Genomic DNA, 461,373 nt, shown 5'->3' on the forward strand with positions numbered 1-461,373 from the left:
CTCGATCGGCTGAACCGCGAGCGCAGGCTCGAGCGCGAGGCCGAGGACCCGGGGCCCCCGATCGGCGGTGCCGGCATGTGATGCCCCGAGCCCGCACCTCGTGCGGGACCGGTATCGTCGGGCGGGTGCAGACCTTCACCGCGCGCGACGGCACCGGCATCGCCTTTCACGTCATCGGTCAGACGAACGGGGATGCCGCGGCCATCGTCGTTCCCGGCGGACCGTGCCGCGGGGTCGACTACCTCGAGGACCTGGCCGGCGCCGCCGATCTCGCGGGGCGACCGCTCGCCGTGCTGCACCCGCGCGGAACCCCGACGACCGGCGGGCTGTCGCGCGGCTGGTGGACCGACGCCGACGATCTCGTCGACCTCGCCGACCACCTCGGCCTCGAGGCCGTCGACGTCGTGGCCCACTCGGCGGGCACCCGACTGGCGCTCGCCGCCTGGGCGCGAACGCCGGAGCGGGTGCGGAGCCTCGCCCTCGTCACCCCGGCCGCGGCGTGGTTCACCGATGCGCCGCGCGACAGCGTCGAGCTCGCACGCCGGCGGCACGATCCGCTCGTCGATCGGGCGCTCGACTCGCTGACCGGGCCCGAGCCGCGCGACCAGGCCGAGTTCGAGCGGGCTCGCGAACTCGAGGGGCCCGCCGGCTACGCCCGCTGGACCGAGCGCGAGCAGCGGCATGCCGCCGTCGGCGAATGGTCGCTCGCCTCGCTCGACGCGTACTTCGCCGACATCCCCGCCGACGCCGCCGAGCTCGTTCGCGCCGCACCGTCCCGCCCCGCGCTCGTGATCGCGGGCGACGAGGACATCCTCGTCGGCGTGCGCACCGTCGAGGCCTACGCCGACGCGATCGGCGCCGACCTGCGATTCCTCGATGCGTGCGGCCACTACCCGTGGGTCGAGCAGCCCGAGGCGTTCCGCGCTCTCCTCGGCGACTGGCTGCGGCGACGCTGAACGGTCCCGACCGCACTCGGGCGCGCGCTCGCCGGCCCGCCCCGGTCATCTGCGGTCGTCCGAGGCCATCAACCGCCGAGGTCGACCCGCGTGGTCGGCACCCATTCGACCGCGACGGTCGAGGGGTCGACGCCGGCAGCATCGAGCGACTTCTGCAGCGGTGCGACATCGGGCATCGCGTCGCCACCGGTCACGCGTACCACGTAGCCGGGCGACTCGGTCGCGATCTCGACGACCTCGAGGTCCTCGTCGTCGGCCCATGAGTTCGCCGCCGCGTCGACGTTCGACGCCTGCGTGGTCGTCGTCACGGTGCGATAGGTCGAGAGCGTGAGCGGAATCGCGACGAGCACGAGCATGACCGCGATCGCGATGTGCGAGCGCCGGCGACTCAGGGGCGTGAGCGCCATCGACCCGGTCGCGATGCGCGGGGCCCCGGCGGCGACCGCCATCGCACCCCAGCGCTGCACGTGGTAGAGCGCCATCACCACGACGCCGGTGCCGAGGATGGCCGCGACGTTCGCGACGAACAGCAGCAGCGACCCGATCGACGCGGCGTAGTCGCCCGACTCGGCGGCGACGCCGACCACGACGAGCGGCGGCACGAGCGAGATCGCGATGGCCACGCCGGGCAGCGTGTCGGAGATGTCCTTGCGCACGAGGGCGATCGAGGCGACCGCGCCCGTCGCGAGCGCGCCGAACAGGCTCATGAGGTCGGGCGTCGCCCGCTCGGCGATCTGCGCGTTCGTCGCCGCGGTCTGGGGCACGACGACGAGCAGGCCGCACAGGTAGCCGATCGCGATCGCCGCGAGGGCGCCCGCGATCATCGTGACGAGCGATCGCACGAAGTTCGCCCGCTCGCCGAGCACGGTCGCGAGCATCGTGCCCTGGATGGGCAGCATCATCGGCGCGACGATCATGGCGCCGATGACGGTCGCGGTCGAGTCGCCGATCACCCCGCTCGCGGCGATCGCCGACGACAGCACGAGCAGGATCCAGAAGCGCTGGATACGGCGCACCCGACCCGGCTCGTCGAAGAACACCGCATCGCGCATCTGCTCGATCGTGTTGATCGACTCCGACGGCGGCGGCGGGTACACGGGCTCGGCCATCGGCGGCTCCCTTCGCGTCGGCTCAGGGAGAGCGTAGATCCGCGACGCGGCGATCCGCGGGACCGACGCGATCGGCGTGGGCGGCGACATCCGCGTCGCAACGTGCGCGAACGGGAACGGGCCCGCCTCCTCGCGGAGACGGGCCCGTTCGTGCGAGCAGCCGAGGCTAGTTCGCGGGGTAGTTCACGGTGACCCCCATGGTGCCGCCCGTGACCTGCGAGGTGACGGTGACCGTGACGCCCTCGCCGGCGACCTTGACGCCGCCGAGCGGGTTCGACGGGTCGTTGAACGCGTTCACGTCCGAGTCGTCGAACGTCGCGTCCTGGGCCTCGCCCGGGGCCGCGGCCCCGACGGACTCGACCGTCTGGTTCTTGCCCTTGCCGACCACGACCTGCTTGTGGAGCACCACGTCGGTGAAGTCCTTCAGGCCGAAGGTCGCGTCGAACGGCTGGCGCCGGTTGCTCGGCGCGGTGCCGTCGGGGTAGGTGAACTTCGCCGAACGCGCGTCGACGGGCAGCGCGAGGCCGTCGCCCGGGTGGTCGATCGTGTTGTTGTCGGTGTAGGCCTCGTTGACCGCCCAGATCAGCAGCCCCTCCTGGAAGGCGAAGTGCTCGACCCAGTCGGGCCGCGTGATGCCCTCCGAGAACTGGTACGGACCGTTCTGGAGCGTCGCGTCGTAGCCGACGTAGGTGCGGTTCTCGGCCAGGTAGTACCGGTCGCCCGTCGAGGTCGCGGTGCCGTCGCTGATCGTGAAGCCGCCCGCGGCCGTCCAGCCGTTCGCGCCGCCCTCGACGTCGTCGGTCAGCAGCGTCGTGCCGCCCGACTTCACGACGATGTCGTCGAGGAACGCGCCGGCGAGGTGCACGCCGCCGTCGGACTGGTAGCGGAACCGGAACTGCGTGTCGGCCGAGCCGCCGGGCACCGAGTACCGCAGCGTCGTCCACTTGCCGTTCGAGGTGTCGCTGAGCGACTTGCCGGCCGGCAGCCAGCTCGCGCCGCCGTCGGTCGAGTACTCGGCGTAGAAGTAGTCGTAGCCGGCCTCGATGTCGTACCAGGCCTTCGCCGTGACCGTCGCCGACTTCACCTTGCTCAGGTCGAGCGTGCGGGTGAGGGTCGTGTTGAGGTCGTCGGCACTCGAGGTCCACCAGGCGTTCGCGCCGGAGTACGGCGTCGTGTACGTCTGCTCGATCTCCTCGTCGGGCAGGTCGATGACGAGCGCCTGCTCCTGGCCGTCGGTCTGGAGCGCGGCGGGGCTCAGCGTGTACGAGCCCGACTCGCCCTTGTTCACGACCGCGTAGTCGAGCCAGCCGAGCTGCATCTTCTCCCACGGGCCCATGTAGTTCGGCGTGGTGCCGATGTCCTCGCCGCCGTGGTTGAGCCACGAGCCGCTCGACATGAGGGTCCAGAAGGCGGTCGAGTTCTCGCCGCCGTTGGTGTCGTAGAAGTCGGGAAGGCCGAGGTCGTGCGCGTATTCGTGCGCGAACACGCCCAGGCCGCCGTTCTCGGCCTCGACGGTGTAGTCGCCGATCCAGAAGCCGGTGTCGCCGATCTGCGAGCCGCCGAACTTGGCGCCCTCGGGGCCGGTCGTGCCGTAGTCGGTCGAGTTCACGTACCAGCGGTGCGACCAGATGGCGTCTTCGCCCTGCGCGCCGCCGCCGGCGTCTTCGCCCTCGCCGGCGTGCACGGCCTGGAAGTGGTCGAGGTAGCCGTCGGGCTCGTCGAAGTTGCCGTCGCCGTCGGCGTCGTAGCGGTCCCACACGTCGAACGAGGCGAGCTCGGCCTTGATCTCGGCCTCGGTCTTGCCCGCGGCGACCTGCTCGTCGTACCAGGCGTTGCCCGTGTCCTCGATGAACTGCCAGGCGCCGCCGTAGTCCTCGACCGAGTTGTCGCCGTAGGTCGAGGCGTTGCCGGGCACCTGCACCCAGTCGCTCACCTCGCCGTCGACGGTGTAGTTGCCGTTCGACTGCTTCGAGTAGAAGTCGGCGAACGACTCGCCCTCGCCGAAGAACAGGTCTTCGTAGCTGGCCTTGTTGAAGTCCGCCATCCAGTGCGTGCTGTTGTTCACGCTGCGGTCGGGCTGGGGGATCTCGTTGTGCAGCGGGCCCGGCACCGTGCCGAGCTTGCCACTGCCCTGGTCGCCGAACTCGGACAGGATCGTGAAGACCCGGCCGGTGCCGGTCACGGCGGTCTCGGCGAACTTGTCGGCGCCGAGCGCGACGACGCCGTCGTCGTTCGGCGTGGCCTTGCCCTGGCGCACGAGCTGCTGCGCGAGCTTGCGCTGCTCGCTCTGGGACTTCGTGAGGGGGCCCGGGCGGTTGTCGAGTCGCTGGGCGGCCGACGGCGACGTGCCCGGGTCGGCGGCCGGTGGGGCGGCCATTGCGGCGGGGCCGAACGCGAGCCCCGTCATCATCGTCGCGCTCGCCGCGGTGACGGCGAGGATGGTGCGTCGTTTCACTTGCACTCCTTCGTGGGAATGCCCGGGATCGCCGGGCACGGTGCGAGCACGCTAACACGCACTCCGGACGGGTGGAACGGTCGTTTCGATGTTGTTACCGCCCGGTGCCGACGGTGTCCCCCGATGACGCCGAACGTCCTGCTCGACGTACCCCGCGATCCGGTTCGCAGGGCCCGTCCGGCACGCTCGGGACCGCAGTACTTGGACAATTGACCCACTTCGCCGTAGGCTCCTCGCATCCCGACCCGCAACGACGCGCAAGGAGTACCCCCGAAGTGTCTTCGACCCTGCATCGAGCCGGCGCCGCACTCGCGCTGGCGCTCACCGCGAGCCTCGCCGTTCCGACGGCCGCCTCGGCCGCGACATCCGAATCGGCGAACGCCCGGCCGATGAGCGCGACCTCGCGATCCGCCCTCGCGGTCGCCGCGACCGCCGACCGTGATCGCGGCACGATCACGACCCCCGACGGCCGTACGTTCATCGCCGACGAGCAGGGCCGAGCCCTGCAGCTGCGCGGCTTCAACGCCGGAAAGTACCCGAGCGACCGCGTGACTGCCGAGGATGTCGCCGCGATGGCCGACCAGGGCTTCGACTTCCTGCGGCTCGTCGTGCAGTGGCAGTACTTCGAACCCGAACAGGGCCAGTACGACGACTCGTACTTCGACTACGTCGACGCGGTGCTCGACGCGGCCGACCGCGAGGGCGTGCACGTCATGATCGACATGCACCAGGACGTCTACGGGCCCAGGTTCGGGGCCTCGGGTGCTCCCGAGTGGACGACCCGCACCGACGGGCTGCCGTTCGTGGACGACCCCGACAACTGGTTCAACAACTACTTCCAGCCCGCGGTCATGCGCGCCTTCACGCATCTCTACGACGACGCCGATCTGCGAGCGGCTCAGCAGCAGTTGTGGGTCGAGGTGGCCGGCCGTTTCGGCGACCACGAGAGCCTGCTCGGATACGACCTCTTCAACGAGCCGTTCGGCGAGTTCTACGAAGACGAAGACTGGGTCACCGCATCGGCCCGCATCGAGTCGACGAAGATCAGCGACATGTACGACCGGCTGATCCCCGCGATCCGCAGTGTCGACGACGACTCGTGGATCTTCGTCGAGCCGACCGTGCTGGTCGGTTACGGCGTGCCCACCCAGCTGCGCTCGTTCGACGACCCGCGCGACGGTGCCCCGCGCATCGGCTACGCCCCGCACTTCTACAACACCGGGGTCGAAGAGGGCGGCGACTGGGTCGGCGACGACTTCGTGGTGAACTACGAGGCGGCGATCTCGGCCTACCCGGCCGCCAACGGCATGCCGCTGATCGTGGGCGAGTGGGGCGTGCCGAACTCGCGCACGCCCGGCAACGCCGCCCTCGTGGCCGCGCAGGTGGCGTCGATGGAACGGTTCGCGACCGGATGGTCGATGTGGTACTTCTGCCGGAGCGACCACGGCGGGTACTGCGCGATGGATGCCGCGGGCGGGGCCGCGCCCGGCAACGAGCCCGCGTTCGGACCGTACGCCCGGGCGATCGCCGGCGTTCCCGGCGCCGAGCACTTCGACGCCGCGACCGGCGACTACTCGCTGAGCTACACGGCGGGCGCCGGTCCGAGCGAGGTGTGGGTGCCGAGCGCCGCATACGCGCAGCGTCCCGACGTCGAGATCAGCGGCGGCACGGCGCACTACGACCGCAAGAAGCAGACCCTGCGCATCACGGCGAAGCCGGGCGCGACGGTCGAGCTGACGCTCTCGCGCTGACGCGGTCGCCCACGCACGGCGGGCGCGGGTCCCTCGGGACCCGCACCCGCTGTCGTCGGTGCGACGAGCGTTGCCGTTCCCGTCGATCGTTGCCGTTCGGACGGGAACGCCCGGCGCGAACGGGAACGCTCGGCGGCTCCAGCCGAGCCGCGCGCCACCGCGCCCCGCCGCGCCACCCCGCCCCGCCGCGCCACCCCGCGCCGCCCCGCCCCGCCGCGCCGCCCGGCGCCGACGGGCGCGGGCAGCTCCGCGCGTCCTCCCGCGTAACGGGCCGGGCGGCACGGGACCCGCGTGACTACACTCGCGATGTGACCCCCAGCACCTCCGGCGCGCCCAGATTCGACCTCGACATCGACCCGGTGCCGAGGACCGCCCGCGCCGAGGCCCTGCTCGAGGCGCTCGCGACCCGCGTCGTCATCGCCGACGGCGCGATGGGCACGATGCTGCAGCAGCACGACCTGTCGATCGAGGTCGACTTCGAGGGGCACGAGGGCTGCAACGAGGTGCTCAACGTCACCCGCCCCGACGTGATCGGCGGCATCCACGACGCGTACCTCGCGGTCGGCATCGACGCGGTCGAGACGAACACCTTCGGGGCGAACTGGTCGAACCTCTCGGACTACGGCATCGACGAGCGCATCTTCGAGCTCGCCGAGGCCGGTGCCCGCATCGCGCGGGCGCGGGTCGAGGCGTCCGAGGCAGACGACGGCCGCATGCGCTGGGTGCTGGGCTCAATGGGGCCCGGCACGAAGCTGCCGAGCCTCGGCCACACGACCTACGACCACCTCAAGCAGACGTTCGCGCTGCAGGCCGAGGGGCTCATCGCGGGCGGGGCCGACGCGTTCCTCATCGAGACGAGCCAGGACCTGCTGCAGACGAAGGCCGCGGTCAACGCCTGCAAGCTGGCGATCGTCCGCCGCGGCATCCGGTTGCCGATCTTCGTCGAGGTGACCGTCGAGACCACGGGGACCATGCTCATGGGCTCCGAGATCGGCGCCGCCCTCACGGCGCTCGAGCCGCTCGGCGTCGACGCGATCGGCCTCAACTGCGCCACCGGACCCGACGAGATGAGCGAGCACCTGCGGCACCTGTCGAAGCACTCGCGGGTGCCGGTCGCGTGCATGCCGAACGCGGGCCTGCCCGTGCTCGGCGCGAACGGCGCGCACTATCCGCTCACGCCCGCCGAGCTCGCGACCGCGCACGCGCAGTTCGTCGAGGAGTTCGGGCTCGCCCTCGTCGGCGGCTGCTGCGGCACGACGCCCGACCACCTCGCGGCGGTCGTCGAGCGGCTGCGGCCCGTCGGGGCGGCGTCGGGTCTCGATACGCGTGCTCCAGCATCGGGCGCCACTCGACCGGCCGTCCAGGCGGAGCCCGGCGTGGCCTCCCTCTACCAGCACGTGCCGTTCCAGCAGGACGCGTCGTACCTCGCGATCGGCGAGCGCACGAACGCGAACGGGTCGAAGGCGTTCCGCGAGGCGATGCTCGAGGGTCGCTGGGACGACTGCGTCGAGATCGCCAAGTCGCAGACCCGCGTCGGCGCCCACCTGCTCGACGTGTGCGTCGACTACGTGGGGCGCGACGGCGTCGCCGACATCCGCGAGGTGGTCTCGCGCTTCGCGAGCGCGTCGACGCTGCCGCTCGTCGTCGACTCGACCGAGCCCGAGGTGATCCGCGCCGGTCTCGAGCTCATCGGCGGGCGCCCCGTCGTCAACTCGGTCAACTACGAAGACGGGGATGCCGCGACGAGTCGCTTCGGCCGCATCATGCCGCTCGTGAAGGAGCACGGCACGGCGGTCGTCGCGCTCACGATCGACGAGGAGGGCCAGGCCCGCACCGCCGACGGCAAGGTCGCGATCGCCTCGCGCCTCGTCGACGAGCTCACCGGCACGTGGGGCATGCGCGTCGAGGACATCATCGTCGACGCGCTCACGTTCCCGATCGCGACCGGCCAGGAGGAGACCCGGCGCGACGCGATCGAGACGATCGAGGCGATCCGTCGCATCAACGCGAAGTACCCCGGCATCAACACGACGCTCGGCGTCTCGAACGTGTCGTTCGGGCTCAACCCGGCGGCACGCAGCGTGCTCAACTCGGTGTTCCTGCACGAGGCCGTCGAGGCGGGGCTCAGCTCGGGCATCATCGACGCGGCCAAGATCGTGCCGCTCGCATCGCTCTCCGACGAGCAGCGCGAGGTCGCCCTCGACCTCGTCTGGGACCGCCGGGAGTTCGACGCCGACGGCAACGCCACCTACGACCCGCTCGCCCGTATGCTCGACCTGTTCGCCGGGGTCGACACCGCGGCGCTGCGCGACCAGCGCGCCGCCGAGCTCGCGGCGCTGCCCGTCGGCGAGCGCCTCGAGCGGCGCATCATCGACGGCGAGGGCAAGGGACTCGACGCCGACCTGTCGCTCGCGCTCGACTCGGGCATGACCGCGCTCGGCATCATCAACGACCACCTGCTCGAGGGCATGAAGATCGTCGGCGAGCGGTTCGGTGCGGGCGAGATGCAGCTGCCGTTCGTGCTGCAGTCGGCCGAGGTCATGAAGAACGCGGTCGCCCTGCTCGAACCGCACATGGAGAAGTCGGATGCCTCCGGCAAGGGCCGCATCGTGCTCGCGACGGTGCGCGGCGACGTGCACGACATCGGCAAGAACCTCGTCGACATCATCCTGACGAACAACGGCTACGACGTGATCAACCTCGGCATCAAGCAGCCGATCGCCGACATCATCAGGGCCGCAGAAGAGCACGACGCCGACGTCATCGGCATGTCGGGCCTGCTCGTGAAGTCGACGGTCGTCATGAAGGAGAACCTCGAGGAGCTGAACCACCGCGGCCTCGCGAAGCGCTGGCCCGTCATCCTCGGCGGCGCCGCGCTCACGCGCACCTACGTCGAGGACGACCTCGCCGGGATCTTCGACGGGCAGGTGCGCTACGCGCGCGACGCGTTCGAGGGGCTCGCGCTCATGGAGCCGCTCGTGAGGATCGCCCGCGGGGCCTCGCCCGACGAGGTGGGCCTGCCGCCCCTCAAGAAGCGCATCCACGCGTCGGGGTCTCGCCTGACGCTCACCGAACCCGACGAGATGCCGGCGCGGTCGGATGTCGCGACCGACAACCCCGTTCCGGCCCCGCCGTTCTGGGGAACCCGCATCGTGCGCGGCATCGCGCTCGCCGACTACGCGGCGTTCCTCGACGAGCGGGCGACGTTCATGGGCCAGTGGGGGCTGAAGCCGGGTCGGGGTGCCGACGGCGCGTCCTACGAGGAACTCGTCGAGCGCGAGGGCCGGCCGCGCCTGCGGTACTGGCTCGACCGCATCCTCTCCGAGGGGCTCCTGGATGCCTCGGTGGCGTACGGCTTCTTCCCGGTGGTGTCGGAGGGCGACGACGTCGTCGTGCTGCACCACGCCGACGACCCCACGGGCGTGCTCGGCGTGCCCGGGCTGCTCGCCCCCGACGGCGGTTCAGATGAGGCGCTCGGCACCGACCGCCTCCGTTTCCACTTCCCGCGGCAGCGTCGCGACCGGCACCTGTGCCTCGCCGACTTCGTGCGCTCGCGCGAGTCGGGGCAGGTGGACGTGCTGCCCGTGCAGCTCGTGACCGCGGGCGCGAAGATCGACGAGTTCACCGCGAAGCTGTTCGCCGAGAACAAGTACCGCGACTACTACGAGGTGAACGGCCTCGTCATGCAGCTCACCGAGGCGCTCGCCGAGTTCTGGCACGCGCGAATCAGGTCGGAGCTCGGCTTCGCGGGTGAGGACCCGACCGACACGGCCGGGCTCTTCAAGCTCGAGTACCGCGGCGCGCGGTTCTCGCTCGGCTACCCCGCCTGCCCCGACATGGAGGACCGCCGCAAGCTCGTCGAGCTGCTGCGCCCCGAGCGGATGGGCGTGGAGCTCAGCGAGGAGCTGCAGCTGCACCCCGAGCAGTCGACCGACGCCTTCGTGTTCCACCACCCCGAGGCGAAGTACTTCTCCGTCTGACGCGTCGAGCGGGTCGAGGAGGAGGCGCAGCGACCGTCTCGAATTCCGGCCACCCGTCGGGGGTGTGGTGCGCCGGCTCGGGGTGGCGGATACCTCGGGGAGTGGGTCCTTCCGGCGGGGTTGTCGACAAGTCCACAATTCCACACGTGGGGTGTCGACAAGTCCACAGATCCACATGTGGGTTGTCGACAAGTCCACAAATCCACACCATCCCCTCCGGTGATGCTCGCTCCCTGCGCTGCAGGCCGCGCGCCCCGGAGGCGACCGATCACTCCGCTCAGCGCGACAGCCGCACCCGACGCAGCGCCGCGAGCGCGGCCGGGCCGAACACGGCGAGCCCGACGACGGTCGTGACGGCGCGCAGCGTGTCCCACGTGAGCGTCGAGGTCGTCAGCGAGTACAGCCAGAACGACGCGAGGTTCTGTGCGAGCGGGGCGCCCGATTCGTACGAGATGCCGGTGCCGCCGCCGATCGCGAACGGCCAGAACCACAGGTTCATGACGAGCCCGAACGCGTACGAGGCGAGCACCCCGTACACCGACAGCAGCACGATCTCGCCGAGCCGCCCGCGCGCCCGCGGCAGCAGCCCTGCTCCCGCCCCGACCCACGCGCACGCGAACATCTGGAAGGGGGTCCACGGCCCGAATCCGCCCGTCATCGTCGACGACAGGGCGATCGCGAGCACCCCGAGGAGGAACCCGAACCGCGCCCCGAACACCCGCCCGGCGAGGATCAGCAGCACGAACACCGCCTCGACTCCGCCGACCCCCGTGCCGGCGACGCGCACGGCGGCGGCGACCGCGGTGAGCGTGCCGAGCAGCGCGAGCGTCTTCGCCGAGCGGAATCCGCCGTCGATCGCGAGCACCGCGACGATCGCGACGAGTGGCGCGAGTGCGAGCGCCGCCCAGGGCGCCGCCGACTGGGCGTCGGTCGGCAGCGCGGGGGCGATGAGGGGCCAGGCGAACGCGGCCGCTGCGACGACGCTGCCGCCGACGAGGAGCATCGACGACCACGACGGAAGCCGTCGCCGCCGTGCGACGACCGGCGCCGGGGGAGCGGCGAGCGTACTCATGCCGCACCTCCCGCGGGTGCGGGCGCGGCAGGAGTTCGCCGCTCCTCGAGGCGCCCCTCGCGCATCGTGAGCGCGCGGTCGGCGACGCACGCGGCGAAGCCGCGGTCATGGGTCGCGATGACGACGGTTCGCCCCCGATCGGCGACGAGCCGAAGGGCCCGCGCGAGCGCGGTCTGCGCCGACGGGTCGAGTCCGCGGGTCGGCTCGTCGACGAGCAGCGCGGATGCCTCGCCCGCCGCCTGCACGGCGATCACGAGCAGCCGCCGTTGGCCGGCCGAGAGGTCGCGCGGATGCCGCGCAGCGAGCTCATCCCGATGGGTCGGGTGCCCGAGCAGCTCGGTGAACAGTGCCCACGTCGTGCCGCGCGGTCGGCGTCCGGTGCGGTCGGCGCGGCGGCACTCGGCCTCGACGGTGTCGGTGAAGAGCAGGTCGTCGGAGCGGTCGGGCACGAGGGCGATGCGACGCCGTGACGACCGGGAGGGGCGGTGGCCCGCGGCATCCTGGCCCGAGGCATCCCCGTCACCCGTGCGCACCGTGCCCGGTTCGGTGCCGAGCGCGATCGCGGTGAAGAGGCTCGACTTGCCGGCCCCGTTCGGTCCGCCGAGCGCCACGATCTCGCCGGGCGCCGCGTCGAATGAGACGTCGTCGACCGCGACCTGATCGCCGTGTCGCACGGTGATGCCGGCGACGCGCAGTCCAACGCCGGCCCGTCGGCCGGGAAGCGACGCACGGGCGTCTCCAGACGAGGCGGCCCGCTGGCCCTCGGTCGAGTCGGGAGCGCTCGATGCCTCGACGACCGCGCCCTCCGAGATCTCGAACCACCGATCGGCGACCGCCGCGAACTCGGCCGCCCGATGCTCGGCGACGAGCACGCAGACGCCCGCCTCGTGCGCGATGCGTCCGAGCAGTCCGGTGATGCGGGCGCGGGCCTCGGGGTCGAGGTCGGCGAGCGGTTCGTCGACGAGCAGCAGCAGGGGTTGCTCGACGATCGCGGCGCCGATCGCGACGAGCGTCGCCTCGCCCGCCGAGAGGCTGCGCAGCTCGCGTCCCGCGAGATGCTCGGCGCCGATGCGCGTCAGCACCTCGGCGACGCGGGCCGCGACGATGACGGGTGCGACGCCGCGCACGGTCAGCGCGAAGCCGACCTCGTCGTCGACGGTCTCGCTCGTGAATCCGAGCCGCGGGTCCTGTGCGACCACCCCGACGAACCCGGCCGTGTCGCGGGCCGGCACGGCGAGGCGGTCGACGCCGCCGACGCGGAGCACGCCCGACGCCCGACCGCCGTCGACGTGCGTGTGCACGCCGCCCAGGGTGTCGAGCAGGGTCGACTTGCCCGAACCGGTCGGGCCGGCGAGCACGGCGAGGGTGCCGGGCTCGAGCCGCAGTTCGGGCACGGCGATCGACCAGCGGTCCGCACGCTCGCGGTCGTCGCCCTCGCCGTGGCCGAGCACGGCGCCGGTCACCTCGACGGGGCGGGCGCAGTCGCCCTCGCCGCGATGGGTCGCGGCGAAGCCGCGCACCTCCATCGCGGCGGCGATCGCGATCGAGCGTTCGATCGTGTGCTCGAGAATGGGCACGATGAGCGCGCCGGCGCCGCGTTCGCCGCGGAGCCGTCGGGCGAGCCGAACCCGGCGCACGGCGTCGGCGAGCGCGGGGAACGTCGACCACGCGATGACGAGCGCGCGAGCCGATCCGGCGAGGGGACCTCCGCGAGCTGCCCGCGCGAATACCCGCGAGACGTCGACGCACGCGTTGACGACGCCGAACGCGAGAATCACGAGCGCGATCGGCAGGGCGCTCACGACCGCGGCCCACAGCCCGCCCGTCGTGATCGGTCCGAACATCGCGACATGCTCGAACGGGGGAGCGAGCCGCACGACCGGCAGGTCGGCCAGCACGACGCCGGGCCCGCCGGCGCCCGCGAACAGCACGCGGTACACGACCCGGGTCGCGACGAACACCGCCGCGAGCACGAGCGCAAGGCGGAGCGGAGCTGGTCGGAACCGGAACATCGGGGTCAGTGCATCAGGTCGCTGGTGCGCGGTCAAGGGCTGGCTGGCATCGTGGTCTCGATACGCGTCGGCGCCGCCCGGCCAGCGGAGGCACGGGCCGCCTACTCGGCGGGCGAGGCCGGCTGGTCGTTGAGGGTGAAGAGCAGCTCGACCGCGTCGCCCGGCGCCAGCTCGAGCGTCGGCAGGCCCTCCTGCGCGTAACCCCATTCGCCGCCGCTACTGCGCTGCCAGAGCGACCAGTACGCGAACGCCGCGGGCATCGAGGCGCAGGTCTCGTGATACTCGGTGCCGTCGGCGGCCGTGATGAGCGTGTCCTCCGCGGGCTCGCCGTTCACGCGGCAGACGACCTGGTCGCCCCATTCGACGGTGCCCTCGGTCGCGACGCCGGCCTCGTCGAGCGCGTCGGCGGCGAGAATCGGCTCGTCGGTGTCGACGCACGCGGCGACGTCGATCGGTTCGCTCAGCTCGAGGTCGGCCGAGTCGACGATGACGGCGACGCCCGTGCACTCCTCGAGCACGGTCGCGGCGTCGGCGGTGGCTTCCGCCGTGGCGGCAGCGGTGGGCTCGGCGCCCTCGCCGGTCGAGCCGGACGGCGAGGAACAGGCGGCCAGGGCGAGCACGAGCAGGGGCAGGGCCGCGAGCACGGGCCGAAGTCGAGTCATCCTTCGAGCGTATTCGGCGCAGTCGTGCTGTGACGCCGCGTGACCTGCGGTGGGCTTCTTCCGTGATCTGTCGATATCGGCGCGGCCCGTTCGACGTCCAGAATGAAGGCGGATGCTTCGCCGCCACCTGAATCGGAAGGACAGGCCAATGCGCCCCATCATCGTGACCGAGTTCATCAGCCTCGACGGCGTCGTCGACTCGCCCGGCGGCGGCGACCACCCTCGCGCCGGCTGGACCTTCAAGGAGGTGCCGTTCGTCGAGGAGGCGTACGAGCTCAAGGGCACCGAGCAACTCGAAGCCGGAGCCCTGCTGCTCGGCCGGGTGAGCTACCAGGAGTTCGCGCCCGTGTGGCCCTCGATGGAGGACGACTTCGCCGAGTACAACGCGATGCCGAAGTACGTCGTGTCGACGACGCTCGACGAGGCCGACCTCGTACCCGAGTGGCACGAGACGAACCTGCTGCGCTCGCTCGACGACGTCGCCCGCCTGAAGGAGGGCGAGGGCGCGCCGATCATCGTGCACGGCTCGGCGACCCTCGCGCAGGGGCTCGCCGCCGCCGGGCTGGTCGACCGGTACCACCTGCTGGTGTTCCCGGTGCTGCTCGGCAGCGGCAAGCGCCTGTTCGGCGACGACCCGGGCCTCACGACGAAGCTCGAGCTCACCGAGCATGCGGCCTACTCGAACGGCATCGTCAAGGCCGTCTACGACGTCGTGCGCTGATCGCTACGCGGCAAGCGCCGCGCGCAGCCCGTCGACGAGCGAGGTCGTCGGCCGGCCGATGAGGCGGGCGAGCGCGTCGTTCGGCACGTCGAGCACGCCGCGGCGGATTCCGTCGTCGATGCCCGCGACGAACCCCGCGGTGCCCGCGTCGAGTCCGGCCGACTCGAGCGCGGCCACGTGCTCCTCGGTCGTGAGCTGCTGGTACCGCACCTCGCGACCGAGCACCTCGGACGCCGCGGCGGCGAGCTCGTCGTAGCTCCACGCCGTCTCGCCGGCGAGCTCGAGCACCTGGCCGACGTGGTCGTCGCTCGTCAGCAGCACGGCGAGGCCCTCGGCGAGGTCGGCGCGGGTCGCGCTCGCGACCTTCCCGTCGGCCACGGAAGCGGCGATGACGCCCGTGTCGGCCGCGCGCGAGACATCCGCCGCGTAGTTCTCGGTGTACCAGTTGTCGCGGGCGATGACCGCGGGGATGCCCGAGGCGGCGATCGCCTCCTCGGTGGCGCGGTGCTCGGGCGCGAGGACGAAGTCGGCGGTCGCGGCCTGCGGTGCGCTCGTGTAGACGAGCTTCGCGACGCCCGCGGCCTTGGCCGCGTCGATCACGTTCTGGTGCTGGGCGGCGCGCTCGCCGAACTCCGAACCGGAGACGAGCAGCACCCGGTCGACGCCGTCGAGCGCCGCCGCGATCGAGGCGGGCTCCGAGTAGTCGAGGCGAGCGGTGTGCACGCCGCGCTCGGCGAGGTCGGCGAGCTTCGCCGTGTCGCGGGCGGTCGCGACGATGTCGGCGGGGGCGACGCCGCGGTCGAGCAGCGCGTCGACGACGAGGCGGCCGAGCTGGCCCGAGGCGGCGGTGACGAGGATGGTCATGAGGGTCGGTTCCTTTCGAGAAGCGTCACCGGCTGCAACCGGATGCCTCGGCTGAACCTTCCCCCGAATCTGTACCCACTTTGAAGTAAGGTACCCACATGACGGTAAGTCTTGCGGAGATCCGGGAGCAGTCCGGCGAAGTCTTCACCGACGGCTGCCCGACACGGGTCGTGCTCGACCACATCATGAGCAAGTGGGGAGTGCTCGTGCTGCTCGCGCTGACCGACGGCACGCATCGCTGGGGCGAGCTGCGTCGCGAGGTCGAAGGCATCAGCGAGAAGATGCTCGCCTCGACGCTGCGCACCCTCGAGGCCGACGGGCTCGTCGCCCGCACCTCGTATCCCGAGGTGCCGCCTCGCGTCGAGTACTCGCTGACGCCGCTCGGCGACGACCTCATGGAGCACATGCTGCCCCTCGTGGGGTGGGTCGCTCGCGAGGCCGACGGCATCGTGGGTCGAACGGCCTGAGTCGGTCGAGGAGCGCCGACGAAGAGGACCCGCCTCGAACCCCGGACGGCCGAGGACCCGAGCTGCGCCCGCCGCGCCTCAGCCCGCCAGCGGAGCGACCTCCGCCCCGAGCGGCGCCGCGAAGAACGCGAGCTCGTGCACGGCCGAAGCCCGGAACGCCCGCAGCATGCGCTCGCGCACCCCGGGTGTCTCGCGCGACGCCGAGGCGGTCACGATCGCGACCGCCTCGCGGGTCGCCTCGGCGAACGCGGGGTCGCCGTACGTCGCGAGCCATGAGGCATACGGATGCTCCGGGGCGAGCGCCTGCTCCCCGAACTCGCCGGCCGCGAGCCGGGCGCCGAGGTCGGTGTAGAGCCAGAAGCAGGGAAGCAGGGCCGCGACGAGCACGGCGTAGTCGCCGCGCGCCGCCGTCGCGAGCAGGTGGTCGAGGTACGCGGTCGTGGCGGGCCCGGGGCGGGTCGCGTCGGTCGCGGCGCCGGTGCCCAGCCAGCGCTCGTGCAGTTCGAGCTCCCCGACGATCGAGCCGTGCGACGACGTCGCCCAGAAGGCTTGCGCAGCGGCATCCGGGGCGAGGGCCGCCGCCGTCGCGAGTGCGCGTGCGTAGTCGCGCAGGTAGAGCGCGTCCTGCGCGAGGTACTCGCGGAACGGCTCGACCGGCAGCGTGCCGTCGGCGAGCCCGCGGATGAACGGCAGCTCGTCGATCGCACGACGCACGTCGGAGATGCCCTCCCACCATTCGGCCTCGACCTCGGTCGGCGTCGGTGCGGTGCGCGTGCCGCCGCGCGACCAGAGCCCCGCGAAGTGGCTGATCGGCCCGTGGCCGTCGCCGACCTCGAGTGCGTCGCCGTGCCGCAGCGACTCGCGCAGCCAGCGCCGGGCCTCGGCGATCGCGGAGGGCCAATCGCCGAGCTCGGCGGCGAGTGCGGCGATCGCCGACGAGAGCGAGCATCCGGTGCCGTGCGTCGAACTCGTGGCGATGCGCTCGCCGCCGAACTCGACGATCGTCGCGGAGGCGGCGTCGACGAGCGCGTCGGGGGCGAGGTCGCCCGCGAGGTGTCCGCCCTTCGCGAGCACGCGGATCCCGTACTCGGCCGAGACGCCCTCTGCCTGGGCGATCGCCGCGGCCCAGGTCGTCGCGACTTCGCGCCGGGCGAGCACGGCGAGCTCGTCGAGGTTCGGGGTGACGAGGTCGGCGAGGGGCAGCAGCTCGCGCATCGCGGCCTCGGCGTCGGCGTCGAGCAGCCGGTCGCCGCTCGTCGCGACCATCACCGGGTCGAGCACGACGACCGGCGGGCGGGTGCGCCCGAGCCAGGCGACGACCGTGCGGATGACCTCGGCGTTCGCGAGCATGCCGAGCTTCACCGCGTCGATGACGATGTCGTCGGCGATCGCGTCGAGCTGCGCGGCGAGGAAGCTCGCGGGCGGCACGTGCACCCCGCGGACGCCGCGCGTGTTCTGCGCGGTGAGGGCGGTGATCGCGGCCATGCCGTAGCCGCCGACGGCGGCGATCGACTTGAGATCGGCCTGGATGCCCGCACCGCCCGAGGGGTCGCTTCCGGCGATGCTGAGCACGCGTGCGGTCATCGCGCCGACGCCCATCCGAGCACGAATTCGCGCGCCGCGGCCCGCGGGTCGTCGGCCGCGCACAGCGCCGAGACGACGGCGACACCGGCCGCGCCCGCCTCGCGAAGCGGCACGACGTCGGCGAGGCCGACGCCGCCGATCGCCACGCACGGCAGTTCGGTCGCCGCGGCGACCCGGGCGAAGCCGTCGACGCCGAGCGCCGGCGGATGGTCGGGCTTCGTCGACGTCGGCCGGATCACCCCGACCCCGAGGTAGTCGACGGTGCCGCGCGGCAGCCGGTCGACCGCGTCGAGGTGGGCGGCGCCGTTCGCGGTGAGCCCCACGATCGCCTCGGCGCCGAGCCGTTCGCGGGCGACCACGACCGTCGCGTCGCCCTGCCCGAGATGCACGCCGTCGACCGGCAGGCCGCTCGCGCGTGCGGCCAGTGCGACGTCGAGCCGGTCGTTGACGAGCAGGGCGGCGCGCCCGTCGATCGCGGCGGCGAGCGCCTCGAGCTGGGCGAGCAGCGAGGACGCCTCGGCGCCCTTGTCTCGCAGTTGCACGACCCGCACGCCGCCGGCCACGGCCTCGGAGACCACCTCGACGATGCCGCGCGCGCCGCAGAGCGCCGGATCGGTGACGAGGTAGAGCGAGAGGTCGAGTGCCGTGCGGGCGCTCACGCCCCGACCTCGGCGATCTCGGCGAGCGATTCGTCGACGTCGACGTCGACGTCGAGGCCGGCGCCCCGCCCCGCATCGAGAACGACCCGCGCCCGCGCCCCCAGCTCGGCCGCATCGACCGCCGCGAGCGCGTCGAGGAAGCGGGGTCCGAACGACCCCGGCCCGGCGGCGCCGTCAGCGGCGAGCTCGGCCGCCACCGTGTAGACGAGGTTCGCTGCGACGGTGGCCTCGAAGGCGTCGTCGCCGACGGCGAGGAAGGCGGCGGTCACCGCGCCGAGGGCGCAGCCGCCGCCCGTGATGCGCGTGAGCAGGGCGTCGCCGTTCGCGAGTCGCACGGTGCGCCGGTCGTCGGTGATCAGGTCGACCGGGCCCGACACCGCGACGACCGAGCCGAACCGGCCTGCGAGTCGCGCGGCGGCGTCGGCCGCGGCATCCGTCGTATCGGCGGCGTCGACGCCGCGCCCGCCCGCGCCGTCACCCGCAAGGGCGAGGATCTCGCTCGCGTTGCCGCGGATCGCCGTCGGCCGGAACTCCGTGAGCTCGTGCGCGAGCGCCGTGCGCACGGGCAGGGCGCCGATCGCGACCGGGTCGAGCACCCACGGCGTGCCCGCGTCGCGGGCGGCGGCGACGGCCTCGCGGGCGGCATCGCGCTGCTCGGGCGTCGGAGTGCCGAGGTTCACGAGCAGGCCGCCTGCGATGCTCGCGAACATGCCGGCCTCGCCCGTGATGTCGACCATCGCGGGGGCGGCGCCGAGCGCGAGCAGCGCGTTGGCGGTGAAGTTCGTCACGACGCTGTTCGTGATGCAGTGCGTGAGCGGGGCGGTCTCGCGGAGCCGGTCGAGCAGCGCCGCCGCGGCGAGCGCCACCTCCTCCGAGGCATCCGCGTCGTGCTGGGCAGGGTCGTTCAGGCGTGCGCTCATCGGCGACATCCCTTCGCTAGTCCGAACTAGATCAGGTTCGACGGGTGTGATCTCAGCCGCTCGTGCTCGCGCCTCGGCGCGGGCGGGGCGGCACCCCGTGTCACTGCGAGCGAGCCTAGCGCAGCGGTCGAGTGCGAGTCGGCATCGCGGTTCCGGGGAGCCCGTCGCCCGACCTGCGGTACTCCGCGTGACGACCTGGGGCTCGCATTCTGATCGGGCTCCGTTCACGTTCGGGGCCGCCATGCGCCGGAAGCGCGGGCCGCACCTCAGCCCAGCGACCCCACGAACTCCCGCACCCGCGCCGCCATCGCCTCGGGCACCTCGGCGACGGTGAAGTGCCCGCCCTCTGGCAGCCGGTCGAAGACGCGCAGGTCGAGGTAGTGCCGTCGCGCGAGCGTCTCGGGGTAGTCGGCCTCGTGCCGCTGGATGAAGACGGCCGCCGGCACCCCGGTCGGCGGAATCGGGTCGGGCTGATCGGCGCCCTCGTAGTACGGACGGAACGACGACGCGATCGAGCGGGTGACCCAGTAGATCATCGCCTCGGTGAGGATGCGGTCGCGCGAGATGCGGCGCTCGACGGCGCTGGGGTCGCCGGGCGGGGTGTCGCTCCACTCGACGAGCTTCTCGGCGATCCAGGCGAGCAGGCCGGCGGGGGAGTCGTCGAGGGCGACCGCGAGGGTGTCGGGACGCGTCGCCTGCACGTGCCCGTAGGCGCCGTCGGTGCCGTGGCGCTCGGCGAGCGCCGCGAAGAACGCGCGCTCGGCCGGGTCGGTGAGCGCCTCCCGTTCGTCACCGGTCGGGAAGTGCGCGTGCGTCGCGACGATCGCGGCGACGTGCTCGGGATGGCTCGCGGCGATGAGGTCGCTCACGTTGGCCGTGACGTCCTCGCCGTAGGTGACGTAGCGCTCGTAGCCGAGCACGTCGGTCATGAGCGAGTGCATCGTCTCGGCGAGGCGCCGCTCGGTCATCGGGCGGTCGGCGTACGGCGATGAGAAGGCGAACCCCGGCAGGCTCGGCACGACGACGTGGAAGTCGGGCAGCAGGTCGGCGAAGTCGAGCTGCAGCGCGAAGGTGTGCGGCCAGCCGTGCATCACGAGCAGCACGGGTGCGTCGGTGCGCTCGGATCGCCGGTGCACGAAGTGCACGTCGGCGTCGCCGACCCGGGCGACGAACTGCGGATGCCGGTTGAGCCACGCCTCGCGCGCTCGCCAGTCCCATGCCGCCCAGGTGTCGATGAGCTGCCGCAGGTAGTCGTGGTTCATGCCCGCCGGCGGCCGTCGCGGCGAGTCGCCCCGGAGCCGGGTGCGGGCGAGGCGTGCCCGCAGGTCGCCGAGCACTTCATCGTCGACGTGGATCTCGAACGGTTGCACCTGGCCCATGGGCCGACGGTACGGCGACCCACCGACGGTGTCGCCCGTGTCCCCCGAAATACCGGCTGCGCCGACCCTGCGCTTGTCGCTAGTTTGGGGGGCATGGTCGGCCTTCCGGGGCTGCGGGCGCCCACGGGGTTGTGGGCGACCGCCCATCGGAGGGCTCGATCGCTGTGTCGAAACGCAGGTTCTGTCGTAACGAGAGAAGAGGGCACGACGATGAGATCCGAACAACGACCCCCGAATGCGCGGCGCCGCGCACTCGCCGCCGCCGGCGCCCTGCTGCTCGGCGCCTCACTGATGACCGCCACCGCGGCGGTCGCCGAAGACGACCCCAGGGTCGACCTGCCCGCCGGCTACCTCGACGCCGAGGTCGCGACGAGCAACATCGACCTTTTGTCGAGCACGCCACGGGTCGACCCGTTCAACGCCCCGCCCGGGGACTTCGGGTTCGTCAACTCCGACCTCGCCTTCTCGGGCGACAACGCCATCGTGGGCAACTTCAACGGCTTCCAGGTCTACGACGTGTCCGACCCGGCCGAGCCGACGCTGCGCTCGTCGTTCGTCTGCCCGGGCGGCCAGGGCGACGTCTCGGTGTACGGCGACCTGCTGTTCATGTCGGTCGAGGAGACGCGCGGCCGCATCGACTGCGGCACCCAGGGGGCGCCGGGCTCGGTGAACCCCGAGCGGTTCCGCGGCGTGCGCATCTTCGACATCAGCGACATCGACAACCCGGTGCAGCTGCCCGGCGTGCAGACCTGCCGCGGTTCGCACACGCACACGCTCGTCAGCGACCCGAACGATGCCGAGAACGTCTACATCTACAACTCGGGCACCTCGGGCGTGCGTTCGCCGCTCGAGCTCGCGGGCTGCGAGAACGCGCCGGCTTCGACCGAGCCGGTCACGACGGGCAACCCGACGCAGTGGCGCATCGACGTCATCAAGGTGCCGCTCGCCGCGCCTGAGACGGCGGCGATCGTGAACCAGCCGCGCATCTTCGCCGACCCCGAGACGGGCGCGTTCAACGGACTGCAGAACGGACCGACGCAGCCGCTGCACCCGTCGGGCACCCGGTACTCGCCGAACCCCAACACGAACACGTGCCACGACATCACCGCCTACCCCGAGATCGGGCTCGCGGCCGGCGCGTGCCAGGGCAACGGCATCCTGCTCGACATCTCCGACCCGGCCGACCCGGTGCGGATCGATGCGGTCGCCGACCCGAACTTCTCGTACTGGCACTCGGCGACGTTCAACAACGACGGCACGAAGGTCATCTTCACCGATGAGTGGGGCGGCGGCACGGCGGCACGGTGCCGGTCGACCGACCAGCCCGAGTGGGGCGCCGACGCGCTCTTCGACATCGTCGACGGCAAGCTGCAGTTCGCGAGCTACTACAAGCTGCCGGTGCCGCAGACCACGCAGGAGAACTGCGTCGCGCACAACGGTTCGCTCATCCCGGTGCCGGGGCGCGACATCATGGTGCAGGCGTGGTACCAGGGCGGCCTGTCGGTGATCGACTTCACCGACACCGCGAACCCGAAGGAGATCGCCTTCCTCGACCGCGGTCCGATCAACACGCCGAGCACGACCGGCCTGAACCTCGGCGGCTACTGGTCGACGTACTGGTACAACGGCAACGTGCTCGGCAGCGAGATCGCGCGCGGGTTCGACACGATGGCGCTCACCGCGAGCGACGACCTGTCGGCGAACGAGATCGAGGCCGCCGGCGAGGTGCGCTTCGACGAGTTCAACGCGCAGCTGCAGACCGGCGCCGTGCACGCGCCGAGCTTCGCCGTCGCCGGCGCGTACGTCGATCAGGCCGAGCGCGACGGCAGCCTGAGCGGCGAGGCGCTCGGCGAGGTGCGTGAGCACCTCGCCGAGGCGGAGCAGCTCGCCGACGGCTCGGCGGCCGACCGCGCGGTCGTCGCGCAGCTCGTCAACGCCGCGCGCAAGTCCGGCCTCCCGGCCGACTCCGACGTGGTGCAGGCGCTCACGGCACTGACGGCGACATTCCGATGAGTCGGTGTGGGGAGGCCGCGCCTCCCCACCCACGACGGGGCCCGGCGGTCGACGACCGCCGGGCCCCGTCTCGTCGGTGCCGCCCGTGCCTCAGCCGGTGCGCTCGGCGAGCATCTGCTGCATGCGGGCGATCTCGATGCCCTGGTCCGATTCGACGTGACGGGCGAACTGGTCGGTCGCCGATTCCTGGCCGCCGCCGTCGGCGTAGAGGTCGTCGACCATCTGCACTGCGCCCTCGTGGTGCTGGATCATGTACTCGAGGAACAGCAGGTCGAACTCCTCGCCCGTCGCCGCCTCGAGCTCGGCGAACTGGTCGTCGCTCAGCATGCCGGGCATCGACTCGGCGTCGTGCGCCTCGTGGCCGCTGCCGTCGCCGTTGACGGGCACCGATCGCTCCTGCAGCCACGTCGTGATCTGGGTCTTCTCGTCCTGCTGACTCACCGACATGCGTTCGGCGAGCAGGCGGATGTCGCGGTCGTCGGTGCGATCGTCGACGAGATCGGTCATCTCGATCGCCTGCTGGTGGTGGCGGATCATCGCGAGCATGAACGCCGAGTCGACCTCGGAGAACTCGGGCGACCCGAGGTTCGCCGCCTCGTCGGGGGAGAGCGTGCGGTTCGATTCGCCGGGCGCACCGAGCTGCACGACCGGGCTGGTCGGCTCGGGGGAGTCGGGCCCGGTCGGCGTGCAGGCGGTGAGCGCGACCGCGAGCAGGAGCGGCGAGGCCGCCAGGAGGGCTGTGCGTGCGCTGTAGGGGCGCCGTGTCGTCATCCGCATACCTCGTCTTCGTCGATGGGCATCGCGTCGCGGATCCGCGTCCGGGCGTTTCGCGCGACGTCTCCATCTAACCCGAGTCCCGCGCGCGTGTGAATCGGAGTGCACGGCAGGTCACGGGCGTCGGTCGCGCCGCCGGCTCAGTCGGCTTGGCCCTCCGTCACCCGTCGCTTCTCGCGTACGTACACCTCGCGCCGCACTCGCGCGACGACCTCGCCGGCCCGGTCGGTGATGTCGGTCTCGAACCACTCGAGCACCTTCGCGCCGCCGCGGGCGCGTTCGCGCAGTTCGGCGGCCTTGTCGCGCGGCACCTCGAAATGCGCGGTGAGGGTGCCGCGGCCCGGCTTCACGAACTCGATCTCGCCGCGCGTGTCCCACACGACGTACTCGCGACCGAGCTGGTGCATGACGAGCATGAAGTAGTAGGGGTCGGTCATCGCCGACATCGACCCGCCGAACGCGGTCTTCACGTAGTTGCGGGTGAAGAGGTTGACGTGCAGCTCCACGGTCGCGCTCGTCCAGTCGTCGGAGATGCGCTTCACGCGGATGCCGCTGAACAGGTTCGGGGCCCACAGGCTCATGCCGATGGCGAGGCGTCGGGGAGTCATGCGCATGTCTCCGATTGTGCGATGAACGGATGCCTTCTGCGAATCCCTTGTCGGAACCCTCAACTCGCTCGCCCCGCCGTAGGCTGCCCGCATGACCGATGCCGAAGAGACCCCGCGCCGTGTGCGCCAGTTGCGCCTCGTGGTCGAGGCCGACGACTGGGAGGCCGCCGTCGCGTTCTACCGCGACGTGCTCGGACTGCCCGAGGAGGAGGCGTACGAGGCCGAGGGCGGGGCCCGCGTGATGATCCTCGACGCCGGCCGCGCGACGCTCGAGCTCTCGAATCCCGCGCAGGTCGAGTACATCGACAGGGTCGAGACCGACGGGGTGCGCAGTCCGCACCTGCGGGTCGCATTCGAGGTCGCCGACACGGCCGCCGTGACCGACGAGCTCGTCGACGCTGGCGCCGGCCTGCTCGCGACCCCGCGCGAGACTCCCTGGCGCTCGATCAACTCGAGGCTCGACGCGCCCGCGGGCCTGCAGGTGACGATCTTCCAGGAGCCGGAGGACTGACGCGTAACCGGCATATCCCGAACTCGTGGCGATCGAGCGCGACGAAGAACCGACCCGCTCGCGAAGTTTCTCGAATCCGGGGCGGGAAGCGCCTACCATCGGAGAGGCGTGCCGCTCCCCACGGCCGCAGCCCCACCACCCCGGCGCCCACCCCCAGGAGCCACGATGACGATCCACGCCGACGAGCCGTCTGCACCGGGCGACGGTGCGTCGGCGAACGATCTCACCTCGCGCGCGGCACGACGCAGTGCCGAGCTCGGTGGAACGCTGCGCCCCCGTCGCCTGCCGACGCCCGCGGCGAGCGGATGGGCTCCGCCCGCGCCGGCGCAACCCCGCCAGACGCCGCCGACGCCGCAGCCTGTCGAGTCGACCCCGACGGCGCCGACCTCGCCCGCGGCTGCCCCGGCGCCGGCCTCCCCCTCCTCGGCGCGCGCCGTGCCGATCGTCACGACGGGTGCGGCCACCGCCGCCTCACCCGAGCAGCAGCGCTACTACCTCTGCTGCGAGGTACCGAGCGGCGATTTCGTCGAGGTGATCGTCGCGGTGACCGACGGCGCCCGGCGGCGCTACTTCACGACGAGCGACGGCGCCCGGCTCGTGGAGGTCGACGAGGACTACTTCGTGCATCGCAGCCTCGGTGACGCTCGTTCGCTGCTCGAGCTCGACGCCCGCGAGATGGCCGAGCTCGAGGCCGAACTCGGCTTCGTGCGCACCGTGCGCGGCCGCGACCCGCTCGCCGAGGTCGAGCTCGAGGCGCCCGCCGTCGAGAACGCAGAGCCGGATGCCTCGGGCGCGGCGCCGATCGCCGGCCCCGAGCCGGTCGCCGTGATCGAGGAGATCCAGCCCGCGGCCTCCGAGTCGCAGGTGGAGCTCGCGCCGCAACCGGAGCCCGCTGCGCCGGCGCCCGCTGCACCGGCATCCGCTGCACCGGCGCCCGCGGTGTCCGAGCCCGAGCTCGAGCTCGAGCCCGAGTTCGAGTTCGGCTTCGACTCCCTGTTCGATCCCGCGCCGGCGGTCGAGGCCCGACCGGCTCCGACGATCGAGGAACCGGTCGCCGAACCTGCCCCTGAACCGCTCCTCGAACCCGAGCCGCTGCTCGCGAGCCTCCTGCCCGTCGCTCCGGTCGACGCGGAGCTCGACGACCATGAGATGCGCGAGGCATCCGCCCCGGCAGAGCCCGAACCGCTGCGCGTCGCGCCCGAGGTCGAATGGCCGTTCGACGCCGAACCCGACCCGGAGCCCGCCGCGGCTCCGGTCGCCGGCACGCCCTGGTGGCTCGCACCGGCGCCCGCGGCGGCCGCGCCCATCGAGCAACCCGCCGACGTCGCGCCGCCGATCGCCGACCCGATGCCGCAGCCTGCCGACGTCGCGCCGCCGATCGCCGACCCGATGCCGCAGCCTGCCGGCGCGTGGCCCGCTCAGACCGACCAGACCGAACGAACCGATGTGAACGAGGAGACCGACCGAATGGTGACGGGAACGACGAACGCTTTCGAGCCGGCTGGCGCCGGAGCACCCGTGACGCCCATCTGGGCCGTGGAGCCGCTGCCCGACGCCGACGCGGTCGTCGCCGCGGCTGCGCAGGTGGCGCTCGCGAAGGGCATCGCGTTCGTGGCGCACCGAGGTCAGACCGACAAGGTCGGGGCGGCGTACATCGACCACCCCGGTCGGGTCGCCGAGCGTTTCGATCCGATCGCCGAGCCCGTCGCGACCTCGGCCGCCTGGCTGCACGACGTGCTCGAAGACACCGGCCTGACGGCGCGTGAGCTGCTCGAGGCGGGCGTGCTGCCCGAGGTCGTCGAGGTCGTCGTGCTGCTGACCCGCACCCCCGAGGTGCCCGAGGCCGAGTACTACGGGCGCATCCGCCGTCACGCGATCGCACGCAGCGTGAAGATCGCCGACGTCGACGACAACTCGGCCGCCTGGCGAGTGCGCAAGCTCGACTTCGAGACGCAGCAGCGCCTCGCCGAGAAGTACCGCCACGCGCGGGAGATGCTCGGGGCGTAGAACCCTTCGGCAGCGGATGTCTCTGACGAATGCGGACGGTGGCCGCCGGCGTCAGCTCGACGGAGTCATCGCGCGACCCGGAGGTCCTTCGCGAACCAGTGGTCGGCGTAAGGGCTGTCGTTGAAGGGCTCGACCTCGGCGTAGCCGAGCTTCGCGTAGAGGGCACGGGCTTCGACGAGGTCGGAACGCGTGTCGAGCCGCACGGTGCGCCGCCCGGTGCGACGGGCCTCGGTCTCGACAGCGCCGACGAGCGTCGCGGCCAGTCCCAGGCCGCGCGCCGCGGGGGCGACGAACACCCGGGTCAGTTCGGCCGTGTCGGCGTCGACCCAGCGCACACCGGCGCAGCCGAGGCATCCCTCGTCGCCCGTTGCGATGAAGAACGAACCGAGGTCGCCGCGCAGGTCGTCGTCGGGATCGCCGGCGAGCTGCTCGTCGATCTCGGCGGCGGTCGCGGCCCGGCCGTAGTAGCGCGTGATGATGTCGTCGTAGTAGCGGCGCAGGATCGCGACGGCCGCGGGGCTCAGCGGGTCGACGTGGGCGATCTCGGGCACCGCACCACCCTACGTCGCTACTCGGCCGGCTTCACGTCGAGCGCGTACGCGCCCTCGGCGCAACCGGTGAGCAGCCAGCCGCCGGGCACCTCGTCGACGGCGACGTCGCCGAGGCCGCTCGACTCGACGGCCGGCTCAGCCGACCCGGGGATCCAGACCTGGAGCCCGCACGTCGCCGAGGGGGCCTCGCCGGTGAGCGACATCGTCGCCGCGGCATCCGGCGTGCCCGTGACTCCGGCGCGAAGGCTCGTGAGCACGCCAGGGGCTTGCTGCGGGTAGGCGCGCGACAGGATGCCCAGCAGGTGCTCCTTGCGGGGCGCCTCCTCGCCCGTCGCGCAGACCTCGGAGAGCAGCCCGTTGCCGAGCTCCTGGATGCCGTTCTGGGGGTCGCCGCACGCCTGCTTCCACACCCAGTAGGCGCTGCCGAGCATGCGCGCGTCCTCTTCGGCGGCGTATCGCGAGAGGTGCGCCGCGGTCGACTCGTCGTCGCCCCAGTACCCGTACTCGCCCGACCACATCGGCATGCCGAGCTCGTCGGCCACGCGCTGGCCGAGCTCGAACTGGCGCTCGGTGCTGACGATCGTGGGGAGTCCGAGCGAGGCATCCATGGTGATCGACTCGGCGTAGAGGTGCGGCGAGAACGCGACGTTGAGGTCGTCGGTGAAGCCGCGCGCGGGACCCGAGTCGAAGCCGAGCCCCGACCACAGGATGCTGGGCTCGACGAAGACGATCTGCGGCGCGCCCGCCTCCCGGATCGCCGCGATCGCCTTCGCCGAGTATTCGCCGTTCTTCTTCGAGGTCGTGACGGGCGCGGTCTCGCCGAAGCCGGGCTCGTTGAGCAGGTCGAAGCCCGCGACGGCCTTCTCGTCGGCGAACTCGCCGGCGAGCTCGCCCCACGTGCGGGCGAGCGCCGTCTGGATGCCGTCGGTGTCGAACCAGAAGTGCTCGAACGCCCGGTCGCCCGCGGGCGAGATGTCGCGGCCCGTGAACGAGCAGCGCGGGGCGCCGTCCCAGTGGGTCGCCCACTCTGGTGCGCCGTCGTAGCCCCACATCGGGTCGGTGCCGGGCCGGCACACGGTGCCCTCGGCGGTCGGCAGGTTCGACCAGCCGTCCTGGTGCATGTCGAGCACGGTGCGGATGCCGTGCTTCTCGCCCCACGCGACCGCCTGCTTCACGGTCGCGAGGTAGTCGGGGTCGAGCTCGCCGCGCGTCGGCTCGAGTGCCGACCACGAGAGGCCGAGCCGCACGACGTTGAACCCGTACGTCGCCATGTCGGCGAAGTCCTGCTCGGTGAGCTCGCGGGTCGCGGGCACCTCGGGGCGCGCCTGGTAGAAGTCGACGAGCTGGTTGACGTTGACGCCGCGCAGCAGCACCTGGTGGCCTTCGCCGTCGGTGAAGCGCCCGTCTTCGACGCGCAGGAACCCGGCGGGCACGGATGCCTCGTTCGCGACGGTCGCGACCGCGGGCGCCGCCGGGGCGAGCAGCGAGGCGGTGACCGCGGTCACGGCGACGACGGCCACGCCGATGCCGACGCCCGCGGCGATGCGTGCCGGCGAGGCATCTCGTCGCTCGTTCAGTTCGCCCGCCGTCGGGTCTGCCGCGCTGCATGCCGCTCGCCGCGCCATGACGCGGTCGGCGACGAGTGCGACGACGGCCGCGATCCAGCCGGTGCAGGCGGCGAAGGCGACCCCGTCGGCGACGTGGATGTAGGCCGCCATGAGCGGCCAGAGGTCGCCGCGGAACCCGTCGTCGACGACGAGGCCGACGATCGACTGCGCGAGGCCGAAGACGCCGCCCGCGACGAGCGCGCCGAGCCAGGTGCCGAGGAACCCGGGCACGCGTCGGCGCATCCACCGGATGCCGAGCCACGCCGCACCGATGAGCAGCAGCACGGCGACGATCATCGCGATCGGGCCGTCGTCGGGCCTCGGCGTCGGGATGCCGGGCGCGTACGTCGCCCCCGTCCACCAGGAGCCCGCGAGCAGCGGTGCCACGGCGCCGGCCGCGATCGCCGCAGGCCAGACCGTCAACGCGTCGGCCGATGGGGCGCGAAGCGCCGTATCGAGGCCACGGCGCCGCGCCACCACCCGCTCGACGACGCGCACGACCCCCGCCACGATCAGCGCCGTGGGCACCGCCTTCGCGGTCACGAAGCCGCCGGCCCACGCCGACAGCGCGACATCCCCGGTCATCGCCAGGCACGCCGCGAACTGCGCGAGCAGTGCCGCGAGCACGACGCCCGCGGTCAGCGTCCAGAAGCGGTCGCCCGCGCGCACCGCCGCCCACCAGACGACGGCGAGCATGACCGGCACGAACACGACGTAGCGGGCGACGGGCCACCACAGGTCGAACCGCGGCGTGCCGCCGGGCCAGCCGACGAGGGCGAGCAGGCCGGTCGGGTCGATCACGGCCTGAACGACCAGCAGCAGGGATGTCGCGGCGACGGCGACGATCGGACGGCGCAACGCGCGCATGGCACTCCATCGTGTCGTGGGTTCGGGTGCAGCCATCCTCGGTGCTCGACACGAGCGGGTCAATAGCCGAGTGGGACAAGTGACCCAGTTGTGATCTTCCGGTGGAGGCCGTGACCGGTCGAATGCCTCGACGATGGGCGGCAGCGAGGCGCCTCGTTCGGCCTCAGAACGAGAGTTTAGGTGAGTTTAGCTGGAGTGGTAGCGCCCAAAGTCACCGTTATCCGCCATGAATTCGCACAACTTGGCGGCGAGATGATCCAGGAAATGAGACCGGTTGACTTTGCCGACCAAAACCGGTTTACTATCCGTGTTCAATCCCTTACCCGGAGGATGCGAGCACCTCGCGCACGTGTGGGCGAGTGGCAGGGGAAGGGCCCCAGCACAGCAGGAAGAGCGCGCGAGCGCCTTCCAGACGAAGGAGTTCCTCGCAATGAAGCGTTTAGCAGCCACCGTTGCCCTGGCGGCCCTCGCCGTGCCGCTCGCGGCATGCGCGTCGTCGGGCGCGCCCGACAGCACCGAACTGACATCCGGCCCGATCAGCATCTGGTACTCGACGAACGAACAGGAGATCGCGTGGGCGGAGGCGGTGGTCGACGCATGGAACGCCGATCACCCCGACGAGCAGGTGACGGCCGAGGCCATTCCCTCCGGCAAGTCCTCGGAGGACGCCATCGGAGCCGCGATCACCGCCGGCAACACGCCCTGCCTGGTCTACAACACGGCGCCCGCCGCCGTGCCCGCCTTCCAGAAGCAGGGCGGCCTGGTGAACATCTCTCAGACCTTCGAGGACGGCGAGTCCTTCATCACCGAGCGGTCGGGCGAGGCTGCCGACGGATTCCGCTCTCCCGACGGCGACCTCTACCAGGTGCCGTGGAAGGCGAACCCGTTCATGCTCTACTACAACAAGGACGTCTTCGAGGCGGCCGGACTCGACCCCGAGAACCCCGATCTCGCGACCTACGACGACGTCCTGGCCGCCGCGGAGGCGATCAAGAAGAGCGGCGCGGCCGACTTCGTCCTGTATCCGCCGGCCTCCAGCGACTACACGAACGCGCTGTTCGACTTCTACCCGTTCTTCCTCGCCAACTCGGGCGGCACCCAGCTGGTCACCGATGGCAAGGCATCGTTCGCGAGCGAGGAGGGGCTCGAGACGCTCGAGTTCTGGAAGACCCTCTACGCCGAGGGCTACTCCTCGGCGGAGCCGTACAGCGGGGACGCGTGGGCCGGTCCGTTCGCGGACGGCGTCGCAGCTCTCGGCATCGCCGGCCCGTGGGGTGCCGGAGCGTTCGACGGCAAGGTGGACTACGGCATCGTGCCGCTGCCGACCGCCGACGGCACGCCGGCGGCCGACACCTACACCTTCGGCGACTCGAAGAACGTCGGCCTGTACACCTCCTGCGAGAACAAGCAGACCGCGTGGGACTTCGCGAAGTTCTCGATGGATGCCGACAACGACCTGGCACTGCTCGAGACCACCGGGCAGTTCCCGATCCGCGGCGACGTCGATGAGATCGCCGGCGAGTTCCTCGCGACGAGCCCGGTGCTCTCGACGTTCGCAGAGTCCGTGCCGCTCACGGTCGACGTGCCGAACATCGCGAACGCCACGGAGATCTGGCAGACCTTCCGCGACGCCTGGGGGCAGGCGGTGCAGGCGGGCGACGGCGACCTCGAGGAGACCTTCAAGACCGCGGCCGACGAAGTCGACACCTTGATCTCGCAGGGCTGACGCCCTCCCCGGGGTGCGTGGCTGCGCTCCGCACCCCGGGACCCGTACCACCCCACGATCGAGCGCCGGCCGGCTGCGTCCGCGCGCTCATCAGCATCCGGCAGAACGGCAAAGGAGCCCCGCCATGCGACGCTTCACCACATCGATCGCCATCACGGTCGCCGCCGTGATCGGCGCCACCGGACTCGTCGCGGCGCCGGCCGCCGCGGCCGACGACGACGTCGCGACGGTCGTGTCGCGCCTCGAGGAGTACTACCTCGAACAGGGCGACGAGATCATCATCGCCAACGGCATCTACCTGGCGCGCACCTCCGAGGCGATGGACTACGTCGCGTCCCAGAACGAGGACGGGTCGTGGTCGGATGTCGACTACGCCGACCGGACGAGCTCGGCCAACGGTTCGGTCTGGTCCCCGTACATCGCGCTCTACCGCATGCTCGCGATGACGCAGGCGTACCGCGATCCGCAGGCCGAGGGCCATGGAGACCGGCGGCTCGTCGACGCCGTCGGGCGCGCGCTGCTGCAGTGGGATCGCGTCGACCCCGGCAACCAGAACTGGTGGGAGACCGAGATCGGCGAGTCGATCGCGATGGGCCGGATCTCGATGTTCCTCGGCGACGAGCTCGACGACGCGGCCTTCGACGTGAGCCTCGAGCACAACACGGGCAAGCTCGATCCCGTCGGGGCAAACGGCGCCTGGCGCACCTCGAACTACCTCTTCGAGGCGCTCGCCACCCATGACCTCGAGAAGGTCGCAGAAGGTTTCTCGACCATCGTGGCGACGATCGCCGTCGACCACTCGGGCACGGTGAAGGAGGCGGTCCAGCCCGACGGGAGCTTCTGGGCGCACGGCGCGCAGCTGTACAGCGAGGGCTACGGCATGGTGCTCTTCACCTACGCGGCGCTCTGGGCCGACGTGGCGCGCGGGACCTCGCTCGCCTTCTCCCGTGACCAGCTGGACTCGATCGCGTTCTACATCATCAACGGCACCCGCTGGCTCATCCGCGGCGAGATCGGGATGCTGTACCTCGACTACCGGCCGCCGAAGACGATCCAAGGCGTCACCAGCCACGCGTCCGAGTTCATCGAGCCGCTGCAGCGGATGGCGCGCACCGATGCCCTCTACTCGACCGAGTACGCGGCCCTGCTCGACGGCATCACCGGCGAGACCCGCACCAACGGCGTGACCGGTGACAAGTACTTCTGGCGTTCGGAGTTCAGCTCGCACCTCCGGGAGGACTACGGCATCTTCACCCGCCTGAACTCCTCGCGGACGTTCGGTGCGGAGCTGCGGACCGCCTACCGCCCCGAGCTCGGCAACCCCGTCTACTGGAACGCCATGGGCTCGACCGCGATCCAGGTCAACAACCGGGAGTACCTCGACCTCGGCCCGACGTTCGACTGGTGGCACTACCCCGGAGTGACGGCGCCCGACGAGAAGCGCACCGAGCGCGGCTTCGAGAACCGCGGCCGCAACGGCGACGGGGCGAGCTTCACGGGCGGCGTCTCGAACGGCGAGTTCGGCGCGAGCGTGCTGACCCTCGACAGCGCCGGCACGAGCGCGCAGAAGAGCTACTTCACCTTCGACGACGAGCTGGTCGCCCTCGGCGCCGGCATCCGTTCGTCGAGTGCCGCGCCGGTGCACACGACCCTCAACCAGGCGGTCGCCAAGCCGAACGCGACGGTCGGCGGGCAGCCGGTCGAGCCCGGCACCGAGGCCGACGGCGTCGGCGGTGCGAGGTGGGCGTACAACGACGAGGTCGGGTACGTGTTCGCCGCCGGCCAGGACGTGAAGGTCTCGAACACGTCGCAGAGCGGGAGCTGGGAGGGCGAAGACCCCGTCAGCCGCGACGCGTTCACGCTCTACGCCGACCACGGCACCCAGCCGACGGACGCGACCTACGACTACACGGTGCTGCCCGCCGCCACCCCGGCCGAGGTCGAGGCGTACGCCGAGCGACCCGCCGTGCGCACGCTGCGCAACGACACCGAGGTGCAGGCGGTGCGGCACGACGAGCTCGACGTGACGATGGCGACCTTCTACCGTGCGGGTTCCGTCGAGCTCGGCGACGGTCGCACGATGACCGTCGACCAGCCGAGCGTCGTGATCCTCGACGAACGCGGCAAGACGCCCGTGGTGAGCATCTCGAACCCCGACCGCCCCGGTCTCACCGTGGCGCTCGCCATCACTGGCAAGGGCAAGGACTGGAGCGGCGTCTTCGGCCTCGGCTCCGGCGAGGACCAGGGCAGGACGGTGACGGCGGCACTCGACAAGGGCCGGCTGAGCCCGGCCTCCGACCTCGCGGCCAGCAGCACCGCACCGGGCCGCCGCGTCGCGGCACTCGGCGACGACGACCCGAGCACGGTCTGGGCCTCCCGCGAGGAGGACTTGACCTGGGTCCAGACGAAGCTCGAACGCGGCTCGTGGGTCACGGGGGTCACGATCGACTGGGGCGACGCCTTCGCCGGCGACTTCGTCATCCAGACCTCGCAGGACGGCACCACCTGGACCGATCGCACCCATGTCACCGACGGCGCGGGAGGCGTCACCGACGTGGCCGTCGAGCCGACGCCGGCGACGTACGTCCGCGTGCTGATGCTCGACGGCGAGGTCGGGACGTACGCGATCCGCGAGCTGGACGTCGACCGCGGCGTCAACCTCGCGATCGACAGTGGAACGAGGGCCTCCGGCTACTCGGGCTACAACCTCGTGTACACGATGGCCGACGGCGACCCGACCACGCGCTGGCGTGGGAGCAACTCCGACAGTGCGTGGGCGCAGGTCGACCTCGGCAGCTCCCAGGCCGTCGGCGCCGTCCGGCTCCGCTGGGAGGCGGCCTACGCCAAGTCGTACAAGATCCAGCTCTCCGACGACGGCACCACGTGGCGCGACGCGTACGCGACGCCCACGGCGGGCAGCGACGGCGGTGTCGACGTGATCGGCCTCGAGGGCGAGACCGCGCGCTTCGTCCGGATGCAGACCGTGAAGCGGGCCCTCAACTACGGGCCGTCGCTCTGGGAGTTCGAGGTCTTCGCCGACCGCGCCGTCGTCGACGCCCCGAGCGTGCCGGGCGGCCCGGAGAACCTCGCCCTGAACCGGCCGACCACCGCCGACAGCGTCTACAACGACAACCCGACCATCGTCGCCGCCAAGGCGACCGACGGATCGCTCGGGACGAAGTGGTCGTCGGCTCGGCAGCGCGCCGAGCACTGGCTGCAGGTCGATCTCGGCAGCTCCCGGTCCGTGACCCGGGCGGTCGTCAACTGGGAGGCGGGCACCTCGAACGACTACCGCGTCGAGGGTTCGGCCGATGGCGTCGAGTGGGCCGAGCTCGCGCGGGTGACGTCGGTGCAGCCCTCGCTGAAGCACGTCCACGACTTCGGTCCCGCCGATGTCCGCTACGTCCGCGTGGCCGGGCTGCCGGCCACGCAGTACGGGCTCAACATCTGGGAGCTCGAACTCTACGGCGGCTACACGTTCGACTGCGCCGAGGCGCTCGTCGCCGAACGTGACGGCACGGCCGTGCTCGCCGGTGTGGTGTCGCCGGTCGATCAGCAGGACGCCTTCACCGCCGAACCGATGGATGCCTCGGTCGTGACGATCTCCGAGACGCCGCGCCTCGGCGATGACGGCCGGGTCGAGGTCGGCATCGAGACGCACGAGCCGGGCGCCACCCGGGTACTGCTTCGTCACTCGGGTGGCGACGAGCTGGCGTGGTGTGACGTGACCGTCACGGCCGACCGGGCGGCCCTCGTCGAGCAGGTCGACGCCGCCGACGCGCTCGACAGCCGCGAGTACACCGCGCCGACCTGGGCGACGATGGTGCGCGCACTCGAAGCGGCGAAGGCGATCCTCGCCGCGACCTCCTCGACGCAGGCGCAGGTCGACCGCGCCACGGCCGATCTCGAAGCCGCAGTCGGCGGCCTCGACGGGCGATGAGGCGGTGACGCGGCCCCCGACCGCCCCGTGAACGACGGACCCCGATCCAGGTGCTGGATCGGGGTCTCGTCGTGCCGGATCCCGTATGACCGCGGCACGAGGGCTCGGGAGCGACGGGCCCGCCGAACGCTGCAGCGCCCGGGACTCGCGTCCCGGGCGCTGCGTTCTCTGCGCTGGTCGCCGATCAGTCCAGGCGGGTCAGCTCGGCCACGCCGATCGACGAGTCCGCCATGCCGTAGAAGACGAAGCGGCGGTCGCCGATCTGCTCGATCGCGGTCGGGAAGACGACGTTGCCGAGGGTGCCGTGCAGCTCCTCCGCCGTCTCGGGTGCGAGGAGCGGTTCGGCCGAACGGGCGATCACGCGGCGGGGGTCCTCCGCGTCGAGCAGCATGGCGCCGGCCGCGTACCGCGATCCGTGTGCGAGCTCGAAGCCCTTGGGCTTCGCCCCGGACACGCCGTGGTGCAGCAGCAGCCAGCCCTCGGGAACGCGCAGCGGGGCTGGGCCCGCACCGATCTTGGCGGTCTCGTAGCCCATCTCGGGGGCGGCGATCATCGACGAGCCGTGCACGCGCGTGAGCGCCGCCGGGTCGCGCCGAACGTCCTCGAGGTCGACGTAGCCGATCCAGATCGAGGGGCGGTCGTCGTCGATGCCCGCGGGCGTCGTGGCGCCCTCGCCGGGGCGCAGCCAGTCGAGGTCCCACATCGGACGGTGCAGCAGCGCGATGCTCGGCCGGCCGTCGGGGCCCGCGACGAGCTCGGGGAAGAACACGATGTCCTTGTTCGGGAAGAGGTTGAGATCGGTCTTGAGCTCGGGCTGATACGCGAAGTGGATCGGTCCGAGCCGCTGCCAGTCGATCGTGTCGCGCGAGATCGCGAGCGCGGGCTTCGGCCCCAGCGGCCCGTACGCGATGTACGTCATCACGTGCAGGCCGATGGGCTCGAGGAACGTGATCCGCGGATCCTCGACCCCGGCGTTCTGCCGGCCGTGCTCCCAGCGCTCGTCGGGCGAGAGCACGATGCCCAGCCGCTCGACCCCGACGGGAACACCGTCGACCACGGTGACCCGTGCCCGCGCGATGCGCGACACGTTGCCCGCGGCGACGACGCGCGGGTAGAGGTACAGCTCGCCGTCGGCGCCCCACGCGGTCGCGGGGTTGAGCACCCCCTCGGCCTCGAGCGGATCGCCCGGGTCCGCGGACATGATCGTGCCGAGGCGACGGAGTTCGTAGGGGACTGCGGTCGTTCGTGCGGTCTCGTTGAGTCGGGTCATTACCTTGCCTTGGAGGGTGTTGGAGTCGCCGGCTCAGCCCTTGATGGCCGAGCCGAGGTTCGCAGAGGTGAAGTTCCGCTGGAACAGGAGGAAGAGCACGACCACGGGCACCGCGAGCACGCAGGCGCCGGCGAGCACGGCGCCCATCGGGTTGTCGAGGAACGCGCCGTTCGTCTGGGAGAAGTTCGCCAGGCTGACGGCGAGGGTCTGCTTCGAGGCATCCTTGGTGACCAGGAACGGCCAGAGGAACTCGTTCCAGGGTCCGATGAAGGTCACGAGCATGGCCGTGAGCACCGCGGGGCGCACGAGCGGCACCGCGATGGAGACGAGGATGCGCAGCTCGCTCGCTCCGTCGATGCGCGCCGCGTCGAAGACGTCGCGGGGGATCTGCAGGAAGTACTGCCGGAAGATGAGCACCGCGACGGAGTTGATCGCGAACGGCAGGATCATGCCGATGAAGCTGTCGGCGAGGCCGAAGTAGCGCACGACCATGACGTACAGCGGGATCATGAGGAGCTGGAACGGGATCGTCTGCACGAGGAGCACGAGGGCGAACACGACGCCCCGCCCGCGGAACGAGAGCACGGCGAGGGCGTAGCCGACGAGCAGCCCGAACACGAGGGTGCAGCCGACGACGCCGATCGTGAAGATCAGCGAGTTCAGCAGCGACCCGACGAGGTTCACGGACTCGTTGATCTCGATGAAGTTGTTGAGCGTGAGGTTGCCGGGCAGGGGCAGCAGGCCGAGCGGGCTCGTGTCGCGTTCGCGCTGCAGCGCGCCGATCACCATGTAGTAGAACGGCACGAGGGCGAGGAGCGCGCCGACGAGCAGCAGCGCGAAGCGGAGCACTCCGACCACGCGGCCTCGGTGGGCGGGGCGCTCGGCTCTCGGGGTCGATGCGGTCATCGGTCCTTGCCCTCCGTGATGCGTCGTGAGATGAGCGAGACGATCAGCACGGCGATGACGAGGATCATCCCGATCGCGGCGGCGATGTCGGGCTTCCCCTGCTGGATGCCCAGCTGGTACATGAGCAGCGCGGGCGTCATGGATGCGCCGTTGGGACCGCCGCCCGTGAGGAGGTAGGGCTCGGTGAAGATCTGCGCGGTGGTGATGATCGACAGCAGCACGACGAGCGAGGTCACGGGGCGAACCGCAGGCAGCGTCACCGAGCGGAAGCGCTGCCATCGTCCGGCGCCGTCGAGCTGCGCCGCCTCGTGCAGCTCGCTCGGCACGTTCTGGAGCGCGGCGAGGTAGAGGAGGATGTAGAAGCCGAGGTTCTTCCAGGTGACGTACAGCGCGATGAGCGGCATGATCAGCGTCGGATTCGCGAGCCACGAGGGTTCGGGAGCGAGCGGGCCGAGCAGCGAGTTCACGACGCCGTTGCTGTTGAACAGGAAGATCCAGACGGCGAGCGTCGCGACCGATGCCGTGATGTACGGGACGTAGTACGAGATGCGGAAGAACCCGCGCCAGTGCACCGCGGCATCCAGCCCTGAGGCGAGCAGCAGGCCGAGGACCACGGTGAGCGGCACGTTGATGACGAGGAAGATCAGCAGGTTGCCGAACGCCTGCTGCACTGCGGGATCGTTGATGACCGTCGCGAAGTTGTCGAACCCGACGAACGGATGCGGGACTTCGACGCCGGGAGCCGTGAAGTAGAAGTCGTGGAACGACATCCAGACCCCGAACCCGAACGGGATCAGGAAGACCACGATCACGAAGATCGCATACGGCGCGCTCAGCAGGATGCCGAGGGGATTCTCGCCGAGCCAGCGGCGGAGGGCACCGCCGCTGCGGCGAGGGTGGGCGCTGCCCGGATGATGCGCTGGCGCGGCACTGCCCATCGCGATGCTCCTCACTTCGGTACGACCGATGGTCGGCGACCTCTGCGAGGAGTCCGGCCATCGGTGACGAGTCCCTAGTAAACCGGTTTTGGTGACATCGGTCAACTCTCCCGGGCAGCGCGGTTCGGATCTCTGCGCTTCGCCGGTATATCTGGGCGATTCCGTGATCGAGGGTGAGCTAAAACGCGCTAAACACCCGCTATGCTTCGGAGCATGGACGTCACACCCACCGACGAGGGGAGCCCGAGCGGCTCGGCCGCTTCCGGCATCAGGAACGGGCAGCGGGATCGCAAGGTCACGATCGGCGACGTGGCCGCGCGGGCGGGCGTGTCGAAGAGTGCGGTCTCCTTCGTGTTCAACGGGCGCCCGGGGGTGGGAGACACCGCGAGGGAGCGGATCCTGGAGGCGGCGAGGGAGCTGGACTGGCGGCCGGACGCCAGGGCGCGTGCGCTCTCCAGGAGCCGCGCTCAGGCGCTCGGCCTCGTCATCCGGCGCGAACCCGAGCTGCTGAGCACCGACCCGTTCTTCCCGCAGTTCGTCGCCGGCGTCGAGAGCACGCTCTCGACCGTGGGCTACGCCCTCGTGCTGCAAGTGGTGGAGAGCGAGCAGGCGGAGCGCGACGCCTACTCGAGGTTCGCCCACGAGGCACGCGTCGACGGCGTGTTCCTCACCGATCTCCGCATCGAGGACGGGCGCCCCGCCGCGCTCGAGGCGCTGGGCATGCCGTGCGTGCAGCTCGGCTCGGCCGAGGACGACCCCTCGCTGATCGGACTCGACGACGCCGCCGGGGTCCGACGCGCAGTGCGTCACCTCCACGCCCTGGGTCACCAGCGGATCGCGCACGTCGCGGGGTCCGACCGCTACGTGCATTCGCGCGTGCGCCGTCAGGCGTGGGCCGACGAGATGACGCTCCTGGGGCTCGAGCCCGGACCGGTCGTCGTCGGCGACTTCACCGGAGCGTCGGGCGCGCGCGCGACCCACGAGCTCCTCGACCATCCGCAGTCGCCGACGGCGATCATCTACGCCAACGACATCATGGCGATCGCCGGCGTCTCCGCCGCGATCGATCGCGGTGTGCGGGTGCCCCGTGACCTGTCCATCGTCGGGTTCGACGACATCCCGCTCGCGCCGTACGTCATCCCACCGCTGACGACGGTGCGTCAGGACGTGTTCCAATGGGGCAGTGCCTGCGCTCGGACGCTGGTCGCGATCGTCGAGGGTGAGGCGCCGGCGCCGGTCGAACTGCCGCCCGTGGAGTTCGTGGTCCGCGGGAGCACGGCTCCGCCGCGGAACCGCGCCGACCAGACGCCCGGCGTCGACGATTGAGGAGACGCCCGATGCCGACCCCGCGCCTCGTCGCCTTCGACCTGGACGACACGCTCGCGCCCTCGAAGACGGCGATCCAACCCGCGATCGGCGAGCTCCTGCTCGAGCTCGCCGACCGCGTCGAGGTCGCGATCATCTCCGGCGGGCAACTCGGCCAGTTCAGGTCGCAGGTGATCGACCGGCTCCCCGACGCCGCGGCTGAGCGGCTCTCGCACTTCCACCTCCTGCCCGCCTGCGGCACCCAGTACTACCGCGTCGGCATCGAGGGGGTCGCCGAGGTCTACCTGCATCCCCTCACCGACGACCAGAAGTCGCGTGCGCTCGCCGTCGTCGAGGCCGAAGCGCGCCGGCTCGGGTTGTGGGAGACACGCACCTGGGGCGACATCCTGGAGGACCGGGGTTCGCAGATCACGTTCTCCGCGCTCGGGCAGCAGGCACCCGTCGCTGCGAAGTCGGCGTGGGACCCGACCGGTGAGAAGAAGGACGCCCTGCGCAGCGCCGCCGCAGCCCTGCTGCCCGACCTCGAGGTGCGTTCGGGAGGTTCGACCTCCGTCGACATCACCGACCGCGGCATCGACAAGGCCTACGGCATGACCCGACTCGCAGAGCAGACCGGAATCCCGCTCGGCGACATGCTCTTCGTCGGCGACCGGCTCGACGAGCAGGGCAATGACTACCCGGTGCTCGCCATGGGCGTCGAATGTCATGCGGTGAACGGCTGGGAGGACACGGTCGCCTACCTCGAGGTGCTCGTTCCGACGCTGCCGATGCGCACCGTCGCCGTCGCGCGGTGATGCCATGGCGTCGACCCGGTGTTGACCCCTGCCCCGAAACCCCGCTAGTGTGCCAAGGCCGCGCCGACCGCGCGGCATCCCCGGAATCTGGAATGGAGGCGGCCATGAGCGTGCATCTGCAGCGCACGAACAAGCCGGCCTTCGTCGAGCCCGCGAACCAGCCCGCCCAGCGCGGGTTCACCCGTGAACTCGACCAGCTTCTCGACCAGGCACCCTGACGCCCGCGACCACTCGCGAATCCGTCACCCCGTGCCGCTCGAGGCCCGGGGTGTTTCTCTGTCTGCGCGCGACGAGACCCTCGGGCCCGAGGAACTCGAAGTCGGCCCCGCAACGCGGAGCCGACGCAATTCAACCAGACAGGAAAGGACCATGGAGAAGATCTCCGATCGGCTCGTCTCGTGGGCGAGCCTGCTCGACGAGCTGACCGTCGAGCAGGCCCGCGTCTCATCGACGATGCCGTTCATCTACCCGCACCTCGCGCTCATGCCCGACGCGCACCTCGGCCTCGGGGCCACGGTGGGCTCGGTCATCCCGACGCTCGGTGCGATCATCCCCGCGGCCGTCGGCGTCGACATCGGCTGCGGCATGATCGCGGTGCAGACGCAGTTCGAGGCATCCGACCTGCCCGAGGGCCGCAGGGAAGTGCGGGAGCAGATCGAGCGCGCGATCCCGCTCTCGGCCGGCAAGTACAACCGCAAGATCGTCGCGACCGCCGAGCCGCGCGTCGCCGAGCTCGAGGCCCTCGCCGAGGCGAAGGGCTTCGACCCGGCCCGGTACGCGGGCAACTGGCGCGAGCAGCTCGGCACGCTCGGCAGCGGCAATCACTTCATCGAGGTGTCGCTCGACGAGGCCGACCGGGTGTGGCTGTTCCTGCACTCGGGCAGCCGGGGCGTGGGCAACAAGATCGCGCAGCACCACATCAAGATCGCGCAGCGGCTCGCGAAGCAGTGGTGGATCGAGCTGCCGAACCCCGACCTGGCCTACCTCGTCGAGGGCTCGCCCGAGTTCACGCGGTACATCGCCGAGCTCAGGTGGGCGCAGCACTTCGCGCTGCTCAACCGTGAGGAGATGATGGACCGGGTCATCCGGCAGGTCTCCGAGTGGGTGGGCACCCCGGTGGAGGAGCGGCAGCGCATCAACTGCCACCACAACTTCACCGAGAGCGAGGAGCACTTCGGCAAGCGGGTGTGGGTGTCGCGGAAGGGCGCCATCCAGGCCGACGTCGGTCGGCCGGGGCTCATCCCGGGCTCGATGGGCACCGCGTCGTACGTCGTCGAGGGCCTCGGCGACACGATGTCGCTGAACTCGTCGCCGCACGGCGCCGGCCGGGAGTACTCGCGGTCGAAGGCCCGCAAGACGTTCACGCACGAGCAGCTGCGTGAGGCGATGGTGGGCATCGAGTTCCGCGACACCGACGCGTTCATCGACGAGATCCCGCAGGCGTACAAGCCGATCGACCGGGTGATGGCCGACGCGGCCCCGCTCGTGAAGGTGCGGCACACGCTGCGGCAGATCGTGAACGTCAAGGGCGACTGAGGGTTCAGCGGGTTGAGGGGGCGCGACGCGCCGCCTCGATACCCGCGACGGATGCCTCGGCCGCGGCCCGCGCACAGGGGGAACTTGCGCGGGCCGCGGTGGGGCTCGCCCACGGCGGGGAGTGGCTCCCCCCTCGCTGGGGGTCGTGCCGGTCTTTCACCTAGACCGCGTGATGTCGCGAGCGGCGTCCACCGGCAGGATCGGCGAACGAGCGCCCGGTGCTTCCCGCGAAGCCCGTGCGAAGGTTCGGAGGGGGATCCGAACGTCATCTCGGAGGGGGTTCCGAATGTCATCGGTCGACACGCGGCGCACGAAGCGGTGGGTGGCTTCCTGGCCTCGCCCGGTCGTGGTGGTCATCACGTCCGTCAGCCTGCTGGCGATGGTGCTGGTCGCACCGCAGCCGGCGTTCGCGGGCCCGGGCAGCCTCGTGGGCGGGCTGGCGTGGGCGGACGTGAATCGCGACGGCGTGCGAACCCCCGACGAGGCCGTGAAACCGGGGGTCGCCGTCGAGCTGCTGTCGTCGCCGACCGGCCCCGTGGTCAGCACGACGACCACCGGCGCGAACGGCAGGTACAGTTTCGCGAACGTCGCCGACGGGAGCTACTACGTGCGGGCGACCGCGCCGGGGCCGTTCGTCTTTCCCGCCACCGCGCAGGGGCAGAACGTATTCACCCGTGCGGGCGTGCCGGCGGTGGGCAGTCCCGAGCGCGGCATCACCGGTCCGATCACGATCGCCGGCGCGACGCAGGCGACCAGTCTGGACGCGGGGCTGCAGCCGCTGGCGACCCTGCAGACCGAACGGCTGCAGATTCCGAACTCCTGCGAGACGTACGCGACGACCGGCACGCCCCCGTGGGACGCCACGGACGGCCCCGGACTGGACACAGGGCCCGCCAACTGCATCGTGCGCGTCGGCGACACGGTGCTGCAGAACTACTCGGTGTCGCTGACGGGCCTCCCCACCGGGGTCAGCGTGCCGAACGTCGTCATCGAGATGACGATCGACCCGGTCTCGAACCCCGACGACCCGAGCGATGTCGCCGACTCCCGGCTCCAGCTGGCCGGCCCCGGCACCAACGGGCTGCCTGCGGGATGCCTCGCGGCGGTGAACGGGGCGAACCCGCCGTCGTCGGCGACGACGAACGCGAACGGCTCGATCACCGTGGTCTGCAACCTGGGGTCGATGTCGTCGAACGTCGGCACGGTGCAGCTCGCGTACCGCTTCGCCGACGACACGCCGATCCCGGGCTTCGCGTCGGTCACGGCGTCCGCCTATGCGGGGCAGGATGACGCGGCGCCGTCGAACACGGTCTCGGGCCCTGTCGTCCAGGTGACCGGCACGGCGCAGTGGGAGGCGAAGAAGTTCCTGCAGAACGGGCCGATCCGGGCCACGCGCACCGTCAACGGCGTCGCCACCCCCGGGTTCGACCACTACTACTGGATCGATCTCATCAACGTCATGGGTGCGATCGGTGGATCCGACCTGCAGTGGCCGATCTCGTTCACCGACCGGATGACGAAGTTCCCGAACGCCGTGCTCTTCAGCTGCTCGCCGAGGATTCCGGGCAACGACGTCGCGGTATCCGACTGGAGCGTCACCTGCCCGCTCAACCAGGCGGCCGGGACGACCGGATGGAACATGACGGCGTCGAAGCCGTCGACCTCGCGGCAGGAGAACACCCGCATCCTCGTCGGCGTGTTCGTACCCACCGCCGACGCATACCGGTCTGTCGACCCCGACTGGCAGCCGGGCGACACGCCGCCGGCGGGAACGGTCTCGTGGGAGAACCAGATCCGGGACACCAACGGCTGGCACATGATCGGCGGACAGCTCAACGATCCTCCGGGCAGTGTCGGGCCGGGGTACGAGCCCGGCTGGGACGGCACGACCGCGAGCGGCGACAACGTCGTGGCGCGCCAGTTCAACATCACCGAGCCCCGGTGGGACCTGTCGAAGACCAACACGGGGAATCCGTCGTTCCAGGAACGTGACCTCGACAACAACCCCGCCACCCCCGCAGTGCCCGGCTTCAACGTGGCGTACCAGTTCACGGTCAGCGAGTCCAACGGCAACATCCTCAGCAGCAACATCGACCGCATCGCGTTCAAGGACGTGATGCCGCAGTACCCGGGTGCCGTGCTCACGGGCTGCCTGGGCCACTCCGGAAACTTCAACACGGGCACCCCGACATGCGAGACCGGGGTGCAGCCCGCAGACGGCTGGGACATGAGCTTCACGCCGAACGCGAACGGCAACAACACCAAGACCAACACGTGGCAGGCGTTCTTCTTCGTCCCGACCCCGACCATCCCCGACCCGTGCCGTGCGAACGTGAACGACACCATCTCGGTGCGCAACGAGGCGACCGACACCGACGGCTGGACCGCCGGCGGCTGGCTCATCAACAACACCGGACTCGAACCCGGGTGGGACGGCACGACCGCGACCGGCAACAACGTCGTCACCCGCACGTTCAACGTGCGCAGCACCGTCAGCGACTGCGGCACCCTGCGCGGCGACAAGCAGTACGAATCGCTCGCCGGCGGGTTGACCGCTTGGAACCAGTTCTCGCTCGGCGACGTCGTGAACTCGCACGTCTGGACGACGGCGAGCACCAACCGCATCTCGCTGACCGACCCGACGGTGTGCGACGTGTTCGACGTCTCGGTGTGGCGCGTGTCGGGCAACCCGCTCACCCCGGTCACCGGCGCCGACCCGAACCCGCACCTGCAGGCGAACCCGACCAACCCGAACTTCGATCGCAACGACTACGTCATCGAGTACGCGGTCGGCACCAATGACGTCGATACGCAGACCGGGGTCGGCAACGGGCTCGACAACACGGCGAACGTGACCGATGCCCGGGCCTGTCGTGACTACCCGGGCCCCTGGACCACCGACCCCGCCGCCACCTTCGGAGCCGACTGGCGCGACGAGGTCAACATGGTGCGGGCCAGGCCGGTGAACGCCGGCCACGTCGAGGTCGGCCCCTTCACCCTCGGGCTGTACCTGCCGCTGCAGTCGCGCTGGCAGTACAACGGCGGGCCCAACGCGGGAGAGGACATCCCGCAGGGGGTGCTGCTGAACAACACGGGTGCATGGCCGCAGATCGAGGCGAACGGGTCACTCGCGTGGCGTGACGTCTCGCGGCAGCTCACCGCGAACCTGCCGCTCAGCGGTCGCAAGTCGTACGCGACCGAGGCGGGCAACCAGTGGGCCGACAACGCGACGGTCGCCGCCGGAACGAAGGTGCAGTCGATCGTCGAACTCGGCGCCGACCGCGTCCTCCTCGGCGCCACGACCGGTCCGCCCAACGGCGTGCAGGCGCCGGGTGCGCCCGACACCCTCGGATTCCCGGTCGACAATCCCACGGTGTGCGACGCGTTCGACGTGTCGGTGTTCCAGCTCGATCGCCTCGGGTGGTCGACCTCGTCGGGCATCACCCAGAGCGACTACGTGATCGAGTACGCCGTCGGGTCGAACGCGGTCGACACGCAGGCCGGCCCCGCATCGGGCGGGCTGTACCCGGTCGACCGGACGTCGCTCGTGGCTGACGCGACGGACTGTCGCGAGTACGACGGCCCCTGGGTGACCGACCCGGCGCAGTTCGGGTCCGACTGGCGCAACAAGGTGAACATGGTGCGCATGCGCCCCATCGACACCGACTACGTCCAGCACGCCGCGTTCGCCCTCACGCTGCGCACCATGCTCAAGGCGCGCGGCGTGTACAACGGCGGGCCCGATGCCGGCAAGCCGCTGCTCACCGGCGTCCGGCTCTCGAACGTCGGCGGCTGGTCGGCGGGTCCCCGCGGTGACCAGTGGGCCACGATGCAGAAGGAGGTCCGCTACCAGGGCATGCAGCTCATCGTCGCGAAGTCGGTCGGCCAGGCGACCTACCTGCCCGGGCAGGACGCGATCTGGAACCTCAGCGTGGGTCTCAACAACGCCGAGGTCGGCGCGGTGATGGAGAACATCCGTCTCGTCGACACCGTTCCGCTGGGGCTCACGTACAACTCGACGTGCACCCGATCCCGGCTTCCGGCGGGCGTCACCGTGAGCTACAACGCGGCGACCCGCGAGGTCACGTTCATCCTCGGCGATGTCACGGCCACGGCCGCCAACTACTGGATCCGCACGGGGGCGACCGCGCTGCAGCTGTGCGCCACCCTCGAGACGGTGGCGCAGCCCGGCGACACCTATGTGAACCAGGTGCGGGCGCTGGCGGACAACTCCGAGAACTCCCCGACGGCGACCGCGACCACCACGGCGACCGGGTCGGGCCAGCTGGGGCTCGTGAAGAACGTCGACAAGGCGCTCGTGGCGAACGGCGAGACCTACACCTGGTCGCTGGACTGGGCGAACACCTCGACGGTCATCTCCTTCCTGCCGACCGATCTCATCGACGTGCTGCCCTGGAACGGCGACGCCGATCCGGCCGCCGGCTCGGCGCGCGGCCAGTACGCGTCCGACTACCAGGGCCTCTCGCAGCTGACGGACCCGCTCGCCGCGCCGACCTATGTCCGCGGCGGCACGGGCAACGTGCCCGGCACCTGGTACTACTCGACCGCCAACCCGTCGACCATCAACCACGACCCGCGCAACCCCGCGAACGCCGACCCCGCGGCACCGGGCGGGCTGTGGCAGACCGCGGCCGAGATCGCCGACATCGGCGACGTGACCGCGGTGCGTTTCGTCTCGAGCACCGCACTCGGCACCGGCACGCGCGTACGCGCGCTGATTCCCATGGTGTCGACGAGCAACGAGCTCGACAACGTCTACGTGAACCGCGCCGAGATCTACTCGGGCACGTTCCCGAACCAGCCGCTCCTGTCGAACGAGCCGTACGTCGTCATGCCCGGATTCACGGTCGGTGACCTCGTGTGGCTCGACGAGAACGGCGACGGGCGCTTCGACGACGGCGAGCAGGGCATTCCCGGCGTGACGGTGCAGGTCCTCGACGCCGACGGCGAGATCGTCTCGACCGAGGTCACCGACGCGACGGGCCGCTGGGTCTCCGAGGCCGTCCCGGCCGGCACGTACACCGTGCACATCCCGGCTTCGATGTTCGCTCCGGGCGGCCCACTCGCCGGCACCGTCGTGCGCACGGCCGGGTCGAGCGCCGCCAACGCCGTGAACGAGCGCGGCGACAACAACAACACCGCCGCCGCCGATCCCGCAGCCACGGGCCTCAGCAGCTCGCCGGTCACGCTCTCGTACGTGCGTGACACCCGCGGGTTCCTGACCGGTGCGAACGGGGCGCTCGGCGACGACGTCGCGGGTCTCACCAACCCCCTCATCCCCGACGAGTTCAGCAACTTCACGATCGATCTGGCTGTGATGCCCGAGCCCGAGGTCGATATCGAGAAGTCGACGAACGGGCAGGATGCCGATCAGCCGACCGGCCCGAACGTGGCGGTGGGCGGTGTGGTGCGGTGGACCTATGTGGTGACGAACACGGGCGGGGTGGATCTTGCGGACGTGACCGTCACCGATGACCGGGTGGATGCCGCGGCGATCGACTGCGGCGGCACCGGCTCGAACATCGTGGTCGGGCCGCTTGCGCCCGGTGGGTCGTTCACGTGCGTCGCTGAGGGCACCGCGACCGAGGGGCAGTACGAGAACCTGGGGTCCGTCACGGCCTTGGACCCCACCAGTACCCCGGTCGCCGACGATGACCCGTCGCACTACTTCGGTGCGACGCCGGCGGTCGACATCGAGAAGTCGACCAATGGTGAGGACGCCGACGAGCCGACGGGGCCGCTCGTGACGGTCGGCGGCGAGGTGCGCTGGACGTACGTGGTCACGAACACGGGCAACGTGCCGTTGACGGACGTCACGGTCGTCGACGACCAGGTCGACGCGGCCGACATCGACTGCGACGGCACCGGTTCGAACGTCGTGCCCGGTCCGCTGGGCCCTGACGAGACGTTCACCTGTGTCGCGTCGGGTGAGGCGAGCCCCGGGCAGTACGCGAACCTCGGCACGGTGACGGGCACCGGCCCGGAGACAGCTGATGTCGACGGCAACGCGGTGGCCGGGCCGACCGTCACCGATGAGGACCCGTCGCACTACTTCGGCATCGAGCCCACGGTCGACATCGAGAAGGCGACCAACGGCCAGGACGCGGACGAGGTCACCGGCCCGGTCGTGGCCGCAGGCGGCGAGGTGCGCTGGACGTATGTGGTCACCAACACCGGCAACGTGCCGCTGACGGACGTCACGGTCGTCGATGACCAGGTCGACGCCGCGGACATCGACTGCGACGGCACGGGTGGCAACGTCGTCGACGGGCCGTTGGCTCCGGGAGCGTGGTTCACGTGCATCGCGACGGGTGAGGCGACGCCGGGGCAGTACGAGAACCTCGGCACCGTGACGGGCATCGGCCCGGAGACGACCGATGTCGACGGTGAGACCGTCGCCGGCGAGGAGGTGACCGACGAGGACCCGTCGCACTACTTCGGCGTCGCCCCCGCGGTCGACATCGAGAAGGCCACGAACGGTCAGGACGCGGACGAGGCCACCGGCCCGAACGTGACCGTCGGGGGCGGGGTGCGGTGGACCTACGTCGTCACGAACACCGGCAACGTGCCGCTGACGGACGTGACGGTGACCGACGACCGGGTGGATGCCTCGGGCATCGACTGCGACGGCACCGGGAGCAACATCATCGCCGGTCCGGTGGCGCCCGGTGACACGTTCACGTGCGTCGCGAACGGCACGGCGACCGCGGGGCAGTACGAGAACCTCGGCAGCGTGACCGGTATCGGCCCCGAGACGACCGACGTCGACGGCGAGCCCGTCGCGGGCGAGACCGTGACCGACGACGACCCGTCGCACTACTTCGGCGTCGAGCCCGCCATCGACATCGAGAAGGCGACGAACGGCCAGGACGCCGACGAGCCCACCGGTCCCATCGTGAACCGGTTCGGCGAGGTGCGCTGGACCTACGTCGTCACCAACACGGGCAACGTCGTGCTGACCGACGTGACGGTGACCGACGACCTGGTCGACGCCGACGACATCACCTGCGAGGGCGGCGACGGCAACGTCGTCGCCGAGCTCGAGCCGGGCGAGTCCGTCGAGTGCACGGCGACCGGCACGGCGATCGTCGGACAGTACGCGAACCTCGGCTCGGTGACCGGGATCGGTCCGGCGACCACGGATGTCGACGGCGAGACCGTCGCGGGGGAGACCGTGACCGACGACGACCCGTCGCACTACTTCGGCGTCGAGCCCGCGGTCGACATCGAGAAGGCGACGAACGGCCAGGATGCCGACGAGTCGCCCGGCCCGCTCGTCGCCGCGGGCGGCGACGTGCGCTGGACGTACGTGGTCACCAACACCGGCACGAGCGACCTCACCCAAGTCACGGTGACCGACGACCAGGTCGACGCCGCGGACATCGACTGCGACGGCACGGGTGGCAACGTCGTTGCCGGGCCGTTGGCTCCGGGAGCGTCGTTCACGTGCGTCGCGACGGGTGAGGCGACGCCGGGGCAGTACGAGAACCTCGGCACCGTGACGGGTATCGGCCCGGAGACGACCGATGTCGACGGTGAGACCGTCGCCGGTGAGGAGGTGACCGACGAGGACCCGTCGCACTACTTCGGCGTCGCCCCGGCCGTCGACATCGAGAAGGCCACCAACGGCGAGGACGCGGACGAGCCGACCGGCCCGAGCATCACCGTCGGCGGCGATGTGGAGTGGACGTACGTCGTCACCAATACCGGCAACGTGCCGCTCACCGACGTGGCGGTGACCGATGACCGGGTGGATGCCTCGGGCATCGACTGCGACGGCACCGGGAGCAACGTCGTCGCCGGGCCGCTCGAGCCGGGTGCGTCGTTCACGTGCGTCGCCACCGGCACCGCCGTCATCGGCCAGTACGCGAACCTCGGCACCGTGGTCGGCACCGGCCCGGAGACCACTGACGTCGACGGCGGCCCGGTGGCCGGTGCGGTCGTGACCGATGAGGACTGGTCGCACTACCTCGGCACGGTCACGTCGACTCCCCGGCCCGGCGACCCCCCGACTGGGAACCCGCCGTCGGGCGAGAACCCGCCGCCGGCCACGAGCGACGACGACCCGCTCGCCAGCACGGGCTTCGCGATCGGCGTGCCGATCGCCCTCGGAGCCGTGCTCCTCGGCGGTGGCCTCCTGTTCGTCCTGATCGCCCGGCGCCGCAGGTCGTCATCTCGATGAGTTGAGGACGCGCGGAGCGCCGTCCGGAAACGCGCGACCGCGCCGGTCGAGGAGCGACGAAGGAGCGTATCGAGACCCGCCCTGAGCAGGCCGGCGTGGTCTCGATACGGCGCTGCGCGCCCCCTCGACCGACGGATGTCGATCTCGACCCTGCCCGTTCGACGCATGAGTAGAAGCGCCTGCTTCACGAAGCATCCGAACTCTCGGCAAGGAGCACGATCATGACTGCACCTCGGGCCCTCCGCCCCCTGCGGAACCCCGCCTACCGGTGGCTCGCCGCCGCGCTCGTCGCATCGATGATCGGCGCGGGCATCTGGATGGTCGCCCTCGTCTGGCAGATCGTCGCCATCGGCGGCGGGGCGGCCGAGCTGTCGTTCGTCGCCGGTGCGTCAGCGGTCGGGATGCTGCTCACGACGCTGCTCGGCGGCGCGCTCGCCGATCGCATTCCGCAGCGGCGCATCCTCATCACGGTCGAGGTCGTGCGCGCCGCGAGCGTCGGGGCGGTCGCCCTGCTCGCGCTCGCCGGAACCCTCGACATCCGGCACCTCGTCGCCGTCGCCCTCGTCGGCGGTGTGATGGCGGGCCTCTACTACCCGGCGTACTCGGCGCTGCTGCCGAGCGTCGTGCCCGAAGACGAACTGCTCGCCGCCAACGGCTTCGAGGGCATGGCGCGCCCGGTGCTCATGCAGGCCGGCGGCCCGGCGCTCGCGAGCGCGCTCATCGCGGTCTCATCGCCGGGTGCGGCGCTCGCGGTCGCAGCGCTCACGGGCGTGGTCGCAGCGGTGTGCCTCAAGCGGGTTCCCGACCAGCCGCTGCGTGGCGAGCGAGCGAGCGGAACGAGGCATCCGGCCGTCGCCCTGCTCGTCGACGTGCGCGACGGATTCGCCTACATGGTGCGCACGCCGTGGCTGCTCGGCACCCTGGCGTTCGCGTCGCTGCTCATCCTCATCATCATGGGGCCGTTCGAGGTGCTCGTGCCGTTCGTCATCAAGGATGTCGCGGGCGCCGGCCCCGAGGGCCACGCGCTCGTGCTGGCCGCGTTCGGCATCGGCGGCGCGGTCGGGTCGATGGTCGTGGCATCCCTGCGGCTGCCGCGCCGGTACCTGACCGTCATGAACCTCTTGTGGGGGCTCGGCTGCCTGCCGCTGCTCGTGTTCGGCCTGACCGACCAGCCGTGGGTGATGGCGCTCGCCGCGTTGGCCGTCGGCGCCGCGTTCAACGGCGGCGTCGTCATCTGGGGAACGCTGCTGCAGCGCCGGGTCCCGCCCGAGATGCTCGGACGCGTCTCGAGCCTCGACTTCTTCGTCTCGCTCGCGTTCATGCCGGTGTCGATGGCGATCGCCGGCCCCGCGGGCGAGCTCGTGGGACTGCCCGTCGTGTTCCTCATCGCCGGCGTCGCCCCGCTCGTGATCGGCGTCGTCGCGATCGTCGCGGCCCGCATGCGCCGCGACGAGCTCGCGAACCCCCTGGATGCCGCAGAGCCGGCCGACCTCGACACGGTGGATGCCTCGCCAGAGCCCGAGCCGGCGTTCGCCTGACGCTCGTCGTCGAGTAGGCGCGCAGCGCCGTATCGAGACCACCCGTCGGCCTCTCGTCGGTCGAGCAGCGACGAAGGAGCGTATCGAGACCACGGACCCGCGCACTCCCTCTTACGGCATCACCCAAGAGCTGATACCCATGAACATGCCCTCAGACGTGAACTCATCACCTGCTGAAGCCGCCCGCCGCGTCGTCGACGCCAACACGTACCTGACCCTCGCGACCGCAGACGCTTCGGGCGCGCCCCGGGCGACGCCGGTCTGGTTCGCCGAAGACGACCTGCGCGAGTTCGTCTGGGTCTCCCGCTTCGCGACGCGACATTCCCAGAACATCGCCGCTCGTCCCGAGGTCGCGCTCGCGATCTTCGACTCGACGGTCGCCGTCGGCAGTGCGATCGCCGTCTACGTCGAGGGCGTCGCCGGAGAGCTGCCCGACGACGAGCTCGATGCCGCGCTCGCCGTGTTCGACACCCGGTCGGTGGCGCAGGGCCTCCGCAGCTGGACTCGTGACGACGTCACCGGCACGGCACCCTTCCGTCTCTACCGGGCGACGGCGACGCAGGTCTACGTGCTCGACGAGCTCGAGCGGCGGGTTCCTCTCCTGTAAGCGGCACCGACGCGGGCGGCGCCGCGCGCCTAGGTCACGCGCTTCGCCGCGTGCCGCGCCGCGCGCCGACGTTCGAGCGCGGCATACCCCTTGAACATCATCGGCATGACCCAGTAGGCCGCGATCGGCACGACGATGAGCGTGAGTACGAAGGCCCGCAGCACGGGATGCCAGCCCCTCGTGAACGGTTCCGACAGCATGCCGACGATGGCGACGAGCGGAAATATCGTGAGCCACACGATGAGTGCCGAGACATGGATGTTCGGCCGCGCAGGAGGCGGGGCGGGCTGCGGCAGGGCGGCCTGCGGCGGGGCGGGCTGCTCGGTCTGTTCGAGGTCCGGCGCGGGTACTTCGTGCTCAGGCGGTGTGGTCGACATCACGGCCTCCGTGATCGGGGCATGGCCGCGGGCGGCGGCGAGACACGCGGGCGCGGCCGACTCGTTCCATTCTCCTCCCGAGCGGAGTGCACCGCTACGATCCTGCCGGGGTCGGCGCCGCCGCGCCGCCGCGCCGGCGGCTCGCGACGCACGATGGCGGGCCCTGAGTCGCGATCTTATGATGGAGCATGGCCTGGTTCGGGGTCAGGCGCAGACGCGATGCGCACGAACTCGAGGTCCACGACGCAGACTTGGCGAAGCGGGCTGGATCGGCCCTGTTCGCCTGTGATGAGCGCATCCGGGTCGCCATCGACGAACTCGCGTTCGCGGAGGCCGAACTGGGATCCGACTCGACCGATGGATTGAGCCAGGCGATCGCTTCGGGTCGAGGACTCCTGAGCGAGGCGTTCCGAGTGAACCGGGCCAATCGCGACGTGGTGCGCGGCACCCCCGACGAGGTGCGTGCCCGCGACGCTCGCATCATCGAACTGTGCACGTCAGCAGTGAGCGCGCTCGACGAGCAGTCCTCCACGCTCGCGCGTCGGCTCGCGCTGGCGCGGCGGGCACCCGAGGTCATCGCCGGCGTCCGAGCCGATGCTGCACGCATCCGCTCGCGGATCCCGCAGGCCCGCGACATCCTCGAGCAGTTGGCCGCCCGCTACTCGGGCGAGGCGCTCGCCGAAGTGGCGGCCAATCCCGCCGAGGCGGAACAGCTGCTCGACTTCGCCGAGCACACTGCGCGCGTGGCGGAGCGGCGGCGTGCGGCCGGGCAGCGGGAGCAGGCGAATCTCGCGCTCGAGGCATCCACCGAGGCGGTGCGCCGGGCCGCGGCCGTGCTCGATGCGGTCGAGACCTACGAGGTCGAGGCGTTGCACGCGGAGTCCAAGCTGGCAGCGCTCGTCGACGAGTCCCGCCGTGGCCTCGCCGCCGCGCTGAAGGAGCCGCAGTCGCGCGGCGTCGCCAACGCGATCGCCGAGCTCCGGGCCGCCCTCGCCGACCTTCCGGAGGTCGGCGTGAACACCGACCCGATCGCCCGCCTCGACCGGCTGCGCGCGGCGAACGAGGCATTGGATGCCGCGATTGCGGCCGTTCGCGAGCGTGCGACGCACCCGGTTCCCCCGCCCGAGCACGTACGCCACGTCATCTACGACGCCGACAAGCAGCTCGACCTGGTGCGTGACACCGTCGCCGGTCACCCGGGCTGGGTCGGCCCCGAGGCGTTGGCGCAGCTGGCCCAGTCCGAGCGCGTTCGGATCGATCTCGGCCACTACCTCGGCAGTTCGACTGCGCCGATCACCCTGACGGACGAAGACCACCGAGCGCACGTGATCGCGATGGCGCAGCATGTCGCCTACCTCGCGAGCGAAGCCCTGCACCTGGCGCGGCGCGACATCCGAGCGGGCCGATTGCAGGACGCCGGGCAGCGGCCTTCGTGACCCTCGGTTCGACGTCGAAGAGCGTCAGCGGCCGAAGAGACGGGCGAAGAAGCCCTGCGACGGCTCGTGCTCGTGCCCGGCGCAGCGCTGCGCGCGCGGGACGCCGCGCATGACTTGATCGACGTGCTGGCCGCAGCCGGCCCAGGTCGTCTTTCCGCACTTGCGGCAGGTGACGGTTCGGCACATGGTGAATTCCTCGGGGTTCTCGGGTCGTGTGTACGGACGGGTTTCAGCGACGGTGGTCGCCGTCGCACCATTGCTCGACAGGCACGTGGGCCTTCACATCGGCGACGTGCTGGCCGCAGCCGGCCCAGGTCGTCTTGCCGCAGGTGTCGCAGGTCGCAGGGCTGCACATGGGTGGTCCTCCTCAGGGGTGGTTGTCGGTGATCGGTGGAATGACGGAGATCGGGTCCGCCGGTCAGGCGGCGGCCTCCAGTACGCGACCGGGCGCGTCATTGCCGGCCTTCCAGGTGAGGTAGCCGCCGTCGAGATTGACGGCGTCGCGGCCGTGCTGGGCGAGCAGGCGCACGGCGGTGTGGCCGCGCTGGCCCACCTTGCAGTGCACGATGAGCCGGCCGCCGGGAAGCTCGTCGAGGCGGTCGCGCAACTCGTCGAGCGGGATGCGCACCGAGCCGGGGATGGCGCCGTCGGCGACCTCGCCCGGGGTGCGGACGTCGAGCACGATCGCCCCGGCGGCCACGGCCGCATCGACCTCGTGCCACTGGATCGACGGAGTGAGCCCATCGGCCGCGTTCAGGGCGACGTAGCCGAGCATGTTCACCGGGTCCTTCGCCGACGAGTACTGGGGCGCGTAGGCGAGCTCGAGGTCGGCGAGGTCGGCGGCGGTCAGTCCGGCGGTCATGGCGGTCGCGATGACGTCGATGCGCTTGTCGACGCCATCGCCGCCGACGCCCTGGGCGCCGAGGATCGCGTCCGTCTCCGCGTCGACGATCAGCTTCAGCGACATCGGCTCGGCGCCGGGGTAGTAGCCGGTGTGCGACGCCGGGTGCGTGTGGATGACCCGGAGGTCCCGCCCGCGCGCCCGCAGGAGCTTCTCGTTCCACCCGGTCGTGGCCACGGTGAGGCCCATGACCCCGACCACGGCCGTGCCGAGCGCGTCGCGAACGCGGACCTCCCGGCCCGCGATGGCGTCGGCCGCGAGTCGCCCGTGGCGGTTCGCGAGGCCGGCGAGGGCGACGATCCGGGGCTCGCCGGTGATCGCGTCGGTCTTCTCGACGGCGTCGCCGATGGCCCAGATGTTCGGGTCACTCGTCTGCAGGCGCTCGTCGACGCGGATGCCGCCTCGAGCGCCGAGCTCCAGTCCAGCCGCCACGGCGAGCGAGGTCTCCGGCCGCACCCCGACCGAGCCGAGCACGAACTCGGCCGGGATCACGGAACCGTCGTCGAGCACGGCGGTGTCGTCGCCGAGTTCGACCACCTTCGTGCCGAGGCGCACATCGACGCCCGCGTCGATGAGGTGCTGCGCGACGGGACCCGCCATCTCCGGGTCGATCGGCGGCAGCACCTGGTCGGCGAGTTCGACGAGCGTGACGTCGAGTCCGCGGTGCATGAGGTTCTCGACCATCTCGAGGCCGATGAAACCGGCTCCGATGACGAGTGCGGTGCGGGGCTTCGCCTCGAGCGCGCTCATCGCGGCGTCGACGTCGTCGATGTTCCACAGGGTGAGCATGCGCTCACCGCCCTCCATCGGCGGCCGAACCGGCGTCGATCCGGGCGAGAGCACGAGCGCGTCATAGCGCAGCACCTGCTCCTGCCCGCTCGTGAGGTCGCGTGCCGTCACGGTTCGCGCCGCGCGATCGATCGCGACCGCCTCGGTCCTGACGCGCACGTCGAGCCCGAACCGGTCGGCGAGCGAACGGGGCGTTTGGAGCAGGAGACTCGAGCGCTCCTCGATGACTCCGCCCAGGTAGTACGGAAGGCCGCAGTTGGCGAACGAGACGTGGCCGCCGCGCTCGAGGACGGTGATCTGCGCGTGCTCATCGAGCCTGCGCAGCCGGGTCGCGGCGGACATTCCGCCGGCGACGCCGCCGATGATGACGTACTGCTTGGAGATCATGCCGCCACCGTAACAATACCCCGGGGGTATTGTCAAAATACACCCGGGGTATTGAATCCGACCGATGGCGGCGGGGCGCCGGGAGGCGTCAGGCGAGGGAGAGGAACAGCTTCTCCAGCTCGTCGAGCGTGAGCGGCTGATCGGACGCGTCGCCGGAGGGCTCGGTCGATTCCTGCTCGGTGAGGCAGTCCTTCATCGCGCTGGAGATGATGGCGAAGCCCGCGCGATCGAGCGCGGACGAGACGGCCGAGAGCTGAGTCACGACCGTTCGGCAGTCCGCGCCCGATTCCACGGCGTCGATCACGGCATTCAGCTGGCCGCGAGCGCGCTTCAGGCGGTTCGCGATACGGCGCTGGGGATCGAGCGACGCGTTGGTCATGATGTGCCTCCGGTGTCTCGGTCCGACGTGTGATCCCGCGGGGTCGGACCCAGCCCTGCGGGGGCGGTGGATGGCCTCGTCGCCGACGGGGTCGGTCGACCGGTGCTCATGGGACGACCGGGAGACCGGTGGCGGAGGCGGCCTGTTGCATCGAACCGGCGTCGGTGACGACGAGGCCCGTGTCTTCGAGGAGTTGTGCCGCCTGGCTCGAGCGATTGCCCGACTGGCAGTAGACGACGTAGTCGGAGTCGTCGTCGAGCTGGGGGAGCTGATCGGCGAGCTGGCCGGACGTCAGGTCGAGGTTGACGGCGCCTTCCAGGTGTCCGGCGGCGTACTCGTCGGCGGTGCGTACGTCGATGACGACCGTATCGGCCGTCAGCTCGACGGGGTCGGCCGTGGCGCATCCCGTGAGGGCGAGGGCGGCCGCACCGGTGGCGGCGAGAAGGGCGGTTCGCAGTCCGTGCATGACCTCAACAATACCCCATGGGTATTTTCTGGTATCCTCGAGTCATGGCTTCCGTGAACATCACCCACGACACCATCGAGTCCACCGTGCGCGACAACGATCTCGTGCTGCTCGACTTCTGGGCCGAGTGGTGCGGCCCCTGCCGCGTGTTCGGCCCCATCTTCGAGCGCGCCTCCGAGCAGCATCCCGACGTCGTCTTCGGCAAGGTCGACACCGAGGCCGAACAGGCGCTGGCAGCCGGGTTCCGCATCACCTCGATCCCCACGCTCATGGTGTTCCGGCAGGGCATCATCGTCTTCGCCCAGCCCGGCGCGCTGAACGCTGCGCAACTCGAGCAGGTCGTCGAGGGGGCGAAGGCGCTCGACATGGACGACGTGCGCCGTCAGCTCGCGCAGCAGTCCGACGTGGCATGACCCTCCCGTCTCGACGGGTCGGGTCGCGGGCCTGCACGGTCAACCGCGGTGAGCGTGTCGTGCGGGGCGTCATCGCCCTCGTACTCGCGGCGTTCGCGGTGAGCAGTCTCGACACCCTGTGGTGCGCGATCCCAGCTGCCGCGTGCGCGGGATTCCTCATGGTCGGAGCGATCACCGGATGGTGCCCCACCGATCTGCTCGCGCGCACCTCCGGCGGAGTCGAACCCAACGACCTCGGCTACCCCGAAGCCCCTCAGCAGCTCATGCCGTGATGGTTCGGGCGCTGGCAGTGCTGCAGGTCGCGAACCCCGCCATCCGACCGACTCGAGCCCCGAGGCATCCGTCTGTGCAGCCCACAGTCGCCTTCAAGCACCGCCCGTAGGATCGAGGGCATGGCCGGATTCTGGGGCAAGCGAAAGCGCGACGAGCAGGAGCTCCAAGCTCAAGACGCCGACTTGGCGAAGCGCGCCGGCAGCGCCCTCGTCGAAGCCGACGAGCGCGTGCGCGTCACCGCCGACGAGCTCGCGTTCGCCGAGGCCGAGCTCGGGCACGAGGCGACCGCCGAGCTGAGCCAGGCGCTCGCCGCGGTGCGCGAGCACCTGGGCGAGGCGTTCCGGCTGAATCAGCTGAACTACGACGAGATCCCCGACACCGTCGAAGAGCTGCGCATGCGCAACGCCCGCATCGTGCAGCTGTGCGACTGGGCCGAAGACGTGCTCGACGAGCGCACCGCCGCCCTCGCCGACAAGATCGCACGGGCGCGTCGGGCTCCCGAGATCATCGCCGGGGTGCGAGCGGATGCCTCGCGGCTGCGCTCGCGCATTCCGCACACCCGCGACACCATCGAGCGGCTTGCCGCGCGCTACTCGCACGAGGCACTCGCCCAGGTCGAGGTCAATCCGGCCGAGGCCGAACAGCTGCTCGGATTCGCCGAGCACAGCGCCGGCGTCGCCGAGCGCCGGCGCGAAGCCGGGCAGCGCGAACAGGCGAACCTCGCGCTCGAGGCGTCGACCGAGTCGGTGCGCCGCGCGGCGGCGCTGCTCGACGCGGTCGAGACGTTCGAGGTCGAGGCGCTGCGCGCCGAGGCCACGCTCGCGGCCATCGTCGAGGACTCGCGCGGCGACCTCGTCGTCGCCCTGAAAGAGCCGGCGACGCCCGGCGTCACGTCGGCGATCGCGACACTGCAGGCGGCACTCGCCGCGATGCCCGCGGCCGGCGTCAACACCGACCCGTTCACCCAGCTGAGTCGCCTGCGCGAGGCCAACGCCGGCTTGGACGCCGCGATCGCCGCCGCCCGCGAGCGTGCGTCACGCCCGATTCCGCCGCTCGAGCACGTGCACCACGCCATCGACGACGCCGACCGGCAGCTCGCGATCGCGCGCGACGTCATCGCCGGCCACCGCGGCTGGATCGGCGCCGACGCCCGCACCCGACTGGCCGAGTCCGAGCGCATCCGCCTCGACCTCGATCACTTCCTCGGCGCGCCCGCCGCAGCCGTCACCGTCATCGACGAGGATCACCGCGAGCAGGCGATGCTCATGGCCCGCCGCGTCGCCCAACTCGCCGCCGCTGCACTGCAGCTCGCCCAGCGCGACATCGACGCCTCGCGCCCGCAGGGCGGCCCCGGCCAATGGGGCGACCCGGGCTGGGGCGGCGGACGCCGCGGCGGAGGCTCCGACCTCATGGGCGGCATCCTCGGCGGCCTCGTCATCGGCAGCGTGCTCGATGGGATCTTCGACTGACCCGATCGTCGGTCGAGTAGCGACGAAGGAGCGTATCGAGACCACACCGTTGGTGCCCCGTCGGATCGACAGCCTGCTGGCGTGGGCCGTGCTGCAGCACTGAGGATCGCGCCGTGACCGAGACCTACGCCGATCGGGCCGATTCTGGTTCACGCCGAGACATCCGCTTGGTTCGCCGCTGCCGCAACATCGTCGAGCGCAACTCAACCGCGAACTCGAGCGTGAGGCGGGTCCATTCGTCGGCATCAGCTCGCTCGTAGGGGCGAAGCAAGGCGCGGAACGAATCGAACGCCGGTGGATCTTCGCGCCCTGAGAGGCGGGCCGCTGCCAGCGCGACGACCGATTGGATGACGGGATCACTCGGACGCGGCTCGCCCATCGGCGTGAGTGGCGGCAGCGCGTCGGGGGCGAGTGCGTTCTCGAGACGGAGAAGTGCACACCAGAGTTCGTCTCGCGTTCGCTTTCGGCGAGGTGACCGAAGTACCAATTCTGCTTCCCTCACGACTTCGGTCGTCGCAGAGAGGACGTTCTTCAGGATTCGATTCGTGTGTCTGACACGCGCAACGTGCGCGGCAGTTGCGGCGATCGCGACGGTCAGGAGGGTCGCGATCGGAAGGATCTCGCTTCGGGGGGTGCCAACGATGAGGTAGCCGAGTGCGACGAGCGCGGTAACGATGGCAGCAACAAACGCGACATCGGCCGCGCGACCATACCGTGCCGGGTTGAGACCATGAGTCGTGCTGACGGGGGGCTCGCGCTGTGAGAGGGGGAGCAGGCCCATGGCGAACGCAAGAATCGCCCATTCGAGCCCGATCGCCGCGAGCGGTCGCGCTGACTGTGCGGCTTCGGAGGTCGCTGCGACGAACACTGCGATGAGCCCCATGCCCACGCAGAACCAGGTCAGCACGATGGTGACGACTACGATCCATGGGCCGATGGCGCGGGCGATGCGGGCGATCCGGACAACGTGACGATGCCGGAGCGATCCCAACGTCATGCCGATCCCGAGCGCGCTGACAATCACGCCCGGTATGAAGAGCAGATGGTCGACGAGGGGAATGTTGGCATTGCTTGCCTCGCCAGCCGCGATCGCGATGATCCCGGCACCGAGAAGTGCCACCATCCATGCGACCACTCGCAGCCGGCGAGCCCGTCGGTGATCCGACGGAGCGTCAGGGATGGTAATGCTGGCGTCGTCGGCAAGTTGCCAGAGCGGCGGAGAGGCGTGAGCAGGCGGTGTCGATCGTGCGGCTCTCACTTGAGTCAGCAGTATCACTTCGGCCCCCCTCGCATTTGCGCAAGAGAATGACATGCGCCTCTGACATGCCTGCAGATCATGCCGACCTCCCCCTGTGAGATCGGCCGAGGAGCGACGTAGTCGAGGTCAGGGCACGAGCGCCGACATCACCGACGTCCACGCTGAGACCGCTCCGAGCGGCAGCGCAGCGAGGATCGCGAGAAGCCCGGCGATCGCCCACCCGCGACGGCGGGTTCGCGCACCGTCGACATTGCGGCGCAGCTGATCGAACGCCGCGACATCGGCAGGTTCGAGCGAGGGCGCTTCGTGCCAGGTCGAAGGCTGCGCCGCGGCATCCGCAACTCGATCGACGGCGTCGGGCGGCACGGCCGCCGGCCGCGAACCCAGCCACTTGATCAGACTGCGTTCGCGCAGCACGATCACGGTCGCCGGCCGTTCGCGCACGGTGATGCGCCGGGCTCCCACGATCACGATCACCGGCGTGACCTCGATGAGGGCGTGCGCCGCCGCCGAGAGCAGCTGCGATGCGCGCTTCGCCTCGAAGCTCGCGTTGCGCAGGTGGTCCGTGGGCTGCCCACTGACGAGCAGGCGCTTCGAGCCGAGCCAGATGTCGTGGCCCTCGTGGTGCTTCGTGTTGATGGTGAAGACGCCGGGCGGGCCGACGACGACGTGGTCGATGTCGCTCGATCCACGGCCGACGGGCACCGAGTGGAACACCCGCCAGTCGGGCCCGAGCGAGTCGAGCCGGCGCGCGACCTCGAGTTCGCCGAGCGCACCGAGGTACCAGGGCTCCGACTCGGCGCTCAGCGGTGTGCGCCCGAACAGCCGTGCGACTGGCGAGCGCGGCGGTGCGGTCGCCTGCGTGCGCAGGCATTCGGCGATCACGGATGCCGCGGGCTGACGCGCGGCGAGCGTGAATGTGTCGGGCTGGGTCGTGGTCACGGTGCGTCCGCCTCCTTGCCGTCGTCGTCGCCCCGATGCGGCCGACCGGTCTGACGGCCGCTTGGACTCCGACGCTATTGGTCGGCGGCTTCGTGGCGTGACCCCCGTTCACGTGTGAATTCGATCGGCAACGGGGTTCGCCGACGTACCTGATGACGATCCGTCGACTCGTCAGTCACGAACTCTTCGCTGCGCGCGTGGCGGATGGCGTACCTTCGGCACATGACTGAACTCACGTCGGCTGACAGCCGTGGCGAAGACGCCCTCCGTCAGTTATGGGCGATCGGACTGTTCGGGTTGGTCATCGGCGTGGTCATCGCGGGGATTGCGACCGCGAACTACTCGTCGGAGCTCGACACCTTCGCATCACCGGCAGCGTTGGCCGCCGCAGCAGCGTGGCAGACGATCGGCGCTTGGCTGATCGCATTGGGAGCGATCGGAGTTCTGCTCGCGCTCGTGACGACGGCGATCGTTCGGACGATCACACATGCGACCGCCTGGCTCTGGGAGAAGCAGTCCGCTGGTGACGCTGAAACAGAGCCCGGGAGTGATTCGTGACGCTCGGTCACGGCGGCTCAGCCGGCGTGTGGCGAGCAACTGCACCGTGGCGGGATATCGCGCGACCTCGACGGTCTTCCCACGGCCGCTGTCGGAGGTCCGCGGCAGAATGATCGAGTGACTCGCCGCGGACTGCTCCTCTTCATCGCGCTCGGAGTCGCGTGGGGCATCCCATATCTCTTCATCAAGGTCGCCGTGTCGGAGCTCGACCCGGGCATGGTAGTGCTCGCGCGGTCTGGGCTCGCAGCGATTCTGCTGCTGCCGCTCGCGATCTTCCGCCACGAGGTCGGGCCGGTGCTGCGCCGGTGGAAGCCCATGCTCGCGTACACCCTCGTCGAGATCGTGCTGCCGTGGTACTTCTTGAGCTCGGCCGAGCAGACGCTGCCGAGCTCGACCGCCGGCCTGCTGCTCGCCGCGGTGCCGCTCGCCGGCGTCGCCATCGCCTTCCTCATGGGGCGGCCGGCGCGCCTCTCGGGCACGAACTGGATCGGCATCGCGCTCGGCATGCTCGGCGTCGCCGCCCTCGTCGGCTTGGATGTCGCGGGGTCGGACCTGTTCGCCGTCGCCCAGATGGCCGTGGTCGTCGTCGGGTACGCGCTCGGCCCGGCGATTCTCGCGCGGTGGATGCCCGACCTGCCCGGCATCGGCATCGTCGCCGTCTCGCTCGCGGGCGCCGCGATCGCGTACGTGCCGTTCGTGCTGCTCACCGGCGGCATTCCCACTGCCTGGCCGTCGCCGCCCGTCATCGTCTCGGTGATCGTGCTCGCCGTGATCTGCAGCGCCCTCGCCTTCCTGCTCATGGTCGGCCTCATCGCCGAGATCGGCCCGGTCAAGGCGACCACGATCACGTACGTGAACCCCGCCGTCGCGATCATCGCGGGCGTCGTCGTGCTGGGGGAGCGGGTGACCGTGTGGACGATCGTGGGGTTCGTGCTCGTGCTGGCCGGCTCGTATCTGGTGACGAAGAAGCCGGCAGCCGAGGCCGATCGAGTCGGCGCGCAGCGCCGTATCGAGACCAATGCCCCGCCGGTCGAATAGGCGCTGTCGCCCGGGTTCAGCAGCGACGAAGGAGCCTGCGGCCCACCGTAGCCGACGGCCTGAGCACGAAAGAGGGTAGGGCGGATCTTCCGCCCTACCCTCGTGTCGATGAAGCGGATCATCCACGAGTCAGTTCACCCGAGGAGCTCCGTTTCGCTTGATCAACGCCACCACCAGTGCCCCATTGCGCCACCTCCTCGAGTCGTCGTCGTTGACGTTCATGGGCGACTAGTCGCCCGGTGCACATCATCCAAATCGATGCCCGGCGCCGGGCGCTAGCCCCAACTCCGACACCCGATCACAGGTTCTGCGACACCGTGGCCCGCGGGCATGTCGTGGCTGGCGGATCTTCATCAGGGATCCTCGCTCTTGACGCCGGCGCCCGTCCGCGGCATCCTCGGCCCCGAGACAGGCGGGGGAATTCTCATGCAGATGCTCGAGCCAGGTGACGACGGCTACGACGACGCGCGCCGCGTGTGGAACGCGATGATCGACCGTAGACCCCGGTACATCGTCGCCTGTTCGAGCGCCGAGGAGGTCGCCGAGGCGATCCGCTTCGCGCGGGCGGACGGCCTCGAGATCGGCGTGCGTTGCGGCGGGCACAGCATCGTCGGCCACGCCGTGCCCGACGGCGGGCTGATGATCGACCTGCGGCCGATGGGGTCGGTCGAGGTGGATGCCGCGGCGCGACGAGCCCGCGTACAAGGTGGTGCGCTGCTCGGTGCCCTCGACCGTGCGGCCCAGGCGCATGGCCTCGCGACGACCGCGGGCAACGTGTCGCACACGGGCATCGGCGGACTCGCGCTCGGCGGCGGCATGGGCTGGCTCGCCCGGCAGCACGGACTCACGTGCGACAACGTCGTCTCGTTCGAACTCGTCACTGCCAACGGCGAGGTTCTGCGCGTCGACCGCGATCATCACCCGGACCTGTTCTGGGCGCTGCGCGGTGGCGGCGGCAACTTCGGCGTCGTGACCGAGTTCGAGCTGGTGCTGCACCCCGAACCGGGCGACGTGCACTCGGTCGAGTACCTCTACCCCGTGGAATCCGGCGCCGCGGCGATGCGTCGCTGGCGCGACGAGAGCACCCGAGCCGACCGGCGCGCGACCTACAACGCGACCGTCTCCGACGGAACGCTGTCGCTCGGCTTCGTCTGGGTCGGCGACCCCGTCGACGGCGAGGCCGCGGCGGCCGCCCTCGCGACGAGTCTCGCCGAGGTCGACGCCGGCTTCGAACGGGTGATCGTGCCGATGACGTACCTCGAGCTGCAGACCCGCGAAGACGACGTCAAGGCGCACGAGTGGCGCCGCTACTGGAAGGGCCACTACTTCAGCGAGCTGAGCGACGACGTCATCGACGGCGTGCTCGCGCGTGACGGCGACGACCTGCCGAACGTGAGCCTGCAGGCGTATGGGGGAGCGATCGCCGATGTGGCTGCGGGTGAGACGGCGTTCTCGCGGCGGGATACGGCGTTCGAGTTCGTGTGTGCGTCGAAGTGGGCTGATTCGGCCCACGACGAGCGGCGCATCGCGGGTGCACGTCGGTACTCCGCGGCGATGGAGCCGTTCGCGAGTGGCGCGTATGTCAACGCGCTCTCGGATGAAGGTTCAGCGGGCGTGCGCCGCGCATACGCGCCCGAGCACCTCGCGCGCTTGACGGCGGTGAAGGATCGCTACGACCCGGCGAACGTGTTCCACCTGAATCAGAACATCGTGCCCACGATATGAAGCGGGGCCGTGGGCACTCGCTCCGAGACAGCAGCGGGCGCTCCGAGCTGGTGACTATATCTCGGTGTACGCTCCGACCGTGGCCGATCAACGGGTGATGCGCGAGTTGAGGGCGTTCGTGGACGAGCGAGATTGGGCACAGTTTCACTCGCCCGAGAACCTCGCCAAGAGCGTCAGCATCGAGGCTGCCGAGCTCCTCGAATGCTTCCAATGGGCGCCGGATGCCCCGAGCGAGCGTGTCATCGAAGAACTCGCCGACGTCCTGACGTACTGCCTGTTGCTCGCCGACAAGCTCGGCGTCGATGCCGACCAGATCGTGCTCGAGAAGCTTGAGCAGACGCGGCGCAAGTACCCGGCCGAGCGGTCCCGCGGGCGGAGCACGAAGTATGACCAGCTTTAGGATCGAGCACTTCCCGTTCACTCGGCCCGCGATCAAGTCGTGGGCCGAGCCCGACGGCAGGCACGCGAACTGGCCGGTCGTGTACACGCTCAGCAGCAACCGCGAGATCTACGTCGGCGAGACCCTGAACGCGATCGGTCGACTTCGCCAGCACCTCGACTCCGACGCGAAGCAGCACTTGGAGGCCGCGCGCATCGTTATCGACGAGACCTTCAACAAGTCGGTGTGCCTCGACCTCGAGTCGTACCTGATCCGGCTCTTCGCGGGTGACGGCAAGTACACGGTTGTCAACCGCAACGAGGGCATCACCGACGCCGACTATTACGACCGCGTTCGCTATCGAGCGACGTTCGACGAGATCTTCGAGCAGCTTCGTGCCGCGGGAATGTTCACTCGCGACATCCCCGATATCGAGAACAACGACCTGTTCAAGCTGTCGCCGTTCAAAGCGCTGAATCAGGAGCAGGCGGTCGCGATGGAGGGCATTCTTGAAGGGCTCTTCGACGACCTTGAAGCAGGGCGCGAGGGCACGATCGTCGTGCAGGGTGACCCTGGCACGGGCAAGACGATCGTGGGCATCTTCCTCATGAAGCTGCTCCGCGACATCCAGCACGCCGATCTCGCCGACCGCACCGAGAACGACTCGCTCTTCTCCGACTTCTTCACCGCCGGCTACGTCGAGAAGCTGAAGGACTTCAAGATCGGCATCGTCATCCCGCAGCAGTCGCTGCGCAAGTCGGTGCAAAAGGTCTTCGCGAAGACGCCGCAGCTCGAGAAGGGCATGGTGCTGACGCCGTTTCAGGTCGGTGAGAGCGATGAGCAGTTCGATCTTCTCGTCGTCGACGAGGCGCACCGGCTCAACCACCGCGCGAACCAGCCATCGGGCAGGCTCAACAAGACGTTCCGCGAGATCAACGAGAAGCTGTTCGGCCGCGACGACCTCACAAAGACGCAGCTCGACTGGATCCGCGCGAAGAGCCGCCACCAGGTGCTGCTGCTCGATCAGGCGCAGAGCGTGCGCCCGGCCGACCTACCTAGTCGGGTTGTTGGACGGCTCGTGACGCAGGCCAAAGAGCAGGGCCGCTTCTATCCGCTCGCCTCGCAAATGCGCGTAGCAGGCGGGGCCGACTACATAGATTTCATCCGGCGGATACTTCGCGCCGAGGTCACTGGACCACGCGAGTTCACCGGTTACGACCTGCGGATGTTCGACGACCTCGGCGAGATGCATGCGGCGATCCGCGCGCGTGACAAAGAGCACGGACTTGCGCGACTGGCGGCCGGCTTCGCCTGGGAGTGGAAGAGCAAGAAGGATGCCGCGGCCTTCGACATCGAACTCGACGGCGTCTCGCTGCGGTGGAACGGTACTCAAGTCGATTGGGTCAACTCGCCGGGGGCTCTCGAAGAGGTCGGGTCGATCCACACACTGCAGGGCTACGACCTGAACTACGCCGGCGTGATCATCGGCCGCGACTTGCGCCTCGACCCGGCGACCGGCCGAGTCGTCGCCGACCTCGACTCGTACTTCGACAAGAAGGGCAAGGAGGCGAACCCCAAGCTCGGAATCACGTATACCTCTGACGACGTGCTGCAGTTCATCGTGAACATCTACGCGGTGCTGCTTACGCGGGGCATGCGTGGGACGTATGTGTATGTTTGCGATCCGATGCTAAGGGCATACATGCGTGGAGTGCTTCCACCGCCCTAAGGGTGACGAGACGCAAGTTCCGGTACGTCCATAGTGGTAGGCGGGGCGTTGATTTGCGAGGAGCCTGCCGCCAGCAGGCTCCGAACCACGTGCGGGGCGGCGCTGCGGTGCCTGCCCGCGCATCTGATCGGTGAGACCACGAAACGCGACTTCGTGTTCGTTCGAGACCGCGAAGGCAAACGCGTCCAGCGTGGCATTCATCGCCGCGAGCTCATCTGACGTTCAAGGGGCCGACTGACCGAATCGGGTGCGGTCGCTCCGAGCTGCTGGTCCCCCTAACGGGGGATGCGACACGAGGCTTACGGGGCGCCATTGTGTGGGCATTTTTGTAGGCTATTTTTCACTGTGTCCTGCTGATCGCTGCAGTGCGCGGTGGAACCGATGAGGGGGGCACGGTCGTGGAAAATCAGTCACTGGTGACGTTCGACCGCCAACAATGGGAGCCCGACCCGTCGCTCGTGCGGGAAGTTGAGGATCAGTTCGGTCGGACCATCGAGTCGTACCGGATCCATGCGAACCTGGTCTCCGAGCACGCCAATCATGAAGAGTCGATCCGGACAGGCGGATACGCGAACCGGACGCTGCTCGAGCTGGTTCAGAACGCAGCCGATGCGTTGGCGGGTGCCGAGGACACGGGGGCGGCGAACGCCGGTCGCGTAGAGATCGTCCTGGATACCGCCAACAGTGTGCTTTACTGCGCGAACGCGGGAAGGCCATTCTCCATGAGCGGCTTGACGGCCGTCACGATGGCGTACCTAAGCGAAAAGCGCGGCGACGAGATCGGTCGCTTCGGCCTCGGGTTCAAATCGGTGCTCGCTGTGTCGCAGGCGCCGCAGGTGTTGAGCCGCTCGATCTCGTTCGAGTTCAACTCTGCGAGGGCTCGAGCTGAGCTGGCGAAGGTTACTGCCGCCAAGCGGTATCCAATTCTTCGCACCGCTACGGTTCTTGACGCTGCAACAGAGCTGGAGCGCGATCCGGTGCTTGCGGAGCTTGGATCGTGGGCCACGACGATCATCAAGCTCCCCGCAGCAACAAACCTCGACCGGTTGCGCGACGAGATCAAGGAATTCACGTCGGAGTTCCTCTTGTTCGTGGGCGCAGTTCGAGAGGTCCGGCTGCGTGTGCTCGGGGACGAGCCGTTCGAGACGAGCCACGTCTCACGGGATCTGGGCGACAAGAGGTTCAGGATCGAGCGGCCGGACGGCAGCGGCGACGAGTGGATCGTCGACAGTACGATGCACAAGCCGTCGGCAGCAGCGCGCCACGAGGTCGGCGAGGCGGTGTCACGCGAGGCGGTCAAGGTCACGGTTGCGGTTCCGGTGCAGCGAGGCAGGCTCGCCAGCGGGCAGTTCTGGTCGTACTTCCCACTCCAGGACAAAACATCGGTGGCGGCGCTGCTCAACGCGCCATGGAGCGTCAACGACGACCGGACGAACCTTCTGGACAACAGCTACAACCAAGAGATTATTACGACACTCGCCGGCCTCTTCGTTCCGCTGCTCTCGGGATTGCGGACCGTTGATGACCCCGCCGCGCACCTCGATTATCTCCCTGCGCGTGAGCGTGACCAGGAGAGTCGCGGTTTTGCCGGCGACGTCTTGCGCACGCACATCCTGAGCCTGGCCGGTGCGGGCAGGTGTATCCCCGACAAGCGTGGGACCCTGCGGAACGGATCAGAGCTTCGGCCGCTCGACCCCGGCATTCGCTTCGACTCAGTCGTGCATCAGGGGTGGGCGGTGTCACCCAACACGGGTGACGACGTGCCCGCCTGGCAGTGCTACAAGACGCCACAGCGGGCGACGCGACTCCGGGATCTGCTCCTGGTCGCCCAGGAACCGGACCTCGATCCGAGTGCTCGGGATGTTCGGGTTGCGATGGAGCGCATGCCCAAGCGAGGACTGCTGACATGGCTTCGAGAGTGGGCTGAGGGCGATGACCCGGTGTCCTCGGCCAACGCGCTCAAGACTGTCGTCGCCAACCTCTCGCTCGAGGACATCACCGCAGCACGGGTCATTCCGACCTCCGACGGCATGAAGTCGCTCGACGACAGCAGGGTCGTCTTCCTCCACCAGGAGGAAGACCTCGTCGTCGACGGCGCAGTGTTCGTCGACCCGTCGTTTCTGGCAGAGGACCGGGTCGAGGAGCTGCTTCGCGGCCGGGGTTTCCGCGATCTCGACCCTGAGGCGATTCTCAACGCACGGCTGGCAACGTTGCCCGTCGAGCCGAGCAGCGACGATCTCGAGAAACTGTGGGACGCCGTCGTCTCGGTGAGCCTGCCGATCGCCATCAAGACGATGGCAGCCTCCAACGCCTCGATCATGGTACCCACGTGTGACGGCGCCTGGGCCTGGCCCCAACAGGTGATCGACCTCGATGTGACGCTGCCGGAGCGGTTTGCTTCGCGGCTCCTCGACCGACGTCGTTGCATGCCGGACGTCGCGCACAACCTCGGTGTCGCCCAGAGTCCGGTGCCGGATTTCTCGCTCGAAGATGAGACAGAGTACGAGGCGTACGTCGCCGCCACTCTGAAGGTCCTCAACACGAGGCGCGGACCGGGCGAACGTCCCGTGGAGCGCGTGGAGGTCAGCCCGGGTGAAGGACCCGGACCGTTTTCTGTTTTGCTGATGTTGAGGGATGCCGAAGCGCCCGAGCAGGTGCGTGCATCGTGGACCACCGCGCTCCTGACGCTGCCTGAGCGTAGCTGGTTGTTCGAGGATCTCGACACCGGACGCACCCATGCAGTGCTTCCACCGTCTCGATGGGCCGTCCAGGAAGCGGGACTACTCGCGTCCTCGCGAGGTTTCCGGGCGCCCAGTGACATCGTCGCACCTTCGCTCGTGCGGTTCGGCGCGCTCCTCCCACTCTTCAAGGGCACACACCATGTCCAGGCCGCCCTCGAGCTGCCGGACGAGCTCGAAGCGGTACCACCGCATGTGCTTCGGGAGATGCTCGAATCGGATCTCTTCCCGTCGGTCGACGACTCGATCCTGGCTGAGTTCGTTCTCACTGCGACGAGGGTGGGGTTCCCGGGCGAGAAGCCGTCGACGATCCCGGCCAGAGTCAAGCGTGTCGTAGAGCCGCACGCCCCGTCAGCGGTGTTTCTTGCGTCCACCGACGAGGAAGAAGAGATCCTTCGGAGTCGCCAGCGCCCGTTCTTGAGGGTCGAGCCGGAGCAGGTCGAGGAATTCGTCGAGACCGTGGGGTGCCGGCGGTTCGCCGACAGCTTTTCCTTCGCAATGGTCGTCGAAGGTCAACAGGACGCTCAGCGCATACTTGACGTCTACACCGGCCTGCGAGCGTCGTACGGTGCCGTCCTGGGGTCTGCGAAGGTTTCTCGCGCACTTCTGATTGCCAAGAGGGTCGCTACCGACGACGGCGTCGAAGACCAGCCGCGTGACTGGTACCTCGACGGTCAAGACTTGATCGTTCGTTCTGACGCGGACGAGCGGCGCATTCTTGAGTTCATTAACGAGGCTTTCGAGCTCCGGCTCGACAACCTTCGGCTTTCTGCAGTGCTCAAGGCGGGCCTCGACCACCAGCTCGAGCTCCTGCGTCAGCAGGCGCGGTCCATCGAGAGTGACGCCGACCGCCTTGACCTCTACATCGGGCCAGATGACCTCAAGGATGCTCTGCCGACGGGCCTTTGGAGTGCACTCGAGGCGCAGGGGCTGGTCGACAACGACACGTCAGTGGCCGAGCTCTTCCTGACTGTCTACGGCTCGGACTCGCTCCGCATGCTTGAGACCTTGTTCCGTGAGGCGGGCTTCACAGACGTTCCCGAGCGCTGGGCCGGCCTCCCTGCAGCCATCTCGTGGGCGCGGAAGATGGGCTTTGGGCCAGAGTACGCTGGTCAACGCAACCAGCCACGGCCGGAGGAGTTCGTCGTCGCTGGCGCGGTTCGACTGCAGAAGCTGCACAGCTATCAGAAGAAGATCAGCGAGGACCTTCGCACGGTTTTGACGCAGCCATCCCTCGAAGGACCGGCGCAGAAGGCGATGGTCGAGCTCCCTACCGGCGCGGGCAAGACTCGTGTCGCGACCGAAACGGTATTGCGATTGTTCGCCGACGAGGTCTTCTCGGGCACGATTCTTTGGATCGCGCAGTCGGCGGAGCTTTGCGAGCAGGCGGTGCAGACCTTCCAGACCGTATGGCGGTACCTCGGCGACGAGCGTCCGCTGACGATCGGTCGACTCTGGGACACCAACACGGTCCACGAACCCGACACCGAGCTCTCGGTCATCGTGGCAACTGACGCGAAGATCGGCGCGGTCATGGATCGGCCGGAGTACGAGTGGCTCAAGACACCACGGGCGGTGTTCATCGATGAGGCCCACCGCGCAGGCGGATCGAAGGAGTACACGGCGATCCTGAAATGGCTCGGTGTGGACGGACGAAGTTGGGAGCGCCCCCTAGTCGGCCTTTCGGCGACACCGTTCAAGGGTCGTGCGGGCGACCACAGCGGAACGAAGGAGTTGGCGGCGCGGTTTGGAACGAACCGCCTTGCCCTCCCTGGTGAGGACGCGTATAAGCAGTTGGTCAGGCTTGGGGTGCTCGCGAACGTGAAGCACGAGGTGCTGCCGTCCGGCGTTGAGGTCGACCTCAGCACTTCGGAGCGCAGCGCCCTGCAGTCGAAGAAGCTCATCGACCGCAACGTGTACGAGCGAATTGGCCGAAACGAGCAGCGCATGAAGGTCCTGGTCGGGCACATTCTGCAGACTCTCGACGAGCACCCAGAATGGCCCATCCTCGTCTTCACGCCCAGCGTGCTTTCCGCACAGGTGCTTGCCGCCTCGCTGCGGTACCGGAAGGTCGCGGCGGAGTCCGTCAGCGGCCAGACAGGGCGCCAGCAACGACGAAAGGTCATTCAGCAGTTCCAGGACGGTGAGGTTCAGGTCCTCGCCAACTGTGACTTGCTCGTCCAGGGCTTTGATGCCCCGGGTGTCAGAGCCCTGTACATCGCTCGCCCGACCTTCAGCCCCGGCGCCTACATCCAGATGGCTGGCCGCGGCCTGCGTGGCAAAGAGAACGGTGGAAAGGAGGAGTGCCTCGTCGTGGACGTCGCCGATAACTGGGGTGCGATGAACGACTTCCTCGGATATCACGACTACGAGGAGCTCTGGACGGAGCAGCGCGGATGATCCTTGTTCCCTCGCTGGCGGATATCGAGACTGCGTCGCGCAGTGAGGCAGAGCGGAGAGTTGCTCGCCTACTTCGCGAGGTCGAGGCGGACAGTGACGCCGTCGCCTTCTACTCCGTGGGCCTTCGCTCTCACGCCTACAAGCAGCAGGCAGAGGTCGACTTCGTCGTCCTCTGGCGCGGCACGGTCGTCGTCGTCGAGGTCAAGGGCGGCGGCGTGCGCAAGCACGACGGAAGCTGGTACAGCATCGATCGTCGTGGAGACTGGCACAAGCTCGGTACGTCCCCGATGGAGCAGGCTCGATCGGCGGCGTACGCGCTCCGAAGCATCCTCAAGGAACACGGCCTCGGCTGGTACGCGTACGAGGCCGTGGTGGCCACGCCCGACATCGATGCTCCGCCCAGCTCGGTCGACTGGAAGCCAACGCACTGGCTGGCACGTGACGCCATGACGGCGACAGGCCTCTCACTGGCGCTTGACGCCGTCGTCGCGGGCACACGGCGCGCACCGCATGGCGAAAGAATCGCACGGACCGACGACCTGCGCGCGCGTCTGTTTGGCGAGTTCACCCGAATGCCGGTGGTCGATGCACAGCGTGGTGCGGTGATCGAAGAGCAGAACCGGGCCACCGCTGGCCAGGCTCGTGTTCTCGCGGCGCTCGCGCGCAACCAGCGCGTGCTCGTCTGCGGCGGTGCGGGAACGGGGAAATCCTTGGTCCTCGTTGAGGCTGCCAAACAGGAAGCGGAGCAGGGGCGATCAGTGCTCGTCACCTTCAGGTCACCGCTACTCTCGCAGTACTTTGAACCGCACCTTGGGGAGCGCGCGGTTGATGTGATCCCGTTCGATGATCTCAAGGGATCTGGACCGTACGACGTCGTGCTCGTAGACGAAGCACAGGACATGATGACGGCCGAGGCGATGGACCGCCTTGACGCAGTCATTGCGAGCGGCCGCGAGGCCGGTCGCTGGCGGATGTTCCTCGATCCCAACAACCAGGCGCACGTCGACGGCGACTATGACGCCGACGTCGCGGAATTGATCACCAATGAAGCGATCACGGTCGACCTTTCACTGAATGTTCGCAACACGCGTGCGATCGTCCACGTTGTGCAGGAGTATCTAGGAGCGGACGTCGGTGACCCGGGCGTCGTGCACGGAGAGCGAGTGGAGTGGCACACGACAGATGACGCCGTCACCGTCAGCGACGGTGTGAAGATCGCCGCCGACCTCGTGGCGGACGGAGCGAGACGATCCGAAATCTGGGTGATCGACACACGCTCCGTCGCGGCGCCCACCACTGTCAACGGCGTCATGGTGACCAGTCCTCGCTTTGCGAAAGGCCTCGAGGCTGAGCACGTCATCGTCTGTGGGCTTCCTGAGGCGCTCGGCACGTCGGGGACGGCTGCCTTCTACGTTGCGGTGACCCGCGCTCGGGTCTCCCTGCATGTGGTGCTCTCGAAGGAAGACAGGCGTCGGCTACAGCAGCTGGTGCGGCAAGGGATGGCGAACCGATGACACTTACTCGTGCACAGGAGCTCGTGCTCTCGCATCTGACGTCGGCTTACGTCGGACCGGACAGTGGCGACGTCGAGGTGCTTCAAAACCCGCCGAACAGGCAGTATGCCGTTGGAATGCTGTTCCCGCGGGATGCCGCGACCGACGCCGACGACGGTGTGAGCGAGCAGGCGGGCGTAGAGGCTGACGTCGACGGAATCATCGCGTTCGACGGTGAGATGGAGGAAAACGGATCGGCTGTCCCGATCGCCGAGGATTGGAGACCGTCGTCCGCCGCGATCTCGTTCATCACCGACAGCGACGCGGTTGTCTGTGACGTCGCGGGCGCGACGTATGCGGCTGTCGCAGGCGACGGGCCGCCGAGCTGGCGTCGGACGCCGTTCGCCGTTTGCGACCTGGTCCTTGCCCCGGACCATCGGGTTTATGAGCAGACTGTGGGCGACGTCCCGATCGAGATCGGAAGCCGCTGGCGGCCTTTTGGGGACGCACATCTTGTCACGGTCCACCTGCGCGTTCTGGCGACGTCGACTGGCGATGACCGCCTAGACGCGACAAACACGCTGTACCAGGTTGCGCTCGCCGTATCTCCGGGTGACGCGGGGGCGATCCGCGAGTACGACACGCGCCGCGCATTCGACCTCGACGACGAGTCGGCGGAGCTGCGTCTGCGTTTCAGGAACCGCAAGGTGTACGCCGTCGGACATGGCATGGCTGCCGACTGGACAGTATCCGACGGCGTGTGCACACAGGTCCGTTTGGAGCCGGTCCCGCACTTCGTCGTTCCTGACGTGGAGACGACGGGGCTCGAGGACGGAACGCGCGAGGCGGAGGCTCTGCGTCTCGACCACCTCGCGACGCTCGACGAGAACACAGAGGACGTTATCGCGTCGCTGCATGCCTTCGTTCGAGCGTTCGGTGCATGGATCGACGAACAGGACGGCCGGGCCGCCGCGTTCGGTCCAGATCGCGAAATTGCTGAGCGCATCGTGGGTCGCTCGCAGTACGCCCTGAAGCGCATGAATAGATCGCTTGACATGCTCGGCGCCGCCGAGAACGGCACTCTTCGGGCCGCGTTCTCTCTTGCCATGGCCGCGATGCGCCTGCAGATGCGACAGGCATCGCTCAACCGCGATGGGAGCCAACCGGAGCCTAGGTGGCGGCCCTTCCAGCTTGGGTTCCTCCTCGTCTCCCTCGCGTCGACCGTCGACGAAACCCACGAGGAGCGGGGCCTTGTCGACCTGATCTGGTTCCCGACGGGCGGTGGAAAGACCGAGGCGTATCTTGGGCTCGCCGCGATCGAGATCTTCCGCAGGCGACTGACCGACGGGGCGGAGGGCGGCGGTACCGCGGTCCTCACTCGCTACACGCTTCGCCTGCTTACCTCCCAGCAGTTCCAGCGCGCTGCCTCGCTGGTGTGTGCGATGGAGCTGCTCCGCCGTCCCGACAGGATCGGCGACCCACGTGCGAAGGCCATGACCCCGTTCTCAATTGGGCTCTGGGTCGGCAACGAGGTGACTCCAGGGACGCGCCGGGATGCTCAGGCAGCCCTCGAGCGTCTTCACAAGGCGGCTCGGCCTGAGGAGGCGAACCAATTCCAGGTCGAGAGCTGCCCTTGGTGTGCCACACCTCTGCTTCCCAGCCGTCGTTCGTCCCGACTGAACGAGTACGGCGTACGAATGGTCGGCCGCGACGTTGTCATCCACTGCGTGAACCCGTCGTGCGAGTTTGCCGACGAGGTTCCTGTGTGCGTCGTCGACGAGATGCTCTACGAGAACCCTCCGACCGTTCTGCTTGCGACGGTCGACAAGTTCGCGCGTCTGCAGTTCCGCCCTGAGGCTGGTCGCCTACTGGGCCTGAACACCCCGTTCCGACAGCCGTCCATGATCATCCAGGACGAGCTGCACCTTCTGTCAGGACCCCTCGGCACCACCGTCGCGGTCTTCGATGCAGTGATCCAGATGCTGCTCGCCTCCAGTGGGTCGATGCCGAAGATCGTTGCGTCGACTGCGACGATTAGAGCTTCGGACGATCAGGTGCAGGGACTTTACGGTCGGCCCGTTGCCCTGTACCCGCCGTCAGGCATTGACGACGACAATACGTTCTTCTCGCGACCGGTCACGAGCGGCGAGGGGCGCCTGTATCTCGGCCTCATGCCACAGGCCATGTCGCAGATGTCGGCCACCGTCTCCGCCTCGGCCCCACTTATCGAGATCCCAGAAGTTCTGCGGCGGAGCCCGGATGCCGGAACGAGTCTTGACGCCTACTGGACCGCGGTGTTGTACCACAACAGTCTTCGCGAACTCGGGCGGACGGGGACCCTGGTGGTCGATGACGTCAACGCGCGCCTCGAGCCTCGCGCTGACCGTCTGGGACACGAACTCCGCACCGTTCGCGCCGGGCGCGTGCTGGAGTTGACGAGTCGGCGCGGCCCGGAGGAACTGCCCAACGACCTGAGGGAACTGCGCCGGAGCGCCGATGAGTCCGACCAAGCGGTCGACGTCGTCCTGTCGTCTAACATGCTTTCGGTCGGCATCGACATCCCGCGCCTTGCTCTGATGCTCATGGTCGGCCAGCCCAAGACCACGTCCGAGTACATCCAGGCGACCAGTCGGGTCGGCCGGGGCAAGGTCCGCGGCGTCGTGACCACGCTGTTCCGTTCGAACCGTGCACGGGACCGATCACAATTCGAGACGTTCCGTGGTTATCACGAGGCGCTCTACCGAAGTGTCGAGCCGACGAGCGTCACGCCTTGGTCGCTCGCATCTCGCGAGCGTTCTCTTGCCGGTGCACTTGTGGCGCTGATACGTCATCTCGGCCCCGGGCTGGCATCGAATGACGCTGCAAAGTACCTCGATCTTGATGACGTTGCGCAGCGTTCCACAATCGACGCCCTGGTCAGCCGATTCCTCGAGCTGGTCGAGCGGGCGGACGATGTCGAGACATCAGATACGCGCGAGCGCATCACCATCCTGCTCAATCAGTGGGACCGACGCGCGCGCGATGCTCGTGAGGCAGGTGAGAACCTGTTGTACGACCGTGTCAAGGTGGACGACGCAGCGTTGTTCAGGCGATTTGGGCAGCCAGGGGAGGGTTGGCTGGTCGCCGACTCCATGCGGTCTGTCGAGCCCAACGTTGCCGTCGAGATACGCGAACCGTTTGAGGAGGGGTCCAGTGCAAAGGATCAAGCATGACCTGCGGCTGTCGGAGACCGTCTCGCCGTTCGGCGTCGGCGCCGTCGTGGATATCCGAGGAGAGTCGCTCATTGCTCCGGACACCTCCTGGTGGGATGCGCGCTACGCGCCGGAAATCCACTGCGATCGACTCGTCGAGCGGCTCGGCCCCAGCGTGCTACGAGAAGCGCCCACGCACTCAGGCCGGGCGGGAAAGAACACCGCCGGCTTGTTGTACTGGAGGTTTCCTACCTGGCGATTCTGCGAACGGTGCTCCCGGCTCTCGCAGCGAACTGGCAAGGACCGGGGGAGGTGGACCAACAAGTGCGACTGTGGGGGGATGCTTGTCCCGATGCGGTACGTCGCCGTGTGCGAGAAGGGCAGCCACCTCCAGGACATTCCATGGTTCAAGTGGAGCCACCGCGGCCACGATGCGGGCATCACCGAGGCCGTTCGTCTCTGCCGGGCGTACAAGGAATTGCGGTTCGTTCGCTCGGCCAGGCACGGCGAGGGTCTGAAGTCTCTGCGGGTAGAGTGCGGCGGCTGCAAACGCTCACGCCCAATATCCGACCTGGTTACAAAGGAAGCACTCGCCCGCGACGGCATCCGCTGCAGGGGCACTCAGCCGTGGGAGGAGCCGCTGCCGACGAATGCGTGCGAGTATCCGCTGATCGCCGTCCAGCGTGGCGCGACCGGCAACTACATCGCGGAACGGATCTCGGCGCTCGACATACCCGAGGAGAAGCCGCAGTCCGTCGCCCTTATGGATGCCATCCGGGCGCACGACGACTTCGGCCGCGTCGTCGCTGACAACGGCGGGCCCAAGGCTGAAATGATCGCGGGCTGGATCGCTGACGAAGTGGGCGCGACGATCGAAGACGTCCTGGACCTGGCATCTGCAGGGGGCGATTCGGGCGACGACGTCCTCGCTGATCTCAAGGACGGCGAGTGGGCGGCATTCATCAAGAAGCTCGGATCCCCAGGGCGTGACCACAGCGAGGGTGACTTCGTCGTTGACTCTTGGTCAACTGCAGATCAGCCTGGCATCCCCGCGATGCTGTCCTCGCGGCTGACCGCGATCGGCCAAGTTCGGCGAGTGCGCGAGGTCAGAGCCCTCAAGGGCTTCCGTCGCTACTCAGCTGACGCCGAGCTTATTCCGGCCGATCTCTCTCTCGAAGGCAAGCGCAGGCGCACACTTCCAGCCATCGAGATGTACGGAGAAGGGATCTTCCTCCGGTTCAGTGAGGAGTTCCTCACCGGGTGGGAGCAGGGCGCAGAGGTCCGGGCCCGGGCCGGGATCCTGGTCGACCGGCGGTCGAAGACACCGTGGGCGCAGCGCCTCGCCATCCCGGAAGCGCGTTTTGTTGCGCTGCATACGATCGCCCACCTGCTAATCCGCCGACTAGCCTACGCGTCTGGGTACTCGTCCGCGTCGCTTCAGGAGCGGATCTACGCGTACACAGACCGCCCTGATCGCGCGGCAGGAGTATTGATCTACACCGCGGCTGGTGACGCGCAGGGCACGCTGGGCGGCCTCGTTCGACTCGGCGATCCCGACAAGCTGGTCCCGCTGCTCCTTGCCGCACTCGACGACGCCGACGTTTGCTCGAACGACCCGGTGTGCATCGAGAGCGACAGGCAGGGCTCCTCGAGCCTCAACCTGTCGGCATGCCACGGCTGCTCGCTCGTGAGCGAAACGTCGTGCGAGACCGCGAACAGGCTGCTCGACCGTCAGCTGGTTCTCGGCGGGCATGACGTACCGGGGCTGCTGGAGGGCCTTCTGGACGAGATCCGTGCGCTCAGCGCTTCGTAGCCCCTTCCTGCGGCGTCGGATGTCAGTTGCGTGCCTGGACGACTGAGCAGATGCGGTCGGCGACCGATTCCGGGCCTTCGTGTTCCCAAAACCGTAGGACGCGCCAGCCGGTGGATTCCAGCACGTCATCCGTCTCAGCGTCCCGAGCTTTGTTTTGCTGGAGCTTGAGGGCCCACCAGTCAGCGTTCGCGCGTGGCTGAGTGCCGTGCTCTGGGCATCCGTGCCAGAAGCATCCGTCGAGGAACACCGCGACCTTCGCCTTGGTGAAGGCGATATCGATGCTCCGCCGCACCATGCCCGGCACGGGGTACGCGACGCGGTACCGAAGGCCGCGAGCGTGCAAGACGCGACGAACGTCGACTTCCGGCTTCGTGTCTCGTCGCCGTGCCGAGCTCATGCGCCGGCTCACGGCCGGGCTCGATGCCCCTGGGTGGGGGCCGACGTTGGGCATAGGAACCACGGTAGTTGAAACGCTGGAGCCTACGGCGGGTGGCGGTCGCGCTGAGCGTTGGCGGGCTGGGCGGTCGCTGTTCTCCATCGCAGTTCCTCTGGCGGATGCCTTCCTTTCGCGAAGAACAAATGAAGGATAAGGCATTCATTCAACGCATATGCGTCGCGAGAGGTTCGGGGAAAACGCGCCTAAGGTGAGGGGCCCGCGAGCGCGACACGCGAGCATCGCTCTGCGATGGTCCGGCCGCTCGCTGCCGACAGCGCTGGCTAATATTGACTAGTGACATCAGAGGGACACCGCCGCGCCCACATCACTGTTCTTGACCTTTTCGCGGGCTGTGGCGGCCTGACTGAGGGGTTCCATCAGTACCGTCCTGAGGGCAGCGCGGGTCCGGTGTTCCAGAGCGTCGGCGCGGTCGAGTGGGAGCCAACGGCTGCAGCTTCGTACGCGGCGAATTTTGGAGCCGGGTCATCTCGACTTGGCGGCCTGGAGGCACCGGAGATTGTCTGCCGCACCATCGTGGGCTGGGAGCCGCATTGGGAGCCAGGCGATATTGATGTAGTGGTTGGTGGACCACCCTGCCAGGGTTTCTCAGGACTCAACCGCGAGAAGGTGCGCCCAGAGAGGAACACGCTGTGGGAGGAATTCATCCGCATCGTTGTTGCGCTTCAACCGAAGGTTTTCGTAATCGAGAACGTCGACCGATTCCTCCGATCCGCGGAGTTCAGTGACTTGAAGTTCCGCATTGGTGGGGCGAACCTTAGGAACTACCGCCTCGTCGATCCAGGCTCGAAGCCCGGTGAGACCGAGTCGGAGCGCGACAAGCGCTACTTGCTGAACGCAGCCAACTACGGTGCCGCGCAAGCCCGAAGGCGCGCCATCGTGATCGGTGTTCGTACCGACGCCGGTTTGCCTACTGACTTGATGAGTTACCCCAAGCCGACACACTCCGGAGACACTCTCCGACGGGCGGCACGGCTCAAGGGGGCGGCGCCTTCGCCCGGCGCGGGCGGCGAGGAGACTGCGTGGGCGACCATCGACGAGTTGTTCAGGGAGAGCGCAAGCAAGGAAATCGCCGCCGACCTGCCGGCCGTCGAGGCACGCCAGGTCCCTGGAATCGAAGGCAGGTTCGCTGGCCCGTTCCTGACCACTGACCTTCACATCGGCCGCAAACCGGAGCCGATCTCCCTCTCGCGCTATCGCGCTATCCCGAAAGGTGGGAATCGAAAGGACCTCCGCGGCCGATACGCATGCCGATTTGATGACGGCGACGAGCTCATCCTCCAGACGGTGAATGAGCACAGAAGAGACGACGGGACGTTGAACGTGCCTGGTGCGCACTTCGTCGTGGTCAACGGGGCCAGCACAGAGCGTCGAGTCACCGTGCATTCTGTCAGCTCCTTTGAGCAGCCGCCGGCGGCGGGAAGCCGTCGTAGCAAATCTGAACTGTTTCACGCCGTTGTTACGGACGGCGATGTGGATCGAAATGCTGTGCTCGAGTACCTTTCTACCGAGGCGTGGGACTCGCATGACGCCGGCTCAGGGGACGTCATGGGGCGGCTCCGCAGCGGTGCACCCTCTGTGACGATCCGCACGGAGTTCTTCAAACCCGAGAAGGGGCGGTACCTCCACCCGATCGAGGACCGCCCGATCACACACTTCGAAGCGGCGAGGCTTCAGGGCTTTCCGGATGATTTCAAGTGGTACGGCTCCAAGCTTGAGATCGCAAAGCAAATCGGCAACGCCGTGCCCATCCCGCTTGGCCGCAAGATTGCTGAGTCGATCTACACGTACCTGCGGCAGGCGGAATGAGTCCGCTCGTGACGAGAGAAGCGATCACGGCTGTGGGCTCAACCGTGTCTCGCGCTTGATCAACCGACCTCCGGCTGTACTACCGAACCAGCGCCACCCCGAGTGACGCCGCCACGCCAGCCGCAACACCCCAGATCACGATCGAGACGATCTGCCACGCGATCACGGCGTTGCGGTTGGCGCCGAACGAGACCATCGCTGCCGAGGTGAACTGGCTGGGCAGCACGAACGGGCCGAGCAGGCTCACGCCGGCGACGCCGTACTTGTCGAATGCGCGGCGCACCTTCTCATTGCGAGACGATGAGCGGTCAGAGGCGAGCGAATCGGCCGATGCCCCGGCACCAGCGGCAGCCGCCCGCCCCGCCACCACCTTCGACCGCACCCCGCTCGCGACGAACACGAACCCAAGCATCGAGAGCACGTTGCCGATCACGGCCACGCCGATCGCGACCGCGGGCGGCAGCCCGATGAGCACGCCGACGACCGAGCCGAAGTACGAGTCGATGAACGGAACGGCCGAGATGAGCATCACCCCGAACCACTGGAGGAAGTCGGGGAGCGAGGAGGCGAAGTCCTGGAGGGCGTTGAGCATGACGGGGCCTTTCAAGAGGTGAAACGAACGGGTGCGGCGTCCCTTCGACGAGCTCAGGGCACGAACCGCGCTGATGCATCAAGCCTCCGAAATCGTGCGAAACCCCGGGCAGTGCCGCCGCGTCACCCGTTCCCGTGCGAATCACACGCGCCCGGCGTGACAAATGTCACTGGCATAGGCTCGGGCGCATGCCTGCCGAACCTGCTGCGCGGAGCGTGCACACGACCTGGGTGTACACGCTCGGGTCGATCGTGTTCTTCTTCGGGTTCTTCGATTTGATCGTTGGGCTGAGCATGCTCGAGACGGTTGTGAATGTGGGCGGTGGTCTCGATACGGCGCTGCGCGCCTACTCGACCGACCAACTCTTGGCGATCGCGGTATTGGCGCTCACGGTCATCGCAACGGCCACCCAACTGCGCTACTGCTGGTTCCTCCGCGTGGGACGCGGGGGCGGGCTGCCGCACCCCGGATGGACGGTGGCGCTCATCGTGCCCGCCGTACTCGTCTGGGTCATCGGCTTCGCCGCCCCGGGCGACGCACTCGTCGCCGCCGTGCCGCTGTGGGCCGCGGCATGCCTCATCGCCGCCTTGCTGCCGAAGCCGCAGCGGCGACTCACCCTTCTAATCGGCGCGATTCTCACGGCCGCGCACATCGCGATCTTCACCGCACTGCGCGCCACGCCGGCTCCCGATGGCCCGCAGGGCTCGAACACCTTCATGATCGGCCTCTTCGCCGTGATGCTGCCGATCATGCTGCTCACGAGCCTCTGGTGGTGGGAGGTCGTCGTGCAGCTCGACCGCAACCGGCGCACGGCCGCCGAGCTCGCCGTCACGCAGGAGCGGCTGCGCTTCGCCTCCGATCTGCACGACATCCAGGGGCACCACCTGCAGGTGATCTCGCTGAAGTCCGAGCTCGCCGAGCGCCTGCTCGAGCGCGACCCGGCAGCCGCGCGCGAGCTCGTGCACGAGACCCGCATGATCGCGAAGGAGGCTCTCGAAGAGACCCGCTCGCTCGTCGCCGGCTACCGCACGGCCGCCTTCGACGACGAGCTCGAGAACGCCCGCGAAGTGCTCACCGCCTCGGGCGCCGCGTGCGAGCTGCGGGTCGGCGCACTCCCGGCGGATGCCGCCGCGCAGAGCGCGCTCGCCTCGGTCGTGCGCGAGGCGACGACGAACATCCTGCGCCACAGCGAGGCGACGGCCGTCACCATCGCGCTCGCCACGACGGGCGGGCGCTGCGAGCTGCGCATCGCGAACGACGGCATCACGACCATGGATGCCTCGGCGCCGGCCACCGCCCGCACCACCGGGTCGCGCACGCCCGGCTCAGGACTCGCGGGCTTGCGCGATCGGCTCGCCGCCGTCGGCGGCACGCTCGAGCACGACCAGGATGCCTCGGCCCGCACCTTCGAGCTCAGGGCCACCGTGCCCGTGCGCGCAGAGGTGACGGCATGAGCAGCGCGAGTGGCACCAGCGCCGCGGTGGGTGAGGCCGTCGCGGACGAGGCCGGCGCCGCACGAGGCATCCGCCTCATGGTCGCCGACGACGAGCACCTGATTCGCGGCGCGCTCGTCGCCCTGCTCAATCTCGAGCCCGACATCGAGGTCGTCGCGACCGCCGACAACGGTGCCGCAGCTGTCGAACAGGCGATCGCCGCGCGGCCCGACGTGTGCCTGCTCGACCTCGAGATGCCGGGCGCCGACGGCATCGAGGCGGCCGCGCGCATCCTCGCGCAGGTCTCGACGCGGGTCGTCATCGTCACCCGGCATGCCCGCCCGGGGGTGCTGCGGCGTGCGCTCGCCACGAAGGTGGCGGGCTTCGTGCCGAAGTCGACGCCGGCCGAGGAGCTCGCGCACGTGATCCGCGACGTCGCCGCCGGTCGCCGCTACATCGACCCCGAGATCGCCGCCGCCGCGCTCACCGCCGAACGCTGCCCGCTCACCGACCGCGAGCTCGACGCGCTGCGCTTCAGCCGCGGGGTGATGAGCGTGCAGCAGATCGCCGACCGCCTGCACCTCGCGCAGGGCACCGTGCGCAACTACCTCTCGTCGGCGATGACGAAGCTCGATGCCGGCTCGCGGCACGAGGCCGCCGAGAAGGCGTGGCAGCAGGGGTGGATCTGAGGGTCGCGCCCAACGCACCGCACATGGGGGTTTCGGCGGGTCCGCGACATCCCTAATGTCTGAAGTCGACGGGGGAGTCGGCATGGCGGGCGAGCACAACAGCACCAGTGAGGGGGGCGCCGAACCCGCCGCGCGCCGTGACCGGTGGGCAGGGCTCGGCACGCAGGCGCTCGTCGGCGTGGTCGCGGGTGTCGTCGCCGGGGTCGTCACGAGTCTGCTGCTGTGGCTGACCCCCGTGGTGCGCGAGACGTGGCTGTCCGAGCCGAGCTGCGACGATCCGGACGATCTGGTGATCGCGACGCCGATCGCCGTCGAGGCGTCGGGCCACATGCAGAGCGACCCGATGGCGGTCGACGCGGAGCACGGGCATCCGGCCGGCGATGCGATCGACGGCGATGCGGGCACCGCGTGGGCGGAGGGCGCCGACGGTACCGGTCGAGGGGAGTGGATCGAGGTCACGCTCGAGCCGGGTACCGACCTGCGCATGATCTGCATCGTGAACGGGTATGCGAAGACCTACGCGCTGTACCGCGAGAACTCGCGGGCGCGGCAGCTCGAGGTCGCGACCGCGCATGGCACGCGGGTGTCGGTGCTGGGCGATGCCGGTGCGGGGTCGTTCCAGCGGTTCCGCCGCTTGGGCGTCGTGCCGGGCTCGACCGATCACGTCACCCTCACCATCAGGACCACGTGGTCGGGTGCCGGCGACGAAGGCGCCTACGACACGTCGATCAGCGAGCTGGAGTTCTGGCGGGCGGGGTGAGCGCGTCGCCGCTCACCCCGCCTCCCGAATTCGTTGCGGTGCGGTCGTCAGGCCGCGAGCGAGTGCACAGGCTCGGCGGCGCGCTGCACGATGCCACGGGTGATTCCGCGCACGACGAGCCACGCCATCGGTGCGGCCGCCACGAGGAGCACCTCGCCTGCGAGGCTCAGCCACATCGCGACACGCAACGTTTCGAGATCCTCGGCGGCCAGGTAGAGACGGGTCGAAGCCTGGATGACGTAGTTGCTGACGACCCAGAGCAACCACCAGGCGATCTGCCAAGAGGGTCGGGTTCGCCCGACGGCTCGCCAGAGGTCCGAGATGTTCTGGTACGGGAACCAGAGGCTGATGATGGGCACGAACCAGGCTCCGGCGTGCCAACCCGGTGCGCGGCGCGTCTGGCCGATGACCTGCTTGGCGACGCGGTACTGCCAGATCACCCAGATCACGCCGGTGGTGATGAGGAAGACCGACGACAGGATGCTGACCACGAACGTGCCCTGGTCGTACAGGTCGAACCGGTCGAGGGTCGTGTCGTCGCCGCTGAGGAAGTCGGCGACCGCGAGGATGCCGAATGCCTCGACGCCGATGGTGGCGACCGATAGCACGACGCAGACGATCAGGAGCACCTGGGTGACCAGCGCGAGCTTCGAGATGGTCTTCACCGCACCCGGTCCCTGGTCGGGCTGCAGGCGGGCCTGCTGCGGCTGCGGCTGTGTCCACCGTGCGCCGTCCCACCACCAGTTCACCGGCGATCCGTCGGGCGCCGGGTACCAGCCGGGTGGGGTAGCGGTAGGGGCGTTGTTGGTCATCGTTGGCTTCCTCGCGGATCTTCGTCGACACGGCGTGCGATCCGGACGGTTCTCTCCGCCGGATCGCGTGCAACTCTAAGGGATCCTGCGAAGCGCCAAGATCACGATTTCGACACCGTGCGGTGGCACTAGTCCGCGAGGATCGCGGCGAGCCACTCGACCGCGATCGCGTCGTAGCGCTTCGCCCCGTCGGTGCGCTCGGCTGCGGCATCCTCGGGCCAGGCGGCGAGCGCGTGCGCGACGCCGTCGACGTAGCGCACCTCGCCGATGCCGAGGCGCTCGAACTCGCGCGTCGTGTCGATGAACGGCGGCTCGTCGTCGGCGCCCTCGATGATGAGCAGCGACCCGTCGGCAGCCGCGAGCTCGCCGGCGCGCGCGACGAAGTCCATGCGAGCGGCGACGGCATCCGAGTCCGGCGTCCACGCGTAGGGCTCCGGCAGGAACTCGGCCATCGCGTCGATCATCGGGCGCAGCCGCAGCAGCGGGTTCATGAGCACGCACGCGGCGATGCCGTGCGAAGCCGCATGCGTCGCGAACACCTCGGCGGTCACCGACGCGCCGGCTGACCCGCCGAGCACGGCCAGCGCCGAGGCATCCGACGCACCGAGCACCCCGCGCAGTTCGGCGAGCGCCGCCGGAAACTCCTCGAGCGCTTGCTCGTGCATCGGCCCGAAGTACTCGGTCACCATGTCGATGCCGCTCGTGAGGAACTCCTCGAAGTCGGCGTACGGTGCGCGCTCGCCGCTGAGCGGCAGGCCGAGATAGATCACGTGCGCGTCGAGGCCGTCGAGCGGCAGCGCGGCGGCCAACGCGGCGGGCGTCGACGGCGGGTCGAGCAGGTGCCAGCCGACGACGATCGGCGCCTCGGGGTGCGTCGCTGAACGGGCCGTGTAGGGCACGCCGGCGGAGGTGGTGCCGTGCATCCAGGTCATGCGCGTGAGGCTAGCGCGTGCGGGGGAGCGCGGCCAGTGGTCGCTGCCGACGTGCGCTATCGATGCACGTGCGACGGCTGCCCGGTGATGCTCGAGATGTCCTTCTCGGTCGTGTGCAGCAGCCGCTCGGCGAGATCGCGCAGCGCGCGGGCGACCGCGAGCTCGTCGCCGATCGCGGGCACGTTCGGATCGAGTGGGTTGCGATCGGCCTTGCCGACGCCGGTCACCTCCCGACCCGTGGGGGTGCGCACCGTGGCCTCAGCCATCGTGGTGTTCTCTTCTTCGTCGATGTCGACGGTGACGCTCCACTGCTTCGTCGCATCCATGGAACTCACCACCTTCCGGTCCGGTTCCACCTTTCAGCGTACCGACCTGCCACGCGTGCGGCGAGGGGATGTCGCGCCCGTTCTCGGCCCGATCTGAGGTACCTCCCCGAGGCCTGAGGTACCTCAGACGCAGACCTCGGGCGGCGTCTCGGTGAAGATACGGCACACGCCCGATACGACCCCGGTACCTCAGCGACGAATCTGATCTCAGGCGGCCGGAACGACGGCCGCGAAGCATCCGAAAGGGATCGGAACCATGGACCTCGCAGCCGGCTTCATCGCCACCACCATCAACCGCAACGACGCCGAGGTCGCGGCCGCCGCGAACGAGCGCCGCCGCACCGAGGGCGAGCGCCACGCCGTCGAGCGCGCCGAGCGCGGGTCGCGCGGCGGGCGCCTGCACAGCCTCGCGCACCGCCTGCACCTGCACGCGGCGCAATGACCGCGGCATCCGGTTCACGACCACGAACCGGATGCCGCGGCGCGGCGTTTCACGACGACGCGGATGCCTCGCCGCCACCAGTCCGCGAACCAGGCTCGGACGTCGACTCGCGCAGCAGCCGGAACTCCCGCCGCCGCAGCAGTTTCAGCAACCACGACCTCGCCGGGCCGAAGGCGCGCAGGCCCGCCGAGGTCTCGATCGGCTCGATGCCGACGACCTCGAATTCGCGCCCCTTCCACACGACCGTCGCCCGGTTCGCGGCGACGACGTTGCGGTACCAGTTCACCTCGGGCCCGTACGTGAGCTCAGCGACGAACCCCTCGGGCACGCGGGCGAGCACGAGCGGCGTCTCGTACGTGCGGCCGCTCTTGCGCCCCGTGGTCCGGATGAGCGCGAACGGACCCGCGCCGTGCCGCGCCATCCAGAGCGTGAGCCGGTTGAGCGTGTGCTGGATGAACGTCAGCCACTCCCGCTTGAACCAGCCCATCGCCATGGTCCGATTCTCGTGAGGTCGCGCGGCGCTGTGAACCCCCACCCCGCCCGCTGGTCGAGGAGCGCCGACGCGAAGCGGCGACGCGTACCGAACGCAAGCACCCGTTGCCAACCTCGACCCGAATGTCGGAGGCCCCGTCTAGCGTCGTGATCTTCGGCTGAGCCCGGAGTCACTTCAGGAGACGACCATGGGGTTCGACTCTTCCCGCACGGTGCCGACGTTGGCACCCGCCCGCCCGACCACCACCGCTGCGGAGCTCGCCGCAACCGAGGCCCGCCAGGCCGCGACCGTGCGTCGCCGCGCCGACCTGACCCGGTTCGCCGCCGACGTCAAGGGGCTCGAACTCCGCCTCGCCCTCATCGACGACCGCTTCGAGCGGCTCGCCTCCCGCCCCGACGAGCTGTACCAGGACTGGCGACGCGACCTCGTCGGCCGCATCCGCTCGCTCGCCCAGAAGGCCGCCGTCCTCGAGGCCGCCGATGACCTCGAGCCGCACCATCGCGACCGCGTCGCCGCACTGCTGCTCACCATCCGCCACCGCCTCGGCGCGCTGGACGCTCGTCACGCAGCCCGGCAGGGACGCCGTGGCCGGTGACAGCAGTGCGCGCAGATCGGCGCTGGACGAGCGCCTCCGTGCGGGCGGCCACATGACCACATCACCACACGTGGGCAAGCCACAATTCCACATTTCCACACCCTTGGCGGTCACAAGTCCACTTGTCCACAGGCCCCGCGTCGGTGACTCCCCGCCGCCGGTCGTCGGGTCGAGCCGGCTGCGGCTCGGGCCTCGATACCCGTGCCCGTTCTTCGAGCGATTCGAACCCGGCGGGACGGTTACGATCGATCCTCAGCGACCCACGCTCCGACCCGAATGAGAACCCCGTGACCGACGACCCGACTCCACCGCAGCAGTCGGCCTGGCAGCCGCCCGACCTGCCTCCGCGTCCGCCCGCGTCTCAAGCGCCGCTCATCCAGCCGTACCCCACGTACCCGCCGCCCGGAACCCCCACGTCGGCCCCGCAGCGGCCGGCCCGCCCGAAGGGGCTCGGCGGCGCGCTCGCCGCGGCGATCATCGTCTCCACGCTGCCCGTGCTCGGGTTCGTCGGAGTCATCAGCTGGGCGGCGGCCATCGTCGTCGCCGAATCGACCGCGTCCACCGGCGCGGCCGCCGGGCCCGTCATGCCCGTCGAGGCCGAGGGGCCGGCCAGCCCGCTCGCCGCCGTGATCCCCGACGACCTGCCCTGGGATGTGCGACTGGGGGGCGACGCCTACACCTGGATGGTCGACTCGTTTCCCACCGATCCTGCGTGGGAGCAGACGGGCGACGCGAACGAGCCGGACTACAACTTCACGAACATCGCGTACGAGAACCTCGAGACCGGATGCTTCGTCTGGTTCGCGAACGGACCTCTCGAAGCCATCGACGTGACCCACGGCGACCGGGTCGCGAGCGTCGGACTGCTCGGCTACGCGCTCGAACTCCAGCCCGCCGACGCCGACGTGGCCGACGGCTCCATCGCGACCATCAGGGCCGACGGCACACGACCGGGCCGGGCCGATGCGGTCGAAGTCGACCTGAGCGAGGGCGGCTGGTCGGGCGTTGCGGTGGCCCGGGCGTTCCCGAGCATCGGCGAGGGCGTCGTCTACACGGTCGAATGTCCCGACGAGGTGCAACTCGATGCGGCTCGCGGCGAGGTCGACGACCTCCTTCAGATCGCGCTCACCTCGGTGCTCCCGGGGGCATCTCCCGACGCGAAGCCCGCCGCTGAGGCGCCGCCGACGCCGGCGGAGCCGACGCCGATGGCGACCGAGCAGTCAACGCCGCCCCTGTCACCCGTGATCATCCCCCGGGACCTTCCGTGGGACGTGCAGCTCGGCGGTGAGGCGTACACCTGGATCGAGAACTCGTTCCCCAGCTCGCCGGACTGGCGGGAGATCGGGAGCGCCGGAACATCGGGAGAGTACGAGCACCGTGAGAACGGATGCCGCGTCGCATTCGGGAACCAGCCGTTGACCGGCATCGACGCCACCCACGGCGATCGAGTCGCCAGCGTCGACCTCCTCAGATTGTCCGTCTACTTCGACGTTCCCGCAGGCGACGTCCACGACACCCGGATGGTCGGCGTCGGCGACGGAGTGCAGTCCGGCATCGTGGACGCGGTCGCCGTCGACATGCCTGCGCCCTTCGGCCCAGGGGTCGTCGTCGCGCGGGCGTTTCCGAGCACCGGTGAAGGCGTGAGCTACTCGATCGAGTGCGACGACGGAGCACTGGTGCCCGCGATGCGCGCCGAGGTCGACGAGCTTCTCGCGGTGAAGCTCATTCCCGCGTCCTGAGTTTGTTCGGGGCGGTCTTCGATACGCGTCCGACTTCGTCGGGCGCTCGTCAACCGGCGGCGGGGCCGGCGAGCACCCCGTCGGGGTCGCGCACCTCGACGCGCGGACGGCCGTCGTCGAGTCGGCCCATCGTCTCGGGCAGGGCGCTGAAGATCTTGCGCGAGCCCGCGGCCACCCTCGTCACCGCGGTGAAGTCGAGCACGAGGCATCCATGATCGCCGACCAGGGGAGCGAGGCGGCTCACGATCTCCTCGGCCTCCGAGAAGAGGATCTCGCCGCGCAGCATCGCGACCGTGTCGCCCGAGCCGTCCGATCCGTCGCGCGAGAGCGACGCGATCGGCGACAGCGGCGCCCCGTGGTGCTGCAGCATGTGCAGGCCGTGCCGCTGCGACAGCAGCTCGAGCGTCGCGACGCCGCGCACGCTGTTGCCGCGCGCGTCGAGGCGCGGGCTGAACGTGCCGATGCCGAACTGCCCGGGCTGCACGGCCGCGATGCCGCCGCCGACGCCGCTCTTCGCGGGCAGGCCGACCCGCACCATCCAGTCGCCCGACTCGTCGTACATGCCGCAGCTCGTCATGACCGCGGTGGTCCAGCGCGCGGCATCCTCGCTGATGACGCGCTCGCCCGTCACGGGGTTCACGCCGCCGGTCGCGAGCGTCGCCGCCATGATCGCGAGGTCGCGGGCGTTGACCGAGATCGAGCACTGGCGGAAGTACGCGAGCGTCGCCACGTCGACCGCCGACCCGAGGGTGCCTGCCGAGCGGGTCAGGTAGGCGAGCGCGCGATTGCGGTCGCCGGTCGTGGCCTCCGACGAGTACACGTCCTCATCGACCCGCAGGTCGCGGCCCGCGAACCGCTCGATGCCCGCGAGCACGGCGGCGAACTTCTCGTCGGCGGTGTCGCCCGCCATGAGCGAGGTCATGACGATGGCGCCCGCGTTGATCATCGGGTTGCGAGGGCGGCCGGATGCCTCGTCGAGGCTGATCGCGTTGAACGGTTCGCCGCTCGGTTCGAGGTCGACGTGCGTGCGCACCTCGTCGAGCCCCCGCGCGTCGACCGCGAGCGCGAACACGAACGGCTTCGACACCGACTGGATCGTGAACTCCGCCTCGACGTCGCCCGCCTCGTGCACCACCCCGTGCGTGCTCGCGAGTGCCGCACCGAGCTGGTCGGGCTCGACCTTCGCGAGCTCGGGAATGTACGACGCGACCGCCCCGTCGGCGCGATCTCGCACGGCATCGAGCACCGACTCGAGTGCGTGACGAACCGGATCCCCCAGAGCGGCAGCCATGCGGTCAGCCTACGACCGCAGCCGTCGGTTGAGTAGGGGCGATACGGAGCGACGGCCCGTATCGAAGCCACGGGAACAACCCGCGCGCGTGGGCGTTGCACTCACCATGACCACCCTCGGAATCATCGGTGCAGGACACATCGGCAGCCAGGTCGCCCGCGCGGCCGTCAAGAGCGGATACGAGGTGGTGATCGCGAACTCCCGCGGACCTGAGACGCTCGAGGGGCTCATCGCCGAGCTCGGCCCGCACGCCCGCGCCGCCACCGCCACCGACGCCGCGACCGCCGCCGACATCGCCGTCGTCACGGTGCCGTTCAAGGCGTACGGGTCGATTCCGGTCGAGCCGCTCGCGGGCAAGATCGTCATCGACACCGACAACTACTACTGGGAGCGCGACGGCCACGTGCCCGCCCTCGACGAGGGCCGCGACACCGTCACCGGCATGCTGCAGAAGCACCTCGCGACGAGCCACGTCGCGAAGGGCTTCAACCACATCACGGCCGCCGACATCACGACCGACGGTCGCCCGGCCGGCGACCCGGCCCGCCGCGCGCTCGCGACGGCGAGCGACCACGAGGATGCCGCGGCCTTCGTCACCTCGCTCTACGACGAGTTCGGCTTCGACACCGTGAACGTCGGGCCGCTCGACGAGAGCTGGCGGGTCGAGCGCGACCAGCCCGCCTACGAGTCCGGCGCGCAGACCCGCGACGAGCTCGCCGCCAACCTCGCGAAGGCGAAGCGCATCACCTCCGCCGGTTGAGCAGCGCCGGCGCGGAGCGACGACGCGTATCGACACCAAACCCCCTATCGCACCGGGGGTCTCGATACGCGTCGCCTGAGGCGGCGCTGCTCAACCGACGAGGTTCGAGAAGGGCAGGGGTCCCCATCGTGCAAGTGGGCGGTGGACAGTAGCATCTGATCCCAGTGCCCTGTCCGGCACGGAATCCGTTGGAGGACTCGTGACGTTCGACCCGTCCGCGCCGGTGCCCCCGGTACCCCAGCCGCCGGCGCAACCGCCCGCCGCGCAGCCGCCCGTGCCGGGCGAGCCCGGTCAGCCGGCTCCCGGTGCTGAGCGTCCGAAGGGACTCGCGGGGGCGCTCACCGCGGCGATCATCGTGTCGGCGCTGCCGATCGTGATGATCCCGCTGCTCGCGATCTGGATGATCGTCGCGCTCGCGCAGCTGCCCTGGACCACCGGCGGCTCCGGCGACGAGTGGTCGAGCAGCGACCCGCTCGCGGAGGACCCGCTCGCCGCGGGCGACCTGCCGATCGACCTGCCGTGGGACGTCGACCTCGACGGCGACGCCTACCTGGCGCTCGCCTCGAGCTTCCCCGGCGACGACGCGTGGACCGCGGGCGAGAGCGACGGCACGTCGATGACGTACGACAACGCCGCCACCGGCTGCTCGGTCTGGTACACGAACGGCAGCGACGGCTCCGACCTCACCGGCGAAGACGACCGGTCGGCGAGCCTCACGCTCATCGACTCCACCTTCGGCACGACGGTCGACCGGGCGAACGCGTACGACGTCGCGCTCGTCTCGGGCGACGGCGTCGAGACCGGCGTCGCCGATGCCGTCGCGATCGACCTCGAGGGCGACCGGTACTACACCGTGATCGCGCGCAGCATCACCGATGTCGGCGAGGCCGTGATCATCTCGGCCGAGTGCGACGCGGCCGAGCAGCTGCCCGAGACCGTCGCCGCCGCGACCGACCTCTTGACCGTCGGCGTCGTGCCGGCCGAATCCGTGGAGTGACCGAGATGTTCCTGACCGAATCGCAGACGAACCCCGGTGACGTGTTCGCCGTCTTCGTGCCGCTCATGCTCTTCTACGGCCTGCTCTTCGTCTTCGCGATCGCGACCTACGTGCTCATGGCGATCTTCCTCTCGAAGGTCTTCGTCAAGACCGGCAACGAGGGATGGCCGGCCTGGGTGCCGGTGTACAGCTCGTGGCGCGTGCTCGAGATCGCCGGATTCCAGGGCTGGATCGCGCTGCTCTCGTTCGTGCCGTTCGGCAACATCGTCGCGCTCGTGTTCCTGATCATGGCCGTCAACCGCATCAACAAGGGCTTCGGTCGATCGGCCGGCTGGACGGTGCTGTACGTCTTCCTGCCGCTCATCTGGGGTGCGCTCATGGGCTACGGACGCACCGAGCCCTGGCGCGGGCCGGCCGCGTGGCTGCCCGAGGCCGGGTACTACGCCTACCCGCCGCAGGCACAGCCGTATCCCGGCGCGGCGCAGGCGCAGCCCTACCCCGGTGCGCCCCCGGCGCAGGCGCAGTCGTATCCGCCGCAGCCGGCCGCGTACCCTCCGGCCGCGCCGCCCGCAGTGGCCGCACCGGCCGCGCCGGCCGCACCGGAGCCGCCTGCCCCTCCGGTGCCGCCCGCTCCGCCCGCTCCGCCCGCTCCGCCCGTCCCGCCGACCGACCCGAACCAGGGAGCCTGAACCATGACCCAGCTGATCCTCTCCGGCAACGACCAGCAGACCGTTCCCGTCGTCATCGAGATCTCGCGCGGCCTCGGCTACGAGGCGACGCAGCCGACCCCGGGCAGCATCAAGCTCGAGCGCGGCGACTTCTCGAAGACGATGCTGCTCGGCGCGATGGCGGGCAAGAACTTCCACATCTCGTTCACGTTCGACATCGGGGTGGACCAGTACGGCAACACCTGGCTGCGCTTCGACGAGGGGACCGGGCTCGGCGCGGTCAAGGGCGGCGCGATCGGCTACTCGAAGACGAAGAAGGCGTACGCCGAGTACCTCGACGCGCTGCGTCGGCAGACGACCGAACGCGGCATGCTGCTCGGCGAGCAGTAGGCGGCGCTGCGCGCTCTGTCGGTCGAGGAGCGACGAAGGAGCGTGTCGAGACCACGACCGGGTGGTCTCGATACGGCGCTGCGCGCCTGCTCGACCGACCGGGCGAGATAGTGAGAGCGCTCCCTCCCAATTTCTCCATCGATGTGACAAACTCGGAGGAGGCGGTTCGCGATGCAGCGAACCCGTGGGGAGGGGGCACGAGATGGCACAGGCTCCGACACCCACGCTATCCGACCCGGCTTCGCCGGCGCAGCCGCAGGCATCCGCCCCAGCCGCCCGCCGCGGTACCAACCTGCCGCGCATGGGCGACTTCAACCGCTCGGTCATCTTCGATGCGATCCGCCGCGCGCCCGAGGGTCGCAGCCGCGTCGAACTCGTCGAGATGACCGGCCTCTCGACGCAGACCGTCAGCAACATCGCCCGTCGCCTGCTCGACGACGCGCTCATCGTCGAGGCGGGCAAGACGAGCGCGGCGGGGCTCGGCAAGCCGCGCACGATCCTGCGCCTGAACCCCGACGGGCTCTACGCCGCCGGCGTGCACATCGACCCCGCAGTCATGACCTTCGTGCTGCTCGACCTCACCGGCCGGGTCGTCGCGCACAGCCGGCTGAAGACGCCGAAGGCCGCCGACCCCGATCACGTGATGGCCCGCATCGACGACCGGTTCGAGCAGCTCGTCGCCGACTCCGGAATCGCCCGCGAGAAGATCGTCGGCCTCGGGCTCGCCGCCCCCGGCCCCATCGACCAGGAGCGCGGCACGATCGTCGACCCGCCGAACCTGCACGGCTGGCACCGCGTGCCCCTGCGCGACGCGCTCGAGCGGTCGACCGGCCTACCTGTACTCGTCGACAAGGACGTGACGGCGGCCGCCGTCGCCGAGACGTGGGTCGGTGGCGAGAGCGGCACCGGATCGTTCGTCTTCTTCTACATCGGCACCGGCATCGGAGCGGGCCTCGTGCTCGACGACGAGCTCATGCGCGGCGTCTCGGGCAACGCGGGCGAGATCGGCCACATCGTCGCCGATCCCGACGGGCCGCCGTGCTTCTGCGGCCAGCGCGGCTGCATCGCGGTCACCATCACGCCGCAGGCGATGGTCGACGAGGCCGAAGACGCGGGCGTGCTCGCGCCCGCCCCGCACGAGACGCCCCGCGAGATCGACGCCCAGTTCGACCTGCTCTGCGAAGCCGCGGCCGCTGGGGACGCCTCGGCGGCAGCCATCCTCGACCGCGCGGCCGACCGCACGGCCCGCACCGTCGCCGTGCTCACCAACCTGCTCGACGTCGACCGCGTCGTCTTCGGCGGGCCGTTCTGGGCGCGCCTGGAGGCGCGGTACCTCGAGCGCATTCCGCCGCGCCTTGACGAGTACAGCGCGACGGCGGCGCTGCGAAGGATCGAGGTCGCGGGCACCGGAGTGGGCGACGACGTCGCGGCGATCGGCGCGGCGAGCCTCGTGCTCGAGCGCAGCTTCACGCCCTCGGCGACCCGGCTGCTGCTCGGGTAGACGCGAGTGGGGTGAGGGGCGCCCCGACGGAGGGGCGGCATCCACCAGCTGGTTGAGGAGCGCCGCCGCGGCGCGGCGACGCGTCTCGGAACCAACGTCACCGGACAAATTGCCCCTTGCCGACTAACTCCATTCGATTTACTATGTGCAGGTGGGGAACGCGAACGCCCCGCGGAGCGCGGTTCGGGGGAGCCGACGGTCTCCACGGGGCGTGTCGCTTCCGCACGCCCACATGAGTCCCGATGCCCCAGCGGGTCAGCACCATCACGCGCACCACCCGACAACGCCCGAACCGCCTGCAAGCACTCGAGCAAAGGAGCACGAGACCATGCACCGCACCCGCGCCACCCTCGCCTTCGCGGTCGTCACCGCCGCGACCGTCGCCCTCGTCGGCTGCAGTGCCGACTCGGGCGGCGGTGACGACGACACGATCCGCATCGTCTACCAGAAGACCGACGCGTTCGTCGCGCTCGACGACCTCTTCAAGAAGGTGAAGCCCGAGTTCGAGAAGGCGAACCCGGGCATCACGGTCTCGCTCGAGCCGATCGTCGCCGACGAGGCCGACTACGGCACGAAGCTCGCGCTCATGCAGCAGAGCCCCGACACGGCACCCGACGTCTTCTACGAGGACACGTTCAAGGTGCGCAGCGACGTCGACGCCGGCTACCTCCTGAACCTCGACGAGTACCTCGCCGACTGGAGCGACTGGTCGCAGTTCAACGAGGGCGCGAAAGAGGCGGGCCGCGCCGACGACGGCAGCGTCTACGCGGTGCCGCTCGGCACCGACACGCGCGGCATCTGGTACTCGAAGTCGGTGCTCGAAGAGGCCGGCGTCGCCCTGCCGTGGGAGCCGAAGTCGTGGGAGGAGATCCTCGACACCGCCCGCAAGGTGCACGCCGCCTCGCCCGACAAGGTCGCGTTCAACGTCTACTCGGGCAAGCCCGCCGGCGAGGGCTCGGTCATGCAGGGCTTCGGCATGCTGATGTACGGCACCGACGACGAGCTCTACGACGCCGACGAGAAGAAGTGGGTCACGGGCTCGCAGGGCTTCGTCGACTCGCTGGCCTTCATCGAGACGCTGTACTCCGAGGGCCTCGCGCCCGCTCCCGACGTCGCGCTCGACGGCTCGATGTGGCAGAAGCTGTTCGGCGAGTGGTTCCCGAACGGCCAGATCGGCGGCACGATCGAGGGCTCCTGGTCGCCGTCGTTCTGGATGGAGGGCGGCCAGTACGCCTGGCCCGAGTACGTCGACGACATCGGCGTCGCGGCCTTCCCGACGCAGAACGGCCAGGGCGACGGCGCGGTCAGCCTCTCCGGCGGCTGGACCCTCGCGGTCGGCGCGAACAGCGGCAACCCCGACGCGGCGTTCGACTTCCTCGCGATGGCGCTCGACAAGGAGAACGCGCTCGACTACAACATCGCGAACTCGCAGATCGCGGTGCGCACCGACGTCGCCGAAGACCCGGCGTACCTCGAGGCGAACCCCTTCATCGGGTTCTTCACCGACCTGGTGACCTCCACGCACTTCCGGCCGGCGACTGCCGACTATCCCCAGATCTCGGCTGAGATCCAGGCGGCCACCGAGGCCGTCATGACGGGGCAGATGACGCCGGAAGAGGCGGCCGCCGCCTATGACGAGGCGGTGGTCGGAATCGTCGGCGAAGACAACGTGACCGGCTAGGAGCATGGTCGCGGTCTCATCGCCGCCGATCGATGGCGGCCGGCCGACGCGGGATGACCCGAACTTCCGCGTCGGCCGGCAACCGCCTCGGCACGGCCGGCGGGCGCTCGTGCGCCTGCTGCCGGTCGCCCCGTCGATCGTGCTGCTCGCCCTCTTCATGGTGGGCCCGGTCGTCTGGGCATTCTACGTCTCGTTCACGAACACCGCGCTGACCGGTCGCGCGGCGCGCGACCCCCAGTGGGTCGGACTCGACAACTACGTCGACCTCTTCACCGACCGCGCGTTCCCGCTGTCGCTGCTGCTCACCTTCGTCTTCGTGCTCGGCTCGGCCGTGATCGGCCAGAACCTCATCGGCCTCGGGCTCGCGATCCTCATGACGCGGGCGAACCGCGTCGTGCGCGCCGTCGTCGGCACGGCCGTGGTCGCGGCGTGGGTGCTGCCCGAGATCGTCGCGGCGTTCGCCGCGTACGCGTACTTCGCCGACGACGGCACCCTCAACCAGCTGCTCGCCGCGATCGGCATCGCCGGCCCCAACTGGCTGTTCGACTTCCCGATGCTCGCCGTGATCCTCGCGAACGTGTGGCGCGGCACCGCCTTCTCGATGCTCGTGTACGAGGCCGCCCTCAACGACGTGCCGCCCGAGATCACCGAAGCGGCGATCGTCGACGGCGCGGGCGGTGCGAAGCGGCTCTGGTGGGTGACGCTGCCGATGATCCGCTCGTCGATCGCGACGAACCTCATGCTCATCACGCTGCAGACGCTCGCCGTGTTCACGCTCATCTGGGTGATGACGAAGGGCGGCCCGGGCATGGCCAGCTCGACCCTGCCGGTCTTCGCCTATCAAGAGGCGTTCAAGTTCCAGCAGATCGGCTACGGCTCGGCCATCGCGGTCGTCATGATCGTCGTCGGCGCGATCTTCTCGGTGGGCTACATCAGGATGCTGCGTCCGGAGCGTGACACGTGAACCTCGCGTCGCCGCGCCGTGCCGCGGCATCCCTCGCCCGCAACCTGGCCCTCGTGCTCATCGGCCTCTGCTTCGTCGTGCCCCTCGCGTGGCTCGTGCTCGCCTCGATCGACACGTCGCCGAGCCAGCGCACCGAGGTGCCCGAGGGGTTCACCCTCGCGAACTACCAGGCCGTGCTCACGTTCGACGGCACCCTGCTGCCGCTCTGGAACTCCACCCTGCTCTCGACGGGCACCGCGATCGTGACGGTGCTCGTCGCGGTGCTCGCGGCGTACCCGCTCTCGCGGTACCAGTCGCGGTTCAACAAGCCGTACCTCTACGCGATCCTGTTCGGCACGTGCCTGCCGATCACGGCGATCATGGTGCCGGTGTACAGCCTCTTCGTGCGGCTCGGCTACCTCGACAACCTCGCCGCGGTCACGTTCTTCATGGCGGCGACGAGCCTGCCGATGGCGATCTGGATGATGAAGAACTTCATGGACTCCGTGCCCGTCTCGCTCGAGGAGGCGGCGTGGGTCGACGGCGCCTCGGCGATGGGCACGCTGCGCCGCATCGTCGTGCCGCTCATGCGGCCGGGCATCGCGGTGGTGTTCATCTTCGTGTTCATCCAGGCGTGGGGAAACTTCTTCGTGCCGTTCATCCTGCTGCTGAGCCCGGCGAAGCAACCTGCCGCCGTGAGCATCTACAGCTTCTTCGGCCAGTACGGCACGGTCGCCTACGGCGAGCTCGCCGCCTTCTCGCTGCTGTACTCGTTGCCGGTCATCGCGCTGTACGTGCTCGTGTCGCGCGGCATCGGCGGTTCGTTCGCGCTGCAGGGCGCGGTCAAGGGATAGGGGAGAGCCCGCATGCACGACGATTCCGCCCTGGTCGAGACCCGCATCGCCCGCTTCGTGCGCGAGCGCCTCGAACCCGCGATCTACCGCGAGCGGGTGCCCGCGCGACTCGAGCGCTGGGAGGCGCCGGGCGAACCGGTGCCGTTCGCCGAGGCCGTCGCACAGCAGTTCGCTCCCGTCGCCCCCGGCGACGCGTGGGGGCGCGCGTGGGGCACGACGTGGTTCAGGGTCACGCTGCCGGAGGTACCCGGTGCTCGAGGAGCGGAGCGAATCGAGACCCCGTCGCAGGGCATCGAAACGGTCGCTGCGCTCCCCGCTCGAACATCGGAGGCTCACTGGGAGCTCGTGGTCGACCTCGGGTTCATCGGGGTCGCGCCCGGGTTCCAGGCCGAGGCGCTCGTGTGGCGCACCGACGGCACGATCGTGAAGGCGGTCGAGCCGCGCAACCGGGCGGTGCCGCTCGAGCTGATCGCCGGTTCTGCCGGTCGAGTCGGCGCGCAGCGCCGCATCGAGACCACGGGGCCCGGGGGTCTCGATACGCGTACCGCTTCGCCGGGCGCTCCTCGACCGGCGACCACCGTGTACCTCGAGGCGGCGTCGAACCCCGACATCAGCCAGAACTGGTCGTTCGCCCCGACGCCCCGCGGCGAGTGGGAGACGGCGGGCGACGACCCGATCTACGTGCTCGGCGACGTCGACCTCGCGCTCCGCGACGTCACCGTCTGGGAGCTCGTGCAGGACGTCTGGACCCTCCGCGGCCTCGAGGCGCAACTGCCCGAGGCGTCGCCGCGCCGCGCCCAGATCGTGCGAGCGCTCGAGCGCATGATCGACGAGATGGACCCCGACGACATCGCCGGCACCGCGGCGCTCGGGCGGAGCATCCTCGCGCCCGTGCTGGCGGCGCCCGCCTGGGCGAGCTCGCACCGCCTGCACGCCGTCGGGCACGCGCACATCGACAGCGCGTGGTTCTGGCCGACCCGTGAGACGGTGCGCAAGGTCGCGCGCACCTTCTCGAACGTCGACGCGCTCATCGAGGAGCACCCGGGCCTCGTGTTCGCGGCGTCGTCGGCGCAGCAGTACGCGTGGCTGAAGCAGCAGTACCCGCAGGTGTTCGAGCGGGTGCGGGCCCGCATCGCCGAGGGGTCGTTCGTGCCGGTCGGCGGCATGTGGGTCGAGTCCGACACGAACCTGCCGGGCGGCGAGGCGCTCGCGCGCCAGTTCGTCGCGGGCAAGCGCTTCTTCATCGAGGAGTTCGGCGTCGAGCCGCTCGAGGTGTGGCTGCCCGACTCGTTCGGCTATTCGGCGGCGCTGCCGCAGCTCGTGCGTGCGGCGGGGTCGCGGTGGTTCCTCACGCAGAAGATCTCGTGGAACGAGACGAACCGCTTCCCGCATCACACGTTCCGGTGGCAGGGCATCGACGGCACCGAGGTGTTCACGCACTTCCCGCCGGTCGACACGTACAACTCAGAGCTGTCGGGCGAGGAGCTCGCCCGGGCCGAACGCCAGTACGCCGAGAAGGGCACGGCGAACACCTCGCTCGTGCCGTTCGGGTGGGGCGACGGCGGCGGCGGGCCGACCCGCGAGATGATCGCCGCGGCCTACCGCACAGCCGATCTCGAGGGCTCGCCCCGCGTGACGCTCTCGTCGCCGCGGCGGTTCTTCGAGACCGCCGAGTCGGAGTACCCGCACCCGCCGGTGTGGTCGGGCGAGCTGTACCTCGAGTTCCACCGGGGCACGTACACGTCGCAGGCGCGCACGAAGCGCGGCAACCGCCGCAGCGAGCACCTGCTGCGCGAGGCCGAGCTGTGGGCGGCGACGGCGGCCGTGCGCGGCGCCGTGCCCTATCCGGTCGACGAGCTCGACGACGCCTGGCACACGGTGCTGCTGCAGCAGTTCCACGACATCCTTCCCGGGTCGTCGATCGCGTGGGTGCACCGCGAGGCCGAGCGCCGCTACGCGGAGGTCGCCGAGGTGCTCGAGGCGATCATCGAGCGCTCGGTGCGCGCGCTCGCCGGGTCGGGCGACGGGACGCTTCGCCTGAACGCCGGACCCTACGACGTGTCGGGCGTGCCGGCGCTGGGTGGGACGCGTCGATCGAGCGACGAAGGAGCGCACCGAGACCACGCCGCCGGCGGAGCGGCCCTCGATCTGGCGCTGCGCGCCGACTCGACCGGCGACGGGCGCATCACCCTCGCGAACGCCCATCTCGAGGCGGTGCTCGACGCCGACGGACTGCTCGTCTCCCTCCGCCACCGCGAACCCGACGGCCGCCTCGGTCGCGAGGCGATCGCGCCCGGTCGTTCGGCGAAGCTGCTGCAGCTCTTCCGCGACACCCCCAACCAGTGGGACGCGTGGGACATCGACGCCCACTACGCCCGCAACGTCGTCGAGCTGCGCGAGGCGGAGTCGGTCGAGGTGTTCGGGTCTCGAGACGGCGGCGACGCGCCTCCTCGAGCACCCGGCGACGAGCGGGTCTCGGTGCGCATCGTGCGCCGGTTCGGGGCATCGAGCCTCGTCGAGACGGTCTCGCTCGGCGCCGACGACCGCGCGCTCGAGGTCGAGTTCGAGGTCGACTGGCACGAGCGGCAGAAGCTCCTGAAGCTCGCGTTCCCGCTCGACGTGCACGCCGACCGGGCGACGAGCGAGATCCAGTTCGGGCACATCCATCGGCCGACCCACGCGAACACCTCGTGGGACTCGGCCCGCTTCGAGACCGTCGCCCACCGCTGGGTGCACGTCGGCGAGCCGGGCTACGGCGTCGCGATCGCGAACGACGCGACGTACGGCCACGACACCCAGCGCGCCGCCGATGTCTCGCGCCCCGGTGCGACCGTCACGACCGTGCGGCTCTCGCTGCTGCGCGCCCCGCAGTTCCCCGACCCCGAGGCCGACCAGGGCGCGCACCGCATGCGCGTCTCGATCGCGCCCGGTGCGGGCATTCCCCAGGCGATCGTCGAGGGCTACCGCCTCAACCTGCCGCTGCGCACCTTCACCGGTGTGGATGCCTCGGCGATCGACCCGCTCGTGCGCGTGACGGGCGCCGTGGTCGAGGCGGTGAAGCTCGCCGAAGACGGCTCGGGCGACGTCGTCGTGCGCGCCTACGAGGCGCACGGGGCCCGCGCTCGGGCGCGGCTCGAGGCATCCTTCGACGCCCGAGCCGAGTCGACCGACCTGCTCGAACGCCCGCTCGCGGGCACCGCGGGCACGGGAGCCGGGGTCGGCGTCGCGCTCGCCGAGGCCGGCTCGCGTGCGTGGGAGTTCGACCTGCGACCGTTCCAGGTCGTGACGCTGCGCCTGCGGCGCACACCGGTGGCGGAGGCGTCGGTCGAGTAGGCGCCCAGCGCCGCCCGGTCGGTCGAGTAGGCGCGCAGCGCTGTATCGAGACCACGCGGCGGCCGGCCCCGGTGCGGGGCCGACCGCCGAGGGGTCAGTCCCAGAACTCCGCGATGCGCGCGGCGACCGCGCCGCCCCGCTCGAATCCGGCCCGCGCGGCGGCCGGCCGCAGGGCGACGTTCATCGCGTTGTCGAACAGGTGCGCATCCTCGCTCGTCGGGAAGATCGTCTCGACGTGGCTGCCGCCGGCGCGGAGCGCATCGACCTGGTCGGCGAGCTGGAGCCGCCACTCGAGCGGCAGCCTGGTCCTGCCGCCGAACGGCGACAGCACGAGCACCCGCTCGTACCCGGTCGCGAGGTCGGCGTTCTCGGCGTTCGTGCGGTAGCCGCCGTCGATGTACGGGTGACCGTCGATCCGGTAGGCGAACCCGCCCGCGCAGCTCGCGGCGACGGCGTCGACCAGGTCGACCCCGCTGTCGCGATCGAAGACGACCGGTTCGCCGGTCTCGGCGTCGACCGCGGTGAGGAGCACCGTTCGCAGCGGCCAGTCCGAGCTCGGAAAGCGCGAGGCGACGGTGGCCCGCCAGCGCGCCTGCTGGGCGTCGTCCGACGAGGCGTCCAGTTCGAGGGCGGAGACGCCCATCTTCCGGCGCATGTCGTCGGCGTCGGTGGCAGCGGCGATGATCGCGCCGGTCCGTGCGAGGTGGTCGACCGGTCGGCCGGCCGGCCGGAGCCCGGGACCGGATCCGTGCGTCGTACCCGCCCAAGCCTGGCCTGCGGTCGGGGCGGGCTGCGGCGGTGCCGCCTCGACGATCGCGGCGTACAGGTCGGCCGGGCTCGCGCCGGCCAGCTGGGCCGCCGCGGTGGATCCGGCGGACGTGCCGATGGTCACGTCGGGTGCGGTCACGTCGACGCCGGCGTCGGCGAGGCCCGCGACGACGCCGATGAGCCAGGCGTTGCCGGTCGAACCGCCGCCGCCGAGGACGAGGGCTCGGGCGCCCGAGGCGGGCACGCGCCCGGTGGCGTCGACGGGCTGTCGGGAGAGAGAAGAAGGTGTGGTGTGCATGGGAGTCGCCTTTCGCGAATTGCCTGTTCGGCGCTCCCGGCGGCGACTACCTCAGTCGCGGATCGTGGACTGCAGGGGAGCGCCCACTGATACTGCGTTCATGGGTCTCACCTCCTGTCTCGATCACGATCACCGGGGACGGTATCACGATGGGGATGCCGCGGCAATCGTCGTAGGCTCGCGAGCATGACTGAAGCCGAAGCCGGCATCGCGCCGACTGGCACGCGCGACGTGCCAGTCGCGCTGCACGTGCCCCGCCCCGACCGCCCCGCCCGCATCGCCGTGCAGGTGAAGCCGCAGCACGCGAGCTACGCCGAGCTCCGGGCCGCGGTCGTGGCCGCCGAGGAGGCCGGTGCCGACGTCGTGCTCGGGTGGGACCACTTCTTCCCGCTCAGCGGCGACCCCGACGGCGCGCACCTCGAGGCGTGGTCGCTGCTCGCGGCCTTCGCCGAGGTGACCGAGCGCGTCGAACTCGGCGTGCTCGTCTCGTCCACCGGCTACCGAAACCCGCAGCTGCTCGCCGACATGGCCCGTACGGTCGATCACATCAGCGCACGCGACGGCGGTCCGGGTCGGGTCGTCCTCGGCATCGGAGCGGGCTGGTTCGAGCGCGACTACGAGGAGTACGGGTACGAGTTCGGCACCGCGCCCGATCGGCTGCGCAGGCTGCGGGCCGACCTGCCGCTCATCCGCGAGCGGTGGTCGAAGCTCAACCCGCCGCCCACTCGAGCGATCCCCGTGCTCATCGGCGGCGGCGGCGAGCAGGTCACGCTGCGCATCGTCGCGGAGCACGCCGACATCTGGCACGGCTTCGGCGACGCCGAGACGATCGCGCACAAGCACGCGGTGCTCGACGACTGGTGCCGCCGGATCGGCCGTGACCCGGCCGACATCGAGCGCAGCGCCGGCGTCTCGCCGAGGCCCGGTCGCTACGCCGAGGACCTCGACGACTACGCCGGCCATGCCGAGGCGCTCCACGTGGTCGGAACGCGACTCTTCACGGTCGGCCTCGAAGCCGAGACCGGTTGGGATCTCGGGCCCATCCGCGAGCTCGTCGCGTGGCGCGACGAGGTGAACGCGCGCACCGTCGGCGCAGCCGGTTGAAGGACGACCGCGGGCCTCAGCCGTCGTGCACGGTCAGGCGCACCTCGATCACATCGCCCTCGCCGATCTGCTCGGCCTCGAGCACCGCGCGCTTCAGCGGCAGGGCGTACGTGTCGCCCGAGGGGAAGATCGACGTGCTCCACGTCGTGCCGCCGACCGTCGCCGTCACGCGAGCGGAGTTGAACCCCCGAGGCATCCGCGGCCGGTCGGAGATGTCGGCGCTCGGCTCGGGCGGAACGTCGACGAAGAACCAGTTGCGACGCGACGCCCACTCGTAGATCTCGGCGGTGAAGGCGACGCGCATTCCGGTCGCGGGGCGAGGGTCGCGCATGCGGTCATCGTACGGCGACCGGCCGACACCGTGGGCTCGGCTCTTCGGCGCGAAGCCCTGCGCCGGCCGGGACGAAGTCCGATTCCCGCCGCCGGATCGAGCACCGCCGACCTCGAACGGGGTGAGGATGGAGACATGACCCGACGCCACGCCACGCTGACGACGGCGCTCGGCGAGCTGCTCGTCGTCGCCGACGGCGACGCGCTCGCGGGCATCTACTTCCCGGGGCACTGGCATCCGCCGACCGCGGGCACGATCGGCGTCGAGGTGTCCGCGCGCGACGACGCGCTCATCGCACGGCTCGGCGTCGAGCTCGACGAGTACCTCACCGGCGCCCGCACCGAGTTCGACCTGCCGACCGCGCCCGACGGCGACGAGTTCCAGCACGCCGTCTGGGGCATGCTCCGCGGCATCCCGCTCGGCACGACGGTGACCTACGGCGAGCTCGCCGAGCGCCTCGGCGATCGCAACCTCGCCCGGCGGGTCGGGGGCGCCGTCGGGCGCAATCCGCTCAGCATCATCGTGCCGTGCCACCGGGTGGTCGGCGCCGACGGATCGCTCACGGGCTACGCCGGCGGCCTCGAGCGCAAGAGGTTCCTGCTCGAGCTCGAGGGCGCGCCCGTCGTCGCGCAGGCGCGCCTCTTCTGAGCTGAGCGCGGGAGCGGACGACCGCCGACGGGTGTCGGTGGATGCAGGCGACCCGGCGCCCCGGCGACCCGCTGACTCGGCACTCCGACATCCATCCGGCTTTTTCTGTTGCGGAATGCAACGCACGAGCGTAGTGTTGCATATGACAACAGAAGGAGCCGGGCATGGTGAAGCGCACACCCCGCGACGAGCACGCCGCAGCGATCCTGCGCGAGCTCATCGTCATCACCCGGCGCGGCGTCGCCGACGCCCGCACCGCGCAGTTCAGCCTGAGCATGACCGACCAGTCGATCCTCGGCTACATCGTCGACCACCCCCAGTGCCGCTCGACCGACATCGCCGAGGCGTTCCGCCTCAACCGCTCGACCGTGTCGCGCCAGCTCGCGGGCCTCACCCGCCTCGGCGTCGTGCGCGAGATCGCGGATGCCTCGGGCCGAGGCCGCCCGCTCGAACTCACCGACGCCGGCTGGTCCGCGTACCGCGAGGCGATCGCGCTCCTGCAGGGTGTCGTCGACCGTCACCTCGGTGACTGGAACGACGCCGAGGTCGCCCGCTTCGCGACCGACCTCACGCGGTTCAACGACGCCGCGACCGACGGCGACCGGCCGAGGCATCCCCGAGACGAACGCGCCGGCTGAGGCGCGCGAGGCCCCACGAGGGCACGACAGGAAGAAGGAATCATCATGACCGCAGTGCAGCACGTGACCGTGCTCGGAACCGGAGTGCTCGGCTCGCAGATCGCGTACCAGACCGCGTACAGCGGCCTCGAGGTCGTCGCCTACGACCTCGACGACGCCGCGCTCGCCGCGGCGAAGCAGCGCTTCGAGAAGCTCGCCGCGACGTACGTCGAGGAGGGCGTCGACGGCGCCGCCGACGGGAGGGCGCAGGCCGCGCTCTCTCGCATCACCCTCTCGGCCGACCTCGGCGAGGCGGTCGCGAACGCCGACCTCGTCATCGAGGCCGTGCCCGAGAGCATCGACATCAAGCGCTCGACCTACGAGAAGCTCGCCGCCGTCGCCCCCGAGCGCACGATCTTCGCGACGAACTCGTCGACGCTGCTGCCGAGCGCCATCGCCGACGCGACCGGCCGCCCCGACCGGTTCCTCGCGCTGCACTTCGCGAACCGCATCTGGGCGCACAACACCGCCGAGATCATGGGAACCCCGGCGACCGACCCCGCCGTGTACCGCACGGTCGTCGAGTTCGCCGAGGCCATCGGCATGGTGCCGATCGAGATCAAGAAGGAGCAGCCGGGCTACGTGCTCAACTCGCTGCTCGTGCCGTTCCTCTCTGCGGCCGGCCAGCTGCTCGTCGACGGCGTCGCCGAGCCCGAGGCGATCGACGCGACCTGGCGCATCGGCACCGGCGCACCGATGGGTCCGTTCCAGATCTACGACATCGTCGGGCTCACGACGGCCTACAACATCTCGATGATGGGCGGGCCGAAGCAGCAGGAGTTCGCCGCGCTCATCAAGGAGCGCTACATCGACCAGGGCAAGCTCGGCGTCGCGACCGGCGAGGGCTTCTACCGCTACGGCGCCTGAGCCGGGTCACGGCGGGGTCGGGTCGGAGCGCAGCGACGTATCGAGGCCTCTCGCGAGGTCTCGGTACGCTCCGCTGTTCGGCCACCGGTGGTCGCGAGGTCTCGATACCGGTCGCCCATCGACCACCGGGCGGCGTCAGTCGAGCAGGTGCTCCAGCGCCCGGCCCATCCACTCGGCCCGGATGCCGGCATCGTCGATGCCCTCGAACCCGAACCCGGTCATGAGCGACCCCGGCGTCGCCACCACCGCGGCCTCGGGGAACCCGGCCGCCGTCGTGACGATGAAGTCGTTCGGATTCGGTGCGCTGCCCTCGGGCGGCCCGGTGACCTCCCAGCCACCGGTGTCGCCGCCCTCGAACGACGTCGTGCCCTCACCGGTCGACACCTCGATGTCGTCGACGAAGACGCCCAGCCCCTGCGTCGACCAGTCGCTGATGTACGCGATCGACACCTCGACCTGACCGCCCGCGAAGGCATCCAGGTCGACCGACCACTGCTGCCAGCCGCCGGAGTTGCCGGAAGCGGCCTGCCAGACGCCCGACGTGCCGGTCGGTTCGCAGGTGCTCGCCGCCTCGTCGTACGTCTGGTAGTGGTCGAGGTGCGGGTGCAGCTCGCGCCATCCGGCCGGGCAGCTCTCACCGACGCTGTCCGACGTGCTTCCGCCCAGCTCGGGCAGCGTCGTCCAGTCGTCCTCGCCGGGAGTGTGCGCCTCGACGGCGACGTGGTCCCAGTCGGCCTCGGTGTCGTACGACGTCCAGAACGAGAGGTCGGCGCCGTCGGCGGGCACGTCGATCGTGCGCGTCAGCCGCTTGTACGACACGTCGGCGATCTGCGAGTACGCGTAGGCGTCACCGGTGTGCGGCTCGAACGGCCCGCCCGTGCGGTCCCAGCGGCCCGCGACCCAGCTCTCGAACTGCGGGTACTGCTGCGGGTCGAGGATGCCGCTCGTCGTGATGAACGAGTTGCTGTGATCCTGGTTCGGCGCGCTGTCGGTGCCGCTGAAGCCCCAGTCGAGGCCGGTGAACGGCGTGTCCACGCCGAGCACGTCGAGGAGTTCGCCCTCGTCCGTCGTGCCGGCGTCGTCGACCACGAGGTAGGCGCCGAGCCAGTACTGCAGCGTGTCGTTCGTGGCGTCGCCCGACCCGCCGAGCGGCCGGCACCGGGGAAGGATGCCGCCGGCGGTCCGGCACTGCGCGTTCGCCGCGGTCGGGTCGTACAGCTGATCGGTGCCCGCGTACTGCGTGCCGGCGTACTTGCCGGTGTAGAGCACCTGACCGCCCTCGTTGAGGAAGTCGCGCACTTCGAGCGTGTTGTCGAGCGCCAGCCGCGAGGCGGTGCCGCCGGGCCACCCCGGTTCTCGGGTGATGATGTCGTCGCCCGTGTACCAGATGACGGCGTCGTAGTGCGAGAGCACTCCGAGGGCATCGGGTGCCGTGCGGCCGCGCGCATCGACGTCGTAGACGTCGTACCCCGTGCCGTTGGCCTCGAGCGCCTCCTCGTAGAAGTCGAGGTAGTTCGGTCCGCCCGCCTGCACGGGCGAGGCGCCCGTGTAGTCCTCGGCCGCGAGGACCAGCACGTCGTCGGTCGATTCCTCGACCGCCCGGTAGGTGAACGAGTCGCTCGTCTCGCTGCCGCCCTCGAACCAGACATCGACCTCGTCGCCCGGCTCGGTGCCGGTGACGAAGCCGCTCATGATGCGGTAGTGCACGGCCGTCTTGCCGCCGTAGCGATCACCGCCGGTCCACTCCTCGGTCGTCGCGCTCACCGGATCGCCGCCGTTGATCGAGTACTTGAGCGTGATGTCGCCCAGGTCCCGCTTGGCGATGACGCGAACCTCCTGCGGGTCGCCGTACGAGTACTCGAAGGTGAAGTCCGCAAGCGGCAGGCCCGCCTTGTAGGTGTCGTCGCTCTCCAGGTAGAAGGGCTTCGTCTCGATGCCCAGGTGCGACACCGGGTCGTCGGGGTCGGCCGCGGACTTCGCGACATCGAGCGCGAACGGCAGCGCGCGCTCGAACTCGGCCTGGACCTGCGCCTCGTCGTCGGGGAACACGAACCCGCCACCGGTCGGGAGGCCCTCGCCGAGTTCGGGCGTCCACGCGAGGGTGCCCCGCTGGGCGTGCGCGAAGTCGGTCGTCTCGCCGTTGGTCACGTAGAGCACGTCCGACGACAGTCCCGGCTCGAAGTCGGGGATCGCCGGGTCGTCGAGGTTGCCCGAGAGCGCGTAGTAGATCGGGTCGTCGGCGGTCGGGGTGCCGGTCTGCCAGCCCTCCGCGTACAGCAGCCACTGCCCGTAGGAGTGGTAGTTGACCTGGAACGAGAAGTCGGCGCGATCGAGCAGGGCCATCATCGCCTGCGTCTCGGGCTCGGACCCCGCCGACGGGCCGCGGTACGTGTCGCTCGAGATCTGCGACGACGACCCCTCCTCGTCGTACCCGAAGTGCTCGGGGTAGTTGCGGTTGGGGTCGACGCCGTCGGCGCGCGTGATCTGGCCGTCGCCGTCGTTGTCGCGCAGGTTCTTGCGCCACAGCCGCTCGTGGTCGAACGTGTACTGGTAGCCGTCGGGGTTGGCCACGACGAGGAACCAGAACTCGTTCTGCCTGAGCAGGTTCTTGATCTCCTGGTCGCCGCTCCTCCACCCGTCGACGAAGTGGTGCAGCAGGCGGCGGTTGACCTCGGTCGAGATCCACTCGCGGGCGTGCTGGGTCGAGCTGTAGAGCACCGCCGGCCGCGCGCCGTCGGGCGTCGCCTTCGCCGCCTGGGTGACCTTCATGGCGATGAGCTCGCGACCCTCGTAGGTGTGCCCGAGCACCTCGAGCTTCACCACGTTCGGGTTCTTCTTCGCGAGTGAGTACAGCTCGTCGCGGATGCCTCCCGGTTCGTCCCACGACCGGAACACGTCGTAGCCCGCGGCGGCCTGCTCTTCGGCGAGCTGACGGGCCGACTTGCCGTCCTTGTTCTTCTTGACGGCGACGTCGAGGCCGCGGGCCTTGAGGGCCTTCGCCTCGCCGGGCGTGAGCACCAGGTCGATGCTGACCCCCGACTCGGTCACCGTGCTGTTGGCGACGTCGAAGCCGGCCGCGGCGATGTCGGCGGCTTGATCGCCGGTGACCTCCGCCGTGTACATGTCGAGGGCGCCGTCGTTCTCGGCGGCGCCCGCGCCGACGGGACTCAGCATCGTGAACGTCAGCGCGAGTGCGGTGGCGATGAAGACGGCACGATTGCGTATGGAGCGATTTCCAGCCATGAGCGGACTCCTTCGGCCCGTCTCCGGCCCAGGGCGGATGGTGACGACATCGTCGTGCGACCCCATGTACGTCACGCCTCTGGCGCTCGCTGCGGACCCTACGGGATAGCCTCCCGTGACCACGGGCGCGTGTCAACCCGGTTCTGAGGATTGCTCGCGATGAGTCGAGCGAATGTCGCGAGCTCGGCCGCGAGCGCGAAGCTCAGCCGCGATCGCGATCGCGATCGCGCCGCCGTGGTCGCGGCTCGTCGAGTCCCATCCGCACGCGGGTGCGCCGGCGCTCGACGATGATGAACACCGAGCCGAGGATCCAGAGCGGCATCTGCGTGAGGAACGCGATGCGGAACGCCTCGAGCGTGTACGTCTCGGGCGTTCCGGCGCCCTGCAGGTCCATCGCGAGGCCGATCAGGAAGATCGCGATGAGGCCCGCGATGAACCCGCCGCCGTTGACGATGCCCGTCGCCGTGCTGAGCCGGTGGCTCGGATTGTGCGTGCGAGCGTGGTCGAACGCGATCATCGATGCCGGGCCGCCGGTCGCGAGCGCGAGCGCGAGCAGGAACAGCAGCCAGACCGGCGCCGGTCCGGGCCACACGATCACGATGAGCCACGCCACCGCCTGGATCGCGATCGTCGGCAGCACGAGCATGCGCGAGCGGCGCAGCGGGTGCCGGCTCGAGAGCGCCCCCATGACGGGCCCGACGAGCATGCCGAACACGACGAACGCGCTCACGACCAGCGAGGCCATCGCGGGCGTGAGCCCTTCGCCCGCCGTCAGGAACGGGAAGCCCCACAGCATCACGAACGCGGTGCCCGCGAACGGCGTCGTGAAGTGCGACCAGAATGCGAGCCTGGTGCCGGGGTGTCCCCACGACTCGCGGAAGCCCTGCCGGAGGTCGGCCGACGAGCGCACGACGGCGATCGCCCCGGTCTCGGTGTTGACCGAGACATCCGCGTCGCTCGTCGGCGGGTGGTTGCGGATGATCGCGAACGTCAGCACCGCGAACAGGGCCCCGAGGCCGGCGAGGCTGCCGAATGCGACCGTCCAGCTCGTGGCGTGCAGCAGCGCCGCCATCGGCAGCAGGGCGAGCAGCTGGCCGGTCTGGCCGACGATGCCGGTCATCTGCACGACGAGCGGCGCGCGCTGCTGCGGGAACCAGGTCGCCACGACGCGCAGCACGCTCGGGAAGACGGCCGCATCGCCCGCGCCGAGCAGCACGCGGGCGAGGATCGCCGTGCCGACGTCGGTCGAGACCGCCATGACGAGCTGGCCGACCGCCATGAGCACCATGCCGGCGGTGACGATCGGACGGGCGCCGAACCGGTCGAGCAGCAGCCCGACGGGAATCTGCATGCCGCCGTAGACGAAGAGCTGGATGACCGCGAACATCGACAGCGTCGAGGCATCCGCGTCGAACCTCAGGGCCGCGTCGGAGCCGACGGCGCCGAGCGAGGTGCGGTTCGTCACCGAGACGACGTAGGCGGCGACGCCGACGCCCCAGACCAGCCAGAGCCGCCACGGGCGCACGGGCTGGGGGAGGATCGTCACCGATCCATTCTCCCCCCGGCGGCTCCGGGGCCGAAAACGCGATGAGCGGATGCCCCGAAGGGCACCCGCTCACGCGTGACGAACCGTGCGACTACTCGCTCGCCTCGACGATCTCCTCCTCCATGCCCTTCAGCAGGCGGGACTCGGGTTCGGCGTCGGCCGAGGTCACGACCGTGCCGTCACCGAGCGCCTCTTCGGCGTCGATGTCGGATGCGGCCTGCTCGAACTGCGAGTTGTAGAGGCGGTAGTACGCGCCCTTCGCGGCGATGAGCTGCTCGTGGTCGCCCTGCTCGACGATGTCGCCGTGCTCCATCACGAGGATGAGGTCGGCGTCGCGGATCGTCGAGAGACGGTGCGCGATCACGAACGAGGTACGACCCTCGCGGAGCGCCGCCATCGCATGCTGCAACAGCAGCTCGGTGCGGGTGTCGACCGAGCTCGTCGCCTCGTCGAGGATGAGCACGCTCGGCTGCGCCACGAACGCGCGCGCGATCGTGATGAGCTGCTTCTCACCCGCCGACACGTTCGAGGCGTCCTCGTCGAGCACGGTGTCGTACCCGTCGGGCAGCGAGTGCACGAACCGGTCGACGTACGTCGCCCGCGCGGCGGCGGTGATCTCGTCGTCGGTGGCGTCGGCGCGGCCGTAGCGGATGTTCTCGCGGATCGATCCGGCGAACAGCCACGGGTCCTGCAGCACCATGCCGGTCTTCGCCCGGACGTCGTGCCGGGTGAGTTCGGCGATGTCCTGCCCGTTGAGCAGGATGCGCCCAGAGTTCAGCTCGTAGAACCGCATGATGAGGTTCACGAGCGTCGTCTTGCCGGCGCCCGTCGGGCCGACGATCGCGACCGTCTGCCCGGGCTCGACCCGGAACGACAGGTCCTTGATGAGCGGGCGGTCGGGGTGGTACGAGAACGCGACGTGGTCGAACACGATCGTGCCGTCACCGTCGACCGGAGCCGGGGCGTTCGCCGCGTCGGCCTCCTGCTCGTCGGCGTCGAGCAGCTCGAAGACGCGCTCGGCCGAGGCCGTGCCCGACTGCACCACCGCGGCCATGCCGCCGAGCTGCGACAGGGGCTGCGAGAACTGCTGCGAGTACTGGATGAACGCCTGCACGTCGCCGAGTCGCAGCGAGCCGCTCGCGACCATGATGCCGCCGAGCACGGCGATGCCGACGTACTGCAGGTTTCCGATGAAGGTCATCGCGGGCATCATGATGTTCGACAGGAACTGCGCCTTGAACGAGGCCTCGTACAGCTCCTGGTTCTCGGCCTTGAACGCCTCGCGGCTCGCCGCCTCGCGACCGTAGACCTTGACGAGCGCGTGGCCGGAGAACGACTCCTCGACCCGGGCGTTGAGCCGGCCGACCTTGCGCCACTGGGTGCCGAAGGCCTTCTGCGACTTCGGGCCGATGACGCCGAAGATCACGCCCATGAGGGGCAGCGAGACGAGCGCCACGAGCGAGAGCTGCCACGAGATCGAGAACATCATGACGAGCACGCCGATGACGGTGAGCACGTTGGTGAGCGCGCTCGACAGCGACTGCTGCATCGTCTGCGTGATGTTGTCGATGTCGTTCGTGACTCGCGAGATCAGCTCGCCGCGCTGCACCTTGTCGAAGTAGCTGAGCGGCAGCCGGTTGACCTTCGCCTCGACGTCTTCGCGCAGCTTCCACATCGCGCGCACCATGATCACGTTCACGACGTAGCCCTGGATCCACATGAGGATCGACGACGCGATGTAGAGGAACAGCACGAGGATGACGACCTGGCTGAGCGCGACGAAGTCGATGCCCTCGCCGGGCACGAGGTTCATCGCCTGCACCATGTTCGCCTGGTCGGTCTGGCCGGCGGCCTCGAGCTGGTCGACGACCTGCTCCTTCGTGACGCCGGGCGGCATCTGCGCCGAGATGAAGCCCTCGAAGATGAGGTTCGTCGCCTCGGCGAGCACCTTCGGCGCCCAGACCGTCATCACGACGCCGATGGCGCCGAGCACCGAGGCGACCGTGAACCCGAAGGCGTGCGGCTTCAGCAGGCCGAGCAGTCGGCCGAACGACTGGCGGAAGTTCGCGGCCTTGCCGGGCGCGACACCCCCGCTCCAGTCGTCGGCGCTGATGCGGGCCTGTTCGGCCATCTCGAGTTCGAGCTGGTCTTCTTCTGACAGCGGGGTCGGGCTGGTCATCGTGCGGCCTCCACTCCGAGCTGGGATTCGACGATCTCGCGGTACGTCTGGCACGTCTCGAGCAGCTGCTCGTGGGTGCCGACGCCCACGGCGACGCCGTCGTCGAGCACGACGATGCGGTCGGCGTCGGTGATCGTCGAGACGCGCTGCGCCACGACGACCTTGGTCACGCCGGGCAGTTCGCGCCAGAGCGCCTGCCTGAGTCTCGCGTCGGTCGTCAGGTCGAGCGCCGAGAACGAGTCGTCGAAGACGAGGATGTCGGGCTGGTGCACGATCGCCCGCGCGATCGCGAGCCGCTGGCGCTGGCCCCCCGAGACGTTGGTGCCGCCCTGCGCGATCTTCGCGTCGAGCTGGCCCTCCATCTCCTCGACGAAGTCGCGGCCCTGCGCGATCTCGAGCGCGTGCCACAGTTCTTCGTCGGTGGCGTCTTCGCGGCCGAACCGCAGGTTCGATGCGACCGTGCCGGTGAAGAGGAACGGCCGCTGCGGCACGAGGCCGATGCTCTTCCACACGAGGTCGAGGTCGGCGTCGCGCACGTCGACGCCGTTCACGAGCACGCTGCCCTCGGTCGTGTCGAACAGGCGCGGCAGCAACGACACGAGCGTCGTCTTGCCCGCACCCGTCGAGCCGACGATCGCGAGCGTCTCGCCGGGCTCGGCCTTCACGGTGATGCCGCTGAGCACGGGGTGCTCGGCGCCCGGGTACGTGAAGCCCGTGCCGCGGAACTCGACGGTGCCAGGCGTCGGGAACACGGTCACCGGGTTCGCGGGCCGTGCGAGCGTCGACTTGACGTCGAGCACGGCGCCGATCCGCTCGGCCGACACCGCGGCGCGCGGGATCATGATCGTGATGAAGCTCGCCATCATGACGCCCATCAGGATGAGCATGACGTACTGCATGAAGGCGAACAGGACGCCGATCTCGGTGTTGCCCTCGTCGACCTCGATCGCGCCGAACCAGATCACGCCGACGAGCGTGACGTTGAGCACGAGCATGACGAGCGGGAACATCAGCACGAAGAGCGAGCCGACCTTGCGGCCGACGACCATGATGTCGGTGTTCGCCTCGCGGAAGCGCGCCTCCTCGATGTCTTCGCGCACGAAGGCGCGCACGACGCGGATGCCCGTGAGCTGCTCGCGCATGATGCGGTTCACGCCGTCGAGCTTCACCTGGTACGAACGGAACAGCGGCACCATGCGCCAGATGATGAGGCCCGCGACGATGAGGAGCGTGGGCACCGCGACCGCGATGATCCAGCTCAGCCCGACGTCGACCGACAGCGCCTTGTAGATGCCGTAGAACGCCATGATCGGGGCGGCGACGAGGAACGTCGCGCCCATCATGGCGAGCATCTGCACCTGCTGCACGTCGTTCGTGTTGCGGGTGATGAGCGAGCCGGGGCCGAAGGTCGACACCTCGCGCTCGGAGAAGCCCGACACGCGCTCGAAGACGTCGTCGCGGATGTCGCGGCCGAGCTTCATCGCGGCCATCGCGGCGAACCACGTCGCGACCAGCTGGGTGACGATCTGCAGGAGCGACATGCCGAGCATGACGGCGCCCGACTGCCAGATCACGTCGGTGTCGCCCTTGGCGACGCCGTCGTCGATGATCTGCGCGTTGAGCGTCGGAAGTTGGAAGTTGGCGTAGGCGGCGACGATCTGGAAGGCCAGCACGCCGAGTAGGAGAGGCCAGTACGGCCTCAGGTATCTGAACAGGAGTCTTCCGAGCATGTGATCTCCAGGAATCGCGAACGGCGTTGGCCTCGGTCACGGCGGGTTCGTGCGCGCACGACCGCGGGCAGGGCTGATGACCCGTGTGCCCGGCTGCATCGTCGCACCCCCGTCCGACATTGCAGCGTTACAGCAAAACACGCGCTCACCCGGGACGCAAGCGGACCGGGGCATCCGACCCACTCCGTTCACCGAGGGCGAAATCCGGCGCGACCAGCGGGTTGAGCAGGAGCGAAGCGACGTCTCGAAACCGCGCCCGAGCGACCAGAATGACGGTGGAGGTCGACGATGACACGGACGCACGAGGTGCAGAACCAGGTTCCGCCGCGCGAGGCGGTCGACGAGTACGCGACGAACATCGCGCTCGTCGAGGCGGTCGCGAGATGGGGGCGGGATGTCTCCGCGGGAGCCGCGGGCGGGTCGATGCGCGAGCGTGGTGGCGGCACCGACCTCTCCGAGATCGGCCGGCACGTCGGCTCCGCCGCCTTCCAGCGCGACGCCGAGCGCGCGAACACGCACCCGCCCGTGCTGCGCACCCACGACCGGTGGGGCCGCCGCATCGACGAGGTCGAGTACGACGACGCGTACCACCGGGTGATCGCGGCGGCCGTCGGCGCGGGCGCGCACACCGGGGCGGTCGCCGAGCCCGGCCCCGGCGCGAACGTCGATCGGGCCGCGGCCTTCCCCTCTTCGCGCAGGTCGAGCCCGGCCACGCCTGCCCCGTGTCGATGACGCATGCCGCGGTGCCGACGCTCCGGCTCGCGGCATCCGGTCTCTCGGGTCACTGGATGCCTCGCCTGCTGAGCCGCGCGTACGACCCGGCCCTCGGCGGCACGTCGAAGGCGTCGGCGCTCATGGGCATGGCGATGACCGAGAAGCAGGGCGGCTCGGACGTGCGCGCCAACACGACCCGGGCCGAGCGGCGCACGGGCGCGGGGCTCGCACCCGAGTGGGGCGCCGAGTACTCGCTGACCGGCCACAAGTGGTTCTGCAGCGCACCGATGAGCGACGCGTTCTTCGTGCTCGCGCAGGCGCCGCACGGACTGAGCTGCTTCTTCGTGCCGCGCGTGCTGCCCGACGGATCGCGCAACGTGTTCCGCATCCAGCGGCTGAAGGACAAGCTCGGCAACCGCTCGAACGCGTCGAGCGAGATCGAGCTCGACGGCACGACCGCGTGGCTCGTCGGCGACGAGGGTCGCGGCGTCGCGACGATCGTGCAGATGGTGACGCGCACGCGGCTCGACTGCGTCATCGGCACGGCGGCGGGCATGCGGCAGGCGGTCGCCGAGGCGGCGTGGCACGTGAGGCACCGCGCGGCGTTCGGGGCGCGGCTCGTCGACCAGCCGGCGATGACAGCGGTGATCGCCGACCTCGCCCTCGAGTCGGAGGCGGCGACGTGGACGGCGATGCGGTTGGCACGCGCCTACGACGACAGCGAGCCGACGGCGCCCACCGGGGCGAGCGGCTCGGAGCCGGCCTTCCGGCGCCTGGCGACGGCCGTGGCGAAGTACTGGGTGTGCAAGCGCGGGGCCGGCCACGCGGCAGAGGCCCTCGAGTGCCTCGGCGGCAACGGGTACACCGAGGCGTTCCCTCTCGCGCGTCGCTATCGCGAGCAGCCGCTGCTCGCGATCTGGGAGGGGTCGGGCAACGTCATCGCGCTCGACGTGCTGCGCGTGCTCGCCCGCGAGCCCGAGGCGTTCGAGGCGTTCTTCGCCGAGGTCGGGCTGGCGGCCGGCTCGTCGGGGACGTTCGACGTCGCGCTCGCCGAGGCGCAGGCGCTCGTGCACTCGCTCGGCGCGGCGCTCGCGAGCGATGCCGCCGGTGCGGGCTCGGCGGCGCTGCGCGCCCGGGAGCTGACCGAGCGGCTCGCGCTCGTGCTGCAGGCCTCGCTGCTCGTGCGCTTCGCGCCCGAGCCAGTCGCCGACGCGTTCGTGCGCACGCGGCTCGGCGGCGAGGGCGGATGGCAGTACGGCGTGCTGCCCGCCGGTGTCGACCTCGTGGCGCTCGTCGCCCGCGCGTGATCCCGTCGGTCGAGTGGCGCCGGCGCGGAGCGACGATGCGTGCCGAAACCTTGCCGCGACCGCCTCGAAACCCGAGGCATCCCCCTCACACCGGGCGGTAGTACGCGACGATGACCCCCTTCGGCGTCGTGACGCTCCGGGTGAGCTCGAGTCGTTGGTGCGTGTCGCCGAACATGCGCTCGCCGGTGCCGAGCACGAGCGGATGGATGATCAGCACGTACTCGTCGATGAGCCCCGCCGCTGCGAGTGAGCGCACCAGTTCACCGCTGCCGAGGATGCCGAGGTCGTCGCCGTCGGTCTGCTTGAGTTCGGCGACGGTGTCGGCGGCGTTGCCGACGAGCAGCCGGGAGTTCTGCCACGAGAGCCGCGTGTGCGGGTCGCGCGAGACGACGTACTTGTCGGCGGCGTTGAGGAACGTCGTGAACGGGTTGCCGTCGGTCTGGTACGGCCAGAACGCGGCCATGTTGTCGTACGTGCGGTGGCCGAAGAGCATCGCGCCGCCTTCGCCCATCCCGGCCGACATCTCGGAGGCGAGCGTGTCGTCGCTGTCGGGCACGGCCCATCCGCCGTAGGGGAAGTGACCGCGCCGGTCTTCGTCGGGGCTCGCCGGTGCCTGCATCACGCCGTCGAGTGAGACGTGGTTCGTGACGGTGATCCTGCGCATGCGCTCATCTTGCGCCCGCCGGCGGGCGGCCGCCACCGGTTGCTTCGCGCTCATCGGTCGAGTAGCGGCGGAAGCCGGTGGGTCGAGGAGCGCCGAAAGTCGGTCGGTCGAGCACCGTGCCGCCTGTGGATAACCGGCTCACCTCCGAAGCTCCTCGCCTATGGTGGTCGCCATGTCGATCTCACGCCCGATTGCCACCGCGCTCGCCGCGGCCGGGCTTGCGGGCGTGCTGGTCTTCGGGCTGAGCGCGTGCTCGCCCGGGCCCGGTCCGAAGCCGTCGCCCACGCCGACCGCGAGCGCCGAGCCGATCTTCGCGTCGGACGAGGAGGCGCTCGCCGCCGCGGTGAAGGCGTATGAGGCGTACGACAAGGTGTCTGATTCGATCATCAACGATGGAGGGGCCGATCCCGAGCGCATCGACGCCGTCGTGACTGCGCGTTACGCACCACAACTCCGAGACGAATTCGTCGCGATCGCCGAAGCAGGATTGAGATCGTCCGGGGTCGCAACGGTCGATTCCGTCTCTCTCGTGAGCAACGCTGAGCGAGATGGGCTCGCCACCGTGTCGATCTACTTTTGTCGGGATCTCTCGGACGCACGGGTGCTCGACAAGACCGGCGCAGATGTAACTCCTGAAGGACGCGAGGAACGAGTGCCCTCGCAGGGCTTCTTTGTCTCGGATGCGCCGGGCTCTCAGACACTGTTGGTTGATGAGGTGACCCGGTGGTCCGGCGAAAACTTCTGCTAGCGCTAGCAGTTGGTCTACTTCTCGCGCCGACGCCGTCCCCAGCGGTTGCGACGGATCAGCCCGGGGCATGTTCGGGTGCAATGGCGGAGTTCGGCTGCCCCGACGTAGATGGTGAAATTGGCGACTCCGGGGTGGACCTCAATGGGCTCGTTGAGCGTCGGGAACAAGGAAACGACGTTCGCGAGGGTGACGGCAACAGCGGGGGAGGCGATGGCTCAGGTGAGCCCATCGTCGACCTCGGCCCTCCGGGTCAAGGCGACGTGTGGTCGGGCGACAATTGGCAGCAGCTGTGCGGAGCGAACTTCGAAGGCGACTGCTCGCGCCTGAACGAGCCCGCACCGCCGCCGACTCCGCCAAGGCCCGGCGGCCCGGTGGTGGTGACGCTGCGAGACATCGCGTCGTTCCGTCCGACTCCGCCGGTGAGCGTGATGGAGCCGAACGGCTGGGCGGTCGTTGGCGTCCCGGCGAACTTCGTCGCTGAGGCCTCGTCCGAGGTTGTCTCGGGCGCCCTGCTCGGGCGCACGGCCGAGGTGCGTTTCACGCCGGTCGGATACCGCTGGTCGCACAGCGACGGTGCCGTGGTCGAGAGCGCCTCTCCCGGAGCGAGCTGGACCGACCTCGGCGTCGCCGAGTTCACCCCGACCGGCACGAGCCACGTCTACGCCGAGCGCGGCGAGTACACCGTGACGCTCGAAGTGGTGCTGTCGGCCGAGTACCGGTTCGGCGGGTCGGGCTGGCAGCCGATCGCGGGAGTGCTCGCGGTCGCCGGAGATCCCGTACCGGTGCTCGTCGGCGAGGTCGACACGGTGCTCACCAACGGGGACTGCCGGGCCAACCCGTCGGGCCCCGGCTGCTGACCCCATAACCGCGCGTCGCGGTCACCGCGGTCACCGCGGGCCCGCCGCCCGGCGGGGGAGGCACCGCTCGGGCAGGAACCTTCGACAACGAAGGCCGTATCCGCGGGAGAACGTCCGATTCTCCTGTGCTCCGGGCGCATCCTGTGGTTCGTATGGTCGGCTCGGCCGTCGAACTGGCCGGGAGAGACCGACGTACAGGATGAGCCGGCCGGCAGGGTCGCATGCGCGACTGCTCGCCGAATAGTCCTGCAACATGCAGGGAACTCGGTATCACCATGGTCGCACCCGGCGCCTCGGGGCCGCCCCCTGCCGGGCGCCGTCACCGCCAGAGGAACGGCGGATGCCCCTCGCGCACCCCGCCGATCGCCACGAGCCGCGCGAGCCGCACGGATCCGTCGAGCGGCGCCCCAGCCGGGGTGACGAGCGACGCGTCGGGCGCGAGCCGCGCGAACGCCGCGCGGAACGCCTCGGTGAACGCCTTGCCCGACGCGAAGACCCCGCCGACCCCGGCGGCTCGGCGCGGCAGCGCCGGGTCGAGCGCCGCGACGAGGGTTTCGGCCACGAGGGTTCCGGCCGTCGACATGATGCGAACGGATACCGCGTCGCCGAGTTCGGCGAGCCCTGAGACGTCCGCCGCGAAGCCCGCGAGCACCGCACCGCGATCGTCGCGCGTGTAGAGCTGACCCGGCCAGGTCGGGGCGGGGCCGAAACGGGACTCCGCGGCCGACAGCAGCGCGGAGGCACCCCGGTCGAGACCGTCGTGCGCCATGATCGCCGCCTTGAGGCCCTCGATGCCGATCCAGGCGGCCGAGCCGCGGTCGTCGTAGAGGTGCCCCCATCCGCCGACGCGTCGCCAGATCTCGCGCAGGTCGGTGCCGAGCGCGATCGCGCCCGTGCCGACGGCGACGACCGCGCCCGGGGCGCCGCCGAGGGCGCCGAGGTGGGCGGTGAGCGCGTCGATCGCGAGCGCGACCGGCGCGCCGCCGGCGGCATCCGACAGCGCCGCGATCGAGGTCACCGGGTTCGCGACGAGCGAGGCGAGCCCGGTCGCGCCGATCGCGACGGCCGCGATCCGTGGTGCGGTTGCGCCCGGCGCGTCGCCCGCACCCGCACCCGAACCCGTACCCGCACCCGCAGCATGACCCGCCGCCGCCCCCCGCGCCCGCTCGATGAGTTCACGCGCGACCGAGAGCGCCGAACTCCCGTCGCCCGACACCGAGACGGGCGGCCCGTCGATCAGCACGCGGCCCTCGCCGAAGGCGCCGTCGAGCGGCTCGACCGCGGCCCGACTGCCCGTGCCGCCGATGTCGATACCCAGCACGACTTCCAAGCGTTCGGAAGTTTCTTGCAAAACTGGCGCCATTCCCGAATACTACTTCCAGAGTCATCGACTGTTGCGGATGCCGGATCACCCTACGTCCACAGCATCACATCCGGGCCCTCGGGCCCACCACCAGCAGGGCATCACGCGTGCCCACGACCAGTTTCAACGAGGAGACCAACCGATGAACAAGCGCTTCCTCCCGATCGCCGCGCTCGGCCTCGCCGCCGCGCTCGGCCTGACCGCGTGTTCCAGCGGCTCGGGCGACGGCTCCGGCGACGGTGCCACGAATGCCGAGGGCCAGACCCTCACCGTCTGGATCATGGAGGGCACCAACCCCGACTCGGAGGCCTACTTCGACGAGGTCGGCGACGCCTTCACCGAGAAGACCGGGGCGAAGCTCGACGTCGAGTTCGTGCAGTGGGCCGACGCCCACGACCGCTTCGTCACGTCGATCGCCGGTGGCACGACGCCCGACGTCGCCGAGACCGGCACGACCTGGACGGCCGAGTTCGCCGACGCCGGCGCCCTCGCCCCGATCGGCGACTACGTCGACGAGGCGGGCCTCGGCGACGACCTCGTCGAGGGTCTCGTCACGGCGGGCACCTACGACGACGAGCTCTACGGCATGCCCTGGTACGCGGGCGTCCGCTCGCTCGTCTACCGCGCCGACATCTTCGAGGAGCTCGGCATCGAGGCGCCGACCACGTGGGACGAGATCGTCGCCGCCGGTGACAAGATCAAGGCCGCGCACCCCGACATGATGCCCTTCGCCGTTCCCGGCGACGCCGAGTTCGGCGTCTACCCCTGGGTCTGGGGCGCGGGCGGCGAGGTCTCGACGCTCGAGGGCGACGAGTGGGTCTCCGGCATGGCCAGCCCCGAGTCGCAGGAGGGCATCGGCTTCTACACGGGCCTCGCGACCGAGCACGGCTTCTCGTCGGCCGGTGCGACCACGTGGAAGGAGACCGACGTGCTCGACAACTTCGCGCAGGGCAACATCGCCATGGCCCTCATGGGCTCGTGGACGCCCGCCGCGATCGTCGAGAAGAACGCCGAGATGGAGGGCAAGTTCGCCGCCACCCCGATCCCCGGCAAGGACGGCGGCATCGCCCCGTCGGTGCTCGGCGGCTCGCACCTCTCGATGTTCGAGACGGCCGAGAACAAGGACCTCGCGTGGGCCTTCATCGAGCTCATGACCACGGGTGAGTTCGCCGAGAAGTGGGGCGAGCAGTCGGGCTACTTCCCCGGCCAGACCTCGCTCCTCGACGACGCGATCGCCTCCGACGACCCGCTCGTGCAGCCGTTCGCGCAGCAGATGGTCGAGGGCGGCGGCACGGTTCCCGTGACCCCGACCTTCGGCGCCGTCCAGGCGAAGAAGACCACCAACACCGCCATGCAGGCGATCCTCTCCGGGCAGAAGACGGTCGAGCAGGCGCTCACCGACGCCGCCGCGGAGATGGACGAGATCATGAACGGCAACTGACGCACGTGTCGAACACCCTCCAGGTCCCGTCGGCCGTGCAGGGAGCCCCGGCTCCCCGCGCGGCCGGCGGGCCCGCCCGCAAGAGCCTCCTGACCCGGAGCCGCCCCTGGCTGCTGCTCGCGCCCGCCCTCGCGGTGCTCGCCGTGCTCATGCTGTGGCCGCTCGTGCGGGTGTTCCTCTTCTCGCTGCAGGACTACGGCCTGCGCGAGATCGTCTCCGGCGAGCCGAACTGGATCGGCATCGCCAACTACGGCGAGATCTTCACGAGCCCCGAGCTCTACACCGTCGTGCTGCCGAACACGGTCGGCTTCGCGGTGCTCGCCGTCGCCGGCACGGTCGCCCTCGGCACCGCGGTCGCCGTGCTCATGGCGAGCCTCGGCCTCTTCTGGCGCACCGTCGTCGGCAGCGCCATCATGATCGCCTGGGCGATGCCCGCGGTCACCGGCACCTACGTCTGGATCTGGATCTTCGACGCCGACCGGGGCATCTTCAACGAGACGCTCGAGGCGCTCGGCCTGATCGACGAGCCGGTCAACTGGTTCACGAACCGCTACACGTTCTACGCCATCGTGCTGCTGAACGTCATCCACCACGGCTTCCCGTTCGTGGCGATCACGATCCTCGCGGGCCTCCTCGGCGTGCCGAAGGAGATGCTCGAGGCCGCCGAGATGGACGGCGCGGGCGCCTGGCGCCGCTTCTGGCGCATCATCGTGCCGAACCTCAAGCAGGTGTTCGCGGTCGTCATCATCCTGTCGACGATCTGGGACTTCAAGGTCTTCGCGCAGGTCTACCTCATGCCAGGCGGTTCGGGCTCGAACCGCGAGGCGCTCAACCTCGGCGTCTGGTCGTACGTCGAGTCGTTCGGCCAGAACCGCTACGGCTTCGGCTCGGCGATCGCCGTGCTGCTCACCCTCGTACTGCTCGCGATCACGGTCGTGTACGTGCGCACCATGCTCAAGGAGGAGGAGCTGTGAGCACCGACACCACGAACCGGGTGGATGCCTCGAGCCGGCGCAGCACCGAGGCATCCGGGCCGACCGTGGCGGGTCTGCGGCGCAGCCGCCGCACCGCCCGCAAGACGCGCGTCGCCGCCGGCAAGGCCGTGCTCGTCGTCGTGCTGCTCGCCTTCACCCTCTTCCCCGCGTTCTGGATGCTCTCGAGCGCCTTCGACGCGAAGGCCGGCGCCGGCGGGCAGCAGCTGCTGCCGCGCGAGTGGTCGCTGTCGAACTTCGAATACGTGCTCACCGAGGGCGGGTTCGACGTGTTCCTGCGCAACTCGGCGATCGTCGCGCTCGTCACCGTGCTCGCGAGCGCGCTGCTGGCGCTGCTCGCCTCGGTCGCGGTGGCCCGGTTCCGGTTCACGTTCCGCACGACGATGCTGCTCATGATCCTCGTCGTGCAGATGGTGCCGCTCGAGGCGCTCGTGATCCCGCTGTTCGTGCAGGTGCGCGACCTGCAGCTGCTCAACACGTTGCTCGGCCTCATGGTCGTGTACGTCGCGCTCTCGCTGCCGTTCGGCATCTGGATGCTCCGCGGCTTCGTCGCGGCCGTGCCCGTCGAGCTCGAGGAGGCCGCGTACATCGACGGCGCGAGCTGGGGCCGCATGTTCCGCTCGGTGCTGCTGCCGCTCGTCATGCCCGGCCTCGTCGCGACGAGCGTGTTCTCGTTCATCACGGCGTGGAACGAGTTCATCTTCGCCATGACCCTGCTCGGAGGGGCGACCGAGAACTACACGGTCGCGATCGGGCTCAAGCAGTTCTTCGGAGAGCACTCGAACGAGTGGGGCTACATCATGGCCGCCTCCACGATCATCACGATCCCGGTGATGGTCTTCTTCGTCATCGTCCAGCGTCGCTTGTCGAGCGGCCTCGTGGCCGGCGCGGTGAAGGGGTGACCGCCGCGGACGATCCCACCATCAGGGCTACGGTGGGCGGAGTGCTCTGGCCCGGCTTCCTCGGCCGGAGCACTCCGGATTGGCTTCGCCGCGAACTCGACGCGGGCCTCGCCGGCGTCGTGCTGTTCGCGCAGAACCTCGCTCCCGCGGGTGGGCGAGCAGCGAGTGCCGGCGAGCGCATCGACACCTCCGCCGACGATCTCGATGTGCTGCGCCGCTCGACCACCGATGCGGGGGCCCGCCCCCTCCTCATCGGCATCGACGAGGAGGGCGGCAACGTCACGCGGGCGGAGGCGCACACCGGGTCGAACCTGCCGGGCGCCGCGCAGCTCGGCTTCGTCGACGACCTCGACGCGACCGAGGCGGTCGGCCGCGAGCTCGCCCGTCGGTCGCTCGCGGTCGGTGCGAACGTCGTGCTCGGCCCCGTCGCCGACGTCAACACCGACCCGCGCAACCCGGTGATCGGGGTGCGCTCCTTCGGCGCCGACCCCGAGCGCGTCTCGCGTCACGTGGTGGCGTCGCTCCGGGGCATCCGCTCGGCCGGAGCCGCCGCTTGCGTGAAGCACTTCCCCGGGCACGGCGACACCCACCTCGACTCGCACCACGCGATGCCCGAGCTCACGATCGGACTCGACGAGCTCGAGCGCAGGCACCTGCCGCCGTTCCGTGCGGCGATCGGCGCGGGCGTCGAGGCCGTCATGACGGCGCACATCGTCGTGCCCGAGTGGGGCGACCGGCCGTCGACGCTCAACCCCGTCGCGCTCGGCCGCCTGCGCGAGCTCGGCTTCGACGGCGTCATCGTCACCGACGCGCTCGACATGGCCGCGGTGCGCGAGTCGGTCGGTGCCGGCCCTGGCGCCGTGCACGCACTGCTCGCGGGGGCCGACCTGCTGTGCATCTCGAACCCCGCGAACCTCGGCGCGGCCGCCGCGCCCGACCAGGACGAACGCGACTTCCGCGAGGTGCAGCACGCGATCTTCGCCGCGATCGACGACGGCACCCTGCCGTTCGCGACGGTCGAGCGTGCGGCCCGGCGGGTGGGCCGGCTCGCCGATGCGGTCGCCGAGCGCGCGGCGGTCGCCGCCGCCTCGGTCGCCGCCGACGACGGGTGGATGCCTCGGGGCGCGCGCCGCGTCGCGCGGGAGGCGATCACGATCGACGGTGCCGTGCCGGCGCTGCCCGGTGCCCGCACCGTGCTCGACCTGCGCGGGCGATCGACCCTCGCCGTCGCGAGCGACCGCGACTACGTCGAGCGCACGCTCGCCGCGGGCGGCGAGGTGCTTCGCGCCGACGCGCCGGTGCCCGAGCGGGGGGCGCTCGTGGTGCTCGTCGACCGGATCGGCGCCGACCGGGCGCAGCGCGACCGGGTGTCGGCCGTCGCCGCCGTGCGTCCCGACGCGGTCGTGGTCGACGTCGGCCTGCCCGGCGAGCCGTTGCCGCTGCCGACCCTGCACACGCGGGCCGCCAGCCTGCTCGCGGCGGAGGTCGCGAGCGAGCTGCTCGAGTCGGGGGTCCGCGCGTGATCGTGCTCTCGCTGCAGTCGGGCACCTCGGCCGACGGCATCGACGTGGCCGTCGTCGACATCGCGGTTGCCGGTGGGTCGAGCGACGAAGGAGCTTCTCGAGACCACGGTTCCGACGTGCTCGGGCCCGAACGGGCCGCTGCGTTCCCTCCTCGACCGCCCGGCCTCGCGATGACCCCGCTCCACGCCGAGACCGTCGCGTGGGAGCCGGCGCTCCGCACCGAGATCCTCGCCGTCACCGCCGGCGCAGCGCGGGATGCGGGCGCCTGGACCCGGCTCACGAACGACCTCGGCCGGGCCTTCGCGGCGGCGGCGGCCCGAGGCATCCGCGAGTCGGGCGCGACGCCCGACCTCATCGTCTCGCACGGCCAGACCGTGCATCACCAGGTCGAGCACGGGCACGCCCGTGGCACCCTGCAGCTCGGCGAACCCTCGTGGATCGCCGAGCTCACGGGCGCGCCCGTGCTCTCCGACGTGCGCATGGCCGACATCGCGGCGGGCGGCGAGGGGGCGCCGCTCATGGCGTTCTTCGACCGGCTGTGGCTCGGCGCCGAGGCGCGCACCACAGGCCGGACGATCGCGACGGTCAACCTGGGCGGCATCGCGAACGTGCAGCTCGTCGGCGCCGACGGCCGCGTGATCGCGTTCGACAGCGGACCGGGCAACGGCCTCATCGACGCCGTCGTCGACCGCGAGACCGGCGGTGCCGAGGGCTACGACGTCGACGGAGTTCGCGCGGCCGCGGGTCGCGTGCACGAGCCGCTGCTCGCCGAACTGCTGCGGCACCCGTACTTCGCGGCGCCCGCGCCCAAGTCCACCGGGCGCGAGACCTTCGACCTCGCCGTGGTCGACGCTGCGGTCGAGGCCGTCGGCGGCGCCGGCGACCCCGCCGTCGACGACCTCGTCGCCACGCTCACCGAGCTCACCGCTCGCACCGTCGTCGACGCGATCGCGCCCGCCGGTGCGCCGGACCCGCCGGCGACGCTCATCTGCTCGGGCGGCGGCGCACTCAACCCCGTGCTGCTCGCGCGCATCGCCGCGCTCGCGAACGAACGCGGCATCGCCGTCGAGTCGAGCGCTGCGCGCGGCGTCGATCCCGCGTTCAAGGAGTCGCTCATGTTCGCGCTCCTCGGCTTCTGCAGCCTGCACGGGGTGCCGATCGAGCTGTCGACCGGCCCCGAGCGAGCCCGCGTGCTCGGCCGCCTCTCGCCCGGCCGCGCGGCATTCGCCCTGCCCGAGCGGCTCGCCGCCGCGGCATCCGTGACCGTCGCGCCGGCCGTCGGAACCCGGGCGACCGAGACCCGTATCACCGAACACCGCACCACCGAACACCGAACCACCGAACACCGCATCACCGGGGGAGTCACGCAATGAGCGGTCAGGCACCGCAGTCGGCCGAGCATCGCGCGTTGCGCGAGCTGCTCGGCGAACTCTCGACCGAGCAGGTGAACGAGGCCCACGCCGGGTTCGACCTGCTCTCGACCGAGTCGCAGCTCGCGGCCATGCACGAGGAGAGCGCCCAGGCCGTCGCCGCCGTGGCCGAGGCGACCCCGCAGATCGCGGCGGCGATCGACGCGATCGTGGCGCGCCTCCGAGGCGGCGGCCGGCTCGTCTACGCGGGCGCCGGCACGGCCGGGCGCATGGGCGTGCTCGACGCGAGCGAGATCCCGCCGACGTTCGGCACCGATCCGGCTCTCGTCGTCGGCCTCATCGCGGGCGGCGACGTGGCGCTGCGGTCGGCGGTCGAGGACGCGGAGGACGAGGCCGCCCGCGGCGCCGCCGACCTCGAGGCGATCGGCCTCCGGCCCGACGACGCGCTGGTCGGCATCTCGGCCTCGGGCCGCACGCCGTACGTGGTCGGCGGCATCGAGTACGCGAAGCGCGTCGGCGCCCTCACGGTCGGCTTCGCGTGCAATCGCGGGTCGGTGATCGGTGCGGCCGCCGACCTCGCGATCGAGACGGTCGTCGGGCCCGAGATCGTCGCCGGATCCACCCGGCTCAAGGGCGGCACTGCGCAGAAGCTCGTGCTCAACGCGATCTCGACGATCGCGATGGTGCGGCTCGGCAAGGTGCACGGCAACCTCATGGTCGACGTGCAGGCGACGAACGCGAAGCTCCGCGCCCGCGCGGAGCGCATCGTGATGCAGGCGACGGGCGTCGACGCCGCCCGCGCGGCCGCGGCGCTCGCCTCCGTCGACGGTCACGTCAAGGCGGCGATCCTCGTCACCATGACTGGGGCCGCCCCGGAGGTCGCGCTCGCGCGGCTCGCCGCCGAAGATGGAGTGCTGCGCGATGCGCTGTCGAGCGTGCGCGCGTCGCCGGAGTGAAGCGCGCGGCAGCAGGGCAGAGTGGTCACGACGGTGCGCAGCGGTGCACCGCAGAACGTAAGGAACCGGAACGGCGATGTCGGCGAACGTGCTCTCCTCCGTACGCGAGGCGCTGCCGCGCCTGAGCTCCTCCGAGGCGCGCGTCGCCGAGGCGATCATCGCCGACCCGACCCTCGTCGTCGATCTCACGATCACCGAGCTCGCGGGGGTATGCGGCACGTCGCTGTCGACCGTCGCGAGGTTCTGCCAGACGCTCGGATACTCGGGGTACCGCGAGTTCCGCATGGAGGTCGCGAGCGCGGTCAGCCGCGAGGCGGCCGAGCGCGACCGCTTCGGCCTCGCGAACGTCGACATCGACCCCGATGACTCGGCCGCCGACGTCGTCGCGAAGATCGCATTCCACGAGGTGCTCGCGATCGAGCAGACCGTCGAGGGGCTCGACACGACCGTGCTCGACGCGGTCGTCGACGCGATCGTCGCAGGCGCGCACGTCGACCTCTACGGCTTCGGCTCGAGCGGCCTCACCGCGCAGGACCTGCAGCAGAAGCTCGCCCGCATCGGCATGTCGGCGTTCTGCTCGGTCGACGTGCACCTCGCACTCGTCTCGGCGGCGCTGCGCCGCCCCGGTGACGTCGCGATCGGCATCTCGCACTCGGGCCTCACGGCCGAGACGAACCACGCGCTCGAGGTCGCCCGCGAGGCCGGCGCCACGACGGTCGCCATCACGAACTCGCCCGAGTCGCCCGTCGCCGAGGCGGCCGACTTCGTGCTCACGACGCACGCGCGCGAGTCGAGCTACCGCATGGGCGCGATGTCGAGCCGCATCGCGCAGCTAGCGGTCGTCGACTTCCTGTTCGTGCGGGTCGCCCAGCGTCGGGGCGACGCGGTCGCCGAGCCCCTCCAACGCACCTTCGAGGTCACCGCCCGGCACCGGGTGCCGCCGCGGCGTCGGCCGGCCTGACCGGCGGCTGCGACCGGTTCGCGATCGCCGGCCCTTGCGCCCCCTCCGACAGGACGAGCGGGCAGACAGGCCCGCACGCCACCGTCGGTCGGCCGGCCCTGTCGAACCCGCGGATGCCTCGTGCCGGAGCGCGGCCCGTCAACCCTCTGCGGTGAACGTCGCCTGGTAGAGCTCGCGCAGTCCGGCCATCCCCGACGCGGCGAACGCAGCCCGCTGCCGGGCGGCCCCCGTCCCGTGGTCGAGCAGCCGACCGAGCCCGAGTCGGACGAACTCCGCGTCGCCGCTCCGCTCGAGCGCGGGCGCCAGCAGTTCGAGCGCGTGCCCGACGACCTCGGTGGCCGGCCGCAGCTCGGCGAGCACGGGGTCGAACACGGTGCTCGACAGGCCGCGGTGCGCCGCGTGCAGGAGCGCCGCGCTCAGGAGCTCGGGCCCGGCCGCTGCGGACTCATCGGGCAGCACGGCGCTCGCCGCGCCGGGCCCGCCGACCGGGTCGGTGATGCTCTCGACGAGGGCGCGGCAGAGCGCGGCGACGAGCACCGACTCGCCGACCTCGAGCTGGGCGTCGGCGACCCGCACCTCGACGGTCGGCACGTGCGACGACAGCCGGGCGGTCCACATGACGACCGCGCGGTCCTCGGTGCCGCCGACGCCGATCAGCCGCTCGAGCCGGCGGTCGTAGTCGACCGCGTCGATGAACTCGGGCGGGGTGCCCGTCGTCGTCCAACGCCGGATCCCGACGTTGCGCCAGCTCTCGTACCCGGTGTCGTGGCCGCGCCAGATCGGCGAGTTCCCGGTGAGCGAAGCGAGGAGCGGCAGCCAGTGACGCGTCGCGTTGAGCGCGCGCACCGCGAGGTCGCGGTCGGTGACGCCGACGTGCACGTGCAGGCCCTGGATCTGGTGGTCGGCGATGACGCCCTGCATGTCGTCGACGATCCGCCGGTACCGCGGGGTGTCGGTGATCGTCGGGAACGGCAGCGCGTCGGGCGGGGTGCCGACGCTCGCGACGACGACCCCGAACCGCCGGGCCTCCGCCTCGAGCTCGCGCCGGAACCCCATGAGTGCGGCGGTCGCCTGCCCGGTCGTGTCGAACACCGCCGAGGCGTGCTCCACCTGCGCGGCGAGGAACTCGCGCTTCGCGACGGCGCGCCATGCCGGCTCGGCGGCGAGGTGCGCGAAGGCCTCGTCGGCAACGTCGACCGGACGGAGCGTGTGCGGGTCGAGGAAGACGAACTCCTCCTCGATGCCGAAGGTGGCCATCGACCCTCCTCTTCGATGCTCGAACTCTCGCGAGCGCGTGCCCCGTTGTCAAGGGGTCGACGCGCGCTGCGGCGGTCAGCCGAGCAGCATCATCGCGATCGCCGAGGCGATCGCGATGGTGAGGGTTCCCGCGGCGAGGGAGGCGAGCACGAGCAGGGCCACCTGGCCGACCGAGAGATCGTCGCGCGGGTGCGCCGGCGCGAGCCCGTAGACCGACACGGATGCCGCGGGCCGATCGGTCGGCGTCGGCACGGTCGTGTGCTCGGGGACGAACCGGATCGTGCGCGTGACGTGGGCGTCGTCGTCCTCCGAGGCGGCGACGAGCGCGGCGAGCACGGGGTCTGCGCCTCCGGCGCCGTGCTCGTGCTCCGGGGCGGTGGCCGCGCCCGGTGCGCCGGCCGTATCCGGTGCGATGGCCGCGGGCGGCGGGGGCGGCGCGGGCGGCGCGGCGGGCTTCTCGACTGGCGTCGACTCGACTGGCGTCGACTCGACTGGCGTCGACTCGATCGGCTTCGGCACGGTGTGCGGAGTCCAGCCCCGCCCGTCCCAGTAGCGCAGCGCCGAGGCATCCGCCTCGTCGTCGTACCAGCCCGGCGCGCGCCGCTCAGCCATGCGCGACCGCCCGCACGCGAGGCGCCCGCACGGTGCGCAGCGAGCGCCGGATCGCGACGATCGCGGGTACGGCGGAGGAAGTCACCAGCCGAGTGTACGTGGGCGCGCTAGGCCGCGCGATCGGCAGAACTCCCCATGGCGGCGAGTGCCGGTTCGTGGTTCGCCCGGGCCGGATCGGGGGCGGTCGCCGACGGGTACGCGAACGCCGGCAGGTCGGCGGTCGCGGCGTCGATCGCCTCGACGGGGGAGCGCACCTCGGTCGCCGCGACGGCACCCGCGCGACGCACCATGCGGGCCGTCTGCACGAGCACGACGCCCACGACGGTGCCGGCGGTGTTCATCACGAGGTCGCGCGGATCGGAGATGCGGTCGGGCTCGGGCAGCTGGATGAGCTCGATGACCGTGGCGAAGCCGAGCCCCGCGAGCATCGCGAGCGGCCAGAGCCGTCGCGCGATGAGCAGCGCGGCGAGGGCGCCGACGGGGATGAACAGGGCGACGTTGAAGGCGATCTCGGCGAGATAGCCGGTCGTCCACGTGACGGAGGCCGTCCACGCGTCGGGGTTCAGGATGCCGCCGTCGACCTGGTGGCTCGCGGTGCGCCACGGCGCCGGACCGATCGTCACCCACAGCACCACGGCCGCGTACGCGGCGGCGACGAGACCGAGGGGGCGGCGATCCATTCCTCGATTCTGCCCCGGATCGCCTGCGAGCGGGCTGGAATCCGCACAGAGTGTCCTGAGAACGCGAATCGGCCGGCGATGCGCGACATCACGCCGAATGTCACGATCCGGTCGCGACCGGGTGTGCGGGCGCGCGCGAGCATATAGGGTGGCGATCACTGATTCCTCCATCATGCGGGCACACGCCCGCGCCTCCATCTGATTGCCCGGAGGCGGATCGATCCGCGTGGCATGACCCGATACGAGCCGGCGGATGCCCGAGTGCAACCCCGCCACTCGCCCCTCGCCCGGGCGGCACCCGTCGCCCGAGCAGCGATCGAGAGTCGATCGCATCGGGTCGCAGGTGCGGCCCGCACGACAGAAGGACAGCAGTATGGCAACCGGAACCGTCAAGTGGTTCAACGCCGAAAAGGGCTTCGGCTTCATCGCCCCCGACGACGGCTCGGCCGACGTCTTCGCGCACTTCAGCGCGATCACGGGCTCGGGCTACCGCTCGCTCGAAGACGGCCAGCGGGTCGAGTTCGAGGTCGCACAGGGCCCCAAGGGCCTGCAGGCGGAGAACATCCGCGCCGTCTAGGCGCCGGCTCCAGAACGCCGTCGCAGCCTCGGGCTGCGGCGGCGTTCGCTGTCTCCGCCGCCGGACCCGACTCACCGGCCGGGTGCAGTCCCGGCCCGCACCGCGGAAATCTCCCAGCACGTTCCCATGCGTTTCCCGTAGAGTCGAAGCATCTGCAGCGAGTAGTCACTCGCGAACCCCGGCTGGGAAGTCGACGAAAAGCTGGGAACACCATCTCTCACACCGAATCCCTCGGTGCGATCCGGGCGACGAAGCCCCGCACCGGTACTGCCGACATCACACGCAGTTACACCGCCCTCTCCCGGGTCGTTCGCGAGTCCGGCCTCCTGAACCGCACGCGGTGGTTCTACCTCGCTCTCGTCATCACCCTGACCCTCGCCCTCGGCGGGGCGATCACCGGTTTCATCCTGCTCGGCGACTCCTGGTTCCAGCTGCTCATGGCCGGCGCGCTCGGCCTGATCTTCACGCAGTTCGCCTTCCTCGCGCACGAGGCGTCGCACCGTCAGGTGCTCGAGTCCGGCCCGGCCAACGACCGCGTCGGCCGCATCCTCGCGGCCGGGGTCGTCGGCATCAGCTACACGTGGTGGATGACGAAGCACACCCGTCACCACGCGAACCCGAACAAGCTCGGCAAGGACCCCGACATCGACTTCGACACGATCTCGTTCGTCGAAGCCGATGCCGAGAAGCAGCGCGGGCTCATGGCGCTCATCACGCGCAAGCAGGGCTACCTGTTCTTCCCGCTGCTCACCCTCGAGGGGCTCAACCTCCACTTCCGCTCGATCCGCACGCTCTTCGACCGCGGCCCCGTCAAGGGCCGCTGGATCGAGCTCAGCCTCATCGCGGCGCGCTTCGCCGTCTACCTCGGTGCGATCTTCTGGGTGCTGCCGCTCGGCATGGCGTTCGCCTTCATCGGCGTGCAGCTCGCCGTGTTCGGCGTCTACATGGGCGCATCGTTCGCGCCGAACCACAAGGGCATGCCGATCATCCCCGCCGACGCGAAGCTCGACTTCCTCTCGAAGCAGGTGCTCACCTCGCGCAACGTGTCGGGCGGCCTGTGGGCCAGCGCCCTGCTCGGCGGACTCAACTACCAGGTGGAGCACCACCTGTTCCCGAACATGCCCCGACCGCATCTCGCCAAGGCGCGCGAGATCGTCCGCGAGCACTGCCGCACGCTCGGCGTGCCCTACACGGAGACGACGCTGCTGCGTTCGTACGGCATCGTCATCCGCTACCTCAATCGCGTCGGACTCTCCGCACGCGACCCGTTCGACTGCCCGATGGTGAACCAGTTCCGTCGGGTCTGAACTCCACACGCTTCCGGCGGCGGACGTCGCCGTCGGAACCCCGCACGACCTCGCGTCGTGCACGTCGCAGCCGCCCCGGCGGCTCGGCTTTACAGAAGGAAAAGAATATGGCTACCGGAACCGTCAAGTGGTTCAACGCCGACAAGGGCTTCGGCTTCATCGCTCCCGACGACGGCAGCGCCGACGTCTTCGCGCACTTCAGCGCGATCGCGTCGGGCGGCTACCGCTCGCTCGAGGAGAACCAGAAGGTCGAGTTCGAGACCGCCCGCGGCCCCAAGGGTCTGCAGGCTGAGAACATCACCGTCATCGGCTGATTCTCGCCTCCCAGCGGGCCCGGCCGGTCGCATCGACAACCGGGCCCGCGACACCGAGCGGATGACTCGGCAGCCGCCTCCTCGCGAGGCTGGCGCCGGGCATCCGCTCGTGTGCGTTCCGGGTGCCCCACGGTCCGCCGACGGCCCGGTGAGCGGATGCCCAGCTTCGATCCCTACGCTCGGGAGCACGACCCCGAGGAGGAGCCCCGATGCAGTGCCCCAGTGACGGAACCGTGCTCGTGATGAGCGAGCGCAGCGGCATCGAGATCGACTACTGCCCGACGTGTCGAGGCGTCTGGCTCGACCGTGGCGAGCTCGACAAGATCGTCGAGCGCGCCAGCCGCGAGTTCGGCGGCGGCCAGGCCGCTCCGCAGGCGCCTGCCGCTCCGCGGCCGCCCCAGCAGCCGGCCTACGGCCAGCAGCCCTACGACAACCGCGGCTACGACAACCGCGGCTACGACGACCGCGGGTACGGCGACCAGGGCTACTACCGCAAGAAGAAGAAGGAGAGCTGGCTCTCCGAGCTCTTCGACTGAGTCTTCCGCGCTCGGATGCCGCGGCGTCGACCCTCTCGCGGGGCGGCGCCGCGGCATCCGTCGTTCTGGAGGCGGTCAGGCCGCGTGGAACTCCGCCGGGTGAGGGCCGGTGCGACCGTCGCGCTCGAGCGCGTCGATCGCGTCGAGCTCGGCGGCGGTGAGGTCGAACCCGAACACGTCGAGGTTCGCCGCGATGCGCGACGGCGTGACCGACTTCGGGATCACGATGCGCCCCTGCTGCAGGTGCCAGCGCAGCACGACCTGCGCCGGGGTGACGTCGTGGCGGGCGGCGATGCCGGTGACCGCGTCCTCACCGAGCACGGCGCCCTGCGCGAGCGGGCTCCACGCCTCGGTGAGGACGCCGTGGCGCGTGTTCGCCGCGACGGTGGCGCGGTTCTGCATGGCGGGGTGCAGCTCGACCTGGTTGACGGCGGGCACGACGTCGGTCTCGGCGATCAGCCGCTCGAGATGCGCGGGCTCGAAGTTCGAGACGCCGATCGCACGCACGCGACCCTCGGCGTAGAGCCGCTCGAGCGCCCGCCAGGTGTCGACGTAGCGGTCGCGTTCGGGCGTCGGCCAGTGCACGAGGTAGAGGTCGAGTCGGTCGAGCCCGAGCTTGCGGAGGCTCTCGTCGAAGGCGCGCAGGGTCTGGTCGAAGCCCTGGTCGGAGTTCCAGACCTTGGTCGTCACGAACAGCTCGTCGCGGGCGAGGCCCGACTCGGCGAGGGCTCGGCCGACGCCGGTCTCGTTGCCGTAGATCGCCGCGGTGTCAATGCTGCGGTAGCCCGCCTCGAGTGCGGCGGCGACCGCGGCGGTCGTGTCGGCGTCGGGCACCTGGTAGACGCCGAATCCGAGCTGCGGCATCTGCACGCCGTTGTTGAGGGTGGCCGTGGGCACGGTGGGGTTCATGGTTTCGCTTTCCGTGGTGGGTGGTCGGGCGGGGCTCAGTGAGCCGCAGCGGGGGTCGGAGAGGTCGCGGGGCCGGCCGGCGCCGAGGCATCCCGCCTCGAAGCCGACGCGGCGCCGGCGCGTCGCGCGGTCACCGCCGCGACGGTCATCACGGCGAGCGCCGCGAGGGTGATCACGGCGCCCGTCGCGATCGGCGACGTGTAGCCGAGGCCGGCCGCGATCGTGGCGCCGCCCGCCCATGCGCCGAGCGCGTTGCCGAGGTTGAAGGCCGCGATGTTCGCGCCCGAGGCCAGCGTCGGCGCCCCGGCGGCGTATCGCATGATGCGGCTCTGCAGCCCGGGCACGGTGCCGAAGCCGAACGCGCCCATGAGCACCAGCAGCACGATCGTCGCGGCAGGGCTGAACGCGAGCCAGGCGAACAGGGCGAGCACGACGACGAGGGCGGCGATGAAGGCGAGCAGGGTGCCGTCGATCGAGCGATCGGCGAGCCGGCCGCCGGCCCAGTTGCCGACGACGAGGCCTGCGCCGAAGAGCACGAGCAGCCAGGGCACGGTGCCCGCGGCGAAGCCGCTGACCTCGGTGAGCGTGTAGGCGATGTAGGTGAAGGCGCCGAACATGCCGCCGAAGCCGAGCACGGTGACGGTGAGCGAGAGCCAGACCTGGCCGGATCGGAAGGCGCCGAGTTCGCGACGCAGGCTCGGGGCCGAGGTCGTCGTGCCGGTGGCCCGCGCGACGGGTACGAGGGCCGCGACGCCGACGAGGGCGATGACCCCGATGGCCGAGATGGCCCAGAAGGTCGCGCGCCAGCCGAACTGCTGGCCGATGAAGGTGCCGAACGGCACGCCGAGCACGTTGGCGGCGGTGAGGCCGGTGAACATGACGGCGATCGCGCCGGCCGCCCTCTCTGGGGCGACGAGGCTCGCGGCGACGACCGAGCCGATGCCGAAGAACGCGCCGTGGCAGAGGGCGGCGACGATGCGGCCGGTCATCATGAGCTCGTAGCTCGGGGCCATCGCCGAGATCGCGTTGCCTGCGATGAAGAGCACGAGCAGGCCCATGAGCACGGGTTTCCTCGGGAGGCGGACGGTGGCCGCGGTGAGGCCGAGCGCGCCGACGACGACCGCGAGCGCGTACCCGGAGATGAGCCAGCCGGCCGCGGCCTCGCTCACGCCGAAGTCGGCGGCCACCTCCGGCAGCAGGCCCATGATGACGAACTCGGTGAGCCCGATGCCGAAACCGCCGATGGCGAGTGCGATGAGTCCGAGTGGCATGCGCCGCCTCCTGATACAGTGGAAGACAATTAGTTGCAGACGCGTTCTATTGCGTGAGCGACCTAAATGCTTGCACACGCAAATAGAAAGCGCAAGCAACTATTTTTCGAAGGAGGCACCATGGGCATCGCCGACGACGCCGTCGAGGTGCGTGCGCAGGGATGGCGCACGCTCGCGGCCCTGCACGGGCTCATCGAATCGGAGCTCGAGCGGGCGCTCGGCTCGGCCGTCGACCTGTCGGTCGTCGAGTACACGGTGCTCGACGCGCTGAACCGGCAGGACGGCTGGCACATGCGCATGCAGCAGCTCGCCCGTGCCACGGCGCTGAGCCCGAGCGCGACCACCCGCCTCGTCAACCGGCTCGAGGACCGCGCCCTGCTCACCCGCATCCTCTGCGCCGACGATCGGCGCGGCATCTACACCGAGCTGACCCCGGCCGGGCGGGCGCTCTACGAGCGCGCGCGCCCGATCCACGACGAGACGCTCGAGCGAGTGCTCGCCGAGGCGTCCGCGCAGCCCGAACTCGCGCCCGTCGTCGACGCCCTGCACGCGGCCGCGCCCGTCGCGGGCTGACCGCGGCGGCCTCGCCCGCCGAGGCCGCCCGAACACCAGGGCGCCCGGGCGGAGCGCCCGGACGCCTCGTCGTCGTGGTGGCGTCTCAGCCCTGGGCTTCGCCCCCGATGTTCACGAGCCAGGTGACGCCGTAGCCGTCGACGCACATGCCGAAGGCGTCGCCCCACGGTGCGACCTCGAGCGGCACGATCTCGGACCCCGACGCCAAGAGCTTCTCCCAGTAGCCGCGCAGTGTCGCGTCGTCCTCGGGCCCGCCGGAGAGCGAGACCGAGATGTTGCTCGTGGTCGCGGCCGGCGGCATGTGACTCGGCGTGTCGGCGGCCATGAGCACGAGACCCCCGTCGCCCTCGAGCTGGCCGTGCATGATCTTGTCGGCGTCGCCCGGATCGTCGGCCTGCCCGAACTCGGCGAACGTGCTCATCGTGAGCTCGCCGCCGAACACCGAGTGGTAGAACTCGAGCGCTGCGCGGGCGTCGTCCTGGAAGTTGAGGTACGGGTTGAGCCGAGCCATGGTGCGTCCCTTCGTCGAGGTGTGCGGTCAGGGCCGATGATTCTCGCTCGTCGCGCACGCCGCAAGCCCCGGTTCGCACCGCGCCGCCGGGGCGTCGCAGGCCGGGATGCCTCGTGACCGGAGGAATCTCGAACGAGGTCTTGACGCCGACGTGCGACCGTCGTACTCTTAATCAACCAAACGGTTGATCAAAGAACAGATTGAGGAGGAGTGATGATCGTGGACCCGAGCGCGGACGACCGGCTCGATCGCGCGTTCATGGCTCTCGCCGACCCGGTGCGCCGGCGCATCATCGCCCGGCTGAGCCGCGGGCCGGCGACCGTCAACGAGCTCGCCGATCCGTTCGAGATCACCAAGCAGGCCGTCTCGAAGCACATCCAGGTGCTCGAGCACGCGGGTCTCGTCACACGCACTCGCGACGCGCAGCGTCGCCCCGTGCACCTCGACCCGGCGGCCCTCGAAGCCCTCACCGCGTGGATCGACCGCTACCGGCTGATCCACGAGCAGCAGTTCCGTTCACTGGATGCGCTGCTCGCCGAAGACCGCGGCACCGACGTCGCGGCATCCGAAGCCGACCAGGTCGGCGACATCTCCGAGCGCGGCCGACCGGCCGCGCCGCACACGAAAGAGACAGGACAATGACGAACCCCGTCACCATCACCGCCCCCGAGGGGCTGCCCTTCATCGAGATCGAGCGCGAGTTCGACGCCCCCGTCGAGGCGGTGTTCGAAGCGCACCGCGACCCGGCGCTCGTGAAGCAGTGGCTCGGGCCGAACGGCTACGAGATGAGCATCGAGCGCTGGGACTTCGTCTCCCAGGGCGGGTACCGCTACGTGCACACCGACACCGACGGCGCCGACTGGGCGTTCAACGGCACGTTCCACTCGGTGCGCGACAACGAGCTCGCGATCCAGACCTTCGAGTTCGAGGGGTACCCCGACGTCGTCGCGATCGAGTCGCTCACGTTCGAGGACCTCGGCGGCGGGCGCTCGAAGCTCCGCATCCACTCGGTCTACCCGACCGTCGAGAGCCGCGACGGCATGGTCGCGAGCGGCATGGAGCGCGGCGTCACCGAGGGATACGCCCGCCTCGAGTCGCTCGTCGCCTGACCTGCTCGGCGAACCGGCGACACACGACGAAACGGAGCGCATCATGGACTGGACCCTCGAGGTGGTCATCGTTCCGGTGGCCGACATCGATCGCGCGATCGAGTTCTACCGCGACCGCGTCGGCTTCGAGCTCGACCACCACACCGTCAACGAGCACATGGATGTCGCGCAGCTGACTCCGCGCGGATCCGGATGCTCGATCGTCGTCGGCGACCTGCCGACCCAGCGCGAGATGGCCCCCGGTTCGCTCAAGGGCCTGCAGCTCGTCGTCGCCGACGCCGAGGCGGCCCGGGCCGAGCTCGTCGGGCGCGGCGTCGAGTGCAGCGAGATCGTGGTGTTCGACGAGCGCGACGGCGGCACCTTCTTCGGCTTCGCCGACCCCGACGGCAACTCGTGGGCGGTGCAGCAGATCAAGGCCCGTGCCGAGCGCCCGCTCATCCCCGTCGAGGCGCGGCAGCGCTTCGGTGCCGAGCAGGAGGGCTGAGCGGGCCGCCATGCGGCGCCACGATCTCGGAGATCGTCACGGCCTCGGACGCATCCGTCGGATGGATCCGAAGGGCTGCGGATCTCCGAGATCGTGGCGCGCGCTGCGACCCGGGCGGGTGGTCAGGTCGCGCGGGCTACGGGCTGCCGCAGGATCGTGCGCAGCTTCTCGGGGGCCGTGCGGCGCGGGTCTCCGAGGTAGACCTCGTGGTGCAGCCCGTTGAAGCGCAGGCCGTGCCCCGGCATGAACTCGTCGTGCAGTCGCGCGAGCGTCGGCCCCTCGTCGTCGTAGGAGCCGATGTGCAGGGTCTGCACGCTGAGGCCCTCGTCGAGGGTCTCGAGCCGCACCCGCGAGGCGGCGGGCGCCTTCGCGGCGGCCTCGGCGACCGCGGCCTCGAACCGCTCGAGCTCGAGCCAGTCGGGCTGCCAGATCATCATCGTCCACGACCAGGCGGACTTCTCGCGGCTGACGAACGTCGCCGGGTCGTCGGCGCCCCACAGGCCCTCGAGCGGACCCACGACGTGGTCTCGATCGAGTTCGCGCTTCAGGGCGAACTTCGCCGCGTACGAGACGGCGTAGAGCGCCTCGACCGCCGCGGCGTACTCGGGTGCGGTATTCGGGTCGCCGCGGCCGTCGACCATCGCGTACCGGAGCGGCGGCACCTCGACGAGGTCGAATCGGCCGCGCCGCGCGGTGTAGCTCGCGATCTCGCGCTTGGGGTCGAACTTCGTCGTCGCCATGCCGCCCATCATGCCGCGGCCGGCCGACACCGCCCTGATCGAGCGGGCACCGAGTGCGCCCGGTGCGGGCGCGACGGGCCGGTGCGCGAGCCGCGGCTCAGGCGTCGACCGCGGCGGTCGAGCCGGTGCTCGTGGTCGCGGCAGTCGTGACCTCGGCCGGCCGGCGCCGCACCTGCCCCGCGACCGAGAGGCTCAGGATCATCACCGCACCGACGGCGAGCAGCGCGTAGCGGGCGCCGACCTCGTCGGCGAGGAGCCCGAGCAGCGGCGGCGCGGCGAGCGACGAGATCGTCGAGAACGACGTCACGACCGAGACCCGTTGCCCCGCCCTCGACGGGTCGTCGGACGCCGCCGAGATCGCGATCGGGTTGCCGAGCGCGGTGCCGCAGCCCCACAGCACGATGCCGACCCATGCGATCGCGAGGTTCGGCCCGAAGACGAAGAGGGCGAGACCGACGAGCGACGAGACGCCCGACGCGCGCAGCACGGCGACCCGGCCGAACCGGTCGATGAGCCCGGTACCGACGAAGCGGAACACCGTCATCGCCCCGACGAACGTGCCGTACGCGACGGCGCCGATCGCCTCGGTCGACGCGAACCCGTCGACGACCGCGAGCGTGAGCCACGTCGTCGCGGCGCCCTCCGCGAGCGACGCGGCGAGCAGCACGACGCCGAGCAGCAGCGTGCGCGGCTCGAGCCAGGCGCCGAGCGCCGAGCGCACCGCCTGCCGGTTGCGCGCGCCCGTGGCCGTGGCGTCGACCGAACCGGTCGCGGTCGAGACGGGCTGGCGAGCGGTGTACGCCGTCGACGGCGTGATGAGCAGCGCCCGAAGCACGGTCACCGCCGCCGTCACGACGACGACCTGCGTCGCGACGTGCACCTCGGCGAACGCGAAGGCCCCGGCGATGAGCGCCCCGCCGGCCGCCCCGATCGAGAAGGCGGCGTGGAACTGGGGCAGTACCGCCCGGCCGAGCCGCTGCTCGACCGCGGCCGCGTTGATGTTGATCGGCACGTTGACGAAGGCGCCGCAGAGCCCGTTCACGAACATGCCGGCGACGAAGAATCCGAGCCCCCAGCCGGTCAGGCCCGCGGCATCCAGCCCGAACCCGACCACGTTGCCGACGGTGCCCGCGACGAGCACGTTGCGGCTGCCGAAGCGGGCGACGATCGCCCCGATCGTGAGCGCGCCGATGAGCGAGCCGATGCCGCCGATGATGAGCAGCGAGCCGAGCTGCAGTGCGCTGATGTCGAGCGCCGTGCGGATCGACGGCATGCGGCTCATCCACGAGACCTGGATGAAGCCGAACAGGGCGAACTGGGCCATGAGCGACCAGCGGGCGCGGGAGACGGTGGGCACGCGCCGAGGCTATCAGTCAGGATCCCTTACTCGACCGCGGGTTCCGGACATCGAGCCGCGCATTCCGGTCAGTCGGGCCGTGCTTCGAAGCGCCACTCCGTGATCCAGCCCGGGTCTTCGCCGTGCTCGTACGCGTACTCGCGCGCGGCGACGCGGGCGGCATGCCACTCCTCGGCGACCTCCGCGACGCCGGGCCGGGACGCGAGCCCGGGCACTCGGCGCACGACGTCGAGGGCGAGCCGGTAGCGGTCGAGGTCGTTGAGGTGCAGCATGTCGAACGGCGTCGTCGTGGTGCCGCGCTCGGCGAAGCCGCGCACGTGCAGGTTCGCGTGGTTCGTGCGGCGATACGCGAGCTGGTGGATGAGCGACGGGTACCCGTGGAACGCGAAGACCACCGGCGCCGACCGCGTGAAGATCGCGTCGAACTCGTCGTCGGTCAGGCCGTGCGGATGCCGCGACAGGTCCTGCAGCCGCATCAGGTCGACCACGTTGACGAGCCGCACCCGCAGCTCGGGCAGGCGCTCGCGCAGCAGCTGCGCCGCGGCGATCGCCTCCACGGTCGGCACGTCGCCCGCGCACGCGAGCACCACGTCGGGTTCGGACGCCTCGGGGTCGGCCGGATCGAACCCGGGCTCGTTGCCCGCCCACGACCACACCCCGAGCCCGGCGGCCACGTGCGCGTCGGCCTCGTCGGGCGAGAGCCACTGCTGCTGCGGCTGCTTGCCGGCGACGACGACGTTCACCCGGTTGCGGGTGCCGAACGCATGGCGCATGGTCGCGAGCAGCGTGTTCGCGTCGGGCGGCAGCGAGACCCGCACGATCTCGGCCTGCTTGTTGACGACGACGTTCAGGAACCCGGGGTCCTGGTGCGAGAAGCCGTTGTGGTCCTGGCGCCAGACGTGCGACGAGAGCAGGTAGGTGAGGCTTGCGACGTCGGCCCGCCACGGCACCTCGCGTGCCGACTCGAGCCACTTCGCGTGCTGGTTGAACATCGAGTCGACGATGTGGATGAACGCCTCGTAGCTCGTGATGAGCCCGTGCCGGCCGGTGAGCAGGTAGCCCTCGAGCATGCCCTGCATGAGGTGCTCGCTGAGCGCCTCGATGACCCGGCCGCGCCGGGCGAGGTGCTCGTCGAGCGGGAGCAGCGCCTCGGCCCACACGCGGTCGGTGACCTCGAAGACCGCACCGAGCCGATTCGACAGCACCTCGTCGGGGCCGAACAGCCGGAACGTGCCGGGGTTCTCGCGCAGCACATCGGCGAGCCAGGTGCCGAAGACCCGGGTCGCCTCGCCCGTGACGCCGCGCTCGCCCGGCGCCACATCGACGGCCCGCGGCCGGGTCGGCGGCAGGTCGATCGGGCGCACGATGCCGCCGTTCGCGTGCGGGCTCGCGCTCATGCGAAGCTCGCCGCGCGGCCGCATCGCGTCGAGCTCGGCGACGGGCCGGCCCGCCTCGTCGAACAGCTCCTCGGGGCGGTACGAACGCAGCCAGCCCTCGAGCATCGCGAGGTGCTCGAGGTTCTCGCGCACCTCCGCGAGCGGCACCTGGTGCGCGTGGAACGTGCCCTCGACCTGCACGCCGTCGACCAGGCCGGGACCGGTCCAGCCCTTCGGCGTGCGCAGCACGATCGCCGGCCACCGCGCCGCCGCCGACGCGAAGGCCCCGGCCGAGGCATCCGCCCGGATCGAGGCGATGCGGTCGTACGCGACGTCGATCGCGTCGGCCAGGCGCGCGTGCACCGACATCGGGTCCTCGCCGTCGAAGCCGCCCGTGACGAGCAGCGGCTCGTAGCCGTTGCCGCGGAAGAAGTCGACGAGCTCGGCCTCGGGGATGCGTGCGAGCAGCGTCGGGTTCGCGATCTTGTAGCCGTTGAGGTGCAGGATCGGCAGCACCGCGCCGTCGGTCGTCGGGTCGAGGAAGGCGTGGCCGCGCCAGCTCGCGGCGAGCGGCCCGGTCTCGGCCTCGCCGTCGCCGATCACGCACGCGACGACGAGCCCGGGGTTGTCGAGCGCCGCCCCGTAGGCGTGCATGAGGGCGTAGCCGAGCTCGCCCCCCTCGTTGATCGAGCCGGGCGTCTCGGGCGCCGCATGCGAGGGGATGCCGCCGGGGAACGAGAACTGCCGGAACAGCCTCGCCATGCCCGCCCGGTCGCCCGTCACGTCCGGGAACAGCTCGGAGTAGGTGCCGTCGAGCCACGCGTTCGCGACCATTGCCGGGCCGCCGTGACCCGGCCCGCAGACGTAGAGGGTCGGGGTGCCCCGCTCGACGACGGCGCGATTGAGGTGGGCGTAGACGAGGTTGAGCCCGGGGGAGGTGCCCCAGTGGCCGAGCAGGCGCGGCTTGATGTCAGCCGGCACGAGCGGCTCGTCGAGCAGGGGGTTCCGCATCAGGTAGATCTGCCCGACGCTCAGGTAGTTGGCGGCGCGCCACCACCGGTCGACGAGTTCGAGGGGAACCGCCCCGTGAGCTCCGGCCATCGTCTCCACCCCGTTCGACTCCGCCTGCCGCTACCGAGCCTAGGTCGCACCGTGGGCCCGGGGCCAGTGCTCCGGCGGGTCGAGGCGGGCGCGGCGACCGTCCCGACGCGCGCCGGAGGCCTCCCGGATAGGCTCGAACCGATGGGATCGGTGTTCACGGGCTTCGCGGTGATCGCGCTCGCCGTGTTCGTCGGCTGGCTCGCGGCCCGCACGGGCGTCGTCGGCCCCGAGGCCCGGCCGATCCTCGCCCGGTTGAACTTCAGCGTGCTCGCGCCGTTCCTCTTGTTCTCGGTGCTCGCGACGGCCGACGTCGGGGCCCTGTTCTCGGCCCTGCTGCCGGTCTCCGCGCTCGCCGCGGTGACGATGATGGTCGTCTTCGGCCTCGTGTCGATGCTCGCCTGGCGACGCAGCCTCGAGCGCACGGTGATCGGCTCGCTCGCCTCCGGTTACGTCAACGGCAACAACTTCGGCATCCCGATCGCGGTGTACATGCTCGGCGACGCCGCGTACTCGGCGCCCATCGTGCTGCTGCAGCTGCTGCTCTTCGCCCCGGTCGCGCTCGCCATCCTCGGCGCCCGCGTGCAGGGCAGGACCTCGGCGTGGCAGATCGTGCGGTCGACGTTCACCAACCCGATCATCGTCGGCTCGCTGCTCGGCGTCGCGGTCGCCGTGGCCGGCATCGAACTGCCGCCGATCGTGCTCGAGCCGGTCGAACTCATCGGGCACGCGGCCGTGCCGCTCATGCTCATCTCGTTCGGCATGTCGCTCAACGGCCAGCGCCTGCTCGCGGCCGGCACCGGCCGGCGCGACGTGCTGCTCGCGACGACGCTGAAGCTCGTGGCGATGCCGGTCGTCGCGTGGCTGCTCGGCCGATTCGTCTTCGGCCTGGATGCCACCGCCCTGTACGCGGTCACCGTGCTCGCGGCGCTGCCGACGGCGCAGAACGTGTTCAACTACGCGCAGCGCTACGACACCGCCGAGATCGTCGCGCGCGACACGGTCTTCATCACGACGCTCGGCTGCCTGCCCGTGCTGCTCGGGCTCGCGCTCGTGCACTCCCTGGGATGACGGCGCCGGGCGCGATGATGGGGGAGAGCCAAGGAGGTCGCCCATGCCGTTCCTCGCCGACGACGGTGCACCGCTCGCCGAGCTGGTGCTCGCGCAACGACCGGCGGATGCCTCGCGGTTCGAGCTGACCGAGGCGTTCGCCTACCTCGACCCCGAGACGGGTCGCCGGTATCGGGTGCCCGCCCGCGGCGAGGCATCCCCGCCGCTCGCCGGCTTCTCGACCGACCTCGCCTCGGTGCCGACGCCGCTCTGGGGCATGATCGCGAGCTACGGGCGCCAGTCGGCGCCGGCCGTGCTGCACGACGCGCGCTCGCGCGAGGCCGACGCGCTCGGCGACCGACGGGCGGCGCTCGAGCAGCGGCGGGAGGACGACCGGGTGTTCCGCACGGCGCTGCGCGAGCAGGGCGTGCCGCGCCTGCGGGCCCGGCTCATGTGGGCGTGGGTCTCGGCCGATCGCGAGCGCTGGTTCGGCGGAGCCCGGGGGTGGGCCCTCGTGGTGCAGGCCGTCGTCGGTGCGCTCGTGCTCGTCGCGGCCTCGGTCGCCGCGTTCTGGTACCCGGCCTGGCTGCTCGCCTGGCCGGTGGTCGCGCTCGCCGTGCTCGTGCACGGCCGGCTGGCGGGACTCGTCGCGACGCTGACCTTCTCGATCGCCCTGCTGGGGCCGCTCGTGCTCGTGCAGCTCGCGGCGCTGCTGCCCTTCCGGCTGCTCGAGGCGCTCGTCGAGCTGGTGACGGGCGGCGACCCGCGCGGGGTCTGGCGGCCGACGCTCCGGCCCTGAGTCAGCGGCGGGCGGCGCGGCGTCGGGCGGCGCGGCGGCGGAGCGAGCCGTAGCCGCGCATGAGCTGCGGGACGACGACGTAGACCGCCGTCGGCACCACGACGAGCGTGAGCACGAGCGCGCGCAGCACGGGGTGCCACGACTCGGCGACCGGTGCGAGCGCGAGCATGCCGACGGCGACGAGGGGGAAGATCGCCAGCCACGTGATGATCGCCCGGACGTGGACGGAGGGCGGCGCCGCGGGTGCGGGTGCGACTGTGGGTGCGCCTGTGGGTGCGGGGGCCTGGGCGGCGACGGGATGCGTCGGGACGGTGGTGTCCATGGGTGCTGCTCCTCAATTTCCAACTGAATGGTTGTAATTGAAGCACGACGAGCATTGAATCGCAACTGTTCAGTTGGAAATTGCTAGGATGGCCGCATGGCCTGGGACACCGAGCGCACGAAACGCCTCCTGCTCGACGCGGCGACCGAGGAGTTCAGCGCGCACGGCCTCGCCGGGGCGCGCATCGATCGCATCGCGGCTTCGGCCGGGGTCAACAAGGAGCGCATCTACCAGTACTTCGGCAAGAAGGACGAACTGTTCGAGACGGTCCTCGCAACGAGGCTCCGGGCCACGATGGACGACGTACCGATGACGGGCGAGGGCCCCGAGGCCGTCGGCGACTACGCCGGCAGGCTCTTCGACCACCACATCGCCGACGGAGTCATCCCGAGGCTCGTCGCCTGGGAGGGGCTCGAACTCGGCACCGCGCCCGCAGCGGGTGCGGAGCGCCGCCGCTACCACGAGGAGAAGGCCGAGCGCTTCGCCGGCATGCTGCCCGGGGTCGACCGCGACACCGCCGGCGAGCTGCTGCTCACGATCGTCACGCTCGTCAACGGCTGGCCGGTGCTCGCGCAGCTCGACGAGCTGCTCGTGCCGGGTGCCGGCGGACGCGCCGCCGGTCGCGCCGCGCGGGTCGGGCGGCGGCGCGCCGCGATCGTCGGCATGGCGACGGCGGCAGCCAGGTCGGCGCTCGCGGGAGCGTGACCCGGCCGCACGCGAGCCGCCCGCCGAGGTTCAGGGACAACCCTGATCCTCGACGGGCGGCCGCTGCGTAGCGTTGACCTCAGATCGTCGCCGCGGCATTGCAGGGGGAACTGTCACCGCGGACGACGGCGATCGCGGCCGGCCGGCACCTCGGACCCGAAACGAGGTGCGGGCCGGCTTCCCCGTTCTCCCGCGATCAGCCCTTCGGCCCCGCCTTGCGCTCGAGTTCGAGCGTGCGCGACGTCTCGGCATTGCCCGCCGCGTCGACCGCGCGGTACTCGATCGTCGTCACCGACTTGCCGACCTGGATCGGGCCCGAGTACGGCTGGAACCCGCCGTCTCCGGTGCGGTACTCGATGCGGTCGACGCCCGACGCCGCGTCCGTGGCGGCCAACGTCACGATGCGCTTCTTCGTGTCGACCTTCGCCGTCGTGACGGGGTCGACCGTGTCGCGCCGGACGGTGAGCGTGGCTTCGTCGGAGACGTTGCCCGATGCATCGGTCGCGCGGGCCGTGACGGTGGTCGCACCCTCGGCGGTGATCGCGATCGCCCCCGTGTAGGGCTGCCAGCCGGACCCGGTCGAGATCTCGATCGAGGGCGCCGCGTCGACCTCGTCGGTCGCGGTCGCGGTGACGGTGACCCCGCCCGTGAACCAGCCGCTCTCGGGCACGTCGGGCGAGGTGGCGAGCGCGACCGTCGGCGCCGTTCCGTCGGGCACGACGGGGTGCGTGCGGAAGGCGTCGACGATCATGTAGCTGCCCGACTTCATCGTGCCGCTGATCGTGTGCACGCCCGGCTCGAGGTCGTCGATCGAGAGCACCGTCTGCTGGTGCAGTCGGGTCGGGTTCGCGAACGACTGCGTCTTCAGGAACTCGCCGTCGATGCTGATGTCGACGTTGCCGAGGTCGCTGTTGATCTGCGACACCACGTCGATGCCGGTGCCGTGGAACGTCAACTCCCACGAGTCGCCGAGGTTCTGCGTCGCGTCGATGTCGTCGAGCCAGGCCCCGCCGCCGCCGCGCGCGGCGTCGCGCCAGAGCCAGGTCTCGCGTGTCGGCGATGCGGCCGTGCGGTAGACGACGCCCGAGGTGTTGTTGAGCAGCTCGGGCTCGGTCGGCTTGGTGAGCGTGATCGTGACGTCGGTCGAGGCGCGCCGCACGCCGAGCGTGATCGGCTCGCCGGCGGGCAGCGCGTTGTACGCCTGCCAGAAGGAGTTCCGCTGCTCGGTGACGGCGGTGCCGTTGATCGTGCGCACGAGGTCGTCGGCCTTGAGGCCCGCGGCCTCCGCGAGGCTGCCGCCGGGAACGGCGACGAACTTCACGCCCTTGAAGTCGCTGATCGCGTACGACGACTGCTCGGCGGTCGTGGTGATGTTCGCGATGCTGCCGCCCCAGAGCCGCTCGACGTACTTGCGCCTCGCGAGCTCGATCGGGTCGGGCGCCGTGGTGCCGGTCGGGAGCACCGCCTCGGGCGGCAGCGCGCCTCCCGGTGCGCCGAAGCCCGTCATCGGGATGTTCTCGTAGCCGAGGGCGACCGCGGGCGAGGCATCCCCGACGGTGAAGTCGTAGTCGCCCGTGGGGTCGGTGCTCGTGAATGCGGGGTCGCCGACCTTGGAATCGCGGTCGAGGCCCGCCGCGTACCAGCTCGTCGCAGTGTTGAGCGAGCTGCCGTCGACCGAGAGCTTCTCGGTGACGCCGCCGCGCGGCCGGATGTCGATCGCCGCCCCCGCGTTCCAGAACAGGTTCTTGCCGATGGCGTACTGGGCGCGGGCCGGGTCGTTGAGCACGTTGTCGTAGGGGATGCGTCCGAGCGTGATGTTGTGGTCGATCTCGTCGCCGCCGGGCATGTAGCTCACCTGCTCGTAGGTCGATCCGTCGAGGATGAGGTTGTTGCGGAGCGTGCGGTCGAAGCCGTCGCGCAGCTTCACGCCGCCCTTCAGCAGCACGTTGTTCGTCATGACGAAGTTCGAGGAGCCGTCGTCGAGGTCGATCGCCCAGTCGCCGTCGTGCCAGAAGCGGTTGTGGTCGATCGTGATGGGCTCGATCGTGTCGAGCTTCATCATCTCCCGCGCCTGCTCGGCGGTGAGGGCGCCGCCCGTGTTGCCCATGAACTCGACGCCGTCGGCGAGGCTCGCGAACGCGTTGTTCGCGGCGCCCGTCTTCCAGAACCGGGTGCGGCCCCACGCGTTGATCGAGCCGTTGTCGCCCGTCTCGCGCACGCAGTCGAAGATGTCGTTGTCCTGCACGAGGTGCCCGCCCCACGTGGTGTCGGAGAAGTTCAGGCAGGCGCGCGGGCTGTCGGACAGCGAGTTGCCGCGCACCGTGACGCCGAGGGCCATCGAGATGTTGACGGAGGACGTCTGCTTCTCGTACCGCCCGTTGTTGCGCATGATGTTGCCCTCGATGAGCACGTCGCGCGGGTAGTCCTCGGTCTTCGGTCCGGCTTCGAGATCGGTGATGCGCGGGGTCGTGAAGTAGTTGCCCGCGTAGTCGCGCACGGCGGCGGGGGATCCGACGACGTGCACGTCGGTGGCGCCGTTGTCCTCGAACCGGCTCGCGGTGATCTTCGTACCGCTGTTGTACCCGTCGAGGAAGACGCCGTTGCCGCCGAGGTCGGTGAAGGACGAGTCGGCGAACGTGACGTCCCGGCTGTTCTTCACGGTGGCCGCGCCCTTGCGGACGACCGACCAGTCGCCGCGCGCGAGGCTCTCGAAGGTGCTGTCGAAGAGCGTGCGGTGGGTTCGCTCGAAGGCCAGGTTCTCGAAGGCGATGTCGTGGATCGGGGCGGCGGGCGAGTCGCCCGTGAGCGTCACGAGCTCGTGGAGCTCGCCGACCTCGACGGTCGCGGCGCCGAGGTCGACGCCCGCGGCGGGCTTCAGGTAGAGCTTGTTCGCCTCGCGGTCGAGATACCACTCGTTCGCGGCGTCGAGCTCCTCGCGGATGTTCTCGACCATCACGGCGCCGCTGTTCATCGGCAGGCCCGAGCCGCAGTCCTGCGGGCGGTTGTTGTCGCCGACGAAGTCGAGCTGCAGGGCATCGGCGCTGCGTCCCTCGATCGTGAACGACACGCTGCCCCAGTCGTGGCAGTGCATCGCCCTGACGTAGCCGGTGGTCGGCTCCGCCCAGCCGGCCGAGCGGGTGTTGAGCGTCGCCATCGTGGTCGTGCCCTCGAGGCGCTTGGCCGTTGCGTCCCAGTTGGGGTAGCGCGCCATGACCTGGCGGGCGTCGTCGACGAAGAGCTCGTCGAAGTCGATGCCGGCCGGCACGTCGGTGACCATGATGCCCGGGTCGGATGCGGTCGGCGTCCACGTGCCGGTGAGCTTGCGCCCGCCGTTCAGCGTCGAGCCGTCGCCTGCGCCGACCCAGCGGACGGGAGCCGCCTCGCTGCCCGAGTCGGCGTTCGTGAGCGCGAGCGTCTCGTCGAGGTAGTACTCGCCCTCGGCGAGCTGCACCGTGACCGGCGCACCGCCGGGGAGAGCGTCGCGCACGAGCTCCTGCGCGCGCGCGAGCGACTTCACGGATGCCTCGGCCGAGTCGCCGGTCGCGGCGTCGTCGCCGTCCGGGGCGACGTAGACCGTGACGGCCTCGGCGGCGTGCGCCGGCATGGCGGTGAGGGTCGACAGGGCGAGCGCGGCGAGTCCTGCGCCGGCGATCGTCTGCAGGAGGCGGCGCGCCCGTCGGGGCGGGCGCGATGGTGCGGCGATCTGTTCTGACACTGGGGAACTCCCTTGTCCGTCGTGCGTGGCGAGCCGAGAACCGGCATAAACATCGGATCTATCGCGGCTTACGCTAGGGGCATTCTTCACAGGCGTCAATGAATCCGGCGAATGCCAGTGGCGATACCTCCGATGTCAGGACCGGTCGGGAGTCCAGCGAGCGGGCGAGGCGGCGTGCCGTGACAGACTCGACGGATGACCCAGCCCCTGCTCGACCGCGCGCCGCGCCCGTACGATGCCGACGCGATGTACGACGCCTTCGTCGAGTGGGCCGACGACCGCGGCTTCGCCCTCTACCCGGCGCAGGACGAGGCGGTCATCGAGATCGTGTCGGGCGCGAACGTCATCCTCTCGACGCCCACCGGCACCGGCAAGTCGCTCGTCGCCGTCGCCGCCCACGCGACGTGCGTCGCCCGCGGTGGCCGCTCGTACTACACGGCGCCGATCAAGGCGCTCGTGAGCGAGAAGTTCTTCCAGCTCGTCGAGGTCTTCGGGGCGGCGAACGTCGGCATGGTCACGGGCGACAGCTCGGTGAACGCCGACGCCCCGATCATCTGCTGCACCGCCGAGATCCTCGCGAACCTCGCGCTGCGTCACGGCGCCGACGCCGACGTCGACCAGGTGGTCATGGACGAGTTCCACTTCTACGGCGACCCCGACCGCGGCTGGGCATGGCAGGTGCCGCTGATCACGCTGCCGCGGGCGCAGTTCGTGCTCATGTCGGCGACCCTCGGCGACGTCGAGGCGATCGCCGACGACCTCTCGCGGCGCACCGGCCGGCCCACCGCGCAGGTCACGGGTGTCGAACGCCCCGTCCCGCTCCACTTCTCGTACGCGAAGACGCCGGTGCAGGAGACCGTCGAAGACCTGCTCGCGACCCGACAGGCTCCCGTCTACATCGTGCACTTCTCGCAGGCGGCGGCGATGGAGCGGGCGCAGGCACTGTCGTCGATCCGCGTCGTCACGCGTGAGCAGCGCGACGAGATCGCCGAGGCGATCGGCGGGTTCCGCTTCACGACGGCCTTCGGCAAGACGCTCTCGAGGCTCGTCCGGGCGGGAATCGGCGTGCACCACGCGGGGATGCTCCCTCGCTACCGCCGGCTCGTCGAGACCCTCGCCCAGCGCGGCCTGCTGCGGGTCATCTGCGGCACCGACACGCTCGGCGTCGGCATCAACGTGCCCATCCGCTCGGTGCTCATCACCGCGCTCTCGAAGTTCGACGGCCAGCGGATGCGCCAGCTCAGCGCGCGCGAGTTCCACCAGATCGCGGGGCGGGCCGGCCGCGCCGGGTACGACACCGCGGGCACCGTCGTCGTGCTCGCGCCCGACCACGAGATCGAGAACGAGGTCGCACTGCGCAAGGCCGGCGACGACCCGAAGAAGCTCAAGAAGGTCGTGCGCAAGAAGGCCCCGGCGGGCTTCGTGACCTGGAGCGAGGTCTCGTTCGACCGGCTCATCACCGCCGTGCCCGAGGCGCTCACGCCGCACCTGCAGCTCACGGCGGCCATGCTCATCAACGTGATCGCGCGCGGCGGCGACGTCGTCGGCGACATCCGCGCCCTCGTGTTCGACAACCACGAGACGCGTGCCCGCCGCTTCGAGCTCGCGCGCCGTGCGCTCGAGATCCTGCGCACGCTGCGCGACGCGGGCGTCGTGGTGATCGCGCCGGTCGCTTCGTCGAGCGTGTCCGTTTCCGCCGACGGTGCCCGTGCCGACGGCCACACCCGGTCGGAACGGAATCACTCGGCGGGCGGCGGGCTCGGCGTCGAGCTGCACCTCACCGTCGAGCTGCAGCCGAACTTCGCACTCAACCAGCCGCTGTCGCCGTTCGCGCTCGCGGCGATCGAGCTGCTCGACCCCGCGTCGACCGGCACGGCGAACGACGGCGTCGGAACCGGGCACTACGCCCTCGACGTCGTCTCGATCATCGAGTCGACGCTCGACGACCCGCGGCCGATCCTCTCGCAGCAGCAGTTCAAGGCGCGTGGCGAGGCGGTCGCCGCCATGAAGCAGGACGGCATCGAGTACGAGCAGCGCATGGAGGCGCTCGAGGAGGTGACCTGGCCGAAGCCGCTCGACGAACTGCTGCACCAGGCGTTCGAGACCTTCGCGTCGAGCCAGCCGTGGGTGCGCGACTTCGAGCTCTCGCCGAAGTCGGTCGTGCGCGACATGTTCGAGCGCAGCATGTCGTTCGGAGAATACGTCTCGTACTACCAGCTCGCCCGCAGCGAGGGCCTGGTGCTGCGCTACCTCTCCGACGCGTTCCGCGCCGTGCGCCAGACGGTGCCCGACGACGCGAAGGACGAGGAGCTCTACGACCTCATCGAATGGCTCGGCGAACTCGTGCGCCAGGTCGACTCGAGCCTCGTCGACGAGTGGGCCGAGCTCATCGATCCGGCCGCCCACCTGCCCGAGGACGAGCGGGCCGTCGTCCCGCCGGCGCCCCCGTCGGTCGTCACGAACCGGCGCGCGTTCACGGTCCTCGTGCGCAACGAGCTGTTCCGCCGGGTGCAGCTCGCGGCCCTCGAGCGCGACGACGAGCTCGCCGAGCTCGACCCCGAGGCGGACTGGCCCGGCGCGCTCGACCGGTACTACGCCGAGCACGACGAGATCGGCACGGGGCCGGCGGCCAGGTCGCCGCGCATGGTCGCCATCGACGAGACGGATGCCTCGAGCGGCATGTGGCGGGTCGAGCAGACCATCGACGACCCGGCCGGCGACCACGACTGGCGCATCCGAGCCGACGTCGACCTCGAGGCGTCGGCCGAGGAGGGCGTCGCCGTCGTGCGGGTCACCGAGGTCGTCAGGCTCTGACGTTCGGCGGCTGGTTGAGGAGCTCCTGCGCGGAGCCGCGACGCGCCTCGACCCGGTGAGCCCTCGCCGAGACCGGGCCAGTGGTTTCGATACGCGTCCGATGTCGTCGGGCGCTGCCCGACCGGTGGAGATGTCGTCGGGCGCTGCCCGACCGGTGGAGGTGGTCGGGTCGCGCCCTCACGCGACCGCGAGCATGCCCGCCGCCACGAGCGCGAGCACGAGGCCGGCCCATTGCACGGGCGCGATGCGCTCCTTCAGTACGAGCGCTGCGAGCAGGATGGTGCCGGCCGGGTACATGGCGCCGAGCACTGCCGCGATCGCCAGCTCACCGGCGCGGATGCCGAGCAGCAGGAGCGTGTTGGCGGCGGCGTTGACGAGCCCGCAGGCGATCGCGATGCGCAGGCCGGTCCGGCGGTCCGCGGCGACGGCATCGAGCTGGGCGTCGTCGCGCCGAGGCATCCTTGCCGCCCGCGACCGCGCCAGCAGTGCGAGCGCCCCGGCGACCGCGAACATGATCGCCGCGGTCACCGCGCTGTTGACGAGCAGCGGCCACAGCCCGCTCTCGTCGGCGGTCTGGTCGATGATGATGAAGAACGCCCCGATCGCGGCGCCCGACCCCATGCCCATCACGATGCCGGTGATGCTCGGCCTGACCGCGCCGCGCTCGGGCACGAAGCCCACGAGCACGACTGCGACGAGCGCGATGCCGAGCGCCCAGTACGCGAGGAGGCCGAGCGAGCCGCCCGTCGCGAGCCCCCAGGCCATGGGCACGACGGCCGAGACGAGCGCGGTGAGCGGCGAGAGGATCGACATCGGCCCGATCGCGAGGCACGCGTAGAGCAGGCCGATCGCGACCGCGCCGGCGACGCCGGCCGCCGCGCCCCACCAGAGGTCGGCCGGGGCGCGCACGCCCCCGATCAGCGGCGCCGCGATGGCGAGGGCGACGAGGCCCGCGAGCCCGGAGACCGCCGTCGCGAGCACCGCGCCGAGGCGTTTCGCCGCGAGTCCGCCGAGGAAGTCGGCCGAGCCGAAGACGAAGGCTCCGGTGAGCGACAGGACGGCGGTCAGCATGGTCGATCCAGCGTATCGGGCGCCGTCGTTGCTCATTCGCGCGGGGTTCATCGGGGGCTCTGCTCATCTGAGCAGCAGTCACGGATTCCGTTATGAAATCGCGGCGAACGGGGCCTGAATCCCCTTGGCAGGGCCTGAGGCCGGTCATAGGCTACGGGACATCGCCCCGCCGCCGGCGCGCTCGACTCGGTGCCGTATCCGAGGTGGAGGTGTGATCGTCCTATGAGGAGAGTCATGCAACGTCGCACAATCAACTGCTTGTCCGCGGTGGCCCTGGCCGCTGCGGGCTCGCTCGTCGCCGGGGTGCTCGGCGCCGCGCCCGCGTTCGCCGCGGTCGACGGCTCGGGTGTCGTGATCAACGAGGTCTACGCGCGCGGCGGCAGCGCGAACCAGCCGTTTCAGAACAAGTTCGTCGAGCTCTACAACCCGACGAATGCCGACGTCTCGCTCTCGGGGTGGTCGATCCAGTACCGCTCGGCGACGAGCACCGGCGCCTCGAGCGGGGTCGGCGCACTGACCGGCACCATCGAGTCGGGCGGGTACTACCTCATCGGCCTGAACAGCAACGGCGGCACCGGTGCGGCGCTGCCCACCCCCGACGCCTCGTTCTCGGTGGCGCCGAGCGGCACGACGGGTTCGCTCTTCCTCGCGAAGACCGCTTCGGCGATCAACCCGGGCAACGGCTCGGTCGTGAACAACCCGCAGGTCGCCGACTACGTCGGCTACGGCGGCTCGCTGAACTTCGAGACGGCCGCCGCGGCCTACCCGGGCTCCAACTCCGACCCCGGCAGCATCGTCCGCACGAACTTCAAGGACACCGACGACAACTCGAAGGACTTCTCCTTCACGGCGACCCCGACGCCGCAGAACTCGGGCAGCCCGGGCGGCCCGGTGCTGCCGGTCGCCAAGACGATCGCCCAGATCCAGGGCACCGACGTCGCCGCGAGCCCGCTCGTCGGCCAGGCCGTCGTGACCGAGGGCGTCGTCACGGCCGACCACCGCGTCGGCGGCTACGACGGCATCTTCATCCAGACTCCCGGCCCCGACACCACGCCCAAGGCCTCCGACGGCGTCTTCGTCTATCTCCACGGCGAGAACCCCGGCGTCGAGATCGGCGACAAGGTGCGCGTCACGGGCACCGTCGAGGAGTTCAACGGCCAGACCCAGCTCCGGCCCGCCACGGCGGCCGACGTCGAGCTCGTGCAGGCGGATGCAGGGCTTCCCGCGCCCACCAAGCTCCCCGCGACGGCCGTCGGCAACGCGGCGCGCGAGGTCTTCGAGGGAATGCTCGTCGTGCCCGACGGCACCTACAAGGTCATCTCGAGCCACAACCTCAATCGGTTCGGCGAGCTCTGGCTGAACGCGGGCACCGCCATGCCGGTCAAGTCGACCGAGACGCAGCGCCCGGGCACCAAGGCGGCGAGCGACATCGCCGCGGCGAACAGGGCGAGCCGCATCCTGCTCGACGACGGCTACAGCATCGCCGTGCGCAACTCGAACGGCACCGACAACCCGGCTCACCCGGGCGACCAGCCCTACTTCACGAAGGGCACCGTCGTGCGCAACGGCGACGTCGCGAGCTTCCCTGCGTCGGGCTACGTGCTCGGCTGGGGCTTCAACGAGTGGCGCCTGCAGCCGCGGACCCCGATCAACGACGCGAGCCCGGCTTCGGTGAAGCCGACGTTCGCGAGCGTCGACGCCGCGGGCAAGGTCATCGGCAACCCGCGTCCCACCACCGCTCCCGCGGTCGGCGGCGACATCACGGTCGCGTCGTTCAACGTGCTCAACTACTTCACGACGCTCACGTCCGAGAACTCGGAGGCGCGCGGCGCGGACACCGCAGAGGAGTTCGCGGTGCAGAAGGCCAAGATCGTCAAGGCGATCAACGGCCTCGACGCCGACGTCGTGGCGCTCCAGGAGATCGAGAACTCGGCGGCGCTCGGCGAGACGCCCGACGAGGCGCTCGCGAACCTCGTCGCGGGGCTCAACAGCGCGGCGGGTGCCGGCACGTGGAAGTACGTGACGACGCCTGAGGCGCTGCACGACGCCGCGATCACCGACGTCATCACGAACGCCATCATCTACAAGCCCGCCACGGTGAAGCCGAGCGGCGAGGCGCAGACGATCATCGACGAGACCGTGTGGGACATCGCGCGCGAGCCGATCGCCCAGACGTTCAAGTACGGCAAGCAGTTCGTGACCGTCATCGCGAACCACTTCAAGTCGAAGAGCGGCACCGACCCGTCGCCCGAGCCCGGGCAGGACGCCTTCAACGACGAGCGCGTGAAGCAGGCCGAGTCGCTGCTCGCGTTCGCGAACTCGCTCTCCGAGGACCGCAAGAACGCGATCTACCTCGTGGGCGACTTCAACTCGTACGCCAAGGAGGACCCGATCAAGGTCTTCACCGACGCGGGCTGGACCGACCTCGTGTTCAGCAGGGCGCGCGGTCAGTACACCTACTCGTTCGACGGCGAGCTCGGCTCGCTCGACCACGTGATCGCCTCGCCCGCCGCGGCGAGCCGGGTGCAGAAGACCGCGGTCTGGTCGATCAACTCGCCCGAGTGGGCCGGTCGCGAGTACTGGGGCCCCGCCGCAGAGACGGTGGCCGAGGCGACGCCGTTCCGCTCGAGCGACCACGACCCGATCCTCGTCGGCGTCGGCTCGGAGGCCGTGCCCGGCAAGGTCGACATCGACCTCGTCACGGTCAACGACTTCCACGGTCGCATCGAGCAGTCGGCCCCGTCGGGCGGCATCGCGGCGCTCTCGAGCGCGGTGAAGCAGATCCGCGCCGGCAACCCGAACACCGTGTTCGCGGCCGCCGGCGACATGATCGGCGCCTCCACCTTCACGTCGTTCATCCAGAAGGACGAGCCGACCATCAAGGCGCTCAACGCCGCCGGTCTCGACGTCAGCTCGGTCGGCAACCACGAGTTCGACCAGGGCTTCGCAGACCTGACCGAGCGCGTGATGCCGATGGCCGACTGGGAGTACCTCGGTGCCAACATCCGTGACAAGGCGACGGGCGACGCCGCCCTGCCCGAGTACTTCACGCAGACGTTCGACGGTGTGACCATCGGCTTCGTCGGTGCGGTCACCGACGAGCTCGAGTCGCTCGTGAGCCCGGCCGGCATCGCCGACATCACGGTCGAGGACCCGACCGAGGCGATCAACCGGGTGGCCGACCAGCTGAGCGACGGCAACGACGAGAACGGCGAGGCCGACATCGTGGTGGCCCTCGTGCACGAGGGTGCTGCGACGGTCGAGAAGTCGTCGGCGGTCGACGGCGCTTCGCGCTTCGGCAAGATCGTGCTCGGTGTCGATGCGAACGTCGACGCGGTCGTCTCGGGCCACACGCACCTCGCCTACAACCACGTCATCACCACCGCGGACTCGCCGGCGTTCAAGCACGCGCCCATGCCGGTGATCTCGAGCGGACAGTACGGCGAGCGGTTCAGCAAGATGGACATCCAGTGGGACCGCAAGACCAAGACGTTCACGATGAAGAACGAGATCTTCAGCCTCATGGACGGCACCACGCCGCTCTTCGCCGACGACCCGGCCGTGAAGCCCATCGTCGACGACGCGGTGAAGGTCGCCGACGAGCTCGGCAGCGTGCCGCTCGGCACGGCCGACGGGGCGTTCGGTCGAGCCGTCGCCTCCGACCCGGCCGGTGCCTCGTCGTTCCCCGAGAACCGCGGCGGTGAGTCCACGCTCGGCAACCTGGTCGCCGATGCGCAGCTCTGGTCGCTGAACGAGGATCGCCAGGACAAGGTCGACGTCGCCTTCATGAACCCGGGCGGCCTCCGCGCCGACCTGGCCTCGGGCACGGTCACGTACCGGCAGGCGGCCAACGTGCAGCCGTTCGCGAACACCCTCGTGACGCTGAACCTCACCGGAGCGCAGATCAAGCAGGTCCTCGAGGAGCAGTGGCAGCCCACCGGATCGTCGCGTCCGTTCCTGAAGCTCGGTGTCAACAAGGAGTTCACGTACACGTACGACCCCACCGTCCCGCCCGGATCGCCGCACATCACGGAGATGCGCCTGAACGGTGAGCTGATCGACCTGTCCGCGACGTACCTCGTGGGGGCGAACTCGTTCCTCGCTGCCGGTGGTGACAACTTCTTCACCCTCGGCAAGGGCACGAACAAGGCCGACTCCGGCAAGATCGACCTCGAGTCGATGGTCGACTATCTCGCGGCCGCGCCGAACCAGACGGTCAAGCCCGACACCGCCCAGCGCGCGGTCGGCGTCGACGTCCAGGGCGACGGCACCTACGCGCCGGGCGAGACCGTCACGGTGCTGCTGTCGTCGCTCGACTTCAGCCGAAGCGAGACGGCGGCCGGCACCGTCGTGATCTCGCAGGGTGGAGCGCAGCTCGCCACGGCTCCGGTCGTGCGGGCCTACACCCCGACGGTCGACGAGATCGGCAAGGCCACCGTCACGTTCGCGGTCCCCGCGGGCGCGAGCGGCCAGACGCGGTTCGACATCACGGTGCCCACGACCGGCACGGTGAGCTCGTTCACGCTGAACGTCGGCTGACCCGAATCCGACGTGGAGGGGGCCGGGTGCATGCGCACCCGGCCCCCTTCGCATGGCCGTGGCCGCCGGGGTGCCTCCCGTCCTCCACAGCCGCCCGGATGCTCCAGGCCGAGGCAGGCCCGCCCGAGGCCAGCCGGTACGTCGGGGGCGCTCAGTAGACTCGTCGGGTGAGCAGCAGCGCCGAACCAGACTGGGCCGACGAGGTCCCGTTCGACCTCGACGAGCTCGCTCCACCGCCCGACGACGAGTGGGCTCCGCCCCCGCCTCCCGACGAGTACCGCGGCGGTGCCGTCGAGTGGGCGACGGCGCAGGCGGGCCCGGCGACGCCCCCGGCGGGCCTCGGTCGGCCCGCGGTGAGCCGTCCGGCCGGGCACGAGGCATCCGGTCTGCAGCGGCCCGCCGTCGCCGCACCCGCCAGGTTCGAGAGCGCGCTCGAAGCGCTGCACACCGTCTTCGGCTACGACGCGTTCCGCGGCGAGCAGGCGGCGATCATCGAGCAGGTCGCCTCGGGCGGCGACGCCGTCGTGCTCATGCCGACCGGCGGCGGCAAGAGCCTCTGCTACCAGATCCCGGCGCTCCTGCGCGAGGGCACGGGCGTCGTCGTGTCGCCGCTCATCGCCCTCATGCACGACCAGGTCGACGCGCTCGTGCGCAACGGCGTGCGCGCGGCCTACCTCAACTCGAGCCAGCAGCCGGCCGAGCGCGCCGCCGTCGAGCGGGCCTACCTCGCCGGCGAGCTCGACCTGCTCTACATCGCGCCCGAGCGGCTGGGCACCGAGTCGGCCAAGCAACTGCTCGCCCGCGGCACGGTCGCGCTCTTCGCGATCGACGAGGCGCACTGCGTCGCGCAGTGGGGCCACGACTTCCGGCCCGACTACCTCGCGCTCTCCGAGCTCGCCGACCGCTGGCCCGAGGTGCCCCGCATCGCGCTCACCGCGACGGCCACCGAGGCGACGCACCGTGAGATCACCGAGCGACTCTCGCTCGGCGGGGCGAAGCACTTCGTGTCGAGCTTCGACCGCCCGAACATCCAGTACCGCATCGCGCCGAAGCTCGAGGTGCGCCGTCAGCTGCTCGACTTCGTGCGCAGCGAGGGGGTCGACGCCTCGGGCAACCCGGTGCCGGGCATCGTCTACGCGCTGAGCCGTGCGAGCACCGAGAAGATCGCGGCGTTCCTCGCGGCGAACGGCGTGAACGCGCTGCCGTACCACGCGGGCCTCGACGCCGAGCTGCGGCGCACGACGCAAGACCGCTTCCTCCGCGAAGACGGCATCGTCGTCGTCGCGACGATCGCGTTCGGCATGGGCATCGACAAGCCCGACGTGCGCTTCGTCGCCCACGTCGACCTGCCCAAGTCGGTCGAGGGCTACTACCAAGAGACGGGGCGAGCCGGCCGAGACGGGGCGCCGGCGACGGCGTGGCTGGCGTACGGGCTGCAAGACGTCGTGCAGCAGCGGCGCATGATCGACGAGAGCCCGGGCGACCTCGCGCACCGGCGTCGCATGTCGGCCCACCTCGACGCGATGCTCGCGCTCTGCGAGACCGTGCAGTGCCGCCGTCAGAACCTGCTCGCCTACTTCGGCGAGCCGTCCGAGCCGTGCGGCAACTGCGACACGTGCCTCGAGCCGCCCGCCTCGTGGGACGGCACAGTGCCCGCCCAGAAGCTCATGTCGACGATCGTGCGGCTCAAGCGCGAGCGGCGCCAGCAGTTCGGCGCAGGGCACCTCATCGACATCCTCCGCGCGAAAGAGACGCCCCGCGTGCGCCAGTACGGCCACGACGACCTCTCGACGTGGGGGCTCGGGCAAGACCTCAGCGACCAGCAGTGGCGCGGGGTCGTGCGCCAGCTGCTCGCGCAGGGGCTGCTCGCCACCCAGGGCGAGTACGGCACCCTCACCATCACCGACGCGGCGGCCGAGGTGCTGTCGGGGCGGCGCAGCGTCATGCTCCGCACCGAGGTCGAGCGTGCGCCCCGCTCGCGTGCGAAGGCGGCCCCCGCGGCCGCCGACCTCGAGCCCGCCCAGGCCGAGCTGTTCGAACGGCTCCGCGCCTGGCGCGCCGGAGAGGCTCGCGAGCAGGGGGTTCCCGCGTACATCGTCTTCGGCGACGCGACGCTGCGTGCGGTCGCGGTCGCGAAGCCGGCGAGCCTCGCCGAGCTCGACGGCATCACGGGCATCGGCGCCAAGAAGCGCGAGGCCTACGGCGAGGCGCTCATCTCCGTGGTCGGCGAGAGCGCCGCCTGAGGCCGTCGGCGCCGGTCGTGTCGCGTCGCCTCGGTCGTGGGGCGTCGGTCGTGCGGCCTCAGACCGCCGACGGGATGTCTCGGGGCGCGCGCCCCTCGACCGGCCCGAGCAGGTCGTCGAGGTGCCGCCGAAGCAGTCGGGCGACCTCGACGGCCGGGTCGTAGAGCGACTGGATCTGCAGGCCGTCCCACACGGCGAGGAGCCAAGCGGCCTCGCTGCCGGGGTCACGATCCGGCGCGAGCGAGCCCTCGTCGCGCGCGCCCTGCAGCAGGCTCGCGAAGTAGCGGCGCGTCTCGCGGAAGCGGTGCGCGAAGTACTCGTGGGCCGGATGTCCCGGCGTCGCGCCTTCGCACGACAGCACGGCGTAGAGCTCGACGAGTCCCGGGTGCGCTGCGGCCGTGCGTTCGGCTGTCGCCGGGAGCGATCGCAGGCGATCGGTGGCTCCGCCGCGCGCTGGGGCGCCGCCGGTGATCGTGAGCCGGTCGCGGTGCCGGAGCACCTCGGTGAGGAGTTCGGCCTTCGAGCCGATGTGATGCAGCAGGGTGGCTTTGGAGATGCCGGTGCGGCCGGCGATCGCGGCGAGGCTCGTGCCCGTGAACCCGTCGCGCGCGAACAGCTCGGTCGCCGCCTCGACGATCGCCTCGTGACGCCTGGCGCCACGCGCGCTGGCTGCAGGGCGCTGCTGCGCACCGGCACCGGCACCGGTCGCGGTGCCGCCGCCTGCCCCGGGCGGTTCCGGCTGCTCGAGCAGCACCGTCGGCGCGAGCATGCCGCCCGCGCCCTCCGGTGCGGTGCGGGCGCCCGGCCCGGTCGGCCCGCCCGGCCCGCCCGGCCGGGCCGTGTCCGACGAGGGCGTTCGGGCCGGCGCTCCCATGAGCCGCCGTTCGCGCGCCTCGAGTTCGCCGACGAGGTCGATCGAATCGGGGGCGTAGCGCTGCTGCACCTGCAGCCCGTCCCACCCGGCGATGAGCAGGGTCGCCGACCAGGAGGCATCCGATGCCGCGACGGCCGCCCTCGCCACGAGCTCATCCGCGATCGACGCGCGAACCCGGGCGTAGCGGGCCCGCATCATGTCGTGGGCGGGGTGCGACCTGCTCGTCGCCTCCCCCGAGAGCGCGGTGAACAGTTCGAGATAGCCCGGTGCGGCCGCGTTGCGGCGGGCGAGCGCGGCGGCACCGAGCGTGCCGACCGGCACGGGCTCGTGTTCGATCCAGTCGGCGTTCGCGTCGTCGAGTCGCTCGACGACGGCGCCGAGCAGTGCGTCGAGCGACGCGTAGTGGCGCAGGACGCCGGGATGGGAGAGGCTGGCCCGCTCGGCGACGTCGCGCAGCGACACCGCGGCGATGCCCTGTTCGACGAAGGCCGCCTGCGCCGCGTCGAGGATGCGCGCACGAGTGAGCGCCGACCTCGCCTGCCGGGTCGGTGCGACGGCGCCGTCGAGCGAACGCGCACCGCCGCCGGTCGCTTCGTCGTGCTTGCCCACGACACGACGCTATCGGTCCGTGGCGTTCCATCCACCTTTTTGTTACCAATCGGTCGAAAGCGGGCTAGGCTCGGTGGCCGACGCCCGATCAGGGCGCCCCGAACCCGAAAGGACCACGACAATGCCGTCTCGTCGCATCGCCCGTATCGCCCTCGCCGGCATCGCCGTCGCCGCCGCGGTGACTTCGCTCGCCGGCTTCGCCGCGCCGCAGATGGTGCTCGACGCTTCCGCCACGCAGCCCGTCGACAAGAAGCCCGCCGTCGACCAGAAGCCCAAGGGCAAGACCGTCACGATCTACCTCACCCGCCACGGCGAGACGATGCTCAACGCGCTCGGCCGCGTGCAGGGCTGGTCGGACTCGCCGCTGACCGAAGACGGGCGCGCCGTCGCCGAGCACCTCGGCGCGGGGCTCGCCGAGGCCGGGGTCGATTTCGAGGCGGCGTACTCGGCGGACATGGTCCGCCACTACGAGACGGCCTCGCTCGCGCTCGGCGAGCTCGGCTTCCGGGGTGACATCGTGCGCGACGCGCGGTTGCGCGAGATCGCCTTCGGCAAGTACGAGGGCGGCGACGGCATGGAGATGTGGAACGACGTCGCCGTCGAACTCGGCTACGCCGATGCCGGCGAGCTGTTCTCCGACCCCGAGTTCGACATGGGCGCGGCACTCGAGGCGATGGCGCGTCTCAACGAGGGCAGCGGGTTCACGGCCGAGACGCAGGGCGAGGTCGCAGAGCGGGCGCTCGCCGCGCTCGACGAGATCGCGGCGAAGCAGTCGAAGCGGGGTGGCGACGTGCTCGTGGTCTCGAGCGGCATCACGATCATCGCGACGCTCGACGCGCTCGGCGCCGACCTGAGCGAGGTCGTCGAGGGCATCGAGAACGGCGCCGTCTCCGAGCTGCAGTACCGAGGCGGTGAGTGGACCGTGCGTACGGTCAACGACCTGAGCTACGTCGAGGCCGGCTCCGACTGACCCCGGCCCACCGTCGAATCCAGGTCATCGACCGAGCGGCGTTCAATCCCGAACGTCGCTCGGTTTATGATCGAAGGGCGGCCGCGGCACCGCCGCGGCACCGCACCAGAGCCCGAAGCATGAAGGAGTGCAGGCATGACCGATCTGCAGAACGTCGACACCGAGGCATCCGCCCCCTCGACTGCCGAGCCGGCGGGCGCCGAACCCGGCCTCGACACGCGGTACCGCGATGCGAGCCTGCCGGTCGCCGAGCGCGTCGAGATCCTGCTCGCGCAGATGACGCTCGAGGAGAAGGCGGGCCTCTTCTTCCAGACGGTCATCGGCATCGGCCCCGACGGCGCGCTCGCCGAGGAGGCCGACGAGACCGGCGGCGGCTCCACCGACGAGTTCGTCAACGACCTCAAGATGAACCACTTCAACATCCACCAGGCGCCCGACGACCCCGGTGCGTTCGCCGAGTGGCACAACCGCCTGCAGGAGCTCGCCGCCTCGACGCGCCTCGGCATCCCGGTGACGATCTCGAGCGACCCCCGCAACTCGTACAGCGACAATCCGCTCGCCGCCCTGTTCGCCGGCGCGTTCTCGGTGTGGCCCGAGCCGATGGGCCTCGCCGCGATCGGCGACGAGGCGACGGTCGAGCGTTTCGCCGACATCGCCCGCCAGGAGTACACGGCCGTCGGCATCCGCGTCGCGCTCCACCCGCAGATCGACCTCGCGACCGAGCCGCGCTGGTCGCGTGCCCTCCAGACGTTCGGCGAGGACGTCGAGCTCGCGAGCCGGCTCGGCGCCGCGTACATCCGCGGATTCCAGGGCGCCGAGCTCGGCCCCGACTCGGTCGCGACGATGACGAAGCACTTCCCGGGCGGCGGCCCCCAGCAGGACGGCGAGGACCCCCACTTCGCGCACGGCCGCGAGCAGGTCTACCCGGGCGGCGAGTTCGAGCTGCACCTGAAGCCGTTCGAGGCCGCGTTCGAGGCGGGCACCAGCCAGATCATGCCGTACTACGGCATGCCCGTCGGCACCGGGCTCGAAGAGGTCGGGTTCGGCTTCAACAAGTCGGTCATCACGGGCCTCCTGCGCGAGCGCTACGGCTTCGACGGCATCGTGTGCACCGACTGGGGACTCATCAACGACGACGAGATCATGGGCGAGCCGTTCCCGGCACGCGCGTGGGGCGTCGAGCACCTGAGCCCGCGCGAGCGCGTCAAGAAGGTCATCGACGCCGGCTGCGACCAGTTCGGCGGCGAGGCGTGCCCCGAGCTGCTCGTCGAGCTCGTGCGCGACGGCGAGATCACCGAAGAGCGGCTGGATGCCTCGGCGCGGCGCCTGCTCCGCGAGAAGTTCGTGCTCGGCCTCTTCGACCACCGCTTCGTCGACGTCGAGCGCGCCAGGCGCGTGGTCGGCTCCGCCGAGTTCGTCGCGGCGGGCGAGGCGGCGCAGCGGGCGGCGATCACGCTGCTGGTGAACACCGGGCGAGCGGATGCCTCGGCCGAGGCATCCTCGCCCACCCTGCCCATCGCGCGCGGGCTGAAGCTGTACGTCGAGGGCGTCGAGCCCGAGATCGCCGCCGAGTACGGCGAGGTCGTCGCGACGCCCGCGGAGGCCGACGTCGCGATCCTGCGCCTCGTGGCGCCGTTCGAGCAGCGCCCCACGTTCTTCGAGAACTTCTTCCACTCGGGCTCGCTCGACTTCCCCGACGAGGTGGTCGCGCACGTGCGTGCGGTCGCGGCCGCCGTGCCGACCGTCGTCGACGTGTTCCTCGACCGGCCGGCGATCCTCACGCCGATCGTCGACGACGTCGCGGCGATCACCGCGAACTGGGGCGCGAGCGCGCGGGCGCTGCTCGACGTCGTGACCGGCGCGGCCGAGCCGCAGGGCCGCCTGCCCTTCGACCTGCCGCGCAGCATGGCCGCCGTCGAGGCGAGCCGGCCCGACGTGCCCTTCGACACGGCCGACCCGCTCTTCCGCCACGGCCACGGCCTGCGCTACTCCGACTCGTCGGTCGAGCAGGTCGAGCAGGTCGAGCAGGTCGAGTAGATCGAGCAGGCGCGCAGCGCCGTGTCGAGACCACCTCGGTCCCGTCGGTCGAGTAGGTGCGCAGCGCCGTATCGAGACCACTGCGGCCGGTGGTCTCGATACGCTTCGCTCCTCGCCGCCCGACCGGCGCTGCGCGCGTCGCTCCTCACCCGCTCGGCCTTCGTCGCTAGCATCGAGCCATGGGAGCCGTGAAACGACCCGGAGGCGTGACGTTCGTGGCCGTGCTGACCTGGATCTCGGGTCTGCTCGACATCATCGGCGGCACGCTCCTGCTCTTCCAGACGAGCGTCGCCGCGACGGTCGAGGCCTTCGGCGGTGCGAGCCAGCTCATCGCATCGGCGATCGTGTCGATCCTCATCGGCGTCATCGTCATCATCGTGGCCGCGGGCCTGCTGCGCGGCAGCGCAGGGGCACGCCTCGTGGTGACGATCGTCGAGGCGCTCTCGATCGTCGCGTCGATCTTCCTCGCGATCGCGTACCCCGCGGGCGCCATCGGCGAGTACTTCAGCGCGGCGATCGCCGTCGTCGTGATCGCGATCCTCTGGACGCGTCGGGCTGACGCCTTCTTCCGCGGCTGATCGCTCTGCCACGGGCCGTGCGACGAGGCCCGATGCCACCTGCCGCGCGCCCTGCGTTGTGGATGCCACTACGCCGAGGGCCGGCTCGTTTGTAGGGCGAGCACAGGCCCTGACGAAGCTGCTCGACCCTTGTTTGTAGGGCGCGGACGCACCGTTTCGGGCTCGCCGGGCGCCGTCCTACCGTGGAGAGAGGTTCAGCGACGCCGCCAGCCGCGCGCCGCCATGTGACGCACACGACTCCACACGAAGGACGAGAGACCGACGATGGTTGACACCGCACCACGCACCTCGCACGACACGTCCGCGCCCGCCCGCGTCGGCGGAGCGCGGCCGAACGACGCCCGCCCCGAGGCATCCGCGCAGCCCCGCATCGACGTGGCGGCCCTCGGCCGTCAGCTCCTCGGCACCTGGGCCGACATCCGCATCGCCGCGCGCGAGCGCGCCGCGATGCCCGAGCTGCAGCGCATCGAGGGGCTGCCGATGTCCGAGCACCGCGAGCGCGTGCTCGGGCAGCTGAAGCTCCTCGTCGACCAGGGCGCCGTGCACCGGGCGTTCCCGAAGTCGCTCGGCGGCCAGGAGGACCACGGCGGCAACATCGCCGCGTTCGAGGAGCTCGTCACGGCCGACCCGAGCCTGCAGATCAAGTCGGGCGTGCAGTGGGGCCTCTTCGGCGCCGCGGTGCTGCACCTCGGCACGAAGCCGCACCACGAGAAGTGGTTGCCCGCGATCATGTCGCTCGAGGTGCCCGGCGCCTTCGCGATGACCGAGATCGGGCACGGCTCCGACGTCGCCTCGATCGCGACGACGGCGACCTACGACGAGGCGACCGAGGAGTTCGTGATCCACACGCCGTTCCGCGCGGCGTGGAAGGAGTTCCTCGGCAACGCCGGGCTCCACGGCAAGCACGCGACGGTCTTCGCGCAGCTCATCACCAAGGGCGTGAACCACGGGGTGCACTGCTTCTACGTGCCGATCCGCGACGACGAGGGCGAGTTCCTGCCCGGCGTCGGCGGCGAGGACGACGGCCTGAAGGGCGGCCTCAACGGCATCGACAACGGCCGCCTGCACTTCACGAACGTTCGCATCCCGCGTGAGAACCTGCTGAACCGCTACGGCGACGTCGCCCCCGACGGCACCTACTCGTCGCCGATCGAGAGCCCCGGCCGCCGGTTCTTCACGATGCTCGGCACCCTCGTGCAGGGCCGCGTCTCGCTCGACGGCGCCTCGACCGTCGCGAGCGCGATGGGGCTCGCGATCGCGATCACCTACGGCAACCAGCGTCGGCAGTTCACCGCGTCGAGCGACACCGACGAAGAGGTGCTGCTCGACTACCAGCGCCACCAGCGCCGGCTGCTGCCCCGCCTCGCGACGACGTACGCGCAGTACTTCGCGCACGACGAGTTCCTCGTGAAGTTCGACGCGGTGTTCAGCGGCAAGGCCGACACCGACGACGACCGCCAGGACCTCGAGACGATCGCCGCCGCGCTCAAGCCGCTCTCGACGTGGCACGCGCTCGACACGCTGCAGGAGGCGCGCGAGGCCTGCGGCGGCGCCGGCTTCATCGCCGAGAACCGCATCGTCGGCCTCCGCCAGGACCTCGACATCTACGTGACCTTCGAGGGCGACAACAATGTGCTGCTGCAGCTCGTCGCGAAGCGCCTGCTGACCGACTTCTCGAAGCAGTTCAAGAACGCCGACGCCGGCGCGATGGCCCGCTACGTCGTCGCGCAGACCGCGGAGCGCGCGTACCACGGCACGGGCCTCCGTCGCCTCGGCCAGACGATCGCCGACTTCGGCTCGACCGCCCGCTCGGTGAGCGAGCTGCGCGACGAGGAGACTCAGCGCGAGCTGCTGACCGATCGCGTCGAGGCGATGATCGCCGAGATCGCCGGCCGCCTGCGCGACGCGCGCAAGCTGCCGAAGGCCGACGCCGCGGCCGCGTTCAACCGCAACCAGAACGAGCTGATCGAGGCCGCGCGCGCCCACGGCGAGCTCCTCCAGTGGGAGGCGTTCACCCGCGGCCTCGCCCGCGTCGAGGACGAGGGCACGAAGCAGGTGCTGACCTGGGTGCGCGACCTGTTCGGCCTCGGCCTCCTCGAGAAGCACCTCGCCTGGTACCTCGTGAACGGCCGCCTCTCGCCGCAGCGCGCGCAGGCCGTGACGGCGTACATCGACCGGCTCCTCGAGCGCCTGCGCCCGCACGCGCAGGACCTCGTCGACGCGTTCGGCTTCAAGCCCGAGCACCTGCGAGCGACGATCGCGACCGGCATCGAGCAGGAGCGCCAGGACGAGGCGCGCGCGTACTTCGACGCCGAGCGCCGCGCGGGCACCCTGCCGGTGCCCGAGAAGGCGAAGGCCAAGAAGAAGCGGTAGTCGCCGCGTGCGGCTCGAGGGCCGAGGCATCCCCATCGTGGATGCCTCGGCTCTCGCCCGTTCGCGACCCGCGGTGCGGGCGCGGCAGACTGTGGGCATGGCCCGACTCGTCCGCATCCTCGCCGCCGTGGTGGCGGTGCTCGCGCTGCTCGTCGTCGTCTTCCTCGTGTACGCGCACACGGTGATGCAGGGCGAGCGTCCTGCGGCGCTCGCCGCCTGGCGGGACGAGTCCGTCGAGATCACGAGCCACGACGCCGGCATCGTGATCGAGCCCGTCGAGGGGGCGACCGGTGCGGGACTCGTCTTCATCCCGGGGGCGAAGGTCGACCCGTACGCGTACCTCTACAAGCTGTCGGGCGTCGCCGAGGCGTCCGGGCTCACCGTCGTCATCACGAAGCCGACGCTCAACCTCGCGTTCTTCGACCAGCGGCCGCTGTCGACCTTCACGTCGCTCGCGCCGGAGGTCGACGACTGGTACGTCGGCGGGCACTCGCTCGGCGGGGTGCGGGCCTGCCAGCTCGCCGATGGGGCGGCGGAAGCCTCCCAACCCATCGGAGGGCCGAGCGGTCCCGAGCCCGGCGAGGGGGTCCGGGGCGAACCCCGACCGGTCGGCCTCATGCTGTTCGGCTCGTACTGCGCGAACGACCTCAGCGAGTCGGGCCTCGAGGTCCTGAGCATCTCGGGTGCGAACGACGGCCTGTCGACGCCCGCGAAGATCGCCGCCGCGGCCCCGCTGCTGCCCGCCGGCGCTCGGTTCGACGAGCTCGAGGGCGTGAACCACGCCGACTTCGGCGACTACGGTGCGCAGCCGGGCGACGGGGAGTCGACGCGCGACGACGCCGACGTTCGCGACGAGATCGGTGCGATCGTGGCCGGATTCGTCGGGTGAGCAGGCGCGCGGCGCGCCGTCCCGACGCGCATCGCACGTGAACGCCGTGAGGTGTACGCAGAATGTAGGCTAACCGGCATGGCCGCTGATTCCACGGGGCTCGGCGAGCCCGACCTCGCGCTGAGACTGCTGTGGCGCGAGCGGCTCGGCCGCCCGGTCGGCACCCGCGGCCCGAAGCAGCGGTCGAGCGTCGACGAGGTCGTCGGGGCGGCCGTGCAGCTCGCCGACGACGAGGGGCTCGAGGCGCTGTCGATGCGCCGCATCGCCGACCGGCTCGGCATGAAGCCGATGTCGGTCTACACCTACGTGCCCGGTCGTGCCGAGCTCATCGACCTCATGGTCGACCACGTCGCCGGCGAGGTGCCGCTGCCCGCGGCATCCGGTTCGCTGCGCGACCGGCTCGCACTCATCGCGCGCCTGCAGTGGAACGAGTACCTGCGCCACCCGTGGCTGCTCTCGGTCGACACCAGCCGGCCGCCGCTCGGCCCGCACATCTCGGACCACTGGGAGTGGTGCCTGCGCGCGATCGACGGGTTCGGCTTCGACGACGTCGACCTCGACCGGGTGCTCACGATGCTGCTCGGCTTCGTGGCCGGGCCGGCGCGGGCGCACCTCGACGCCGAGCGGTTGCGCCAGTCGTCGGCCGAGTCCGACGACGCCTGGTGGGCGCGCAACGCGCCCCTGCTCGACCGCATCATGGAGCCCGAGCGCTACCCGGTCTCGGGTCGGGTGGGCCAGGCGGCCGGCGCCGTCGACGTCGGCCCGACCGACGCCTTCGACTTCGCACTCGCCCGTCTCATCGACGGCATCGAGGCCTACCTCGCGTCCACCACCGCGGGTTGACGAGCGCCGACGCGCAGCGGCGACGCGGATCGGAACCCGGCTGAGCTCAGCTGTCGGCCGGCGGCTTCATGATGAGTCCGGCCACGGCGCCGACGACGAGGCCGGCGGGCAGCCACAGCCAGAACGTCGTCCACAGGCTCACGACGACGCCGATGATGAGCCCCACGACGAGCCCCACGATGAGCTGTTTGCGACGGGCGGCGGGCGACGGGCTGGGGGATTCGGCCATGGTCCAAGCCTAGGCTGCGGAGGGTCGGCGGCCGGAACAGGGCACCCGCCGCTCAGCCGCGATCGCGGCGCCGCCGCGCGCAGGCGCTCAGCGACCCGCGAGGATGTCGGCTCGCGCCGCCGCGCGCTCGGCGTCGGAGATCAGGCCGCGCGCGGCGAGGCCGTCGAGCTCGGCGAGGCGCTGCTCGATCGACTGCTTCGGCGCGAGCAGCTCGCTGTCGAGCGTGCGCGTCGCGAGCTCGGCCTGGAGGGTGAGCGGATCGTGCCCGGCCTCGCGGACCTTCATGTAGCTGCGCACGATCGTGATGATCGTGATGAGGAACACGGCGGCGCCGACGAGGGCGACGAGCACGAACATCACCTGGAAGCCGGCGGGCGCCCCGGCGAACGGGTCGAGTTCGACCGGGGGATTGAACGGGTCGTCCACGGGTGCTCCAGACGTCGGTGTGTCGAGTCGGCCCAGCATAGAGCCGACGGCGACGTCACTGGAAGGGGTCCGATCAGATGAGTCCGAGCGCGCGCACGGCCTCGCGCTCGTCCACGAGCTCGGCGACGGATGCCTCGACGCGATGCCGCGCGAACGCGTCGAGCCCGAGCCCCGGCACGATGCGCCAGGTACCGTCGACCGATTCGACCGGGAACGACGAGATGAGCCCCTCGGGCACGCCGTACGAGCCGTCGGAGACGACGGCCGCACTGGTCCAGCCGTTCGGGGTGCCGTGCACCCAGTCGCGCACGTGGTCGATCGTCGCGGCGGCGGCCGAGGCCACCGAAGACGAGCCGCGCACCTCGATGATCTCGGCGCCGCGCTTGGCGACCCGGGGGATGAACTCGTCGACGAGCCACTCGCGGTAGCCGTCGGTGCCGAACCGCGCCGTGAGCAGCGCGGGCACCGAGTCGCCCGCCGCGGTCGCGTGCGCGAGGTCGGGGAACTGCGTCGCCGAGTGGTTGCCCCAGATGGTCACGCCGCGCAGGTCGGCGACCGGGGTGTCGACGGTCACCGCGAGCTGGCCCAGGGCCCGGTTGTGGTCGAGTCTCGTGAGCGCGGTGAAGCGCTCGGCCGGGACATCCGGGGCGTTCGACGCGGCGATGAGCGCGTTCGTGTTGGCCGGGTTGCCGACCACGACGACCCGGATGTCGTCGGCGGCGCCCGCGTTGATCGCGGCGCCCTGCGGGCCGAAGATGCCGCCGTTCGCGGCGAGCAGGTCGCCGCGCTCCATGCCGGCCGTGCGCGGACGCGCGCCGACGAGCAGTGCGACGTTCGCCCCCGAGAACGCCGCCTTCGGGTCGTCGTAGACCTCGACGTGCGAGAGCAGCGGGAACGCCGAGTCCTGCAGCTCGAGCGCTGCGCCCTCGGCGGCGCGAACCCCCTGGGGGATCTCGAGCAGGTTGAGCCGCACCGGGATGTCGGGGCCGAGCATCGCCCCGGACGCGATGCGGAACAGGAGTGCGTACCCGATCTGGCCGCCCGCGCCCGTGAGCGTGACGGTGATCGGCTTCGTCGAAGCCATACCGAGAGCCTAACCACGCGCCGGGTCGTCTGCTGCGCCGGCGGGCGGTTGTCAACCCCGACCCCGCTGCGGCGCGGCACCGGGGCGCGGCATCCTGCGCTCGCTACCGTTGCCGCATGCGAGAGATGTATCCGGAGATCGAGCCGCTGGAGACCGGCATGCTCGACGTGGGGGACGGGCAGCACATCTACTGGGAGGTGTCGGGCAACCGCAACGGCAAGCCCGTGGTGTTCCTGCACGGCGGCCCCGGCGGCGGCACCTCGCCCTCGCACCGCCGACTGTTCGATCCCGAGCGCTACCGCATCGTGCTGTTCGACCAGCGCGGCTGCGGGCTGTCGATTCCGCACGCCTCCGAGCCCGACGCCGACCTCTCGGCGAACACGACCTGGCATCTCGTCGCGGACATGGAGCGGCTGCGCGCCCACCTCGGCATCGACCGGTGGCAGGTCTTCGGCGGCTCGTGGGGGAGCGCGCTCGCACTCGCCTACGCGCAGACCCACCCCGAGCGGGTCACCGAACTCGTGCTGCGCGGCATCTTCACGCTGCGCCGTTCGGAGCTCGACTGGTTCTACGAGGGCGGCGCCTCCGCGCTGTTCCCCGACCTGTGGGAGGAGTTCGTCGCGCCGGTGCCCGTCGACGAGCGAGCCCACATGATCGAGGCCTACGGCCGGCTGCTCGCCGACTCGCGGCCCGAGGTCTACGAGCCCGCCGCGATCGCATGGTCGCGCTGGGAGTCGTCGACGATCACCCTCCTGCCGCAGGCCGAGACGATCGCCCGCTTCACCGCACCCGAGTACGCCGCCGCGTTCGCCCGCATCGAGAACCACTACTTCCGGCACGGCGGCTGGTGGGAGGAGGGGCAGCTCATCCGCGACGCGGAGCGGCTCCGAGACATCCCCGCCGTCATCGTGCAGGGGCGCTACGACGTGTGCACCCCCGTGATGACCGCCTGGGACCTGCACCGGGCCTGGCCCGAAGCCGAGTTCACGATCGTCGATGACGCGGGGCACGCGTTCGACGAGCCGGGGATCCTCGACGCGCTCATCACGGCGACCGACCGCTTCGCGGAGCAGCCGTTCGGCGACGCGCCGGCCGACGAAGGCGACGCGGATGCCTCGGCCGAGCCCGACTCGGAGTAGCGTCGGGTCATGACGTTCGATCCGAACGCGGACATCTCGCGGGGGCGGGCCTCGAAGCGAGGGCGCAACACCGGCATCGCGGTCGGTGGCGGGCTCGGCGTGCTCGCGCTCGTCGTGATCTCCCAGTTGCTCGGCGTCGATGTGACCGGGCTGCTCGGCGGCGGCCTCGACACCGGCGGCGGGGCGTCGTCGGAGGACACCTCGCTCGAGCAGTGCCTCACCGGGGAGGACGCGAACGAGAACGTCGAGTGCCGCATGAAGGGCGCCGCGGCCTCGCTCGAGGAGTACTGGGAGCGCGAGGCGCAGGAGCTGCGGTTCGACTACGTCGCGCCGCAGGACCTCGTCATGTTCGACACCGCCACGTCGACGGGATGCGGCAGCGCATCGGCGGCGACCGGTCCCTTCTACTGCCCGCCCGACCAGACGATCTACCTCGACGTGACCTTCTACGACGAGCTGCGCCAGCGGTTCGGCTCGAGCGGTGGACCCCTCGCCGAGATGTACGTCGTCGCGCACGAGTGGGGGCACCACGTGCAGAACGTGCTCGGCATCCTCGAGCAGGCGCAGGACGGCCAGACCGGCCCCGCGTCGAACGCGGTGCGCGTCGAGCTGCAGGCCGACTGCTTCGCCGGGGCGTGGGCGGCGAGCGCCGCGACGGTGCCCGACGTGAACGGCGTGCCGTTCCTCCGGCCGATCTCGGAAGCGCAGTACCGCGATGCGCTGAGCGCGGCGGCGGCGGTCGGCGACGACCGGATCCAGCAGGCGGCGCAGGGCCAGGTGAACCCGCACACGTTCACGCACGGCACGAGCGAGCAGCGGGTCGACTGGTTCCGCACCGGGTTCGAGCAGGGCGCCGGCGCGTGCGACACGTTCTCGGTCTCGGCCGGGCAACTCTGAGTCGTCTCCGCGTGCGTCATGATCCGGGGCCGGCCGCGTCTCTTCCATGACGGGTGCCGACGGAGCACTCCGACGGCGAGGGGGCGGAGCACATGCGACGACGCAGGGTTCAGGTGCCGCACCGCGAGTTCTTCCGCGCGGTGACGATCGACGAGACGGTGGCACTCGCGTGCACCTGTCCGCGCGGAGTCGACCACTGGTACGCGGAGCCGCAGACGATCACCGGCTCGACCGATGCGGCCGACACCGCCGAGGCGCCGGCAGTCGGCGAAGGCGCGGCGGAGACGGTCGACGAGGCGCCGGCCGAACGGCGGTGAGTCGCGGGCGGGTGACCGCTCGCCTTCGATGTTGGAGCGGGTGAGCCACCGCGGTCAGTTCGACAGCGCCGCCACGATCGCCTGACCCAGCTGAACGGGCTTCGTGAACTGCGGCCAATGCCCCGTCGGCAGGTCGATGTCGTCGACCCGTTCGATCTTCGCGAGGAGGATGACGTCGATGTCGCGACGCTATCCGGCGCCGCCGACACCGGCCGGCGATGCGGCGCGCGAGCGGCTGCCCGGGCGACCCGCGCCGCCGGCGGCGAGCACGACGATGCCCGCGGCGAGCACGACGAGGCCGACCGCCGCCCCGGGCGTCGGCTGCTCGCCCAGCAGCACGACGCCGAGCACGCCCGCCGTGAGCGGCTCGGCGAGCGTGAGCGTCGACACCGTCGCGGGGGCGAGGCCGGTGAGCCCGTAGCCGAAGAGCACGTAGGCGAGCGTCGTCGTGACGAGCCCCAGCCACGCCGCCGTGGCGAGCCCGGCGGGAGTCGCGAGCCACGAGGCATCCGAGGCGATGAGCAGCGGCACCGCGACGACCGCAGCCGTGCCGAACAGGGCGCCCATGCTGCCGGTCGCGGTCCACCCGCGGTCGAGCAGGGCCTTCGCCGCGAGCGTGTAGACGGCGTACGAGGCCCCGGCCCCGACCGACGCCAGGAGGCCGAGCGGCCCCGCCGAGCCGCCGGCCCCGCCGCCGGCGCCCGCCCCGCCGGCCGTGCTCGCGGCGAGGATGGCGACGCCCGTGGTCGCGATCACCGTCGCGACGGCCCAGCGATGGCCGGGGTAGCGACGGCGCAGCAGCCAGTCGAGCGCGCCGGTCAGCACCGGTGCCGAGCCGAGCGCGACGACCGTGCCGACGGCGACGCCGTTCGCGGCGGTGCCGGCGAAGAACGCGGGCTGGTAGGCGAGCACGCCGACCGCGCCGACCGGCACGAGCAGCCACGTCGGCAGCGGAGGCCTCGTGCCCGACGCCCCGGCCGAGCCGGTCGGCGGCGCGGCGGGAGTCCCGTCCGCCCCGCGCCGCCGCCGGGTCCAGAGGGCGAGCAGCCCGAGCACGCCACCGCCGATGACGAGCCGGGCCGCGCCGAGCGAACCCGCGCTCGCGTCGGGCCCGAGCGCCTGCGCCGTGCCCGTCGTGCCGAAGCAGACGGCCGCGAGGAGGACGGCGAACACGAAGCGCATCGAGAAATTGTTACACAATTCTTCGGTAGCGGCATCCGTGATGGCCGGCGACCCCGTCGCGGGCCGGTAGGCTCACGGATGTCGCGAGAGCGGCGCGGGAGGGGGCCGCCGGTCGTGCGGCATCCCCGCGACCCGACCCGACGGGCCAGCAGAACCGAGAGGACCCCCCGTGCGCGCCGTGCTCTTCGACGAATTCGGAGCCCCGCCCCGCCTCACCGAGGTGCCCGAACCCGTCTGCCCGCCCCGCGGCGCCGTCGTCCGCGTGCGCGCGACCGGGGTCTGCCGCAGCGACTGGCACGCCTGGATGGGCCATGACGACAGCGTGACCCTGCCGCACGTGCCGGGGCACGAGTTCGCCGGCGAGATCGCGGCACTCGGCTCCGAGGTCCCCGACGACAGCGGCTGGCGGGTCGGCGATCGCGTCACCGCGCCGTTCATCTGCGCGTGCGGGCGCTGCGACGAGTGCCGCTCGGGCAACGAGCAGGTGTGCGACCACCAGTCGCAGCCGGGCTTCACGCACTGGGGCTCGTTCGCCGAGCTGGTCGCCATCGACGAGGCCGAGCTCAACCTCATCCGGCTGCCCGAGTCGCTCGGCTTCGTCGAGGCCGCGTCACTCGGCTGCCGCTTCGCGACGGCCTACCGCGCGATCGTCTCGCGCAGCCGCCTCGCGCCCGGCGAGCAGATCGCGGTGCACGGTTGCGGCGGGGTCGGCCTCTCGGCGATCATGATCGCCGTCGCGGCCGGGGTCAAGGTCTACGGCGTGGATGTCTCGGACGCGGCCCTCTCGGCGGCGGAGTCGCTCGGTGCCGTGCCGATCCAGGGCGGCGAGGGCGCCGCCGCGCGCATCGTCGAGGCCTCCGGCGGCGGCGTTGACGTCTCGGTCGACGCGTTCGGTTCGAGCGAGACCTCGTTCGCCTCCGTGCAGAGCCTCAAGAAGCGCGGACGTCACGTGCAGATCGGCCTCATGGTCGGCGACTCCGCACTCGCGGCGATGCCGATGGACGCGGTCATCGCGGGCGAGCTCGAGCTGCTCGGCAGCCACGGCATGGCGGCTCACGAGTATCCGTCGATGCTCGGTGCGGTCGCCTCGGGCGACTTCAGGCCGATCGAGCTCGTCGGGCGGCGCATCTCGCTCGACGAGGTTCCGGCGGCGCTCGCTGCGATGGGCACCGCGGGCGCGTCGGGCTCCGGCATGACCGTCGTCGAGTTGTAGCGGCACCGGCGGCGGTGCACGTCCTACGATGGGCCTCGACCCGATGGAGGAACGATGAGCGATCCGCGACTGCCACCGCCCGGCTGGTACCCCGAACCGAGCGGCGCCGAGGGGCAACGCTGGTGGGACGGGACGCGCTGGACGGAGTACGCGACCCCGCTCGCGGCGCCGCCCGCCCCGCAGGTCGTGGCGCCGGTCCAGCAACCGCAGTACGGCGCCTACGCGGCGCCCTACGGCACGGGGCCTGCGCCCTACGGCACCGGGCCTGCGCCCTACGGCACCGCACCCTCGACCGTCTCGAGTGACACGCCGACCGACACGGTCTGGGTGTGGCTCATCGTCGTCGTGCCCGTGCTGGGCGTGCTGCCGCTCTTCTTCTGGGACTGGCGGACGTACATCGAGCAGTCGATGTCGATCACCTCGCCGTTGTCGCCGATGGAGCAGGCGCTCGGCCCGTACACCGACCCCTGGTACGTCGTGCTGAGCGTCGCCGGGTACGTCCTCTACGGACTCTCCGTGTGGTTCGCCTACCTCGACCGCGCAGCACTCAAGCGGCGGGGCTTCGCGAGGCAGTTCCACTGGGCGTGGGCGTTCCTGATGTCGATCGTCTACGTGATCGGTCGCTCGGTCGTCGTCAAGCGCCAGGCCGGCCGGGGCAGCGGCCCGATGTGGGTCGGCATCGCGGTGTACGCGGTCAGCATCGTGGCCGTGTTCGTCTGGATTGGCGTCATGATGGCGGAAGCCTTCAGGATCGCGTTCGAATCGGTGCCGGTGTACTGAATCGCGTTTCGCGCCGGGGCTGTTCTGCGCCGCCCCGGTACGGCTAGCCTGACGTTCAACGGACGAAGGGGTCGGCTCATGGATCTCGGCATCATCGCGATCATCGGCGTCGTGGTCGTCATCGTCGCCGCGGCGATCTGGCTCGCGGTCCGCGAGCGGCGCACCCGCTCCCTGCCGGGCGACCCGCATTTGGCCCACCACGGTGACCGATCGCGGGCCGACGCGATGGCCGGTGCGTACGTCGCCGATGCGGTGCGCGACGGCGGCGGTGCGATCTGACCGACTGACGCGACCTCGCGGCGCTCGCACCGACTCGTCGGGGCGAGCGCCGCGCGGCGTCTCAGGCGTCGACGGCGACCGACTCGGGCTCGGTGGGCGCATCCGACCCTGCGGCGGCCGAACGGGTGCCGCGCAGCAGCACGGCGGTCGCCACGAGTCCGACGACGGCCACGATGCCCGCCCCGAGGAACGCCGCCGAGAAGCCGCTCGTCAGCGCCGAGGCATCCGTGCCGCCGGCCGTGACCGCCGCGCCGACCGCGGTGAGCACCGCGAGCCCGACGGCCGAGCCGATCTGGTAGCTCGTGTTCACGAGACCCGAGGCGACGCCGGTCTCCTCGGGCGCGGCCGCCCCGATCGCGGTGCCGAGCGACGGCACGAACGCGAGGGCCATGCCGAGCGCAGCCACGAGCGACGCGGGCAGCACGTCGGTGACGTAGTCGCCGTCGGGCCGGGCGAACGCGAGCCAGCCGAGGCCGACCGCGAGCAGCGCGAACCCGGCGACGATGAGCGGCTTCGCGCCGAACCTCGCCTGCAGTCGCGGCGCCAGCCCGACCATGCCGATCACGATGAGCGCGGTCATCGGCAGCAGGGCGGCGCCCGAGGCGAACGCGCCGGCGCCGAGCACCTGCTGGAGGTAGAGGTTCAGGAAGAACCACATCGGCACCCACGCGCCGCCGAGCAGCAGCTGGGCGAGGTTCGCGGCGCCGAGGCGCGGTGCGCGGAAGATGCCGAGTCGCAGCAGCGGCTCACGGCGGCGCGCCTGGATCACGAAGAAGGCGACGAGCAGTGCCGCACCCGCGACGAGGGCGACGATCGTCTCGACCGACGTCCAGCCGACCTCGGGGGCGCGCACGACGCCGTAGACGACGGCGGCGAGACCGGCGGTCGCGGTGACGGCGCCCGCGATGTCGACCGACCCGCGTCCGCGCGGCACGGCCGGCAGGGCGAGCGGTGTCAGCACGATGACGAGCACGGCGATCGGCACGGTCACGTAGAACACCCACGGCCAACTCGCGTACTCGGTGAGCACGCCGCCGAGGAAGACGCCCGCGGTGCCGCCGATGGGTGCGGCGGCGCCGTAGACGGCGAACGCGCGGGGGAGCTCGGGCGTGCCGCCGAAGAGCACCATGAGGAGGGTGAGCGCGGCGGGCGCGATGAGCGCGGCGCCGGCGCCCTGCACGGCGCGCCCGGCGATCTCGAGGCCGACGTTCGAGGCGGCTCCCGCGAGCACCGAGCCGACGGCGAGCGTGATCCATCCGGCGATGAACACCCGGCGGGCGCCGAGCAGGTCGGAGAGCCGGCCGCCGAGCAGCAGCAGGCCGCCGAACGCGATGACGTAGGCGTTGAAGACCCACGACAGCGACTCGGGCGTGAAGCCGAGCTCGGCCTGGATGTCGGGCAGGGCGACGCCGATGATCGACGTGTCCATGATGACGACGAACTGGGCCGCGGCGATGAGCGCGAGGCCGAGCCACCGACGTGGTGCGGCGGCCGTGGAGGTGGACATGATGTGCTGCTCCTTGTCTGGGTGTGATCTGAATACCCCTAGGGGGTATAGATATACCGAGGAATCCGGACCGAGTCAAGCGCGATCGGGCCGACTCGCGACACAATCGATGTATGGACCCCGTCGCGGCGCTCGAGGAGATCGCGTTCCTGCTCGAGCGCGACCGCGCCTCGGCGTACAAGTCGAAGGCGTTCCGCAAGGCCGCCGACGCGATCCGCGACCTCGAGCCCGGGCAGCTCGCCGACCGCGCGGCCGACGGACGGCTGCGGCGGACGGCGGGGGTCGGCGACTCGACCTTCGCGGTCATCGCGCAGGCGCTCGCCGGCGAGGTGCCGGAGCGACTCGCCGACCTGCGCGCGAAAGCCGGCCTGTCACCCGCCGGCGCCGCCGCCACGGGCCTTCGAGCCGAGCTGCGCGGCGACCTGCACGCGCACACCGAATGGTCCGACGGCACCACGAGCCTCGCCGTGATGGCGAAGGCCGCCGAGGCGCAGGGCCTCGAGTACCTCGCGATCACCGATCACTCGCCGAGCCTCCGGGTCGCGAACGGCCTGAGCGCCGAGCGGCTCGCCGAACAGCAGGAGCTCATCGAGGTGGTGCAGGCCGGCATGCCGAACCTGCGCCTGCTCGCGGGCATCGAGGTCGACATCCTGCTCGACGGCGCGCTCGACCAGACCCCCGAGATGCTCGACCGACTCGACGTCGTGGTCGGCAGCGTGCACTCGAAGCTGCGCATGGAACGTGCCGAGATGACGGCGCGGATGCTTCGCGCCATCGCCGACCCGCACCTGAACGTGCTCGGCCACTGCACCGGACGCCTCGTCGAGGGCTCGCGGGGCACCCGGCCGCAGTCGGAGTTCGACGCCGAGGCCGTGTTCGCGGCGTGCGCCGAGCACGACGTGGCCGTCGAGATCAACTCCCGCCCCGAACGGCAGGATCCCCCCGACGGCCTGATCGCGATCGCCCTCGACGCGGGCTGCCTGTTCTCGATCGACAGCGACGCGCACGCGCCCGGCCACCTGTCGTTCCTCGAGCTCGGCGCCGCGCGCGCCGAGTCGAACGGCGTCCCGGCCGAGCGCATCATCACGACGTGGCCCGCCGAACGGCTGCTCGAGTGGGCGGGCCGCTGATGGCGCGGATCCGGCCGGAACACGCTGCCGCGGCGGCCTCGCTCGTGCTCGTCCTGCTGTCCGGCTGCGCGAGCGGCGCCGTCGCGCCGTCTTCCTCGCCGTCTCCTTCGCCGTCGCCGAGCGGTGAGGGCGGGCGCGATCCCGAGACGATCCTGACGTGCCAGGGCGTCGAGGTGACGGCCGGCGCCCTCGACGAACGGACGCCCGCCTCGTCGCTGCCGTCCGAGCTCGCGGCGCTCCTCGAGGACTCGCCCGTCGTTCCGATCGACGACCTCGACGACTGGTTCGTCGCGGTGTCGAGCGACGACCACGTCGTGCTCATGCGCGAACTCGAACCGCCCGTCGACCTCGGCGGGGGAGATGTGCGCGACTTCGACCTGTTCTCGGCATCGGCGTCGCCCGGCGCGATGCCGATCGACGACGTCTGGGGTGTGGACGTGTCGACGAGCTGTACGCCGCGCATCGACCTCGGCGGACGCGGCGAGGCGATGCTCGCGCTCGACCCCGATGCCCTGCCCGACCCGGGCGATCGTGAGATCGCCATGCTCGCGACCGAGCGGTCGTGCAACTCGGGCCGACCGGCGACGGGGCGCATCGAGGTGATCGACGTCGTCGAGACCGACACCGCCGTCGAACTCGTGGTCGGCGTCGTGCCGAACGGCGATGGCGCGTACACCTGCCAGAGCAACCCCCCGACACCGTTCACAGTCGCCCTCGAGCGCGAGCTCGGCGATCGAGTGCTCCTCGACGCGTCGGTGGTGCCTGCGCACGAGATCGTCGCGCCGGCGGCAGGGGCGGACGGCTGATGCGCTTCGAGCGGGCGGCGTCGCCGAGCGAGACGCGCGGCGAACTGCTGCGTCTCCTGCGCGGGCAGGCGGCCCGCCGACGGCCGGGCGACCTCCTGCGGCAGTACCGCGACGACGGATTCGTGGCGCCGGGCCCGATCGACCAGCGCCTCGTCACCGCCCTCGACCGGCTGGCCCTCGACTCGGCTCCGTTCGCCGAGGCGCTGCTGCTCTCGCCCGTTGCGCCGCTCGGCACCAGCTCGGTCGTCGCGCCGTCCTCGCAGGACCGCACGGTCTCGACGATCCGCACCACCGAGGTCGTCTCCGATCCGACGAACGTGCTCGCGCTCGAGTGCGCGACGCGCCTCGGGGGTTCCCACGCGCCCGTCCACCTCGCGACCGTGCACCAGACGATGCGGGCGCAGTCGCTCACCGGCGGCACGCCGTCGCATTCGCGGCACTTCCGCCTGTTCGCGCTCGCCGCCGCCGGACGGGCGCTGCCCGACGACGGCTTCGAGGTCGACGCGGTCGGCCGGCAGCTCGGGGTGTTCGACCGCTTCTTCGACGCCTGCGCCGCCGAGCTCGGACTCGCCTTTCCAGGCCGGCGTGCCGTCATCAGGACGGCACCCGATGCGTCGGCGCTCGGTGAGCGGATACGCGACCACCTCGCGGCGCGGATGCCGCACGTCGAGACGACCGGCGAGTCGCTCGAGTCGAACTACTACGACGGGCTCAGGGTCGGCTTCGGCGCGCACGATCCGGCCGGCGACTTCGTCGAGATCGCGGACCTCGGACGGTTCGACTGGGTGGCGCGGTTGCGCGACGACCGCCGACTGCGCTTCGTCGCGAGCGGCCTCGGCATCCAGCTCGTCCCGCTGCTGTTCGCCCCCGCCCGCTGAACGGCTGGCATCATTGGCGGGTGGATGACGAGCAGGGTGCGGCGGAGATCCCGCTGACCGGCGGCAACATGGACCCCGTCGTGCGCGTCGGCGACACGGTGCGACGAGTCGCGGGCGACTGGACTCCCGCCGTGCACGCCCTGCTCGCCGCCGCGCGCGCCGCCGGCATCGAGGAGGTGCCGGTGCCCCTCGGCATCGACGAGTCCGGCCGCGAGGTGCTGAGCTACCTCGAGGGCGTCATGCTCGTCGACACTCCCGCCGAGGTGCAGTGGTCGACGGCCGTGCTCGAGCAGGCCGGCCGGTTGCTGCGGCGCGTGCACGAGGCATCCCTGCCGCTCGCGAACGACCGCGGGCGCACCTGGCGGATGCCGGCGCACGAGCCGGTCGAGGTCGTCTGCCACAACGACGTGGCCCCGTACAACCTCGTGGTCACGGGCGGACGCGTCGTGGGGCTCATCGACTTCGACCTCGCCTCGCCCGGACCGCGGCTGCGCGACCTCGCCTACCTCGCGTACCGCATCGCCCCGTTCGCCGAGGACGCCGAGGGCTACGCACCTGCGGTCACCTCCGACGGCGAGGAGCCCGTCGACCGGGTGCGGCGGCTCGTGCGCGCCTACGGCGGCGAGTACACCGTCGACGAGGTGCTGCGGGCCGCGGCCGATCGCCTCGACGAGCTCGCGCGGTTCACCGACGATCGAGCCGAGGCGACGGGACGCGACGACTTCGTCGCGCACGCCGGCATGTACCGGCGGGATGCCGCGCGCCTGCGCGCGATGAGCTGACCCCCGAACGCTATCGTTGACTCACCCGCGGCGACGAGGCACGCCGCCGGGCCCGAGGAGGAGCCGATGAACCGCTGCAGCCGCGACCACGACGGACAGCTCTCGTGAACATCGATCCGGCCGTCCTGACGACGGTACTGCTCGTGATCGCCGACTGGACCATCCGCATCGTCGCGCTGTTCATCGTGCCGAAGGACCGCAAGCCCACGGCCGCGATGGCGTGGCTGCTCGCCATCTTCCTGATCCCGTTCATCGGCGTGCTGATGTACCTGCTCATCGGCAACGCGAAGCTGCCGAAGAAGCGGCGCGAGCGCCAGAAGGAGATCGACGGACTGATCGCGGCGAACGTGCACGCGCACGACTACACTGTCGACCGGTCGGCCTGGCCCGCGTGGTTCACCTCGATCGTGCGCCAGAACCGAATCCTCGGCGCCCTGCCCGCCTCCGGCGGCAACCGGGCCGAGCTCATCGGCGACTACCAGCAGTCGATCGACCGCATGGCCGCCGAGATCGACACCGCCGAACGGTTCGTGAACGTCGAGTTCTTCATCGTCGCGTGGGACGACACGACGCGCGGGTTCTTCGCCGCGATGGAGCGCGCGGTGCAGCGCGGCGTGAAGGTGCGCCTGCTGATGGACTACATTGCGTCGGCCAAGGTGCCGATCCACAAGGAGTCGATCGCCGAGCTCGACCGCATCGGCGTCGAGTGGCACTATCTGCTGCCCGTGAAGCCGTTCAAGGGCCAGTTCCAGCGTCCTGACCTGCGCAACCACCGCAAGCTCGTCGTCGTCGACGGGCAGGTCGCGTACACCGGTTCGCAGAACCTCATCTCGCGCGACTACGACTCGCCGAAGAACCAGAAGCGCGGACTCAAGTGGCAGGAGCTCGTGACCCGGGTCACCGGTCCGACCGTCGCGGCGATCAACACCGTCTTCCTCTCCGACTGGTACGCCGAGACCGGCGAGAACCTGCACGAGACCGCCCACGTGCCGGTCGCCGAGGTCGACGTCGACCCGTCGCCCGACGCGCTCGTCTGCCAGATCGTGCCGAGCGGCCCCTCGTTCGACGAGGAGAACAACCTGCGCATGTTCCTCGGCCTCGTGAACGCCGCGCAGGAGAAGGTCATCATCACGAGCCCGTACTTCGTGCCCGACGAGGCGATGATGTACGCGATCACGTCGGCGAAGTTCCGCGGCCTCGACGTGCAGCTGTTCGTCTCCGAGATCGGCGACCAGGGCATGGTGTGGCACGCGCAGCGCTCGTACTACGAGCCGCTGCTGCGGGCCGGAGTGCGCATCTTCCTGTACCCGGGGCCGTTCATCCTGCACTCGAAGCACATGTCGATCGACGACGACATCGCCTTCATCGGGTCGAGCAACATGGACATCCGCTCGTTCCTGCTCAACTTCGAGATCTCGATGCTCGTGCGGGGCGAGTCGTTCGTGCGCGACATGCGCGAGGTCGAGGAGGGCTACCGCGCCATCAGCCGCGAGCTCACGCTCGACGACTGGCTGCGCGAGCCCGCGAAGGCGAAGTTCCTCGACGGGGTGGCGCGGCTCACGTCGGCGCTCGAGTAGGCGCCGAGGCATCCGCATCGCCGAAGGCGGCGTGCCCAGGCCTCAGGCCGGCGCGCCGCCCTCGACGGCGCTCAGCACAGCGTCGACGTCGCTCTCGGAGGCGCCGAGCCCTGCGTCCGCGAGCCGGTCGCGGACCATTCCGCGCGCGTCGTCGACGTGGCCGAGCAGCAGGTCGCCGCGCACCTGCTCGATCACGCCCTCGAGCTGCTCCGCACGCGTCGCATCGTCGTGGCCCGCCTCGACGGGCTCGGTCTGCAGGTCGTCGTTCCGCTCGTCATACGTATCCATCGGGCGATGGTCGCAGCTCGACGACGGGGCGCCAACCCCCTTCACAACGCGCCATGAATGTGCTCGGATCGCCCGCATGACCGATCTCACCCTCGACGAACTGCTCGCCCTCGAACACGAGGGATGGACGTCGCTGTGCTCGGGCACCGGCGGTGGCTTCTACGGCGACCTGATGACGGATGACGCGGTGATGGTGCTCGTGAACGGCATGGTGCTCGACCGCGAGGCCATCGCGAGCTCGCTCGACGACGCACCGCCCTGGTCGCGGTACGAACTGAGCGATGCACGCGTGATCGACGTCGGCGACGACGCGAGGGCGCTCGTCTACCGCGCCGTCTCGTCGCGCGATGACGGCGGCGAGCCGTTCGAGGCGCTCATGTCGAGCGTCTACCGTCGCATCGACGGCCGACCGCGGCTCGCGCTGTATCAGCAGACGACGATCACGCAGTGAAGCCGTCCGTTCGACGGTTGGACTCGGCTGCCGGTCGGGCGCGACCCGAGTTCGCCGTGTCGGTCGCGGCCGTGGACGTCGAGCTCAGTGCATGTTGTCATCGCCCGTGACGTGGATGGCGTAGCCCGACCAGTCCGCCTCCTCCCACCGGTAGGAGGCCCCGCTGCCGGTGTCGCCGTACATCGCGAGCTCCCATGCAGGCGTTCCGTCGTCGTCGAGGCCGAAGCCCCGTTCGGCCATGCGGGCGGACGTCAGGTCACTGCCATCCGCCGACGTCGGCGCCTGGGGGTGGTTTCAGTTGCTGTGGACTGGAGCGCTGCAAGTATCACCGACTTTCAGACACAGTGTGTGTATGACCCGAGATGCCCCGGCCGCGGCAGAGTCTGGATACAGGCGCGTGTGGCGGGCCGGGCTGGTTGTGGCTGTCACCCTCGTCCTCGTCGGCTGTGGCCGAGTCGGTGGCCAGCCGGGCGGCGGCGAGGGAGACACCGTGGACGCCGATCTCGCGGGCAGCTTGTCGGCCGAGCGGGCTGCCGCGGCGGCCGACGACGTGAACGCCTTCGGCTTCGATCTGCACGCCGCAATCGCAGAGGACGGTGACAACATTGTCACCTCGCCAGTGTCATCTTCAGTGATGCTGGCGATGGTGGCCGCCGGTGCCGGCGGGGACAACGCCGAGGAGATGGTCGAAGTGCTGGGCCTGGACGGCCCGCGGGACACGCGGTATGCGGCTCTGCTCGCCGGTCTGGTCGGTACCGATGACGTTACGTTGGCGGTTGCGAGCTCGCTGTGGTCGGCCGAAGGCTATCCGTTCGAGGACGACTATGTCTCATTCGTGCAGGAAACGTACGGGGCGACGCTCGATGAGGTTGACCTCGGCTCGCAGGGTGCCGCCGATGCCATTGACGACTGGGTCGACGAACGCACCGAGGGGCTGATCGATGAGGTCGCCGCGGATCTCGGCCTGCCCGACCCGCAGGCGGTGCTGGTGTTGCTCAACACGGTGTACTACCGCGGCACCTGGACCACCGCATTCGACGAGGCGGATACCAGGGAGGCGCCATTCGCCCTGGCGGGCGGCGACGAGGTGGTCGTGCGCACCATGCATCGCAGCGCCGCCGAGGTGGAGGCCTCATTCGGTGATGGCTTCCAGATGCTCCGGCTTCCCTACGGTGACGACGAGCGCTTCGGCATGGAGGTGCTGCTGCCCGTCGAGGACGTTGCCCTCGACGAGTTGCTCGACGATCTCGACGCCGAGGTCTGGGCGGATGCAGTCGACGGCCTTCAAACGGTCACCTTCTCCGAGATCGCGCTACCGTGCTTTGAGCTCGAGTGGGACGCGAATCTCAACGAGGTTCTGCGATCGCTCGGGATGGTGTCTGCGTTCGAGGGCGGGGACTTCTCCCCGATGTCGCCGGCCGACCCGTTCCTCGACACCGTCGTGCAGAAGACCTACATCCGGGTCGACGAGGCGGGCACCGAGGCCGCGGCGGTCACGGGCGGGGTCATGGCGGAGTCCGCAGGACCGCCGCCATTCCGGGTCGATCGGCCCTTTGCGTTCACCATCAGCGACCGCGAGACCGGCGCCGTGCTCTTCCTCGGAAGCGTTCATGATCCCCGCGGCTGAAACGCCGACGCCGCCGCTTTCGGAGGGGAAGCGCGAGAGCGTCTCCCGCCCGCAAAGCGATCCACCTACGGACACCGACAACTTTCGAATCGATCGACTCAGGAGGATCCCATCGTCCCAAGCGTCGTCGGGTCGCCGCGACCCATTCGCACGTTCCGAAATCGTTTGTCCGGATCACGACCCATAGGAGCAGCTCATGAAGACCGGCCTCGCAGCGCTCATCATCGGGGCAGCGGTCCTCGCCGTTCTTGGGCTCGTCCTCGTGCTGCTTCCGGGCCCGACTGCTTCGTTCGGATGGTACGCCTATCAACCCATGGGTGACTTCGGTTTCATCGGCGGGGTACCGTTCGTACCCGCCTCCTGGCTCTGGGGCCTGGGAATCCTCGCCATCGCAGCGGTCATCGGCGCTTTCGTGACTGGATGGGTTCTTGGGAACGGAAGAGGTCGCCGGGAGTCCGAACCGCGTTCGAATGTGCGAGCCCGCACGACGACCTGGTCGCCGCAGCGGACGCGCTGAACGTGCGGGTTGCGTCCGATATGTGACCAAATTGATCCGTCGAGGAATTCGATCTAGTCTCTAGACGTGCAAAAACCCCCGGTAAACCGGGGGTTTTGGTTGTGGCTCCGACTGGCATCGATCCGGTGACCTTTCGATTTTCAGTGAGCCTTGGCGGTTTTCGCTCAATTTCTATGGTTGCGATATCGCGCTGATCAGGGATTCTCCGAAACGCTCGCAGTTGGTTTCAGATGGTTTTCGCGCATCTAATGGCACATTAATGGCACAAGATCGGGCTGCGGAGGGCCCGGCGGCTCACTCCAGGCGAGCGATTTCGGCGACCACGTGCGGCCGGATGCCTCGCCGAGCAGTACTGGGTCGATGAATACGCGCATGAGATCGCGCGCAAGGTCGACGGTCCGATAATCGGCGCAGTACGGGACCTTCTTCGCCTCCTTGGAATACACGCGCCCCCAAGCCATAGGGATCGCCAGTTCGGTGAACGATGGAAGCGAGCGCACGCGAGCCTCGACGCGAATGGCGCGCTGCAGCGCGTCGGCGTTCACAGTCTGTGTCGTCGCGAAGACGACGAGATCGACCAGGTCCTTCTCGCGGCTCGATGGCCGGCCGTTGTAGTCGGCCATCGTCGCGCAGACCTTGTCGGCGATCTGGTCGACGACGGGATAGAGCCGGTATGGATTGCTCGGCAGCTTCGGGAGCTCGAGCGCATTCGCCGGTCTAGCAATTTCAACCTCGTCAGTCATGGTGACGTTCACGACGAGGTCGACGTGAAAGCTGTCCTTCTTCTTCGCGCCGATGGAGACGTCGAAGCTCACCTGGTAGCCCTCGGCGTAGGCCTGCTGGTTGCCATCGACAGCGTTCGAATGGCCGGCATAGTCGAAACGAAAGAAGTCGCCGAGGTCGATTGCTGCCAGCCGGCGGAGGTCCTCAAGTGCAGCATCCAGGGTGCGACTTCGCCGGAAGAGGTCCACATCGGTTGTGCTGCGCGCCGACCCAACCCGAGCAAGCATGCTCGTGCCACCCTTGAGCATCCAATCCGAATCTTCGGCCTCGGAGAACACGCGGCTGAGGAAGCGGTGGAAGTACTCCAGCCGGATGCGTTCCTGAATCGTGAGTGACGGGTCCGCGCCGAACGCCTTGCGGGCCGCGGATTTGATGGCCGCTTCGACGGCGCTGGGGCTCGCGTATGGTTCAGTCCCGGTCACGACGTGGCCTCGCCTTTCGGTTGCGTAGTACGCGCAAGTGAGGCCCAGTCTGCCGCGCGCAGTTGTTCTGCGAGCTGAGCGTGGACGGGCTCCATCGCTGATGACGCGATCTCTCCCGCGATCTTGCTCATGTCCGGCAGCGCGGAGAGAGCGGCCTTGCTCAGCGCCTCTGATATCGGCGCGATCAGTTTCGAGTACTCCTCGCGCGGGTACAGGTCCGCAAGCTGCTGTACCAGCGGTTCGAGGATCGGTGTGACGTCGATCTTTGGAAGGCTCCCGAGGTATTGCGTTGTGACGAGACTGCCCAGAGATGAAATCGAGGCGATCTGCTTCGCGAGGCTTTCCTGGTCGATTCCGGCGACATGCATGAGCTCGTCGAGCAGTGCATTGCCATCGCCCTTGCGATAGCCGTTCCGTTCGGCGAGCGGGCTAAGAAGTTCGGTGAGTCGATCGATATTCAGCGAAGACTGTCTCGCAGCATCGCGAAGCGCGTTGCCCACGATGCTGAAGTCGTTGCGGTCTTCCACCAGGTCAGCGATCGTGCGTTCCCGAGTTGTCGTGGGCAGACCTTCTCTCACAGTGACGTCCTCTTCTGGCAGGCCACGGGTCCGATATCGGATGTCTGCTCGCTGAGTCTGTCTACGGGTAGGAGAAGTGAACTCACTCTTCATCGCGCGCAGGTCGCCGATGCCGTGGAGTTTGGCTGCGGACTCGCCGGAAACGACGGCGCCCTTCGGGATTTCGCGGAGGCGCTCATACGCGAGCCGCGTGGGATCAGTAGCCAGCCATGCGGCGCGCAGATCCTCGTGTCGGTCGGCCGGCGCGCCCGCATCTCTGTACACGCCGTGAGAGAGCCGGATCAGATCGCCGGACTCGGTCAGCCGTGTGAGATTCATGTGGCTGACGCCGCGCGCGCCAGCCTGGGCCGAGGTCACCATCCCCCACTGGGACTCGGACACGTTCGCCAGCACCCGAAGAGCATCGCGGCCTTTCATGCTTGAATACTAACGTCCTAGGCGTTAGTTTCCAAGCGCCAGGGCAGTGCTGGCTCACGTGTCATCAGCCGACGCCGGCGCCCGGAATTGAGCGGATCGCGTGATCGTACTGGTCTCGGGCGAACACGAACGGGCCGAATCCGGAGTAACTCCTGTCCGGGCGATGCGGCTGGCTGAAGCCCTGCCAGATGATCAGTGAACCGCCCGACTCCACGCTGGCTTCGAGCGGCCAGCAGCCTGCCTCCCCGCAGTCGCACGCGAGCAACCAAACCTTGCCGGGCCGAGGCCATTGCTCGTTGTCCTCGCCGAGCAAGTATGCCGCGAGATTGCCGTAGTTGTGGTGTGCTGGAATCAACGGCCCATACCCGCCAGCCGGACGCCAATTCCGTGAGCTCTCAAACTCGGCGACGAGCTCGGTCAGAGGCCGGCCGTTCACAACGGGTGTAATCGCGACATCGTTCGCTCCGATTGGCGAAATGTCGAAGGAGAGAAGATCCGGCACTATGTGAGAATCTCACAACTCCGCGGTAGATGGTGCTCGACCGCTTTCACGGAGTAAAGACCGACGCAACCGCGACCCGTGCGGCTGACAGTTCCTCGCCTGCTCCGACACTGAAATCGACTTGTGCCTTCCATCTCCAGGGTGTTTCGAGGCTCACCGAGATGGCCACGTGAGACCCCGTATGCGTGGCTGCGAGGGCAAGATCTCCTTCAAGGGAGATCCACGACTTTGTTCCCTGCCACCCGCGCCAGTGTCGCTCCAACTCGGCGAAGTACTGAACCAAGCCTCCGAAGTCCGGGTACTCGGAGATCCATCTAGTGGCGCTCAGACCATCGGCCCTTACCTGCACGAGTGCCTGCTCCGGAGCACTACCGCGCAAGCCGCCAACGCCGACCACGGACAGCCCCTCGCTTTCGCTGCCAAAGACGATGATCGGTTCCACGCGTACAGTCTCGCCTACTCGCCTTTTCTCAAAGGCTCAGTCCCGCCTCTGGCGCTCCCGTGGGTCAGGTGTCGGCCGTGAGTCCCCACACGGATTCGCGCGCGGTCGTGATGGACCGCGCGAGCCCGCGATCGGCGCGATCCCGATCCATCGCAACGACGAACTGCTCGCGCGCATCATCCGCATCCGCCGCCACGAGGTGCACGAGGTTCACGTTCCGCCCGCGCGTCATCCCTACGTACAGGCCCGCGGCACCCATCGCATCGCCCACCACCGTGTGCGACACGTCAACCGTCATGCCCTGCACCCCGTGGGCCGTCGCGGCGTACGCGAGATGCGTGTGCTCAGCGACGTACTCGATTGGCAGCCGAACCGATCGCGGCCGATGGCCGGCGGCGCGCTCCGTCGCCCACACCGCCCCGTCCTCGCCCACGCTCCGAACGACCCACACCTGTCGATTCGCCACCCGCACGCCCGAGTCGTTCCGCCGAGTCTGAATCACATCGCCGCGCCCGATGCTCAATCCATCGCTCCCGATGACCGTGTGGCTGTCATCGACATCGCCGGCGCGCACCCGCTCCTCCCGAATCCGTGCATTCAACTCGCGCGCCTCGTCGTTCGTCGCAACCGTCATCGCGCAACCCTCGCGCCACTCGCGCGCAAGCGCCTCGAGCTGCGCATCCGGGCTCTCATGAATCTCCACGAGCCCGAGTGCGCAGAGCCGATCGAAGACCGCCTCCGGATGATCCCCGCGCCGCATCTGCACGGTGAGTGCGGCGTACTCGGGGTCGACGAATCGGTGCACGGCCGTCATCTGATGCACGCGGGGGAGCAGCTGCGCGGCCAGGTCGAGCACGCCGCCGCGGCCGACCGCGGCGAGCTGCGCACGGTCGCCGACGAGCGCGACGCTGGCGAGATGCTCGGCGGCAACGGTCAGCAGCGCAAGCGCGGTGTCCTGGTCGAGCATGCCCGCCTCGTCGACGACGATCCGCTCACCGGGAGCGAGCCGAGCCGATGCCGCGGGGCCGGCGTACGGTGCATCCGTGTCGGGGTCGTGGTCGCCGATGGCGAGCCGCGTCCACACGCCGTCGCGATTCCACCGCCACCCGTGCTCGTGCACGAGCTTGGCGACGCTGTCGGCCGCGACCCCGAGCTCCTGATGCGCAACGTCGGCCGCCTTCTTGGTCGGGGTGACCACACGGGTCTTGCGACCCTGCATTGCCGCCGCCTTGATCGCGGCGGCGAGCATCGTCGTCTTGCCCGCGCCGGCTGCACCCTCCACGACGACGAGCGATTGAGCGGATGCCACGGCGGCAGCCGCGCGCGTCTGTGCGGGGTCGAGTCGGAGTCGCTGTGCAATGCGCGACAGGTCCGGCGTGCGTACCTGCGGCCGCTCGGCACGCGCCGTGAGCAGATCGCGCAGCCGGGTCTCGGCCGCGATGACGTGCAGGCTCGTGAGGTACGCGACGTGCTCAGGATGCGGCCCACCGGGCGGCAGCACCGACAGGGAGCCCTCCTTCGCGAGCTCCGTGGCGAGCGTGATGAACTCGCGCAGCGGTATCGGGTCGGCACGCACGCCGGCCTCGGTCACGAGGCGCGATACGTGCTCCTGGATGTCGTGCACCGTCCACGTCGACGCGGCGGCTGCGCAGCGATCGAGGGCGCGGGACGCGACATCCTGCACGCTCAGCTCATCGAGCGCGACGGCCCGTTGCGCCCGCACGCGTCCGAGATCAGGTCGATAGCCGGATGCCTCGAGCTGGCGCCGCCACGCTTCCTCGCTGCCGAGCTCGGTCGGCTTCTTGTGCGGCCGCTCGTGATCCCACGCATCGCGGTCAGTCGCGACATCGCGGCGGGTCCGGGTTCTTGGTTCGGATGCTCCGCACGCCAGTCCTTCTCGAAGCGTGCCAGGTTGCGCGCAACCTGCTCGGCACGCTTACTCATCGCCGCGCTGAACGGCTGCAGTTCGGTGACCTCGGCCGTCACCGGATCGTGCGTGAGGCCATGCGCATCGAGCGCGGCCGCCAGCAGCGGGTGCGCCGCGATCACGGCCGCGCCGAGCGCGCGGATCGCGCCTTGCTGCCGGAACAGCGCTGCAGTGTCGAGACCTCGCCACACGGCATCCGCCCACACGCGCGTGCCGATCTGGAAGTGGATGTGCCGGTGCGGATCGCCCGCCCGCGAGGTCTTATGCGAGACCGCGACCGTCTCGAGCTGCTCGATCGGCACCACCCGCTGCGCCCCGCGCGGGCCGACCCGCGTGACCGAGTGCTGGCCGAGCCAGACGCGGATCTCGGCGACCGCATCGCGCTGCGCCGCATCGAGAGCAGCGGATACCTCGGGATGAAGCGCCGCGGCGATCGACAGCGACTTCGGCGCGTTCACGACCATCTCGGCGAACCGCGGCGATCCATGGCGAGCATCGCCGGCGTGGCGGGCCGTGCCCATCGACTCGCCGGTGAGGGGGTTGATCCAGTCGACCCACTGGGCGTACTGGTCGGCGGTGAGCGCGCCCTCGCCGATCAGGTCGCCTTTGCCGTCGACGACGGAGAACTCGGCCAGCGCCGTGCCGCCCTCGAGGTAGTGGTCGTCGGCGCGGGAGCGATCTGACTCGAGGTATCGGCGCGCGTCGGCCCCGGAACCCCGGTACAGGATCACTCCACCTCGCATCGCCTTCCTCCGAGCTAGCTCAGGTTCTTGCAACTACCTACGGTAGCATACGTCCATTCTCCAATGCTGGTGATTGCTCGCGAGGCGGACGGTGCATCGAGTACGGCTTCATGAGAAGGAGGCCTTAGGGGCGCACGCGTTGATCAGCGACCGAACGACTGCGGAAGGGCCCTTCCCTCAGACGATGTGGATGGCGTAGCCGCCGAAGTCATCGGACACGCGTTGGGCGCGGGAAATGGAGTCTTCGCGTTTCCGCTTTGCGTCCGCCGGCGCCCCGTTGCCGGGCGGCGCGGTGGACTTGTCGAACCGCCCGGTCGAGGCTGGATCGGATGCCTCGGAGGAACGCGTCGGGCTCGGCTGGGTTCGCCACGCTAATTTGACCGATGCGGACGCGAAGAAGCAAGTACAACAAGGATCCCGTGCCAAGCGGTCAACGTCCCAGGGCGAGTTCTGACGGTGCCAGCCCTGAATCAAGCCACATCTGCATGGGGACGGTCCCGCTCGAGCCCGCGACGCGTTCCCAAGCCAGGGCACGTCCGCGCGCTCCCGCTGCGATTCCGGTCGCACGCACGGCGGCCGCAAGCACCTCAGGATTCGAATCGACCCCGAAGGCGACGAGCGGGTGCCGCTCCTGCGCGCTCAGGATCTCGTCAGCGAGTTTCATCGCGACAGGGCTTTGCCACCCCTCGTCTCCGCGATGGTCTGCCGTGAGCAAGTGCGGTCGCCCGACGGCAGTGGAGTTGGACAGAACGTTCCAGGCGGTTTGGACATTGGAGTGTGCAACTACCTGCTTGGTTCGGGCCGCATCGACTTCGTGCTGAGCTCCGCGCATTTGCGCCATCGTGGTTGCGCTGTCCAACTCGTCGGTAGCTTCCCTTAGAGCCGCGTACGAGTGGTGGAACCCGCCAGTCCTGCGCGCGACCGCGGCGATTCGGATCACCTCGAACTGCTGCCATGCGTCGTCGAGAGCTTCAGCTCCGAGCCCGAGTGCCTCACGAAGCGTCGGCTGCAGCACCGAGTGGGCACGGGCTGCTGATGACGGCAGACCACACGTGAACTCGGGATCGAGCACCTTGGCCAAGAGATTCTGCCCAGTCGAGTGTGGGTCGGGCAGAGAAACCTGCAGCAGCTTGGCGAGCAGGTTGTATCGTCGCGCAGCGACGGCGCTGACGCCGGCGGCATAGAACAACATCGAGCCGGCCACGAGCGGGAGGTCCAATAGCCTGGTGATCCCGCCCCCCGGCGCGCGCCGTCCGAACCGTTCGAGCTCCTCCAGCCACCAACGATCAGTCGCTGAATCGCCCCAGTACGCGAGCGTGGCAACCAGGGCAGTTGGTACCCGACAGGCTTCCTCGATCCGCTCGACCATGGCTTCATACCCGCCGTAGCGGTCGTCGTCCTGGTGATCGGGCAAGTGGAAATCGTCGTGCTCACCCAACCGAGAGAGTTCCGCCCGCAGAACATCATGCAGACGGATCGCGACCTGGCCGCCCGCAAGCTCTCGTTTCGCGTTCTCCACAGCAACTGGAATCGTCAGAGGGTGCCGGGCTCGGCGCGAGGCCATCGCCTCGACCGCGTCGGCCAACTTGCCGAACCCGTCATCGGCGTCGGTCGGCAGGAGCAGGCCCTTCTTCAGCGTCCGAAGCTCGACAGCCGTCGTGGACTGGTCCCATGGTTCGATCCACGTCATCGACAACCGCCCCGAGAAGTCCCTAGCGATAGCCTCCCGCAATGCCGGATCGTACGTCGATGACCACCCAGCGATGATCAAGCCGTACTCCTCAAGCACCCGAGTGAGCAGCTTCGCGGTAGCTGGATGGTATGCCTCGAGCTCAGTAAGCGTGTTCAGCATCGAAGTCGGATTTAGGTAGTCGCCATGAAGATGGATAATGCAGCACTCAAGCGAGTGGAGCGGAGACATACCCTCGATATCGGAGGGGCAAGCGATCACCGTCGGTTCGATGCCGAGGTCGCGAACCGCTTTTTCAACCAGGCGGTCGAAGTTCAGGGTGACGATCACGCGGACAGCACCGGCCTGAATCATGCGCGCGATGGCTCGATGCGCAGCGGTCGGCCCCACCTTGCCATCGCGAACATCTCTCTCCGCGGGTTCAAAGTACCCGCGCAGCAGGCGTTGACGCTCCATCGGGGTCGGCGCCAACCTCTCGAGCAAGGTCTCATACCGTGCAGGCACCCCATAGGTGGTTTCGAACCACTCAACGGGCATGTCGGGCTCTTCACCTGCGAGTTGCGCAATCCTGCTCGTGAGATCCTCCAGCACACCCCAGGCGGTCGGGATCCCACTCGGCGCAGAAACGCCAGCCCCGAGGAGCAAGGCGTACGCTCCGGGATTGGCCTGAACCGAGAACGCCAACATCAGCAGCGCATCATCCTCATCGCGGTAACCCATATGGCAACGCTAGTCAAGACAGCAGACACAAAAGCGAGACCGGCACGCCACGAGTGAGTAGGTGACGATCGCGCGTGCTGGAGAAGCTCGCATAGGTCGCACTTCGCGGAGGGCGGCTGCGCCCTACCGCTCTTAGCAAACTTTCCGCGGTCCGCGTCTTGGCTATGTCAACTCGCTTGAGGACCACCAAGACGGCTTGACCCAGGACCACCGTCCTGACCGGGCCGGGTGCCGCGTCGCTGGCTTTGTACCGCTCATGTACTTCCTCAATGTGTCCTAGACATCCCGTTCGTCCAGGAGACCCTTCGCCCGCAAGGCGCCGACGAGCGGACCAACGACCTCATCGCCGAGTTCCGATCGGAGCGCATCTACGAGCCGACGAACTCGGTAGGAAAGGGTGAATCCGCTTGGGGCCGTATTCCTCGCGCGAGCTGCAAAGAAGTCGATCAGCGCTGGCCCGTGGGCGGCGAGCACTCCTGCCGGAAAGTCGGCAATCATGGGATGCTCACCAAAGCCAGGGGCACGCCCGTGAAACAGAGCAATGCCGTCTGGGATGGCGGTATCGAGATACGGGACTGCGTCGGCCCAGCACGCGAGCTCTTCTGTCGTTGCGATGCGCGGGACGCCGTTGAGTCGATCTTGGACGTGATCGTGCAACCATTGCTCCCAAACTGCCGCGCCGTCGACGCGATCAGCGCCGAGGAATCGGATGGTCGCCTCGGCGAAGCGCTCCGCATACGCTCCGTTCTCCGAAAGCACGCTTCGGTCAAGGAGCAGCTGACGCTCCTGGTCGGTGATGCCCGCAAACGAGACGACCGACGCGACGACGCCGAAGAACTGCTGCCGGATCATCTCGTCAGTGATGCTCCCGAGTTGATCCCACTCAGTCACCATTGCGTCCAGGAGACCCGCGGAGAGCAATCTGTCGTTGTATCGCGGGTGGTGCAGGAACGCGTTCCAGACGAGCCTGGCGCTGTCGTCATCGTTGAAGAGCGGGAGAAGGTGCGCGGTGGTAAAGTCTGCGTCTGCCGCAAAGAGGAAGAACAACTGGCTCGCGAGCGCGGGACGTGTTGCGTCAAGGGCATGCGGTGGGCCATCGAGCAGTTGAATCACCGACTCTCGCTCCTCCTCGTTGAGGCCCGACCAATCGTCTCGGTTTAGCCGCCAACGCCGATCGACTTCGGTCAGCCAGTAGAGGGCAAGGCTGCCGGGCCACGAGTTGAGGTACAAGGGTGCTATCGACATCACGTCAGTGCCCTCGGCGTGACTGAACTCACTACCGTGCGCCAGCCAGAGGGCCCGCGCCATAGCGCGCATGCCCTTCAGCGAGTCGTCTTCTGCATCGTCAACTCGCATCCGTATCTGTTCAAGCAAAAAACGCCCAATCTGATGCGCAGCCTCAGCGTCTGACACAAGCGTGCTTGCTCTTTCGACAGCAACGGGCGCTGAGGATCCCAGGTCGGCTTTCGTCCATCCAGCGACAATGGCTCGAAGCATGTCAGCCCTTCGCGGCTGGTCCGTGACCTGCGCGAGCACTTCGTTCCACAGTCCGTCACCAATCGACGCGTCGTTCTCAACGGCCTGCGTGAGCAAAGACAGCACGTCGTCCCAGTCCGGCTCGTCGAACGCACGCTCGGAGAAGTCCCTCGCGAGCATGTCTGCGAGCGCCGTCGGGGCATCGGCGCGGATAGCCGCCGTGAACTCTGACGGCTCCATAGGCAGTTGACCACCCCATGTACCTGATGACATCCATGTGTCGAAGTCGGGGTGCTCTCGTGGAGCGAAATCCTTGTTCGCTTGCTGTAGGGCCTCAAGAGCAGTCGCTGCCTCCACCCACGCCGGCGCGTGAGTCACCAGCCACACAAGCAAGTTGTACTTGCCGTACTCGATGTGGCGATCCCGATCAGGAGTCTCCGCCGGAAAGTCCGGCCCAAGGAGTACGGTCTGAAGCACCCGCTCTCGGATCTCGCTGGAGGCACCGTCAACGCTCGCAGCGAGAACGGCATATGTTTCATGTTTCAAGCCGTTCTCGTACAGATCGCTTCGGTCCAGCAGCCATTCGAGCTTCGTGTTCGCGTCGAGATTCGGATCGGTCGCCGTCAGATGTAGGGCAATTCGCTGAAAGAGTAGACGTCTGGTTGCCCACCACATCGCGGGCAAATCCCATTGCGTTCCACGCGCTCGAACGCCGAAGTCGCGTAGCGCATCGATGATTGCGTCGATCGGTTCGCGGATCTCATCCTGGTGATGCGGTTCGATTGCCGACCGACTGAACGAAAGTCCGTCCCGGCCGGATTCCCCACGATAGGAATCCAGTAGGTCATACGCTGCGGTCAATGCTTCCTCGAGGGCAAGACCAAGCGAGCGGTCCCCAGGCTGTGCCGCTTGGACTGCGGCCGACAATTGAGGGGTCAGCGAATACTCCTCGCCGTTCCACTTGACGTCGGCGTCAGGCAATGCAGTTGGCGCCTCGGGCTCCTCTACGAACCATCGTCGCTTCAGGACTAGGAACGGGCGGACGGCGAACCGAAGCACGGACACTCTTCGCGGGTCGGCGCCAGGAGCGAATGGAAGCAGCATGTCCGAGCGTGCGGGCGCAGTAAACCCGTGCACCGAAGTCGCAAGAAGGGCACGCCACCGATGTCCTGCCGTCGGGTCTGCTCGCGCCAGCTCCTCAACGGCGAAACTGGCCGTGGTGAACAACGGTTCCGCGAACGTTTGACCGAGGCGTTGCACAGTCTGAAGCGCGGCACCGTGCAGCCCGGGGACAGCGAGGAACGAACGGCTGAACCAGTTCGCGAGGACAGCGGAGGCGTCGCCCACTTCTCCGGATTCGAAGAGCTGCTTGAACCCCGCGAAACTCTCTAGCCAGCGAAGCCATTCGAGCTTCAGCTCGATCGACACTGATTCGGTCGCCTTCGCAAAGTCGACGGTGCCCTCGCGGCAACTCAGCCGTTCGACCAAATAGTCGCGATCCACTGGAGTGAGGGCGGTACCCGCGGAAACGATCTCCTGGACACGGGCACCATGTTCGATCTGTCCCATCCGAGCGCGGACATCCCACGCCTCGAGGGCTTGGACCAGCGCACCATGGTCGTGCCCCGTGACTGGATAGGCCACGGGCTGGACGCCGAGTCGTTTCCATTTGACGTCATGCGCGCTGTCAGCGCTGGTGAAGACGAAACGGGGCGTTCCAGAAGGCAGACCAAGAGCGAGATAACGCATGATCGGATCGTCATGGCTGTAACCAACAAAGACGACCGTGAACCGTTGGAACATAGGCAACAGAAACCGCGTTGCCCACGCAGCGGTCAGGTAAGCGCGGCCGAAATCCTGGTCAGTGAGGACGAGCTCACGCGGATGTCTAGTCACAGAGCCGTGGAGGTGAACAAGCCCTTCGAAGTCATCCCCGAGAGGGAGCGCGGGTCCGATCCACTTGTCCGCTATCGCGATACCCTCTCCGGCGGCCGCGGAGGCGAGATGGTCATCGAAGTTGGTCGTGACGACCCTCAAGGACCCTGTCGCGGAAGCCAGCCGGATCAGAGCTCTGTGCGTCGAGTTCGGCATGGAGCCGCCCGTCGTGATGATGTCTCGAGTATGAGCGTGAGTATCGAAGTCATCCGGCATCGATCCGAGGAAGTAGTCGATCGCGATGGCGTCGTCGTATGGGACGCGAGCAAGGTCGGCGAGCTTCTGGGCGAGTGCCCCGAACAGCGGAAGATCCGAAGGCGGGGCGACGCTTGCTCCTGCGCCAACGAAGAACACGAGGCGCCCCTCCGCCTGTGCGGCCAGTACCCCATCGGGCAGTTCAACGTCACCGGTAATCCACATCAGGCGATCAAGGCCTCACTATTCGCAAAGAGCTCCGCGTCCTGGTCACCGCGCGTCCTGTCTACCCCCGCCCCACGAGGCGACTCCAAGGAACTCTGGAGCTTCGATATCGCTACCCGCACATCCCACACTCTCGGCATATCACGGTAGCTCCTGACGATAGCCTCATGCTGCGCGCGCTCGAGTTGCATCGGCTGCCTCGCCCGAGTGCAGTGCGAAGTCGTCTTGGATCTTCAGCAGGAGTGCGAGCATCAGTCGGAGCAATTGCATGTACGCCTCCCGGTGAGCCTTCTCGTCGCGAGCGTTGGGATTCGTGCCGTGCAGGTATCTGTTACGCAGGTCATGTCCGTCGGTGAACTCGCTCTTGTTGAGGACGAAGTTGAAGTAGCTCGCCTCGGCTGGGCTGAGCAGAGTTGAACTGAAATCGAGCCACCCCTTTCCAGCCAGATCTTCAGCGGCCGCCACTTCTCGCTGGTAGTGCCCGAAGGGGGCCGTCTCATACGTGTTGATGTCCCTCAGGACAAGGATCTTCGGCAGGGACCTGAAGCCGACGGTGCCGTCGTCGACCGATACGAGGTCAGCTGAAACAAGCCAGTCGACGGGCCCTGTTTGATAGTGGTGCAGGTCTTCGTAATTGACGTGGTTATCCAGGACCAGCCGCACGAAGCTTGGCGCGCGGAGGTCGCTATTGATGAAGTTGATTCTCGCCTGATCGCTGAAGAGTAGTCGCAGGGCGGTGTCGCAGTCTTCGTTCACGCCCTTGAGTAAGTACTTTCGCTTGACGAGACTCGGGATCTTCTCCCAGGGGCGCGGCGCGGATGTCATCTCGAGCAGCTCCCGGTCGATCTCGCCGTCTTCGCAGTAGAGGGTGAACTGCTTGGCGATGCTTTCCATCTCCGCGCAGAGGTGCCGGCATCGTTCGAGGAAGGTTCCGCTCGCGGTCGAGGGCGCGAAATCAAAGCCCGTGATCCCGAAAACCTCGGTGATGTAGTCGCGAAAGTACCAGGCGATGACATCCTCGACCTTGGTCCCCTCCCTTAGCAGGAAGTCGTAGTAGGCCTCGGTGGCGAGGATCGTCAAGCTATCGCGGTGTCTGTACGCGGCCCCTCGCGGGTACGTGTCCTTTCCCGTTACCCGAAGTCCTTCCAACACGCCGATCTCGCTACGGAACGAAGGCAACGCCAGGAGTCCTCGCTCGTGCATGTATCCGATGATCGTTGTGAAGTTCGCCAGAACCTGGTCCCGACCCATCGACGACTTCAGGTACCGGCCGCCGAATGTGCGCTGATGAAGCCACCTGGCACCGGCGCGTTCAACCCGATCCCGCAGCGGTTCCTCTTGATCCGGGTCAATCCCAACCGCGTAACTGATGCCTCTGACCACGTTCGATCTGTCAGAGATGAGCGCTTGGGTGAGCTCGATCACGCGCCGCTGTGCCGCGAGCCTCACCTTCGGGGTGAGTCCGATGCCAGCGTTGTCGTGCGCATTCGCGATGGCTTCGATGTAATTGAGATGTGGCGATTCGCTCTCGATGTAGCTGTTGAGAATCTGATGCGAATCGTCAGCGCTCAGGCTCTCCGGCAAGAAGCTCGCGCTCGACCCGCTCCGCAGCAAGTGAGCGTTCACCAGGAGCTCGCCGTACCTGGCATCGGAGAGCAGCATCGTTCGGAGTCGCCCGTCGTGCCCCTTCACGAACGATTTGTCCGCGAGCATCGCCCATAGCGGTACGCCTGCGCTAACGAGCGCATCGAATAGCCGTTGCCCGCCCACGTTCCTAGCAATCTTGAATCTGTTGATCAACTGGAGCAGATCATGCACGTACTCGCGGTCGAAACCCGCCAACCGCTCAGCGACGTTCGTGTCGTCGATCGTCGCGAAGAAGCCAGCAAGCTGTCCACGGAGAGCTGTCGCCCGCGACGCGAGCGTCGCACGTTCCTCCGGGGTGAGAGCACTCGGGAGGATATCGTGCCTCTCGAACTCAAGCGCGTTGTGGATCTCGAGAGCCTCGTTGAGGGAAGCGATCCTCCCAGCCCCCGGCTGCGCCCTGAGCAAGGCCAAGGCTTCCTCTGCGATCGCATAGTTCGCGAGATCGTCCGGACCGTAGAACTTGATCCGATCGCGTGGGGCAGGTTCTTCCATGAGCCGAGGTTATCGGCCGCGTCTCACAGGCGGGTCCTTGGCCTTGCCTCGATCGCATCCGCCTCGGTTGTGCGATGTGTCGCTTCGCCTGCCTCGCCCGGTGAAGACCGCCTAGAGGAGCGCAAACTGCAACGGTGGGCCCATCCGGTAGCGGCGATCAGGTGGGTCGGCGGGCGCCAATCTGATTTGCCTCGTCTCGGATTTGCCGCTGAATTTGGGGGCCTCCGATAGTTAACCCGCGCGCCCGCGCCGCCCTGGTGGTAGCAGCCCGCGATCGCGGGCCTTCGTGATCCAGCCCTGAGCGGTAGAGAGAGCGACGCCGTTGAGTTCCGCCATCGTCGTGCTCGGGTTCGCGTCGCCCTGTTGGGTGAGGCGGCCGTGCTGCAGGGCGACCAGCTCGTAGAAGTCGGGCACCTTCTTCGGGTCGCCGAGCGGGTTGAGCAGGTCACGCTCGCTGACCTTGTGGCCTGAGGGCAGCACGATCTTGCCGCCGGTGATCGTCTCGGTGCGCTTCATCGCGAAGAGGCGCTTGTTGATCGCGGCCTCGATGCGGGCGGTCGGCAGCTCGCGGAGGAGTTGGCTCGTGATCGGTTGGCCGCCCCGCCAAGGAAGGTAGATGACGCCGGTGATGCGCACTTCCTCCGGTACTGCGAACGTCTGGCGCTGCAGGCGGATCATGACGCGTGTGTGCGTCGCAATGTGTTCGATGTATCGCCAGCGGCCGTCGATCGTCTCGTTCTGGTCGGACACGGCAACGCGGTACTGCTCGGGCTCCGCGGTGAGCCATCGGTCGTAGCCGAGCAGCTCGTCGATCTCGAGCGACGGGTCGTCACCGCGGTCGCCCGGGAAGCGGAGGTGCAGGTGCCAGCCCTCGGGGAGGTCGTCGGCGACGAGGAGTCCGTCTCGCGACTGGTCCGTCCACTGGAAGGGCTCGGGTTGGTCCATGGCACGAGTCTAGCCACACAACTCAGGTACTTGCCGAAACCCGCGACTGGTGGTAATCTCAGGTACTTGCAAATAGCCGCGCGTGGGTCGGCATGCACGAGATGCCAGCCGGCGGCCGATGAGTCGAGGGGGAGCGTCATGGCCGACACCGCGTGGAGGGTCGAGTACCTGAGCCGAGTCGAGGCGGCCGAGCGGTGTCGCATCCCGGTCTCGAGCTTCGACAAGCTGCGCCACGACGGACTCATCCCCGAGCCCGACGCCCGCATGGGCAAGCACCTGCTCTGGAGCGCCGACACGATCGACGAGCTGCTCGCGCGGGGTGGAACGGAACACTGATGGCCGGGCGGCCGACGAGAGACACCCCGTCGCGGGTCGATCCGCGCACGGGTCGGCCGCTGCCCGAGGGCATCCGTTGGCGCGCCGACCGTCAGCGCTACCAGATCCGTGTCGTCGGCCCGAGCGTCGATGGCGGTGCCGCCGAACGCTCTCGCACCTTCCTCACCCTCGCCGAGGCGAAGCGCGAGCTGGCGAAGATGGTCGCCGGCCGCAACCCGAACGGGTCGATGACGCTCGACCAGTGGTACGACAAGTACTGGCCCGCGATCGAGTCGTCCATCCGCCCGGCGACGGCCCGTAGCTACGGCGTGGCCTGGCGTCTCCGCGTGAAGCCGAGCCTCGGTCGGCATCGGCTCGACGAGATCACCTCACCGATGATCGAGTCGGCGATGGTCGCGTGGTCGGGCGGGGCATCCGCCAAGAACGATGCGCTCGCGGTGCTCTCCCGCCTGCTCGACGGCGCCCGCCGCTCCCGCTTCATCGACTACAACCCGGCCCGCGAGGTGAAGCGGCCGAGCATGCGCGAGTCGATCTCGCCGGTATCGCGTGCGCTCACGCTCGAGCAGATCGGCACGCTGCTCGGCCTCATTCCCGACGGCGTCTACCGCCGCTACTTCGCCGCGCTCGTCTACACGGGTATGCGCGCGGGGGAGGCGACCGCGCTGCGCGTCGGCGACGTCGACTTCGGGCGCGGCGTCATCCGCGTCAGCCGCTCGCTGAGCCCGGGCATGCGCGGCGAGCTCATCGAGCAGTCGCCGAAGAGTCACAAGTCACGGGATGTCCCGCTGATCGACGCGCTGCGTCCTTACGCCGAGGCCGCTGCGCGCGGCAAGCGGGGGAGCGACCTGCTCTTCGACGGACCCGACGGCGGGCGGCTCACGAATCACAATGCCCGCCGCGCGGTGAACTGGGAGCAGCTGCGTGAGGCGATCGGCCGGCCCGACCTGCGCATCCATGACCTGCGGCACACGTTCGCGACGATCCTGTTCGACGCCGGCGCCAGCGCACCCGACGTGCAGGCGACGCTCGGGCACTCGAGCCTGCAGGTGACGGAGCGCTATTCGCGGGCCCGCGAAGGCGTCGCGCTCCGTGCCGGCGCGGCACTGAACGACGCACTCAAGAGCGCGGCCGGCGAACCAACGAACCGAACCAGACGGCGGGCCCCGGCCGACCTTAATGGCACATTAATGGCACAGCCTCACCGGCGGCCCCGCGGAATGACCCGCTGACACGAAAAAACCCCCGGTAAACCGGGGGTTTTGACTGTGGCTCCGACCGGCATCGATCCGGTGACCTTTCGATTTTCAGTCGAACGCTCTACCAACTGAGCTACAGAGCCTCGAGGTGCGAAAGCATCTCGATAAGGAGAAAGCCCCTTCTCTCGTAAGGGAAAGGGCTTGTCGCCTGAGCGACCCTGACGGGACTTGAACCCGCGACCTCCGCCGTGACAGGGCGGCACGCTAACCAACTGCGCCACAGGGCCTCGTAGTGAGAAATCTCACCGAGACTGTTCAATTGTACTTGCCATTTTTCAGTGACCCCAACGGGATTCGAACCCGTGCTGCCGCCGTGAAAGGGCGGTGTCCTAGGCCACTAAACGATGGGGCCGGAGGTCTTGCCTGGGGCATGACCGCCGACAAGCAAGCATACGTGCTGATTCGCGAGAGTGCAAAACGAGCGGCGGGATGCCTCGCGGCGGCCTGGTTCGCCGGGTTCACGGGTGCCCGTGGACGAGTTGGGGGAGCGCCGAGGCATCCGTGGACATGCCCCTGAAATCCCCGGATTCGGCTTCGCCCGTGCCTATCGTGAAGGCTGCCACTGCCTGCATTCGAGAGCGAGGAGCGCGGGGAACCCGAGGCCCGCGTGGACGGGGAACCATGGACCGCACCACACCACGTACGAACGCCGTGCGACGACTACTGGCCGGCGCCCTGCTCGTCTCGGTCGCCGTCGTCGGAGCGGTGGCGTCACCGCAGGCCGCCTTCGCCGCCGACTATCCCACGTGGGACGAGGTCGAGCAGGCGAAGGCCGACACCGCTGCCGGCGCCGCGGCGGTCGAGGAGATCGAGGGCCTCATCGGGCAGCTCGAGGTGAACGTGGCCGAGACGAGGGCCGAGGCCGAACGCCGCACCGACGACCTCATGGTCGCGCAGCAGAAGTACGACGACGCGGTGACGAAGGCCGCGCGCATCCAGGCCGAGGCCGACGCCTCGGCGAAGGAGGCCGCCGACGCCGAGCGCAACGCCGGTCAGGTCGCCGCGCAGCTGTATCGCAGCGGCGCGGGCGACCTCAGCGTCAACCTGTTCCTCGAGGCCGGCGACGCGAAGTCGACCGACGCGCTGCTCTCGAAGCTCGGCAGCATGAACCAGATGGTCGAGCGCTCCAGCGAGGTGTACAGCCTCGCGCAGGAGAAGCAGAACGCGGCGGCGGCGCTCGGCGACCAGGCCGAGGTCGCCAAGGCCGAGCGCGAGAAGCTGCGCATCGCCGCCGAGGAGGCGCTGCGCGCCGCGCAGGAGGCGCAGGCGCAGGCCGAGGCCGCGCTCGCCGAGTCGCAGGCGAAGAAGACCGAGCTCGAGGCGCAGCTCAAGTTCCTGAAGGACGCCGAGGCGAAGACGACCGCCGCGTACGAAGAGGGCGAGCGCAAGCGCAAGGAAGAAGAGGAGCGCCGCCGCAAGGAGGAGGAGCGCCGCCGTCGCGAGGCGATCGAGAACGGCAGCGCCGGCGGGGTCGCAACGTCGGGCTGGGCGCTCCCGGCCTCGGGTTGGATCTCGGGCGGCTACGGTCCCCGCGAGGTCATCTGCGAGAACGGGTACTGCTCGAACTCCTTCCACTACGCGACCGATCTCGCCACCGGGTGCTGGTCGCCGATCTACGCGGCCAACAGCGGCGTCGTGACGTACGCCGGCTGGTCGGGCAGCTACGGCAACTTCGTGAAGATCGACCACGGGGGCGGCATCTCGACCGGGTACGCGCACATCGTCGACGGCGGCCTGCTCGTCGGCTACGGCCAGTGGGTGTCGGCGGGGCAGCAGATCGCCTGGACCGGCACGACCGGCGCGTCCACGGGCTGCCACCTCCACTTCGAGGTGTACGACGGATGGAACCGCATCGATCCCGTGCCGTTCATGGCCGCGAGGGGCGTCTACCTTGGCTGAGCAGCGCACCGGTCCCATCTCGCGGGGTTCGGCGGCGGCCTTCTCGGCGGCGGTCGCCGTCGGCGCGGTGACGGCGTCGGTCGGACTGGTCGGGTCGCCGGCGGCGGCCGAGCCCGACTACCCGACCTGGGGCGAGATCGAAGCAGCCAAGCAGAACGAGTCGGCGAAGCTCGCCGAGATCGACCGGCTCGGCGGGCTCATCGCCGGGCTGCAGCAGACGGCGGATGCCGCGGTCGAGGTCTCGATGAAGGCCGACGAGGCCTACCGCCAGGCGATCGACGCGCGCGACACCGCCCTCGCACGCGAGCAGTCGCTCGGCCGCCAGGCCGACGAGGCCGAGGCGGTCGCCGAGATCTCGAAGATGCGCGCCGGGCTCATCGCCGCGCACCTCGCCCGTTCGGGCGGCGGCGATCTCACGAGCGAGCTCATGTTCGCCCCCGACCGCGCCGACGACCTGCTGCACCAGCTCGGCACGGCCGCGAAGCTCGGCGAGCAGGCACAGGGGCTCTACGAGCAGGCGCGAGCCGACCGCAACTCGGCCGCCTCGCTGCGCGAGCAGGCCGAGCAGGCCGCCGACGAGCGCGAGCGGCTCGCGGAGGTCGCCGAGACGCGCGCCGATGAGGCCCGTGCGGCCGCCGACGCGGCGACCGCCGCCGTGGCCGAGGCGGAGCAGCAGTCGGTCCAGCTCTACGCCCAGCTCGCGTCGCTCAAGGACACGACCGCCGAGCTCGAGCGTGAGCGCGTCGAGGGGCAGGCCCGGGAGGCGGCCCAGGCCGCGCTCGAGGAGCAGGAGCGCCGGGAACGCGAGGAGCGTGAGCGCGAGCAGCGCGAGCAGGACGCTCGCGACGACGCCGCAGCGGGGAACGGCGGCACTGGTGGCGGCAGCGCCCCGGCTCCGGCCCCGCCGCCCAGGCCCGCCCCGCCGCCGCCGCCGGCTCCGGCACCGCCGAATCGCAGCGCCGTCGAGTCGGCGATCTGGTTCGCGAGCCAGCAGCTCGGCGAACGCTACGTGCTCGGCGGCGCCGGCCCCGACGTGTGGGACTGCTCGGGCCTCACCAAGGGCGCCTACGCGTACGCGGGCATCGGCATCGGCACGCACTCGGCGACGAACCAGTACTACACGCTCGCCGCGCGCGGCAAGGCGGTGCCGCTCGGCAGCATCGAGCGCGGTGACCTGCTCTTCTGGGGCTCGGGCGGCGACTACTACCACGTGGCGATCTACCTCGGCGGCGGTCGCATCCTCGAGGCGCCGCGCGAGGGCGTGCCCGTGCGCGAGTACTTCATCTGGGGGAGCCCCTCGGCGGCCGCCCGCCCGGCGGGCTGAGGCTTCGAGGGTCGCTGCGCTCCTCCTCGACCCGGTGGGCATGCGAAAGGGGGCGAGCCGCACGGCTCGCCCCCTTTCGCCGCCCGGATGCCGCGAGGCATCCCGAAGTTTCGACCGGTCAGTGACCGGGGAACGCCTCGATCGCCTTCTGGATGAGCACCTCGGCCTCGGCCGCGTTCGCCCAGCCCTCGGTCTTGACCCACTTGCCGGGCTCGAGGTCCTTGTAGTGCTCGAAGAAGTGCTCGATCTCCTTGCGCGTGAACTCGGGGATCGAGTCGACGTCCTGGATGTGGTTCCAGCGCGGGTCGCCCGCGGGCACCGCGATGACCTTCGCGTCGCCGCCGCCGTCGTCGGTCATGTGGAAGACGCCGACCGGGCGCACCTTGACGCCGACACCCGGGAAGAGCGGGTACTCGAGCAGCACGAGCACGTCGAGCGGGTCGCCGTCGTCGCCGAGGGTGTTCTCGAAGAAGCCGTAGTCGGTCGGGTAGACGAACCCGGTGTAGAGCACGCGGTCGAGGAAGACCCGGCCGGTCTCGTGGTCGACCTCGTACTTGTTGCGGCTCCCCTTGGGGATCTCGATGACGGCGTTGTACTCGCCCATATGGCTCTCCTTGCGATGGAAGTCTGCGCTGTTGCGACAGCATGGCCGGGCGCTCGGCGCGCGGCGGAATAAGGTTACCCCGATGCCTTCAGACCAGCACATGGATGCCTCCGGCCCGCGTCGCCCGCGACTGACCCCGCCGATCGCCGACGTGCGGCGCGCGGTGCGCGCCGTTCTGGGTGGGGGCGCGCCGCCGCAGGCGCCGCGCCCCGAGACCACGACCGGGCAGTCGCTCGTGCTCGTCGCGCTCTCCGGGGGCGCCGACTCGCTCGCGCTCGCCGCGGCCACCGCGTTCGAGGCGCCCCGCGCGGGCCGGCGGGCGGGCGCCGTGATCGTCGACCACGGCCTCCAGCCGGGGTCCGGGGATGTCGCGGAGCGCGCCGCTCGCGCCGCTCGCGAGCTCGGGCTCGACCCGGTCGTCGTGCGCCGGGTCGACGTCACAGCGGGCGCCGGCCCCGAGGCATCCGCCCGTGACGCGCGCTACGCCGCGCTCGACGAGGTCGCCCGCGAGACGGGTGCGGCGCTCGTGCTGCTCGGCCACACGCTCGACGACCAGGCCGAGACCGTGCTGCTCGGCCTCGCCCGCGGGTCGGGGGCGGCGAGCCTGTCGGGCATGGCGCCCGTGACGGGGCGGTACGCGCGGCCGCTGCTCGGCATCCGCCGGGCGACGACGCGTCGGGCCTGCCTCGACGCCGGGCTCGAACCGTGGGACGATCCGCACAACCTCGACCCCGCGTACGCCCGGGTGCGGGTGCGCGAGCAGGTGCTGCCCGTGCTCGAGCGAGAACTCGGCCCCGGCATCGCCGAGGCCCTCGCGCGCACGGCCGAGCAGCTGCGCGAGGACGAGGCGGCGTTCGCCGAGCAGATCGAGGAGTTCATCGAGGAGATCTGCGAACCCGCCGAGGCGGGCATCGCCGTCTCGGCGGCCGCGCTCGGCGCGAACCCGGCGGCGCTGCGGCAGCGCATCATCCGGCACGTGGTCGCGAGCGAGTTCGGGGTGTCGCTCAGCCGGGCGCAGACGCTCGAGGTCGCGCGGCTCGTCACCGACTGGCACGGCCAGGGACCGATCGACCTGCCCGGGGGAGCGCTCGCCACCCGGGCCGGCGGCCATGTGGTCTTCTCCACGACGGGGTCGACCGAGATCATTCCACACGATCACTGAACCGCGATCGCTAGGATCGACGCATGGATGCGCGCGAGATTCAGGCCGACCTCACCGAGACCCTCGTCACCGAAGCCGAGATCCACGCGAAACTCGCCGAACTCGCCCGCCGCATCGAGGCCGACTACGACGGCAAGGACCTGCTGCTCGTCGGCGTGCTGAAGGGCGCCGTCATGGTCATGGCCGACCTGGCGCGCGAGCTGCGGCCGCACCTCAGCATGGACTGGATGGCCGTCTCGTCGTACGGCGCCGGCACCCAGTCGTCGGGCGTCGTGCGCATCCTGAAGGACCTCGACACCGACCTCACCGGCCGGCACGTGCTCATCGTCGAGGACATCATCGACTCGGGGCTCACGCTCAGCTGGCTGCTCGAGAACCTGCGCTCGCGCGGCGCGGCCTCGGTCGAGATCTGCGCCCTGCTGCGCAAGCCCGACGCGGCCAAGGTCGAGGTCGACGTCAGGTACCTCGGCTTCGACATCCCGAACCAGTTCGTCGTCGGCTACGGGCTCGACTACGCAGAGCGCTACCGCAACCTGCGCGACGTCGCGATCCTCGCCCCGCACGTCTACAGCTGACGGCACTCGACCGCCGGTCGGCCAGGCCCTAGGGTCGTGCCATGGGCGAGCAAGTGCGCCGAAGCCGACTGCGCGACGCCGCCGCCGCCTTCGCGTCGAACGCGCGCAACCCGAATCTCCGGCGTGCCCAGCTGAGCTTCCTCGGTGCATGGACCGCCGAATGGGCGTTCACCGTCGCCCTCGGCATCGTCGCGTACCGCGACGGCGGCGCGGCGGCCCTCGGACTCGTCGGGCTGCTGCGGATGGTGCCGTCGGCGATCTTCGCCCCGCTCCTGTCGCCGATCGCCGACCGAGGGCGGCGCGAACGCGTCCTCATCCTCGTCTCGACCGTGCGCGGCGCCGCGACGGCCGCCGCCGCGGTCGTCGTCGCCGTCGCGGGCCCGACGGCGGTCGTCTACGCGCTCGCCGTCGTGTCGACCGTCGCCGCCACGCTCTATCGGCCCGCGCACTCGGCCCTTCTTCCCTCGCTCTGCAGCACCGGGTACGAACTCGCGAGCGCGAACATGGTGCGCGGGCTGCTCGACTCGGCGGCGACGCTCGTCGGCCCGCTGGTGGCCGCGGTTCTCCTGCAGTTCACCGGGGTCGACGTCGTCTTCGTGGTCGCCGCCGCCGCCTCGTTCGCGGCGGCCGGCCTGCTCGTCGGGCTCCGCTACGAGGCACCGCCGCGACCGGCGGCGCCGAAGCGGCGCAGCCTCGCCGCCGAGGTGGTCGAGGGCGTTCGGGCCGCGACCTCGAACCGCGATCTGCTGCTGATCCTCGGGCTCGCGTCGGCGCAGGCGCTCACCCGGGGCGCGCTCACCGTGCTCTCGGTCGTGGTCGCGATCGAACTGCTCGGCACGGGCGAGCCGGGCGTCGGCGCCCTGATGACGGCCGTCGGGGTCGGCGCGGTGCTCGGTTCGCTCGGCGCCTCGCTGCTCGTCGGCTCGCGGCGCCTCGGCGCGTGGTTCGCGGTCGGGGTCGCGCTCTGGGGGCTGCCGCTGGCGCTCGTCGGACTCGTGCCGCAGCAGTCGGCGGCGCTCGGCCTGCTCGCCTTCATCGGCGTCGGCAACGCCCTGATCGACGTCGCCGGCTTCACGCTCATCGGCAGGCTCGCGCCCGACGAGGTGCTCGCCCGCGTGTTCGGCGTGCTCGAGAGCCTCGTCGCCGTCTTCATCGGCATCGGCGCCGTCGTCGCCTCGACGCTCATCGACCTGACGGGCGTGCAGGCGACGCTCATCTCGGTCGGGCTCGTCTGCCCGCTGCTCGCCCTCGCCGCCTGGCGGCGCCTCCGCGGGCTCGACCGCACCGTCGACGTGCTCGACGGCGATGTCTCGCTGCTGCGCCGCGTGCCGATGTTCCGCACGCTGCCCCTGCCGGCCGTGGAGCAGCTCGCCCGCGGGCTCGAGCCGGTCGCCGTCGCCGACGGCGACCCGGTCTTCCGCCAGGGCGATCCGGCCGACCGGTACTACCTGATCGAAGACGGTGCGGCCGACGTCGTCGGCGACGGCCGGGTCGTGGCGTCGCTCGGCCCCGGCGAGGGGTTCGGCGAGATCGCGCTCCTCCGGCGCAGCCGACGCACCGCCACCGTCGTGGCGGTCGGCGCGCTCCGGCTTCGCGCGCTCACCTCGGATCGATTCCTCCCCGTCGTGCTCGGCTACACGCCCAGCGCCCGCCGGGCTGCGGCCGACGCCGACGACCTGCTCGAGCGGTTCGAGCCGCGCGAGCCGTTCGACGATCCGCCCGCGACCCCCGATTCGCGGGGTTGATGCCGCCCCGGATCGATGACAGCCTGTCGACATGGAGTCCGGCCGGGCGGTACTGCTGATCGCCGACATCGGGGGCTACACCGACTACATGAGCTCACATCGGTTCAGCCTCGCGCACGCCGAGGTGAACACCGCGCGCATGCTCGACAAGATGATCGACGCCGCACCCGGCTACGACCTCATCGAGATCGAGGGCGATGCCGCGTTCCTCTCGCGCCCCGCAGGCGGCCGCGACCCCGAATCCGAGGTCGCCGGGGTCCTGCAGGTCGCGGTCGCCATGCACCGGGCCTTCCACCTCGAGCGCCAGAACGTCGCGGCGAACCTCTGCCCGTGCGCGGGCTGCAAGGAGGCCGCCGAGCTCAAGCTCAAGTTCGTCGCGCACGTCGGGGATGTCGCGACCCAGACCATCCGCGACCGGGTCAAGCTCGTCGGCATCGACGTCATCCACGTGCATCGCATGCTCAAGAACCCCGTCGCCATCTCGGAGTACGTGCTGCTCTCCGACGAGCTCCACCGCGGCGGCGGGAGCGCCCTGCCCGCGGCGGTGCACGAGATCTCGCAGGAGCTCGAGGGCATCGGCACGGTGCGCGCGTACTTCGTCGACGTCGGCGACCTCGACGGCGAGCTCCCGCCGCTGCCGGGGCCATCCGTCCGAGGGCGCCTCGGGCGCACCTTCGCGGCCGCCGGTCTCGGCATGCCGTACCTGCTGGGCCTGCGCCGGAGCCGGCGCGCGACCGCCGCAGGCTGAGCGCTGCGCGCTTTCAGCGAACAGGCAGCCGCCGCCCAGTGGGGCCGAGGTAGCCTTGCAAGATCATGAACATGAAGAAGGTCTTCCGCGGGCCGATCATCTACATCCTGCTCGCGATCGTCGCCGTGTGGATCGGTTCGAGCCTGATCACGGCGTCCGGGTTCAAAGAGGTGTCCACGCAGAAGGGCCTCGAGCTGCTGAGCGACGGCAAGGTCGCCGCCGTGAAGATCGTCGACGGCGAGAACCGGGTCGACCTCACCCTCGCCAAAGAAGACGAGAAGCTCGGCAAGCAGGTGCAGTTCTACTACGTGACGCCGCGCGGCACCGACATCGTCAATGCGGTCGACGATGCGAACCCGAAGGACGGCTACAACGACGAGGTGCCGCAGCCGAACTGGTTCATGTCGATGCTCGGCATCCTGCTGCCGCTCCTCCTGATCGGCGTCTTCTTCTGGATCATGCTGTCGGGCATGCAGGGCGGCGGCAACCGCGTCATGCAGTTCGGCAAGTCGAAGGCGAAGCTCGTCTCGAAGGAGAGCCCGAAGGTCACGTTCGCCGACGTCGCGGGCGCCGACGAGGCCATCGAGGAGCTGCAGGAGATCAAGGACTTCCTGAAGGAGCCGGCGAAGTTCCAGGCCGTCGGGGCGCGCATCCCGAAGGGCGTGCTGCTCTACGGCCCTCCCGGCACCGGCAAGACGCTGCTCGCGCGCGCCGTCGCGGGCGAGGCGGGCGTGCCGTTCTACTCGATCTCGGGTTCCGACTTCGTCGAGATGTTCGTCGGCGTCGGCGCGAGCCGCGTGCGCGACCTGTTCGACCAGGCGAAGCAGAATGCCCCCGCCATCATCTTCGTCGACGAGATCGACGCGGTCGGCCGCCACCGAGGCGCCGGCATGGGCGGCGGGCACGACGAGCGCGAGCAGACGCTCAACCAGCTGCTCGTCGAGATGGACGGCTTCGACCCCAAGACGAACGTCATCATGATCGCGGCGACGAACCGCCCCGACATCCTCGACCCGGCGCTGCTGCGCCCCGGCCGCTTCGACCGCCAGATCGGCGTCGACGCGCCCGACATGAAGGGCCGCCAGCGCATCCTCGAGGTGCACTCGATGGGCAAGCCGCTCGCGAAGGGCGTCGACCTCGAGGTGCTCGCGCGCAAGACCCCGGGCTTCACCGGCGCCGACCTCGCGAACGTGCTCAACGAGGCCGCCCTGCTCACCGCCCGCTCCAACGCGCAGCTCATCGACAACCGGGCCCTCGACGAGGCGGTCGACCGCGTCATCGCCGGCCCGCAGCGTCGTACCCGGGTCATGAAAGACAAGGAGAAGCTCATCACCGCGTACCACGAGGGCGGCCACGCCCTCGCCGCGGCGGCGATGAACTACACCGACCCGGTCACGAAGATCACGATCCTGCCGCGCGGCCGGGCCCTCGGCTACACGATGGTCATGCCGCTCGAAGACAAGTACTCGGTGACCCGCAACGAGCTGCTCGACCAGCTGACGTACGCCATGGGCGGTCGCGTCGCGGAGGAGATCGTCTTCCACGACCCCTCGACCGGCGCCTCGAACGACATCGAGAAGGCGACCGCGACCGCACGCAAGATGGTCACCGAGTACGGCATGTCGGCCAACGTCGGCGCCGTGAAGCTCGGCCAGTCGTCGGGCGAGATGTTCCTCGGCCGCGACATGGGGCACCAGCGCGACTACTCCGAGGGCATCGCCGAGAAGGTCGACGCCGAGGTGCGCACCCTCATCGAGCAGGCGCACGACGAGGCGTGGCAGGTGCTCAACGACAACCGCGACATCCTCGACAAGCTGGCCGCCGAGCTGCTCGAGCACGAGACGCTCGACCACAACCAGATCGCCGAGATCTTCAAGGACGTCAAGAAGCTGCCCGAGCGCCCGCTCTGGCTCTCGAGCGACAACCGCCCGGTGAGCGACCTCCCGCCGATCAGCTTCCCGACCGAGAAGCTGCCGATCGACTCGGGTGCCGTCGACGGCGGCGTCGACTCGGGCGGGGCCCCGAGCGAGGAGCCGGCCGCCGCGCGCGCGCCGCGCTCGAACCCCCGGCCCGCCACCGCGTAGGCCGAGACCGAAGGGCGGCCGATGGCCGGAGTCGACAACGAACGCATCGAGCGGGCCGTGCTCGAGATCCTCCTCGCGATCGGGGAGGATCCGGCGCGTCCCGGGCTCGAGCGCACCCCGCAGCGCGTCGCCGAGGCGTACGCCGACTTCTTCGGCGGCCTCGACGTCGACCCGCTGACGCACCTCGCCGACAGCGTGCCGCTCGGCGCCACCGAGGCCGGCGTGCCCGCGACGAGCGACGCCGTCGTGCTCCGCGACCTGGCGTTCCGCTCGGTGTGCGAACACCACCTCCTGCCGTTCGTCGGCACCGCCCACGTGGCCTACCTGCCCGGCGAACGGGTCGTCGGCCTCGGCCGCATCCCCGCCGTCGTCGACACGCTCGCCCGCCGGCCGCAGCTGCAGGAGCGCCTGACCGAGGAGATCGCCGACACGCTCGTCGCCGGCCTCGACCCGAAGGGCGTGCTCGTCGTGCTCGACGCGCAGCACCGCTGCGTGACGACCCGGGGGTCGCGCCAGGAGCGCAGCTCGACCGTCACGATCGCGAGCCGCGGCGCACTCGCCGAGCCGGCGGCGCGCGCCGAGATCATCGCACTCATCGGGGCGCACGATGGGTGAGCAGCGACCCGGCCTCCGGGCCACTCGACCGGCGGCGGCCGTGCAGGTGATGGGCGTCGTCAACGTCACGCCCGACTCGTTCAGCGACGGGGGGCGGTGGTTCGACGCCGAATCGGCGATCGCCCACGGCATCGAGCTCGTGGCGCAGGGCGCCGACCTCGTCGACGTCGGCGGCGAGTCGACGAGGCCCGGCGCGTCACGGGTCGAGCCCGATGAGGAGCTCCGCCGCGTGGTGCCCGTCATCCGTGGGCTCACGGAACGAGGCATCCGGGTGAGCGTCGACACGATGCGCGCCGCGACCGCCCTCGCTGCGGTCGAAGCCGGCGCCGAGATCATCAACGACGTGTCCGCCGGCCTCGCCGACGAGGGCATGGCGCGCGTGGCCGCCGAGACCGGGGCCCGCTACGTGGCGATGCACTGGCGAGGGCACTCCGACCGCATGGACTCGCTCGCCGAGTACGACGACGTCGCCGCCGAGGTGCGCGACGAGCTCTCGGCGCGCGTCGACGCCCTCGTGGCCGTGGGCGTCGACGCCGATCGGATCATCCTCGACCCCGGGCTCGGCTTCGCGAAGCGCGGCGAGCAGAACTGGCAGTTGCTCGGACGGCTCGACGTGCTCGCCGGCCTCGGGCTGCCGATCCTCGTCGGCGCCTCGCGCAAGCGCTTCCTCGGGGCGATGCTCCCGGCCGAGGCATCCGTGGTCGAACGCGACCTGCCGACCGCGGTCGTCAGCGTGCTGTCGGCGCAGTCGGGAGCGTGGGGCGTGCGCGTGCACGACGTCGTCGGCACCCGCCGCGCGCTCGACGTCCTCGGGGCGTGGCAGAGTGGACGACGTGGCTGAACAGCGCGATCGACGCGACCGCATCACCCTGACCGGGCTGCGTGTGCGCGCCCACCACGGCGTCTTCGAGTTCGAGCGCGCCGAGGGGCAGGAGTTCGTGATCGACGTGACCGTCGCCGTCGACCTCGCGGCCGCGGCACGCGGCGACGACCTCGCGAGCACCGTGCACTACGGCGAGCTCGCCGAGCAGGTGGTCGCCGCCGTCGAACGCGACCCGGTCGACCTCATCGAGACGGTCGCCGAACGGGTCGCGGGCGTCGCGCTCGGGTTCACGGCCGTCGACGAGGTCGAGGTCACGGTGCACAAGCCGCAGGCGCCCATCGCCGTTCCGTTCGGGGATGTCTCGGTCACGATCGTGAGGCGACGGGCATGAGCCGCGCCGTCATCGCGTTCGGGGCGAACCTCGGCGACCGCGAGTCGACCATCGACGCCGCGGCCAGGGCGCTCGCCGACGCCGAGGGGGTCGAGCTCGTCGCGGTGTCGCCGATCTACGAGACGCCCGCGCTCAAGACGACCGGGGTCGACCACGACGCGCCCGGCTACCTCAACGGCGTGCTCGTCGTCGAGACGGTGCTCGAACCGCACGCGCTGCTCGACGTGCTGCAGGGCATCGAGCACGAACAGGGTCGGGTGCGCGCCGAGCGCTGGGGCGACCGCACCCTCGACCTCGACCTCATCGACGTCGACGGGCTCGAGCTCGCCGACGAGCGGCTCGAGCTCCCGCATCCGCGCGCCTGGCAGCGGGCCTTCGTGCTGCAGCCGTGGCTCGATGTCGATCCCGACGCCGTGCTCGCCGGCCGGGGCAGCGTGGCGGCGCTCCGCGCCGAGGCATCCGACCAGGTGGTGCGGCGATGAAGCGCACCCACTTCTCCACCGTGCTCGCGTTCGTGCTCGGCGGCCTCGTCATCGGGTACCTCGGCGACCTCGCGATCGTGAGCGCCGGGGCGAAGGCGCTCGTGCCGCCGATCTCGCTCGCCATCACGCTCGTCGGCGTCGCCGCGATCGTCGTCGCGCTCGCGTGGCCGATCCGCCGGGCGGTCACGGGCAAGACGACGCGGCGGATCGATCCGTTCAGCGCGATGCGCATCGCCGTGCTCGCGAAGGCCTGCAGCCTGGCCGGCGCGCTCGTGCTCGGCGCGGGGCTCGGCATCGCGCTCTTCCTGCTGACGCGCACCGTGATGCCGCCGGCCGGCGTGGTGTGGCAGGCCGTCGCGACCGCGATCGGCGCGGCCCTGCTGCTGGCCGGCGGGCTCATCGCCGAATGGTGCTGCACGCTGCCGCCGCCCGAAGACCCCGACGAGAAAGAGGAGCACGCGCATGCCTGAGCCCGAAGGCGCGCACGTGCCCGACGACGCCTGGCGGCGGGTGTCGCCGAAGTACATCGTGGTCGAGGTCGTCGGCTCCCTCATCGGCATGGTCGTCTTCGTCGGCGGCCTCGTCGTCGTGCACCTGCTCTGGCAGCCGTGGTGGGCGCTCTGGGCGGCGGGGGCGGTTGCGCTCGTCTCGATCGTCGGCATCGCGCTCGAACCGCGGCGCGTGCGCTCGATCCGGTACCGCCTTCGTGACGACGACCTGCTCTTCCGTCGCGGCATCATGTTCCAGCGTCAGGTGGCGGTGCCGTACGGGCGCATGCAGCTCATCGACATCACGCGCGGCCCCGTGGCCCGTGCGCTCGGCCTCGCCGAGCTCAAGTTCGTCACGGCCGCGGCGGCCACCGCGGTGACGGTGCCCGGCATTCCGATGGAGGAGGCCGACCGGCTCCGCGACGAGCTAGTCGCGCTCGCCGAGACCCGCCGGGCGGGGCTGTGAGCGCACCCGCGCGTCCGGCGCCGGTGACGAACCTCGCCGACGGCGAATGGCACCGGCTCCATCCCGCGAGCCCGCTGCTGCGCGGCGGCCTCGTGTTCATCGCCGTGCTCGGCTTCGTGATCGCGAACCTGCGCGAGCGCGCGGTCGACCTGCTGCTGCCGGTCTTCGCGCCCGAGGCCGACGAAGAACTGGGGCCGCGCTACGACGAGTGGCAGAGCGACTGGGTGAACGACCCGATCGGCGGGGTCGTGTCGCACGGACTCGTGGGGTGGGCGCTGCTCGCGGTGGCGGTCGTCATCGTCGCCGTGATCATCGGCTTCTGGATGTCGTGGCGGATGCACACGTTCCGGGTGACCCGCGAGGCGGTCGAGGTGCGCCGCGGCATCCTCTTCAGGTCGCACCGCAGCGCGCGGCTCGACCGCATCCAGGGCATCAACGTCAGCCGGCCCCTGTTCGCCCGGCTCTTCGGCACCGCGAAGCTCGAGGTCTCGGTCGCGGGCCAGTCGGGCAACGTCGAGCTCTCGTACCTCGGCTCCTCGCTCGCCGACGGACTGCGCGCCGACATCCTCCGGCTCGCGTCGGGCGTGCGGGCCGAGCGTGCGGCGGCCGACGCCGCCGCCCGCGAAGCGACCGCGCCGAGCCAGGCGGCACCGGCTGCCGCCGCGACCGCCGCGGCAGCCGCCACGATCGACGCGGTCGTCGCGCCGGCCGGAACCGGCGCCCGACCCGACGGAACGGGCGACGGGGCACCCGCAGCCCCCGGCACCGTCGAACCGGGCGCGGCGCCCGCCGGGCCTTCCCGCCAGGCCGTCGGCGCCCGCGCCGGAGCCCTCGTCAACCAGCGGGTCGACGAGTTCCTCGCGCCCGAGCTCGACCCCGACCTCGCCCCGCCCGAGTCGGTCGTGCACCTGCCGATCCCGCGGGTGATCGGTTCGACCGTGCTCGGCGGCTCGACGATCTGGGCGGCGATCCTCATCGCGATCATCGCCGTCGGGGTCTCGACCGGGCAGACGTGGGTGCTGTTCAGCTTCGTGCCCGCGGCGATCGGTCTCGTGAGCTACATGTGGTCGCGCATCACGAAGTCGCTGCGCTACTCGATCGCCGGCACCCCCGACGGCGTCCGCATCGGCCACGGCCTGCTGTCGACCGGCAACCAGACGATCCCGCCCGGCCGCATCCACGCGATCGAGGCGACGCAGTGGGTGTTCTGGCGTCCGTTCGGCTGGTGGTCGATCCGCATCAACGTGGCCGGTCACTCCGTCGCGAACTCGAACGAGGCGGCGCAGCGCACGACGGTGCTGCCGGTCGGCACCGTCGCCGACGTGCACCGCGTGCTCGCCCTGCTGCTGCCGGATGCCGCGGCCGAGGTCGACCCGCTCGTCGGCGCCGGCCTCACCGGGCGCGGGGCGGGCGCGGGCTTCTCGTCGACCCCGCGGCGCGCCGCGTGGTTGCGGCCGTTCTCGTGGCGCCGCATCGGCTGGGCCGCGGCCGACGGGGTCGCGCTCATCCGCCGGGGCGCGCTCGTGCGCAGCCTCACGCTCGTGCCGCTCGCCCGCATGCAGTCGGTCGCGGTGTCGGCGGGGCCGATCGATCGCGCGCTGCGGTTGTCGGCCCTGCGCCTGCACACGGTCACCGGCCCCGTCAGCGCCGTGCTGCCGGTCGTCGACCGCGACGAGGCGAGCGTGCTCTTCGAACGGCTCGCCGACGAGGCCGTCGCCCGCGCCGCGAGCGATACGACGCACCACTGGGGTGCCCTGCCCGGAGGAGCTCCCGATGCCGGCTGAACGTGCAGGACGACTCGGGGTCGGCACGATCGGCGCCGGCCGCGTCGGCGCCGTGCTCGCCGCCGCGCTCGGCGGCGCCGGGCACGCCCTGACCGGCGTCGCCGCCGTCTCGGACGAGAGCCGCGAGCGTGCCGCCGTGATGCTGCCCGGCGTGCCGGTGCTCGAGGTGCCGGTCATCGTCGAGCGCAGCGAGCTCGTCCTGCTCGCGCTGCCCGACGACGAGCTCGAGGGTCTCGTGGCGGGGCTTGCCGACGCGGGCGTCTGGCAGCCCGGGCAGCTCGTGCTGCACACCTCGGCGGGGTTCGGCACGAGTGTGCTCGAGCCGGCCCGCCGCGCCGGGGCGATCCCGCTCGCGGTGCACCCGGCGATGACGTTCACGGGCACGAGCCTCGACCTCGCCCGGCTGCCCGGCACGTGGTTCGCCGTCACCGCGCCGTCGCCCGTGCTGCCGATCGGGCAGGCCCTCGTCGTCGAGATGGGCGGTGAGCCGTTCATCGTCGCCGAGGCCGATCGGGCCGCATACGGCGACGCGGTCGACACCGTCGTGTCGTTCTCGAGCGCGATCGTCGACCAGGCGAGTACGCAGCTCGACGCGATCGGGGTGCCGCGTCCCGGCGCCGTCCTCGCCGCGCTCGCGCGGAGCGCCGTCGAGAACGCCCTCGCCCGCCACGACCGCGGGCCGTTGCCCGACGGTACGATCGACGGGGCCGGATTCGACCGGCCGCTGGGAGGTGGCGCGTGAGCGCGATCGACGCCCGACCCGAGGGCACGCGCGTGGTCCCGACGATCGCCGAACTGCGCGCCGTCATCGCCGACGAGCGGCGGGGCGGGGCGACCATCGCCTTCGTGCCGACGATGGGTGCGCTGCACGACGGACACCTGGCACTCGTCGCCCGCGCGCGCGAGCTCGCCGACGTCGTCGTCGTCTCGATCTTCGTCAACCCGCTGCAGTTCGGGCCGGGCGAGGACCTCGACCGCTACCCGCGCACGCTCGACGCCGACGTCGCGGCCCTCTCCGGCCTCGAGGTCGAGGTCGTGTTCGCGCCGACGGCGGCCGAGATGTATCCCGACGGGCCGAGCTCGACGCGCGTCGTCGCGGGCGAGGTCGGGGCGCTGTACGAGGGCGCTTCGCGCCCGGGGCACTTCGACGGCATGCTCACGGTCGTGCAGAAGCTCTTCCACATCGTCGCCCCCGACGTCGCAGTGTTCGGCCAGAAGGACGCGCAGCAGGTGTTCCTCGTGCGCCGGATGGTGCGCGACCTCGACCTGCCCGTCGAGATCGAGGTCGTGCCGACGGTCCGCGAGGGCGACGGTCTCGCGCTCTCGAGTCGCAACCGCTTCCTCGACGAAGACGAGCGGCGCACCGCGCTCGTGCTCTCCGAGGCGCTCGCCGCGGCCGCCGACTCGGCGGCCGACGGGGTCGACGAGGCGCTCGCCGAGGCGGTGGCCGCGTTCGGCGACCACGACGGCGCCGAGCTCGACTACTTCGTGATCGTCGACCCTGCGACGTTCCTGCCGGTGGCGACGGATGCCTCGGGGCCGGCGCTCGCGCTCGTCGCGGCGAGGGTCGGCGCGACCCGCCTGATCGACAACCGGCTGATCGAACTCGGCTGATCGGGCCGCCTGCGGGCGGCAAGTAGGCTTGAGCACGCACCCGGATCCTGCTGCGGCAGGCACTGCCCGCGCGACGAGAGAGAACGATGGCCGACGAGACGCCGAACCAGACCGCCGAACCCACTGCCGACGAGATCAGTGAGCAGAAGGCCGTGCGGCTCGCCAAGCGCGAGCGGCTCATCGCCGAGGCATCCGGTCTCGGCGGCGGGGCCTACCCGGTGCGCCTGCCGATCACGGCGACCATCCCCGAGGTGCGCGACCGCTTCGTCGGCCTCGGCGTCGACGAGGCGTCGGGTGAGACGGTCGGGCTCGCAGGTCGCGTCGTGCACCTGCGCAACACCGGCAAGCTCTGCTTCGCCGCCCTGCAGTCGGGCGACGGCAGCCGCATCCAGGCGATGGTCTCGCTCGGCGAGGTCGGCGAGGAGTCGCTCGCCGCGTGGAAGGAGCTCGTCGACCTCGGCGACCACGTGTTCGTCTCTGGCGAGGTCATCACGAGCCGCCGCGGCGAGCTCTCGATCATGGTGAAGGAGTGGCGCATCGCGGCGAAGGCGATCCTGCCGCTGCCGAACCTGCACAACGAGCTCAACGAAGAGACGCGGGTGCGCTCGCGCTACCTCGACCTCATCGCCCGCGAGCAGGCCCGCCGCAACGTGATCGACCGGGCGAAGGTGAACGCGAGTCTGCGGCAGACCTTCACGAGCCTCGGCTTCATCGAGGTCGAGACCCCGATGCTGCAGGTCATGCACGGCGGCGCCTCCGCCCGTCCGTTCGTCACGCACTCGAACGCGTTCGACACCGAACTGTACCTGCGCATCGCGCCCGAGCTGTACCTCAAGCGCGCCGTCGTCGGCGGCATCGAGCGGGTGTACGAGATCAACCGCAACTTCCGCAACGAGGGCGCCGACTCGACGCACTCGCCCGAGTTCGCGATGCTCGAGGCCTACGAGGCGTACGGCGACTACAACACGATCGCCGACCTCACCCAGAAGCTGATCCAGGACGCCGCAGCCGCAGTGTCGGGCTCGCACGTCGTGACCTGGGCCGACGGCACCGAGTACGACCTCGGCGGCGACTGGGACCGCATCTCGATGTACGGCTCGCTCTCGCAGGCGGTCGGCGAGGAGATCACGCCCGAGACGCCGATGTCGCGCCTGAAGGAGCTCGCCGACGAGGCCGGCATCGAGATCGACCACCCGATCCCCGGCAAGTACGTCGAAGAGCTCTGGGAGCACCACATCAAGGGCGGCCTCGAGCGGCCGACCTTCGTCATGGACTTCCCCGAGGACACGTCGCCGCTCGTGCGCGGCCACCGCGACATCGCGGGCGTCGTCGAGAAGTGGGACCTCTACATCCGCGGCTTCGAGCTCGCGACGGGGTACTCCGAGCTCGTCGACCCGGTCATCCAGCGCGACCGCTTCGTGGCCCAGGCCAAGCTCGCCGCCGGCGGCGACCCCGAGGCGATGCGCCTCGACGAGGAGTTCCTGCGGGCGCTCGAGTTCGGCATGCCGCCGTCGGGCGGCATGGGCATGGGCATCGACCGGCTGCTCATGGCCGTCACCGGGCTCGGCATCCGCGAGACGATCCTCTTCCCGCTCGTCAAGTAGCACGTACCCCCGCCCCCTCTGAACGGATGCCTCGCATGAACGACCGACCCGACGACCGGCCGAACGGCGAGAAGCCCGATCGCGAGCCGCCCTCGAGGGCGCGCGTCGTGATCTGGGTCGTCGTCGCCGCGGTCGGGCTCTACCTCGTGGGTTCGGGCGTGTGGGGACTGCTCACCCCGGGTTGATCGGGTCGGCGCGGGGCGGCGCCGCGACGTCGGTCACGGCGCCGCCCCGCGCCGTCATCAGGTGCGCCCGACGAAGACGACGCCGCGGTAGCCCGCTGCGCCCCAGGCCACCATGCGGTCGAGGTCGGCGTGCGCGATCGGCAGTTCGTGCGAGTCGACCCACGTCTCGCCCTCGTCCGAGCTGATCCAGGGATCCTCGATCACGACCACGCCGTGGCCCGCGGCATGCGCGAGCACCCAGTGCGGTCCGGTCTCCCCGTGCATCGGCGCTTCATCGATGAGCAGCAGGGCGAGGTCGCCGCCGGCGACGCGCCGTGCGATCTCTTCGATGCCGATCCGCGTACGGTGCACCGCGAGCCCGACCGCCTCGCCCTGGCGCAGCGACTCGGCCTGCAGTTCCGCCCTGAAGTCGCGTTCGAATCCCGCGTAGGCCTCGATGAGCACCGGCCCGTCATGGTCGAGGAACACCTCGACCGGGCGGTCGGCAGGCAGGTGCTCCCGCATGACGACGCCGAGCCCGACGGGCTCGATCGCCGGGAAGTTGCTCGCCCGTCGCCAGAATGCGAGCTCGAGGTCGCGGTCGGCGACCGAGGGCAGCTGCGCCGAGCCCTGCGGGTCGTCCGGCGAGGCATCACGAGCACCGCCGAAGCCGGCGGCCCCCGCCGCCTCCGCCGCGAGCAGCCCGCTCACCGCGCCGCAGGTGTAGAGCGTCGTCTGCGCGTAGTAGGGCGCCTCGGCGTGCGGCAGCTCGACGAGCCAGCGCACGTAGCCGCGCGCCCCGAGCGTGCCCGGGGCCGAGGGGTGCGGCGAGGCGAGGGGCGCGAAGCCGCGCTCCGAGGCGAACGCCGGGAGGTCCTGTCCGAGCGGCACCTCCCACTTCACTGCGGCGTCGCCGGCGGCCTCCGCCCGGGCGACGATGTCGTCGACGAGGGCCGCCGCCGTCGCGGCATCCGCCTCGGTGCGCCACCAGACGTCGACGATCTTGACCGCGGCGGTCGCTCCCCGGCGCGAGGTGAGCGCCGCCGCGACCGGCCGCCCGTCGCGGTGCACGAGGTCGACGCGCGGCGCGTACGGCGCCCGCGGCGACGCCCAGCGGGCCGCGCGCTCGGCGCCGAGCGCGGATCGCAGGTCGTCGTCGAGCAGGGGATCGGCGGTGGTCGTCATCCGACGGGGGTCCTTCCTGTGCTGTCGCGGTGCGCCGCCGCGACCAAGAGCCGCGTGTAGTCCTCGGCGGGGTCGTCGAGCACCTGTGCGCAGGTACCGTGTTCGACGACCCGCCCTTGCCAGACGACCGTGACGGTGTCGGCGATGCGGCGCACGACGGCGAGGTCGTGGGAGATGAAGAGGATCGCGATGTCGAGCTCGTCGCGCAGGCGCCCGAGCAGGTCGAGGATCTGCGCCTGCACCTGCACGTCGAGCGCCGAGACCGACTCGTCGCAGATGAGCAGGCGCGGCCGCGGCGCCAGAGCGCGGGCGATCGCCACCCGCTGGCGCTGGCCGCCCGAGAGCTGCGCCGGCCGTTTCACCGCCGCGTCGACCGGCAGGCCGACGAGCTCGAGCAGCGCCGGAACCTCGTCTGGACGGCGCCCGCCGACGGAGAGCGCCTCGCGGAGGATCGCCCCGATCGACATCATCGGGTTGAGCGACGAGTAGGGATCCTGGAACACGATCTGCATCTGCTCGGGCGTGCGCGACCGGCGGCCGGGTGCGAGCGGGCGGCCGTCGAAGGCGATCGTGCCGTCGTCCTCGCGTTCGAGGCCGGCGATGCATCGGGCGAGGGTCGACTTCCCCGATCCGGACTCGCCGACGACACCGGCGATCTGGCCGGGGGCGATCGAGAGGTCGACGCCGTCGAGCACCGTGCGCAGCCCGAAGCGCTTGACCACGCCCGAGGCGGCGACGAGCGGTGCACGCCCGCCCGCGTCGGCGCCGTCGTCGTGCCCGAGGCCGGGCGCGGTGTCGCCCGTGTGGTCGGCCTCGAGGGCGAGCGCCGGGTCGGCGGCGATGAGCGCGCGGGTGTAGGCGTGCTCGGGCGCCGAGAGCACCGTCGCGGTGGAGCCGCGCTCGACCACCTCGCCGTGCCGCATGACGAGCACCTCGTCGGTGCGGCCGCGGACCAGCCCGAGGTCGTGCGAGATGAGGAGCATCGCCATGCCGCGCTCGTGCTGCAGTTCGCGGAGCAGGTCGAGGATCTCGGCCTGGTTCGAGGCGTCGAGCGCCGTCGTCGGCTCGTCGGCGATGAGCAGGCGCGGGTTGCTCGCGATCGCGGCGGCGATCGCGACGCGCTGCCGCATGCCGCCCGACAGCTCGTGCGGGTAGGCGCGTGCCACCCGGGCCGGCAGGTTGACCTCGGCGAGGCGCGTCGCCACGGCCTCGTCGAGCTCGCGCTTCGACAGCCGCCGGCCGGCCTTCGCCTCGAGGGTCCACGCGATCTGCGGCCCGCAGCGGTGCACGGGGGAGAGACTCGTGAACGGGTCCTGCAGCAGGAGGGAGACCTCGCGGCCGCGCACCCGTCGCCACGAGGCATCCGTCGACGCGAGCGGGTGCTCGCGTCCGTCGACCCGCAAGACGCCCCGGGCGCCGAATCCGGGCGGGAGGAGGCCGACGAGGCTCTTCGCCGTGAGCGTCTTGCCCGACCCCGACTCGCCGATGAGCGCGAGCGAGGCTCCCGGTTCGATGGCGAAGGAGAGCGCCTCGACCATCGGCCCCGCGGGCCCGGCGATGCCGTCGATCGCCACCTCGATGCCGGTCATGCGAGGCCTCCCGAGCGGGTCATGCGCTGGCCGAGCCAGTCGCCGACGAGGTTGACCGCGCACGCGACGACGATGATGAGGAGCGCCGGCACGATCACCGCCGCGGGGTTGTCGAACATGATCGCCCGGCTGTCGGTGAGCTGGCGGCCCCAGTCGGCAGTGCCGGGCGGCACGCCCACGCCGAGGAACGACAGCGACGAGAAGGCGACGAGGGCGAACGCGACGTTGAGCATCGCGTTCGTGATGACGAGCGAGGAGACGTTCGGCAGGATGTGCCGGAACATCACGCGCCAGCGAGAGAGCGAGAGCATCTGCGCCGCCTCGATGTACGGGCGCGCCGACTGCTCGAGGACGCCCGCCCGGACGATCCGGATGTCGGACGGCGAGAAGAGCAGCACGAGCAGCGCGACGGTCGTCCAGTAGCCGCCGCCGAAGACGCCCGAGACGACGATCGCGGCGAGCAGCACCGGCAGGGCGAGGAGCAGGTCGGTCCACCGGCTGATCGCGAAGTCGAGCGGGCCCCGCTCGTACCCGGCGAGGGTGCCGAGCAGGATGCCGAGGAGCATCGAGCCGACCGCGACGCACACGGGGCCGACGAGCGCCGACGCCGCGCCCGCGACGGTGAGGGCGAGGATGTCGCGGCCGAGCTCGTCGGTCCCGAGGGGGTGCCCGGGCGAGCCGGCGGGCATGAGGCTCGAGAGGATGTCCTGCTTGGTCGCGTCAGGGAACAGCAGCGGGCCGAACAGCACGGCGAGCAGCACGAGGGCGAGCAGCACGAGGCAGACGACGATCGACGCGGGCATGCGCCTGCCGGAGCGGAATCCGACGCCGACGGCGCCGAGCGAGGCGGTCATGCGGCACCTCCCTGCGCGCGGACGCGCGGATCGAGCACCAGGTAGGCGACGTCGGCGAGCAGCGCGATCACGGCGATCACGAGCGCGACGAGCAGCGTGAGCGCCTGCACGACGGCGAGGTCCTTGAAGAGCACCGAATCCTGCAGCAGCGTGCCGAGGCCGGGGAGCGCGTAGGTCGTCTCGGCGAGCACGGTTCCGCCGACGAGGAACGTGAGCAGCAGGCTCGCGCCGGTGACGATCGGGATGGCTGCGTTGCGCAGGGCGAGTCGGCGCGTGCGCGACTCGGGGATGCCGCGCGCACGCGCGGACGTGACGTAGTCGGCATCGAGTTCGCGCAGCATCGCCGTGCGGGTGAGCTTCAGCACGATCGCACCGAGGCCCGCCGCGAGGGTGACCGCCGGCAGCACGAGGTGGTAGAGCGTGTCGAGGGGCCCTCGTCCTCCGCCGTACACCGGGAAGATCGGCAGGTAGTACGCGAAGACGTAGAGCAGCAGGAGCCCGACCGCGAAGGTGGGTGCGCTGAGGCCGATGATCCCGAGCGCGGTCCCCGTGCGGTCGATTACGCCGCCCGCGCGCACGGCGCTCTGCACGCCGAGCGGGATGCCGACGACGAGGGCCATCGCGAAGGCCAGCCCGCACAGGGCGAGCGTGAGCCCGAGTCGCGAACCGATCGCGTCGGCGACCGAGGTCTGCAGGCGGATCGACTGCCCGAGGTCGCCGCTCAGCACGCCGCCGAGCCAGCGCAGGTACTGGACGGGCAGCGGGTCGTCGAGGTGGTACTGCTCTCGGATCGCTGCGACGGCCTCGGGCGAGGCCGGGCGCGTGCCGAGCAGCGTCTTGACGAGGTCTCCGGGCGCCAGGTGCAGCATCGAGAACACGACGATCGACAGGATGAACAGGATCGCCGCCGTGCCCAGCACGCGCACCGCGAGCATCCGGCCGAGGGGCCGGAGTCGCGGCGCGCGTGCGATGGGAGCGGACTCGGTCACGGCGCGGTGCGGTAGAGCTGGGTCGGCCACGACGAGATGAAGGCGAACGAGCTGTAGTCGTCGAAGCCGAGGTCGTTCGCGAATGCGGTGGCCGACTGGCCCCACCAGAGCGGCACGTTCACGATGTCCTCCGCCTGCAGCGTCTCGGCCTGCACGAGCAGGTCGACGCGCGCGGCGGGGTCGGACTCCGCTCCAGCCTGTGCGAGCAGCTCGTCGATCTCGGGGTTCGAGTACGCCGAGGGGTTGCCGGCGCCGAGCAGGTAGCTCGGCACCTCGGCCGGGTCGCCGAGGGTCGAGAAGTACCACATCATGCCGACGCCGTAGCTCGACGAGGCGTCGAGGCTCGCGAGCCATTCCTCGATGGGCACCTCGCGGACGTTCAGCGTGATGCCGATCGCCGAGAGGTTCTCCGCGAGCGACTGCGCGGCTGTGCCGAGCTGCGGGCCGGTCGACGGCGTGAGGAGTTCCGCCTCGAAGCCGTCGGGGTGGTCGGAGGCGGCGAGCGCCGCCTTCGCGGCGTCGAGGTCGAAGTCGTACTGGGGGATGCCGGCGAGCACCTCGCGAGCCTCGTCGCCGTCGTACGCCTTGCCGAGCGACTCGGGCGTCATGATCGCGGTCGCGGCCTCGCCGTGGCCGCGCAGCAGCTTGTCGACGACGGCGTCGCGGTCGACCGCGTGCGCGAAGGCCTCGCGCACCTTGGGGTCGTCGAACGGCGCGAGCGAGGTGTTGAAGTAGAGCCCGACGTACGAGAGGTCGTTGACGTACTCGACCCGCATGGTGTGCAGCTGCTCCCACTGCGTCGCCTGCGCGAGCGGCACGTTGAAGGCGACGTCGACGTCGCCGGACTGCGCCGCGAGCAGGCGCGTCGACTCGTCGGGGATGAACTCGACGGTGATGGACTTCACCTTGGGGAGCTCGCCCCACCAGGTGTCGACCCGTTCGAACTGCACGTGCGAGTCGGGCACGAACTCGGTCACCTGGTACGGTCCGGTGCCGAGCAGCAGCGCGTCGGCCGTTCCGACCTTGCCGCCGTGCTCCTCCCAGAATGCCTGCGAGGTGATGAAGGCGGCTCCGCCCGAGCTCATGTTCGCGGCGAAGGCGGCGTCGGGCGCGGTGAGCGTGATCGTCACCTCGTGCTCGTCGGTCTTCTCGATCGTGTCGACGCCGGCGAGGTAGTACGCGAGGCCCGGCGAGGTCGTCTCGTCGCGGGCCTGCTCGAGGCTGAACACGACGTCGTCGGCGGTGACCGGCGTGCCGTCCTGGAACTCCGCATCGTCGCGGAGCTCGTAGACGTAGGTGACGTCGTCGGTCTGCTCCCACGACTCGGCGAGCCCCGGCTGCACCCGTCCCTGGGCATCGACCGAGACGAGGCCCTCCTGCGCGATCGACGCGATGTAGTAGTTCAGGATGCCGGCCTCCTGGCCGACGTACAGGTTCGAGAGCGAGCCCGGCAGCGCGACGCTGATGTGCTCGATCTCCTCGCCGGTGTCGGTGCCGGTACTCGATTCGGCTGCGCCGCTCGTGCAGGCGGCCAGCAGCAGCACACCGGCTGCTGCGGCGCCTGCCCGCGCGATGCGGGAACGGGATGATGCGGACATGGGGGAGTCCTCCTCTTGCGATCTCGGGAGTGGTGCGAGGGCGATGGGGCGCGCGAAGCGCGCACGATGTCCGTTCGAGCGGCGCCGGGCTTCGGCGAGCGCCTCGACCTCGTAGCCGCTCGGACGACGTGCGGCGAGCATGCGCAGGCTCGCCGCGACGGCGGGGATCTCGCTCGCCTCGGCGAGCGTGACGGCGACGGTGCGGAGACTGAGCGCCGGGCTCAGGCCGAGTGCCCGCACACCCGGCGGCGGGGCCGACGCGAACGCGCTCTCGGGCAGGAACGTCGCCCCGAAGCCCCCCGCGACGAGTGCGAGCGCGGCATCGGGGCGGCTGACCTCGAGGTCGCCGGGTCCGGTCGCGCGGCCCACGGCCGCAGCCACGACGCCCGAACGCGTTCCCTCGCCGAAGATCCACGGCAGCTGGGTGAGCGCGGATGCCTCGACGCGGGTGCCGTCACCGGGACGCTCGTCGAACGGGAGGGCGGCGATGAGCTCCTCGGCGTAGAGGAACGTCGATCGCAGGCCGTCGCGGCGGAGGCGCTGCCCGCGCTCGCCGGAGGCGCCGGTGATCACGGCGACGTCGACGCGCCCCGATCGCACGAGTTCGAGCGCCTCATCGGCCTCGGCCTCGACGAAGCGCACCTCGACCCCCGGGATGTCGGCGGCGATGCGGGCGAGCGCGGGGGCGATGGTGCCGACGACGGCCTCGGCGGGGGCGGCGATGCGCACGGTGCCCACCCGGTGCCCGAGCGCCCGCGCGAGTTCGGTGGCGGCCGCGGTCAGGCTCGCATCGATGCGCGGCGCGTGGGCCGCGAGCAGCTGGCCGATCGCGGTGAGGCTCGCCGAGCGGGCGGTGCGGGCGACGAGCGGCGTGCCGAGCCGTGATTCGAGGCGCTGCACGTGCTGGGTGATGGTCGGCTGGCTGAATCCGAGCGAGCGCGCGGCCGCGCTGATCGAGCCGGTCCGGTCGATCGCGACCAGGATCCGCAGCGAATGGACGTCGAGCACCCGCGTCAGGGCGTCGATCTCGATGAGTCCTGCATCCTCCATAGGCAGAGACTATAGATCTCTAGGTTTCGATGGCGTAACAATATGCATACGAACGTCATGCGACGTCGTCGACATCGAGAACGGGAGCCTCATGGACCTGCGCGCAGCGCACGAGGAGTGGATCGAGGAGCGAGAGGCCCGAGTGTGGGGCGAGTGGGGCATCGCGACGCTCGCCGCGACGCACTGGCTCACGGCCGAGCCGGCCGAACTCGACGGACTGCCCGGCCGCTGGCATGCGAGCGGCGGCGACGTGCTCGGCGACGACGGACTGCGCCTCGCCCCCGGGCAGGAGGCGGAGGTCGCTGGCCTCCTTCTGCGAGCCTTCGAGCGCGACGGGGCGTCGGCACTGAGGGTCCTCGATCCCGGCGCGCCGGCCGCCAGGGGGATCTCGTCGATCGAGCGGTTCGCGTTCACGGAGGCGGCGCGGCTGACGGGACGCGTGCGGCCGACGGCGACCACGACCGAGACGATCTCGGTCGACGGCCACGCCGCCGCGTCGGCGTTCGACGCGGTCGTCGACCTCGAATGGGCGGGCGAGGCGTTCTCGCTGACGGTGCAGGAGGACGACGGCTGGTTCTCCGCCGCCTTCGCCGACGCGACGGCCGGGCGCGAGAGCCACCCGTTCCGATTCATCCGCTTCCCCGCGTCGGCCGGCGGAACGGTCGTCGTGGACTTCAATCGCGCCACCCTGCCGCCGTGCGCGTTCTCCGACCACTACGTCTGCGTGATGCCCGTGCCCGGCAATCGCTGGCCCGTACCGATCCGCGCCGGCGAGCGGATCGTCCGATGAGCACCCGAGTGCCGGCCGCGACGGTGGAACTCGCAGGGAAGCCGGATATCCTGTACGCACTATGAACGACTTCTGGGCGAACGCGATCTGGTCGCTCGCGCCGACCGTGCTCATCGGCCTCATCTTCTGGTTCGTGATGCGCGCGGTCATCCGCGCCGATCGCAACGAGCGCAAGGCGTACGCGCGGATCGAAGCCGAGGAGCGCGCCAAGATCGCCCGCGAGCACCCGGCCGCCTGACGGCATGGGCTCCGGCGTCGAGCAGACGACCCTCGTCATCACGGTGGTCCTGCTCATCGTCGACCTGGTCGTGCGCGTGATCGCGGTCATCGTGGTGCCGCGAAACCGCCGCCCGACGGCGGGCATGGCGTGGCTGCTCGCGATCTTCTTCATCCCGTTCCTCGGGGTGCTGTTCTTCGTGCTCATCGGCAACCCGAAGCTGCCCAAGCATCGTCGTGAGAAGCAGGCGGAGGTCGACCGGTACATCCGGGAGTCGACGCACGGCGTCGAGCGGGTGAGCGACTCGCGTGCCTGGCCGAGCTGGTTCGAAGGGGTCGTGCGGCTCAACCGCAACCTCGGCTCGATGCCGCTCATCGGGCAGAACAGCGCGAGCCTCATCGGCGACTACCAGGGCTCGCTCGACGCGATGACGGCGGCGATCCGGAGCGCGAGGCGGTTCGTGCACGTCGAGTTCTACATCTTCGCGCTCGACGCGACGACGGCGCCGTTCTTCGACGCGCTCGGCGACGCGGTCGCCCGCGGCGTCGACGTCAAGGTCCTGCTCGACCACGTCGCCTCGGCCAGGGTCGCCGGCTACCGCAGGACGTTGAAGCGCCTCGACCGCATGGGCGTGCGCTGGCAGCTCATGCTGCCGGTGCAGCCGTTCAAGGGCAAGTACCAGCGGCCCGACCTGCGCAATCACCGCAAGATCCTGGTCGTCGACGGCGACGTCGGCTTCATGGGATCGCAGAACATCATCGACCGCAGCTACAACAAGCGCAGCAACCGGCGCCGCGGGCTCAAGTGGAAGGAGCTCGTCACCCGGGTCGAGGGCCCCATCGTCGCGGGCCTCGACGCGATCTTCGCGACCGACTGGTACCTCGAGACGGGGGAGGAGCCCGCTCGCGACCTCACCGACGCGCTCGAGCAGCCGGGCGAGGCGCAGGACCTCGACTGCCAGGTCGTGCCGAGCGGCCCCGGCTTCCGCAGCGAGAACAACCTCAAGCTCTTCCTCGCGCTGCTCTACGCGGCGAAGGAGAAGCTCATCATCACGAGCCCGTACTTCGTGCCGGACGAGTCGATGCTCTACGCCATCAGCGGCGCCACGCAGCGGGGCGTGCACGTCGAGCTCTTCGTCTCAGAGATCGGCGACCAGGCGCTCGTGTACCACGCGCAGCGCTCGTACTACGAGGCGCTGCTGCGCGCCGGCGTCAAGATCTACATGTACAAGGCGCCGTACATCCTGCACGCGAAGCACTTCACGATCGACGACGACGTCGCGGTCATCGGGTCGAGCAACATGGACATCCGGTCGTTCGAGCTCAACATGGAGGTGTCGCTGCTCGTGCGGGGCGCCTCGTTCGTGCGCGAGATGCGCGCGGTCGAAGACGGCTATCGGCACGACAGCCGCGAGCTCACGCTCGACGAATGGCTGCAGCAACCGCTGCGTTCGACGGTGCTCGACAACCTCGCCAGGCTGACCTCCGCCCTGCAATAGCCGGCAGCGGTCGGATGCCTCGGAGGGACGCCCACGGCGAGGCATCCACGATCGGGAGGTTCAGGACCGCGGCTTCAGCCTGACCGTCGGCAGGTCGGGTGCCGGCAGCGGGGCTCCCTCGTAGTCGACGTGGCCGAAGCGCCCGTCGGGGTTGTCGCGGCCGATCACCTCGGCCTGCCACTGGCGGCGGTACTCGACGATCTCGTCGTGGTCGCGGCCGATGAAGTTCCACCACATCACGAGCTCCTCGCCGAACGGCACGCCCCCGAGCAGCACGACCCGCACCGGGCCGTGGTCGGCGCGGAGGCGAACCCCCTCGTGCCCGACGGGCAGGTAGCCGAGCTCGCTCCGGTCGAGCACCGCCGAGTGGCCCGCGACGGCGAGCCCGTCGGCGTCGGCGCGCGTCTCGTCGACCTCGTCGTCGGTCGGCGCGATCGTGACGTGCACGGGGCCGACGTCGACGAGCACGCCGTGCTCGAACGCCGGGTCGAGCTCGATCCACGCCTCGCCGCCGGCCGCGATGTCGATCTGGGCGCCGACGATCGGGCTGAACAGCGTCACGCCGGCATCGTCGCCGATCGAGGGGAGGGAGCCGGCGAACACCCGGACGACGGCGTCGTCGACCTCGTGCGCCTCGACCTCGGCGTGCTCGAAGAACGGCGCCGTGTGACGGGAGGCGTCGGGCAGGGCGACCCAGAGCTGCACGCCGTGAAGTCGTGCGGTCGTCGCCGTCGAGACCTCGGAGTGCGAGATGCCGCGGCCGGCGGTCATGAGGTTCACCTGCCCGGGCCGCACGAGCTCTCGGCTGCCGGTTGAGTCGCGGTGCTCGATCTCGCCCTCGAACAGCCAGCTCACGGTCTGCAGCCCGGTGTGCGGGTGCGGGGGCACGACCATGCCGCCGGAGACGGCGACGTCGTCGGGGCCGTAGTGGTCGGCGAAGCACCAGGCGCCGATCGTCGTGCGGCCGCGCTGCGGCAGCGTGCGCCGCACGTTCATGGCCCGCGGGCCGCCGAGCGGCACGTCGCGGGGTTCGAGGACCTGCACGGCCGGGCCCTGCCGCCCCTCGGGCGGGCAGAGCAGTTCGAGCGGATCCTTCTCGAGATTGCTCATGGCGCCAGCCTAATCCGCGCCGACGACGCGGCCGGGCGGGCTGAATCAGCGGCGGTCGACCGGATAGCATTGCCGCATGGCTACCTCCGTGCGTCTTCGTCGTGCCGGCCTCGCTGCCGCGGCCCTGGCTTCCGTGTTCCTGCTCGCGGCGTGCGCGCCGCCGAAGACGCCCGCCGAGAACTACTCGGGTGCCCCCGTGTCCGATCACGAGGGCGAGGCGAGCGGTGAAGAGGGCGGCGACGGCACGGGTGAGCCGCAGGCCGGCTGGGTCGGCGAGGGCGGCCAGCTCTCGGTCACGCTGTGGGGCAGTTCGACGTGCCCGCCGGTGGGCGAGCGCATCAGCGTCGTCGAACCGGCCGCCACGGGCAACCGGGTCGCGATCGAGATGAAGCAGTACCCCGAGAACCAGATGTGCACCATGGACCTCGTGCCGCACACGACCGTCTTCTGGACCCCGATGGACGTGACGACGACGAAGCCGCTCGTCGTCGAGGTGCAGGACACCGAGATCACGGTTCCGATCAAGTAGCCGCGTACTGCACCCCGGTTCGCGGAACCCTCGTACCCCGAATCGGAAATCACCCCTGAACTGGGGTAAGACGTTCGGCATCGAACCCTGAAGTGAGGGGTCCTGCCGCACTAGCGTTGCGATCACGTGCGCCGTTCACCCGGGACGGCAACCCGACACGTGAGGACGTTCTTCGTGCCCAGAAGCAAACTGACGGCTGCTGCCGCCATCGCCGCATTGTTCGGCGCACTCCTGACTCCCGCCTTGCTCGCCGCACCGGCGTCGGCGGCCACGCTCGAACCCGGTGGTCTCCAGACCGGGTTCGAGATCGACGGCAACATGACGCTGGAGGGCTCGGATCCCGGAGACACCGACTGGGACAGCATTCTGGCGCCGCTCCCCGCGGAGGGGACGTCGGACTTCCTCGGGTCGGCCCCGTACACGACCGACCAGGGATTCTCGTCGACCGGTATCGTCTACGCGACGCGCGGATGGGACAACGGCGCCTCCGACATCGCGTGTACCGGCGTCGACCAGACGGGCTCGCCCGGGTCGCAGAAGCAGAACGACAACCCGTGGGCCCCGGCCCCGGCCAACGTCAACGCCAAGGACGACGCCTGCACCGGCGGTGCGGCGTACGAGGTCGTCACCGATGACCAGGGCGACGAGCACGTCGTGCTCTACATGTACTGGACGCGCCTGGACGGCTCGGGCGACATGAGCACCTTCCAGACGTTCGAGGGCCCAGAGGCCGGCCGCTGCGACGACTTCGCGGTGGAGTTCAACTACGACTCGGCGAACAACACGACCACCGCCGGAGCGCTGCGCTGGGTCGCGGCCGACGGCGACTGCACCGACCCCGACGGACCGGGCCTCTGGGTGCCGATCCAGCAGACCCTCGTGTTCGAGGCGGCGGTCGGAGCGCGCATGGAGGGCCCCGGGCCGCTGCCCGGCGAGGCGGGAACGTTCGGCGAGATCGCCGTGGACCTCTCGAGCGTCGGCCTCTTCGACGAGGAGTCGTGCGAGGGCTTCGCGACCGGCATCGGGTTCACGCGCACCGGCAACTCGGCGACCGCCGAGATCATCGACTTCTTCCAGCCGCAGAACCCGCTCGTGATCACGAACTGCGGTGCCCTGAGCGTCACGAAGCTCTCCGACCCGCAGGGCATCACCTCGACCGTCGACTTCGCCTACACGGTGGAGCGCGCGGGCGGGGGCGACATCTACCCCGACCAGACGGCGATCGACGAGACGCTGCGCATCGGCGAGACCGACGTGTGGCCCGACGTCTTCGCGGGCGAGGACTACACGCTCGGCGAGGTCATCCCCGACGGCGTGCCGTGGGAGCTGCTGTCGATGAGCTGCCAGATCGACGACCGCATCATCGAGCTCACCTCACCCGACGACGTGTTCCCGGTCGAAGAGGGCAACGTGACCGCCTGCACGATCGTGAACACGACCTCGTGGGTCACCGTCGAGAAGCAGACGCTGCCCGACGCCTCGGCCCAGACGTTCGACTTCGACGTCGACGGCACTGCCGTGCAGCTGACCGACGGCCAGACGAGCGCGCCGGTCTACTTCGCGCCCGGCAGCGAGGTGCCCGTGACCGAGACCGTGCCCGAGGGCTGGAACCTCACCGACGTCACCTGCTCGCCGGAGGGAACGGATATCGCCGACGGCGAGACCGTGACCACCGTCGCGGGCGAGGGCACCCACTGCGTCTTCACGAACACGCAGAACGGCGAGATCCAGGTGCACAAGGTCGTCGACGGCACCGAGGGCGCCGTCTTCGAGTACACCGGCAGCTGGCTGGAGGACCCGTCGACGTTCACGATCGACGCGACCGACGGATCGGGCGACAGCGAGCTCTACTCGGTCGAGCCCGGCAGCTACGACCTCGCCGAGACCGCGCTCGAGGGCTACGACACGACGAACCTCGTCTGCGTCGACCCCGACCAGGGCACGATCGTCGACCTCGCCGACTTCTCGGCGGTGCTCGATGTCGACCCGGGTGAGCGCGTCGAGTGCACCTACACGAACACGCAGCGCGGCGAGATCCGCGTCGACAAGGAGACCATCCCCGGTGAGTGGGACCAGGACTTCGACTTCTCGCTGACCGGTGAAGGCACCGACGAGCAGTTCACGCTCAACGACGCCACCGACGACGAGGCGAACCCGTGGAGCTCGGGACTCATCGTGCCCGGCGACTACACGGTCGCCGAGACGCTGCCTGACGGCTGGGAGCTCGACTCGATCAGCTGCGGCACGCCCGAGGGCACGTCGACGGCCGTCGTCCTCGAGCCCGGCGCCGTCGTGACCTGCGTGTTCACGAACGAGGCGCTCCCGGGCTCGGTCACCGTGACCAAGAGCGTCGAGGGCGTCGCCGACGGCTTCGAGTGGGCGTTCGACCTCACGATCTCGCCGGTCCCCGGCGAGCAGCCCGGCACCCAGACGGTGAGCGGCGCCGGAAACGGCTCCGACAGCGTCACGTGGACCGATCTCGTGCCCGGCGACGACTACACGGTCTTCGAGACCTCGGTCGACGGCTGGAACATGGGCGCCATCACCTGCACCGGTGCCGAGGGCGCGCTCGAGGACGGCAACGGCGACGCACCCGGCTTCCAGTTCACCGCTGAGATCGACACCGAGATCGAATGCGCGCTGACGAACGAGGCCGTGCCCGGCCAGATCGAGGTCACGAAGTCCGCCGTCGGCGGCGACGGCACCTTCGACTTCGAGCTGACCCCGCTCGACGCCGAGGGCGCGCCTGCCGGCGACCCCGTCGTCGAGAGCGTCACGACCGAGGGCGGCGAGGGCACCGCGGTGTTCGAGGGCGTCCTGCCCGGCGGCCGCTTCTCGCTCGCCGAGGCCGACCCGGGCGAGGGCTGGGTCGCGGGCGACCTCGTGTGCACGGTCGACCCGGTCGGCGAGGCCGGCCCGTCGCCGATCGACGCGAGCGACTTCACGGTGCAGCCGGGCGACCTGATCGCCTGCGACATCGAGAACGTCGCACGCGGCCCGCTCGACATCGCCAAGACCGTCGACGGCCCGGCCGTCGACAACGGCGACGGCACGTGGGATGTCTCGTACACGATCACCGTGACGAGCCTGTCGGCGACGGACGAGTCGTACGACCTCACCGACGAGCTGAAGTTCGGCGACGGCATCACGCCGATCTCGGCCGAGATCACGGGCCCCGAGGGCATCGAGATCAACCCGGACTGGGATGGCATCGACGACATCGCGGTCACGACCGCGGTGCTGCCGGCCGGCGGTGAGCACGTCTACGCCGTCGAGGTGACCGCCGACGTCGCGTCGGATGTGACCTCCGACCAGGCCGACTGCGCGGTCGGCTCGAGCGACGAGGGCAGCGGCACGCTGAACTCGGCGACGATCGAGTTCTGGAACGGTTCGGCGTCGAGCGAGGACTGCGCGCCGGTCACGCCCGAGCAGCCGCCGCTGCCGTCGACGGGCGCGAGCCTGACGGCCGGCTGGGTCGGCCTCGCGGTGATCGCCGCGGGTGGCCTGCTGCTCTTCATGCGCCGCCGCCGTACGGTGAAGGCGTAACGCCGGGCGACCGATCGACGGGCCGTCGGGGCAGGATCTGATTTCCTGGCCCGGCGGCCCGTCGTCGTTCAGCGCGGGCGCACGACCAGCAGGTCGCCGACCTCGCACTCGAGCGCTTCGCAGATCGCCTGCAGCGTCGAGAACCGGATGGCTCTGGCGCGATCGTTCTTCAGCACGCTGAGGTTCACGATCGAGACCCCGACGAGCTCGCTGAGCCTCGTCAGCGTCATGCCCCTCGCCTCGAGCAGCTCATCGAGCCGGCAGTGCACGTCGGAGGCCTCGTCGGGTTCGGCGGGGGCCATCAGACGAGGCCCTCGGCGTCGCGCTGCAGCCGCTCGCCGACCTGGAATGCGGCCCCGACGACGGCGAGCACGAGCACCGCGAAGAACGGCACCCAGCTGATCGAGAAGGTGATGCCGTCGTAGGTGTACTCGCTGACGGCCGAGAGGGCCCCGTTCACCGACATGGTCTGGAAGAGCGACCCGAGCACCCATCCGGCCGTGATCGCGGCCGAGCCCCACCAGATGATGCGCGTGTTCGCGCGCGTGAACGCCCGCCCCCTGGCGAGGTTCCAGCAGAGCAGGGCGAGCAGCACGACCCCGGCGGTGACCGCGAGCGCGACGACGATCGGCTCGGCGACGAGGGCGAACTGCGTCGCGGCGGCCGGTTGCGGCACCGTCACGACCGCCTGTTCGACGTCGACCTCGATCGGGGCGCCGTCGGGGCCGATGGGCAGTGTCGCCGCCTCGCCGATGAACGGGACGAGGACGGGGACGTCGCGGCCGGGCACCACTTCGACGAGGCGCGCGACCGCCTGCCACACGGTGGTGACGATCGCCACCGCCGCGATGGCGATGGTCAGGAACATGCCGGCCTGGTCGCTCCGGCTGAGTCGGGTGTCGGCGATGAGGGACATTCGCAGCTCCATATCGAAAATCATTAACATCGAATATCGATAACAATGACCCATCCGCGGTCTCGCGTCAACCACTGCATCGCGATGCGCCCACGGCGAACACCGGCCCACGAGGCATCCCGAGTGTTTACGCTCGATGTAACGACGTCCCCTGCCCAGTGGGGCCGTGAGGAGTAGAGCATGTTCGAGAGATTCACCGACCGAGCCCGTCGTGTCGTCGTCCTGGCCCAAGAAGAGGCCAAGATGCTCAACCACAACTACATCGGCACCGAGCACATCCTGCTCGGGCTCATCCATGAGGGTGAAGGCGTCGCCGCCAAGGCGCTCGAATCGCTCGGCATCTCGCTCGACGCGGTGCGCGAGCAGGTGCAGGACATCATCGGCCAGGGCCAGCAGCAGCCGACGGGGCACATCCCGTTCACGCCGCGCGCCAAGAAGGTGCTCGAGCTCTCGCTCCGCGAGGCGCTGCAGCTGGGCCACAACTACATCGGCACCGAGCACATCCTCCTCGGCCTGATCCGCGAGGGCGAGGGCGTCGCCGCCCAGGTGCTCGTCAAGCTCGGCGCCGACCTCAACCGCGTGCGCCAGCAGGTCATCCAGCTGCTCTCGGGCTACCAGGGCAAGGAACAGGTGCAGGTCGGCGCGAACGAGCAGCAGACCCCGCAGGGCGGCTCGCAGATCCTCGACCAGTTCGGCCGCAACCTCACGCAGGCCGCTCGCGAGTCGAAGCTCGACCCGGTGATCGGCCGTGAGAAGGAGATCGAGCGGGTCATGCAGATCCTCTCGCGCCGCTCCAAGAACAACCCCGTGCTCATCGGCGAGCCCGGCGTCGGCAAGACCGCCGTCGTCGAGGGCCTCGCGCAGGCGATCGTCAAGGGCGAGGTGCCCGAGACGCTGAAGGACAAGCAGCTCTACTCGCTCGACCTCGGCTCGCTCATCGCCGGTTCCCGCTACCGCGGCGACTTCGAAGAGCGCCTGAAGAAGGTCACCAAAGAGATCCGCACTCGCGGCGACATCATCGTCTTCATCGACGAGATCCACACCCTCGTGGGTGCCGGCGCCGCCGAGGGCGCGATCGACGCCGCGTCGATCCTGAAGCCGCTGCTCGCCCGCGGCGAGCTGCAGACGATCGGTGCGACCACGCTCGACGAGTACCGCAAGCACTTCGAGAAGGACGCCGCGCTCGAGCGCCGGTTCCAGCCGATCCAGGTCGCCGAGCCGAGCCTGCCCCACGCGATCAACATCCTCAAGGGCCTGCGCGACCGCTACGAGGCGCACCACAAGGTGTCGATCACCGACGGCGCCATCGTCGCCGCGGCGAACCTCGCCGACCGCTACATCAGCGACCGCTTCCTGCCCGACAAGGCGATCGACCTGATCGACGAGGCCGGCGCGCGCCTGCGCCTGTCGATCCTGTCGTCGCCGCCCGAGCTGCGCGAGTTCGACGAGAAGATCGCCGTGGTCCGCGCCGCGAAGGAGACGGCGATCGAGGAGCAGGACTTCGAGAAGGCCGCGTCGCTGCGCGACGAGGAGAAGAACCTGCTCGGCGAGCGTCTGCGCCTCGAGAAGCAGTGGAAGTCGGGCGACGTCAAGACCACCGCGGTCGTCGACGAGGGCCTGATCGCCGAGGTGCTCGCCCAGGCCACCGGCATCCCCGTCTTCAAGCTCACCGAAGAGGAGTCGAGCCGGCTCGTCTTCATGGAGAAGGCGCTGCACGAGCGCGTCATCGGCCAGGAGGAGGCGATCTCCGCCCTCTCGAAGACGATCCGGCGCACCCGTGCGGGCCTGAAGGACCCGAAGCGCCCCTCGGGCTCGTTCATCTTCGCCGGCCCCACGGGCGTCGGCAAGACCGAGCTCGCGAAGGCGCTCGCCGAGTTCCTCTTCGACGACGAGGCCGCGATGATCTCGCTCGACATGTCGGAGTACGGCGAGAAGCACACCGTCTCGCGGCTCTTCGGCGCCCCTCCCGGGTTCGTCGGCTTCGAGGAGGGCGGCCAGCTCACCGAGAAGGTCCGCCGCAAGCCGTTCAGCGTCGTGCTCTTCGACGAGATCGAGAAGGCGCACCCCGACATCTTCAACTCGCTCCTGCAGATCCTCGAGGAGGGTCGTCTGACCGACGGTCAGGGTCGCGTCGTCGACTTCAAGAACACCGTCATCATCATGACGACGAACCTCGGCACGAAGGACATCTCGGGCGGGCCGGTCGGCTTCCAGCTCGAGGGCGACACCCGCACCGGGTACGACCTCATGCGCGGCAAGGTCAACGAAGAGCTCAAGAAGCACTTCAAGCCCGAGTTCCTCAACCGCGTCGATGAGATCATCGTGTTCCCGCAGCTCTCGAAGCCCGAGCTGCTGCAGATCGTCGACCTCTTCCTCAAGCGCCTCAGCGAGCGCCTGCTCGACCGTGACATGACGATCGAGCTCACGCAGGCGGCGAAGGAGCGGCTCATCGAGGTCGGGTTCGACCCGGCGCTCGGCGCCCGCCCGCTGCGCCGTGCCGTGCAGCGCGAGGTCGAAGACCGGCTGAGCGAGAAGATCCTGCACGGCGAGCTCAACGCGGGCGACCACGTGCACGTCGACTTCCAGAACGGCGAGTTCGTCTTCACGACGTCGCAGCGGGCGCTGCCGGCGAACGTCGGCGTGAACGCGAACGCCGCCCTCGGCACCGGCACGGCCACGCCCGACCTCGCGGCCGCATCGGGCGAGTAGCGCACACGATACGAGGGGGCGGATGCTGCGGCATCCGCCCCCTCGTCGTGTCCGCCCGCCGTCGTCATCGTCACCCACGCGGCAATACGATGGGCGGATGACGACCGAGTTCCACGTGCGCCGTGCGCGCACGAGCGATGTGCCGAAGATCATCGACGTCGTGGAGCCGTTCGTCACCCGACGCATCCTGCTCGGCAAGGAGCGGGTCGACCTCTACGGCGCCATCCAGGAGTTCCGCGTCGCGGAGACGGCCGACGGGCGGATCATCGGGGCCGGGGCGCTGCACGTCATGTGGGAGGACCTCGGCGAGGTGCGCACGCTCGCGGTGGGCGAGGACTGGCTCGGCCGGGGGGTCGGCCACGCACTGCTCGACGCGCTCGAGGCCGACGCCCGCGAGCTCGGCCTCTCACGGCTGTTCTGCCTCACGTTCGAGGTCGAGTTCTTCGGGCGGCACGGCTTCATGGACATGGGCGCCGAGACCGTCGACCCCGAGGTCTACGCCGAGCTCGTGCGCTCGCACGACGAGGGCGTCGCCGAGTTCCTCGACCTCGCCCGCGTCAAGCAGAACACGCTCGGCAACACCCGCATGCTGAAACGACTCTGAACCGTCCTCCGGGAGCTTGTCGAAACCCGCCGACCGGGTGCGTCGGGGTGGGCGCCGCTCGGTCGTACCCTGTGACCATGTCGACGAACCCTCCGGCCGGACGCCCGTCACCTCAGGTGTACCGGCGCCGTCGGGTCGTCGTGCTGCTGGTGCTGCTCGCGGTCGTCGCCGCGATCGTGCTCATCATCGTGCGGCCGGGCGCGAGCCAGGGCGAAGAGCCCTCGACCGGCGACGGCAAGCCGGCCGCGACGGACGCCACGAAGACGAGCGACCCCGAGTCGACGACGATTCCGACCGAGCCCACCGCGGCCGACGGCGACCCCTGCGCACCCGAGCAGATCGTGGTCGAGCCGATCACCGACAAGTCGTCGTACGAGGCCGGCCAGCAGCCGCAGCTCTCGGTGACGATCGAGAACACCGGCAAGAACGTGTGCGTGCTGAACGCCGGCACGAAGGCCCAGGTCTTCACGATCACGAGCGGCGACGACGTCTACTGGATGTCGACCGACTGCCAGGTCGACGCGATCGACGCCGAGGTGTCGCTGCAGCCGGGCAAGCCGATCTCGTCGAGCTCGCCGATCGCCTGGGACCGCACGCGTTCGAGCAAGGACACCTGCGAGGGGCCCCGTGAGTCGGTCCCGGCCGGCGGCGCCTCGTACTACCTGGCGGTGTCGATCGACGGCTTCGACTCGGCCGAGAAGAAGCAGTTCCTGCTCTACTGACGGTGTCGCTCGAGGTCGCCGCTCCCGCCGGACCGGCACTGACCCTCGAACTGGGCGTACCCCGAACGGAGCGAACCGGGGGACACTCGGGTGCAGGGATGGTCGAGGGCCTGGCAGGGCGAGATCACCCGGGGGTCGCACTCGTGGTTCGATCCGACGGATACCCGACCGTCGCCCGCGAGTGCGGCCCCGTTCCCGGCGGACTCCCCGGCACGGCGGCCCGGCTACGCTGGAAGGCATGGCAGGCAAGGCGAAGAAGAAGGCGAAGCCGCCGGTCGAGTTCCGCTCGCAGGCGCTCGCCGAGGCGCTCGAACGGCAGGACATGGCGGCCGTCGCCCTCGCACTGCGCAACGGCAACACGGTCGTGCCGCTCATCAAGCCGGGTCCGCGCGACAGGCCGCTCGACGGCGGCGAGGTGTGGACGTACCGCGACCCGAACACCGGTGAGGTCGCGCTGCTGCTCTTCAGCGACGCGGTGAACAAGCCGGCGAACCTGCCGCCCGCGGTCGGCCTGCACAGCCCCGCCTGGCTGCGCGGGTTCCTCAAGCGCCACGAGTCGACGATCACGACGGTGTTCCTCGACATCGCCGGGCCGCATCCCATGCAGGCATCGCCCGCCGAGCTGCTGCGCGCACTCGAGGTCTGACGCGGCTTCTCGAAGTTGCAGGATGAGCGGGTCGGTGGCCCCGTATGCACGGGTGCCCGCCGAATAGTCCTGCAACTCCTTGCGGGGAGCCCCGGCCTCCGGCACGCTGCGTGCCCCGGAGATCCGAGTGGCTCGAAGTTGCAGGATGAGCGGGCCGGCGGCCCCCTCTGCACGGGTGCCCGCCGAATAGTCCTGCAACTCCGAGCAGGAGCACCCCGCATCCGGGATGGTGCCGACCGACCGACCGACCGACCGCGCGCCGGCCGAGTCGGGTGAGACCCGGCGAACTCCCGGTGCCGACGACGCGTCAGAACGCCGCGTCGAGCTCGCGCTGGCGGGAGTCGGTCGACGCGAGCATCGCCCGGGCGACGGCGGCGCGAACGCTGCCGGCCTCGACGTCGAGGATCGTCGTGTAGCCCAGACGGCGAGCCTCGGCGGTGCGCTGCTTCGCGGCGGTCACCGGCCGCACCTCGCCGGCGAGGCTGATCTCGCCGAAGGCGGCCAGCTCGTGCGGCACCGCGGCGTCGCGCATGGCCGAGGCGATGGCGACGGCGATCGCGAGGTCGGCACCCGGCTCGGCGAGCCGCACGCCGCCGACCGTCGACACGTACACGTCGTGCTCGCCGAGTGCCTTGAGCCCGGCGCGCCGCTCGAGCACCGCGATGATCATCGCCACGCGTGACGGGTCGACGCCGTTGACGACGCGACGCGGCTGCGGGGCCTTCGTCGCGACGACGAGCGCCTGCACCTCGACGGGCAGCGCGCGGCGGCCCTCGAGCGCGACCGTCACGCACGTGCCGCTCACCTCGCGTCGCCCGGTCGAGCGGAACAGCCCCGACGGGTCGGGCACCTCGGCGATGCCCTCGCCCGTCATCTCGAAGCAGCCGACCTCATCGGTGGGGCCGAACCGGTTCTTGAGCGCGCGCACGAAGCGCAGCGCCGTCTGCCGGTCGCCTTCGAACTGGCAGACGACGTCGACGAGGTGCTCGAGCAGGCGCGGCCCCGCGATCGAGCCGTCTTTCGTGACATGGCCGACGAGCAGCAGCGGCAGTTGCCGCTCTTTCGCGACCCGGATGAGCGTGGAGGCGACCTCGCGGACCTGGCTCGGCTGCCCCGGCAGGCCGTCGGAGAGCGACGACGAGACGGTCTGCACCGAGTCGACGATGAGGAGCTCGGGCGAGGTCGCATCGATCTGGCCGAGGATCGTCGCCAGGTCGGTCTCGGCGGCGAGGTAGAGCTCGCCGTGCAGCGCACCGGTGCGACCCGCCCGCAGGCGGACCTGGGCCGTCGACTCTTCGGCGGTCACGTAGAGCACCCGGCGGCCGGTGGCCGCGACCCGGGCGGCGACCTCGAGCAGCAGGGTCGACTTGCCGACGCCGGGCTCGCCCGAGAGCAGGATGGCCGCCCCTGCGACGATGCCCCCGCCGAGCACGCGGTCGAACTCGCCGATGCCGCTCGGCCGGTGCGCCGCGTCGGTGGTCTCGACCTCGACGATGGGCCGGGCCGAGCGCGCCTCGCCGACCTTCACGGCCTGCAGCCCGCGCACGATGCCGGTCTGTTCGGCCGCGTCGACGACGGTGCCCCACTGCTGGCACTCGACGCAGCGGCCGACCCACTTGAGGGTGGTCCACCCGCACTCGGTGCAGCGGAAGGAGGAGGTGGGGCGGGCCATGCCCAGAGACTACCCGTGGCCGCCGACACCACCCGTGCGAACGGCCGCCGCAGCGAAGGGCCGACGCAGCAGGCCGACGCAGCAGGCCGCCGCCGCGGATCGCCGCCGCGGCGGGCCGCGCACCTCCCGATCGGGGGAGTCGCGGCTCGTCGCACGCGGGCGTACCGTCGAGACATGCGAGCCGACGTCGACGTGCTCGTGATCGGTGCGGGCCAGGCGGGCCTCGCGATGAGCCACGAACTCACCGCCGAGGGCGTGGAGCACGTCGTGCTCGACAGCGAGACGGTCGGCAGCACGTGGGCCGATCGGTGGGACTCGTTCCACCTCGTGACCCCGAACCACTTCATCCGGCTGCCGGGCGGCGAGTACCACGGGCCGTACGGCTCGGGCTACCTGTCGCGCGACGAGGTCATCGCGCACCTGCAGCGGTACGCCGCCTCGTTCGGCGCGCCCGTCGAGGAGCATCGCCCGGTGACTGCGCTCCGCCTCGACGGCGACGACGCCTTGGTCGCCGACACCCCGGCCGGAGGCATCCGCGCCCGCCGTGTCGTCGTCGCGACCGGCGCCTACCAGCACGAGCGGCGCCCGGCGTGGGCGCAGGAGCTCGCGCATCGGATGCCCGTGCTCGGCTCGACGGACTACCGGTCGCCCGACGACGTGCCCGACGACCTGCCCGACGGCGTCGTGCTCGTCGTCGGCGGCGGGCAGAGTGCGGCGCAGCTGGCCGACGAGCTCTTCGCCGCCGGCCGGGAGGTCGTGATGGCGGCGGGATCCGCCCCGGCGATCCCGCGGAGGGTCGCCGGCCGCGACGGCATCGACTGGCTCGAGGCGGCCGGCTTCTTCGAGCAGACGCTCGCCGACCAGCCCTCGGTCGCCGTGCGGGTCGCTGCGAATCCGCTCGTGACCGGCAACCACGGCGGTCAGGACCTCAACCTGCGCACGCTCGCCGACGAGGGCGTGCACCTCTGCGGCCGCGTGCTCGGCATCGACGGCGATCGGCTCGTCGTGGCCGACGACCTCGCCGCCTCCGTCGCGAAGGGCGACGAGGCCTATCGCCAGGTCTGGCAGGCGGCCACTGCGATCTCGGCCGGGTGGGGCCTGCCCGGCCCGGAGGAGCTGCCCGCCGATCCGCCTGCTCCCGTGGCGGTCGCGCCGCCACGGCTGGCCAGGGTCGCCGCAGTGATCGTCGCGTGCGGCTACCGACCCGACTACGGCTGGATCGAGCTCGACGGCGTCACCGACGAACACGGGTTCCCGGTGCAGGAGGGCGGGCGCAGCCCTCGCTCGTCCCGGCTGTGGTTCATCGGCGTGCCATGGATGACGACCCGCCGGTCGCCGCTGCTCATGGGCGTCGGTGCGGACGCGACCGCGATCGCCCGCGCGATCGCCGCGGCGTGAGGCGCCCTCGTTTTGGTACTGGGCCCGTCGTCGTCTACTATCGATCCCGGTGACGTGTCCGAGCGGCCGAAGGTGCAACTCTCGAAAAGTTGTGTAGGGTAACCCCCTACCGTGGGTTCAAATCCCACCGTCACCGCCACCGAACCCCGCGATCGCAAGGTCGCGGGGTTCGTCGTTTCAGCGTGATTCGTGAACGCGGGAGGCGCGGATGCTCGAACCGGTCGAACTCGACGGCGGGGTCGTGATGCGCCTGCTCGCACCCGGCGACGGCCCCGCGCTCGCCGCGGCCTACGAGCGCAATCGTGAGCACCTCGCACCGTGGGAGCCCCTGCGCACCCCCGAGTTCTTCACGACGTCATGGCATGAACGGGATGTCGCGGGCGCGATGCTCCGGCTCGAGGCGGGCGCCCTCATTCCCCTCGTCCTCGCCGCAGGCGACGAGGGCGCAGAGATCGTCGGCCGCGTGAACCTCTCCGACCTCGTGCGCGGCGTCTTCCAGAACGCCCACCTCGGGTACTGGGTCGACGGCCGGTTCACCGGACAGGGCCTTGCGACGACCGCAGTCGGCATCGCGCTGCACCACGCTCGCGCGGCCGGCCTGCACCGGGTGCAGGCCGGCACCCTCGTGCACAACCTCGCCTCGCAGCGGGTGCTCGAGCGCAACGGCTTCGAGCGGTTCGGGCTCGCCCGGCGCTACCTCCGCATCGCGGGCGAGTGGCAGGACCACGTGCTGTTCGAGCGGCTGCTCGAGGACTGAGCAGGCGACGGCCGAGCGCGCTCACCACCCGCTGCGCGTCGGCGTGTGCCCCTCCCGGGCCTCCTCCGGCATCGGCATCTCGAGGCGCAGGCCGAGCAGGCGAACGGGCCGTCCGGGCTCGATGCGGTCGCCGGCGAGCGCCTCGACGCTCGCGAGGGCGACGTCGCGATCGCCGGTCGTCGTGATCCTGCGTTGGTGCGTCGTCGTGATGAACGGGGCGTACCGCACCTTCAGGGTGACGCCGATGACGGGTCGTCCCTCGGCGACGATGTCGGCCCACACCTGCTCGAAGAGCGCGTGCAGGGCCGCGTCGACCTCGGCCGGGTCGGTGAGGTCGCGCTGGTAGGTCGTCTCGCGACTGTGCCCGCGGGCCACCCATGGCGTGTCGTCGACGACGCGGGAGCCCTCCCCGCGCCCGAGCTCGCCGTACCAGGGCCCCATCCGCGGGCCGAACTCGGCGGCGAGCACCTCGGGGTCGGCAGCGGCGAGCTCGGCCACGGTCGTGATGCCGTGCCCGGCGAGCCGACGCGAGATCTTGGCGCCCACGCCCCAGAGGTCCCGCGTGGGGCGCTGCCCCATGACCTCGAGCCAGTTGTCGGCCGTCAGCCGGAACACCCCGCGCGGCTTGCCGAACCCGGTCGCGACCTTCGCCCGCACGAGCGTGTCGCCGATGCCGACGCTGCAGTGCAGGGCCGTGCGGTCGAGCACCGCCTGCTGCAGGCGGCGTGCGTAGGCCTCGGGGTCGTCGAGTTCGACGCCGACGAACGCCTCGTCCCAGCCGAGCACCTGCACGGTGGCGCCCGGCTGCGACCGGAGCGTCGACATCACCTCGTCGGAGGCGGCGAGGTACGCCTCGGCATCGACCGGCAGGATGACGGCATCCGGAACCTTGCGCGCGGCGATGCGCAGCGGCATCCCCGACCCGACGCCGTACTCGCGCGCCTCGTACGAGGCGGTCGACACCACCGCGCGCTCGGTCGGGTCGCCGCGCCCGCCCACGATCACCGGCCGCCCGGCGAGTTCGGGGCGGCGCAGGACCTCGACCGCTGCGATGAACTGGTCGAGGTCGACGTGCAGCACCCACGGGCGCACGGGCCGGGTCACCCCGCCAGTCTGCCGCCTCGCAGCCGCCGGGTGTTAGCGTTGATCGCGTCCCGCCCACGTCGGAGGGCGGGCACGATCGATGAGGGGAGCGCCGCCGTGATCGAGCTGATCGCCGAGCTCTTCCGCTACCTCCAGGCCTCGCTCGAGCTCGCGCTCGCGTCGAACGCGACGCTCGCGGTGCTGCTCGTGGGCGTCGTCGGCGCCGCCGCGCTCGCGGTGGTCGTGCTCGCGGTCCGGGCGCTGCCCGCGCTCGTCGCGGCGGACGCATCGGGCGCCGCTCGACGCCTGCGGCAGACCGCCGATCCGGGTGCGCTGCTCTCGCAGAGCGACCCCGACGCCCCAGGACGAGCACGGCCGAGGGCACCGGGCCGCGGCCTCGCGGCCGCGTAGCGCGCGACGATCGAACGCCCGCCGACCGCGGGCGGACCTGCCGACGGCGACCCGCCGACGGTCGGCGACCCCACCGGCGGCGACCCGCCGTGGGCGGACGACCGGACGGATGACTCGTCGACCGGTGGCACGACGTCGCAGCGTCCGCGCGGCCAGACGGAACCCAGTTTCCTCGACCGCGAACGGATCACACCTTGGACCTCTACAGCTTTCCTCCCATCGCCGCGCTCCTCGACGGAGCGCACGACCTCCTCATCGGCCTGGCCGACCTGCTCGAGCCGCTGATCGGCGTCGCGAGCGCGGCGGCGGCGATCGTCCTCGTCACGCTGCTCGTGCGTGCGGCGCTCATCCCCGTCGGCGTCTCGCAGGCGAAGGCCGAGCAGGGCCGGGCCCGGCTCGCGCCGAAGCTCGCCACCCTGCAGCGCCGGTTCGCGAAGCAGCCCGAGCGACTCCAGCGCGAGATGATGGCGCTCTACCGCGACGAGGGCACGTCGCCCCTCGCGGGCTGCCTGCCCATGCTGGCGCAGGCACCCGTCGTGGGCGTGATCTACGCCCTGTTCGTGCTGCAGGCGATCGCCGGTCACCCGAACGCGCTGCTGCAGCACACGCTGGCGGGCGTGCCCCTCGGCTCGAGCCTCGCGGGGATGCTCACGGTCGGCACGCTCACCCCGTCGGCGCTCGCCGTGTTCGCGATCGTCGTCGTCTCGATCGCCCTCGTCGGCGAGACGACACGGCGGGTGTTCCGCGCACCGGTGTCGACGGCGCCGCCGGCCGGGCGCGTCCCCGGCGAGGCATCCGCGTCACCGCTCGCGAACCCCGCCGCCGTGCGGATGCTCGGCCTCTTGCAGTACGCGACCGCCGTGGTCGCGATGTTCGTTCCGCTCGCGGCCGCGCTCTACCTGCTCGTCACCGTCGCGTGGACGCTCGGGCAGCGCATGGTGCTCCGGCGCGCGTATCCGCTGCCCGAGCCGGCGTGACCGCACCGATACCGTGTCGGCGCCGCGCCGCACAAGCCCTTGCCGCGCGTCGCCCGCGGTGGTTCGGTTGAGGCATCCGAATCGAAGGAGCTGCCATGAGTTTCCTCGCTTTCCTGGTGCTCGGCCTCATCGCCGGCGCCATCGCCAAGCTGATCCTGCCCGGCAAGCAGGGCGGCGGCTGGTTCGTCACGCTGCTGCTCGGCGTCGTCGGCGCCCTGCTGGGAGGCTGGCTGGGCAGCCTCATCCTCAACCGCCCCCTGACGGAGTTCTGGGATCTCGGCACGTGGCTGCTCGCCATCGCCGGGTCGATCGTCGTGCTGCTGATCTGGGGCCTCATCACCCGGGGCAACAGCAAGAGCACCGCCTGACCAGGCGCGGGCCGGTCGCCGACCGGCCCGGTCACCGGGTCGACGAGGTGGATGCCCCCAGCGGCATGCATCTCGTCGGCCCGGTCGGTCAGCGCGCGTCGGCGAGCTCGACGAAGCGCGCCAGCAGGCGCTGCGGTTCGGTCACGGATGCCTCGGCGAGGCGCCGCGAGACCTCGCGCAGTTCGCTCGCCGGGAAGTAGCCGTGGTGCCGGTACACCTGCGCCCGCGCGATGAAGTCGTCGGTCGTGACCTCGGGGTGGAACTGGGTCGCGTACACGCTCGGGCCCACCCGGTAGATCTGCACCGGGCAGCCCGCCGACGACGCGAGGAGGACCGCGTCGGCCGGCAGGAGCTCGGTCGACTCCTTGTGGCCGACGAGCGCGTCGAAGCGGCCGGGCAGCGTACCGACGAGCGGGTCGGCCACGCCGTCGGCGGTGAGCGCGATCTCGACGGCGGCGGCGTTCTCGCCGTACCGGGTGCCGACGCGTCCGCCGAGCACGCGGGCCAGCACGCCGATGCCGTAGCAGGTGAACATCACGGGGAACCCGATGTCGAGGGCGCGCTCCGCCAGGGCGGCGAGCTCCGCCTCGACCCGCTGCTGGACGGGATGCTTGTGCTCCTCGGGGGTCGTCACGTTGTACGGGCTGCCGCCGACGACGATGCCCGCGAACGCGTCGAGGCGCACCTCGCCGAGCGGTTCGACGTCGAGGCGGTGGTGCTCGAGCCGGCCGGCATCGAGGCGCATCGCACGGCGCACCGACTCGTACTCGGGCCCGACGGCCTCGACCTCGGGGCGGGCGGAGAGGAAGAGGAACGGCTTCGGCGCGGTCATCGGCCACGCCGCCGATGCCGCTGCTTGGCCCCCTGACCGGTGCGCGGGGCGGCCCGCCCGGACGCGGCCTTGCCGCCCTTCGCTCCGCCGGCCTTTCCGCCCCTGCCGTCGGCGGCGCGCCGCTCGGCGGCCGCGAGCTTGGCCGCCTTCGCCGGCTTCATCGTCGGCGCCTCGTCGCCCCGCGAGCTGCGCACGCCGCGTCCGCGCACGACGCCGACGAACTCCTGGATGTCGTCGTCGTCGCGTTCGACCCGCCAGACGAGGGCGATGCGGGTGGAGGTGCCGTCGGAGAGCGGGATCGCCACGACGTCGCGCCGGTGGTGGAGCCTCGCGATCGAGTGCGGCACGATCGCATAGCCGGTACCGGCGGCGACGAGTTCGAGGGTCATGGCGGGGTCGGTCTGCACCGGGGCGACCGGCTCGCCGCCGAGGTCGGCGAGCGAGAGCTCGGCCTCCTCGGCGAAGGCGTGGTCCTTCGGGAGCACCACGACCGCGAGCTCCTCCCAGAGCGGGATGAGGTGCAAGCCGTCGGCGTCGACCGGCAGCCGGACGAATGCGAGGTCGACCTCGCCCGAGCGCAGCCGGTCGAGCTGCACGGACTCGTCGACCCTGGCGGCCTCGAGGGGCAGGTCGGCACGTCGCTCGCCCCAGGCTCGCAGCCACTTCGACGGGGAGACGCCCGCGACGTAGTCGAGTCGCAACGCCATGTCGCCCCCTGTTCGCGGTCGTGCCGGCACGCGTCGTCCCGCGTGCCGGTGCCTCTCAGGCTACCGTCGGCTACGGTTGCAGGGTGAGCGAGAACGAGTCGCCGGCCGCCGAGCCGCGCGAGAAGCAGCCCCGGGCCAAGAAGTCGCAGACCATGAAGGCCGAGACCGCGGCGAAGAAGCTCGGCATCCTGCTCTCCGCCGCGCCCGAGGAGTTCCGCGACCACGCGATCACCCGCGACGAGGTCGACGCGTTGCAGGCCGACCCGCCCGAGTGGCTCGCGACGCTGCGCCGAGAGGGACCGCACCCGCGTCAGGTCGTCGCCGCGAAGCTCGGCGTCTCGAACTCCGGCCTCGCACGCGCGGGCGTCAGCGACGCGCTCACGACGGCCGAGATCAAGGCCCTCCTCGCGGCACCGCCGCAATGGCTCGTCGAGGAGCGCGCGACCCAGGCCGCCGTGCGCGCCGAGAAGCAGCGCGTCGCCGAGCGCGACCGCGAGCGGGCGGCGCGTTCGGCGGAGTAGTTCACGCGGCGTAGCGGTCGCGCAGGAAGCCGGTGAGGTCCGCGAGCTCCGCCTCGGAGACGGAGTGACCGAGGCCCTCGTAGATGCGCGCGTCGACGGTCGCGTGCCCGGGCAGCCAGTCCTGCGTCCGGGCGACGGACGCCGCGGGGATGACCTCGTCGAGGGTGCCGCGACCCCAGAAGACCGGCGGCCGCACCGTCGCGAGCCGGGCGTCGCCGTCGCGCTCGCCGGGCATCGCGAAGCCGGCCAGGATGGCCGCGAACTCGAAGCGCTCGGGTGCGAGGCGCAGGAGCTCGAGGCACAGCGCGCCACCCTGCGAGAAGCCGACGAGACCGACCGGCGTGCCGGGCGCGGCGCGATCGACCCACGCGAGCACCGCTTCGGCGGCTGCCTGCGACTCGGCCTGCTTCGCGGGGGAGTCGTCGTCGATGCGGCCGCGCTCGTCGAAGACCTCGAACCATGCGTAGCCGTACCCTGCGTCGAGCGGCGCGCGCAGCGAGGCGATGACCGGCTGCAGCGGCAGGTAGGGCGCGAGGCCGAACAGGTCGCCCTCGTTCGAGTTGTAGCCGTGGAGCAGCACCAGCAGCGGCCGATCGGCGCGGTCCTCGCCGGCGGCCGACCAGAGCACGGCCTCGTCGTCGATGATCATCGCCCCTCCTCCGGGGAATCGGTCACGTCGGCGTCGCCCGGCGTCACGTCCGCGACCGCCTGCACCGCCTGGTCGGCCTCGGAGACGATCGCGGCGAGGGCGCGTTCGGCCTCGTCGGGCCGGCCCTCGGTGATGGCGAACGCGACCTCCTGGTGGAGCCGGAGCGCCGTCGGGTTCGCCTCGTGCGGCATCAGCGCGTGCTGCGTGCGCCCGCGCAGCACCTCGCCCACGACCGGACCGAGGGCGGCGAGGAACGGGTTGCCCGAGGCATCCAGGACCGCGGCGTGGAACGCGACGTCGTGCTCGAGGTAGGGCGCCTCGTCGGCCTCGCGCGCCCGCTCGGTCATGCCCGTGACGGCGGCGATGAGCGCGGTGCGCTGCGCGGGCGCGGCGTGCTCGGCGGCGAGTCGCGCCGCGAGCGGTTCGACCGCGCTGCGCAGCTGGCTGAGCGCATGCAGGGTCTCGATCCGGTCGGGGCCCGCGAGCCGCCACCTGATGAGCCGGGTGGAGTACGGGTTCCAGCGCTCGGGCGGCAGGATCTCGACGCCGGCGCGCCGGCGCACCTCCACGAGGCCCATCGACTCGAGCACCCGCACCACCTCGCGCAGCGCCGAGCGGGAGGCGCCGAAGCGCTCGGCGATGTCGGTCGTCAGGATGCGCGCGCCGGGGGCGAGCCGGCCGGAGACGATGTCCGCGCCCAGCGACTCGATCACCCGCTCGTGCAGGGCGGACGAACCGTTCGGCGAAGCATCCATCCACTGATTATCGCCGAGGCGTCGCTCGAGTGAAATGCCCGGCGTTATAAGGCGTGCCTTGAAATATGCCCTACATATATGTAGAGTCACCTCACCCAGTCCGCCAGACCGAGGAAGTTCAGGCCAATGTCCACCGTGCTCTCCACCGCTGCAGCGCTCGTCTCCGCCGCCGATCCCGTCGTCCCGACCACCACGGCGCCCGAATGGCAGCTCATCACCGCCGCACTCGTCGGCATCGCCGTCATCGTCGTGCTCATCACCTGGGTGAAGCTGCACCCCTTCATCTCGCTCATGATCGGCGCCATCGTGACCGGCCTCGTGGCCGGCATGACCGCGGTGCAGACGATCCTGAGCTTCACCAACGGCTTCGGCGCGACCATGGGCGGGGTGGGCGTGCTGATCGCGCTCGGCGCGATCTTCGGCAAGCTGCTCGCCGACTCCGGCGGCGCCGACCGCATCGTCGACACCCTCATCGCGCGCTCGAGCGTGCAGGCGCTGCCCTGGGTCATGGGCGGCGTCGGCGCCCTCATCGGCCTCCCGATGTTCTTCGAGGTCGGCCTCGTGCTGCTCGTGCCCGTCATCATCCTCGTCGCGCGCCGTTCGGGGCTGCCGCTCATGCGCATCGCGATCCCCACGCTCGCGGGCCTCTCGGCGATGCACGGCCTCGTGCCGCCGCACCCCGGGCCCCTCGCCGCGATCGACCTCGTCGGCGCCGACCTCGGCCAGACCCTCCTCTTCGGCGTGATCGTCGCGATCCCGGCCGTCATCATCGCCGGCCCGCTGTTCTCGAAACTCGCCGCCCGCTGGGTGAAGGTCCCGGTGCCCGACCTCTTCGTCACCGCGGAGGACCGCGGCGAGGACGTGTCGTCGAAGCCGCGCCCCTCGTTCGGGGCCGCACTCTTCTGCATCCTGCTGCCGGTCGTGCTCATGCTCGCCTCGTCGCTCGCGAACATCGTCGCTCCGACCTCGGGCGACGCGTGGAAGCTCGTCGTCGACTTCCTCGGCAAGCCGGTCATCGCGCTGCTCCTCGCCGTGCTCGTCGGCATGGTCGTGCTCGGCCGCGGCGGCCGCATGGGGCGCGACGAGATCGCCGCCTCGGTCGGCTCGTCGCTGCCTCCGATCGCGGGCATCCTCCTCATCGTCGGCGCCGGCGGCGGCTTCAAGCAGGTGCTCGTCGACTCGACGATCGGGCAGGTCATCGCCGACGCGATCTCGGGCATCGGCGGCTCCCTCGCCGTCGTGCTCGCCCTCGCCTGGCTCGTCGCCGTGCTCATCCGCGTCGCCACCGGCTCGGCGACCGTCGCCACGATCACGGCCGCCGGCATCCTGCAGCCGCTCGTCGCCGACCTCGACCTCTCGGCCGGTGCGACCTCGCTGCTCGTGCTCGCGATCGGATCGGGCTCGGTCTTCCTCTCGCACGTGAACGACGCCGGGTTCTGGCTCATCAAGGAGTACTTCGGCCTCACGATCGGCCAGACCCTGAAGTCGTGGACCGTGCTCGAGTGCCTCATCTCCCTCGTCGGCCTCGCGGGCGTGCTCGCGCTGAGCCCGTTCGTCGCGTGAGCGGGGGAGGACGATCATGAACGACGCGCGCGAGGCCGCCCCCGAGGCATCCCCGATCGAGGTCGAGCACCCGCCAGTGCTCGTCGTCATGGGAGTGTCGGGCAGCGGCAAGACGACCTTCGCCGAGCTCATCGCCGAGCGCCTCGGCTGGGATCTCCAGGAGGGCGACGCCCTGCACCCCGAGGCCAACGTCGCCAAGATGGCGAGCGGCACCCCCCTCACCGACGACGACCGGTGGCCCTGGCTCGATCGCATCGCAGCCTGGATCGACGGGCACCTGGCCGCCGGCGAGCCCGCCGTGATCACGTGCTCGGCGCTCAAGCGGGCCTACCGCGACCGACTGGCGCGGCCGAACGTCGTCTTCGTGCACCTCGAGGGCGCCCGGGAGCTCATCGCGGGAAGGCTCGAGCATCGCACCGGCCACTACATGCCGGCGTCGCTGCTCGGCTCGCAGTTCGAGACGCTCGAACCGCTGGGGCCGGGCGAGCGCGGCATCGTCGTCGACGCGCAGGGCTCCCCAGAAGATGAGGTCGCCCAGACGCTCGCCCGCCTCGGGCTCGGGCGCGACGCGGGCTGAGGCATTCGCGCCGACCGTGCCGGATTCCCCGACGGCTGCGGACATCGTGGGGCAGAATCGGAGGCATGAGCGTGCGCACCCCCGATCCCGACTGGAATCCCGACGACGAACCCGCCGTCCGGCCGCCGGCGAATCCGGGTTGGCTGAGCGATCTCGAGCTCGCCGAGGTGCGCGGCCGGCTGCCCCTGCTCTACGTCGAAGCCGTGCCGGTGCGGGTCGACGGGCTCGGCCAGGTCGGCGAGGTCGGCATGCTCCTGCGGGCGAACGCGCTCGGCGAGATGACGCGCACGCTCGTCTCGGGGCGGGTCATGTACGGCGAGACGATCCGCGACGCGCTCTTCCGCCACCTCGAGAAGGACCTCGGACCGATGGCCTTTCCGCTGCTGCCGGCGAGCCCGGTGCCCGCGGCCGTGGCCGAGTACTTCCCGCTGCCCGGCATCTCGCCGTTCACCGACGAGCGCCAGCACGCGGTCTCGCTCGTGTACGTCGTGCCGGTCACGGGCACGTGCGAGCCACGGCAGGATGCGCTCGAGGTGACCTGGATGACGCCGCAGGAGGCCGTCGCGAAGCCGGTCGCCGACGAGATGGAGGGCGGACGCGGAGTGCTCGTCGCGCAGGCGCTCGCCTCGGTCGGCGCCCTGCACTAGGCGGCAACGGGTGCGGCCGGCGCCGGATCAGGCTCCGGACGGAAGCGCGAGCACGGTGTCGAGGAACAGCCGGGCCACGCGGTCGGCATCGACGTCGAGGGCGACCTCGACCACGGGCCATGGGTCGACGAGTCCGTGCACCACGTCCTCTCCGGCGAACTCGCGCCGGTCGACGAGGGTCTGACCGCGGCCGAGGCCGGCGAGCTCGACCCGGACGGGCCGGCGCTCGGTGCGCAGCGCGGCCGGTTCGACGATGGAGCACACCGCGCCGGCGTCGCCGATGAGGCCCGTGTACTCGGCGTGCTCGTCCTCGCTCAAGGCGATGCGCGAGCCGAGCAGCTCGCCGACGATGCGGCCGACTGAGTGGTCGCCGCGCTCGAGCGCATGCGCCCGGTCGGCGGCGACCGAGACGCGGTTGAACACGTCGAGCCCGTACATGTAGACGGGCACCCCTGCATCGAACACGATCGCGGCGGCCTCGGGGTCGTGCCAGACGTTGAACTCCGCGACCGCGGTGGCGTTGCCGACGCTCGCCGACCCGCCCATGACGACGATGCGCTCGATGCGCCCGGCGACCTCGGGGTGGGTGCGCAGCAGCAGCGCGAGGTTCGTCTGCGGCGCCAGGGCGACGAGCGTCACCGGCTCGGCGCGGTCCATGATCAGGCGGCGGAGCAGTTCGACCGCGTGCTCGGGGCGCGCGGTGCGGCGGGTCGCCGGGAGGACGAGGCCCCCGAGTCCGTCGGCGCCGTGCACGTGCGAGGCCGAGCGCGCCGGTGCGATGAGCGGCCGGTGGGCTCCTGCGGCGACCGGGATGTCTCCCGCTGCCGCGGCATCGAGCACGCGCAGCGTGTTGTCGACGACCTGCTCGAGCGACGCGTTGCCGGCGACGCACGTGATGCCGAGCACGTCGAGATCGGGGTGGGCGACGGCGAACAGGATCGCGAGGGCGTCGTCGACACCGGTGTCGACGTCGAGGATGACGGGAGTGGCCATGATGTCTCGATACGCTCCGACGTCGCTACTCGACCACGAGCGGGTGCATGCTCGACCGGCCGCTCAGCGGACCAGCCGCACCTCGTGGATCTCCTCGCCGAGGAACGGCACGTGCTGGTCGGCACCGTCGGCGGTGAAGCCGTTGCGTTCGTAGAAGCGGTGCGCACGCGGGTTGTCGGAGGCGACCCAGAGGTAGACGGCGTCGTCGCCGACGGCCGCATCGAAGAGCTTCTTGCCGATGCCCGTGCCGTGATACGCGTCGAGCACGTAGATGAAGTAGAGCTCGCGCTCGCGGGGCGGGTTCTCGTCGCGAGCGGGGCCCGACCCGACGAACCCGACGATCTCGCCGTCGACGAGCGCGGCGAACTGCGCGTACTCCTCGCCGCGCGCGGCCATGTGGGTCCAGAGGTCGGCCATGCGCCGGGGCGAGAGCTTCTCGAACGCGGCGGCGCTGATCAGGTGGTCGTACGTCTCGTGCCAGCACGTCGCGTGGACACGGCCGAGCGCCTCGACATCGGAATCGCGGATGGGGCGGACGACGACTTCGGCAACGACTTCGGTGCTCATGCCCCGAGACTAAGCCAGGCCGGGCCAGCCGCGAAATCGAGGGCCGGCCGGCCGATCGGGAACCTTTGCGCGGCATCCGGACATATCAGTGCATGGCACTCTCGCAGCATGCGGTGCGACCCGCGAATGCTCGAACCGTCGTGCGCCCGGTTAGGCTTGGCCGGGCATGGAGCAGGATCGGCGTAGCGACTCGGCGCTCTGGCTCGAAGCGACTTCGGGCACGGAGGCGGCGTTCGGCGTGGTCTACGACCGGTACCGGGCGCGCATCTTCCGCCGCGCGTACGCGCAGGTGCTCAACACCGCCGACGCCGAGGACATCGTGGCGATGGTCTTCCTCGAGGCGTGGCGCCGTCGCCGGAGCGTGCGCTTCGTCGACGGTTCGCTCCTGCCGTGGTTGCTCATCGTGACCACGAACGTCTCGCTCAACATGCGTCGATCGGCCCGCCGGTACGACCGGCTGCTCGCGGCGGTGCCCCGCGGCCCCCACGCCGTCGACCCGAGCCGCGAGGTCGAGGAGCGCATCGACGGCGAACGGATCTCGGGACGGCTGCGCTCGGCCCTGGAACGGCTCACCCTTCCCGAGCGGCGGGTGGTCGACCTCTGCCTCGTCGAGGGGTACCCGCTCTCCGACGCGGCCGCCGCGCTCGACGTGCCGATCGGATCGGTGAAGTCGCGGCTCTCGCGCGCCCGCAAGAAGCTGAAAGAGGCGCTCGGCGAGTCGCCGTGGCCGGAGTCGGGCGTCGCCGGGCCGCCCGAGACGCCCCGCAGCGCGACCGCGTCGGCCGGCGACATGGAGGTGCTCGGATGACCGGACCCGAGATGCGACCCGAGCGCGACGCGGCGATCCGCGCGATGCTCCTCGAGCACGTGCGCGCGGAGCCGGCCGCGCAGGCGCGCCGCCGCCGCAACCGCATCATCGGCTGGGGCGGCCTCGGCGCGCTCGTCGTGGGCGTGGCGGCGACGGCCGGGGCTGTGCTGCTCAGTCCCGAACCGGTGACCGAACCGGGGTACGTGCACTGCATGAGCGCGGCGGAGCGCAACCCCGACGGCACCTACCCGGGCTCGGGCGCGGCCGTCGCGGACGGCGCGAACGGCCTGCCCACCGATCCCATCGAACTGTGCACGCTGATGTGGGAGCAGGGGCTCTTCGAGGACGACTACGACCCGATGGCCGTGAGCCCGTCGCCCGGTCGCGTGCCCGAGCACCTGCAGCTGTGCGTCATGGACGACGGCGCCGCCGCCGTCGTCCCCTCGTCGAACCCCTCGATCTGCGCCGCGCTCGGGCTCGCCGCCCCGGTCGACTGACCGGCGTCAGCCCAGTGAACCGGTCGGGCGGAAGACGAGCGACTTCACGCGGTCGTTGAGCGAGCCGAGCGTCGCGCAGTACGGCGTGCAGTTGGCGCGGGTGCCGCTGTAGCTCGTGGCGGCGTAGGCGGTCGCCCAGCACCCGTTGAGCCCGGTCAGCGAGCTGATCGAGCTGTTCCACCCCGACGAGAGCGACGGGAACCCGAACGTCACGCCGGCGCAGCCGCTCGATCCCCAGAAGGTGAGGCTCGACCCGCCCTTGCTGGCGTCCTTGTAGACCCGGCCGACGGCCACCGATGCGGCGGCGGCCGCCGTGAGCCGGCTGCCGTCGTCGGTGGTCTGCTCGGCGAGGTAGCGGTCGACCTCATCCAGTGACGAGAAGCAGACCGGCTCGGGGGCTTCGGCGCCGGCGCGGTCGGCGGCCGCGACCGCGTCGAGCCCGATCGCGCAGTGCTCCTCGATCGCGGCGGGCTCCTTGGCTGCGGGAGGCGCCGGGTCGATCAGCGTCTCTGCGCCGGCCGGGACGACGGGGATGAGCGCGGTGGCGAACGCCAGCGCGAGGCCCGCGGCGGTGCGGGCGGCGACTCGGAATTGCATGCGGATGCTCCGTTTCCTTCGGGTGGAAAGGCGGCGGGTGGGCGGCCCGCCATACAGGTATGTCCGGACGGCGGGAAAAAGTTCCCCGAATCGGGAACCTTTCGTCCGCATCCGGACATATCAGTGATGAGGGCAGGAGGAACGATGCGTCGCACGAAGAACATGACCACCGCGTTGGTGGCGCTCGCGGTGGCCGGAGCCGCGGCCGTCGGTGTCGCGTTGATCGTCGGCAGCGAGATCGGCCGGACGGTGCTCGGCGTGTGAACTTCGAAGCTGGACCGCTCCTTGGGGGGACGCGGTCCGATCCCGTCGGGGGACGGGACGGCGGGTCGGTGGTCGGGGGACGCCGACCCGCACGGCCGAGGCCCGTGGAGCGGTGACTCCACGGGCCTCGGTTCGTCTTTTGCGCGGTGCGCGGGGTGCGCCCGCGGCTCAGCCCTGCGCGCGGCGGTTCGTGCGCGCGTTGCGATCGGGCGTGACGAGGCTGCCGACGCGGAGCGGCTGCTTGGCGCCCCGGCCGGATGCCTGGCGCTGCGCGCCCGTCGTCTGGGCGCCGCGGCTGTGACCGGAACCCTGCTTCGGAGCGTGCGCCTTCGCCTCGGCCGGACGACCCGAACGGTCGCGGCGGGGCTTGCCCGCGGCATCCCCGTGCTTGGCCGCGTCGCCGCGGCGGCCGGCACCCTCGCCCTGGCGACCGCCCTGCCCGCGGGCGTCGCGCGCTGCGCGCTTGCGCTGGGCGTTGGCACCCTGCGAGCGACCGCCGCCGCCCTGCTGCGGCGCAGCCGTGCGGGGCGCGGGCTTCACGTACGGGGCGACGTCGCCGACGAGCTTCACGACCTCGGGCGAGGTGGGGGTCGCAGGCGCCGGGGTCACCGTGATGGCCGCCTTGCGCAGCAGCTGCTTGAGGTCGTGCAGCTGGCTCGGCATCGCGATCGTCACGACGTCGCCCTCGCTGCCGGCGCGGGCCGTGCGGCCCGAGCGGTGCAGGTACGCCTTGTGCTCCATGGGCGGGTCGACGTGGACGACGAGCTCGATGTCGTCGACGTGCACGCCGCGGGCCGCGACGTCGGTCGCGACCATGACCTTCGCCGAGCCGTCGGAGAAGGCCGCGAGGTTGCGGTCGCGCTGCGGCTGCGACAGGTTGCCGTGCAGGTCGACCGCGGGGATGCCCTGCTCGGTGAGCTTCTTCGCGAGCTTCTTGGCGTGGTGCTTCGTGCGCATGAAGAGGATGCGGCGGCCCATGCCGCTCGCGAGGGTCTTCACGAGCTCGAACTTCGTGTCGGCGTCGTCGGTGAGGAACACGTGATGGGTCATCGCGGCGACGGGCGAGTTCGCCTCGTCGACGGAGTGCAGGACCTCGTTCTGGAGGTAGCGCTTCACGAGCTTGTCGACCCCGTTGTCGAGGGTCGCCGAGAACAGCAGGCGCTGGCCGCCGCGCGGCGTCTTGTCGAGGATGCGGGTGACGACCGGGAGGAAGCCGAGGTCGGCCATGTGGTCGGCCTCGTCGAGCACGGTGATCTCGACGGCGTCGAGGTGCACGTAGCCCTGCTGCATGAGGTCCTCGAGGCGGCCGGGAGCGGCCACGACGATGTCGACGCCCGCGCGGAGCGCCTCGACCTGGCGCTTCTGGTTGATGCCGCCGAAGATCGTCGTCACCTTGAGGTCGTACGCCTCGGCGAACGGCTCGATGGTGCGGGCGATCTGGGTGACGAGCTCACGGGTCGGGGCGAGCACGAGGCCGAGCGGGCGGCCGGCGCGGCGGCCGCCGCCGGCCAGCGTCGTGCCGAGCCGGGCGACGAGCGGGAGCGCGAAGGCGATGGTCTTGCCCGAGCCGGTCTTGCCGCGGCCGAGCACGTCGCGGCCCGCGAGGCTGTCGGGCAGCGAGTCGGCCTGGATCGGGGTGGGGACGGTCTTTCCGTCGGCGGCGAGGGCCGCGACGAGCGGCGCGGGGACGCCGAGGCTTGCGAAGGTGATGTCGGTCACTGGTGCCTTTCGGGGGCATGGCACGGCCGGGCGCATCGCATCCGTCGTTCGACTCGGGGTGCGGTGCTGTGTGGGCCCGGCGGTGGGGAGGTGGCGAAGGCGCCGGTCGGCGCATCCGTTCGCCGTATGAGAGTCATCGGGCGGCTCGAGTTCGAACCCGGCCCGGAAGCGTTTCTACGACGCAGGCGGCGCGATCGTCGCGCGCACCGTGGGCCAGCATAGCGGATGCCTCGTGGCGGATGCTGTGAGGTCGTCGCCGTTCACCGCGGCATCCGCTCGCCCACCGGCACCTCGGCCCTGAGCACGTTGCCCTCCGGCGCGAGCGGGCACGACCACGACGGGTCGTACGCGCACGACGGGTTGTACGCGAAGTTGAAGTCGACGACGAGCGAGTCGCCGTCGGCGCCCGGCCCCAGGTCGGCCCCCTTCACGGTGTCGATCAGGTACCGGCCGCCGCCGAAGGTGCCGCCGGCGGTGCCCGCGAGCGCGTCCTTGACGGGCAGGAAGAGGCCGCCGCCGTACCCGGCGAGCCGCCAGACGTCGAGCGAGCCGAGGTACGGCAGCCGCACCGAGCCGACGAGGGTGAACGGGATCGGGCCGTCGGGTCCGCCGTCGACCGTCAGCCGCACGGGCTCCTCGGGCCGGCGCACCTCGAGCTCGAAGCGCCAGTCGGGGTCGTAGCGGGCGATGTCGAGGCCGGTGAACCGCGCCCGGTCGTCGGGCAGCAGCGGCGATCGAGGATGTCCCGCGAAGAGTTCATCGCGCCCCGATCTCCACAGTTCGTGGCCCGCCGCGGGATCGTGCACGCTCAGGTGCCGGACCCCGGCGTACAGTCCGAACACGCGCCGGCGCCAGTCGGCCAGCTGCAGCGCGCCGATGGAGTCGGTCATGCCCGAACCCCCGATGCGGCCGCGTCGCCGCCGGCGGGCTCGCGGGAGGCCGCGTCGGCGGTCCCGGGCGGGTCGAACGACCAGCCGGGCGCGAGCCGGCGCAGCCGGTGCCCGCGCCACTGCCAGAACGCCCACGTCGGATACCACGCGACCGGATCCCAGGCGCCTGCGCTCGCGAGCAGGCGATCGCGATAGAGGGTGCGGCCGTCGGGCAGTGCCGAGATCGCCATCCGGTGGTCCCAGCGGCCGAAGCGTGCGAGCGGTCCGGTGAGCGCGCCCCCGCTGTCGCGCAGCATCCTGACCCCGGTCGGCAGGCCGCCGGGGAAGCTGATCTCCACGAGTTCTTCGCCCGCTGGGAAGCGGCGGAACGCGAGTGCTCGCACATGATGCCCGCCCTCGGGCCAGACCGTCGGCAGCCCGCCCGGCTCGAGCGAGGCGAGGTCGAGCCAGGGTGCGACGACCTCGCGCAGCACCGCCGGGCTGCGCAGCGCTCGCCACGCCGCGTCGGGCGTGCAGTCGAGCGTGAGTTTGAGGAGCACCCGCATGAGCCGAGCGTAGGTCGGCCGGGTGCCGGTGCCAAGTGCCTCGTCGTGGTGGCGGGCGTCGAGGTCGCGGGAATCGCCGTCAGGTCGCTCATCTAGACTCCGGGCATGCCCACGTGGTTGCCCTCGCTCGTCGTGTTCGGCGCCGCGGCCGTGCTGGCCGTCGTCGCGGTCGTCGCCCTGCGCCGGGCCGCCTCGCGACGCGTCCGTCGCGACGTCGCGGCGGCCGATGAGGCCGAGGTGCGGGCGAAGCAGCTGATCGTGCGGGTCGACGACGCGGTCCGTGACGCCGACCGCGAGATCGCCTACGCCGAGGCGCAGTTCGGAGCCGCGACCGCCCGGGACACGAGGGTCGCGGTCGAGCGCGCCAGGGCGCGACTGCGCGAGGCGTTCCTGCTGCAGCAGCGGCTCGACGACGCCGAACCCGATTCCGCGGTCGACCGCCGTGGCTGGGCCGCCCGCATCGACGACCTCTGCCGATCGGCGCTCGTCGAGCTCGCCGAGGCCGACGGTGCGCTCGCCGTGCGCCGCCGGCGCGAGCGGGGCGCCGGGGCCGAGCTGCCAGCGCTGCGCGACGAGGAGGCCGAGCTGCGTCGCCGCGTCGACGCGTCGGACGGCGTGCTCGCGCGCTTGGCCTCGCGGTACGACGGATCGGCGCTCGGCACCGCTCGCACCGCCGCCGAACGCGCTCGGGCGGCCCACGCCGAAGCGGAGTCGGCGCTCGCCGAGGCCGGTCGCCTCGTCGAGCGCGGTCAGCCCGCTGCCGAGCTGCTCGCCGGGGCTGCCGACGCACTGGATCGGGCCCGTCGCGACCTCGGCGAGCTCGAGGGCGCCGAGGCGGACCTCGCCGCGGCCGGTGGCGACGCCGAGCGGGCCGCCGTCGAGCTCGATCACGACCTCGCCGCCGCCCGCAGCGAACGGGACGCGCTCGACGACGCGGACGCGGCGACGCGACTGGGCGACGCGATCGGCGACGGTGCTGCGGCGCTCGTCGCCCGCGCGGCGTTCGCCCGCGACCCGATGCTCGACCGCGATCGCCTGCGCGCTGCGCGCGACCGGCTCGAGTCCGCCCGTGCGGCCGCCCGTACCGCCCAGGCACGCCTCGACGGGGCGCGCGGTGCGCTCGACGGTGCGATCTCGATCGCCGAGGGCCAGGTCGCGGTCGCGCGCGCCGCGATCGAACGCGGCGGCGGCGCGGTCGGCGCGGCCGCGCGCACCCGGCTCGCAGAGGCCGAGCGGCAACTGCGGAACGCCCGGCAGGAAGCCGACCCGGTCGTCGCCCTCGACGCCGCCCGACGCGCCACCGCACGCGCCACCGACGCCGAGGACCTCGCCAGGTACGACGGCCTCGGCCGGTAGCCTGTCGCGATGACCGATTCGACGTCGCCCTTCGGGCAGGCCAAGTACCAGGTCCGGTTCGACTGGGGCCTCGCGGGCGCCGACCGCATCCTGCCCGGCGCGCACGCGGTCGTCGTCGTCGACGCGCTCTCGTTCACGACCAGCGTGGTCGTCGCGGCCGAGCACGGGGTCGCCGTCGCGCCGTGGCCGGCGGGAACCGAGGCGCGTGCAGGTGCCGAGGCGTTCGCGGCCGAGCGCGGCGGCCTCGTCGCGGGCCGGCGCGGCGCACCCGGCCCGACTCTCTCGCCCGCGAGCTGGGTCGGTGTCGCGGCATCCCCGGTCGTTCTGCCCTCGCCGAACGGCGGCGCGCTCGCGCACGCACTCGGCGCACGCGACGTCGTCGTGATCGCCGCGGCGATGCGCAACCGCAGCGCCGTCGCCGAGCGCCTGCTCGCGCTCCAGGCGGAACGCGGCGAACGGCTCATGATCTCGATCGTCGCCGCCGGCGAACGCGAGGCCGCCGGCGCCGACCTGCGGTTCGGGCTCGAGGACCTGCTCGTCGCGGGTGCCGTCGTCGATGCGCTCGTCGCCCGCGGCATCGACCACACGTCGCCCGAGGCCGCCGTCGCGTGCGCCGCGTTCGAGGGCCTCTCGCGGGCGACGGGGCACCTCGTCAGCGCGTCGGGCAGCGGGGTCCGGTTGCGCGAGCTCGGCTACGCGGGCGACGCACGGCTCGCGGCCGAGCGCGACGTCGCGGACGTCGTGCCGGTACTGCACGACGGCGTGTTCATCGCCGAATAGGATCTCCCCATGACGACGGCGACGCGGCGGGGCATCCTCGCCGTCGTCACCGCCCTCGTGCTGGTCGCCCTCGGCCTCGGCGTCGCGTTCGCCGTCGGTGACGCGCTCGGCATCCGCACCGAGCCGAGCGAGCAGATGCGGCCGGCCGCCGCCGTCGTGCCCGAGGTCGCGGCGCCCGTGCCGCCGCCCGAGCTCACGACCCTCGACGTGCCCGAGAGCGAGCGGGTCGGCGTCGCGGTCGACGAGCTCCTCGACGCGGTCGCCGACGCCCCGGCCCGCGAGGGCACGGCGTCGATCGCCGTCGACCAGGCGCAGACGCTGCGCGATGCGTCGGACGACGACGGCTACGAGCTGCGCGGCGACGCATCGGCACTGCGCATCGTCGCGCGCAGCGAGGCCGGCACCGTGCGGGCGATCTACGACCTCGCCGCGCAGGTGCGGGCGGCCGCGCCGCTCACCGACCTCGTCGGCGCGCACGAACGGTCGCGGCTCCCGCTGCGGATGACCGACCTCGGCGCGGTCGGCGTCGCGCCCGACCCGGCCGAGTGGGAGTTCGGCGACGACTACTCGCACGCGTCGAAGGCCTTCGCGGCGGTCGTGCAGCCCGAGGCGCCGTACATCGACGACGCGGCGCTCGCCGAGGCGTACGACGACTTCGACGGGTTCCTGCGGCACTCGCTCGCGAACGGGTTCAACGCCGTCGCGTTCCCGGGCTTCGTCGAGTTCGTGACCTTCGACGGCGCTCCCGGCGGGCCGGTCTACGCCGACGGCGACGACCACCGCGACAAGGCGCTCGCGCTGCGCGAGGCGTTCGCCCCGTTCTGGGAGCGCGCCGACGAACTCGGCGTGAAGGTCTTCCTGCGCACCGACATGCTTGCGCTCACGGGCCCGCTCGAGCACCACCTCACCGACCGGTTCGGCACGCTCGACACCGAGGACCCCGAATTCTGGGACGTCTACACGGCGGGCCTCGACGAGCTCTACGACGCGGTGCCGGCTCTCGACGGCGTGCTCATCCGCATCGGCGAGGCCGGCGCGATCTACGACGTCGGCGGCTGGGACTACTACTCGGCGCTCGAGGTGACGACGGTCGACGCCGTGCGCACGATGCTCGAGGCGTTCTCGGGTCAGGCCGAGGAGGCCGATCGGGAGGTCGTCTTCCGCACCTGGAGCGTCGGCGTCGGCGCCGTCGGCGACATGCACACGAACGACGCCTCGTACGAGGCCGTGCTCGACGGCATCGACTCGCCGGCGCTCATCGTCTCGACGAAGTACACGCTCGGCGACTTCTACAGCTGGCTGCCGCTCAACCACACGCTCGAGCAGGGCGAGCAGCGGCGCATCGTCGAGTTCCAGAGTCGCCGTGAGTTCGAGAACTTCGGGGCGTTCCCCAATGACCTCGGCACGCAGTACCAGTGGGCGCTGCAGCAACTGCTCGCGGCGAACGACCGCATCGAGGGCGTGTGGGTGTGGACCCAGGACGGCGGTCCGTGGCGGGCCGGACCCATGAGCCTCTACCTGAAGGCCGGATTCTGGCAGCTCTACGAGCTGAACACGCAGCTCGCCGCCGAGCTCGCGATCGACCCCGACGCCGACGTGGCCGACATCACCGCGGACTGGGCACGCGAGTGGTTCTCCGACGACCCCGAGACGGTCGAGACGATCGTCGCCGCGATGACGCGCTCGCGCTCGGCGATCGAGCAGGGCATGTACGTCGAGCAGTTCGCCGAGCAGCGCGTGTTCGCGATCGGGCTCGAACCGCCGCCGATGATGTGGATCTTCGAGTGGGACATCCTCACCGGGGACTCGGCCGTGCTCGACGTCATGTACTCGATCGTGCGCGACTCCGCAGGCGCAGCCGGCGGCGACGCGGAGGGGGTCGATGCGGCGATCGCGAGCGGAGCCGAGGCGGTCGACGCCGTCGAGGCGATGCGCGAGGTCGTAACGGCGACGGATGCCTCGAGCTGGCGTTCGCCGGAGCTGCGCGACGCGTTCGTCTCGACCCTGGACTACGAGCTCGACACCCTGCGCCTCCTCGAGGCCTACCGGGCGATGATCCTGCACGAGGGGCAGTGGCACGACACGCTCTCACCTGCCGCGCACGACGCATGGGCGGCCGATCGCGCCGCCTTCGAGCGGCGGGCGGCCGAGCACCTCGAGCAGTACGAGGGCGACCTCGATCACCCGGCGTTCAATCTCACGGCCGCCCAGCTCGGCGTCGAACGGGCCGAGCGCGACCTCGTGATGGCGTGGCTCGCCCGCGGGCTGCTCGTGCTCGCGCTCGCGTGGGTCGTGATCGGCATGCTCGCGGCGCGCACGCGGCTCGTCGCGAAGCCGGGCGCAGCGGCCGCGCGCGCCACGTGGATCGCGTCGACCCGCCCCTGGCGCGCACGGGAGTCGACGCTCGGCATGTTCGACCTCGACCGCTGGCTGCTCTTCCTCGTGCCCGTGGCCCTGCTCGTGGCGACGCGAGCGGTGCAGACGGCGTTCCTGTCGTGGACGCACGTCGCGGTCGTCATCGGAGCTTGGACGGTGTTCGCCCTCGTGCTGCGGCTGCTCGTGCGACGGCGTTCGCCGTGGCCGGTGATCGCGGCGGTCGGCGGCGTCGTGGTGCTGCGCTGCATCGTGACGCTCTTCGCCCTCTCGTTCACGGGCCCGGGCGGGTACTGGTTCGCGTTCTGGACGGACCCCGTGCTGCGCACCGCGTACATCGCGCTCGCCTTCGCGCTCTTCGTCTGGGTGTTCGTCGCGGCGGGGTGGGCGCTCACGGCCCAGGTCGGCGGGCGGCGGGCCACCGGCTTCGTGCTCGCCGCCGTCGGCGCCGGTCTCGTGGTGCCGTCGGTCGTCGTCGGCGCGATCGGCCTCGAGCGGGCGCTGACGCTCTGGAACGACGAGATGGGTCTGCTCCCGTGGGGCCTCGCACGCATCCTCGGCATCACGACCTACCTCGACATCCCGGGCGAGACGGCGTGGTTCGCCGCGGCCTTCGGCGCGGTGCTCCTCGTCGCCGGCGTGCTGCTCGCGCTGCCGAAGCGCCGCCCGGCTTCCTGAGCTCTTCGGGCGTGCACCCGTCGCCCCGCCACGGGGCGATGCGTGCACGCTCGGCTGGGACCGGTGCGGAGGTCGACGAGGGCCCGCCGGCGCGGACGCGGCGGGCGATCCGCCGGCGGGGGCGGCGCGTCAGGCCGCGCGGTCGGGCTCGACGGGCTCGGGCGCAGGCTCGGGGAGCGTGGTCTGCAGGGCGCCGCCGGTCGCCGCCGGCGTCCGGCCGCTCTTGCGGGCGCGGTGGGCGCGGACCTTCGCCCGGTTGCCGCATCGCTGCATCGAGCACCAGCGTCGGGTCGCCGCGCGCGACGTGTCGAGGAAGACGATCTCGCAGTCGTCGCCGGAGCACTCGCGGATGCGCTCGAGGTTCGCCGGCGAGAACAGGTCGACGGCGTCGCGCGCGATCGTGGACAGCGCCTGCGGCACGGTGTGCACCGAGCGGCCCGCCTGCCGCGATCCGCCGCCGAGCGTCGGCGGTACATCGGGTGTCGCCGCGTAGAGGTTCACGAGGTCGATGTCGCCCGATCGCGCCGGCTCGTGGCGGCTCGCGGCGACCGCCATCCGCGCGATCGCGTCGCGCAGCGCGACCGCGTCGAACAGGTCGCGCGAACGCGCCTGGCCGACCGCGACGGGAAAGCGCTCGCGCAGCCATTCGGTGAGATCGTCGGGGGAGTGGAAGCGCTCGACGCCGGCCGAGGCCGCCGCGCCGCCGATGGCACCCGTCGTCGCGAAGTCGAGGGCGACCGATCCCGAGTCGAACCACCAGGTGACGCCTTCTGCGGGAACGAGCCATTGCCCGATCGGGATCGACACGGTGGAGACGGGCACTCGATCAGCGTAGCGCTTGCGGATGCCTCGGATCGCGCCCCGCGGACGGTCAGCCGGCCGCCGCGCTCGCCGCCCGCCGGCGCACGGCCGTGGTGATCTCGCGATGCCGCCAGACGATGAGGTTCGCGCTGTCGAACCCGCGCCGGCACAGCCCGCAGCTCAGCGGCCGCGTGGGCTCGCGGTAACGGTAGTGCTCGTGCCCGGCGGGGCACCGGCCGACCCACGGGGCGAGCTCGTGGGCGACCTCGCCGTCGTGCGTACGCCGCCCCACGAAGCCGAGGCCTGCGGCGATCGACGCCCACTTCGGGCCGTGGCCGGCCCGCGGGCCCGCGATCGCGTGGGCGACCTCGTGGAGCAGGATCTGGTGCACCTCGTCGTCGTCGTACCGGGCGGCCAGGTACCGCGACACCGAGATGCGCTTCGCGGTGTAGTTGCAGAGCCCGGCGCGCTTCTTGGCGTTGTCGAACCCGAAGCTCCAGACCTCGGGATCGAGGTGCAGCACGATGAGCGCCTCGGCCCACCGCCTGACCCGCTCGAGATCCGCCATGGGATGAGAATAGCGCCGGCCGCCGACCTTCCGGAGGGTCGGATCACCCCCGAACGGGGCCGAATCCCGCGACGGACACCGGCCTCAGCCGCCGGGTGCGAGGTCGACCGACAGCAGCCGGTCGTCGCCCTCGCGCGGCGAGCCGCGCCCGTCGGTGTTGTTGGTGAGGAACCAGAGCGCCCCGTCGGGCGACTCCACCACCTCGCGGATACGGCCGAACTCGCCCGCGAACCACGGGGTCGTCGTGGGCTCGGCCGCGCTCGCCGGCGCCACCGTCCAGATGCGCTGCCCGCGCAGCGCCGCGAGGAAGAGCGTGTCGCCGATCACGGCGAGCGCGCTCGGGCTCGCCTCGCTCGTCGACCACTGCACCACGGGGTCGACGTAGCGCGGGTCGCCGGCGGCGCCCTCGACGACGGGCCAGCCGTAGTTCGAACCCGGCTCGATGCGGTTGAGCTCGTCCCAGGTGTTCTGGCCGAACTCGGCGGCCCACATCCCGCCCGAGGCATCCCAGGCGATGCCCTGCGGATTGCGGTGGCCGAGCGTGTAGACGAGCGTGCCGAACGGGTTGCCGGGCGCGGGGGCGCCGTCGGGCGTCATCCGAAGGATCTTGCCCGACAGCGAGTCGGGGTCCTGCGCCGCCTCGCCCACGCCCGCGTCGCCCGTGGTGGCGTAGAGCATCCCGTCGGGGCCGAAGGCGATCCGTCCGCCGTCGTGGTTGCCGGCCTTCGGGATACCGGTCAGCACCGGTTCTGCCGTGCCGAGGGCGAGGGAGCCGGCCGTGCCCGTGAGCGGCATCCTGACGATGCGGTTGTCGTCCGACGAGGTGAGGTACGCGTAGAGCTCGGTGCCGCGGTCGTCGTCGGCCGGCCGCACCGCGATGCCGAGCAGGCCCCCCTCGCCGGCGGCCGCCACGCCCGGCACGGTGCCCGCGACGCGCAGCGAGCCCCCGGCGAGCACCTCGACGACGTCGCCCCGGTCGCGCTCGGAGACGAGCACTCCGCCGCCGGGCACGAGCGCGATCGACCACGGTGCGTCGAGCCCCTCGGCGACCACCCCGACGTCGCCGCCGGGCACGACCGGCACCGGCGCCGGCTCGGCCGATGGCGTCGGGGTCGTCGTGACCGACGGGCTCGGCGTCCAGCCCGTCGGGCCGGGTGCCGGTTCGTGCGTCGTGCAGGCGACGAGCGGCAGCGCGACGGCGACGATGCCGGTCGCCGCGGCGACGCGCGCGTGGCGGGTGGACTGCCGAGACCCGGTTCGCATGGTTGCGCCTCCCCGACCCCAGTCTGCCCGGCACGGCGGCAGAATGGGAGCATGCGGCCCGCGATCGACCTCAACAGCGACCTCGGCGAGTCGTTCGGCGCGTGGCGCGTCGGCGACGACGCGGCCATGTTCGGCCTCGTCTCGAGCGCGAACGTCGCCTGCGGCTTCCACGCGGGCGACCCGATCACGATGCTCGCGAGCGCCCGCCGCGCCGCCGAGCACGGGGTCGTGCTCGGCGCCCACCCCGGCTATCGCGATCTCGCCGGATTCGGACGACGAGCGCTCGACGCGACCCCGGCCGAGGTCGCGGCCGAGCTCGTGGTGCAGCTCGGCGGGCTCGACGGCGCCGCCCGCGTCGCCGGCACCCGCGTGCGCTACGTGAAGGCGCACGGGGCGCTCTACCATCGCCTCGCCGCCGACGCCTCGGCCGCGCACGCCTTCGCCGAGGCCGTCGCCGCCTACGACCCCTCGCTCGTCGTGCTCGGCCCGCCCGCGAGCGCGCTCGAGCAGGCGGCGGATGCCTCGGGGCTCGCCTACGCGCGCGAGGCGTTCGTCGATCGCGGCTACGCCGCCGACGGCTCGCTCGCCCCGCGCGGCGAGCCGGGATCGGTCATCGACGACCCCGCCGCAGCCGCCGACCGTGCGCTCGAGCTCGCCGAGACGGGCGGGATCGCGGCCGACGACGGCAGCCGGGTCGAGCTCGCCCCCGACTCGCTGTGCCTGCACGGCGACACCCCGGGCGCCGTCGCGATCGCGCGAGCCGTGCGCGCCGTGCTCGAGTCCGCCGGGTGCCGCATCGAGGCGTTCGCGTGACCGGGCGACTGCTGCCGAGCGGCGAGGCGGCGCTGCTCGTCGAGTGCGACTCGCTCGACGAGGTGCTCGCCCTGCACGACGCCCTCGCCGCCGACCCGCGGCCCGGCCTCGTCGAGCTCGTTCCGGCCGCGCGCACGATCCTCGTGGCGGTCGACCCCGAGCGGCTGCCGCTCGAGTCGGCCGAGACCTGGGTGCGCCGGGTCCAGGGTGCGACGACGTCGGCCGGCGCCGATCGGCGCGGCCCGGTCGATGACGAGGCGATCGTGCGCGTCATGTACGACGGCGACGACCTCGACGAGACCGCCGCGCCGCTCGGCTGGTCGGCCGAGTCGCTCGTGGCGCGCCATTCTGCGGCGCGCTGGAGGGTCGCGTTCGGCGGGTTCGCGCCGGGATTCGGCTACCTCGTGAGCGACGACTGGCCGTTCGAGGTGCCGCGGCTCGACGCGCCGCGGACCCGGGTCCCGGCCGGCGCGGTCGCGCTCGCGGGGGCGTTCTCGGGCGTGTACCCCAGGGAGAGCCCGGGCGGCTGGCGCCTGATCGGTCGCACCGACGCCGAGTTGTGGAATCCCGATCGCGCCGATCCCGCGCTCCTCGCACCGGGGCGTCGTGTCCGATTCGAGGCGGTGCGGTGATGCGCCGCCTGATCATCGAGGCGGTCGGACCGCTCGCCCTCGTGGAGGACCTCGGCCGCCCGGGCCTCGCCCACCTCGGGGTCGCAGGTTCCGGGGCGCTCGACCGGGGCGCCGCACGGCTCGCGAACCGGCTCGTCGGAAACCCCGACGGCGCCGCGATCCTCGAGGTCCTCGTCGGCGGGCTCCGCGCTCGGGTGGTCGGCGGCGGCACGTGGTTCGCGGTCGCGGGCGCCTGGGGGCCGATCACGCTCGACGGTCGCCCGGTGGCGCCGTACACGGCTGCGCGCGCGCCCGACGGCGCGGTGCTCGAGCTCGGCACCGCCGAGCGCGGGCTGCGCTACGCGCTTGCCGTGCGCGGCGGCATCGACGAGCCCCCGGTGCTCGGGTCGCGCTCGCGCGACACGCTGGCCGGCCTCGGTCCCGAGCCGGTGGGGCCGGGGCGCGAGCTCGTGATCGGCGACGAGCCCGAGGCATCCGTGCCGGCGCTCGACCAGGAGGCCGCGTTCGCGCCGCCCGACGAGACCGTGACCCTCGCGCTGCGCCCGGGGCCGCGCGCCGACTGGTTCACCGACGCGGCGCGCGCCGCCCTGTTCGAGACGCCGTGGCGCGTCTCCGAGCGCGCCGACCGCGTCGGCGTGCGACTCGTCGGGCCGGCGCTCGGGCGTCGCGCCGTCGGCGAGCTCGCGAGCGAGGCGACGGTGCCGGGCTCGATCCAGGTGTCGGGCGACGGGCAGCCGACGATCCTGCTCGCCGACCGGCCGGTCACGGGCGGCTATCCCGTGATCGCGATCGTCGCCGCGGCCTCGCTCGACGCGGTGGCGCAGCTGCGGCCCGGGCAGGAGTTGCGCTTCCGGCACGCGTGAGCCGCTCTGGAAGAAACTCTTCACAAGATCGACTGCGTGTGGAAGTATTTTCCGAGTCAGACCGACTCGGAGGACCGAAGATGCCCCTCGCACAGCCGCACGACCACCCCGCCGATGCCGAGGCCGCCGGCCTCGGCCGCCGCGGATTCCTGACCCTCGCCGTCGCGGGCGTCGCCGCATCGGCGTTCACCGTGACCGTCGGGTCGCTCGCACCGACGCCTGCGCACGCGACCGGGGCGGGCGCCACCGCCCCCGCCGCGGCGACGGGTCCGCGCAAGCGGGAGCTCCGCGCCATGTGGATCTCATCGGTCGTGAACATCGACTGGCCGAGCCGCACCGGCCTCACGGCCGACGAGCAGCGCGCCGAGTTCCTTCACTGGCTCGACGTCGCCGAGCAGTTCCGCCTCAACGCCGTGTTCGTGCAGGTGCGCCCCACCGCCGACGCGTTCTGGCCGAGCCCGCTCGAGCCGTGGTCGCAGTACCTCACGGGCGTGCAGGGGCAGGACCCGGGCTACGACCCGCTCGCCTTCATCGTCGACGAGGCGCACGCCCGCAACCTCGAACTGCACGCCTGGTACAACCCCTACCGCGTCTCGATGCAGGCCGACCCCGCGAAGCTCGTGCCAGAGCACCCCGCCCGCGTGCACCCCGACTGGGTGTGGGCGTACGGCGGCAAGCTCTACTTCGACCCGGGACTCCCCGAGGCGCAGGAGCACATTCAGCAGGCGATCCTGCACTCGGTCGAGCACTACGACCTCGACGGCGTGCACTTCGACGACTACTTCTACCCCTATCCGGTGGCCGGGCAGACGATTCCGGATGCCGCGACCTACGCCGCGCACGGCGCCGGCTTCGACGACGTCGCCGACTGGCGCCGGCACAACGTCGACACGTTCGTGAGCTCGATCTCCGAGCGCATCAAGGCACTGAAGCCATGGGTCAAGTTCGGCATCAGCCCGTTCGGCATCTGGCGCAACCGCGCCACCGACCCGCTCGGCTCGGAGACCGGCGGCTCGCAGTCGTACGACCTGCAGTTCGCCGACACGCGCAAGTGGGTGCTCGAGGGCTGGCTCGACTACATCAACCCGCAGGTGTACTGGCAGATCGGGCTCGCCGTCGCCGACTACGCGAAGCTCGTGCCGTGGTGGGCCGACGTCGCCGCGACGAGCGGCACGCACCTCTACATCGGTGAGGCGCTCTACAAGGTGACGTCGGGGGTGTTCACCGACCCGGCCGAGCTCTCGAACCACCTGGCGTTCGACCGCGGCGTGACCGAGCAGGGCACGCCCGTGCACGGCAACGTGTACTTCTCGGCCAAGCACGTGCCCGCCGACCCGCGGGGCTCGATGTCGCGCGTGCTCGTCGACCACTACTCGCGCCCCGCGATCGTGCCAGCGATGGAGTGGCTGCCCGCGACCGCGGTCCGGGCGCCCGTGCTCGCCGACCCCGAGCGCGGCGACGGCGGCGTCTCCCTGCAGTGGTCGGACGCCGTGCCGCCCTCGCGGCGGGCGACCTCGTTCGCGATCTACCGCGTCGACGGCGCGGCCGGCGCGATCGACGTGGAGGACGCGGCCAACCTCGTCGCGACCGTGCGCGCCGGCTCAGGGGTCGTGCAGCGCTGGGTGGATGGCTCGGCCGAGGCCGATCGCCCGTACACGTACGCCGTGACCGCGCTCGACCGGGTCTGGAACGAGAGCACGCCGAGCCGCGCCGCCGCGATCGGCTGACCCGGCGTCAGGCGTCAACCGCCGGGCTTCGTCAGGAAGATCGAGCGGGCCGGCGGCGGCGACGGCACCGCGGTGGCGTCGGTCACGACCGGGGCGCCCGCGATGAAGCGGCGGAGCTCGTCGCCCTCGACGAGCTTCGCCGGCGCGGGGTCGCTCGCGAGGCGTCGGGGCATCGCGTCGAACGGCAGCGGGGCGTCCGACGCGTACATGACGATGTTGCCGAACCGCCGGCCCTTGAGCATGCCGGTGTCGGCCGCGATCGCGACGTGCGGGAACACGTGCGAGAGCGTCGCCGCCTGCGAACGCGCGAAGGCGAGGCCCGCCCCGTCGGCGACGTTCACGGCGACGATGCCGCCGGGCGCGAGGCGGGGAACGACGAGCCCGTAGAACTCCGCGCTCGTGACGTGCGCGGGGGTGCGCGCGCCCGAGAAGATGTCGACGACCACGAGGTCGACGGCCCCGTCGAGCCCGCCCGGCAGCTTCGCGAGCACCTCGCGGGCATCGCCGTGACGGATACGGAGTTGCGCGCCGCGCGGCAGCGGCAGGTGCTCGCGCACGAGGTCGACGAGCTCGGACTCGAGCTCGATCACCTGCTGCCGCGAGCCCGGCCGGGTCGCGATGACGTAGCGCGGCAGGGTGAGCGCGCCGCCGCCGAGATGCACGGCGGTGATCGGCTCGCCCGCGTCGCGCACGAGGTCGACGGCGTGGCCGATGCGGCGCACGTACTCGAAGCCGAGCCACTCGGGCCGCTCGAGCTCGACGTGCGACTGCGGGGTGCCGTCGACGTAGAGCGTCCACGATCCGGGCGCCTGTCGCGACTCCTCGAGTCGGGCGACGTGCCCGCTCGCGGTGAGGCGGCGTTCGAGCGAGGGGTCGGCGGTCACGTCACCACGCTACCCGCCGTCGAGCGCGGGCGCCCGGGCGCGAGCGTCAGCAGGCGCCCCAGAGTGCGAAGTCGAGCCGGTCGCCCTCGAGCACCGCAGCCGGATGGGGGCCGAGCGCGGCGAGCCGCCCGGCGAGCCCGGGCGGGAGCCCGCGGGGCGCCGCCACGAGCACGACGTTGCCCTCTTCCGCCCCCGAGACGACGCTCGCGTCGCCCGCGACGAGCAGCTCGGTGCCCGGATCGGCACGTGCGATCGCACGGGCCTGTGCACGGAGCCGGGCGAGGCCCGCCGCGTCGGCCACGTTCACGACGAGCAGCCCGCGATCGGCGAGCAGCCCGAGGCATCCGCCCATGAACACGCCCGTCTCGACGAACGCCGGCGCGTCGAGCCGGTCGTAGAGGTCGACGATCACGAGGTCGAACGACGCCCCGCCCGGGAGTTCCACGACGACGGATGCCGCATCGTCGACCCGGACGGCGATGTCGGAGCCGGTCGGCAGCGGCAGGCGATCCTGCACGAGGCGGGCGAGCTCGCCGTCGATCTCGACGACGAGCTGCTGCGAGTCGGGACGGGTCGCCTCGACGTAGCGCGGCAGGGTCATCGCGCCGCCGCCGAGGTGCAGCACGCGCAGCGGCTCGCCCGGCAGGCCCATCGCGTCGACGACGTGGCCGATGCGGCGCACGTACTCGAAGAAGAGCCGCGTCGGATCGGCCCGGTCGACGTGCGACTGGGCGACGTCGTCGACGAGCAGCGTGAACCCGGTCGACGAGAACACGTCGGTCTCGAACTCGATGCGGCGGGGGCTCGCGGGCACGGAGGCATCGTCCCATGGATCGGGGGCGGAATGAGCAACGATTGCTCAGGCGTCCGCCCGAGGCATCCGCCATGCTGGACCCACGACCGATGAGGAGGACGGATGCACGCGATCTACGACGAGCTCGGCGGCAGCGACGGAGTGCGCACGGCGGTGGCGGTCATGTACCACCGCATCGTCGCCGATCCCGAGCTCGCGCCGTGGTTCGAGGGCGTCGACGTCGACCGGCTGCAGGCGCACCAGCGCGCGTTCCTCGCCGCGGCGTTCGGCGGTCCGCAGGTCTTCAGCGGCCGGTCGGTCGGGGAGGCCCATCACGACATGGCGATCACCGATGCCGCGTTCGACCGGGTCGTCGCCTCGCTCATGACCGCGCTCGCCGACCTCGGCGTCGCGAAGGAGGCCGTGGGCGCCGTCGGCGAGCGGCTCGAGGGCATGCGCGCCGACATCGTCACGGCGTAGGCGCCGTCCACGGCACGGTCGCGGCTGCAGGGCGCGAACTACAACTGCAGCTCGCGCCGCCCGCGGATGCCGAGCTTCGTGTACGTCGACTGCAGGTGGTTGTTCACCGTGCGCGGCGACAGGAAGAGGCGCTGCGCGATCTCGTTCGAGCTCAGCCCCTGGGCCGCGAGCGACGCGATCTCGCGCTCGCGGGGCGTGAGCGGCTCCGAGCCGTCGGTGAAGGTGAGCAGCGGCGTGCGCGCCCCCTCGCACGCGGCGGCGAGCGCCGCGGCGCGCTGCAGGTCGGCGGATGACTCGCGCCCCCGCCCGTCGGCGCGGGCCGACTGCCCCGCGGAGGCGAACGCCTCGGCCGCGAACAGCAGGCCGCCGAGGCGCTCCCACTCCTCGCCGGCGGCGCGCAGCCCGGCGGCGTCGGCCGCCGCCTCGGCCCGGGCGTGACGGGCGCGCCGTGCGATCTCGGGGGCGCCGGTCTGTCGCTCGAGCCTCGAGAGGCGGTCGGCCGCGTCCTTCGCGTGGGCGCGGGAGCCGAGGCGTGCGAGGTTGTGCAGGAAGACCGAGCTCACGTTGACGGCGCCGCGCGGCAGCACCTGCTCGACGCGGGCGAGCAGGATCTTCGCCGCGCCGTCGGTGTCGCCCTCGGTGCGTGCGAGCCACGCGTCTGCGAGCGCGGTGAGCGTGTCCTCCCGGTCGTACCCGGCCTCGAACCGGCCGCGCAGCTCGCGGGCGCGGTCGAGGTCGCCCTGCATGCAGGCGATCACGGTGAGGAAGCCGAGCGAGGGGCCGCGCAGCGACGCCGGCCCGCGCAGTTCGGCGCCGCTCAGGCTGTCGCGGAACCAGCGCGCGGCGGTGTCGAGCCGGCCCGCCGCCCAGAACTGGCGGCCCATGAGGAACTCGGCGTGCCGGGCGGTGAGCTCGTCGTCGTTGCGGATCGCGTCGTGCAGCATCTCGATCGTGACCCGGCGCGCGTCGTCGTAACGGTCGCACTCGATGAGCGCGTACGCGTACGGCACCTGCGCGCGACGCTTCGGGATGTGCGCACCCTCGGTCGAGGCGTACGCGACGGCGGCCTCGGCCTCGGCGATCGCCTCGGCCGAGCGCTGCATCTGCGAGAGCGGCATCGCGCGCCCGAGCGAGACGAGCGCGCGTTCGACGGCGCTGTCGCCGAGGTAGCCGGCGGCCTCGTCGACGAGGGCGAGCGCCTCGTTCGCGCGCAGCAGGTGCAGCACGAGGGTCGCCTTGCTGATGAGCAGCATCGGCAGCTGCTCGGGCAGGGCGCGGCCGATCTCCTCCAGCAGCCGGATGCCGCGCTCGCTGCCGAGCGGGTCGCCGCCGTAGATCTCGGCCCGCTTGGCGGCGATCGCCGCGAGGGTCGCCTCGGGGTGATCGGTCGCGCGCGCCGCGGACTCGGCGTTGGCGAGGGCGTCGAGCGCCTCGGCGCCCCGGCCGAGCGACCACAGCAGGTCGGCGTGCAGCATGTGCGCGGAGGCATCCGTCGCGCCGGCGCCGATCGCGGCCGCCGCGAGCCGCTCGGCGGTGCGATGGTCGTGGGCGCGCTGTGCGAGGTCGGCCGAGCGGATCAGCAGCTCGGGGTCGGAGGGCCGGCCGGCGTCGAGCCGCCACATCGCGATGCGCAGTTCGTCGACGACGGTCATCGGCCCCCGCTCGACGACATCGGCCTGCTCGATGAGCAGCGAGATCGCCCTGATGCGCGGCAGCGACTCGCGCACGGCGCCGGCGTACTGCGGGTGCGCGAGGGTGATGGCGATGCCGTGGCCCGACTCGTCGACGCGGATCATGCCGCGCAGCTCGAGCTCGGCGAGCGCCTCGGGCGCGCCGGGGCGCACGAACTCGTCGATGCCGAGCGGTTCGCAGAGCGCGAGCCGCTCGATCGCGTCGCGCTCCTCCGTGCCGAGGCCCCGCAGTCGCGCGCGGATGAGGTCGCGCAGCGCGGGCGTGCCGACCGGGTCGCCCTCGAGCTGCCAGTGCTCGCCCGCGCGCACGAGGGCGCCGGTCTCGACGGCGCCGATCACGAGCTCGCGCAGGAAGAGCGGGTTGCCGTGCGAGGCGCGGTGGAGCTCGACCGCGTCGCGGTGGGCGATCGGCGCGCCGAGCACCTGCGCGATCAGCTCGGTGATCTCGTCGAGGTCGAGCGCCGGCACGTCGATGCGCACCGAGTCGGCAGACGACGCGATCGGCAGCACCCCGTCGGGCACCGGTTCGCCCTCGGGGAGCGTCGCGATGAGCGAGAGCGAGCCCGCCGCGACGAGCTGGGCGATGAGTCCCACCGAGACGCTGTCGGCGGAGGAGAGGTCGTCGACCGCGATCACCGTGCGCCGTCCGCCGGCGAGGTCGGCGATGGTCGCGCTCGTCGACGTGAAGAGCGCGAGTGGGTCGCTCACCTTGGGCAGCACCGGATCGTCGATGCCCCGGGCCAGGGCCGGGGCGACGGTCGCGAACGGCACGGCCGACAGTGCCGGGTTGCCGCTCGCGGTCAGCACGAGCCACCCGGCCTCGTCGAGCAGGTCGCCGACGGCCGACTGGATGCGGCTCTTGCCGATGCCGGACGGCCCGTAGAGGAACACCGAGCGCGCCTGCCCGCCCTGCAGGGCGCCGACGGCGCGCGCGACCTGGCCGTCACGGCCGACGAGCGGCCACGCGCCGTCGAGGTCGGGCTCGGGTCCGGCTGCCGCATCGGGATCGTTCGAGGCCATCGGCGCCTTTCGGTGATCGGGACGATTCACTGTACGGCCGGGATGCCTCGCCGCGCAGTACCCCGCACAGGGGGTGTCGCAGTCGGCCGGTGAGCAATCGCGGGATGCCCCTGAGTAATGCCGGGCGTCGCGAATGAGCAGCCACTGCCCATCCGGCGGCACGGCGCGTCGCGGGAACCTCATGGCATCACCCCGGACGATCCGGGAACACCACCCGGAAGGAAACGAGCATGAACCTCTTCAAGCAGTTCGGCGACATGGCCGAGATGGTGAAGGCCGCTCCCGGCCTCATCGACCAGGCGAACCAGCTGCAGGCGCAGTCCGAGCAGTACCGGCAGCAGATGGACATCCAGGCGGTGCAGGCGATGACCGCCGACCCGCAGCCCGGCAACCTCGACCCGATCGCGGGTGTCGACCTCGACCGCTACGCCCGCATCTCGAAGGGCATCGCGGCCTACGGCTACGACGCGACGAAGCTTCCGGCCGTCGCCGCGATGTTCGGCGTCGACGAGGCGTCGTGGGCGTCGGCGGCCGCCGGCTGGGCCGCCCGCATCCAGGCCGACCGCGGTGTCGGTCGCCGCTTCAACGAGATCTACCAGGCGGTGTGAGATGGGCTTCCTCCGCGACCTCGCGACGCTGACCCGCCAGGGCTACGAGGCGCAGCAGCGCCTGGACGTCGGCGCGAGCATGGCGCAGGCCAAGGCGCAGATGGAGCAGGCGAGCCGCATGATGGCCGCCTCGATGCCAGCCCAGGCCGAGCCGGCTCTCGAAGGGCAGCGCCTGCGCACGACGGCGACGATCCTCGACGCGCGCCAGCTGCCGATGATGATCGGCATGAACTCGCTCGTCGAGCTCGACCTGCACGTGCTCATGCCGGGCGGCGTGCCGCTGCCGGTCACCCGAACGGAGCAGCTCGCGCCGCTGCACCTCGCTCGCGCCCTGCCCGGCGCGACCCTCGACGTGAGCCTCGTGCCGGGACGCCCCGACACGGTGCGCGTCGAGTGGGGCGGCTGAGCCCGCCCCGCCGGACGACGGACGACCCGAGCCTCCGTCGCCCACCGGAGCCCCCGCCGGCACCCGAACGGCGGGGGCTCGCCCCCACCTTCCTCGAGCACGATCCACCATCACGATCACGACACGAAAGCAGACACCGATGCGATTCCGAGACCACCAGTCAGCCGACGAGGGGATGCCGCGCCGCGCGGCCGCCCGCATCGCCGGCCTTGCGATGGCCGTCGCCGTCGTCACCGCGGGCGCGCCGCTCGCCGCGTGCGCCGCGGAGGTCGTTCCGACGGAGGGCACGGTCGCCGCGTCGGCGCCCGTCGACGACGCAACCCCCGAGGGCCCCTCCGCCGACGCGTCGACCGAGGACGCGCCCGCCGAGGAGGTGCCGGCCGGGGAGGTGCCGGCCGAGGACGTGTCGGCCGACGACGTGCCGGCCGACGACGTGCCGGCCGACGAGGCGCCGGCCGACGTGCCGGCCGCCGACGTCGCCGAGCAACTGCCCGTCGGCGATCCGTCGGGCGGCGAAGCGCCGCTCGACGAGGCTGACGCCGAGGCATCCCAGGCGAAGCAGCCCGCGGCACCGTCGTTCGCGCCCGAGCCGCAGGGCGCGGGCGACGCGAACACGGCGCCCGTGGCGGTCGACGACCACTGGCAGATGGTGCAGGACACGACGCTCACCGTGCAGGACCCGGCCATGCAGGCGAACGACTACGATGCCGACGGCGACTGGTTCCGCATCAACGAGAACACCTTCCCCGCGAGCGGCGAACTCGTGGTCTTCAACGGCGGACCGTCGTTCAGGTACACGCCGGTGCCGGGATTCACCGGCACGGTGACCTTCGACTACCACGTTCGCGACGACCACGGCGCCGACGACCTCGACAGCAACTGGGCGACCGTCACGATCGACGTGCTGCCGACCGGAAGCGACGTCGACGCGCAGCCCGTCGCCGTCGACGACACGTACATCTACGCGCCCGAGACCCCGCTCTACATCGGCGGGCACCAGGGGCTGCTCGTGAACGACCAGCTCGACGGCCTGCCGGTCACCTCGCTCACCTTCCCGTACGGCGCGCACGTCGGCAACGGGGACGTCCAGATGCTCGGCACCGACGGCTCGTTCTACATCGACCCGGGCGACGCACCGGGTCTGACCGCCACGCTCGAGTACCGTGTGTGCACGGCCGTCGGCTGCGACGACGGGTATCTGTGGCTGTATCCGGCCGCACCCGGCTCCGAGCCGTCCGGCCCCGATGAGATTCCCGGCACGCCGACCGCGGAACCCGACGTGTTCGGCGTCGTGCAGGACACGATGCTCTCGATCAAGACCCCCGGCCTGCTGTTCAACGACACCGACCCCGAACCCGGCGACACCCTCGAGGTCGTCGTCGATGCCGACGGGCTCTCGGGCGACCTCGCCTGGGCGGCGAACGGCGGCTTCGTCTACACCCCGTTGCCCGGTTACACCGGCGTCGACACCTTCCACTATCGCGCGAAGGACTCCCACGGATACCTCAGCGCGTCGGTCGCGGTCGAACTGCAGGTCGGCGACGGCAGCGTGAACCACCGCCCGGTCGCGGTCGACGACCACTACTCGGTGGTCGCGGGGGAGTCGCTCTACCTGCCCGCACCGAGCCAGGTCGCGAACGACACCGATGCCGACGGCGACGCGCTCGAGTGGGCAGGCACGGGAGATCTCCCGGCGGGCACGTGGAAGACGTACAGCGACGGCTGGTCGACGTACACCCCGCCGGCCGGGTTCGTCGGCACCGACCGGCTCACGTACTCGGTGCGCGACGAGCACGGGCTCGTCAGCTGGAACGAGGCCGAGATCACGATCGACGTGGTCGAGTCCGACGGCTCGACCAACACGCCGCCCGTGCCGACGGCGGATCGCTACTTCGTGCAGTCGGGCGAGTCGATCACCGTTCCGGCCGCCGGCGGCGTGCTCGCGAACGACGCCGACGCCGACGGCGACCCGCTCGCGGTGCTCGTCGCGTACCCCGCGCTCGGTCACGGCGAGGTCGAGATGGCCGAGGACGGCTCCTTCACCTTCACGGCCGACGCCGGGTTCACCGGCACGGCCTGGCTCGAGTTCTCGATCACCGACGGCCGCAGCAAGGTGAACTCGCCGTCCGCCGAGGTCGTCATCTTCGCCGAGGGCGAGGAGCCGGTGATGGGCGCCGACGACGCCTACACGACGACGAGGGGCGCGGCACTCGAGGTCGCCGCACCCGGTCTGCTCGCGAACGACCACGCCCCCGCGGGGGTCGAGAAGTCCGTCGCCTACCTGCTCACCGAGCCGGCGCACGGGTCGATCGACTGGAACGCGGACGGTTCGTTCGTCTACTCGCCGGAGCCGGACTTCACCGGCAGCGACACCTTCCGCTACGTGCTGTTCGCGGACGGCGAGTACAACTACCCGACGGTGAGGATCGAGGTGCTCGATGCCTCGTCGGGCGAAGGGGACCCGACCGAGCCGGGCACCCCGGCCGAGCCCGCCGATCCGGGTGCACCCGACGACGGCGCGGCCGGCGGCACGCCCGACGGCGATGACCCGGCCGGCCCGGCCGAACCGGGAGGCGCCGGCGAGCCGGCCGCCACTCCGGCCCGCCCCGAGGATGCCGCACCGGTCGCGGCACCCGCCGCCGACGACGCCGACGTCTCGGCCCTCGCCGAGACCGGGGCCGACGCGCGGGGCGCGGCCGAGGCATCCGCCCTCGCCGTGATGCTGGGACTCGTGGCGCTCGTCGCCGCACGCCTGCGCCGGCGCGACGGCATCCGCTGAAACCGGGCGCGAGGGGCCGATTCTCGCGGGAATCGGCCCCTCGCGGCATCCTCGAATCGGGGCCGACGCGCGGTTATACCGGACATCCGCGAACAAATCAAGAATCTCGCTGGACTTGGCGCGTCGAATCGCATATAGTTGACGTTTGCGCTCCCAGACCCACCATGCCTTCATATTGCGGTCGGCTTCCGGGCGAGTCGAGACCTTCCGGTCCCGGTCACTCGCTCGTGTCTGAGGGGTACTGAACTCTCCGCTACCGACAGTGAACCGGCCCGACGGGGCCATGGAGGTTATTCACTTGGCTGCTGCGCGCAACGCGACCACGCCCACTCCCAAGAACGGACGCGGTGCAAGCCGTCTCTCGTTCGCCAAGGTCACCGACACCCTCACGGTACCCGACCTGCTCGCACTCCAGACCGAGAGCTTCGACTGGCTCGTCGGCAACGACGCGTGGAAGGCACGCGTCGCCGAGGCGAAGTCGGCGGGCCGGCAGGACCTGCCCGAGACCACGGGCCTCGAGGAGATCTTCGAGGAGATCTCGCCCATCGAGGACCTCGGCGAGACCATGCAGCTCTCGTTCACGAACCCCGAGCTCGAGCCGCCGAAGTACACGATCGACGAGTGCAAGGAGAAGTCGAAGACCTACTCCGCTCCGCTCTACGTGAACGCGGAGTTCATGAACCACCTCACGGGTGAGATCAAGACCCAGACGGTCTTCATGGGCGACTTCCCGCTCATGACCCCCAAGGGCACGTTCGTCATCAACGGCACCGAGCGCGTCGTCGTCTCGCAGCTCGTCCGTTCGCCCGGCGTCTACTTCGAGCGCACCCCCGAGAAGACCTCGGACAAGGACATCTACTCGGCCCGCGTCATCCCGAGCCGCGGCGCGTGGCTCGAGTTCGAGATCGACAAGCGCGACCAGGTCGGCGTCCGCATCGACCGCAAGCGCAAGCAGTCGGTCACCGTCTTCCTGAAGGCCCTCGGCCTCACGAGCGAGGAGATCCTCGAGGAGTTCGCCGGCTACGAGTCGATCGCGCTCACCCTCGAGAAGGACAACATCCTCACGAAGGAAGAGGCGCTCAAGGACATCTACCGCAAGCTCCGTCCGGGCGAGCAGGTCGCCGCCGAGGCCGCGCGCGCGCTCCTCGACAACTTCTACTTCAACCCGAAGCGCTACGACCTCGCGAAGGTCGGCCGGTACAAGATCAACAACAAGCTCGGTCTCGAGGCCCCCCTCACCGACTCGGTGCTCACGGTGCAGGACATCGTGGCCACGATCAAGTACCTCGTCGCCCTGCACGACGAGCGCGACACGCTGCCCGGCCGCCGCGGCGGCAAGGCGGTCGAGCTGCGCCTCGACGTCGACGACATCGACAACTTCGGCAACCGTCGCATCCGCGCGGTCGGCGAGCTCATCCAGAACCAGGTGCGCACCGGCCTCAGCCGCATGGAGCGCGTCGTCCGCGAGCGCATGACGACGCAGGACATCGAGGCGATCACCCCGCAGACCCTGATCAACGTGCGACCCGTCGTCGCCGCGATCAAGGAGTTCTTCGGCACCTCGCAGCTGTCGCAGTTCATGGACCAGAACAACCCGCTCGCGGGCCTGACCCACAAGCGCCGCCTCTCGGCGCTCGGCCCCGGCGGTCTCTCGCGCGACCGCGCGGGCGTCGAGGTCCGTGACGTCCACCCGTCGCACTACGGCCGCATGTGCCCGATCGAGACCCCTGAAGGCCCGAACATCGGCCTCATCGGCTCGCTCGCGTCGTTCGCCCGCATCAACTCGTTCGGCTTCATCGAGACCCCGTACCGCAAGGTCGAGGCCGGCAAGGTCACCGACAAGATCGACTACCTCACGGCGATGGAGGAAGAGGACTACATCGTCGCCCAGGCCAACGCGCCGCTGAAGGCCGACGGCCACTTCGTGGAGGAGCGCGTGCTCGCCCGCAAGAAGGGCGGCGAGGTCGACCTGTTCCCGGCCGACGAGATCGGCTACATGGATGTCTCGCCGCGCCAGATGGTGTCGGTCGGCACGTCGCTCATCCCGTTCCTCGAGCACGACGACGCGAACCGCGCCCTCATGGGTGCGAACATGCAGCGCCAGGCCGTGCCGCTGCTCCGCAGCGACTCGCCGTTCGTGGGCACCGGTATGGAGGGCTACGCCGCGATCGACGCCGGCGACGTCATCACCGCCGACAAGGCCGGTGTGGTCGCCGAGGTCTCGGCCGACTCGGTCACCGTGCAGCTCGACGAGGGCGGCACGCAGACCTACTTCCTGCGCAAGTTCGACCGCTCGAACCAGGGCACCTCGTACAACAACCGCGTGATCGTCAACGCCGGTGAGCGCGTCGAGGCCGGCGAGGTCATCGCCGACGGCCCCGCCACCGACAACGGCGAGCTCGCGCTCGGCAAGAACCTCCTCGTCGCGTTCATGCCGTGGGAGGGCCACAACTTCGAGGACGCGATCATCCTCAGCCAGAACCTCGTGAAGGACGACGTGCTCTCGTCGATCCACATCGAGGAGTACGAGGTCGACGCGCGCGACACGAAGCTCGGCAAGGAGGAGATCACCCGTGACCTCCCCAACGTGAGCCCCGACCTGCTCGCCGACCTCGACGAGCGCGGCATCATCCGCATCGGCGCCGAGGTCCGCCCCGGCGACATCCTCGTCGGCAAGGTCACGCCGAAGGGCGAGACCGAGCTGTCGGCCGAAGAGCGTCTGCTCCGCGCGATCTTCAACGAGAAGAGCCGCGAGGTCCGCGACACCTCCCTCAAGGTGCCCCACGGCGAGCAGGGCACGATCATCGCCGTCAAGGTGTTCGACGCGCAGGACGGCGACGACGAGCTCGGCTCGGGCGTCAACCAGCGCGTGGTCGTCTACATCGCCCAGAAGCGCAAGATCACCGAGGGCGACAAGCTCGCCGGCCGCCACGGCAACAAGGGCGTCATCTCGAAGATCCTGCCGGTCGAGGACATGCCGTTCCTCGCCGACGGCACTCCGGTCGACGTCATCCTGAACCCGCTCGGCATCCCGGGTCGAATGAACTTCGGCCAGGTGCTCGAGACCCACCTCGGCTGGGTCGCGAAGCAGGGCTGGAAGGTCGAGGGCAAGCCGGCGTGGGCCAAGCGCCTGCCCGAGGCCGCCCACGAGGCCGCGCCCGGCACCAAGGTCGCGACCCCGGTGTTCGACGGCGCCTTCGAGGAGGAGATCGCGGGTCTGCTCGACTCGACGCTCCCCAACCGCGACGGCGAGCGGCTCATCGACTCGAGCGGCAAGACGCAGCTCTTCGACGGCCGCTCGGGCGAGCCGTTCCCGTACCCCGTGTCGGTCGGCTACATGTACATCCTGAAGCTGCACCACCTGGTCGACGACAAGATCCACGCGCGTTCGACGGGCCCGTACTCGATGATCACCCAGCAGCCGCTCGGTGGTAAGGCGCAGTTCGGTGGCCAGCGATTCGGTGAGATGGAGGTCTGGGCGCTCCAGGCCTACGGCGCCGCGTACGCGCTGCAGGAGCTCCTCACGATCAAGTCCGACGACATCCTCGGCCGCGTCAAGGTCTACGAGGCGATCGTCAAGGGCGAGAACATCCAGGAGCCCGGCATCCCCGAGTCGTTCAAGGTGCTCATGAAGGAGATGCAGTCGCTCTGCCTGAACGTCGAGGTCCTCTCGGCCGACGGCACCGCGGTCTCGCTCCGCGACACCGATGACGAGGCCTTCCGCGCTGCGGAGGAGCTCGGCATCAACATCTCCGCGCGCTTCGAGTCGTCGAACATCGACGAGATCTGAACCGCCAGGTACGAAACGACTTCAGGAATCTAGGAGAGAAATTGCTCGACGCAACGACGTTCGATGAGCTTCGTATCGGCCTGGCCACCGCAGAGGACATCCGCAAGTGGTCCTACGGCGAGGTCAAGAAGCCCGAGACCATCAACTACCGCACGCTGAAGCCCGAGAAGGACGGGCTCTTCGGCGAGCAGATCTTCGGACCCAGCCGTGACTGGGAGTGCGCCTGCGGCAAGTACAAGCGCGTGCGCTTCAAGGGCATCGTCTGCGAGCGATGCGGCGTGGAGGTCACCAAGTCCTCCGTCCGCCGTGAGCGGATGGGCCACATCGAGCTCGCCGCCCCGGTGACGCACATCTGGTACTTCAAGGGCGTGCCCTCGCGCCTCGGGTACCTGCTCGACATGGCGCCGAAGGACCTCGAGAAGGTCATCTACTTCGCCGCCTACATGGTGATCGACGTCGACGACGAGGGTCGTCACGCCGACATGCCCGGCCTCGAGAACGAGCTCCGGCTCGAGATCAAGACCATCGGCGACCAGCGCGACGCGCGCATCGCGACGCTCATGGCCCGCAAGGAGGAGGAGCTCGCGGCACTCGAGGCCGAGGGCGCCAAGAGCGACCAGCGCAAGCGCGCCGAGGCCGCCGCCGACAAGGAGATGGCCCAGGTCCGCAAGTCGGGCGACGAGCAGATCGCGCACCTCGAGCGCGTGTGGGAGGCCTTCCGCACCCTCAAGGTCGGCGACCTCAAGCCCGAGGACTCGGACTTCCACGAGCTCCAGGACCGCTTCGGCATGTACTTCGACGCCTACATGGGCGCCGAGGCCATCAAGAAGCGCCTCGAGAGCTTCGACCTGGCCGCCGAGGCGGAAGACCTGCACCTGCAGATCGCCGAGGGCAAGGGCCAGAAGAAGATCCGCGCCATCAAGCGCCTGCGCGTCGTCAACTCGTTCCTCGCGACGAGCACCTCGCCCGCGGCGATGGTGCTCGACGTCGTGCCGGTGATCCCGCCGGAGTTGCGTCCGATGGTCCAGCTCGACGGCGGCCGCTTCGCGACCAGCGACCTCAACGACCTCTACCGTCGTGTGATCAACCGCAACAACCGTCTGCGCCGCCTCCTCGACCTCGGTGCCCCCGAGATCATCGTGAACAACGAGAAGCGCATGCTCCAGGAGGCCGTCGACGCGCTGTTCGACAACGGCCGCCGCGGTCGCCCCGTCACGGGTACCGGCAACCGCGCCCTCAAGTCCCTGAGCGACATGCTCAAGGGCAAGCAGGGTCGCTTCCGCCAGAACCTGCTCGGCAAGCGCGTCGACTACTCGGGCCGTTCGGTCATCGTCGTCGGCCCGCAGCTGAAGCTGCACCAGTGCGGTCTGCCCAAGCAGATGGCGCTCGAGCTCTTCAAGCCGTTCGTGATCAAGCGCCTCATCGACCTGAGCCACGCCCAGAACATCAAGGCGGCCAAGCGCATGGTCGAGCGCTCGAACCCGCACGTGTGGGACGTCCTCGAAGAGATCATCCGCGAGCGCCCCGTGCTGCTGAACCGTGCGCCCACGCTGCACCGTCTCGGCATCCAGGCGTTCGAGCCGCAGCTCGTCGAGGGCAAGGCCATCCAGCTCCACCCGCTCGTCTGCGCCGCCTTCAACGCGGACTTCGACGGCGACCAGATGGCCGTGCACCTGCCGCTGTCGGTCGAGGCCCAGGCCGAGGCCCGCATCCTGATGCTCGCCTCGAACAACATCCTGAAGCCGTCGGACGGCCGTCCGGTGACCCTGCCCTCGCAGGACATGATCATCGGCCTGCACCACCTGACGACCGAGAAGCCCGGCGGCGCCGGCGAGGGCCGCGCGTTCTCGTCGATCGCCGAGGCCATCCTCGCGTTCGACCAGAACCGTCCGGGCCAGCACGAGCTCGACCTCGGCGCGAAGGTGAAGATCCGTCTCGACGGCCTCCACTTCGCCGAGGGCGACGAGCCCGAGGGCTTCGTGTCGGGCAAGCCGTTCCTCATGGAGACGACCCTCGGTCGCGCCCTCTTCAACGAGGCGCTCCCCGTGGACTACCCGTACTTCAACCGCCAGGCCGGCAAGGGCCAGATCTCGGAGATCGTCAACGACCTCGCCGAGCGCTACCCCAAGACCGAGGTGGCCGCGACCCTCGACCGCATCAAGGACGCCGGCTTCCGCTGGGCGACCCGTTCGGGCGTCACCGTCGCGCTCTCCGACATCATCACGCCCCCCTCGAAGGGCGAGATCGTCGCGAAGTACGAGAAGCAGGCGGCCAAGGTGCAGTCGCAGTTCGAGAAGGGTCTCACGACCGACCTCGAGCGTCGTCAGGAGCTCATCCAGATCTGGACGAAGGCCACCGACGAGGTCGCCAAGGCCATGCAGGAGAACTTCCCGACCGACAACACCATCAACCGCATGGTCACGTCGGGCGCTCGTGGTAACTGGCTGCAGGTGCGCAACATCGCCGGCATGCGAGGCCTCGTGAACAACCCGAAGGGTGAGATCATCCCTCGCCCGATCATCTCGAGCTACCGCGAGGGCCTCTCGGTGGCCGAGTACTTCATCGCGACGCACGGTGCCCGCAAGGGTCTGGCCGACACGGCCCTCCGTACGGCCGACTCGGGTTACCTCACGCGTCGACTCGTGGACGTCTCGCAGGATGTCATCATCCGCGAGGACGACTGCGGCACGACCAAGGGCCTCGAGCTGCCCATCGCGACGGTGGATGCCTCGGGCGAGCTCGTCCGCGACCCCAACGTCGAGAACTCGGTGTTCGCGCGGTCGCTCGCGGCCGACGCCGTGAACGCCAAGGGCGAGGTCGTGGCCGAGGCCGGCAGCGATGTCGGCGACGTGCTCATCAACGAGCTCATCGCCGCGGGCGTCGAGTCGATCCGGGTCCGCTCGGTGCTCACCTGCGAGTCCGGCGTCGGCGTCTGCGCGAGGTGCTACGGCCGTTCGCTCGCGACCGGCAAGCTCGTCGACATCGGCGAGGCCGTCGGCATCATCGCGGCCCAGTCGATCGGTGAGCCCGGCACGCAGCTCACGATGCGTACCTTCCACACCGGTGGTTCGGCTTCGGCCGACGACATCACGCAGGGTCTTCCCCGCGTGCAGGAGCTCTTCGAGGCCCGCACCCCCAAGGGTGCGTCGCCCATCGTCGAGGCCCCGGGTCGCATCACGATCGACGAGACCGACAAGCAGCGCAAGGTCATCCTCACGCCCGACAACGGCGACGAGCCGATCACGTACAACGTGCTCAAGCGTTCGACGCTGCTCGTGGAAGACGGCCAGCACGTCGAGCTCGGCCAGCAGCTCATCGTCGGCACCGTCGACCCGAAGGAGGTCCTCCGGGTCAAGGGCGTCCGAGAGGTGCAGAAGCACCTCGTCAACGGCGTGCAGGACGTGTACCGCTCGCAGGGCGTGCCGATCCACGACAAGCACATCGAGGTCATCGTGCGCCAGATGCTGCGCAAGGTCACCGTCGTCGACCACGGCGACACCGACCTGCTGCCCGGTGAGCTCGTCGACCGCATGAAGTACAACGAGATCAACCGCGCGTCGCTGACCGAGGGCAAGAAGACGGCGTCGGCCCGTCAGGAGGTCATGGGTATCACCAAGGCCTCGCTGGCGACCGAGTCGTGGCTGTCGGCCGCGTCCTTCCAGGAGACGACCCGCGTGCTCACGCAGGCCGCCATGGAGGGCAAGAGCGACCCGCTGGTCGGCCTCAAGGAGAACGTGATCATCGGAAAGCTGATCCCGGCGGGTACTGGCCTCGGCAAGTACCGGAACGTCGCGGTCGAGGCCACCGAGGAGGCGAAGGCGGAGCGCTACCCGAACCGCATCTTCACCGACGACGCGGCCTTCAGCGAGGGCGACCTCAGCTTCGTCGACTTCGACGCGTTCTCGAGCGACGACTTCACGCCCGGCAACTACAGCTGAACCACCCGGTGATCGACGAGGCGCGCAGCGCCGAGTCGAGATCCACGAACGGCCCCCGATCCGACCGGATCGGGGGCCGTTCGGCTTCTCCGCGGCGTCGACCCGCTGCCGGCATCGCCGCGCGGCGTACCGGCGCCGTGGTCGCCCATTGTTACAGTGGGCCCACCGCGGGGTACGAGGGTGCCCGGAAGGAGCGCGATCATGAGCAGCACGACGCCCGGATCAGAGCCGCTCGACGGCGACGCCGTGCCCGAGCCCGAGAGCCCGGACGCCGCGCGCGCGCCCGACGAGACCGCGGCCGTCGACGAGCCCGCTCCGGCCGACGGTGCCGCCGCCGACGATGCCCCCGCGCACGACGACGCCCCTGCCGATCCCGGTCGCGCCGACGGCGAGCCCGCCGCCGCAGCGCCGGGCGATGACGAGGTCGTCGCCTCGGTCGCGTCGACCGAGGGTGATGCGCACGACGCCGCCGTCGCGAGCCCGGGGGATGCCTCGCCCGCGGCAGCCCTCGAGGAGCCCGAGCCGACCGCCCCGGCCGACACCAGCGCGCTCGACGCGGCCGTGCAACGGGCGAACGCCGGCCACGAGGCATCCGACGACGACGTCGCGGCCGCCGCAGCGGCCGAACACGACGGCGTCGACGACACCGACGCCGTGCCGTCGCCCGTTCCGGCCGGTGCCGTACGCCGCGAGACCTACGTGCCGCCGTCGACCGCCGCGACGGTCGGCGCCGCCGGCGCGGCGACCCTCGCGCCGGAGCCGACCGAGGCGTTCGCGCCGTCCGCGCAGACCGTCTACGTGCAGGTGCCCGAGCCACCGAAGGCGAAGGGCAACCGAGCCTTCGGCGTGCTCGTCGCGCTCATCGGCACCGCGCTCTTCGCGCTGCTCTATGCGGGCGTCGCGTACCTGCTGCTGATGACGCAGGCGAACGTCGACGCGGTCAACGACGTGTACCTCGAGCGATTCCTCGCCAAGCCCGTGTACTGGGTGCCGATCGCGGCGTTCTTCATCGGGTTCGCGATCCTCGCCGCGATCGTGAACCGCGGCCGGTGGTGGGCGTACGTCGTCTTCGGCGTCCTCGTCGGCGCGCTCGTCTACTTCGCGTACATCGGCGGCGCGCTGCTGACGGTCGAGGCGTGGACGCTCACCTTCGACGAGGCCGCCGCGTTCGTCGGGCAGCGCTGGCTCGACCCGTTCGCGATCGTCGCAGCGGTCATCGCCCGCGAGGTCCCGATCTGGCTCGGCGGCTGGATCGCCGCCCGAGGCCGTACCGTCACCGAGCGGAACCGCGAGGCGTTGGAGGCGTACGACCGCGAGCTCGCGGCCGGGCCGCAGGCGCGGGAGGGCTGAACCGAGCGCACGAGGGGCCGGTCCGCACGGCGCGCCGCCGTGCGCGCCATGGTGAGCCGCGGTCCGCGCGCGCCCGCATGGGGACCGCTCCCCATTCCGTGCCGGACGGCCGCCGGTAGACTGCACGAGGCGCTCGGCAACGACCGGGCGCACGATCCGCGGGCGGACGCGCGACGGCGAGGCCGCGCGTCTCCGCCACGAGAAAGGCATCCATGACGAGGTTCCGCAGCTTCGACCCGGTCGCACCGATCTCCGACGCCACGATCGCGGACTTCGAGCCCCGCGTGCCCGCCGAGGTCGCACGGCTCTGGCGCTCGATCGGGGCCGGCATGGTCGGCGACGACGGATACTTCCGATTCGTCGACCCGGCGCGCGCGGCCGAGACGGTCGCCGGAGCCATGGCACTGCCCGAGGGCGCGACGGTGCTGTTCACCACCGCGCTGGGCGACTTCGTCATGCACAACGACGGTCGGTACTTCGTCGTCAAGGCCAGGTTCGGTGCCATCGACGTGATCGAGGGGGCGAGCTTCGACGACCTCGTCGCGTTCGTGGAAGATCCCGCCCAGCGGGAGGCCGCATGGGAGTGGCAGCCGTACCCCGTAGCGCGCGAGCGAGCCGGGGTGCCGGGCTTCGAGCAGTGCTTCGGCCACGTCGCGCCGTCGGTCGGCGGCCCTGCCGAGCCCGACGGGCTGCAGGTGGTCGGGCTCGCCGAGTATCTCTCGCTCGCGGTCCGCCAGGCGGGTACGCCGAAGGTGCGGCATCGGCTGCAGGTTCCCGCAGCATCGCGTCCCGACGCCGAGGCGGGCTCGGCTCGTCTGGTCGAGGTCGGCACGGCGCTGTTCGCGAAGCTGACGACCGACCCCGTCCTCAACGTGCTCGAACTGCCCGACGGTCTCGGAGTGTGCCTCGTGCACGCCGCGAGGGGCGGCGGCAAGATCTACGTCGCGCCCGACGAGTCGGTGCTGTTCGTCGGCTCGGCCGTCGATTTCGAGTCGGGGCTCGGAGCCTTCCGCGACGGCGTGCGCACGCCGCTCGAGAAGTTCGACATCGACCGGACCGGGGCGGGCGCCTGATGGCCGACACGCTCGAGCAGCGCTGCGACCAGCTGCGCGGACCGGTCACCGAGCTCGTCGCCGTCAGCATCTCGGCCGCGTACCGGCCGCAGGACCTGCCAGAGCTGGGCCGGGCGATCCGCGACGTGCGCGGCATCCTCGCCGAAGACCCGTCCGGCCTGCCGGCGGGGGCCTTCGTCGAGTGGATCCCCACCGCCCTGCGCAATCTCGATCGCATGCAGGAGGCCGTCGACGCCGGTGACGCCGCCGCGTCGTACGCGATCCTGACCGACAAGACCGACGGGTTCATCCGACTCACGATCGGCTGCGCCGGCTTCCCGGGGTGGGATCCGGCCTGAGCCTCACGCTGCGGCTCAGCCGCAGGCGACCGACAGCTCGGCCGGCGGCTCGATCTCGATCGGCTCGCCCCAGCCCTCGAACGCGAAGGTGCCGTCGCCGGTGCCGTCGGCGGCACGGAACTCCCGCGGCAGCGGAGCGCCGGAGCGGGCGACCGTGAGCACGCCGACGGGGGCGCCGGTCTGGCCGACGATCACGTCGATGAGGTCGGCATCGCCGAGCGGCGGCTCGACCGAGACCGATTCGCTCGACGCGAGGAGCGACTCGACCAGCTCACCGGGTTCGAGCAGGGGCGCCCATTCTGCGACGAGCGAGTCGTCGCCGGTGGCGCAGACGAACCCGTCCGCCGCGTCGGGGATCCCATGGGCGCTCGCATACGCCTCATTGCCACGAACGTACGTGCGTCCGTCGACGGCGACGACCTCGACCCGTTCGTCGCCCGCCGTGATCTTCGCCGCGTACTCGCCGGCCCGGCCGCGGTAGTCGACGGCGAGGCCGCGACCCGCGCGCGGCTCGGACCCGTCGCTCGGCGAGGTGAGTTCGGTGTACGAGCCGTGGTACTGCACCGCACCCGCCCCGCTGATCGCCTCGGCGATCTCGTGGGTCGCGTCGGGGCCCGCGAGCAGCCAGAGGCCGTTGCCGGCGATCGGCTCGCCGTCGGGCGGCGCGAGCAGGTGCGTCGGCGTCGGCGGCGGTGCGGCAGGTGCACCGGTGCAACCCGCCAGCACGATCGCGCACGCCGCGGCCCCGGCGAGGCCGGCCGCACGGGCGGAGAACGACATCACGAGACCGCGTCGGCGGTGCACACGCTCTGGGCGCGCTGTGCGTCGAGGGTCGCCGCGTCGAGGGCGACGGCGGCGTCGCTGCCGCCGGGGCGCACGACGAAGCAGGTGCTGTCGTCGTAGACCGCCGCAGCGGAGTACAGCCAGGCCTCGGTGCCGCGCACGAACTGGGTGAGGTCGGTCGCCGTGCCGTCCCCGTCGACCGCGTAGAGGCTGTACTCGGCGTCGGGGCCGCTCCAGTCGAGATGCAGGTTGCCCTCGGCGACCTCGGCCGAGAGCCCGCTCACCGTGACCGAGTCGTCGGTCACGGCGGACACGATGAGGAGCGTGGCCGTGGCGGCGACGGCGACGAAGGTGAGGCCGACCGACACGAGGAAGGCCGGGTGGCGCCACCAGCGGCGAGCCTGCTTGGGGGCCTCGGCGAGCACCGGGAGCACCGAACCGGCGCTGCTGAGCGGTCGCGCCCCGCCGGCCGACTGGAGCGCGGTCTGGCCCTGGGCGGCGCCGAGGACGGCCTGCTGAGCGGCCGCGGCGCCGGGCACGGCCGGCTGACCGGGATGCCGCGTCGGGGGCGCCGCCGGCGCCGAGACCTGGTCGTGCGATCGCAGGGTGGATCGGAAATCGCGGCGTCGAGACGAGGCGGACATCGTGACCCTTCGTGCACGGTGGGCGCGACGGACGTCGCGGCTGAGCGCGTACCATGGTAACCCGAACGCCGAGCCGGGCGTTCCAGCGCGACGACGGGGAGACCGGTGACCAGATCGATCGGCCGTCGTGCGATCACGGCCGTCGTCGGTGCCGTCGCCTTCCTCGCGACGTTCGGCCTGTCGTTCGGCGCCTCGCAGGCGGTCGCCGACGAGGTGGTGCCGCCGGCCGCCTCGCCGACCGAGGTCGAGGTGCCCTACCTCGGCAGCACGACGATCGAGCCGGCCGCGGGCTGGCGCATCAGCGACTGCGGCCCGCCCGAGCAGGCCTCGCCGCTCGTGACGGCGTGCGATGCCGAGCACATCGTGCTGACCGCCGAGGCGTACGACCCCGAGGCCGGTGCGATCCTGCTCCCCGTGCCGCAGACCAATGGCGGCACGTCGATGGTGTTCCGCTACGTCGTGCGGCTCGCCCCGCCCGAGACCCCGGTCGCCCACGACATCCGTTTCGGGTACCCCGTCGCCGCGGGCTCGACGGTCATGATCCCGATCAGCGCGCTCGACATCGAGTGCGCGGTGTGCAAGGAAGGCGGCCGGCTCGACGTCGTCGGCGTCGAACCAGCCGGCGCCGGCACCGCAGGTGCGACTTCGACCCACCTCGTGTTCCGGCCGAGCGCCTCGTACGCGGGGCTCGCCGGCGTCGGGCTGCGCTTCGCCGACGACTTCGGCACGTGGTCGCCCGAGGCGACGGTCGAGATCCCGGTCTACCGGCCAGAGGGGGTGCTCGTCGCCATGAACGTGTTCGTCGCGGCCGACGGGGAGTCCCAGACGATCGACCTGAACGAGCTCGCGTTCGATGTCGGCGGTGCCGAGATCAGCCTGCTCGGGTGCGGGGCGCCGATCCACGGATCGGTCGTCTGCCGTCCCGACGGCATCGCCGAGTTCCGTTCGCGGGGCGCCGCCGTCGACCAGTTCGACTTCCACGTCGCCTCGAGCGAGGGCGAGCAGGCCAGCGGCTCGGTCACCGTCGTGGGTGACGGCGCAGAGCTTCCCGTATCCGGTCCGGTGCCGGCGACGACGATCGACGCCGACGACGATGACGGTGACGACGCGGGCGTCGTCTCGGCCATCGTGCCGCGGGTTCCCGTGGAGTCCGACTCGACGGAGCGAGTCGGCGTCTTCGCCCCGCTCATCCGAACGCTCGACCGTGCAGGCGTGCAATGACAGAGAGGTTGGCAGCATGACCGTCCGACTCACGATCGCCGACCCCGCGGGAGCGGCGTCGTACCTGCTCAAGGTCGACGAGGCCACGACGATCGGCGAGGTCGCCGAGTCGCTCGGCGTGCCGCACGAGTCGCTCGACCCGAGCGCCACGACCGCGACTCCGCTGGGCGAGTCGATGCTCCTCTCCGGTGCGACGGTTCCGCCGTCGAACTCGGTCGAGCTGGCGCCGGGCGCCCTCCGCCTCGAGGTCGTCGGCGGCCCGTTCGCCGGTGACACCGTCCCGCTCATGCCGGGCGGCACGATCTCGATCGGCAGCGGCCGGGCGGCATCCCTCGCGATCGCGGACCCCGCGCTCGCGCCCGAGCACGCGACGCTCGCGCTCGTCCGCACCGACACTGCCGACGGCCGGCCCGCACCGCTGAAGGCGATGCTCACCCCGGTCGGCGGTGCGCAGATGTGGGTCAACGGCGACGCCGTGGACGGCGAAGCCGAACTCGTGCCGGCCGACCTGTTCCAGCTCGGCAACAGCATGTTCCGCATCGGCGTCGCGCCCGGCTCCGACGCCGACCTCACCCGCGACGCGCTCGGCGCACGCGCCTTCAACCGGCCGTCGCGCATCCACCCGTCCAAGAGCCAGCCCGTCGTCCAGCTGCCGGGCGACAAGCCCGACGACCCCGACCAGTCGCCGTTGCCGTGGCTGTCGGCGATCATCCCGGTCGTGCTCGGCGTCACCATGGCGGTGCTCTTCCAGCGCCCGATCATGCTCATGATGGCCGCAGCCAGCCCGATCATGGTGATCGGTTCGTTCCTCACGAATCGCAAGCTCGCCAAGAAGAAGGGCATGAAGACCGAGCAGCAGTGGATCGACGAGGTGAAGGCGGCGGGCCGGCGCATCGCCGAGCTCGCCAAGGCGCAGCGCCTCGACGGCTGGTACCGCATGCCCGACCCGGTCGTCATCGCGGACATCGCCACCCGCCCGCTCGCGCGGCTCTGGGAGCGTCGCCGAGTCGACGACGACGCGATGCAGCTGCGCGTGGGCGTCACCGAGGTGCAGCTCGACGTGCGATTCGAGGGCGGCGGCCGCGACCGCTCCTCCGAGCCCTCCGTCGGCGTCACCCCGCAGCCGGTGGCCGCCGACTTCAGGTCTGGCGTCGTCGGCATCGCCGGGCCGCCCGATGCCGTGCGCAACGTCGCGCGCGCAATGGTGACCTCGTACGCGACCCTGCGTTCGCCCCGAGACGCCGAACTCGTGGTGGTGTGCGACGCGGCCGACGACGCCGAGTGGGGGTGGACCCAGTGGCTGCCGCACACCCAGGCCACGAGCACCGTCGCGGCCATGCTCGGCAACACCGACGACACGCGCCGCGAGCGGCTGCGCGAGGTCGCGGTCATGCTCGAGAACCGGATGCGCAGCGCGGGCCAGCGCGGTGCCCCCGCGGCCTCCGACGTCCTCCTCGTCGTCGACGGCGCACGCGACTACCGGATGCTGCCGGGCATGGTGCCGATCCTCGAGCACGGCCCGGCGCACGGCATCCACGTGCTCGCACTCGACTCGGAGCGGGCGCGCCTTCCCGAAGAGGCGGCGAGCGTCATCCTCATCGACCCGTCCGACCCCGCGCTCGGCCGCTTCGAGACGGGCAAGGAGTACTACCCGACCGTGCTGCTCGACGGCGTCTCGATCCCGGCATCACAGCGCATCGCGCGCAGCCTCTGCTCGATCCAGCACGTCTCGGGCGTCGGCGACGACGCGATGCTGCCCACGAGCGTGCGCATGGTCGACCTCCTCAATATCGACCTCGAGGACCCGTCGCCGATCATGCAGCGCTGGGCCAAGCAGCCGCGCAACACCTTCGTGGTCGTCGGCGCGAACGCCGACGGCGAGTTCGCGCTCGACATCTCGCGCGACGGCCCGCACGCGCTCGTGGCCGGCACGACCGGATCCGGCAAGTCCGAGTTCCTCCAGGCGCTCGTCGTGAGCCTCGCCATGGCGAACCGGCCCGACGCGCTCAACTTCGTGCTCGTCGACTACAAGGGCGGCTCGGCCTTCGCCGACTGCGAGCGGCTGCCGCACACGGTCGGCATGGTGACGAACCTCGACGCGCGCGAGACCGAGCGCGCGCTCGCGTCGCTCGACGCCGAGCTCAAGCGTCGTGAGGTCGTGCTGCGCGACATGGCGGCGAAGGACGTCGACGCCGCATGGGCGAAGGACGCCGACACCGCGGCCCGGCGGGGCCTCGCCCGGCTCATGATCGTGATCGACGAGTTCGCCGAGCTCAAGACCGAGCTGCCCGAGTTCATCGACGGCCTCGTGCGCATCGCCCGCGTCGGCCGTTCGCTCGGTGTCAACCTCGTGCTCGCGACCCAGCGCCCGGCGGGTGTGATCACCGCCGAGATGCAGTCGAACATCAACCTCCGCGTCGCGCTTCGCGTCACCGACCGCTCGGACTCGTCCGACGTGCTCGGCTCGGGAGAGGCCGCGCTCATCAGCGCCTCCACGCCCGGTCGCGGCTTCGTCCGGCTCGGACCGAGCGCCGCGCCGAGCGGCTTCCAGACCGCGCGCGTGGCGGGCATCCGCCCGGGTGCCCAGCGCTCGGTGAAAGTCCTGCCGCCCGCCGCCAAGCTCGAGTGGGAGACCCTCGGGTTCCCGGTGCGGTTCCCGAAGCAGCCGGCAGCGGTCGAGGAGAACCGGGATCACGACGACACCGACCTCCGTGCGCTCGTCGACGTCATCACCGAGGCGACGAACCGGCTCGGCATCCAGAAGAACCCGTCGCCGTGGCTCCTGCCCCTGCCGGCGGTGCTCCCGCTCGAGCGCCTCGCCGACGCTCCCCTCGCTCCAGCCGAACTGCTGCTCGGCCTCGAGGACGTTCCGGGGGAGCAGTCGCAGCGCAGCCTCACCTGGGACGTCGCGACGGGCTCGCACATCCTCTTCCTCGGCGGATCGATGTCGGGTCGGACGACGGCTCTGCGCACCCTCCTCGCCCAGGCGGTCCAGCGGTTCACGCCTGGCGACCTGCACCTCTACATCAGCGACTTCGGCAACGGCGCGCTGCTGCCGTTCGCCGACGCCCCGCAGTGCGGCGCCGTCGTCACGCAGCTCGACGGCGACCGGCTCCCGCGACTCATGCAGCGCATGCTCGAGGAGCTCGCGACCCGCCAGACCGTGCTCTCGAACGCGGGCGTCGGCCACATCAACGAGCAGCGCGCCCACGCCGACCCCGCGACCGCCCTGCCGTACGCGATCTTCGCGGTCGACGGCTGGGAGCGCATGCTGTCGACGATGAACCCCGACCAGCTCGTCACCTTCCGCGACCAGTTCATGCGGATCCTCCGCGAGGGCCCGGCGGTCGGCGTGCGCGTGCTCATGACCGGCGACCGCGGCATCTCGGGCGACAAGGTCTCGTCGTTCATCGACGAGCAGTACGCCCTGCCGATGCGCGACCTGAACGACTACCGCACCGCGGGCATCATGGCCAAGGACATTCCGCTCGACCTGCCGCCGGGCCGGGCGCTGTGGGGCGCCCAGGGCTCCGAAGCGCAGCTGGCGGTGCTCGTCCGCGACACGAGCGGCGAGGCGCAGACCACGGCGCTGCGTCGCATCATCGAGCACGTCCGCGACCACTTCGACCAGTTCCCGCAGTTGCAGGAGCTGCCGCAGCCGTTCCGCGTCGATCCGCTGCCCGGGTACATGGCCCTGACGACGGCCTACGAACTGCCGCTCGGCGACGGCGGCCCCGAGCACGGCATCGTCGTCGCGATCGGCGGCGACCGGTTGTCGAAGTTCACGCTCGACTGGCCCGGCGAGGGCGGGTTCATCGTCGCGGGGGACCGGCGGTCGGGGCGGTCGTCGGCGCTCGCCGCGCTCGTGCACCAGCTCGCCTGGCGCAAGGAGCCGCTGCTCGTCGTGGCACCGCGAGCGTCGGTGCTCACCGAACTCGCCGATGCCGCAGGCATCCCGGTCATCCGCACCGGCGACGTGCAGCCGCCGCAGCTCGACGAAGTCCTCGCGCCGCTCGACGGGGCCAGGCTCACGGTCGTCGTCGACGATGCGGAGCAGTTCAAGAACGCGCCGATCGAGCACGCGCTCACGGGCATCAAGCACCGGGCGACCTTCATCGTCGCCGCCGACTCCGACTCGCTCTCGACGCTGTTCGGCGGGCCGTTCGTCGAGGCGAAGAAGGCTCGGCGGGCGTTCGTGCTCCGCCCGAACCAGGCCATGATCGGCACGCAGGCCGTCGGCGCGCCGATCCCGAAGTTCATGCTCGGGCACTCGACCCCCGGCGGCGGGGTGTTCCTGTCGGCCGGAGGCTGGATGCCGGCGAGGGTTCCCGACCCCCGGCAGTGATCGGGAACGGTGCGCACGCGGCACGTGCGCGAGGCATCCACAGGTGGATCGTCGCGTCGGCCGGAGAACATAGACTCGACGGGGTCGGTCGACCCGGAACGGAAAGGTGACGGACTGTGGCCTCTGCACGGTGCGCGTATTGCGACGCCACGCTGCAACCCAACAGCATGTTCTGCGCCGAGTGCGGCCAGCTCGTGCCGCAACTGAGCCGGCCGCCGGCGCCGGCGTCACTGCCCGGTGCGGCACGGCCGACGCCCGCGCCCGGCGCCGTGGCGGCGCCGGCGGCGCCGCGGCAGCCGATCGACCCGGTGCCGCTGCCCTCGCTGCTGCCGTGGCAGCAGGCGAAGGCGAACGAGCAGCCGGTCGTGGCCTCCGCCCCGCCGGTGCTGCAGAAGGTCGAGCTCCTGTTCTCGACGGGGCAGCACGTGATGGTCAGCGGCCGGGCCGTCATCGGCCGCAAGCCCGCGCAGACCGCCGCGGCGACGGGGGTGCAGGCGATCGAGGTGCTCGACGACACCCGTTCGGTGTCGCGCGTGCACCTGTACTTCGAGCTCATCGAGGGGCGCATCACCGTCGCCGACGCCGGATCGAGCAACGGCTCGCACGTCGAGCGCGCCGGTCAGGAGATTCCGCTGGCGGGCTCGGGTGATGTCGTCGAGGTCGTCCCCGGCGACCGCGTATGGGTCGGCGACATCAGCTTCGAGATGCGCGCCGCCGCCTGAGCGGCGCGCTGCCGTCGCGCGAACCGGCGTCGCTCGGTGGGCGGCCGTGCCGCTCGACTGCGGAACCCGACGGTCCGCGTCCGCGACCGCCTCCGCGCCCCCGGAGGCGCGGCCGACAGCGACTCAGTCGCGCAGGAACGGGTCGAGGAATCCGTTGACGATCGTCTGGCTCGCGCGCGACCCGTACTGGTCGGCCGTCACCAGGCTGATCGCGTTGTAGGCATTGCCCGAGAGCGTCACGAGGGGCAGCGGCTGCCACTCGCGACCGACCTTTGCGGTCACCGCCACGTACGCGACCGAGTCGGCGGGCGCGAGCCAGGTCGCGAGCACGACGTTGCCGTGCTTGGCGACGGGGAGCGGGAGGTAGACGCGCGGGTCGCCCGTGCGGACGCGCTCGAGCAGCGCGCCGGCGTCCTGCGGGGCGACGGCCAGGTACGTGTTCACCCGCTGCTTCAGCTTCGTGCCGGTCGCGACGCGTTCCCAGCGGTACGACCACGCGAACAGCCAGATGAGTCCGCACACGAGCGCCGCTGCACTGAGCAGTACCGCGCCGGGAGCCACGAACGTGCGCAGGCCGGATCGACGTCCCTGCATGTCGGACGAGACCTCGACGAGCGCGTCGTACATGACGAACGAGAGCACGAGGCAGATCGCGCCGGCGGCGACCATGACGAGCGCCGCGATGATCTGGCCTCGGGAGCGCACACGACGCACCTCCGTGCTCGCGGCGTGCATCGGCAGTTCCTGCGGTTCGCTCACGCGATCCCCTTCTTCTCGACGGGCCACTTCAGATCGATCATCGGCCCCTTCCACTCGAAGTATGCGAACACCTTGGTGAACGAACGAGCCGGGATGCCTCGGCGCTCTGCCTCCCGGATGAGCACCTGCGCGGCCTGGAGCGCCGTGGCGTCGTCGACGACGGCGTCGAGCATCAGCGGAATCAGGCCGCGCCGAGTGCCGTCGAACCGGTCGAACAGCGTGACGCGGTCGGCGCCCCGCGCGCCGGCGAACGCGCGTCGGAGTGCTTCGCCGTCGCGGACGCCGATCTCGCAGAGGAGCGTCGCACTGCCCGACCTGACGGTCGCACGCGCGAGCGGGCCGGAGAACGGCAGGTCCTGGACGCGGGCGCTGCGCGCTCGGTCGTCGAGCACCCCGACGAACACGATCTCCGTCCACGGGATGAGGGGTGCCCCCGCGAGCCGGATCCCCTCGGTCTCGACGGCGACGGCGACGTCGTCGTCGGTCACGAGCAGGCCGAGCGCGCGGCGGCGCCGCGAGGCGAGGAGCACCGAGACCGCGCAGGCCGCGACGCCGAGGCTCGCGATCGTGATGGTGAACCAGCCGAGGCCGGCGATGACGGCGACGGCGAGGCCGACGGCGAGGAGCACCCCGATCGCGGCGCCGGTGAGCAGCATGCCCGAGTTCCACCGCCCCGTGCGGTCGACCTTCGCGTGGTCGACGTGTGCCTCGTAGACGATCTCCGGCACGACGTCACCTCCGTCAGATTTCGAGTGCCCTGCGGCACGTCAGCCTACCCTGTGCGCCCGGCCCGAACCGCGCCGGCATCGGCGCAGCGTCGGGCGGGAAGGGGATGGGGAGTTGTCCCCATCGGTGATCTGGGGCGGAGCAGGTAGCGTGGTGCAGACGTCGGGGTTGAACTGTCGGCTCCACGTCGTGTCAAGCAATTCTGTGCTGATTCAACGGAGGAAATCATGGCGGAGATCCGCGTCACTTCTGAGTCCCTCGCCGGCGTCGCCGGCCAGCTTTCGAGCGGGTCGCAGTCGATCGAGTCGCAGCTGTCGAACCTGAAGTCGCTCGTCGAGGGCCTCATCTCGGGCGACTGGTCGGGTACGGCCTCGCAGAGCTTCAACGAGCTCTACTCGCAGTGGGACCAGGCCGGCCTGCAGCTGAAGGAGTCCCTGCAGGGCATCAGCGACCTGCTGAACCAGGCTTCGCTGTCGTACGAAGACAGCGAGAACGCGATCGCCGGTACGTTCAACGGCTGACACCGGTCTATCGGGTGCCGGTGCATGAAGGTGCCGGCACCTTGCCACGAGCGAGGGGTCTGGGATGGTCTACTTCAAGGTACGCGCGGATTCGCTGAGCGAAGTCGCCGCGTTGATCGGCTCGGTCGTCACGACGTTCGATGCGAATCTCGCATCGGTCGATCGCGTCGTGACGCGGATGGCCGGGACGACGTGGGTCGGCGAAGACGCGGAGAAGTTCGCCGAGAACTGGGGCACGTTCCTGACCCTCGCCGGACAGGTGCGGTTGTCGTTGACCGGCCTGCAGCACGGGCTCATGGCGGCCGACGGCTCGTACACGCAGACCGAGTCGGGCGTCGGCGGCAGCTTCCGCCAGGGCCGGCAGGGGCTCGTCGCGGTGCGCAACGCATCGGGCGGGCTCGGCAAGCGCGTCGCCTCGGGCGAGGAGAAGGCCGAGGACATGGCCGAGTTCTTCGGCCGCGACTACGCGGGCGACGATGAGGTCGAGCAGTTCGGCGGCGGGGCCCTCGGCGCTCGTCGCGGCGGGCAGGCCACGGGTGGCGGCTCGGGCGACTCCGACGGAGACGGCGACGACGACTCGATCGGCACCGGGGTGTTCCGCCTCGACGCCGACGGCGAGCCGTACGTGCCCGAGGCGGGGCCGACGTTGACCGCATCCGGTGCCGAGGCTTCCGACGGCGAAGCGATCGTGCGCGGTGAAGGTGGAGGTGACGGTCGTGGCTGAGCAGCAGGCCGATACTGCGGAGTTGCAGGCATTGGTGCAGACGATGGGCGAGCTGGTCGCGTACTGCTCCGCACTGAAGCAGGGTGCGAGCGGGTTCGCCTACATGCTCCCGGCGGAGTGGCAGGGTCCCGCGATGCAGTCGTTCCTGGGTGCGTTCAGCGCATGGGCCGTCGGAGCCACCGCGCTCGAGCAGACGGCCGACGGATTGCTGGCGCAGGCGCAGGTCACGTTCGATGCGTACACGGCGACGATCGAGGGACTCGATTCGTCGTGGGCGGATCTCGAGTCGAGTTTGGGGTAGTTCGTGGTACAGGTGCGGTTGGACTCGGCTCGGCTGGTCCAAGACGGTGAAGAGCTGTATGGCATCGCCCAGTCGTTGGACGGAGCGATCTCGGCGTTGACGTCGTCGCTGTCCGGTGCCGGCGGAATGGCGGGCGACGACAACGCGGCGGAGGAGTTCTGCCAGGGCAGCGACGGGTACGACGCCCTCGCCGGCCCGACGATCGACGGGGTGCGCTCGTTCGCGAACGGGCTGCGAATCCTCGACGCGGGCCTGTCCAACTCAGGGCGCGCGTACGACGGGGCCCAGAAGCCGGGTGCCGGGCTCGACCCGGCGACGGCGCAGCCGGCGACGGCGACCCCCTTCATCGACGAGTCGAAGTCGAATCCGCCGGACGCGCTGGGCGCCGGGTGGCCCGGGCCGCTGGGGGAGTTCCAGGAGCTCATCGAGTGGGGTCTGGCGCAGGTCGGGGTGGTCATCCCGACCGGCGACGAGGACAAGCTCGCCAACGCCGCCGAAGCGTGGGGGACCTTCGCCTCGAGCGTGCGCTCGGCGAAGTCCAAGGTCTCTGGCAGCATGTCGAGCATCTCCGCGATGACCGTGCCGCAACAGCAGTCGATGCTCTCGTGCCGCCAGGGCATCGCGTCGGGCCTCGGCGACATGGTCACGAGCGCCGAGGGCATGCAGACCTGGATCAGCGACTTCCGCACCCAGTTGCGCGACATGCGCGAGGAGCTGGGATGGTTCCTCAAGCAGATGGCGATCGAGATCGCCGCGGAACTGGCGATCGGCGGTCTCCTGTCGATCGTGACGGCGGGCATCGGTGCCCTGGCCACCGCGGCGAAGGTGTCGACGACGATCATCCGCTGGTGCGTGAAGATCGCGAAGCTCATCGAACGACTGCGCGACTTCCTCCGCGGCATCCGCGGCGTGCAGGGCGTGCTGGTGCGCGGCGGGCTGCGCGCGGCCAAGGAGGGCCTGCAGGCCGGCCTCGCGTCGGCGATCTCGACGGCGAGCGTGAACGCCATGCGCTCGGGCGACAAGGACTACACCTCGCAGGACGTCGGCACGGCGTTCCTCTCCGCGTTCGCGGGCGGCGCCGTGGCGTCGCCGCTGTCGCGGGTGCTCGGCGGGTCGGGTGGTCCCGGCCTCCGCAACGGTCTCCGAGAGGTCGCCGGTGAGACGGGGGCAGGTGCCGTCGACGGCCTCGCGAGCTCCGCGGTCGAGTCGGCGGTGACCGGCGAGGAGTTCAACCCGATCTCCGACATGGTGCTCGGCGCGCTGCTCGGCGGCTCGCTGACCGCAGGCGGTCGTGGCATCAACGCGCTTCGCCCGGGCGGGTCGGGTCACGGGCCGTCGGCGACCGAGACGCCCGGCATCGACGTCGGCTCCGACTCGCAGCCGACACCGGGTGGCGGCTCCGGCTCGTCGAACCAACCGGCTGGATCCGGCCCGGTCGACGTGTCGAACGACTCCCCGACGCCCGGTGCGGGCGACGCGGGCGGTTCGGGTGCCGGTGACGGCAGCCCGGTCGAGGTCTCGAACGACGCGCCGACCCCGGGTTCGGGCGACGCGGGTGGTTCGGGTGCCGGTGACGGCAGCTCGGTCGAGGTGCCGACGGCTCCTGAGGCTGGTTCGCCGACGGCTCCTGAGGCTGGTTCGCCGACGGCTCCTGAGGCTGGTTCACCCACGGCTCCTGAGGCTGGTTCACCCACGGCTCCCGAGGCCGCTGCGCCGACGGCTCCCGAGGCCGCTGCGCCGGCTTCGCCCGAGAGCGCGTCGCCGGAGGCTCCTGAAGCCGGCACCCCTGCGGCGGCCGCATCCGGAACGTCGACCTCGGCGCCGACGTCGGGTGCGACGGCCCCGGCCGACGTCGATGTCGACATCGAGTTGACCGATGTGCCCACACAGCTCGACGGCGACTCGGTCGCGGCCGAGGTCGGGTCGTCGAAGGACGGCGACGCCGAGGCATCCCCCGAGTCGAATGAGCTCACGCTGGAAGACGTGGCTCCGGTGGCGGGCGCGGGCGCCGCAGCGGCGGGGGCCGCCGCCCTGCTCAGCAAGCCCTCGATCCTGCCGACGAACCTGTTCGGCGGCTCGGGCACCGCAACGCCCACGACGTCGTCGGCCGCCGGTGCCGGAGCGGGCGGTGCGACGCCGGCCACTCCTGCGGCACCCGCCGGCGCCCAGCCGGGCACTCCTGGCGGCACCGCGGCGGGCGACGGCTCGGCGCCGCAGCAGCCGGCCAACGGCACCGGTGACGGCTCGAGCGCCGACTCGAACCAGCCGTCGGGCAACCACTCCGACCGTACGCTCGCGGAGATCGATCAGGCCCTCGCGCAGATCAACCCGCACTACGACCCGTCCGACCCGGCCAACGGGTACGCCACGAACTGCGGCAACACCTCGTCGAACCTCAACGACTTCCTCAACGGGACGTCGTCGGCGGAAGCCACGACCGGCACGCTCGACATCTCGCAGATGGAGGCGCGCACCGGCAACCCGCAGACGCCGATGACGCCGGCCCAGATCGACGCCACGCTGCGCGACATGGGTCCCGGGTCGCACTGCGTGGTCGGCATCGACCGCTCCACCGGCGACGGTCACTGGTTCAATGCGTACTTCGACGGCACCACGGTGTGGTCGCTCGACGCGCAGACCGGCAGCCGCTCGCCGTGGCCGCCGAACGAGCCGAGCGCGACGACCTGGGACGCGTCGATCCAGCCCGAGCACGTCACCAACCCCGACGGGTCGAAGCCGAACGCGAAGCCCGACGCGTCGACGCCCAGTGCGCCGGACGCGACGACGCCGAGTGCGCCGAGCGCGACGACGCCGAGTGCGCCTGCTGCACCGACGGCGCCGCCCGCCCCGAGCACGCCGGCCGCGACCGCGCCCCACTCGGGAGCACCGGCACCGGCACCGGCACCGGCATCGCCGGTCGCGACGACCCCGGAGGCCACGGCGTCCACCACCCCCGCAGGCTCGGAGGGTACGTCCTCCGGGACGGATGGCGACGGCGGTGACCGGAGCGGTTCCGGGTTCACGAGTCAGGCGACCGTGTCGCCGACGCACCCGTCGGATGGCTCGGCGGGGCCGGGCACGACGTACAACGGCTACAACATCCCCGATCTGACGCCCGAGATCCGGAGCCAGCTGACCGCCCTCGCGGCGCAGCCGAACTCGCCGATCGTCGCGAACGACGATGGCTCGTTCTCGCTGAAGAACGCGATCACGGTCGACGCGTTCAACCGGAAGGACCCGAATCTTCCGAAGAACCCGAACCATGACTGGGCCGAGTTCCAGCGCCAGGTCGGTCTGCAGCAGCAGGGGCTGAACGACCTGACGGTGTCGGAGTGGCAGCACAACATCAACTTCTACGACCGCGAGAACCGGGTCGCGCAGGACCTGCAGAAGTCGGCGTTGAAGACGTTGACCGCCAACGGCGTACGTGTGACCTACCCGACGCCCGCGGTGCTGCACGGCCCCGATCAGATCGCGGGCGGCCGGGCCGACCGTTTCGATGGCGCGGGTCACTCACCGATCAACAGCGCGCTCGGTGCCGGGTGGCCGGGCCGTCGTCTCGACGACCTGCGTGCGGATGTCGCGGGTGCTGTGCGGAAGATCGATCCGGCGCTGCGCGCGCACATCAAGCTGAACGTCCAGCTCGGTGCGCACAATCTCGAGACCGGTGTCTCGGCCACGCAGGCGACCCTGACCTCCGCGAAGCCGGTGACGTCGGGGCCGGCTCCGGCGCCGGGAGCCGCAGGTTCGGGGGCGCAGGCCGGCTCGGCCCCGGCAGCGCCGGGCTCGTCCGCCGCGAGCCCGGCTCCGGCGCCCGCCGCCGCGGCGACCGCGCCGGCTGCGAGCACGTCGACCGCTGCGACTCCGGGTGCGTCGACGGGCGCAACGGGCGGCGCGAACGCGACCTCGGTGTCGCGTGCCGGTGCCGGCGGCACCACGAGCGGTGCGGACGCGGGTGCGACGCGGGCGGCCGCGGTCGGTTCTGCCGATGGTGCAGGCAGCCCGTCGGCGTCGACCGGCACACCGTGGACCCCCGAGATGGGCGACCCGGTGCTGTCCGGCGCCGATCACGGCCCCAGCTGGGAGCGCGTCCCCGACCATGCGTCGACGAGTCCCGTCGACCCGAACTACGGCGACGTGCGCAACCCGGGCGAGAGCGGCCACCTGGCCGACCCGTTCGCCCACCCGGGAACGGTCCCCTCGGAGATCTCGCATCTCATCACCGACCCGGAGGCGCCGTACGGCCGTGGGGACGACGGCACGCCGTACACGCGTGACGAGTGGGAGAGCCGCTACACCAACGCGCAGGGTCGTCCGGTCTACCCGGGCAACCACGGCGCGAACCCCGACACGTTCGTCGAATACTCGGGCCCCGACGCGCTCGACGCGTTCGTCCGCGACTACGGCGACGAGCTCGACCGGATGGGTGGCCCGTACGGAGACTTCCTCTCCTTCCCCGGCACCCCGTTCGAGGCGCGGTCGCTGCCGCCGAGCAACTTGAGCGACCCGTACTCGATCTACCGGTTCGGCGACTCACTTCCGGCGGGCACCCGTATCGAGGTCTCCGAGATCGCGCCGGCGTTCGGGCGCGACGGCGGCGGACTGCAGGTCCGGATCCTCGACTCGGACGGCAATGCGCTCACGGTCGACCAGATGATCTCCGACGGCACCCTCGTGCGGACGGATGTCGACGGCGCTTCGGGAACGTACTCGGACCCGCGGTCGCCGATGTCGCCGGAGGATGCCGCGGGGCGGCCGATCCCGACCCCGCACCCGACTCCGGCGGAATCGTCCGACGTTCCGGCCGCGCCAGAACTGTCGCGAAACGGGTCGGCGACCCCGCCGACCGGTGCGACCGGGCCGGCGGTGACGGTCGACGCGGGCACGCCCGAGTCGACGTCGACCGACGCGGGCACGCCCGAGTCGACGTCGACCGACGCGGGCACGCCCGACTCGTCTTCAACCGATGACGGGACGCCCGACCCTGAAGCGGGCGACCCCCAGACCGCCGTGGCTGAGACCACCGAGGCGGAAACCGCCGATGCTGAGACCACTGCGGCGCAGACCGGTTCGGAGACGGCTGAAGCCTCGCCCGCTGAGGACGCCGACGCGGATGCCGCATCCCAGCCGTCCCTCGCGGACCTCTGCGAGGTGAACGGAAACGGCGCTTCGCAGGCTTCGATCGACCAGGCGCGGGTGCAGGCCGAGGAACTCTTCGGTGGTCTCGCGCCCGAGAACCGTGCACTGCTCGCGGCGAATCCGGTGGCCATCGACATCATCCCCGCGGGGAAGAAGCTCACCGAGCTTGCGGAATATGCGCACCTGGCGGGCCTGCAGACCTTCGACGGTCGCCAGTGGGCCGACGTCCGGGGAATCCAGGATGTCGTGAACGGGCGGGTCAGGGTCGCCATCGGTGAGGAGGCGCTCGCAGCCGTTCCGCAGGGCTACGGGCCCGGCTTCGTCGCCGCACACGAGGGCGGTCACGGGCTGCAGCGTTCCGCACTGACGCCCGATCAGGTGAACACCCTCGCGCAGCTCCACGCCGACCGCGTCGCCGCTCAGCCGGTCGTGAACAGCGGCACCGCCGGGGGATCCGGCCACAAGGACTGGCTGGATCCCGACTGGTACTCGGCGGCGAACAAGGAGGAGTACTTCGCGAACTCCGTGGCCGCCTACCATGGTCACGCGTACAGTCCGAACGCGGCGGTGACCGCGAAGTACACGCGGGAGTGGCTGCGAGTGAACGATCCGAAGATGTTCGCTCTGATCGATGGGCTCTACGGAGCGAAGGGAGCGCAGTGAACCGGATCCAGGAAGACCCGCCCCGGTATCGGGTGTTCGCCGGTGATCGTCTCGCCCTCGAACTGCGGGGCGAAGGCGGGATCCTCGTGAGCACGTCGACGCCACCGCCGCCGCCCGGCGCACCGCCGGTGACCCATCCGTTCGCGACGGCGACCTTCTACATGTCGGTGAACGAGGGTGAGCTCGGCAGTCTGCTCCGGGGCGCCGCCGATCTCGATTCGTTCCTCGACTCGGTTCGAGCGCTCGGGTACCGGGTCGAATCCGTGCACGAGTGAGCGGACGTCGTTCCGCCCACCCCGCCATGCCCGCGCGGTGTCGCGAAGTTCTCATAGACTGAGGCTTTTCCGAGTCACCGCCCGAGCGAACTGGAGGCCCAGTGTTGGATGCCGAGACGATGCGCTTCGTCGATGAGGCCGTTGGGTTGCCTGCCGAGGAGCTCGAGGCGGCGTTCGACCGGCTGGTCGACCTGCGCTCAGAGGGCGGCAAGGAGGCGAGCCGCGCGGCGGTTCCGTCGGCGAGCGAGAACTCGGAGCTCGATCACCGCATCCGTGCGGGGCTGCTCCCTCGGGCCGATGAGCTGGATGCCCATCTGGTGGGACTCCACTCCGATGCGCGGGCGGCGATCTCGACGACGGCCCGTGCGATCTTGAAGCGGCGGAAGCTGACGGTCGAGCAGTTCGCCGTGCTCGTCGAACCGTTCGCCGGGCGCGTCGGTCTTCCGGAACACGACGCCTGAAGCCCATGGGGAGTGCTCCCCATTCCCTCCCGCACCCCGCTGGGTAGACTTCCCGGGTGGCCGAGTGCTGACCGCCGCGGAGGCATCCGGCTCGCCCGGATCGGACACGACGAGCTGATCAGACCCAACTGAGGAAGGCGTACGCATGACGAGGTTCCGGAGTTTCGAGCCGGTCGCTCCCATTTCCGACGAAACGATCCGGGCCTACGAGGGACAGGTGCCCGCCGAGGTCACCGAGCTCTGGCGCACGGACGGCGCCGGCCTCGTCGGAGACGGCTACTTCCGCCTCGTCGATCCGGGCCGCGCCGCGCAGATGCTCGAGGGCGTCATCGGTCTGCCCGAGGCATCCACCGTGCTCTTCACGACGGCGCTGGGCGACCTGGTGGTGCACGTCAACGGGCTCTACCTCGTGTACAAGCCGCGCTGGGGGGTGATCGACCTCGTCGAGGGCGCGAGCTTCGACGAGCTGGTCGCCCTCGTCGAGGACCCGGCTCAGCGCGACGTCGCCTGGGAGTGGCAGCCGTACCCGGCCGCCCGCGACCGCGATGGCGCGCCCGGGTTCGAGCAGTGCTACGGTTTCGTTCCGTTGCTCGCGCTCGGTGGCCGGCCCGACGCGGGAAACCTGCAGCTGTCGGGCCTCTACGAGCACCTTGCGGTCATCGCGCAACTCGCCGGTCAGCCGCAGGTGCGCGCACACCTGCAGACGGCCTAGTCTTCGGCGATGGATGCCTCGGCTGAAAGGTCCGATCCGATCGTCGACTACGCCGCCGACGGGCGCGTCGTCACGTTTCCGTCGGCCGACGCGGTGCTCTCGATCGGTGACATGGAGATCCTGTACGAGATCCGCGCACGCGAGGGCGGCTTCGAACTGACGCGTCAGGCGCGGAACGAGGTCCCACGGCTGCTCGTGTCGAGCAGCGAGATGGGTCTCGTCCGGAAATACCTGCTCATGCTGCTGAGCGTGCACGTGCGCTCGCACCTCCGGCAGCGGCCCATCCGCTTCCCGGGTTCCCCTGAATCGCTTCCGGCAGGATTCGATCTCGAGACGGGCGAGGCCGAGCAGACGCTTCGCTGGGTGTCCGACGGCGAACCGCACGCGGCGATCTTCCCGCCCGGATCGACTGCCGCATCCGAGGCGGCGAAGTTCACCTCGGTCGCGCGCCGCACCGAGGAGGAGATCATCGCGTCGCTCGAGCACCCGGGCGGGCGCCCGCTGTTCCTCATACGCTGACCGCGATCCGAGGCGGAGAGCTCGCATGGGCGGAGTCGTACTCTTCGGGTGGCGTCGGTTCCGTGCCGACTCGCGCGCTGGCGATTTCGTGTCTGAAGGCGCGACGTGCCCGAGGTGAACGTCGGTGAGACCGCCATCGAGGGCAGCGTCATCGCGGTCCGCAGTCCGCTGCGAGCATGCGATCAGAGGCGCGGCGGCCGGACCGGACGCTCCGGCGCCGGCGTAGGACTGCCGGCGTTCAGACCGCGGGCGCGGGGATCAGTTCGACGCGGCGGAGTCGGTCGGCGACCACGAGGTCGCGGATGCCGACGTAGTCGTCGGCGAGCGTGAAGCGCAGGCCGCCACCCGGCTGCCCGAACCACGGCTGCACGAGCGCGGCCCGCACGAGCACGTCGCCGGCGGTGATGAAGCGGTGCAGCGCGGCGCCGTCGACCAGCGCGGTCGGCGGCAGGGCACGCGCCTCGACCGATGTGCCGCTCGGGAAGAGCTGCACGCCGTCGAGGGCGCCGATGCGGTCGAGCACGAGGCCCGCCGGCAGCTCGATGAGCAACGATGTACCGTCGGCCAGGCGCGCGCGGAGCTCGTCGTAGTGCCCAGTGGCGCTCGCGGCGACCGATGCGAGGGCCGTCTCGTTCGCTCGCTCGGGCGCGGGCAGCGGCCGGGCGAGGTACTCGAGCGCACCCGCCGACGCCTCCTCGGCGGTGGGCCAGCGTCGCAGCACGACGGCCTGGCCGTAGTCGACGGTCACGAGTTCGAACCCGGATGCGGCCGGTCTGAGCACGAGCCCACCCTGCAGCGGCTCGTCCGTCTCGCCGGGCAGCAGCAGGTCGCGCGGGCCGAGGCCACGCTCGGCCAACGCTCGTCTCAGATCCTCGAACATGCGGTCAACGATAGCCGCTGGCGAGGGTTCGCGCCCGGGCCGGGCATGGGGAGAACTCCCCATGCACGGCGAGGCCCGCCATGCACCGGCGGAGCCCGCGTCGTCCCCGGCCACCGGGCCTGCATGGGATGCTGGTTGGCATGAGACTCGAACTCGATGCGCCGAACACCGCATGGCTGCGCGTTCCGGCCGAGGCGGCGATCGACGGCGACGAGGCCGCGGTGTGGGCCGATGACGTGGTCGCGGGCTTCCTCCGTCGCCATCCCGATACGACGGCCGAACGGCTCGACGCCGTGCGCGCACTCGCCGCGGGAGCGCCGTCGCGCATCCTGCCGGGCGCGGCCGTCGGACTGCTGTACCTGCCCGGCCCCGGTGCGGCGGCGCTCGTCGTGAGCATCGGCGTCACCGAGCCGCAGCAGATCGCGGGCTCGCTCGTGCGCGCGCTGCTCGGCGATGCCGAGCTCGAGGGGCGCCCCGCCGTCGACCCGATCGAGGTCGCCGGCCTCGGCACGGGCATCGCGGTGCGCTGCCGGTTCGCGCCCCAGCCCGGCCTGCGTCCGGCTGCCGGCCTGGCCTACCTCCTGCAGGGCGATCGCGCGACCGTTCGCGTCATGGTGAGCCCCGCACCCGAGGAGCTCGTCGCGCACGCGGCGGCGTCGCTCGACTCGATCGTCCGTTCGCTCCGCGTCGTCGACTGACGCGAGGCCGCACCGGCCGTCCCGGCGACGCGGCCGGCGATCGGGCGTAGCCTCGAGAGATGGCCGACGACGAGCTCCGGACGCGCAACGCGTGGGTGGTCGCGAGCTTCGCGGCGGCGCTCGACCTCGCGCTCGTCGTCTGCGGCTTCGGCTTCGTGAGCCTCCTCTTCGACCTCGAAGTGGTCGGCGATCCGGCGGTCGGCATCTTCGTCGCCCCCGCGGCGGTCGCGGCATCCGTCGTGGCGGTGTTCGTGAGCCTGGGCGCTCTGCTGCGGCATCCCGAGCGCGCGGTCGTGACCGTGCTCGTGGCCACGCTCGCCTCGTGGCTCGCGTTCGTCGCGGTCGCGACGATCGGCCGGCTGCTCGGCTCGTCGGACGCCCCTGCCGAGAGCGTGCGGTTCGGTCTCGTGTTCGGGCTCGGCTGGTTCGGCCTCATCGTGCCGGCGTGCGCGTTCGTCACGGCCGCGTTCGCGGTGCTCGTCGCGCGCGGTCGGCAGGGCGGCATGGAGCGCCCGCGCTGGCCCTGGGAGCGCGACGACGAGCAGTAGGGATGCCTTGCGCGGCGCGCCAGTCGTTCGCCGCCTCGGCCCGCCGCGGCGCCGCGCGCAGTATCGTGAACCCGATGGAGGGTTCGGTCGAGGCGCGCGTGAGCCACGAGGTCGACCGCTGGCTGCAATGGCTGCCGCGGTGGCGGCCGGGAACGCACCGTGCCCGGGTCCGGCTCTGCCAGCGCTGCTTCGGGTCGCCGATCATCGCGGCGGCGGGTCTCGACGTCGACGTGCCGCACCCCGTGCAGCACGCCTTCTCGATGCGCATGAAGGGCATCATCGACGACGCCGTCGACGACTACACGGCGCGCAACCTGCCGATGCTGCACCGCGAGATCCGCCTCGCGGAGGAGCGCAAGGCCAGGCGACCGTATCGGGCGGGGGAGGGGCTCGACCCCGAGTACCTCGGACTCGAGCTCGACCCCGAGCCGGTGCCCGACCAGCCGTTCCTGTTCACGCTCGGCGGTCTCGAGGCGACGGCGGCGGCCGAGGCGAACGAACCCGCACCGCGCCCCTTCACCCCGGAGGAGAAGGAGGCGCTGCGCGAGGAGGTGCGGCTCGCCGACGAGTTCGCCAAGCAGCTCGGTCGACGCATCTGCGTCGAACTCGCCCAGCACCGCTATCGCATCGGCAACGCCGTCGAACGTCTCGTCGAGCCGCAGGTCGCCGACATGCTCGCCGACCTCGACCGCGAACTCGACGCGCCGGGCTGGGCCGGGTGACCGTCGCCGGCGTCGCAGGGGCCTCATTCCGCGTTCTCCCCGTCCGCGAAGCCGGCGCCGTTTGACCGCAACGTTACGGGGCATTACCATTGATCGGGTGTGCGCGTTCACGCGCGCGCATTCGGGTGCCCGCGGACTTCTGCGGCTCACCCCCACGGCATACCCACCATCCAAGGTCCCGCAGTTCTGCGGCGCCGGCGGGTCTGATGTGAAATCCATCATCAGCTGTCACCGTGCAGCACAACAAGGAGAAGCAGTGCCAACCATTCAGCAGTTGGTCCGCAAGGGTCGCTCGCCGAAGGTCACCAAGACCAAGGCTCCCGCCCTGAAGGCCAACCCCCAGCAGCGCGGCGTGTGCACGCGTGTGTACACGACCACCCCGAAGAAGCCGAACTCGGCGCTCCGCAAGGTCGCCCGTGTGAAGCTCTCGAACGGCACCGAGGTCACGGCCTACATCCCCGGTGAGGGCCACAACCTGCAGGAGCACTCGATGGTGCTCATCCGCGGCGGTCGTGTGAAGGACCTCCCCGGTGTGCGCTACAAGATCGTCCGTGGCGCGCTCGACACGCAGGCCGTGAAGAACCGCAAGCAGGGCCGCAGCAAGTACGGCGCGAAGATGGAGAAGAAGTAATGCCTCGTAAGGGACCCGCTCCGAAGCGCCCCGTCGTCGCCGACCCGGTGTACGGCTCGCCGGTCGTCAGCCAGCTCGTCAACAAGATCCTGATCGACGGCAAGAAGGACCTCGCGCAGCGCATCGTCTACGAGGCGCTCGAGAACGTCGCCGCCAAGTCGGGCCAGGACGCGGTCGCCACCCTCAAGAAGGCGCTCGACAACGTGCGCCCGACCCTCGAGGTGCGCTCGCGCCGCGTCGGCGGTTCGACCTACCAGGTCCCCGTCGAGGTCAAGCCCCACCGCGCGAACACCCTGGCGCTCCGCTGGCTCACCAGCTACGCCAAGGCCCGCCGCGAGAAGACCATGACCGAGCGTCTCACCAACGAGATCCTCGACGCCTCGAACGGCCTCGGTGCCGCGGTCAAGCGCCGCGAAGACACGCACAAGATGGCCGAGTCGAACCGCGCGTTCGCCCACTACCGCTGGTAGTCGGGCCGAGCGGATGCCTCGGCGCTCGCCGTGGCATCCGCTCTCCCTCTCACTTCCGTTCCTGAACCTCCCGGAGGAACCCCCGTGGCACAAGACGTGCTCACCGACCTGAGCAAGGTCCGCAACATCGGCATCATGGCCCACATCGATGCCGGCAAGACCACCACAACCGAGCGCATCCTGTTCTACACGGGCGTCAACCACAAGCTCGGCGAGACCCACGACGGCGCCTCGACGACCGACTGGATGGAGCAGGAGAAGGAGCGCGGCATCACGATCACGTCTGCCGCCGTGACCTGCTTCTGGAACAAGAACCAGATCAACATCATCGACACCCCCGGCCACGTCGACTTCACGGTCGAGGTCGAGCGCTCGCTCCGCGTGCTCGACGGCGCGGTCGCCGTCTTCGACGGCAAGGAGGGCGTCGAGCCTCAGTCCGAGACGGTGTGGCGTCAGGCCGACAAGTACAACGTGCCGCGCATCTGCTTCGTCAACAAGATGGACAAGCTCGGTGCCGACTTCTACTTCACCGTCGACACGATCGTCAACCGCCTGGGCGCCAAGCCGCTCGTGCTCCAGCTCCCGATCGGTGCCGAGAACGACTTCATCGGTGTCGTCGACCTGATCGAGATGCGCGCCCTCGTGTGGCCCGGCGACGCCAAGGGCGACGTGACCATGGGTGCCAAGTACGAGGTCCAGGAGATCCCCGCCGACCTCAAGGACAAGGCCGACGAGTACCGTCAGGTCCTGCTCGAGACCGTCGCCGAGACCGACGACGCGCTGCTCGAGAAGTTCTTCGGCGGCGAGGACCTCACGGTCGCCGAGATCAAGGGCGCCATCCGCAAGATGGTCGTCAACTCCGAGATCTACCCGGTGCTCTGCGGCTCGGCGTTCAAGAACCGCGGCGTGCAGCCGATGCTCGACGCGGTCATCGACTTCCTGCCGTCGCCGCTCGACGTGCCCGCCATCGAGGGCCGCAACCCGCGCAACGAGGAAGAGATCATCGAGCGTCACCCCGACGCGAACGACCCGTTCGCCGCGCTGGCGTTCAAGGTCGCGGTGCACCCGTTCTTCGGCCGCCTCACCTACGTGCGCGTCTACTCGGGTCACCTCGACTCGGGTGCCCAGGTCGTCAACTCGACCAAGGGCAAGAAGGAGCGCATCGGCAAGATCTTCCAGATGCACGCCAACAAGGAGAACCCGGTCGACTCGGTCACCGCGGGCAACATCTACGCGGTCATCGGCCTCAAGGACACGACCACGGGCGACACCCTGTGCGACCCCGACAACCAGGTCGTGCTCGAGTCGATGACCTTCCCCGAGCCCGTCATCGAGGTCGCCATCGAGCCGAAGACCAAGGCCGACCAGGAGAAGCTCGGCACCGCGATCCAGAAGCTCGCCGAAGAGGACCCGACGTTCCGCACCGAGCTCAACCCCGAGACCGGCCAGACCGTCATCAAGGGCATGGGCGAGCTGCACCTCGACATCCTCGTCGACCGCATGAAGCGCGAGTTCAAGGTCGAGGCGAACGTCGGCAAGCCGCAGGTCGCGTACCGCGAGACCATCAAGCGCGCGGTCGAGCGCCACGACTACACCCACAAGAAGCAGACGGGTGGCTCGGGCCAGTTCGCGAAGATCCAGTTCGCGCTGGAGCCGCTCGAGGTCGAGGGCGACAAGATCTACGAGTTCTCGAACGAGGTCACGGGCGGTCGCATCCCCCGCGAGTACATCCCCTCGGTCGACGCGGGCTTCCAGGACGCCATGCAGTACGGCATCCTCGCCGGCTTCCCGATGGTGGGCGTCAAGGCGCGCCTCATCGACGGTGCCGCCCACGACGTCGACTCCTCGGAGATGGCGTTCAAGATCGCCGGCTCGATGGGCTTCAAGGAAGCCGCTCGGAAGGCGAACCCCGTTCTGCTCGAACCGCTGATGAGCGTCGAGGTCCGTACTCCCGAGGAGTACATGGGCGACGTCATCGGCGACCTGAACTCGCGCCGCGGCCAGATCCAGTCCATGGAGGACGCCGCCGGTGTGAAGGTCGTGCGTGCGCACGTCCCGCTCTCGGAGATGTTCGGTTACATCGGCGACCTGCGGTCGAAGACCTCGGGCCGCGCCGTGTACTCGATGGAGTTCGAGAGCTACGCGGAGGTCCCGAAGGCTGTCGCCGACGAGATCGTCCAGAAGAACAAGGGCGACTGAGTCTCCCTAGCGGGGGCTCCGGCCCTTCGCCCGCACGAACCTTCCGGTTCGCGTAACATAACAACACAACCCCCGTAGCACGCCGGTCGCAATCCAGCGCCCGGAGTTCCTACACGAGTCCTGAGGAGGACCCACAGTGGCTAAGGCCAAGTTCGAGCGGACCAAGCCGCACGTCAACATCGGTACGATCGGTCACGTCGACCACGGCAAGACGACGCTCACCGCCGCGATCTCGAAGGTGCTCGCCGACAAGTACCCGTCGGCCACCAACGTGCAGCGCGACTTCGCGTCGATCGACTCGGCTCCCGAAGAGCGTCAGCGCGGCATCACGATCAACATCTCGCACGTCGAGTACGAGACGCCGAAGCGCCACTACGCGCACGTCGACGCCCCGGGTCACGCCGACTACATCAAGAACATGATCACCGGTGCGGCTCAGATGGACGGCGCGATCCTCGTGGTCGCGGCGACCGACGGCCCGATGGCCCAGACCCGCGAGCACGTCCTGCTCGCCAAGCAGGTCGGCGTGCCGTACCTGCTCGTCGCCCTCAACAAGAGCGACATGGTCGACGACGAGGAGATCCTGGAGCTCGTCGAGCTCGAGGTCCGCGAGCTGCTCTCGTCGCAGGGCTTCCCCGGCGACGACGCTCCGGTCGTCCGCGTCTCGGGCCTGAAGGCGCTCGAGGGCGACGAGAAGTGGGTCCAGTCGGTCCTCGACCTCATGGAGGCCGTCGACGAGTCGATCCCCGACCCGGTGCGCGACAAGGACAAGCCGTTCCTCATGCCCGTCGAGGACGTCTTCACCATCACCGGCCGTGGCACGGTCGTCACGGGTCGCGCCGAGCGCGGCACGCTGAAGATCAACTCCGAGGTCGAGATCGTCGGCATCCGCCCGACGCAGAAGACCACGGTCACGGGTATCGAGATGTTCCACAAGCAGCTCGACGAGGCCTGGGCCGGCGAGAACTGCGGTCTCCTGCTCCGCGGCACCAAGCGCGAGGACGTCGAGCGCGGCCAGGTCGTCGTGGCGCCGGGTTCGGTCACCCCCCACACCAACTTCGAGGGCACTGCCTACATCCTCTCGAAGGACGAGGGCGGCCGTCACAACCCGTTCTACGCGAACTACCGCCCGCAGTTCTACTTCCGCACCACCGACGTCACCGGCGTCATCACGCTGCCCGAGGGCACCGAGATGGTCATGCCCGGCGACACCACCGACATGACGGTCGAGCTCATCCAGCCGATCGCCATGGAGGAGGGCCTCGGCTTCGCCATCCGCGAGGGTGGCCGCACCGTCGGCGCCGGTACCGTCACGAAGATCATCAAGTAATCTTCGCGACTGCGACCTGAGGGGGTCGGGCTTCCACCGGAGGCCCGGCCCCTTCGTCGTACGCGGCGAGGGTCGGGACGGCGTCGGATTCTCCGGATCGGAGGCCCGGCCCCCTTCGTCGTACGCGGTGAGGGTCGGGACGGCGTCGGATTCTCCGGACTGGAGGCACGGCCCCCTTCGTCGTACGCTGGGTGACGATGGGCGGTTCCCCCACCCTCCTCGCTCGATCCGCGGTACGTCCCGAGATCCAGGCTCTCCGGGCCGTGGCCGTGGGCGCGGTCGTGCTCCATCATGGCTGGCCGGCCGTCGCGCCGGCCGGGTACATGGGCGTCGACGTCTTCTTCGTCGTCTCCGGCTTCCTCATCACCGGCCTCCTCATGCGCGAGGCCGAGCGCGTCGGGCGCATCTCCCTGCGCGACTTCTACCTGCGCCGTGCACGACGCATCCTCCCCGCGGCGATGGCCACGCTCCTGGCCGTGTCGGCGCTGACGCTGCTCCTCGTCCCGCAACGGGAGTGGCGGCAGTGGTTCCGCGAGATCGTCGCGTCGGCGCTCTACTACGAGAACTGGCAGCTCGCCGCCGACTCGCAGATCCCGCGGCGCGCCGATCTCGAGTCCACCCCGGTCCAGCACTTCTGGTCGCTCTCGGTCGAGGAGCAGTTCTACCTGTTCTGGCCGCTCCTGCTCATCGCGGCGCTGTGGTTCGCCGCCCGGCACAGGGCCGGCTCGGCGGCCGTGGTGCTGACCCTGCTCGGCGCGGTCACGATCGCGTCGTTCGCGCACTCGATCGCGCTCACCGCGCAGGATGCGAACCTCGCCTACTTCTCGACCTTCGCGCGGACGTGGGAATTCGGCATCGGCGGCATCCTCGCGATCGCGAGCCGGTCGCCCCTCACGGGTCGGGCGGGACTCCGCGCCGCGGTCTCATGGGCAGGACTCGTGCTCATCGCGGTGCCGATCCTGACCTTCCGTGCACCCGAGGTCTTCCCCGGGGCCGTCGTGCTCGTGCCCGTCGCCGGCACCCTCGCCGTCATCTGGGCGGGCATGCCGGAGGTGGCGTGGTCGCCGGCTGGGCTCGCCGGCCTCCGGCCCGTGCAGTGGATGGGCGACGTCTCGTACTCGCTCTACCTCTGGCACTGGCCGATCTTCATGTTCGTGCCCTACCTGACCGGAATGCCGAGCCCGCCCTGGCTGATGGTGCTGCTCGTCGCACTGTCGTTCGCGGTCGCGGGTCTCTCGAAGCGCTTCATCGAGGATCCGTTCCGGCACGGGCGGCGAGGACGGCGCCTCCGGCCCGTCTTCCTGCTGTCGGGGCTCGCCGGGCTGATCGTCGTCATCGTCGGTGCGGGCATCGTCGCGCCGGGCATCGCGGCAGAGCGGGCGGTCGCCTGCGAGCGGGAGTGACGCGCGGGCTCAGCGCATCTCGGTGCCGTCGATGACCGTGTGCACGTCGATCGCTCCCTCGACGCTGCGGCCCACCGTGCACGCCCGTTCGATCGACCGCACCATGATGTCGAGGAGCTTGTCGCGCTCGGCCGGCTCCAGGCCCGACAGGTCGAGCAGCAGTTCCTCGCCGATGCGCTCGTACTTGTTGGATGCCTCCTCCGACTGCCCGTGCGCCCACACCGTGAGCTCGGCGTCGTCGCCGAGGCGGCGCGACATCGGCCGGTCGACCGAGAGGCCGACGCAGCCGGCGAGGGCGAGCTTCAAGAGCTCGCCGGGGGAGAAGTGCACGCCCTCGACGTCGAGGCCGCCGATCGCGACCGTCGCCCCGCGGGCATTGCGACCGACGTAGCGGCGCGTGCCGACGCGGGTCGCCGAGACGCTGCCCGGCGCCTCCTTCGAACTCGGCTGCGGCCTGGTCTCCGACATGTGGGCTCCTCCTCGGTTCGCACGTGTCCCTCCATCATGTCGGAGCCCGGAGGCGAGGCATCCCGATCAGCGGAGAACCGGCGCGATCGCCGGCGAATCTGCGGGCTCGCTGGGAGTCGAGCGTGCGCGACACGCCCGGGTTGCACGCACCCTCCGAATGTGGCAAACTCGTTGAGTTCAACATTTCGAACGCGGGCCCCTGTGCGCGCGTTCGAATCACTGTCAGGCAGTGCATAGCCACCCGCCGTTCCCACGGAGCGCAGTCGGGGTCAGGCTAGGCCGCAGGCAGCAGAACACACAACCGACCACCACACGCCCGGGGCGACCCGTGCGCGTGCGCGCCGGTTGGGGCTCGAAGGTCGAGCGTGTCGAGAGCACCGCCCCGGGTGACCGGGCGGGTGGTTTCGACAGGCTCGATCACCGGCCTTTGACAGAAGAACAGTGGTGCTTCACACGGAGTGACTACGCGGCGTCCGATGCCCTCGGAAGGGGTAAGACGCCTTGACAGAGAGAGAGTCAGCAATGGCGGGACAGAAGATCCGCATTCGACTGAAGTCGTACGACCACGAGGTCATCGACACCTCGGCGCGCAAGATCGTCGACACGGTGACCCGCGCGGGTGCCACGGTCGTCGGCCCCGTGCCGCTTCCGACCGAGAAGAACGTGGTGTGCGTCATCCGTTCGCCCCACAAGTACAAGGACAGCCGCGAGCACTTCGAGATGCGCACCCACAAGCGCCTCATCGACATCGTGGACCCGACGCCCAAGGCCGTCGACTCGCTCATGCGTCTCGACCTCCCGGCCGACGTCAACATCGAGATCAAGCTCTGAGGTAACAGATGTCTTCCGCTACCAAGAACGTGAAGGGTCTGCTCGGCACCAAGCTCGGCATGACCCAGGTGTGGGACGAGAACAACAAGCTCGTCCCGGTGACGGTCATCGAGATCGCTCCCAACGTGGTCACGCAGATCCGCACCGCTGAGAAGGACGGCTACGAGGCCGTCCAGATCGCCGCCGGCGCCATCGACCCGCGCAAGGTCTCGCAGCCGCTCAAGGGCCACTTCGAGAAGACGGCCGGCACCACGCCCCGTCGCCACGTGACCGAGATCCGCACCGCCGACGCGTCGAGCTACGCGACGGGCCAGGAGCTCACCGTCGACGCGACCTTCGAGGCCGGCCAGCTGGTCGACGTCGTCGGCACGTCGAAGGGCAAGGGCTTCGCCGGTGTCATGAAGCGCCACAACTTCAAGGGCGTCTCCGCTTCGCACGGTTCCCACCGCAACCACCGCAAGCCCGGCTCGATCGGTGCTTCGTCGACCCCCAGCCGTGTCTTCAAGGGCATGCGCATGGCCGGTCGCATGGGTGGCGAGCGCGTGACCGTGCTGAACCTCCGCGTGCACGCCGTCGACGCCGAGAAGGGCCTCATGCTCGTCAAGGGCGCGGTTCCCGGTGCTCGCGGCCGCCTCGTTTTCGTCCGCAACGCAGTGAAGGGGGCGTAGTCCATGGCTACCGCCAACACCATCGACGTGCTCGACGCGACCGGCAAGAAGTCCGGCACGGTCGAGCTGCCCGCCGAGCTCTTCGACGTTCAGACGAACGTCCCGCTCATCCACCAGGTCGTCGTCGCCCAGCTCGCCGCTGCGCGCCAGGGCACGCACAAGACCAAGACCCGCGGCGAGGTCTCGGGTTCGGGCCGCAAGCCCTTCAAGCAGAAGGGCACCGGCCGTTCGCGCCAGGGTTCGGTCCGCGCTCCCGAGCACAAGGGCGGTGGCACGGTCCACGGCCCGCAGCCGCGCGACTACTCGCAGCGCACGCCCAAGAAGATGATCGCCGCTGCGCTCCTCGGTGTGCTCAGCGACCGTGCCCGCGGCTCGCGCATCCACGCGGTCGAGGGATTCGTCGCCGGTGACGTCGCGAAGACGAAGGACGCGGTCGCGCTCCTCGGCAAGATCGCGCCGGCCAACCGCTTCCTCGTGGTCCTCGCCCGTGGCGAGGAGCTCAGCGAGCGCGCGGTCCGCAACATCGAGACCGTGCACGTGCTGCCGGTCGACCAGCTGAACGCCTACGACGTGGTCGTCTCGGACGACATCGTCTTCAGCACCGCCGCGCTCGAGGCCTTCGTGGCCGCGAAGTCGGCGAAGAAGGAAGAGGTCTCCGCATGAGCGCCGCACAGAACAAGGACCCGCGCGACATCATCATCGCGCCGGTCGTCTCGGAGAAGAGCTACGGCCTGATCGACGAGGGCAAGTACACGTTCATCGTGGACCCCCGCTCGAACAAGACCGAGATCAAGCTCGCCATCGAGAAGATCTTCAACGTCCAGGTGGCGTCGATCAACACCCTGAACCGCCAGGGCAAGACCCGCCGCACCCGGTTCGGCATGGGCAAGCGCAAGGACACCAAGCGCGCGATCGTCACCCTCAAGTCCGGCTCGATCGACATCTTCACGGCTGTCGGCTAAGGAGCAGAGGAAGAACTATGGCTATTCGTAAGTACAAGCCCACGACCCCGGGTCGTCGCGGTTCGTCGGTCGCCGACTTCGCGGAGATCACGCGCTCGACGCCCGAGAAGTCGCTGCTCCGCCCGCTGTCGAAGACCGGTGGTCGCAACAACCAGGGCCGCATCACGACCCGTCACATCGGTGGTGGCCACAAGCGCCAGTACCGCGTGATCGACTTCCGTCGCAACGACAAGGACGGCGTGCCCGCCAAGGTCGCTCACATCGAGTACGACCCCAACCGCACCGCCCGCATCGCGCTGATCCACTACATCGACGGCACGAAGCGCTACATCCTCGCGCCGAACAAGCTCAAGCAGGGCGACCCGATCGAGGCCGGCGTGAACGCCGACATCAAGCCGGGCAACAACCTGCCGCTCAAGAACATCCCGACCGGTACCGTCGTGCACGCCATCGAGCTCCGCCCCGGCGGCGGCGCGAAGCTGGCCCGCTCGGCCGGCGCCTCGGTGCGTCTCGTCGCCAAGGACGGCCCCTACGCGCAGCTCCGCCTGCCGTCGGGCGAGATCCGCAACGTCGACGCGCGCTGCCGCGCGACCGTCGGCGAGGTCGGCAACGCCGAGCAGTCGAACATCAACTGGGGCAAGGCCGGCCGCAAGCGCTGGAAGGGCGTCCGCCCGACCGTCCGCGGTGTCGCGATGAACCCGATCGACCACCCGCACGGTGGTGGTGAGGGCAAGACCTCCGGTGGTCGTCACCCGGTCAGCCCGTGGGGTCAGCCCGAGGGTCGCACCCGTCGCCCCAACAAGGAGAGCGACAAGCTCATCGTCCGTCGTCGCACCGTCGGCAAGAAGCGCAAGTAGGAGTAGAAGAAGATGCCGCGCAGTCTCAAGAAGGGCCCCTTCGTCGACGAGCACCTGCTTCGCAAGGTCGCCGTGCAGAACGAAGCCGGTTCGAAGAACGTCATCAAGACGTGGTCGCGTCGCTCGATGATCGTCCCCGCCATGCTGGGTCACACGATCGCCGTGCACGACGGCCGCAAGCACATCCCGGTGTTCGTCACCGAGACCATGGTGGGCCACAAGCTCGGCGAGTTCGCCCCCACCCGCACCTTCCGTGGACACGTGAAGGACGACAAGAAGGGCCGCCGCCGCTGACGCGGTGGTGTGAAGGAGGAAAGAAATGGTGGAGTCGATCGCACGCGTGCGACACATCCGCGTGACCCCCATGAAGGCCCGCCGCGTCGTCAACCTGATCCGCGGCAAGCAGGCTCAGGAGGCCCTGGCCATCCTGAAGTTCGCCCCGCAGGGTGCGAGCGAGCCCGTGTACAAGCTCGTCGCCTCGGCCATCGCGAACGCTCGCGTCAAGGCCGATGCCACGAACACCTACCTGGACGAGCAGGACCTCTACGTGAAGACGGCGTTCGTCGATGAGGGCACCACCCTCAAGCGATTCCAGCCGCGCGCGCAGGGCCGTGCCTTCCGCATCAACAAGCGCACGAGCCACATCACCATCGTGCTCGGCACGCCCGAGGAGGGTACGAAGTAATGGGTCAGAAGGTCAACCCGTACGGCTTCCGTCTCGGCATCACCACCGACCACGTGTCGCGGTGGTTCTCCGATTCGACGAAGCCCGGTCAGCGCTACTCCGACTACCTCGCCGAGGATGTCAAGATCCGTCGCCTGCTCCAGACGTCGCTCGACCGCGCCGGTGTCTCGCGCATCGAGATCGAGCGCACCCGCGACCGCGTCCGCGTGGACATCCACACGGCGCGTCCCGGCATCGTGATCGGCCGCCGCGGCGCCGAGGCCGAGCGCATCCGCGCCGACCTCGAGAAGCTCACCGGCAAGCAGATCCAGCTCAACATCCTCGAGGTGAAGAACCCCGAGGCCGACGCCCAGCTCGTCGCGCAGGGCATCGCCGAGCAGCTCTCGGCTCGTGTGGCGTTCCGCCGCGCGATGCGCAAGGGCCTGCAGGGCGCGCAGCGCGCCGGCGCCAAGGGTGTCCGCATCCAGGTGTCGGGCCGTCTCGGCGGCGCCGAGATGAGCCGCTCGGAGTTCTACCGCGAGGGCCGCGTGCCCCTGCACACGCTCCGCGCGAACATCGACTACGGCTTCTACGAGGCCAAGACCACCTTCGGCCGCATCGGCGTGAAGGTCTGGATCTACAAGGGCGACATCACCAACAAGGAACTCGCGCGCGAGCAGGCGGCCCAGAAGCCGTCCCGCGACCGCAACGACCGTCCCCGCCGCGACCGCGCCCCCAAGGCCGAGCCGGCGACCGCAGGAGTTGAGGCATAACCATGTTGATTCCCCGTCGAGTCAAGTACCGCAAGCAGCACCACCCCGGCCGCTCGGGCCAGGCCACCGGCGGCACCAAGGTGTCGTTCGGCGAGTACGGCATCCAGGCGCTCACGCCCGCTTACGTGACCAACCGTCAGATCGAGTCCGCTCGTATCGCGATGACCCGTCACATCAAGCGCGGCGGCAAGGTGTGGATCAACATCTACCCCGACCGTCCGCTCACCAAGAAGCCGGCCGAGACCCGCATGGGTTCCGGTAAGGGTTCGCCCGAGTGGTGGGTCGCCAACGTCAAGCCGGGTCGCGTCCTCTTCGAGGTCTCGGGCGTCTCCGAGGAACTCGCCCGCGAGGCGATGACCCGTGCCATCCACAAGCTGCCCCTCAAGGCACGCATCATCAAGCGCGAGGAGGGCGACGCATAATGGCCGTCGGCACCAAGGAGCTCAGCCCCGCAGAGCTCGACACCTTTGAAGACGAGCGACTCGTCGACGAGCTGAAGAAGGCCAAGGAGGAGCTGTTCAACCTGCGCTTCCAGTCGGCCACCGGCCAGCTCGAGAGCCACGGCCGACTGAAGGCCGTCAAGCGCGACATCGCCCGCATCTACACGGTCATCCGTGAGCGCGAGCTCGGCATCCGTGCCACTCCCGCGCCGGTCGAGGCGGCCCCCGCCAAGACCGAGAAGAAGACGAAGAAGGCCAAGGCCGAGGCAGAAGCCCCGGCCGAGGCCGCTGAGACGAAGGAGGCCTGACATGGCTGAGACCAAGAAGGCTGCGGCCGAGGTCGCCGAGGCTGAGCTCGTTGAGACCGCAGAGCACCGTCCGTACCGCAAGGTGCGCCGCGGCTACGTCGTCAGCGACAAGATGGACAAGACCATCGTCGTCGAGGTCGAGGACCGCGTGAAGCACCCCCTCTACGGCAAGGTCATGCGCCGGACGTCGAAGGTCAAGGCGCACGACGAGCAGAACACCGCCGGCATCGGCGACCTCGTCGTGATCAGCGAGACCCGTCCCCTTTCCGCCACGAAGCGCTGGCGTCTCGTCGAGATCGTCGAGAAGGCCAAGTAAGCCTCGCCGGCTTGCTCAGAGAAGGAGTTCGAAGTGCTTCAGCAGGAATCACGAGTCAAGGTCGCCGACAACACCGGCGCCAAGGAGCTGCTCACCATTCGCGTGCTCGGCGGCTCGAAGCGTCGCTACGCCGGCCTCGGTGACGTCATCGTCGCGACCGTCAAGGACGCGATCCCCGGCGGCAACGTCAAGAAGGGCGATGTGGTCAAGGCCGTCATCGTCCGCACCGTCAAGGAGACCCGTCGTCCCGACGGCTCCTACATCAAGTTCGACGAGAACGCCGCGGTCATCCTGAAGAACGACGGTGACCCCCGCGGCACCCGTATCTTCGGCCCGGTCGGTCGCGAGCTTCGCGACAAGAAGTTCATGAAGATCATCTCGCTGGCACCGGAGGTTATCTAAGTCATGGCCAACATCAAGAAGGGCGACCTCGTCCAGGTCATCTCGGGCCGCAGCCAGGCTCGCGGCGGCGACCGCGGCAAGCAGGGCAAGGTCCTCGAGGTGCTCGTCGCCGAGAACCGCGTCATCGTCGAGGGCGTCAACTACGTCACGAAGCACGTGCGCGTCGGCCAGACCCAGCGCGGCACGAAGACCGGTGGCATCGAGACCCAGGAGGCGCCGATCCACGTCTCGAACGTCGCGATCGTCGACCCCGAGTCGAAGAAGCCGACCCGCGTCGGCTTCCGCACCGAGCAGGTGACGAAGGACGGCGTCACGAAGACCGTCCGCGTCCGCTACGCCAAGAAGTCAGGTAAGGACCTGTAATGACCGACACGGCAACGCAGGCTGGCAAAATCCAGCCGCGACTGAAGACCAAGTACCGCGGCGACATCGCCAAGGCCCTCACCGAGCAGTTCGACTACGCGAACCCGCACCAGGTGCCCGGCCTCGTGAAGATCGTCGTGAACATGGGTGTCGGCGAAGCCGCCCGCGATGGCAAGGTCATCGACGGCGCGATCGCCGACCTCACGAAGATCACCGGCCAGAAGCCGCAGGTGACGAAGGCCCGCAAGTCCATCGCGCAGTTCAAGCTGCGCGAGGGGCAGCCGATCGGTGCGCACGTGACGCTCCGCGGCGACCGCATGTGGGAGTTCCTCGACCGCCTGCTCTCGCTCGCACTGCCCCGCATCCGCGACTTCCGCGGCCTCAGCGACCAGCAGTTCGACGGCCACGGCAACTACACCTTCGGTCTCACGGAGCAGAGCGTGTTCCACGAGATCGACCAGGACAAGATCGACCGCGTCCGCGGCATGGACATCACCGTGGTGACCACCGCCTCGAACGACGACGAGGGTCGTGCGCTGCTCAAGGCGCTCGGCTTCCCGTTCAAGCAGGTCGAGAACGCGTAAAGCCTGCGTGTAGTAGACTCTACGAGTTTGTGCTCGAGCCGCCGGCTCCCGACGCATCGGGGGCCGGCCGGCCCGAGACATCCGGCCTCACGCAACCGCTGAGGCCACCACCACAGGTCAGTCCCCGTGTAACGGGTCCTGAAACCTGGTGAACGTTAGGAACGAATCGTCATGACGATGACCGACCCGGTCGCTGACATGCTGACCCGTCTGCGGAACGCGAACTCCGCACACCACGACTCCGTGTCGATGCCCCACTCGAAGCTCAAGGGCCACATCGCCGAGATCCTCAAGACCGAGGGCTACATCGCCGACTTCGAGGTCGCCGACGCTCGCGTGGGCAAGACCCTCACGCTGAAGCTCAAGTTCGGCCCGAACCGCGAGCGCTCGATCGCCGGTATCAAGCGCGTCTCGAAGCCCGGCCTCCGCGTCTACGCGAAGTCGACCGAGCTGCCCAAGGTGCTCGGCGGCCTCGGCGTCGCGATCCTGTCCACTTCCAGCGGTCTGCTCACCGACCGCCAGGCCGAGAAGAAGGGCGTGGGTGGGGAAGTCCTCGCCTACGTGTGGTAATCAGCTATGTCGCGTATTGGACGACTTCCCATCGACATCCCCGCCGGCGTCACCGTGACGATCGACGGCCAGGATGTGACCGTCAAGGGCCCGAAGGGTGAGCTCGCGCTCACCGTCGCCGCTCCCATCGTGGCCAAGGTCGAGGACAACCAGGTCGTCGTGACCCGTCCCGACGACGAGCGCGCTTCGCGCTCGCTGCACGGCCTGACCCGCACGCTCATCGCCAACGACATCATCGGCGTGACCCAGGGCTACGCCAAGGGCCTCGAGATCGTCGGCACCGGTTACCGCGTCGCGCAGAAGGGCAGCGCCGTCGAGTTCGCGCTCGGCTTCTCGCACCCGGTGACCGTCGAGGCGCCCGCCGGGATCACCCTGACCGTCGAGGGCAACAACAAGCTCACGGTCGCGGGTATCTCGAAGCAGGCCGTCGGCGAGACCGCCGCCAACATCCGCAAGATCAAGAAGCCCGAGCCGTACAAGGGCAAGGGCATCCGCTACGCCGGCGAGGTCGTGCGTCGCAAGGCCGGAAAGGCTGGTAAGTAATCATGGCCGTGAAGAGCAAGACGGCTTCGCGTTCGCGTCGCCACACCCGCCTTCGCAAGAAGATCGTCGGCACGGAGGTCCGCCCCCGTCTCGTCGTCACCCGTTCGGCCCGCCACGTCTTCGTGCAGGTCGTCGACGACGCCAAGGGCCACACCCTCGCGTCGGCGTCGACCATGGAGGCCGACCTCCGCGCGTTCGACGGTGACAAGACCGCCAAGGCCAAGAAGGTCGGCGAGCTGGTCGCCGAGCGCGCCAAGCAGGCCGGCGTCGAGGCGGTCGTGTTCGACCGCGGCGGCAACAAGTACGCCGGTCGCGTCGCCGCGATCGCCGATGGAGCGCGAGAGGCAGGGCTGAGCCTGTGAGCGAGAACAGCAATGTGAAGGAGCCCGAGGTGACTGCAGAGGCACCCGTCGAGACGGCTGCGGCTTCGGAGCCGGCCCGCAACGAGCGCGACTCGCGCCGTGGTGGCCGCGACCGCAACCAGGGCGGCCGCGACCGCGGCGGCCGCGACGCCGAGAAGAGCCAGTTCCTCGAGCGCGTCGTCACCATCAACCGCGTGTCGAAGGTCGTCAAGGGCGGCCGTCGCTTCAGCTTCACGGCGCTCGTCGTCGTGGGTGACGGCAACGGTCTCGTCGGCGTCGGCTACGGCAAGGCGCGCGAGGTCCCGACGGCGATCTCGAAGGGCGTCGAGGAGGCGAAGAAGAACTTCTTCCGCGTCCCGCGCGTCGGCACCACCATCCCGCACCCCGTGCAGGGCGAGGCCGCTGCCGGCGTCGTGCTCCTGCGTCCGGCTTCGCCCGGTACCGGTGTCATCGCCGGTGGTCCGGTGCGCGCCGTGCTCGAGTGCGCCGGCATCCACGACGTGCTGTCGAAGTCGCTCGGCTCGTCGAACACGATCAACATCGTGCACGCCACGGTCGAGTCGCTCAAGCAGCTCGAGGAGCCGCGTGCCGTCGCCGCCCGTCGTGGTCTCGACTACGACGAGGTCGCCCCGGCGCGCCTCATCCGTGCCGAGGCACAGGCGGCCGAGGCCGCTGCAGCAGCGAAGGCAGGTGCCTGATGGCCAAGCAGCTCAAGGTGACCCAGATCAAGTCCAAGGTGAGCGAGAAGCAGTACCAGCGTGACACGCTGCGCAGCCTCGGGCTCAAGCGAATCGGCCAGTCGGTCGTGCGTGAGGACACCCCGCAGAACCGCGGGTACGTCAACACCGTCGCTCACCTCGTGAAGGTTGAGGAGATTGACTAATGGCTGACGAGAAGAACGTCGCCGAGGAGACCCCGAAGAAGGCTCCGGCCAAGAAGGCGCCCGCCAAGGCGGCTGCCGAGAAGGCCCCGGCCGAGAAGGCTCCTGCGAAGAAGGCTCCGGCGAAGGCCGCTGCCGCGAAGTCCGACAGCGCTGCGGCCGAGAAGGCCCCTGCGAAGAAGGCTCCCGCGAAGAAGGCGGCCCCCAAGGCCGACGTCGCGGAGAAGCGCGAGCAGGTCCTGAAGGTGCACCACCTGCGCCCGGCGCCCGGCGCCAAGAAGGACAAGACCCGCGTCGGTCGCGGTGAGGGTTCGAAGGGCAAGACCGCCGGTCGCGGCACCAAGGGCACGAAGGCCCGCAACACGGTGCGCCCCGGCTTCGAGGGCGGCCAGCTTCCGTACCACATGCGTGCGCCGAAGCTCCGCGGCTTCAAGAACCCCTTCCGCGTCGAGTACCAGGTCGTCAACCTGGACAAGCTCGCCGAGCTCTACCCGAAGGGCGGAGACGTCACCGTCGCCGACCTCGTCGAGAAGGGTGCGGTCCGCAAGAACGAGCGCGTCAAGGTGCTCGGCAACGGCGACCTGCAGGTGAAGCTCAACGTGGCCGTCGACAAGGTCTCCGGCTCGGCCGAGCAGAAGATCGTCGCCGCCGGCGGCTCGGTCAAGTAAGACCGGACTCACGATTGGTTCGAGCCAGTCGGGACCTCGCGTAGGATTAGCGGGGTCTCGACTGGCTCGAGTCGTATACGAACGAACTCCGCGTGCCGCACCGGCGCCTAGCGCGGAGCAACAGGAGGACGAGTGTTCAACGCCATCGGGCGGATCTTCCGCACGCCGGATCTTCGCCGCAAGCTCGGGTTCACGCTGGGCATCGTGGCCCTGTTCCGGCTCGGATCCTTCATCCCCGCGCCGTTCGTCGACTTCGGCAACGTGCAGCAGTGCCTCGCGGCCAATGCCGCCGCAGGCGCGACGGGCCTCTACGACCTCGTGAACCTGTTCTCGGGCGGTGCGCTGCTGCAGCTCTCGGTCTTCGCGCTCGGCATCATGCCGTACATCACCGCGTCGATCATCGTGCAGCTGCTCCGCGTCGTGATCCCCCACTTCGAGACCCTCTACAAGGAGGGCCAGGCGGGCCAGGGCAAGCTCACGCAGTACACCCGCTACCTCACGATCGCCCTCGGCGTCCTGCAGTCGACGACGCTCATCACGGTCGCCCGCTCCGGCGCGCTCTTCCCGACGGCCGACCCGGCGTGCTCCGCCCTCATCACGAACGACGCCTGGTACGCGATCCTCCTGATGGTGATCACGATGACCGCCGGTACGGGCCTCATCATGTGGATGGGTGAGCTCATCACCGAGCGCGGCATCGGCAACGGCATGTCGCTCCTCATCTTCACGTCGATCGCCGCCCAGTTCCCCGGCTCGCTCTGGGCCATCGGCATCGCCCGCGGTTGGGACGTCTTCGCGATCGTCATCCTCGTCGGACTCGCGATCGTCGTCGCGGTCGTCTTCGTCGAGCAATCGCAACGGCGCATCCCGGTGCAGTACGCGAAGCGCATGGTCGGCCGCCGCACCTACGGCGGCAACAACACCTACATCCCGATCAAGGTCAACATGGCCGGCGTCGTGCCCGTCATCTTCGCCTCGTCGCTGCTGTACCTGCCGGCGCTCATCGCGCAGTTCAACCAGGCGAAGCAGGGCGAGGACCCCCAGGCCTGGGTCGTGTGGATCACGAACTACCTGACCAAGGGCGACCACCCGCTCTACATGCTGCTCTACTTCCTGCTCATCGTCGGGTTCACCTACTTCTACGTCGCGATCACCTTCAACCCCGACGAGGTGTCGGAGAACATGAAGAAGTACGGCGGGTTCATCCCGGGCATCCGTGCCGGCCGTCCGACTGCCGAATACCTCGACTACGTGCTCACGCGCATCACCGCGCCGGGTTCGATCTACCTCGGCCTCATCGCCCTCATCCCGCTCATCGCGTTCTCGATGGTCGGCGCGAACCAGAACTTCCCGTTCGGCGGCGCGTCCATCCTGATCATCGTCGGCGTCGGGCTCGAGACGGTGAAGCAGATCGACGCCCAGCTCCAGCAGCGACACTACGAAGGACTTCTCCGATGACGCCGACCTCCGCGAGCGGGGCCGCCGCGACCTCGGCCCGTTTCCTGATCGTCGGACCGCAGGGCTCCGGCAAGGGCACGCAGGGCGTGCTCGTCGCCGCCGCCTTCGGCGTGCCCCAGGTCGCCACGGGCGACATCTTCCGCGCGAACGTCGCGGGCGGCACCGAGCTCGGCAAGCGGGTCCAGGCGATCATCGAGGCGGGCGACCTGGTGCCAGACGCGCTCACGAGCGAGCTCGTGCGCGACCGGCTCCAGCAGCCCGATGCCTCGGCCGGGTTCCTCCTCGACGGCTACCCGCGCAATCGGGGCCAGGTCGACGACCTCGACGAGTTCCTCGCCTCGCGCGGCGAATCGCTCGACGCCGTCATCGAACTCGAGGTGCCGCGCGACGAGTCGATCAAGCGCATCCACCAGCGCGCCGTCGAGCAGGGCCGCACGGACGACACCGAAGAGGTGATCGCCAACCGTCTCGCGATCTACGAGCGCGAGACCGCACCGATCCTCGACGTGTACCGTGCACGGGGGCTCGTCCTCCGCATCGACGGCGTCGGCGCCCTCGCCGACGTCACGGCGCGCATCTTCGAGGCGCTCGCGGCACGGGGGCTTGCTCCGCGCCACCCGGGCGCCGCGGCCTGAGCGCGGTGTTCCGCCGCTCGATCTACAAGTCGCCGGCCGATCTCCGCGCGATGGTCGCGGCCGGCCGGGCGACGGCCGGCGCCCTCGTCGAGGCCCGACGCCGCGTCGTGCCGGGGGCGACGGGGCTCGAACTCGACGCCGCCGCCGAGCGGGCGATCGTCGCGGCCGGCGGCCGATCGAACTTCAAGCTCGTGCCGGGGTACCGGCACACGCTGTGCGTCTCGGTGAACGACGACATCGTGCACGGCATCCCGGGTGATCGCCCGTTCCGCGCCGGCGACCTGGTGTCGGTCGACGGCGGAGCCGACGTGGGCGGCTGGAACGGCGACTCGGCGTTCAGCCTGGTCATCCCCGATCCCGCCCGGCCCGAGATCGTGGCGGCGCGCGAGGAGCTCTCGCGGGTGACCGAGGCCGCGCTGTGGCATGGCATCGCGACGCTCGCCCGGGCATCGCACCTCAACGAGGTGGGCGCCGCGATCGAGGAGTACGTCACGGGCGAGGGCGACTACGGCATCCTCACCGATTACGTCGGCCACGGCATCGGTCGTCAGATGCACGAGGAGCCGCCGGTGTTCAACTACCGGGTCGATCGCAAGGGGCCCGCGGTGAAGCCCGGCCTCGTCGTCGCGATCGAGCCGATGCTCGTCGCGGGCGCCGTCGACACGTTCGTGCGCGACGACGACTGGACGGTGACGACCGCCGACGGCGCCGATGCCGCCCACTGGGAGCACAGCGTCGCGGTGCACGCGGGTGGGATCTGGGTGCTCACCGCGGAGGACGGCGGCGCAGCGGGCCTGGCCCCGTTCGGCATCGTTCCGGCGCCGATCGCCTGATCGCCGAATCGCCGGAGCCTCCGCGCGCACCGCGGGATAGGGTGAACGGGGGAGCGCTTCGCGCGGCCCCCGACGACTCGAACCGGGGGTTCTGCAGATGGAGATCATCGGGACGGGCATCGGTCGAGGGGTCGCAGTCGGCCCGGTCGCCCGGATGGCGCCGCCGCAGCCCGAACCGTCGTCGGCGCCGAGCGCGATCGGCGCGGACGACGAGCTCGCTCGGGCCGAGGCCGCCGCAGCGGCGGTCGCCGCCGAGCTCCGTCGTCGCTCAGCGGATACGACCGGCGCCGCCCACGACGTGCTCGAGGCGCAGGCGCTCATCCTGGAGGACCCGGCCGTGCACGCGAGCGTCACCGAGCGCCTCGCCGCCGGGATCACGGCCGAACGCGCCGTCTTCGACGCGTTCGCGGGCTATCGCGACCTGCTCGCGGGCATGGGGGGCTATCTCGCGGAACGGGCGAACGACCTCGAAGACCTCGCGCGGCGCGTGATCGCGGAGCTGCACGATGTTCCGGCGCCCGGCGTGCCCGACCCCGGGCATCCGTTCGTGCTCGTCGCCCATGATCTCGCGCCCGCCGACACCGCCACGCTCGATCTCGACCGGGTGCTCGCCATCGTGACCGTCGAGGGCGGCCCGACCTCGCACACGGCGATCCTCGCGCGGGAGAAGGGGCTCGTCGCCGTGGTGGGTGCCGCCGGCGCCGCCGGGCTCGTCGACGGCGAGACGGTCGTCGTCGACGCCGATGCCGGACGGGTCACGCGCGAGCCCGACGCGGTCGCGCTCGAGGCGGCCTCCGAACGGCGCGCGCGGCTCGCCGAAGAGGCCGACGCCCCCGTCGGCCCCGGGCGCCTCGCCGACGGCACGGCCGTGCTGCTGCAGGCGAACCTCGGCGACCCGTCGGGCGCGGCGGAGGCCCTCCGGCTGGGAGCGGAGGGGGTGGGCCTCTTCCGTACCGAGTTCCTCTTCCTCGACGCCGAGCGTGCGCCGTCGCGAGTCGCGCAGCAGGCGGCGTACGAGGCGCTCTTCGCCGCGTTCGAGGGGCAACGCGTCGTCGTGCGGGTGCTCGACGCCGGCGCCGACAAGCCGTTGGCCTTCCTCGGCATCCGGCACGAGGCCAATCCGGCGCTCGGGGTGCGCGGAATCCGCGCGCTGCGACAGGCGGAGCCCGTGCTGCGCGACCAGCTCGCGGCCCTCGGCGCAGCGGCCGCCGGGCACACGGTCGACCTCAGGGTGATGGCGCCGATGGTCGCGACGGCCGAGGAGGCGAGGTACTTCGCAGACCTCGTCCGCGAGGCCGGGCTGCCGTCGGCGGGTGTGATGATCGAGGTGCCGGCGGCGGCGCTCGCCGCGCGGCACGTGCTCGCCGCCGTCGACTTCGCCTCGATCGGCACCAATGACCTGACCCAGTACACGATGGCCGCCGACCGCGAGCTCGCGGGTGCCGCCGAACTGCAGGACCCGTGGCACCCGGCGGTGCTCCGGCTCATCGGCGAGGTCGGCGAGGCCGGTGCCGCGCTCGGCCGACCGATCGGCGTGTGCGGCGAGGCCGCCGCAGATCCGCTCCTCGCCGTCGTGCTCGTCGGCCTCGGGGCCACGAGCCTGTCGATGTCGGCCTCGGCGCTCGCCGGCGTACGGGCGGGCCTCGCGCGGGTGACCACCTCCGACGCGCGGCGGATCGCGCGCGCCGCACTCGTCGCGGAGGACGCCCGGGCCGCCCGGGCCGCAGCCGCCGACGAGGCGGCGTACACGCGCGATTGAGCCGCTGCCGCGGCATCCGAGGTCGTTCTGGCCGGGTCCCGGCCCGTCGGGTGCGCCTCGACTGGCGAAACCGGCGGAAATGTCCTAAAGTTGACCCTTGGTGTTCTGCCCGCCTGCCTCGGCGTGCCCGACGACCGGCCCTGCGGCCGGAACGCGGTCGCCCGGGGCCTCGTGTGCAGCATCATCGCACGACCAGCATCCCCAACTCCAAGCGATAGTGAGGCTATGGCCAAGAAAGACGGCGTCATCGAGATCGAAGGCTCGGTCATCGAGGCACTCCCGAACGCGATGTTCCGGGTGGAACTGACCAACGGGCACAAGGTCCTCGCGCACATCTCAGGAAAGATGCGCCAGCACTACATCCGCATCCTCCCCGAGGACCGCGTGATCGTGGAGCTGAGCCCGTACGACCTGACGCGCGGCCGCATCGTCTACCGCTACAAGTAAGGGCTGCCGGAAAGTAACGGCCCGCGGCACCCCGCGGGTACGAGGACAGCGATCCAAGAGGAACCACTGTGAAGGTCAACCCCAGCGTCAAGCGCATCTGCGACAAGTGCAAGGTCATCCGCCGCCACGGCCGCGTGATGGTCATCTGCGAGAACCCTCGCCACAAGCAGCGCCAGGGCTAGTCGCGAGACGCCGGGGCGTGCCCGCGTGCGCGCCCCGGAGCACACAACTGAACACCGAATCGGCACTGCCAGAACCCGCTCCGTGCGGGGGACACCTCGGGACGGAGGCCCGGGCACCGGCAGTGCTCCACACCTCCACTTCGAAAACAGGAGAAGCCACAACATGGCACGTCTGGCAGGAGTCGACATCCCGCGCGAGAAGCGCGTGGAGATCGCACTGACGTACATCTACGGCGTCGGCCGCACTCGCGCGCTGACGACCCTCGCGGAGACCGGCATCGACGGCAACATCCGCGTGAAGGACCTCACCGACGACCAGCTCGTCGCCCTCCGCGACTACATCGAGGGCAACTTCAAGGTCGAGGGCGACCTCCGCCGCGAGGTGGCCGCCGACATCCGCCGCAAGGTCGAGATCGGCTCGTACGAGGGTCTGCGCCACCGCCGGGGCCTCCCGGTCCGCGGTCAGCGCACCAAGACCAACGCTCGCACCCGCAAGGGCCCGAAGCGCACCGTCGCCGGCAAGAAGAAGCCCGGCCGCAAGTAACCGCTCGTCGCCAGATCTAGGAGATTTCACACATGGCAGCACCCAAGGCGGCTACTCGCAAGCCGCGCAAGAAGGAAAAGAAGAACATCGCCGTGGGCCAGGCCCACATCAAGTCGACGTTCAACAACACGATCGTCTCGATCACCGACACCAACGGTGCCGTGATCAGCTGGGCCTCCTCCGGCGGCGTCGGCTTCAAGGGCTCGCGCAAGTCGACCCCGTTCGCCGCGCAGCTCGCCGCCGAGTCGGCCGCGCGCCAGGCGCAGGAGCACGGCATGAAGAAGGTCGACGTGTTCGTCAAGGGCCCCGGCTCGGGCCGTGAGACCGCGATCCGCTCGCTCCAGGCCGCGGGCCTCGAGGTCGGCAGCATCAACGACGTGACGCCGCAGGCGCACAACGGCTGCCGCCCGCCGAAGCGCCGCCGCGTCTAACTCCTCCACGCCGCGAGGTCGGCCGGAACGCGCGTTCCGGCCGACCACGCGGCATCCGTTCTCTCACAACTCAAGATCCTCGACCTCGCAGGTGTCATATAGCGGACACCCTGCCGAAAGGAATCAACAGTGCTGATCGCACAGCGCCCGACGCTCACCGAAGAGAACATCTCGGAGTTCCGTTCGCGTTTCGTGATCGAGCCCCTCGAGCCGGGCTTCGGTTACACCCTCGGCAACTCGCTTCGCCGTACCCTCCTCTCCTCGATCCCCGGCGCGGCCGTGACGAGCATCCGCATCGACGGCGTGCTGCACGAGTTCTCGACGGTGCCCGGGGTGAAGGAGGACGTCACCGAGATCATCCTCAACATCAAGAACCTGGTCGTCTCCAGCGAGCACGACGAGCCCATCACCGCGTACCTGCGCAAGCAGGGTGCCGGTGAGGTCACCGCCGCCGACATCTCGGCTCCGGCCGGCGTCGAGGTGCACAACCCCGAGCTCGTCATCGCGACGCTCAACGACTCGGCGAAGTTCGAGCTCGAGCTCACGATCGAGCGCGGCCGCGGCTACGTCTCGGCTTCGCAGAACCGCAACGAGTACTCGGAGGCCGGCCAGATCCCGGTCGACTCGATCTACTCGCCGGTGCTCAAGGTCACCTACCGCGTCGAGGCCACCCGTGCCGGCGAGCGCACCGACTTCGACCGCCTCGTGGTCGACGTCGAGACGAAGCCGGCGATCTCGCCGCGCGACGCCATCGCCTCGGCCGGTCGCACCCTCACCGAGCTGTTCGGCCTCGCGCGCGAGCTGAACACCGCGGCCGAGGGCATCGAGATCGGCCCCGCGCCGGTCGACGCCGTGCTCTCGAGCGAGCTCTCGATCCCGATCGAGGACCTCGACCTGTCGGTGCGCAGCTACAACTGCCTGAAGCGCGAGGGCATCAACACGGTGTCGGAGCTCGTCGCCCTCAGCGAGTCGCAGCTCATGAACATCCGCAACTTCGGTCAGAAGTCGGTCGACGAGGTCAAGGACAAGCTCACCGAGATGGGCCTGTCGCTGAAGGACTCGGTTCCCGGCTTCGACGGCGCCCACTTCTACACGGGCTTCGACGACGAGAACTAGGCCGCAGCGCCTGCCCGACCCCCTCACTACCTGGAGATAACGAACCATGCCGAAGCCCACCAAGGGCCCCCGCCTCGGAGGCGGACCCGCGCACGAGCGACTGATGCTCGCGAACCTCGCGGCTGCGCTCTTCACGCACAAGAGCATCACCACCACCGAGACCAAGGCCAAGCGGCTCCGCCCGCTCGCCGAGCGCCTCGTCACCTTCGCGAAGCGCGGCGACCTGCACGCCCGCCGTCGCGTGCTCGCCGTGATCGGCGACAAGGCCGTCGTGCACGAGCTGTTCGCGGTCATCGCGCCGCAGGTCGCCGACCGTGAGGGCGGCTACACCCGCATCACGAAGATCGGCAACCGCAAGGGCGACAACGCGCCCATGGCGGTCATCGAGCTCGTGCTCGAGCCGGTCGTGAAGAAGCAGCGCGCCGCCAAGCCGGCCGCCGCCGCGCCGGTCGTCGACGAGGCGCCCGCCGCTGACGAGACCGCTGCCGACGAGGTCGTGACCGAGGCCGAGGCCGCGGTCGACGAGGCCGCCGGCGCCGAGGCGTCGGAGGAGTCGGCCGAGGCTCCCGCCGAGGAGACCGAGGCGGCCGAGGCCAAGTAGCCTCGCCCAGCACCGACGACGGGCCCCTGTGCATTGCGCACAGGGGCCCGTTCGCATCTGTGCCACAATCGTCGTCGCGAGCGGATCGACCGGCTCGCCGAGGGCCGGGCCGCCGAACGCGCGGCCGCCGTCGAGACGGAAGGAACGGCGTGCGCGCACCGGTGCGGATCCCCGAGGACCGCGACCTCTCGATCGACTTCGCCCGTGCGATGTGCCTCCCCGTCGTCGTCGTCCTGCACGCCATGCAGATGGGCATCGGCGGTGACCCGCTTCGCGCGTTCAACGCGCTCGACGGCTTCGAGCCGCTCGCCTGGGCGACCTGGCCGCTCATGATCATGCCGGTGTTCTTCATCTGCGGCGGGTTCGCGTCGATCACGCAGTGGCGTCGCCTGCGAGGGCACGGCGAGACCGTCGCGCACTACATCAGGGTGCGGGCGGTGCGCCTCGCGCAGCCCGTCGTCTCGGTGACCGCGGCCGTCGGCCTCGTGCTCGCGCTCATGCTCGCATCCGGCGCCGACCCCGGGTTCGTGCAGGGCTTCGCCCTGCGGCTCGCCGAGCCGCTCTGGTTCATCCCCGTCTACCTCATCTGCACCGCGCTGGTGCCGGTGATGTCGTGGCTGCACCGGCACGCGCCATGGCCGACGTACCTCGGCCTCGCCGGTGCCGCGGCGGTCGTCGATGCGTCGACCCGCGGCGCGGGCCTGCCGCTCGGCGCACTCAACTGGGTCTTCGTCTGGCTGTTCGCGCAGCAGCTCGGCTTCGGGCTGCGCGACGGCTGGTTCGCCCGTCGGTCGCCGTGGCTGCTCGCGGGCCTCGCGATCGGTGCCTACGGGTTCATCGGCGTACTCGTCGCCGGGTTCGGCTACTCGCACGACATGCTCGACAACCTCAACCCGCCGAGCGTCGCGATCCTCGCCCTCGCGCTCGGCCAGGTCTGCCTGTTCGCCCTGCTCCAGCCGGCGGTCAGGCGGTTCGTCGGACACCGGGCCGTGCTCGGGCTCGTCTTCGTGTTCGGCGTGTACGGCATGGTCATCTATCTCTGGCACACCTTCGCGATGGCCGTCGTCACGGCCGCCCAGCTCACGATCGGCCTGCCCTTCCCGCCCGTGCTGTCGCCGACGTGGTGGGCGACGCGGCCGTTGTGGATCCTCGCGATCGCCATCGTGATCGCCGGATGCTGCCTCGTCGTGCCGAAGCTCGAGGCGCACTGGCCGGCGCCGGTCGAACGACGGACGCCCCTCGTGATGGTGGTGACCTGGGCGCTCTGCGCGGTCGCCGGCGTGGGCGTGTTCCTGACGATGGGCTACGTGCCGCTGGTGCACGGCCTGCTGGGCTGGTCGCTGGTGACGCTCGCGGTGATCGCCCTCATCGTCGGAGGGCCCGGGCCGCGCGCGCCGCGCCCCCGCGCCGACGAGGTCGACGCGGTCGCCGCCGCGGCGCGCGCCTAGGCTGGCGGTATGGTCACGAGCGAGGCGGATGCCGCGGGCACGGCGCCCGCCCCGGCGAACGGAGTGCCGTCCGAGGCCGGCCGGACGCCGGCCGGCGGCTCGGCCGAGGCATCCTCGATCGCCGTGACCGGCAGCGCGGACGAGACGGTGCGCATCCGGCTCGGCATCGCGTACGACGGCACCGACTTCAAGGGCTGGGCGGCGCAACCCCGGCTGCGCACGGTGCAGGGCACGCTCGAGGCCGCGCTCGCGACGCTCTTCCGCCGCGAGCGGGTGCTGCCCCGGCTGACGGTCGCGGGGCGCACCGACGCGGGCGTGCATGCGCTCGGCCAGGTCGCGCACCTCGACGTGCCCGCGGGGGCGCTCTCCGCCGTCACGCGGCCCCGGCGAGGGGAGGCGTCGAGCGGCGTCGCCGACGACCCGGCGGCGGTGCTGCTCCGCCGGCTGACCGGCATCCTCGGCTCCGCCGACGCCGACGTCGTCATCACGCATGCCGCGACCGCGCCTGCCGGGTTCGACGCGCGCTTCTCGGCCGTCTGGCGACGCTACGAGTACCGCATCGCCGACGGCGCGACGCTGCGCGACCCGCTGACGCGCAACCGCACCGTCTGGTATCCGCGCACGCTCGACGTCGACGCGATGGACCGGGCGGCGACGCGACTGCTCGGTCTCCACGACTTCGCCGCGTTCTGCAAGCCGCGCGAGGAGGCGACGACGATCCGCACGCTGCAGGCCTACGGCTGGAGTCGTGGGGAAGGCGGCGTGCTCGTCGCCACGCTGCAGGCCGACGCGTTCTGCCATTCGATGGTGCGGGCGCTCGTCGGCGCGTGCGTCGCGGTGGGGGAGGGCAAGCTCACCGACGACGACCCCGAGCGGCTGCTCGCCGCGGCCGAGCGCACGAGCGCCTTCAAGGTGATGCCGGCGAAGGGGTTGGTGCTCACCGAGGTCGGCTACCCCGGCGACCACGAACTCGAGGCCCGGGCCGCGCAGACGCGGGCGCGCCGGGAACTGCACGTGAGCGGCATCCCGGACCTCGTCGAATGAGGCGCGGATTCTGCAACGCGGGCCGAAGCTGGTAAGCTCTCCCTTTGGTGCCGCACTCTGCGGCGGTACCCGATGTTGAGCCCTCCACCGAGGCGTTCGCGCGCATCGCGCCCGAACACCCCACGGAGTGGGATTCACGAACCCCTCACTCGATCAGAAAGCAGCACTTCCGTGACGCGCACCTACACCCCGAAGTCGAACGAGATCCAGCGCGACTGGGTCGTCATCGACGCGACCGACATCGTGCTCGGTCGTCTCGCGAGCCACTCCGCAGCCCTGCTGCGCGGCAAGCACAAGCCGATCTTCGCCAACCACGTCGACACCGGTGACTTCGTCATCATCGTCAACGCCGAGAAGGTGGCCCTCACGGGCCAGAAGCTCGAGCAGAAGAAGGCGTACCGCCACTCGGGCTACCCGGGCGGCCTCAAGGCCGTCGGCTACGCCGAGCTCCTCGAGAAGAACCCCGTCCGCGCCGTCGAGAAGGCGATCCGCGGCATGCTCCCGAAGAACTCGCTCGGCCGCCAGCAGCTCAAGAAGCTGAAGGTCTACGCCGGCCCGGAGCACCCGCACGCGGCTCAGCAGCCGAAGCCGTACACCCTCACCCAGGTCGCCCAGTAAGCCCGGCGCACTCGACCTTCTCGAACTAAGGATTCACAACCACCATGGCGAAGATCGCAGACCAGATCGACCAGGCTCCTGAGAGCTACACGACCGAGAGCGCCCCGGCGGCTGCTCCGGCGGCCCCCCGCCCCGTCCTCAACGTCTCGGGCGCGGCCGTCGGCCGCCGCAAGCAGGCCATCGCCCGCGTGCGCGTCGTCCCGGGCGCCGGCACCATCACGGTGAACGGCCGCGAGTTCGCGGACTACTTCCCGAACAAGCTCCACCAGCAGCTCATCACCGACCCGTTCACCGTGCTCGAGCTCGCGGGCTCGTACGACGTGATCGCCCGCATCACCGGCGGCGGCCCCTCGGGCCAGGCCGGCGCGCTGCGCCTCGCGATCGCGCGTGCGCTCAACGAGATCGACCGCGAGAACAACCGTCCGACCCTCAAGAAGGCCGGCTTCCTCACGCGTGACGCCCGCGTCATCGAGCGCAAGAAGGCCGGTCTCAAGAAGGCCCGCAAGGCTCCCCAGTTCTCGAAGCGCTAAGTCTTCGGCGAGCCTTTCCGCATGCCTCGGCTTTTCGGAACCGACGGGGTCCGGGGCCTGGCCAACCGTGAACTCACGGCTGACCTGGCCCTGGGCCTCTCCCAGGCGGCTGCCGCCGTCCTCACGCAGGGGCGCCACGCCGACGAGAACCGTGCGGCGGGCAGGCGTCCCGTCGCCGTCGTCGCGCGCGATCCCCGCGTCTCCGGTGAGTTCCTCACCGCAGCGGTCGCGGCCGGCCTCGCGAGCTCCGGCGTCGACGTGCTCGACGCCGGGGTCATCCCGACGCCGGCGACGGCCTTCCTCATCGACTCGATCAAGGCCGACTTCGGCGTCATGATCTCGGCGTCGCACAACCCGGCGCCCGACAACGGCATCAAGTTCTTCTCCTACGGCGGCACGAAGCTGCCCGACGAGGTCGAGGACCGCATCGAGTCGTACCTCGGCAAGCAGAAGCTCGCGCCGGTCGGTGACGGCGTCGGTCGCATCCGCCGCTTCGCCGACGCAGAGGACCGCTACGTCGTGCACCTGCTCGGCACGCTGCCGAACCGGCTGGACGGCATCAAGGTCGTGCTCGACTGCGCCCACGGCGCAGCGGCGGGCGTCTCTCCCGAGACGTTCAAGGACGCCGGCGCCGAAGTCATCGTCATCGGCGCCGACCCCGACGGCATCAACATCAACGACGGCGTAGGTTCGACCCATCTCGACAAGCTGCAGGCCGCCGTGCTCGCGCACGGCGCCGACGTCGGCATCGCGCACGACGGCGACGCCGACCGCTGCCTGGCCGTCGACGCCGCAGGTGAGATCGTCGACGGCGACCGCATCATGGCGATCCTCGCGCTCTCGATGAAGGAGCGCGGCAAGCTCACCGACGACACGCTCGTCGTCACGGTCATGTCGAACCTCGGGCTCAAGCGTGCGATGGCCGAGCACGGCATCCGCATCGTCGAGACGAAGGTCGGTGACCGGTACGTGCTCGAGGCGCTCGCGGCGCACGGGCTCTCCCTCGGCGGCGAGCAGTCGGGCCACGTCATCATGAGCGAGTACGCGACGACCGGCGACGGCGTGCTGACCGGCCTCCACCTGGTGGCCGAGATGGCGCGCACGGGCAAGTCGCTCGCCGAGCTCGCGTCGGTGATGACGGTCTACCCGCAGGTGCTCGTGAACGTGCGCGGGGTCGACCACCACGCGCTCGGTGCGAACGACGGCGTCGCCGCGGCGGTCGAGGCCGCAGAGGCCGAGCTCGGCGACTCGGGTCGCGTGCTGCTGCGCCCGTCGGGCACCGAGCCGATGGTGCGGGTCATGGTCGAGGCGTCCGAGCAGTCGATCGCCGAGCGGCACGCGGCCGCCCTGGCCGAGGTCGTGAAGTCGGAGCTCGCGCTGTAGCGCCGTACGCACCGCAGAATCGCCCGCTTCCCGCACGGGAGCGGGCGATTCGCGTCTGCGCCCTCAGAGCTTGCGCAGGAGCACGCTCGACACGGTGTGGTCGGCGCTCTTGCGCAGCACGAGCGAGGCGCGCGAGCGCGTCGGCCTGATGTTCTGCAGCAGGTTCGGCTCGTTGATCGAATGCCAGATCTCGCGCGCTCGGTGGCGCGCCTCCTCCTCGGTCAGCGACGCGAAGCGGTGGAAGTACGAGCGCGGGTTCGCGAACGCCCCGCGCTGGAGCTTCAGGAAGCGCTCCTCGTACCAGCGCGCGATGTCGCTCGTGCGCGCATCGACGTAGATCGTGAAGTCGAACAGGTCGCTGACCGCGAGCCGGTGCCCGGGGCCGGGCGGCTGCAGCACGTTCAGCCCCTCGACGATGAGCACGTCGGGGCGGCGCACGGTGACCTGCGCGTCGGGCACGATGTCGTAGGCCAGGTGGGAGTAGAAGGGCGCCCGCACCTCGGCGGCGCCGGCCTTCACCTCGCTCACGAAGCGCAGCAGCGCGCGCCGGTCGTACGACTCGGGGAAGCCCTTCCGGGCCATGAGCCCGCGTCGTTCGAGTTCGGCGTTGGGGAAGAGGAACCCGTCGGTCGTGACGAGCTCGACGCGGGGCGTGTGCTCCCAGCGCGCGAGGAGCTCGCGCAGGAGGCGCGCGATCGTCGACTTCCCGACGGCGACCGATCCGGCGACGCCGATCACGAACGGCGTCGGCTCGGCGCGTTCGCGCAGGAACTCGCTCGTGACCTTGTGCAGCGACTTCGTGCCGCCGACGTAGAGGTTCAGCAGCCGGCTGAGCGGCAGGTAGACCTCGGCCACCTCGGTCGGGTCGAGCGGCTCGCCGAGGCCCCTGAGCTTCACGAGCTCGGTCTCGTGCAGAGGCGACGGCATCGACGGTGCGAGCGCCGCCCAGTCGGACCGATCGAGCTCGATGAACGGCGAGATCTGCGCAGCATGCGACGACGAACTCTGCGGATCCGGCACCGTGCCAGTGTAATGCGCGCCCGAGCGAGGACTCCCCGCCCACCCCTCCGGGAATTCATGCAGCCGCGCGCCAGTAGAATCGCCCCCATGTGTGGAATCGTCGGATACGTCGGAGAGCGCAACAGCCTCGACGTCCTCATGGGTGGCCTGCGCCGCCTCGAATACCGTGGCTACGACTCGGCGGGGGTGGCGGTCGTCGACGACGACGGTGCCATCGAGACCGCGAAGCGGGCCGGCAAGCTCAAGGTCCTCGCCGACGAGCTCGAGCGCAACCCGCTGCACCACGGCGGCACGGGCATCGGGCACACGCGCTGGGCGACGCACGGCGGACCGACCGACCGCAACGCGCACCCGCACCTCGGCGATGAAGGGCGGCTCGCGCTCATCCACAACGGCATCATCGAGAACTTCGCCGACCTCAAGGACGAACTGCTCGCCGAGGGCTACGCGTTCGAGTCCGAGACCGACACCGAGGTCGCGGCCGTGCTCCTCGGCCGCGAGTACCGCGCGGCCGGCGACCTGCGCACGGCGTTCCGCAACACGGTCTCGCGTCTCGAGGGCGCGTTCACGCTGCTCGCCGTGCACCGCGCCGAGCCCGGCGTCGTCGTGGGCGCCCGCCGCAACTCGCCGCTCGTGATCGGTCTCGGCGAGGGCGAGAACTTCCTCGGCTCCGACGTCGCCGCGTTCGTCGAGTTCACGAAGCGCGCCGTCGCGATCGGCCAGGACCAGATCGTCGCGATCACCGCCGACGAGGTCGTCGTGACCGACTTCGACGGGGAGCCGGTCGAGGTCGAGGCCTTCGAGGTCGCCTGGGACGCCTCGGCGGCCGAGAAGGGCGGCTGGTCGTCGTTCATGCGCAAGGAGGTGTCGGAGCAGCCCGAGGCGGTCGCCAACACCCTCCGCGGCCGCATCGTCGACGGTGCCGTCGTGATCCCCGAGCTCGAGTCGTTCGACGACGACGAGCTCCGCGGCATCCGTCGCATCACCGTCATCGCGTGCGGCACCGCGTCGTACGCCGGCATGGTCGCGAAGTACGCGATCGAGCAGTGGGCGCGCATTCCCGTCGAGATCGAGTTGAGCCACGAGTTCCGCTATCGCGAGCCGGTGCTCGACGCCGACACGCTCGTGGTCTCGATCAGCCAGTCGGGCGAGACCATGGACACGCTCATGGCGGTCAAGTACGCCCGTGAGCAGGGCGCCCGCACGATCTCGATCTGCAACACGCAGGGCGCGACGATCCCGCGCGAGTCCGACGCGGTCGTCTACACGCACGCCGGACCCGAGGTCGCGGTCGCGTCGACGAAGGCCTTCGTCGCCCAGATCGCGGCGCTCTACCTGTTCGGCCTCCACCTCGCCCGCGTGCGCGGAACGCTCGACGCCGAGGCCATCGCGGAGCAGCTCGCCGAGCTCTCGGCGGTGCCCGAGAAGCTCGAGCAGGTGCTCGGCGAGGCCGAGAAGGTCACGCAGCTCGCGCACTGGATGGCCGACACCCGTTCGGTGCTCTTCCTCGGGCGCCACGTCGGCTACCCGATCGCCCTCGAGGGCGCGCTGAAGCTCAAGGAGCTCGCGTACATCCACGCAGAGGGCTTCGCCGCGGGCGAGCTCAAGCACGGCCCGATCGCGCTCATCGAGCCCGGCCAGCCCGTCTTCGTGGTCGTGCCGAGCCCGCGCGGCTCCGCGAACCTGCACCCGAAGGTCGTCTCGAACATCCAGGAGATCCGCGCCCGCGGCGCCCGCGTCATCGCGATCGCCGAGGCCGGCGACGCCGCGGTGCTGCCGTTCGCCGACGAGGTGCTGCGCATCCCGCTGGCCGCGCCGCTCTTCGAGCCGCTCCTCGCCGTCGTCCCGCTGCAGATCTTCGCCATGGAGCTCTCGCAGGCGAAGGGCCTCGACGTCGACCAGCCGCGCAACCTCGCCAAGTCGGTGACGGTCGAGTGACGCAGGGCGCGGGGGCCGAGTGATCGCCGGCATCGGCATCGACGTGGTCGACATCGAGCGCTTCGAGCGCTCGATCGCCCGGACCCCCGCGCTCGTCGAGCGCCTGTTCGCCGAGAGCGAACGCAGTCGGCCGCCGCGATCGCTCGCGGCCCGCTTCGCCGCGAAGGAGGCGCTCATCAAGGCACTCGGCGGTCACGCGGTCATCCGCTGGCACGACATGCGCATCGTCCAGGACGTCGAGGGCAACCCCGACTTCGAGCTCTCGGGCGCGCTCGCCGCGCACGTCGCCGCACTCGGCATCGACCGCGTGCACCTGTCGATGAGCCACGATGGCGGCATCGCGAGCGCGTTCGTCGTGCTCGAGGCGGTGAGCGGCCGATGAGCGAGCAGGATGCCTCGGCCCGTGCCGCCGGCGGGGCGCACGCGTCTCGCGCGTCGCACCCGTTCCGCGAGGCCCGGGTCGACCTCGACGCGATCACGGCCAACGTCCGCGTGATCGCCGAACGCGTCGCACCCGCCGAGATCGTGGCCGTCGTGAAGGCCGACGCGTACGGGCACGGCGCCGTCGAGGCGGCCCGCGCCGCGCTCGCGGGCGGAGCGACGCGGCTGGGCGTCGCCGACCTCGAGGAGGCCTTCGAACTCCGCGACGCCGGCATCGACGCGCCGATCGTCGCATGGCTGCACGACCCCGACGCCGACTTCGCCTCGGCGATCCGGGCCGACATCGAGATCGGCGTCTCGAGTCTCGCCCAGCTCGAGCGGGTGGCCGCCGCCGCCCCCGAGGCTGCGGCGCACGTGCACCTCAAGATCGACACCGGCCTCAGCCGCAACGGGGTGCCCGAGGCGGAGTGGCCCGTCGTCGTCGCCCGTGCGGCCGAACTCGAACAGGCCGGGCGCCTCGGTGTGGCCGGCGTCTTCAGCCACTTCGCGAACACGTCGCGCGAGGTGGACGCCGACCAGCTCGCGGCCTTCGGGCGCGCGCTCGCCGTGGCCGAGGCCGCGGGACTCACCGGCCGGCTGCGCCATATCGCGTCGAGCGAGCAGGCGCTGCGCGACCCGGCGTCCCGGTACGACGCCGTGCGGATCGGCATCGGCCTCTACGGGCTCACCCCCTTCGGCGACGGCACGACGTCGGCCGACCTCGGGCTCACCCCGGCGATGACCCTCCGTGCGAAGGTCGCGGCCGTGCGCCGCGTCGCCGCCGGCACGGGGGCCTCCTACGCCCACATCTGGCACGCCGACGCCGAGACCACCCTCGCGCTCGTGCCGCTCGGCTACGCCGACGGCATTCCCCGGCAGGCGTCGGGGCAGGGCGCCGAGGTGCTCATCGGCGGCCGTCGCCGCCCCGTGGTCGGCCGCATCGCGATGGACCAGTTCATCGTCGACGCCGGCGACGCACCCGTCGCGGTGGGCGACGAGGTCGTCGTCTTCGGCGACCCGGCGACCGGCGCGCCGACCGCGGACGAGTGGGGCGCCGCAGCCGGCACCATCGGCTACGAGATCGTCACCCGCATCGGCCCGCGCGTGCCGCGCCGCTACACGGGCGGCCCGCGCACGGTGCCCTGGCCCGAGGCCGAAGACCTGTGAGCCGCACGATCGAGATCGCCGACGCGGACGCCATGGAGGAGCTCGGCCGTCGCCTCGGCGCCGCGCTGCGCGCCGGCGACCTCGTCGTGCTCACGGGGCCGCTCGGCGCGGGCAAGACCACCCTCACGCGCGGCATCGGCGAGGGCCTCGGCGTACGCGGCCCGGTGCAGAGCCCGACCTTCGTGCTCGCCCGCACTCACCCGAGCCTCGTCGACGGCCCGCCGCTCGTGCACGTCGACGCCTACCGCCTCGGCAGCGCCGAGCTCGTCGAGGACCTCGACCTCGACTTCGACCGATCGGTCGTGGTCGTCGAGTGGGGCGCCGGACTCGTCGAGGAAGCCGGCGGCGCGTGGCTCGAGGTCGTCATCGAGCGCCCGACCGGCGCGAAGCCGCCGGGCGACGCCGAGCCCGAGGCATCCGACCTCGACGGCGACGAGCCGCGCACCGTCACCCTCACCGGGCCCCTCCTCGCCCGTCTCCCGAATTAGGCTTGAGGCATGCTGCTTGCGATCGACACGTCGACCGGCACGAGTGTCGCGGTGGTCGATCGAGACCGTGCGACCCACGAGCTGCGAACGCTGGCGGAGGTCGGCACCGACGACACCATGCGCCACGCCGAGGTGATCGGGGGCTTCATCCGCGACGCGCTCGCCGAGGCGGGGGTCGAACCCGCACGGCTCTCGGGCGTCGCCGGCGGCATGGGGCCGGGACCGTTCACGGGCCTGCGCGTCGGCATCGCCGCGGCGCACGCCTTCGCGCTCGGCATCGACCGGCCGTTCGTGCCCGTGCCGAGCCACGACGCGATCGCCTGGAGCCGCTACACCGCCGGCGACGAGGGCCCGCTCCAGGTCGTCACCGACGCGAGGCGGCGCGAATACGCGATCTCCGAATACGACGGCCTCGACGCCGACGGGCTGCCCGTGCGCCGCAGCGGGCCGGGGCTCGTGCCCCGCGACGCGCTGCCCGAGCCGCGGGGCCTCCGGTTCGAGGCGGCGGTCGTGTCGGCCGCCGCCGTCGGCGCGCTCGCCGAACTCGCGTTCGCGGCACGACGGCTGCCGCTCACCGGCGACGCCCCGCTCTACCTGCGCGCCCCCGACGTGACCCCCTCCGCCGGAAAGCGGGTGCTGAGGTGAGCGTCTTCATGCGACGGGCACGGACCACCGACCTCGAGGCGATCATGCAGCTCGAACGGGCGACGTTCACCGACGACGCCTGGCCCGAGGAGGCCATGCTGCGCGAGATCGAGAGCCCGCACGGGTACTACCTCGTCGCGGTCGACGACGAGGTCGCGAACCGTGCCGCAGGCGACGGCGAGCGCTCCGGCGGCGACCACTCCGACGACGACGTGGATGCCTCGTGGCCGCCGCTGCTCGGCTACGCCGGCCTGCTCGCACCGCGGGGCGGCGATCAGGGCGACATCCAGACGATCGCGGTCGACCCGGCCGCGCGGGGCGTGGGCCTCGGCCGCGGGCTCATGCACGCGCTCATCACGGAATCGCGCCGACGCGGCATCGCACAGCTCTTCCTCGAGGTCCGTGCCGACAACCCCGTCGCGCGCGCCCTCTACGACTCGCTCGGCTTCGTGCAGATCGGCGTCCGCCCGCGGTACTACCGCAACGGCGTCGACGCCGTGCTCATGCGGCTCGACGTGCCGCCGGCGGTGACGCGCCCCGCGAGCGACGCCCCCGAAGGTGCTCGACCCGCCAGACCTGCCGGAGGCGCCCGATGAACACCCGCGAACCGCTCGTCCTCGGCATCGAGACGTCGTGCGACGAGACCGGGGTCGGCATCGTTCGGGGCGACGCCCTGCTCGCGAACGTCATCGCCTCATCGATGGAGGAGCACGCCCGCTACGGCGGCGTCGTGCCGGAGGTCGCCGCACGCGCCCACCTCGAGGCGCTCGGCCCCACCATCAGGGCGGCGCTCGCCGAGGCATCCGTCGACCTCGACGACCTCGACGCCGTGGCCGTGACGAGCGGTCCCGGCCTCGCCGGCGCGCTCATGGTTGGGGTCGGCGCGGCGAAGGCCCTCGCCATCTCGAAGGGCCTGCCGATCTACGCCGTCAACCACCTCGTGGGGCACGTCGGCGCCGACCTGCTCGATTCCGCAGATCCGCTCGAGACGCCGACGGTGGCGCTCCTCGTCTCCGGCGGGCACACGTCGCTGCTCCTCGTACGCGACCTCGTCTCCGATGTGGAGCTGCTCGGCGAGACCATCGACGACGCCGCGGGGGAGGCGTTCGACAAGGTCGCCCGCGTGCTCGGACTGCCCTACCCGGGCGGCCCCGAGATCGACCGGGCGGCCATGGGCGGCGACCCCGACGCGATTCGCTTCCCGCGCGGGCTGACGCGACCGAAGGACCTCGTCGCGCATCGCTGGGACTTCAGCTTCTCCGGTCTGAAGACCGCGGTCGCCCGCTGGGTCGAGCAACGCGAGGCCGCCGGCGAGGCCGTGCCGATGGCCGACGTCGCGGCGAGCTTCCGCGAAGCGGTCGTCGACGTGCTCGTCTCGAAGGCGATCGACGCCTGCACCGAGCTCGGCGTGCCGCGGCTGCTGCTCGGCGGCGGCGTCATCGCGAACGCGAGGCTCCGCGAGGTCGCGAGCGAGCGGGCGGATGCCTCGGGCATCGCGCTGCGCATCCCGCCGCTGTCGCTCTGCACCGACAACGGCGCGATGATCGCGGCGCTCGGCGCGCAGCTCGTGATGGCCGGCCATTCGCCGTCGGGACTCGGCTTCGGAGCCGACTCGACGCTGCCCGTGACCGAGATCCAGGTCGACTGACGCAAGAATCCTGTGCGCGAGGGGGCTTGCGCGATAGTGTGGGGGCGAAACGACCCGGGTCGTCGACATCCGTCGCGCCCGGAGCGCCTGCCGAACCGGCATGAGCGCATCACACACAGCATCGAGGGGAAACCACAGTGACCGACCCGAACCTTCCCGAGCAGCCCGCAGGCCAGCCCGCCGCCCAGCCTGTTCCGCCCGCTCCGGCAGCTCCCGCAGCACCGGCCGCGCCGGCCTACGGCGCGCCCGCCGCACCGGCGGCGCCCGCGTACGCCGCGCCCGCTGCGCCGTCGAAGGTGCTCAGCATCCTCTCGCTCGTCGCCGGCATCATCGGCGTGATCGGCGCCTGGTTCTACTTCGGCATCCTGCTCTCGGTCGCCGCGATCGTCCTCGGCTTCATCGCCAAGAAGAAGGAGCCGCAGTCGAAGGGCATGTGGCTGACCGGCATCATCCTCGGTTTCGTCGGCGTCGCGCTCTTCATCGTCGCGATCATCGTCTCGATCATCGCGTTCGCCTACCTCGCGACCGTCAGCTCGACCATCGACAGCTACTGAGCCGCCTGACTCGGCTCACCGAATGGGGGAAGAAATGACCGACCCGAAGAATCCTGACGAGGTGCCCGAGACCCCCGAGGTCCCCGGTGCGCCGGTGGAGCCCGAGGTGCCGAACGTTCCCGAGCCCGACCTGCCCGCCCCGGCGGAGCCAGGTATCCCCGGCGAGCCCGAGCCGGTCGTGCCGGTCGACGCCGCCGCGTCGGGGCCCGAGGTGCCGAGCGCACCCGAGCCCCCCGCGGCGCCCGAACCGCCGGCGGCTCCCGAGCCGCCGGCACCCCCGGCACCGCCCGTGTACGGTGCAGGCGAGACGACGGCGCCGCCCGCCTACGGCGCGACGACGCCTCCGCCTCCGCCCCCGCCGAACGCGTACGGTGCCCCGGCACCGCAGCCCGGCTACGGCGGACCCGCAGGCGGTGCGCCCGCGTATGCGGCGCCCGCGTACGGCGCCGCGCCCGCCAAGAAGACGCCTGTGCTCAGCCTCATCTCGCTGATCGCCGGCATCGTGGGACTCGTCGGCTTCGCCGTCGTGTTCCTGCCCTTCATCGGCGGCGTGCTCCAGCTGTTCATCCCGGGCGCCGCCGTGGTGCTCGGTTTCCTCGGCAAGAGCAAGGAGCCGCAGGCCAAGGGCATGTGGCTCACCGGCATCATCCTCGGCTTCGTCGGCATCGCGATCGCGCTGCTGTCGTTCGTGCTCTGGGGTGTGTTCTTCTCGACGGTCCCGTCATACGACTACGACTACGACTACTGAGCGACGAGATGACCGAACGCGAGGGGGCTTCGCCGAACGGCGAGGCCCCCGACCGCTTTCCGGCTCCGCCCGTGCCGCGGGCGGAGCCGGCCGCCGATGCGCAGCCGGCGCAGCCGGCGGAGCCGGCGGAGCCGGCGGCGGCCGGCGTCGAACCGGTCGTTCCGGCCGCCGGCGCCGAGCCGGTCGTCGCGGAAACCGACGCCCGGCCGGTCGTCCCGGCCGCCGGGGCCGAGCCGATTGTCGCGGCCGCATCGCTCGCGCAGACTGAGGCGGCGCCCTCGAACGAGCGGGCCGAGCCGGCGCTCGCCGTCGACCGGGCCGACCCGGTCGACCCGCTCGCTCCGTACCGCCCCGCGGAACCGACCTTCCGGGCCGACCCCGTGATCCGGGAGGCGGACGCCCGCGAGTTCGAGGTTCCCGTCGACACCGGCCAGCTGCGCCGCATCTCGACCGGCCAGCTGCTCATCGTGCATCGGGCCGGCTACGACACCGCCGAGTCCATCGAGATCGAAGAGGAGCAGCAGCGCCGGGCCTACAGCTGGGTGGCCGCCGTCACGGGTGTGATCGGCGCGGCGGCGTCGCTCTTCGTGGGCTGGATGCTGCCGCTCTCGATCGCCGCGATCGTCTTCGGCGTGCTGGGCCTGCGCCGTGAGGAGCACGGGCGCGCGCTCGCCTTCGTGGGCATCGGCACCGGGCTCGCCGGGCTCGTCTTCTCCGCGGTCTGGATCGGCTACTACGCGATCGTCTTCGGCGCCCTGCCGGTCTGAGCGTCGCGACGGGTGTCGAGACCCGTCCTCCTGCGCGGGGCGCGCCTCAGACGGCGGGTTCGAGCCGTTCGACGAGCAGCGCGACGTGCCGGCCCTGCTCGCGGGTGAGCACGATCGTCGCCCGTTCCGTTCCGCGCAGCTTCAACCGCGTGCGCAGCGTCGCCGGATCGACGTCGACACCGCGCTTCTTGATCTCGACGGTGCCGACGCCGCGCGACTGCAGCGACTGGCGCAGGCCCCGCTCGTCGGCCGGCAGCCGTTCGATCACGCGGAAGCCCCTGGCGAACGGAGAGTCGAACGCCGTGTCGGCCGTGAGGTACGCGATGCCCGGGCTCAGCATCCAGGCGCCGTGCTCGCGCGCGAGATCGCCGATGAGCCGTGCGCGGATGACCGCACCGTCGGGTTCGTAGAGATAGTCGCCGAGCGGGCCGTCGGGGGCGTCCTCGCTGTCGGCCGCTGCGGCGAGTTCGTGTGCGGCATCGCCGCGGATGACGAGCGCAGATCGCCCGACGCCCGGTCGGGCGAGCACGCCGAGCCAGACGGCGAGCTCGACGACGTCGCCGTCGACCGAGACCCACTGCGCCTCGGCACCGGCGGGGATCACGTCGCGATCGGTGCCCGGGCCCAGCTTCACGCCGACGGGCATCCGCTCGGCGAGCCCGAAGGCGAAGTCCAGGCTCGGCGAGTACGCCGAGGCATCCGCGATGCGGGTCGTGGTGCCGCCCGCCGTGGTGCGCCGCGCCGGATCGAGCCAGGCGCCGTCGATGCCGCCCAGCGCGACGTCCTCGGCACGAGCGTGGAGGACGCGCGCCTGGGGGAACGGGGTGAGGTTGTAGGCGGCGATCGCCGCGGTGACCTCGTCGGCCTCGGCCGCGGTGACCTCGAGGTCGATCGCGGCCATGGCCAAAGCGTCGCCGCCGATGCCGCAGCCGAGGTCGGCGACGTGGCGGACGCCCGCGCGCGAGAAGCGACCAGCGTGGAGGGCGGCGACCTGGAGCCGGGTGGCCTGCTCGAGACCGGGCTCGGTGAACAGCATGCGCGCGGCGAACGGCCCGAACTTCGCGGCAGCCTTCGCGCGCAGCTTCGACTGGCTGAGCACGGCCGCGACGAGGCCGGCGGCGTAGCCCCTCCGGCGCAGCTCGGCCACGGTCTTCACGATGTCGGCCTTCGAGTCCCACTCGGGCAGCTCGTCGAGCAGGCGCAGGCCTTCGGGGGAGAGGAGTTCGACGAGGTCGGAGCGTTCCACCCGGCAACGCTAGCACCGGACGAGCGGCCCGCACGGCCGCGTCGGTCGCTCGTGTTCGCCGCGCGTGAACGGCGCTGGCACTCACGTTGCACGAGTGCCAGAACGCGCCTAGACTCGGCTTAGCACTCTCGCTCCGAGGCTGCTAACCAGTCTTTCGTCAAAAGACGGCATTCGTCTAGAAAAGGGGTAACCGTGTCGGTTTCCATCAAGCCGCTCGAGGATCGCATCGTCATCAAGCAGGTCGAGGCCGAGCAGACCACCGCGTCGGGTCTCGTCATCCCCGACACTGCGAAGGAGAAGCCGCAGGAGGGCGAGGTCGTCGCCGTCGGTCCCGGTCGCATCGACGACAACGGCAACCGCGTTCCGCTCGACGTCGCGGTCGGCGACAAGGTCATCTACTCGAAGTACGGCGGCACCGAGGTCAAGTTCGGTGGCGAGGACTTCCTCGTGCTCTCGGCCCGCGACGTGCTCGCGGTCGTCGTTCGCTGAGCGACCCGAAACCTTCACGATCGGCCCGGATGCCTCGGTATCCGGGCCGTTCGGCGTTCCTGGGGCCCGACGGGTGCCCCGAAACGGCGGTGTCGCCCGCCGGGCGTAGGCTGGATCGGTGAATTCCCGCTCAGCCCACGCCGATCACGGCGCGATCAGCCGAGCGGGTCTCGGCTACGCGATCTCCGCGTACCTGCTCTGGGGCGTGCTCCCCATCTACTTCATCGCGCTCGCGCCCACCGGGTCGGTCGAGATCGTCGCGTGGCGCATCCTGCTCTCGCTCGTCTTCTGCGCCCTGCTGATCACCGTCACCCGCGGATGGTCGAAGTTCGTCGCGCTCCTGCGCAACCGCCGGGTGCTCTTCACGATGGCCGCGGCGGGCGCCCTGATCTTCGTCAACTGGGAGACGTACGTCTACGCGGCGGTGAACGAGCAGGTCGTCGAGGCATCCCTCGGGTACTTCATCAACCCGATCGTGACGATCTTCCTCGGGGTGCTCGTGCTGCGCGAGCGCCTCAACCCGACGCAGTGGGTGGCCGTCGGCATCTCGATCGTCGCGGTCGTCGTGCTCGCGGTCGGGCACGGGCAGTTCCCCTGGATCGCGCTGCTGCTCGCGTTCTCGTTCGGGTTCTACGGGCTCATCAAGAAGCGCGTCGGCCCCAGGGTCGACGCCGTGTCGGGCCTCACGCTCGAGACGCTCTGGCTCGCGCCCGTCGCTGCCGCGCAGCTGTGGTGGATCGCCGCGACCGAAGGTCTCACGATGGGCACCGAGGGGGCCTGGCACGCGGTGCTGCTCTCGCTCGCCGGCGTCGTCACGGCGGTGCCGCTGCTGCTGTTCGCCGCGGCATCGCGGCGGCTGCCGCTCATCTACATGGGGTTCATCCAGTACTTCGCGCCGTTCATCCAGTTCATCGTCGGCGTCGCGGTGCTCGGCGAGCCGATGCCGCCCGAGCGGTGGATCGGGTTCGCCCTCGTCTGGGTCGCGCTCGCCGTGCTCACCGTCGACCTCGTGCGTCGCGGCCGTGCGGCGCGACGGATCGTCGCCGAGCCCGTCTGACGGACTTCGGCGGACCTTCGGCGGCCGGAGTCCCGAACGGCGGAATCCGCAGCGGATGACGCCGCATGACGCGGATTCCGTGCGTCGGAGGCCGCGCAGGTGTCGACCCGGTAACGATCCGGCCGGTGTTACCGGGTTGTGACCGCGGTGACTTGTTTCCGCGGTGGGCCCGCAATACTGTCAATCAACGGCGTCAGGACTGACGCTTGATTGTGTAACGAATTCCTTCAGTCCCAAGGAGCAACATGAGCGTCTTCGCGAAGGCTTCGGCCAAGCGTTCTGCGCGCGCAGCCTGGACGGGTCTCGCCATCGTCGGCGTCAGCACCCTCCTGCTCACCGCGTGCACCTCAGGCGGGTCACCGTCGTCGACCGAGAGCGAGAAGCCCGCCGACACCGGCGATGCCCAGCCGATCGAGGCCGGCGAGCGCGACCTGACCCTGAAGGTCGGCCAGCTCGCACCGCAGAGCGGCACGCTCGCGGTGCTCGGCCCGCCCCAGATCGCGGCTGCCCAGCTCGCGGTCAACGACATCAACGCCGCCGACCTCGGCATCAACATCGAGCTGACCCTCCGCGACGAGGGCGACAGCACGGTCGACGTCGCGACGGGTTCGGTCACCGACCTGCTCTCGGGCGGTGTCTCGGCCATCTCGGGCGCTGCGGCGTCGGCGACGACCCGCAACATCTACGAGCAGGTCACGAGCGCGGGCGTCGTGCTCATGTCGCCGTCGAACACGGGTCTCGACCTGTCGACCATCGACGACAACGGGCTCTACTGGCGCACCGCTCCCTCCGACCTGCTGCAGGGCGAGGTGCTCGGCAACCTGGCCGCCGAAGACGGCAACTCGACGCTCGGCATCATCTACCAGAACGATGCCTACGGCACGGGCTTCGCCGAGGCGACGAAGAACGCGTTCGAGGGTGCCGGCGGCGAGGTCGTGGCGGAGTCGTCGTTCAACACGGGCGACACGAACTTCTCGACCCAGATCGGCGACGTGACGGCGCAGAACCCCGACGCGATCGTGATCATCTCGTTCAACGAGGCGAAGGTCATCATCCCCGACCTCGTCGGCGGCGGCTTCCCCGGTGACAAGATCTACCTCACCGACGGCAACCGTCTCGACTACAGCGCGGACTTCGCTCCCGGCCTCATCGCCGGCTCGAAGGCGACCACGCCCGGTCTCGACCTCGCTTCGCTCGGCGACTTCACCGAGCGCCTGAAGGAGATCGACCCGAGCCTGACCGACTTCACCTACGCGGCGGAGTCGTACGACAACATCGTGCTGTTCGCGCTCGCGGCCTACGCGGCCAACGACACGAGCGGCCAGTCGATCGCCGACTACCTGACGCAGATCTCCGGCACCACCGGCGGCGGCGAGAAGGTCACCGACTTCGAGTCGGCGGCCAAGCTCCTCGCCGAGGGCGAGCAGATCGACTACGACGGTCTGTCGGGCCCGATCACGTTCGACGAGAACGGCGACCCCACGGGCGCCACGATCGGCATCTACGAGTACAACGACCAGAACGTCTCCGAGCGCGTCAACTAAGCGTTCAGCGACATTCGGAACGGCCCCGGTGCATCGCGCCGGGGCCGTTTCTCGTGCGCCGGCCGTGAGCGGCGCCACGGCATCGTCTCGCGCAGCCTGCCGCCGACCTGAGGTCGCGCAGACGGTCGCACGGCGGGGATGTTGCGGGCAGTTCGCGCGACTCCACGATGTGGGATCGCGTGAACGGTGGCACCGCGGGGATGCCGCGGGCAGTCTGCGCGACTCCGCGATGCGAGTCGCACGAACGGCGGGGAGCGCCCCGGTGCCGGCCGAACGCGCGACTCCACCTCGCGGACGTCGCGGGCGCGGAGGCGGCGACCCGGCCCCGCGGACATGAGAACGGGCGGATGCCGCAGCATCCGCCCGTTCGTCGTGGTTCAGGAGCTGGTCACTCCTCGTCCTGACCGAGCGTGCCCAGGTAGAGGCCGATGACCTTCGGGTCGTTGAGCAGCTCACGACCGGTGCCGGTGTAGGCGTCGCGACCCTGGTCGAGCACGTAGCCGCGATCGCAGATCTGCAGGCATCGCCGGGCGTTCTGCTCGACCATGATGGTCGTCACGCCCGCCTTGTTGATCTCCTTGACGCGGAGGAAGGCCTCGTCCTGCCTGACCGGCGAGAGGCCGGCGCTCGGCTCGTCGAGCAGCATCACGTGCGGGCCCATCATGAGCGCCCGCGACATCGCCACCATCTGGCGCTCGCCGCCCGAGAGCGAACCGGCCCGTTGGCTGAGTCGCTTTCCGAGCTCGGGGAAGATCGCCGTGACGAACTCGAGTCGCTCGCCGAGCCCCTTCGGGCGCAGGTAGATGCCCATCTCGAGGTTCTCGCGGATGGTGAGCGACGGGAACACGTTGTTCGTCTGCGGCACGAAGCCGACGCCCTTTGCGACGAGCTTGTTCGCCTTGAGGTTCGTGATCTCCTCGCCGTTCAGGAAGATGCCGCCCTCGCGCACCTTCACGAGGCCGAAGATCGACTTGAGCAGCGTCGACTTGCCGGCCCCGTTGGGGCCGATGATGCCGATCAGCTCGCCGGGCGCCGCGGTCAGCGAGCACCCGTTGAGGATGTTCACGCCCGGGAGGTACCCGGCCGTGATGCTGCGCACGTCGACGACGAGGTCGCCCGCGGGCGGCTGCTCGACGGCGGGGGCGGGGCTACTGTTCGTCATCGATGAGCTCCTTCAGCGCTTCGACGTGGCCGGTGTCGGTCGCGCCGAGATCCTGGTCGTGGTGCTGGCCGAGGTACGCGTCGATCACCGCCTGATCCTGCATGACCGTGTACGGGTCGCCCTCGGCGACGACCTTGCCCTCGGCCATCACGATCACCCAGTCGGCGATGTGGCGCACCATGTGCATGTCGTGCTCGACGAAGAGCACCGACATGCCCTGGGTCTTCAGGTCGAGGATGTGGTCGAGCAGCGACTGCGTCAGCGCCGGGTTCACACCGGCCATCGGCTCGTCGAGCATGACGAGCGTCGGATCGCTCATGAGCGCCCGCGCCATCTCGAGGAGCTTGCGCTGGCCGCCGGAGAGGCTCGCCGCGTAGTCGTCCTTCTTGGCATCGAGCTTGAACCGGCCCAGCAGCTCGAGCGCCTTCGCCTCGATCTCGTCGTCCTGCTTGCGCCAGAGGAACGGCAGCATGGCGCGGAAGAGGTTCTCGCCCCGCTGGCCGGTCGCCCCGAGCTTCATGTTGTCCATGACGGTCAGGAGCCCGAGCGCCTTGGTGAGCTGGAACGTGCGGATCAGCCCGAGCCGCGCGACCTTGAAGGCCGGCACGTGCGCGAGCGACTTGCCGTCGAAGCTCCACGTGCCGTGGTCGGGCTTGTCGAACCCGGTCAGCAGGTTGAAGAAGGTCGTCTTGCCGGCACCGTTCGGCCCGATGAGGGCCGTGATGGCGCCGCGCGGGACCTCGACGTGCGCGACGTCGACCGCGGTGAGGCCGCCGAAGGTGCGCTTGACCCCGTCGGCGATGAGGATCGGATCGGTCTTCTTGCAGCCCGGCACGGCGTCGCCGACGTGCAGGCCGACGCTCTTGACCGGCTTCTTCGTGGGGATGGCGTCACTTGACAAAGGACATCTCCTTCTTGTTCCCGAGCATGCCCTGTGGTCTGAACACGACCATGAGCATGATCGCCACGCCGACCAGGATGAAGCGGAGCTGGCCCGACTGCACCTCGGAGATCGGCAGCCAGCCGGCCTCGACCGCACGGGCGACGAATCCGGAGAAGAACGACAGCGCGACCCAGAACACGATCGAGCCGAGCACCGGGCCGAGCACGGTCGCAGCGCCGCCGAGCAGCAGGATCGCCCAGGTGAAGAACGTGAGCGACGTCGCGTAGTTCGAGGGCACGACGGCTCGCGGCAGGATGAAGATCATGCCGGCGAATGTGCCGAAGACACCACCGAGGATGAGGCTCTGCATCTTGTACGAGTAGACGTTCTTGCCGAGCGAGCGCACCGCGTCCTCGTCTTCGCGGATGCCCTTGAGCACGCGGCCCCACGGGCTCCGCATGAGCACCCAGACGAGCACGCACGCGAGGGCGACGATCGTCCACGCGACCACGATGTTCCACCAGTCGTTCGCGCTGAACATCCAGGGCCCGAAGCCCGCCTTGCCCGAGAAGCTGAACGGGTTGAGCGCCCGGAAGCCGGCCTTGTACTCGCTGAGGCCGTTCGCCGAGCCGGTGACGTCGCGGAAGGTGTTCGTGGTGAACAGCAGTCGCAGGATCTCGGCCGCCGCGATCGTGACGATCGCGAGGTAGTCGGCTCGCAACCGCAGGGTCGGGATGCCGAGGATGAGCGCGAACACGACGGATGCGCCGACGGCGACCAGCACGGCGGCCCAGACGGGGAAGCCGAAGGTGAGCACCGAGATGGCGTAGCCGTATGCGCCGAGCGCCATGAAGCCGGCCTGGCCGAAGTTCAGCAGGCCCGTGTAGCCGAAGTGCACGGCGAGGCCGAGGGCCGCGAGGGCGTAGGCGGCGGTGGTCGGGCTCAGCACCTCGACGGCCGCGTTCGAGAAGATTGCTCCCCAGTCGATCATTTCGGGCCTCCTAGCCGATCCGCTCTCGGCGACCGAGGATGCCCTGCGGACGCAACAGCAGCACGAGGATGAGGATCACCAGTGCCGCGACGAACTTCATGTCTGCCGGAAGCCAGAGCGTCGAGAGCTCGACGAACAGTCCGACGATGAGCGAGCCGACGAGTGCGCCGAACGCCGTGCCGAGCCCGCCGAGGGTGACGGCGGCGAACACGAGCAGCAGGATCTGGAAGCCCATGTCCCAGCTCACGCCCGGACGGTAGTAGGCCCAGAGGATGCCGCTGAGGCCCGCGAGCGCTGCGCCCAGCACCCACACGATGCGGATGGTGCCGTCGACGTCGATACCGCTCGCGGAGGCGAGGCTCGGGTTGTCGGAGACGGCGCGCGTCGCCTTGCCGATGCGGGTGCGCAGGAGGAACCAGGCGACGCCGAGCAGCACGATGATGCTGATGCCCATGCTCGCGACATCCACCCACGACAGCGACAGCGGACCGAGGTGGAACTCGGCGGGCGACGCACCGGGCAGCTGCCGGGTCTGGCCGCCGTAGAAGAACTGGAACGTGTAGCGCATCGCGAGCGCGAGGCCGATGCTCACGATCATGAGCTGGATGACGCCGACCCCCCGCTTCCGCAGCGGTTTCCAGAGTGCGGCGTCGAGCCCCCAGCCGAGGCCCGCGCTCAGCAGGATCGCGATGAGGATCGCGATGCCGATCGGCAGGCCCACGTCCGACGAGAAGGTCAGCGTCATGAGCGCGCCGAAGGTGATCATCTCGGAGTGCGCGAAGTTGCTGAGCCCGGTGGTGCCGTAGATGAGCGAGAGCCCGATCGCCGCGAGGGCGAGCAGCAGGCCGAAGTTCAAGCCGTTCACGACGCGGTTGATCAACTGGTCGAAGAACGACACGGTCACCCGGGTGCCCTCGCCGAGGAAGAAGTTCACCGACTTGTTGTTCGTGAGCCCGAACTCCGCGGTGCGGGGGTTCTCGCCCTTCGCCACCACGACGCCGTCGGGCAGCGTGTCCTCGTCGAGCTCGACGGTGTACTCGGTCTTCTCGGGCACGCCGATCGTCCACTTGCCGTCGGCGTCGGTCTCGGTGTCGGCGGAGAATCCGCCGCCCTCGACCGTGATCTTCACGCCTTCGAGTGGTTCGTCGTTGTACTGCACATTGCCCGAGAAGTGGTACTCGTACTCGTCGGAAGCCGAGGCCGCACTCCCATCCTCCGCCACCGCAGGGGACGCTGCGATGCCGGACAGAGTGAGTGCGGACAGGAGTATTCCGAGGAGTAGGAGCCACCTCCCGCGAGAGCGAGTCTGGACAGATCTCGTGGGTTCCACTGCACCTCCAAGGGGCCACCGGAGGGCATGGTGTGGACCTCCGGGACCGGTCCTTTCCGCCGACGGCGTCGTCGACGGTACCTGCCGATTATGGCCCATGCGCATCGCACGGACCCACATCAGGCCCTCGATTGTTATCCGGGGAATGCCCGCGGTGCAAACTCGCTTAACATTGATGCACCGCCACCCCCACCCACGATGCGCAGCGATCGGGTGTTCCGACACGAAGGGAAGTCATGGATCAGGCAGATCCGTTCGGATTCACGGGACTCACGTACGACGATGTCCTCCTCCTTCCGGGTCACACCGACGTGATCCCGTCCGAGGCCGACACGGCCTCGCGACTCACCCGCCGCATCACCGTCGCGACGCCGCTGCTGTCGGCCGCGATGGACACGGTCACCGAGGCGCGCATGGCGATCGCGATGGCGCGCCAGGGCGGCATCGGCATCCTGCACCGCAACCTGTCGATCGAGGACCAGGCCGACATGGTCGACCGCGTCAAGCGCAGCGAGTCGGGCATGGTCTCGAACCCGGTGACGACGACGCCGGATGCCTCCGTCGCCGATGTCGACGCGCTGTGCGCCATGTACCGCGTGAGCGGGCTGCCCGTCGTCGACGACGACGGCAAGCTCGTCGGCATCATCTCGAACCGCGACATGCGCTTCGTCGCCGACTTCGAGAAGGCGTCGACGAAGGTCAGCGAGGTCATGACCAAGATGCCGCTGATCACGGGCCGGGTCGGCATGAACCCCGACGAGGCGCTCGCGATCTTCGCGAAGCACAAGGTCGAGAAGCTCCCGCTCGTCGACGACGAGGGCCGGCTCACGGGTCTCATCACGGTGAAGGACTTCGACAAGAGCGAGCAGTACCCGAACGCGACGAAGGACGACGAGGGGCGCCTCCGCGTCGGCGCGGCGATGGGCTTCTTCGGCGACGCGTGGGAGCGCGCAGAGGCGCTGCGCGACGCCGGCGTCGACGTGCTCGTCGTCGACACGGCCAACGGCGAGTCGGCCGGCGTGCTCGACATCATCCGCCGGCTGAAGGCCGACCCGACGTTCGCCCACATCGACGTCATCGGCGGCAACGTCGCGACCTACGAGGGCGCGAAGGCGCTCGTCGAGGCCGGCGCCGACGCCGTCAAGGTGGGCGTCGGGCCCGGCTCGATCTGCACGACGCGCGTCGTGGCGGGCGTGGGCGTGCCCCAGATCACGGCCGTGTACGAGGCATCCAAGGCGACGAAGCCGGCCGGCGTGCCGCTCATCGCCGACGGCGGCCTGCAGTACTCGGGCGATATCGCGAAGGCACTCGTGGCCGGCGCCGACACCGTCATGCTCGGGTCGCTCCTCGCCGGAACGGCCGAGAGCCCGGGCGAGCTCGTCTTCCAGAACGGCAAGCAGTTCAAGGCGTACCGCGGCATGGGCTCGCTCGGCGCGCTGCAGACCCGCGGCAAGAAGACGTCGTACTCGAAGGACCGCTACTTCCAGGCCGACGTGCCGAGCGACGACAAGCTGATCCCCGAGGGCATCGAGGGGCAGGTGCCGTACCGCGGGCCGCTGTCGGCCGTCGCGTACCAGCTCATCGGCGGACTCCGCCAGTCGATGTTCTACGTGGGCGCGCGCACCATCGCCGAGCTGAAGACGAAGGGCCGGTTCGTGCGCATCACGCCCGCCGGGCTCAAGGAGTCGCACCCGCACGACGTGCAGATCGTCGTCGAGGCGCCGAACTACACCCGCTGATCACCCGCTGACGCGCGACGGGCCGGGCCCGACTCCAACTCTCGGATGTAGCAGAGCATGCGGTAGTCGGTGCCCGGCTCGATGTTCACGAACCCGTGGCGTTCGTAGAACCGGCGGGCGTCGGTGTCGACCTCGTCGACGTTGATGTGCATCTCGCCGCCGCCGCGCCGGAGCACCTCGTCGACGGCGCGTTCGAGCAGTGCCGTGCCGATGCCGGCGCCGCGGAGTCCCGGCACGACGTACAACTCGTCGAGCACCGCGAGCGGGCCCTCGCAGTAGACCGTCGGCCGCAGCGTCACCACGGCGTAGCCGGTCGGGTCGGGGTCGCCGGCGAACAGCACGAACCCGTCGGGGTCGGCGATCAGCCGACGGAAGCGCGGCTCGAGCACGTCGCGGCTCGGCGTCGGCGAGTCGAACTCGAGCGCGAACTCGACCTGCAGCCGCGCCGCGGTCGCGGCGTCGGAGGGGTCGGCGAGGCGGATGCCTCGGGCCCGAGCCTCATCGGTCATCGTCGTGTGCTCTCGGCGGCGTCGGCGAGGCGCGCGATCGCCTCGCCGAGCACCTCGGGCGTGCAGGCGAAGTTGAGCCTGACGTGGCCCCGGCCCACGTCCTTGCCGAACATCGTGCCGATGCCGAGCGCCACCCGTGCGCGCTCGAGTGCGACCGCGGCGGGGTCGTCGCCCCAGCCGAGCACGGAGAGGTCGAGCCACGCGAGGTAGGTGGCGTCGGGGATGCGGTAGCGCACGCCGGGCAGTTCGTCGGCGAGCAGCTCGGCGAGCAGGCGCCGGTTGTCGTCGAGGCTCGCGAGCACGCCGTCGAGCCAGTGCCCGCCGTCGCGGAAGGCGGCGACCGAGGCGATCGAGCCGAACTGGCTCATGCGCCACTCGACCTCGTACGGGAAGGCGCGCCGCACGGCGTCGCCGCGGTCGGAGGCCGTGACCACCATTGCGGCCTTGAGCCCAGCGAGGTTGAACGCCTTCGAGGCTGCGGTGACCGTGACGCCGTGCTCGCGCGCGGCGTCCGACACGGTGAGGAACGGGGTGTAGACCGTGCCCGGCTGCGAGAGCGGCCCGTGCACCTCGTCGGAGACGACCGTCACGCCGTGGCGCGCCGCGATCTCGGCGAGGGCCGCGAGCTCGTCGCGCTCGGGCACGCGACCGATCGGGTTGTGCGGGTTGCAGAGCAGCATGGCCTTCGCACCGGCGGCGAACGCGGCGTCGATGCCGTCGAGGTCGAGCGACCAGCCCTCGTCGATGCCGCCGCGCATCGGCACCTCGACGACCCGTGCGGATGCCTCGGTGACGATGTCGAAGAACGGGGGATAGATCGGCGGGGTGACGATGACCGGGTCGCCCGGCCCCGTCACCTGCCGCAGCACCTCGACGAGCCCCATCGCCACGTCGCCCGTGCAGGTGATGCGAGCGGGGTCGACCTCCCAGCCGAATCGTTCGGCGGCGAACGGGGCGAACGCCTCCGCCACGGGGCGGCTGCCGGCGGCGTACCCGGTGTCGGAGCGATCGATCGCCGCGTGCAGGGCGGTGGCGATCGGCTCGGCGAGCGGGTAGTCCATCTCGGCGACCGGCAGCGGCAGCACGTCGGCGTCGTAGTGGCGCCACTTCTCGCTCGTGCGGGTGCGGAGGACGTCGAGAGGCTCAGCGGCGATGCGATGCATGCCTCCAGCTTGCCGCAGATCGGACGGGACTGGCAGGGGGCACCCGCGCGCTGTATTCTGGTCGGCTGCCCAGCTCTGCGCGTCATCTGGCGGCGCGACCGCGGGCGTCCCGATTCCGGTCGCAGACCGATCGGATCACTGACCTATGGGCTTCATCGACGTCAACGGCGTCTCCTACTCGCTTCCCGACGGGCGACCGCTGCTCGCGCATCTCGCCTTCCGCGTCTCCGAGGGCGCGACGACGGCGCTCATCGGCGCCAACGGCGCGGGCAAGTCGACCCTGCTTCGCATCGTCCGCGGAGAGCTCAGGCCCGACGAGGGCAGCGTGCAGGTCGACGGCGGGCTCGGCGTGATGGACCAGTTCGTCGGCACGGGGCGTACGGTCGGCGGCACGGATGCCTCGGTGGGAGGGCTGCTCGTCTCGGTCGCGCCGAGCCGCATCAGGGAGGCCGCGCTCGAGCTCGGGGCATCCGAGAACGCCCTCATCGAACGCGACGACACCGACGCGCAGATGCGCTACGCGACCGCGCTCGCCGAGTACGCCGAAGCCGGCGGCTACGAGCAGGAGGTCGTGTGGGACCACTGCACGCTCGCGGCGCTCGGCGTCCCCTACGAACGGGCGAAGTGGCGCGAGCTCTCGACCCTCTCCGGCGGCGAGCAGAAGCGCCTCGCCCTCGAGGCGCTGCTGCGCGGGCCGGAGCAGGTGCTGCTGCTCGACGAGCCCGACAACTCGCTCGACGTGCCCGGCAAGCGCTGGCTCGAGGATCGACTGCGCGAGACGCCGAAGACGGTGCTGCTCGTCTCGCACGACCGCGAACTGCTCGCGCGGGCCGCCGACCGCATCGTGACGCTCGAGCTCGGCGCCGCCGGCAACACCGCCTGGGTGCACGGCGGGAGCTTCGAGGGGTACCACGAGGCGCGCGATGCGCGGTTCGCCCGCCTCGACGAGTTGCGCCGGCGATGGGACGAGCAGCACGCGGCGCTCAAGACGCTCGTGCAGACGATGAAGGTGAAGGCGACGTACAACGACGGCATGGCCTCGCGGTACCAGGCCGCGGTGACCCGGCTGCGCAAGTTCGAGGAGGCCGGTCCTCCCGAGGAGCGACCACCCGCGCAGGCGGTCTCGATGCGGTTGCGCGGCTCGCGCACCGGCAAGCGCTCGATCGTGTGCGAGGGGCTGGAGCTCACGGGGCTCATGCGCCCGTTCGACCTCGAGGTCTGGTACGGCGACCGGGTCGCCGTGCTCGGCTCGAACGGCTCGGGCAAGTCGCACTTCCTGCGGCTGCTCGCGGGTGGCGGCACCGAACCCGATCGCACCCTCGGACACGTCACGAGCGTGGGAGAGCAGCTCGCCCGCGTGCCGCACGAGGGGCGGGCGGTGCTCGGCGCGCGCGTCGTTCCCGGCTGGTTCGCGCAGAACCACGAGCATCCCGAGTTCCGGGGGCGCACCCTCCTCGACATCCTGCACCGCGGCGACGCGAACCGGGAGGGGATGGCGCGCGAGGCCGCGAGCTCGGCGCTCGATCGATACGGGCTCGCCGGCGCGGCGCTGCAGACCTTCGAGTCGCTCTCGGGCGGGCAGCAGGCGCGCCTGCAGATCCTGCTGCTCGAGCTGTCGGGTGCGACCCTCCTGCTGCTCGACGAGCCGACCGACAACCTCGACCTCGTCTCGGCCGAGGCGCTCGAGGACGCCCTCGGGCGATTCGACGGCACGGTCGTCGCGGTCACGCACGACCGGTGGTTCACCCGCAGCTTCGATCGCTTCGTGGTGTTCACCGAGGCGGGCGAGGTCGTGGAGACCGATGCGCCCGTCTGGGACGAGGGGCGGGTCGCCCGAGCGCGCTGACCGCTGGAGGATGCGGTGGCGCTCAGCCGAATGCGACGACGAGGCAGGCCGCGATCCACACGATCTGCTCGATCGTGCGCGGCAGGAGCGGCGAGCTCAGGCTGCCGACGCGCTCGCCGAGGCGCGCCGCGCGCACGTTCGCGGGGAACACGGCCACGAGCAGCAGCGCGAGGCAGAGCGCCGCGAGGTCGTGGGTCGCGGGCACGAGGAGACCGATCGCGCCGGCGGCCTCGAGCACGCCGGTCGCCGCCACGATGAGGTCCGGGCGCGGCAGCGCCGGCGGCACCATCGCGGCGAGTCCGGCGCGGAGCTTCGGGTGGAGCCGGCCGGACGCCGCGATGAGGAACATCGCGACGAGCCCTCCGGTCAGCCATGCTTGCCAGGCCGCGGCGGCGTCGGTGGCACCGAGCGCGGCGAGCACTGACCCCGTGAGCGCGGTGCCGAGGGTGCCGACGGCGAAGGCGATCGGCACGGGCGACACGAAGGTCTGAACCCAGGGGTTGCGGCCGGTCGGCCGGCGCGAGGCGGCGTCGGTCGCGGCCGTGGTCGCGGAATCGGATGAGGTGGTCATGCGCGGCTCCTTCCAACAGAACTTGTCAGTGACTAGATTGCAGGGCGCAAGGGAACTTGTCAATGCCTAGATTGGTCGCGTAGGGTCGACGCATGCCGTACCACCACGGGGACCTGCGTGCAGCGCTCATCGACGCCGCCGTCGACGCGATCGAGTCCGACGGCGTCGACCGGCTGAGCCTCCGCGACCTCGCGCGACGTGTCGGCGTCTCGCACGCGGCGCCCGCCCACCACTTCGGCGATCGCACGGGCCTGTTCACCGCCATCGCCGCCGACGGGTTCGACCGGCTGGTGCGCGAGCTCGAGGCATCCGGCGGCGACTTCGTGGCGGCCGGGGTCGCCTACGTGAGGTTCGCGACCGCCGAACCGGGTCGCTTCGCCGTGATGTTCCGGCCCGAGCTGCTGCGCGAGGACGACCCGGCGCTCGCCGCGGCCCGGGACCGCGCCGGCGACCTCCTGCGCGCCGGCGCCGGCGCCGGCGCGGGCGCCGCAGCCGGTGACACCCGGGCGAACGCGCTCGCGGCATGGTCGCTCGTGCACGGCTTCGCCACGCTCTGGAACGCCGGTGCGATCGACGCGCCCGCCGGCGCGGCACCCGACGAACTCGCCCGCGCGGTCGCGTCGCGGCTCTTCCTCCGGGGAACCGACGCGCCGTGACGTGAGCGGCGAGTCGTGGGCCGGGTATCGCCTCACCCGATCGGGTGAGGCGGGAAGGGGTGCCGACACCCAGACTCATCGGCATGACCAACCGGAGCATCGACAGTCCGAAGGCGCTCGCCGGACCGGCGTCCGTCTCGACGATCGCACTGGGGGCGGCGATGCTCGGCGCGCTCGGGCTCGTCGTGTTCGCTGCGGTGAACATCGCGTTCGAGGCGACGGACCACTTCGCCGGCGGACCACTGGCGGCCTACGCCTCCGGTCTGGCCTTCATGAACTGGCTGGTCGTGGGTCTCAAGCTGTTCGGGGCGGTCGTCCTGGTGCTCTCGGTGCTCCCGCGGACGGCCGCGCGTGCATCGAACACGATGACGCTGCTGCTGTGGGGAGCCTTCGGAGCCTTCGCCATCTATGCACTCGGCACGATCGGCGAAGCCGCCGCGCTCGCGACCGGGATCACCGGAAGTCCCGACGAGATCGATGCGGCCGGCGTCGTCTACCTGCTGGGCGCGGTGTTCTTCGCAACCAGCTTCGGGGTCGTCGCGATCTCGCACGCGCGGCGCACGCGCTGGCGACCGGTCCCGATCGTGGCCGGCCTCCTCGGCGCGCCGGTCCTGCTCGCCGGCATCCTGGTGCTCGCGCCGATGCTGCTGGTCGCCGTGGGCGTCATGCCACCGTTCTAGATCGGGGCGCGGTCCGGTGCGCACGCTGTTCCTCTCAGCCGGCGGAGTATCGCCCGGGTAGGGTTGAGTGGTGACCCAGGAGATCGAGATCGGCCGCTCTAAGCGGGGCCGGCGAGTGTATGCGTTCGACGACATCGCGATCGTGCCGAGCCGGCGCACGCGCGACCCCGAAGACGTATCGGTCGCATGGTCGATCGACGCCTACCAGTTCGACATCCCGTTCCTCGCCGCGCCGATGGACTCGGTGGTCTCGCCGCAGACCGCGATCATGATGGGCCAGCTCGGCGGCCTCGGCGTGCTCGACCTCGAAGGCCTGTGGACCCGCTACGACGATCCCGCACCGGTCCTCGCCGAGATCCGCAACCTCCCGGCCGACCGCGCCACCGAGCGAATGCAGCAGCTCTACGCCGAGCCGATCAAGCCCGAACTCGTGACCGAGCGCCTCGCCGAGATCCGCGCGGCAGGGGTGACCGTCGCCGGCGCCCTCTCGCCGCAGCGCACGCAGGAGCTCTACGAGACCGTCGTCGCCGCCGGCGTCGACCTGTTCGTCATCCGCGGCACGACCGTCTCGGCCGAGCACGTGTCGAAGAACCAGGAGCCGCTGAACCTCAAGAAGTTCATCTACGAGCTCGACGTGCCCGTCATCGTCGGCGGTGCGGCGACGTACACCGCGGCGCTCCACCTCATGCGCACGGGTGCCGCCGGCGTGCTCGTCGGCTTCGGCGGCGGCGCCGCCTCGACGACGCGCACGACGCTCGGCATCCACGCGCCCATGGCCACGGCCGTCGCGGATGTCGCGGGCGCTCGCCGCGACTACCTCGACGAGTCGGGCGGCCGCTACGTGCACGTCATCGCCGACGGCGGCGTCGGCACCGCCGGCGACATCGTGAAGGCCGTCGCCTGCGGCGCCGACGCGGTCATGCTCGGCGCGGCGCTCGCGCGCGCCACCGACGCGCCCGGCGGCGGCTACCACTGGGGTGCGGAGGCGCACCACGCGAAGCTCCCGCGCGGCCGTCGCGTGCAGGTCGGGCAGGTCGCCCCGCTCGAAGAGGTGCTCTACGGGCCCGCGCCGGCCGCCGACGGCACCGCGAACCTCGTCGGTGCGCTCAAGAAGTCGATGGCGACGACCGGTTACTCCGACCTGAAGGAGTTCCAGCGCGTCGAGGTCGTCGTCGAGCCGTATCTCGGGTCGTAGTTCCAGCGGGGCTGAGTTCGAACGGTCGTCGTCGAGCCGTATCTCGGGTCGTAGTTCCAGCGGGGCTGAGTTCGAACGGGCCGTCGTCCTCGCACGGCCGGGCTCGAAGCAGCCATCGTGACCCGCCGCAAGAGGCTTACCCATCCGCGGTCGCTCGGGTAGCGTGGAAACGGATCACGCGGCCGAGCCACGAGGCCGCGGGGATGGGGTGGCACGATGGCGCAGCTCAAGTCGGTGACGCGTTCGCAGAAGCTCGGACCGGAGGAACGCGACGCCGCGATCGCGCGACTCAAGGAGAAAGAGCTCGACGTGCTCGTCGTCGGCGGCGGCATCGTCGGCACCGGCGCGGCGCTCGACGCCGTCACGCGCGGGCTCTCGACCGGCCTCCTCGAGGCCCGCGACTGGGCCTCGGGCACCTCGAGCCGGTCGTCGAAGCTCGTGCACGGCGGCATCCGCTACCTCGAACAGCTCGACTTCCGCCTCGTGCGCGAGGCGCTCATCGAGCGAGGGCTGCTGCTGCAGCGCATCGCGCCGCACCTCGTCAAGCCCGTGCGCTTCCTCTACCCGCTCCAGAAGCGCGTGTTCGAGCGGTTCTACGTCGGCGCCGGCATGATGCTCTACGACGTCTTCAGCTACACCGGAGGGCGCCCGCCCGGGGTGCCCCATCACCGGCACCTGTCGAAACGGCAGGTGATGCGCGCCATCCCGTCGCTCTCGAAGGACGCACTCGTCGGCGGCCTGACCTACTACGACGCTCAGGTCGACGACGCCCGCTACGTCGCATCGCTCGCCCGGACGGCGAGCTTCTACGGCGCGCACGTCGCGAGCCGGGTCAAGGTCGAGGGCTTCATCAAGGTCGGCGAGCGGGTCGTCGGCGTGAAGGCGCACGACCTGCAGACCGACGAGCACTTCGAGGTGCGCGCGAAGCAGGTCGTGAACGCGACGGGCGTGTGGACCGACGACACCCAGCGCATGGTGGGCGAGCGCGGCACCTTCAAGGTGCGCGCGTCCAAGGGCATCCACCTCGTCGTGCCCCGTGACCGCATCCAGTCGGCGATGGGCATGATCTTCCGCACCGAGAAGAGCGTGCTCTTCGTGATCCCGTGGGGTCGGCACTGGCTCATCGGCACCACCGACACCGACTGGAACCTCGACAAGGCGCACCCCGCGGCGACCGCCGCCGACATCGACTACCTGCTCGAGCACGTCAACCGCGTGCTCGCGATCCCGCTCACCCGCGAAGACGTCGAGGGCGTCTACGCCGGGCTGCGGCCGCTGCTCGCCGGTGAGAGCGAGCAGACGTCGAAGCTGTCGCGCGAGCACCTCGTGGCGCACACCGTGCCCGGGCTCGTCGTCATCGCGGGCGGAAAGTGGACCACCTACCGAGTCATGGCGAAGGATGCGATCGACGCCGCCGTCGACGCGCTCGACGGCAAGGTGCCGGCGTCGACCACGCAGGACATCCCGCTGCTCGGCGCCGAGGGCTACCAGGCGGCGTGGAACAAGCGCGGCAAGATCGCGCGGGCGTTCGGCGTGCACAAGGTGCGCATCGAGCACCTGCTGAACCGCTACGGCACCCTGACCGACGAGCTCCTCGACCTCATCCGCGCCGACCCCGAGCTCGGTGAGGCACTGCCCGGTGCCGACGACTACCTCGCCGCCGAGGTGGTCTACGCCGCCTCGCACGAGGGGGCGCTGCACCTCGACGACGTGCTCGCACGTCGTACCCGCATCTCGATCGAGTCGTGGGACCGCGGAGTGTCGGCAGCGCCGGTCGCGGCGAGGCTCATGGGCCGGGTGCTCGGCTGGGACGAGGCGCGCGAGACGCTCGAGGTCGAGCGCTACCTGCAGCGGGTCGCCGCAGAGCGCGCGTCGCAGGAGCAGCCCGACGACGAGTCCGCCGACCGGGTGCGGCTCGAGGCGCCCGACATCGTGAAGGTGGACTGAACAGGGAGGCCGGTGGTCTCGACACGGCGCTGCGCGCCGACTCGACCGGCCGCTGGCCGAACGACCTCCCAGCCGCGCGCCGGTAGGCTTGTCCATCGTGTCCGCCGACTCACGCCGCGCCGTCGTGCGCATGATGCTGCGCCCGCGCTGGATCGCCGCGCTCGTCGCCGCGCTCGCCGTCGCCGCAGGGTTCGCCCTGCTCGGCCAGTGGCAGATCGAGCGGGCCGTCGAGCAGGCGGTCGTCATCGAACGGCCGACCGAGCAGGTGATGCCCTTCGACGGCATCGCCGAGCCCGACTCGCCGACGCGGCAGGCGGTCACCGCGCAGCGCGTCGAGGTCACCGGCACCTACGTGCCGGGCGACACGGTGATCGTCGAGGGGCGCCTGAACGACGGCGTCCTGGGGTACTGGGCGGTCGCCCACCTCGAGGTCGCGGAGGCGCCGGCCGGAGGCCTCCCCATCGCGCTGGGCTGGGCGGCCGACGAGCCGACCGTGCGAGCCGCGATCGACGAGTTCGAGGCCGGGCTCGACGGCAGCACGCGGGTGAGCGTCGTCGGCCGGTTCCTGCCGACCGAGGCGCCGGTGCCGCCCGACACCGACGACGACCCGTTCGCGATGAACACCGTCGCGGTCGCGCAGCTCATCAACCTGTGGGCCGACTACGACGACCGGCCCGTCTACTTCGGCTACGTCACGGCCTCCGACCCCGTCGCGGGACTCGACGCGATCTCGTCGCCTCCGCCCGAGCAGACCACCGAGCTCAACTGGCTCAACGTGTTCTACGCGGTCGAGTGGGTCGTGTTCGCGGGCTTTGCGATCTACCTCTGGTACCGGCTCGTGCGCGACGCCGTCGAGCGCGAGCGCGACGAGGCGGAGGCCGCCGCGGACGCGACCTCCGCACCTGCGTCGGCCGCGGGGGCGCCCGGCGACGACTGATCGTCCGTCGGGAAGCGCGGCCGCTCACGCCCCGAACGCCGCCGCGAACTCGGGCGACGGCTCGATCTCGGTGATGACGTCGACGAGCACGCCGCCGGGGTCGCGCACGATCACGTGCCGCTGGCCGAACGGCTCGCTGCGCAGCTCCTGCACGATCGGCACGCCGGATGCCTCGAGCCGGGCCGCGATCGCGTCGACGTCGTCGACCTCGAGGTTGACGAGCACGCCGCGGGCCGTCACGCCGTAGCCGGCGGGGACCGACTCGTGCGCGGGGTCGAGCAGCGCGAGCTCGTGTCCTGAGCCGGGGTGTCGGAGGCTCACGTACCAGCCTGACTCGAAGGCGTTCTCGAAGCCGAAGTGATCGCGGTAGAAGCGGGCGCTCGCCGCGACATCCGCGGAGCAGAGCACGGGATAGCAGCTGTGCAGCATGGGTTCCCCTGACGATCGAAAGATGCATACAGACTGTATGTATGTGTAATGATGGGTGACGTACAGTGTGCATGTCAACCGGGAGGCGACGTGGCGACGAAGGCCGAGCAGCGCGACCGCACGCGCAGCGAGATCGTGCGCCTCGCGACCGCCCGATTCGCCGTCGACGGCTACGCGGGGGTGGCCCTCGAAGACCTGATGGCCGAGGCGGGCCTCACTCGCGGGGCGCTCTACCACCACTTCGGCAGCAAGCGCGGCCTCTTCCAGGCGGTGGTCGAGCATGCGCAACTCGGCGTCGCCCGCGCCGTCGAGCAGGCGGCCACCGGTCACGACGACGTGCTCGACGACTTCCTCGCCGGCTGCCGCGCATTCCTCGAGGCGAGCCTCGCGCCCGAGGTGCGGCGCATCCTGCTCATCGAGGGGCCGGCCGTGCTCGGCTGGGGCGAATGGCGCGAGGGCGACCTCGAGTCGAGCGTGCGCCTGCTCGACGAGGGCGTCGCCGAACTCGCCGAGGCGGGCGTCATCGACGACCGGTCGCTCGACACGGTCGCGACGATGCTCTCGGGGGCGCTCAACGAGGTCGCGATCGCGAACGCGGCCGCGCCCGACCCGGCCCGCGGCATCGACGACGCGGTCGCCATGCTGCGCCGGTTCGTGCTGAGCCTGCGCCCAGCCGACGCCACGTAGACTGTGTTCATGCCCCTCGAGCCCAAACTCGCCGATCTGCCGCGCATTCGCGGGGCGCTGAAGTTCTACCAGGTGGCCTCGGTCATCACGGGCGTCATGCTGCTGCTGCTCTGCGCCGAGATGCTCGTGAAGTACGTCTGGCACTACGAGCTCTTCGCGTTCGGCCCGAACGGCGTGCTCTCGCTCGAGCCCGTGCTCGAGACGGCCTCGGGGCTCGAGTCGACCGGGCAGGGCGTGAACCTCTCGACCGGCATCCTCATCGCGCACGGCTGGTTCTACGTCGTCTACCTGTTCAGCGACTTCAGGCTGTGGAGCCTGATGCGCTGGCCGTTCACGCGGTTCATCGTCATCGCCCTCGGCGGCGTCATCCCGTTCCTCTCGTTCTTCCTCGAGGCGCGTATCGGGCGCGAGGTGCGTGCGTACCTCGACCGGCGCGAAGCCGACGCCGCGGCCGGCGACGACGCCGGCGCGGCGGGCGGCACCAGCCCCGAGGCGTCCGACCCCACCCCCGACTCCGTGGAGGCCCAGCAGTGACCGACCAGCAGACCGAGCAGCGGCCCGTTCTCGTCGTCGACTTCGGCGCGCAGTACGCGCAGCTGATCGCGCGGCGCGTGCGCGAGGCATCCGTCTATTCCGAGATCGTGCCGCACACGATCTCGGCCGACGAGGTGCGCGCCAAGAACCCGATCGGCATCGTGCTCTCGGGCGGACCCAGCTCGGTGTACGAGCAGGGCGCCCCTCAGCTCGACGAGACGATCCTCGAGCTCGGCGTGCCCACCCTCGGCATCTGCTACGGCTTCCAGGTGATGGCGCGGCACTTCGGCGGCGAGGTCGCCGAGACCGGCGCCCGCGAGTACGGCGCGACCGCCGCGACGGTGACGGATGCCTCGGGCAACGCGCTCCTCGTCGACCAGCCGGCCGCGCAGACCGTGTGGATGAGCCACGGCGACTCGGTCGCCCGCGCGCCCGAGGGCTTCGAAGTGCTCGCCTCGACCGAGTCGACCCCGGTCGCCGCGTTCGCGAACGACGAGCGCAAGCTCTACGGCGTGCAGTGGCACCCCGAGGTGAAGCACTCGCCGTTCGGCCAGGGCATCATCGAGAACTTCCTGCACCGCGCCGCCGGCATCCCCGCCGAGTGGAACTCGGGCAACGTCATCGCCGAGCAGGTCGCCCGCATCCGCGAGCAGGTCGGCGACGCCCGCGTCATCTCGGCGCTCTCGGGCGGCGTCGACTCGGCCGTGTCGACCGCACTCGTGCAGCGCGCCGTCGGCGACCAGCTGACCGCGGTCTTCGTCGACCACGGGCTGCTGCGCAAGGGCGAGCGCGAGCAGGTGCAGAACGACTACGTCGCCGCGACCGGCGTGCGCCTCGTCACGATCGACGCCGAAGCGACCTTCCTCGACGCGCTCGCCGGGGTCACCGACCCCGAGGAGAAGCGCAAGATCATCGGTCGCGAGTTCATCCGCGCGTTCGAGGCCGCCGAGCGCGACCTCATCGCCGAGGCCGCCGCCGACGGCAAGCCGATCAAGTTCCTCGTACAGGGCACGCTGTATCCCGACGTCGTCGAGTCGGGCGGCGGCTCGGGCACCGCGAACATCAAGAGCCACCACAACGTCGGCGGCCTCCCCGAAGACCTGCAGTTCGAGCTCGTCGAACCGCTGCGCACCCTCTTCAAAGACGAGGTGCGCGCGATCGGCCGCGAACTCGGGCTTCCCGAGGCGATCGTCGGCCGCCAGCCGTTCCCCGGCCCCGGCCTCGGCATCCGCATCGTCGGCGAGGTCACCCGCGACCGGCTCGAGCTGCTGCGCGACGCCGACGCGATCGCCCGCGAAGAGCTCACGAAGGCCGGTCTCGACGGCGAGATCTGGCAGTGCCCGGTCGTGCTGCTCGCCGACGTCCGCTCGGTCGGCGTGCAGGGCGACGGCCGCACCTACGGCCACCCGATCGTGCTGCGCCCGGTCTCGTCGGAGGATGCGATGACCGCCGACTGGACCCGACTGCCCTACGACGTGCTCGCTCGCATCTCGAACCGCATCACCAACGAGGTGCGCGAGGTCAACCGCGTCGTGCTCGACGTCACCTCGAAGCCGCCGGGGACCATCGAGTGGGAGTGATCGCTCCCGTCCCCGTCGTGCTGCGACGGGGTGCGCGAAGGGCGCCGGCCGTGTGGCCGGCGCCCTTCGGCGTTCACGGGGAGTGCGGCAGACTGGCCGCATGGGAGTCGTCGAGAACAGCAAGCTCACCGTCGTCGGCGCGGGGGCGGTCGGATCGAGCCTCGCCTACGCCGCGCTCATCAGGGATTCGGCAGCCGAGATCGTGCTCTACGACATCGCCGCCGAGAAGGTCGAGGCCGAGGTGCTCGACCTCGCGCACGGCACCCAGTTCACCCGGGCACGGGTCACGGGCGGTGCCGACGTGTCCGTCGTCGAGGGATCGCACGTCATCGTCGTCACCGCCGGGGCGAAACAGGCTCCGGGCCAGAGCCGCATGGATCTCGCCGCGACGAACGTCGGCATTCTCGAGCGGCTGCTGCCCGCCCTCCTCGAGCGGGCGCCGGACGCCGTCGTCGTGCTCGTGACGAACCCGGTCGACGTGCTCACGGTCGCGGCGCAGCGCATCACCGGGCTCCCTGTCGAGCGCGTGTTCGGATCGGGCACGGTGCTCGACACCTCGCGACTGCGCTGGCGGCTCGCCGAGCGGGCGGGCGTGTCGACGTCGAGCGTGCACGCCAACATCGTCGGCGAGCACGGCGACACCGAGTTCCCGCTGTGGTCGGAGGCGCGCATCGGTCCGGTCCCGATCCTCGACTGGGAGGGCGGTCGACGGTTCACCGCCGAGGAGCTCGACGGCATCGCGCGGGAGGTGCGCGATGCCGCCTACACGGTGATCCGCGGCAAGGGGGCGACGAACTACGCCATCGGGCTGACCGGTGCCCGCATCGTCGAGGCCGTGCTGCGCGACGAGCACGCCGTGCTGCCGGTGAGCACGGTGCACGGTCCGGAGATCCCCGAGCTCGAGGGGGTCGCGTTGTCGCTGCCGAGCGTCGTCGACGGCGAGGGCGCGCGCCCGATCGTCGGCACCCCGTTCTCCGATCGCGAGCGGGCGCAGCTCGCGGCATCCGCCGAGGCGATCCGAGCTGCCGCGTCGGCCTTCGGGTACTGAGCGCCGGAAACGCCGAACGGCCGCCCGAGGGCGGCCGTTCGGGTCTCGATACGGCGCTGCGCGCCCACTCGACCGGCGAGGAGCCTAGTCGCGCGCGATCGCGAGCATGCGCAGGATCTCGAGGTAGAGCCAGATGACGGTGACCATGATGCCGAAGACGCCGGTCCACTCGTACTTCTTCGGAGCGCGGTTGCGCACGCCCTGCTGGATGAAGTCGAAGTCGAGCACGAGCGAGTAGGCCGCCATGATCACGACGAGCACGCCGATGATGAGGCCCCACTCGATACCGAAGATGGGGCTCGGCATGGAGCGCACGTCGCCCACCACGCCGAAGAGCTGGAGGCCCCAGGTGACGAGCGAGAACACGAGGTAGCCCACCATCGCGATGAGGAACACCTTCGTCGCACGCTTCGACGCCCGGATCTTGCCGGAGGCGAACAGCGCGAGCGTCACGCCGAACACGACGAGCGTTGCGATGACGGCCTGAGCCACGATGCCGCCGCCGTACATCATCTCGTACCAGGCCGAGATGCCGCCGACGAAGACGCCCTGAACGCCCGCGTACGCGAGGATCAGCGCGGCCGACGGCTCGCGCTTGAAGACGTTGACCATCGCGAGCACGAAGCCGACGATGCCGGCGCCGATCCAGAGGAACGGCACACTCTCGACGGTGAGCCAGCCGATCGCTGCACCGACGAGCAGCAGGCCGAAGCCGGCGACCGACTTCGCGAGCGTCGACTCGACCGTCATCGTCTCGCCGGCGGGCGGCGTCGCGGGCTGGTTGTACATCTCCTGCAGCTGCTGGGCCGAGATGTCCTGCGATGCGGCCACGGCTCCCTGCTGCGAGAAGGCGGAGTTCCGCGAGAATGCGGGGTTGTCGAGAGCCATGGGTTCCTCTGCTTTCGGCTGTCGTCGGATGCGGGGGATCGGCGACCGGATGCGGCATCCGCGCCGGTTAACAAACCTACCCGAGTTGTTCGAGACAACGCCGAGAGTTCCCGCGGAATTCCGGGCCGCGCGCACGGCCGCTGGCTACGCTGGGCAGATGCAGCACGACCTGGCCGGGCGCCCCCTCGTCATCGGGCACCGCGGTGCGCCGGGCTACCGGCCGGAGCACACCCGTTCGGCCTACGAGCTCGCATTCGCGCTCGGCGCCGACGCGGTCGAGCCCGACATCGTGTCGACCCGCGACGGCGTGCTCGTGCTGCGCCACGAGAACGAGATCTCGGGCACCACGGATGTCGCGTCGAGGCCCGAGTTCGCGGGCCGGCGCACGACGCGCGAGGTCGACGGCGCCCCGCTCACCGGCTGGTTCACGGAGGACTTCACGTGGGCCGAGCTCGCCACGCTGCGCGCCCGCGAACGGCTCGGCTCGCTGCGTCCCGCGAGCGCGAGCTTCGACGGGCGGTACCCGGTCATCAGGCTGCGCGACCTGTTCGGCCTGATCGACACCGCCGCCGACGAGCAGCGCCGTCTCATCCGCATGGTCGCCGAGTTCAAGCACGCCGCCCACTTCGCCGCGCTCGGGTTGCCGCTCGACGAGCTCTTCGCGGCCGAGCTCGAGGCCGCGGGCTGGGGGAGGGGCGACGAACGGCTCATCATGGAGGCGTTCGAGCCGACCCTGCTCGAGCGGCTCGCGGCCCGAGGCATCCGGGGCAAGCGGGTCGCGCTCATCGAGAACACCGGCAGCCCATGGGACCTCGTGCTCGCACAGGGCCGGCATGCCCCACGCTACGACGCGTTCCTCACCGCCGACGGCCTGCGCGGGCTCGCCGGCCGGTTCGACGGCGTGAGCGTCGGCAAGGGCCGCCTGGTGGGCGCGCCGCCGAAGCGCGCGAAGGATGCCTCGGCGCCGCCCCTGCGTGGGGCGGCGCTCGTCGTCGCGGCCCATGCGGCGGGGCTCGAGGTCTACACGTGGACGCTGCGACCCGAGAACCGATTCCTCGTACCGGCGAACCGGAAGGGTTCCACTCGAGCCGGTTACGGCGACTGGGCGACCGAGTTCGCCGACGTGCTCGCGACCGGGGTCGACGGCATCTTCGTCGACCACCCAGATCTGGGCGTCGAGGCGCGCGCGGACTTCGTGAGGCCGGTCGAGTAGCGACGAAGGAGCGTACCGAGACCACGTCCGCGGCATGGTCTCGATACGGCGCTTCGCGCCTGCACGACCGACGGGCGGCGTGGTTTCGAGACGGGCGCCGCTTCCCGACGGCGAACCTCATGTCGGGGGCCGCGCCTAGACTTGAAGGCGACATGACGCTGATCCTCGACCCCGACGACCCGGCCGGCTGGCGCGAGGCGCCGCCCGCACGTTCCGCCGACGCATCCGGCCCCGGTTCCCGCCTCACCGACGGGCTCAACCCGCAGCAGAAAGAGGCCGTCGAGTACCGCGGACCGGCCCTGCTCATCGTCGCCGGAGCGGGGTCGGGCAAGACCCGCGTGCTCACCCACCGCCTCGCGCACCTCATCGAGACGCGCGAGGCGTGGCCGAGCCAGATCCTCGCGATCACCTTCACGAACAAGGCCGCAGCCGAGATGCGCGAGCGCGTGCAGGCGCTGCTCGGCGACAGCGCATCGGGCATGTGGATCTCGACGTTCCACTCGGCGTGCGTGCGCATCCTGCGCCGCGAGGCCCAGTCGCTCGGCCTCTCGTCGACGTTCACGATCTACGACTCGGCCGACCAGCGCACGATCCTCAAGCGCATCATCAAGCAGCTCGACGCCGACACGATGGGCTTCACGCCCGCGAGCGCGCAGGCGAAGATCTCGAAGCTCAAGAACGAGCTCGCCGACGTCGAGACGCACGCGCGGAACGCGAACATGAACGACCCGCAAGAGGTCATGTTCCTCGAGATCTTCCGTCAGTACACGCGGCGCCTGCGCGAGGCATCCGCCCTCGATTTCGACGACCTGATCGCCGAGACCGTGTATCTCTTCCGTGCCTTCCCGAAGGTGGCCGCGCTGTACCAGCGCCGGTTCCGGCACATCCTCGTCGACGAGTACCAAGACACGAACCACGCGCAGTACGCACTGATCCGCGAGCTGACGCGGCCGATCGAGCCGGCCGTCGTGCGCGAGCTCGACGAGCACGGCATCCTGGTGCGGGGCCTCGTGGATGCCTCGGGGTCGATCCCGGGCGCGAGCCTGACCGTCGTCGGCGACTCCGACCAGTCGATCTACGCGTTCCGCGGCGCCGACATCCGCAACATCGTCGAGTTCGAGCGCGACTTCCCGGGCGCTCGGGTCGTGCTGCTCGAGCAGAACTACCGGTCGACGCAGAACATCCTGTCGGCGGCGAACGCGGTCATCTCGAACAACTTCGACCGCAAAGACAAGAAACTCTGGACGGCCGACGGAGACGGCGACCAGATCGTCGGGTACACGGGCTACACCGCGCACGACGAGGCGCAGTTCGTCGCCGACGAGATCGAGGCGCTGCACCGTGACGGCATCGCCTACCGCGACATCGCCGTGTTCTACCGCACCAACGCGCAGACGCGTGCGCTGGAGGAGATCTTCGTGCGGTCGGCGCTGCCGTACCGGGTCGTCGGCGGCACCAAGTTCTACGAGCGCGCCGAGATCAAAGACGCGATGGCCTACCTCATCTCGGTCGCCAACCCGCTCGACGAGCTCGCGCTGCGGCGGATCCTCAACACGCCGAAGCGGGGCATCGGCCCGGCCACCGAGACCGCGATCGCGACCTTCGCCGAGCAGAACGAGGTGAGCTTCCGCGAGGCGATGCGCGCGGCCGGCGGCCTCGGGCTCGGGCCGAAGGTGACGGGCGCGATCCTCGCGCTCGCCGACGTGCTCGACGAGGCGGCGGCCATGCTCGCCGCGCCCGGCGGGTCGACCGACGCCGAGGGCGACCCGACCGCGGGCGCCTCGGCCGGGGCCGCGACGGGCGTCTCCGGCACCAAGGTCTCCGACGTGCTCGTCTTCCTCATGGAGCGGTCCGGCCTGCTCGAGGCCCTCCGCAACAGCCGCGACCCGCAAGACGAGACGCGCGCCGAGAACGTCGAAGAGCTCGTGGCGCAGACCCGTGACTTCGACCGCGAGAACCCGGGGGCGACGCTCGTCGACTTCCTCACGCAGGTGTCGCTCGTCGCCGCGGCCGACGAGCTCGACGACGCCTCGGGCACGGTCTCGCTCATGACGCTGCACACCGCGAAGGGGCTCGAGTACCACGCGGTGTTCCTCACCGGCATCGAAGAGGGACTGCTGCCGCACCAGATGTCGGCCTCCGAGCCGGGCGGTCCTGCCGAGGAGCGACGCCTGTTCTACGTCGGCATCACGCGGGCGCGCAAGCGCCTCTACCTCTCGCTCGCGATGAGCCGGGCGCAGTTCGGCGAGGTCGCCGTGGCGATGCCGAGCCGCTACCTGCAGGAGATCCCCGAGGGGCTCATCGACTGGCGGCAGTCGCCGGGCATGGCCACGAGCCGGGGCGGAACCCAGCCGCGCGCACTCAACGCACGTCGCGACGGCGGCGCCTGGGGCACTCGTGATCGCGATCTCGAGCGGTTCAGCGTCACACGCTCGGCCAAGCCGAAGGCCGAGTGGGCGAACAAGGTCACCGGCACGGTTCGCGACAACGGCGACCTGACCCTCGAGGCGGGCGACCGCATCCGCCACGCCGACTTCGGCGAGGGCAAGGTGACCCAGGTCACGGGCGAGGGCACGAAGAAGATCGCGCACGTCTCGTTCGACCGCGCGGGTCAGAAGAAGCTGCTCATCAAGATCGCGCCGATCGAGAAGCTCTGAGGCCCGCCCGCATGTCCTGGCCGACCCGTTCGTCGCGCACCGTCTACGAGAACCGGTGGATCCGGGTGGTCGAAGAGGAGGTCGTCCGGCCCGACGGCGAGGCCGGCATCTACGGCGTCGTCGAGCTGGCGCACCCGGCGGCGTTCGTCGTCGCCGTCACCGACGCCGACGAGGTGCTGCTCGTCACGGTCGACCGCCACACCGTCGGCACGAGCGTCGAGGTGCCGGCCGGCGGCACCGACGGCGAAGACCCGCTCGTCGCTGCGCGACGAGAACTCGCGGAGGAGACCGGGTACGAGGCAGTCGAGTGGCGTGAGATCGGTCGCATGACCGCGCTCAACGGCATCGCCCGCGCCGTCGAGCACGTGTTCCTCGCCACGGGGCTGCGCCGCCCCCGCGCTTCCGACGACGGCAGCGTCTCCCAGGCCTCGCACGCGACGCGGCTCGAGGAGGGCATCACCGGCGTGCGGGCGGTGCCGTGGCCCGAGGTCATGCGCATGGTGCGCGAGGGCGAGATCACCGACGGCGAGACCAACGCCGCGCTGGGCTTCGCGGCGCTCGAGCTCGGCCGCCTGGCGTGAGTCGAGTGCTCGCGACCCTCTCAAGGTGGTGGCGTTCGGCACGCGCGCTCGACCTCGAAGTGGCATTGCGCGCAGCCGTCGCCGCGGCGGTGCCGCTCGCCATCCTCGTCGCGGTCGGCCGCATCGACTGGGCGTCGTACGCGGCGTTCGGCGGCATGGTCGCCATCTTCGGCCGAAGCGAACCGTACGGCATCCGGTTGCGCACGGTGACCGCGGCGGCAGCCGCGCAGCTCATCGCGACCGGGCTCGGCATCCTGCTCGCGGCCTCGGGTGCGCAGCCCGCCGCACAGGCCGGAGCCCTCGTGCTCGTCGTCGGCACGGTGATCGTCGGCTTCAACCTGCTCGGTGTGACGCCCTCGACGCCGCTCTTCGCGGTGTTCGGCCTGCTCGTGTGCGCGGCCCAGCCCGTCGACGACGGAACGGGCTGGCAGCGATGGGGCGTGGCATGGGCCGCGGCCGGTTTCGCGTGGCTGCTCGCGATGTCGGGCTGGCTGCTGCGCCGGCTCGCCGGCGATCGTGCCCGCCGCGCCTTCAAACCTCTGCCACGTCGCACGCCGACCCGCCTGCGCGGATACGCCGACCCCAGGCTGTGGCTCAACGTCGCGCAGAACGCGCTCGCCGCGCTCGCCGCGGGCGGCATCGCCGCCGCGCTCGGACTCGGCCACCCGTACTGGGCCGTGGTGAGCGCGATCGCGGTCATCCCGCCCGCCCGGGCCGCGCACACGATCTCCCGCGCGGTGCACCGCGTGCTCGGCACGATCGCGGGCGTCGCGGCGACGGCGCTCGTGCTGTGGCCGGAGCCGTCGGTCTGGGTGCTGGTCGCCGTCGTGGCGGTGTGCCAGTTCGGGGCGGAGGTGCTCGTCACCCGCCACTACGGCACCGCGCTCGTGTTCGTCACCCCGATGGCGCTGACGGTCGCCCACCTCGCTTCGCCCGTGCCGGTCGCGACCCTCATCGGCGATCGCGTCGTCGAGACGCTGCTCGGCGCCGCCGTCGGCGTCATCGCGGTGCTCGCGGCCCGCCGGTTCGTCGAGGCGGTGCCGATGCCGCCGCCGACGACCGCGACGCCGAGCGTCGGCCCGCACGGTCCGCCGAGCGGATGACCGGGATCCGCGTGCTCGACCTCCCAGCCCGCGCATAGCGAACTCACCGCCCCGCGATAGCTCGGCGGCGCACGATATGGCCATGGCATTCCTCGTGCATGACGCCCGGCACCTCGAGCGGCCCTCGCGCCGACTCGTGGACCGCGCCGCGCGGGGCACGAGGCGACTGTGGCGCGTCGACGTGCTGCAGGCGCTCGCGGTGGCGTCGGTCGCCGTCGCGATCGCACTGTTCCTCGCCGACGGCGGGGCGACCCGCTTCGCTGATCCGGGTGCGGCGCTCACCTCGCTCGGCATCATCGCCGGGCTCGTCGCGACCGACCTCGTGCTCGTGATGCTGCTGCTCGCGGCGCGGGTACCGCTCATCGAGCGCGCGGTCGGGCACGACGCCGCGATGGCGCTGCACGGCCGGCTCGGCAAGCCCGTGCTGTACCTGCTGGTCGCCCACGGCATGCTGCTCGTCGCGGGATACACCGCCGCCGACGGCATCGACGTCGTCGCGGAGGTCGTGACGATCTGGAACCTGCCCGACCTCCCGCTCGCGATGCTCGGTTTCGCGCTGTTCGTCGTGGTCGTCGTCACTTCGCTCGTCACAGTGCGCCGGCGCCTGCGCTACGAGGTCTGGCAGCTCGTGCACCTGCTGTCGTACGCCGCCGTGCTGGCTGCGCTGCCGCACCAGTTCAGCGTCGGTGGACTCTTCGTCGAGGGCGGTTGGCAGCGCTGGTACTGGCTCGTCTTCGCCGTGGGCAGCTTCGCCGCGATCGTCGTGTTCCGGGTCGTGGTGCCGATCGCGACGTCGATGCGGCACCGGCTCGTCGTCGAGTCGGTCGTGCCCGTCGGCCGCCCGATCGACGGGGTGTTCTCGATCACGATGCGGGGGCGTCGGCTCGAGACGCTCGCGGCCTCGGGCGGGCAGTTCTTCATCTGGCGCTTCCTCGTCGGGGGCCAGTGGTGGCAGGCGCACCCGTACTCGCTCTCGGCCGTGCCGCACAGCGACCGGCTGAGGATCACCGTCAGGGCGCTCGGGGACGGCTCGTCGTCGCTCGCCCGCATCGCGCCCGGCACCCGGGTCGCCCTCGAGGGGCCGTACGGCATCTTCAGCGAGGCCGCGCGCACCCGTGACCGCATCGCCCTCGTCGGGGCGGGCATCGGGGTCACGCCCATCCGTTCGCTCCTCGAGCAGGCGACGTTCCGGCCGGGGGAGGCGACGGTCGTGCTTCGTACCACCGCACCCGGCGACGGCTGGCTGCTCGACGAGGTCGCCGACCTCTGCCGGTCGCGCGGCGCCACGCTCCTCACCGTTCCCGGGCCGCGCGGCCGCGGCTGGCTGCCGGATGCTGCCGAGCGCGAGGGGCTCGGCCTCGCCGCGCTCGTTCCGGCAGTCGCCGACAGTGACCTCTACGTCTGCGGCCCGCGCGGCTGGGCCGAGCAGCTGATCGCCGAGGCACGTGCGGTGGGCCTCGCACCCGAGCAGATCCATCACGAGAGGTTCGACTGGTGAGACGACGCGCGGTCCTCCTGGCCTCGGCGGCGTCGGCCGCCGCGATCCTCGGTGGCTGGCAGCTCGGCGAGGTGGCGACCGACGGTCTGACCGCGACCGGCACGCCGACGGTGACGAACGCGTCCGCGGGCTCGGCCGACGACGGAACCGGTGGAAGCTCGGGCTCGGGATCGGGTTCCGTCGACTTCAACGCCCTGACGCCGAAGGGCACGACCTCCGGGACCGGCGGCACGGATGCGGGCGGCACCGGCGCAGTCGCGACCACCGTCGACGGCACCTTTGAGGGCCCGACCGTCTCGACCCGCTTCGGCGACGTGCAGGTGCAGGTCACGATCGCGGGCGGGGCGATCTCCGACGTGACGGCGCTGCAGCTCACCGACCACGACGGCCGCAGCGTGCAGATCAGCAATCGCGCCGAGCCGGTGCTGCGCTCCGAGGTGCTGCAGGCGCAATCGGCATCGGTCTCGCTCGTGAGCGGTGCGACCTACACGAGTGCCGCCTACCTGCAGTCGTTGCAGTCGGCGCTCGACGCGGCGGGTTTCCCAGGATGACGACCGTGCCGCCCACGATGAAGCTGCCGCCGGGGGCGTTCGCCGCGATGGGCACGGTCGTCAGCGTGCGGCCGGGCACCTCAGCCGTCGGCGACCGCGATGCGTCTGCGTCACCGCCGCTCGACGACCAGGGGGCGCTCGGCCTGGTCGCCGACGTCTTCGCCCGCTGGGAGCGCCGGTTCAGCCGCTACGAGGCGGGCTCCGAGCTGGGCCGGGTCGCGCGCGGCGAGCTCGCGCTGCCCGAGGCGAGCGCAGAACTCCGTGCGGTGTACGCCCGGGCGCTCGCGTGGCGCGCCCGCACCGACGGGTGCTTCACGCCGCACCGGGCCGACGGCGTCATCGACCTCGACGGCATCGTGAAGGCGCTCGCCGTCGAAGACGCGGGCGACGCCCTCGACGCCGCGGGCCGCACGGGCTGGGCGCTCGACGCGGGTGGCGACATCCTCATCGCCGAGGGGTCGACGGTGCGGGTCGGCGTCGCCGACCCGCAAGACCGCAGCCGCCTGCTCGCCGGATTCGACCTCGACGGGGCGCGCCGCCGCGCGCTCGCGACCTCGGGCAGCGCCGAGCGCGGCGATCACATCTGGACGACCGCGGCGCTCGAGCACACCCCGTTCGTGCAGGTGAGCGTCGCCGCAGCCGACCTCGTGACCGCCGACGTGCTCGCCACCGCGATCGTCGCGGGCGGGTACGCCGCCCTCGACGAGCTCGCCGAGCGATTCGACGTCGACGTGCTCGTCGTGGGGCACGGGCGCGAACTGCGTGCGACGCCAGGATGGCCGCGGGCCGGCGAGGCGCGGGCCGACTGAACGGGCCGGAAGGCCCGGGTATCAGGGCAGCGCCGGCCGCAGCTCCCGTGAGAACGGTTCGTCGGGCTTCACTGGGCGAGCCGGGCGTCAGACCACGCCGCCGAGCAGCCCGCCGATGACCCACGTCACCACGAGCGCGAGCGCCCCGCCGATGACGACCCGCAGCACCGCCTTGCCGCGCGGGGCACCGCCGATCCAGGCCGAGAGCCAGCCGGTGATCGCGAGCGCCACCACGACCGCGACGAACGTCGTCGCGATGCGCCACTCGGGCGGCGGCAGCAGGATCGCGAGCATCGGCAGCACCGCGCCCACGAGGAACGACAGGGCCGACGCCCCGGCGGCGTGCCACGGGTTCACGACGTCGTCGGCCGAGATGTGCAGCTCCGCCTCGAGATGGGCCGCGAGCGCATCGTGCGCGGTGAGCTCGCGGGCCACCCGGTCGGCGGTCTCCTCCGAAAGGCCCTTGGCGCGATAGATGCCGACGAGTTCGGCGAGCTCCTGCTCGGGCATCTCGGCGAGCTCGCGGGTCTCCTTCGCGATGAGCGCGTGCTCGGTGTCGCGCTGGGTCGACACCGAGACGTACTCGCCGAGGCCCATCGAGATGGCTCCCGCGACGACCGACGCGATGCCTGCGACGAGGATCGCGCCGAGGTCGGTCGTTGCGGCTGCGACGCCGACGACGAGCGCGGCGACCGAGATGATGCCGTCGTTCGCGCCGAGCACACCCGCGCGCAGCCAGTTGAGCTTCTCGTGCACCTTCGGGTCGTGCGGGTCGTCGCCGTGCGCGGGTTCGATCGAGGCATCCGTCATGTCGGCAGTCTTGCAGCGGTCGCCCGGCGCCGCCAGCGTGGCGAGGCTCGCCTCACCCCGGTGCGCCGGGTCGGGGAAGCCGTGCGATGAGCGCCATCGCGTCGAAGGGGGCGCGGACCTTCACGTCGTTGTCGAAGAAGAGGTACGCGTCGCGGCCGGCGTCGAGCTGCGTGCGCGCCCAGTCGGCCCAGCGGTCGAGCGCCTCGTCGTCGTAGCCGGAGGCGTAGAGCTCCTCCTCGCCGTGCAGCCGGGCGTACGCGAAGTCGGCAGTGACGCGATCGATCCGCGGGTACCGGCCGGCCGTGTCCGCGACGACGCTCGCCACGCGGTGCGCGGCGAGCAGGTCGGCCCATTCGTCGCCGGCCGCTTCGAACGACGGATGGCGCACCTCGACCGCGTGCCGGAGCGGCGCCTCCTCGCCGGCGCGGTAGGAGGCCCGGCCGCGCATCCGGTCGTCGTGCCGGGCGGCGAGGCGCGACGCCGCCGACCGCGTCGCAGGCAGCGAGCCGAGGAACCGCTCGAGCAGTCCGCGGTCGTAGGGAAGGGTCGGCGGCAGTTGCCAGAGGATCGGACCGAGCTTCGCGCCGAGGTCGAGCACACCCGAGGCGAAGAAGTTCGCGAGCGGTGCGTCCGACTCGTGCAGTCGCTTGATGTGCGTGATGAACCGCGGCCCCTTGACGGCGAACACGAAACCGTCGGGAACGGTGTCGCGCCAGCGCGCCCAGCTCGGCGGCCGCTGCAGCGCGTAGAACGAGCCGTTGAGCTCGATCGCCGACATGCGGTCGGCGGCGTACGCGAGCTCGTCGGCCTGCCGGAGTCCGGCCGGGTAGAACTCCCGGCGCCAGCGCGGGTACACCCATCCCGAGATGCCGATCCGCACCTCCGGATGCCGCGTTCCACCGCCGCCGCGCGCCACCCCGCCAGTCTCGCGAAGCGCGCCCGCGCCGCCAAGGGGGTTGCCGTCCGGACACCGAGACACCGAGGCATCCCGCCCGATTCTCGGCCCGCCGAGGCGGGGAGTAGCATGGTAGTCGGCCCACTTGTCTTGACGTCGAGATGTTTTTCGTCGCCCTCCGGGCCGAAACCCACCAGCCCCTGTGCGCGATCGCGCGTGCGGACCGATTGGAAGTAGAGCGTGGATCTTTACGAGTACCAGGCCAGAGACCTGTTCGAGCAGTACGGGGTCCCGGTGCTCCCGGGCATCGTCGCCGACACCCCCGACGAGGTGCGTGCGGCGGCCGAGAAGCTCGGCGGCGTCGTCGTGGTCAAGGCCCAGGTGAAGACGGGCGGCCGCGGCAAGGCCGGCGGCGTCAAGGTCGCGAAGAACCCCGACGAGGCGTACGAGGCGGCCAAGGCCATCCTCGGCCTCGACATCAAGGGCCACGTCGTCAAGCGCGTCATGGTCGCCGGCGGCGCCCGCATCGCGCAGGAGTTCTACTTCTCGGTGCTGCTCGACCGCGCCAATCGCTCCTACCTCTCGCTCACGAGCGTCGAGGGCGGCATGGAGATCGAGCAGCTCGCCGTCGAGAAGCCCGAGGCGCTCGCGCGCATCGAGGTCGACCCGATCGCGGGCGTGACGCTCGAGAAGGCGAAGGAGATCGCGGTCGCCGCGAACTTCCCGGCCGAGCTCGTCGACAAGGTCGCCGACGTCTTCGTGAAGCTCTACGAGGTCTACACGGGCGAGGATGCGACGCTCGTCGAGGTCAACCCGCTCATCCTCGACGAAGACGGCAACGTCATCGCCCTCGACGGCAAGGTCTCGCTCGACGAGAACGCCGAGTTCCGTCACGCGAACCACGCCCTCCTCGAGGACAAGGCCGCGGCCGACCCGCTCGAGGCCGCCGCGAAGGCCCTCGACCTCAACTACGTCAAGCTCGACGGCGAGGTCGGCATCATCGGCAACGGCGCGGGCCTCGTCATGTCGACGCTCGACGTCGTCGCCTACGCCGGTGAGAACCACGGCAACGTCAAGCCCGCGAACTTCCTCGACATCGGCGGCGGCGCCTCGGCCGAGGTCATGGCCAACGGCCTCGGCATCATCCTCGGCGACCCGCAGGTCAAGAGCGTGTTCGTCAACGTCTTCGGCGGCATCACCGCGTGCGACCAGGTCGCCAAGGGCATCGTCGGCGCGCTCGCCGAGCTCGGCTCGGCCGCGAACAAGCCGCTCGTCGTGCGCCTCGACGGCAACAACGTCGTCGAGGGCCGCCGCATCCTCGAAGAGGCCGCGCACCCGCTGGTGACGCTCGCCGAGAACATGGACCAGGGCGCCGACAAGGCCGCCGAGCTGGCGAACGCGTAAGGGACTCACAGAGAAATGACGATCTTCCTCAACAAGGACTCCAAGGTCATCGTCCAGGGCATCACCGGCGGCGAGGGCTCGAAGCACACCGCGCGCATGCTCGCGGCCGGCACCCAGGTGGTCGGCGGCGTGAACGCCCGCAAGGCCGGCACCACGGTGCTGCACACGGATGCCTCCGGCAACGCCGTCGAGCTCCCCGTCTTCGCCACCGTGGCCGAGGCCATGGCCTCCACCGGCGCCGACGTCTCGATCGCGTTCGTGCCTCCGGCCTTCACGAAGGACGCCGTCGTCGAGGCGATCGACGCCGAGATCCCCCTGCTCGTCATCATCACCGAGGGCGTGCCCGTGCAGGACTCGGCCGAGTTCTGGGCCTACGCCAAGGAGAAGGGCGGCACGACCCGCATCATCGGGCCGAACTGCCCCGGCATCATCAGCCCCGGTGAGTCGCTCGTCGGCATCACCCCGGCGAACATCACCGGCAAGGGCCCGATCGGCCTCGTGTCGAAGTCGGGCACGCTCACGTACCAGATGATGTACGAGCTGCGCGACCTCGGCTTCTCGACCGCGATCGGCATCGGTGGCGACCCCATCATCGGCACGACGCACATCGACGCGCTCGCCGCGTTCGAGGCCGACCCCGAGACCAAGGCGATCGTCATGATCGGCGAGATCGGCGGCGACGCCGAAGAGCGCGCGGCCGACTTCATCAAGGCGAACGTCACGAAGCCGGTCGTCGGCTACGTCGCGGGCTTCACCGCGCCCGAGGGCAAGACGATGGGCCACGCCGGCGCGATCGTCTCGGGCTCGGCGGGCACCGCGCAGGCGAAGAAGGAGGCCCTCGAGGCCGCCGGCGTCAAGGTCGGCAAGACCCCGAGCGAGACGGCGCAGCTCCTCCGCGAGGTCTACGCCGCGCTGGGCGCGTAGGGCCGACGCCGAGGCATCCCGGCCGGATCGACAGAACCCCGCAGACCGATGGTCTGCGGGGTTCTGCGTTCGGCGGGGCGAATCGGGGGGACGCACCCGCCGGGTCGGTTACCTCATTTCGGTTACATGGCCTCCGATCACGGATCGATGACGACCGTGCACACGTAGGTGCCCGGGTCGAGGTCGTGCAGCGTCACACTGCCGTCGCCGTCACCGCTCGTGAGGGGCAGGTCGGGGTCATCGGCGCTGGGTTCGCAGTCGACGCTCGAGAACGTTCCGCCATCGACCAACGAGTCCACCGAGACGGTGAGGTCGGTCAGCGGGATGTTCTCGAAGGAGACGGTCGCGGCCGCACCGACATCGGAGCAGTCGTTCGCGCTCGTCGCCACCGCGGCGAGTTGCGAGATGTCCCCGTCGACGCGCTCGCCGGCCGGCTCCGTCTCAGTGACGGTGTACGTGCCGGCGAAGGCGCTCACGAGCAGGTCCGGCACGCAGGCGGTGCCGTCCGGTCCCGTCGTGGCCTCGATCGGGGTGACGATTCCACCACCGGTGACGGTGAACGTGACGCCGGCTTCAGGGTGCTGTTCACCCAGGCCCGAAGCAGCGTGCTTGTGCGTCTTCTCGATCAGGATCGCGCCCGTGTTCCGCTCGTTGTGGAACGTGCACGTGATGTCCTCACCGGGGTCGACCACGATCGTCGCCGGGTTCGCTCCGTCGTCATCGTCACACGTCGAGCTGACGAGGTGCCAGTTGGCGGGAACGGTCTCGGCGACGTCGTAGGTACCGGGAACGAGGTCGTCGAACAGCCTCGAATCCTTGCCCGCGTCACCGGGTCCGGTCGTCGTCAGCGTGAATGGCGACGGCGCGAGCGTGCTCGACGTGAAGTCGAACGCCCCATCGCCGCTGTCGGTGATCTTCGCGACCGTGATCGATCCGCGCGCCTTGTTGTAGTACGTGCAGTCGACCGTGTCCTCCGCGCTGTCGAGGTTGAAGGTGATCTCGGTTCCACTCGTCGTGACATTCGCCCCGTCAGTGCTGAGGCTACAGTCGATGTGGTCGAAATCCCACCCGTCGGGAAGGTCGGACTCGGTCACGTGGCCGGTCACGCCGATCGGCACCTTCGTGAACTCGATCGATTCGTCGTCGCTCAGCGTGAAGCTGCTCGATGCCGGTTCGCTCGAGAAGTCACCCTCGTAGCCGAAGTCGGCGGTCGCGCCGTCGGGATCGGTCTGCTTCGTGATCTTCACGCCGCCACACGTCGGGAAGTTGGTATCGATCGGGGCGATGAAGTCCTTCAGCGCTGCCGTGAACGAGTCGGAGGACCGGCTCTTCAGGTAGGCGCTGCCGAACGTCGCGCATTCGTCGAGGGTGCTGGCGAGCGCCGTGAAGTCGAGCGACGCCTCCCCGAAGGTGCGTGCCGAGATCGAGCCGAGTCCGTCGGCGTTGCCGCTCGTGATCGCGGTCGTGTTGATCGACCCGGTCGCGAGCCCCTGGGCGGTGAAGTTGACCTTCGTGGACCAGCACGGCAGGCTCCCCGCCTCGCAGGCGTTGAGCGGTGGCGCCTCGAAAGCGGTGAGCCATCTCGACACCGAGAGCTGGGGGTTGGTGCCGCCGTTCGACAGGTCGTACTGGATCAGCACGTCGCCGGGCGTCCGTTGAGGCGTGACGCCGTTGCCCGAGTCGATGCTCGACTGGTTGAACTCGAAGTCCATGTTCGTCGTGCCGGTCGGATCCTGGACGCGATGCCAGAACAGGTGCAGGTACTGGTGTCCGCCCGCAGTCGTCTCGAGGTAGAACCCGAAGTTCTTGAGGTCGCTCTTGTTCGGCGGGATTCCGCCGGTGACGACCGAGGGAACCTCGGTGTCCTCCTTCGTGCCCTGACCGAACGAGTTGTCGTTCTTCGGGTTGGTGATGTCGGACGTCCGCTCCTCGGTGACGGTCGCCCAGTCGAGGTTGCCGGCGTGGTCGACGACCAGGTTCGCGTTGGTGTCGATCTCGAAGGAGCTCGTGCCGAACGGGACGTGGCTCGCATAGGCCGGCGAAATCGCGAGGCCGGCGAGCACGAGCCCGCCGACGGCGGCCACGGCGATCAGCGGGGAGCGCCGACGTCGCCGGCGCACGGGTGGGGTGGGACAGATCTCGGGTTGGTTGCGCAGTGGCATCGTCGCCTCCGGGTTCGCGCAGCGTCGTCCGGTCCGGGCGGACCGGACGGTCCTCCGCGGGGCGATGGGTTGCGAGGCGGCTGTGCGCGGGCGTGGCAGGGCGTGCGGGTGAGAGTCGTCGGGCCCGTCGTCGCGGGTAATCGACGGCGGGAATCATCGGACCCGAGGGGGAGTCTCAGGGCTCATTTGAGACGGTACACCGGCCCGTGGCGATATGACAGAGTAATCGAGCATTACTCATGAACCCAGAACAGGGGGTACCGCGCACCCTGTGAGAGAGTGGCGGAATGAGCATGGAGAACCGGGATGCCTCGGCCGGGGCGTCGCAGGCGGGACAACCACGGGAGAGCCTCGTGCGCACCGCGTTCGTGACCGAGGAGTCCGTCTACGGAGTGCTGCTGGTCTCGGGCATGATCGTCGTCGCGGGCTCGCACGGGTCGAGCTCGTGGCAGGTGTTCTGGACGGTGATCGTCACGGTGATCGTCTTCTGGGCCGCGCACGTCTACGCCGGCACCGTGGCCCGCCACGGCCTCGCAGTCGAGGGGGTGATGGGCCTCAGGCAGGCGTTCTCCGAGGCGTTCCGACGCTCGCTCGGCCTGCTGTTCTCGGCGCTCATCCCCTCGGCCATCCTGCTGCTCGGGGCGCTGGAGGTCGTGCCCGACGCCCTGACCATCTGGATCGCCCTGTGGGCGGGCGTCGTCGTGCTCGCAGTGCTCGGATTCGTCGCCTACCGTCGTCGGGGCGCGCCCCTGCACCTGCAGCTGCTCGGCGCGTTCGGCACCGCGGCGTTCGGGCTCGTCATGATCTTCTTGAAGGCCGTCGTCCACTGACGGTGTGTTCGCGGCCCGCGAACCGATATCGTCGTGCCAAAGGGGGCACGATGCCGAAGATGACGAACGCCGAGCTGCAGGCTCGGATCGCAGAACTCGAGGGCGAGAACGCACGGCTTCGCGACGCGGCCGAGGCCGCCGAGGCGGCGGCCGCAGCCGAGACGGAGGGGGCGGGCGCGGCGCTCGAGCCGGCCGCCGTTCCGCGTGCGAAGCGCGGCCGCGGCCGTACGGCCGGGGCGATCGTGCTCGTCGTCATCGGCCTGTTGCTCGCGCCGGTCGCGGTGGTGACCGGCTGGGCAAGGGCCGAGCTCGTCGACACCGACCAGTTCGTCGCGACCTTCGCTCCGCTGGCCGACGACCCTGCCGTGCAGAGCTTCGTCGCCGACGAGGTGACGGCGGCCATCGAACAGCAGGTCGACATCCCGCAGCTCACCTCCGACGTGTTCGACGGCATCCGCTCGCTCGACCTGCCCCCGAAGGCCCAGCAGGCGCTCGGCCTGCTCGAAGGGCCGGCCACGCAGGGCCTCCAGTCGCTCGTCTCCGGCGTCGTCGACCGGGTCGTGACGAGCGACGCGTTCGCCGACATCTGGGCGAACGCACTGCGCGTCTCCCACAAGCAGTTCGTGGCCGCCATGCAGGGCGATCCGAACGCCGCGCTCGAGATCGGCGGCGACGGCACCCTGTCGGTGCAGCTGGGGCCGATCATCGAGGCCGTGAAGGACCGGCTCGTCGAGAACGGGGTCGGCTTCGCCGAGCAGATCCCGGTCATCGACAAGAGCATCGCGATCGCACAGGCCGACGCCTTCGTCTTCGTGCGCACGGTCTACTCGCTCGCCGTAGCCGTCGGCACGTGGCTGCCCTGGGTCGCGTTCGGCTTCATCGTCGCCGGTGTCTTCGTCGCCAAGCGGCGCTCGGCCGCCCTCTTCTGGACGGCAGGTGGGTTCGCACTCGCCATGGGACTGCTCGCCGCGGGCTTCGCGGTCGGCCAGATCGTCTTCCTCGGGCTCGTGAGTCCGAGCCTGATCCCGGCCGGCGCCGCGACCGCGATCTACGGCTACGTGACCGAGGCGATGTCGTCGACGGCTGCGGCTGCCCTGGTCCTCGGCATCCTCGTCATGATCATCGCGTGGTTCGCCGGCCCATGGCGGCCGGCGCGCGCCGCTCGCTCGCTCGCGGGTTCGGGCTTCTCCGCACTCCGGCGCACGGCGGCCGCGCACGGCATCACGACGGGTGCCTTCGGCATCGCGCTCGACCGCGGGCGCGGCTTCGCCTACGGTGCGATCGCGCTCATCGCGGCCGCCGTGCTCATGTTCAACCGTCCGGTCACGACCGGGTCGGTCTGGGGCACGATCGTCGTCGCGCTCATCGCCGTGCTGCTCGTCGAGCTCCTGCGGCGGCCGGCCGACGAGATCGAGGCGGACGCCCTGGCGGCGACGGCGAGCACCGGCAGCAGCACCGGCGGCGGCGAACCGTCGGGCGACGTCGACGGCGATGCCGACACCGCGGTGCTCGACGTCGACCGGCAGGAGACGGAACCGCTCGACACCTCCCTGCGCGGGTGATCGACGTCCCTGCGCGGGTGATCGACGTCCCTGCGCGGGTGATCGACGTCCCTGCGCGGGTGATCGACGTCCCCGCGCGGGTGATCGACCTCGCCGCGGCGCGGTCGGTCGAACCATCCGCACGCCTGTAGGCTCGACGGCGTCATGAGACGCACGACGATCGCCCTGCTCGCCGCCCTCGAAGCCGCCGTTGCCGCGCTCATCGGGCTCGGCGTCGCGCTCGTGCCGCTGCTCGTCGTGTGGGCCGTGCATTTCGGGCTGGCGGTCGACGTCTCGTCCTTCTTCCGCGCCGCCGCCGACGGCTGGCTGCTCGGTCACGGCGTCGACGTGGTCGTGCAGCTCGATGAACTCACGGCCGCGCGCATCGCGCTGCCGGGTGCAGGCGACCCGTTCCCCATCACGATCGCGCTGCTCGGGTTCGCTCTGCTGACCGTCGTCGCGGGCCGCCGAATCGGTCGCCGCTCCGCCGCAGGCGGGCACTCGATCACGGGCTCGGTCGCCGCGGTCGTCGTCTACGCGGCCGTCGGCGGCGTGCTCGGCCTCTCCGCGAGCACGGGTTCGGCAGCGGTGCCGTTCTGGCAGGCGCTCCTGCTGCCGGCGTTCGTGATGGCGATCGGCGTGGTGCTCGGGGCCGGCCTCGAGACGCTGCGCGAGGCCGGTGCCGGCGACCTCGCCGGCGGCTGGGTGCGCGCCCGCCTCGGCGACCTCTCGCCCGCCCTCGTCGCCTCGGTGCGTCAGGCGACCCGCATCGGCGCGGGTGCCGCGTTCGGCGTGCTCGCCGTCGCCGGGGTCGTGGTGGCGGTGCTCATCGCGGTCGACTACGCGACGATCGCAGGGCTCGCCCAGGCGCTCGGCGCCGGCGTCGACGGCGGACTCCTGCTCCTCGTCGCCGAGTTGGCATTCCTGCCGAACTTCGTGATCTGGGTCGCGTCGTGGCTGCTGGGGCCCGGCTTCGCGATCGGGACGGGCACGACGGTCGCCCCCGGGGGCACGGTGCTCGGGCAGATTCCCGGCATCCCGCTGCTCGGCGCGCTGCCGGGCGATGCGCCCGCGTCGGGCGTGCTGTGGCTTCTCGTGCCCGTCGTGCTCGGGTTCGTCGGAGCGTGGTTCGTGCTGCGCGCCGGGTCGCCCGTCGACGAGCACGACCCGTGGTGGCGCCCCGTGGCCGTCGGAGCCGGCGCCGCTTTCGTCGCCGCGATCGTGCTCGGGCTGCTCGCCTGGTGGTCGGGCGGCGCGATCGGGCCCGGTCGGCTCGCGGTCGTCGGCCCCGATGCGTGGGCCGTCGCGCTCGTCACCGCGGCGACCGTCGGCACCGGGGCGATCGTGGGCGGCGTCGCCGCTCGCGTGCAGCAGCGCACGGGCCTCGCCGCCGCCGGGACGTCACGCCCCGATCTCGGCCGGTAGGCTCGAGGAGTGCTCAAGCTCGTCGTCCTGATCTCAGGTGGAGGGTCGAACCTCAAGGCCCTGCTCGAAGCCGCCGAAGACGCCGAGTTCCCGGCGCGCGTCGTCGCGATCGGCGCCGACCGCGAGGCATCCGGTCTCGTGCTCGGCGAGGACTTCGGCGTACCGACCTTCACGGTGCCCTTCACGGCCTACCCCGACCGCGACGCCTGGGGCGACGCGCTCATCGAAGAGGTGCGGCGCTGGGAGCCCGATCTCGTCGTGCTCTCGGGCCTCATGCGACTCGTGCCGCCCGCGGTCGTCGACGCGTTCTCGCCGCAGCTCATCAACACCCATCCCGCGTACCTGCCCGAGTTTCCGGGCGCGCACGGCGTGCGCGACGCACTCGCCGCGGGCGTCTCGCAGACCGGGGCGAGCCTCATCGTCGTCGACAACTCCGTCGACGGCGGCCCGATCATCGCGCAGGAGCGCATCCCGGTGCTGCCGGGCGACACCGAGTCGAGCCTCCACGACCGCATCAAGCCCGTCGAGCGCCGCCTGCTCATCCAGGCCGTGCTCGACATCGCCAATTCGCACCTCGACCTGAAGGACCTCGCACGATCATGAGCGGCCACGCCATCGACCCCAGCCTCTACCGCGAACGCGACCTCGTGCCCGTGCGCCGGGCGCTCATCGCCGTGAGCGACAAGCGCGGGCTCGTCGAGCTCGCGACCGCGCTCGTCGGTGCGGGCGTCGAGATCGTCTCGACCGGCGGCACCTCGAAGGCGATCGCCGACGCCGGACTTCCGGTCACGCAGATCGCCGAGGTCACGGGCTACCCCGAGCACCTCGACGGGCGTGTGCGCACCCTGCACCCGGCCGTGCACTCGGGTCTCCTGGCCGATCTGCGCCTCGAGCACCACGAGCGGGAGCTCGCCGGCCTCGGCATCGCGCCGTTCGAGCTCGTCGTCGTGAACCTCTACCCGTTCGTCGAGACCGTCGCCTCGGGCGCCGAGCCCGACGCCGTCGTCGAGCAGATCGACATCGGCGGGCCCGCGATGGTGCGCGCCTCGGCGAAGAACCACGCGAACGTCGCCGTCGTCGTCTCGCCCGACCGCTACGACGAGCTCGCCGCCGCGGTCGCCGCGGGCGGCACGACGCTCGCGCAGCGCCGCGAGCTCGCCCGTGAGGCGTTCCGGCACACGGCCTCGTACGACGTCGCGGTCGCGAGCTGGATCGGCAGCGTCGTCGCACCCGACCAGCCGGCGGAGGAGTCGCCGTTCCCCGCCTGGGTCGGCGGCACCTGGACGAAGGACGCCGACCTCCGCTACGGCGAGAACTCGCACCAGAAGGCGGCGATCTACGCCTCGCAGGGCGGCCGCCCCGGCATCGCCCAGGCCGTGCAGCTGCACGGCAAGGAGATGAGCTACAACAACTACGTCGACGCGGATGCCGCGGTGCGGGCCGCGTTCGACTTCGACGAGCCCGCGGTCGCGATCATCAAGCACGCCAACCCGTGCGGCATCGCGGTCGCCCTGCCCGGCGCCGTCGACGCCATCGCCGACGCGCACCGCCGCGCCCACGAGTGCGACCCCGTGTCGGCGTTCGGCGGGGTGATCGCGGCGAACCGCACCGTCACGCGCGAGATGGCCGAGACCGTCTCGGGCATCTTCACCGAGGTGCTCGTCGCCCCCGCCTTCGAGGCCGAGGCGGTCGAGCTGCTCACGCAGAAGAAGAACATCCGCCTGCTGACCCTGCCCGAGGGATTCGTGCCGACGGCGGTCGAGCTCAAGCAGGTCTCGGGCGGCATGCTGCTGCAGCAGGCCGACCGTCACTTCGCACCTGCGTCGGAGTGGACGCTCGCCGCGGGCGAGGCCGCCGACGAGGCGACCCTCGCCGACCTCGAGTTCGCGTGGCGCGCGTGCCGCGCGGTGAAGTCGAACGCGATCCTGCTCGCCTCCGGCGGCGCCTCGGTCGGCGTCGGCATGGGGCAGGTCAACCGGGTCGACTCGTGCAAGCTCGCCGTCGAGCGGGCCGGCGACCGTGCGGCCGGTTCGGTCGCGGCATCCGACGCGTTCTTCCCGTTCGCCGACGGCCTGCAGATCCTCATCGACGGCGGCGTGAAGGCGGTCGTGCAGCCCGGCGGCTCGGTGCGAGACGACGAGGTCGTCGCGGCGGCGAAGGCGGCGGGCGTCACGATGTACTTCACGGGGGAGCGGCACTTCTTCCATTGAGCGCGGCCGCGCGCGACGGCCGGTCGTCGTCGCCCGCGACCATGCGCCCTGCGGCATCTGCCCGGAGGTACCCTTGAATCGACCCTGCGCAGACCACGCGCGGGCCAGGTTCCGCCCACGAAGCGGATGATTCGAGGAGAACGATCGATGTCGATCACCCACGCCCCGGCGCGAGCCGCCGAGGTCAGCGCCACCCTGCCGAGCGACGCTCCCGACCACGAGCGGGTGCTCATCACCCGCGGTCCCCGCTCCGGTCTCACCGTCATCGTCGCCGTGCATTCGACCCGGCTCGGCCAGGCGCTCGGCGGAGCCCGCGTCTGGAACTACGGGCACTGGACCGACGGCCTCGCCGACGCGCTGCGACTCTCGCAGGCCATGACCATGAAGAACGCGGCCGCCGGCCTCATGCGCGGCGGCGGCAAGTCGGTCGTCGTCGTCCCGTCGGGCGTCGTGCTCGACGAGGCGCAGCGGCGTGACGCGATGCTCGACCTCGGCGACGCGGTCGAGTCGCTCGGCGGCGCGTACATGACCGCCGAAGACGTCGGCACGAGCGCCGAGCTCATGGCCGTCGTGCACGAGCGCACCGAGCACGTCTGCGGACTCCCGCCCGAGCAGGGCGGCGTGGGCGAGCCCGCCGACGCGACCGCCGCGGGCGTGCACGCCTCGATCCTCGCGACGCTCGGCCACGTGTTCGGCTCGACCGACGCCGCCGGTCGCCACTTCGTGATCTCGGGTCTCGGCCAGGTCGGCGGTCGCCTCGCGCGCAGCCTCGCCGCCGCGGGCGCACGGCTGACCGTGACGGATGTCGCGGAGTCGAAGCGCGCGCTCGCCGACGAGCTCGGCGCGACCTGGGTGGAGCCGGCCGACGCCCACCGGGTCGAGGCCGACGTCTTCGTGCCGTGCGGGCTCGGCGGCGTGCTCACGCCCGAGGTCGTCGACGAGCTGCGGGTCGCGGCCGTCGTCGGCGCCGCGAACAACCAGCTCGCCTCGCGCGACGTGGCCGAGCTCCTGCGTGCCCGCGGCATCGTCTGGGCGCCCGACTTCGTCGTCAACGCCGGCGGCGTGATCTACCTCGACGTGGCCGGCCAGCCCGGTGCCGACCAGGCCGCGCTCGACGCGCGCATCGCGGGCATCGGCGACGTGGTCGCCGCCGTGCTGCAGGACGCCGTCGCGACCGGCACGACGACGCTCGACGCCGCCGAGCGCCTCGCCCGCGCACGCCTCGACGCCGGGCGCTGAGCCGCACCGACCGAACCGATCCGGCCGGAGGGCGCACGAGCGCCCTCCGGCCGGAGCCGTTCGGGGTGGCCGAGCATCGACCGACGCGCCGGGGCATCCGATGCACCTGACGGCGCCGTGCCGAGCGCGCCGCCGGGCACCGGGCCGTCCGACCGGCCAGTAGGCTCGTCTCCATGACGTCCCCCGCCTCACCGTCTTCGACCGCGCCCGCACGACCGTCGGCGAGGTACGCGCCCGCGGCGGGCCGGGGGCGTCGGGTGGCGGCGGTGCTCGTGTCGGCGGCGGTCGTGGCCGTCGTCGCGATGAGCGTCGCGGCGCTGGCCTTCTTCATCGGCAACGGCCAGTCGCCCGCCGTCTTCCAGCAGGTGTTCGGGCACTTCGCCCTCGCCGCGTTCTTCGCGTGGGCGCTGCTCTCGATCGCGAACGGCCTCGGCGCCACCCGCGCCTGGTTCCTCGCGCTCATCACCGGGTTCACGTCGGCCTGCCTCGCCGCGCTCATCGCGACGAGCGTCATGATCGTGGTCGCGGCGCGACCGCTGTACGGTCCCGCGGTGCTCTTCGTGATCGGCTCGCTCGTGAGCCTCAACCTGATCTTCGTGATCGCGGTCGTGCTCGGCGAGGTGTTCCTCGCGCCGCGCATCATGCGGGGCATCATCGACCACCGCCGCGAGCGGGCGCCCCGGCGCCTCGCGCTCGTGCGCATTCCCGCCTCGAACCTCGACGAGGCCGAGCTCACCCACCTCGAACGCCGTCCCGTCGACCAGGCGCGCGCCGACGAGCAGTGGGACAACTACTGCGCCGCGCTCGTCGCCGAGGGGTGGGAGACGGTCGAGGTCGACGCCGCGCCCGAGATGGCCGACTCCGTCTTCGTCGAGGACGCCGTCGTCATGTTCGGCGACCTCGCGGTGCTCACCCGGCCCGGCGCCGAGTCGCGACGGGGCGAGGTCGACGGCGTCGAACGGGCGGTGCGCTCGATCGCGGGGGTGACCGTCCGCCGCATCGAGGAGCCGGGCACCCTCGACGGCGGCGACGTGCTGAAGGTCGGCGACGTGGTGTACGTCGGGGCGTCGGCCCGCACGAACGGAGAGGGCGTCCGGCAGCTGCGCGAACTGCTCGCCCCGCACGGATATCGCGTCGTCGGCGTGCCGATGACGAAGGCCCTCCATCTGAAGAGCGCCGCGACCGCACTGCCCGACGGCACGGTCATCGGCGACCCCGCCCTGCTCGACGCCGCCACGGTGTTCGACCGGTTCCTGCCCGTGCCCGAGCCGCAGGGCGTCGCCGTGGTCGAGCTGTCGGAGACGTCGCTGCTCATGTCCGCTTCGGCCCCGCGCACCGCGGCGATGCTCGCCGGCCTCGGTTACCGGGTGGTCACGGTCGACATCTCGGAGTTCGAGAAGCTCGAGGGATGCGTCACCTGCCTGTCGGTGCGGGTGCGCTGACTCCGCCACCGCTGCGGCGTCGGGCGCGGGGTCATCCGGCTGCGGTCGCCGTCTCGGGCTCGCGCGTCCGCCCGTCGTGCAGTTCGATCACTCGATCGGCCCGGCGCACGAGCGCCGCGTCGTGGGTGGTGACGACGGCGGCGACGCCCCGTGCGTGCACGAGCTCGCCGATCAGGTCCATCACGGTAGCCGCCGTGCCGCTGTCGAGCTGGCCCGTCGGCTCGTCGGCGAGGAGCACCTGCGGGCGCGCGGCGAGCGCGCGGGCGATGCCGACGCGCTGCTGCTGCCCGCCCGAGAGCTCGTACGGGCGCTGCGCGGCGTGCGCTCCGAGCCCGACGAGGTCGAGGGCTTCGGCGACGCGGCGGGCGCGCTCGGCGGGATCGGTGCGCTGCAGGCGCAACGGCACCTCGACGTTCTCGGCCGCCGACAGCACGGGGATGAGCCCGAACGACTGGAATACGTAGCCGACGCGATCGCGGCGCACCGCGGCGAGCCCGTCTTCGCCGAGCGTCGACAGGTCGTCGTCGCCGAGCAGCACGCGGCCCGAGGTCGGCCGGTCGAGCCCGCCGAGCAGGTTGAGCAGCGTCGTCTTGCCGGCGCCCGAGCGGCCCGTGACGACCACGAGTTCGCCCGGCGCGACCTCGAGCGAGACGCCGTCGACGGCGTGCACGCCACCGCCCCGGCCTTCGAAGATGCGGCTGACCGATTCGGCGCGCAGGGTGGTCATCGTTCCTCCTCGGATGTCTCGGCGCTCGCGCCGTCGTCGGCGGTGTGCCGCCCGTGGCGTGGCGGAGCCGTCGTCTCCTCGCCCCCCGTCGCGGGTGGATCCGCATCGTTCGGGCTCGTCGCCGCGGCATCCGCCGGTCGCCCGTGCCCCGGCCAGACGCCCACGTGATCGCTCTCGAGGGCGAGCCTGACGCGGTCGCGCAGTTCGAGGCTCTGCATGAAGTCGTGCGGCAGCTGCAGGCGGCCGACGCGGTCGAGCACCGCGAACTCCTCGGCCACGTGCTGCTCCTCGCCGTGCTCGTCGACGCGGGTCGAACGCAGCACCTCGGTCGAGGTGCGGCCGTCGCGGATCTGCACGGTGCGGCGGACGTGGCCTGACACGGCGGGGTCGTGGGTGACGATGAGCGTCGTGACGCCGAGCTCGTCGTTGACCCCGCGCATGGCCTCGAGCACGGCCGACGACATGCCCTCGTCGAGTTCGCCGGTCGGTTCATCGGCCAGGAGCACGAGCGGGTCGTTCGCGAGGGCCACGGCGATCGCGACGCGCTGCTGCTGTCCGCCGGAGAGCTCGCCGGGCCGCCGGTCGCGCTCGGCGCCGACCTCGAGCAGCTCGAGCAGCTCGTCGACGCGGCGCGCCCGCGCGGCACCTCGGCGCGTGCGGGCGACGTTCATCGCGAGCGCGACGTTCTCGGCCGCGGTGAGGTAGGGGAGGAGGTTGCGCGAGGTCTGCTGCCAGACGAAGCCGACGGTGCGGCGGCGGTACGCGACGCGCTCGCGCGAGCCCATCGTGAGCAGGTCGTGCCCCGCGACCCGGGCGACACCGGCCGTGGCGGTGTCGAGGCCGGAGAGGATCGTCAGCAGGGTCGACTTGCCTGATCCCGAGGCGCCGACGACGGCGACCATCTCGCCGGCGTCGACCCGCAGGTTGAGCCCCTGCAGGGCCTGCACCTCGACGCCGTCCGCGGTGAAGATGCGCACGAGGTCGGCGCACAGGATGTGCGGCTCGCCCGGTGACGCGGCGCGCGGGGTCGTCGCGCCGGCCGGGGCGCGATCGGCGACCCCGCTCTCGACGCCGGATGTCTCGGCCATGGTTCAGCCCTCCTCTTCCTTGCGCATCGCGCGGGCCGCGCTCTGCTCGCCGCCCATGCGAGCGGCGAGCAGCACGGCGACGCCCGTGACGATCACCGCGCCCACGAGCACGGCGCTGACCAGCCACGGGTCGAACACGACGACGGGCTGCTGGTCTTCGCCCGTGAACGGTCTGAGGTCGATGCCCTGGAGCACGATGAACGGCAGCGCCGCTCCCAGGGCGGCGCCCGCGACGAGTGCCGCGGTGACGACCGGCCCGATCTCCCAGGCCACGAGCGCCCGCTCCCCGCGGCGACGCAGGCCCAGCGTCGCGACGAGCGGCAGCAGTCGCTCCCGCGCGGGCCGTCCGACGACGAGGGTGAGCACGATCGCGAGGGCGGTGAGCAGCGACGAGAGCACGATCGCACCGACCAGCGACACGACGAGTCCCTGCGTCGCGGCCGTGGCACCGAGCTCCGAACGCACCATGCCGGGCGTCGTGACGGTCGAATCGGCGCCCGCGATCTCGGCGAGCCCGGCCGTCACCTCCGCGGTGTCGGCGCCGGGTTCGAAGCGAACGAGCACGCGCTCGGGGACGAACGTGCTCGCGAAGCCGTCGGCGTTCGCCTTGTCCATGAGCACCCAGCTCGTCCGCGGCCAGTAGGCGGTGCGTCCGTCGACGACCTCGAGCACCTCCCACGGCTTGCGGTCGAGCTCGACGTCGTCGGCGCCCTCGATCGAATCGGCGATGACCTGCGAGACGACGACGGGAACGGCCTCGCCGCCGGTCTTCGCCAGCCTCTCGGGCAGCGGGGTCGCACCCGTGCGGCCGGCCTGCACCTCGCGCATCTCATCGGAGTCGACGACGATGAGCGTCGTCGACCGGAGCCGCCCGTCGATGCCGACCTGGATCGACGAGGTCGAATAGACGGGTGCAGTGGCCTCGACGCCCGGCACCTCTGCGAACGCCGCCTGCTGCTCGAGCGTGAACGGACCGCCCACGATCGCCGCGTCGGCACCGACCCTCGCGTCCGCGGCGCGGTCGACCCCGGTCTGCACCGTGCCGAGGAGGACGGCCGAGAACATCGCGATCGAGACGCCGACCACGACGGTCAGCACGGGTACGACGCCCGCCGACGGGTCGCGGAGCGCGCGCGCCGAGCCGAGGAACGCGACGAGACCCCGGGCTTTCGCGGCCGCCCGCACGATCGCGGCGAGCGGATAGGGGTAGAGGCGCAGCACGATGAGGCACGCGAGCACGGCGAGCAGCAGCGGCACGGCGGCGAGCAGGGGGTCGACGCCGATCTCGGCGGACTGCGTTGCGAGGCCCCGGCGCAGGAGCAGGACGACCGCCGCTACGGCGATGACGGCGACGAGGGCCTCGAGGATCCAGCGGAGCCGCCCGCCGCCGCGCGGAGCGAAGTCGGCACGGGCGCGTCGCAGCGGGCTCAGGGAGGGAGCCGACGCGATGAGCAGCGCCGCCGGGGTCACGGCGAACAGCGCGGCGACGAACCATCCGAACGTCCCGCCCTCGGCCGGGACGGCGAGGGTGCCCGCGACGGCGCCCGCCACGGCGGCCGGCACGCCGATCATGACGCCCTCGATGGCGAGGATGCCCTGGAGCTGCCCGTTCGACGCGCCGCGCGCGGCGGCGAGCTCGAGGCCGGTGCGTCGACGCTCGAACACGACCCGCGCGCCGAGCACGAGCACCGCGACCATGACGCCGATCGGCCCCGAGGCGACGGTCGCGAGCACCGCGTCGCTCGCGCCGGCGGCGATCGCCGCGTCGGTGAGGGCGTCGCCGAGGCCGCTCGAGAATCCGACGACGCCGACGGTCGAGAAGTAGTACTGGAAGTCGCCCGGCCCGACCGGGTAGGCGACGCTCATGAACTCGTCGAGGTCGGTGCGGAGTTCCGCCGATCGGTCGGCGCGGATGCGGTCGGTCGCGACCGGATACCAGAGCTCGAGCGTCGACGGCAACTGGGCCTGCTCGAGCGCCTGCCACGAGTTCGGGTGCGTGAGGCCGAGGCCCGTGATGCGGAGGGTGCCGTCGGGGGTGAAGGCGACCGAGGGCTCGAGGGGCACGGGCAGGTGGGTCCAGAATCCGTCGTCGGGGTCGATCGCGTCGAACGTGCCGACGAGCTCGACCGGCTGCTCGTCGGTGCCGACCGGGATCGACCGCACCTCGCCGATCGCCCAGTCCATCTCATGTGCGAACGCCTCGGTGGCCACGAACTCGAGCGGTTCCGCGGTGGCGGAAGGCTCGAGCACCGTCGGCCACTCGCCGCTCGTGAGCTCGACGTGCTCGGCGATCCGCGGGTCGAAGCCGAGGTACAGCTCGTAGTCGGTCGACCCCGGCCCGGCGCCGTCGGGCAGGGCGCGGTTCGGCCCGGCGACGACGGTCGCGAGCGGGTCGTCGGTCACGCGGTGCAGCTCCGCGGGCATCTGCTCGCGGATGCCGAGCAGCGCCTCCTCCTGCCCGCCCCACACCGCGTCGATGTCGTCGGGCAGCGTGGTGCCGCCCGACGACGGGCCGAGGTCGGGCAGCGTCGCCCGGTTCGGCGACGACACGTCGAGCTCGCGCGCCGGGAACTCGGCCAGGTGCTCGTCGAGCGCCGCCGTGTGCTGCGCCGCGACGGCACGGGGCACGGCCGTCGCGAGGAACGCGCCGCCGGCGACGAGCAGCACGAGCATGATCGAGGCGACCGGTGCCGCGAAGAACTGCCGGCGCAGCAGCCCGGCCGGCGTCAGTCGCGAATGATGGCGCGCGCTCATCGCTCCTCCTCGCGAAGCCCGGGCTGCGACGCCGTCCGCCGGACTCCGCGCGCGGCGAGGCCGGCGGCGAGCGCCGCGAGCAGCATGAATCCGACCGTGCCGGCGAGCCAGGGCCACCAGTCGAGGGCGAACGGCGCATGCAACGACGACGGTGCATCGGCGATCGTCGCCCTCGCGAGCTCGCGTGCCGTGAACCAGGCGGTCACGGCACCGACGACCGCGCCGAGGACGATCGCGCCGCCGACGGTCGCGGCGAGCTCCGAGAACCTGGCTCGCGCCTGCACGCGCGGCGCGACGCCGAGCACGCGCAGCACGACGACCTCACCGAACCGACTGGTCGACAGGGCGCTCGTGAGGGCGACGAGCGCGATGAGGGCGAAGAGCAGGGCGCCGGCGGCCCCCGTCCAGAGCGCGGCGACCGCGGGGCCGATGAGGGCCGCCGACGAGACGTCGCCGCGGGTCGTGGCGACGCTCGCGACGCTCTGGTCGCGTCCGATCTGCTCGGCCGTCCGGCCGGGGTCGGATGCCGCGAGCCAGCGCTCACCGAACTGCGGAACTCCGCTGCCTGCGTCGAAGGCGACGCGTTCGAGGGCGCCGAGGTCGGCGAGCAACGAGGTCGATCCCGCGGTCGGCACGGCGGGCACGACGCCCGCGACGACCGCCTCGACCTCGACCCCGCCCACGATCGTGCGGAAGTCGAGCGGGTCGCCGACCTCGGCGTTCACGCGAGCGGCGAGCGCCGCGCCGATGACGACGGGCAGCCGCCCGCGATCGCCCGGCAGTGCGGCCCGAGCGGTGGGCGTCGTCGCCGACAGCTCGACGGCGTCGAAGGCGCCCGCGAGCGCGGTCGAGGGCGCCTCGCCGTCGAGGCCGAGGCCATCGAACGAGACCCGCACCTCGCGCGCGCCGGGGGCGTCGACGAGCGCGGCCTGCAGGCCGAGCAGGCGGATGCCCGCGGCATCCGGCACTTCGATCTCGACCGTGCCGCCGCCGTCGGCGATGGCGACCTCGCCGGCTTGGACGGGCGAGGCGGCGCCTCCCTCGGAGAGAAGCCAGACGTTCACCGCGACCTCGCCGGGCGTTCCGGCCGGGGCGCGGACGCCGACCTCGACCTCGAGCGTCGCCGCACCCTCGGGAAGGGGGACGCCTGCACCGGCCGCCGATTCGGCGAGCGCTGCCGATGCGGCGGCGAGCCCGGTCCCCGGGGCGGCGCCGTCGAGGCCGGTGGCCGGTGCTGCCACGAGCGTCGCCGGATCGGACCCGAGGCGCACCTCGCCGCGGAACACGGGTGCGTCGACGGTGACGCCGGGCAGCTCGCCGAAGGGATCGGCGAAGGCGAGCGGGTCGGGCGCCTGCACCGTGTCGCGGCCGGGAAGCGCGACCCGCACCTCGGCGCCGTTCGCGAGCGCCGCGGCCTTCGCGTCGACCGACTGCCAGGCCCCGGCGAAGGCGGCCGCGAGCGTGAGCCCCCCGATCGCGAGCATCGCGACGAGCGACGCCGACGCGAACAGCGAGCTGCGCCGCGCGAGCTGTCGCATCGGCAGGGCGGGCACGAGCGCGGGCCCTGCCGCGGCGACGCGCTCGAGGACGGTGCCGATCGGGCGGGAGAGACCGAGTGCGACGAGCGCGAGTGCGAACAGCACGAGCACGGGTGCGAGCACGGCGATCGGGTCGACGTCGACGGAGCCCGACGCGCTCGTGACGAGCGGCGAACCGTAGAGGCTGAACTGCCACAGCGAGAGCGCCGCGACCACGACGACGAGCAGCACGCCGCCCGCGATCGCCGTGCGCGGTACGCGCCCGACTTCGTCGCCGGCGCCGCGGTGGACCGGGCGGGCCGCGTCGACGAACGCCCGGCCGGCGACGAGCACGACGGCCGCCGCGACCGCGATCGCGGCGACGAGCCAGGTGATCGCGGGTTCTCGGGCGTCGCCGGGGCGCACGAGCCCGACGACCAGTGCGGCGGCCGCACCGCCGATCGCCGCCGCGGGCACGCCGACCGCGAGCACCTCGAGCGCGGTGTCGCGGGCGAGCCGGGTCGCCGAAGCGCCTCGCGCCCGCAACAGCACCGTCTCCGACCGGCGTGCGGCCCCGAGCAGCGCCGCGAGGCGCCACAGCGTGGCGAACCCCGTGATGGCGAGGAGCAGCACCGGCACCGGCGCCAGTGCGCGGACCGCACCGATGCCCGCGAGCAGTCGCGTGAGCGTGCCGCCGAGCCCGCCGGAGGCGCTGAGCCCGCTCGCGCCCATGTCGGGCTGGTCGCGGAGGGCGGGCTCGACGTCGGGCAGCACCGCCCGCAGCGCGGCGGCCTCGTCGACCGCGATCGCCGGGTCGGCCGTTGCCGTCCACCGCACGATCGCCGCGGCGGGCACGCCGACCGTCGCCGGCTCGTCGACGAGGAACGGTCCGGAGCCGCCGGCGGCCGAGCCGGTCGAGACGATGGGTTCGCCGAACCACCTCGGATCGAGGACGTCCTCGGGCTGCCAGAGGCCGACGACCTCGAGCTCGATCCCGCCGTCGAGCGCGACCGTCGAGCCGGTCTCGAGCCCGAGCGCCTCGGCGGCGGCGGCGTTCACGGCCGTCGGCACCGCGTCGCCCGACGTCGCGGCGTCGGCCGGCCAGTCGCCTTCGACGAGCTCGGCGCGCCCGGGCACGGCCGGGTCCGCGGTCAGCACGGCGCCGAACGTCGCGTCGCCCGCGGTCGCCGCGACGGGCATCGTCTGCACGCTGCGTTCCCAGGCGGCGCCGTGCGGCACGATCATGCGGTCGAGCACCGCGGCCGCCTCGTCGGACTGCGCCTCGGCGTCGCTCGCGAGGCGGATCTGCCAGCGCGTCGCGCCGCTCGAGCCCGCGGCGGCGGCGACGCCGTCGCGCAGGCCGCTCGCGGCCGATCCTGCGAGCGACTCGATGACGGCGCTGCCGAGCCCCGAGAGCAGGAGCACCACGGCTGCGATGCCGGCCAGCACGCCGATCCGGGCGTTCGCGCGAGCGAATGCCGTACGTGCTGCTCCCACGCGCGCTCCTCATCGAATCGGGTCCGGGCACGCGGGCGGTGCAGGGCCGGGCGCGCCACCGAAGGGGAGAGCGGTTGCACGCGAGCCCGCGTGACGACGAATCCGCACAGCCTACTCCCGAGGACGGTCTTGCACGCCACAGCGAAATGGTCCTAGTCTGTAAGGCTGGCCGACGCCGCCCTACTGCGCGGCCACGAAGGTTTCGAAGACGACGACGCAGGAGGACATCATGCAGACAGACATCCACGCCCGCCCCGCGGCCGGTGGTGCTGCCCGCACCCGATCCTCGCTCGTCGGGGCCGTGCCCGCACCCGCCGAGTCCGCCGGGTAGCGCCGCCCGCACGCCCCGCAGGCTCCGCCTGCCGCGCTCCGCGGCTCCGTCCGCGCATCGACGCCGAGTGCGTCGCGACCTTCCATCCTTCCGCCGCAGAGGCTCGTCGACCGAGCCCGCGGCCACCCCTCTCGAGAGGACCCGTCCTTGTCCGAACAGCCCACACCCGAGCGACTCGGCGCGGTGCGCGCGCTCTGGCGCCTGCGCGAGTTCGCCGGGCCCGCGATGCCCGCGTTCATGGCCAGCATGGCGGCGGCGCTCGTCGCGCAGCTCATCGCCCTCACCATCCCGCAGGTCTTCGAGCAGATCGTCGACGGCCCGGTCGCCGACGGCGACGCCTCGGCGATCGTGCCGCTCGCGCTGCTCGTGTTCGCGCTCGGTGCGGCCGAGTCACTGCTCTACGCACTGCGCCGCTGGCTCGTCGTCGGCCCGGGCACGAAGGTCGAGGCGCGCATGCGCAACGCGCTCTACGCGAAGCTGCAGGACCTGCCGGTGAGCTTCCACGACCGCTGGCCGAGCGGCCAGCTGCTCTCGCGCGCGGTGAGCGATCTCGGCCTCATCCGCCGTTGGCTGAGCTTCGGCCTCGTGCTCACGGGAGCGAACCTCGTCATCATCGTGGTCGGCGTCGGCATCCTCATGTCGATGAACTGGATGCTGGGACTCATCTTCCTCGTCTGCTCGCTGCCGCTCTGGTGGGCCGGCTGGCGGTTCGAGGGTCGCTATTCGGAGAAGTCGCGCCTCAGCCAGGACCAGCAGGGCGACCTCGCGACCGCGGTCGAGGAGTCGGTGCACGGCATCCGCGTGCTCAAGGCGTTCGGCCGCGGCAAGTTCGCGCTGTCGAGCTTCCGCGCCCAGGCAGAGTCGCTGCGGTCGACCGAGATCGAGAAGGCGCGCCTCGACGCGAACATCTGGGTGTGGATCATGGTCGTGCCGACCGTGGCGCTCGCGCTCTGCCTCGTCGTCGGCATCTGGCTCTCCGCGAACGGGCAGCTCTCGGTCGGCGAGCTCGTCGCATTCTTCGCGACCGCGACGGTGCTCGCGTGGCCGATCGAGTCGATCGGCTTCATGCTCGCGTTCGCGCTCGACGCGCGCACGGCGACCGACCGGTTCTTCGACATCATCGACAGCGAGAACACGATCGTCGATCCGGCCGACCCGCAGCACGTCGACCGCCCGCGCGGCGAGCTCGCGTTCACGGGCGTGCACTTCCGCTACCAGGACTCGCCCGAGCGGTTCGGCGACCTGCTCGACGGCGTCGACCTCGTCGTCGAACCGGGGGAGACGATGGCGCTCGTCGGCCTCACCGGCTGCGGCAAGACGACGATGACGGCGCTCACGACGCGTCTCTACGACGTCACCGGCGGCTCGGTGACCCTCGACGGCGTGGATGTGCGCGCCTTCACGAGAGAAGAGCTGCGCAGGCACATCGCGATGGCGTTCGAGGACGCGACGCTGTTCAGCGCGTCGGTGCGCGAGAACGTGCTGCTCGGCCGGCCCGAGCTCGCCGGCGACGACCCCGACGTGCGCGCCGAGGCGGAGCGGGTGCTCGACGAGGCCCTGCGCATCGCCCAGGCCGGCTTCGCGTACGACCTCCCCGACGGCGTCGACACGAAGGTCGGCGAAGAGGGCATGAGCCTCTCGGGCGGCCAGCGCCAGCGGCTCGCGCTCGCCCGTGCGGTCGCGGCGAAGCCCGCGGTGCTCGTGCTCGACGACCCGCTGTCGGCGCTCGACGTCGCGACCGAGGCGAAGGTCGAGGCCGAGCTCCGCGCGGTGCTCGCCGAAACGACCGCGCTCGTCGTCGCGCACCGGCCGTCGACGGTCATGCTCGCCGACCGGGTGGCCCTCCTCGAGGCGGGTCGCATCACGGCCGTCGGCACGCATTCCGAGCTCCTCCGCGAGAGCGAGCACTACCGCTTCGTCATCTCGAGCCTGGAGGACGAGGAGCGCCGCGACCTCGAGTCGCGTCCGCACCCCTCGCCGGCGTCCCGGCCGGCTGACGGGGGCGATGCCGACGAGGCATCCGAATTCGAACGAGAGGAGGCCGCATCATGAGCGTCACCGGCGTGCAGGGCGAAGAGCGCGACCAGTACTCGAAGGCCGAGTCGCGACACATCCGCGTCCGATCGCGGCGTCTGCTCGGGTCGCTGCTGCGACCGCTCACGGGCAAGCTGTGGCTGACCGCGGCGGCGGTCGTGGTCTCGTCGGCGGCGCAGGTCGCGGGCCCGGCGATCATCGCGTACGGCATCGACCAGGGCATCCCAGCGCTCATGGCGCAGGACTGGATGCCCGCGGCGTTCGCCGGGGTCGCCTACCTCGTGACCGGCCTCGTCGGGGCGTTCCTCATCTCGGCGTACATCAGGCTGTCGGCGCGCGTCGCCCAGGCCGTGCTCATCGACCTGCGCACGCGGGTGTTCCTGCACACGCAGAAGCTGTCGCTCGAGTTCCACGAGACCTACACCTCCGGGCGCATCATCTCGCGGCAGACGAGCGACCTCGATGCCATCCGCGAGCTCATGGACGAGGGGCTCACGCTGCTCGTGCGCGGCCTCATGTACATGGTCTTCACCGCGATCATGCTGTTCATCCTCGACGCGCCCTCGGGGTTCGTGCTGCTCGTCGCCCTCATCCCGCTCGGCATCCTCACCCGGTGGTTCCAGGTGCGGTCGCAGTCGCTGTTCCGCCGCTCCCGGGTGGCGTCGGCGAAGCTCATCGTGCAGTTCGTCGAGACGATGACGGGCATCCGCGCGGTGCAGGCCTTCCGCAAGGAGCGCCGCAACGAGCACGAGTTCGGCGGCCTCGTCGAGGACTACCGCGACGTCAACGCGAAGGTGCTCGGCCTCTTCGTCGTCTTCAACCCGGGCCTCGCGCTCATCGGCAACACCGCGGTCGCGGTGACGATCGTGCTCGGCGGATTCCGGGTCATCGACGGCGGCCTCGAGGTCGGCGTGCTGCTCGCCGCGGTGCTCTACACGAAGCGGTTCTTCGACCCGATGGAGGACCTCGCGATGTTCTACAACGGGTACCAGTCCGCCTCATCGGCGCTCGAGAAGATCTCGGGCGTCCTCGAGGAGGAGCCGAGCGTTCCCGACCCGTCCCACCCGGTCGACCTCTGGAACGCCGAGGGCCGGGTCCGGTTCGACGACGTCGAGTTCTCGTACGTCGAGGGCCGCAGCATCCTGCCCCGGTTCGACCTCGACATCCCGGCCGGCCAGACGATCGCGCTCGTCGGCTCGACGGGCGCCGGCAAGTCCACCCTCGCGAAGCTCATCGCCCGGTTCTACGACCCGAGCGAGGGCGTCGTCTCGCTCGACGGGGTCTCGCTCGCCGAGCTCCACCCGAAGGACCTGCGCCGGGCGATCGTCATGGTCACGCAGGAGGCGTACCTGTTCTCCGGCTCGGTCGCCGACAACATCGCGCTCGGCAAGCCCGACGCGACGTTCGACGAGATCGTGCGGGCGGCCATGGCGGTCGGCGCCCACGAGTTCATCGAGGGGCTGCCGAACGGGTACGACACCGACGTGAACAAGCGCGGCGGGCGCGTGAGCGCGGGGCAGCGCCAGCTCATCTCGTTCGCGCGCGCGTTCCTCGCCGACCCGGCGGTGCTCATCCTCGACGAGGCGACGAGCTCGCTCGACATCCCGAGCGAGCGACTCGTGCAGGAGGGCCTGACGAAGCTGCTGGCCGACCGCACCGCGATCATCATCGCGCACCGCCTCTCCACGGTCGCGATCGCCGACCGGGTGCTGGTCATGGAGCACGGCCGCATCGTCGAGGACGGCGCGCCCGTCGACCTCATCGGCGGCGAGGGGCGGTTCGCCGCGCTGCATGCCGCGTGGCGCGACTCGCTCGTCTGAGCGGCCGCAGCCCTGCTCGCGGAACGCCCCGCACCCGGTGACGGGTGCGGGGCGTTCCCGTTCGCGTCGACGCGCTCAGGCCGCGCGCCGGGCGACGACCCGGTAGCGCCGAGCGGCTCCGCGCACCGCCGCGTGCAGGTCGCGGCCGAGTCGCGCGCGGGATGCCTCGTGGCGGGCGTCGAGCCCGCCGAGGTCGAGGTCGAGCGTGTCGAAGGCGGACAGCCCGCCGCGTTCGAGCCGCCGCATGATGGCGACGGTCCTGCGGATCCTGCGTCCGCGCCGATGCGCGACTCCGTCGAGTTGGAGGGTGAACCCGGCCACCCGGATCCCCGCCGCCCGGCAGGCGCGGACGGTGCGTGCGGCGGCGCGCGGGGCGACGCCGCGGTCGTGACGCCGGACGCCGCCGAACGAGAGCCGCACGAGCACCGCGACCTCGGGAAGCTCCCGGAAGTTCGCGAGCTCGTCGGGGCCGCCGATAACGAACAGGCGGACTCCGCGCAGGTACGCGCCCGTGATCTCGGCGACGGGGGCGGCGGGCCGTGCGTGCAGGCACCGGCCGATCGTCACGCGCTCGCGCTCGAGGCGGTCGATCTCGCGGTGCGAGTCGACGGCGAATGCTGCGCCGAACGCGTCGGCCGCCCGGATGCCCGCCGGGTCCTGCAGCGACCGGGTCGACACGACGAGGCCGGCCTCCGGCAGCTCACCCCGCAGGGCGAGCAGGCGGTCGGAGATCGGGGCGGTGGCGGTCGTCGCGGAGGAGGTGCGCCGACGGGCGCCGGCCACGCGGTGGCCCGCGGCGGGGGAGATTCGGAGGCGCTCGATCGTGGACATGCCGGAAGTGTCGCGCACGGTCGCGGTCGCCGCGTCATGGCCGCCCACGAAAACGATCAGGTGCTGACCCTGATCCTCCGGCGGCGCGCACGTCGCCCGGGCAGCCTGCCACACCCTCGCCCCGACCGGATCCGGGTACCCCCTGAATCGGGGGCGCGGCGCGGCGCGCGAACGCGCTACGGTCGAGTCAGGCGGGGGCGACCGGTCCGGTCATCCGCGCCTTCAGACCGGTTCGTTCCCTGCGGTCCGGATCGGCGAAACGAGAAGAGGTGCGATGGTCGAGGCATCCCGGCCGCTGCGGGTGGCCATCGCCGACGACGCGCTGCTGCTGCGCGAGGGCATCGCCAAGGTGCTCGAGGGCGGCGGCCTCGACGTCGTGGCCTCGGTGGGCACGGGCGACGAGCTCGTCGAGACGGTACGGGCGGGCGGCATCGACGCCGCAGTGCTCGACATCCGCATGCCCCCGAGCTTCCGCGACGAGGGCATCCTCGCGCTGGAGGAGCTGCGCGCGGGCGGATCGACCATCGGCGTCCTGCTGCTCTCGATGTACGCGACCCCCGAGTACGCGCTCCGCGTCATGGGCGCGGGCAGCGGCACGGGCTACCTGCTGAAGGAGCGGGTCTCCGAGCCGCAGACGCTCGTGCGGGCGGTCGAGACGGTCGCCTCGGGCGGATCGGTCGTCGACCCCGAGGTGGTCGAGCAGCTGGTGCACCGCACCCGGGCCGATGATCCGCTGTCGCGCCTGACCGAGCGCGAGCGCTCGGTGCTCGAGCTCATGGCGCAGGGGTACTCGAACGGCGGCATCGCGCAGACGCTCTTCCTCGGACTGAAGACGGTCGAGACCCACGTCCGGTCGATCCTGCAGAAGCTCGACCTCGAGGAGTCACCCGAGCACCACCGGCGCGTGCTCGCGGTGCTGACGCTCCTCGGCGCGAGGTGATGGCGCCCGGCCGCAAGGGCCGGATCATCAGGCGCAGCATCACGATCGGCATCGTGGTCGCGCTGAGCCTCGGCATGGAGGTCGCCGGCTTCGTCGCGACCCCCGCGGCCGAACGCCCCGAGGTCGGCTACACGACCCTGCACGCGATCGTGCCGCTCGTGTTCGCGGCGTGCGCGGGCGTGGCCTGGGCCATCGGGCCGTCGCGGGTGCCGGCCCGGCTCATGGTGCTGTTCCCCGTGTTCTGGATCCCGGTGCCGTTCCTCCGCGTCGTGGAGGGCCTCGGCTGGCTGTGGCCGCTGCTCTACGGCGTGCATCTCTGGTGGGGGGTGCTCACGGGCGTCCTCGTGCTGCTCTACCCGCGCGGCGACCTCGACGGGCGCCTCGCGCGCTGGGTCGCCGGCATCGCGTTCGGCGCCTCGCTCGTGTTCCTGCTCGGCACGGTGCTGCTCGCGCAGCCGCCGGAGGAGATCTGCTCGTGCGCACCGAACCCGTACGCGGTGGGCGAAGCGCCGGTCCTGTACGCCGCGATCGACATCGGGTACCGGCTCGTCGGGGTGCTCCTCGCCCTCGTCATCGCGGCGCGCCTGCTCGTTCGCTGGGTGCGCGGCAGCGTGCCCGCCCGCACCGTCGCCTTCCTCATGCCCCTCGCGCTGTTCGCGTGGGCGACGACGCTCGCCGCGCAGGCCGTCACGTACGCGGCGTCGGGCACCGCCGACCAGGTGCTCGCGACGGTCTCGCTCGTCGCCATCGCGTCGATCCCCGTGAGCTTCGTCGCGGGGATCGCGCACACCCGCAACATGCGTGCCCGCGTCGCCGACCTCATGCGCATCACGCGCGAGGGCGCCGACCGCGGACTCTGGGCCGAGTCGCTCGCCCGCACCCTGCGCGACGCCTCCGTGCGGGTGTACTGGTGGGACGAGGAGCGCGGGCGGTACGCGGATGCCTCTGGCGAGCCCATCGTGCACGATCCCGCCGACCGTCACGGAGACCACGGCCTGCTGCCCGTCGCCTCGCCGACCGGCATGCCGATCGCACTCATCCGCCACGACCGGGTGCTCACCGACAACATGCGCCTGCTCGACGGCGTGTCGAGCGCGCTCCGCCTCTCGGTCGACAACGGGCGGCTCCGGTCGGAGATCGAGCGCACGCTCGATCAGGTGCGGCAGTCGCGAGCCCGCATCGTCGAGGCCGGCGACGAGGCGCGCCGCCGCATCGAGCGCGACCTGCACGACGGCGCCCAGCAGCGCCTCGTCTCGCTCGGCATGCGACTCAGGCTCGCCGCGAACCAGGCCCGTGACCGCGGCATGGAGCCGCTCGGCGTCGAACTCGACGGCAACATCGCGATGCTGAACGATGCGCTCAAGGAGCTGCGCGAACTCGCGCACGGCATCCACCCGTCGCTGCTCTCGTCGGGCGGTCTCGCGCTCGCCGTGCCCGAGCTCGCCGGGCGCTGCCCCGTGCCGGTCGAGATCGACGTCCAGGCCGAGGGGCGGCTGCCCGAGGTCGTCGAGTCGACCGCGTACTTCGCCGTGGCGGAGTCGCTCGCGAACATCGCCAAGCACGCGCAGGCGACGCGCGCGTGGGTGCGCGCCCACCTCGTCGACGGGGTGCTCGAGATCGTCGTGCGCGACAACGGCGTCGGCGGGGCCGCGCCCGACGGCGGCGGCATGCTCGGCATCGCCGACCGGGTCGACGCCGTCGGCGGCGACCTCGCGATCGACAGCCCGCGCGGCGCCGGCACGACGATCACGATCCGCATCCCGGTGCCGTCACCCGCCGCCGGTTGAGCGGCGCCGACGCACAGGGGCGGCGCGCATCGGAGCGGCGATGACGGCGTCGGTCGTCAGGGGCGCCAGCGCGCGGCGGCGAGGTCGACGCGGTAGCCGTCGTCGTCGCGGGTCGCGATGAGCGGCGTGCCCTCGCGGTCGTAGTGCTCGCGGGCGCGCTCGGCGTGGCCCGACGGCGGGCGACCGCCGGCGCGGATCACGCGCCACCACGCGACATCCGCCCCGTACCTGGCCATCACCTGCCCGACCGCGCGGGCGCCGCGCGAACCGAGCAGCGCGGCGACGTCGCCGTAGGTGGCGACGCACCCCGGCGGGATGTCGGCGACGACGGCGAGCACCGCCTCCACGAAGCCCGCGGCCGGCCCCTCGACGTGCCCCGGGAACTCGTTCAGAGTTCGAGCGCCCCGATGATGTCGCCGTACTGGGTCTCGCCGACGTCGACGAAGCCGACCCGGTGGAAGAACTTCTCGGGGCCGAGCTCGCCCGGCTCCCACAGCACCGTGATGCGGTCGAAGCCGCGGCGCTTCGCCTCTTCGGCGAGCGCGGTCGCGAGGAACCGGCCGACGCCCTTGCCCTGCACCTCGGCGTCGACGTTGATGCGCCAGATGCACGCACGGAACTCCTCGTGCGGGTTCTCGGGGTCGAAGTTGCCGTGGATGAAGCCCACGACCTTCTCGTCGGCGTCGAGGGCGACGCGCTGCCACGCGGTCTGCGGATTCACGACCGAGGCCTCTGCGGAGTAGGTGACGGGTGCGATGAACTGTTCCTGGCCGGGCTTCAGCGACAACGTGTTCGCCGCCACGATGTTCGAGGCGGACAGTTCTTCCAGTCTCAGCTCAGCCATGCGCCAAGGCTAACCCGTCGATCGCGCACCGGGGTAGCAGGGATGACCCCGAGCCGACCCCGAGCGGACCCCGAGCGGTCGCATCACGCATGCACGAGGCATCCGGGTTTGTCTCGATGTCGAGATATCTGCGTGACGCGGTAAGCTGGCAGGCGGCGTATCCGCCCTACGAGACTTCCTCGATTCCCCGAGAGATCCAAGGAGAGATCCACGTTGTCCAAGATCAAGGTTGAAGGCACGGTCGTCGAGCTCGACGGCGACGAGATGACCCGCATCATCTGGCAGGCCATCAAGGACCAGCTCATCCACCCGTACCTCGACGTGAACCTCGAGTACTACGACCTCTCGATCCAGAAGCGCGACGAGACCGACGACCAGATCACGGTCGACGCGGCCAACGCGATCAAGAAGCACGGCGTCGGCGTCAAGTGCGCGACCATCACCCCCGACGAGGCCCGCGTCGAGGAGTTCGGCCTCAAGAAGATGTGGCGTTCGCCCAACGGCACGATCCGCAACATCCTCGGCGGCGTGATCTTCCGCGAGCCGATCATCATCTCGAACATCCCGCGCCTCGTGCCCGGCTGGAACAAGCCGATCGTCGTCGGCCGTCACGCGTTCGGCGACCAGTACCGCGCCACCGACTTCCGCTTCGAGGGCGAGGGCACCCTCACGATGACCTTCACCCCGAAGGACGGCTCGGAGCCCCAGCAGTTCGAGGTCTTCCAGTCGCCGGGGTCGGGCGTCGCGATGGGCATGTACAACCTCGACGAGTCGATCAAGGACTTCGCGCGCGCGTCGCTCAACTACGGCCTCGCCCGCAACTACCCGGTGTACCTCTCGACGAAGAACACGATCCTGAAGGCGTACGACGGCCGCTTCAAGGACCTCTTCCAGGAGGTGTTCGACACCGAGTTCAAGGAGCAGTTCGACGCCGCCGGCCTCACCTACGAGCACCGTCTCATCGACGACATGGTCGCCTCCTCGCTGAAGTGGGAGGGCGGCTACGTCTGGGCGTGCAAGAACTACGACGGCGACGTGCAGTCCGACACGGTCGCGCAGGGCTTCGGCTCGCTCGGCCTCATGACGAGCGTGCTGGCGACGCCCGACGGCAAGGTCGTCGAGGCCGAGGCGGCGCACGGCACCGTCACCCGTCACTACCGCCAGCACCAGCAGGGCAAGCCCACCTCGACCAACCCGATCGCCTCGATCTACGCCTGGACGCGCGGCCTCGCGCACCGCGGCAAGCTCGACGGCAACCAGGAGCTCATCGAGTTCGCCGCGACCCTCGAGGACGTCGTCATCAAGACCGTCGAGTCCGGTGCGATGACGAAGGACCTGGCGCTCCTCGTCGGCCCCGAGCAGGGGTACCAGACGACCGAGGAGTTCCTCGACACGATCGACGCGAACCTCAAGGCGCGCCTGGGCGCGTAGGTCCCGCCGGCCGCCCGCGCGGCGCTCGACGAATGGACGAAGGGGTGGATGCTCCCGGGCATCCGCCCCTTCGTCGCGTTCGCGGCCCGCACGGGGGAGGATGGGACGCATGGCTCGCCTCGTGAAGCTCGCCCGCCGGTACTGGGTCGTCACGCTCACGCTCGCGATCGGACTCGTGGGCATCGTGCTCGCGCTGTCCGGAGCGGGCGTCGCCGTGCAATGGCTGTTCAGCGCGTACGCGCTCGCCGTCGCCGCGTGGCAGGCGGTGCTGATGGTCCGCGACATCCTGCGCGGGCACTGGGGACTCGACATCCTCGCCGTGACCGCCATCCTCGCGACGGTGCTGGTCGGCGAGTACGTGGCGGCACTGCTCGTCGTGCTCATGCTCATCGGGGGAGCGGCGCTCGAGGACTACGCCAACCGCCGCGCGAAGCGCGAGCTCGACGCCCTGCTGACCCGGTCGCCGCAGCTCGCGCACCGGCTCGAGGGCGACGAACTCGTCGAGATGCCGGTCGACCGGGTCGTCGCGGGCGACGTGCTGCTCGTGCGCCCGAGCGAGATCGTGCCGGTCGACGGCGAGCTGCGCTCGCACGAGGCGGCGTTCGACGAGTCGTCGATCACGGGCGAGAGCGTGCCGGTCGAGAAGCGCGCGGGCGACGCAGTGCTGAGCGGCTCGGTGAACGGCCAGTCGGCGGTCGAGATCAGGGCGACGGCGACGGCCGCCGACAGCCAGTACCAGCAGATCGTCGCGCTCGTCGCCGGCGCAGCCGAGTCGAGGGCCCCCGTCGTGCGCCTCGCCGATCGGTACGCGGTGCCGTTCACGCTGTTCTCGCTCGCGCTCGCGGGCGTCGCCTGGTGGCTGTCGGGCGATCCGGTGCGGTTCGCCGAGGTGCTCGTGCTCGCGACCCCGTGCCCACTGCTCATCGCGGCGCCGGTCGCATTCATCGGCGGCATGAGCCGCGCCGCACGCAACGGCGTCATCGTGAAGGCGGGCGGCGTGCTCGAGTCGCTCGCTGCAGCGAAGACGGCCGTGTTCGACAAGACGGGCACGCTCACGCACGGCGAGCCGACGCTCGTCGCCGTCCGCCCGGCGGGCGGACTCGGCGACGACGAGCTGCTGGCGCTCGTCGCGTCGGCCGAGCAGTACTCGTCGCACGTGCTCGCCGCGTCGATGATCGACGCGGCTCGGGAACGCGGGCTCGCGCTCGCCGAGGCCGATGCCGCGCGCGAGGAGGCGACGAACGGCGTCGTCGCGACGATCGGCGGACGCGAGGTCGTCGTCGGCAAGTTCGCGTTCGTCCGCGCGCACGCGCCGGAGGCCGAGCGCACGCCGATCGCCCCCGGCGAGCTCGCCGTCTACGTCGCGGTCGACGGCCGGTACGGCGGGGCGCTGCTCGCGAGCGACCGGCTGCGCGAGAATGCGCGATCGACCCTCGAGCGCCTCGACGAGCTCGGCGTGCACGACACGATGATGCTCACGGGCGACGCGAAGGCGACGGCCGACCACATCGCCGCCGAGCTCGGCATCGCGCGCGTGCACGCCGAGTGCCTGCCGGCCGACAAGGTGCGCGAGGTCGCCGCGATCGCCGCCCGGCCGGTCATCATGGTGGGCGACGGCGTCAACGACGCGCCGGTGCTCGCCGCCGCCGACGTCGGCATCGCGATGGGCGCGAAGGGGGCGACGGCGGCGAGCGAGTCGGCGTCGGCGGTGATCCTCGTCGACGACATCTCGCGCACGGCGAAGGCCGTCGAGATCGGCCGCGACACCGTGCGGATCGCACTGCAGAGCATCTGGATCGGCATCGTCGTGAGCGTCGCGCTCATGCTCGTCGCGGCCTTCGGCGTGATTCCGGCGACCGTGGGCGCGCTGCTGCAGGAGGTGGTCGACCTCGTCACGATCCTCGCGGCGCTGCGCGCCATCGGCGGCCGTCTGGATGCCGCGAGCGAGGCCCGCGCCGAGGCATCCGCCCCCGCTCGTCAGGCGGCCTGAGCGACGCCCGTCCGGTGACCGTCACAACTCGGTAACGGGCCGAGAAAATCCGGGCGAACACTTGCGCGAGGTTTGTTCGTAATGTTTACTAACAAACGTGACTGCAACGGAAACGCAGCGAGGCCCGGTCACCGCGGAGCCGACGCACACCACCTCGGTGGCGGCTTCCGACCTGCTCACCGTTCCGTTCGCGGGTGCGCCGATCTTCACCCGCTCGCGCGCCCTGCGGCCCACGAGCAAGGTGCTGCCCGAGCACGCCCGGAGCCACAACCGCGCACTCGTGCTGCAGACCCTCTACACGGCGGGCGGCCAGAGCCGCGCCGACGTCGCACGTGAGACCGGGCTGACGCGGGTCACCGTCTCCGACCTCGTCGCCGAGCTCATCGCCGAGGGCCTCGTCGTCGAGCTCGGCCCGCGCGAGGGCGTCCGGCCCGGCAAGCCGGCGACGATCATCGACGTCGACCGCGCCGCGTTCCAGATCCTCGGCCTCGACCTCTCGGGGCACGAGGTGTTCCACGGCGTCGTGACCGCCCTCGACGGCACCATCCTCGAGCGGGTCTCGCTCGAGCGCGCCGGCGCCACCGGCGAGCAGGCCGTCGAACTCGTCGAGTCGATCGTCGAGCGCCTGCTCGGCCTCGCGACCGCGCCGGTGCTCGGCATCGGCGTCGGATCGCCCGGTGTCGTCGACCCGCTCGGCGTCGTGCGGTCGGCGCCGAACCTCGGGTGGTTCGACCTGCCGCTGCAGGCCCGGCTGGCGGCCCGCACCGAACTGCCCGTGCACGTCGCGAACGACGCGAACGTCGCCGTGCTCGCCGAGCACGGCGCGACCCCGCTCGACGACCTCCTGCTCATCAAGATCGGCCACGGTGTCGGCGCCGGCCTCATCGTCGGCGGCCGCCCGGTCATCGGCGGCGGCTTCGCGGCCGGCGAGATCGGCCATGTCGTGGTCGGCACCGACGGCGGCCCCCGCTGCGCGTGCGGCAAGGACGGATGCCTCGAAGCCTGGCTCGCCGTTCCGCGACTGACCGAGCAGCTCGACTCGCTCGCGGGCGAGCCCGCCGCCGTGCAGGCCGCGCGCGACGAGATCCTGCGCGAGGCCGGGCGTCGGCTCGGCATCGTGCTCGCGCCCGTGGTGGGCGCACTGAATCTGACGGAGGTCGTGCTCAGCGGCCCCGCCGAACTGCTCGACGGCCCGTTCCACGACGCGACCGTCGACACCCTCCGGCAGCGGACGATGGCGGTGCTCAACCGTGATCTGAGGCTCCGGATGTCCGAGCAGGCGGAGGACGTCGTCCTCCGCGGCGCGGCCGTCATGGTCCTCTCCGGACAACTCGGGGTCTCGTGAGGGACTCCACGCACCAAGGGTGACAGCGAACCCCCGCTGCCAGCCCAACCCCCATGAAAGGAAACGACAAATGAGGAAACTCGGCATTGTGGCCCTCGGTGCCGCGGCTGCCCTGACCCTCGCCGGTTGCAGCACCGGTGGCGGCGACAACGGTTCCGCCGACGGCGGCGAGATCACCGTCTGGGTCGTCGGCACCGACACCCCGAAGGAGGCCCGCGCCTACCTCAAGGACACCTTCGAGTCCGAGAACAAGGGCTGGACCCTCAACGTCGAGGAGAAGACCTGGGCCGACGTGAGCGACACCTACGCCGCCGCGCTCCAGTCCAACGACTCGCCCGACGTGGTCGAGGTCGGGAACACCCAGACGGCGAGCTTCGCCGACCAGGGCCTCTTCCTCCCGCTCGACGACTTCGACAGCTCGGCGTACCTGCCGGGCCTCGTCGACTCGGCGACCTACGACGGCGAGCTCTACGCCGCACCGTACTACGCCGGCGGCCGCATCGTGTTCTACAGCCCCGAGGTCCTCGGCGACACCGCCCTCCCCACGACGCTCGACGAGTACGTCGCGACGGGCGAGGCTCGCAAGACCGACACCGTCTCGGGCATCTGGGCTCCGGGCCGCGACTGGTACAACGCGCTGCCCTACGTCTGGGAGCACGGCGGCTTCATCGCCGAGCAGGAGGGCGACGAGTGGAAGGCCGGCTTCTCGAGCGAGGGCGGCATCGAGGGCCTGACGCAGCTGCAGCAGGTCTACCTCAAGGCGTCGAACGCGCCGAAGGACGGCGACGAGACCGACCCGCAGGTGCCGTTCTGCGCCGGTGAGGTCCTCTTCCTCTCGGCACCCGCGTGGGTGCAGTGGTCGATCACGGCTCCGGCCGACGCCGAGGCGCCCGGCTGCCCCGACACCTACGGCAAGGACCTCCAGGCCTTCCCGCTCCCGGGCGGCACGGCCGGTGAGACCGCGCCGATCTTCGCCGGTGGCTCGAACATCGCCGTCGCGACGAAGAGCGCGAACCCCGAGCAGGCTCGCGCCGCGCTCGACATCATGGCGGGCGAGGGCTACCAGAAGCTCCTCGCCGAGGGCGGCCTCACCCCGGGTCTGACGGCGGCTGCGTCGTCGCTGCCCGACACCCCGATCGCGAAGGCCCAGGCCACCGCGCTCGAGAACTCGAAGGTCACCCCGACCACTCCGAAGTGGGCCGAGGTCGAGGCCTCGCAGATCATCCAGGAGGCGCTCGTGAAGATCGCCCAGGGTGGCGACGTGCCGACTATCGCGGCCGACCTCGACAAGCAGATCGAGGAGATCCTCAACAGCTAGCCTGTTGAGCCCCGCGGGGGCGGAGTCCCACACAGCTCCGCCCCCGCTCCTCTGCCCGGCCACGGCCGGAAGCGGATCGAGCGGCGCCGGTGCCGCGAGTCGTACCATCAGTCATACCCGCGTCCCCCTCGCGGTCACCCAGAGGAGCAGCCATGAGCGCAACCCTCACCGAGCCTGACGCAGCGCCGCGCACGCCGACCACCAGACCACCCCGTCCCCCGAAGGGCTCCTCCGCAGGCGCCCGCAAGAAGAAGCCGCTGCCGTGGGCGCCCTGGGCGCTGCTCGGCCCCAGCATCGCCCTCCTCATCGTGATGGTCGTCTACCCGACGATCGTGATGTTCATCACCTCGTTCACGAACCTCGAGATCAAGAACAAGATGCTCGGCACGGCGCCCGACTTCGTCGGGTTCGACAACTACCTCGAGATCTTCACCGACTCGCAGTTCCCCCAGGTGCTCGCCCGCAGCCTCGGCCTCATGGTCGTGCTCACCGTGCTCATCGTCGTGTTCGGCATGCTCATCGGGCTGACCCTGACGAAGCTCTCGAAGGCCTGGCGCCTCGCCGTCTCGATCGCGCTGCTGTTCGCCTGGGCGATGCCGCCGCTGGCCGCGACCGTCGTCTGGGGCTGGATGTTCGACACCGACTACGGCGTCGTCAACTGGGCCCTCAACACGATCACCGGCACGCAGGACTGGCGCGGCCACGGCTGGCTCGAGAACCCGTGGTCGTTCATGATGGTGCTCGTCATCATCGTCACGTGGCAGAGCATCCCCTTCGCCGCGATCACCTTCTACGCGGGCCTCGGCCAGGTGCCCGACGAGGTCATCGAGGCGTCGTCGCTCGACGGCGCGAGCGCCTGGCAGCGGTTCCGGCTCATCATCCTGCCGTACATGCGCAACGTCATCACCGCCGTGCTCGTGCTCGAGACCATCTGGAACCTGCGCATCTTCACGCAGGTGTACTCCCTGCAGCAGCAGGGCGGCCTCGCGAGCGAGACGAACGTGCTGCCGACCTACCTGTTCCGCCAGGGCATCGGCGAGTTCGGCACGACCGCCGCGATCGGCGTGTTCATGATGATCCTGCTGATGAGCATCTCCTACTTCAACGTCCGCAACTCCCTGAAAGACGAGGAAGAGCTGTGAGCATCAGTCCCGGAATGCAGCTCGCCGAAGAGCCCGGGTCGGTCGCGGCCGACACGCGCGCCGCCACCACGATCCGCGACGGCGGCCGCCTCGGCCGGCGCGCCGGCCGCCGCAAGGGCCTGTTCGGCCGCATCGGCCTCAACGCCTGGGCACTCGTCATCATCGTGTGCTCGATCTTCCCGGTCTACTGGATGGTGAACATGTCGTTCACCCCCTCGAACCAGATCATCAGCCGCAACCCGAGCCTGCTGCCGCTCGACTTCACGTTCAAGAACTACGTCACGGCATGGACCCGCGAGGCGGCGCCCGGCCAGACCGACTTCCCGCACGCGCTCGGCTCCAGCATCATCGTCGCCGTCGCGGTCGTCGTGGTGGGCGCGGTCTTCGCCTTCCTCGCGTCGATCGCGCTCTCGCGCTTCGCGTTCCGCGGCCGGGTGTTCTTCATCGTCGCGGTCCTCGTCGTGCAGATGGTGCCGGGCGAGGCGATGATGTTCACGATCTACAACATGATCGACGACTGGCGCCTCATGAACACCCTGCTGGGCCTGTTCATCGTGCACCTCGCCGCGGTCGTGCCGTTCACGATCTGGACGCTGCGCGGCTTCGTCAAGGGCGTGCCCGAGGAGCTCGAGGAGGCGGCCATGATCGACGGCTGCACCAAGGCCCAGGCATTCTGGAAGGTCACCTTCCCGCTCATGGCGCCCGCGCTCGTCTCGACCGGCATCTTCGCCTTCATCCAGAGCTGGAACGAGTTCCTGATGGCCCTGCTCCTGCTCAAGGGCTACAACCTCACCCTCCCGCCGTGGCTGAACTCGTTCCAGTCGGCGACCGAGGCGACCAACTGGGGCGCCGTCATGGCCGGTTCGACCCTCATCACCCTGCCCGTCGTGATCTTCTTCCTGTTCGTGCAGCGGCGGATGGTCGGCGGCCTCGTGGCCGGAGCCGTCAAGGGATGAGCGCCGCCACTCAGACCGGTGATGCCGTGGCGCTGCACCGGGACATCCTGACGACCCTGCTTCCCGCATTCGTGGGGCCGGTGGCCCCCGAGTGGGTGCTCGCCCGGCTGCGCGCCGGCCTCGGCGGCATCTGCCTCTTCGGCGAGAACGTCGTCGACCCCGAGCAGTTGCGCGCGCTCAACGCGAGCCTGCGCGAGGCGAACCCCGAGGCCGTCATCGCGATCGACGAGGAGGGCGGCGATGTCACCCGGCTCTTCTACGACCGCGGGGCGCCGTTCCCCGGCAACGCCGTGCTCGGCCGCATCGACGAACCCGAGCTCACCCGTCGGGTCGCGGCCGAGGTGGGTCGTGCGCTCGCCGCGACCGGCTGCACGGTGACCTTCGGGCCCGACGTCGACGTGAACGCCAACCCCGACAACCCGGTGATCGGCGTGCGGAGCTTCGGCGCCGACCCGGCGCTCGTCTCGCGGCACAGCGCCGCATGGGTCGAGGGCCTGCAGCAGACCGGCATCGCCGCGAGCGCCAAGCACTTCCCCGGGCACGGCGACACCGCGACCGACTCGCACCTCGCGCTTCCGGTCGTCGACGTGCCGCTCGCGACGCTGCGCGATCGCGAGCTCGCGCCGTTCGAGGCGGCGATCGCGGCGGGCACCCGCACGATCATGACCTCGCACATCCTCATCCCGCAGCTCGATGCGGAGAACCCGGCCACCCTCTCCCCGCGTATTCTGCACGGCCTGCTCCGCGGGGAGCTGGGGTTCGAGGGCGTCATCGTGAGTGACGCCCTCGACATGAAGGGGGCGAGCGGCGTGCACGGCATACCCGAAGCCGCTGTGCGCGCCCTCGCCGCCGGTTGCGACCTGCTGTGCATCGGCGCCGACAACACCGACGCCCAGATCAGCGAGATCGTCGACGCCGTCGCACAGGCGATCGCGTCCGGCCGGCTCCCGGTCGATCGGGTTCGCGACGCCGCGGCACGGGTGCGTGCCCTCGGGGCCACGGCCCCGGCGGTGCCCGAGGGCCCCGCCGCGCCCGATGTGATCGAGCCCGCCCACGACGACGAGGAGATCGCCCGCGTGGTCGGGGCGTTCGAGGTGTCGAATGACGCGAGTGAACGCCTCTCGCGAACGTCGGGCATCGGCACGGTGATCCGCGTCGACACGGTGGCGAACATCGCCATCGGCGTCGCGCCGTGGGGGCCGTTCGCGGCCGAGGCGGTCGCCGAGCGCCCGTCGTGGCTGAGCCGTGCCGAGATCGTCCCCCTCGCCGAGGGGTCCGGACTCGCCGACCCCGCCGCCCTCTCCGGCTCGGTGCTCGTCGTCGGCAAGGACCTGCACCGGCACGCGTTCGCCCGCGCCGCGATCGACGCGCTCCGCGCCGTGCGCGACGACGTCGTGACGATCGACATGGGCTGGCCGTCGCACGATCGCGCCTATGCGGACGTCGCGACCTTCGGGGCCTCCCGTCTGGTCGGCGATGCGGTGCTCGCCTTCGTCGACGGCGCACTCGCGCCGTTGGCGGCCCGGTGAGCCTCGGTGGCGTCGTGCGGCTCGGCATCGACATCGGCGGTACGAAGACCGCCGCAGTGGCGATCGGCGACGGCGGCGAACTGAGCGACCAGGTGCGCATGCCGACCGGGTTCGGCGCCGACGCGGTGGTCGAGACCGCCCTGCGCACCGTCGAACGCATGGCGGAGGTCTCGGGGCTCGGCACGGGCGCCTTCACCTCGATCGGCATCGGCATCCCCGGAGCCGTCGACAACGAGACGGGTCGGGTCGCGCACGCCGTGAACCTCGGGCTCGAGGGCCTCGACCTCGGCGCGCGGCTCGCCGACCGGCTGGGCATCGACGTGCGCATCGAGAACGACGTCAAGGCCGCGGCGCTCGGCGCCCACCACCTGCTCGGCCGCACGGACGACCGGGCGGACGCAGGCGTCGTCGGCGAACGGTCGATGGCCTACCTGAACCTCGGCACCGGTCTCGCCGCAGGCATCGTGCAGGGCCGGCGCCTGCTGCGCGGCGGGCACGGCGTCGCCGGCGAGATCGGGCACATCCCGGTCGATCCGGCCGGTGATCGGTGCGGGTGCGGGCAGCGCGGCTGCCTCGAGACGTTCGCGTCGGGGTCGGCGATCGCGAGAACCTGGCCGACCCTCGCCGAGCTGCCCGCCCGAGAACTCTTCGACGCGGCCGAGGCCGGTGACGCCGAGGCGGTGCGGGTGCGCGAGCGGTTCCTCTGGGGCGTCGCCGCCGCGGTGCGGCTCCTCGTGCTGACCGCCGACGTCGACGACGTCGTCATCGGCGGGGGGCTCGCCGCGCTCGGCGACCCGCTCGTCGTCGGCACGCGCCGTATCCTGAACGAGTGGGCCGCCGACTCGGCGTTCCTCGCCTCACTGGATCTCGCTGAGCGGGTCCAGGTCATCCCCCTCGGTTTCCCGGCAGCGGCAGTGGGCGCTGCCCTGGTTGGAGTAGCGCAATGGCAGAAGTCGTAATCGTCGACAGCGACGAGGCCGCCGGCGAGCTCGTCGCCGACGCGATCGTCTCGCTCATCAGGCGGAAGCCCGATGCGGTGCTCGGGCTCGCCACCGGTTCGACCCCGCTCGCGAGCTATCGCGCCCTCGCCGCGCGAATCTCGGCCGAGTCGATCGACGTGCGGGGCGTGCGCGGGTTCGCGCTCGACGAGTACGTGGGGCTCCCGGCGGGCCACCCCGAGAGCTATCGGGCCGTCATCACCCGCGAAGTCGTCGAACCGCTCGGCCTCACGCCCGAGCTCGTGCGAGTGCCGAACGGCGACCCGGCGACGATCGAGCACGCGGGCGCGGACTACGAGGCCGCGATCACCGCGGCCGGCGGGGTCGACCTGCAGATCCTCGGCATCGGCCGCACGGGCCACATCGGCTTCAACGAGCCGGGTTCGTCGCTCGCGTCGCTCACCCGCGTCAAGACGCTCACCGAGCCGACCCGCATCGACAACGCACGGTTCTTCGACTCGCCCGACGACGTGCCGATGCACTGCATCACGCAGGGGATCGGCACGATCCTGCGGGCGCGGCATCTCGTGCTCCTCGCCTTCGGCGAGGCCAAGGCCGAGGCGGTCGCCGCCGCGGTCGAGGGCGGGGTCTCCGCGAGCCAGCCCGGATCGGCGATCCAGCTGCACCCGCACGCGACGGTGATCGTCGACGCCGCGGCCGCATCGCGGCTCGCCAACCTCGACTACTACCGGCACGCCTGGGCGAACAAGCCGGCCTGGCAGGGCATCTGACCGCCGCTCCACGAGTACGGATGCCTCGGGCGCGCGTCGCTCCGAGGCATCCGTCGTCGTCGGCCCGTGACGGCCCGACGCGGGTCAGTGGGGGAGGGCCTCGGGGAGGGCTGCGAGGTACGCATCCTCGTCGAAGCCGTCGACGAGCTGCCGTTGCACGACGAAGCCCGGCCCGAGGGCGATGAGCACCGGCGTGAGGCGAGCCGCCCATGCCTCGGGGTCGCCGTCGATGCGGTCGGCATTGGCCTCGCCCCACTCGACGAGCTGGGTGCGCAGCGTCTCGCGCAGGCGCACGAGCACGCCCTGCACGAGTTCGCGGATCTCGTGGTCGATCGCGGCCTCGGCCCAGAGCTGCAGCAGGATGCGGCTGAACCCCTCGTGGCGCATGCCGTCGACGATCGTGGCCATGACCTCGCCGGGCGAGAGCGGGCGCCCGTCGTCGGCGCGGCGGGCGAGCAGCTCGGATCGACGGGCCTCGAGCGTTCGCGCGGCGACGGCCGCGACGAGGTCGCGCTTGCCGGTGAAGTGCCCGTAGATCGCGCCCGCCGACAAGCCCGACTCCGAGATGATGTCGGCCATCGAGGTGCGTTGGAAGCCCTTCTCCGAGAAGGCGCGCAGCGCGGCGTCGAGGATCTCGTCGCGGCGGGCGGCGCGATGCTCGGCGGTGACCTTCGGCATGGTCGCCTCCTCGTCGCAAACAGAATGAACGTTCTTGACAAGCATAGGCTGCGGGCGCATTCTTATAAAGAACGAACATTCGTTTTATAGATGCCGATGAGGCGGGCCGGCCGGGCCGAACGCCGCTGCCCGCCGCCACGGCCGCTCGCCCTGAGGAGGCGCCGACCATGCCCCACGCCGATGCCGTGAACCGGCATACCCCCATCGCACGCGTCGTCGGACTCGGCCTCGCCCTCGCCGCCGTCGTCGCGGTCATCGTGCTCGCCTTCTCGTGGCCGTCGGTCACGGCGGAGGCGAAGGACCTGCCGATCGCGATCACCGGCCCGGCCGAGGCCGTCGATGCGGCCGAGGCGGCCGTCGACGAGCAGCAGCCGGGCGCGATCGCGTTCGTCGAGGTCGACGACCGTGATGCCGCCGTCAGCGCGATCGAGACCCGCGAGGTCTACGGCGCCGTGGTGCTCGGCCAGGCGCCAGAGGTGCTCACCACGTCGGCCGGGAGCCTCGTCGTCGCCCAACTGCTCGGCACGGTCGCGACGAACCTCGAAGAGGGCGTCAACGCGCAGGCGGCGGCGGCCGCAGAGGCGGCCGGTGCTCCGACCGCGCCGCCGCACATCGACGTCGCGGTCACCGATGTCGTACCGCTCGCCGACACCGACCCGCGCGGCACGGGGCTCGCGGCCGCGCTCTTCCCGCTCGTGCTCGGCGGCATGCTCGGCGGCATCGCCATCTCGCTCTCGGTGATCGGCGCGATGCGCCGGGTGCTCGCCGTCGTGGTCTACGCCGCCGCGGGCGGGCTCGTGCTCGCCGGCATCCTGCAGGGCTGGTTCGGTGCGCTGCAGGGCGACTACTGGCTCAACGCCGCCGCGATCGGACTCGCCCTCGCAGCGATCGCGGCGCCGATCACGGGCTTCGTCGCCCTCTTCGGCCGGGCCGGCATCGCCGTGGGTCCCGTCGTCATGCTGCTGTTCGCCAACCCGATCTCGGCGGCGGCGATCCCGAAGGAGTTCATCGCCGAGCCGTGGGGCGAGATCGGCCAATGGTTCCCGCCGGGCGCCGCCGCGACGCTCGTGCGCGACCTCTCGTACTTCCCGGCGGCCGACACGACCTTCCCGTGGCTCGTGCTCGCCGCGTGGGCCGTCGGCGGGCTGCTGCTCAGCGTGGTGGGGCACTTCCGCACGGCGGGCGGCGCGGAGCCCGATGCCGAGGCGGCCGTGGAGGCCTGAAGGCTCGGCAGCGACCACGCACCCCGCCCGCCCGGCAGGCGGAGCGGGGTCGCGTCGTCAGCCCGCCAGTTCCTTGCGCCCGTTGATGATGCCGCTCACTGCGGCGATCACGGCGAAGACGACGGCGACGACGGGCTGGCCCATGATCCACCACGCGATCGCGGCCGACGAGAACACGGCGATCTCGACGAGCGCCTTCACGAACGGGTCGACCCGGAAGACGGCCTTGGGTGAGCGGAACAGGCCCCAGAGCAGGATCGCCAGCGCGGGGGCGCCGATGCCGACGAGGATGCCCGGCCACGGCAGCGCGAACGCGGTGAAGCCGAAGATGCCGAGCGAGACGATCGCGAACAGCTCGAGGAAGAACCGCAGGATGTCGTTCGGCCCGATCTTCGGCTGGGCGGACTGCGCGGGCTGGGGTGCGTTGCTCACAACCCTCGAGTCTACCCGCGCGACTCAGCGGAAGATGATGGTGCGGGCGCCGTCGAGCAGCACGCGGCGCTCGGCGAACCACTTGACCGCCTGGCTGAGGGTGCGGCTCTCCTCGTCCTGGCCGATCGCGACGAGCTCGGCGACGGATCGCGAGTGGTCGACGCGCACGACGTTCTGCTCGATGATCGGGCCCTCGTCGAGGTCGCTCGTCACGAAGTGCGCCGTCGCCCCGATGAGCTTCACGCCGCGCGCGTGGGCCTGCCGATAGGGGTTCGCGCCCTTGAATCCCGGCAGGAACGAATGGTGGATGTTGATGCAGCGGCCCGCGAGGGCCTCGCACAGCTCGGGGGAGAGGATCTGCATGTACCGGGCGAGCACGACGAGCTCGATGTCGTGCTCGTCGATCGCGGCGAGCACGCGCCGCTCGAACTCGGCCTTCTCGGCGGGGCTCGTGACCGCGGCCGACTCGAACGGGACCCCGTAGAAGTCGACGAGGTCGCGCAGCGTGCCGTGGTTCGAGAGCACGAGCGGGATCTCGACCGGCAGCTGCCCCGCACGCTGGCGGAACAGCAGGTCGTTGACGCAGTGCCCGGCCGTCGAGGCGAGCACGAGCGTGCGCAGCGGCCGGCCGACCTCGTCGAGGTGCCACTGCATGCTCCACCGCTCGGTCACCGGCGCGAGCGCGGCCTCGAAGTCGGCACGGGTGGCCGGCGACTCGACCTGCAACCGCATGAAGAAGCGGCCGGTGTCGAGGCTCGCGAACTGCTGGCTCTCGGTGATGTTGCCGCCGGAGGCGACGATGGCACCTGAGATCGCGTGCACGATGCCCGGTCCGTCGACGCAGCTCAGGGTCACGACCCAGTGGTACAGGCGTTCTGGCGCGGCATCCGTCGTCATCCGCCCAGATTACCGGGCGCGCGGCCTCAGCCGGCGCTCGGGGAGGCCGTGACCGGCTCGTCCTGGGAGGACGTGGCCTGGCCGACTGGACCCACTCGGTCGCCGACGCGGTAGCGCACGGTCATCGACCGGAGCGACTCGGCGTCGTCGACGAGCCGGAAGCGCGCCGAACCGCGTCGGTCGAGCGTGAACGTGTGCCACGTCGAGCCGTCGACGACGAGATCGGCGTCGGCGCCCGCGATCCCGTCGCTCACGTCGATGCGCCAGAGGATGCCCTTCCAGACGAAGAGCTTGAGCCTCGGCGGCGTCGCGAGGTGCACCGCGAACTCGGTCGGTTCGGACTGGTTGCCCGCCACGTCGACCTGCACGGCGCGGTAGACGGAATCGCCTGCAGGCACGCCGTCGAGGGTCAGCGACCAGGCGCCATCGGCGTCGGCGGTGGTCTGCCAGCCGCCCGCGGTCGAAGACGTCGCCGCGATTCGTGCGGCTCCGGCGCCGGCGCTCACCGTGACCGTCGCTCCGGGCTCGGCGGTGCCCGAGACGACGGGCTCGACGAGCCCGCCGCCGGTGTCCGGTTCGAAGACCTCGGGCGCCAGCGCCTCGGTGTCGATCGGCGTCGGCGTGGGCGTCGGCGTCGGCGTGGGCGTGGGCGTCGGCGTGGGGGTCGGCGTCGGCGTCGGCGTGGGGGCCGGCGTGGGCGACGGTGTCGGTGCGGGAGCCGGCGGCGTGGATCGCGCCTCGGTGTCGCCCGGCGCAGGGGCGGGGTCCGCGACGGCATCGTCGTCGGGCGGAACCGGCGCCGACTCGTCGACGGGTGGGGGCGGTGCGGCGGGGGCCGGCGCCTCGGCCGCCTCGGGGGCTGCCGGCGGCTCGCCGACGGCGTCGTTCACGGGAGCGGCGACGGGATCGTTCGTCGCGACCAGGCTCGGTGCGATGACGGCGATCGCGACGGCCGCCGCGGCGAGCACCAGTGCCCCCGCGCCGATCGCGACACCCGTGCCGACCGCGACCCCCGAGCCGGCGGCACCGGCCGAGCCCGCGGCTCCCGTCGACGACGCAGCACCAGAGGAACCGGCCGCGCTTGCCGCGCCCGCCGTCCCGGTCGACGCGGCGCCGGCTCCTGCAGCGCCCACGCCGCCGGCACCCATGGCGAGGGTCGTGACGGCCGTGCCCTGGGACAGCCAGGCCGAATAGGCGGTCGCACCGCCGATGCCGGCCGCGAGCGGCAGCAGCACGAGCGCGAGGCGCGAACCGACCTCCCGGGCCTCGGCCGCCACGATCGTGCAGCGGGCGCAGTCGTCGAGATGGGCCTCGAGCTTCGCCGTGTCGCGGGCGCGCAGCTTGCCGCGGGTGTACGTGCCGAGCCGATCGATCGTCCAGCGGCACTCTGGCTCGGTCGCGTTCTTGAGGTGCGCCTGGATCCACGCCTGGCGGAGACCCTCGCGCGCCCGGTACGCGAGCGCAGCCGTCGAGTTCGCGCTCATGCCGACGAGCGGAGCGATCTGCTGCGGCGTCATCCCCTCGACCTCGCTGTACCAGAGCACCTCCTGCCACCTGGTGGGCAAGGATCGGAAGGCCTGCGCCGTCGTCGAGCGGTCGAGCGCCTCGAGGGTCGCCGACTCGCTCGTCTCGGGGTCCTCGAACGACTCGAGGGTCTCGAGGTTCGTCTCGTGGCGTGCACGGCCCCAGCTCGCGGCCGTGTTCCGGATGGTCGTGAACAGATACGGGCGGAACGCGGCCGTCGGGCCCTTGCCCGCGAGGATCGCGTCGTAGATGCGCGTGAACGACTCGGCGACGAGGTCGTCGGGATCGAGCGAGCTGTACGAGCGGGCGACGGTCCTGCCCGAGGCTGCATGCCGCTGCCAGAGCTCGCCGTACGCCGCGGAGTCGCCCCGGCGGGTGCGCTCGATGAGCGCCGCGTCGGCGGCATGGTCGGTGCGCACGGGGGGCACGCGGCTCCTTCTGATCAGTGGGGTGCGGTCGGCGGATCGGGTCGTCACCCGCGGGCGCGAGTGGTGGCCCACCCGAGAGACGCGAGAACGGGCTGATCATGACGCGCCCGGGCGGATGTCACCAATTCCAGCAGATTTCTCCGGGAATCGCGTCATAGATCCGCATCGACCCCGTCTCATGGGGTGAGGGCGTGAGAATCGCCCTCCGAGAACCGCCGTCTCGGGGACCCGAAGACCGAGACGGCCGCCGGGTACCCGCCGGCGGAGCAGCGGTCGCGCCGGGGGAGGCGCGTCGCTCGATCGGGCTGGGGTCCGGAGGCGATGGGGAACACGCCTCGGGGCCCCGCCCTCGCTCTCGACTGGCCCACCCTCTCTCGTCAGACGCGATCGGGAACAGGGCAGCGCTCAGGACTGCGCACCGCCGGAGATCAGACCAGCCGGACGCCGCCCGACCACACGGCCTGCACGTCGAGCTGCTCGCCGAGCAGCACCGCATCCGCCGCGTAGCCGCGATCGAGCCGGCCGAGGTCGTGCGCTCGGCCGATCGCCGCTGCGGGCACCATCGTGAGCGCCGCGATCGCCTGGTCGAACGGGATCCCGCACTCGACGACCGTGCGGCGGAGCGCCTCGTCGAGCGTGAGCGTCGAGCCGGCGATCGATCCGCCCTCGCGCAGGCGCGCGATGCCGTCGGCGACGACGACCTCGAGCGACCCCAGGACGTACTCGCCGTCGGCGGCGCCGGCCGCGGCCATCGCGTCCGTGATGAGGGCGACCCTGCCGGGGGCGCCCGAGAACGCGAGCCTCACGACGTCGGGGTGCACGTGCACGCCGTCGTTGATGATCTCGAGGGTCACGTGGTCGGCGTGCATCGCCGCCACGACCGGCCCGGGGGCACGGTGGTGGATGCCTCGCATGCCGTTGAACGCGTGCGTCAGGATCGACGCCCCCGCATCGAACGCCGCGAGCGCCGTCGCGAAGTCGGCGCCCGTGTGCCCGACGGCGACGACGACCCCCGCATCGACGAACCGCGCGATCGCCGCGGCGGCGCCGTCGTGCTCGGGGGCGATGGTGATCTGGCGCAGCGTTCCGCCCGCGGCGGCGAGCAGCAGGTCGACCGCCCCGGTGTCGGGCGTACGCAGGAGCGCCGGGTCGTGCGCACCGCGGTACCCGTCGTCGAGGAACGGCCCTTCGAGATGCGAACCGAGCACCCGCGGGTCGCGCGCCGCGAACCGCGCGATCGCGGCGACCTGCTCGGCGAGCCGATCGACGGAAGCGGTCACGAGCGACAGCACCGAGCGCGTCGTGCCGTGCGCGTTGTGCACCGCGAGGATGGCCTCGATCGCCTCGTCGCCCTCGTCGACGGCGAAGCCGCCGGCGCCGTGGCAGTGCAGGTCGATGAACCCGGGTACGAGGAACCGCCCCGAGGCATCCGTCACGCTCGTCGCCGGGTCGAGCGCAGCGCGCCATCCGTCGCCGAGCCCGCGCTCGGCGACGCGGCCGCCCTCGAACCGCACCCACGCGTCGGGGACACTGTCGAAGCCCGACACGAGGCGCGCCGAGTGGATGACGGTCGAAGCAGGCGAGGATTCGTCGGGGGTGCTCACCTAAGCAACGATAACGTCGTACCCGTGGTCGGCGAGACGGGCCAGCTGCTCCTCGGTGACCCCCGAATCGGTGATGATCGTCGAGAAGAGCCGCCGCGGTCCGATCGCCGCGAATGCCCGCTTGTCGAGCTTCGACGAGTCGGCGACGATCACGGGGTGCGTCGCGCGCGACGCCATCAGCGCGTTGACCGCCGCCTCCCGTTCGTCGTGCGAGGTCGGGCCGAGCGCCGGGTCGATGCCGTTGACCCCGATGAAGGCGTAGTCGAGCGTGACGCTGCCGAGCACCGCGTCGGTGTAGGCGCCGACGAGCTCGTACGAGCGCGCGTGCACGACGCCGCCCGTGACGACCGTCTTGATCTGGGGCCGGATCGCGAGCTGCATGGCGATGTTGATCGCGTTCGTCACGACGGTGAGGCTCGGGTCGGTCGCCGGCTCCATGATGTCGGCACGCGACATGAGCGCCTCGACGATCGCGGTCGCCGTCGTGCCGCCGCACAGCCCGATCACGGCGCCGCGCGGCACCATCGCGCTCGCGGCCCGCGCGATCGCGGCCTTGGACTCGGGGTTCTGCTGGTTCTTGTACCGGATGGGAAGGTCGTACGCGACCGAATGCGCGACCGCGCCGCCACGGGTGCGGGTGAGCAGTTGCTGGCTCGCGAGCGCGTCGAGGTCGCGACGGGCGGTCGCGGGCGACACGTTCAGCCGTTCGACGATCTGCTCGACCTCGACCTGCCCGCCGTCGGCGAGAAGATCGAGGACGGCGCTCAGCCGTTCCGCGCGATTCATCCGATCCCGTCCTTCCCGGCCCCGGCCGAGGCGAAGAGCCGCAGCATCCGGCCCGCTTCGATGCGCACCGCGTCGCGGCCCGCCGCGACGTACTTGCGAGAGTCTACGGCGGCGGGGTGCTCCGCGAGGAACTCCCGGATCGCCCCCGTGAACGCCTTGTTCAGGTGCGTCGACACGTTGATCTTGGTGAGGCCGGCGGCGATGCCGGCGACGATCGTCTCGTCGGGCACGCCCGACGACCCGTGCAGCACGAGCGGCACCGGCACGGCGGCGCGCAGCCGGGCGATGAGCTCGAGGTCGAGCGCGGCGACGCGTTCGGTCATCGCGTGCGACGAGCCGACGGCCACCGCGAGCGCGTCGACGCCCGTCTCGGCGACGAAGCGGGCCGCCTCGTCGGGGTCGGTGCGGACGCCGGGGGCGTGCGCGCCGTCCTTTCCGCCGATCTCGCCGAGCTCGGCCTCGACGAGCACGCCGCGCGTCGCCGCTGCGGCGACGACCCGCTGCGTGGTCGCGACGTTGTCGGCGAAGTCGAGCTTCGCCCCGTCGTACATGACGGAGCCGAACCCGAGGTCGATCGCACGCAGCGCGAGCCCGGCGTCCTCCGCGTGGTCGAGGTGCACGGCGACCCGCGCCGTCGACGCCTCGGCGACCGCGAGCGTGGCCCGTGCGATCGGTTCGAACGCGCCGTGGTAGTGCACGCAGTTCTCCGAGAGCTGCAGGATCACGGGCAGCCCGGTCTCCTCGGCGGCGCCCGCGAGCGCCTCTGCCGTCTCGAGGTGGAGCACGTTGAACGCGCCGACGCCCGTACCGGCGGCGGCCGCGGCCTCGAGGATGGTGCGGGTGGACGTGAGCGTCATGCGGTGGCCTTCGGTTCGGAGGTGGAGAGCGGGGTCTCCGGGCCGCCGTCGATCTCGACGACGACCCGGGACTCGAGGCTCGCGTGCTCGGGCGAGAGCGCGCCGGCGAGCGGCATGAGCACGGCCGACGCCGACCACGCCGTGGCCCGGCGTGCGAGCGCGACGCGCGCCCCGTGCTCGGCCGGGTCGGTCGCGAGTGTCGGTGCGGCGGCGAGGGCCGCGGCGATCGCGGCGACGGCGGCGTCGCCGGCGCCGGTCGCGTTGCCGCGCAACGGCTCGGAGAGGCGGGCGCGGATGCCTCCGGCCTCCGCCGCGGCGACGACCATGAGCCCGTCGGAACCGAGCGAGACGACGACGAGGCGGGCACCGGCCTCGATGAGGACGCGGGCGCCCGCCATCGGGTCGGTGAGGCCGGTGACCTCGGCGAGTTCGTCGCGGTTGGGCTTCAGCACGGTCGCACCGGCACGGGCGGCCGCGACGAGCGCCGGGCCGCTCGTGTCGACGATGACGGCGGTGCCGGCCGCGACGAGCTCCGCCACGAGGGCCGCGAGATCGGCGGGGTCGAGCCCCGGCGGCAGGCTGCCCGAGACGGCGACGACCGAGGCCGTACGACCGAGCCGGGTGGCCTCGGCGAGGAACTGCGCGGACTCCGCGGCCTCGAGCGGGGCGCCGAGCTCGTTGAAGATCGTGGTCTCGCCGCTCGCCTCGTCGACGAACGCGAGGCTGCGCCGGGTCTCGCCCGCGACGGTCACGGTGCGGTGGGCGATGCCGCTGCGTTCGAGATCGGCGACGAGCCGGTCGCCGGCTGCGCCCCCGGCGGTCGTGAGCGCGAGCACGTCGTGGCCCTCATCGGCGAGCACGCGCGCGACGTTGAGGCCCTTGCCGCCCGCGCGCGAGACTCCCGCGGGCACACGGTGGGTCTCCCCGGGGCGCAGCGCGTCGACGTGCCAGGTGAGGTCTTCGGCGGGGTTCGCCGTCACGGTGAGGATCACGATGCCGTCTCCTCGGCGGGGCGGCGGGGCACCCGCGCGTCGTTCTCCGAACCATGGGATGCCGCGAGGTCGCGCGCGGCGAGCGCCGTGCCGAGCAGGCCCGCATCGTCGCCGAGCGACGCGCGCACGAGCACGGGCCGCCGGTGGAAGCTCAGCAGCGCGTCGAGGCGGTCGCCCAGGGGGTCGAACAGCGCCGGGCCGGCCTGCGACAGGCCGCCGCCGATGACCACGGCCTCGGGAGCGAGGTTCGCGACGAGTCGTGCGAGGGCCTGGGCCAGAGCCTCGATCGCGTCGTCCCAGATGCCGCGCGCGGTGGCGTCGCCGGCGCTCGCGGCAGCGAGCACCGCCCGTGCGCCCGCGACCGGCCGACCGGTCGCGGTGGCGTACCGGCGCGCGATCGCGCCGGCTGAGGCGATCGTCTCGAGGCATCCGATCGCCCCGCACGCGCAGCGTTCACCCGCCGGGTCGGCGAGCGAGTGCCCGAACTCCCCGGCGTAGCCGCCGCCGGCGTACGGACGTCCTCCGATCAGGATCGAACTCGCGATGCCCGTGCCGATCGCGAGCACGACGGCGTCGTCGTAGCCGCGCGCCGCGCCGAGCCGGTGCTCGGCGTCGCCCGCGGCGCGGACGTCGTGCCCGAAGGCGACCGGGAGGCCGAGCGCGCCCTCGGCGAGGTCGCGGATGGGCGCATCGCGCCAGCCGAGGTTCGACGAGAAGATGCCGATGCCGGCCACTTCGTCGACGAGCCCCGGAACACTGACGCCGACGGCGACCGGGACGACGCCGGGCGCGTCGGCGCGGAGCGCGTCGGCGAGCTCGGCGAACGATCGCGCGATCGCGCCGGCCGGGTCGCCCGCGTCGAGCGGCGTCGGCGTGCGGCGGAGCCCGAGCACCCGGCCCGAGGCATCCACGAGACCCGACTTGGTGTCGGTGCCGCCGACGTCGAATGCGAGCACGGCGGCGCCGGGACCCAGCGGAGCCGGGTCCTCCCTCATCGGCTCGGCGGTCATCGGGTCAGCCCTCGAGGATGACGGACCGCGTGAGATTGCGGGGCTGGTCGGGGTCGAGCCCGCGGGCGAGCGCACGGGCGAGCGAGACGCGCTGCGCGCGCACGAGGTCGGCCATGGGGTCGAGCGTGCTCGTCTCGAACCGGGCGCCGGTCGCGGCCACATCGGCGGCGAGGCCCTCGGGTGCCTCGCCGAACTGCCAGGTCACCCGGCCGGGCGCGGCGATCGCGATCGGCCCGTGGCGGTATTCCATCGACGGGTACGACTCGGTCCACGACTGCGACGCCTCGCGCATCTTGAGCGCCGCCTCGTGGGCGAGGCCGACGCCCCAGCCGCGGCCCAGGAACGTGTACTGGTCCGCCTCAACGAGCGCGGGGTCGAGGTCGCTCGCGAGCGCACGCTCGGCATCGGCGATCGCGGGGGCGAGGTCCTCGCCGAGCGAGGCGCGGAACAGGGCGAGCGCCGTCGTCGCGAACCGGGTCTGCACGACCGACTGCTCGTCGGCGAACGGCAGGGTGATCGCGTCGTCGACGAGGCCGACGAGCGGCGACGAGGCGTCGCCGATGACCCCCACCGTGCGGACCTCGCCGCGCAGCTCCTCGACGAGTTGCAGCACCTCGGTCGTGGTGCCGGAGCGCGTGAGGGCGACGACCGCGTCGTAGCCGCGGAGCGCGAACGCCTCGGAGGCGGCGAACGCGTCGGTCTCGCCGTGGCCGCCCGACTCGCGCAGCCACGCGTACGACTGCGCCATGAACCAGCTGGTTCCGCAGCCGACGACCGCGATGCGCTCGCCGCGCCGGGGGAGGCGCGACTGCTCGTCGCGCAGCTCGGCCGCGCGCGCCCACGTCTCGGGCTGCGAGGCGAGCTCGGCGGCCATGTGGGCGGCGGGGGCGGATGCGCTGGGCACGGTCACGGGATCTCCAGTCGGTGGGGCGGGCCCGGCGACGCAGGGCACTGACGCAGCAATGATTGCAGATGACTGCAATCCGTGTCCAGCGATCATTGAAAAGATCGTTTCCCATCACTACCCCGCAAACACGGGGTTTGTGAGGGATCTGAACAAAATCTGATAACAAATGGCTTCCGCGGCTTGACGGCCGTGAGGCATCCGGAATAGATTGCCCAGCGTCGAATGAACGCACCTGATCATTTGTTCGACGAAACGTTCATGAAACTGCAATTGATTTCACGATCACTGCAGCTTTCGAGCGAACGCACTGGCGCGTGACCCTTCGCCGCCGGTGCGCCGACCACCAGAGTGAGGAAGCATTCAATGAAGAAGTCACTGCGCCTGGGCGCCGCGATCGCGCTCGCGGCCACCGCGTCGCTGACGCTCGCGTCGTGCGGTTTCGGCGGCGGCAACGGCAGCGACGGCGGCGACGCCTCCGGCAAGACCACGCTCAACATGCTCGTTCCGAGCTACTCCGACGCCACCCAGGACAACTGGGACACCGTCATCGAGGGCTTCGAGAAGGAGAACCCCGACATCGACGTCAAGCTCGAGGTCCAGTCGTGGGACAACCTCGAGTCGGTCATCACGACGAAGATCCAGGGCGGCGAGGCCCCCGACATCTACAACGGCGGCCCCTTCGCCGGCTTCGCGGCCGACGGCCTGCTCTACGAGACGAAGGACGTCGTCTCCGACGACACCTACAGCGACTTCCAGGACTCGTTCCTCGCGAACGCCGAGGTCGACGGCACCGCGTACGCGCTGCCCCTCATCGCCTCGGCCCGCGCGCTGTTCGTCAACAACGACCTCCTCGAGCAGGCCGGCGTGAGCGCTGCGCCGACCAACTGGGACGAGCTGCTCGACGCGGCCACCAAGATCTCGAAGCTCGGCGGCGGCGTGGCCGGCTACGGCATGCCGCTCGGCTCGGAAGAGGCGCAGGCCGAGGCGGCCGTGTGGCTCTGGGGCGGCGGCGGCACCTTCGGCGACGCCGAGGAGATCACGGTCGACATCCCCGAGAACCTGCCGGGTGCCGACCAGATCAAGAAGATGATCGACGCGGGCGCCACGCAGGCCGACCCGGGCTCGACCGACCGCACCCCGCTCATGGAGATCTTCGTCCAGGGCAAGATCGGCATGCAGGTCGGCCTCCCGCCGACCGTCGGCCAGATCGAGGACGGCAACCCCGACCTGGACTACTCGATCGTCCCGATCCCGACGAAGGACGGCTCGCCCTTCACGCTCGGCGTCATGGACCAGCTCATGGCCTTCCAGAACGACGGCGACAAGCAGGACGCGATCAAGAAGTTCTTCGACTACTACTACTCGGCCGACGTGTACGTGCCGTGGGTGCAGGCCGAGGGCTTCCTCCCCGTCACCAAGTCGGGTGCCGAGCAGCTGAAGGACGACGAGGCGCTCGCGCCGTTCCTCGAGGTGCTGCCCGACGCGCAGTTCTACCCGAGCTCGAACCCCAAGTGGCAGGCCACCGACGGCGCGTTCAAGTCGCTGTTCGGCCAGATCCAGTCGAAGCCCGCGCAGGACGTGCTGACCGAGATCCAGGCGCAGGTCGACGCGAGCTGACGCTCGCCTCGATCCCACACGGAAAGGGTTCGGTGATCCTCGCACCATGAGCTCCACGACCGACGCATCACCGAACCCGACGGGGGCGGCCGCAGGCCGCCCCCGTTCCGGGGGATCGCCGGCAGGCGGGAAGGGCGCGAAGCCCGCCCGCCGAGGCAAGCCCGGCGGCCGCGACCTCGCCGCCGCCCTTCCCTGGATCACCCCCGCGCTGATCCTCATCTTCGGCGTCGTGCTGTTCCCGGCCGTCGTCATGTTCTACAACTCGACCCGCGACATCTCGCTCTCGGGGCTCGACAAGGGCTCGGTCGGCTTCGACAACTACGTCGAGGTCTTCCAGTTCCCGTACTTCTGGCCGATCTTCTTCCGCACGATCGTCTGGGTCGTCGTGGTCGTGGCGTTCACCGTCGTGATCTCGCTCGGCCTCGCCCAGATCCTCAACAAGGCCTTCCCTGGCCGACAGCTCGTGCGGCTCGTCGTGATCATCCCGTGGGCGGCCTCGGTCGTGATGACGACGATGGTCGTCTACTACGGCCTCGAACCGTACTTCGGCATCATCAACAAGTTCCTCGTCGACATCGGACTCGTCGACACCCCCGAGGGCTACGGCTGGACGAAGAACCCGACCACCGCGTTCATGTGGTCGATCATCGTCGCGATCTTCGTGTCGCTGCCGTTCACGACCTACACGATCCTCGCGGGACTCGCGACCGTGCCCGGCGACACGCTCGAGGCCGCGAAGATGGACGGCGCTGGCTCCGTGCGCACCTACTTCACGATCGTGCTGCCGCAGCTGCGCGGGGCGCTCAGCGTCGCGGTGCTCATCAACATCATCAACGTCTTCAACTCGCTGCCGATCCTGCGGGTGATGACCGGGTCGATCCCGGGCTACGACGCCGACACGATCATGACGATGATCTTCAAGTACATCCAGAACCAGCACAAGGTCGACGTCGCGTCCGCGCTCTCGGTCGTCGCGTTCGTCATCGTCATCGTGATCGTCGCGGTGTACGTGAAGGTCGTCAAGCCCATGAAGGAGGTCTGACCGTGACCGTCACCGAAACCCGCGCGATGCTCGCGAGCGACGCCGGCCACGGGGCATCCGGCCGCCAGACCCCGCCCCGCAAGCGTCGCTACACCAAAGACCAGGTGCCCCTCGGCCGTGTGCTGCTGCGCATGTTCGCCGGGCTCATCGTGCTCGCGGTCTTCATCGTGCCGTACCTCATCATGTTCTTCGGCTCGGTGAAGACGAAGTCGCAGATCCTGTCGGTCGACCCCACCTACTTCCCCACGGAGTGGCACTGGGAGAACTACCTCGACATGTGGTCGACGCCCGAGACGCCGCTGCCGCAGAACATGGTCTCGACGATCGTGATCTCGGTCTTCGCGACGCTGCTCGTGCTCGCGGTCGCGCTGCCCGCGGCGTACTACACGGCGCGGTTCAAGTTCCCGTTCCGCTTCGTGTTCCTCTTCCTCGTGATCGTCACGCAGATGCTGCAGCCGGCGGTGCTCACCTCGGGCCTGTTCCGGCAGTTCACCGCGCTCGGCATGATCGACACCTGGGCGGCGATGATCTTCATCAACGCGGCGTTCAACCTGTCGTTCGCCGTGTGGATCATGCACTCCTTCTTCGCGGGCATCCCGAAGGAGGTCGACGAGGCCGCCCAGATCGACGGCGCCGGCCGGCTCACGGTGCTCTTCAAGATCAACCTGCCGCTCGTCTGGCCGGGCATCGTGACCGCGATCGTGTTCACCTTCGTCGCCTGCTGGAACGAGTTCGCGGCCTCGCTCGTCATCCTCTCGACGGCGGGCAACCAGCCGATGTCGGTCGCGCTCACCAAGTTCGTCGGCCAGTACTCGACGAGCTGGCAGTACGTGTTCGGCGTGTCGATCGTGGCGATCATCCCCGTCGTCGTGCTGTTCATGCTCATCGAGAAGCGCCTCGTCGGCGGCCTCACGGCGGGCAGCGTCAAGTAGGCGCTCGTCGTAGTGCAGAGGGCGGATGCCTCGGGGCCGACCCGAGTCGTCCGCCCTCGTCGTTCACGGCGATCGTCGGGGCACGGCCCCGGGGAATCCCGGCCTTGACGGGGACCGCCGGCATCTCCTAGGTTCGAGCCAACTTAGTTTGTTTACTCAATGAAGTTGACGAGGACGAGGAGGTCCAGGGTGAGCGGCACACGAACTCCCAGTACGCATCGAGCGGCTCGGCGAAGGGGCGCGGCGGCGATCGCGGCGCTCGGGCTGATGGCGGGACTGCTCGCGACGACCCCCGCGCCGGCGCAGGCGGCGACCAACGACGCCCCCGAGGTCATTCCCGCGCTGCAGACGTGGACCGGGGGCGAGGGCGCCTTCGTCCTCGGCGCCGAGAGCCGGATCGTCGCCGACGCCGACCTCGAGTCGGTCGCGCGCCAGTTCGCCGACGATCTCGAGGCCACGACCGGCTTCGCGGCCGAGGTCGCGGTCGGCGCCGATGCGCGCCCCGGTGACCTCACGCTGGATCTCGACCCGGGCCTCGAGCACGCCGACGGCGGCGAGCTGTTCCGCGCCGAGGGCTACCGGCTGACGATCGACGGCGACGGGGTGGAGATCGTCGCCCCGGCCTCGCAGGGCGCCTTCTACGGCACGCGGACGGTGCTGCAGGGGCTCGTGCAGTCGCCCCAGCGCAACTCGCTGCCCGCGGGCGAGACCGTCGACTGGCCGAACCACGGCGTGCGCGGATTCTCGCTCGACGTCGGGCGCCGCTTCTTCACGCCCGAGTTCGTGCGCGACTACATCACCATGATGAGCTGGTACAAGCTCAACGAGTTCCAGATCCACCTCAACGACAACGAGATCGCCCGCCCGGCGGGCGGCTGGAAGGACGCGTACGACGGCTTCCGGCTGAAGAGCGACGACCCCGCGTTCGCCGGGCTCGCGTCGGAGGACGGCGCCTACGACCGCGCCGACTGGCAGAGCTTCGAAGACACCGCGGCCGCGCACGCGGTCGTGATCATCCCCGAGATCGACGCACCGGCGCACTCGCGCTCGTTCATCCGATGGAAGCCCGAACTCGGCTTCAACGGCGGCGACTCCGACCACCTCGACCTCTCCAAGCCCGAGTCGACCGAGACGATCAAGGCCGTCTTCGACGAGTTCGTGCCCTGGTTCGAGGGCCCCGACGTGCACTTCGGCGCCGACGAGTACCCGCGCTCGGGCGCCGACCAGTACCGCGAGTTCTTCAACACCATGGCCGAGCACATCCGCTCGCTCGGCAAGCAGCCGCGGGCCTGGGGCAGCATGAGCGTCATGCACGGCTCGGCCGACGGATACGACCGCGACGTGATCATCAACGCCTGGAACAACGGCTGGTACGGCATGGCCAAGGCCGAGGCCGACGGGTACCGCTACATCAACACGAACGACGGCGACCTCTACGTCGTGCCGTTCGCGAACTACTACCACGGCAACGGTCTGAACAACGCGGGCCTCTACGCCACGTGGCTTCCCAACCGGCTCGGCTCGACGGCCGTCGTGCCCGAAGGGGCGCCCGAGGGTGCGATGTTCGCGGTCTGGAACGACCTCGTGCACGAGGAGTACACCGAACTCGACGTGCACGGCCTCGTGCGCGACTCCTTCCCCGTGATCGCGCAGAAGACCTGGGACTCGCAGACCCCGACACGGTCGTACGGCGAGTTCGTCGCCGTGCAGCGGCGGATCGGCTCGGGTCCGGGGCTCACGACGATCGACCAGACGGGAGTCGCGCGGTCCGGCGAGCTGAGTCTCGGGGCGGCCGTCACCGCGTCGTCGAGCGGCGAGGGCACGCCGGCCGAGTCGTTGACCGACGGTCTCGCCCTCACTCGGTGGGCGACGACCGAGGACACGGCGGACGTCCGGATCGAACTCGCCGAGGCGGCGCCGGTCGGCCGGTTCGAGGTCGACTGGGCCGGGATCGCGCCGGCGAGCTACGACGTCGCGGTCTCCGACGACGGCGTGTTCTGGCAGCAGGTCGCCGACGACGTGGACGGCACCGCCGCATCGGTCGAGCTGGGCTCGCTGTCGGCGCGGTACGTCGCCGTGCAGGACATCCGCGCCGACGGCGGCGACCTCGGCGCCTGGCGGATGTCGGTCTTCGCACCCGAGCCGCTCACGAGCGGCGCCACGGCGACCGCCTCAGGCGTCGAGGCCGCAGCATTCCCGCCGAGCCTCGCGATCGACGGGGACGACAAGACGCGCTGGTCGGCGAACTACGTCGCACAGCCGTGGATCGCCGTGGACCTCGGGTCGGAGCAGCAGTTCGGCGAGGTCGTGCTCGCCTGGGAGGGAGCCTCGGCGAAGGACTACGTCGTCGAGGTCTCCGACGACGGGGCGACCTGGACCACCGCCGCGACGATGACCGGGCAGGCCGCGGGGGCGCGCGTCGACACCGTGGCGTTCGAGCCGGTCGACGCACGCCATGTCCGCGTGACGGTCACGGCGAAGAACCTGAGCCCGTACCTCAGCCTCTTCGAGCTCACGGTGCCGTCGATCGCGGAGGCCGGGGCATGGATCTCGGCCGAACTCTCGCCGGAGGCCCCCGACGGCCCCGACGGCTGGTACACCTCCGCCCCGAGCGCGAGCTTCGCCGCCGGCGGCACCGAGGGCGCGCCCTCGGGCGTCGAGGTGCGGATCGGCGACGGCGAGTGGTCGGCCGCCGACGGCCCCGTCGAGATCGGCGCACAGGGCGAGCAGCGGGTCGAGTACCGGGCGACCGTCGGTGATCGGCGGGTCGCGGGATACGGCATCGTCAAGGTCGACACGGTCGCACCGTCGGTGGAGGTCGGTGCAGACCGCCGGCCCGCGGTGAGCAGCCCGAGGAGTCCGGTGCGGTTCACGATCGAGGCGCACGACGACGGCGCCGGCATCGCGAGCGTCGAGTTCCGCCTCGACGGCGGCTCCTGGACGGCGTGGGACGGTGAGGATGTGGTCGTCGATGCCCCGGGACGCCACACGCTCGAGGCGCGTGCCACCGACCTGGTCGGGCACGTCTCCCCGGTCGCGAGCTCGCCTGCGCCAGGTCGCGGCTGAGATCGCGTGCGGGCCGCCTCGGCCCGCACGCGCACGGCGGATGCCTCGGGGTCGGCCCCGAGGCATCCGCCGCTAGCCGGGCCAGTCGACCCCGCCGACCTCCCGGTAGGCGACGCCCAGCCCGTCGAGGTGGGCGCCGAGCGTCGTCAACCGTGAACGGAAGCCCTCCTCGTCGCGCGCGTCTGCGGGCGACCAGCCGACCTCGGCGATCGCGGCGATGCGTGGGAACACCATGAACTCGAAGTCGGCCGCGTTCGAGAGCGTCTCCGTCCAGACCGAGGCGGCGACGCCGAGGATGTCGGACTCGTCGAGCCCGTCGATCGTCGCCTCGGGCTGCCAGCCGTAGGCCTCCTCGAGCGTGATGGTGGCGGCCCAACGCGTGCCGAGCTCGGTGCCGAGCGGGCCCGACGGACGGTCGGGGTACATCATGTCGAGGTAGGTCTTGTCGGCCGGCGCGAGCACGAGCCTGCCGCCCTGCTCGAGGAACGCATGCGCCTGGCCGGCCGACTCCGGATACGGGCGCGCGGGTTCGCCGCGCCGGTTCGCCGGCATCTCGTGGCCGGCGGTCAGGTCCCAGTAGTGCCCGATCGTGCCGGGCGGCAGTTCGGTCGAGGCCCCCATCTCGTGGTAGGCGATCACGGTCTTGCCCGTCGCCGCGGCGGCCGCCGTGATGCGACGCACGAGGTCGAGGTAGTCGTCGGGCTCGGTCGCGAGCGGCTCGTCGCCCCCGACATGGATCCACGGGCCGGGCGTCATCTCCGCCACCTCCGCGAGCACCTCGGTGAGGAAGCGATCGGTCGCCTCCGCGCGCGCCGGGGAGGCGCACAGCGACGAGAAGCCGACCTCGACGCCCTCGTACGGCTTCGGCGCGACACCGTCGCAGTTGAGCTCGGGGTACGCGCTGAGCGCCGCGTTCGTGTGCCCGGGCAGGTCGATCTCGGGCACCACGGTGATGAACCGGTCGGCGGCGTAGTCGACGATTCGGCGGTAGTCGTCCTTCGTGTAGAAGCCGCCGCCGTCGCCGCCGACCGAGGTCGACGCGCCGATGCCGGTGAGCTCCGGCCACGCGTCGATCTGGATGCGCCAGCCCTGGTCGTCGGTCAGGTGCAGGTGCAGCACGTTCATCTTCATGAGCGCCATGCGGTCGAGGTGCTGCTCGACGTAGTCGACGGGGAAGAAGTGGCGCGCAACGTCGACGAGCGAGGCCCGGTACGCGAACCGCGGCCGATCGACGATGGAGGCCGCGGGCACCTGCCAGCCGCCCTCGGGCTCGATCGGGTCGGCCTCCTCGATCTCGCCCGGCAGCATCTGCCGCAGCGACTGGGTGCCCCAGAACAGTCCGGCGGGTGCCGACGCGGCGATCCGCACGCCGTCGGCGCCGCTGTCGAGCGTGTAGCCCTCGTCGCCTTCGACCTCGGGGTCGATGACGAGCTCGATGTCGGATGCCTCGGCCGCGCCCTCTTCGACCGGCAGCTCGAACCCGGTCGCGGTGCGGAGCGGTGCGGCGAACGTCTCGGCGACGGCGGCGGCGCCGTCGCCGGAGACGACGAGCCGGGTGCGCTCGCCGAGGGTGAATGCGCCCCGGTCGGTGAGCTCGAACCGCGCGGGCGCCGGCACGATGCCGGAGAACTCGGCCTTCGCGTCCGATTCAGCCGAGCAGCCCGACAGCACGAGGAGCGATGCCGTCGCGACGGCCACGGCGGTGCGGACGGCGGCGTTCGGCATCTTTGCCCCTCCCAATCGAAAGACAGGAATCTTGACGAAATCGTCTCGTCGGACATCCTGCCACGGGACGACGGGCGTGCGGAAGAGCCGCCGGCTCCCGGTGCCGCATCCCGACGGCCTTGTCACGTCGCGAGCGGCGGCGGCAGGAGGCATCCATTGCTATGCTTGCGTCGTCGCGACTGGCGTTGAGATGGATTCCCATCGGGGAGCGACTGGCACGGACCGACCGCACGCCTGGGCCGGTACGCCTGCTTGCTGCGCGAGTCGCAGCGGCAGCACCCCTTAGGTCCGTATGTCATGAAGGAGCCAGTCTTGGCCGAATCCGTCTTCAACGCGCCCCTCTCCGAGGTCGACCCCGAGATCGCCGAAGTTCTCGAACTCGAACTCGGTCGCCAGCGCGACTACCTCGAGATGATCGCGAGCGAGAACTTCGTTCCCGTCTCGGTGCTGCAGTCGCAGGGCTCCGTGCTCACCAACAAGTACGCCGAGGGCTACCCCGGTCGTCGCTACTACGGCGGCTGCGAGTACGTCGACGTCGCCGAGTCGCTCGCCATCGAGCGCGCGAAGTCGCTCTTCGGCGCCGAGTACGCCAACGTGCAGCCGCACTCGGGCGCGACCGCGAACGCGGCCGTGCTGAGCGCGATCGCGACGCCGGGCGACACCATCCTCGGCCTCGAGCTCGCCCACGGCGGCCACCTCACCCACGGCATGAAGCTCAACTTCTCGGGCAAGCTCTACAACGCCGTCGCCTACGGCGTCGACCCCGAGACCTTCCTCGTCGACATGAACGTCGTCCGCGAGAAGGCCCTCGAGCACCGCCCGCAGGTCATCATCGCCGGCTGGTCTGCGTACCCACGCCAGCTCGACTTCGCCGCGTTCCGCGAGATCGCCGACGAGGTCGGCGCGAAGCTCTGGGTCGACATGGCGCACTTCGCGGGCCTCGTGGCCGCGGGCCTGCACCCGAACCCGGTGCCCTTCGCCGACGTCGTGTCGTCGACCGTGCACAAGACGATCGGCGGCCCCCGCTCGGGCTTCATCCTCTCGCGCGACATGGAGCTCGCGAAGAAGCTCAACTCGAACGTGTTCCCCGGCCAGCAGGGCGGCCCGCTCATGCACGTCATCGCCGCAAAGGCCACCGCGTTCAAGATCGCCGCCTCGGCCGAGTTCAAGGACCGCCAGGAGCGCACGCTGCGCGGCGCCGCGATCCTCGCCGACCGCCTGACCGCCGACGACTCGCGCGCGGCCGGCGTCGACGTGCTCACGGGCGGCACCGACGTGCACCTCGTGCTCGCCGACCTCCGCAACTCGAAGATCGACGGCCAGCAGGCCGAAGACCTGCTGCACGAGGCGCTCATCACCGTCAACCGCAACGCGGTGCCGTTCGACCCGCGCCCGCCGATGGTCACGTCGGGCCTGCGCATCGGCACCCCGGCGCTCGCGACTCGGGGCTTCGGCGACGCCGAGTTCACCGAGGTCGCCGACATCATCGCGCTGACGCTGCAGGGCGAGGCGGATGTCGCGGCGCTCCGCGCCCGGGTCGAGGCGCTCACCGCCGCCTTCCCGCTCTACCCCGGCCTGCAGCAGTAGGCCGCGCCGGTCGGGGCGGCGGACGTCGCCCCGGCCGGACCGACCCCGTCGCATCCGTTCACCCGCTCGCCCACCGAGGAGCACCATGACCGCCATCACGCTCGACGGGGTCGCCACGGCGTCCGCCGTGAAGCACGAGCTCGCCGCACGCATCGCCGAACTGAAGGCCCGCGGCGTCACGCCCGGCCTCGGCACGCTGCTCGTCGGCGACGACCCGGCGTCGCGCTCGTACGTCGCGGGCAAGCACCGCGACTGCGCCGAGGTGGGCATCGAGTCGATCCGCGTCGACCTGCCGGCCACGGCGACCGCGGCCGACGTGCGCGCGGCGATCAGCGACCTCAACGCCGCAGCCGAGGTGACCGGGTACATCGTGCAGCTGCCGCTGCCCGCCGGGCACGACGAGAACGCGATGCTCGAGCTCATCGATCCCGACAAGGACGCCGACGGGCTGCACCCCACGAACCTCGGCCGCCTCGTGCTCGGCATCGAGGGCGAGCTGCACTCGCCGTTGCCGTGCACGCCCGCGGGCATCGTGGAGATGCTGCAGCGCTACGACGTGCCGATCAGAGGACGCCACGTCACGGTCATCGGGCGCGGCCTCACCGTCGGCCGGCCCCTGGGCCTGCTGTTCACGCGCAAGGGCCTCGACGCCACCGTCACCCTCACGCACTCGCGCACGCAGGACCTCGCGGCCGAGGTGCGCCGCGCCGACATCGTCGTGGCCGCCGTCGGCGTGCCCCACCTCGTGAAGCCCGACTGGATCAAGCCCGGCGCTGCGGTGCTCGACGTCGGCATCACCCGCGTGCAGGACGAGGAGACCGGCAAGGGCCGGCTCACGGGCGACGTCGACCCCGCCGTCGCAGCGGTCGCGGGACACCTCTCGCCCAACCCGGGCGGCGTGGGCCCCATGACCCGCGCGATGCTGCTCGCGAACGTCGTGAAGGCGGCGGAGCAGGGCCTGCAGCGCTGATCCGCGCCGGGGCGGATGCCCTTGGCACGCGATCTGTGGGCGGCGATGCCCGACCGTTCACCGGTGCGCAACGCGCGCGCCACCCCGGCGCCACCTCGGATCCGTAGCCTGCCCGCATGGCCGAGTCGAAGACCGATCAGCGCGGCGTCGCCGTCGCGATCATTCCGGCGCGCGGCGGGTCGAAGGGCCTGCCGGGCAAGAACCTGATGCGCCTCGGCGGGGTCTCCCTCGTCGGTCGCGCCGTCGCGGCCGCGCATGCCGCACGCAGCGTCGGCGCGGTCGTGGTCACGACCGACGACGACGAGATCGCACGTGTGGCGCGCGCCGCCGGGGCGACCGTCGTCGACCGGCCGGCCGACCTCTCGGGCGACACGGCGTCGAGCGAATCGGCGCTGCTGCACGCACTCGACGAGCTCGAGGCACGGGGCCCGCTGCCCGCGGTCACGCTCTTCGTGCAGGCGACATCGCCGTTCATCGACCCGTCGGATCTCGACGCCGCGGTCGCACGGGTCGTGAGCCACGAGGCCGACAGCGTGTTCGCGGCGGTTGAGAGCCACGCCTTCGTGTGGCGCGCCGCCGGCGACGGCTCGGTGTTCGGCGCCAACCACGACGCCGCGGTGCGCCACCGCAGGCAGGAGCGCGAACCGGAGTTCCGCGAGACCGGCGCGTTCACCGCGATGCGGACGGCGGGCTTCCGCGCGGCACGGCACCGCTTCTTCGGCCGGATCGCGCCGCAGGTCGTGCCCCAGCTGCACGGCGTCGACATCGACACCGCCGCCGACCTCGTGGTCGCGCGGGCGCTCGTCGAGCTCATCGACCGGCCGGCACGCGTCGTCGACGTCGACGCCGTCGTCACCGACTTCGACGGGGTGCACACCGACGACACCGCCTGGATCGACACGGAGGGACGCGAGCTCGTCCGCGTCAGCCGCAGCGACGGGCAGGGCGTCGCCCGCCTCCGCGCGGCGGGCGTTCCGGTGCTCGTGCTCTCGGCCGAGACGAACCGCGTGGTGACCGCGCGAGCGGCCAAGCTGCGGGTCGACGTGCTCCAGGGCATGCACGACAAGGCCCCCGCGCTCGCCGAATGGGCCGAGGCCCGAGGCATCCCGCTCGCGCGCATCGCCTACCTCGGCAACGACGTCGGCGACCTGCCGGCGATGGCGCTCGTCGGGTGGCCGCTCGCCGTCGCCGATGCGGTGCCCGCGGTGCGCGACGCCGCCCGCCTCGTGCTCGAGGCCGGGGGCGGCGACGGCGCGGTGCGCGAGCTCGCCGAGCTCGTGCTCGCGGCCCGCGACGGTGCGACCGGCGCAGCACCCCACGAACGAGCCGCCACTGCGGCCGAACCCTCCGCACACCGAACAGCACCGCAGGGAGCCCTCGCATGAACACCGTCCGCATCGGCCGTTCGTCGGTCGGCCCGGGTCAGCCCGTGTACGTCATCGGCGAGATCGGCCTGAACCACAACGGCGACGTCGAGATCGCGAAGCGCCTGATCGACGTCGCCGCCGAGGCGGGTGCGCAGGCGGTCAAGTTCCAGAAGCGCACGCCCGAGATCGCAACGCCCGAGCACATGCGGGATGTCTCGCGTGAGACCCCGTGGGGCACGATGAGCTACCTCGACTACCGGTACCGGGTCGAGTTCGGCGAGTCGGAGTACCTCGAGATCGCGTCGTACGCGATGCGCTCGGGGCTCGACTGGTTCGCCTCGCCGTGGGACGTGCCGTCGGTCGCGTTCCTCGAGCGCCTCGACGTCGTCGCGCACAAGGTCGCCTCGGCCTCGATCACCGACCTCGCCCTGCTCGAGGCGATCGCCGCGACCGGCAAGCCCGTCATCTGCTCGACCGGCATGTCCACCCTCGACGAGATCGATCGGGCGGTCGAGGTGCTCGGCACCGAGCGCCTGGTGCTCATGCACGCGACCTCGAGCTACCCGATGCCGCCCGAGGAGGCGAACCTCCTCGTGATCGACGCGCTGCGACGCCGCTACCCGGGTGTCCCGGTCGGGTACTCGGGGCATGAGCGCGGCCTCCAGATCTCGCTCGCCGCGGTCGCACTCGGCGCCGTCGCCGTCGAACGGCACATCACGCTCGACCGGGCGATGTGGGGGTCGGACCAGGCCGCATCGCTCGAGCCGACCGGCTTCGATCACCTGGTGCGCGACATCAGGGTGATCGGCGACGCGATGGGCGACGGTGCGAAGCGCGTGTTCCCGGGCGAGGAGGCGCCGCGCGCGAAGCTGCGACGGGTGCCGGCGCTGTGAACGCGGGTTCGGCGGGCGGACCAGCGCGTCGCGCCGTCACGGAGGCCTCTGGCGCGCCCGAGGCACGTCGTCGCCTTGTGGTCGTCGCCGACTCCGACTCGTACGTCAAGTGGGGAGCGGCGTTCGCGACACGCCTGCCGGCCGGCTGGGATGCCGAGCTCATCGTGGTGACGACGCCCGTGATGCCGAGCGACCGGCAGCTCGGCGCCGCGCTCGCCGGCTCGTCGTTCCATGCGAAGGGCGTGCGCCGGCTCGACCTGGCGTCGCTCGAGCGACGCCTCGCCGCCCGCCGGCCGGATGCCGTGCTGCTCGCACTGCGCGGTCCCTTCGTGCGGGTCGTCGCGCCGATCGTCGCGGCGCTGCCCGGGAGGCCGGTCCTGCTGAGCGGCTTCCCGGGGCTCACGATCCCGGCGGTCCCGAAGGCGGTGGTCTACCGCGAACAGGTCGATCTCGTCGTGCTCCACAGTCGCCGCGAGGTGCGCGAGTTCGAGCAGCTGGCCGCGGGGCTCGGCGTGCGGGTCGGGTTCGGGCTCGCGACGCTGCCGTTCCTCACGGCGCGCCGACGCGGCGCATCGCCGGGTGACGGGGATGCCGCGCCGGTGACGCCGCACGTGGCGTCTGCGCCGGTGGCGGCCTTCGCGTCGACGTCGGCATCGACGCCGCCCGACGGCGACCTCGTGTTCGCCGCCCAGGCGAAGGTGCCGGCCGAGCGCGACGACCGGGTGCGCATGCTCGGCCTGCTCGCGGATGCCGCGCGGCGGCGGCCGACCCGACGGGTCGTCGTCAAGGTCAGGGCTCGGCGCGGCGAGGCGCAGACCCACGCGGAGGCGCACGACTACGCCGACCTCCTCGCCGATCCCGAGGTACGCGCCCGCCTCGGCGGCGTCCCGCCGAACCTGGTCGTCGAGGACGGGCCCATGGCGAAGCACCTCGGACGCGCGTCGATGCTCGTCACGGTGAGTTCGACGGCCGTGCTCGAAGCGGTGGCCGCCGGGGTGCCGGCGATCGTCGTCGACGAGTTCGGCGTCGGCCCGAAGCTGATCAACACGGTGTTCGCTGGCAGCGGGCTGTTCGGCGACGGCGCGGCGGTCGCGGAGTGGGTGGCGAAGCCGCCGGCCGAAGGTTGGCTCGTCGACAACTACTTCCACGGCGAGGCCTTCGACGACTGGTCCGATCGGCTCGAGGAACTGCTCGACCGGCGTGCGGCCGGACTGCTGCCGGCGCCGACTCGACGGCACGACCTCGTCGGCGGTGCGGTGCGTCGGGCGTTCGAGCGGAAGCGGATGCTCGGGCCGTACGATCGGTCTGTCGCCGGGGCGCTGTCGATGGTCGTCGCGGTGCCGACGCGGTGGGCGGTGCGCCGGGTGCGCGCGGTGCGGCGTGCGTTGCCGGGCGGTTCGCGGGCGGGGTCGTCCTCCGCGATCGCGCACGCCGTGCTCGCCGGCTCCATGCCGGCCGACGGGGTGCTCACGGACCCCGTGCGGAGCGAGCGATCGGTCACGACGCGGCCGGGCACCGAGTCGATCCACCGTGAGCAGGGAATGCTCGAATCGATGCCGTCGGGCGAAGCGCGCGCCGACGCGGCGCTGTCCGACGCGGCGTAGTCCGACGGTGGCGGCGCCGCCGATCGCAGTGCCGGGTCAGGCGCCGGCGGTGTGCTCGCCGACGTGCTGCAGGTACGAGGCGGCGTTGCGGCGGATGCCCTCGCGTTCGGCGTCGCTGAGTTCGCGGCGCACCTTCGCGGGCACCCCGGCGACGAGCGAGCCGGGCGGCACGATCGTGCCCTCGAGCACGACCGCACCGGCCGCGACGAGCGAGCCGGCGCCGATGACCGCGCCGTTGAGCACGGTGGCGTTCATGCCGACGAGGCTGTCGTCTTCGACGGTGCACCCGTGCAGCACGGCGCCGTGGCCGACCGAGACCCGACGGCCGACGGTGAGCGGGTAGCCGGCGTCGACGTGGCAGACGACCGTGTCCTGCAGGTTCGACGCCTCGCCGAGCACGATCGGCTCGGCCTCGGCGCGCAGCACCGCGTTGTACCAGACGCTCGAATCCGCCTCGAGGCGAACGTCGCCGACGATCACGGCGCCGGCCGCGACGAACGCGCTGTCGGCGACGGCGGGGGCGGCGATGCCGGCCAGTGGGATGAGGCGTGCGCTGGGATCGACGGACATGGCGACAGCCTATCGGCGGCGCCTTCGGAGCGCCTGGGTCACGAGGCGCCAGGCGGCGCCGACGACGAAGACGGCGACGCCCGCCGCGATCGCGCCAGGCGGCAGCGTGACGACGAGCACGATGCAGCCGATCGCGCCGAGCACCGACAGCGCGCGGGGGACGCGGCGTTCGTTCGCGGGCTGGGTGATCGCGGCGAGGTTGGCGACGAGGTAGTAGCCGAGCACGCCGAACGACGAGAAGCCGATCGCCTGGCGCAGGTCGACCGTGAGCACGAGGGCGACGACCGCCACCGCGACGACGATCTCGGCGACGTGCGGCACCCGGTACCGCGAATGCACCGAGGCGAGCGGGCGCGGAAGCTCGTCGTCGCGGGCCATGGCGAGCGCGGTGCGGCCGATGCCGGCGATGAGCGCGAGGAGGGCGCCGAGTGCGGCGGCGGCCGCGCCGACGCGCACGATCGGGGCGGCCCAGGTCCAGCCGACGTCGTCGACGAGGTCGACGAGCGGTGCGGTCGACGTCGCGAGTGCATCGGCGCCGAGGGTGGCGAGCAGGACGGAGCCGATGAGGGCGTAGAGCGCGACCGCGATGCCGAGGGCGACCGGGATGGCGCGCGGGATCGTCCGGGCGGGGTCGCGCACCTCCTCGCCGAGGGTCGCGATGCGCGCGTAGCCGGCGAAGGCGAAGAAGAGGAGGCCCGCCGACTGCAGGATGCCGGGCCAGCCGGCATCGAGCAGCCCGTCGAGGGGGATGCCGCGCTGGAGGAGCGGACCGGCGCCGGCCGCGATGACGAGCAGCAGCACCGAGATCACGGCCGCGACGATGATGCTCGCGGCCCGGGCCGTGCGGGTGATGCCGCGGAGGTTGACGGCGGCGAGCACGATGACGGCCGCGGCGGCGACGGGTCGCTGCCATGCCGTTGGGACGAGGTACGCGGCGAACGTCATGGCCATCGCGGCGCAGCTCGCGGTCTTGCCGACGACGAACCCCCAACCGGCGAGGAATCCGGGCCATGCTCCGAGCCGCTCGCGCCCGTAGCGGTAGGCGCCGCCCGACTCGGGGTAGCGCGCAGCGAGCTGCGCGGTGGAGCTCGCATTCGCGAAGGCGACGATCGCGGCGATCGCGAGGCCGATGAGCAGCCCCTCGCCGGCGGCGGCAGCGGCGGGGGCGAACGCGGCGAAGACGCCGGCGCCGATCATGGCGGCGAGGCCGATCACGACGGCGTCGCGGAGCCCGAGTCGGCGGGCGAGCGAAGGCTGTGGCACGCGCGCACTCTACGCCATCGGGGTGTCGCGCCCGTTTCTCGGCTCAGCGCGGCACCAGCCGCGACGCGCCATAGGATCGGGAGATGAGCTCACCCGCTTCCGCCCCGTCGCATGCTGCCGTCGACCGCGTCGCCGCGGCCCTCGCCGCGCAGGGACTCGAGCCCGAGATCGTGTGGTTCGACGACGCCGTGACGACCGCCCAGCTCGCGGCCGACGCGCTCGGCGTCGAGGTCGGCCAGATCGCCAACTCGCTCGTGTTCACGCTCGATGACGAACCGATCCTCGTGCTCACGTCGGGCGCCCATCGCGTCGACACCGAGTGGCTGGGATCGGAGCTCGGCGGCGTCATCCGGCGAGCGTCGAAGGAGACCGTGAAGGCGGCGACCGGCCAGGTGATCGGCGGCGTCGCGCCGCTCGGCCACCCCGCTCCGGTGCGCACGATCGTCGACACCGACCTCGCCGCCTACCCCGTCGTGTGGGCCGCCGCCGGGCACGCCAAGACCGTGTTCCCCACCACCTTCGACGACCTCGTCCGCATCACCGGCGGCACGCCTCGCGCCGTCGAGCCCGCCCGAGAATCGGCCGCCGAGTCAGCCTGACCGGAATCGCGCGGCATCCGCGCGCCACGGCGGAACTTCCCTGCGGCCCACAGGCCTGCGTTTGCGCTGCATCCCGCTCGCGGCCGGCTTCCACGCCGATGTCGATCCCCCCTCCCGCGACTACGACACTGAGTCGCAGGGCGATTCAGTGTCGTAGTCGCGCCGAGGGAATCACGACGGCGTGATGGATGTGGGTGGCGAGCAGGACACTGCCTCCTGAGAGCACCTGCAGTGGCGCAGGTCGCGCCCGGGGCGGAGGACCGATGGAGAAGAGCGGAGGACCGCTGGAGGGGAGACGGAGCGACGGGGAACCCGTCGCTGCGCAGACCCCTCGATTCGATGTGGTCGGCGTGGTCCTCAGGGTTCGTCGACAGCTCGACCTGAGCCAACGAGACCTCGCACGACGGTTGGGCGTCAGCCACGCGGCGATCGCACGTGTCGAGGCGAATCGGAACGGCATCGACGTGGCCGACCTCGAGCGGCTCGTCGGCCTCGCGGGCATGCGTCTCGCGGTGCTGGACGAGTCGGGCGCCGAGATGGCCCCGATTCCGCCCGACTGGGTGCGCGACAACGCCGGACGGCGTCTGCCAGTTCATCTCGACGTGCGCCCGCCCGACGACCGCCCACGCTCGAGGCCCACCGATATCCACTACGACCGTGCCGAGCCGAACGCCTGGTACCACCATCGAGCGCACCGTGATGAGCGGCGCGCCCGCGGTCTCCATGCGGTGAACGACGATGGGCCGACCACGAGCGCCCTCAGGTTCGAGGCGCAGCGACGCCTTCGAGACCGACTCGAGCGTGCCGCATCCCTCGCGAGACGCGATCCGATACTGCTCGACGATTGTCGTTGTCGTGTCGACTGCTGGGAGGCCGGCGACTGTGCGGCCGACTGCGATTGCGAGTGCGGCACCTGATCCGGAGGCGACGCGACTCCGGTCGGCGCCGATCAGGCGTCCCGGCGGGCGCCCTCCGATGCGCGAACCGTGAAGACGATGGGTGCGCGGTAGCCGTGGTCGGCGAAGGCCGCGGTCACCGCGCGGGTCACGTCGGGAACGAGGGCCTCGGGGACGAGCGCGATCGCCGAACCGCCGAAGCCTCCGCCCGTCATGCGGGCGCCGATCGCGCCCGACGACTGCGCGGTCGCCACGGCGAGGTCGAGTTCCGGCACCGAGATCTCGAAGTCGTCGCGCATCGACACGTGCGAGGCATCCAGCAGGGAGCCGATCGCCCCCGCCCCGTGCTCCCGCAGCGTGCGCACGGTGTCGAGCACCCGCTGGTTCTCGGTCACGACGTGGCGCACCCGACGGAACGTCTCGTCGTCGAGCACCTCGGCCGCGCGGGACAGGCCGTCGACCCGCAGGTCGCGCAACGACTCCACGCCGAGGCTCCGGGCACCCGCCTCGCACGACGCCCGACGCGCGGCGTAGCCGCCCGAGGCGTGGGCGTGCGCCACGCGGGTGTCGACCACGAGGAACGAGAGGTCCTCGGCCTCCAGGCCGAGCGGGATCACGTCGGCGTCGAGGCTGCGGCAGTCGAGGAACACCGCCGAGTCGGCTGCGCCGAGCAGCGAGGCCGTCTGGTCCATGATGCCCGTCGGGGCGCCGACCACGCGGTTCTCGGCGAGGCGGCCGACCTTCGCGAGCGTGGGGCGGTCGAGACCGAGCCCCCAGTGCTCGTCGAGCGCGAGCGCGACCGCGCACTCGATCGCCGCCGAGCTCGACAGGCCCGCACCGATCGGCACGTCCGAGGTGATGTAGAGGTCGACCCCGCGGGCGTGGTCGAGATCGGCGCCGAACTCCCGCAGCGCCCACGCGACGCCGAGCGGGTAGGCGGCCCACCCCGACACGGCGTCGGGGGTGAGGTCGTCGAGGCCGATCTCGACCGACTCGGGCTCGTGGCTCGTCGCCACGCGCAGCACCCGGTCGTCGCGGTCGCCGAGCGCGACCGTCGTGCGACGGTCGATCGCGAAGGGGAACACGAAGCCGTCGTTGTAGTCGGTGTGCTCGCCGATCAGGTTCACGCGGCCGGGCGCCGACCACACCCCGGCCGGCCGTCGGCCGAACCACTCGGCGAATCCGTGGGCGGCGTCGGCGACGGTCATTCTGCGACTCCTTCGATCGCGGCGCGCAGCGCCTCGGCCTGTGCTTCGGGCGGGACATCCCCGACCCATGCTCCCATCGCGGCCTCGGAGCCGGCGAGGTACTTCAGCTTGTCGGCGCCGCGGCGCGGGCTCGTGAGCTGCAGCA

General features: G+C 70.9%; 408 protein-coding genes, 4 tRNA genes, 1 pseudogene and 2 riboswitches (2 of these 415 cut by a window edge). Of the genes and pseudogenes, 271 read left to right on the forward strand and 142 right to left on the reverse strand.

Annotated features, from left to right (window positions below; translation table 11 throughout):
- Positions 1–81, forward strand: partial view of a hypothetical protein gene (locus PX701_RS01770; protein WP_231429844.1) — the end only. It extends 123 nt beyond the left edge of the window; only the last 81 of its 204 coding nucleotides appear in the window; its start codon lies beyond the left edge, outside the window; its stop codon occupies positions 79–81.
- 44 nt (positions 82–125) lie between these two features.
- Entirely contained in the window at positions 126–956 is an 831-nt protein-coding gene (locus tag PX701_RS01775) for an alpha/beta fold hydrolase (protein WP_275505296.1), read from the forward strand.
- Positions 957–1,024: 68 nt separating this feature from the next.
- On the opposite strand, the gene PX701_RS01780 is transcribed toward PX701_RS01775, so the two are convergent.
- Both PX701_RS01780 and PX701_RS01785 read right to left on the reverse strand, forming a co-directional pair.
- The gene (locus PX701_RS01780; RefSeq protein WP_231429846.1) at positions 1,025–2,065 is read right to left on the reverse strand and encodes a DUF389 domain-containing protein; all 1,041 of its coding nucleotides are present in this window, start codon (positions 2,063–2,065) and stop codon (positions 1,025–1,027) included.
- Positions 2,066–2,231: 166 nt separating this feature from the next.
- Positions 2,232–4,520 (reverse strand): immune inhibitor A domain-containing protein, encoded by a 2,289-nt coding sequence (locus PX701_RS01785; protein ID WP_275505297.1) that lies wholly within the window; start codon positions 4,518–4,520, stop codon positions 2,232–2,234.
- 275 nt (positions 4,521–4,795) lie between these two features.
- On the opposite strand from PX701_RS01785, the gene PX701_RS01790 reads away from it, so the two are divergent.
- Positions 4,796–6,271: a cellulase family glycosylhydrolase gene (locus tag PX701_RS01790; protein ID WP_275505298.1), complete on the forward strand. Its 1,476-nt coding sequence runs from the start codon at positions 4,796–4,798 to the stop codon at positions 6,269–6,271.
- A gap of 308 nt (positions 6,272–6,579) precedes the next feature.
- Entirely contained in the window at positions 6,580–10,251 is a 3,672-nt protein-coding gene (metH, locus tag PX701_RS01795; protein ID WP_275505299.1) for a methionine synthase, read from the forward strand.
- Between the two features lie 277 nt (positions 10,252–10,528).
- Here the strand turns inward: metH and PX701_RS01800 are convergent, their stop codons facing one another.
- The 3 genes from PX701_RS01800 to PX701_RS01810 all read right to left on the reverse strand — a co-directional run bounded on the left by PX701_RS01800 (position 10,529) and on the right by PX701_RS01810 (position 13,997).
- A complete protein-coding gene (locus PX701_RS01800) occupies positions 10,529–11,323 on the reverse strand; it encodes an ECF transporter S component (RefSeq protein ID WP_231429850.1) in 795 nt (264 codons plus the stop codon).
- A complete protein-coding gene (locus PX701_RS01805; RefSeq protein ID WP_275505300.1) occupies positions 11,320–13,335 on the reverse strand; it encodes an ATP-binding cassette domain-containing protein in 2,016 nt (671 codons plus the stop codon). The genes PX701_RS01800 and PX701_RS01805 overlap by 4 nt, the downstream gene beginning before the upstream one ends.
- 101 nt (positions 13,336–13,436) lie before the next feature.
- The gene (locus PX701_RS01810; RefSeq protein WP_275505301.1) at positions 13,437–13,997 is read right to left on the reverse strand and encodes a hypothetical protein; all 561 of its coding nucleotides are present in this window, start codon (positions 13,995–13,997) and stop codon (positions 13,437–13,439) included.
- A gap of 148 nt (positions 13,998–14,145) precedes the next feature.
- On the opposite strand from PX701_RS01810, the gene PX701_RS01815 reads away from it, so the two are divergent.
- Positions 14,146–14,718 carry a dihydrofolate reductase family protein gene (locus PX701_RS01815; protein ID WP_275505302.1) on the forward strand — a complete coding sequence of 191 codons (573 nt, stop codon included), beginning with the start codon at positions 14,146–14,148 and terminating at the stop codon, positions 14,716–14,718.
- 3 nt (positions 14,719–14,721) lie between these two features.
- On the opposite strand, the gene PX701_RS01820 is transcribed toward PX701_RS01815, so the two are convergent.
- Positions 14,722–15,582, reverse strand: coding sequence for an SDR family oxidoreductase (locus tag PX701_RS01820; protein ID WP_275505303.1), 861 nt, complete (start codon positions 15,580–15,582; stop codon positions 14,722–14,724).
- Between the two features lie 98 nt (positions 15,583–15,680).
- Here PX701_RS01820 and PX701_RS01825 point away from each other — a divergent pair, with 98 nt between their 5' ends.
- A complete protein-coding gene (locus tag PX701_RS01825; protein ID WP_231429855.1) occupies positions 15,681–16,049 on the forward strand; it encodes a winged helix-turn-helix transcriptional regulator in 369 nt (122 codons plus the stop codon).
- Between the two features lie 78 nt (positions 16,050–16,127).
- Here PX701_RS01825 and PX701_RS01830 read toward each other — a convergent pair whose 3' ends face one another.
- The 4 genes from PX701_RS01830 to PX701_RS01840 all read right to left on the reverse strand — a co-directional run bounded on the left by PX701_RS01830 (position 16,128) and on the right by PX701_RS01840 (position 20,591).
- A complete protein-coding gene (locus tag PX701_RS01830; RefSeq protein ID WP_308191616.1) occupies positions 16,128–17,633 on the reverse strand; it encodes a bifunctional hydroxymethylpyrimidine kinase/phosphomethylpyrimidine kinase in 1,506 nt (501 codons plus the stop codon).
- The gene (gene thiE / locus PX701_RS18530; protein ID WP_308191617.1) at positions 17,630–18,292 is read right to left on the reverse strand and encodes a thiamine phosphate synthase; all 663 of its coding nucleotides are present in this window, start codon (positions 18,290–18,292) and stop codon (positions 17,630–17,632) included. The genes PX701_RS01830 and thiE overlap by 4 nt, the downstream gene beginning before the upstream one ends.
- The gene (gene thiM, locus PX701_RS01835) at positions 18,289–19,212 is read right to left on the reverse strand and encodes a hydroxyethylthiazole kinase (protein WP_275505304.1); all 924 of its coding nucleotides are present in this window, start codon (positions 19,210–19,212) and stop codon (positions 18,289–18,291) included. Before thiM ends, thiE begins: the two co-directional genes overlap by 4 nt.
- A riboswitch (TPP riboswitch) is annotated at positions 19,204–19,320 on the reverse strand. (Overlaps the previous gene by 9 nt.)
- A 158-nt stretch (positions 19,321–19,478) precedes the next feature.
- Positions 19,479–20,591 (reverse strand): epoxide hydrolase family protein, encoded by a 1,113-nt coding sequence (locus tag PX701_RS01840; protein WP_275505305.1) that lies wholly within the window; start codon positions 20,589–20,591, stop codon positions 19,479–19,481.
- A gap of 210 nt (positions 20,592–20,801) precedes the next feature.
- Between PX701_RS01840 and PX701_RS01845 the strand changes: the two genes are divergently transcribed.
- On the forward strand, positions 20,802–22,604 hold the full coding sequence (locus PX701_RS01845) for an LVIVD repeat-containing protein (protein WP_275505306.1): 1,803 nt from the start codon (positions 20,802–20,804) through the stop codon (positions 22,602–22,604).
- Positions 22,605–22,694: 90 nt separating this feature from the next.
- Here the strand turns inward: PX701_RS01845 and PX701_RS01850 are convergent, their stop codons facing one another.
- Positions 22,695–23,375: a DUF305 domain-containing protein gene (locus tag PX701_RS01850; RefSeq protein ID WP_231429859.1), complete on the reverse strand. Its 681-nt coding sequence runs from the start codon at positions 23,373–23,375 to the stop codon at positions 22,695–22,697.
- 143 nt (positions 23,376–23,518) lie between these two features.
- Positions 23,519–23,986: a PaaI family thioesterase gene (locus PX701_RS01855; RefSeq protein WP_420831038.1), complete on the reverse strand. Its 468-nt coding sequence runs from the start codon at positions 23,984–23,986 to the stop codon at positions 23,519–23,521.
- 91 nt (positions 23,987–24,077) lie between these two features.
- On the opposite strand from PX701_RS01855, the gene PX701_RS01860 reads away from it, so the two are divergent.
- Positions 24,078–24,497 (forward strand): VOC family protein, encoded by a 420-nt coding sequence (locus PX701_RS01860; RefSeq protein WP_231429872.1) that lies wholly within the window; start codon positions 24,078–24,080, stop codon positions 24,495–24,497.
- A 165-nt stretch (positions 24,498–24,662) separates the two neighbouring features.
- Positions 24,663–26,504, forward strand: coding sequence for a hypothetical protein (locus PX701_RS01865; RefSeq protein ID WP_275505308.1), 1,842 nt, complete (start codon positions 24,663–24,665; stop codon positions 26,502–26,504).
- 65 nt (positions 26,505–26,569) lie between these two features.
- Here the strand turns inward: PX701_RS01865 and PX701_RS01870 are convergent, their stop codons facing one another.
- Positions 26,570–27,055 carry a GNAT family N-acetyltransferase gene (locus PX701_RS01870; protein ID WP_275505309.1) on the reverse strand — a complete coding sequence of 162 codons (486 nt, stop codon included), beginning with the start codon at positions 27,053–27,055 and terminating at the stop codon, positions 26,570–26,572.
- Positions 27,056–27,072: 17 nt separating this feature from the next.
- Positions 27,073–29,529, reverse strand: coding sequence for a glycoside hydrolase family 5 protein (locus tag PX701_RS01875; protein WP_275505310.1), 2,457 nt, complete (start codon positions 29,527–29,529; stop codon positions 27,073–27,075).
- A 430-nt stretch (positions 29,530–29,959) separates the two neighbouring features.
- Here PX701_RS01875 and PX701_RS01880 point away from each other — a divergent pair, with 430 nt between their 5' ends.
- Positions 29,960–31,255, forward strand: a complete 1,296-nt coding sequence (locus PX701_RS01880; RefSeq protein ID WP_231429876.1) for an ABC transporter substrate-binding protein — start codon at positions 29,960–29,962, stop codon at positions 31,253–31,255.
- 124 nt (positions 31,256–31,379) lie between these two features.
- Complete coding sequence (locus PX701_RS01885; protein ID WP_275505311.1) at positions 31,380–35,195, forward strand: galactose-binding domain-containing protein; 3,816 nt, start codon at positions 31,380–31,382, stop codon at positions 35,193–35,195.
- 184 nt (positions 35,196–35,379) lie between these two features.
- Here PX701_RS01885 and PX701_RS01890 read toward each other — a convergent pair whose 3' ends face one another.
- Genes PX701_RS01890 through PX701_RS01900 form a run of 3 tightly spaced genes read right to left on the reverse strand, consistent with a single transcriptional unit; the run spans position 35,380 to position 38,309 of the window.
- A complete protein-coding gene (locus PX701_RS01890; protein ID WP_275505312.1) occupies positions 35,380–36,465 on the reverse strand; it encodes a glycoside hydrolase family 130 protein in 1,086 nt (361 codons plus the stop codon).
- 33 nt (positions 36,466–36,498) lie between these two features.
- Positions 36,499–37,371, reverse strand: a complete 873-nt coding sequence (locus tag PX701_RS01895) for a carbohydrate ABC transporter permease (RefSeq protein ID WP_275505313.1) — start codon at positions 37,369–37,371, stop codon at positions 36,499–36,501.
- Positions 37,368–38,309 carry a carbohydrate ABC transporter permease gene (locus PX701_RS01900; RefSeq protein ID WP_231429880.1) on the reverse strand — a complete coding sequence of 314 codons (942 nt, stop codon included), beginning with the start codon at positions 38,307–38,309 and terminating at the stop codon, positions 37,368–37,370. The genes PX701_RS01895 and PX701_RS01900 overlap by 4 nt, the downstream gene beginning before the upstream one ends.
- A gap of 213 nt (positions 38,310–38,522) precedes the next feature.
- Between PX701_RS01900 and PX701_RS01905 the strand changes: the two genes are divergently transcribed.
- The 6 genes from PX701_RS01905 to PX701_RS01930 all read left to right on the forward strand — a co-directional run bounded on the left by PX701_RS01905 (position 38,523) and on the right by PX701_RS01930 (position 52,313).
- Positions 38,523–39,635: a LacI family DNA-binding transcriptional regulator gene (locus PX701_RS01905; protein ID WP_231429881.1), complete on the forward strand. Its 1,113-nt coding sequence runs from the start codon at positions 38,523–38,525 to the stop codon at positions 39,633–39,635.
- An 11-nt stretch (positions 39,636–39,646) separates the two neighbouring features.
- Positions 39,647–40,429: an HAD-IIB family hydrolase gene (locus PX701_RS01910; RefSeq protein ID WP_275505314.1), complete on the forward strand. Its 783-nt coding sequence runs from the start codon at positions 39,647–39,649 to the stop codon at positions 40,427–40,429.
- Positions 40,430–40,798: 369 nt separating this feature from the next.
- Positions 40,799–41,965 carry an RtcB family protein gene (locus PX701_RS01915; RefSeq protein ID WP_275505315.1) on the forward strand — a complete coding sequence of 389 codons (1,167 nt, stop codon included), beginning with the start codon at positions 40,799–40,801 and terminating at the stop codon, positions 41,963–41,965.
- A gap of 322 nt (positions 41,966–42,287) precedes the next feature.
- A complete protein-coding gene (locus PX701_RS01920) occupies positions 42,288–50,168 on the forward strand; it encodes a DUF7507 domain-containing protein (protein ID WP_275505316.1) in 7,881 nt (2,626 codons plus the stop codon).
- Positions 50,169–50,389: 221 nt separating this feature from the next.
- The gene (locus PX701_RS01925; protein WP_275505317.1) at positions 50,390–51,706 is read left to right on the forward strand and encodes an MFS transporter; all 1,317 of its coding nucleotides are present in this window, start codon (positions 50,390–50,392) and stop codon (positions 51,704–51,706) included.
- A 139-nt stretch (positions 51,707–51,845) separates the two neighbouring features.
- Positions 51,846–52,313, forward strand: a complete 468-nt coding sequence (locus PX701_RS01930; RefSeq protein WP_275505318.1) for a pyridoxamine 5'-phosphate oxidase family protein — start codon at positions 51,846–51,848, stop codon at positions 52,311–52,313.
- A gap of 29 nt (positions 52,314–52,342) precedes the next feature.
- Here PX701_RS01930 and PX701_RS01935 read toward each other — a convergent pair whose 3' ends face one another.
- On the reverse strand, positions 52,343–52,690 hold the full coding sequence (locus tag PX701_RS01935) for a putative antibiotic biosynthesis monooxygenase (RefSeq protein WP_275505319.1): 348 nt from the start codon (positions 52,688–52,690) through the stop codon (positions 52,343–52,345).
- Between the two features lie 413 nt (positions 52,691–53,103).
- Here PX701_RS01935 and PX701_RS01940 point away from each other — a divergent pair, with 413 nt between their 5' ends.
- Positions 53,104–54,126, forward strand: coding sequence for a DUF885 domain-containing protein (locus PX701_RS01940; RefSeq protein WP_275505320.1), 1,023 nt, complete (start codon positions 53,104–53,106; stop codon positions 54,124–54,126).
- A gap of 24 nt (positions 54,127–54,150) precedes the next feature.
- On the opposite strand, the gene PX701_RS01945 is transcribed toward PX701_RS01940, so the two are convergent.
- From PX701_RS01945 to PX701_RS01965, 5 genes are all read right to left on the reverse strand, one after another.
- A complete protein-coding gene (locus tag PX701_RS01945; protein WP_231429889.1) occupies positions 54,151–54,312 on the reverse strand; it encodes a hypothetical protein in 162 nt (53 codons plus the stop codon).
- A gap of 43 nt (positions 54,313–54,355) precedes the next feature.
- On the reverse strand, positions 54,356–54,481 hold the full coding sequence (locus PX701_RS01950; protein ID WP_275505321.1) for a hypothetical protein: 126 nt from the start codon (positions 54,479–54,481) through the stop codon (positions 54,356–54,358).
- A gap of 63 nt (positions 54,482–54,544) precedes the next feature.
- Positions 54,545–56,203, reverse strand: a complete 1,659-nt coding sequence (locus PX701_RS01955) for an FAD-dependent oxidoreductase (protein ID WP_275505322.1) — start codon at positions 56,201–56,203, stop codon at positions 54,545–54,547.
- 88 nt (positions 56,204–56,291) lie between these two features.
- The gene (locus PX701_RS01960; RefSeq protein WP_275505323.1) at positions 56,292–56,582 is read right to left on the reverse strand and encodes a metal-sensitive transcriptional regulator; all 291 of its coding nucleotides are present in this window, start codon (positions 56,580–56,582) and stop codon (positions 56,292–56,294) included.
- 106 nt (positions 56,583–56,688) lie between these two features.
- On the reverse strand, positions 56,689–57,048 hold the full coding sequence (locus PX701_RS01965) for a rhodanese-like domain-containing protein (protein ID WP_275505324.1): 360 nt from the start codon (positions 57,046–57,048) through the stop codon (positions 56,689–56,691).
- 44 nt (positions 57,049–57,092) lie between these two features.
- Between PX701_RS01965 and trxA the strand changes: the two genes are divergently transcribed.
- From trxA to PX701_RS01980, 3 genes are all read left to right on the forward strand, one after another.
- Positions 57,093–57,461, forward strand: coding sequence for a thioredoxin (gene trxA, locus PX701_RS01970; RefSeq protein ID WP_275505325.1), 369 nt, complete (start codon positions 57,093–57,095; stop codon positions 57,459–57,461).
- Positions 57,458–57,733 (forward strand): YgaP family membrane protein, encoded by a 276-nt coding sequence (locus PX701_RS01975; RefSeq protein ID WP_255679849.1) that lies wholly within the window; start codon positions 57,458–57,460, stop codon positions 57,731–57,733. Before trxA ends, PX701_RS01975 begins: the two co-directional genes overlap by 4 nt.
- Before the next feature lie 120 nt (positions 57,734–57,853).
- Positions 57,854–59,203, forward strand: coding sequence for a hypothetical protein (locus PX701_RS01980; RefSeq protein WP_275505326.1), 1,350 nt, complete (start codon positions 57,854–57,856; stop codon positions 59,201–59,203).
- A 124-nt stretch (positions 59,204–59,327) separates the two neighbouring features.
- Here PX701_RS01980 and PX701_RS01985 read toward each other — a convergent pair whose 3' ends face one another.
- Both PX701_RS01985 and PX701_RS01990 read right to left on the reverse strand, forming a co-directional pair.
- On the reverse strand, positions 59,328–60,326 hold the full coding sequence (locus tag PX701_RS01985) for a hypothetical protein (protein ID WP_275505327.1): 999 nt from the start codon (positions 60,324–60,326) through the stop codon (positions 59,328–59,330).
- A 261-nt stretch (positions 60,327–60,587) separates the two neighbouring features.
- Positions 60,588–61,403: a nuclease-related domain-containing protein gene (locus PX701_RS01990; RefSeq protein WP_275505328.1), complete on the reverse strand. Its 816-nt coding sequence runs from the start codon at positions 61,401–61,403 to the stop codon at positions 60,588–60,590.
- A gap of 222 nt (positions 61,404–61,625) precedes the next feature.
- On the opposite strand from PX701_RS01990, the gene PX701_RS01995 reads away from it, so the two are divergent.
- From PX701_RS01995 to drmB, 9 genes are all read left to right on the forward strand, one after another.
- Entirely contained in the window at positions 61,626–61,961 is a 336-nt protein-coding gene (locus PX701_RS01995; RefSeq protein ID WP_275505329.1) for a hypothetical protein, read from the forward strand.
- 117 nt (positions 61,962–62,078) lie between these two features.
- Positions 62,079–62,999 (forward strand): DMT family transporter, encoded by a 921-nt coding sequence (locus PX701_RS02000; RefSeq protein WP_275505330.1) that lies wholly within the window; start codon positions 62,079–62,081, stop codon positions 62,997–62,999.
- A gap of 432 nt (positions 63,000–63,431) precedes the next feature.
- Positions 63,432–64,724: an FAD-binding oxidoreductase gene (locus PX701_RS02005; RefSeq protein ID WP_275505331.1), complete on the forward strand. Its 1,293-nt coding sequence runs from the start codon at positions 63,432–63,434 to the stop codon at positions 64,722–64,724.
- Between the two features lie 97 nt (positions 64,725–64,821).
- Positions 64,822–65,124 carry a nucleotide pyrophosphohydrolase gene (locus PX701_RS02010; protein ID WP_275505574.1) on the forward strand — a complete coding sequence of 101 codons (303 nt, stop codon included), beginning with the start codon at positions 64,822–64,824 and terminating at the stop codon, positions 65,122–65,124.
- Between the two features lie 178 nt (positions 65,125–65,302).
- Positions 65,303–66,832: a DNA/RNA helicase domain-containing protein gene (locus PX701_RS02015; protein WP_338029101.1), complete on the forward strand. Its 1,530-nt coding sequence runs from the start codon at positions 65,303–65,305 to the stop codon at positions 66,830–66,832.
- Between the two features lie 416 nt (positions 66,833–67,248).
- Complete coding sequence (locus PX701_RS02020) at positions 67,249–71,970, forward strand: sacsin N-terminal ATP-binding-like domain-containing protein (RefSeq protein WP_275505332.1); 4,722 nt, start codon at positions 67,249–67,251, stop codon at positions 71,968–71,970.
- Positions 71,967–73,484, forward strand: a complete 1,518-nt coding sequence (locus PX701_RS02025) for an NERD domain-containing protein (protein WP_275505333.1) — start codon at positions 71,967–71,969, stop codon at positions 73,482–73,484. Before PX701_RS02020 ends, PX701_RS02025 begins: the two co-directional genes overlap by 4 nt.
- Positions 73,481–76,675 carry a helicase-related protein gene (locus PX701_RS02030; RefSeq protein WP_275505334.1) on the forward strand — a complete coding sequence of 1,065 codons (3,195 nt, stop codon included), beginning with the start codon at positions 73,481–73,483 and terminating at the stop codon, positions 76,673–76,675. Before PX701_RS02025 ends, PX701_RS02030 begins: the two co-directional genes overlap by 4 nt.
- Positions 76,656–78,467 (forward strand): DUF1998 domain-containing protein, encoded by a 1,812-nt coding sequence (gene drmB, locus PX701_RS02035; protein ID WP_275505335.1) that lies wholly within the window; start codon positions 76,656–76,658, stop codon positions 78,465–78,467. Before PX701_RS02030 ends, drmB begins: the two co-directional genes overlap by 20 nt.
- Before the next feature lie 22 nt (positions 78,468–78,489).
- Here the strand turns inward: drmB and PX701_RS02040 are convergent, their stop codons facing one another.
- The gene (locus tag PX701_RS02040) at positions 78,490–78,918 is read right to left on the reverse strand and encodes a very short patch repair endonuclease (protein ID WP_275505336.1); all 429 of its coding nucleotides are present in this window, start codon (positions 78,916–78,918) and stop codon (positions 78,490–78,492) included.
- 279 nt (positions 78,919–79,197) lie between these two features.
- Between PX701_RS02040 and PX701_RS02045 the strand changes: the two genes are divergently transcribed.
- Entirely contained in the window at positions 79,198–80,730 is a 1,533-nt protein-coding gene (locus PX701_RS02045) for a DNA cytosine methyltransferase (protein WP_275505337.1), read from the forward strand.
- 79 nt (positions 80,731–80,809) lie between these two features.
- Here the strand turns inward: PX701_RS02045 and PX701_RS02050 are convergent, their stop codons facing one another.
- The gene (locus PX701_RS02050) at positions 80,810–81,322 is read right to left on the reverse strand and encodes a hypothetical protein (protein ID WP_275505338.1); all 513 of its coding nucleotides are present in this window, start codon (positions 81,320–81,322) and stop codon (positions 80,810–80,812) included.
- 188 nt (positions 81,323–81,510) lie between these two features.
- On the opposite strand from PX701_RS02050, the gene PX701_RS02055 reads away from it, so the two are divergent.
- From PX701_RS02055 to PX701_RS02065, 3 genes are all read left to right on the forward strand, one after another.
- A complete protein-coding gene (locus PX701_RS02055) occupies positions 81,511–82,776 on the forward strand; it encodes a sensor histidine kinase (RefSeq protein WP_275505339.1) in 1,266 nt (421 codons plus the stop codon).
- Positions 82,777–82,853: 77 nt separating this feature from the next.
- Positions 82,854–83,444: a response regulator transcription factor gene (locus PX701_RS02060; protein WP_275505576.1), complete on the forward strand. Its 591-nt coding sequence runs from the start codon at positions 82,854–82,856 to the stop codon at positions 83,442–83,444.
- Between the two features lie 55 nt (positions 83,445–83,499).
- Entirely contained in the window at positions 83,500–84,204 is a 705-nt protein-coding gene (locus PX701_RS02065; protein WP_275505340.1) for an NADase-type glycan-binding domain-containing protein, read from the forward strand.
- A gap of 47 nt (positions 84,205–84,251) precedes the next feature.
- Here PX701_RS02065 and PX701_RS02070 read toward each other — a convergent pair whose 3' ends face one another.
- The 3 genes from PX701_RS02070 to PX701_RS02080 all read right to left on the reverse strand — a co-directional run bounded on the left by PX701_RS02070 (position 84,252) and on the right by PX701_RS02080 (position 86,274).
- Positions 84,252–85,016: a DUF4328 domain-containing protein gene (locus PX701_RS02070; protein ID WP_231429906.1), complete on the reverse strand. Its 765-nt coding sequence runs from the start codon at positions 85,014–85,016 to the stop codon at positions 84,252–84,254.
- A gap of 128 nt (positions 85,017–85,144) precedes the next feature.
- Positions 85,145–85,948: a hypothetical protein gene (locus PX701_RS02075; protein ID WP_275505341.1), complete on the reverse strand. Its 804-nt coding sequence runs from the start codon at positions 85,946–85,948 to the stop codon at positions 85,145–85,147.
- A gap of 56 nt (positions 85,949–86,004) precedes the next feature.
- A complete protein-coding gene (locus PX701_RS02080; RefSeq protein WP_275505342.1) occupies positions 86,005–86,274 on the reverse strand; it encodes a DUF1876 domain-containing protein in 270 nt (89 codons plus the stop codon).
- A 256-nt stretch (positions 86,275–86,530) separates the two neighbouring features.
- Between PX701_RS02080 and PX701_RS02085 the strand changes: the two genes are divergently transcribed.
- Positions 86,531–86,716 (forward strand): hypothetical protein, encoded by a 186-nt coding sequence (locus PX701_RS02085; protein WP_275505343.1) that lies wholly within the window; start codon positions 86,531–86,533, stop codon positions 86,714–86,716.
- Positions 86,717–86,765: 49 nt separating this feature from the next.
- Here PX701_RS02085 and PX701_RS02090 read toward each other — a convergent pair whose 3' ends face one another.
- The gene (locus PX701_RS02090; protein WP_275505344.1) at positions 86,766–87,209 is read right to left on the reverse strand and encodes a nitroreductase family deazaflavin-dependent oxidoreductase; all 444 of its coding nucleotides are present in this window, start codon (positions 87,207–87,209) and stop codon (positions 86,766–86,768) included.
- Between the two features lie 187 nt (positions 87,210–87,396).
- On the opposite strand from PX701_RS02090, the gene PX701_RS02095 reads away from it, so the two are divergent.
- Together PX701_RS02095 and PX701_RS02100 are read left to right on the forward strand one after the other, a co-directional pair.
- Positions 87,397–87,804: a hypothetical protein gene (locus PX701_RS02095; RefSeq protein WP_275505345.1), complete on the forward strand. Its 408-nt coding sequence runs from the start codon at positions 87,397–87,399 to the stop codon at positions 87,802–87,804.
- A 287-nt stretch (positions 87,805–88,091) separates the two neighbouring features.
- Positions 88,092–89,543 carry a hypothetical protein gene (locus PX701_RS02100; RefSeq protein ID WP_275505346.1) on the forward strand — a complete coding sequence of 484 codons (1,452 nt, stop codon included), beginning with the start codon at positions 88,092–88,094 and terminating at the stop codon, positions 89,541–89,543.
- A gap of 49 nt (positions 89,544–89,592) precedes the next feature.
- Here PX701_RS02100 and glsA read toward each other — a convergent pair whose 3' ends face one another.
- Positions 89,593–90,834, reverse strand: coding sequence for a glutaminase A (gene glsA, locus PX701_RS02105; protein WP_231429912.1), 1,242 nt, complete (start codon positions 90,832–90,834; stop codon positions 89,593–89,595).
- Here glsA and PX701_RS02110 point away from each other — a divergent pair.
- The 9 genes from PX701_RS02110 (at position 90,833) to PX701_RS02150 (ending at position 101,961) form a co-directional block, all read left to right on the forward strand.
- Entirely contained in the window at positions 90,833–91,594 is a 762-nt protein-coding gene (locus tag PX701_RS02110) for an NADPH-dependent F420 reductase (protein ID WP_275505347.1), read from the forward strand. The genes glsA and PX701_RS02110 overlap by 2 nt on opposite strands.
- Before the next feature lie 199 nt (positions 91,595–91,793).
- A complete protein-coding gene (locus PX701_RS02115) occupies positions 91,794–92,591 on the forward strand; it encodes a hypothetical protein (RefSeq protein WP_275505348.1) in 798 nt (265 codons plus the stop codon).
- Positions 92,592–92,596: 5 nt separating this feature from the next.
- On the forward strand, positions 92,597–93,280 hold the full coding sequence (locus tag PX701_RS02120) for a DUF5684 domain-containing protein (RefSeq protein ID WP_275505577.1): 684 nt from the start codon (positions 92,597–92,599) through the stop codon (positions 93,278–93,280).
- Positions 93,281–93,283: 3 nt separating this feature from the next.
- Positions 93,284–93,649 carry a hypothetical protein gene (locus tag PX701_RS02125; protein ID WP_231429915.1) on the forward strand — a complete coding sequence of 122 codons (366 nt, stop codon included), beginning with the start codon at positions 93,284–93,286 and terminating at the stop codon, positions 93,647–93,649.
- A 301-nt stretch (positions 93,650–93,950) separates the two neighbouring features.
- Positions 93,951–95,150 (forward strand): ROK family protein, encoded by a 1,200-nt coding sequence (locus tag PX701_RS02130; RefSeq protein WP_231429916.1) that lies wholly within the window; start codon positions 93,951–93,953, stop codon positions 95,148–95,150.
- A 328-nt stretch (positions 95,151–95,478) separates the two neighbouring features.
- Complete coding sequence (locus PX701_RS02135; RefSeq protein ID WP_275505349.1) at positions 95,479–96,831, forward strand: extracellular solute-binding protein; 1,353 nt, start codon at positions 95,479–95,481, stop codon at positions 96,829–96,831.
- 4 nt (positions 96,832–96,835) lie between these two features.
- Positions 96,836–97,795, forward strand: coding sequence for a carbohydrate ABC transporter permease (locus tag PX701_RS02140; RefSeq protein WP_376930528.1), 960 nt, complete (start codon positions 96,836–96,838; stop codon positions 97,793–97,795).
- Entirely contained in the window at positions 97,792–98,628 is an 837-nt protein-coding gene (locus PX701_RS02145) for a carbohydrate ABC transporter permease (protein ID WP_231429918.1), read from the forward strand. The genes PX701_RS02140 and PX701_RS02145 overlap by 4 nt, the downstream gene beginning before the upstream one ends.
- A 12-nt stretch (positions 98,629–98,640) precedes the next feature.
- Complete coding sequence (locus PX701_RS02150; protein ID WP_275505350.1) at positions 98,641–101,961, forward strand: glycoside hydrolase family 38 N-terminal domain-containing protein; 3,321 nt, start codon at positions 98,641–98,643, stop codon at positions 101,959–101,961.
- A gap of 94 nt (positions 101,962–102,055) precedes the next feature.
- On the opposite strand, the gene PX701_RS02155 is transcribed toward PX701_RS02150, so the two are convergent.
- Positions 102,056–103,027: a patatin-like phospholipase family protein gene (locus tag PX701_RS02155; RefSeq protein ID WP_275505351.1), complete on the reverse strand. Its 972-nt coding sequence runs from the start codon at positions 103,025–103,027 to the stop codon at positions 102,056–102,058.
- A 186-nt stretch (positions 103,028–103,213) separates the two neighbouring features.
- Here PX701_RS02155 and PX701_RS02160 point away from each other — a divergent pair, with 186 nt between their 5' ends.
- Positions 103,214–104,131, forward strand: coding sequence for an LLM class F420-dependent oxidoreductase (locus PX701_RS02160; protein WP_275505352.1), 918 nt, complete (start codon positions 103,214–103,216; stop codon positions 104,129–104,131).
- 16 nt (positions 104,132–104,147) lie between these two features.
- Here PX701_RS02160 and PX701_RS02165 read toward each other — a convergent pair whose 3' ends face one another.
- Complete coding sequence (locus PX701_RS02165) at positions 104,148–104,462, reverse strand: DUF1905 domain-containing protein (protein WP_275505353.1); 315 nt, start codon at positions 104,460–104,462, stop codon at positions 104,148–104,150.
- A gap of 135 nt (positions 104,463–104,597) precedes the next feature.
- Here PX701_RS02165 and PX701_RS02170 point away from each other — a divergent pair, with 135 nt between their 5' ends.
- From PX701_RS02170 to PX701_RS02180, 3 genes are all read left to right on the forward strand, one after another.
- Entirely contained in the window at positions 104,598–105,110 is a 513-nt protein-coding gene (locus PX701_RS02170) for a methylated-DNA--[protein]-cysteine S-methyltransferase (RefSeq protein ID WP_231429923.1), read from the forward strand.
- A gap of 164 nt (positions 105,111–105,274) precedes the next feature.
- Positions 105,275–105,748, forward strand: coding sequence for a MarR family winged helix-turn-helix transcriptional regulator (locus tag PX701_RS02175; RefSeq protein ID WP_231429924.1), 474 nt, complete (start codon positions 105,275–105,277; stop codon positions 105,746–105,748).
- Positions 105,749–105,793: 45 nt separating this feature from the next.
- Positions 105,794–106,654, forward strand: coding sequence for a 3-hydroxyacyl-CoA dehydrogenase (locus PX701_RS02180; protein WP_231429925.1), 861 nt, complete (start codon positions 105,794–105,796; stop codon positions 106,652–106,654).
- A 135-nt stretch (positions 106,655–106,789) separates the two neighbouring features.
- Here the strand turns inward: PX701_RS02180 and PX701_RS02185 are convergent, their stop codons facing one another.
- From PX701_RS02185 to PX701_RS02200, 4 genes are all read right to left on the reverse strand, one after another.
- Complete coding sequence (locus tag PX701_RS02185; RefSeq protein ID WP_275505354.1) at positions 106,790–109,897, reverse strand: M14 family metallopeptidase; 3,108 nt, start codon at positions 109,895–109,897, stop codon at positions 106,790–106,792.
- Positions 109,898–110,099: 202 nt separating this feature from the next.
- Positions 110,100–111,443, reverse strand: coding sequence for an MFS transporter (locus PX701_RS02190; RefSeq protein ID WP_275505355.1), 1,344 nt, complete (start codon positions 111,441–111,443; stop codon positions 110,100–110,102).
- A 91-nt stretch (positions 111,444–111,534) separates the two neighbouring features.
- Complete coding sequence (locus PX701_RS02195) at positions 111,535–113,622, reverse strand: ABC transporter ATP-binding protein (RefSeq protein ID WP_275505356.1); 2,088 nt, start codon at positions 113,620–113,622, stop codon at positions 111,535–111,537.
- On the reverse strand, positions 113,619–115,352 hold the full coding sequence (locus PX701_RS02200; protein WP_231429929.1) for an ABC transporter ATP-binding protein: 1,734 nt from the start codon (positions 115,350–115,352) through the stop codon (positions 113,619–113,621). Before PX701_RS02200 ends, PX701_RS02195 begins: the two co-directional genes overlap by 4 nt.
- A 288-nt stretch (positions 115,353–115,640) precedes the next feature.
- On the opposite strand from PX701_RS02200, the pseudogene PX701_RS18535 reads away from it, so the two are divergent.
- Positions 115,641–116,113 (forward strand): annotated as a pseudogene (locus PX701_RS18535) (DNA alkylation response protein); the annotation flags it as partial.
- Positions 116,114–116,218: 105 nt separating this feature from the next.
- Positions 116,219–117,373 (forward strand): acyl-CoA dehydrogenase family protein, encoded by a 1,155-nt coding sequence (locus PX701_RS02205; RefSeq protein ID WP_338029105.1) that lies wholly within the window; start codon positions 116,219–116,221, stop codon positions 117,371–117,373.
- An 85-nt stretch (positions 117,374–117,458) separates the two neighbouring features.
- Here PX701_RS02205 and PX701_RS02210 read toward each other — a convergent pair whose 3' ends face one another.
- Positions 117,459–118,037 (reverse strand): dihydrofolate reductase family protein, encoded by a 579-nt coding sequence (locus PX701_RS02210; protein WP_231429931.1) that lies wholly within the window; start codon positions 118,035–118,037, stop codon positions 117,459–117,461.
- Positions 118,038–118,209: 172 nt separating this feature from the next.
- Between PX701_RS02210 and PX701_RS02215 the strand changes: the two genes are divergently transcribed.
- Together PX701_RS02215 and PX701_RS02220 are read left to right on the forward strand one after the other, a co-directional pair.
- Positions 118,210–118,785 carry a hypothetical protein gene (locus PX701_RS02215; RefSeq protein WP_275505357.1) on the forward strand — a complete coding sequence of 192 codons (576 nt, stop codon included), beginning with the start codon at positions 118,210–118,212 and terminating at the stop codon, positions 118,783–118,785.
- An 80-nt stretch (positions 118,786–118,865) separates the two neighbouring features.
- On the forward strand, positions 118,866–119,642 hold the full coding sequence (locus PX701_RS02220) for a PKD domain-containing protein (protein ID WP_275505358.1): 777 nt from the start codon (positions 118,866–118,868) through the stop codon (positions 119,640–119,642).
- Between the two features lie 319 nt (positions 119,643–119,961).
- Here the strand turns inward: PX701_RS02220 and PX701_RS02225 are convergent, their stop codons facing one another.
- Positions 119,962–120,963 carry an N-acetylglucosamine kinase gene (locus tag PX701_RS02225; RefSeq protein ID WP_275505579.1) on the reverse strand — a complete coding sequence of 334 codons (1,002 nt, stop codon included), beginning with the start codon at positions 120,961–120,963 and terminating at the stop codon, positions 119,962–119,964.
- A 184-nt stretch (positions 120,964–121,147) separates the two neighbouring features.
- Here PX701_RS02225 and PX701_RS02230 point away from each other — a divergent pair, with 184 nt between their 5' ends.
- The 7 genes from PX701_RS02230 to PX701_RS02260 all read left to right on the forward strand — a co-directional run bounded on the left by PX701_RS02230 (position 121,148) and on the right by PX701_RS02260 (position 129,150).
- The gene (locus tag PX701_RS02230) at positions 121,148–122,446 is read left to right on the forward strand and encodes a sugar ABC transporter substrate-binding protein (protein WP_231429934.1); all 1,299 of its coding nucleotides are present in this window, start codon (positions 121,148–121,150) and stop codon (positions 122,444–122,446) included.
- Between the two features lie 5 nt (positions 122,447–122,451).
- Positions 122,452–123,420, forward strand: a complete 969-nt coding sequence (locus PX701_RS02235; RefSeq protein WP_231429935.1) for a carbohydrate ABC transporter permease — start codon at positions 122,452–122,454, stop codon at positions 123,418–123,420.
- A 128-nt stretch (positions 123,421–123,548) separates the two neighbouring features.
- Positions 123,549–124,340, forward strand: coding sequence for a carbohydrate ABC transporter permease (locus PX701_RS02240; RefSeq protein WP_275505580.1), 792 nt, complete (start codon positions 123,549–123,551; stop codon positions 124,338–124,340).
- Positions 124,341–124,381: 41 nt separating this feature from the next.
- Positions 124,382–125,863, forward strand: coding sequence for a glycoside hydrolase family 3 protein (locus PX701_RS02245; protein WP_275505359.1), 1,482 nt, complete (start codon positions 124,382–124,384; stop codon positions 125,861–125,863).
- A complete protein-coding gene (locus PX701_RS02250) occupies positions 125,860–127,236 on the forward strand; it encodes an anhydro-N-acetylmuramic acid kinase (protein ID WP_275505360.1) in 1,377 nt (458 codons plus the stop codon). The genes PX701_RS02245 and PX701_RS02250 overlap by 4 nt, the downstream gene beginning before the upstream one ends.
- Positions 127,233–128,189 carry an N-acetylmuramic acid 6-phosphate etherase gene (gene murQ / locus PX701_RS02255; RefSeq protein ID WP_275505361.1) on the forward strand — a complete coding sequence of 319 codons (957 nt, stop codon included), beginning with the start codon at positions 127,233–127,235 and terminating at the stop codon, positions 128,187–128,189. Before PX701_RS02250 ends, murQ begins: the two co-directional genes overlap by 4 nt.
- Before the next feature lie 76 nt (positions 128,190–128,265).
- Entirely contained in the window at positions 128,266–129,150 is an 885-nt protein-coding gene (locus PX701_RS02260; protein WP_231429939.1) for a MurR/RpiR family transcriptional regulator, read from the forward strand.
- Positions 129,151–129,288: 138 nt separating this feature from the next.
- Here the strand turns inward: PX701_RS02260 and PX701_RS02265 are convergent, their stop codons facing one another.
- The 3 genes from PX701_RS02265 to PX701_RS02275 all read right to left on the reverse strand — a co-directional run bounded on the left by PX701_RS02265 (position 129,289) and on the right by PX701_RS02275 (position 131,699).
- Complete coding sequence (locus tag PX701_RS02265) at positions 129,289–130,407, reverse strand: carboxylate-amine ligase (RefSeq protein WP_275505362.1); 1,119 nt, start codon at positions 130,405–130,407, stop codon at positions 129,289–129,291.
- Between the two features lie 75 nt (positions 130,408–130,482).
- A complete protein-coding gene (locus PX701_RS02270; protein ID WP_275505363.1) occupies positions 130,483–131,019 on the reverse strand; it encodes a DUF2510 domain-containing protein in 537 nt (178 codons plus the stop codon).
- 107 nt (positions 131,020–131,126) lie between these two features.
- Complete coding sequence (locus tag PX701_RS02275; RefSeq protein ID WP_231429942.1) at positions 131,127–131,699, reverse strand: VanZ family protein; 573 nt, start codon at positions 131,697–131,699, stop codon at positions 131,127–131,129.
- Between the two features lie 373 nt (positions 131,700–132,072).
- Here PX701_RS02275 and PX701_RS02280 point away from each other — a divergent pair, with 373 nt between their 5' ends.
- From PX701_RS02280 to PX701_RS02295, 4 genes are all read left to right on the forward strand, one after another.
- Positions 132,073–132,276 (forward strand): cold-shock protein, encoded by a 204-nt coding sequence (locus PX701_RS02280; protein ID WP_231429943.1) that lies wholly within the window; start codon positions 132,073–132,075, stop codon positions 132,274–132,276.
- A 212-nt stretch (positions 132,277–132,488) separates the two neighbouring features.
- A complete protein-coding gene (locus PX701_RS02285; RefSeq protein ID WP_374201160.1) occupies positions 132,489–133,583 on the forward strand; it encodes a fatty acid desaturase family protein in 1,095 nt (364 codons plus the stop codon).
- A 107-nt stretch (positions 133,584–133,690) separates the two neighbouring features.
- Positions 133,691–133,897 carry a cold-shock protein gene (locus tag PX701_RS02290; protein ID WP_159602901.1) on the forward strand — a complete coding sequence of 69 codons (207 nt, stop codon included), beginning with the start codon at positions 133,691–133,693 and terminating at the stop codon, positions 133,895–133,897.
- Between the two features lie 209 nt (positions 133,898–134,106).
- Positions 134,107–134,433: a TFIIB-type zinc ribbon-containing protein gene (locus PX701_RS02295; RefSeq protein ID WP_231429944.1), complete on the forward strand. Its 327-nt coding sequence runs from the start codon at positions 134,107–134,109 to the stop codon at positions 134,431–134,433.
- 75 nt (positions 134,434–134,508) lie between these two features.
- On the opposite strand, the gene PX701_RS02300 is transcribed toward PX701_RS02295, so the two are convergent.
- Complete coding sequence (locus PX701_RS02300) at positions 134,509–135,342, reverse strand: aldo/keto reductase (protein ID WP_275505364.1); 834 nt, start codon at positions 135,340–135,342, stop codon at positions 134,509–134,511.
- 35 nt (positions 135,343–135,377) lie between these two features.
- Positions 135,378–136,613: an MFS transporter gene (locus PX701_RS02305; protein ID WP_231429946.1), complete on the reverse strand. Its 1,236-nt coding sequence runs from the start codon at positions 136,611–136,613 to the stop codon at positions 135,378–135,380.
- 120 nt (positions 136,614–136,733) lie between these two features.
- Between PX701_RS02305 and PX701_RS02310 the strand changes: the two genes are divergently transcribed.
- The gene (locus PX701_RS02310) at positions 136,734–137,186 is read left to right on the forward strand and encodes a MarR family winged helix-turn-helix transcriptional regulator (RefSeq protein WP_275505365.1); all 453 of its coding nucleotides are present in this window, start codon (positions 136,734–136,736) and stop codon (positions 137,184–137,186) included.
- Positions 137,187–137,271: 85 nt separating this feature from the next.
- On the opposite strand, the gene PX701_RS02315 is transcribed toward PX701_RS02310, so the two are convergent.
- Positions 137,272–137,697: a VOC family protein gene (locus PX701_RS02315; protein ID WP_275505366.1), complete on the reverse strand. Its 426-nt coding sequence runs from the start codon at positions 137,695–137,697 to the stop codon at positions 137,272–137,274.
- A 213-nt stretch (positions 137,698–137,910) separates the two neighbouring features.
- Here PX701_RS02315 and PX701_RS02320 point away from each other — a divergent pair, with 213 nt between their 5' ends.
- The 3 genes from PX701_RS02320 to PX701_RS02330 are packed head-to-tail and all read left to right on the forward strand — an operon-like array spanning position 137,911 to position 139,290.
- Positions 137,911–138,339: an ArsR/SmtB family transcription factor gene (locus PX701_RS02320; RefSeq protein WP_231429949.1), complete on the forward strand. Its 429-nt coding sequence runs from the start codon at positions 137,911–137,913 to the stop codon at positions 138,337–138,339.
- Positions 138,336–138,806: an SRPBCC family protein gene (locus tag PX701_RS02325; protein ID WP_231429950.1), complete on the forward strand. Its 471-nt coding sequence runs from the start codon at positions 138,336–138,338 to the stop codon at positions 138,804–138,806. Before PX701_RS02320 ends, PX701_RS02325 begins: the two co-directional genes overlap by 4 nt.
- Before the next feature lie 43 nt (positions 138,807–138,849).
- The gene (locus PX701_RS02330; RefSeq protein ID WP_275505367.1) at positions 138,850–139,290 is read left to right on the forward strand and encodes a VOC family protein; all 441 of its coding nucleotides are present in this window, start codon (positions 138,850–138,852) and stop codon (positions 139,288–139,290) included.
- A 122-nt stretch (positions 139,291–139,412) separates the two neighbouring features.
- Here the strand turns inward: PX701_RS02330 and PX701_RS02335 are convergent, their stop codons facing one another.
- From PX701_RS02335 to PX701_RS02345, 3 genes are all read right to left on the reverse strand, one after another.
- The gene (locus PX701_RS02335; RefSeq protein ID WP_231429952.1) at positions 139,413–140,030 is read right to left on the reverse strand and encodes a GyrI-like domain-containing protein; all 618 of its coding nucleotides are present in this window, start codon (positions 140,028–140,030) and stop codon (positions 139,413–139,415) included.
- A 97-nt stretch (positions 140,031–140,127) separates the two neighbouring features.
- Positions 140,128–141,387, reverse strand: coding sequence for an MFS transporter (locus PX701_RS02340; RefSeq protein WP_275505368.1), 1,260 nt, complete (start codon positions 141,385–141,387; stop codon positions 140,128–140,130).
- A 68-nt stretch (positions 141,388–141,455) separates the two neighbouring features.
- Positions 141,456–143,864, reverse strand: coding sequence for a phosphoketolase family protein (locus tag PX701_RS02345; RefSeq protein ID WP_275505369.1), 2,409 nt, complete (start codon positions 143,862–143,864; stop codon positions 141,456–141,458).
- 141 nt (positions 143,865–144,005) lie between these two features.
- Between PX701_RS02345 and PX701_RS02350 the strand changes: the two genes are divergently transcribed.
- Positions 144,006–144,932 (forward strand): AEC family transporter, encoded by a 927-nt coding sequence (locus PX701_RS02350; protein WP_275505370.1) that lies wholly within the window; start codon positions 144,006–144,008, stop codon positions 144,930–144,932.
- A 43-nt stretch (positions 144,933–144,975) separates the two neighbouring features.
- Positions 144,976–145,710, forward strand: a complete 735-nt coding sequence (locus PX701_RS02355) for a DUF1353 domain-containing protein (RefSeq protein WP_275505371.1) — start codon at positions 144,976–144,978, stop codon at positions 145,708–145,710.
- A gap of 1 nt (position 145,711) precedes the next feature.
- Here PX701_RS02355 and PX701_RS02360 read toward each other — a convergent pair whose 3' ends face one another.
- On the reverse strand, positions 145,712–146,032 hold the full coding sequence (locus PX701_RS02360) for a putative antibiotic biosynthesis monooxygenase (RefSeq protein ID WP_275505372.1): 321 nt from the start codon (positions 146,030–146,032) through the stop codon (positions 145,712–145,714).
- A gap of 96 nt (positions 146,033–146,128) precedes the next feature.
- Between PX701_RS02360 and PX701_RS02365 the strand changes: the two genes are divergently transcribed.
- Entirely contained in the window at positions 146,129–146,737 is a 609-nt protein-coding gene (locus PX701_RS02365) for a TetR/AcrR family transcriptional regulator (protein ID WP_275505373.1), read from the forward strand.
- A 196-nt stretch (positions 146,738–146,933) separates the two neighbouring features.
- Here PX701_RS02365 and PX701_RS02370 read toward each other — a convergent pair whose 3' ends face one another.
- On the reverse strand, positions 146,934–150,452 hold the full coding sequence (locus PX701_RS02370; RefSeq protein WP_275505374.1) for an OmpL47-type beta-barrel domain-containing protein: 3,519 nt from the start codon (positions 150,450–150,452) through the stop codon (positions 146,934–146,936).
- Positions 150,453–150,647: 195 nt separating this feature from the next.
- Between PX701_RS02370 and PX701_RS02375 the strand changes: the two genes are divergently transcribed.
- Complete coding sequence (locus PX701_RS02375) at positions 150,648–153,266, forward strand: DEAD/DEAH box helicase (RefSeq protein WP_275505375.1); 2,619 nt, start codon at positions 150,648–150,650, stop codon at positions 153,264–153,266.
- A 177-nt stretch (positions 153,267–153,443) separates the two neighbouring features.
- Here the strand turns inward: PX701_RS02375 and PX701_RS02380 are convergent, their stop codons facing one another.
- Positions 153,444–154,337: a DMT family transporter gene (locus PX701_RS02380; RefSeq protein WP_275505376.1), complete on the reverse strand. Its 894-nt coding sequence runs from the start codon at positions 154,335–154,337 to the stop codon at positions 153,444–153,446.
- A gap of 234 nt (positions 154,338–154,571) precedes the next feature.
- Here PX701_RS02380 and PX701_RS02385 point away from each other — a divergent pair, with 234 nt between their 5' ends.
- Positions 154,572–158,876, forward strand: coding sequence for an ExeM/NucH family extracellular endonuclease (locus PX701_RS02385; RefSeq protein WP_275505377.1), 4,305 nt, complete (start codon positions 154,572–154,574; stop codon positions 158,874–158,876).
- A gap of 167 nt (positions 158,877–159,043) precedes the next feature.
- Positions 159,044–161,119 (forward strand): DNA helicase RecQ, encoded by a 2,076-nt coding sequence (recQ, locus tag PX701_RS02390; RefSeq protein WP_275505378.1) that lies wholly within the window; start codon positions 159,044–159,046, stop codon positions 161,117–161,119.
- 58 nt (positions 161,120–161,177) lie between these two features.
- Here recQ and PX701_RS02395 read toward each other — a convergent pair whose 3' ends face one another.
- Entirely contained in the window at positions 161,178–162,602 is a 1,425-nt protein-coding gene (locus PX701_RS02395) for a TetR/AcrR family transcriptional regulator (protein WP_275505379.1), read from the reverse strand.
- A 121-nt stretch (positions 162,603–162,723) separates the two neighbouring features.
- On the opposite strand from PX701_RS02395, the gene PX701_RS02400 reads away from it, so the two are divergent.
- The 6 genes from PX701_RS02400 (at position 162,724) to PX701_RS02425 (ending at position 170,292) form a co-directional block, all read left to right on the forward strand.
- On the forward strand, positions 162,724–163,572 hold the full coding sequence (locus tag PX701_RS02400) for a histidine phosphatase family protein (protein WP_275505380.1): 849 nt from the start codon (positions 162,724–162,726) through the stop codon (positions 163,570–163,572).
- Positions 163,573–163,707: 135 nt separating this feature from the next.
- Positions 163,708–165,609, forward strand: a complete 1,902-nt coding sequence (locus PX701_RS02405) for a glycoside hydrolase family 3 protein (protein WP_275505381.1) — start codon at positions 163,708–163,710, stop codon at positions 165,607–165,609.
- Between the two features lie 179 nt (positions 165,610–165,788).
- The gene (locus PX701_RS02410) at positions 165,789–166,187 is read left to right on the forward strand and encodes a DUF7144 family membrane protein (protein ID WP_275505382.1); all 399 of its coding nucleotides are present in this window, start codon (positions 165,789–165,791) and stop codon (positions 166,185–166,187) included.
- Between the two features lie 264 nt (positions 166,188–166,451).
- Complete coding sequence (locus PX701_RS02415) at positions 166,452–168,560, forward strand: acyl-CoA dehydrogenase family protein (protein ID WP_231429967.1); 2,109 nt, start codon at positions 166,452–166,454, stop codon at positions 168,558–168,560.
- A 97-nt stretch (positions 168,561–168,657) separates the two neighbouring features.
- A complete protein-coding gene (locus PX701_RS02420) occupies positions 168,658–169,449 on the forward strand; it encodes an alpha/beta hydrolase (protein ID WP_275505383.1) in 792 nt (263 codons plus the stop codon).
- 78 nt (positions 169,450–169,527) lie between these two features.
- Positions 169,528–170,292 carry a TetR/AcrR family transcriptional regulator gene (locus PX701_RS02425; RefSeq protein ID WP_275505384.1) on the forward strand — a complete coding sequence of 255 codons (765 nt, stop codon included), beginning with the start codon at positions 169,528–169,530 and terminating at the stop codon, positions 170,290–170,292.
- Positions 170,293–170,338: 46 nt separating this feature from the next.
- Here the strand turns inward: PX701_RS02425 and PX701_RS02430 are convergent, their stop codons facing one another.
- The 3 genes from PX701_RS02430 to PX701_RS02440 form a co-directional block, all read right to left on the reverse strand.
- On the reverse strand, positions 170,339–170,521 hold the full coding sequence (locus PX701_RS02430; RefSeq protein WP_231429970.1) for an HPP family protein: 183 nt from the start codon (positions 170,519–170,521) through the stop codon (positions 170,339–170,341).
- An 87-nt stretch (positions 170,522–170,608) separates the two neighbouring features.
- Complete coding sequence (locus PX701_RS02435; protein ID WP_275505385.1) at positions 170,609–170,947, reverse strand: SHOCT domain-containing protein; 339 nt, start codon at positions 170,945–170,947, stop codon at positions 170,609–170,611.
- 73 nt (positions 170,948–171,020) lie between these two features.
- On the reverse strand, positions 171,021–172,031 hold the full coding sequence (locus PX701_RS02440; protein ID WP_275505386.1) for a malate dehydrogenase: 1,011 nt from the start codon (positions 172,029–172,031) through the stop codon (positions 171,021–171,023).
- Positions 172,032–172,147: 116 nt separating this feature from the next.
- Between PX701_RS02440 and pip the strand changes: the two genes are divergently transcribed.
- From pip to PX701_RS02455, 3 genes are all read left to right on the forward strand, one after another.
- On the forward strand, positions 172,148–173,170 hold the full coding sequence (gene pip / locus PX701_RS02445) for a prolyl aminopeptidase (RefSeq protein ID WP_275505387.1): 1,023 nt from the start codon (positions 172,148–172,150) through the stop codon (positions 173,168–173,170).
- A 9-nt stretch (positions 173,171–173,179) separates the two neighbouring features.
- Positions 173,180–174,067, forward strand: a complete 888-nt coding sequence (gene ypfJ, locus PX701_RS02450) for a KPN_02809 family neutral zinc metallopeptidase (protein WP_231429974.1) — start codon at positions 173,180–173,182, stop codon at positions 174,065–174,067.
- Positions 174,068–174,159: 92 nt separating this feature from the next.
- Complete coding sequence (locus tag PX701_RS02455; protein WP_275505388.1) at positions 174,160–174,384, forward strand: hypothetical protein; 225 nt, start codon at positions 174,160–174,162, stop codon at positions 174,382–174,384.
- A gap of 189 nt (positions 174,385–174,573) precedes the next feature.
- On the opposite strand, the gene PX701_RS02465 is transcribed toward PX701_RS02455, so the two are convergent.
- Positions 174,574–175,566 carry an EamA family transporter gene (locus PX701_RS02465; RefSeq protein ID WP_275505389.1) on the reverse strand — a complete coding sequence of 331 codons (993 nt, stop codon included), beginning with the start codon at positions 175,564–175,566 and terminating at the stop codon, positions 174,574–174,576.
- Between the two features lie 169 nt (positions 175,567–175,735).
- Between PX701_RS02465 and PX701_RS02470 the strand changes: the two genes are divergently transcribed.
- The 3 genes from PX701_RS02470 (at position 175,736) to PX701_RS02480 (ending at position 177,838) form a co-directional block, all read left to right on the forward strand.
- Complete coding sequence (locus PX701_RS02470; RefSeq protein WP_275505390.1) at positions 175,736–176,779, forward strand: zinc-dependent alcohol dehydrogenase family protein; 1,044 nt, start codon at positions 175,736–175,738, stop codon at positions 176,777–176,779.
- 54 nt (positions 176,780–176,833) lie between these two features.
- Complete coding sequence (locus PX701_RS02475; protein WP_275505391.1) at positions 176,834–177,559, forward strand: DUF2510 domain-containing protein; 726 nt, start codon at positions 176,834–176,836, stop codon at positions 177,557–177,559.
- Between the two features lie 78 nt (positions 177,560–177,637).
- Positions 177,638–177,838 (forward strand): hypothetical protein, encoded by a 201-nt coding sequence (locus PX701_RS02480; protein WP_231429979.1) that lies wholly within the window; start codon positions 177,638–177,640, stop codon positions 177,836–177,838.
- A gap of 61 nt (positions 177,839–177,899) precedes the next feature.
- Here PX701_RS02480 and PX701_RS02485 read toward each other — a convergent pair whose 3' ends face one another.
- A complete protein-coding gene (locus PX701_RS02485; protein WP_231429980.1) occupies positions 177,900–179,345 on the reverse strand; it encodes an MFS transporter in 1,446 nt (481 codons plus the stop codon).
- Positions 179,346–179,458: 113 nt separating this feature from the next.
- Between PX701_RS02485 and PX701_RS02490 the strand changes: the two genes are divergently transcribed.
- The 5 genes from PX701_RS02490 (at position 179,459) to cls (PX701_RS02510) (ending at position 184,518) form a co-directional block, all read left to right on the forward strand.
- Positions 179,459–180,475 (forward strand): PHP domain-containing protein, encoded by a 1,017-nt coding sequence (locus tag PX701_RS02490; protein WP_275505392.1) that lies wholly within the window; start codon positions 179,459–179,461, stop codon positions 180,473–180,475.
- Positions 180,475–181,281 (forward strand): hypothetical protein, encoded by an 807-nt coding sequence (locus PX701_RS02495; protein WP_275505393.1) that lies wholly within the window; start codon positions 180,475–180,477, stop codon positions 181,279–181,281. Before PX701_RS02490 ends, PX701_RS02495 begins: the two co-directional genes overlap by 1 nt.
- Positions 181,281–182,159, forward strand: a complete 879-nt coding sequence (locus PX701_RS02500; protein WP_275505394.1) for a hypothetical protein — start codon at positions 181,281–181,283, stop codon at positions 182,157–182,159. The genes PX701_RS02495 and PX701_RS02500 overlap by 1 nt, the downstream gene beginning before the upstream one ends.
- A 20-nt stretch (positions 182,160–182,179) precedes the next feature.
- Positions 182,180–182,941: a phosphotransferase gene (locus PX701_RS02505; protein WP_231429984.1), complete on the forward strand. Its 762-nt coding sequence runs from the start codon at positions 182,180–182,182 to the stop codon at positions 182,939–182,941.
- 104 nt (positions 182,942–183,045) lie between these two features.
- Complete coding sequence (cls, locus tag PX701_RS02510; protein ID WP_420831039.1) at positions 183,046–184,518, forward strand: cardiolipin synthase; 1,473 nt, start codon at positions 183,046–183,048, stop codon at positions 184,516–184,518.
- A gap of 42 nt (positions 184,519–184,560) precedes the next feature.
- Here the strand turns inward: cls (PX701_RS02510) and PX701_RS02515 are convergent, their stop codons facing one another.
- On the reverse strand, positions 184,561–184,806 hold the full coding sequence (locus tag PX701_RS02515) for a hypothetical protein (protein ID WP_231429985.1): 246 nt from the start codon (positions 184,804–184,806) through the stop codon (positions 184,561–184,563).
- A 76-nt stretch (positions 184,807–184,882) separates the two neighbouring features.
- On the opposite strand from PX701_RS02515, the gene PX701_RS02520 reads away from it, so the two are divergent.
- Complete coding sequence (locus PX701_RS02520; protein WP_275505395.1) at positions 184,883–185,257, forward strand: nuclear transport factor 2 family protein; 375 nt, start codon at positions 184,883–184,885, stop codon at positions 185,255–185,257.
- 84 nt (positions 185,258–185,341) lie between these two features.
- Here PX701_RS02520 and PX701_RS02525 read toward each other — a convergent pair whose 3' ends face one another.
- On the reverse strand, positions 185,342–185,497 hold the full coding sequence (locus PX701_RS02525; RefSeq protein WP_275505396.1) for a hypothetical protein: 156 nt from the start codon (positions 185,495–185,497) through the stop codon (positions 185,342–185,344).
- Positions 185,498–185,609: 112 nt separating this feature from the next.
- Between PX701_RS02525 and PX701_RS02530 the strand changes: the two genes are divergently transcribed.
- Together PX701_RS02530 and PX701_RS02535 are read left to right on the forward strand one after the other, a co-directional pair.
- Positions 185,610–186,884, forward strand: coding sequence for a serpin family protein (locus tag PX701_RS02530; RefSeq protein WP_275505397.1), 1,275 nt, complete (start codon positions 185,610–185,612; stop codon positions 186,882–186,884).
- Positions 186,885–187,080: 196 nt separating this feature from the next.
- Positions 187,081–187,401, forward strand: a complete 321-nt coding sequence (locus PX701_RS02535) for a hypothetical protein (RefSeq protein ID WP_275505398.1) — start codon at positions 187,081–187,083, stop codon at positions 187,399–187,401.
- A 245-nt stretch (positions 187,402–187,646) separates the two neighbouring features.
- On the opposite strand, the gene PX701_RS02540 is transcribed toward PX701_RS02535, so the two are convergent.
- From PX701_RS02540 to PX701_RS02585, 10 genes are all read right to left on the reverse strand, one after another.
- On the reverse strand, positions 187,647–188,606 hold the full coding sequence (locus PX701_RS02540; protein ID WP_275505399.1) for a nucleotidyl transferase AbiEii/AbiGii toxin family protein: 960 nt from the start codon (positions 188,604–188,606) through the stop codon (positions 187,647–187,649).
- Complete coding sequence (locus PX701_RS02545) at positions 188,603–189,601, reverse strand: type IV toxin-antitoxin system AbiEi family antitoxin domain-containing protein (protein ID WP_275505400.1); 999 nt, start codon at positions 189,599–189,601, stop codon at positions 188,603–188,605. The genes PX701_RS02540 and PX701_RS02545 overlap by 4 nt, the downstream gene beginning before the upstream one ends.
- Positions 189,602–189,665: 64 nt before the next feature.
- On the reverse strand, positions 189,666–190,103 hold the full coding sequence (locus PX701_RS02550) for a hypothetical protein (protein WP_275505401.1): 438 nt from the start codon (positions 190,101–190,103) through the stop codon (positions 189,666–189,668).
- Between the two features lie 46 nt (positions 190,104–190,149).
- Positions 190,150–190,545 (reverse strand): DUF6228 family protein, encoded by a 396-nt coding sequence (locus PX701_RS02555; protein ID WP_275505402.1) that lies wholly within the window; start codon positions 190,543–190,545, stop codon positions 190,150–190,152.
- A 64-nt stretch (positions 190,546–190,609) separates the two neighbouring features.
- On the reverse strand, positions 190,610–192,268 hold the full coding sequence (locus PX701_RS02560) for an ATP-dependent DNA helicase (RefSeq protein WP_338029102.1): 1,659 nt from the start codon (positions 192,266–192,268) through the stop codon (positions 190,610–190,612).
- On the reverse strand, positions 192,232–193,215 hold the full coding sequence (gene mobF / locus PX701_RS02565; RefSeq protein ID WP_275505403.1) for a MobF family relaxase: 984 nt from the start codon (positions 193,213–193,215) through the stop codon (positions 192,232–192,234). The genes PX701_RS02560 and mobF overlap by 37 nt, the downstream gene beginning before the upstream one ends.
- 430 nt (positions 193,216–193,645) lie before the next feature.
- Positions 193,646–195,625, reverse strand: coding sequence for an SIR2 family protein (locus PX701_RS02570; RefSeq protein WP_275505404.1), 1,980 nt, complete (start codon positions 195,623–195,625; stop codon positions 193,646–193,648).
- A 276-nt stretch (positions 195,626–195,901) separates the two neighbouring features.
- Positions 195,902–199,456 carry an SIR2 family protein gene (locus PX701_RS02575; RefSeq protein WP_275505405.1) on the reverse strand — a complete coding sequence of 1,185 codons (3,555 nt, stop codon included), beginning with the start codon at positions 199,454–199,456 and terminating at the stop codon, positions 195,902–195,904.
- Between the two features lie 165 nt (positions 199,457–199,621).
- Positions 199,622–201,595, reverse strand: coding sequence for a hypothetical protein (locus PX701_RS02580; protein WP_275505406.1), 1,974 nt, complete (start codon positions 201,593–201,595; stop codon positions 199,622–199,624).
- A 231-nt stretch (positions 201,596–201,826) separates the two neighbouring features.
- Positions 201,827–202,540: a hypothetical protein gene (locus PX701_RS02585; protein WP_275505407.1), complete on the reverse strand. Its 714-nt coding sequence runs from the start codon at positions 202,538–202,540 to the stop codon at positions 201,827–201,829.
- A gap of 138 nt (positions 202,541–202,678) precedes the next feature.
- Between PX701_RS02585 and PX701_RS02590 the strand changes: the two genes are divergently transcribed.
- A complete protein-coding gene (locus tag PX701_RS02590; RefSeq protein ID WP_127794348.1) occupies positions 202,679–202,876 on the forward strand; it encodes an XRE family transcriptional regulator in 198 nt (65 codons plus the stop codon).
- The gene (locus tag PX701_RS02595; protein ID WP_275505408.1) at positions 202,876–204,105 is read left to right on the forward strand and encodes a tyrosine-type recombinase/integrase; all 1,230 of its coding nucleotides are present in this window, start codon (positions 202,876–202,878) and stop codon (positions 204,103–204,105) included. Before PX701_RS02590 ends, PX701_RS02595 begins: the two co-directional genes overlap by 1 nt.
- A gap of 37 nt (positions 204,106–204,142) precedes the next feature.
- Here PX701_RS02595 and PX701_RS02600 read toward each other — a convergent pair.
- From PX701_RS02600 to PX701_RS02610, 3 genes are all read right to left on the reverse strand, one after another.
- Positions 204,143–204,215, reverse strand: a tRNA-Phe gene (locus tag PX701_RS02600).
- A 70-nt stretch (positions 204,216–204,285) separates the two neighbouring features.
- Positions 204,286–204,359, reverse strand: a tRNA-Asp gene (locus tag PX701_RS02605).
- 52 nt (positions 204,360–204,411) lie between these two features.
- A tRNA-Glu gene (locus PX701_RS02610) sits at positions 204,412–204,484 on the reverse strand.
- Positions 204,485–204,753: 269 nt separating this feature from the next.
- On the opposite strand from PX701_RS02610, the gene PX701_RS02615 reads away from it, so the two are divergent.
- Together PX701_RS02615 and PX701_RS02620 are read left to right on the forward strand one after the other, a co-directional pair.
- On the forward strand, positions 204,754–206,031 hold the full coding sequence (locus tag PX701_RS02615; protein WP_275505409.1) for a M23 family metallopeptidase: 1,278 nt from the start codon (positions 204,754–204,756) through the stop codon (positions 206,029–206,031).
- Entirely contained in the window at positions 206,024–207,355 is a 1,332-nt protein-coding gene (locus PX701_RS02620; protein ID WP_275505410.1) for a C40 family peptidase, read from the forward strand. Before PX701_RS02615 ends, PX701_RS02620 begins: the two co-directional genes overlap by 8 nt.
- Before the next feature lie 118 nt (positions 207,356–207,473).
- Here the strand turns inward: PX701_RS02620 and ppa are convergent, their stop codons facing one another.
- On the reverse strand, positions 207,474–207,959 hold the full coding sequence (gene ppa / locus PX701_RS02625; protein ID WP_275505411.1) for an inorganic diphosphatase: 486 nt from the start codon (positions 207,957–207,959) through the stop codon (positions 207,474–207,476).
- A gap of 82 nt (positions 207,960–208,041) precedes the next feature.
- Between ppa and tilS the strand changes: the two genes are divergently transcribed.
- The 16 genes from tilS (at position 208,042) to PX701_RS02705 (ending at position 222,725) form a co-directional block, all read left to right on the forward strand.
- Positions 208,042–209,121, forward strand: a complete 1,080-nt coding sequence (tilS, locus tag PX701_RS02630) for a tRNA lysidine(34) synthetase TilS (RefSeq protein ID WP_275505412.1) — start codon at positions 208,042–208,044, stop codon at positions 209,119–209,121.
- 23 nt (positions 209,122–209,144) lie between these two features.
- Positions 209,145–209,696 (forward strand): hypoxanthine phosphoribosyltransferase, encoded by a 552-nt coding sequence (gene hpt / locus PX701_RS02635; protein WP_231430000.1) that lies wholly within the window; start codon positions 209,145–209,147, stop codon positions 209,694–209,696.
- Between the two features lie 41 nt (positions 209,697–209,737).
- Positions 209,738–211,441, forward strand: a complete 1,704-nt coding sequence (locus tag PX701_RS02640; protein ID WP_275505414.1) for an MFS transporter — start codon at positions 209,738–209,740, stop codon at positions 211,439–211,441.
- A 31-nt stretch (positions 211,442–211,472) separates the two neighbouring features.
- On the forward strand, positions 211,473–212,189 hold the full coding sequence (locus tag PX701_RS02645) for a DUF2652 domain-containing protein (RefSeq protein WP_231430002.1): 717 nt from the start codon (positions 211,473–211,475) through the stop codon (positions 212,187–212,189).
- A gap of 65 nt (positions 212,190–212,254) precedes the next feature.
- Entirely contained in the window at positions 212,255–214,273 is a 2,019-nt protein-coding gene (ftsH, locus tag PX701_RS02650; RefSeq protein WP_231430003.1) for an ATP-dependent zinc metalloprotease FtsH, read from the forward strand.
- A 21-nt stretch (positions 214,274–214,294) separates the two neighbouring features.
- The gene (gene folE, locus PX701_RS02655) at positions 214,295–214,888 is read left to right on the forward strand and encodes a GTP cyclohydrolase I (protein ID WP_231430004.1); all 594 of its coding nucleotides are present in this window, start codon (positions 214,295–214,297) and stop codon (positions 214,886–214,888) included.
- Positions 214,881–215,729 (forward strand): dihydropteroate synthase, encoded by an 849-nt coding sequence (gene folP / locus PX701_RS02660; RefSeq protein WP_231430005.1) that lies wholly within the window; start codon positions 214,881–214,883, stop codon positions 215,727–215,729. The genes folE and folP overlap by 8 nt, the downstream gene beginning before the upstream one ends.
- Positions 215,722–216,102, forward strand: a complete 381-nt coding sequence (gene folB, locus PX701_RS02665) for a dihydroneopterin aldolase (protein WP_231430006.1) — start codon at positions 215,722–215,724, stop codon at positions 216,100–216,102. The genes folP and folB overlap by 8 nt, the downstream gene beginning before the upstream one ends.
- Positions 216,099–216,584 (forward strand): 2-amino-4-hydroxy-6-hydroxymethyldihydropteridine diphosphokinase, encoded by a 486-nt coding sequence (gene folK, locus PX701_RS02670; RefSeq protein ID WP_275505415.1) that lies wholly within the window; start codon positions 216,099–216,101, stop codon positions 216,582–216,584. The genes folB and folK overlap by 4 nt, the downstream gene beginning before the upstream one ends.
- Positions 216,581–217,054, forward strand: coding sequence for a DUF3180 domain-containing protein (locus tag PX701_RS02675; RefSeq protein WP_231430008.1), 474 nt, complete (start codon positions 216,581–216,583; stop codon positions 217,052–217,054). The genes folK and PX701_RS02675 overlap by 4 nt, the downstream gene beginning before the upstream one ends.
- Positions 217,047–217,538: a PH domain-containing protein gene (locus PX701_RS02680; protein ID WP_231430009.1), complete on the forward strand. Its 492-nt coding sequence runs from the start codon at positions 217,047–217,049 to the stop codon at positions 217,536–217,538. Before PX701_RS02675 ends, PX701_RS02680 begins: the two co-directional genes overlap by 8 nt.
- Entirely contained in the window at positions 217,535–219,322 is a 1,788-nt protein-coding gene (locus PX701_RS02685; RefSeq protein WP_275505416.1) for a PH domain-containing protein, read from the forward strand. Before PX701_RS02680 ends, PX701_RS02685 begins: the two co-directional genes overlap by 4 nt.
- On the forward strand, positions 219,312–220,064 hold the full coding sequence (locus tag PX701_RS02690; protein WP_275505417.1) for a Rossmann-like and DUF2520 domain-containing protein: 753 nt from the start codon (positions 219,312–219,314) through the stop codon (positions 220,062–220,064). Before PX701_RS02685 ends, PX701_RS02690 begins: the two co-directional genes overlap by 11 nt.
- Complete coding sequence (gene panC, locus PX701_RS02695) at positions 220,061–220,936, forward strand: pantoate--beta-alanine ligase (protein ID WP_275505418.1); 876 nt, start codon at positions 220,061–220,063, stop codon at positions 220,934–220,936. The genes PX701_RS02690 and panC overlap by 4 nt, the downstream gene beginning before the upstream one ends.
- Before the next feature lie 86 nt (positions 220,937–221,022).
- Positions 221,023–222,540 (forward strand): lysine--tRNA ligase, encoded by a 1,518-nt coding sequence (lysS, locus tag PX701_RS02700; protein ID WP_231430012.1) that lies wholly within the window; start codon positions 221,023–221,025, stop codon positions 222,538–222,540.
- A gap of 35 nt (positions 222,541–222,575) precedes the next feature.
- Positions 222,576–222,725 (forward strand): hypothetical protein, encoded by a 150-nt coding sequence (locus PX701_RS02705; RefSeq protein ID WP_231430013.1) that lies wholly within the window; start codon positions 222,576–222,578, stop codon positions 222,723–222,725.
- A 57-nt stretch (positions 222,726–222,782) separates the two neighbouring features.
- Here PX701_RS02705 and PX701_RS02710 read toward each other — a convergent pair whose 3' ends face one another.
- The 5 genes from PX701_RS02710 to PX701_RS02730 are packed head-to-tail and all read right to left on the reverse strand — an operon-like array spanning position 222,783 to position 229,969.
- Positions 222,783–223,889 carry a peptidase C39 family protein gene (locus PX701_RS02710; RefSeq protein WP_275505419.1) on the reverse strand — a complete coding sequence of 369 codons (1,107 nt, stop codon included), beginning with the start codon at positions 223,887–223,889 and terminating at the stop codon, positions 222,783–222,785.
- Positions 223,886–225,478 carry an ATP-binding cassette domain-containing protein gene (locus tag PX701_RS02715; protein WP_275505420.1) on the reverse strand — a complete coding sequence of 531 codons (1,593 nt, stop codon included), beginning with the start codon at positions 225,476–225,478 and terminating at the stop codon, positions 223,886–223,888. The genes PX701_RS02710 and PX701_RS02715 overlap by 4 nt, the downstream gene beginning before the upstream one ends.
- A complete protein-coding gene (locus PX701_RS02720) occupies positions 225,475–226,332 on the reverse strand; it encodes an ABC transporter permease (RefSeq protein ID WP_275505421.1) in 858 nt (285 codons plus the stop codon). The genes PX701_RS02715 and PX701_RS02720 overlap by 4 nt, the downstream gene beginning before the upstream one ends.
- Positions 226,329–227,321 (reverse strand): ABC transporter permease, encoded by a 993-nt coding sequence (locus PX701_RS02725; protein WP_275505422.1) that lies wholly within the window; start codon positions 227,319–227,321, stop codon positions 226,329–226,331. The genes PX701_RS02720 and PX701_RS02725 overlap by 4 nt, the downstream gene beginning before the upstream one ends.
- The gene (locus PX701_RS02730) at positions 227,318–229,969 is read right to left on the reverse strand and encodes an ABC transporter substrate-binding protein (RefSeq protein ID WP_275505423.1); all 2,652 of its coding nucleotides are present in this window, start codon (positions 229,967–229,969) and stop codon (positions 227,318–227,320) included. The genes PX701_RS02725 and PX701_RS02730 overlap by 4 nt, the downstream gene beginning before the upstream one ends.
- Before the next feature lie 91 nt (positions 229,970–230,060).
- On the opposite strand from PX701_RS02730, the gene PX701_RS02735 reads away from it, so the two are divergent.
- From PX701_RS02735 to cls (PX701_RS02745), 3 genes are all read left to right on the forward strand, one after another.
- Positions 230,061–230,759, forward strand: a complete 699-nt coding sequence (locus PX701_RS02735) for a DUF1684 domain-containing protein (RefSeq protein WP_275505424.1) — start codon at positions 230,061–230,063, stop codon at positions 230,757–230,759.
- 61 nt (positions 230,760–230,820) lie between these two features.
- Entirely contained in the window at positions 230,821–230,997 is a 177-nt protein-coding gene (locus tag PX701_RS02740; protein WP_231430020.1) for a hypothetical protein, read from the forward strand.
- Between the two features lie 4 nt (positions 230,998–231,001).
- Positions 231,002–232,474 carry a cardiolipin synthase gene (gene cls, locus PX701_RS02745; protein ID WP_231430021.1) on the forward strand — a complete coding sequence of 491 codons (1,473 nt, stop codon included), beginning with the start codon at positions 231,002–231,004 and terminating at the stop codon, positions 232,472–232,474.
- Positions 232,475–232,534: 60 nt separating this feature from the next.
- Here the strand turns inward: cls (PX701_RS02745) and PX701_RS02750 are convergent, their stop codons facing one another.
- Complete coding sequence (locus PX701_RS02750) at positions 232,535–233,584, reverse strand: pirin family protein (RefSeq protein ID WP_231430022.1); 1,050 nt, start codon at positions 233,582–233,584, stop codon at positions 232,535–232,537.
- A gap of 76 nt (positions 233,585–233,660) precedes the next feature.
- Here PX701_RS02750 and PX701_RS02755 point away from each other — a divergent pair, with 76 nt between their 5' ends.
- Positions 233,661–234,113, forward strand: coding sequence for a hypothetical protein (locus PX701_RS02755; protein WP_231430023.1), 453 nt, complete (start codon positions 233,661–233,663; stop codon positions 234,111–234,113).
- A 174-nt stretch (positions 234,114–234,287) separates the two neighbouring features.
- The gene (locus PX701_RS02760; protein WP_275505425.1) at positions 234,288–237,659 is read left to right on the forward strand and encodes an LPXTG cell wall anchor domain-containing protein; all 3,372 of its coding nucleotides are present in this window, start codon (positions 234,288–234,290) and stop codon (positions 237,657–237,659) included.
- Positions 237,660–237,727: 68 nt separating this feature from the next.
- On the opposite strand, the gene PX701_RS02765 is transcribed toward PX701_RS02760, so the two are convergent.
- Entirely contained in the window at positions 237,728–237,961 is a 234-nt protein-coding gene (locus tag PX701_RS02765) for a helix-turn-helix domain-containing protein (RefSeq protein ID WP_231430025.1), read from the reverse strand.
- The gene (locus tag PX701_RS02770) at positions 237,961–238,575 is read right to left on the reverse strand and encodes a hypothetical protein (protein ID WP_231430026.1); all 615 of its coding nucleotides are present in this window, start codon (positions 238,573–238,575) and stop codon (positions 237,961–237,963) included. The genes PX701_RS02765 and PX701_RS02770 overlap by 1 nt, the downstream gene beginning before the upstream one ends.
- Before the next feature lie 180 nt (positions 238,576–238,755).
- Between PX701_RS02770 and PX701_RS02775 the strand changes: the two genes are divergently transcribed.
- From PX701_RS02775 to PX701_RS02790, 4 genes are all read left to right on the forward strand, one after another.
- Positions 238,756–241,284, forward strand: a complete 2,529-nt coding sequence (locus tag PX701_RS02775) for an ATP-dependent Clp protease ATP-binding subunit (RefSeq protein WP_231430027.1) — start codon at positions 238,756–238,758, stop codon at positions 241,282–241,284.
- A gap of 97 nt (positions 241,285–241,381) precedes the next feature.
- On the forward strand, positions 241,382–241,888 hold the full coding sequence (locus tag PX701_RS02780) for an amino-acid N-acetyltransferase (protein ID WP_231430028.1): 507 nt from the start codon (positions 241,382–241,384) through the stop codon (positions 241,886–241,888).
- A 77-nt stretch (positions 241,889–241,965) separates the two neighbouring features.
- Complete coding sequence (locus PX701_RS02785; protein ID WP_275505426.1) at positions 241,966–242,610, forward strand: hypothetical protein; 645 nt, start codon at positions 241,966–241,968, stop codon at positions 242,608–242,610.
- 238 nt (positions 242,611–242,848) lie between these two features.
- Positions 242,849–243,256, forward strand: a complete 408-nt coding sequence (locus PX701_RS02790; protein WP_231430030.1) for a dehydrogenase — start codon at positions 242,849–242,851, stop codon at positions 243,254–243,256.
- 307 nt (positions 243,257–243,563) lie between these two features.
- On the opposite strand, the gene radA is transcribed toward PX701_RS02790, so the two are convergent.
- Positions 243,564–244,928, reverse strand: coding sequence for a DNA repair protein RadA (gene radA / locus PX701_RS02795; protein WP_275505427.1), 1,365 nt, complete (start codon positions 244,926–244,928; stop codon positions 243,564–243,566).
- A 174-nt stretch (positions 244,929–245,102) separates the two neighbouring features.
- Between radA and PX701_RS02800 the strand changes: the two genes are divergently transcribed.
- From PX701_RS02800 to PX701_RS02810, 3 genes are all read left to right on the forward strand, one after another.
- On the forward strand, positions 245,103–246,326 hold the full coding sequence (locus PX701_RS02800; protein ID WP_275505428.1) for an NAD(P)-binding domain-containing protein: 1,224 nt from the start codon (positions 245,103–245,105) through the stop codon (positions 246,324–246,326).
- Positions 246,327–246,374: 48 nt separating this feature from the next.
- Positions 246,375–246,465 (forward strand) — tRNA-Ser (locus PX701_RS02805).
- A 69-nt stretch (positions 246,466–246,534) separates the two neighbouring features.
- Entirely contained in the window at positions 246,535–247,083 is a 549-nt protein-coding gene (locus tag PX701_RS02810; protein ID WP_231430033.1) for a GNAT family N-acetyltransferase, read from the forward strand.
- Between the two features lie 21 nt (positions 247,084–247,104).
- Here PX701_RS02810 and PX701_RS02815 read toward each other — a convergent pair whose 3' ends face one another.
- The gene (locus PX701_RS02815) at positions 247,105–248,187 is read right to left on the reverse strand and encodes a DNA polymerase IV (RefSeq protein WP_476692287.1); all 1,083 of its coding nucleotides are present in this window, start codon (positions 248,185–248,187) and stop codon (positions 247,105–247,107) included.
- Positions 248,188–248,283: 96 nt separating this feature from the next.
- Here PX701_RS02815 and PX701_RS02820 point away from each other — a divergent pair, with 96 nt between their 5' ends.
- The 3 genes from PX701_RS02820 to PX701_RS02830 all read left to right on the forward strand — a co-directional run bounded on the left by PX701_RS02820 (position 248,284) and on the right by PX701_RS02830 (position 249,922).
- Positions 248,284–248,577: a DUF6412 domain-containing protein gene (locus PX701_RS02820; RefSeq protein ID WP_231430034.1), complete on the forward strand. Its 294-nt coding sequence runs from the start codon at positions 248,284–248,286 to the stop codon at positions 248,575–248,577.
- A 194-nt stretch (positions 248,578–248,771) separates the two neighbouring features.
- Complete coding sequence (locus PX701_RS02825; RefSeq protein WP_275505429.1) at positions 248,772–249,554, forward strand: YidC/Oxa1 family membrane protein insertase; 783 nt, start codon at positions 248,772–248,774, stop codon at positions 249,552–249,554.
- Between the two features lie 95 nt (positions 249,555–249,649).
- Positions 249,650–249,922, forward strand: a complete 273-nt coding sequence (locus tag PX701_RS02830; RefSeq protein WP_231430036.1) for a GlsB/YeaQ/YmgE family stress response membrane protein — start codon at positions 249,650–249,652, stop codon at positions 249,920–249,922.
- Between the two features lie 88 nt (positions 249,923–250,010).
- Here the strand turns inward: PX701_RS02830 and PX701_RS02835 are convergent, their stop codons facing one another.
- Both PX701_RS02835 and PX701_RS02840 read right to left on the reverse strand, forming a co-directional pair.
- A complete protein-coding gene (locus PX701_RS02835; RefSeq protein WP_275505430.1) occupies positions 250,011–250,754 on the reverse strand; it encodes a glutamine amidotransferase in 744 nt (247 codons plus the stop codon).
- Positions 250,751–251,461: a LysR family substrate-binding domain-containing protein gene (locus tag PX701_RS02840; protein WP_231430038.1), complete on the reverse strand. Its 711-nt coding sequence runs from the start codon at positions 251,459–251,461 to the stop codon at positions 250,751–250,753. Before PX701_RS02840 ends, PX701_RS02835 begins: the two co-directional genes overlap by 4 nt.
- A gap of 152 nt (positions 251,462–251,613) precedes the next feature.
- Here PX701_RS02840 and PX701_RS02845 point away from each other — a divergent pair, with 152 nt between their 5' ends.
- Positions 251,614–251,982, forward strand: a complete 369-nt coding sequence (locus tag PX701_RS02845) for a DUF5997 family protein (RefSeq protein ID WP_231432269.1) — start codon at positions 251,614–251,616, stop codon at positions 251,980–251,982.
- A gap of 1 nt (position 251,983) precedes the next feature.
- Here the strand turns inward: PX701_RS02845 and PX701_RS02850 are convergent, their stop codons facing one another.
- Entirely contained in the window at positions 251,984–252,631 is a 648-nt protein-coding gene (locus PX701_RS02850; protein ID WP_231430039.1) for an alpha/beta hydrolase, read from the reverse strand.
- Entirely contained in the window at positions 252,628–253,386 is a 759-nt protein-coding gene (locus PX701_RS02855; protein WP_275505431.1) for a FadR/GntR family transcriptional regulator, read from the reverse strand. Before PX701_RS02855 ends, PX701_RS02850 begins: the two co-directional genes overlap by 4 nt.
- Before the next feature lie 126 nt (positions 253,387–253,512).
- Between PX701_RS02855 and PX701_RS02860 the strand changes: the two genes are divergently transcribed.
- From PX701_RS02860 to PX701_RS02870, 3 genes are all read left to right on the forward strand, one after another.
- The gene (locus tag PX701_RS02860) at positions 253,513–254,949 is read left to right on the forward strand and encodes a GntP family permease (RefSeq protein ID WP_231430041.1); all 1,437 of its coding nucleotides are present in this window, start codon (positions 253,513–253,515) and stop codon (positions 254,947–254,949) included.
- A gap of 16 nt (positions 254,950–254,965) precedes the next feature.
- A complete protein-coding gene (locus PX701_RS02865) occupies positions 254,966–255,526 on the forward strand; it encodes a gluconokinase (protein WP_231430042.1) in 561 nt (186 codons plus the stop codon).
- A gap of 65 nt (positions 255,527–255,591) precedes the next feature.
- Positions 255,592–256,173, forward strand: coding sequence for an NUDIX hydrolase family protein (locus PX701_RS02870; RefSeq protein ID WP_231430043.1), 582 nt, complete (start codon positions 255,592–255,594; stop codon positions 256,171–256,173).
- Between the two features lie 27 nt (positions 256,174–256,200).
- Here the strand turns inward: PX701_RS02870 and PX701_RS02875 are convergent, their stop codons facing one another.
- On the reverse strand, positions 256,201–257,166 hold the full coding sequence (locus PX701_RS02875) for a nucleoside hydrolase (RefSeq protein ID WP_275505432.1): 966 nt from the start codon (positions 257,164–257,166) through the stop codon (positions 256,201–256,203).
- Positions 257,167–257,229: 63 nt separating this feature from the next.
- Positions 257,230–257,733: a GNAT family N-acetyltransferase gene (locus PX701_RS02880; protein ID WP_231430045.1), complete on the reverse strand. Its 504-nt coding sequence runs from the start codon at positions 257,731–257,733 to the stop codon at positions 257,230–257,232.
- Positions 257,734–257,899: 166 nt separating this feature from the next.
- Here PX701_RS02880 and PX701_RS02885 point away from each other — a divergent pair, with 166 nt between their 5' ends.
- Together PX701_RS02885 and PX701_RS02890 are read left to right on the forward strand one after the other, a co-directional pair.
- Complete coding sequence (locus PX701_RS02885; protein WP_231430046.1) at positions 257,900–258,541, forward strand: RNA polymerase sigma factor; 642 nt, start codon at positions 257,900–257,902, stop codon at positions 258,539–258,541.
- Positions 258,538–259,038, forward strand: coding sequence for a hypothetical protein (locus tag PX701_RS02890; protein WP_231430047.1), 501 nt, complete (start codon positions 258,538–258,540; stop codon positions 259,036–259,038). Before PX701_RS02885 ends, PX701_RS02890 begins: the two co-directional genes overlap by 4 nt.
- Before the next feature lie 6 nt (positions 259,039–259,044).
- On the opposite strand, the gene PX701_RS02895 is transcribed toward PX701_RS02890, so the two are convergent.
- The 4 genes from PX701_RS02895 to PX701_RS02910 form a co-directional block, all read right to left on the reverse strand.
- Positions 259,045–259,635 (reverse strand): hypothetical protein, encoded by a 591-nt coding sequence (locus PX701_RS02895; protein ID WP_275505433.1) that lies wholly within the window; start codon positions 259,633–259,635, stop codon positions 259,045–259,047.
- 432 nt (positions 259,636–260,067) lie between these two features.
- A complete protein-coding gene (locus PX701_RS02900) occupies positions 260,068–261,618 on the reverse strand; it encodes a DEAD/DEAH box helicase (protein WP_231430049.1) in 1,551 nt (516 codons plus the stop codon).
- Between the two features lie 260 nt (positions 261,619–261,878).
- Entirely contained in the window at positions 261,879–262,508 is a 630-nt protein-coding gene (locus tag PX701_RS02905; RefSeq protein ID WP_231430050.1) for a DUF1684 domain-containing protein, read from the reverse strand.
- Entirely contained in the window at positions 262,505–263,053 is a 549-nt protein-coding gene (locus PX701_RS02910) for a hypothetical protein (RefSeq protein WP_275505434.1), read from the reverse strand. Before PX701_RS02910 ends, PX701_RS02905 begins: the two co-directional genes overlap by 4 nt.
- Before the next feature lie 105 nt (positions 263,054–263,158).
- Between PX701_RS02910 and PX701_RS02915 the strand changes: the two genes are divergently transcribed.
- From PX701_RS02915 to PX701_RS02925, 3 genes are read left to right on the forward strand one after another with little or no spacing between them, the layout of a single operon-like run.
- Entirely contained in the window at positions 263,159–264,409 is a 1,251-nt protein-coding gene (locus tag PX701_RS02915) for a coiled-coil domain-containing protein (protein ID WP_275505435.1), read from the forward strand.
- A 9-nt stretch (positions 264,410–264,418) separates the two neighbouring features.
- Positions 264,419–265,189 (forward strand): 2-phosphosulfolactate phosphatase, encoded by a 771-nt coding sequence (locus PX701_RS02920; protein WP_275505436.1) that lies wholly within the window; start codon positions 264,419–264,421, stop codon positions 265,187–265,189.
- Between the two features lie 9 nt (positions 265,190–265,198).
- Positions 265,199–268,240, forward strand: coding sequence for a hypothetical protein (locus PX701_RS02925; protein ID WP_275505437.1), 3,042 nt, complete (start codon positions 265,199–265,201; stop codon positions 268,238–268,240).
- A gap of 129 nt (positions 268,241–268,369) precedes the next feature.
- On the opposite strand, the gene PX701_RS02930 is transcribed toward PX701_RS02925, so the two are convergent.
- From PX701_RS02930 to PX701_RS02940, 3 genes are all read right to left on the reverse strand, one after another.
- Positions 268,370–269,062, reverse strand: coding sequence for a CGNR zinc finger domain-containing protein (locus tag PX701_RS02930; protein ID WP_275505438.1), 693 nt, complete (start codon positions 269,060–269,062; stop codon positions 268,370–268,372).
- Positions 269,063–269,111: 49 nt separating this feature from the next.
- A complete protein-coding gene (locus PX701_RS02935; RefSeq protein ID WP_231430056.1) occupies positions 269,112–269,609 on the reverse strand; it encodes a SprT-like domain-containing protein in 498 nt (165 codons plus the stop codon).
- A gap of 84 nt (positions 269,610–269,693) precedes the next feature.
- Complete coding sequence (locus PX701_RS02940) at positions 269,694–270,872, reverse strand: PQQ-dependent sugar dehydrogenase (protein ID WP_275505439.1); 1,179 nt, start codon at positions 270,870–270,872, stop codon at positions 269,694–269,696.
- A gap of 51 nt (positions 270,873–270,923) precedes the next feature.
- Here PX701_RS02940 and PX701_RS02945 point away from each other — a divergent pair, with 51 nt between their 5' ends.
- From PX701_RS02945 to PX701_RS02960, 4 genes are all read left to right on the forward strand, one after another.
- On the forward strand, positions 270,924–271,685 hold the full coding sequence (locus PX701_RS02945) for a LamB/YcsF family protein (protein ID WP_231430058.1): 762 nt from the start codon (positions 270,924–270,926) through the stop codon (positions 271,683–271,685).
- The gene (locus PX701_RS02950; protein ID WP_275505440.1) at positions 271,682–272,317 is read left to right on the forward strand and encodes a 5-oxoprolinase subunit B family protein; all 636 of its coding nucleotides are present in this window, start codon (positions 271,682–271,684) and stop codon (positions 272,315–272,317) included. The genes PX701_RS02945 and PX701_RS02950 overlap by 4 nt, the downstream gene beginning before the upstream one ends.
- On the forward strand, positions 272,317–273,180 hold the full coding sequence (locus PX701_RS02955; RefSeq protein WP_275505441.1) for a 5-oxoprolinase subunit C family protein: 864 nt from the start codon (positions 272,317–272,319) through the stop codon (positions 273,178–273,180). Before PX701_RS02950 ends, PX701_RS02955 begins: the two co-directional genes overlap by 1 nt.
- 80 nt (positions 273,181–273,260) lie before the next feature.
- Positions 273,261–274,907, forward strand: a complete 1,647-nt coding sequence (locus PX701_RS02960) for a glycoside hydrolase family 10-like protein (RefSeq protein WP_275505442.1) — start codon at positions 273,261–273,263, stop codon at positions 274,905–274,907.
- A gap of 14 nt (positions 274,908–274,921) precedes the next feature.
- On the opposite strand, the gene PX701_RS02965 is transcribed toward PX701_RS02960, so the two are convergent.
- Both PX701_RS02965 and PX701_RS02970 read right to left on the reverse strand, forming a co-directional pair.
- Positions 274,922–275,791: a spermidine synthase gene (locus PX701_RS02965; protein WP_231430062.1), complete on the reverse strand. Its 870-nt coding sequence runs from the start codon at positions 275,789–275,791 to the stop codon at positions 274,922–274,924.
- A 46-nt stretch (positions 275,792–275,837) separates the two neighbouring features.
- Positions 275,838–276,605 carry a spermidine synthase gene (locus PX701_RS02970; RefSeq protein ID WP_275505443.1) on the reverse strand — a complete coding sequence of 256 codons (768 nt, stop codon included), beginning with the start codon at positions 276,603–276,605 and terminating at the stop codon, positions 275,838–275,840.
- A 102-nt stretch (positions 276,606–276,707) separates the two neighbouring features.
- On the opposite strand from PX701_RS02970, the gene PX701_RS02975 reads away from it, so the two are divergent.
- Entirely contained in the window at positions 276,708–277,064 is a 357-nt protein-coding gene (locus PX701_RS02975; RefSeq protein WP_231430064.1) for a group I truncated hemoglobin, read from the forward strand.
- Between the two features lie 38 nt (positions 277,065–277,102).
- On the opposite strand, the gene PX701_RS02980 is transcribed toward PX701_RS02975, so the two are convergent.
- Positions 277,103–279,775, reverse strand: coding sequence for a helix-turn-helix transcriptional regulator (locus tag PX701_RS02980; protein WP_275505444.1), 2,673 nt, complete (start codon positions 279,773–279,775; stop codon positions 277,103–277,105).
- Positions 279,776–280,005: 230 nt separating this feature from the next.
- Here PX701_RS02980 and PX701_RS02985 point away from each other — a divergent pair, with 230 nt between their 5' ends.
- The 8 genes from PX701_RS02985 (at position 280,006) to PX701_RS03020 (ending at position 294,057) form a co-directional block, all read left to right on the forward strand.
- Positions 280,006–280,383, forward strand: a complete 378-nt coding sequence (locus tag PX701_RS02985; RefSeq protein WP_231430066.1) for a hypothetical protein — start codon at positions 280,006–280,008, stop codon at positions 280,381–280,383.
- Between the two features lies 1 nt (position 280,384).
- Positions 280,385–280,789, forward strand: coding sequence for a hypothetical protein (locus PX701_RS02990; RefSeq protein WP_231430067.1), 405 nt, complete (start codon positions 280,385–280,387; stop codon positions 280,787–280,789).
- Between the two features lie 139 nt (positions 280,790–280,928).
- Complete coding sequence (locus tag PX701_RS02995; protein ID WP_275505445.1) at positions 280,929–283,568, forward strand: Ig-like domain-containing protein; 2,640 nt, start codon at positions 280,929–280,931, stop codon at positions 283,566–283,568.
- A gap of 298 nt (positions 283,569–283,866) precedes the next feature.
- Positions 283,867–287,358, forward strand: a complete 3,492-nt coding sequence (rpoB, locus tag PX701_RS03000; RefSeq protein WP_231430069.1) for a DNA-directed RNA polymerase subunit beta — start codon at positions 283,867–283,869, stop codon at positions 287,356–287,358.
- A gap of 41 nt (positions 287,359–287,399) precedes the next feature.
- On the forward strand, positions 287,400–291,296 hold the full coding sequence (rpoC, locus tag PX701_RS03005; protein ID WP_231430070.1) for a DNA-directed RNA polymerase subunit beta': 3,897 nt from the start codon (positions 287,400–287,402) through the stop codon (positions 291,294–291,296).
- Positions 291,297–291,497: 201 nt separating this feature from the next.
- Positions 291,498–292,646 carry a hypothetical protein gene (locus tag PX701_RS03010; protein ID WP_275505446.1) on the forward strand — a complete coding sequence of 383 codons (1,149 nt, stop codon included), beginning with the start codon at positions 291,498–291,500 and terminating at the stop codon, positions 292,644–292,646.
- Positions 292,647–292,858: 212 nt separating this feature from the next.
- Positions 292,859–293,719, forward strand: coding sequence for a T6SS immunity protein Tdi1 domain-containing protein (locus PX701_RS03015; protein WP_275505447.1), 861 nt, complete (start codon positions 292,859–292,861; stop codon positions 293,717–293,719).
- Complete coding sequence (locus PX701_RS03020; protein ID WP_231430073.1) at positions 293,719–294,057, forward strand: hypothetical protein; 339 nt, start codon at positions 293,719–293,721, stop codon at positions 294,055–294,057. The genes PX701_RS03015 and PX701_RS03020 overlap by 1 nt, the downstream gene beginning before the upstream one ends.
- 15 nt (positions 294,058–294,072) lie before the next feature.
- Here PX701_RS03020 and PX701_RS03025 read toward each other — a convergent pair whose 3' ends face one another.
- Both PX701_RS03025 and PX701_RS03030 read right to left on the reverse strand, forming a co-directional pair.
- Positions 294,073–294,837 (reverse strand): hypothetical protein, encoded by a 765-nt coding sequence (locus tag PX701_RS03025; protein ID WP_275505448.1) that lies wholly within the window; start codon positions 294,835–294,837, stop codon positions 294,073–294,075.
- The gene (locus PX701_RS03030; protein ID WP_275505449.1) at positions 294,837–295,484 is read right to left on the reverse strand and encodes a hypothetical protein; all 648 of its coding nucleotides are present in this window, start codon (positions 295,482–295,484) and stop codon (positions 294,837–294,839) included. The genes PX701_RS03025 and PX701_RS03030 overlap by 1 nt, the downstream gene beginning before the upstream one ends.
- 105 nt (positions 295,485–295,589) lie before the next feature.
- Here PX701_RS03030 and PX701_RS03035 point away from each other — a divergent pair, with 105 nt between their 5' ends.
- The 3 genes from PX701_RS03035 to PX701_RS03045 all read left to right on the forward strand — a co-directional run bounded on the left by PX701_RS03035 (position 295,590) and on the right by PX701_RS03045 (position 301,772).
- Complete coding sequence (locus PX701_RS03035; protein ID WP_275505450.1) at positions 295,590–296,705, forward strand: hypothetical protein; 1,116 nt, start codon at positions 295,590–295,592, stop codon at positions 296,703–296,705.
- A gap of 16 nt (positions 296,706–296,721) precedes the next feature.
- Positions 296,722–301,050, forward strand: a complete 4,329-nt coding sequence (locus tag PX701_RS03040; protein WP_275505451.1) for an FtsK/SpoIIIE domain-containing protein — start codon at positions 296,722–296,724, stop codon at positions 301,048–301,050.
- A gap of 116 nt (positions 301,051–301,166) precedes the next feature.
- A complete protein-coding gene (locus tag PX701_RS03045) occupies positions 301,167–301,772 on the forward strand; it encodes an FHA domain-containing protein (RefSeq protein ID WP_275505452.1) in 606 nt (201 codons plus the stop codon).
- 123 nt (positions 301,773–301,895) lie between these two features.
- Here PX701_RS03045 and PX701_RS03050 read toward each other — a convergent pair whose 3' ends face one another.
- Together PX701_RS03050 and PX701_RS03055 are read right to left on the reverse strand one after the other, a co-directional pair.
- The gene (locus PX701_RS03050; protein ID WP_231430079.1) at positions 301,896–302,531 is read right to left on the reverse strand and encodes a hypothetical protein; all 636 of its coding nucleotides are present in this window, start codon (positions 302,529–302,531) and stop codon (positions 301,896–301,898) included.
- A complete protein-coding gene (locus PX701_RS03055; RefSeq protein ID WP_275505453.1) occupies positions 302,528–303,259 on the reverse strand; it encodes a hypothetical protein in 732 nt (243 codons plus the stop codon). Before PX701_RS03055 ends, PX701_RS03050 begins: the two co-directional genes overlap by 4 nt.
- Positions 303,260–303,484: 225 nt before the next feature.
- Between PX701_RS03055 and PX701_RS03060 the strand changes: the two genes are divergently transcribed.
- From PX701_RS03060 to PX701_RS03095, 8 genes are all read left to right on the forward strand, one after another.
- Complete coding sequence (locus PX701_RS03060; RefSeq protein WP_231430081.1) at positions 303,485–303,778, forward strand: WXG100 family type VII secretion target; 294 nt, start codon at positions 303,485–303,487, stop codon at positions 303,776–303,778.
- Positions 303,779–303,842: 64 nt separating this feature from the next.
- The gene (locus PX701_RS03065) at positions 303,843–304,502 is read left to right on the forward strand and encodes a WXG100 family type VII secretion target (protein WP_231430082.1); all 660 of its coding nucleotides are present in this window, start codon (positions 303,843–303,845) and stop codon (positions 304,500–304,502) included.
- The gene (locus PX701_RS03070) at positions 304,495–304,803 is read left to right on the forward strand and encodes a hypothetical protein (protein ID WP_231430083.1); all 309 of its coding nucleotides are present in this window, start codon (positions 304,495–304,497) and stop codon (positions 304,801–304,803) included. Before PX701_RS03065 ends, PX701_RS03070 begins: the two co-directional genes overlap by 8 nt.
- A gap of 96 nt (positions 304,804–304,899) precedes the next feature.
- Positions 304,900–310,605, forward strand: coding sequence for a glycohydrolase toxin TNT-related protein (locus PX701_RS03075; RefSeq protein ID WP_275505454.1), 5,706 nt, complete (start codon positions 304,900–304,902; stop codon positions 310,603–310,605).
- The gene (locus tag PX701_RS03080) at positions 310,602–310,880 is read left to right on the forward strand and encodes a hypothetical protein (RefSeq protein WP_231430084.1); all 279 of its coding nucleotides are present in this window, start codon (positions 310,602–310,604) and stop codon (positions 310,878–310,880) included. Before PX701_RS03075 ends, PX701_RS03080 begins: the two co-directional genes overlap by 4 nt.
- A 119-nt stretch (positions 310,881–310,999) precedes the next feature.
- Positions 311,000–311,341, forward strand: coding sequence for a hypothetical protein (locus tag PX701_RS03085; RefSeq protein WP_275505455.1), 342 nt, complete (start codon positions 311,000–311,002; stop codon positions 311,339–311,341).
- A 145-nt stretch (positions 311,342–311,486) separates the two neighbouring features.
- A complete protein-coding gene (locus PX701_RS03090) occupies positions 311,487–312,053 on the forward strand; it encodes a T6SS immunity protein Tdi1 domain-containing protein (RefSeq protein ID WP_231430086.1) in 567 nt (188 codons plus the stop codon).
- A gap of 9 nt (positions 312,054–312,062) precedes the next feature.
- On the forward strand, positions 312,063–312,572 hold the full coding sequence (locus tag PX701_RS03095; protein WP_231430087.1) for an Imm61 family immunity protein: 510 nt from the start codon (positions 312,063–312,065) through the stop codon (positions 312,570–312,572).
- Positions 312,573–312,810: 238 nt separating this feature from the next.
- Here PX701_RS03095 and PX701_RS03100 read toward each other — a convergent pair whose 3' ends face one another.
- Positions 312,811–313,452: a TNT domain-containing protein gene (locus PX701_RS03100; RefSeq protein ID WP_231430088.1), complete on the reverse strand. Its 642-nt coding sequence runs from the start codon at positions 313,450–313,452 to the stop codon at positions 312,811–312,813.
- 140 nt (positions 313,453–313,592) lie between these two features.
- Between PX701_RS03100 and PX701_RS03105 the strand changes: the two genes are divergently transcribed.
- The 8 genes from PX701_RS03105 to PX701_RS03140 all read left to right on the forward strand — a co-directional run bounded on the left by PX701_RS03105 (position 313,593) and on the right by PX701_RS03140 (position 321,453).
- A complete protein-coding gene (locus PX701_RS03105; protein WP_275505456.1) occupies positions 313,593–314,150 on the forward strand; it encodes a hypothetical protein in 558 nt (185 codons plus the stop codon).
- A 59-nt stretch (positions 314,151–314,209) separates the two neighbouring features.
- Positions 314,210–314,698, forward strand: a complete 489-nt coding sequence (locus tag PX701_RS03110; RefSeq protein ID WP_275505457.1) for a DUF6121 family protein — start codon at positions 314,210–314,212, stop codon at positions 314,696–314,698.
- A 74-nt stretch (positions 314,699–314,772) separates the two neighbouring features.
- Entirely contained in the window at positions 314,773–315,420 is a 648-nt protein-coding gene (locus tag PX701_RS03115; protein ID WP_231430091.1) for a spermidine/putrescine ABC transporter substrate-binding protein, read from the forward strand.
- Positions 315,421–315,676: 256 nt separating this feature from the next.
- The gene (gene rpsL / locus PX701_RS03120; protein ID WP_022893888.1) at positions 315,677–316,051 is read left to right on the forward strand and encodes a 30S ribosomal protein S12; all 375 of its coding nucleotides are present in this window, start codon (positions 315,677–315,679) and stop codon (positions 316,049–316,051) included.
- A complete protein-coding gene (rpsG, locus tag PX701_RS03125) occupies positions 316,051–316,521 on the forward strand; it encodes a 30S ribosomal protein S7 (RefSeq protein ID WP_136708465.1) in 471 nt (156 codons plus the stop codon). The genes rpsL and rpsG overlap by 1 nt, the downstream gene beginning before the upstream one ends.
- Positions 316,522–316,605: 84 nt before the next feature.
- Complete coding sequence (fusA, locus tag PX701_RS03130; RefSeq protein WP_275505458.1) at positions 316,606–318,720, forward strand: elongation factor G; 2,115 nt, start codon at positions 316,606–316,608, stop codon at positions 318,718–318,720.
- Positions 318,721–318,856: 136 nt separating this feature from the next.
- Complete coding sequence (tuf, locus tag PX701_RS03135) at positions 318,857–320,050, forward strand: elongation factor Tu (RefSeq protein WP_231430092.1); 1,194 nt, start codon at positions 318,857–318,859, stop codon at positions 320,048–320,050.
- Positions 320,051–320,247: 197 nt separating this feature from the next.
- Complete coding sequence (locus PX701_RS03140) at positions 320,248–321,453, forward strand: acyltransferase family protein (RefSeq protein ID WP_275505459.1); 1,206 nt, start codon at positions 320,248–320,250, stop codon at positions 321,451–321,453.
- Positions 321,454–321,462: 9 nt separating this feature from the next.
- Here PX701_RS03140 and PX701_RS03145 read toward each other — a convergent pair whose 3' ends face one another.
- Positions 321,463–321,921: an OsmC family protein gene (locus PX701_RS03145; protein WP_231430094.1), complete on the reverse strand. Its 459-nt coding sequence runs from the start codon at positions 321,919–321,921 to the stop codon at positions 321,463–321,465.
- Positions 321,922–322,443: 522 nt separating this feature from the next.
- On the opposite strand from PX701_RS03145, the gene rpsJ reads away from it, so the two are divergent.
- From rpsJ to glmM, 35 genes are all read left to right on the forward strand, one after another.
- The gene (gene rpsJ, locus PX701_RS03150; RefSeq protein ID WP_017201594.1) at positions 322,444–322,752 is read left to right on the forward strand and encodes a 30S ribosomal protein S10; all 309 of its coding nucleotides are present in this window, start codon (positions 322,444–322,446) and stop codon (positions 322,750–322,752) included.
- A gap of 8 nt (positions 322,753–322,760) precedes the next feature.
- Entirely contained in the window at positions 322,761–323,420 is a 660-nt protein-coding gene (gene rplC / locus PX701_RS03155; RefSeq protein ID WP_231430095.1) for a 50S ribosomal protein L3, read from the forward strand.
- A gap of 3 nt (positions 323,421–323,423) precedes the next feature.
- Entirely contained in the window at positions 323,424–324,083 is a 660-nt protein-coding gene (gene rplD / locus PX701_RS03160) for a 50S ribosomal protein L4 (RefSeq protein ID WP_231430096.1), read from the forward strand.
- The gene (gene rplW, locus PX701_RS03165; protein ID WP_231430097.1) at positions 324,080–324,382 is read left to right on the forward strand and encodes a 50S ribosomal protein L23; all 303 of its coding nucleotides are present in this window, start codon (positions 324,080–324,082) and stop codon (positions 324,380–324,382) included. The genes rplD and rplW overlap by 4 nt, the downstream gene beginning before the upstream one ends.
- A gap of 17 nt (positions 324,383–324,399) precedes the next feature.
- The gene (rplB, locus tag PX701_RS03170) at positions 324,400–325,239 is read left to right on the forward strand and encodes a 50S ribosomal protein L2 (protein ID WP_231430098.1); all 840 of its coding nucleotides are present in this window, start codon (positions 324,400–324,402) and stop codon (positions 325,237–325,239) included.
- Positions 325,240–325,251: 12 nt separating this feature from the next.
- On the forward strand, positions 325,252–325,533 hold the full coding sequence (gene rpsS, locus PX701_RS03175; RefSeq protein ID WP_231430099.1) for a 30S ribosomal protein S19: 282 nt from the start codon (positions 325,252–325,254) through the stop codon (positions 325,531–325,533).
- A gap of 25 nt (positions 325,534–325,558) precedes the next feature.
- Positions 325,559–325,924: a 50S ribosomal protein L22 gene (gene rplV, locus PX701_RS03180; RefSeq protein WP_092668524.1), complete on the forward strand. Its 366-nt coding sequence runs from the start codon at positions 325,559–325,561 to the stop codon at positions 325,922–325,924.
- The gene (gene rpsC, locus PX701_RS03185; RefSeq protein WP_231430100.1) at positions 325,924–326,676 is read left to right on the forward strand and encodes a 30S ribosomal protein S3; all 753 of its coding nucleotides are present in this window, start codon (positions 325,924–325,926) and stop codon (positions 326,674–326,676) included. The genes rplV and rpsC overlap by 1 nt, the downstream gene beginning before the upstream one ends.
- A 2-nt stretch (positions 326,677–326,678) precedes the next feature.
- Positions 326,679–327,098, forward strand: coding sequence for a 50S ribosomal protein L16 (rplP, locus tag PX701_RS03190; protein WP_022889731.1), 420 nt, complete (start codon positions 326,679–326,681; stop codon positions 327,096–327,098).
- Complete coding sequence (gene rpmC, locus PX701_RS03195; RefSeq protein ID WP_231430101.1) at positions 327,098–327,424, forward strand: 50S ribosomal protein L29; 327 nt, start codon at positions 327,098–327,100, stop codon at positions 327,422–327,424. Before rplP ends, rpmC begins: the two co-directional genes overlap by 1 nt.
- 1 nt (position 327,425) lies before the next feature.
- Positions 327,426–327,740, forward strand: coding sequence for a 30S ribosomal protein S17 (gene rpsQ, locus PX701_RS03200; protein ID WP_231430102.1), 315 nt, complete (start codon positions 327,426–327,428; stop codon positions 327,738–327,740).
- 33 nt (positions 327,741–327,773) lie between these two features.
- On the forward strand, positions 327,774–328,142 hold the full coding sequence (rplN, locus tag PX701_RS03205) for a 50S ribosomal protein L14 (protein WP_156999952.1): 369 nt from the start codon (positions 327,774–327,776) through the stop codon (positions 328,140–328,142).
- 3 nt (positions 328,143–328,145) lie between these two features.
- On the forward strand, positions 328,146–328,505 hold the full coding sequence (gene rplX / locus PX701_RS03210) for a 50S ribosomal protein L24 (RefSeq protein WP_231430103.1): 360 nt from the start codon (positions 328,146–328,148) through the stop codon (positions 328,503–328,505).
- A complete protein-coding gene (gene rplE, locus PX701_RS03215; protein ID WP_231430104.1) occupies positions 328,505–329,089 on the forward strand; it encodes a 50S ribosomal protein L5 in 585 nt (194 codons plus the stop codon). The genes rplX and rplE overlap by 1 nt, the downstream gene beginning before the upstream one ends.
- A 171-nt stretch (positions 329,090–329,260) precedes the next feature.
- On the forward strand, positions 329,261–329,659 hold the full coding sequence (gene rpsH, locus PX701_RS03220) for a 30S ribosomal protein S8 (protein ID WP_231430105.1): 399 nt from the start codon (positions 329,261–329,263) through the stop codon (positions 329,657–329,659).
- A 6-nt stretch (positions 329,660–329,665) separates the two neighbouring features.
- Complete coding sequence (gene rplF / locus PX701_RS03225) at positions 329,666–330,202, forward strand: 50S ribosomal protein L6 (protein ID WP_231430106.1); 537 nt, start codon at positions 329,666–329,668, stop codon at positions 330,200–330,202.
- Between the two features lie 2 nt (positions 330,203–330,204).
- Complete coding sequence (gene rplR / locus PX701_RS03230) at positions 330,205–330,564, forward strand: 50S ribosomal protein L18 (protein ID WP_231430107.1); 360 nt, start codon at positions 330,205–330,207, stop codon at positions 330,562–330,564.
- Between the two features lie 14 nt (positions 330,565–330,578).
- A complete protein-coding gene (gene rpsE / locus PX701_RS03235) occupies positions 330,579–331,262 on the forward strand; it encodes a 30S ribosomal protein S5 (protein ID WP_374201161.1) in 684 nt (227 codons plus the stop codon).
- On the forward strand, positions 331,262–331,447 hold the full coding sequence (gene rpmD, locus PX701_RS03240) for a 50S ribosomal protein L30 (RefSeq protein WP_022889741.1): 186 nt from the start codon (positions 331,262–331,264) through the stop codon (positions 331,445–331,447). Before rpsE ends, rpmD begins: the two co-directional genes overlap by 1 nt.
- Entirely contained in the window at positions 331,447–332,112 is a 666-nt protein-coding gene (gene rplO, locus PX701_RS03245; protein WP_231430108.1) for a 50S ribosomal protein L15, read from the forward strand. Before rpmD ends, rplO begins: the two co-directional genes overlap by 1 nt.
- A 132-nt stretch (positions 332,113–332,244) precedes the next feature.
- Positions 332,245–333,570 (forward strand): preprotein translocase subunit SecY, encoded by a 1,326-nt coding sequence (gene secY, locus PX701_RS03250; RefSeq protein WP_231430109.1) that lies wholly within the window; start codon positions 332,245–332,247, stop codon positions 333,568–333,570.
- Positions 333,567–334,205: an adenylate kinase gene (locus PX701_RS03255; protein WP_231430110.1), complete on the forward strand. Its 639-nt coding sequence runs from the start codon at positions 333,567–333,569 to the stop codon at positions 334,203–334,205. Before secY ends, PX701_RS03255 begins: the two co-directional genes overlap by 4 nt.
- A gap of 5 nt (positions 334,206–334,210) precedes the next feature.
- A complete protein-coding gene (gene map, locus PX701_RS03260) occupies positions 334,211–335,038 on the forward strand; it encodes a type I methionyl aminopeptidase (protein WP_275505461.1) in 828 nt (275 codons plus the stop codon).
- Between the two features lie 97 nt (positions 335,039–335,135).
- Positions 335,136–336,797 (forward strand): phosphoenolpyruvate--protein phosphotransferase, encoded by a 1,662-nt coding sequence (gene ptsP, locus PX701_RS03265; protein ID WP_275505462.1) that lies wholly within the window; start codon positions 335,136–335,138, stop codon positions 336,795–336,797.
- Between the two features lie 225 nt (positions 336,798–337,022).
- Complete coding sequence (gene infA / locus PX701_RS03270; protein ID WP_011186713.1) at positions 337,023–337,244, forward strand: translation initiation factor IF-1; 222 nt, start codon at positions 337,023–337,025, stop codon at positions 337,242–337,244.
- A gap of 68 nt (positions 337,245–337,312) precedes the next feature.
- Positions 337,313–337,426: a 50S ribosomal protein L36 gene (gene rpmJ, locus PX701_RS03275; protein WP_056734976.1), complete on the forward strand. Its 114-nt coding sequence runs from the start codon at positions 337,313–337,315 to the stop codon at positions 337,424–337,426.
- 163 nt (positions 337,427–337,589) lie between these two features.
- Positions 337,590–337,970 (forward strand): 30S ribosomal protein S13, encoded by a 381-nt coding sequence (gene rpsM, locus PX701_RS03280; RefSeq protein WP_231430112.1) that lies wholly within the window; start codon positions 337,590–337,592, stop codon positions 337,968–337,970.
- Between the two features lie 32 nt (positions 337,971–338,002).
- A complete protein-coding gene (gene rpsK / locus PX701_RS03285) occupies positions 338,003–338,401 on the forward strand; it encodes a 30S ribosomal protein S11 (protein WP_022889749.1) in 399 nt (132 codons plus the stop codon).
- A gap of 129 nt (positions 338,402–338,530) precedes the next feature.
- Positions 338,531–339,517, forward strand: coding sequence for a DNA-directed RNA polymerase subunit alpha (locus PX701_RS03290; protein ID WP_204395444.1), 987 nt, complete (start codon positions 338,531–338,533; stop codon positions 339,515–339,517).
- A 46-nt stretch (positions 339,518–339,563) separates the two neighbouring features.
- Positions 339,564–340,118, forward strand: a complete 555-nt coding sequence (gene rplQ / locus PX701_RS03295; RefSeq protein ID WP_231430113.1) for a 50S ribosomal protein L17 — start codon at positions 339,564–339,566, stop codon at positions 340,116–340,118.
- A 149-nt stretch (positions 340,119–340,267) separates the two neighbouring features.
- Positions 340,268–341,566 (forward strand): acyltransferase family protein, encoded by a 1,299-nt coding sequence (locus PX701_RS03300; protein ID WP_275505463.1) that lies wholly within the window; start codon positions 340,268–340,270, stop codon positions 341,564–341,566.
- A 147-nt stretch (positions 341,567–341,713) separates the two neighbouring features.
- A complete protein-coding gene (gene truA / locus PX701_RS03305) occupies positions 341,714–342,610 on the forward strand; it encodes a tRNA pseudouridine(38-40) synthase TruA (RefSeq protein ID WP_275505585.1) in 897 nt (298 codons plus the stop codon).
- A gap of 171 nt (positions 342,611–342,781) precedes the next feature.
- Positions 342,782–343,228 (forward strand): 50S ribosomal protein L13, encoded by a 447-nt coding sequence (gene rplM / locus PX701_RS03310; protein WP_231430115.1) that lies wholly within the window; start codon positions 342,782–342,784, stop codon positions 343,226–343,228.
- Positions 343,229–343,272: 44 nt separating this feature from the next.
- Positions 343,273–343,758 (forward strand): 30S ribosomal protein S9, encoded by a 486-nt coding sequence (gene rpsI, locus PX701_RS03315; protein ID WP_231430116.1) that lies wholly within the window; start codon positions 343,273–343,275, stop codon positions 343,756–343,758.
- A gap of 21 nt (positions 343,759–343,779) precedes the next feature.
- Entirely contained in the window at positions 343,780–345,141 is a 1,362-nt protein-coding gene (gene glmM, locus PX701_RS03320) for a phosphoglucosamine mutase (protein WP_231430117.1), read from the forward strand.
- Between the two features lie 63 nt (positions 345,142–345,204).
- Here the strand turns inward: glmM and coaA are convergent, their stop codons facing one another.
- Entirely contained in the window at positions 345,205–346,161 is a 957-nt protein-coding gene (gene coaA / locus PX701_RS03325) for a type I pantothenate kinase (protein ID WP_231430118.1), read from the reverse strand.
- An 87-nt stretch (positions 346,162–346,248) separates the two neighbouring features.
- On the opposite strand from coaA, the gene glmS reads away from it, so the two are divergent.
- The 10 genes from glmS to PX701_RS03375 all read left to right on the forward strand — a co-directional run bounded on the left by glmS (position 346,249) and on the right by PX701_RS03375 (position 354,536).
- Positions 346,249–348,099, forward strand: coding sequence for a glutamine--fructose-6-phosphate transaminase (isomerizing) (gene glmS, locus PX701_RS03330; RefSeq protein ID WP_231430119.1), 1,851 nt, complete (start codon positions 346,249–346,251; stop codon positions 348,097–348,099).
- Between the two features lie 19 nt (positions 348,100–348,118).
- Positions 348,119–348,481, forward strand: coding sequence for a holo-ACP synthase (locus PX701_RS03335; RefSeq protein ID WP_275505464.1), 363 nt, complete (start codon positions 348,119–348,121; stop codon positions 348,479–348,481).
- Positions 348,478–349,686 (forward strand): alanine racemase, encoded by a 1,209-nt coding sequence (gene alr / locus PX701_RS03340; RefSeq protein ID WP_231430121.1) that lies wholly within the window; start codon positions 348,478–348,480, stop codon positions 349,684–349,686. Before PX701_RS03335 ends, alr begins: the two co-directional genes overlap by 4 nt.
- Positions 349,687–349,718: 32 nt before the next feature.
- Positions 349,719–350,174 carry a tRNA (adenosine(37)-N6)-threonylcarbamoyltransferase complex ATPase subunit type 1 TsaE gene (gene tsaE / locus PX701_RS03345; RefSeq protein WP_275505586.1) on the forward strand — a complete coding sequence of 152 codons (456 nt, stop codon included), beginning with the start codon at positions 349,719–349,721 and terminating at the stop codon, positions 350,172–350,174.
- 9 nt (positions 350,175–350,183) lie between these two features.
- Positions 350,184–350,819, forward strand: a complete 636-nt coding sequence (tsaB, locus tag PX701_RS03350) for a tRNA (adenosine(37)-N6)-threonylcarbamoyltransferase complex dimerization subunit type 1 TsaB (RefSeq protein WP_231430122.1) — start codon at positions 350,184–350,186, stop codon at positions 350,817–350,819.
- Positions 350,820–350,827: 8 nt separating this feature from the next.
- Positions 350,828–351,415, forward strand: coding sequence for a GNAT family N-acetyltransferase (locus PX701_RS03355; protein ID WP_275505465.1), 588 nt, complete (start codon positions 350,828–350,830; stop codon positions 351,413–351,415).
- On the forward strand, positions 351,412–352,467 hold the full coding sequence (tsaD, locus tag PX701_RS03360) for a tRNA (adenosine(37)-N6)-threonylcarbamoyltransferase complex transferase subunit TsaD (RefSeq protein ID WP_275505466.1): 1,056 nt from the start codon (positions 351,412–351,414) through the stop codon (positions 352,465–352,467). Before PX701_RS03355 ends, tsaD begins: the two co-directional genes overlap by 4 nt.
- A 137-nt stretch (positions 352,468–352,604) precedes the next feature.
- Entirely contained in the window at positions 352,605–353,021 is a 417-nt protein-coding gene (locus PX701_RS03365) for a DUF4190 domain-containing protein (RefSeq protein WP_275505467.1), read from the forward strand.
- Between the two features lie 34 nt (positions 353,022–353,055).
- Complete coding sequence (locus tag PX701_RS03370) at positions 353,056–353,769, forward strand: DUF4190 domain-containing protein (protein WP_275505468.1); 714 nt, start codon at positions 353,056–353,058, stop codon at positions 353,767–353,769.
- Between the two features lie 8 nt (positions 353,770–353,777).
- Positions 353,778–354,536, forward strand: a complete 759-nt coding sequence (locus PX701_RS03375) for a DUF4190 domain-containing protein (protein WP_275505469.1) — start codon at positions 353,778–353,780, stop codon at positions 354,534–354,536.
- Positions 354,537–354,582: 46 nt separating this feature from the next.
- On the opposite strand, the gene PX701_RS03380 is transcribed toward PX701_RS03375, so the two are convergent.
- Positions 354,583–355,782 (reverse strand): class I SAM-dependent methyltransferase, encoded by a 1,200-nt coding sequence (locus PX701_RS03380; RefSeq protein ID WP_275505470.1) that lies wholly within the window; start codon positions 355,780–355,782, stop codon positions 354,583–354,585.
- A 192-nt stretch (positions 355,783–355,974) separates the two neighbouring features.
- Here PX701_RS03380 and groES point away from each other — a divergent pair, with 192 nt between their 5' ends.
- The 3 genes from groES to PX701_RS03395 all read left to right on the forward strand — a co-directional run bounded on the left by groES (position 355,975) and on the right by PX701_RS03395 (position 358,872).
- The gene (gene groES / locus PX701_RS03385) at positions 355,975–356,271 is read left to right on the forward strand and encodes a co-chaperone GroES (RefSeq protein WP_022889766.1); all 297 of its coding nucleotides are present in this window, start codon (positions 355,975–355,977) and stop codon (positions 356,269–356,271) included.
- A 118-nt stretch (positions 356,272–356,389) separates the two neighbouring features.
- Entirely contained in the window at positions 356,390–357,328 is a 939-nt protein-coding gene (rarD, locus tag PX701_RS03390) for an EamA family transporter RarD (protein ID WP_275505471.1), read from the forward strand.
- A 245-nt stretch (positions 357,329–357,573) separates the two neighbouring features.
- Positions 357,574–358,872: an ABC transporter substrate-binding protein gene (locus tag PX701_RS03395; RefSeq protein ID WP_275505472.1), complete on the forward strand. Its 1,299-nt coding sequence runs from the start codon at positions 357,574–357,576 to the stop codon at positions 358,870–358,872.
- A 388-nt stretch (positions 358,873–359,260) separates the two neighbouring features.
- On the opposite strand, the gene PX701_RS03400 is transcribed toward PX701_RS03395, so the two are convergent.
- Genes PX701_RS03400 through PX701_RS03415 form a run of 4 tightly spaced genes read right to left on the reverse strand, consistent with a single transcriptional unit; the run spans position 359,261 to position 363,238 of the window.
- A complete protein-coding gene (locus PX701_RS03400) occupies positions 359,261–360,034 on the reverse strand; it encodes an ABC transporter ATP-binding protein (protein ID WP_275505473.1) in 774 nt (257 codons plus the stop codon).
- Positions 360,021–360,920 carry an ABC transporter ATP-binding protein gene (locus PX701_RS03405; protein ID WP_231432277.1) on the reverse strand — a complete coding sequence of 300 codons (900 nt, stop codon included), beginning with the start codon at positions 360,918–360,920 and terminating at the stop codon, positions 360,021–360,023. The genes PX701_RS03400 and PX701_RS03405 overlap by 14 nt, the downstream gene beginning before the upstream one ends.
- Before the next feature lie 4 nt (positions 360,921–360,924).
- Positions 360,925–361,905 (reverse strand): branched-chain amino acid ABC transporter permease, encoded by a 981-nt coding sequence (locus PX701_RS03410; protein ID WP_231432278.1) that lies wholly within the window; start codon positions 361,903–361,905, stop codon positions 360,925–360,927.
- A 13-nt stretch (positions 361,906–361,918) separates the two neighbouring features.
- Positions 361,919–363,238 (reverse strand): branched-chain amino acid ABC transporter permease, encoded by a 1,320-nt coding sequence (locus PX701_RS03415; protein ID WP_374201099.1) that lies wholly within the window; start codon positions 363,236–363,238, stop codon positions 361,919–361,921.
- A gap of 236 nt (positions 363,239–363,474) precedes the next feature.
- Here PX701_RS03415 and guaB point away from each other — a divergent pair, with 236 nt between their 5' ends.
- Positions 363,475–364,977 carry an IMP dehydrogenase gene (guaB, locus tag PX701_RS03420; RefSeq protein ID WP_231430133.1) on the forward strand — a complete coding sequence of 501 codons (1,503 nt, stop codon included), beginning with the start codon at positions 363,475–363,477 and terminating at the stop codon, positions 364,975–364,977.
- Here guaB and PX701_RS03425 read toward each other — a convergent pair.
- Both PX701_RS03425 and PX701_RS03430 read right to left on the reverse strand, forming a co-directional pair.
- Positions 364,965–365,486 (reverse strand): GNAT family N-acetyltransferase, encoded by a 522-nt coding sequence (locus tag PX701_RS03425; protein WP_275505474.1) that lies wholly within the window; start codon positions 365,484–365,486, stop codon positions 364,965–364,967. The genes guaB and PX701_RS03425 overlap by 13 nt on opposite strands.
- On the reverse strand, positions 365,483–366,649 hold the full coding sequence (locus tag PX701_RS03430; RefSeq protein WP_275505475.1) for a MalY/PatB family protein: 1,167 nt from the start codon (positions 366,647–366,649) through the stop codon (positions 365,483–365,485). The genes PX701_RS03425 and PX701_RS03430 overlap by 4 nt, the downstream gene beginning before the upstream one ends.
- A gap of 145 nt (positions 366,650–366,794) precedes the next feature.
- Here PX701_RS03430 and PX701_RS03435 point away from each other — a divergent pair, with 145 nt between their 5' ends.
- Positions 366,795–368,495, forward strand: coding sequence for an ABC-F family ATP-binding cassette domain-containing protein (locus PX701_RS03435; protein ID WP_275505476.1), 1,701 nt, complete (start codon positions 366,795–366,797; stop codon positions 368,493–368,495).
- 22 nt (positions 368,496–368,517) lie between these two features.
- Here PX701_RS03435 and PX701_RS03440 read toward each other — a convergent pair whose 3' ends face one another.
- Positions 368,518–369,066 (reverse strand): DoxX family protein, encoded by a 549-nt coding sequence (locus tag PX701_RS03440; protein ID WP_275505477.1) that lies wholly within the window; start codon positions 369,064–369,066, stop codon positions 368,518–368,520.
- A gap of 92 nt (positions 369,067–369,158) precedes the next feature.
- Between PX701_RS03440 and PX701_RS03445 the strand changes: the two genes are divergently transcribed.
- The 5 genes from PX701_RS03445 to PX701_RS03465 all read left to right on the forward strand — a co-directional run bounded on the left by PX701_RS03445 (position 369,159) and on the right by PX701_RS03465 (position 374,481).
- Positions 369,159–369,722, forward strand: a complete 564-nt coding sequence (locus PX701_RS03445) for a TetR/AcrR family transcriptional regulator (protein WP_275505478.1) — start codon at positions 369,159–369,161, stop codon at positions 369,720–369,722.
- A gap of 161 nt (positions 369,723–369,883) precedes the next feature.
- The gene (locus PX701_RS03450; RefSeq protein WP_231430139.1) at positions 369,884–370,402 is read left to right on the forward strand and encodes a hypothetical protein; all 519 of its coding nucleotides are present in this window, start codon (positions 369,884–369,886) and stop codon (positions 370,400–370,402) included.
- A gap of 70 nt (positions 370,403–370,472) precedes the next feature.
- A complete protein-coding gene (locus tag PX701_RS03455) occupies positions 370,473–371,597 on the forward strand; it encodes a GuaB3 family IMP dehydrogenase-related protein (protein WP_231430140.1) in 1,125 nt (374 codons plus the stop codon).
- Positions 371,598–371,813: 216 nt separating this feature from the next.
- Positions 371,814–373,544, forward strand: a complete 1,731-nt coding sequence (locus PX701_RS03460) for a glycerol-3-phosphate dehydrogenase/oxidase (protein ID WP_275505479.1) — start codon at positions 371,814–371,816, stop codon at positions 373,542–373,544.
- 97 nt (positions 373,545–373,641) lie between these two features.
- On the forward strand, positions 373,642–374,481 hold the full coding sequence (locus tag PX701_RS03465) for an SURF1 family cytochrome oxidase biogenesis protein (protein ID WP_275505480.1): 840 nt from the start codon (positions 373,642–373,644) through the stop codon (positions 374,479–374,481).
- Positions 374,482–374,505: 24 nt separating this feature from the next.
- On the opposite strand, the gene PX701_RS03470 is transcribed toward PX701_RS03465, so the two are convergent.
- On the reverse strand, positions 374,506–374,910 hold the full coding sequence (locus tag PX701_RS03470) for a VOC family protein (RefSeq protein WP_275505481.1): 405 nt from the start codon (positions 374,908–374,910) through the stop codon (positions 374,506–374,508).
- A gap of 90 nt (positions 374,911–375,000) precedes the next feature.
- Between PX701_RS03470 and PX701_RS03475 the strand changes: the two genes are divergently transcribed.
- The 4 genes from PX701_RS03475 (at position 375,001) to PX701_RS03490 (ending at position 378,759) form a co-directional block, all read left to right on the forward strand.
- Positions 375,001–375,597, forward strand: a complete 597-nt coding sequence (locus tag PX701_RS03475) for a TetR/AcrR family transcriptional regulator (RefSeq protein ID WP_275505482.1) — start codon at positions 375,001–375,003, stop codon at positions 375,595–375,597.
- A gap of 9 nt (positions 375,598–375,606) precedes the next feature.
- The gene (locus PX701_RS03480; RefSeq protein ID WP_231430145.1) at positions 375,607–376,131 is read left to right on the forward strand and encodes a DUF3817 domain-containing protein; all 525 of its coding nucleotides are present in this window, start codon (positions 375,607–375,609) and stop codon (positions 376,129–376,131) included.
- Positions 376,128–377,711 carry a glutamine-hydrolyzing GMP synthase gene (gene guaA / locus PX701_RS03485; RefSeq protein WP_231430146.1) on the forward strand — a complete coding sequence of 528 codons (1,584 nt, stop codon included), beginning with the start codon at positions 376,128–376,130 and terminating at the stop codon, positions 377,709–377,711. Before PX701_RS03480 ends, guaA begins: the two co-directional genes overlap by 4 nt.
- A 100-nt stretch (positions 377,712–377,811) precedes the next feature.
- On the forward strand, positions 377,812–378,759 hold the full coding sequence (locus PX701_RS03490) for an L-lactate dehydrogenase (RefSeq protein ID WP_275505483.1): 948 nt from the start codon (positions 377,812–377,814) through the stop codon (positions 378,757–378,759).
- An 84-nt stretch (positions 378,760–378,843) separates the two neighbouring features.
- Here the strand turns inward: PX701_RS03490 and PX701_RS03495 are convergent, their stop codons facing one another.
- Positions 378,844–379,647 carry a Bax inhibitor-1/YccA family protein gene (locus PX701_RS03495; protein ID WP_231430150.1) on the reverse strand — a complete coding sequence of 268 codons (804 nt, stop codon included), beginning with the start codon at positions 379,645–379,647 and terminating at the stop codon, positions 378,844–378,846.
- A gap of 157 nt (positions 379,648–379,804) precedes the next feature.
- Here PX701_RS03495 and PX701_RS03500 point away from each other — a divergent pair, with 157 nt between their 5' ends.
- The 7 genes from PX701_RS03500 to PX701_RS03530 all read left to right on the forward strand — a co-directional run bounded on the left by PX701_RS03500 (position 379,805) and on the right by PX701_RS03530 (position 388,059).
- Positions 379,805–380,860 (forward strand): glycerophosphodiester phosphodiesterase family protein, encoded by a 1,056-nt coding sequence (locus PX701_RS03500; protein ID WP_275505484.1) that lies wholly within the window; start codon positions 379,805–379,807, stop codon positions 380,858–380,860.
- A gap of 152 nt (positions 380,861–381,012) precedes the next feature.
- A complete protein-coding gene (locus PX701_RS03505) occupies positions 381,013–383,517 on the forward strand; it encodes an ATP-dependent helicase (protein WP_275505485.1) in 2,505 nt (834 codons plus the stop codon).
- Positions 383,518–383,528: 11 nt separating this feature from the next.
- Entirely contained in the window at positions 383,529–384,098 is a 570-nt protein-coding gene (locus PX701_RS03510; protein ID WP_275505486.1) for an NUDIX domain-containing protein, read from the forward strand.
- Positions 384,099–384,157: 59 nt separating this feature from the next.
- The gene (locus PX701_RS03515) at positions 384,158–385,201 is read left to right on the forward strand and encodes an FUSC family protein (protein WP_275505587.1); all 1,044 of its coding nucleotides are present in this window, start codon (positions 384,158–384,160) and stop codon (positions 385,199–385,201) included.
- An 82-nt stretch (positions 385,202–385,283) separates the two neighbouring features.
- The gene (locus PX701_RS03520) at positions 385,284–386,699 is read left to right on the forward strand and encodes a ferredoxin reductase family protein (protein WP_275505487.1); all 1,416 of its coding nucleotides are present in this window, start codon (positions 385,284–385,286) and stop codon (positions 386,697–386,699) included.
- The gene (locus PX701_RS03525) at positions 386,696–387,250 is read left to right on the forward strand and encodes an FMN-binding protein (RefSeq protein WP_275505488.1); all 555 of its coding nucleotides are present in this window, start codon (positions 386,696–386,698) and stop codon (positions 387,248–387,250) included. Before PX701_RS03520 ends, PX701_RS03525 begins: the two co-directional genes overlap by 4 nt.
- 5 nt (positions 387,251–387,255) lie before the next feature.
- Positions 387,256–388,059 (forward strand): FAD:protein FMN transferase, encoded by an 804-nt coding sequence (locus tag PX701_RS03530; RefSeq protein WP_275505489.1) that lies wholly within the window; start codon positions 387,256–387,258, stop codon positions 388,057–388,059.
- Positions 388,060–388,146: 87 nt separating this feature from the next.
- Here PX701_RS03530 and PX701_RS03535 read toward each other — a convergent pair whose 3' ends face one another.
- Positions 388,147–388,869 carry a VIT1/CCC1 transporter family protein gene (locus PX701_RS03535; protein ID WP_231430158.1) on the reverse strand — a complete coding sequence of 241 codons (723 nt, stop codon included), beginning with the start codon at positions 388,867–388,869 and terminating at the stop codon, positions 388,147–388,149.
- A 52-nt stretch (positions 388,870–388,921) separates the two neighbouring features.
- Complete coding sequence (locus tag PX701_RS03540) at positions 388,922–389,785, reverse strand: DUF72 domain-containing protein (protein ID WP_275505490.1); 864 nt, start codon at positions 389,783–389,785, stop codon at positions 388,922–388,924.
- Positions 389,786–390,004: 219 nt separating this feature from the next.
- Here PX701_RS03540 and sucC point away from each other — a divergent pair, with 219 nt between their 5' ends.
- Positions 390,005–391,168, forward strand: a complete 1,164-nt coding sequence (gene sucC, locus PX701_RS03545) for an ADP-forming succinate--CoA ligase subunit beta (RefSeq protein WP_231430160.1) — start codon at positions 390,005–390,007, stop codon at positions 391,166–391,168.
- A gap of 15 nt (positions 391,169–391,183) precedes the next feature.
- Positions 391,184–392,092, forward strand: a complete 909-nt coding sequence (sucD, locus tag PX701_RS03550) for a succinate--CoA ligase subunit alpha (RefSeq protein ID WP_231430161.1) — start codon at positions 391,184–391,186, stop codon at positions 392,090–392,092.
- Between the two features lie 137 nt (positions 392,093–392,229).
- Here the strand turns inward: sucD and PX701_RS03555 are convergent, their stop codons facing one another.
- Entirely contained in the window at positions 392,230–394,176 is a 1,947-nt protein-coding gene (locus PX701_RS03555; protein WP_275505491.1) for an MSCRAMM family protein, read from the reverse strand.
- Positions 394,177–394,541: 365 nt separating this feature from the next.
- Here PX701_RS03555 and PX701_RS03560 point away from each other — a divergent pair, with 365 nt between their 5' ends.
- From PX701_RS03560 to ddaH, 7 genes are all read left to right on the forward strand, one after another.
- Positions 394,542–395,084 carry a hypothetical protein gene (locus tag PX701_RS03560; protein ID WP_231430163.1) on the forward strand — a complete coding sequence of 181 codons (543 nt, stop codon included), beginning with the start codon at positions 394,542–394,544 and terminating at the stop codon, positions 395,082–395,084.
- Between the two features lie 50 nt (positions 395,085–395,134).
- Positions 395,135–396,646 (forward strand): hypothetical protein, encoded by a 1,512-nt coding sequence (locus tag PX701_RS03565; protein ID WP_275505492.1) that lies wholly within the window; start codon positions 395,135–395,137, stop codon positions 396,644–396,646.
- 144 nt (positions 396,647–396,790) lie between these two features.
- Positions 396,791–398,050 (forward strand): cell division protein PerM, encoded by a 1,260-nt coding sequence (locus tag PX701_RS03570; protein WP_275505493.1) that lies wholly within the window; start codon positions 396,791–396,793, stop codon positions 398,048–398,050.
- A 9-nt stretch (positions 398,051–398,059) separates the two neighbouring features.
- The gene (gene purN / locus PX701_RS03575) at positions 398,060–398,653 is read left to right on the forward strand and encodes a phosphoribosylglycinamide formyltransferase (protein WP_231430166.1); all 594 of its coding nucleotides are present in this window, start codon (positions 398,060–398,062) and stop codon (positions 398,651–398,653) included.
- Complete coding sequence (purH, locus tag PX701_RS03580; protein ID WP_275505494.1) at positions 398,650–400,260, forward strand: bifunctional phosphoribosylaminoimidazolecarboxamide formyltransferase/IMP cyclohydrolase; 1,611 nt, start codon at positions 398,650–398,652, stop codon at positions 400,258–400,260. Before purN ends, purH begins: the two co-directional genes overlap by 4 nt.
- Before the next feature lie 147 nt (positions 400,261–400,407).
- Positions 400,408–401,499 (forward strand): Glu/Leu/Phe/Val dehydrogenase family protein, encoded by a 1,092-nt coding sequence (locus PX701_RS03585; RefSeq protein ID WP_231430168.1) that lies wholly within the window; start codon positions 400,408–400,410, stop codon positions 401,497–401,499.
- Positions 401,500–401,672: 173 nt separating this feature from the next.
- Positions 401,673–402,941: a dimethylargininase gene (ddaH, locus tag PX701_RS03590; RefSeq protein WP_275505495.1), complete on the forward strand. Its 1,269-nt coding sequence runs from the start codon at positions 401,673–401,675 to the stop codon at positions 402,939–402,941.
- Between the two features lie 31 nt (positions 402,942–402,972).
- Here ddaH and PX701_RS03595 read toward each other — a convergent pair whose 3' ends face one another.
- The 4 genes from PX701_RS03595 to PX701_RS03610 are packed head-to-tail and all read right to left on the reverse strand — an operon-like array spanning position 402,973 to position 410,524.
- The gene (locus PX701_RS03595) at positions 402,973–403,668 is read right to left on the reverse strand and encodes an ABC transporter ATP-binding protein (protein ID WP_275505496.1); all 696 of its coding nucleotides are present in this window, start codon (positions 403,666–403,668) and stop codon (positions 402,973–402,975) included.
- Entirely contained in the window at positions 403,665–404,756 is a 1,092-nt protein-coding gene (locus PX701_RS03600) for an ABC transporter ATP-binding protein (protein ID WP_275505497.1), read from the reverse strand. Before PX701_RS03600 ends, PX701_RS03595 begins: the two co-directional genes overlap by 4 nt.
- A gap of 3 nt (positions 404,757–404,759) precedes the next feature.
- Positions 404,760–407,510, reverse strand: a complete 2,751-nt coding sequence (locus PX701_RS03605) for an FtsX-like permease family protein (RefSeq protein WP_275505498.1) — start codon at positions 407,508–407,510, stop codon at positions 404,760–404,762.
- Complete coding sequence (locus PX701_RS03610; RefSeq protein WP_275505499.1) at positions 407,507–410,524, reverse strand: FtsX-like permease family protein; 3,018 nt, start codon at positions 410,522–410,524, stop codon at positions 407,507–407,509. Before PX701_RS03610 ends, PX701_RS03605 begins: the two co-directional genes overlap by 4 nt.
- Positions 410,525–411,080: 556 nt before the next feature.
- Between PX701_RS03610 and PX701_RS03615 the strand changes: the two genes are divergently transcribed.
- Entirely contained in the window at positions 411,081–412,907 is a 1,827-nt protein-coding gene (locus PX701_RS03615; protein WP_275505588.1) for an ABC transporter ATP-binding protein, read from the forward strand.
- Positions 412,904–414,709, forward strand: a complete 1,806-nt coding sequence (locus tag PX701_RS03620; protein ID WP_275505500.1) for an ABC transporter ATP-binding protein — start codon at positions 412,904–412,906, stop codon at positions 414,707–414,709. Before PX701_RS03615 ends, PX701_RS03620 begins: the two co-directional genes overlap by 4 nt.
- A 75-nt stretch (positions 414,710–414,784) precedes the next feature.
- Here PX701_RS03620 and PX701_RS03625 read toward each other — a convergent pair whose 3' ends face one another.
- A complete protein-coding gene (locus PX701_RS03625; protein ID WP_275505501.1) occupies positions 414,785–415,540 on the reverse strand; it encodes a type III PLP-dependent enzyme domain-containing protein in 756 nt (251 codons plus the stop codon).
- Positions 415,541–415,814: 274 nt separating this feature from the next.
- Here PX701_RS03625 and PX701_RS03630 point away from each other — a divergent pair, with 274 nt between their 5' ends.
- Positions 415,815–416,480, forward strand: a complete 666-nt coding sequence (locus tag PX701_RS03630) for a response regulator transcription factor (protein ID WP_231430175.1) — start codon at positions 415,815–415,817, stop codon at positions 416,478–416,480.
- Positions 416,480–418,267, forward strand: a complete 1,788-nt coding sequence (locus PX701_RS03635; protein ID WP_231430176.1) for a sensor histidine kinase — start codon at positions 416,480–416,482, stop codon at positions 418,265–418,267. The genes PX701_RS03630 and PX701_RS03635 overlap by 1 nt, the downstream gene beginning before the upstream one ends.
- 56 nt (positions 418,268–418,323) lie before the next feature.
- Here the strand turns inward: PX701_RS03635 and PX701_RS03640 are convergent, their stop codons facing one another.
- Entirely contained in the window at positions 418,324–418,614 is a 291-nt protein-coding gene (locus PX701_RS03640; RefSeq protein ID WP_231430177.1) for an MGMT family protein, read from the reverse strand.
- Positions 418,615–418,655: 41 nt separating this feature from the next.
- Positions 418,656–419,111 (reverse strand): GNAT family N-acetyltransferase, encoded by a 456-nt coding sequence (locus PX701_RS03645; RefSeq protein ID WP_231430178.1) that lies wholly within the window; start codon positions 419,109–419,111, stop codon positions 418,656–418,658.
- Positions 419,112–419,324: 213 nt separating this feature from the next.
- On the opposite strand from PX701_RS03645, the gene PX701_RS03650 reads away from it, so the two are divergent.
- The 9 genes from PX701_RS03650 to nagB all read left to right on the forward strand — a co-directional run bounded on the left by PX701_RS03650 (position 419,325) and on the right by nagB (position 430,551).
- Entirely contained in the window at positions 419,325–420,542 is a 1,218-nt protein-coding gene (locus PX701_RS03650; protein WP_231430179.1) for an NADP-dependent isocitrate dehydrogenase, read from the forward strand.
- A gap of 109 nt (positions 420,543–420,651) precedes the next feature.
- Positions 420,652–422,532, forward strand: a complete 1,881-nt coding sequence (locus PX701_RS03655; RefSeq protein WP_275505502.1) for a heavy metal translocating P-type ATPase — start codon at positions 420,652–420,654, stop codon at positions 422,530–422,532.
- 172 nt (positions 422,533–422,704) lie between these two features.
- A complete protein-coding gene (locus PX701_RS03660) occupies positions 422,705–423,877 on the forward strand; it encodes an ROK family transcriptional regulator (RefSeq protein WP_376931458.1) in 1,173 nt (390 codons plus the stop codon).
- A gap of 70 nt (positions 423,878–423,947) precedes the next feature.
- Complete coding sequence (locus tag PX701_RS03665; protein WP_231430181.1) at positions 423,948–425,195, forward strand: extracellular solute-binding protein; 1,248 nt, start codon at positions 423,948–423,950, stop codon at positions 425,193–425,195.
- A gap of 152 nt (positions 425,196–425,347) precedes the next feature.
- A complete protein-coding gene (locus PX701_RS03670) occupies positions 425,348–426,337 on the forward strand; it encodes a carbohydrate ABC transporter permease (RefSeq protein ID WP_231430182.1) in 990 nt (329 codons plus the stop codon).
- Positions 426,334–427,293 carry a carbohydrate ABC transporter permease gene (locus PX701_RS03675; RefSeq protein ID WP_231430183.1) on the forward strand — a complete coding sequence of 320 codons (960 nt, stop codon included), beginning with the start codon at positions 426,334–426,336 and terminating at the stop codon, positions 427,291–427,293. The genes PX701_RS03670 and PX701_RS03675 overlap by 4 nt, the downstream gene beginning before the upstream one ends.
- Positions 427,290–428,822 (forward strand): glycoside hydrolase family 3 protein, encoded by a 1,533-nt coding sequence (locus tag PX701_RS03680; protein WP_275505503.1) that lies wholly within the window; start codon positions 427,290–427,292, stop codon positions 428,820–428,822. Before PX701_RS03675 ends, PX701_RS03680 begins: the two co-directional genes overlap by 4 nt.
- A complete protein-coding gene (locus PX701_RS03685; RefSeq protein ID WP_231430185.1) occupies positions 428,819–429,781 on the forward strand; it encodes an ROK family protein in 963 nt (320 codons plus the stop codon). The genes PX701_RS03680 and PX701_RS03685 overlap by 4 nt, the downstream gene beginning before the upstream one ends.
- Positions 429,766–430,551: a glucosamine-6-phosphate deaminase gene (nagB, locus tag PX701_RS03690; protein ID WP_231430186.1), complete on the forward strand. Its 786-nt coding sequence runs from the start codon at positions 429,766–429,768 to the stop codon at positions 430,549–430,551. Before PX701_RS03685 ends, nagB begins: the two co-directional genes overlap by 16 nt.
- An 84-nt stretch (positions 430,552–430,635) precedes the next feature.
- Here the strand turns inward: nagB and PX701_RS03695 are convergent, their stop codons facing one another.
- Complete coding sequence (locus tag PX701_RS03695; protein ID WP_275505504.1) at positions 430,636–431,229, reverse strand: TetR/AcrR family transcriptional regulator; 594 nt, start codon at positions 431,227–431,229, stop codon at positions 430,636–430,638.
- Between the two features lie 167 nt (positions 431,230–431,396).
- Between PX701_RS03695 and PX701_RS03700 the strand changes: the two genes are divergently transcribed.
- Positions 431,397–432,452, forward strand: a complete 1,056-nt coding sequence (locus tag PX701_RS03700; RefSeq protein WP_231430188.1) for a hypothetical protein — start codon at positions 431,397–431,399, stop codon at positions 432,450–432,452.
- Between the two features lie 57 nt (positions 432,453–432,509).
- On the opposite strand, the gene PX701_RS03705 is transcribed toward PX701_RS03700, so the two are convergent.
- From PX701_RS03705 to PX701_RS03745, 9 genes are all read right to left on the reverse strand, one after another.
- The gene (locus tag PX701_RS03705) at positions 432,510–432,884 is read right to left on the reverse strand and encodes a YrdB family protein (protein WP_231430189.1); all 375 of its coding nucleotides are present in this window, start codon (positions 432,882–432,884) and stop codon (positions 432,510–432,512) included.
- A 24-nt stretch (positions 432,885–432,908) separates the two neighbouring features.
- Positions 432,909–433,781 (reverse strand): formyltetrahydrofolate deformylase, encoded by an 873-nt coding sequence (gene purU / locus PX701_RS03710; protein ID WP_231430190.1) that lies wholly within the window; start codon positions 433,779–433,781, stop codon positions 432,909–432,911.
- A 26-nt stretch (positions 433,782–433,807) separates the two neighbouring features.
- Positions 433,808–435,733, reverse strand: a complete 1,926-nt coding sequence (locus PX701_RS03715; RefSeq protein WP_275505505.1) for a sigma-70 family RNA polymerase sigma factor — start codon at positions 435,731–435,733, stop codon at positions 433,808–433,810.
- Positions 435,734–436,161: 428 nt separating this feature from the next.
- Entirely contained in the window at positions 436,162–437,337 is a 1,176-nt protein-coding gene (nagA, locus tag PX701_RS03720) for an N-acetylglucosamine-6-phosphate deacetylase (protein WP_275505506.1), read from the reverse strand.
- Positions 437,338–438,123 carry a DeoR/GlpR family DNA-binding transcription regulator gene (locus tag PX701_RS03725; RefSeq protein WP_231430194.1) on the reverse strand — a complete coding sequence of 262 codons (786 nt, stop codon included), beginning with the start codon at positions 438,121–438,123 and terminating at the stop codon, positions 437,338–437,340.
- A complete protein-coding gene (locus PX701_RS03730) occupies positions 438,120–438,980 on the reverse strand; it encodes a class II fructose-bisphosphate aldolase (protein ID WP_275505507.1) in 861 nt (286 codons plus the stop codon). Before PX701_RS03730 ends, PX701_RS03725 begins: the two co-directional genes overlap by 4 nt.
- Positions 438,977–439,972 carry a 1-phosphofructokinase family hexose kinase gene (locus tag PX701_RS03735; RefSeq protein WP_275505508.1) on the reverse strand — a complete coding sequence of 332 codons (996 nt, stop codon included), beginning with the start codon at positions 439,970–439,972 and terminating at the stop codon, positions 438,977–438,979. Before PX701_RS03735 ends, PX701_RS03730 begins: the two co-directional genes overlap by 4 nt.
- Positions 439,969–440,982 (reverse strand): ROK family protein, encoded by a 1,014-nt coding sequence (locus PX701_RS03740; protein ID WP_275505509.1) that lies wholly within the window; start codon positions 440,980–440,982, stop codon positions 439,969–439,971. The genes PX701_RS03735 and PX701_RS03740 overlap by 4 nt, the downstream gene beginning before the upstream one ends.
- 4 nt (positions 440,983–440,986) lie before the next feature.
- Positions 440,987–441,856: an SIS domain-containing protein gene (locus PX701_RS03745; RefSeq protein WP_231432282.1), complete on the reverse strand. Its 870-nt coding sequence runs from the start codon at positions 441,854–441,856 to the stop codon at positions 440,987–440,989.
- 396 nt (positions 441,857–442,252) lie between these two features.
- Between PX701_RS03745 and PX701_RS03750 the strand changes: the two genes are divergently transcribed.
- From PX701_RS03750 to PX701_RS03765, 4 genes are all read left to right on the forward strand, one after another.
- On the forward strand, positions 442,253–443,506 hold the full coding sequence (locus PX701_RS03750) for an extracellular solute-binding protein (protein ID WP_275505510.1): 1,254 nt from the start codon (positions 442,253–442,255) through the stop codon (positions 443,504–443,506).
- A 46-nt stretch (positions 443,507–443,552) separates the two neighbouring features.
- The gene (locus tag PX701_RS03755; protein WP_231430199.1) at positions 443,553–444,548 is read left to right on the forward strand and encodes a carbohydrate ABC transporter permease; all 996 of its coding nucleotides are present in this window, start codon (positions 443,553–443,555) and stop codon (positions 444,546–444,548) included.
- A gap of 2 nt (positions 444,549–444,550) precedes the next feature.
- On the forward strand, positions 444,551–445,480 hold the full coding sequence (locus PX701_RS03760; protein ID WP_275505511.1) for a carbohydrate ABC transporter permease: 930 nt from the start codon (positions 444,551–444,553) through the stop codon (positions 445,478–445,480).
- Between the two features lie 189 nt (positions 445,481–445,669).
- Positions 445,670–448,546 (forward strand): discoidin domain-containing protein, encoded by a 2,877-nt coding sequence (locus PX701_RS03765; RefSeq protein ID WP_275505512.1) that lies wholly within the window; start codon positions 445,670–445,672, stop codon positions 448,544–448,546.
- A gap of 72 nt (positions 448,547–448,618) precedes the next feature.
- Here PX701_RS03765 and PX701_RS03770 read toward each other — a convergent pair whose 3' ends face one another.
- A complete protein-coding gene (locus PX701_RS03770; protein WP_275505513.1) occupies positions 448,619–450,271 on the reverse strand; it encodes a beta-N-acetylhexosaminidase in 1,653 nt (550 codons plus the stop codon).
- Between the two features lie 165 nt (positions 450,272–450,436).
- Positions 450,437–450,518: riboswitch (ZMP/ZTP riboswitch) on the forward strand.
- A gap of 65 nt (positions 450,519–450,583) precedes the next feature.
- On the opposite strand from PX701_RS03770, the gene glyA reads away from it, so the two are divergent.
- The 5 genes from glyA (at position 450,584) to PX701_RS03795 (ending at position 456,692) form a co-directional block, all read left to right on the forward strand.
- Entirely contained in the window at positions 450,584–451,858 is a 1,275-nt protein-coding gene (glyA, locus tag PX701_RS03775; protein WP_275505514.1) for a serine hydroxymethyltransferase, read from the forward strand.
- Between the two features lie 85 nt (positions 451,859–451,943).
- Complete coding sequence (locus tag PX701_RS03780) at positions 451,944–452,828, forward strand: bifunctional methylenetetrahydrofolate dehydrogenase/methenyltetrahydrofolate cyclohydrolase (RefSeq protein ID WP_231430204.1); 885 nt, start codon at positions 451,944–451,946, stop codon at positions 452,826–452,828.
- A 116-nt stretch (positions 452,829–452,944) separates the two neighbouring features.
- Positions 452,945–454,213, forward strand: coding sequence for an acylneuraminate cytidylyltransferase (locus PX701_RS03785; RefSeq protein WP_231430205.1), 1,269 nt, complete (start codon positions 452,945–452,947; stop codon positions 454,211–454,213).
- Positions 454,210–455,088: an N-acetylneuraminate synthase family protein gene (locus tag PX701_RS03790; RefSeq protein ID WP_231430206.1), complete on the forward strand. Its 879-nt coding sequence runs from the start codon at positions 454,210–454,212 to the stop codon at positions 455,086–455,088. The genes PX701_RS03785 and PX701_RS03790 overlap by 4 nt, the downstream gene beginning before the upstream one ends.
- Positions 455,085–456,692: a DUF6716 putative glycosyltransferase gene (locus PX701_RS03795; protein WP_231430207.1), complete on the forward strand. Its 1,608-nt coding sequence runs from the start codon at positions 455,085–455,087 to the stop codon at positions 456,690–456,692. The genes PX701_RS03790 and PX701_RS03795 overlap by 4 nt, the downstream gene beginning before the upstream one ends.
- Positions 456,693–456,728: 36 nt before the next feature.
- Here PX701_RS03795 and PX701_RS03800 read toward each other — a convergent pair whose 3' ends face one another.
- Positions 456,729–457,262 (reverse strand): gamma carbonic anhydrase family protein, encoded by a 534-nt coding sequence (locus PX701_RS03800; RefSeq protein ID WP_275505515.1) that lies wholly within the window; start codon positions 457,260–457,262, stop codon positions 456,729–456,731.
- Positions 457,263–457,271: 9 nt separating this feature from the next.
- Complete coding sequence (locus PX701_RS03805) at positions 457,272–458,525, reverse strand: APC family permease (protein ID WP_275505516.1); 1,254 nt, start codon at positions 458,523–458,525, stop codon at positions 457,272–457,274.
- A gap of 83 nt (positions 458,526–458,608) precedes the next feature.
- Here PX701_RS03805 and PX701_RS03810 point away from each other — a divergent pair, with 83 nt between their 5' ends.
- Positions 458,609–459,124 carry a YbaK/EbsC family protein gene (locus PX701_RS03810; protein WP_275505517.1) on the forward strand — a complete coding sequence of 172 codons (516 nt, stop codon included), beginning with the start codon at positions 458,609–458,611 and terminating at the stop codon, positions 459,122–459,124.
- A 263-nt stretch (positions 459,125–459,387) separates the two neighbouring features.
- Positions 459,388–460,041 carry a helix-turn-helix domain-containing protein gene (locus PX701_RS03815; protein WP_275505518.1) on the forward strand — a complete coding sequence of 218 codons (654 nt, stop codon included), beginning with the start codon at positions 459,388–459,390 and terminating at the stop codon, positions 460,039–460,041.
- Between the two features lie 32 nt (positions 460,042–460,073).
- Here the strand turns inward: PX701_RS03815 and galK are convergent, their stop codons facing one another.
- Positions 460,074–461,228 (reverse strand): galactokinase, encoded by a 1,155-nt coding sequence (gene galK, locus PX701_RS03820; protein WP_275505519.1) that lies wholly within the window; start codon positions 461,226–461,228, stop codon positions 460,074–460,076.
- Positions 461,225–461,373 carry the 3' portion of a galactose-1-phosphate uridylyltransferase gene (gene galT / locus PX701_RS03825; protein WP_374201163.1) on the reverse strand. The gene runs 985 nt beyond the window's last position, so 149 of the gene's 1,134 nt are visible here — the last part of the coding sequence; its start codon lies beyond the right edge, outside the window — the gene reads right to left on this strand; the stop codon is at positions 461,225–461,227. Before galT ends, galK begins: the two co-directional genes overlap by 4 nt.

Source organism: Agromyces chromiiresistens, from assembly GCF_029167465.1.
In the GTDB taxonomy this organism is placed as follows: Bacteria; Actinomycetota; Actinomycetes; order Actinomycetales; family Microbacteriaceae; genus Agromyces; species Agromyces chromiiresistens.

Excerpts from the sequence above, each read along its gene's own strand:
- PX701_RS01780 (WP_231429846.1), bottom strand. The coding sequence starts at position 2,065 with ATGGCCGAGCCCGTGTACCCGCCGCCGCCGTCGGAGTCGATCAACACG.
- PX701_RS01800 (WP_231429850.1), bottom strand. The coding sequence starts at position 11,323 with ATGAGTACGCTCGCCGCTCCCCCGGCGCCGGTCGTCGCACGGCGGCGA.
- PX701_RS01805 (WP_275505300.1), bottom strand. The coding sequence starts at position 13,335 with ATGTTCCGGTTCCGACCAGCTCCGCTCCGCCTTGCGCTCGTGCTCGCG.
- PX701_RS01810 (WP_275505301.1), bottom strand. The coding sequence starts at position 13,997 with ATGACTCGACTTCGGCCCGTGCTCGCGGCCCTGCCCCTGCTCGTGCTC.
- PX701_RS01815 (WP_275505302.1), top strand. The coding sequence starts at position 14,146 with ATGCGCCCCATCATCGTGACCGAGTTCATCAGCCTCGACGGCGTCGTC.
- PX701_RS01820 (WP_275505303.1), bottom strand. The coding sequence starts at position 15,582 with ATGACCATCCTCGTCACCGCCGCCTCGGGCCAGCTCGGCCGCCTCGTC.
- PX701_RS01825 (WP_231429855.1), top strand. The coding sequence starts at position 15,681 with ATGACGGTAAGTCTTGCGGAGATCCGGGAGCAGTCCGGCGAAGTCTTC.
- PX701_RS01830 (WP_308191616.1), bottom strand. The coding sequence starts at position 17,633 with ATGACCGCACGCGTGCTCAGCATCGCCGGAAGCGACCCCTCGGGCGGT.
- thiM (WP_275505304.1), bottom strand. The coding sequence starts at position 19,212 with ATGAGCGCACGCCTGAACGACCCTGCCCAGCACGACGCGGATGCCTCG.
- PX701_RS01840 (WP_275505305.1), bottom strand. The coding sequence starts at position 20,591 with ATGGGCCAGGTGCAACCGTTCGAGATCCACGTCGACGATGAAGTGCTC.
- PX701_RS01845 (WP_275505306.1), top strand. The coding sequence starts at position 20,802 with ATGAGATCCGAACAACGACCCCCGAATGCGCGGCGCCGCGCACTCGCC.
- PX701_RS01850 (WP_231429859.1), bottom strand. The coding sequence starts at position 23,375 with ATGACGACACGGCGCCCCTACAGCGCACGCACAGCCCTCCTGGCGGCC.
- PX701_RS01855 (WP_420831038.1), bottom strand. The coding sequence starts at position 23,986 with ATGACTCCCCGACGCCTCGCCATCGGCATGAGCCTGTGGGCCCCGAAC.
- PX701_RS01860 (WP_231429872.1), top strand. The coding sequence starts at position 24,078 with ATGACCGATGCCGAAGAGACCCCGCGCCGTGTGCGCCAGTTGCGCCTC.
- PX701_RS01865 (WP_275505308.1), top strand. The coding sequence starts at position 24,663 with ATGACGATCCACGCCGACGAGCCGTCTGCACCGGGCGACGGTGCGTCG.
- PX701_RS01875 (WP_275505310.1), bottom strand. The coding sequence starts at position 29,529 with ATGCGCGCGTTGCGCCGTCCGATCGTCGCCGTCGCCGCGACATCCCTG.
- PX701_RS01880 (WP_231429876.1), top strand. The coding sequence starts at position 29,960 with ATGAAGCGTTTAGCAGCCACCGTTGCCCTGGCGGCCCTCGCCGTGCCG.
- PX701_RS01885 (WP_275505311.1), top strand. The coding sequence starts at position 31,380 with ATGCGACGCTTCACCACATCGATCGCCATCACGGTCGCCGCCGTGATC.
- PX701_RS01890 (WP_275505312.1), bottom strand. The coding sequence starts at position 36,465 with ATGACCCGACTCAACGAGACCGCACGAACGACCGCAGTCCCCTACGAA.
- PX701_RS01895 (WP_275505313.1), bottom strand. The coding sequence starts at position 37,371 with ATGACCGCATCGACCCCGAGAGCCGAGCGCCCCGCCCACCGAGGCCGC.
- PX701_RS01900 (WP_231429880.1), bottom strand. The coding sequence starts at position 38,309 with ATGGGCAGTGCCGCGCCAGCGCATCATCCGGGCAGCGCCCACCCTCGC.
- PX701_RS01905 (WP_231429881.1), top strand. The coding sequence starts at position 38,523 with ATGGACGTCACACCCACCGACGAGGGGAGCCCGAGCGGCTCGGCCGCT.
- PX701_RS01910 (WP_275505314.1), top strand. The coding sequence starts at position 39,647 with ATGCCGACCCCGCGCCTCGTCGCCTTCGACCTGGACGACACGCTCGCG.
- PX701_RS01915 (WP_275505315.1), top strand. The coding sequence starts at position 40,799 with ATGGAGAAGATCTCCGATCGGCTCGTCTCGTGGGCGAGCCTGCTCGAC.
- PX701_RS01925 (WP_275505317.1), top strand. The coding sequence starts at position 50,390 with ATGACTGCACCTCGGGCCCTCCGCCCCCTGCGGAACCCCGCCTACCGG.
- PX701_RS01930 (WP_275505318.1), top strand. The coding sequence starts at position 51,846 with ATGAACATGCCCTCAGACGTGAACTCATCACCTGCTGAAGCCGCCCGC.
- PX701_RS01935 (WP_275505319.1), bottom strand. The coding sequence starts at position 52,690 with ATGTCGACCACACCGCCTGAGCACGAAGTACCCGCGCCGGACCTCGAA.
- PX701_RS01945 (WP_231429889.1), bottom strand. The coding sequence starts at position 54,312 with ATGTGCCGAACCGTCACCTGCCGCAAGTGCGGAAAGACGACCTGGGCC.
- PX701_RS01950 (WP_275505321.1), bottom strand. The coding sequence starts at position 54,481 with ATGTGCAGCCCTGCGACCTGCGACACCTGCGGCAAGACGACCTGGGCC.
- PX701_RS01955 (WP_275505322.1), bottom strand. The coding sequence starts at position 56,203 with ATGATCTCCAAGCAGTACGTCATCATCGGCGGCGTCGCCGGCGGAATG.
- PX701_RS01960 (WP_275505323.1), bottom strand. The coding sequence starts at position 56,582 with ATGACCAACGCGTCGCTCGATCCCCAGCGCCGTATCGCGAACCGCCTG.
- PX701_RS01965 (WP_275505324.1), bottom strand. The coding sequence starts at position 57,048 with ATGCACGGACTGCGAACCGCCCTTCTCGCCGCCACCGGTGCGGCCGCC.
- trxA (WP_275505325.1), top strand. The coding sequence starts at position 57,093 with ATGGCTTCCGTGAACATCACCCACGACACCATCGAGTCCACCGTGCGC.
- PX701_RS01975 (WP_255679849.1), top strand. The coding sequence starts at position 57,458 with ATGACCCTCCCGTCTCGACGGGTCGGGTCGCGGGCCTGCACGGTCAAC.
- PX701_RS01980 (WP_275505326.1), top strand. The coding sequence starts at position 57,854 with ATGGCCGGATTCTGGGGCAAGCGAAAGCGCGACGAGCAGGAGCTCCAA.
- PX701_RS01985 (WP_275505327.1), bottom strand. The coding sequence starts at position 60,326 with ATGGTGGCACTTCTCGGTGCCGGGATCATCGCGATCGCGGCTGGCGAG.
- PX701_RS01995 (WP_275505329.1), top strand. The coding sequence starts at position 61,626 with ATGACTGAACTCACGTCGGCTGACAGCCGTGGCGAAGACGCCCTCCGT.
- PX701_RS02005 (WP_275505331.1), top strand. The coding sequence starts at position 63,432 with ATGCTCGAGCCAGGTGACGACGGCTACGACGACGCGCGCCGCGTGTGG.
- PX701_RS02010 (WP_275505574.1), top strand. The coding sequence starts at position 64,822 with ATGCGCGAGTTGAGGGCGTTCGTGGACGAGCGAGATTGGGCACAGTTT.
- PX701_RS02025 (WP_275505333.1), top strand. The coding sequence starts at position 71,967 with ATGATCCTTGTTCCCTCGCTGGCGGATATCGAGACTGCGTCGCGCAGT.
- PX701_RS02030 (WP_275505334.1), top strand. The coding sequence starts at position 73,481 with ATGACACTTACTCGTGCACAGGAGCTCGTGCTCTCGCATCTGACGTCG.
- PX701_RS02040 (WP_275505336.1), bottom strand. The coding sequence starts at position 78,918 with ATGCCCAACGTCGGCCCCCACCCAGGGGCATCGAGCCCGGCCGTGAGC.
- PX701_RS02050 (WP_275505338.1), bottom strand. The coding sequence starts at position 81,322 with ATGCTCAACGCCCTCCAGGACTTCGCCTCCTCGCTCCCCGACTTCCTC.
- PX701_RS02055 (WP_275505339.1), top strand. The coding sequence starts at position 81,511 with ATGCCTGCCGAACCTGCTGCGCGGAGCGTGCACACGACCTGGGTGTAC.
- PX701_RS02060 (WP_275505576.1), top strand. The coding sequence starts at position 82,854 with ATGGTCGCCGACGACGAGCACCTGATTCGCGGCGCGCTCGTCGCCCTG.
- PX701_RS02065 (WP_275505340.1), top strand. The coding sequence starts at position 83,500 with ATGTCTGAAGTCGACGGGGGAGTCGGCATGGCGGGCGAGCACAACAGC.
- PX701_RS02070 (WP_231429906.1), bottom strand. The coding sequence starts at position 85,016 with ATGACCAACAACGCCCCTACCGCTACCCCACCCGGCTGGTACCCGGCG.
- PX701_RS02075 (WP_275505341.1), bottom strand. The coding sequence starts at position 85,948 with ATGACCTGGATGCACGGCACCACCTCCGCCGGCGTGCCCTACACGGCC.
- PX701_RS02080 (WP_275505342.1), bottom strand. The coding sequence starts at position 86,274 with ATGGATGCGACGAAGCAGTGGAGCGTCACCGTCGACATCGACGAAGAA.
- PX701_RS02085 (WP_275505343.1), top strand. The coding sequence starts at position 86,531 with ATGGACCTCGCAGCCGGCTTCATCGCCACCACCATCAACCGCAACGAC.
- PX701_RS02090 (WP_275505344.1), bottom strand. The coding sequence starts at position 87,209 with ATGGCGATGGGCTGGTTCAAGCGGGAGTGGCTGACGTTCATCCAGCAC.
- PX701_RS02095 (WP_275505345.1), top strand. The coding sequence starts at position 87,397 with ATGGGGTTCGACTCTTCCCGCACGGTGCCGACGTTGGCACCCGCCCGC.
- PX701_RS02110 (WP_275505347.1), top strand. The coding sequence starts at position 90,833 with ATGCGGTCAGCCTACGACCGCAGCCGTCGGTTGAGTAGGGGCGATACG.
- glsA (WP_231429912.1), bottom strand. The coding sequence starts at position 90,834 with ATGGCTGCCGCTCTGGGGGATCCGGTTCGTCACGCACTCGAGTCGGTG.
- PX701_RS02120 (WP_275505577.1), top strand. The coding sequence starts at position 92,597 with ATGTTCCTGACCGAATCGCAGACGAACCCCGGTGACGTGTTCGCCGTC.
- PX701_RS02125 (WP_231429915.1), top strand. The coding sequence starts at position 93,284 with ATGACCCAGCTGATCCTCTCCGGCAACGACCAGCAGACCGTTCCCGTC.
- PX701_RS02130 (WP_231429916.1), top strand. The coding sequence starts at position 93,951 with ATGGGCGACTTCAACCGCTCGGTCATCTTCGATGCGATCCGCCGCGCG.
- PX701_RS02135 (WP_275505349.1), top strand. The coding sequence starts at position 95,479 with ATGCACCGCACCCGCGCCACCCTCGCCTTCGCGGTCGTCACCGCCGCG.
- PX701_RS02140 (WP_376930528.1), top strand. The coding sequence starts at position 96,836 with ATGGTCGCGGTCTCATCGCCGCCGATCGATGGCGGCCGGCCGACGCGG.
- PX701_RS02150 (WP_275505350.1), top strand. The coding sequence starts at position 98,641 with ATGCACGACGATTCCGCCCTGGTCGAGACCCGCATCGCCCGCTTCGTG.
- PX701_RS02155 (WP_275505351.1), bottom strand. The coding sequence starts at position 103,027 with ATGCACACCACACCTTCTTCTCTCTCCCGACAGCCCGTCGACGCCACC.
- PX701_RS02160 (WP_275505352.1), top strand. The coding sequence starts at position 103,214 with ATGACTGAAGCCGAAGCCGGCATCGCGCCGACTGGCACGCGCGACGTG.
- PX701_RS02165 (WP_275505353.1), bottom strand. The coding sequence starts at position 104,462 with ATGCGCGACCCTCGCCCCGCGACCGGAATGCGCGTCGCCTTCACCGCC.
- PX701_RS02170 (WP_231429923.1), top strand. The coding sequence starts at position 104,598 with ATGACCCGACGCCACGCCACGCTGACGACGGCGCTCGGCGAGCTGCTC.
- PX701_RS02175 (WP_231429924.1), top strand. The coding sequence starts at position 105,275 with ATGGTGAAGCGCACACCCCGCGACGAGCACGCCGCAGCGATCCTGCGC.
- PX701_RS02180 (WP_231429925.1), top strand. The coding sequence starts at position 105,794 with ATGACCGCAGTGCAGCACGTGACCGTGCTCGGAACCGGAGTGCTCGGC.
- PX701_RS02185 (WP_275505354.1), bottom strand. The coding sequence starts at position 109,897 with ATGGCTGGAAATCGCTCCATACGCAATCGTGCCGTCTTCATCGCCACC.
- PX701_RS02195 (WP_275505356.1), bottom strand. The coding sequence starts at position 113,622 with ATGACCAGCCCGACCCCGCTGTCAGAAGAAGACCAGCTCGAACTCGAG.
- PX701_RS02200 (WP_231429929.1), bottom strand. The coding sequence starts at position 115,352 with ATGCTCGGAAGACTCCTGTTCAGATACCTGAGGCCGTACTGGCCTCTC.
- PX701_RS02205 (WP_338029105.1), top strand. The coding sequence starts at position 116,219 with ATGACCGAGAAGCAGGGCGGCTCGGACGTGCGCGCCAACACGACCCGG.
- PX701_RS02210 (WP_231429931.1), bottom strand. The coding sequence starts at position 118,037 with ATGCGCAGGATCACCGTCACGAACCACGTCTCACTCGACGGCGTGATG.
- PX701_RS02215 (WP_275505357.1), top strand. The coding sequence starts at position 118,210 with ATGTCGATCTCACGCCCGATTGCCACCGCGCTCGCCGCGGCCGGGCTT.
- PX701_RS02220 (WP_275505358.1), top strand. The coding sequence starts at position 118,866 with ATGGCGGAGTTCGGCTGCCCCGACGTAGATGGTGAAATTGGCGACTCC.
- PX701_RS02230 (WP_231429934.1), top strand. The coding sequence starts at position 121,148 with ATGAACAAGCGCTTCCTCCCGATCGCCGCGCTCGGCCTCGCCGCCGCG.
- murQ (WP_275505361.1), top strand. The coding sequence starts at position 127,233 with ATGAGCGGTCAGGCACCGCAGTCGGCCGAGCATCGCGCGTTGCGCGAG.
- PX701_RS02260 (WP_231429939.1), top strand. The coding sequence starts at position 128,266 with ATGTCGGCGAACGTGCTCTCCTCCGTACGCGAGGCGCTGCCGCGCCTG.
- PX701_RS02265 (WP_275505362.1), bottom strand. The coding sequence starts at position 130,407 with ATGGCCACCTTCGGCATCGAGGAGGAGTTCGTCTTCCTCGACCCGCAC.
- PX701_RS02270 (WP_275505363.1), bottom strand. The coding sequence starts at position 131,019 with ATGGCTGAGCGGCGCGCGCCGGGCTGGTACGACGACGAGGCGGATGCC.
- PX701_RS02275 (WP_231429942.1), bottom strand. The coding sequence starts at position 131,699 with ATGGATCGCCGCCCCCTCGGTCTCGTCGCCGCCGCGTACGCGGCCGTG.
- PX701_RS02280 (WP_231429943.1), top strand. The coding sequence starts at position 132,073 with ATGGCAACCGGAACCGTCAAGTGGTTCAACGCCGAAAAGGGCTTCGGC.
- PX701_RS02290 (WP_159602901.1), top strand. The coding sequence starts at position 133,691 with ATGGCTACCGGAACCGTCAAGTGGTTCAACGCCGACAAGGGCTTCGGC.
- PX701_RS02295 (WP_231429944.1), top strand. The coding sequence starts at position 134,107 with ATGCAGTGCCCCAGTGACGGAACCGTGCTCGTGATGAGCGAGCGCAGC.
- PX701_RS02300 (WP_275505364.1), bottom strand. The coding sequence starts at position 135,342 with ATGAACCCCACCGTGCCCACGGCCACCCTCAACAACGGCGTGCAGATG.
- PX701_RS02305 (WP_231429946.1), bottom strand. The coding sequence starts at position 136,613 with ATGCCACTCGGACTCATCGCACTCGCCATCGGCGGTTTCGGCATCGGG.
- PX701_RS02310 (WP_275505365.1), top strand. The coding sequence starts at position 136,734 with ATGGGCATCGCCGACGACGCCGTCGAGGTGCGTGCGCAGGGATGGCGC.
- PX701_RS02315 (WP_275505366.1), bottom strand. The coding sequence starts at position 137,697 with ATGGCTCGGCTCAACCCGTACCTCAACTTCCAGGACGACGCCCGCGCA.
- PX701_RS02320 (WP_231429949.1), top strand. The coding sequence starts at position 137,911 with ATGATCGTGGACCCGAGCGCGGACGACCGGCTCGATCGCGCGTTCATG.
- PX701_RS02325 (WP_231429950.1), top strand. The coding sequence starts at position 138,336 with ATGACGAACCCCGTCACCATCACCGCCCCCGAGGGGCTGCCCTTCATC.
- PX701_RS02330 (WP_275505367.1), top strand. The coding sequence starts at position 138,850 with ATGGACTGGACCCTCGAGGTGGTCATCGTTCCGGTGGCCGACATCGAT.
- PX701_RS02335 (WP_231429952.1), bottom strand. The coding sequence starts at position 140,030 with ATGGCGACGACGAAGTTCGACCCCAAGCGCGAGATCGCGAGCTACACC.
- PX701_RS02345 (WP_275505369.1), bottom strand. The coding sequence starts at position 143,864 with ATGGCCGGAGCTCACGGGGCGGTTCCCCTCGAACTCGTCGACCGGTGG.
- PX701_RS02350 (WP_275505370.1), top strand. The coding sequence starts at position 144,006 with ATGGGATCGGTGTTCACGGGCTTCGCGGTGATCGCGCTCGCCGTGTTC.
- PX701_RS02355 (WP_275505371.1), top strand. The coding sequence starts at position 144,976 with ATGCCGTTCCTCGCCGACGACGGTGCACCGCTCGCCGAGCTGGTGCTC.
- PX701_RS02360 (WP_275505372.1), bottom strand. The coding sequence starts at position 146,032 with ATGGACACCACCGTCCCGACGCATCCCGTCGCCGCCCAGGCCCCCGCA.
- PX701_RS02365 (WP_275505373.1), top strand. The coding sequence starts at position 146,129 with ATGGCCTGGGACACCGAGCGCACGAAACGCCTCCTGCTCGACGCGGCG.
- PX701_RS02375 (WP_275505375.1), top strand. The coding sequence starts at position 150,648 with ATGACCCAGCCCCTGCTCGACCGCGCGCCGCGCCCGTACGATGCCGAC.
- PX701_RS02380 (WP_275505376.1), bottom strand. The coding sequence starts at position 154,337 with ATGCTGACCGCCGTCCTGTCGCTCACCGGAGCCTTCGTCTTCGGCTCG.
- PX701_RS02385 (WP_275505377.1), top strand. The coding sequence starts at position 154,572 with ATGCAACGTCGCACAATCAACTGCTTGTCCGCGGTGGCCCTGGCCGCT.
- PX701_RS02400 (WP_275505380.1), top strand. The coding sequence starts at position 162,724 with ATGCCGTCTCGTCGCATCGCCCGTATCGCCCTCGCCGGCATCGCCGTC.
- PX701_RS02405 (WP_275505381.1), top strand. The coding sequence starts at position 163,708 with ATGACCGATCTGCAGAACGTCGACACCGAGGCATCCGCCCCCTCGACT.
- PX701_RS02410 (WP_275505382.1), top strand. The coding sequence starts at position 165,789 with ATGGGAGCCGTGAAACGACCCGGAGGCGTGACGTTCGTGGCCGTGCTG.
- PX701_RS02415 (WP_231429967.1), top strand. The coding sequence starts at position 166,452 with ATGGTTGACACCGCACCACGCACCTCGCACGACACGTCCGCGCCCGCC.
- PX701_RS02420 (WP_275505383.1), top strand. The coding sequence starts at position 168,658 with ATGGCCCGACTCGTCCGCATCCTCGCCGCCGTGGTGGCGGTGCTCGCG.
- PX701_RS02425 (WP_275505384.1), top strand. The coding sequence starts at position 169,528 with ATGGCCGCTGATTCCACGGGGCTCGGCGAGCCCGACCTCGCGCTGAGA.
- PX701_RS02430 (WP_231429970.1), bottom strand. The coding sequence starts at position 170,521 with ATGGCCGAATCCCCCAGCCCGTCGCCCGCCGCCCGTCGCAAACAGCTC.
- PX701_RS02440 (WP_275505386.1), bottom strand. The coding sequence starts at position 172,031 with ATGGCTTCGACGAAGCCGATCACCGTCACGCTCACGGGCGCGGGCGGC.
- pip (WP_275505387.1), top strand. The coding sequence starts at position 172,148 with ATGCGAGAGATGTATCCGGAGATCGAGCCGCTGGAGACCGGCATGCTC.
- ypfJ (WP_231429974.1), top strand. The coding sequence starts at position 173,180 with ATGACGTTCGATCCGAACGCGGACATCTCGCGGGGGCGGGCCTCGAAG.
- PX701_RS02455 (WP_275505388.1), top strand. The coding sequence starts at position 174,160 with ATGCGACGACGCAGGGTTCAGGTGCCGCACCGCGAGTTCTTCCGCGCG.
- PX701_RS02465 (WP_275505389.1), bottom strand. The coding sequence starts at position 175,566 with ATGCGCTTCGTGTTCGCCGTCCTCCTCGCGGCCGTCTGCTTCGGCACG.
- PX701_RS02475 (WP_275505391.1), top strand. The coding sequence starts at position 176,834 with ATGAGCGATCCGCGACTGCCACCGCCCGGCTGGTACCCCGAACCGAGC.
- PX701_RS02480 (WP_231429979.1), top strand. The coding sequence starts at position 177,638 with ATGGATCTCGGCATCATCGCGATCATCGGCGTCGTGGTCGTCATCGTC.
- PX701_RS02485 (WP_231429980.1), bottom strand. The coding sequence starts at position 179,345 with ATGTCCACCTCCACGGCCGCCGCACCACGTCGGTGGCTCGGCCTCGCG.
- PX701_RS02490 (WP_275505392.1), top strand. The coding sequence starts at position 179,459 with ATGGACCCCGTCGCGGCGCTCGAGGAGATCGCGTTCCTGCTCGAGCGC.
- PX701_RS02495 (WP_275505393.1), top strand. The coding sequence starts at position 180,475 with ATGGCGCGGATCCGGCCGGAACACGCTGCCGCGGCGGCCTCGCTCGTG.
- PX701_RS02500 (WP_275505394.1), top strand. The coding sequence starts at position 181,281 with ATGCGCTTCGAGCGGGCGGCGTCGCCGAGCGAGACGCGCGGCGAACTG.
- PX701_RS02515 (WP_231429985.1), bottom strand. The coding sequence starts at position 184,806 with ATGGATACGTATGACGAGCGGAACGACGACCTGCAGACCGAGCCCGTC.
- PX701_RS02520 (WP_275505395.1), top strand. The coding sequence starts at position 184,883 with ATGACCGATCTCACCCTCGACGAACTGCTCGCCCTCGAACACGAGGGA.
- PX701_RS02525 (WP_275505396.1), bottom strand. The coding sequence starts at position 185,497 with ATGGCCGAACGGGGCTTCGGCCTCGACGACGACGGAACGCCTGCATGG.
- PX701_RS02530 (WP_275505397.1), top strand. The coding sequence starts at position 185,610 with ATGACCCGAGATGCCCCGGCCGCGGCAGAGTCTGGATACAGGCGCGTG.
- PX701_RS02535 (WP_275505398.1), top strand. The coding sequence starts at position 187,081 with ATGAAGACCGGCCTCGCAGCGCTCATCATCGGGGCAGCGGTCCTCGCC.
- PX701_RS02545 (WP_275505400.1), bottom strand. The coding sequence starts at position 189,601 with ATGAAAGGCCGCGATGCTCTTCGGGTGCTGGCGAACGTGTCCGAGTCC.
- mobF (WP_275505403.1), bottom strand. The coding sequence starts at position 193,215 with ATGCGAGGTGGAGTGATCCTGTACCGGGGTTCCGGGGCCGACGCGCGC.
- PX701_RS02570 (WP_275505404.1), bottom strand. The coding sequence starts at position 195,625 with ATGGGTTACCGCGATGAGGATGATGCGCTGCTGATGTTGGCGTTCTCG.
- PX701_RS02575 (WP_275505405.1), bottom strand. The coding sequence starts at position 199,456 with ATGTGGATTACCGGTGACGTTGAACTGCCCGATGGGGTACTGGCCGCA.
- PX701_RS02580 (WP_275505406.1), bottom strand. The coding sequence starts at position 201,595 with ATGGAAGAACCTGCCCCACGCGATCGGATCAAGTTCTACGGTCCGGAC.
- PX701_RS02585 (WP_275505407.1), bottom strand. The coding sequence starts at position 202,540 with ATGGACCAACCCGAGCCCTTCCAGTGGACGGACCAGTCGCGAGACGGA.
- PX701_RS02590 (WP_127794348.1), top strand. The coding sequence starts at position 202,679 with ATGGCCGACACCGCGTGGAGGGTCGAGTACCTGAGCCGAGTCGAGGCG.
- PX701_RS02595 (WP_275505408.1), top strand. The coding sequence starts at position 202,876 with ATGGCCGGGCGGCCGACGAGAGACACCCCGTCGCGGGTCGATCCGCGC.
- PX701_RS02615 (WP_275505409.1), top strand. The coding sequence starts at position 204,754 with ATGGACCGCACCACACCACGTACGAACGCCGTGCGACGACTACTGGCC.
- ppa (WP_275505411.1), bottom strand. The coding sequence starts at position 207,959 with ATGGGCGAGTACAACGCCGTCATCGAGATCCCCAAGGGGAGCCGCAAC.
- tilS (WP_275505412.1), top strand. The coding sequence starts at position 208,042 with ATGCCTTCAGACCAGCACATGGATGCCTCCGGCCCGCGTCGCCCGCGA.
- hpt (WP_231430000.1), top strand. The coding sequence starts at position 209,145 with ATGGATGCGCGCGAGATTCAGGCCGACCTCACCGAGACCCTCGTCACC.
- PX701_RS02640 (WP_275505414.1), top strand. The coding sequence starts at position 209,738 with ATGGGCGAGCAAGTGCGCCGAAGCCGACTGCGCGACGCCGCCGCCGCC.
- PX701_RS02645 (WP_231430002.1), top strand. The coding sequence starts at position 211,473 with ATGGAGTCCGGCCGGGCGGTACTGCTGATCGCCGACATCGGGGGCTAC.
- ftsH (WP_231430003.1), top strand. The coding sequence starts at position 212,255 with ATGAACATGAAGAAGGTCTTCCGCGGGCCGATCATCTACATCCTGCTC.
- folE (WP_231430004.1), top strand. The coding sequence starts at position 214,295 with ATGGCCGGAGTCGACAACGAACGCATCGAGCGGGCCGTGCTCGAGATC.
- folP (WP_231430005.1), top strand. The coding sequence starts at position 214,881 with ATGGGTGAGCAGCGACCCGGCCTCCGGGCCACTCGACCGGCGGCGGCC.
- folK (WP_275505415.1), top strand. The coding sequence starts at position 216,099 with ATGAGCCGCGCCGTCATCGCGTTCGGGGCGAACCTCGGCGACCGCGAG.
- PX701_RS02675 (WP_231430008.1), top strand. The coding sequence starts at position 216,581 with ATGAAGCGCACCCACTTCTCCACCGTGCTCGCGTTCGTGCTCGGCGGC.
- PX701_RS02680 (WP_231430009.1), top strand. The coding sequence starts at position 217,047 with ATGCCTGAGCCCGAAGGCGCGCACGTGCCCGACGACGCCTGGCGGCGG.
- PX701_RS02690 (WP_275505417.1), top strand. The coding sequence starts at position 219,312 with ATGCCGGCTGAACGTGCAGGACGACTCGGGGTCGGCACGATCGGCGCC.
- lysS (WP_231430012.1), top strand. The coding sequence starts at position 221,023 with ATGGCCGACGAGACGCCGAACCAGACCGCCGAACCCACTGCCGACGAG.
- PX701_RS02705 (WP_231430013.1), top strand. The coding sequence starts at position 222,576 with ATGAACGACCGACCCGACGACCGGCCGAACGGCGAGAAGCCCGATCGC.
- PX701_RS02710 (WP_275505419.1), bottom strand. The coding sequence starts at position 223,889 with ATGACGACCACCGCCGATCCCCTGCTCGACGACGACCTGCGATCCGCG.
- PX701_RS02715 (WP_275505420.1), bottom strand. The coding sequence starts at position 225,478 with ATGACCGGCATCGAGGTGGCGATCGACGGCATCGCCGGGCCCGCGGGG.
- PX701_RS02720 (WP_275505421.1), bottom strand. The coding sequence starts at position 226,332 with ATGACCGCCTCGCTCGGCGCCGTCGGCGTCGGATTCCGCTCCGGCAGG.
- PX701_RS02730 (WP_275505423.1), bottom strand. The coding sequence starts at position 229,969 with ATGGAGGATGCAGGACTCATCGAGATCGACGCCCTGACGCGGGTGCTC.
- PX701_RS02735 (WP_275505424.1), top strand. The coding sequence starts at position 230,061 with ATGGACCTGCGCGCAGCGCACGAGGAGTGGATCGAGGAGCGAGAGGCC.
- PX701_RS02740 (WP_231430020.1), top strand. The coding sequence starts at position 230,821 with ATGAACGACTTCTGGGCGAACGCGATCTGGTCGCTCGCGCCGACCGTG.
- cls (WP_231430021.1), top strand. The coding sequence starts at position 231,002 with ATGGGCTCCGGCGTCGAGCAGACGACCCTCGTCATCACGGTGGTCCTG.
- PX701_RS02750 (WP_231430022.1), bottom strand. The coding sequence starts at position 233,584 with ATGAGCAATCTCGAGAAGGATCCGCTCGAACTGCTCTGCCCGCCCGAG.
- PX701_RS02755 (WP_231430023.1), top strand. The coding sequence starts at position 233,661 with ATGGCTACCTCCGTGCGTCTTCGTCGTGCCGGCCTCGCTGCCGCGGCC.
- PX701_RS02765 (WP_231430025.1), bottom strand. The coding sequence starts at position 237,961 with ATGGCCCCCGCCGAACCCGACGAGGCCTCCGACGTGCACTGCCGGCTC.
- PX701_RS02770 (WP_231430026.1), bottom strand. The coding sequence starts at position 238,575 with ATGTCCCTCATCGCCGACACCCGACTCAGCCGGAGCGACCAGGCCGGC.
- PX701_RS02775 (WP_231430027.1), top strand. The coding sequence starts at position 238,756 with ATGTTCGAGAGATTCACCGACCGAGCCCGTCGTGTCGTCGTCCTGGCC.
- PX701_RS02780 (WP_231430028.1), top strand. The coding sequence starts at position 241,382 with ATGACGACCGAGTTCCACGTGCGCCGTGCGCGCACGAGCGATGTGCCG.
- PX701_RS02785 (WP_275505426.1), top strand. The coding sequence starts at position 241,966 with ATGTCGACGAACCCTCCGGCCGGACGCCCGTCACCTCAGGTGTACCGG.
- PX701_RS02790 (WP_231430030.1), top strand. The coding sequence starts at position 242,849 with ATGGCAGGCAAGGCGAAGAAGAAGGCGAAGCCGCCGGTCGAGTTCCGC.
- radA (WP_275505427.1), bottom strand. The coding sequence starts at position 244,928 with ATGGCCCGCCCCACCTCCTCCTTCCGCTGCACCGAGTGCGGGTGGACC.
- PX701_RS02800 (WP_275505428.1), top strand. The coding sequence starts at position 245,103 with ATGCGAGCCGACGTCGACGTGCTCGTGATCGGTGCGGGCCAGGCGGGC.
- PX701_RS02810 (WP_231430033.1), top strand. The coding sequence starts at position 246,535 with ATGCTCGAACCGGTCGAACTCGACGGCGGGGTCGTGATGCGCCTGCTC.
- PX701_RS02830 (WP_231430036.1), top strand. The coding sequence starts at position 249,650 with ATGAGTTTCCTCGCTTTCCTGGTGCTCGGCCTCATCGCCGGCGCCATC.
- PX701_RS02835 (WP_275505430.1), bottom strand. The coding sequence starts at position 250,754 with ATGACCGCGCCGAAGCCGTTCCTCTTCCTCTCCGCCCGCCCCGAGGTC.
- PX701_RS02840 (WP_231430038.1), bottom strand. The coding sequence starts at position 251,461 with ATGGCGTTGCGACTCGACTACGTCGCGGGCGTCTCCCCGTCGAAGTGG.
- PX701_RS02845 (WP_231432269.1), top strand. The coding sequence starts at position 251,614 with ATGAAGGCCGAGACCGCGGCGAAGAAGCTCGGCATCCTGCTCTCCGCC.
- PX701_RS02850 (WP_231430039.1), bottom strand. The coding sequence starts at position 252,631 with ATGATCATCGACGACGAGGCCGTGCTCTGGTCGGCCGCCGGCGAGGAC.
- PX701_RS02855 (WP_275505431.1), bottom strand. The coding sequence starts at position 253,386 with ATGGATGCTTCGCCGAACGGTTCGTCCGCCCTGCACGAGCGGGTGATC.
- PX701_RS02860 (WP_231430041.1), top strand. The coding sequence starts at position 253,513 with ATGTCCACCGTGCTCTCCACCGCTGCAGCGCTCGTCTCCGCCGCCGAT.
- PX701_RS02865 (WP_231430042.1), top strand. The coding sequence starts at position 254,966 with ATGAACGACGCGCGCGAGGCCGCCCCCGAGGCATCCCCGATCGAGGTC.
- PX701_RS02870 (WP_231430043.1), top strand. The coding sequence starts at position 255,592 with ATGAGCGTGCGCACCCCCGATCCCGACTGGAATCCCGACGACGAACCC.
- PX701_RS02875 (WP_275505432.1), bottom strand. The coding sequence starts at position 257,166 with ATGGCCACTCCCGTCATCCTCGACGTCGACACCGGTGTCGACGACGCC.
- PX701_RS02880 (WP_231430045.1), bottom strand. The coding sequence starts at position 257,733 with ATGAGCACCGAAGTCGTTGCCGAAGTCGTCGTCCGCCCCATCCGCGAT.
- PX701_RS02885 (WP_231430046.1), top strand. The coding sequence starts at position 257,900 with ATGGAGCAGGATCGGCGTAGCGACTCGGCGCTCTGGCTCGAAGCGACT.
- PX701_RS02890 (WP_231430047.1), top strand. The coding sequence starts at position 258,538 with ATGACCGGACCCGAGATGCGACCCGAGCGCGACGCGGCGATCCGCGCG.
- PX701_RS02895 (WP_275505433.1), bottom strand. The coding sequence starts at position 259,635 with ATGCAATTCCGAGTCGCCGCCCGCACCGCCGCGGGCCTCGCGCTGGCG.
- PX701_RS02905 (WP_231430050.1), bottom strand. The coding sequence starts at position 262,508 with ATGACCGACTCCATCGGCGCGCTGCAGCTGGCCGACTGGCGCCGGCGC.
- PX701_RS02910 (WP_275505434.1), bottom strand. The coding sequence starts at position 263,053 with ATGCGGGTGCTCCTCAAACTCACGCTCGACTGCACGCCCGACGCGGCG.
- PX701_RS02915 (WP_275505435.1), top strand. The coding sequence starts at position 263,159 with ATGCCCACGTGGTTGCCCTCGCTCGTCGTGTTCGGCGCCGCGGCCGTG.
- PX701_RS02920 (WP_275505436.1), top strand. The coding sequence starts at position 264,419 with ATGACCGATTCGACGTCGCCCTTCGGGCAGGCCAAGTACCAGGTCCGG.
- PX701_RS02925 (WP_275505437.1), top strand. The coding sequence starts at position 265,199 with ATGACGACGGCGACGCGGCGGGGCATCCTCGCCGTCGTCACCGCCCTC.
- PX701_RS02935 (WP_231430056.1), bottom strand. The coding sequence starts at position 269,609 with ATGGCGGATCTCGAGCGGGTCAGGCGGTGGGCCGAGGCGCTCATCGTG.
- PX701_RS02940 (WP_275505439.1), bottom strand. The coding sequence starts at position 270,872 with ATGCGAACCGGGTCTCGGCAGTCCACCCGCCACGCGCGCGTCGCCGCG.
- PX701_RS02945 (WP_231430058.1), top strand. The coding sequence starts at position 270,924 with ATGCGGCCCGCGATCGACCTCAACAGCGACCTCGGCGAGTCGTTCGGC.
- PX701_RS02955 (WP_275505441.1), top strand. The coding sequence starts at position 272,317 with ATGCGCCGCCTGATCATCGAGGCGGTCGGACCGCTCGCCCTCGTGGAG.
- PX701_RS02960 (WP_275505442.1), top strand. The coding sequence starts at position 273,261 with ATGCCCCTCGCACAGCCGCACGACCACCCCGCCGATGCCGAGGCCGCC.
- PX701_RS02975 (WP_231430064.1), top strand. The coding sequence starts at position 276,708 with ATGCACGCGATCTACGACGAGCTCGGCGGCAGCGACGGAGTGCGCACG.
- PX701_RS02980 (WP_275505444.1), bottom strand. The coding sequence starts at position 279,775 with ATGGCCTCGAACGATCCCGATGCGGCAGCCGGACCCGAGCCCGACCTC.
- PX701_RS02985 (WP_231430066.1), top strand. The coding sequence starts at position 280,006 with ATGAACCTCTTCAAGCAGTTCGGCGACATGGCCGAGATGGTGAAGGCC.
- PX701_RS02990 (WP_231430067.1), top strand. The coding sequence starts at position 280,385 with ATGGGCTTCCTCCGCGACCTCGCGACGCTGACCCGCCAGGGCTACGAG.
- PX701_RS02995 (WP_275505445.1), top strand. The coding sequence starts at position 280,929 with ATGCGATTCCGAGACCACCAGTCAGCCGACGAGGGGATGCCGCGCCGC.
- PX701_RS03010 (WP_275505446.1), top strand. The coding sequence starts at position 291,498 with ATGAGCAGCACGACGCCCGGATCAGAGCCGCTCGACGGCGACGCCGTG.
- PX701_RS03015 (WP_275505447.1), top strand. The coding sequence starts at position 292,859 with ATGACGAGGTTCCGCAGCTTCGACCCGGTCGCACCGATCTCCGACGCC.
- PX701_RS03020 (WP_231430073.1), top strand. The coding sequence starts at position 293,719 with ATGGCCGACACGCTCGAGCAGCGCTGCGACCAGCTGCGCGGACCGGTC.
- PX701_RS03025 (WP_275505448.1), bottom strand. The coding sequence starts at position 294,837 with ATGTCGTTCTCCGCCCGTGCGGCCGGCCTCGCCGGGGCCGCGGCGTGC.
- PX701_RS03030 (WP_275505449.1), bottom strand. The coding sequence starts at position 295,484 with ATGTCCGCCTCGTCTCGACGCCGCGATTTCCGATCCACCCTGCGATCG.
- PX701_RS03040 (WP_275505451.1), top strand. The coding sequence starts at position 296,722 with ATGACCGTCCGACTCACGATCGCCGACCCCGCGGGAGCGGCGTCGTAC.
- PX701_RS03060 (WP_231430081.1), top strand. The coding sequence starts at position 303,485 with ATGGCGGAGATCCGCGTCACTTCTGAGTCCCTCGCCGGCGTCGCCGGC.
- PX701_RS03065 (WP_231430082.1), top strand. The coding sequence starts at position 303,843 with ATGGTCTACTTCAAGGTACGCGCGGATTCGCTGAGCGAAGTCGCCGCG.
- PX701_RS03085 (WP_275505455.1), top strand. The coding sequence starts at position 311,000 with ATGCGCTTCGTCGATGAGGCCGTTGGGTTGCCTGCCGAGGAGCTCGAG.
- PX701_RS03090 (WP_231430086.1), top strand. The coding sequence starts at position 311,487 with ATGACGAGGTTCCGGAGTTTCGAGCCGGTCGCTCCCATTTCCGACGAA.
- PX701_RS03095 (WP_231430087.1), top strand. The coding sequence starts at position 312,063 with ATGGATGCCTCGGCTGAAAGGTCCGATCCGATCGTCGACTACGCCGCC.
- PX701_RS03100 (WP_231430088.1), bottom strand. The coding sequence starts at position 313,452 with ATGTTCGAGGATCTGAGACGAGCGTTGGCCGAGCGTGGCCTCGGCCCG.
- PX701_RS03105 (WP_275505456.1), top strand. The coding sequence starts at position 313,593 with ATGAGACTCGAACTCGATGCGCCGAACACCGCATGGCTGCGCGTTCCG.
- PX701_RS03110 (WP_275505457.1), top strand. The coding sequence starts at position 314,210 with ATGGCCGACGACGAGCTCCGGACGCGCAACGCGTGGGTGGTCGCGAGC.
- PX701_RS03115 (WP_231430091.1), top strand. The coding sequence starts at position 314,773 with ATGGAGGGTTCGGTCGAGGCGCGCGTGAGCCACGAGGTCGACCGCTGG.
- rpsG (WP_136708465.1), top strand. The coding sequence starts at position 316,051 with ATGCCTCGTAAGGGACCCGCTCCGAAGCGCCCCGTCGTCGCCGACCCG.
- PX701_RS03140 (WP_275505459.1), top strand. The coding sequence starts at position 320,248 with ATGGGCGGTTCCCCCACCCTCCTCGCTCGATCCGCGGTACGTCCCGAG.
- PX701_RS03145 (WP_231430094.1), bottom strand. The coding sequence starts at position 321,921 with ATGTCGGAGACCAGGCCGCAGCCGAGTTCGAAGGAGGCGCCGGGCAGC.
- rpsJ (WP_017201594.1), top strand. The coding sequence starts at position 322,444 with ATGGCGGGACAGAAGATCCGCATTCGACTGAAGTCGTACGACCACGAG.
- rplC (WP_231430095.1), top strand. The coding sequence starts at position 322,761 with ATGTCTTCCGCTACCAAGAACGTGAAGGGTCTGCTCGGCACCAAGCTC.
- rplD (WP_231430096.1), top strand. The coding sequence starts at position 323,424 with ATGGCTACCGCCAACACCATCGACGTGCTCGACGCGACCGGCAAGAAG.
- rplW (WP_231430097.1), top strand. The coding sequence starts at position 324,080 with ATGAGCGCCGCACAGAACAAGGACCCGCGCGACATCATCATCGCGCCG.
- rplB (WP_231430098.1), top strand. The coding sequence starts at position 324,400 with ATGGCTATTCGTAAGTACAAGCCCACGACCCCGGGTCGTCGCGGTTCG.
- rpsS (WP_231430099.1), top strand. The coding sequence starts at position 325,252 with ATGCCGCGCAGTCTCAAGAAGGGCCCCTTCGTCGACGAGCACCTGCTT.
- rplV (WP_092668524.1), top strand. The coding sequence starts at position 325,559 with ATGGTGGAGTCGATCGCACGCGTGCGACACATCCGCGTGACCCCCATG.
- rpsC (WP_231430100.1), top strand. The coding sequence starts at position 325,924 with ATGGGTCAGAAGGTCAACCCGTACGGCTTCCGTCTCGGCATCACCACC.
- rplP (WP_022889731.1), top strand. The coding sequence starts at position 326,679 with ATGTTGATTCCCCGTCGAGTCAAGTACCGCAAGCAGCACCACCCCGGC.
- rpmC (WP_231430101.1), top strand. The coding sequence starts at position 327,098 with ATGGCCGTCGGCACCAAGGAGCTCAGCCCCGCAGAGCTCGACACCTTT.
- rpsQ (WP_231430102.1), top strand. The coding sequence starts at position 327,426 with ATGGCTGAGACCAAGAAGGCTGCGGCCGAGGTCGCCGAGGCTGAGCTC.
- rplX (WP_231430103.1), top strand. The coding sequence starts at position 328,146 with ATGGCCAACATCAAGAAGGGCGACCTCGTCCAGGTCATCTCGGGCCGC.
- rplE (WP_231430104.1), top strand. The coding sequence starts at position 328,505 with ATGACCGACACGGCAACGCAGGCTGGCAAAATCCAGCCGCGACTGAAG.
- rpsH (WP_231430105.1), top strand. The coding sequence starts at position 329,261 with ATGACGATGACCGACCCGGTCGCTGACATGCTGACCCGTCTGCGGAAC.
- rplF (WP_231430106.1), top strand. The coding sequence starts at position 329,666 with ATGTCGCGTATTGGACGACTTCCCATCGACATCCCCGCCGGCGTCACC.
- rplR (WP_231430107.1), top strand. The coding sequence starts at position 330,205 with ATGGCCGTGAAGAGCAAGACGGCTTCGCGTTCGCGTCGCCACACCCGC.
- rpmD (WP_022889741.1), top strand. The coding sequence starts at position 331,262 with ATGGCCAAGCAGCTCAAGGTGACCCAGATCAAGTCCAAGGTGAGCGAG.
- rplO (WP_231430108.1), top strand. The coding sequence starts at position 331,447 with ATGGCTGACGAGAAGAACGTCGCCGAGGAGACCCCGAAGAAGGCTCCG.
- PX701_RS03255 (WP_231430110.1), top strand. The coding sequence starts at position 333,567 with ATGACGCCGACCTCCGCGAGCGGGGCCGCCGCGACCTCGGCCCGTTTC.
- ptsP (WP_275505462.1), top strand. The coding sequence starts at position 335,136 with ATGGAGATCATCGGGACGGGCATCGGTCGAGGGGTCGCAGTCGGCCCG.
- infA (WP_011186713.1), top strand. The coding sequence starts at position 337,023 with ATGGCCAAGAAAGACGGCGTCATCGAGATCGAAGGCTCGGTCATCGAG.
- rpsM (WP_231430112.1), top strand. The coding sequence starts at position 337,590 with ATGGCACGTCTGGCAGGAGTCGACATCCCGCGCGAGAAGCGCGTGGAG.
- rpsK (WP_022889749.1), top strand. The coding sequence starts at position 338,003 with ATGGCAGCACCCAAGGCGGCTACTCGCAAGCCGCGCAAGAAGGAAAAG.
- rplQ (WP_231430113.1), top strand. The coding sequence starts at position 339,564 with ATGCCGAAGCCCACCAAGGGCCCCCGCCTCGGAGGCGGACCCGCGCAC.
- rpsI (WP_231430116.1), top strand. The coding sequence starts at position 343,273 with ATGGCGAAGATCGCAGACCAGATCGACCAGGCTCCTGAGAGCTACACG.
- glmM (WP_231430117.1), top strand. The coding sequence starts at position 343,780 with ATGCCTCGGCTTTTCGGAACCGACGGGGTCCGGGGCCTGGCCAACCGT.
- glmS (WP_231430119.1), top strand. The coding sequence starts at position 346,249 with ATGTGTGGAATCGTCGGATACGTCGGAGAGCGCAACAGCCTCGACGTC.
- alr (WP_231430121.1), top strand. The coding sequence starts at position 348,478 with ATGAGCGAGCAGGATGCCTCGGCCCGTGCCGCCGGCGGGGCGCACGCG.
- tsaE (WP_275505586.1), top strand. The coding sequence starts at position 349,719 with ATGGAGGAGCTCGGCCGTCGCCTCGGCGCCGCGCTGCGCGCCGGCGAC.
- tsaB (WP_231430122.1), top strand. The coding sequence starts at position 350,184 with ATGCTGCTTGCGATCGACACGTCGACCGGCACGAGTGTCGCGGTGGTC.
- PX701_RS03355 (WP_275505465.1), top strand. The coding sequence starts at position 350,828 with ATGCGACGGGCACGGACCACCGACCTCGAGGCGATCATGCAGCTCGAA.
- tsaD (WP_275505466.1), top strand. The coding sequence starts at position 351,412 with ATGAACACCCGCGAACCGCTCGTCCTCGGCATCGAGACGTCGTGCGAC.
- PX701_RS03370 (WP_275505468.1), top strand. The coding sequence starts at position 353,056 with ATGACCGACCCGAAGAATCCTGACGAGGTGCCCGAGACCCCCGAGGTC.
- PX701_RS03375 (WP_275505469.1), top strand. The coding sequence starts at position 353,778 with ATGACCGAACGCGAGGGGGCTTCGCCGAACGGCGAGGCCCCCGACCGC.
- PX701_RS03395 (WP_275505472.1), top strand. The coding sequence starts at position 357,574 with ATGAGCGTCTTCGCGAAGGCTTCGGCCAAGCGTTCTGCGCGCGCAGCC.
- PX701_RS03400 (WP_275505473.1), bottom strand. The coding sequence starts at position 360,034 with ATGACGAACAGTAGCCCCGCCCCCGCCGTCGAGCAGCCGCCCGCGGGC.
- guaB (WP_231430133.1), top strand. The coding sequence starts at position 363,475 with ATGGATCAGGCAGATCCGTTCGGATTCACGGGACTCACGTACGACGAT.
- PX701_RS03425 (WP_275505474.1), bottom strand. The coding sequence starts at position 365,486 with ATGACCGATGAGGCTCGGGCCCGAGGCATCCGCCTCGCCGACCCCTCC.
- PX701_RS03430 (WP_275505475.1), bottom strand. The coding sequence starts at position 366,649 with ATGCATCGCATCGCCGCTGAGCCTCTCGACGTCCTCCGCACCCGCACG.
- PX701_RS03435 (WP_275505476.1), top strand. The coding sequence starts at position 366,795 with ATGGGCTTCATCGACGTCAACGGCGTCTCCTACTCGCTTCCCGACGGG.
- PX701_RS03440 (WP_275505477.1), bottom strand. The coding sequence starts at position 369,066 with ATGACCACCTCATCCGATTCCGCGACCACGGCCGCGACCGACGCCGCC.
- PX701_RS03445 (WP_275505478.1), top strand. The coding sequence starts at position 369,159 with ATGCCGTACCACCACGGGGACCTGCGTGCAGCGCTCATCGACGCCGCC.
- PX701_RS03450 (WP_231430139.1), top strand. The coding sequence starts at position 369,884 with ATGCTCGGCGCGCTCGGGCTCGTCGTGTTCGCTGCGGTGAACATCGCG.
- PX701_RS03460 (WP_275505479.1), top strand. The coding sequence starts at position 371,814 with ATGGCGCAGCTCAAGTCGGTGACGCGTTCGCAGAAGCTCGGACCGGAG.
- PX701_RS03470 (WP_275505481.1), bottom strand. The coding sequence starts at position 374,910 with ATGCTGCACAGCTGCTATCCCGTGCTCTGCTCCGCGGATGTCGCGGCG.
- PX701_RS03480 (WP_231430145.1), top strand. The coding sequence starts at position 375,607 with ATGCCCCTCGAGCCCAAACTCGCCGATCTGCCGCGCATTCGCGGGGCG.
- PX701_RS03490 (WP_275505483.1), top strand. The coding sequence starts at position 377,812 with ATGGGAGTCGTCGAGAACAGCAAGCTCACCGTCGTCGGCGCGGGGGCG.
- PX701_RS03495 (WP_231430150.1), bottom strand. The coding sequence starts at position 379,647 with ATGGCTCTCGACAACCCCGCATTCTCGCGGAACTCCGCCTTCTCGCAG.
- PX701_RS03500 (WP_275505484.1), top strand. The coding sequence starts at position 379,805 with ATGCAGCACGACCTGGCCGGGCGCCCCCTCGTCATCGGGCACCGCGGT.
- PX701_RS03505 (WP_275505485.1), top strand. The coding sequence starts at position 381,013 with ATGACGCTGATCCTCGACCCCGACGACCCGGCCGGCTGGCGCGAGGCG.
- PX701_RS03510 (WP_275505486.1), top strand. The coding sequence starts at position 383,529 with ATGTCCTGGCCGACCCGTTCGTCGCGCACCGTCTACGAGAACCGGTGG.
- PX701_RS03520 (WP_275505487.1), top strand. The coding sequence starts at position 385,284 with ATGGCATTCCTCGTGCATGACGCCCGGCACCTCGAGCGGCCCTCGCGC.
- PX701_RS03535 (WP_231430158.1), bottom strand. The coding sequence starts at position 388,869 with ATGACGGATGCCTCGATCGAACCCGCGCACGGCGACGACCCGCACGAC.
- sucD (WP_231430161.1), top strand. The coding sequence starts at position 391,184 with ATGACGATCTTCCTCAACAAGGACTCCAAGGTCATCGTCCAGGGCATC.
- PX701_RS03560 (WP_231430163.1), top strand. The coding sequence starts at position 394,542 with ATGAGCATGGAGAACCGGGATGCCTCGGCCGGGGCGTCGCAGGCGGGA.
- PX701_RS03565 (WP_275505492.1), top strand. The coding sequence starts at position 395,135 with ATGCCGAAGATGACGAACGCCGAGCTGCAGGCTCGGATCGCAGAACTC.
- PX701_RS03570 (WP_275505493.1), top strand. The coding sequence starts at position 396,791 with ATGAGACGCACGACGATCGCCCTGCTCGCCGCCCTCGAAGCCGCCGTT.
- purH (WP_275505494.1), top strand. The coding sequence starts at position 398,650 with ATGAGCGGCCACGCCATCGACCCCAGCCTCTACCGCGAACGCGACCTC.
- PX701_RS03585 (WP_231430168.1), top strand. The coding sequence starts at position 400,408 with ATGTCGATCACCCACGCCCCGGCGCGAGCCGCCGAGGTCAGCGCCACC.
- ddaH (WP_275505495.1), top strand. The coding sequence starts at position 401,673 with ATGACGTCCCCCGCCTCACCGTCTTCGACCGCGCCCGCACGACCGTCG.
- PX701_RS03595 (WP_275505496.1), bottom strand. The coding sequence starts at position 403,668 with ATGACCACCCTGCGCGCCGAATCGGTCAGCCGCATCTTCGAAGGCCGG.
- PX701_RS03600 (WP_275505497.1), bottom strand. The coding sequence starts at position 404,756 with ATGGCCGAGACATCCGGCGTCGAGAGCGGGGTCGCCGATCGCGCCCCG.
- PX701_RS03605 (WP_275505498.1), bottom strand. The coding sequence starts at position 407,510 with ATGAGCGCGCGCCATCATTCGCGACTGACGCCGGCCGGGCTGCTGCGC.
- PX701_RS03615 (WP_275505588.1), top strand. The coding sequence starts at position 411,081 with ATGCCCGCGTTCATGGCCAGCATGGCGGCGGCGCTCGTCGCGCAGCTC.
- PX701_RS03620 (WP_275505500.1), top strand. The coding sequence starts at position 412,904 with ATGAGCGTCACCGGCGTGCAGGGCGAAGAGCGCGACCAGTACTCGAAG.
- PX701_RS03625 (WP_275505501.1), bottom strand. The coding sequence starts at position 415,540 with ATGTCCACGATCGAGCGCCTCCGAATCTCCCCCGCCGCGGGCCACCGC.
- PX701_RS03630 (WP_231430175.1), top strand. The coding sequence starts at position 415,815 with ATGGTCGAGGCATCCCGGCCGCTGCGGGTGGCCATCGCCGACGACGCG.
- PX701_RS03635 (WP_231430176.1), top strand. The coding sequence starts at position 416,480 with ATGGCGCCCGGCCGCAAGGGCCGGATCATCAGGCGCAGCATCACGATC.
- PX701_RS03645 (WP_231430178.1), bottom strand. The coding sequence starts at position 419,111 with ATGGCTGAGCTGAGACTGGAAGAACTGTCCGCCTCGAACATCGTGGCG.
- PX701_RS03655 (WP_275505502.1), top strand. The coding sequence starts at position 420,652 with ATGGCTCGCCTCGTGAAGCTCGCCCGCCGGTACTGGGTCGTCACGCTC.
- PX701_RS03665 (WP_231430181.1), top strand. The coding sequence starts at position 423,948 with ATGAGGAAACTCGGCATTGTGGCCCTCGGTGCCGCGGCTGCCCTGACC.
- PX701_RS03670 (WP_231430182.1), top strand. The coding sequence starts at position 425,348 with ATGAGCGCAACCCTCACCGAGCCTGACGCAGCGCCGCGCACGCCGACC.
- PX701_RS03680 (WP_275505503.1), top strand. The coding sequence starts at position 427,290 with ATGAGCGCCGCCACTCAGACCGGTGATGCCGTGGCGCTGCACCGGGAC.
- nagB (WP_231430186.1), top strand. The coding sequence starts at position 429,766 with ATGGCAGAAGTCGTAATCGTCGACAGCGACGAGGCCGCCGGCGAGCTC.
- PX701_RS03695 (WP_275505504.1), bottom strand. The coding sequence starts at position 431,229 with ATGCCGAAGGTCACCGCCGAGCATCGCGCCGCCCGCCGCGACGAGATC.
- PX701_RS03700 (WP_231430188.1), top strand. The coding sequence starts at position 431,397 with ATGCCCCACGCCGATGCCGTGAACCGGCATACCCCCATCGCACGCGTC.
- purU (WP_231430190.1), bottom strand. The coding sequence starts at position 433,781 with ATGACGACGGATGCCGCGCCAGAACGCCTGTACCACTGGGTCGTGACC.
- PX701_RS03725 (WP_231430194.1), bottom strand. The coding sequence starts at position 438,123 with ATGAATCGCGCGGAACGGCTGAGCGCCGTCCTCGATCTTCTCGCCGAC.
- PX701_RS03730 (WP_275505507.1), bottom strand. The coding sequence starts at position 438,980 with ATGACGCTCACGTCCACCCGCACCATCCTCGAGGCCGCGGCCGCCGCC.
- PX701_RS03740 (WP_275505509.1), bottom strand. The coding sequence starts at position 440,982 with ATGACCGCCGAGCCGATGAGGGAGGACCCGGCTCCGCTGGGTCCCGGC.
- PX701_RS03745 (WP_231432282.1), bottom strand. The coding sequence starts at position 441,856 with ATGGCCGCCGAGCTCGCCTCGCAGCCCGAGACGTGGGCGCGCGCGGCC.
- PX701_RS03750 (WP_275505510.1), top strand. The coding sequence starts at position 442,253 with ATGAAGAAGTCACTGCGCCTGGGCGCCGCGATCGCGCTCGCGGCCACC.
- PX701_RS03755 (WP_231430199.1), top strand. The coding sequence starts at position 443,553 with ATGAGCTCCACGACCGACGCATCACCGAACCCGACGGGGGCGGCCGCA.
- PX701_RS03770 (WP_275505513.1), bottom strand. The coding sequence starts at position 450,271 with ATGCCGAACGCCGCCGTCCGCACCGCCGTGGCCGTCGCGACGGCATCG.
- PX701_RS03780 (WP_231430204.1), top strand. The coding sequence starts at position 451,944 with ATGACCGCCATCACGCTCGACGGGGTCGCCACGGCGTCCGCCGTGAAG.
- PX701_RS03785 (WP_231430205.1), top strand. The coding sequence starts at position 452,945 with ATGGCCGAGTCGAAGACCGATCAGCGCGGCGTCGCCGTCGCGATCATT.
- PX701_RS03790 (WP_231430206.1), top strand. The coding sequence starts at position 454,210 with ATGAACACCGTCCGCATCGGCCGTTCGTCGGTCGGCCCGGGTCAGCCC.
- PX701_RS03800 (WP_275505515.1), bottom strand. The coding sequence starts at position 457,262 with ATGTCCGTCGATCCCAGCGCACGCCTCATCCCACTGGCCGGCATCGCC.
- PX701_RS03810 (WP_275505517.1), top strand. The coding sequence starts at position 458,609 with ATGAGCTCACCCGCTTCCGCCCCGTCGCATGCTGCCGTCGACCGCGTC.
- PX701_RS03815 (WP_275505518.1), top strand. The coding sequence starts at position 459,388 with ATGGAGAAGAGCGGAGGACCGCTGGAGGGGAGACGGAGCGACGGGGAA.
- galK (WP_275505519.1), bottom strand. The coding sequence starts at position 461,228 with ATGACCGTCGCCGACGCCGCCCACGGATTCGCCGAGTGGTTCGGCCGA.